The sequence below is a fragment of the Enterobacter sp. PI-10 genome (genome assembly GCF_027947695.1).
In the GTDB taxonomy this organism is placed as follows: Bacteria; Pseudomonadota; Gammaproteobacteria; order Enterobacterales; family Enterobacteriaceae; genus Enterobacter; species Enterobacter vonholyi.
This window is the reverse complement of record NZ_JAJNOG010000001.1, coordinates 458,276-919,648: the sequence shown is the minus strand read 5'-3', so window position 1 is coordinate 919,648 and position 461,373 is coordinate 458,276. Positions and strand designations below refer to the sequence as shown.

432 protein-coding genes, 9 tRNA genes, 1 pseudogene and 2 riboswitches (2 of these 444 only partly in view) are annotated in these 461,373 nt (G+C 56.1%); of the genes and pseudogenes, 191 read left to right on the top strand and 251 right to left on the bottom strand.

The window, feature by feature from the left end; genetic code table 11:
* From rluE to LRM19_RS04425, 8 genes are all read left to right on the top strand, one after another.
* A protein-coding gene (gene rluE, locus LRM19_RS04460) for a 23S rRNA pseudouridine(2457) synthase RluE (RefSeq protein ID WP_271367671.1) crosses the window boundary here: on the top strand, window positions 1-34 show its 3' portion. Its footprint begins 620 nt before the window's first position; 34 of the gene's 654 nt are visible here — the last part of the coding sequence; its start codon lies off the left edge, out of view; it ends in the stop codon at window positions 32-34.
* Between the two features lie 9 nt (window positions 35-43).
* Complete coding sequence (locus LRM19_RS04455) at window positions 44-517, top strand: NUDIX hydrolase (RefSeq protein WP_271367670.1); 474 nt, start codon at window positions 44-46, stop codon at window positions 515-517.
* A gap of 40 nt (window positions 518-557) precedes the next feature.
* A complete protein-coding gene (mnmA, locus tag LRM19_RS04450) occupies window positions 558-1,670 on the top strand; it encodes a tRNA 2-thiouridine(34) synthase MnmA (RefSeq protein ID WP_271367669.1) in 1,113 nt (370 codons plus the stop codon).
* Window positions 1,671-1,697: 27 nt separating this feature from the next.
* Window positions 1,698-2,327 (top strand): high frequency lysogenization protein HflD, encoded by a 630-nt coding sequence (gene hflD / locus LRM19_RS04445; protein ID WP_013097081.1) that lies wholly within the window; start codon window positions 1,698-1,700, stop codon window positions 2,325-2,327.
* A 19-nt stretch (window positions 2,328-2,346) separates the two neighbouring features.
* A complete protein-coding gene (gene purB / locus LRM19_RS04440) occupies window positions 2,347-3,717 on the top strand; it encodes an adenylosuccinate lyase (RefSeq protein ID WP_008500757.1) in 1,371 nt (456 codons plus the stop codon).
* A 123-nt stretch (window positions 3,718-3,840) separates the two neighbouring features.
* Window positions 3,841-4,512 (top strand): two-component system response regulator PhoP, encoded by a 672-nt coding sequence (phoP, locus tag LRM19_RS04435; RefSeq protein WP_028019015.1) that lies wholly within the window; start codon window positions 3,841-3,843, stop codon window positions 4,510-4,512.
* A complete protein-coding gene (gene phoQ / locus LRM19_RS04430) occupies window positions 4,513-5,976 on the top strand; it encodes a two-component system sensor histidine kinase PhoQ (protein WP_111965562.1) in 1,464 nt (487 codons plus the stop codon).
* Between the two features lie 92 nt (window positions 5,977-6,068).
* Entirely contained in the window at window positions 6,069-7,190 is a 1,122-nt protein-coding gene (locus LRM19_RS04425) for a ribosomal protein uL16 3-hydroxylase (protein ID WP_271367668.1), read from the top strand.
* Between the two features lie 41 nt (window positions 7,191-7,231).
* Here LRM19_RS04425 and pepT read toward each other — a convergent pair whose 3' ends face one another.
* Window positions 7,232-8,455, bottom strand: a complete 1,224-nt coding sequence (gene pepT / locus LRM19_RS04420; protein WP_111965560.1) for a peptidase T — start codon at window positions 8,453-8,455, stop codon at window positions 7,232-7,234.
* Window positions 8,456-8,692: 237 nt separating this feature from the next.
* Between pepT and potA the strand changes: the two genes are divergently transcribed.
* Genes potA through potD form a run of 4 tightly spaced genes read left to right on the top strand, consistent with a single transcriptional unit; the run spans window position 8,693 to window position 12,495 of the window.
* Window positions 8,693-9,835 carry a spermidine/putrescine ABC transporter ATP-binding protein PotA gene (potA, locus tag LRM19_RS04415; protein WP_271367689.1) on the top strand — a complete coding sequence of 381 codons (1,143 nt, stop codon included), beginning with the start codon at window positions 8,693-8,695 and terminating at the stop codon, window positions 9,833-9,835.
* Complete coding sequence (potB, locus tag LRM19_RS04410) at window positions 9,819-10,676, top strand: spermidine/putrescine ABC transporter permease PotB (protein ID WP_271367667.1); 858 nt, start codon at window positions 9,819-9,821, stop codon at window positions 10,674-10,676. Before potA ends, potB begins: the two co-directional genes overlap by 17 nt.
* Window positions 10,673-11,464 (top strand): spermidine/putrescine ABC transporter permease PotC, encoded by a 792-nt coding sequence (gene potC, locus LRM19_RS04405; RefSeq protein ID WP_033145228.1) that lies wholly within the window; start codon window positions 10,673-10,675, stop codon window positions 11,462-11,464. The genes potB and potC overlap by 4 nt, the downstream gene beginning before the upstream one ends.
* Window positions 11,461-12,495 (top strand): spermidine/putrescine ABC transporter substrate-binding protein PotD, encoded by a 1,035-nt coding sequence (gene potD / locus LRM19_RS04400; protein WP_248173509.1) that lies wholly within the window; start codon window positions 11,461-11,463, stop codon window positions 12,493-12,495. Before potC ends, potD begins: the two co-directional genes overlap by 4 nt.
* A 46-nt stretch (window positions 12,496-12,541) precedes the next feature.
* Here the strand turns inward: potD and LRM19_RS04395 are convergent, their stop codons facing one another.
* Window positions 12,542-13,771, bottom strand: a complete 1,230-nt coding sequence (locus LRM19_RS04395) for an EAL and HDOD domain-containing protein (protein ID WP_115874747.1) — start codon at window positions 13,769-13,771, stop codon at window positions 12,542-12,544.
* Between the two features lie 237 nt (window positions 13,772-14,008).
* Here LRM19_RS04395 and LRM19_RS04390 point away from each other — a divergent pair, with 237 nt between their 5' ends.
* Window positions 14,009-15,940: a methyl-accepting chemotaxis protein gene (locus LRM19_RS04390; RefSeq protein WP_115874746.1), complete on the top strand. Its 1,932-nt coding sequence runs from the start codon at window positions 14,009-14,011 to the stop codon at window positions 15,938-15,940.
* 45 nt (window positions 15,941-15,985) lie between these two features.
* Here LRM19_RS04390 and cobB read toward each other — a convergent pair whose 3' ends face one another.
* Genes cobB through lolC form a run of 5 tightly spaced genes read right to left on the bottom strand, consistent with a single transcriptional unit; the run spans window position 15,986 to window position 20,924 of the window.
* Window positions 15,986-16,807 (bottom strand): Sir2 family NAD+-dependent deacetylase, encoded by an 822-nt coding sequence (gene cobB / locus LRM19_RS04385; protein WP_021240739.1) that lies wholly within the window; start codon window positions 16,805-16,807, stop codon window positions 15,986-15,988.
* A 14-nt stretch (window positions 16,808-16,821) separates the two neighbouring features.
* Window positions 16,822-17,733, bottom strand: a complete 912-nt coding sequence (gene nagK, locus LRM19_RS04380) for an N-acetylglucosamine kinase (RefSeq protein ID WP_271367666.1) — start codon at window positions 17,731-17,733, stop codon at window positions 16,822-16,824.
* A 53-nt stretch (window positions 17,734-17,786) separates the two neighbouring features.
* Window positions 17,787-19,031, bottom strand: coding sequence for a lipoprotein-releasing ABC transporter permease subunit LolE (lolE, locus tag LRM19_RS04375; RefSeq protein ID WP_111965554.1), 1,245 nt, complete (start codon window positions 19,029-19,031; stop codon window positions 17,787-17,789).
* Window positions 19,031-19,732: a lipoprotein-releasing ABC transporter ATP-binding protein LolD gene (gene lolD, locus LRM19_RS04370; RefSeq protein ID WP_008500772.1), complete on the bottom strand. Its 702-nt coding sequence runs from the start codon at window positions 19,730-19,732 to the stop codon at window positions 19,031-19,033. Before lolD ends, lolE begins: the two co-directional genes overlap by 1 nt.
* The gene (lolC, locus tag LRM19_RS04365; RefSeq protein ID WP_271367665.1) at window positions 19,725-20,924 is read right to left on the bottom strand and encodes a lipoprotein-releasing ABC transporter permease subunit LolC; all 1,200 of its coding nucleotides are present in this window, start codon (window positions 20,922-20,924) and stop codon (window positions 19,725-19,727) included. The genes lolD and lolC overlap by 8 nt, the downstream gene beginning before the upstream one ends.
* Window positions 20,925-21,180: 256 nt before the next feature.
* On the opposite strand from lolC, the gene LRM19_RS04360 reads away from it, so the two are divergent.
* The 3 genes from LRM19_RS04360 (at window position 21,181) to ldtC (ending at window position 26,963) form a co-directional block, all read left to right on the top strand.
* Window positions 21,181-22,254, top strand: coding sequence for an acyltransferase family protein (locus LRM19_RS04360; RefSeq protein ID WP_111965552.1), 1,074 nt, complete (start codon window positions 21,181-21,183; stop codon window positions 22,252-22,254).
* Window positions 22,255-22,403: 149 nt separating this feature from the next.
* A complete protein-coding gene (gene mfd, locus LRM19_RS04355; protein ID WP_111965551.1) occupies window positions 22,404-25,850 on the top strand; it encodes a transcription-repair coupling factor in 3,447 nt (1,148 codons plus the stop codon).
* 147 nt (window positions 25,851-25,997) lie between these two features.
* Window positions 25,998-26,963 (top strand): L,D-transpeptidase LdtC, encoded by a 966-nt coding sequence (gene ldtC, locus LRM19_RS04350; protein ID WP_271367664.1) that lies wholly within the window; start codon window positions 25,998-26,000, stop codon window positions 26,961-26,963.
* Between the two features lie 314 nt (window positions 26,964-27,277).
* Here ldtC and LRM19_RS04345 read toward each other — a convergent pair whose 3' ends face one another.
* From LRM19_RS04345 to bhsA, 6 genes are all read right to left on the bottom strand, one after another.
* Window positions 27,278-28,654, bottom strand: a complete 1,377-nt coding sequence (locus LRM19_RS04345) for a hypothetical protein (RefSeq protein ID WP_271367663.1) — start codon at window positions 28,652-28,654, stop codon at window positions 27,278-27,280.
* Complete coding sequence (locus LRM19_RS04340) at window positions 28,654-28,911, bottom strand: PAAR domain-containing protein (RefSeq protein WP_115874741.1); 258 nt, start codon at window positions 28,909-28,911, stop codon at window positions 28,654-28,656. The genes LRM19_RS04345 and LRM19_RS04340 overlap by 1 nt, the downstream gene beginning before the upstream one ends.
* Window positions 28,911-29,630 carry a T6SS immunity protein Tli3 family protein gene (locus tag LRM19_RS04335; protein WP_271367662.1) on the bottom strand — a complete coding sequence of 240 codons (720 nt, stop codon included), beginning with the start codon at window positions 29,628-29,630 and terminating at the stop codon, window positions 28,911-28,913. Before LRM19_RS04335 ends, LRM19_RS04340 begins: the two co-directional genes overlap by 1 nt.
* Before the next feature lie 13 nt (window positions 29,631-29,643).
* Window positions 29,644-31,782 carry a T6SS effector phospholipase Tle3 domain-containing protein gene (locus LRM19_RS04330; protein WP_271367661.1) on the bottom strand — a complete coding sequence of 713 codons (2,139 nt, stop codon included), beginning with the start codon at window positions 31,780-31,782 and terminating at the stop codon, window positions 29,644-29,646.
* On the bottom strand, window positions 31,779-34,295 hold the full coding sequence (locus LRM19_RS04325) for a type VI secretion system Vgr family protein (RefSeq protein WP_442876242.1): 2,517 nt from the start codon (window positions 34,293-34,295) through the stop codon (window positions 31,779-31,781). Before LRM19_RS04325 ends, LRM19_RS04330 begins: the two co-directional genes overlap by 4 nt.
* Before the next feature lie 824 nt (window positions 34,296-35,119).
* Window positions 35,120-35,377, bottom strand: coding sequence for a multiple stress resistance protein BhsA (gene bhsA, locus LRM19_RS04320; RefSeq protein WP_271367660.1), 258 nt, complete (start codon window positions 35,375-35,377; stop codon window positions 35,120-35,122).
* 243 nt (window positions 35,378-35,620) lie between these two features.
* Between bhsA and LRM19_RS04315 the strand changes: the two genes are divergently transcribed.
* On the top strand, window positions 35,621-36,256 hold the full coding sequence (locus tag LRM19_RS04315; RefSeq protein WP_024909039.1) for a TetR/AcrR family transcriptional regulator: 636 nt from the start codon (window positions 35,621-35,623) through the stop codon (window positions 36,254-36,256).
* Between the two features lie 59 nt (window positions 36,257-36,315).
* On the opposite strand, the gene LRM19_RS04310 is transcribed toward LRM19_RS04315, so the two are convergent.
* The 22 genes from LRM19_RS04310 to yceD all read right to left on the bottom strand — a co-directional run bounded on the left by LRM19_RS04310 (window position 36,316) and on the right by yceD (window position 54,975).
* Entirely contained in the window at window positions 36,316-36,855 is a 540-nt protein-coding gene (locus LRM19_RS04310) for a glycine zipper 2TM domain-containing protein (protein WP_008500779.1), read from the bottom strand.
* 192 nt (window positions 36,856-37,047) lie between these two features.
* Window positions 37,048-38,352 (bottom strand): NAD(P)/FAD-dependent oxidoreductase, encoded by a 1,305-nt coding sequence (locus LRM19_RS04305; protein ID WP_008500780.1) that lies wholly within the window; start codon window positions 38,350-38,352, stop codon window positions 37,048-37,050.
* Window positions 38,353-38,590: 238 nt separating this feature from the next.
* Window positions 38,591-39,133 carry an alpha/beta hydrolase YcfP gene (gene ycfP, locus LRM19_RS04300; protein WP_008500781.1) on the bottom strand — a complete coding sequence of 181 codons (543 nt, stop codon included), beginning with the start codon at window positions 39,131-39,133 and terminating at the stop codon, window positions 38,591-38,593.
* Between the two features lie 34 nt (window positions 39,134-39,167).
* Complete coding sequence (gene nagZ, locus LRM19_RS04295; RefSeq protein ID WP_127732759.1) at window positions 39,168-40,193, bottom strand: beta-N-acetylhexosaminidase; 1,026 nt, start codon at window positions 40,191-40,193, stop codon at window positions 39,168-39,170.
* Between the two features lie 11 nt (window positions 40,194-40,204).
* The gene (thiK, locus tag LRM19_RS04290; protein ID WP_271367659.1) at window positions 40,205-41,029 is read right to left on the bottom strand and encodes a thiamine kinase; all 825 of its coding nucleotides are present in this window, start codon (window positions 41,027-41,029) and stop codon (window positions 40,205-40,207) included.
* A complete protein-coding gene (lpoB, locus tag LRM19_RS04285; RefSeq protein ID WP_197737691.1) occupies window positions 41,010-41,654 on the bottom strand; it encodes a penicillin-binding protein activator LpoB in 645 nt (214 codons plus the stop codon). Before lpoB ends, thiK begins: the two co-directional genes overlap by 20 nt.
* A gap of 13 nt (window positions 41,655-41,667) precedes the next feature.
* Complete coding sequence (locus LRM19_RS04280) at window positions 41,668-42,042, bottom strand: YcfL family protein (RefSeq protein ID WP_111965547.1); 375 nt, start codon at window positions 42,040-42,042, stop codon at window positions 41,668-41,670.
* A gap of 1 nt (window position 42,043) precedes the next feature.
* Window positions 42,044-42,403 (bottom strand): purine nucleoside phosphoramidase, encoded by a 360-nt coding sequence (gene hinT / locus LRM19_RS04275; protein WP_014069796.1) that lies wholly within the window; start codon window positions 42,401-42,403, stop codon window positions 42,044-42,046.
* A gap of 247 nt (window positions 42,404-42,650) precedes the next feature.
* Window positions 42,651-44,084: a PTS glucose transporter subunit IIBC gene (ptsG, locus tag LRM19_RS04270; RefSeq protein WP_023311158.1), complete on the bottom strand. Its 1,434-nt coding sequence runs from the start codon at window positions 44,082-44,084 to the stop codon at window positions 42,651-42,653.
* A gap of 297 nt (window positions 44,085-44,381) precedes the next feature.
* On the bottom strand, window positions 44,382-45,176 hold the full coding sequence (locus LRM19_RS04265; RefSeq protein ID WP_111965546.1) for a metal-dependent hydrolase: 795 nt from the start codon (window positions 45,174-45,176) through the stop codon (window positions 44,382-44,384).
* Window positions 45,177-45,186: 10 nt separating this feature from the next.
* Window positions 45,187-46,191 carry a DNA polymerase III subunit delta' gene (gene holB / locus LRM19_RS04260; RefSeq protein WP_271367658.1) on the bottom strand — a complete coding sequence of 335 codons (1,005 nt, stop codon included), beginning with the start codon at window positions 46,189-46,191 and terminating at the stop codon, window positions 45,187-45,189.
* Window positions 46,188-46,829: a dTMP kinase gene (gene tmk / locus LRM19_RS04255; protein WP_133294167.1), complete on the bottom strand. Its 642-nt coding sequence runs from the start codon at window positions 46,827-46,829 to the stop codon at window positions 46,188-46,190. The genes holB and tmk overlap by 4 nt, the downstream gene beginning before the upstream one ends.
* On the bottom strand, window positions 46,819-47,841 hold the full coding sequence (gene yceG, locus LRM19_RS04250; RefSeq protein ID WP_111965543.1) for a cell division protein YceG: 1,023 nt from the start codon (window positions 47,839-47,841) through the stop codon (window positions 46,819-46,821). The genes tmk and yceG overlap by 11 nt, the downstream gene beginning before the upstream one ends.
* Window positions 47,842-47,843: 2 nt before the next feature.
* The gene (gene pabC / locus LRM19_RS04245; RefSeq protein WP_271367657.1) at window positions 47,844-48,653 is read right to left on the bottom strand and encodes an aminodeoxychorismate lyase; all 810 of its coding nucleotides are present in this window, start codon (window positions 48,651-48,653) and stop codon (window positions 47,844-47,846) included.
* A gap of 120 nt (window positions 48,654-48,773) precedes the next feature.
* Window positions 48,774-50,015, bottom strand: a complete 1,242-nt coding sequence (gene fabF / locus LRM19_RS04240) for a beta-ketoacyl-ACP synthase II (RefSeq protein ID WP_032639670.1) — start codon at window positions 50,013-50,015, stop codon at window positions 48,774-48,776.
* Between the two features lie 91 nt (window positions 50,016-50,106).
* Window positions 50,107-50,343 (bottom strand): acyl carrier protein, encoded by a 237-nt coding sequence (acpP, locus tag LRM19_RS04235; protein WP_003857954.1) that lies wholly within the window; start codon window positions 50,341-50,343, stop codon window positions 50,107-50,109.
* 153 nt (window positions 50,344-50,496) lie between these two features.
* Window positions 50,497-51,231 carry a 3-oxoacyl-ACP reductase FabG gene (gene fabG / locus LRM19_RS04230; protein ID WP_008500795.1) on the bottom strand — a complete coding sequence of 245 codons (735 nt, stop codon included), beginning with the start codon at window positions 51,229-51,231 and terminating at the stop codon, window positions 50,497-50,499.
* Window positions 51,232-51,243: 12 nt separating this feature from the next.
* The gene (fabD, locus tag LRM19_RS04225) at window positions 51,244-52,173 is read right to left on the bottom strand and encodes an ACP S-malonyltransferase (protein WP_111965541.1); all 930 of its coding nucleotides are present in this window, start codon (window positions 52,171-52,173) and stop codon (window positions 51,244-51,246) included.
* A gap of 15 nt (window positions 52,174-52,188) precedes the next feature.
* Window positions 52,189-53,142: a beta-ketoacyl-ACP synthase III gene (locus LRM19_RS04220; RefSeq protein ID WP_115874729.1), complete on the bottom strand. Its 954-nt coding sequence runs from the start codon at window positions 53,140-53,142 to the stop codon at window positions 52,189-52,191.
* Window positions 53,143-53,148: 6 nt separating this feature from the next.
* Window positions 53,149-54,183 (bottom strand): phosphate acyltransferase PlsX, encoded by a 1,035-nt coding sequence (gene plsX, locus LRM19_RS04215; protein ID WP_060568787.1) that lies wholly within the window; start codon window positions 54,181-54,183, stop codon window positions 53,149-53,151.
* Between the two features lie 80 nt (window positions 54,184-54,263).
* Window positions 54,264-54,437 carry a 50S ribosomal protein L32 gene (gene rpmF, locus LRM19_RS04210; protein ID WP_003857964.1) on the bottom strand — a complete coding sequence of 58 codons (174 nt, stop codon included), beginning with the start codon at window positions 54,435-54,437 and terminating at the stop codon, window positions 54,264-54,266.
* Between the two features lie 16 nt (window positions 54,438-54,453).
* A complete protein-coding gene (yceD, locus tag LRM19_RS04205) occupies window positions 54,454-54,975 on the bottom strand; it encodes a 23S rRNA accumulation protein YceD (protein WP_014883375.1) in 522 nt (173 codons plus the stop codon).
* A gap of 140 nt (window positions 54,976-55,115) precedes the next feature.
* Here yceD and LRM19_RS04200 point away from each other — a divergent pair, with 140 nt between their 5' ends.
* Window positions 55,116-55,700, top strand: a complete 585-nt coding sequence (locus LRM19_RS04200; RefSeq protein ID WP_115874728.1) for a Maf family protein — start codon at window positions 55,116-55,118, stop codon at window positions 55,698-55,700.
* Window positions 55,701-55,765: 65 nt separating this feature from the next.
* Here the strand turns inward: LRM19_RS04200 and rluC are convergent, their stop codons facing one another.
* The gene (gene rluC, locus LRM19_RS04195; protein ID WP_021240761.1) at window positions 55,766-56,713 is read right to left on the bottom strand and encodes a 23S rRNA pseudouridine(955/2504/2580) synthase RluC; all 948 of its coding nucleotides are present in this window, start codon (window positions 56,711-56,713) and stop codon (window positions 55,766-55,768) included.
* 572 nt (window positions 56,714-57,285) lie between these two features.
* On the opposite strand from rluC, the gene rne reads away from it, so the two are divergent.
* Window positions 57,286-60,381, top strand: a complete 3,096-nt coding sequence (gene rne / locus LRM19_RS04190; protein ID WP_271367631.1) for a ribonuclease E — start codon at window positions 57,286-57,288, stop codon at window positions 60,379-60,381.
* Window positions 60,382-60,429: 48 nt separating this feature from the next.
* Here the strand turns inward: rne and LRM19_RS04185 are convergent, their stop codons facing one another.
* Window positions 60,430-61,332: a LysR family transcriptional regulator gene (locus LRM19_RS04185; RefSeq protein ID WP_407719094.1), complete on the bottom strand. Its 903-nt coding sequence runs from the start codon at window positions 61,330-61,332 to the stop codon at window positions 60,430-60,432.
* Between the two features lie 145 nt (window positions 61,333-61,477).
* On the opposite strand from LRM19_RS04185, the gene LRM19_RS04180 reads away from it, so the two are divergent.
* Window positions 61,478-62,692 (top strand): MFS transporter, encoded by a 1,215-nt coding sequence (locus LRM19_RS04180; protein ID WP_127730384.1) that lies wholly within the window; start codon window positions 61,478-61,480, stop codon window positions 62,690-62,692.
* A 75-nt stretch (window positions 62,693-62,767) separates the two neighbouring features.
* Here LRM19_RS04180 and flgL read toward each other — a convergent pair whose 3' ends face one another.
* The 11 genes from flgL to flgB form a co-directional block, all read right to left on the bottom strand.
* Window positions 62,768-63,721, bottom strand: a complete 954-nt coding sequence (gene flgL / locus LRM19_RS04175; RefSeq protein ID WP_033145208.1) for a flagellar hook-associated protein FlgL — start codon at window positions 63,719-63,721, stop codon at window positions 62,768-62,770.
* Window positions 63,722-63,735: 14 nt separating this feature from the next.
* On the bottom strand, window positions 63,736-65,376 hold the full coding sequence (gene flgK, locus LRM19_RS04170) for a flagellar hook-associated protein FlgK (protein ID WP_111965536.1): 1,641 nt from the start codon (window positions 65,374-65,376) through the stop codon (window positions 63,736-63,738).
* 75 nt (window positions 65,377-65,451) lie between these two features.
* Window positions 65,452-66,405 (bottom strand): flagellar assembly peptidoglycan hydrolase FlgJ, encoded by a 954-nt coding sequence (gene flgJ, locus LRM19_RS04165; RefSeq protein ID WP_023311141.1) that lies wholly within the window; start codon window positions 66,403-66,405, stop codon window positions 65,452-65,454.
* On the bottom strand, window positions 66,405-67,502 hold the full coding sequence (locus LRM19_RS04160) for a flagellar basal body P-ring protein FlgI (protein WP_029740346.1): 1,098 nt from the start codon (window positions 67,500-67,502) through the stop codon (window positions 66,405-66,407). Before LRM19_RS04160 ends, flgJ begins: the two co-directional genes overlap by 1 nt.
* Window positions 67,503-67,514: 12 nt before the next feature.
* Window positions 67,515-68,213, bottom strand: a complete 699-nt coding sequence (flgH, locus tag LRM19_RS04155) for a flagellar basal body L-ring protein FlgH (protein WP_023311139.1) — start codon at window positions 68,211-68,213, stop codon at window positions 67,515-67,517.
* Between the two features lie 57 nt (window positions 68,214-68,270).
* Window positions 68,271-69,053 carry a flagellar basal-body rod protein FlgG gene (gene flgG / locus LRM19_RS04150; protein WP_008500810.1) on the bottom strand — a complete coding sequence of 261 codons (783 nt, stop codon included), beginning with the start codon at window positions 69,051-69,053 and terminating at the stop codon, window positions 68,271-68,273.
* A gap of 11 nt (window positions 69,054-69,064) precedes the next feature.
* On the bottom strand, window positions 69,065-69,820 hold the full coding sequence (locus LRM19_RS04145) for a flagellar basal body rod protein FlgF (protein ID WP_033145205.1): 756 nt from the start codon (window positions 69,818-69,820) through the stop codon (window positions 69,065-69,067).
* Window positions 69,821-69,840: 20 nt separating this feature from the next.
* The gene (gene flgE / locus LRM19_RS04140; RefSeq protein ID WP_111965534.1) at window positions 69,841-71,091 is read right to left on the bottom strand and encodes a flagellar hook protein FlgE; all 1,251 of its coding nucleotides are present in this window, start codon (window positions 71,089-71,091) and stop codon (window positions 69,841-69,843) included.
* Window positions 71,092-71,117: 26 nt separating this feature from the next.
* Window positions 71,118-71,828: a flagellar hook assembly protein FlgD gene (flgD, locus tag LRM19_RS04135; protein WP_111965533.1), complete on the bottom strand. Its 711-nt coding sequence runs from the start codon at window positions 71,826-71,828 to the stop codon at window positions 71,118-71,120.
* 11 nt (window positions 71,829-71,839) lie between these two features.
* Complete coding sequence (gene flgC, locus LRM19_RS04130; protein ID WP_008500814.1) at window positions 71,840-72,244, bottom strand: flagellar basal body rod protein FlgC; 405 nt, start codon at window positions 72,242-72,244, stop codon at window positions 71,840-71,842.
* A 3-nt stretch (window positions 72,245-72,247) separates the two neighbouring features.
* Complete coding sequence (gene flgB, locus LRM19_RS04125; protein WP_023311135.1) at window positions 72,248-72,664, bottom strand: flagellar basal body rod protein FlgB; 417 nt, start codon at window positions 72,662-72,664, stop codon at window positions 72,248-72,250.
* A 157-nt stretch (window positions 72,665-72,821) separates the two neighbouring features.
* Between flgB and flgA the strand changes: the two genes are divergently transcribed.
* The 3 genes from flgA (at window position 72,822) to flgN (ending at window position 74,298) form a co-directional block, all read left to right on the top strand.
* Window positions 72,822-73,481: a flagellar basal body P-ring formation chaperone FlgA gene (gene flgA / locus LRM19_RS04120; protein WP_271367626.1), complete on the top strand. Its 660-nt coding sequence runs from the start codon at window positions 72,822-72,824 to the stop codon at window positions 73,479-73,481.
* 93 nt (window positions 73,482-73,574) lie between these two features.
* Entirely contained in the window at window positions 73,575-73,868 is a 294-nt protein-coding gene (flgM, locus tag LRM19_RS04115) for a flagellar biosynthesis anti-sigma factor FlgM (RefSeq protein ID WP_023311133.1), read from the top strand.
* Between the two features lie 4 nt (window positions 73,869-73,872).
* The gene (flgN, locus tag LRM19_RS04110; protein ID WP_008500818.1) at window positions 73,873-74,298 is read left to right on the top strand and encodes a flagella biosynthesis chaperone FlgN; all 426 of its coding nucleotides are present in this window, start codon (window positions 73,873-73,875) and stop codon (window positions 74,296-74,298) included.
* 59 nt (window positions 74,299-74,357) lie between these two features.
* On the opposite strand, the gene murJ is transcribed toward flgN, so the two are convergent.
* The 4 genes from murJ to rimJ form a co-directional block, all read right to left on the bottom strand.
* Window positions 74,358-75,893, bottom strand: a complete 1,536-nt coding sequence (murJ, locus tag LRM19_RS04105; RefSeq protein ID WP_271367623.1) for a murein biosynthesis integral membrane protein MurJ — start codon at window positions 75,891-75,893, stop codon at window positions 74,358-74,360.
* A 129-nt stretch (window positions 75,894-76,022) separates the two neighbouring features.
* Window positions 76,023-76,946, bottom strand: coding sequence for a Gfo/Idh/MocA family protein (locus tag LRM19_RS04100; RefSeq protein ID WP_271367622.1), 924 nt, complete (start codon window positions 76,944-76,946; stop codon window positions 76,023-76,025).
* Window positions 76,947-76,948: 2 nt separating this feature from the next.
* Complete coding sequence (locus LRM19_RS04095) at window positions 76,949-77,599, bottom strand: YceH family protein (protein ID WP_115874722.1); 651 nt, start codon at window positions 77,597-77,599, stop codon at window positions 76,949-76,951.
* A 9-nt stretch (window positions 77,600-77,608) separates the two neighbouring features.
* On the bottom strand, window positions 77,609-78,193 hold the full coding sequence (gene rimJ, locus LRM19_RS04090; protein ID WP_008500822.1) for a ribosomal protein S5-alanine N-acetyltransferase: 585 nt from the start codon (window positions 78,191-78,193) through the stop codon (window positions 77,609-77,611).
* A 236-nt stretch (window positions 78,194-78,429) separates the two neighbouring features.
* Here rimJ and mdtH point away from each other — a divergent pair, with 236 nt between their 5' ends.
* The 9 genes from mdtH (at window position 78,430) to LRM19_RS04045 (ending at window position 85,108) form a co-directional block, all read left to right on the top strand.
* On the top strand, window positions 78,430-79,638 hold the full coding sequence (mdtH, locus tag LRM19_RS04085) for a multidrug efflux MFS transporter MdtH (protein ID WP_271367620.1): 1,209 nt from the start codon (window positions 78,430-78,432) through the stop codon (window positions 79,636-79,638).
* A 123-nt stretch (window positions 79,639-79,761) separates the two neighbouring features.
* Complete coding sequence (locus LRM19_RS04080) at window positions 79,762-80,322, top strand: lipoprotein (RefSeq protein ID WP_115874720.1); 561 nt, start codon at window positions 79,762-79,764, stop codon at window positions 80,320-80,322.
* Between the two features lie 127 nt (window positions 80,323-80,449).
* Window positions 80,450-81,496, top strand: coding sequence for a dihydroorotase (gene pyrC, locus LRM19_RS04075; RefSeq protein ID WP_115874719.1), 1,047 nt, complete (start codon window positions 80,450-80,452; stop codon window positions 81,494-81,496).
* Window positions 81,497-81,570: 74 nt separating this feature from the next.
* Entirely contained in the window at window positions 81,571-81,816 is a 246-nt protein-coding gene (dinI, locus tag LRM19_RS04070) for a DNA damage-inducible protein I (protein WP_008500826.1), read from the top strand.
* 273 nt (window positions 81,817-82,089) lie between these two features.
* A complete protein-coding gene (bssS, locus tag LRM19_RS04065; protein ID WP_008500827.1) occupies window positions 82,090-82,344 on the top strand; it encodes a biofilm formation regulator BssS in 255 nt (84 codons plus the stop codon).
* Window positions 82,345-82,460: 116 nt separating this feature from the next.
* Window positions 82,461-83,579: an N-methyl-L-tryptophan oxidase gene (gene solA, locus LRM19_RS04060; protein ID WP_271367617.1), complete on the top strand. Its 1,119-nt coding sequence runs from the start codon at window positions 82,461-82,463 to the stop codon at window positions 83,577-83,579.
* A gap of 60 nt (window positions 83,580-83,639) precedes the next feature.
* Window positions 83,640-83,753, top strand: coding sequence for a YceO family protein (locus LRM19_RS04055; protein ID WP_032638658.1), 114 nt, complete (start codon window positions 83,640-83,642; stop codon window positions 83,751-83,753).
* A 208-nt stretch (window positions 83,754-83,961) separates the two neighbouring features.
* The gene (locus tag LRM19_RS04050) at window positions 83,962-84,528 is read left to right on the top strand and encodes a cytochrome b (RefSeq protein ID WP_111965848.1); all 567 of its coding nucleotides are present in this window, start codon (window positions 83,962-83,964) and stop codon (window positions 84,526-84,528) included.
* 1 nt (window position 84,529) lies between these two features.
* On the top strand, window positions 84,530-85,108 hold the full coding sequence (locus LRM19_RS04045) for a YceI family protein (RefSeq protein WP_133294157.1): 579 nt from the start codon (window positions 84,530-84,532) through the stop codon (window positions 85,106-85,108).
* A 41-nt stretch (window positions 85,109-85,149) separates the two neighbouring features.
* Here the strand turns inward: LRM19_RS04045 and trhO are convergent, their stop codons facing one another.
* Window positions 85,150-86,199 carry an oxygen-dependent tRNA uridine(34) hydroxylase TrhO gene (gene trhO / locus LRM19_RS04040; RefSeq protein WP_111965842.1) on the bottom strand — a complete coding sequence of 350 codons (1,050 nt, stop codon included), beginning with the start codon at window positions 86,197-86,199 and terminating at the stop codon, window positions 85,150-85,152.
* Window positions 86,200-86,420: 221 nt separating this feature from the next.
* Between trhO and LRM19_RS04035 the strand changes: the two genes are divergently transcribed.
* The 3 genes from LRM19_RS04035 to LRM19_RS04025 all read left to right on the top strand — a co-directional run bounded on the left by LRM19_RS04035 (window position 86,421) and on the right by LRM19_RS04025 (window position 89,177).
* Complete coding sequence (locus tag LRM19_RS04035; protein ID WP_271367611.1) at window positions 86,421-87,347, top strand: Kdo(2)-lipid IV(A) acyltransferase; 927 nt, start codon at window positions 86,421-86,423, stop codon at window positions 87,345-87,347.
* A gap of 140 nt (window positions 87,348-87,487) precedes the next feature.
* A complete protein-coding gene (gene mdtG, locus LRM19_RS04030; protein ID WP_271367609.1) occupies window positions 87,488-88,705 on the top strand; it encodes a multidrug efflux MFS transporter MdtG in 1,218 nt (405 codons plus the stop codon).
* Window positions 88,706-88,802: 97 nt separating this feature from the next.
* A complete protein-coding gene (locus LRM19_RS04025) occupies window positions 88,803-89,177 on the top strand; it encodes a MysB family protein (protein ID WP_115874714.1) in 375 nt (124 codons plus the stop codon).
* A 6-nt stretch (window positions 89,178-89,183) separates the two neighbouring features.
* Here LRM19_RS04025 and LRM19_RS04020 read toward each other — a convergent pair whose 3' ends face one another.
* From LRM19_RS04020 to mdoG, 3 genes are all read right to left on the bottom strand, one after another.
* The gene (locus LRM19_RS04020; RefSeq protein WP_032650824.1) at window positions 89,184-89,411 is read right to left on the bottom strand and encodes a YceK/YidQ family lipoprotein; all 228 of its coding nucleotides are present in this window, start codon (window positions 89,409-89,411) and stop codon (window positions 89,184-89,186) included.
* Window positions 89,412-89,495: 84 nt separating this feature from the next.
* Window positions 89,496-92,024: a glucans biosynthesis glucosyltransferase MdoH gene (gene mdoH / locus LRM19_RS04015; protein ID WP_271367604.1), complete on the bottom strand. Its 2,529-nt coding sequence runs from the start codon at window positions 92,022-92,024 to the stop codon at window positions 89,496-89,498.
* Entirely contained in the window at window positions 92,017-93,570 is a 1,554-nt protein-coding gene (mdoG, locus tag LRM19_RS04010; protein WP_248173440.1) for a glucan biosynthesis protein G, read from the bottom strand. Before mdoG ends, mdoH begins: the two co-directional genes overlap by 8 nt.
* Before the next feature lie 254 nt (window positions 93,571-93,824).
* Between mdoG and mdoC the strand changes: the two genes are divergently transcribed.
* Window positions 93,825-94,964, top strand: coding sequence for a glucans biosynthesis protein MdoC (gene mdoC / locus LRM19_RS04005; protein ID WP_271367601.1), 1,140 nt, complete (start codon window positions 93,825-93,827; stop codon window positions 94,962-94,964).
* A 33-nt stretch (window positions 94,965-94,997) separates the two neighbouring features.
* On the opposite strand, the gene ymdB is transcribed toward mdoC, so the two are convergent.
* The 5 genes from ymdB to csgB form a co-directional block, all read right to left on the bottom strand.
* Window positions 94,998-95,540 (bottom strand): O-acetyl-ADP-ribose deacetylase, encoded by a 543-nt coding sequence (gene ymdB, locus LRM19_RS04000; RefSeq protein WP_111966170.1) that lies wholly within the window; start codon window positions 95,538-95,540, stop codon window positions 94,998-95,000.
* 107 nt (window positions 95,541-95,647) lie between these two features.
* Window positions 95,648-95,968, bottom strand: coding sequence for a type 1 fimbrial protein (locus LRM19_RS03995; RefSeq protein WP_047742227.1), 321 nt, complete (start codon window positions 95,966-95,968; stop codon window positions 95,648-95,650).
* Window positions 95,969-96,132: 164 nt separating this feature from the next.
* Window positions 96,133-96,465: a curli assembly chaperone CsgC gene (csgC, locus tag LRM19_RS03990; RefSeq protein WP_127730365.1), complete on the bottom strand. Its 333-nt coding sequence runs from the start codon at window positions 96,463-96,465 to the stop codon at window positions 96,133-96,135.
* Window positions 96,466-96,526: 61 nt separating this feature from the next.
* Window positions 96,527-96,979, bottom strand: a complete 453-nt coding sequence (gene csgA / locus LRM19_RS03985; RefSeq protein WP_008500842.1) for a curli major subunit CsgA — start codon at window positions 96,977-96,979, stop codon at window positions 96,527-96,529.
* A gap of 41 nt (window positions 96,980-97,020) precedes the next feature.
* Window positions 97,021-97,476 (bottom strand): curli minor subunit CsgB, encoded by a 456-nt coding sequence (gene csgB, locus LRM19_RS03980; RefSeq protein WP_248173434.1) that lies wholly within the window; start codon window positions 97,474-97,476, stop codon window positions 97,021-97,023.
* Window positions 97,477-98,240: 764 nt separating this feature from the next.
* Here csgB and csgD point away from each other — a divergent pair.
* The 4 genes from csgD to csgG are packed head-to-tail and all read left to right on the top strand — an operon-like array spanning window position 98,241 to window position 100,582.
* Window positions 98,241-98,891 (top strand): biofilm master transcriptional regulator CsgD, encoded by a 651-nt coding sequence (csgD, locus tag LRM19_RS03975; RefSeq protein WP_021240790.1) that lies wholly within the window; start codon window positions 98,241-98,243, stop codon window positions 98,889-98,891.
* A gap of 4 nt (window positions 98,892-98,895) precedes the next feature.
* A complete protein-coding gene (csgE, locus tag LRM19_RS03970; RefSeq protein ID WP_008500845.1) occupies window positions 98,896-99,285 on the top strand; it encodes a curli production assembly/transport protein CsgE in 390 nt (129 codons plus the stop codon).
* Between the two features lie 23 nt (window positions 99,286-99,308).
* On the top strand, window positions 99,309-99,722 hold the full coding sequence (gene csgF / locus LRM19_RS03965; protein WP_023311106.1) for a curli production assembly/transport protein CsgF: 414 nt from the start codon (window positions 99,309-99,311) through the stop codon (window positions 99,720-99,722).
* 26 nt (window positions 99,723-99,748) lie between these two features.
* Entirely contained in the window at window positions 99,749-100,582 is an 834-nt protein-coding gene (csgG, locus tag LRM19_RS03960) for a curli production assembly/transport protein CsgG (RefSeq protein WP_021240792.1), read from the top strand.
* A gap of 43 nt (window positions 100,583-100,625) precedes the next feature.
* On the opposite strand, the gene LRM19_RS03955 is transcribed toward csgG, so the two are convergent.
* The 4 genes from LRM19_RS03955 to ghrA all read right to left on the bottom strand — a co-directional run bounded on the left by LRM19_RS03955 (window position 100,626) and on the right by ghrA (window position 103,542).
* On the bottom strand, window positions 100,626-101,108 hold the full coding sequence (locus LRM19_RS03955) for a DUF1097 domain-containing protein (RefSeq protein ID WP_127730361.1): 483 nt from the start codon (window positions 101,106-101,108) through the stop codon (window positions 100,626-100,628).
* 96 nt (window positions 101,109-101,204) lie between these two features.
* Window positions 101,205-101,759, bottom strand: a complete 555-nt coding sequence (locus tag LRM19_RS03950) for a TorD/DmsD family molecular chaperone (RefSeq protein WP_094934948.1) — start codon at window positions 101,757-101,759, stop codon at window positions 101,205-101,207.
* 22 nt (window positions 101,760-101,781) lie between these two features.
* Complete coding sequence (locus LRM19_RS03945; protein ID WP_008500850.1) at window positions 101,782-102,519, bottom strand: phosphatase; 738 nt, start codon at window positions 102,517-102,519, stop codon at window positions 101,782-101,784.
* Window positions 102,520-102,603: 84 nt separating this feature from the next.
* Complete coding sequence (gene ghrA / locus LRM19_RS03940) at window positions 102,604-103,542, bottom strand: glyoxylate/hydroxypyruvate reductase GhrA (RefSeq protein ID WP_271367592.1); 939 nt, start codon at window positions 103,540-103,542, stop codon at window positions 102,604-102,606.
* A 232-nt stretch (window positions 103,543-103,774) separates the two neighbouring features.
* Between ghrA and LRM19_RS03935 the strand changes: the two genes are divergently transcribed.
* Window positions 103,775-103,862 (top strand) — tRNA-Ser (locus LRM19_RS03935).
* A 134-nt stretch (window positions 103,863-103,996) separates the two neighbouring features.
* Here the strand turns inward: LRM19_RS03935 and LRM19_RS03930 are convergent.
* Window positions 103,997-104,902 (bottom strand): LysR family transcriptional regulator, encoded by a 906-nt coding sequence (locus LRM19_RS03930; protein ID WP_271367590.1) that lies wholly within the window; start codon window positions 104,900-104,902, stop codon window positions 103,997-103,999.
* A gap of 109 nt (window positions 104,903-105,011) precedes the next feature.
* On the opposite strand from LRM19_RS03930, the gene LRM19_RS03925 reads away from it, so the two are divergent.
* Window positions 105,012-105,872 (top strand): pirin family protein, encoded by an 861-nt coding sequence (locus LRM19_RS03925; RefSeq protein ID WP_271367589.1) that lies wholly within the window; start codon window positions 105,012-105,014, stop codon window positions 105,870-105,872.
* Between the two features lie 228 nt (window positions 105,873-106,100).
* Window positions 106,101-106,188 (top strand) — tRNA-Ser (locus tag LRM19_RS03920).
* A gap of 189 nt (window positions 106,189-106,377) precedes the next feature.
* Here the strand turns inward: LRM19_RS03920 and phoH are convergent.
* The 4 genes from phoH to efeU form a co-directional block, all read right to left on the bottom strand.
* Complete coding sequence (gene phoH / locus LRM19_RS03915; RefSeq protein WP_024908976.1) at window positions 106,378-107,166, bottom strand: phosphate starvation-inducible protein PhoH; 789 nt, start codon at window positions 107,164-107,166, stop codon at window positions 106,378-106,380.
* Between the two features lie 500 nt (window positions 107,167-107,666).
* Window positions 107,667-108,950, bottom strand: coding sequence for an iron uptake transporter deferrochelatase/peroxidase subunit (gene efeB / locus LRM19_RS03910; protein WP_271367587.1), 1,284 nt, complete (start codon window positions 108,948-108,950; stop codon window positions 107,667-107,669).
* A 5-nt stretch (window positions 108,951-108,955) separates the two neighbouring features.
* Window positions 108,956-110,083, bottom strand: a complete 1,128-nt coding sequence (gene efeO / locus LRM19_RS03905; protein WP_271367585.1) for an iron uptake system protein EfeO — start codon at window positions 110,081-110,083, stop codon at window positions 108,956-108,958.
* Window positions 110,084-110,124: 41 nt separating this feature from the next.
* Window positions 110,125-110,958, bottom strand: a complete 834-nt coding sequence (gene efeU / locus LRM19_RS03900) for an iron uptake transporter permease EfeU (RefSeq protein WP_271367584.1) — start codon at window positions 110,956-110,958, stop codon at window positions 110,125-110,127.
* Window positions 110,959-111,209: 251 nt separating this feature from the next.
* On the opposite strand from efeU, the gene LRM19_RS03895 reads away from it, so the two are divergent.
* Window positions 111,210-112,394, top strand: coding sequence for a NupC/NupG family nucleoside CNT transporter (locus LRM19_RS03895; protein WP_271367583.1), 1,185 nt, complete (start codon window positions 111,210-111,212; stop codon window positions 112,392-112,394).
* A 70-nt stretch (window positions 112,395-112,464) separates the two neighbouring features.
* On the opposite strand, the gene LRM19_RS03890 is transcribed toward LRM19_RS03895, so the two are convergent.
* Both LRM19_RS03890 and putP read right to left on the bottom strand, forming a co-directional pair.
* On the bottom strand, window positions 112,465-112,884 hold the full coding sequence (locus tag LRM19_RS03890; RefSeq protein WP_032648964.1) for a DUF3574 domain-containing protein: 420 nt from the start codon (window positions 112,882-112,884) through the stop codon (window positions 112,465-112,467).
* A gap of 117 nt (window positions 112,885-113,001) precedes the next feature.
* Window positions 113,002-114,510, bottom strand: coding sequence for a sodium/proline symporter PutP (putP, locus tag LRM19_RS03885; RefSeq protein ID WP_271367580.1), 1,509 nt, complete (start codon window positions 114,508-114,510; stop codon window positions 113,002-113,004).
* A gap of 423 nt (window positions 114,511-114,933) precedes the next feature.
* On the opposite strand from putP, the gene putA reads away from it, so the two are divergent.
* Window positions 114,934-118,896, top strand: coding sequence for a trifunctional transcriptional regulator/proline dehydrogenase/L-glutamate gamma-semialdehyde dehydrogenase (gene putA / locus LRM19_RS03880; protein WP_271367579.1), 3,963 nt, complete (start codon window positions 114,934-114,936; stop codon window positions 118,894-118,896).
* Between the two features lie 51 nt (window positions 118,897-118,947).
* Window positions 118,948-119,343 carry a lysozyme inhibitor LprI family protein gene (locus LRM19_RS03875; RefSeq protein ID WP_115874700.1) on the top strand — a complete coding sequence of 132 codons (396 nt, stop codon included), beginning with the start codon at window positions 118,948-118,950 and terminating at the stop codon, window positions 119,341-119,343.
* Here the strand turns inward: LRM19_RS03875 and rutR are convergent.
* Window positions 119,340-119,978 carry an HTH-type transcriptional regulator RutR gene (gene rutR, locus LRM19_RS03870; protein ID WP_025912986.1) on the bottom strand — a complete coding sequence of 213 codons (639 nt, stop codon included), beginning with the start codon at window positions 119,976-119,978 and terminating at the stop codon, window positions 119,340-119,342. The two genes, LRM19_RS03875 and rutR, sit on opposite strands and share 4 nt — an antisense overlap.
* A 245-nt stretch (window positions 119,979-120,223) precedes the next feature.
* Here rutR and rutA point away from each other — a divergent pair, with 245 nt between their 5' ends.
* The 7 genes from rutA to rutG are packed head-to-tail and all read left to right on the top strand — an operon-like array spanning window position 120,224 to window position 125,658.
* Window positions 120,224-121,315 carry a pyrimidine utilization protein A gene (gene rutA, locus LRM19_RS03865; RefSeq protein ID WP_023617762.1) on the top strand — a complete coding sequence of 364 codons (1,092 nt, stop codon included), beginning with the start codon at window positions 120,224-120,226 and terminating at the stop codon, window positions 121,313-121,315.
* Window positions 121,315-122,004 (top strand): pyrimidine utilization protein B, encoded by a 690-nt coding sequence (rutB, locus tag LRM19_RS03860; protein ID WP_271367578.1) that lies wholly within the window; start codon window positions 121,315-121,317, stop codon window positions 122,002-122,004. The genes rutA and rutB overlap by 1 nt, the downstream gene beginning before the upstream one ends.
* A gap of 11 nt (window positions 122,005-122,015) precedes the next feature.
* Window positions 122,016-122,402: a pyrimidine utilization protein C gene (gene rutC / locus LRM19_RS03855; protein WP_010429508.1), complete on the top strand. Its 387-nt coding sequence runs from the start codon at window positions 122,016-122,018 to the stop codon at window positions 122,400-122,402.
* Window positions 122,403-122,409: 7 nt separating this feature from the next.
* Window positions 122,410-123,210, top strand: coding sequence for a pyrimidine utilization protein D (gene rutD / locus LRM19_RS03850; RefSeq protein WP_271367576.1), 801 nt, complete (start codon window positions 122,410-122,412; stop codon window positions 123,208-123,210).
* Window positions 123,211-123,219: 9 nt separating this feature from the next.
* Window positions 123,220-123,810 (top strand): malonic semialdehyde reductase, encoded by a 591-nt coding sequence (locus LRM19_RS03845; RefSeq protein ID WP_111964497.1) that lies wholly within the window; start codon window positions 123,220-123,222, stop codon window positions 123,808-123,810.
* 9 nt (window positions 123,811-123,819) lie between these two features.
* On the top strand, window positions 123,820-124,314 hold the full coding sequence (gene rutF / locus LRM19_RS03840) for an NADH-dependent FMN reductase RutF (RefSeq protein WP_111964498.1): 495 nt from the start codon (window positions 123,820-123,822) through the stop codon (window positions 124,312-124,314).
* A gap of 21 nt (window positions 124,315-124,335) precedes the next feature.
* Window positions 124,336-125,658, top strand: a complete 1,323-nt coding sequence (rutG, locus tag LRM19_RS03835) for a pyrimidine utilization transport protein G (protein ID WP_271367573.1) — start codon at window positions 124,336-124,338, stop codon at window positions 125,656-125,658.
* Here the strand turns inward: rutG and LRM19_RS03830 are convergent.
* Entirely contained in the window at window positions 125,646-126,569 is a 924-nt protein-coding gene (locus LRM19_RS03830) for a DMT family transporter (protein ID WP_149366309.1), read from the bottom strand. The two genes, rutG and LRM19_RS03830, sit on opposite strands and share 13 nt — an antisense overlap.
* 117 nt (window positions 126,570-126,686) lie before the next feature.
* Window positions 126,687-126,857 (bottom strand): general stress protein, encoded by a 171-nt coding sequence (locus LRM19_RS03825; protein WP_023311077.1) that lies wholly within the window; start codon window positions 126,855-126,857, stop codon window positions 126,687-126,689.
* Between the two features lie 391 nt (window positions 126,858-127,248).
* Between LRM19_RS03825 and wrbA the strand changes: the two genes are divergently transcribed.
* Window positions 127,249-127,845, top strand: coding sequence for an NAD(P)H:quinone oxidoreductase (gene wrbA, locus LRM19_RS03820; RefSeq protein WP_023311076.1), 597 nt, complete (start codon window positions 127,249-127,251; stop codon window positions 127,843-127,845).
* Between the two features lie 20 nt (window positions 127,846-127,865).
* Window positions 127,866-128,093, top strand: coding sequence for a YccJ family protein (locus LRM19_RS03815; RefSeq protein ID WP_008499832.1), 228 nt, complete (start codon window positions 127,866-127,868; stop codon window positions 128,091-128,093).
* 34 nt (window positions 128,094-128,127) lie between these two features.
* Here LRM19_RS03815 and agp read toward each other — a convergent pair whose 3' ends face one another.
* Window positions 128,128-129,369: a bifunctional glucose-1-phosphatase/inositol phosphatase gene (gene agp, locus LRM19_RS03810; RefSeq protein ID WP_271367569.1), complete on the bottom strand. Its 1,242-nt coding sequence runs from the start codon at window positions 129,367-129,369 to the stop codon at window positions 128,128-128,130.
* 152 nt (window positions 129,370-129,521) lie between these two features.
* Here agp and LRM19_RS03805 point away from each other — a divergent pair, with 152 nt between their 5' ends.
* Together LRM19_RS03805 and LRM19_RS03800 are read left to right on the top strand one after the other, a co-directional pair.
* Window positions 129,522-129,965, top strand: a complete 444-nt coding sequence (locus tag LRM19_RS03805; RefSeq protein ID WP_111964502.1) for a winged helix-turn-helix transcriptional regulator — start codon at window positions 129,522-129,524, stop codon at window positions 129,963-129,965.
* A 125-nt stretch (window positions 129,966-130,090) separates the two neighbouring features.
* On the top strand, window positions 130,091-130,885 hold the full coding sequence (locus tag LRM19_RS03800; protein WP_271367566.1) for an SDR family NAD(P)-dependent oxidoreductase: 795 nt from the start codon (window positions 130,091-130,093) through the stop codon (window positions 130,883-130,885).
* Window position 130,886: 1 nt separating this feature from the next.
* Here LRM19_RS03800 and LRM19_RS03795 read toward each other — a convergent pair whose 3' ends face one another.
* A complete protein-coding gene (locus tag LRM19_RS03795; RefSeq protein WP_023335206.1) occupies window positions 130,887-131,246 on the bottom strand; it encodes a winged helix-turn-helix transcriptional regulator in 360 nt (119 codons plus the stop codon).
* A gap of 100 nt (window positions 131,247-131,346) precedes the next feature.
* Here LRM19_RS03795 and LRM19_RS03790 point away from each other — a divergent pair, with 100 nt between their 5' ends.
* On the top strand, window positions 131,347-132,096 hold the full coding sequence (locus tag LRM19_RS03790; RefSeq protein ID WP_271367565.1) for an SDR family oxidoreductase: 750 nt from the start codon (window positions 131,347-131,349) through the stop codon (window positions 132,094-132,096).
* A 1-nt stretch (window position 132,097) separates the two neighbouring features.
* Here the strand turns inward: LRM19_RS03790 and LRM19_RS03785 are convergent, their stop codons facing one another.
* On the bottom strand, window positions 132,098-132,601 hold the full coding sequence (locus tag LRM19_RS03785) for a DedA family protein (protein WP_115874689.1): 504 nt from the start codon (window positions 132,599-132,601) through the stop codon (window positions 132,098-132,100).
* Between the two features lie 158 nt (window positions 132,602-132,759).
* Window positions 132,760-132,929: riboswitch (M-box (ykoK) riboswitch) on the top strand.
* Between the two features lie 60 nt (window positions 132,930-132,989).
* On the opposite strand from LRM19_RS03785, the gene LRM19_RS03780 reads away from it, so the two are divergent.
* Entirely contained in the window at window positions 132,990-133,991 is a 1,002-nt protein-coding gene (locus LRM19_RS03780; RefSeq protein WP_111964506.1) for a magnesium transporter, read from the top strand.
* On the opposite strand, the gene hpxK is transcribed toward LRM19_RS03780, so the two are convergent.
* The 7 genes from hpxK to hpxU form a co-directional block, all read right to left on the bottom strand.
* Window positions 133,957-135,219, bottom strand: coding sequence for an allantoate amidohydrolase (hpxK, locus tag LRM19_RS03775; protein ID WP_271367562.1), 1,263 nt, complete (start codon window positions 135,217-135,219; stop codon window positions 133,957-133,959). The two genes, LRM19_RS03780 and hpxK, sit on opposite strands and share 35 nt — an antisense overlap.
* A complete protein-coding gene (locus LRM19_RS03770; protein WP_115874686.1) occupies window positions 135,216-136,457 on the bottom strand; it encodes a pyridoxal-phosphate-dependent aminotransferase family protein in 1,242 nt (413 codons plus the stop codon). Before LRM19_RS03770 ends, hpxK begins: the two co-directional genes overlap by 4 nt.
* Window positions 136,458-136,470: 13 nt before the next feature.
* Window positions 136,471-137,208 carry an amino acid ABC transporter ATP-binding protein gene (locus LRM19_RS03765; protein ID WP_008499843.1) on the bottom strand — a complete coding sequence of 246 codons (738 nt, stop codon included), beginning with the start codon at window positions 137,206-137,208 and terminating at the stop codon, window positions 136,471-136,473.
* Window positions 137,189-137,845, bottom strand: a complete 657-nt coding sequence (locus LRM19_RS03760; RefSeq protein WP_271367687.1) for an amino acid ABC transporter permease — start codon at window positions 137,843-137,845, stop codon at window positions 137,189-137,191. The genes LRM19_RS03765 and LRM19_RS03760 overlap by 20 nt, the downstream gene beginning before the upstream one ends.
* Window positions 137,845-138,510 carry an amino acid ABC transporter permease gene (locus LRM19_RS03755; RefSeq protein WP_111964571.1) on the bottom strand — a complete coding sequence of 222 codons (666 nt, stop codon included), beginning with the start codon at window positions 138,508-138,510 and terminating at the stop codon, window positions 137,845-137,847. Before LRM19_RS03755 ends, LRM19_RS03760 begins: the two co-directional genes overlap by 1 nt.
* A gap of 4 nt (window positions 138,511-138,514) precedes the next feature.
* Complete coding sequence (locus tag LRM19_RS03750) at window positions 138,515-139,297, bottom strand: transporter substrate-binding domain-containing protein (RefSeq protein WP_023311064.1); 783 nt, start codon at window positions 139,295-139,297, stop codon at window positions 138,515-138,517.
* Between the two features lie 191 nt (window positions 139,298-139,488).
* Window positions 139,489-140,328, bottom strand: a complete 840-nt coding sequence (gene hpxU, locus LRM19_RS03745; protein ID WP_271367559.1) for a MurR/RpiR family transcriptional regulator HpxU — start codon at window positions 140,326-140,328, stop codon at window positions 139,489-139,491.
* Window positions 140,329-140,470: 142 nt separating this feature from the next.
* On the opposite strand from hpxU, the gene hpxW reads away from it, so the two are divergent.
* Genes hpxW through hpxZ form a run of 4 tightly spaced genes read left to right on the top strand, consistent with a single transcriptional unit; the run spans window position 140,471 to window position 144,031 of the window.
* Entirely contained in the window at window positions 140,471-142,054 is a 1,584-nt protein-coding gene (gene hpxW, locus LRM19_RS03740; RefSeq protein WP_271367558.1) for an oxamate amidohydrolase, read from the top strand.
* An 11-nt stretch (window positions 142,055-142,065) separates the two neighbouring features.
* Complete coding sequence (gene hpxX / locus LRM19_RS03735; RefSeq protein WP_045334723.1) at window positions 142,066-142,254, top strand: oxalurate catabolism protein HpxX; 189 nt, start codon at window positions 142,066-142,068, stop codon at window positions 142,252-142,254.
* Window positions 142,251-143,648 (top strand): AtzE family amidohydrolase, encoded by a 1,398-nt coding sequence (locus LRM19_RS03730; RefSeq protein ID WP_271367557.1) that lies wholly within the window; start codon window positions 142,251-142,253, stop codon window positions 143,646-143,648. Before hpxX ends, LRM19_RS03730 begins: the two co-directional genes overlap by 4 nt.
* Entirely contained in the window at window positions 143,645-144,031 is a 387-nt protein-coding gene (hpxZ, locus tag LRM19_RS03725; protein WP_271367556.1) for an oxalurate catabolism protein HpxZ, read from the top strand. Before LRM19_RS03730 ends, hpxZ begins: the two co-directional genes overlap by 4 nt.
* Window positions 144,032-144,079: 48 nt before the next feature.
* On the opposite strand, the gene puuE is transcribed toward hpxZ, so the two are convergent.
* The 3 genes and pseudogenes from puuE to LRM19_RS03710 form a co-directional block, all read right to left on the bottom strand.
* Window positions 144,080-144,979, bottom strand: coding sequence for an allantoinase PuuE (puuE, locus tag LRM19_RS03720; RefSeq protein WP_271367686.1), 900 nt, complete (start codon window positions 144,977-144,979; stop codon window positions 144,080-144,082).
* Window positions 144,936-145,768: pseudogene (hpxA, locus tag LRM19_RS03715) on the bottom strand (allantoin racemase). Before hpxA ends, puuE begins: the two are co-directional and overlap by 44 nt.
* Window positions 145,768-146,484 carry a GntR family transcriptional regulator gene (locus tag LRM19_RS03710; protein ID WP_111964516.1) on the bottom strand — a complete coding sequence of 239 codons (717 nt, stop codon included), beginning with the start codon at window positions 146,482-146,484 and terminating at the stop codon, window positions 145,768-145,770. Before LRM19_RS03710 ends, hpxA begins: the two are co-directional and overlap by 1 nt.
* Window positions 146,485-146,628: 144 nt before the next feature.
* Here LRM19_RS03710 and LRM19_RS03705 point away from each other — a divergent pair, with 144 nt between their 5' ends.
* On the top strand, window positions 146,629-148,125 hold the full coding sequence (locus LRM19_RS03705; RefSeq protein WP_115874675.1) for an NCS1 family nucleobase:cation symporter-1: 1,497 nt from the start codon (window positions 146,629-146,631) through the stop codon (window positions 148,123-148,125).
* Window positions 148,126-148,225: 100 nt separating this feature from the next.
* A complete protein-coding gene (gene guaD, locus LRM19_RS03700; protein ID WP_127730321.1) occupies window positions 148,226-149,545 on the top strand; it encodes a guanine deaminase in 1,320 nt (439 codons plus the stop codon).
* On the opposite strand, the gene uraH is transcribed toward guaD, so the two are convergent.
* Window positions 149,525-149,848, bottom strand: coding sequence for a hydroxyisourate hydrolase (gene uraH / locus LRM19_RS03695; protein WP_115874674.1), 324 nt, complete (start codon window positions 149,846-149,848; stop codon window positions 149,525-149,527). The two genes, guaD and uraH, sit on opposite strands and share 21 nt — an antisense overlap.
* Window positions 149,845-150,345, bottom strand: a complete 501-nt coding sequence (gene uraD, locus LRM19_RS03690; RefSeq protein WP_271367555.1) for a 2-oxo-4-hydroxy-4-carboxy-5-ureidoimidazoline decarboxylase — start codon at window positions 150,343-150,345, stop codon at window positions 149,845-149,847. Before uraD ends, uraH begins: the two co-directional genes overlap by 4 nt.
* 239 nt (window positions 150,346-150,584) lie before the next feature.
* Between uraD and hpxO the strand changes: the two genes are divergently transcribed.
* From hpxO to LRM19_RS03675, 3 genes are read left to right on the top strand one after another with little or no spacing between them, the layout of a single operon-like run.
* Window positions 150,585-151,739: an FAD-dependent urate hydroxylase HpxO gene (gene hpxO, locus LRM19_RS03685; protein ID WP_271367554.1), complete on the top strand. Its 1,155-nt coding sequence runs from the start codon at window positions 150,585-150,587 to the stop codon at window positions 151,737-151,739.
* Between the two features lie 17 nt (window positions 151,740-151,756).
* Window positions 151,757-152,791, top strand: coding sequence for a molybdenum cofactor-independent xanthine hydroxylase subunit HpxD (hpxD, locus tag LRM19_RS03680; protein WP_271367552.1), 1,035 nt, complete (start codon window positions 151,757-151,759; stop codon window positions 152,789-152,791).
* An 11-nt stretch (window positions 152,792-152,802) separates the two neighbouring features.
* A complete protein-coding gene (locus tag LRM19_RS03675; RefSeq protein WP_133294123.1) occupies window positions 152,803-153,738 on the top strand; it encodes a PDR/VanB family oxidoreductase in 936 nt (311 codons plus the stop codon).
* 44 nt (window positions 153,739-153,782) lie between these two features.
* On the opposite strand, the gene LRM19_RS03670 is transcribed toward LRM19_RS03675, so the two are convergent.
* Window positions 153,783-153,870, bottom strand: a tRNA-Ser gene (locus tag LRM19_RS03670).
* A gap of 277 nt (window positions 153,871-154,147) precedes the next feature.
* Between LRM19_RS03670 and LRM19_RS03665 the strand changes: the two genes are divergently transcribed.
* The 6 genes from LRM19_RS03665 (at window position 154,148) to LRM19_RS03640 (ending at window position 159,286) form a co-directional block, all read left to right on the top strand.
* A complete protein-coding gene (locus LRM19_RS03665) occupies window positions 154,148-155,284 on the top strand; it encodes a D-alanyl-lipoteichoic acid biosynthesis protein DltD (RefSeq protein WP_115874670.1) in 1,137 nt (378 codons plus the stop codon).
* A complete protein-coding gene (locus LRM19_RS03660; RefSeq protein ID WP_256371422.1) occupies window positions 155,281-155,403 on the top strand; it encodes a hypothetical protein in 123 nt (40 codons plus the stop codon). Before LRM19_RS03665 ends, LRM19_RS03660 begins: the two co-directional genes overlap by 4 nt.
* Before the next feature lie 9 nt (window positions 155,404-155,412).
* Window positions 155,413-156,531 (top strand): MBOAT family O-acyltransferase, encoded by a 1,119-nt coding sequence (locus LRM19_RS03655; RefSeq protein WP_127732755.1) that lies wholly within the window; start codon window positions 155,413-155,415, stop codon window positions 156,529-156,531.
* A complete protein-coding gene (locus LRM19_RS03650; RefSeq protein WP_271367548.1) occupies window positions 156,528-157,961 on the top strand; it encodes an AMP-binding protein in 1,434 nt (477 codons plus the stop codon). Before LRM19_RS03655 ends, LRM19_RS03650 begins: the two co-directional genes overlap by 4 nt.
* Window positions 157,962-157,978: 17 nt before the next feature.
* On the top strand, window positions 157,979-158,197 hold the full coding sequence (locus tag LRM19_RS03645; protein ID WP_008499867.1) for an acyl carrier protein: 219 nt from the start codon (window positions 157,979-157,981) through the stop codon (window positions 158,195-158,197).
* Window positions 158,198-158,449: 252 nt separating this feature from the next.
* Window positions 158,450-159,286, top strand: coding sequence for an alpha/beta fold hydrolase (locus LRM19_RS03640; RefSeq protein ID WP_115874666.1), 837 nt, complete (start codon window positions 158,450-158,452; stop codon window positions 159,284-159,286).
* 106 nt (window positions 159,287-159,392) lie between these two features.
* Here LRM19_RS03640 and LRM19_RS03635 read toward each other — a convergent pair whose 3' ends face one another.
* The 3 genes from LRM19_RS03635 to LRM19_RS03625 form a co-directional block, all read right to left on the bottom strand.
* Entirely contained in the window at window positions 159,393-159,650 is a 258-nt protein-coding gene (locus tag LRM19_RS03635) for a YjhX family toxin (protein WP_115874665.1), read from the bottom strand.
* A gap of 290 nt (window positions 159,651-159,940) precedes the next feature.
* Window positions 159,941-160,028: transfer RNA gene (locus tag LRM19_RS03630), tRNA-Ser, on the bottom strand.
* A gap of 144 nt (window positions 160,029-160,172) precedes the next feature.
* Window positions 160,173-161,801, bottom strand: coding sequence for an ABC transporter substrate-binding protein (locus LRM19_RS03625; protein WP_271367545.1), 1,629 nt, complete (start codon window positions 161,799-161,801; stop codon window positions 160,173-160,175).
* A gap of 270 nt (window positions 161,802-162,071) precedes the next feature.
* On the opposite strand from LRM19_RS03625, the gene yccA reads away from it, so the two are divergent.
* Complete coding sequence (gene yccA / locus LRM19_RS03620; protein WP_023335168.1) at window positions 162,072-162,731, top strand: FtsH protease modulator YccA; 660 nt, start codon at window positions 162,072-162,074, stop codon at window positions 162,729-162,731.
* A gap of 54 nt (window positions 162,732-162,785) precedes the next feature.
* Here the strand turns inward: yccA and LRM19_RS03615 are convergent, their stop codons facing one another.
* Complete coding sequence (locus tag LRM19_RS03615; RefSeq protein ID WP_111964528.1) at window positions 162,786-163,262, bottom strand: hypothetical protein; 477 nt, start codon at window positions 163,260-163,262, stop codon at window positions 162,786-162,788.
* Window positions 163,259-164,014, bottom strand: a complete 756-nt coding sequence (locus LRM19_RS03610; protein WP_115874662.1) for a winged helix-turn-helix domain-containing protein — start codon at window positions 164,012-164,014, stop codon at window positions 163,259-163,261. The genes LRM19_RS03615 and LRM19_RS03610 overlap by 4 nt, the downstream gene beginning before the upstream one ends.
* 326 nt (window positions 164,015-164,340) lie before the next feature.
* Here LRM19_RS03610 and LRM19_RS03605 point away from each other — a divergent pair, with 326 nt between their 5' ends.
* The 6 genes from LRM19_RS03605 (at window position 164,341) to tusE (ending at window position 170,557) form a co-directional block, all read left to right on the top strand.
* Window positions 164,341-165,066, top strand: coding sequence for a fimbrial protein (locus tag LRM19_RS03605; RefSeq protein ID WP_271367544.1), 726 nt, complete (start codon window positions 164,341-164,343; stop codon window positions 165,064-165,066).
* 74 nt (window positions 165,067-165,140) lie between these two features.
* Complete coding sequence (locus LRM19_RS03600; RefSeq protein ID WP_021240847.1) at window positions 165,141-165,647, top strand: CS1 type fimbrial major subunit; 507 nt, start codon at window positions 165,141-165,143, stop codon at window positions 165,645-165,647.
* A 72-nt stretch (window positions 165,648-165,719) separates the two neighbouring features.
* Window positions 165,720-168,437: a TcfC E-set like domain-containing protein gene (locus LRM19_RS03595; protein ID WP_127730311.1), complete on the top strand. Its 2,718-nt coding sequence runs from the start codon at window positions 165,720-165,722 to the stop codon at window positions 168,435-168,437.
* A gap of 1 nt (window position 168,438) precedes the next feature.
* Window positions 168,439-169,596, top strand: coding sequence for a CfaE/CblD family pilus tip adhesin (locus LRM19_RS03590; RefSeq protein WP_111964532.1), 1,158 nt, complete (start codon window positions 168,439-168,441; stop codon window positions 169,594-169,596).
* Window positions 169,597-169,606: 10 nt separating this feature from the next.
* Complete coding sequence (locus LRM19_RS03585; protein ID WP_126302784.1) at window positions 169,607-170,158, top strand: LuxR C-terminal-related transcriptional regulator; 552 nt, start codon at window positions 169,607-169,609, stop codon at window positions 170,156-170,158.
* A gap of 69 nt (window positions 170,159-170,227) precedes the next feature.
* The gene (gene tusE, locus LRM19_RS03580) at window positions 170,228-170,557 is read left to right on the top strand and encodes a sulfurtransferase TusE (protein ID WP_271367539.1); all 330 of its coding nucleotides are present in this window, start codon (window positions 170,228-170,230) and stop codon (window positions 170,555-170,557) included.
* On the opposite strand, the gene yccX is transcribed toward tusE, so the two are convergent.
* From yccX to LRM19_RS03565, 3 genes are read right to left on the bottom strand one after another with little or no spacing between them, the layout of a single operon-like run.
* Window positions 170,554-170,835, bottom strand: coding sequence for an acylphosphatase (gene yccX / locus LRM19_RS03575; protein WP_223562964.1), 282 nt, complete (start codon window positions 170,833-170,835; stop codon window positions 170,554-170,556). The genes tusE and yccX overlap by 4 nt on opposite strands.
* Window positions 170,836-170,846: 11 nt before the next feature.
* Window positions 170,847-171,635, bottom strand: a complete 789-nt coding sequence (locus LRM19_RS03570; RefSeq protein ID WP_127730307.1) for an AraC family transcriptional regulator — start codon at window positions 171,633-171,635, stop codon at window positions 170,847-170,849.
* Window positions 171,636-171,645: 10 nt separating this feature from the next.
* Window positions 171,646-172,203, bottom strand: coding sequence for a kinase inhibitor (locus tag LRM19_RS03565; RefSeq protein WP_271367534.1), 558 nt, complete (start codon window positions 172,201-172,203; stop codon window positions 171,646-171,648).
* Between the two features lie 173 nt (window positions 172,204-172,376).
* Between LRM19_RS03565 and rlmI the strand changes: the two genes are divergently transcribed.
* Both rlmI and hspQ read left to right on the top strand, forming a co-directional pair.
* Complete coding sequence (rlmI, locus tag LRM19_RS03560; protein WP_248052372.1) at window positions 172,377-173,567, top strand: 23S rRNA (cytosine(1962)-C(5))-methyltransferase RlmI; 1,191 nt, start codon at window positions 172,377-172,379, stop codon at window positions 173,565-173,567.
* A 60-nt stretch (window positions 173,568-173,627) separates the two neighbouring features.
* Entirely contained in the window at window positions 173,628-173,945 is a 318-nt protein-coding gene (gene hspQ / locus LRM19_RS03555; protein ID WP_013097248.1) for a heat shock protein HspQ, read from the top strand.
* A 37-nt stretch (window positions 173,946-173,982) separates the two neighbouring features.
* On the opposite strand, the gene LRM19_RS03550 is transcribed toward hspQ, so the two are convergent.
* Window positions 173,983-174,396, bottom strand: a complete 414-nt coding sequence (locus LRM19_RS03550) for a CoA-binding protein (RefSeq protein ID WP_008499920.1) — start codon at window positions 174,394-174,396, stop codon at window positions 173,983-173,985.
* A 173-nt stretch (window positions 174,397-174,569) separates the two neighbouring features.
* Here LRM19_RS03550 and csgI point away from each other — a divergent pair, with 173 nt between their 5' ends.
* A complete protein-coding gene (csgI, locus tag LRM19_RS03545; protein ID WP_096150519.1) occupies window positions 174,570-175,232 on the top strand; it encodes a curli synthesis inhibitor in 663 nt (220 codons plus the stop codon).
* An 80-nt stretch (window positions 175,233-175,312) separates the two neighbouring features.
* Window positions 175,313-175,771: a methylglyoxal synthase gene (mgsA, locus tag LRM19_RS03540; protein ID WP_045330803.1), complete on the top strand. Its 459-nt coding sequence runs from the start codon at window positions 175,313-175,315 to the stop codon at window positions 175,769-175,771.
* Window positions 175,772-175,830: 59 nt separating this feature from the next.
* Here the strand turns inward: mgsA and helD are convergent, their stop codons facing one another.
* On the bottom strand, window positions 175,831-177,885 hold the full coding sequence (helD, locus tag LRM19_RS03535) for a DNA helicase IV (RefSeq protein WP_271367531.1): 2,055 nt from the start codon (window positions 177,883-177,885) through the stop codon (window positions 175,831-175,833).
* 123 nt (window positions 177,886-178,008) lie between these two features.
* On the opposite strand from helD, the gene LRM19_RS03530 reads away from it, so the two are divergent.
* Both LRM19_RS03530 and yccS read left to right on the top strand, forming a co-directional pair.
* Entirely contained in the window at window positions 178,009-178,455 is a 447-nt protein-coding gene (locus tag LRM19_RS03530; RefSeq protein ID WP_271367530.1) for a YccF domain-containing protein, read from the top strand.
* Window positions 178,456-178,474: 19 nt separating this feature from the next.
* Window positions 178,475-180,637 carry a YccS family putative transporter gene (gene yccS / locus LRM19_RS03525; protein WP_271367529.1) on the top strand — a complete coding sequence of 721 codons (2,163 nt, stop codon included), beginning with the start codon at window positions 178,475-178,477 and terminating at the stop codon, window positions 180,635-180,637.
* On the opposite strand, the gene LRM19_RS03520 is transcribed toward yccS, so the two are convergent.
* A complete protein-coding gene (locus LRM19_RS03520; protein WP_271367527.1) occupies window positions 180,594-181,220 on the bottom strand; it encodes a TfoX/Sxy family DNA transformation protein in 627 nt (208 codons plus the stop codon). The genes yccS and LRM19_RS03520 overlap by 44 nt on opposite strands.
* A 217-nt stretch (window positions 181,221-181,437) precedes the next feature.
* Here LRM19_RS03520 and sulA point away from each other — a divergent pair, with 217 nt between their 5' ends.
* Together sulA and ompA are read left to right on the top strand one after the other, a co-directional pair.
* Window positions 181,438-181,947, top strand: a complete 510-nt coding sequence (gene sulA / locus LRM19_RS03515) for an SOS-induced cell division inhibitor SulA (RefSeq protein WP_127732753.1) — start codon at window positions 181,438-181,440, stop codon at window positions 181,945-181,947.
* Window positions 181,948-182,301: 354 nt separating this feature from the next.
* Window positions 182,302-183,357 carry a porin OmpA gene (gene ompA, locus LRM19_RS03510; protein ID WP_023311028.1) on the top strand — a complete coding sequence of 352 codons (1,056 nt, stop codon included), beginning with the start codon at window positions 182,302-182,304 and terminating at the stop codon, window positions 183,355-183,357.
* Between the two features lie 65 nt (window positions 183,358-183,422).
* Here the strand turns inward: ompA and matP are convergent, their stop codons facing one another.
* The gene (matP, locus tag LRM19_RS03505; protein ID WP_008499929.1) at window positions 183,423-183,875 is read right to left on the bottom strand and encodes a macrodomain Ter protein MatP; all 453 of its coding nucleotides are present in this window, start codon (window positions 183,873-183,875) and stop codon (window positions 183,423-183,425) included.
* A gap of 186 nt (window positions 183,876-184,061) precedes the next feature.
* On the opposite strand from matP, the gene LRM19_RS03500 reads away from it, so the two are divergent.
* Both LRM19_RS03500 and fabA read left to right on the top strand, forming a co-directional pair.
* The gene (locus LRM19_RS03500; protein WP_271367524.1) at window positions 184,062-185,822 is read left to right on the top strand and encodes a Lon protease family protein; all 1,761 of its coding nucleotides are present in this window, start codon (window positions 184,062-184,064) and stop codon (window positions 185,820-185,822) included.
* Between the two features lie 68 nt (window positions 185,823-185,890).
* On the top strand, window positions 185,891-186,409 hold the full coding sequence (gene fabA / locus LRM19_RS03495) for a 3-hydroxyacyl-[acyl-carrier-protein] dehydratase FabA (protein WP_008499931.1): 519 nt from the start codon (window positions 185,891-185,893) through the stop codon (window positions 186,407-186,409).
* Window positions 186,410-186,479: 70 nt separating this feature from the next.
* Here the strand turns inward: fabA and rmf are convergent, their stop codons facing one another.
* The 6 genes from rmf to rlmKL form a co-directional block, all read right to left on the bottom strand.
* Window positions 186,480-186,647, bottom strand: coding sequence for a ribosome modulation factor (rmf, locus tag LRM19_RS03490; protein ID WP_013097261.1), 168 nt, complete (start codon window positions 186,645-186,647; stop codon window positions 186,480-186,482).
* Window positions 186,648-186,902: 255 nt separating this feature from the next.
* A complete protein-coding gene (gene pqiC, locus LRM19_RS03485) occupies window positions 186,903-187,469 on the bottom strand; it encodes a membrane integrity-associated transporter subunit PqiC (protein WP_008499932.1) in 567 nt (188 codons plus the stop codon).
* On the bottom strand, window positions 187,466-189,106 hold the full coding sequence (pqiB, locus tag LRM19_RS03480; protein ID WP_271367518.1) for an intermembrane transport protein PqiB: 1,641 nt from the start codon (window positions 189,104-189,106) through the stop codon (window positions 187,466-187,468). Before pqiB ends, pqiC begins: the two co-directional genes overlap by 4 nt.
* Before the next feature lie 4 nt (window positions 189,107-189,110).
* Window positions 189,111-190,364: a membrane integrity-associated transporter subunit PqiA gene (gene pqiA / locus LRM19_RS03475; RefSeq protein WP_249575947.1), complete on the bottom strand. Its 1,254-nt coding sequence runs from the start codon at window positions 190,362-190,364 to the stop codon at window positions 189,111-189,113.
* A gap of 13 nt (window positions 190,365-190,377) precedes the next feature.
* Window positions 190,378-192,285: an ABC transporter ATP-binding protein gene (locus LRM19_RS03470; RefSeq protein WP_127730291.1), complete on the bottom strand. Its 1,908-nt coding sequence runs from the start codon at window positions 192,283-192,285 to the stop codon at window positions 190,378-190,380.
* Window positions 192,286-192,297: 12 nt separating this feature from the next.
* A complete protein-coding gene (gene rlmKL, locus LRM19_RS03465; protein ID WP_115874649.1) occupies window positions 192,298-194,406 on the bottom strand; it encodes a bifunctional 23S rRNA (guanine(2069)-N(7))-methyltransferase RlmK/23S rRNA (guanine(2445)-N(2))-methyltransferase RlmL in 2,109 nt (702 codons plus the stop codon).
* 98 nt (window positions 194,407-194,504) lie between these two features.
* Here rlmKL and LRM19_RS03460 point away from each other — a divergent pair, with 98 nt between their 5' ends.
* Window positions 194,505-195,614 carry a YcbX family protein gene (locus LRM19_RS03460; RefSeq protein WP_271367514.1) on the top strand — a complete coding sequence of 370 codons (1,110 nt, stop codon included), beginning with the start codon at window positions 194,505-194,507 and terminating at the stop codon, window positions 195,612-195,614.
* Here the strand turns inward: LRM19_RS03460 and zapC are convergent.
* Both zapC and pyrD read right to left on the bottom strand, forming a co-directional pair.
* Window positions 195,611-196,153 carry a cell division protein ZapC gene (gene zapC / locus LRM19_RS03455; protein WP_032651189.1) on the bottom strand — a complete coding sequence of 181 codons (543 nt, stop codon included), beginning with the start codon at window positions 196,151-196,153 and terminating at the stop codon, window positions 195,611-195,613. The genes LRM19_RS03460 and zapC overlap by 4 nt on opposite strands.
* A 165-nt stretch (window positions 196,154-196,318) precedes the next feature.
* Window positions 196,319-197,329 carry a quinone-dependent dihydroorotate dehydrogenase gene (pyrD, locus tag LRM19_RS03450; RefSeq protein WP_111964548.1) on the bottom strand — a complete coding sequence of 337 codons (1,011 nt, stop codon included), beginning with the start codon at window positions 197,327-197,329 and terminating at the stop codon, window positions 196,319-196,321.
* Between the two features lie 248 nt (window positions 197,330-197,577).
* Between pyrD and ssuE the strand changes: the two genes are divergently transcribed.
* The 5 genes from ssuE to ssuB are packed head-to-tail and all read left to right on the top strand — an operon-like array spanning window position 197,578 to window position 201,818.
* On the top strand, window positions 197,578-198,153 hold the full coding sequence (gene ssuE / locus LRM19_RS03445) for an NADPH-dependent FMN reductase (RefSeq protein WP_008499940.1): 576 nt from the start codon (window positions 197,578-197,580) through the stop codon (window positions 198,151-198,153).
* Window positions 198,146-199,108, top strand: a complete 963-nt coding sequence (locus LRM19_RS03440; protein ID WP_271367502.1) for a sulfonate ABC transporter substrate-binding protein — start codon at window positions 198,146-198,148, stop codon at window positions 199,106-199,108. Before ssuE ends, LRM19_RS03440 begins: the two co-directional genes overlap by 8 nt.
* Window positions 199,105-200,250, top strand: a complete 1,146-nt coding sequence (gene ssuD, locus LRM19_RS03435) for an FMNH2-dependent alkanesulfonate monooxygenase (RefSeq protein ID WP_111964550.1) — start codon at window positions 199,105-199,107, stop codon at window positions 200,248-200,250. The genes LRM19_RS03440 and ssuD overlap by 4 nt, the downstream gene beginning before the upstream one ends.
* Before the next feature lie 9 nt (window positions 200,251-200,259).
* Window positions 200,260-201,051 carry an aliphatic sulfonate ABC transporter permease SsuC gene (ssuC, locus tag LRM19_RS03430; protein ID WP_271367501.1) on the top strand — a complete coding sequence of 264 codons (792 nt, stop codon included), beginning with the start codon at window positions 200,260-200,262 and terminating at the stop codon, window positions 201,049-201,051.
* Window positions 201,048-201,818 (top strand): aliphatic sulfonates ABC transporter ATP-binding protein, encoded by a 771-nt coding sequence (gene ssuB, locus LRM19_RS03425; protein WP_271367499.1) that lies wholly within the window; start codon window positions 201,048-201,050, stop codon window positions 201,816-201,818. Before ssuC ends, ssuB begins: the two co-directional genes overlap by 4 nt.
* Before the next feature lie 50 nt (window positions 201,819-201,868).
* Here ssuB and pepN read toward each other — a convergent pair whose 3' ends face one another.
* A complete protein-coding gene (pepN, locus tag LRM19_RS03420; protein ID WP_271367496.1) occupies window positions 201,869-204,481 on the bottom strand; it encodes an aminopeptidase N in 2,613 nt (870 codons plus the stop codon).
* 254 nt (window positions 204,482-204,735) lie between these two features.
* On the opposite strand from pepN, the gene pncB reads away from it, so the two are divergent.
* The 4 genes from pncB to aspC all read left to right on the top strand — a co-directional run bounded on the left by pncB (window position 204,736) and on the right by aspC (window position 210,589).
* Complete coding sequence (pncB, locus tag LRM19_RS03415; RefSeq protein WP_271367495.1) at window positions 204,736-205,938, top strand: nicotinate phosphoribosyltransferase; 1,203 nt, start codon at window positions 204,736-204,738, stop codon at window positions 205,936-205,938.
* A 165-nt stretch (window positions 205,939-206,103) separates the two neighbouring features.
* Window positions 206,104-207,504 carry an asparagine--tRNA ligase gene (gene asnS, locus LRM19_RS03410; protein WP_023335141.1) on the top strand — a complete coding sequence of 467 codons (1,401 nt, stop codon included), beginning with the start codon at window positions 206,104-206,106 and terminating at the stop codon, window positions 207,502-207,504.
* Between the two features lie 606 nt (window positions 207,505-208,110).
* Window positions 208,111-209,214 carry a porin gene (locus tag LRM19_RS03405; RefSeq protein WP_047651295.1) on the top strand — a complete coding sequence of 368 codons (1,104 nt, stop codon included), beginning with the start codon at window positions 208,111-208,113 and terminating at the stop codon, window positions 209,212-209,214.
* Between the two features lie 184 nt (window positions 209,215-209,398).
* A complete protein-coding gene (aspC, locus tag LRM19_RS03400; protein ID WP_033145106.1) occupies window positions 209,399-210,589 on the top strand; it encodes an aspartate transaminase in 1,191 nt (396 codons plus the stop codon).
* A gap of 48 nt (window positions 210,590-210,637) precedes the next feature.
* Here aspC and LRM19_RS03395 read toward each other — a convergent pair whose 3' ends face one another.
* From LRM19_RS03395 to cmoM, 7 genes are all read right to left on the bottom strand, one after another.
* Window positions 210,638-211,285, bottom strand: a complete 648-nt coding sequence (locus tag LRM19_RS03395) for an MBL fold metallo-hydrolase (protein ID WP_008499950.1) — start codon at window positions 211,283-211,285, stop codon at window positions 210,638-210,640.
* Between the two features lie 20 nt (window positions 211,286-211,305).
* Window positions 211,306-211,857, bottom strand: a complete 552-nt coding sequence (locus tag LRM19_RS03390) for a YcbK family protein (protein WP_032639289.1) — start codon at window positions 211,855-211,857, stop codon at window positions 211,306-211,308.
* 174 nt (window positions 211,858-212,031) lie between these two features.
* Complete coding sequence (gene ldtD, locus LRM19_RS03385) at window positions 212,032-213,855, bottom strand: L,D-transpeptidase (RefSeq protein ID WP_115874641.1); 1,824 nt, start codon at window positions 213,853-213,855, stop codon at window positions 212,032-212,034.
* Between the two features lie 177 nt (window positions 213,856-214,032).
* Window positions 214,033-218,484 (bottom strand): chromosome partition protein MukB, encoded by a 4,452-nt coding sequence (mukB, locus tag LRM19_RS03380; protein ID WP_133294105.1) that lies wholly within the window; start codon window positions 218,482-218,484, stop codon window positions 214,033-214,035.
* On the bottom strand, window positions 218,484-219,188 hold the full coding sequence (gene mukE, locus LRM19_RS03375; protein WP_008499954.1) for a chromosome partition protein MukE: 705 nt from the start codon (window positions 219,186-219,188) through the stop codon (window positions 218,484-218,486). The genes mukB and mukE overlap by 1 nt, the downstream gene beginning before the upstream one ends.
* Complete coding sequence (gene mukF / locus LRM19_RS03370; protein ID WP_041910621.1) at window positions 219,169-220,491, bottom strand: chromosome partition protein MukF; 1,323 nt, start codon at window positions 220,489-220,491, stop codon at window positions 219,169-219,171. Before mukF ends, mukE begins: the two co-directional genes overlap by 20 nt.
* A 3-nt stretch (window positions 220,492-220,494) precedes the next feature.
* A complete protein-coding gene (cmoM, locus tag LRM19_RS03365) occupies window positions 220,495-221,274 on the bottom strand; it encodes a tRNA uridine 5-oxyacetic acid(34) methyltransferase CmoM (protein ID WP_023311004.1) in 780 nt (259 codons plus the stop codon).
* Between the two features lie 124 nt (window positions 221,275-221,398).
* On the opposite strand from cmoM, the gene elyC reads away from it, so the two are divergent.
* Window positions 221,399-222,178, top strand: coding sequence for an envelope biogenesis factor ElyC (gene elyC, locus LRM19_RS03360; protein WP_063408037.1), 780 nt, complete (start codon window positions 221,399-221,401; stop codon window positions 222,176-222,178).
* Here the strand turns inward: elyC and LRM19_RS03355 are convergent.
* From LRM19_RS03355 to LRM19_RS03295, 13 genes are all read right to left on the bottom strand, one after another.
* Complete coding sequence (locus LRM19_RS03355) at window positions 222,155-223,048, bottom strand: YcbJ family phosphotransferase (protein WP_111964561.1); 894 nt, start codon at window positions 223,046-223,048, stop codon at window positions 222,155-222,157. The genes elyC and LRM19_RS03355 overlap by 24 nt on opposite strands.
* A gap of 142 nt (window positions 223,049-223,190) precedes the next feature.
* Entirely contained in the window at window positions 223,191-223,937 is a 747-nt protein-coding gene (gene kdsB, locus LRM19_RS03350; protein ID WP_008499959.1) for a 3-deoxy-manno-octulosonate cytidylyltransferase, read from the bottom strand.
* Entirely contained in the window at window positions 223,934-224,116 is a 183-nt protein-coding gene (ycaR, locus tag LRM19_RS03345) for a protein YcaR (RefSeq protein ID WP_006174474.1), read from the bottom strand. The genes kdsB and ycaR overlap by 4 nt, the downstream gene beginning before the upstream one ends.
* Window positions 224,117-224,161: 45 nt before the next feature.
* Window positions 224,162-225,391: a winged helix-turn-helix domain-containing protein gene (locus LRM19_RS03340; RefSeq protein ID WP_271367482.1), complete on the bottom strand. Its 1,230-nt coding sequence runs from the start codon at window positions 225,389-225,391 to the stop codon at window positions 224,162-224,164.
* Window positions 225,392-225,435: 44 nt separating this feature from the next.
* Window positions 225,436-226,413: a tetraacyldisaccharide 4'-kinase gene (lpxK, locus tag LRM19_RS03335; RefSeq protein WP_271367479.1), complete on the bottom strand. Its 978-nt coding sequence runs from the start codon at window positions 226,411-226,413 to the stop codon at window positions 225,436-225,438.
* Window positions 226,410-228,158, bottom strand: a complete 1,749-nt coding sequence (msbA, locus tag LRM19_RS03330) for a lipid A ABC transporter ATP-binding protein/permease MsbA (RefSeq protein WP_111964565.1) — start codon at window positions 228,156-228,158, stop codon at window positions 226,410-226,412. The genes lpxK and msbA overlap by 4 nt, the downstream gene beginning before the upstream one ends.
* Before the next feature lie 36 nt (window positions 228,159-228,194).
* Entirely contained in the window at window positions 228,195-230,459 is a 2,265-nt protein-coding gene (locus LRM19_RS03325; RefSeq protein ID WP_271367475.1) for a ComEC family protein, read from the bottom strand.
* Between the two features lie 214 nt (window positions 230,460-230,673).
* The gene (gene ihfB / locus LRM19_RS03320) at window positions 230,674-230,961 is read right to left on the bottom strand and encodes an integration host factor subunit beta (protein WP_008499965.1); all 288 of its coding nucleotides are present in this window, start codon (window positions 230,959-230,961) and stop codon (window positions 230,674-230,676) included.
* Between the two features lie 170 nt (window positions 230,962-231,131).
* Window positions 231,132-232,805: a 30S ribosomal protein S1 gene (rpsA, locus tag LRM19_RS03315; RefSeq protein ID WP_008499966.1), complete on the bottom strand. Its 1,674-nt coding sequence runs from the start codon at window positions 232,803-232,805 to the stop codon at window positions 231,132-231,134.
* Between the two features lie 111 nt (window positions 232,806-232,916).
* Window positions 232,917-233,600 carry a (d)CMP kinase gene (gene cmk, locus LRM19_RS03310; RefSeq protein ID WP_024907794.1) on the bottom strand — a complete coding sequence of 228 codons (684 nt, stop codon included), beginning with the start codon at window positions 233,598-233,600 and terminating at the stop codon, window positions 232,917-232,919.
* 185 nt (window positions 233,601-233,785) lie between these two features.
* A complete protein-coding gene (gene aroA / locus LRM19_RS03305) occupies window positions 233,786-235,069 on the bottom strand; it encodes a 3-phosphoshikimate 1-carboxyvinyltransferase (RefSeq protein WP_127730265.1) in 1,284 nt (427 codons plus the stop codon).
* Window positions 235,070-235,138: 69 nt separating this feature from the next.
* The gene (gene serC, locus LRM19_RS03300; protein WP_271367466.1) at window positions 235,139-236,227 is read right to left on the bottom strand and encodes a 3-phosphoserine/phosphohydroxythreonine transaminase; all 1,089 of its coding nucleotides are present in this window, start codon (window positions 236,225-236,227) and stop codon (window positions 235,139-235,141) included.
* A 162-nt stretch (window positions 236,228-236,389) separates the two neighbouring features.
* Window positions 236,390-237,082 (bottom strand): DUF421 domain-containing protein, encoded by a 693-nt coding sequence (locus tag LRM19_RS03295; RefSeq protein WP_111964569.1) that lies wholly within the window; start codon window positions 237,080-237,082, stop codon window positions 236,390-236,392.
* A 127-nt stretch (window positions 237,083-237,209) separates the two neighbouring features.
* Here LRM19_RS03295 and ycaO point away from each other — a divergent pair, with 127 nt between their 5' ends.
* From ycaO to pflA, 4 genes are all read left to right on the top strand, one after another.
* Window positions 237,210-238,970, top strand: a complete 1,761-nt coding sequence (gene ycaO, locus LRM19_RS03290; protein ID WP_271367465.1) for a 30S ribosomal protein S12 methylthiotransferase accessory factor YcaO — start codon at window positions 237,210-237,212, stop codon at window positions 238,968-238,970.
* A gap of 406 nt (window positions 238,971-239,376) precedes the next feature.
* Window positions 239,377-240,234: a formate transporter FocA gene (gene focA, locus LRM19_RS03285; RefSeq protein ID WP_008499974.1), complete on the top strand. Its 858-nt coding sequence runs from the start codon at window positions 239,377-239,379 to the stop codon at window positions 240,232-240,234.
* A 51-nt stretch (window positions 240,235-240,285) separates the two neighbouring features.
* Window positions 240,286-242,568, top strand: coding sequence for a formate C-acetyltransferase (gene pflB / locus LRM19_RS03280; RefSeq protein WP_127730263.1), 2,283 nt, complete (start codon window positions 240,286-240,288; stop codon window positions 242,566-242,568).
* A gap of 203 nt (window positions 242,569-242,771) precedes the next feature.
* The gene (gene pflA, locus LRM19_RS03275) at window positions 242,772-243,512 is read left to right on the top strand and encodes a pyruvate formate lyase 1-activating protein (RefSeq protein WP_045630022.1); all 741 of its coding nucleotides are present in this window, start codon (window positions 242,772-242,774) and stop codon (window positions 243,510-243,512) included.
* A 36-nt stretch (window positions 243,513-243,548) separates the two neighbouring features.
* On the opposite strand, the gene LRM19_RS03270 is transcribed toward pflA, so the two are convergent.
* The 10 genes from LRM19_RS03270 to lrp all read right to left on the bottom strand — a co-directional run bounded on the left by LRM19_RS03270 (window position 243,549) and on the right by lrp (window position 257,618).
* Entirely contained in the window at window positions 243,549-244,079 is a 531-nt protein-coding gene (locus tag LRM19_RS03270) for an anti-virulence regulator CigR family protein (protein ID WP_127730261.1), read from the bottom strand.
* Between the two features lie 123 nt (window positions 244,080-244,202).
* The gene (locus tag LRM19_RS03265; RefSeq protein WP_111963924.1) at window positions 244,203-245,351 is read right to left on the bottom strand and encodes an MFS transporter; all 1,149 of its coding nucleotides are present in this window, start codon (window positions 245,349-245,351) and stop codon (window positions 244,203-244,205) included.
* Between the two features lie 276 nt (window positions 245,352-245,627).
* The gene (locus LRM19_RS03260; protein ID WP_271367464.1) at window positions 245,628-246,491 is read right to left on the bottom strand and encodes a dimethyl sulfoxide reductase anchor subunit family protein; all 864 of its coding nucleotides are present in this window, start codon (window positions 246,489-246,491) and stop codon (window positions 245,628-245,630) included.
* A gap of 1 nt (window position 246,492) precedes the next feature.
* Window positions 246,493-247,110 carry a DMSO/selenate family reductase complex B subunit gene (locus tag LRM19_RS03255; protein ID WP_182410184.1) on the bottom strand — a complete coding sequence of 206 codons (618 nt, stop codon included), beginning with the start codon at window positions 247,108-247,110 and terminating at the stop codon, window positions 246,493-246,495.
* 10 nt (window positions 247,111-247,120) lie between these two features.
* Window positions 247,121-249,565: a dimethylsulfoxide reductase subunit A gene (gene dmsA / locus LRM19_RS03250; RefSeq protein ID WP_271367462.1), complete on the bottom strand. Its 2,445-nt coding sequence runs from the start codon at window positions 249,563-249,565 to the stop codon at window positions 247,121-247,123.
* Window positions 249,566-249,775: 210 nt separating this feature from the next.
* Window positions 249,776-251,068, bottom strand: coding sequence for a serine--tRNA ligase (gene serS, locus LRM19_RS03245; RefSeq protein ID WP_008499983.1), 1,293 nt, complete (start codon window positions 251,066-251,068; stop codon window positions 249,776-249,778).
* 92 nt (window positions 251,069-251,160) lie between these two features.
* On the bottom strand, window positions 251,161-252,504 hold the full coding sequence (rarA, locus tag LRM19_RS03240) for a replication-associated recombination protein RarA (protein ID WP_111963921.1): 1,344 nt from the start codon (window positions 252,502-252,504) through the stop codon (window positions 251,161-251,163).
* 9 nt (window positions 252,505-252,513) lie between these two features.
* Window positions 252,514-253,128 carry an outer membrane lipoprotein chaperone LolA gene (gene lolA, locus LRM19_RS03235; RefSeq protein WP_021240884.1) on the bottom strand — a complete coding sequence of 205 codons (615 nt, stop codon included), beginning with the start codon at window positions 253,126-253,128 and terminating at the stop codon, window positions 252,514-252,516.
* Window positions 253,129-253,256: 128 nt separating this feature from the next.
* Window positions 253,257-256,988, bottom strand: coding sequence for a DNA translocase FtsK (ftsK, locus tag LRM19_RS03230; protein ID WP_127730253.1), 3,732 nt, complete (start codon window positions 256,986-256,988; stop codon window positions 253,257-253,259).
* 135 nt (window positions 256,989-257,123) lie between these two features.
* Window positions 257,124-257,618 carry a leucine-responsive transcriptional regulator Lrp gene (gene lrp, locus LRM19_RS03225; RefSeq protein ID WP_000228469.1) on the bottom strand — a complete coding sequence of 165 codons (495 nt, stop codon included), beginning with the start codon at window positions 257,616-257,618 and terminating at the stop codon, window positions 257,124-257,126.
* 544 nt (window positions 257,619-258,162) lie between these two features.
* Between lrp and trxB the strand changes: the two genes are divergently transcribed.
* The 5 genes from trxB to infA all read left to right on the top strand — a co-directional run bounded on the left by trxB (window position 258,163) and on the right by infA (window position 263,986).
* Window positions 258,163-259,131, top strand: coding sequence for a thioredoxin-disulfide reductase (gene trxB / locus LRM19_RS03220; RefSeq protein ID WP_032638969.1), 969 nt, complete (start codon window positions 258,163-258,165; stop codon window positions 259,129-259,131).
* A 114-nt stretch (window positions 259,132-259,245) separates the two neighbouring features.
* Entirely contained in the window at window positions 259,246-261,012 is a 1,767-nt protein-coding gene (gene cydD, locus LRM19_RS03215; RefSeq protein WP_143344886.1) for a heme ABC transporter permease/ATP-binding protein CydD, read from the top strand.
* A complete protein-coding gene (gene cydC / locus LRM19_RS03210) occupies window positions 261,012-262,733 on the top strand; it encodes a heme ABC transporter ATP-binding protein/permease CydC (RefSeq protein WP_271367451.1) in 1,722 nt (573 codons plus the stop codon). The genes cydD and cydC overlap by 1 nt, the downstream gene beginning before the upstream one ends.
* A 45-nt stretch (window positions 262,734-262,778) precedes the next feature.
* Window positions 262,779-263,483, top strand: coding sequence for a leucyl/phenylalanyl-tRNA--protein transferase (gene aat, locus LRM19_RS03205; RefSeq protein ID WP_111963917.1), 705 nt, complete (start codon window positions 262,779-262,781; stop codon window positions 263,481-263,483).
* 284 nt (window positions 263,484-263,767) lie between these two features.
* Window positions 263,768-263,986, top strand: coding sequence for a translation initiation factor IF-1 (gene infA / locus LRM19_RS03200; protein WP_002211347.1), 219 nt, complete (start codon window positions 263,768-263,770; stop codon window positions 263,984-263,986).
* Window positions 263,987-264,181: 195 nt separating this feature from the next.
* On the opposite strand, the gene LRM19_RS03195 is transcribed toward infA, so the two are convergent.
* Both LRM19_RS03195 and LRM19_RS03190 read right to left on the bottom strand, forming a co-directional pair.
* Window positions 264,182-265,708, bottom strand: a complete 1,527-nt coding sequence (locus tag LRM19_RS03195; RefSeq protein WP_271367379.1) for an aryl-sulfate sulfotransferase — start codon at window positions 265,706-265,708, stop codon at window positions 264,182-264,184.
* 22 nt (window positions 265,709-265,730) lie between these two features.
* Window positions 265,731-267,284: a bifunctional metallophosphatase/5'-nucleotidase gene (locus LRM19_RS03190; RefSeq protein ID WP_271367378.1), complete on the bottom strand. Its 1,554-nt coding sequence runs from the start codon at window positions 267,282-267,284 to the stop codon at window positions 265,731-265,733.
* Window positions 267,285-267,376: 92 nt separating this feature from the next.
* On the opposite strand from LRM19_RS03190, the gene LRM19_RS03185 reads away from it, so the two are divergent.
* Window positions 267,377-268,669, top strand: a complete 1,293-nt coding sequence (locus LRM19_RS03185; RefSeq protein ID WP_271367375.1) for a hypothetical protein — start codon at window positions 267,377-267,379, stop codon at window positions 268,667-268,669.
* A gap of 302 nt (window positions 268,670-268,971) precedes the next feature.
* Here the strand turns inward: LRM19_RS03185 and clpA are convergent, their stop codons facing one another.
* Together clpA and clpS are read right to left on the bottom strand one after the other, a co-directional pair.
* Complete coding sequence (gene clpA, locus LRM19_RS03180; RefSeq protein WP_014831269.1) at window positions 268,972-271,251, bottom strand: ATP-dependent Clp protease ATP-binding subunit ClpA; 2,280 nt, start codon at window positions 271,249-271,251, stop codon at window positions 268,972-268,974.
* 27 nt (window positions 271,252-271,278) lie between these two features.
* On the bottom strand, window positions 271,279-271,599 hold the full coding sequence (gene clpS / locus LRM19_RS03175) for an ATP-dependent Clp protease adapter ClpS (RefSeq protein WP_006174393.1): 321 nt from the start codon (window positions 271,597-271,599) through the stop codon (window positions 271,279-271,281).
* A 267-nt stretch (window positions 271,600-271,866) separates the two neighbouring features.
* On the opposite strand from clpS, the gene cspD reads away from it, so the two are divergent.
* The gene (gene cspD, locus LRM19_RS03170; RefSeq protein WP_008499993.1) at window positions 271,867-272,088 is read left to right on the top strand and encodes a cold shock-like protein CspD; all 222 of its coding nucleotides are present in this window, start codon (window positions 271,867-271,869) and stop codon (window positions 272,086-272,088) included.
* Between the two features lie 70 nt (window positions 272,089-272,158).
* Here cspD and macB read toward each other — a convergent pair whose 3' ends face one another.
* Both macB and macA read right to left on the bottom strand, forming a co-directional pair.
* Window positions 272,159-274,099: a macrolide ABC transporter ATP-binding protein/permease MacB gene (macB, locus tag LRM19_RS03165; RefSeq protein ID WP_271367365.1), complete on the bottom strand. Its 1,941-nt coding sequence runs from the start codon at window positions 274,097-274,099 to the stop codon at window positions 272,159-272,161.
* Window positions 274,096-275,211, bottom strand: coding sequence for a macrolide transporter subunit MacA (gene macA / locus LRM19_RS03160; protein WP_059445587.1), 1,116 nt, complete (start codon window positions 275,209-275,211; stop codon window positions 274,096-274,098). The genes macB and macA overlap by 4 nt, the downstream gene beginning before the upstream one ends.
* A gap of 159 nt (window positions 275,212-275,370) precedes the next feature.
* Here macA and LRM19_RS03155 point away from each other — a divergent pair, with 159 nt between their 5' ends.
* Window positions 275,371-276,327: a VirK/YbjX family protein gene (locus LRM19_RS03155; RefSeq protein WP_133294084.1), complete on the top strand. Its 957-nt coding sequence runs from the start codon at window positions 275,371-275,373 to the stop codon at window positions 276,325-276,327.
* Here LRM19_RS03155 and LRM19_RS03150 read toward each other — a convergent pair.
* Complete coding sequence (locus LRM19_RS03150) at window positions 276,324-277,982, bottom strand: ATP-dependent endonuclease (RefSeq protein WP_115874620.1); 1,659 nt, start codon at window positions 277,980-277,982, stop codon at window positions 276,324-276,326. The two genes, LRM19_RS03155 and LRM19_RS03150, sit on opposite strands and share 4 nt — an antisense overlap.
* A gap of 289 nt (window positions 277,983-278,271) precedes the next feature.
* Between LRM19_RS03150 and aqpZ the strand changes: the two genes are divergently transcribed.
* The 4 genes from aqpZ (at window position 278,272) to hcr (ending at window position 282,813) form a co-directional block, all read left to right on the top strand.
* Window positions 278,272-278,967, top strand: coding sequence for an aquaporin Z (gene aqpZ, locus LRM19_RS03145; protein ID WP_008499998.1), 696 nt, complete (start codon window positions 278,272-278,274; stop codon window positions 278,965-278,967).
* Between the two features lie 170 nt (window positions 278,968-279,137).
* A complete protein-coding gene (locus LRM19_RS03140) occupies window positions 279,138-280,037 on the top strand; it encodes a lysine exporter LysO family protein (protein ID WP_271367329.1) in 900 nt (299 codons plus the stop codon).
* A 144-nt stretch (window positions 280,038-280,181) separates the two neighbouring features.
* Window positions 280,182-281,834, top strand: coding sequence for a hydroxylamine reductase (hcp, locus tag LRM19_RS03135; RefSeq protein WP_271367327.1), 1,653 nt, complete (start codon window positions 280,182-280,184; stop codon window positions 281,832-281,834).
* A 10-nt stretch (window positions 281,835-281,844) separates the two neighbouring features.
* Window positions 281,845-282,813 carry an NADH oxidoreductase gene (gene hcr / locus LRM19_RS03130; protein WP_271367325.1) on the top strand — a complete coding sequence of 323 codons (969 nt, stop codon included), beginning with the start codon at window positions 281,845-281,847 and terminating at the stop codon, window positions 282,811-282,813.
* An 84-nt stretch (window positions 282,814-282,897) separates the two neighbouring features.
* Here hcr and LRM19_RS03125 read toward each other — a convergent pair whose 3' ends face one another.
* Entirely contained in the window at window positions 282,898-283,332 is a 435-nt protein-coding gene (locus tag LRM19_RS03125) for a DoxX family protein (protein ID WP_115874615.1), read from the bottom strand.
* A 151-nt stretch (window positions 283,333-283,483) separates the two neighbouring features.
* Here LRM19_RS03125 and poxB point away from each other — a divergent pair, with 151 nt between their 5' ends.
* From poxB to LRM19_RS03105, 4 genes are all read left to right on the top strand, one after another.
* The gene (poxB, locus tag LRM19_RS03120; protein ID WP_271367324.1) at window positions 283,484-285,202 is read left to right on the top strand and encodes a ubiquinone-dependent pyruvate dehydrogenase; all 1,719 of its coding nucleotides are present in this window, start codon (window positions 283,484-283,486) and stop codon (window positions 285,200-285,202) included.
* A 38-nt stretch (window positions 285,203-285,240) separates the two neighbouring features.
* Window positions 285,241-286,242, top strand: a complete 1,002-nt coding sequence (gene ltaE / locus LRM19_RS03115) for a low-specificity L-threonine aldolase (protein ID WP_115874614.1) — start codon at window positions 285,241-285,243, stop codon at window positions 286,240-286,242.
* Between the two features lie 10 nt (window positions 286,243-286,252).
* Window positions 286,253-287,689, top strand: coding sequence for an SDR family oxidoreductase (locus LRM19_RS03110; RefSeq protein ID WP_271367323.1), 1,437 nt, complete (start codon window positions 286,253-286,255; stop codon window positions 287,687-287,689).
* A 92-nt stretch (window positions 287,690-287,781) separates the two neighbouring features.
* A complete protein-coding gene (locus LRM19_RS03105; protein WP_115876045.1) occupies window positions 287,782-288,795 on the top strand; it encodes an NAD-dependent epimerase/dehydratase family protein in 1,014 nt (337 codons plus the stop codon).
* A 67-nt stretch (window positions 288,796-288,862) separates the two neighbouring features.
* Here LRM19_RS03105 and LRM19_RS03100 read toward each other — a convergent pair whose 3' ends face one another.
* The 15 genes from LRM19_RS03100 to gspC form a co-directional block, all read right to left on the bottom strand.
* Window positions 288,863-290,677 carry a chitinase gene (locus tag LRM19_RS03100; RefSeq protein ID WP_115874612.1) on the bottom strand — a complete coding sequence of 605 codons (1,815 nt, stop codon included), beginning with the start codon at window positions 290,675-290,677 and terminating at the stop codon, window positions 288,863-288,865.
* A gap of 140 nt (window positions 290,678-290,817) precedes the next feature.
* Window positions 290,818-291,270, bottom strand: a complete 453-nt coding sequence (gene iagB, locus LRM19_RS03095) for a type III secretion system invasion protein IagB (protein ID WP_115874611.1) — start codon at window positions 291,268-291,270, stop codon at window positions 290,818-290,820.
* Between the two features lie 132 nt (window positions 291,271-291,402).
* The gene (locus LRM19_RS03090; protein ID WP_271367321.1) at window positions 291,403-294,087 is read right to left on the bottom strand and encodes a glycosyl hydrolase family 18 protein; all 2,685 of its coding nucleotides are present in this window, start codon (window positions 294,085-294,087) and stop codon (window positions 291,403-291,405) included.
* Between the two features lie 259 nt (window positions 294,088-294,346).
* Complete coding sequence (locus LRM19_RS03085; RefSeq protein WP_271367319.1) at window positions 294,347-295,144, bottom strand: prepilin peptidase; 798 nt, start codon at window positions 295,142-295,144, stop codon at window positions 294,347-294,349.
* Entirely contained in the window at window positions 295,141-295,626 is a 486-nt protein-coding gene (locus tag LRM19_RS03080; protein WP_271367317.1) for a type II secretion system protein M, read from the bottom strand. The genes LRM19_RS03085 and LRM19_RS03080 overlap by 4 nt, the downstream gene beginning before the upstream one ends.
* Window positions 295,623-296,768 carry a type II secretion system protein GspL gene (gene gspL / locus LRM19_RS03075; RefSeq protein WP_271367685.1) on the bottom strand — a complete coding sequence of 382 codons (1,146 nt, stop codon included), beginning with the start codon at window positions 296,766-296,768 and terminating at the stop codon, window positions 295,623-295,625. Before gspL ends, LRM19_RS03080 begins: the two co-directional genes overlap by 4 nt.
* 15 nt (window positions 296,769-296,783) lie before the next feature.
* The gene (gene gspK, locus LRM19_RS03070) at window positions 296,784-297,803 is read right to left on the bottom strand and encodes a type II secretion system minor pseudopilin GspK (RefSeq protein WP_271367316.1); all 1,020 of its coding nucleotides are present in this window, start codon (window positions 297,801-297,803) and stop codon (window positions 296,784-296,786) included.
* Window positions 297,800-298,480 (bottom strand): type II secretion system minor pseudopilin GspJ, encoded by a 681-nt coding sequence (gene gspJ / locus LRM19_RS03065; protein ID WP_115874606.1) that lies wholly within the window; start codon window positions 298,478-298,480, stop codon window positions 297,800-297,802. Before gspJ ends, gspK begins: the two co-directional genes overlap by 4 nt.
* Window positions 298,473-298,856: a type II secretion system minor pseudopilin GspI gene (gspI, locus tag LRM19_RS03060; RefSeq protein WP_271367314.1), complete on the bottom strand. Its 384-nt coding sequence runs from the start codon at window positions 298,854-298,856 to the stop codon at window positions 298,473-298,475. The genes gspJ and gspI overlap by 8 nt, the downstream gene beginning before the upstream one ends.
* The gene (gene gspH, locus LRM19_RS03055; protein WP_271367313.1) at window positions 298,849-299,334 is read right to left on the bottom strand and encodes a type II secretion system minor pseudopilin GspH; all 486 of its coding nucleotides are present in this window, start codon (window positions 299,332-299,334) and stop codon (window positions 298,849-298,851) included. Before gspH ends, gspI begins: the two co-directional genes overlap by 8 nt.
* Window positions 299,334-299,783, bottom strand: a complete 450-nt coding sequence (gene gspG, locus LRM19_RS03050) for a type II secretion system major pseudopilin GspG (protein WP_111963893.1) — start codon at window positions 299,781-299,783, stop codon at window positions 299,334-299,336. Before gspG ends, gspH begins: the two co-directional genes overlap by 1 nt.
* A 2-nt stretch (window positions 299,784-299,785) precedes the next feature.
* A complete protein-coding gene (gene gspF, locus LRM19_RS03045; protein WP_271367311.1) occupies window positions 299,786-300,994 on the bottom strand; it encodes a type II secretion system inner membrane protein GspF in 1,209 nt (402 codons plus the stop codon).
* On the bottom strand, window positions 300,994-302,472 hold the full coding sequence (gene gspE, locus LRM19_RS03040; RefSeq protein ID WP_115874602.1) for a type II secretion system ATPase GspE: 1,479 nt from the start codon (window positions 302,470-302,472) through the stop codon (window positions 300,994-300,996). The genes gspF and gspE overlap by 1 nt, the downstream gene beginning before the upstream one ends.
* A 12-nt stretch (window positions 302,473-302,484) precedes the next feature.
* Window positions 302,485-304,410 carry a type II secretion system secretin GspD gene (gene gspD / locus LRM19_RS03035; RefSeq protein ID WP_115874601.1) on the bottom strand — a complete coding sequence of 642 codons (1,926 nt, stop codon included), beginning with the start codon at window positions 304,408-304,410 and terminating at the stop codon, window positions 302,485-302,487.
* A 13-nt stretch (window positions 304,411-304,423) separates the two neighbouring features.
* A complete protein-coding gene (gene gspC, locus LRM19_RS03030; protein WP_271367684.1) occupies window positions 304,424-305,155 on the bottom strand; it encodes a type II secretion system protein GspC in 732 nt (243 codons plus the stop codon).
* Window positions 305,156-305,455: 300 nt separating this feature from the next.
* Between gspC and LRM19_RS03025 the strand changes: the two genes are divergently transcribed.
* Both LRM19_RS03025 and LRM19_RS03020 read left to right on the top strand, forming a co-directional pair.
* Window positions 305,456-307,030, top strand: a complete 1,575-nt coding sequence (locus tag LRM19_RS03025) for an ExeA family protein (protein WP_271367310.1) — start codon at window positions 305,456-305,458, stop codon at window positions 307,028-307,030.
* A complete protein-coding gene (locus LRM19_RS03020) occupies window positions 307,030-307,644 on the top strand; it encodes a hypothetical protein (RefSeq protein ID WP_271367308.1) in 615 nt (204 codons plus the stop codon). Before LRM19_RS03025 ends, LRM19_RS03020 begins: the two co-directional genes overlap by 1 nt.
* An 18-nt stretch (window positions 307,645-307,662) precedes the next feature.
* On the opposite strand, the gene LRM19_RS03015 is transcribed toward LRM19_RS03020, so the two are convergent.
* The 3 genes from LRM19_RS03015 to LRM19_RS03005 all read right to left on the bottom strand — a co-directional run bounded on the left by LRM19_RS03015 (window position 307,663) and on the right by LRM19_RS03005 (window position 309,707).
* Complete coding sequence (locus LRM19_RS03015; protein WP_271367307.1) at window positions 307,663-308,286, bottom strand: helix-turn-helix domain-containing protein; 624 nt, start codon at window positions 308,284-308,286, stop codon at window positions 307,663-307,665.
* A 270-nt stretch (window positions 308,287-308,556) separates the two neighbouring features.
* Window positions 308,557-309,387 (bottom strand): N-acetylmuramoyl-L-alanine amidase, encoded by an 831-nt coding sequence (locus LRM19_RS03010; protein ID WP_271367304.1) that lies wholly within the window; start codon window positions 309,385-309,387, stop codon window positions 308,557-308,559.
* The gene (locus LRM19_RS03005; RefSeq protein WP_008500028.1) at window positions 309,384-309,707 is read right to left on the bottom strand and encodes a heavy metal-binding domain-containing protein; all 324 of its coding nucleotides are present in this window, start codon (window positions 309,705-309,707) and stop codon (window positions 309,384-309,386) included. The genes LRM19_RS03010 and LRM19_RS03005 overlap by 4 nt, the downstream gene beginning before the upstream one ends.
* A gap of 97 nt (window positions 309,708-309,804) precedes the next feature.
* On the opposite strand from LRM19_RS03005, the gene LRM19_RS03000 reads away from it, so the two are divergent.
* From LRM19_RS03000 to artJ, 6 genes are all read left to right on the top strand, one after another.
* A complete protein-coding gene (locus LRM19_RS03000; protein ID WP_271367302.1) occupies window positions 309,805-310,323 on the top strand; it encodes a lipoprotein in 519 nt (172 codons plus the stop codon).
* 226 nt (window positions 310,324-310,549) lie between these two features.
* Window positions 310,550-311,278 (top strand): arginine ABC transporter ATP-binding protein ArtP, encoded by a 729-nt coding sequence (artP, locus tag LRM19_RS02995; protein WP_023310942.1) that lies wholly within the window; start codon window positions 310,550-310,552, stop codon window positions 311,276-311,278.
* 19 nt (window positions 311,279-311,297) lie between these two features.
* Complete coding sequence (artI, locus tag LRM19_RS02990; protein WP_008500032.1) at window positions 311,298-312,029, top strand: arginine ABC transporter substrate-binding protein ArtI; 732 nt, start codon at window positions 311,298-311,300, stop codon at window positions 312,027-312,029.
* A 6-nt stretch (window positions 312,030-312,035) separates the two neighbouring features.
* A complete protein-coding gene (gene artQ / locus LRM19_RS02985; RefSeq protein WP_025756069.1) occupies window positions 312,036-312,752 on the top strand; it encodes an arginine ABC transporter permease ArtQ in 717 nt (238 codons plus the stop codon).
* On the top strand, window positions 312,752-313,420 hold the full coding sequence (gene artM, locus LRM19_RS02980) for an arginine ABC transporter permease ArtM (protein ID WP_023310940.1): 669 nt from the start codon (window positions 312,752-312,754) through the stop codon (window positions 313,418-313,420). The genes artQ and artM overlap by 1 nt, the downstream gene beginning before the upstream one ends.
* A gap of 173 nt (window positions 313,421-313,593) precedes the next feature.
* Window positions 313,594-314,325, top strand: coding sequence for an arginine ABC transporter substrate-binding protein ArtJ (gene artJ, locus LRM19_RS02975; RefSeq protein ID WP_021240923.1), 732 nt, complete (start codon window positions 313,594-313,596; stop codon window positions 314,323-314,325).
* Window positions 314,326-314,403: 78 nt separating this feature from the next.
* On the opposite strand, the gene LRM19_RS02970 is transcribed toward artJ, so the two are convergent.
* From LRM19_RS02970 to nfsA, 11 genes are all read right to left on the bottom strand, one after another.
* The gene (locus tag LRM19_RS02970; protein WP_271367300.1) at window positions 314,404-315,873 is read right to left on the bottom strand and encodes a sensor histidine kinase; all 1,470 of its coding nucleotides are present in this window, start codon (window positions 315,871-315,873) and stop codon (window positions 314,404-314,406) included.
* The gene (locus tag LRM19_RS02965; RefSeq protein ID WP_271367297.1) at window positions 315,857-316,564 is read right to left on the bottom strand and encodes a response regulator transcription factor; all 708 of its coding nucleotides are present in this window, start codon (window positions 316,562-316,564) and stop codon (window positions 315,857-315,859) included. Before LRM19_RS02965 ends, LRM19_RS02970 begins: the two co-directional genes overlap by 17 nt.
* Before the next feature lie 72 nt (window positions 316,565-316,636).
* Window positions 316,637-317,764: a 23S rRNA (uracil(747)-C(5))-methyltransferase RlmC gene (rlmC, locus tag LRM19_RS02960; protein ID WP_115874591.1), complete on the bottom strand. Its 1,128-nt coding sequence runs from the start codon at window positions 317,762-317,764 to the stop codon at window positions 316,637-316,639.
* 40 nt (window positions 317,765-317,804) lie between these two features.
* Window positions 317,805-318,278 (bottom strand): YbjO family protein, encoded by a 474-nt coding sequence (locus LRM19_RS02955; protein ID WP_271367295.1) that lies wholly within the window; start codon window positions 318,276-318,278, stop codon window positions 317,805-317,807.
* 65 nt (window positions 318,279-318,343) lie between these two features.
* A complete protein-coding gene (gene potI / locus LRM19_RS02950) occupies window positions 318,344-319,189 on the bottom strand; it encodes a putrescine ABC transporter permease PotI (protein WP_100122374.1) in 846 nt (281 codons plus the stop codon).
* Entirely contained in the window at window positions 319,186-320,139 is a 954-nt protein-coding gene (potH, locus tag LRM19_RS02945; protein WP_271367293.1) for a putrescine ABC transporter permease PotH, read from the bottom strand. The genes potI and potH overlap by 4 nt, the downstream gene beginning before the upstream one ends.
* Window positions 320,140-320,149: 10 nt before the next feature.
* On the bottom strand, window positions 320,150-321,283 hold the full coding sequence (gene potG / locus LRM19_RS02940) for a putrescine ABC transporter ATP-binding subunit PotG (protein WP_024907855.1): 1,134 nt from the start codon (window positions 321,281-321,283) through the stop codon (window positions 320,150-320,152).
* Window positions 321,284-321,381: 98 nt separating this feature from the next.
* A complete protein-coding gene (gene potF / locus LRM19_RS02935) occupies window positions 321,382-322,494 on the bottom strand; it encodes a spermidine/putrescine ABC transporter substrate-binding protein PotF (protein ID WP_008503444.1) in 1,113 nt (370 codons plus the stop codon).
* 351 nt (window positions 322,495-322,845) lie between these two features.
* On the bottom strand, window positions 322,846-323,322 hold the full coding sequence (locus LRM19_RS02930) for a YbjN domain-containing protein (RefSeq protein ID WP_014169308.1): 477 nt from the start codon (window positions 323,320-323,322) through the stop codon (window positions 322,846-322,848).
* A gap of 63 nt (window positions 323,323-323,385) precedes the next feature.
* Window positions 323,386-324,288 (bottom strand): 30S ribosomal protein S6--L-glutamate ligase, encoded by a 903-nt coding sequence (rimK, locus tag LRM19_RS02925; RefSeq protein WP_111963877.1) that lies wholly within the window; start codon window positions 324,286-324,288, stop codon window positions 323,386-323,388.
* Between the two features lie 69 nt (window positions 324,289-324,357).
* Window positions 324,358-325,080: a nitroreductase NfsA gene (gene nfsA, locus LRM19_RS02920; RefSeq protein ID WP_111963876.1), complete on the bottom strand. Its 723-nt coding sequence runs from the start codon at window positions 325,078-325,080 to the stop codon at window positions 324,358-324,360.
* Between the two features lie 184 nt (window positions 325,081-325,264).
* Here nfsA and LRM19_RS02915 point away from each other — a divergent pair, with 184 nt between their 5' ends.
* Window positions 325,265-325,534 carry a GrxA family glutaredoxin gene (locus LRM19_RS02915; protein ID WP_006809455.1) on the top strand — a complete coding sequence of 90 codons (270 nt, stop codon included), beginning with the start codon at window positions 325,265-325,267 and terminating at the stop codon, window positions 325,532-325,534.
* A 30-nt stretch (window positions 325,535-325,564) separates the two neighbouring features.
* Here LRM19_RS02915 and LRM19_RS02910 read toward each other — a convergent pair whose 3' ends face one another.
* The gene (locus LRM19_RS02910) at window positions 325,565-325,939 is read right to left on the bottom strand and encodes an inner membrane protein YbjM (RefSeq protein ID WP_111963875.1); all 375 of its coding nucleotides are present in this window, start codon (window positions 325,937-325,939) and stop codon (window positions 325,565-325,567) included.
* Window positions 325,940-326,212: 273 nt separating this feature from the next.
* Between LRM19_RS02910 and LRM19_RS02905 the strand changes: the two genes are divergently transcribed.
* The 4 genes from LRM19_RS02905 to arsC all read left to right on the top strand — a co-directional run bounded on the left by LRM19_RS02905 (window position 326,213) and on the right by arsC (window position 330,244).
* Window positions 326,213-327,898 (top strand): aspartate:alanine antiporter, encoded by a 1,686-nt coding sequence (locus tag LRM19_RS02905; RefSeq protein WP_111963874.1) that lies wholly within the window; start codon window positions 326,213-326,215, stop codon window positions 327,896-327,898.
* A 251-nt stretch (window positions 327,899-328,149) separates the two neighbouring features.
* Window positions 328,150-328,470, top strand: a complete 321-nt coding sequence (locus tag LRM19_RS02900; protein WP_115874587.1) for a metalloregulator ArsR/SmtB family transcription factor — start codon at window positions 328,150-328,152, stop codon at window positions 328,468-328,470.
* A gap of 40 nt (window positions 328,471-328,510) precedes the next feature.
* A complete protein-coding gene (locus LRM19_RS02895; protein WP_115874586.1) occupies window positions 328,511-329,800 on the top strand; it encodes an arsenic transporter in 1,290 nt (429 codons plus the stop codon).
* A gap of 12 nt (window positions 329,801-329,812) precedes the next feature.
* Window positions 329,813-330,244, top strand: coding sequence for a glutaredoxin-dependent arsenate reductase (gene arsC, locus LRM19_RS02890; protein ID WP_271367278.1), 432 nt, complete (start codon window positions 329,813-329,815; stop codon window positions 330,242-330,244).
* A gap of 21 nt (window positions 330,245-330,265) precedes the next feature.
* Here the strand turns inward: arsC and LRM19_RS02885 are convergent, their stop codons facing one another.
* A complete protein-coding gene (locus LRM19_RS02885) occupies window positions 330,266-330,817 on the bottom strand; it encodes a TetR/AcrR family transcriptional regulator (RefSeq protein WP_111963929.1) in 552 nt (183 codons plus the stop codon).
* An 81-nt stretch (window positions 330,818-330,898) separates the two neighbouring features.
* On the opposite strand from LRM19_RS02885, the gene LRM19_RS02880 reads away from it, so the two are divergent.
* Window positions 330,899-332,113, top strand: coding sequence for an MFS transporter (locus tag LRM19_RS02880; RefSeq protein ID WP_127730188.1), 1,215 nt, complete (start codon window positions 330,899-330,901; stop codon window positions 332,111-332,113).
* Entirely contained in the window at window positions 332,103-332,915 is an 813-nt protein-coding gene (locus LRM19_RS02875) for a Cof-type HAD-IIB family hydrolase (protein WP_127730186.1), read from the top strand. Before LRM19_RS02880 ends, LRM19_RS02875 begins: the two co-directional genes overlap by 11 nt.
* Window positions 332,916-332,974: 59 nt before the next feature.
* Here LRM19_RS02875 and LRM19_RS02870 read toward each other — a convergent pair whose 3' ends face one another.
* Window positions 332,975-334,207 (bottom strand): MFS transporter, encoded by a 1,233-nt coding sequence (locus tag LRM19_RS02870; protein ID WP_271367277.1) that lies wholly within the window; start codon window positions 334,205-334,207, stop codon window positions 332,975-332,977.
* 168 nt (window positions 334,208-334,375) lie between these two features.
* Between LRM19_RS02870 and LRM19_RS02865 the strand changes: the two genes are divergently transcribed.
* From LRM19_RS02865 to deoR, 3 genes are all read left to right on the top strand, one after another.
* Window positions 334,376-335,104 carry a phosphatase PAP2 family protein gene (locus LRM19_RS02865; RefSeq protein WP_271367274.1) on the top strand — a complete coding sequence of 243 codons (729 nt, stop codon included), beginning with the start codon at window positions 334,376-334,378 and terminating at the stop codon, window positions 335,102-335,104.
* Between the two features lie 7 nt (window positions 335,105-335,111).
* Window positions 335,112-335,720: an undecaprenyl-diphosphate phosphatase gene (gene ybjG / locus LRM19_RS02860; RefSeq protein ID WP_111963866.1), complete on the top strand. Its 609-nt coding sequence runs from the start codon at window positions 335,112-335,114 to the stop codon at window positions 335,718-335,720.
* 67 nt (window positions 335,721-335,787) lie between these two features.
* On the top strand, window positions 335,788-336,546 hold the full coding sequence (gene deoR / locus LRM19_RS02855; protein ID WP_008503427.1) for a DNA-binding transcriptional repressor DeoR: 759 nt from the start codon (window positions 335,788-335,790) through the stop codon (window positions 336,544-336,546).
* A 66-nt stretch (window positions 336,547-336,612) separates the two neighbouring features.
* On the opposite strand, the gene dacC is transcribed toward deoR, so the two are convergent.
* Window positions 336,613-337,818 carry a serine-type D-Ala-D-Ala carboxypeptidase gene (dacC, locus tag LRM19_RS02850; RefSeq protein WP_111963928.1) on the bottom strand — a complete coding sequence of 402 codons (1,206 nt, stop codon included), beginning with the start codon at window positions 337,816-337,818 and terminating at the stop codon, window positions 336,613-336,615.
* A gap of 240 nt (window positions 337,819-338,058) precedes the next feature.
* On the opposite strand from dacC, the gene LRM19_RS02845 reads away from it, so the two are divergent.
* Complete coding sequence (locus tag LRM19_RS02845) at window positions 338,059-338,685, top strand: glutathione S-transferase family protein (RefSeq protein ID WP_111963865.1); 627 nt, start codon at window positions 338,059-338,061, stop codon at window positions 338,683-338,685.
* Here the strand turns inward: LRM19_RS02845 and LRM19_RS02840 are convergent, their stop codons facing one another.
* Together LRM19_RS02840 and bssR are read right to left on the bottom strand one after the other, a co-directional pair.
* Window positions 338,686-339,804 (bottom strand): PQQ-dependent sugar dehydrogenase, encoded by a 1,119-nt coding sequence (locus tag LRM19_RS02840; protein ID WP_115874580.1) that lies wholly within the window; start codon window positions 339,802-339,804, stop codon window positions 338,686-338,688.
* Between the two features lie 106 nt (window positions 339,805-339,910).
* Window positions 339,911-340,294, bottom strand: coding sequence for a biofilm formation regulator BssR (gene bssR, locus LRM19_RS02835; protein WP_111963863.1), 384 nt, complete (start codon window positions 340,292-340,294; stop codon window positions 339,911-339,913).
* A gap of 216 nt (window positions 340,295-340,510) precedes the next feature.
* On the opposite strand from bssR, the gene rimO reads away from it, so the two are divergent.
* Complete coding sequence (gene rimO / locus LRM19_RS02830) at window positions 340,511-341,836, top strand: 30S ribosomal protein S12 methylthiotransferase RimO (RefSeq protein ID WP_023335043.1); 1,326 nt, start codon at window positions 340,511-340,513, stop codon at window positions 341,834-341,836.
* 63 nt (window positions 341,837-341,899) lie between these two features.
* Here the strand turns inward: rimO and gsiD are convergent, their stop codons facing one another.
* From gsiD to iaaA, 5 genes are read right to left on the bottom strand one after another with little or no spacing between them, the layout of a single operon-like run.
* Window positions 341,900-342,811 (bottom strand): glutathione ABC transporter permease GsiD, encoded by a 912-nt coding sequence (gsiD, locus tag LRM19_RS02825; RefSeq protein ID WP_115874579.1) that lies wholly within the window; start codon window positions 342,809-342,811, stop codon window positions 341,900-341,902.
* Between the two features lies 1 nt (window position 342,812).
* The gene (gsiC, locus tag LRM19_RS02820; protein WP_127730177.1) at window positions 342,813-343,733 is read right to left on the bottom strand and encodes a glutathione ABC transporter permease GsiC; all 921 of its coding nucleotides are present in this window, start codon (window positions 343,731-343,733) and stop codon (window positions 342,813-342,815) included.
* A gap of 5 nt (window positions 343,734-343,738) precedes the next feature.
* Window positions 343,739-345,277, bottom strand: coding sequence for a glutathione ABC transporter substrate-binding protein GsiB (gsiB, locus tag LRM19_RS02815; protein ID WP_271367270.1), 1,539 nt, complete (start codon window positions 345,275-345,277; stop codon window positions 343,739-343,741).
* A 23-nt stretch (window positions 345,278-345,300) separates the two neighbouring features.
* Window positions 345,301-347,172: a glutathione ABC transporter ATP-binding protein GsiA gene (gene gsiA, locus LRM19_RS02810; RefSeq protein WP_271367268.1), complete on the bottom strand. Its 1,872-nt coding sequence runs from the start codon at window positions 347,170-347,172 to the stop codon at window positions 345,301-345,303.
* A gap of 11 nt (window positions 347,173-347,183) precedes the next feature.
* On the bottom strand, window positions 347,184-348,122 hold the full coding sequence (iaaA, locus tag LRM19_RS02805) for a beta-aspartyl-peptidase (protein WP_115876043.1): 939 nt from the start codon (window positions 348,120-348,122) through the stop codon (window positions 347,184-347,186).
* Between the two features lie 187 nt (window positions 348,123-348,309).
* Here iaaA and moeA point away from each other — a divergent pair, with 187 nt between their 5' ends.
* Window positions 348,310-349,542, top strand: a complete 1,233-nt coding sequence (gene moeA / locus LRM19_RS02800; RefSeq protein WP_271367265.1) for a molybdopterin molybdotransferase MoeA — start codon at window positions 348,310-348,312, stop codon at window positions 349,540-349,542.
* Between the two features lies 1 nt (window position 349,543).
* A complete protein-coding gene (gene moeB, locus LRM19_RS02795; protein WP_271367264.1) occupies window positions 349,544-350,296 on the top strand; it encodes a molybdopterin-synthase adenylyltransferase MoeB in 753 nt (250 codons plus the stop codon).
* 89 nt (window positions 350,297-350,385) lie between these two features.
* Here the strand turns inward: moeB and fsa are convergent, their stop codons facing one another.
* Window positions 350,386-351,048 (bottom strand): fructose-6-phosphate aldolase, encoded by a 663-nt coding sequence (fsa, locus tag LRM19_RS02790; RefSeq protein ID WP_271367263.1) that lies wholly within the window; start codon window positions 351,046-351,048, stop codon window positions 350,386-350,388.
* A gap of 128 nt (window positions 351,049-351,176) precedes the next feature.
* Between fsa and LRM19_RS02785 the strand changes: the two genes are divergently transcribed.
* The 4 genes from LRM19_RS02785 to LRM19_RS02770 all read left to right on the top strand — a co-directional run bounded on the left by LRM19_RS02785 (window position 351,177) and on the right by LRM19_RS02770 (window position 356,929).
* Window positions 351,177-352,076 carry a glycyl-radical enzyme activating protein gene (locus LRM19_RS02785; protein WP_271367262.1) on the top strand — a complete coding sequence of 300 codons (900 nt, stop codon included), beginning with the start codon at window positions 351,177-351,179 and terminating at the stop codon, window positions 352,074-352,076.
* Between the two features lie 4 nt (window positions 352,077-352,080).
* On the top strand, window positions 352,081-354,513 hold the full coding sequence (locus LRM19_RS02780) for a formate C-acetyltransferase/glycerol dehydratase family glycyl radical enzyme (RefSeq protein ID WP_127730163.1): 2,433 nt from the start codon (window positions 352,081-352,083) through the stop codon (window positions 354,511-354,513).
* Window positions 354,514-354,706: 193 nt separating this feature from the next.
* A complete protein-coding gene (locus LRM19_RS02775) occupies window positions 354,707-355,522 on the top strand; it encodes a Cof-type HAD-IIB family hydrolase (protein WP_127730161.1) in 816 nt (271 codons plus the stop codon).
* A gap of 150 nt (window positions 355,523-355,672) precedes the next feature.
* Window positions 355,673-356,929: a DUF1479 domain-containing protein gene (locus LRM19_RS02770; protein WP_271367258.1), complete on the top strand. Its 1,257-nt coding sequence runs from the start codon at window positions 355,673-355,675 to the stop codon at window positions 356,927-356,929.
* Here the strand turns inward: LRM19_RS02770 and LRM19_RS02765 are convergent.
* The gene (locus LRM19_RS02765) at window positions 356,926-357,999 is read right to left on the bottom strand and encodes a LacI family DNA-binding transcriptional regulator (protein WP_115874569.1); all 1,074 of its coding nucleotides are present in this window, start codon (window positions 357,997-357,999) and stop codon (window positions 356,926-356,928) included. The genes LRM19_RS02770 and LRM19_RS02765 overlap by 4 nt on opposite strands.
* 288 nt (window positions 358,000-358,287) lie before the next feature.
* On the opposite strand from LRM19_RS02765, the gene LRM19_RS02760 reads away from it, so the two are divergent.
* Both LRM19_RS02760 and LRM19_RS02755 read left to right on the top strand, forming a co-directional pair.
* Window positions 358,288-359,589: an MFS transporter gene (locus tag LRM19_RS02760; protein WP_024908695.1), complete on the top strand. Its 1,302-nt coding sequence runs from the start codon at window positions 358,288-358,290 to the stop codon at window positions 359,587-359,589.
* Window positions 359,590-359,606: 17 nt separating this feature from the next.
* Entirely contained in the window at window positions 359,607-361,970 is a 2,364-nt protein-coding gene (locus LRM19_RS02755) for a glycoside hydrolase family 31 protein (RefSeq protein WP_271367255.1), read from the top strand.
* 82 nt (window positions 361,971-362,052) lie between these two features.
* Here the strand turns inward: LRM19_RS02755 and LRM19_RS02750 are convergent, their stop codons facing one another.
* Window positions 362,053-363,648: an ABC-F family ATPase gene (locus LRM19_RS02750; RefSeq protein WP_008501187.1), complete on the bottom strand. Its 1,596-nt coding sequence runs from the start codon at window positions 363,646-363,648 to the stop codon at window positions 362,053-362,055.
* Between the two features lie 222 nt (window positions 363,649-363,870).
* On the opposite strand from LRM19_RS02750, the gene ldtB reads away from it, so the two are divergent.
* Complete coding sequence (gene ldtB, locus LRM19_RS02745; RefSeq protein ID WP_023335026.1) at window positions 363,871-364,791, top strand: L,D-transpeptidase; 921 nt, start codon at window positions 363,871-363,873, stop codon at window positions 364,789-364,791.
* A 42-nt stretch (window positions 364,792-364,833) separates the two neighbouring features.
* Here the strand turns inward: ldtB and LRM19_RS02740 are convergent, their stop codons facing one another.
* Genes LRM19_RS02740 through LRM19_RS02730 form a run of 3 tightly spaced genes read right to left on the bottom strand, consistent with a single transcriptional unit; the run spans window position 364,834 to window position 368,316 of the window.
* Window positions 364,834-365,550 (bottom strand): GntR family transcriptional regulator, encoded by a 717-nt coding sequence (locus LRM19_RS02740; protein ID WP_271367253.1) that lies wholly within the window; start codon window positions 365,548-365,550, stop codon window positions 364,834-364,836.
* A 15-nt stretch (window positions 365,551-365,565) separates the two neighbouring features.
* The gene (locus LRM19_RS02735) at window positions 365,566-366,888 is read right to left on the bottom strand and encodes a PTS sugar transporter subunit IIC (RefSeq protein ID WP_271367251.1); all 1,323 of its coding nucleotides are present in this window, start codon (window positions 366,886-366,888) and stop codon (window positions 365,566-365,568) included.
* A gap of 51 nt (window positions 366,889-366,939) precedes the next feature.
* On the bottom strand, window positions 366,940-368,316 hold the full coding sequence (locus LRM19_RS02730; RefSeq protein ID WP_115874564.1) for a glycoside hydrolase family 1 protein: 1,377 nt from the start codon (window positions 368,314-368,316) through the stop codon (window positions 366,940-366,942).
* Between the two features lie 298 nt (window positions 368,317-368,614).
* On the opposite strand from LRM19_RS02730, the gene LRM19_RS02725 reads away from it, so the two are divergent.
* Window positions 368,615-369,718 carry a M14 family metallopeptidase gene (locus LRM19_RS02725; protein WP_271367249.1) on the top strand — a complete coding sequence of 368 codons (1,104 nt, stop codon included), beginning with the start codon at window positions 368,615-368,617 and terminating at the stop codon, window positions 369,716-369,718.
* A 113-nt stretch (window positions 369,719-369,831) separates the two neighbouring features.
* Here LRM19_RS02725 and LRM19_RS02720 read toward each other — a convergent pair whose 3' ends face one another.
* The 6 genes from LRM19_RS02720 to mntR all read right to left on the bottom strand — a co-directional run bounded on the left by LRM19_RS02720 (window position 369,832) and on the right by mntR (window position 376,844).
* The gene (locus LRM19_RS02720) at window positions 369,832-370,872 is read right to left on the bottom strand and encodes an aldo/keto reductase (protein ID WP_271367247.1); all 1,041 of its coding nucleotides are present in this window, start codon (window positions 370,870-370,872) and stop codon (window positions 369,832-369,834) included.
* A 105-nt stretch (window positions 370,873-370,977) separates the two neighbouring features.
* On the bottom strand, window positions 370,978-372,501 hold the full coding sequence (locus LRM19_RS02715) for an efflux transporter outer membrane subunit (protein ID WP_271367246.1): 1,524 nt from the start codon (window positions 372,499-372,501) through the stop codon (window positions 370,978-370,980).
* The gene (locus LRM19_RS02710; RefSeq protein ID WP_271367244.1) at window positions 372,501-374,072 is read right to left on the bottom strand and encodes a DHA2 family efflux MFS transporter permease subunit; all 1,572 of its coding nucleotides are present in this window, start codon (window positions 374,070-374,072) and stop codon (window positions 372,501-372,503) included. Before LRM19_RS02710 ends, LRM19_RS02715 begins: the two co-directional genes overlap by 1 nt.
* Window positions 374,069-375,163, bottom strand: coding sequence for an HlyD family secretion protein (locus tag LRM19_RS02705; protein ID WP_271367243.1), 1,095 nt, complete (start codon window positions 375,161-375,163; stop codon window positions 374,069-374,071). Before LRM19_RS02705 ends, LRM19_RS02710 begins: the two co-directional genes overlap by 4 nt.
* Window positions 375,164-375,264: 101 nt before the next feature.
* On the bottom strand, window positions 375,265-376,374 hold the full coding sequence (locus LRM19_RS02700) for an anion transporter (protein ID WP_271367242.1): 1,110 nt from the start codon (window positions 376,372-376,374) through the stop codon (window positions 375,265-375,267).
* Window positions 376,371-376,844: a manganese-binding transcriptional regulator MntR gene (gene mntR / locus LRM19_RS02695; RefSeq protein ID WP_023310887.1), complete on the bottom strand. Its 474-nt coding sequence runs from the start codon at window positions 376,842-376,844 to the stop codon at window positions 376,371-376,373. The genes LRM19_RS02700 and mntR overlap by 4 nt, the downstream gene beginning before the upstream one ends.
* 183 nt (window positions 376,845-377,027) lie before the next feature.
* Here mntR and mntS point away from each other — a divergent pair, with 183 nt between their 5' ends.
* Together mntS and LRM19_RS02685 are read left to right on the top strand one after the other, a co-directional pair.
* Window positions 377,028-377,156 carry a manganase accumulation protein MntS gene (gene mntS / locus LRM19_RS02690; RefSeq protein WP_111963843.1) on the top strand — a complete coding sequence of 43 codons (129 nt, stop codon included), beginning with the start codon at window positions 377,028-377,030 and terminating at the stop codon, window positions 377,154-377,156.
* Between the two features lie 283 nt (window positions 377,157-377,439).
* Window positions 377,440-379,023 (top strand): phosphoethanolamine transferase, encoded by a 1,584-nt coding sequence (locus tag LRM19_RS02685; protein WP_115874560.1) that lies wholly within the window; start codon window positions 377,440-377,442, stop codon window positions 379,021-379,023.
* Between the two features lie 95 nt (window positions 379,024-379,118).
* On the opposite strand, the gene ompX is transcribed toward LRM19_RS02685, so the two are convergent.
* Window positions 379,119-379,637 carry an outer membrane protein OmpX gene (gene ompX / locus LRM19_RS02680; RefSeq protein ID WP_271367241.1) on the bottom strand — a complete coding sequence of 173 codons (519 nt, stop codon included), beginning with the start codon at window positions 379,635-379,637 and terminating at the stop codon, window positions 379,119-379,121.
* Between the two features lie 354 nt (window positions 379,638-379,991).
* On the opposite strand from ompX, the gene rhtA reads away from it, so the two are divergent.
* From rhtA to ybiO, 6 genes are all read left to right on the top strand, one after another.
* Window positions 379,992-380,879: a threonine/homoserine exporter RhtA gene (gene rhtA / locus LRM19_RS02675; RefSeq protein WP_023334998.1), complete on the top strand. Its 888-nt coding sequence runs from the start codon at window positions 379,992-379,994 to the stop codon at window positions 380,877-380,879.
* A gap of 299 nt (window positions 380,880-381,178) precedes the next feature.
* The gene (dps, locus tag LRM19_RS02670) at window positions 381,179-381,682 is read left to right on the top strand and encodes a DNA starvation/stationary phase protection protein Dps (protein ID WP_063408106.1); all 504 of its coding nucleotides are present in this window, start codon (window positions 381,179-381,181) and stop codon (window positions 381,680-381,682) included.
* 362 nt (window positions 381,683-382,044) lie between these two features.
* Complete coding sequence (gene glnH, locus LRM19_RS02665; protein WP_133294043.1) at window positions 382,045-382,788, top strand: glutamine ABC transporter substrate-binding protein GlnH; 744 nt, start codon at window positions 382,045-382,047, stop codon at window positions 382,786-382,788.
* Window positions 382,789-382,872: 84 nt separating this feature from the next.
* Window positions 382,873-383,532, top strand: coding sequence for a glutamine ABC transporter permease GlnP (gene glnP, locus LRM19_RS02660; RefSeq protein WP_014169254.1), 660 nt, complete (start codon window positions 382,873-382,875; stop codon window positions 383,530-383,532).
* Complete coding sequence (glnQ, locus tag LRM19_RS02655; protein ID WP_028012446.1) at window positions 383,529-384,251, top strand: glutamine ABC transporter ATP-binding protein GlnQ; 723 nt, start codon at window positions 383,529-383,531, stop codon at window positions 384,249-384,251. The genes glnP and glnQ overlap by 4 nt, the downstream gene beginning before the upstream one ends.
* Before the next feature lie 125 nt (window positions 384,252-384,376).
* A complete protein-coding gene (gene ybiO, locus LRM19_RS02650; RefSeq protein ID WP_115874559.1) occupies window positions 384,377-386,590 on the top strand; it encodes a mechanosensitive channel protein in 2,214 nt (737 codons plus the stop codon).
* A gap of 48 nt (window positions 386,591-386,638) precedes the next feature.
* Here ybiO and rlmF read toward each other — a convergent pair whose 3' ends face one another.
* The gene (gene rlmF, locus LRM19_RS02645) at window positions 386,639-387,550 is read right to left on the bottom strand and encodes a 23S rRNA (adenine(1618)-N(6))-methyltransferase RlmF (RefSeq protein WP_164850618.1); all 912 of its coding nucleotides are present in this window, start codon (window positions 387,548-387,550) and stop codon (window positions 386,639-386,641) included.
* A gap of 243 nt (window positions 387,551-387,793) precedes the next feature.
* On the opposite strand from rlmF, the gene mcbA reads away from it, so the two are divergent.
* The 3 genes from mcbA (at window position 387,794) to ybiJ (ending at window position 388,995) form a co-directional block, all read left to right on the top strand.
* The gene (gene mcbA, locus LRM19_RS02640; protein WP_111963837.1) at window positions 387,794-388,060 is read left to right on the top strand and encodes a DUF1471 family periplasmic protein McbA; all 267 of its coding nucleotides are present in this window, start codon (window positions 387,794-387,796) and stop codon (window positions 388,058-388,060) included.
* 122 nt (window positions 388,061-388,182) lie between these two features.
* Window positions 388,183-388,449, top strand: a complete 267-nt coding sequence (locus tag LRM19_RS02635) for a DksA/TraR family C4-type zinc finger protein (RefSeq protein ID WP_271367234.1) — start codon at window positions 388,183-388,185, stop codon at window positions 388,447-388,449.
* Between the two features lie 285 nt (window positions 388,450-388,734).
* A complete protein-coding gene (ybiJ, locus tag LRM19_RS02630; protein WP_271367233.1) occupies window positions 388,735-388,995 on the top strand; it encodes a DUF1471 family protein YbiJ in 261 nt (86 codons plus the stop codon).
* A 116-nt stretch (window positions 388,996-389,111) separates the two neighbouring features.
* Here the strand turns inward: ybiJ and ybiB are convergent, their stop codons facing one another.
* The gene (gene ybiB / locus LRM19_RS02625) at window positions 389,112-390,074 is read right to left on the bottom strand and encodes a DNA-binding protein YbiB (protein ID WP_271367231.1); all 963 of its coding nucleotides are present in this window, start codon (window positions 390,072-390,074) and stop codon (window positions 389,112-389,114) included.
* A 266-nt stretch (window positions 390,075-390,340) separates the two neighbouring features.
* On the opposite strand from ybiB, the gene LRM19_RS02620 reads away from it, so the two are divergent.
* From LRM19_RS02620 to LRM19_RS02600, 5 genes are all read left to right on the top strand, one after another.
* Entirely contained in the window at window positions 390,341-390,877 is a 537-nt protein-coding gene (locus LRM19_RS02620) for a fimbrial protein (protein WP_136195378.1), read from the top strand.
* Window positions 390,878-390,945: 68 nt separating this feature from the next.
* Entirely contained in the window at window positions 390,946-391,620 is a 675-nt protein-coding gene (locus LRM19_RS02615) for a fimbrial biogenesis chaperone (protein ID WP_271367228.1), read from the top strand.
* A gap of 24 nt (window positions 391,621-391,644) precedes the next feature.
* Window positions 391,645-394,188, top strand: coding sequence for a fimbria/pilus outer membrane usher protein (locus LRM19_RS02610; protein ID WP_442876241.1), 2,544 nt, complete (start codon window positions 391,645-391,647; stop codon window positions 394,186-394,188).
* A 20-nt stretch (window positions 394,189-394,208) separates the two neighbouring features.
* On the top strand, window positions 394,209-395,201 hold the full coding sequence (locus LRM19_RS02605; protein ID WP_271367682.1) for a fimbrial protein: 993 nt from the start codon (window positions 394,209-394,211) through the stop codon (window positions 395,199-395,201).
* Entirely contained in the window at window positions 395,198-395,701 is a 504-nt protein-coding gene (locus LRM19_RS02600) for a fimbrial protein (protein ID WP_271367226.1), read from the top strand. The genes LRM19_RS02605 and LRM19_RS02600 overlap by 4 nt, the downstream gene beginning before the upstream one ends.
* On the opposite strand, the gene dinG is transcribed toward LRM19_RS02600, so the two are convergent.
* Both dinG and rhlE read right to left on the bottom strand, forming a co-directional pair.
* Window positions 395,688-397,865 (bottom strand): ATP-dependent DNA helicase DinG, encoded by a 2,178-nt coding sequence (dinG, locus tag LRM19_RS02595; protein ID WP_271367224.1) that lies wholly within the window; start codon window positions 397,863-397,865, stop codon window positions 395,688-395,690. The genes LRM19_RS02600 and dinG overlap by 14 nt on opposite strands.
* 97 nt (window positions 397,866-397,962) lie before the next feature.
* Complete coding sequence (gene rhlE, locus LRM19_RS02590) at window positions 397,963-399,342, bottom strand: ATP-dependent RNA helicase RhlE (RefSeq protein WP_133294033.1); 1,380 nt, start codon at window positions 399,340-399,342, stop codon at window positions 397,963-397,965.
* Window positions 399,343-399,547: 205 nt separating this feature from the next.
* Between rhlE and cecR the strand changes: the two genes are divergently transcribed.
* From cecR to LRM19_RS02565, 5 genes are read left to right on the top strand one after another with little or no spacing between them, the layout of a single operon-like run.
* Window positions 399,548-400,225 (top strand): transcriptional regulator CecR, encoded by a 678-nt coding sequence (cecR, locus tag LRM19_RS02585; protein WP_115874548.1) that lies wholly within the window; start codon window positions 399,548-399,550, stop codon window positions 400,223-400,225.
* Entirely contained in the window at window positions 400,222-401,217 is a 996-nt protein-coding gene (gene hlyD / locus LRM19_RS02580) for a secretion protein HlyD (protein ID WP_271367223.1), read from the top strand. The genes cecR and hlyD overlap by 4 nt, the downstream gene beginning before the upstream one ends.
* The gene (locus tag LRM19_RS02575) at window positions 401,210-402,949 is read left to right on the top strand and encodes an ATP-binding cassette domain-containing protein (protein WP_271367222.1); all 1,740 of its coding nucleotides are present in this window, start codon (window positions 401,210-401,212) and stop codon (window positions 402,947-402,949) included. The genes hlyD and LRM19_RS02575 overlap by 8 nt, the downstream gene beginning before the upstream one ends.
* Complete coding sequence (locus LRM19_RS02570; protein WP_115874545.1) at window positions 402,939-404,072, top strand: ABC transporter permease; 1,134 nt, start codon at window positions 402,939-402,941, stop codon at window positions 404,070-404,072. Before LRM19_RS02575 ends, LRM19_RS02570 begins: the two co-directional genes overlap by 11 nt.
* A gap of 9 nt (window positions 404,073-404,081) precedes the next feature.
* Window positions 404,082-405,188: an ABC transporter permease gene (locus tag LRM19_RS02565; protein ID WP_149366199.1), complete on the top strand. Its 1,107-nt coding sequence runs from the start codon at window positions 404,082-404,084 to the stop codon at window positions 405,186-405,188.
* On the opposite strand, the gene LRM19_RS02560 is transcribed toward LRM19_RS02565, so the two are convergent.
* Window positions 405,150-405,560 (bottom strand): YbhQ family protein, encoded by a 411-nt coding sequence (locus tag LRM19_RS02560; RefSeq protein WP_023334980.1) that lies wholly within the window; start codon window positions 405,558-405,560, stop codon window positions 405,150-405,152. The genes LRM19_RS02565 and LRM19_RS02560 overlap by 39 nt on opposite strands.
* A 133-nt stretch (window positions 405,561-405,693) precedes the next feature.
* Here LRM19_RS02560 and LRM19_RS02555 point away from each other — a divergent pair, with 133 nt between their 5' ends.
* The 3 genes from LRM19_RS02555 to LRM19_RS02545 are packed head-to-tail and all read left to right on the top strand — an operon-like array spanning window position 405,694 to window position 408,652.
* Window positions 405,694-406,455, top strand: a complete 762-nt coding sequence (locus LRM19_RS02555; protein WP_196352140.1) for an endonuclease/exonuclease/phosphatase family protein — start codon at window positions 405,694-405,696, stop codon at window positions 406,453-406,455.
* On the top strand, window positions 406,452-407,690 hold the full coding sequence (clsB, locus tag LRM19_RS02550) for a cardiolipin synthase ClsB (protein WP_111963823.1): 1,239 nt from the start codon (window positions 406,452-406,454) through the stop codon (window positions 407,688-407,690). The genes LRM19_RS02555 and clsB overlap by 4 nt, the downstream gene beginning before the upstream one ends.
* Complete coding sequence (locus LRM19_RS02545) at window positions 407,690-408,652, top strand: lysylphosphatidylglycerol synthase domain-containing protein (RefSeq protein ID WP_136195374.1); 963 nt, start codon at window positions 407,690-407,692, stop codon at window positions 408,650-408,652. The genes clsB and LRM19_RS02545 overlap by 1 nt, the downstream gene beginning before the upstream one ends.
* A 105-nt stretch (window positions 408,653-408,757) precedes the next feature.
* Here LRM19_RS02545 and LRM19_RS02540 read toward each other — a convergent pair whose 3' ends face one another.
* The 6 genes from LRM19_RS02540 to moaA all read right to left on the bottom strand — a co-directional run bounded on the left by LRM19_RS02540 (window position 408,758) and on the right by moaA (window position 412,237).
* Window positions 408,758-409,465 (bottom strand): Bax inhibitor-1/YccA family protein, encoded by a 708-nt coding sequence (locus LRM19_RS02540; protein WP_069719576.1) that lies wholly within the window; start codon window positions 409,463-409,465, stop codon window positions 408,758-408,760.
* A gap of 64 nt (window positions 409,466-409,529) precedes the next feature.
* The gene (moaE, locus tag LRM19_RS02535; protein WP_111963821.1) at window positions 409,530-409,982 is read right to left on the bottom strand and encodes a molybdopterin synthase catalytic subunit MoaE; all 453 of its coding nucleotides are present in this window, start codon (window positions 409,980-409,982) and stop codon (window positions 409,530-409,532) included.
* A 1-nt stretch (window position 409,983) separates the two neighbouring features.
* Window positions 409,984-410,229 carry a molybdopterin synthase sulfur carrier subunit gene (moaD, locus tag LRM19_RS02530; protein ID WP_111963820.1) on the bottom strand — a complete coding sequence of 82 codons (246 nt, stop codon included), beginning with the start codon at window positions 410,227-410,229 and terminating at the stop codon, window positions 409,984-409,986.
* Window positions 410,222-410,707: a cyclic pyranopterin monophosphate synthase MoaC gene (gene moaC, locus LRM19_RS02525; protein WP_127730115.1), complete on the bottom strand. Its 486-nt coding sequence runs from the start codon at window positions 410,705-410,707 to the stop codon at window positions 410,222-410,224. Before moaC ends, moaD begins: the two co-directional genes overlap by 8 nt.
* 3 nt (window positions 410,708-410,710) lie before the next feature.
* A complete protein-coding gene (gene moaB / locus LRM19_RS02520) occupies window positions 410,711-411,223 on the bottom strand; it encodes a molybdenum cofactor biosynthesis protein B (RefSeq protein WP_271367220.1) in 513 nt (170 codons plus the stop codon).
* Between the two features lie 24 nt (window positions 411,224-411,247).
* A complete protein-coding gene (moaA, locus tag LRM19_RS02515) occupies window positions 411,248-412,237 on the bottom strand; it encodes a GTP 3',8-cyclase MoaA (RefSeq protein ID WP_133294025.1) in 990 nt (329 codons plus the stop codon).
* Window positions 412,225-412,358, bottom strand: a riboswitch (molybdenum cofactor riboswitch). It overlaps the preceding gene by 13 nt.
* A 225-nt stretch (window positions 412,359-412,583) precedes the next feature.
* On the opposite strand from moaA, the gene yvcK reads away from it, so the two are divergent.
* Window positions 412,584-413,492, top strand: a complete 909-nt coding sequence (yvcK, locus tag LRM19_RS02510; RefSeq protein ID WP_127730109.1) for a uridine diphosphate-N-acetylglucosamine-binding protein YvcK — start codon at window positions 412,584-412,586, stop codon at window positions 413,490-413,492.
* Between the two features lie 92 nt (window positions 413,493-413,584).
* Here the strand turns inward: yvcK and uvrB are convergent, their stop codons facing one another.
* Complete coding sequence (gene uvrB, locus LRM19_RS02505; RefSeq protein WP_008501138.1) at window positions 413,585-415,600, bottom strand: excinuclease ABC subunit UvrB; 2,016 nt, start codon at window positions 415,598-415,600, stop codon at window positions 413,585-413,587.
* A 752-nt stretch (window positions 415,601-416,352) separates the two neighbouring features.
* On the opposite strand from uvrB, the gene LRM19_RS02500 reads away from it, so the two are divergent.
* Complete coding sequence (locus tag LRM19_RS02500; protein ID WP_111963815.1) at window positions 416,353-417,075, top strand: ABC transporter ATP-binding protein; 723 nt, start codon at window positions 416,353-416,355, stop codon at window positions 417,073-417,075.
* Here the strand turns inward: LRM19_RS02500 and bioD are convergent.
* Genes bioD through bioB form a run of 4 tightly spaced genes read right to left on the bottom strand, consistent with a single transcriptional unit; the run spans window position 417,038 to window position 420,665 of the window.
* Complete coding sequence (gene bioD, locus LRM19_RS02495) at window positions 417,038-417,739, bottom strand: dethiobiotin synthase (protein WP_271367218.1); 702 nt, start codon at window positions 417,737-417,739, stop codon at window positions 417,038-417,040. The two genes, LRM19_RS02500 and bioD, sit on opposite strands and share 38 nt — an antisense overlap.
* A complete protein-coding gene (gene bioC / locus LRM19_RS02490; RefSeq protein WP_271367217.1) occupies window positions 417,732-418,487 on the bottom strand; it encodes a malonyl-ACP O-methyltransferase BioC in 756 nt (251 codons plus the stop codon). Before bioC ends, bioD begins: the two co-directional genes overlap by 8 nt.
* Complete coding sequence (gene bioF / locus LRM19_RS02485) at window positions 418,471-419,628, bottom strand: 8-amino-7-oxononanoate synthase (RefSeq protein WP_271367216.1); 1,158 nt, start codon at window positions 419,626-419,628, stop codon at window positions 418,471-418,473. Before bioF ends, bioC begins: the two co-directional genes overlap by 17 nt.
* Complete coding sequence (bioB, locus tag LRM19_RS02480; protein ID WP_115874533.1) at window positions 419,625-420,665, bottom strand: biotin synthase BioB; 1,041 nt, start codon at window positions 420,663-420,665, stop codon at window positions 419,625-419,627. The genes bioF and bioB overlap by 4 nt, the downstream gene beginning before the upstream one ends.
* Before the next feature lie 86 nt (window positions 420,666-420,751).
* On the opposite strand from bioB, the gene bioA reads away from it, so the two are divergent.
* Window positions 420,752-422,041: an adenosylmethionine--8-amino-7-oxononanoate transaminase gene (gene bioA / locus LRM19_RS02475; RefSeq protein WP_442876240.1), complete on the top strand. Its 1,290-nt coding sequence runs from the start codon at window positions 420,752-420,754 to the stop codon at window positions 422,039-422,041.
* 48 nt (window positions 422,042-422,089) lie between these two features.
* Window positions 422,090-422,566 carry a kinase inhibitor gene (locus LRM19_RS02470; protein WP_271367213.1) on the top strand — a complete coding sequence of 159 codons (477 nt, stop codon included), beginning with the start codon at window positions 422,090-422,092 and terminating at the stop codon, window positions 422,564-422,566.
* A gap of 85 nt (window positions 422,567-422,651) precedes the next feature.
* Here the strand turns inward: LRM19_RS02470 and hutH are convergent, their stop codons facing one another.
* The 5 genes from hutH to hutI all read right to left on the bottom strand — a co-directional run bounded on the left by hutH (window position 422,652) and on the right by hutI (window position 428,897).
* Window positions 422,652-424,172 carry a histidine ammonia-lyase gene (hutH, locus tag LRM19_RS02465; protein WP_032656312.1) on the bottom strand — a complete coding sequence of 507 codons (1,521 nt, stop codon included), beginning with the start codon at window positions 424,170-424,172 and terminating at the stop codon, window positions 422,652-422,654.
* Window positions 424,169-425,857: a urocanate hydratase gene (gene hutU / locus LRM19_RS02460; protein ID WP_271367212.1), complete on the bottom strand. Its 1,689-nt coding sequence runs from the start codon at window positions 425,855-425,857 to the stop codon at window positions 424,169-424,171. The genes hutH and hutU overlap by 4 nt, the downstream gene beginning before the upstream one ends.
* Window positions 425,858-425,984: 127 nt before the next feature.
* The gene (locus LRM19_RS02455) at window positions 425,985-426,719 is read right to left on the bottom strand and encodes a histidine utilization repressor (protein ID WP_271367211.1); all 735 of its coding nucleotides are present in this window, start codon (window positions 426,717-426,719) and stop codon (window positions 425,985-425,987) included.
* Window positions 426,720-426,738: 19 nt separating this feature from the next.
* Window positions 426,739-427,677 (bottom strand): formimidoylglutamase, encoded by a 939-nt coding sequence (gene hutG, locus LRM19_RS02450; RefSeq protein WP_271367210.1) that lies wholly within the window; start codon window positions 427,675-427,677, stop codon window positions 426,739-426,741.
* Window positions 427,674-428,897 carry an imidazolonepropionase gene (gene hutI, locus LRM19_RS02445; protein WP_271367208.1) on the bottom strand — a complete coding sequence of 408 codons (1,224 nt, stop codon included), beginning with the start codon at window positions 428,895-428,897 and terminating at the stop codon, window positions 427,674-427,676. The genes hutG and hutI overlap by 4 nt, the downstream gene beginning before the upstream one ends.
* A 224-nt stretch (window positions 428,898-429,121) precedes the next feature.
* On the opposite strand from hutI, the gene LRM19_RS02440 reads away from it, so the two are divergent.
* A complete protein-coding gene (locus tag LRM19_RS02440; RefSeq protein ID WP_271367206.1) occupies window positions 429,122-430,405 on the top strand; it encodes a putative acyl-CoA thioester hydrolase in 1,284 nt (427 codons plus the stop codon).
* Window positions 430,406-430,491: 86 nt separating this feature from the next.
* On the opposite strand, the gene pgl is transcribed toward LRM19_RS02440, so the two are convergent.
* The gene (gene pgl, locus LRM19_RS02435) at window positions 430,492-431,487 is read right to left on the bottom strand and encodes a 6-phosphogluconolactonase (RefSeq protein WP_045909472.1); all 996 of its coding nucleotides are present in this window, start codon (window positions 431,485-431,487) and stop codon (window positions 430,492-430,494) included.
* Between the two features lie 140 nt (window positions 431,488-431,627).
* On the opposite strand from pgl, the gene LRM19_RS02430 reads away from it, so the two are divergent.
* Complete coding sequence (locus LRM19_RS02430; RefSeq protein ID WP_271367204.1) at window positions 431,628-432,446, top strand: pyridoxal phosphatase; 819 nt, start codon at window positions 431,628-431,630, stop codon at window positions 432,444-432,446.
* On the opposite strand, the gene modC is transcribed toward LRM19_RS02430, so the two are convergent.
* From modC to LRM19_RS02410, 4 genes are all read right to left on the bottom strand, one after another.
* Window positions 432,447-433,505: a molybdenum ABC transporter ATP-binding protein ModC gene (modC, locus tag LRM19_RS02425; protein ID WP_252092656.1), complete on the bottom strand. Its 1,059-nt coding sequence runs from the start codon at window positions 433,503-433,505 to the stop codon at window positions 432,447-432,449. It lies immediately after the preceding gene.
* A 2-nt stretch (window positions 433,506-433,507) separates the two neighbouring features.
* On the bottom strand, window positions 433,508-434,197 hold the full coding sequence (gene modB, locus LRM19_RS02420; protein ID WP_271367202.1) for a molybdate ABC transporter permease subunit: 690 nt from the start codon (window positions 434,195-434,197) through the stop codon (window positions 433,508-433,510).
* Window positions 434,197-434,970 (bottom strand): molybdate ABC transporter substrate-binding protein, encoded by a 774-nt coding sequence (gene modA / locus LRM19_RS02415; RefSeq protein ID WP_271367200.1) that lies wholly within the window; start codon window positions 434,968-434,970, stop codon window positions 434,197-434,199. Before modA ends, modB begins: the two co-directional genes overlap by 1 nt.
* 178 nt (window positions 434,971-435,148) lie before the next feature.
* Window positions 435,149-435,298, bottom strand: coding sequence for an AcrZ family multidrug efflux pump-associated protein (locus tag LRM19_RS02410; RefSeq protein WP_008501118.1), 150 nt, complete (start codon window positions 435,296-435,298; stop codon window positions 435,149-435,151).
* Between the two features lie 127 nt (window positions 435,299-435,425).
* On the opposite strand from LRM19_RS02410, the gene modE reads away from it, so the two are divergent.
* From modE to gpmA, 7 genes are all read left to right on the top strand, one after another.
* On the top strand, window positions 435,426-436,214 hold the full coding sequence (gene modE, locus LRM19_RS02405) for a molybdenum-dependent transcriptional regulator (RefSeq protein WP_271367197.1): 789 nt from the start codon (window positions 435,426-435,428) through the stop codon (window positions 436,212-436,214).
* A 67-nt stretch (window positions 436,215-436,281) separates the two neighbouring features.
* Window positions 436,282-437,754 (top strand): molybdate ABC transporter ATP-binding protein ModF, encoded by a 1,473-nt coding sequence (gene modF, locus LRM19_RS02400; protein WP_271367195.1) that lies wholly within the window; start codon window positions 436,282-436,284, stop codon window positions 437,752-437,754.
* Window positions 437,755-437,955: 201 nt separating this feature from the next.
* On the top strand, window positions 437,956-438,972 hold the full coding sequence (gene galE, locus LRM19_RS02395; protein ID WP_048026980.1) for a UDP-glucose 4-epimerase GalE: 1,017 nt from the start codon (window positions 437,956-437,958) through the stop codon (window positions 438,970-438,972).
* Window positions 438,973-438,981: 9 nt separating this feature from the next.
* Window positions 438,982-440,028 carry a galactose-1-phosphate uridylyltransferase gene (gene galT, locus LRM19_RS02390; protein ID WP_271367194.1) on the top strand — a complete coding sequence of 349 codons (1,047 nt, stop codon included), beginning with the start codon at window positions 438,982-438,984 and terminating at the stop codon, window positions 440,026-440,028.
* A gap of 3 nt (window positions 440,029-440,031) precedes the next feature.
* Window positions 440,032-441,180: a galactokinase gene (gene galK, locus LRM19_RS02385; protein WP_111963798.1), complete on the top strand. Its 1,149-nt coding sequence runs from the start codon at window positions 440,032-440,034 to the stop codon at window positions 441,178-441,180.
* Window positions 441,174-442,214: a galactose-1-epimerase gene (gene galM / locus LRM19_RS02380; RefSeq protein WP_271367192.1), complete on the top strand. Its 1,041-nt coding sequence runs from the start codon at window positions 441,174-441,176 to the stop codon at window positions 442,212-442,214. The genes galK and galM overlap by 7 nt, the downstream gene beginning before the upstream one ends.
* A 206-nt stretch (window positions 442,215-442,420) precedes the next feature.
* On the top strand, window positions 442,421-443,173 hold the full coding sequence (gpmA, locus tag LRM19_RS02375; RefSeq protein WP_023310804.1) for a 2,3-diphosphoglycerate-dependent phosphoglycerate mutase: 753 nt from the start codon (window positions 442,421-442,423) through the stop codon (window positions 443,171-443,173).
* A gap of 61 nt (window positions 443,174-443,234) precedes the next feature.
* Here gpmA and aroG read toward each other — a convergent pair whose 3' ends face one another.
* Entirely contained in the window at window positions 443,235-444,287 is a 1,053-nt protein-coding gene (aroG, locus tag LRM19_RS02370; RefSeq protein ID WP_008501110.1) for a 3-deoxy-7-phosphoheptulonate synthase AroG, read from the bottom strand.
* A gap of 303 nt (window positions 444,288-444,590) precedes the next feature.
* Between aroG and LRM19_RS02365 the strand changes: the two genes are divergently transcribed.
* Both LRM19_RS02365 and zitB read left to right on the top strand, forming a co-directional pair.
* Window positions 444,591-444,974, top strand: a complete 384-nt coding sequence (locus LRM19_RS02365; protein ID WP_271367681.1) for a protein YbgS — start codon at window positions 444,591-444,593, stop codon at window positions 444,972-444,974.
* A 106-nt stretch (window positions 444,975-445,080) separates the two neighbouring features.
* Window positions 445,081-446,019: a CDF family zinc transporter ZitB gene (gene zitB / locus LRM19_RS02360; RefSeq protein WP_248173045.1), complete on the top strand. Its 939-nt coding sequence runs from the start codon at window positions 445,081-445,083 to the stop codon at window positions 446,017-446,019.
* Here zitB and pnuC read toward each other — a convergent pair.
* The 21 genes from pnuC to odhB form a co-directional block, all read right to left on the bottom strand.
* Entirely contained in the window at window positions 446,016-446,735 is a 720-nt protein-coding gene (pnuC, locus tag LRM19_RS02355; protein WP_127730077.1) for a nicotinamide riboside transporter PnuC, read from the bottom strand. The two genes, zitB and pnuC, sit on opposite strands and share 4 nt — an antisense overlap.
* Before the next feature lie 22 nt (window positions 446,736-446,757).
* Window positions 446,758-447,801, bottom strand: coding sequence for a quinolinate synthase NadA (nadA, locus tag LRM19_RS02350; RefSeq protein WP_271367190.1), 1,044 nt, complete (start codon window positions 447,799-447,801; stop codon window positions 446,758-446,760).
* A 191-nt stretch (window positions 447,802-447,992) separates the two neighbouring features.
* Window positions 447,993-448,068, bottom strand: a tRNA-Lys gene (locus tag LRM19_RS02345).
* A gap of 31 nt (window positions 448,069-448,099) precedes the next feature.
* Window positions 448,100-448,175: transfer RNA gene (locus tag LRM19_RS02340), tRNA-Lys, on the bottom strand.
* Window positions 448,176-448,216: 41 nt separating this feature from the next.
* Window positions 448,217-448,292: transfer RNA gene (locus LRM19_RS02335), tRNA-Lys, on the bottom strand.
* Window positions 448,293-448,295: 3 nt separating this feature from the next.
* Window positions 448,296-448,371, bottom strand: a tRNA-Val gene (locus LRM19_RS02330).
* Between the two features lie 127 nt (window positions 448,372-448,498).
* Window positions 448,499-448,574, bottom strand: a tRNA-Lys gene (locus LRM19_RS02325).
* A gap of 161 nt (window positions 448,575-448,735) precedes the next feature.
* Window positions 448,736-449,530, bottom strand: a complete 795-nt coding sequence (gene cpoB / locus LRM19_RS02320; protein ID WP_109846278.1) for a cell division protein CpoB — start codon at window positions 449,528-449,530, stop codon at window positions 448,736-448,738.
* Between the two features lie 9 nt (window positions 449,531-449,539).
* Window positions 449,540-450,061 (bottom strand): peptidoglycan-associated lipoprotein Pal, encoded by a 522-nt coding sequence (pal, locus tag LRM19_RS02315; RefSeq protein ID WP_003858578.1) that lies wholly within the window; start codon window positions 450,059-450,061, stop codon window positions 449,540-449,542.
* Between the two features lie 35 nt (window positions 450,062-450,096).
* A complete protein-coding gene (tolB, locus tag LRM19_RS02310) occupies window positions 450,097-451,389 on the bottom strand; it encodes a Tol-Pal system beta propeller repeat protein TolB (protein WP_008501103.1) in 1,293 nt (430 codons plus the stop codon).
* A 134-nt stretch (window positions 451,390-451,523) separates the two neighbouring features.
* Complete coding sequence (tolA, locus tag LRM19_RS02305) at window positions 451,524-452,792, bottom strand: cell envelope integrity protein TolA (RefSeq protein ID WP_111964367.1); 1,269 nt, start codon at window positions 452,790-452,792, stop codon at window positions 451,524-451,526.
* 28 nt (window positions 452,793-452,820) lie between these two features.
* Entirely contained in the window at window positions 452,821-453,249 is a 429-nt protein-coding gene (gene tolR, locus LRM19_RS02300) for a colicin uptake protein TolR (RefSeq protein WP_003858589.1), read from the bottom strand.
* Between the two features lie 3 nt (window positions 453,250-453,252).
* On the bottom strand, window positions 453,253-453,945 hold the full coding sequence (tolQ, locus tag LRM19_RS02295) for a Tol-Pal system protein TolQ (protein WP_008501101.1): 693 nt from the start codon (window positions 453,943-453,945) through the stop codon (window positions 453,253-453,255).
* Window positions 453,942-454,346, bottom strand: a complete 405-nt coding sequence (gene ybgC, locus LRM19_RS02290; RefSeq protein WP_003858593.1) for a tol-pal system-associated acyl-CoA thioesterase — start codon at window positions 454,344-454,346, stop codon at window positions 453,942-453,944. The genes tolQ and ybgC overlap by 4 nt, the downstream gene beginning before the upstream one ends.
* Window positions 454,347-454,494: 148 nt before the next feature.
* Window positions 454,495-454,785, bottom strand: coding sequence for a cyd operon protein YbgE (gene ybgE / locus LRM19_RS02285; RefSeq protein ID WP_010428735.1), 291 nt, complete (start codon window positions 454,783-454,785; stop codon window positions 454,495-454,497).
* Window positions 454,785-454,898 carry a cytochrome bd-I oxidase subunit CydX gene (gene cydX / locus LRM19_RS02280; protein WP_003858598.1) on the bottom strand — a complete coding sequence of 38 codons (114 nt, stop codon included), beginning with the start codon at window positions 454,896-454,898 and terminating at the stop codon, window positions 454,785-454,787. The genes ybgE and cydX overlap by 1 nt, the downstream gene beginning before the upstream one ends.
* 14 nt (window positions 454,899-454,912) lie before the next feature.
* Entirely contained in the window at window positions 454,913-456,052 is a 1,140-nt protein-coding gene (cydB, locus tag LRM19_RS02275; RefSeq protein ID WP_048226125.1) for a cytochrome d ubiquinol oxidase subunit II, read from the bottom strand.
* Between the two features lie 15 nt (window positions 456,053-456,067).
* On the bottom strand, window positions 456,068-457,636 hold the full coding sequence (gene cydA / locus LRM19_RS02270) for a cytochrome ubiquinol oxidase subunit I (protein ID WP_032638923.1): 1,569 nt from the start codon (window positions 457,634-457,636) through the stop codon (window positions 456,068-456,070).
* Window positions 457,637-458,368: 732 nt separating this feature from the next.
* The gene (gene sucD, locus LRM19_RS02265) at window positions 458,369-459,238 is read right to left on the bottom strand and encodes a succinate--CoA ligase subunit alpha (protein WP_008501094.1); all 870 of its coding nucleotides are present in this window, start codon (window positions 459,236-459,238) and stop codon (window positions 458,369-458,371) included.
* Window positions 459,238-460,404, bottom strand: coding sequence for an ADP-forming succinate--CoA ligase subunit beta (gene sucC / locus LRM19_RS02260; RefSeq protein ID WP_006809579.1), 1,167 nt, complete (start codon window positions 460,402-460,404; stop codon window positions 459,238-459,240). Before sucC ends, sucD begins: the two co-directional genes overlap by 1 nt.
* An 83-nt stretch (window positions 460,405-460,487) precedes the next feature.
* A protein-coding gene (gene odhB / locus LRM19_RS02255; protein ID WP_008501093.1) for a 2-oxoglutarate dehydrogenase complex dihydrolipoyllysine-residue succinyltransferase crosses the window boundary here: on the bottom strand, window positions 460,488-461,373 show its 3' portion. The gene runs 335 nt beyond the window's last position; 886 of the gene's 1,221 nt are visible here — the last part of the coding sequence; its start codon lies beyond the right edge, outside the window — the gene reads right to left on this strand; it ends in the stop codon at window positions 460,488-460,490.

Genomic DNA, 461,373 nt, shown 5'->3' with positions numbered 1-461,373 from the left:
GGCAAACGGCGAATGGCGCGACGTCACCCCTTAAGGAGTCACTATGTTTAAACCTCATGTTACGGTTGCCTGCGTGGTCCACGCCCGGGGTAAATTCCTGGTTGTCGAAGAGATCATTAACGGCAAAGCGCTGTGGAACCAGCCTGCCGGACACCTTGAAGCCAATGAGACCCTGCTGCAGGCAGCGAAACGCGAGCTGTGGGAAGAGACCGGTATTCACGCTGAACCCCAGCACTTCATCCGTATGCACCAGTGGATTGCGCCCGACAGCACCCCATTCCTGCGCTTTTTATTCGCCGTTGAGCTTAGCGAAACGTGCGCCACTGAGCCGCAGGATGACGATATCAACCGCTGTCTGTGGGTCACCGCCGACGAGATCCTGAACGCGCCAAACCTGCGCTCCCCGCTGGTTGCGGAAAGCATTCGCTGCTGGCAGTCAGGCGCACGCCTGCCGCTGGATGTCATCGGCGCATTTAACTGGCCGTTTACAGAGGGTGCCAATGGTGGGGGGGCGTGATAGAATACGCCGCCTTGAAGTTCAATGTCGTGAGTATTCCATGTCAGATAACAGCCAGAAAAAAGTGATCGTCGGCATGTCCGGCGGTGTCGATTCCTCCGTTTCCGCCTACCTGTTACAGCAACAGGGCTATAAGGTGGAGGGCCTGTTCATGAAGAACTGGGAGGAAGATGACGGCGAGGAATACTGCACTGCCGCAGCGGATCTTGCCGACGCGCAGGCCGTATGCGATAAGCTTGGCATTGAACTGCACACCGTTAACTTTGCCGCAGAATACTGGGACAACGTTTTTGAACTGTTCCTCGAAGAGTACAAAGCGGGCCGCACGCCGAACCCGGATATTCTGTGCAACAAAGAGATCAAATTTAAGGCCTTCCTGGAATTCGCCGCGGAAGATTTGGGCGCTGACTACATCGCGACCGGCCACTACGTGCGTCGTGCAGACGTGAATGGTAAAAGCCAGCTGCTGCGCGGTCTGGACGGCAACAAAGATCAAAGCTATTTCCTCTATACGCTGAGCCACGAGCAGATCGCCCAGAGCCTGTTCCCGGTCGGCGAGCTGGAAAAGCCGCAGGTGCGTAAAATCGCCGAAGAGCTGGACCTGATCACCGCGAAGAAAAAAGACTCTACCGGCATCTGCTTCATCGGCGAGCGTAAATTCCGCGATTTCCTGGGGCGCTACCTGCCCGCACAGCTGGGTAAAATTGTCACCGTCGACGGGGAAGAGATTGGCCAGCACCAGGGGCTGATGTACCACACCTTAGGCCAGCGTAAAGGCCTGGGTATCGGCGGGACGAAAGAAGGTAGCGAAGATCCGTGGTACGTCGTCGACAAAGATGTCGAAAACAATATTCTGGTTGTTGCTCAGGGTCACGACCATCCGCGTCTGATGTCCGTTGGCCTGATCGCGCAGCAGCTGCACTGGGTCGATCGTGAGCCGCTGAAAGGCACGCTGCGCTGCACGGTGAAAACACGCTACCGTCAGACCGATATTCCTTGCACCGTTACCGCGCTCGATGACGATCGCATTGACGTGCGCTTCGACGAGCCGGTTGCCGCCGTCACCCCAGGTCAGTCTGCTGTCTTCTACAGCGGTGAGATCTGCCTGGGCGGCGGGATCATTGAACAGCGCCTGCCGCTGCCTGCTGTTTAATACGATTGCACACATAAAGGAGACCGTGTGGCGAAGAACTATTATGACATCACCCTGGCGCTGGCGGGAATTTGCCAGTCAGCCCGTCTGGTGCAACAGCTCGCGCATCAGGGTCATTGCGACGCTGATGCCCTGCACGTTTCACTGAACAGCGTTATCGATCTTAACCCCGGCTCGACCCTGGGCGTGTTCGGCGGCAGTGAAACCAATCTTCGTCTCGGTCTTGAAACCCTGCTTGGCGTGCTTAACGCCAGCAGCCGTCAGGGATTAAACGCAGAGCTGACCCGCTACACGTTGAGCCTGATGGTGCTGGAGCGTAAGCTGAGCGCAGCAAAAGGCGCGCTTAATACCCTGGGCGATCGCATTGCCGGGTTACAGCGTCAGCTCGACCATTTTGATCTGCAGTCCGAAACGCTGCTCAGCGCGATGGCCGGCATTTATGTTGACGTCATCAGCCCGCTGGGACCGCGTATACAGGTCACCGGCTCCCCTGCCGTGCTGCAAAGTCCGCAGGTACAGGCAAAAGTGCGCGCGTCCCTGCTGGCTGGGATCCGCGCCGCCGTGCTGTGGCACCAGGTCGGTGGTGGCCGCCTGCAGTTAATGTTTTCTCGTAATCGCCTGACCACTCAGGCAAAACAAATTCTTGCTCATTGTTAACCTCCCGGAGTTGCGAATTATGGAATTATCCTCACTGACCGCCGTATCCCCTGTCGATGGACGCTACGGCGATAAAGTCAGCGCGCTGCGCGGGATCTTCAGCGAATATGGTTTGCTGAAGTTCCGTGTTCAGGTTGAAGTACGCTGGCTGCAAAAGCTGGCCGCCCAGGCAGCAATCAAGGAAGTTCCTGCTTTTGACGAAAAGGCAAACGATTACCTTGATAAAATCGTTGCTGAGTTTAGCGAACAAGACGCCGCGCGCATTAAAACCATTGAACGCACTACCAACCACGACGTGAAGGCGGTTGAGTACTTCCTGAAAGAGAAAGTGGAAAGCGTCCCTGCGCTGCACGCCGTGTCTGAGTTCATTCACTTCGCCTGTACCTCTGAAGACATCAACAACCTGTCCCATGCGCTGATGCTCTCCACCGCGCGCAAAGAGGTGGTGCTGCCTTACTGGCGTAAAATCATCGACGCAGTAAAAGCGCTGTCCGTGGAATACCGCGACATTCCGCTGCTCTCCCGTACTCACGGCCAGCCAGCCACCCCGTCCACGATGGGTAAAGAGATGGCCAACGTCGCGTACCGTATGGAGCGCCAGTATCGTCAGCTGGAACAGGTTGAGATCCTCGGCAAAATCAACGGCGCGGTCGGTAACTATAACGCCCACATCGCCGCTTACCCGGAAGTGGACTGGCACCAGTTCAGCGAAGAGTTCGTGACCTCTCTGGGCATTCAGTGGAACCCGTACACCACCCAGATTGAGCCGCACGACTATATCGCCGAGCTGTTTGACTGCATCGCGCGCTTCAACACCATCCTGATCGACTTCGATCGTGACGTGTGGGGCTACATCGCCCTGAACCACTTCAAACAGAAAACCATCGCGGGTGAAATCGGCTCTTCCACCATGCCGCACAAAGTAAACCCAATCGACTTCGAAAACTCCGAAGGCAACCTGGGCCTGGCGAATGCCGTGCTGCAGCATATGGCGAGCAAACTGCCGGTATCCCGCTGGCAGCGCGACCTGACCGACTCCACCGTACTGCGTAACCTGGGCGTGGGCATCGGCTACGCGCTGATCGCGTATCAGTCCACCCTGAAAGGCGTAAGCAAACTGGAAGTAAACCGTGACCGTCTGCTGGACGAGCTGGATCACAACTGGGAAGTGCTGGCGGAGCCGATTCAGACCGTGATGCGTCGTTACGGTATCGAAAAACCGTACGAAAAACTGAAAGAGCTGACCCGCGGCAAACGCGTTGACGCCGAAGGCATGAAGCAGTTTATCGACGGTCTGGCGCTGCCGGAAGAAGAGAAAACGCGCCTGAAGGCGATGACTCCGGCGAACTACATTGGCCGCGCCATCACCATGGTCGACGAGCTGAAGTAACGCCCCTCTCCCCCTTTTCGCCCGAAAAGGGGGATGCTTTTCCCCGGTTTACTCAATGTTTATCCCCAAAACAACATAATCAGCGTTAAACTATTCATACCAATTATTTAGGGAGAAGAGATGATGCGCGTACTGGTTGTTGAGGATAACGCATTGCTACGTCATCACCTGAAGGTTCAGCTTCAGGAGATGGGACATCAGGTGGACGATGCTGAAGACGCAAAAGAAGCCGATTATTATCTCAATGAACACCTGCCGGATATCGCCATTGTCGATTTAGGGCTGCCTGACGAAGACGGTCTGTCGTTGATTCGCCGCTGGCGCAGCCACGATGTCTCCCTACCGGTTCTGGTTCTGACCGCCCGTGAAGGCTGGCAGGATAAGGTCGAAGTGCTCAGCGCGGGTGCGGATGATTACGTCACCAAGCCGTTTCATATTGAAGAGGTGGCGGCGCGCATGCAGGCGCTGTTACGCCGCAATAGCGGGCTGGCCTCACAGGTTATTTCCATCCCGCCTTTCCAGGTCGATCTTTCCCGTCGGGAGTTAGCGATCAATGATGAAGTGATCAAGCTTACCGCCTTCGAATACACCATTATGGAAACGCTGATCCGTAACAACGGCAAAGTGGTAAGCAAAGATTCCTTAATGCTCCAGCTTTACCCTGATGCGGAACTGCGCGAGAGCCATACCATTGACGTGCTGATGGGGCGTTTGCGCAAGAAAATTCAGGCGCAGTATCCGCAGGATGTCATTACCACCGTCCGTGGCCAGGGCTACCTGTTCGAATTACGCTAAATGAGACGGATTTTACGCCATATTCTGCCCCTCTCCCTGAGGGTTCGTTTCTTACTGGCAACGGCCGCCGTCGTGCTGGTGCTGTCGCTCTCCTACGGCATGGTCGCCCTGGTGGGCTACAGCGTCAGCTTTGATAAAACCACCTTTCGACTGCTGCGTGGCGAAAGCAATCTTTTTTATACCCTGGCGAAGTGGGAAAACAATCAAATCACCGTCGAAATGCCGGAAAACCTCAACCAGCAGAGTCCAACGCTGGCCCTGATTTATGACGAAAAGGGCAAGCTACTGTGGGCGCAGCGTGACATCCCATGGCTGGTCAAAAGCATTCGTCCGGACTGGCTCAGAACCAACGGGTTTCATGAAATTGAAGCCGATCTCAACACCACCAGCTCGCTGATCCGTGAAGATCGCTCCCTGCAGCAAAAGCTGAACGAGATCCGCGCCGACAATGCCGAAACGGAGATGACGCACTCCGTCGCGATTAACCTCTATCCGGCGACGCTAAACATGCCGCAGCTGACCATTGTGGTGATCGACACCATTCCGGTCGAGCTGAAGCGTTCTTATATGGTCTGGAGCTGGTTCATCTATGTTCTGGCTGCGAATCTCCTGCTGGTGATCCCGCTGCTGTGGGTGGCGGCATGGTGGAGCTTGCGCCCCATTGAATCACTGGCGAAAGAGGTTCGCGAGCTGGAGGAACATCATCGCGAGAAGCTGAACCCGGAAACCACGCGCGAGCTCACCAGCCTGGTGCGAAACCTCAACCGCCTGCTGAAAAGCGAACGCGAACGCTATGATAAATACCGTACGACGCTTACCGACCTGACCCACAGCCTGAAAACCCCGCTCGCGGTCATGCAAAGTACCCTCCGTTCAATGCGCAGTTCGAAGCTGAGCGTCGACGATGCTGAGCCGGTGATGCTGGAACAGATCAGCCGTATTTCACAGCAAATTGGCTATTACCTGCATCGCGCCAGCATGCGTTCCGGCAGCGCGCTGCTGAGCCGCGAGCTGCACCCGGTTGCCCCGCTTCTGGATAACCTCACGTCCGCCCTCAACAAGGTGTATCAGCGTAAAGGGGTGAATATCAGCCTCGATATCTCGCCAGAGATAAGCTTTGTGGGTGAAAAAAATGACTTCATGGAAGTGATGGGTAACCTGCTGGATAACGCCTGCAAATACTGCCTGGAGTTCGTGGAAGTATCAGCGCGCCAGACGGAAACCGAGCTGCATATTATCGTTGAGGATGATGGCCCGGGGATCCCGCGCAATAAGCGTGACGTGGTGTTCGATCGCGGGCAGCGCGCCGATACGTTACGTCCAGGACAGGGCGTAGGATTAGCCGTCGCGCGCGAGATTGTCGACCAGTACGACGGGAAAATCGAAACCAGCGAGAGCCTGCTGGGCGGTGCCAGAATGGAGGTCATTTTTGGTCGCCAGCAGCCCACATCGAACGATAGTTAACCCGTTATGTGAAAAATGCGAGGATCTCGCAGCCGGGGGGCTGAGCTTCCGTTATAATCCGAGTCAGTAAGAGCCTGCGGAATAAAAAAATTATGGATTATCACTTAACGCTTAACTGGCCCGAGTTTATTGAACGTTACTGGCAAAAACGCCCGGTGGTTCTGAAACGCGGGTTCAGCAATTTTGTCGACCCCATCTCGCCTGACGAGCTGGCCGGTCTGGCCATGGAAAACGAAGTCGACAGCCGTCTGGTCAGCCACCAGGACGGGAAATGGCAGGTCAACCACGGTCCTTTCGAAAGCTACGATCACCTCGGTGAAAACAACTGGTCTCTGCTGGTGCAGGCGGTCAACCACTGGCACGAGCCAACTGCCGCCTTAATGCGTCCGTTCCGCGCCCTGCCCGACTGGCGCATGGACGATCTGATGATCTCCTTCTCCGTGCCTGGCGGCGGCGTGGGTCCGCATCTGGACCAGTACGACGTATTCATCATTCAGGGTACGGGCCGCCGCCGCTGGCGCGTGGGCGAAAAAGTACCTATGAAGCAGCACTGCCCGCATCCGGACCTGCTGCAGGTTGATCCGTTTGAAGGGATTATCGACGAAGAGCTGGAGCCGGGCGATATTCTCTACATTCCGCCTGGATTCCCTCACGAGGGTTACTCCCTGGAAAACTCCCTGAACTACTCCGTGGGATTCCGCGCGCCAAGCGGCCGCGAGATGATCAGCGGATTTGCCGACTACGTTCTGCAACGCGAGCTGGGCAGCTATCGTTACAGCGACCCCGATGTGCCTGCACGCGAGCATCCGGCCGATATCCTGCCCGCAGAGCTGGATAAGCTGCGCGGCATGATGCTGGATCTGATCAACGAACCGGAACATTTCCGTCAGTGGTTTGGCGAGTTTATCAGCCAGTCTCGTCATGAGCTGGACGTTGCGCCACCGGAGCCGCCTTATCAGGCTGACGAGATTTATGATGCGCTCCAGCAGGGCGACAAGCTGGTACGTCTGGGCGGGTTGCGCGTGCTGCGCATTGGCGAGGAGGTATTCGTCAACGGCGAGAAGCTGGACTCTCCGCACCGTCCAGCGCTCGAATCCATAGCCAGCCATTTGGTGCTGACTGCCGATACCTTTGGCGATGCGCTGGAAGACCCGTCTTTCCTCGCGATGCTGGCCGCGCTGGTTAACAGCGGGTACTGGTTCTTTGAGGACTGAGTCGCCTTAATGCCCGGTGGCGCTTTGCCACCGGGCTTTTCTTACCGCTTCGCGGTCAACTCCGCTATCCGCACTATCACCTTCACCGCTTTTTCCATTCCTTCGAGCGTCACAAACTCATGCTTGCCATGGTAGTTGTAGCCACCGGTAAACAGGTTCGGGCACGGTAGCCCCATGAATGACAGCTGAGAACCGTCGGTGCCGCCGCGAATCGGTTTTAATATAGGTTCAATATCGCAGTCGCGCATCGCCTGCTGGGCGATATCGAGAATATGCGGATGCGCCATCACCTTCTCGCGCATATTGTAATAGCTGTCTTCGATGATGAGCTCAATGTAGCAGTCGGGATGCAGGCCCTTACCCACCTTCTTGGCGATCTCCATCATCTTACGCTTGCGTGCCTCGAAGGCTTTACGGTCGAAATCGCGGATGATGTAGTGCATCTGCGCGCTGTCCACGGTGCCTTTGATGCTGGTCAGGTGATAGAAACCTTCATACCCCTCGGTCTGTTCGGGGCTCTCTTCCGCCGGGACTTCCGCATGAATTCGCGACGCCAGCGACAGCGCGTTCACCATGACGCCTTTCGCCGAACCGGGGTGAACGTTGTTGCCGACAATTTTGATCGTGACGGACGCGGCATTGAAGTTTTCATATTCCAGCTCACCGACGCCGCCACCGTCGACGGTGTAGGCCCACTGGGCGTTAAAGGCGTCCACGTCGAAGTGCTTCGCGCCCTTGCCGACCTCTTCATCCGGCGTAAAGGCCACGCGGATGTCGCCGTGCGGAATATCTTTGCCCTTCAGCACCGCCAGCGCCGTCATGATTTCCGCGATCCCCGCTTTGTCATCCGCCCCCAGCAGGGTTTTCCCGTCGGTGGTGATCAGCGTCTGGCCCAGCAGCTGATGCAGCACCGGGAACATCACGGGCGAGAGCACTTCGTCGCCAATGCCCAGCGCAATGTCGCCGCCGCGGTAATTTTCCACAATCTGCGGGTTCACATTTTTACCGCTAAAATCAGGAGAGGTGTCGACATGGGAGATAAAGCCAATCGCCGGAATGTCACCCGGGACATTCGCCGGCAGCGTTCCCATCACAGTGCCTTTCTCGCTTAACGTGACGTTGACCAGCCCCATGGCGTCAAGCTGCTCTTTCAGCAGGTTTAATAACTTCCACTGGCCTTCGGTGCTCGGCACCTGGCGAACACCCGGCTTAGATTGGGTATCCAGCGAAACGTACTGTAAAAAACGCTCAAGTAATTTATCCATGCAGTCACCCTCACTTTTTGTGACAACATTATCAATAAGCATCAAAACGCAAATATTGCGTCAGGTCACTTTTATCCCGCAAACGAGAATATTTTCCGTTTATATCGTTATGCGTTAGTAAATGTAGCTTATGAATCAGTGACAAGGATTGGCGATTACCGGGGATTGCCGTAGAATGTCCGCCCTCATTACGAGTCACCAAGGTGGTTACACACAAACCCCGCTTCAGTCTGCTGCCTGAGGCGTCTATATGGGACAGCGCAAAAATTGAATACACAAACCCGTTCACCGCTGGTGAAACTGGAACGAATTCGTAAAAGTTTTGATGGCAAAGACGTTATTTCCGACCTCACTCTTACCATCAATGACGGTGAGTTTCTGACGCTGCTTGGCCCCTCCGGCTGCGGCAAAACAACCGTACTGCGCCTTATCGCCGGGCTGGAAAGCGTCGATAACGGCCATATCCATCTAGAGAACCAGGACATTACCCGGGTTCCTGCCGAAGATCGCCACGTTAATACCGTCTTTCAGAGCTATGCCCTGTTCCCGCACATGACCGTTTTTGAAAACGTGGCGTTTGGCCTGCGGATGCAAAAAAAACCGGCGCATGAGATCGAACCGCGCGTCACCGACGCCCTGCGCATGGTTCAGCTTGAGACGTTTGCCCAGCGTAAACCCCATCAGCTTTCCGGCGGCCAGCAGCAGCGCGTGGCCATCGCCCGCGCCGTGGTTAACAAGCCGCGTCTGCTCCTGCTGGATGAATCCCTCTCCGCGCTGGATTACAAGCTGCGCAAGCAGATGCAGAACGAGCTCAAAGCCCTGCAGCGCAAGCTCGGCATTACCTTTGTCTTCGTCACCCACGATCAGGAAGAAGCCCTGACCATGTCAGACCGCATCGTGGTGATGCGCGACGGCAAAATCGAGCAGGACGGCACGCCGCGCGAAATCTACGAAGAGCCGAAGAACCTGTTTGTCGCCAGCTTCATTGGCGAGATCAATATCTTTGACGCCACGGTGATTGAACGTCTGGACGACCAGCGCGTGCTCGCCAGCGTCGAAGGACGCGAATGCAATATCACGGTGAATTTCCCCGTCGAGAAGGGACAAAAGCTCAACGTTCTGCTGCGCCCGGAAGATCTGCGCGTCGATGAAATCCACGGCAATACCGAGGCCGAAGGGTTAATCGGCTATATCCGCGAGCGCAACTACAAAGGGATGACCCTGGAGTCTGTCGTCGAGCTGGAGAACGGTAAAATGGTGATGGTCAGCGAGTTCTTTAACGAGGACGACCCTGACTTCGACCACTCGCTCGACCAGAAAATGGTTGTCAACTGGGTAGAAAGCTGGGAGGTTGTGCTGGCTGATGAAGAACACAAGTAAGTTCCAGAATGTGGTGATTGCCACGATCGTCGGTTGGCTTGTGTTGTTTGTCTTTTTACCCAACCTGATGATCGTTGCCACCAGCTTCCTGACCCGCGACGACGCTAACTTCGTTTCGCTGGTCTTTACGCTGGATAACTACGCGCGCCTGCTCGATCCGCTCTATTTTGACGTGCTGCTGCACTCGCTCAATATGGCGCTAATTGCCACCGTTGCCTGTCTGGTGCTCGGGTATCCCTTCGCATGGTTCCTCGCGGGCCTGCCGCAAAAGGTGCGGCCCCTGCTGCTGTTTTTACTGATTGTTCCATTCTGGACCAACTCGTTAATCCGCATCTACGGGCTGAAAATCTTCCTCAGCACCAAAGGCTACCTCAATGAGTTTCTACTGTGGCTGGGGGTGATTGATACGCCGATCCGCATCATGTTTACCCCGAGCGCGGTCATTATCGGCCTGGTCTATATCCTGCTGCCGTTTATGGTGATGCCGCTCTACTCCAGCATAGAGAAGCTGGATAAACCGCTGCTGGAAGCGGCAAGAGATCTGGGTGCCAACAAGCTCCAGACCTTTACCCGCATTATCATCCCGTTGACCATGCCCGGCATTATCGCGGGCTGTTTGCTGGTAATGCTTCCGGCCATGGGTCTGTTCTACGTTTCTGACCTGATGGGTGGCGCGAAAAACCTGCTGATTGGGAATGTGATCAAGAGTCAGTTCCTGAACATTCGCGACTGGCCGTTCGGGTCCGCCACCAGCATCACGCTGACGGTGGTGATGGGTCTGATGCTGCTGGTCTACTGGCGCGCTTCACGGCTGCTGAACAAGAAGGTGGAACTCGAATGATCGGTCGACTGCTTCGCGGCGGTTTTATGACCGCCATTTACGCTTACCTGTATATCCCGATCGTTATTTTGATCGTGAACTCGTTTAACAGCTCACGCTTCGGGATTAACTGGCAGGGCTTTACCACCAGCTGGTACAGCCTGCTGATGAACAACGACAGCCTGCTGCAGGCCGCTCAGCACTCGCTGACGATGGCGATCTTCTCCGCCACCTTTGCCACGCTAATTGGTTCTCTGACCGCCGTGGCGCTCTACCGCTACCGCTTTCGCGGTAAACCGTTCGTCAGCGGCATGCTGTTTGTGGTGATGATGTCGCCGGATATCGTGATGGCGATTTCGCTGCTGGTGCTGTTTATGCTGCTGGGCGTACAGCTTGGCTTCTGGTCGCTGCTGTTTTCCCATATCACCTTCTGCCTGCCGTTTGTGGTGGTGACCGTCTTTGCGCGCCTGAAAGGGTTCGACGTGCGCATGCTGGAGGCGGCGAAAGATCTGGGCGCCAGCGAGATGACAATCCTGCGCAAAATCATCCTGCCGCTGGCGATGCCCGCCGTGGCGGCCGGATGGCTGCTGAGCTTTACCCTGTCGATGGATGACGTGGTGGTCTCCTCCTTCGTGACCGGGCCGAGCTATGAAATTCTGCCGTTGAAAATCTATTCGATGGTGAAAGTCGGCGTTTCACCCGAGGTGAACGCGCTGGCGACCATTCTGCTGGTATTTTCGCTGGTTCTGGTGATCGCCAGCCAGGTTATTGCTCGTGATAAAACAAAATCTCAGGGGACAATGAAATGAAAAAAATGCTCGCCGCTGCGGCGCTGGTGCTCGGCATGGGTGCCGCGCACGCTGATGACAGCAAAACGCTCTACTTCTACAACTGGACCGAGTACGTGCCGCCGGGCCTGCTGGAACAGTTCACAAAGGAGACGGGCATCAAGGTGATCTACTCGACCTACGAGTCGAATGAAACCATGTACGCCAAGCTGAAAACTTACAAAGATGGCGCGTACGATCTGGTGGTTCCTTCCACCTACTTTGTCGACAAAATGCGCAAAGAGGGCATGATCCAGAAGATCGACAAAACGAAGCTTACCCATTTTTCAAACCTCGATCCTGAGATGCTCAACAAGCCGTTCGACCCGAATAACGACTACTCCATTCCGTATATCTGGGGGGCAACCGCGATTGGCGTTAACAGCGAGGCCGTCGAACCGAAATCGGTGACAAGCTGGGCCGATCTGTGGAAACCGGAATACAAGGGCAGCCTGCTGTTGACCGACGACGCGCGCGAAGTCTTCCAGGTGGCACTGCGCAAGCTGGGCTACTCGGGCAATACGACGGATCCTAAAGAGATTGAAGCGGCGTATGCCGAGCTGAAAAAGCTGATGCCTAACGTGGCGGCATTCAACTCTGATAACCCGGCAAACCCGTATATGGAAGGCGAAGTAAATCTGGGGATGGTCTGGAACGGCTCCGCGTATGTTGCCCGTCAGGCCGGTACGCCGCTTGAGGTGGTCTGGCCGAAAGAAGGTGGGATTTTCTGGATGGACAGCCTGTCTATTCCGGCCAATGCGAAAAACGTTGAAGGGGCGCATAAGCTGATTAACTTCCTGCTGCGCCCGGACGTGGCGAAACAGGTTGCCGAGACGATTGGCTACCCGACGCCAAACCTCGCCGCACGCAAGCTGCTGAAGCCTGACGTGGCTAACGATAAATCGCTCTATCCGGATGCCGAAACCATCAGCAAAGGCGAATGGCAGAACGATGTCGGCGACGCCAGCCGCCTCTACGAAGAGTATTACCAGAAGTTAAAAGCGGGCCGGTAACGGTATCGCGTTCTTCCTCACGCCGCCTGTACGGCGTGAGGAAGGATTAACTGACCGCATTCTCTCCTGCCCAGATCGTCGCCTTTCGCATCGCCTCAACCACTTCTTCATCCGACAGCCCCAGCCTCTGACGTACTCTGGTCGCTTCGTCCCACTGCTGCTGTTCATAGTAACGGCAAAGGTTAATCATATCGGCTAACCGTCCTTCCTGATGACAAAGCGCGTTGCTCACGCTCTGCGGGACCGCAATTTGCTTCATCAACTCTGCCATCGGCAGCTCAAGGAGGGTATCCAGAAGAGAAAACAGGCCGCACATGAACGCATTTTCAGCCAGAATCGGTTCGTTCATCGTCTCTGCGATCAGCTCGCAGAACTTGCCGCGCATCATGCTCAGCGGATAAAGCTCGCTGACGGTATCATTGCCCGCACTGGCGAGGACCACGACGGCAACAAACCGTCGGAGCTGATTTTCGCCAAGATACCTGAGCACCTCGCTCAGGGTTAACTTGCTGAAATTACAGGCGCCGACATGCTTAAACGCCGTATGCTTCATATAGCGCATGATTTTATAAGAGAGCGTGAGATCGGTTTTTATCAATGACTCGATAATTCGAAAATCAGGCTTATTGCGTCCGACCTCCATTTGCAGTCGAAAAATCGCCAGCTGATTTTGCGACAGCCGTTTATATTTAATGACCTCCGGGCGGCAGAAAAAATAGCCCTGAAAAAGGGAAAACCCCTCGTCCCTGTATTGGTTGAATTCCTCTTTAGTCTCAATTTTTTCAGCGAGATATTTAATATGACCGGTCAGATGTTTACGCGTTTTCAGATACTGTTTAATTTGCGCTAAGGTGTAATTTCTGACGTCAAATTTCAGTATTGAAATATAGGGTAAAAAAGCATCCCATTCTGGTGCAAGGGTGAAATCATCAAGCGCAAACTGATAACCATGCGCATTCATCTCCCTGACGGCCTGCAGCAGTTCCGCTCCCGGCACAGCATCTTCAAGGATCTCAATGACCACGCTCTCTTTATCCAGCGCTTCTCCACTGCGGTCTATGACCATTCGCGAAGGGAAATTAATAAACGACGTATGTGCCCCGGCGATGCGCTGGGAGGGCACGCATAAAAACTGATCGGATATCATTCTGGAGGTGGCATATTCCGCCGACACATCCGGAAAACGGTTTGTCATCCCATCTCTGAAGAGCAGCTCATAGGCCACCGTCTTCATCTCAGGGTTAAAAATGGGTTGTCGCGCAATAAATCCGTACATATCCCATCCTCCTTTACCACTTAATATTTATTAGCATCCTCTTTCTACACGATGATAACGAGCATTATCGAGCGCTATTTTGATTGAATGCACAAAATAAAAGCATCCACACTAATTAACGGGATTAAATATTCTGGAATTTAAATTAAATATATCCGGCGCTCTACAGAAAGAGGATGAAATATCCGATAAGTACTGTGTGCCTGCCCGACATGCACAACATTACGGGAGATGAGAATGAAAGACGCCATGGTCCGAAAACAAAAAATAAGAGTCAAGACGTTGATGCTATTGTCCATTTTCCTCACCGTGACGGTGGGCTTTACGGCAACGATCGGGTTTATGATGTGGCAGTGGATGGCGCAGCAGGAGGTGCTGGCCAAAAAACATATCCGCCAGATAGCCGAGGTACAGGCTTTACAGGTCAGCAAACAGCTGGATTCCGCCCTGACTGCCGCCCGGGATATGGGCAACAGCGCCCTGGCACTGCGCGAGGCGGGCGTATCCGACCGCCAGAGCCTGAACCAGCTGCTTATCCACTACCTCTCGGCTCACCCACAGTTTCTCTCCATGTCGATGGCCTTTGAGCCCAACGCGTTCGACGATAAAGATGCCGCCTTTGCCGGTCAGAGCGGTGAAGATCCTGCCGGACGCTACGCCCGCTACGTCGACCGCGATGCCACCGGCAAACCGGCATTACACCTGCTGACTGACATCGAAACACCCGGCAGCGGTGATTATTATTTGCTGCCGAAACAGCGGCATAAAGATGTGATCATCGAGCCCTATATTTACCCCTACAACGGCGTGGACGTGATGCTCACCTCGATTGCCGCACCCATCATGCGTGACGGACAGTTTCTGGGTTCGGTCACCTCTGACTTCTCCCTCGCCACGCTGCAGTCCACGATCGGCGCGATTAAACCGTGGAACGGCACAGGCTACGCCCTGCTCCTCTCAGCGGGTAATAACGTGGTGTCCAGCCCGGACAAACAGGCGGCAGGCAAGCCATACGCGGGTCAGATTGCCGGTCATGACGTCACCCGGGTAAACGATCCGCTGCTGATGGAAGAGGTGTTCATCACCTGGCAGGACATCGCCGTCGGTAACAGCCAGACGCCGTGGAAGCTGGCCATTATTACTCCGGTTAGCGAAGTGATGGCCGAAGCGCGGGCATTTTTACTGAAAGCCATCATCATGATGATGTTAAGCATCGTTGCGGTCAGCCTGGTGATGGCCCAGATCTTTACCCGCAAGGTTGACCGTCCGGTTGGAGGGGAACCTTCGGAGGCCGCCGGGATCGCCCTGGCCGTTGCCCGGGGAGAGCTGAACAACACCATCCCGGTTCGTTCCGGGGATACCCACAGCATTTTTTATGCCCTGCACACCATGCAGACGCAGCTCAAGCGCATCGTCGACAACATCAGCGAAGCCAGCCACTCCGTGCACGGCGGCACCAGCGAAATTTCGGCGGGCAACCTTGACCTCGCCTCACGTACCGAAGAACAGGCGGCGGCGATTGTTGAAACAGCAGCCAGCATGGAAGAGATTTCGGTCACGGTTAAAAATAATGCCGACAACGCCCACAAGGCGACCACGCTGACCGATCGCGCCGCGAGCCTCGCCGGGCATGGCGAAACGCTGGTAAACGACGTGGTGATGGTGATCGGAGAGATTGACGAGAGCGCGCGTAAGATCGGTGAGATTAACAGCATCGTCGACGGCATCGCCTTCCAGACCAATATTCTGGCGCTGAATGCAGCCGTTGAAGCGGCGCGCGCGGGCGAACAGGGTCGCGGTTTCGCAGTTGTCGCAGGTGAAGTGCGCAACCTGGCCCAGCGAAGCGCTAACGCGGCTAAAGAAATTTCCCAGCTGATTGCCGAGTCCTCAGGCCGCGTCAGCAAAGGCGTTGAGCTGGTCAATGAAACCGGCGTAATGATGAAACAGGTGATTGAGGCGGTGTCGCACGTGCATCTGGTCATCAACGACATTGTCCAGGCGCTGGACGAGCAGAACCGCGGGATAAGCCAGGTCAGTACCGCCGTTAACCAGATGGACAGCACCACCCAGCAGAACGCCTCTCTGGTTCAGCAGATCTCCGCTGCGGCGCTCTCGCTGGACGAGCAGGCTAAATCGCTGGAGAAGACGCTGGCGTTCTTTCATTCTTAAATAAAAAGGCACCCGCTGGGCGGGTGCCTTTTCAGGCGATTGCCGTTACAGCCCTTTCAGCAGCTTGTCGACAAACTCCGGGACGACCGTGCTTGCCAGGCCATAGTGTTTCTCTTCAAACTCGCTGCCTACCTGGCTTGGCTCAAGGTTGAGCTCTACCGTATGCGCACCGTGCAGTCGCGCTTCGTGGACAAACCCTGCCGCAGGGTAAACGTGGCCGGATGTTCCGATGGCGATAAACACGTCGGCCATCGCCAGCGCGCTGTAGATCTCATCCATTCCCAGCGGCATTTCGCCAAACCAGACCACGTGAGGACGCAGGCGCGACGGGAACTGGCAGCAGTGGCACTTATCCTCTGGCAGAACGTCCTCTTTCCAGTCCAGCACCTGACCGCTCCATGCGCAGCGAACCTTGAGCAGCTCGCCGTGCATGTGGATGATGTTCTTGTTACCGGCCCGTTCGTGGAGGTTGTCGATATTCTGCGTCACCAGCAGAAAACGATCGCCCAGCGCCTCTTCCAGCTTCGCCAGCGCCAGATGCGCCGCATTCGGCGCGACGTCAGGCTGCTGAAGCTGACGACGGCGTGCGTTGTAAAATGCCTGCACGAGATCCGGGTCACGGGCAAAGCCTTCCGGCGTGGCGACATCCTCCACGCGGTGCTCTTCCCACAGCCCGTCCGCCGCGCGGAAGGTTCGAATTCCTGACTCGGCCGAGATCCCCGCTCCGGTCAGCACCACCACTCTGGGTTTATCCATCGCTTCTGGCATCATTCTGTCTCTGAAAAAGATCCGCTGGCGCAAGCGCTCACGCAAGCGGCGTTTGTTTTTGCGAAAACGGCTGAGTCGACCCTGGCGACGCGACAGCATAGAAACCTCGTAAACTAATCGGTGAGATGAAGGAATGCGGCTCCGCGCATGCCTCCTGCGTCCCCGTGTCGCGCGCGTTCAATACGCGGCACGCGGGCAACCGGCAATAAATGTCGGGGCAAACGCCCGGACAACCGTTCCGTAATCGCGGTAAAGTTTGAAAGCCCTCCCCCGATCACCAGCAGATCCGGGTCGACGATGGTGAGAATATTTCCCAGACACACCGCCAGCAGATCCAGGTAGCGCTCGACGTGCTCACGCGCCTGCGCATCCCCTTGCTCCCACAGGGTAATGATTTGAGGGGCCTCAAGTTTCTGATGATAGAAGTGTTCGTAAAGCCATGCAAACCCGCGGCCTGACAGGTAGTTCTCAATACAGCCGTGCTGCCCGCAGCCGCAGCGTGTCAGCGGGAAATCACGCCCCACCACTTCGAGCGCGTCCACCGGCAGGCGGATATGGCCAAACTCGCCGGTAATGTAGCTGCGGCCGGTGATGGGCTTACCGTTGATGACGATTCCTCCGCCGACGCCGGTACCGAGGATCAGCCCCATCACCAGAGAATATTGACGGAATTCATCATCCCAGGCTTCAGAGAGCGCGAAGCAGTTGGCATCGTTGTCTAAACGCACGTCGCGTTCAAGGAGAGCTGAGAGATCGGCACGCAGCGGTTTACCGCTGGCGGCAGGCACGTTGGCCGCGTACAGCGTACCGTCGTCGGTTTCGGGCATGCCCGGAATGCCAATGCCGACGCTGCCTTTGACCCCAAAGCGTTCATCCGCCTGAGCCACCAGCGCGGCAATGGCGGTTAAAAATTCGTCATAACTTTCGCGCGGCGTAGGAACGCGGGTTTCCCACTGCAGTTTGAGGTTTTTATCAAACACGCCGAGCGCAATCTTGGTGCCGCCAATATCAAATCCGTAATACATAACGCATTCCTCTTTTAACCTGGCGGCCCGAAAGCCGCTAGATCGTGACGTAATTACTGGCCACTTAATACCCTCGCCGGATCAATTCGGCTTGCGCGACGCGCCGGATACCAGCTTGCCAGCAGACTCAGTAAAAGTGCTGTAAGCAGCACATAAAAAACATCCAGCCAGTGCAGTTCAGACGGCAGGAAGTCAATAAAATAGATGTCACCCGACAGGAACTGGTGGCCAATAAGCTTTTCAATCCCGTTTATAATCGGCGTCAGCTGCAGGGAAACCACCACGCCAATCACTACGCCGCACAGGCTGCCAAACAGCCCTGCCAGCAAACCGTACCAGACGAAGATGGCGCGAATAAGACCGTCTTTCGCCCCCAGCGTACGCAGCACGGCGATGTCGCCGCTCTTGTCCTTGACCGCCATCACCAGCGTCGAAACGATATTAAAGCACGCCACGCCAATCACCAGCACCATCGCCAGATACATGATGGCGCGGATCATCTGGATATCACGGTACATATACCCGTAAGTGCCGATCCAGCTTTTGATGTAGACATAGTTATTGGTCACGCTGCCCGCGTCGCGCACCAGTTTGTTGGCGTTAAAGACGTCGTTCACCTTAATCGCAATGCCCGTCACGCTGTCGCCCATGTCGAGATACTGGCGCGCATCCTCCATCGGCACCATCGCAAAGCTGTGGTCAAGCTGGCCGCTCAGCTGAAGAATACCGGTAACGTGCAGGCGCACGCGTTTTGGCTGCTGCAGTTTGTGGTCGGTGCTGGCGTTCGGGATCATGATTGACACCCAGTCGCCCTGCTTCACCTTCAGAGCATCGGCAACGCCTTTACCCATGATGATCTGCTGCTCGCCAGCTTTAAAGTTGGCCCAAGCGCCGTTCTGCACATAGTTCGGCAGCGCGCTGAGACGCGCTTCCTGTGCCGGGTTGACCCCTTTCACCTGAATGGCGCGCAGGTTTACCCCGCTTTCCACCAGCCCGGTAAAGTTAATGTAGGGCGCGGCCGCGGCGATGCCCGGCACTTTTTCAACTTTGGCGAGCGCATCGCTCCAGTTCGTCCACGGCTGGTTAACCGGCTCGATCTCCCCGTGCGGCACCACCGCCAGAATGCGGTTATTCAGCTCGCGCTCGAAGCCGTTCATGGCGCTTAAGCCCACAATCAGCACCGCCACACCCAGCGCAATACCGATGGTCGAGATAACGGAGATCAGCGACACCATGCCGCCGCGACGGCGGCCGCGGCTAAAACGTAAACCGATGAGTAACGATAACGGTGACGCCATTACTCTGCTCCCATCAGGGTCAGTTCCGCGTTCAGATGGCCGTCGCGCATTTCAAGCTGACGCCCCATGCGTTTTGCCAGCTGCAGATCGTGGGTTACGACCAGAAACGCGGTGCCCTGCGAGGCGTTCAGCTCGCCCAGAAGCTGGAAAATACTGTCCGCATTGCGCGCGTCCAGGTTCCCGGTGGGCTCATCCGCCAGCACCAGACGCGGGTTGTTGACCAGCGCACGGGCAATCGCCACGCGCTGGCGCTCGCCGCCGGAGAGCTCCGACGGACGGTGGTTACCGCGATGGCCCAGCCCTACCGCTTTCAGCATGTCGCTGGCGCGAGCGTTAATCTCTGCCGGTTTCTTTTTGCCAATCAGCAGCGGCATCGCCACGTTTTCCAGCGCCGTGAAGTCCGGCAGCAAATGGTGAAACTGGTAGATAAAGCCCAGCTCGCGGTTGCGCAGCTCGGCCTTCGCCGCCGAGGACATTTTGCTCATCGGCTGGCCGGAGAAAATCACGTCGCCGTTGGTTGGCGTATCCAGCCCGCCCAGCAGATGCAGCAGCGTACTTTTGCCCGAGCCGGAGCTGCCGACAATCGCCATCATCTCGCCTTCGCCCACGCTGAAGCTCACATTGTGCAGCACGTCGGTTTGCACAGTGCCTTCCTGATAGCGTTTGGACAGGTTGTCGCATTGCAACAGGATCTTATTCATAACGTAAAGCCTCAGCGGGTTGAGTGGCGGCGGCGCGCCAGGAAGGATAAAGCGTAGAAAGCAGCGCAATGGCCATCGCGGCCAGCGCAATACCGACCACCTGCAGCGGCTCGATAGCCACCGGCAGCGCCGCGCCGTCGAGCAGCGCGCCGATGATCGGCATTAAGTTATTAAGCTGACTGGCAAGCAGCGCACCCAGCACGGCGCCGAGCAACGCGCCGATGATCCCGGCGCTGGCGCCCTGCACCATAAACACGGCCATGATCTGGCGCGGCGTGAGCCCCTGGGTTTGCAGAATGGCGACTTCGCCCTGCTTCTCCATTACCATCAGGCCCAGCGAGGTGATGATGTTAAATGCCGCCACGGCGACGATCAGGCTCAGCAGCAGCCCCATCATGTTTTTCTCCATCCGCACGGCCTGGAACAGCTCGCCTTTACGCTCGCGCCAGTCCTGCCACTTGGTACCGTCCGGCAGTTTTTGCTGGCTGAGAGTATCGACCTTCAGCGGCGCGTCGAGCCACAGTCGCCAGCCGGTGATATTTCCTGCCGGGTAGCGCATCAGGCGTGACGCGTCCTGAATGTTAACCAGCATCTGGTAGCCATCGACTTCGCTGTTGGCAGCAAAAGTACCAATCACGTTAAACAGACGCTGGCTTGGCAGGCGCCCCATCGGCGTAAACTGGCTGGCAGAAGGGACCATTACGCGCAGCTGATCGCCACGGTTGACGCCAAGCTGTCCGGCAAGCTGCTCGCCCAGAATCACGTTATATTTCCCGGCTTCCAGGTCGGTCTGCTTCACGTTAACGAGATACGGCGTCAGCGGATCGTTTTGCGTCGGGTCGATACCCAGCATCACGCCGACCGCCACGCTGAGGGCGCTTTGCAGCACCACGTCGCCGGTGGTCAACGGCGCTACGCGCGTGACGCCCTGTAACTTCGCCGCGCTTTCCGGCAGCTGCTGCGGGTTAACCGAGCCGTTAGTGGATGAGAGTACGGCCTGCGGCATCAGCCCCAGGATGTTGTTTTGCAGCTCGCGCTCAAAGCCATTCATGACGGAAAGCACCGTCACCAGAGCCATCACGCCAAGCGTAATGCCAATAGTCGATAGCCAGGAGACAAAGCGACCGAAGCGGTCCGCGGCGCGCCCACGCATGTAGCGTAAGCCTATGAAGAGTGCGACAGGTTGATACATGAAGTCCGTCTGTTTGCTGATAGCAGACCCACGAGTATATAAGCGAATCCGTTAAGCGTAAATGACTGAAACCGTAAGCTTTGGTAATCATTTTTCCAAAAAATTCAGATAAATCAGGATACTAATATCTGAAACCGCACCTCATAACCTCCACCTTTTCCGAAAAACCTCCTGATACAGACTGTTACCCATTACAGCACGGTTTCGTTTAACAACAATTGCTCGTTCGTCTATGGCAATAAGGTAGTTGCGAACAATGAAGCAAAAAGCATTATGGATTAACCAGATAAAAGGGCTGTGTATCTGCCTGGTGGTTATATATCATTCGGTTATCACGTTTTATCCGCACCTGATCGGGCTGCAACACCCGCTCTCCGGCCTTCTCGCCAAATGCTGGGTCTATTTTAATCTCTATCTTGCCCCCTTCCGTATGCCTGTCTTTTTCTTTATCTCCGGCTATCTGATCCGTCGTTATATTGACGAGGTGGACTGGCGAACCAGTCTCGACAAGCGAATCTGGAGCATTGTCTGGGTCCTGGCGCTGTGGGGGATTCTGCAATGGCAGGCGCTGACCCACCTGAATGCCTGGCTGGCGCCCGATCGCGAGCTTGCCACCTCGTCGAACGCGGCCTACGCCGACTCGCTCTCGGGATTTGTGCAAGGGATGCTCACCGCCAGCACAAGCCTGTGGTATCTGTATGCCCTGGTGGTCTACTTCACGTTGTGTAAACTGCTGAGCCGCTGGAAGCTGCCGATGCTGGGACTGCTGGCGCTGGCAAGCATCGCGATCAACTTCCTGCCGCTGCCGTGGTGGGGAATGAACAGCGTGGTACGCAACATGATCTACTACAGCCTCGGGGCGTGGTATGGCGCGACGCTGATGGCGTGGATGAAAAGCGTCAGCCTGCGCCGCCTCTGGCTGGCAACCGTCGCTTTCGCCGCCGTCTCCGTGGTGCTGTGGTTTGCTAACGTTCCGCTGCTGCTCTCATTGCTGTCGATTGTGCTGATCATGAAGCTATTCTACAGCTTTGAGCAGCGCTATGCCGTTCACCCTGACAACCTGTTGAACGTGATTGGCTCCAATACCATTGCGATTTATACCACCCACCGCATCTTAATTGAGGCCTTCAGCCTGTTCCTGATTGGCGAGATGAATGCCGCTTACTGGCCGGTCTGGGCTGAACTCACCTTAATTCTGGTCTACCCGTTTGCCAGCCTGCTGATCTGTACCCTGGCCGGGCTCGGGGTGCGTAAAATTTCCACCGCGCTGTTTGGCGACGTTTTCTTCTCTCCTCCGTCTACGCTGACCCTGTCCCCCTCAACGCGTTAATGCCCTCTCCGCCCCCGCTTCGGGGGCGTTTAGCCCTGCCGTGCGGTTACGATTTGCTTATGCAAAACGATCGAGGATAATAAAGACATTGCGTATCAGTGATATGCCCCAATACTGTTGGTATATCCATAAGAGACTCTGACATAGCCATGCCTGAACACTATCGTTATTCCTTGCCTGTCAAAGCGGGCGACCAGCGCCAGCTGGGTGAACTCACGGGCGCGGCGTGCGCCACGCTGGTGGCGGAAATCGCCGAGCGTCATCAAGGGCCGGTGATCCTGGTTGCCCCGGATATGCAAAACGCCCTGCGCCTGCACGATGAAATTCGCCAGTTCACCGATAATCTGGTGTTCAGCCTGGCCGACTGGGAAACGCTGCCCTATGACAGCTTCTCTCCGCATCAGGAGATCATCTCCTCGCGCCTGTCGACGCTCTACCAGCTTCCGACCATGCAGCGCGGCGTGCTGATTGTACCGGTGAACACCCTGATGCAGCGCGTCTGTCCGCACAGCTACCTGCACGGCCACGCGCTGGTGATGAAAAAGGGCCAGCGCCTGTCCCGTGATGCCCTGCGGGCGCAGCTTGACGGGGCCGGCTATCGCCACGTCGATCAGGTCATGGAACATGGGGAATACGCGACCCGCGGCGCGCTGCTCGACCTTTACCCGATGGGCAGCGACCAGCCGTATCGTCTGGACTTTTTTGATGATGAAATCGACAGCCTGCGCGTCTTCGACGCCGATACGCAGCGCACGCTGGAGGAAGTGGAGTCCATCAATTTACTGCCCGCGCATGAGTTCCCCACGGACAAAACCGCTATCGAACTGTTCCGCAGCCAGTGGCGCGATAGGTTCGAGGTGAAGCGCGACGCGGAACATATTTATCAGCAGGTCAGCAAAGGCACGCTGCCTGCCGGGATCGAATACTGGCAGCCGCTATTCTTTAACGAGCCGCTGCCTGCCCTGTTCAGCTACTTCCCGGCGAATACGCTGATTGTTAACACCGGTGATATCGACGCCAGCGCCAGCCGCTTTGAAAGCGAAACCCGCGCCCGCTTTGAAAACCGGGGCGTTGACCCGATGCGTCCGCTGCTGCCGCCGGAAGCGCTGTGGCTGCGCACCGACGAGCTCAACGCCGAGCTGAAGCGCTGGCCGCGCATGCAGCTGAAAACCGATTCGCTTGCCGACAAGGCCGCCAACACTAACCTTGCCTTCCGGACGCTGCCGGACCTGGCCGTCCAGGCGCAGCAGAAATCCCCGCTGGATAATCTGCGCAAGTTCCTGGAGTCCTTTACCGGCCCGGTGGTGTTCTCCGTTGAGAGTGAAGGCCGCCGCGAAGCGTTAGGTGAGCTGCTGGGACGCATTAAGGTGGCGCCGAAGCGCATCCTGCGCCTGAGCGAAGCGACCGGAAACGGCCGTTACCTGATGATTGGCGCCGCCGAGCATGGGTTCATCGACACGCTCAACAACCTGGCGCTGATTTGCGAAAGCGACCTGCTGGGTGAGCGCGTCGCGCGCCGTCGGCAGGACAGCCGTCGAACCATCAACCCGGACACGCTGATCCGTAACCTGGCCGAGCTGCATCCGGGCCAGCCGATTGTGCACCTGGAGCATGGCGTTGGGCGCTATCAGGGGATGACCACGCTGGAAGCGGGCGGCATTAAAGGTGAATACCTGATGCTCACCTACGCGAACGACGCCAAACTGTATGTTCCGGTGTCGTCCCTGCATCTGATCAGCCGCTACGCGGGCGGTGCCGAAGAGAACGCGCCGCTGCACAAGCTGGGCGGCGACGCCTGGGCGCGCGCGCGCCAGAAGGCCGCGGAAAAAGTGCGCGACGTGGCCGCCGAGCTGCTGGATATCTACGCCCAGCGCGCGGCCAAAGAGGGCTTCGCCTTTAAGCATGATAAGGAACAGTATCAGCTGTTCTGCGACAGCTTCCCGTTTGAAACCACGCCGGATCAGGCTCAGGCTATTAACGCCGTGCTGAGCGACATGTGCCAGCCGCTGGCAATGGACCGTTTAGTGTGCGGCGACGTCGGCTTCGGTAAAACCGAAGTGGCGATGCGCGCCGCCTTCCTTGCGGTGGAAAACAACAAGCAGGTGGCAGTGCTGGTGCCGACCACCCTGCTCGCTCAGCAGCACTTCGACAACTTCCGCGACCGCTTCGCCAACTGGCCGGTACGCATCGAGATGCTGTCGCGTTTTCGCAGCACCAAAGAACAGACGCAGATCCTCGAACAGGCAAGCGAAGGCAAAATCGATATTCTGATCGGCACCCATAAGCTGCTGCAAAGCGACGTGAAGTGGAAAGATCTGGGGCTGCTGATCGTCGACGAAGAGCATCGCTTCGGGGTGCGCCATAAAGAGCGCATCAAAGCGATGCGCGCCGACGTCGACATCCTGACCCTGACCGCAACGCCGATCCCGCGAACCCTGAACATGGCGATGAGCGGCATGCGCGATCTGTCGATTATTGCCACGCCGCCGGCGCGCCGTCTGGCGGTAAAAACCTTCGTCCGCGAGTACGATAATCTGGTGGTGCGTGAGGCAATACTGCGTGAAGTCCTGCGCGGGGGTCAGGTCTATTACCTGTACAACGACGTGGAAAACATCCAGAAAGCGGCCGACAGGCTGGCGGAGCTGGTGCCGGAAGCGCGCATTGCTATCGGTCACGGGCAGATGCGCGAGCGCGAGCTGGAACGGGTGATGAACGACTTCCACCACCAGCGCTTTAACGTGCTGGTGTGCACCACTATCATCGAAACGGGGATCGACATTCCGACGGCGAACACCATCATTATTGAACGCGCGGATCACTTTGGTCTGGCGCAGCTTCACCAGCTGCGCGGCCGCGTCGGGCGTTCGCACCATCAGGCCTACGCCTGGCTGCTGACGCCGCATCCGAAAGCGATGACCACCGACGCGCAGAAGCGTCTGGAAGCCATCGCCTCGCTGGAAGACCTCGGCGCAGGCTTCGCGCTGGCCACGCACGATCTCGAGATCCGCGGCGCCGGCGAGCTGCTGGGTGAGGACCAGAGCGGCTCCATGGAGACCATCGGCTTCTCGCTCTATATGGAGCTGCTTGAGAACGCGGTTGATGCCCTGAAGGCCGGTCGCGAGCCGTCGCTGGAAGATCTCACCAGCCAGCAGACCGAGGTCGAGTTGCGTATGCCTTCCCTGCTGCCGGACGATTTCATTCCGGACGTGAATACCCGACTGTCGTTCTACAAGCGCATCGCCAGTGCGAAGACGGAAAACGAGCTGGAAGAGATTAAGGTTGAGCTGATCGACCGCTTTGGCCTGCTGCCCGATGCGGCGCGAAATCTGCTGGATATCGCGCGCCTGCGCCAGCAGGCGCAGAAGCTGGGCATTCGTAAGCTCGAAGGCAACGAAAAAGGCGGCGTGATTGAGTTCGCGGAGAAGAACCACGTCAACCCGATGTGGCTGATCGGCCTGCTGCAAAAACAGCCGCAGCATTTCCGTCTGGATGGCCCAACGCGTCTGAAATTTACCCAGGAGCTGACGGAGCGCAAAACCCGCATGGACTGGGTGCGTAACTTTATGCGCCAGCTGGAAGAGAACGCGATCGCCTGACCTCCCTTCCCCCGTTAGCCCAGCGCTAACGGGGGACAATTTACAAACTCTTTGCACTTCACCCGATCTTCCCGACACACCCATTCGCCATAATTATCGTTAACGCCTTATAAAACAATAACCTTATCATTTGCATGGATTATGGTGATGATGACCTCTTCGCGTTTTACTCGCTGGTTAACCCTGATTGCGCTGGCAGCCACCGTCGCGGTGGCGCTTCCCGCTCGCGCAAATACCTGGCCCCTTCCTCCACCCGGCAGCAAGGTGGTGGGTGAAAACCGCTTTCATGTGGTTGAAAATAATGGCGGTTCGCTGGAAGCCATTGCCAAAAAATATAATGTCGGTTTTCTGGCTCTGCTGCAGGCGAACCCCGGCGTCGACCCGTACGTCCCGCGCGCGGGCAGCGTATTGACAATCCCGTTACAGACTATCCTTCCGGACGCCCCGCGCGAGGGGATCGTGATAAACCTGGCGGAGCTACGCCTGTACTATTATCCGCCGGGTAAAAATGAGGTGACCGTCTACCCGATTGGTATTGGTCAGCTGGGCGGCGACACCCTGACGCCGACGATGGTCACCACCGTCTCGGATAAACGCGCGAATCCAACCTGGACCCCGACGGCCAATATTCGTGCCCGTTATAAAGCTCAGGGTATCGATCTTCCGGCCGTGGTGCCAGCAGGCCCGGATAATCCGATGGGGCACCATGCCATCCGCCTGGCGGCCTACGGTGGCGTCTATCTGCTGCATGGCACCAATGCGGACTTTGGCATCGGCATGCGCGTCAGCTCCGGCTGTATTCGTCTGCGCGATGACGACATCAAAACACTGTTTAACGTCGTTACGCCGGGAACCAAAGTGAATATCATCAACACGCCGATCAAAGTTTCTGAGGAGCCAGGCGGCGTGCGGCTGGTTGAAATTCACCAGCCGCTGTCGAAAAACATTGGCGACGATCCGCAGACGCTGCCCATCAACCTGAATGCTGCCATGGTGAGCTTTAAAACCAATGCGAACACTGATGTGACCGTCATGGAGCGCGCCATGGAGGCTCGTTCAGGAATGCCGACCGATGTCACCCGCCATCACGATGTCGTCCAGCAGTCGCTGTAATTCAGAAAGAAAAACGCCCTGCACGTGTCCGTTCATTTCAGGCTAGCGTGACGTAAAGCTGAAAGGATATTCAGGCGGTACATAAAGCACCGAACGATCGTATCGTCGGTGCTTTCTTTTTTCTGGCAGGATATCCCGGGGTCGCAGGAGGTGGCAACGAGCTGCTGCTTAAACTTAATCTGTGAAATTTTTCAGCGCGACACATTAATATAGTATTTTCGTCGGGAAGGGATACGTATCGAAATATATAAATGGTCGATTTCTGTAAAATACAGCTTTATAAGGTAAAATGAGAGTAATTAGTTCATCCATTATTACATCCCCATGTGCTGGTAAGCCTTATCACCCTGTAGCCAGGTGATAAATACCCCTGCAGCCGTAAACAATCCAGTACATATTACGAACAGAATAACCAGGAACCAGCCAGAAATCTCTTTACCCTCGTTAACGCTGAAACTACACATAGTTAATATCACAGCGAAAAATAACATCATTCCTGATATTCCGGCGGAAGACCACGGTGGCGTGTACATTTTTTCCGCCGGATAATCGGGCTGATGGGTTAATCTGGATGATACCGCCGTTATAGAAAACTTTTTCTGTTGGGATGCCGCCACAAACTGGTCGCCCTGTGCATACGTCACTGCATCTGATGCCAGCGCCAGCGCCAGCCACGAATACCCTGCAGAATGCTCACCGAGAGACATTTCAAGTTCCAGTCGTTCCGGTACGACTTTCTTTTCGTCCAGCACTTCCAGCAGCGGATACTTCTCTGTGCGCGATAAACCGGTATACCAGATCTGTTTGGGTTTGCTGACAACCTCCGCACGCAGATAAACAGGTACCGCTCTTTCTACGTCAGTAACCGCCGTCATAGGTTGATAAAGATAAACAGGTTTTTCTCCTGCCGTTTTAACGTAGTAATTCGTCAGGAGAAGCGCGGTAGCATTCTCCATCCACTTGCATTCCCCTTCTTCAGAATGCAAATCGACACAGATAAGCAGGCGTTCAACGACGTAGCCGTTCGTCTGTTTTATCCACTCTGTGACTAACGTATAATCCGGGCATTCAGGTAAAAATGTGATTTTTTTGGTCGAGATCCCAGAACGTTCAAGCACACGCCGGAGTTCATCGCTACAGGATTCATCCCCACCCCGCACCCATACAAGCGCTTCTATCTGCCTGTACCGAGAGAGTTTTTCCACCATCGGCTCCAGGACGTGGATAATAGCCTGCCCGGCCCGCGTGAAATCGAATGATTTATCCAGTTCAATTTTCAACGGCATTTTGGCGGCCAGCGGAAACTCCCCCTCCAGTTTCAGCATGTTCAGTGCCAGTTCCTTTGTTGCCTTTGGCGGTGTCAGTATCGACCAGCCAGCCAGGATGATGTTACTCCTGGCATAGCTGACAACCTTGTATTCCTGCCGTGCCGCAATCAATAAGCGCGTTTCTATGTAGTGTCTGTTCGCGTTATACGCCATACAGAAGGCCTGTACTAAAAAGGTTACTGCAGCGACAGGTATAACCACGGCATCAATAAGGAAACTTAAATCAACATGTTTATTACCCGGCCAGGTGACAGCCCGGATACCAATACAAACAATCACCACGAGCACATAGACAACACACACACCCATAGCGGGAAAGTCATGTTTAAATTCGTTCTGCTTAGGGTAAAGCCACCAGTTCATCACACAGCCCCCGCAGTGGGGAGTGTGGTGCGAATGACACAGCCGCACGCCGCTTTACAGCCATCCACGACCACGCCACGGCCGTTCATCGTCCATGTCGGGTGGCACTCGTTAATGGGGAACGTCCCCTTGTGTTGGGGACACGTCACCTCATCACCTTTCAGCGCGACGGGCAGGCCCATAAACTGCGCGCCGGACGCTTTAATCACTTTTCCGCCGCTCACCAGCGGGTCATTCAGTCGAATTATACCATTCATCAGTTTCCCTTCCTTCCTGCGTCCATATCGCAGCGCATGTGATCCCAGCCGGTGTACCCCTTCACTTCCGGTACTTTGTCGGGTAAGCCCTGATAGTTGGCCTTAAACTGGGCTGTATCCTCTTTCAGACCTTGTTTAGTAATGTAATCCAGCCCCCAGGCAGGCCCAGGGGAACGGGGTTCCAGCTTCCCATCAACTTTGTTGCCCATGCCATCATCCACGGTATATTCAATCCCAGAACCGCCAGCGGCAAGGCGCGGATCATCAAACGGCTTGGACGACATATACAGCCGATGTTTGGTCTGTAAAAACCCCTGATCGTTGACGACGGTGAAGGAAATAATATCGTCGTAAGGAGGTGATGAATCACCATTAGGTTCATTTTCTCTGGGAGCAAACGAAGAAGGATACCAAGTTTGCCCATAATCTTTCGAAACCATAGCCCCAGGAGAATCCCAGGTAGGAATAGCTATATAATGTTCAGAGGGATGAATAAATTTTTTGGTGTAAATCCGGTAAAATTGGCTGACAGGCTCAGAGTTAATACCCCGTTGTGTATCGGTGTACCAGAGTTCACCTTCACAGTCCCAACCCTTCAATTCCAGGTAACGGTGGTCATCAAAACGGTAAACTACCTGGGTCGGCGGCTCTGAAGCCTGGCAACCGGAACCTACCAGTACCGCAACTAAGTTAATACCCGTTGTATATTTCAGACTCATATATGTCTCCCTGTCATGATTCCCACCACGATTTTTGTTTCGCTATTCCCAGGTCACTGTCAGATTTTGGCTTCGGCATATCCCACTGTAGATTTGCCACCTCCTGATTCCCGGCAGCTAAGTCACGGGACGGCTTGACAGCCGTAGCATTGTTAAACTGATTTTCCACACCGAACTCACCTTTTGGCAGAATGTCATCCGGCTTGTTCATGAAAAATTTTGTCGTCACGTTATCCAGCTTACCGGTTCGGTAATATTCTTTAGCGAAAGGATAACCATTTTGAGGGTCACGCCAGTCCGCGCGGTGTAACAATCCCTCCCAGAACTTGCCTGCCTGATAGTCAAAAGAAATGCACTGGCCGATAGCCAGATCGAACGCCATCGCATGAGACGGCGCAAACTCACTCGCCACAATAGAAGAGTGCTGGCTGTAGCCTACCGGATCGGTTTTCTGCCACTCCTTTTCAAGTTCATTACGGGATTTAAGCCAGGTCAGTGTCAGCTGAGAAAAATCTCTCGTTCCCGTCACTTTGCCGCGAATAACTTCATGCCCCCGGTCAAAACTTTCCACCTGCAGCTCATTCGGCGTTAATACATGACCCGGTTGCCAGCTGATACGTTGATAGTTACTAAGCGCATAGGTAGCCGATGCCGTGCGCGAAATAGCACTGGCTTTAGCTGAATAGGATATGTAGGCATCCGGGCTGTCCGGATCGATGTAAGCCGTGTACGGTTTATCACTGGTCTTCGGATCACTATCCGGATGGTTATCCTGCCCCATGAGTTTGAATATAAACGGCTCCGGCAGCTCTTCGCCGTTTATCACCACATCGCTGTACGAGTAGCCTGCATTCATCACTGGCGTAGTGCTGAAATCACCTTTCCGCTCCGGTGCCATCTTAAACGGTTCCGTCTCCAGTCGCCCTACCCAGCGGTGCTGGCAGAACACACGCTGACGCAGGTTAGGAATGCCAGAAGCCAACTTATCGGGAATCCCCCGCCAGCCGAATCCCTGGATGTTTTGCAAAGACACAGTGCCATCCTGCGGACACCAGTAGTTATAAACTTTGCCGTTATTATCACGACGATATCTGGCATCCTTGCGTAACGGGTTATCAGAAGACTTGCGTGCAGCACAACTGGCTTCCATCGCCAGCATATCTGCGTCTGACAGTTCTCCGCCTTTGTACTGGGTCGCCATCAGTGCGCAGAAGTGTTTAAACGTCTCCTGGCGGGCAAACGCTGTCTGGTGATGGCCGGGCTGGGCGTCTTCACTGATACGCCCCTCCAGCGAATACGGTGAGTGGTTCAGAATGGTGCAGTTAGCCGGATCAAAACCCTCCTGTTTGACCAGCATATTTGCCAGCATGGTGATGATCGTGCCCTGACTGTGTGCCACCACGTTAATCATATCCTTTGCCGTCACCGGATTACGGCGGATAGTCAGAATCAGGTCCGCCAGACGCTGCGCGGCAAAGAATTGATAGATACGGTGCGGGTTCGGAAAGATGGGGTGCGTGTAATCGCCACCGTTCATGTGTAATGTCGCAAACCCTGCGGCAGCCAGCGCCGCACCGCCAGCTCCAGGCCCCAGCATATCGGGAATGTTGGTTGTTGCGTTGGCGAACGTCCCGCCACCTTTTGCAAAATTTGTATCGAGGGCGTTTTTGAAGTTATCGTTCTGGTATTTAAACGCACCTTTGCCGTCGTTACCCAGTGCTGCTTTTTTCTTCTCGTCATTCTCCTGATAAGCATCAAACGGCAGGTGCGCATTGTCTCCCAGCTTGTAAACCTCTTCCCGGTATCGCTTCTGGTCTGCCTGGTAGTCTTCATGCGTAACAGGCTTGTACCCCCAGTAAAACGGGATAACAGGTGAGCGGCCGGGGTGCGCAATTCTGTATTCCCCCCACTCATGCACGTAAAAATCCTGACGATTAAGACGCTTACTAAGGCCCGCAAGAATGCCTTTCTCCTGATTCTGGTACGCCTCACCCACGTCGTTTACGCCGTGGACCAGAATCACAATCCCCGGCATCGGACGCGGCACGCCAACGCGACGGGTCTGGGCCACCTCACCCAAATCTTTGTGTACCGGAATATCCCCTTCTGATATGACCCGTGGGGCATACGGGCTTTGTCTGGCTTCCGTCATTCCATTAACTCCATTTTGTAGGTGTCCAGGTCATCGGCATCGAGCAACGATGAATGGCCGTTGCTGTCCGTTACGCCTTCCACCACTTTCCCGGCCGAGCTGGTCAGCCGGAATTTTTTGTTCGCGAGAATTTGCTCCGGGTCGTCTCCGGCGTGCAGCTGGTAGCGGAGTTTAAATGCGCCCTGATTGAACGGCGGGACCGTGACCTGTGCGCTTTCCGGGCCGTCATACTTCAGACTGGGTCCTTTCAGTTCGATTCCCGTCGGCGAGAAGATGGTGACCAGCCCGTCCGGACTGACGCGTATTCCGCCACCGCCACAGACCAGCTGTATGCCCTGTCTGGCGCTGCCGTTCAGCTGCCCGTCGGTACTCGCCATCGTGAAATCCTTCTGCGAGAGCATATGCAGGGCACCGCGCTGGGCCTGCGTCGTGATATCTCCGGCACCGGCAATCATCTGAATGCCGAGCTTGCGGGCAAACAGCGAGAGTTTTTCCCCCACGGCCAGAGAGAATTTTTTCACCACGTTTACGCTGGTATCCTGGCCCGCCGTCACAATCACATCTTTCCCGGCAGACAGTTGCAGACTGGCCGGCGTGACGTGCGCCTGACCTTTGTCGGCATAGGTCAGCAGGCCCGCGCCGGTAAGGTTAATCAGTGTCTGGCTTAGTTGACTTTGCTGATCGGTTTCCACGTTACTGGCCCCGGCCGTCAGTGCGCTTTGTTGCAGCGTCATTGCCAGCGACAACGCTTTCTCCAGCTGCGCAATGGCGGCCGTCATATCCAGTTGCTTACCCGCAGCACGCGGTTGCGCCTCTGTGGTGATCATCACCCCTTTCTCGGCACGGAGCGCCATGTGATTGTCAGTACGCGCTTCCACACCTTCACCGCGCTGCTTTCCCTCTGCATCAACGAGGTGGCCAGCGCTGACCTGACTCTTGCCGTACTCCGTGGAAATCTTGATGTGTTCCTGACCGCGGCGGTCCTCCAGGCGGATTTTGTTCGAAGCAGCAGTGCGGATCACGTTGCGGGTGTCGTTGCGGTTTGTAACCAGATCAGGGTGCTTGCCGTCATGCATGACATGCGCAATAAAAGGTCGGTCCGGATCGCCGCCTTCAAAGGCTACAGCCACTTCTGTGCCGTCCAGCAGCGGGAAATGAAAACCAAACACATCCCCACCGTACGGTCTGCCTAAGCGCATTAGAGCACTTTCAAAGCCGTCACGTTTCTCGTCGAGGTCAAAATCAAACTTCACGCGGTAGCGGCCATGCGCATCGACTCCGGCATAAGTGTGATCCCGATTGATGGCCGCCACGCGACCGGGTACCGTACCGGCAATCACCGGTCGCGGCAGATATTCCGGACGATAGCTGTAGCCGTTCAGATAAGGGATCCCCTTCAGGATGGCGCGGTAGTGCTGTGCGCGACTGCCGGATAGCGTCATTGTGGTGACAAGAAAACCGTGTTTAAACCCGTCAGGAATATCCCCTGTCGGGTGGAACATCACTCCCGGCAACAGTGCCGGGTCACTGGTTGTCCCTCCCAGCACACTCTGTTTGTTCAGCAGACGCTCATAGCGCAGGCGCGCGTAAAACGTGGCTGTTTCCGCCTCTTCACCGTAAAAATCGCCGTCCTCCAGATAATGATCGGCATAGTGATACTGTTTGCCGCTGGTTATCCCGTCGGGAATATCATTATCGAAAATGGTTTTATCCGCCTGTGGCGAAAATGGATTGCGGTAGTTATACGTACGCACCAGTACGCTTTCGGGAATGAGTTCGTATTGTTCTTCGAGCTCGGTAATGTATTCTTCATAGCTGGTCATGCCGGAATGGCGAACGTACGGCAGCTTCTTATCGCTGAAGGCATAGCGGCGGCCACCGTCACCAAAGACAACCACCGTTTCGCCCTGTACCTTGTCATGGTTTTCAAAGCGGAACCAGATCCCTACCTCGGCCAGCAGACGGCGGATAAACTGGAGATCGGTTTCCTTCCACTGAATAATCATTTCACGGCTGGGGTAGCTGTGGCTCAACTGGTCAAAATCGATGTTGTAACCTTGAAAATGCCCGCTCTCCTTCATCAGCTTCGTGACGAGCTCCGGCACTGTCACATTCATGTATACGGCCGAACGGTAATTCCGGTCCAGCAGCGCCAGATCATGCTCCAGCACACACTCGTAAAGGGCTTCATCGGCAGATGACTTCAGACGGGCAAACGACGTGATCACCCCGTTAATCTGGCGCACCGGCAGCCAGGGCTCCTGATTGTGCCAGCCAGCTTTCGGATTCGGGGCACGCAGAATAAATTCCGCCCTCTGATTGAGGACATCGTTGACGGCAATGTTTGATGCCGGGCTGGTAAAGCGGATGGTGTAGCGATAGGGCTTACTGAGTTCTTCTTCCCCGGTAAAAAAGTGAACATCCGGTAAAAAAGATGTGCCTCGTGGAAAATACAGTAAATAACGGTTTAACGTGTTCTTTTGCTGAACAATGCCTGACGGTCCTGTCATCATCAAATATCCCTGATAAAGAATGACTGTTTATTAAAAAACAATACGCTCACAGGCCATTGAATAAAATGTCATTCCGTAACACATCACAGAATGTTACAAAATACATATCATTCAGTTTAAAAATAAATAAAACAAAAATATTCACACCATAAATAAATAAGACCAAAATAGTACCCAGCCCGTATATAACAATTCAGTCGGTAATAACAATAGGGACAACGCGCTTTTCCTGTGAACGCATCATCAGATATTCAGGAACCGCCATTGAAGGGTTATTCGGCCCTTTTTCCTGATATAAATCGCTCTTCCCTCGCGAACAGCAATAAATATTAAACCGGTTCGCCGCCTGAAAAGAATATACAGCAGTTTCCGTAAGCAGGATTTTATCTGCCAACAGTATATGAGGATAAAATCCGTCCCGGTATCCCAGGTTCGCAGGAGGCGGCAAAGAGCTGCTGCTTAAACTCAGGAGCATAATCAGGGCAGCCTTTTCGCCTGCCGCGAGTCACATTTTTCCGCATAGCTGACACGTTGATACCCACCACTGATTTAGTGGACACTACTATGTCGGATGCATCAGATTATGACCAGACGGCTCTCGCTGGACGCATACAGAGAGCGGGAAAAGGTATTCAGTTCGAATGGGAAAGCATCCACAACGAAGTCCATATCGTGTCAGACGTAAAAAAATCCGGGTTCAGTAGGGCTGAACCCGGATTGTCTCTTACTGGCAGGATCGTTCAAGTGTTCTTAAACGATCGGCATTACTGCACATGTGCAGGGCGTTTTTTTAGCAGTGGCATAAATGAGGGTTTATGCCCGGCTTATTTGTAGATGACAGCCGTGCCGTGCAGGGTGTTAGGACCGGTCACAGAGGTGATGCGGTAAGATTTTGCACCCATCTCTTGCGCTTTTTGTGCCAGCTGATCTTCCAGGGAACCCAGGTTAGTACCGGCAGACGCAGAAATGGTCCCGACTTTATGCTGATCGACCGGGGTGGACTGTACCTGTACAGCAGCAAAGCTTGCGAAAGAGAGTGAACTCAGAGCAGCGGCAGCGATGAGGGTTTTTACGTTTTTCATGATGTTTACCTTTAGCAGATGAATTTGAGGTCGTTAATCATTTAGTTAACGATCGATAGGTAAATCATAAATGTGATCCACATCACGCGTCAACACAATTTTATAATGGTCGTTAACTTAATTTTAAAGTCGTTATTTTTCATACTCATATGATTAATTTATTTTTAAGCATTCAGCGCTGGTGGTGACTTGCGTTTATTTTTATAATGGTCATTCAACAAACCAACAGAGGACCAACGGCACATGACAACCGACGTCACGAGTTGTGCGAAGAAAAGCCGTGGCCGACCAAAAGTGTTTGACAGGGATGCAGCGCTTGATAAGGCCATGACTCTCTTCTGGCAACATGGGTATGAAGCAACCTCGCTTTCCGATCTGGTAGAAGCTACCGGAGCAAAAGCGCCGACGCTGTATGCCGAATTTACCAATAAAGAGGGGCTGTTCAGGGCGGTGCTGGACAGATACATTTCGCGCTTTGCGGCGAAACACGAAGCCCAGCTGTTTTGTGAAGAGAAAAGCGTCGAACAGGCGCTTCGGGATTATTTCACCGCCGTCGCGACCTGCTTCACCAGTAAAGAGACGCCTGCGGGCTGCTTTATGATTAATACCTCTGCCACCCTGGCGGCGTCCTCTAAAGAGATTGCCAATACGGTGAAATCGCGGCATGCCATGCAGGAGGAGACGCTTAGCGCATTTCTGGCTCAGCGCCAGCAGCGCGGTGAAATCCCTGCCCAGTGCAACCCACAGCTGCTGGCGCAATACCTGAGCTGTATTTTGCAGGGGATGTCGATCAGCGCCCGTGAAGGGGCTACGCTGGAAAAACTGCAGAATATAAGCGAAACCACGCTGCGGCTGTGGCCTGAGCTACTGAAAATCTGAAGCAAAAAAAAGCTCCTCAGCCTGAGCGCATGAGGAGCTAAATTCAGAGAACATCTTTTTTACACTTTGTTATTCAGAACCAGCTGGCCATTTCCATCCAGTGGAATTTGCGTGCCCGGGTCTTTATCCATGCGGATTTTGCCCTGCTGATCGCCAATTTTGTACGTCACGTCATAGCCCAGCATTTTTTCCGACTTGTCATAGACGGTTTTGCAGCGCTGCTGAGTCGTGGTGTAGGTATCGTTATCCTGCATCGCGCCCTGCACCTGGTTACCGGCATAGCCGCCACCCAGCGCGCCGACCACGGTCGCCACATCTTTACCCCGGCCGCCGCCGAACTGGTGACCAATCACGCCACCCGCTACCGCGCCCAGAACAGAACCGGCGATACGGTTTTCATCCTGCACCGGACGACGATGCGTGACGGAGACGTTACGGCACTCCTGACGAGGCGTTTTTACCGTTTCTTTAATCGGTGTAGCAGAAACCACCTGCGCATACTGCGGGCCGCGATCTAATACGTTGAGACTGGCAACGGCAGCCACACCTAACGCAGCCGCGACGCCAATCCCTATACCCGCCAACATTGATTTATTCACGGGACTTCCTCCTTTGTTGCTATTGGTAACAATTTTGGAATGGAGGCACGGCTTCGCCAATCAGATAAAGGATCAAAAAAGGGGCTTCAGAGGAGATATATTGTATTTAGGAGAACTCTTAAGCACTCAATCTGTGATCTACAGCATGAAATGCTAAAAACTCCCTCCGGAGAGCCCGGAGGGAGTGAAAGATTAGTGCAGCTTCAGACGCGGACGGATCACGCGATTGATTCTGCCGACCAGCATCATCAGCCCGGTTTTGAAATAGCCGTGCAGCGCAATCTGGTGCATACGATACAGGGAGATATACACGAAGCGGGCAATGCGCCCTTCTACCATCATCGAGCCGCGCATCAGGTTACCCATCAGGCTGCCGACGGTAGAGAAGTTTGACAGAGACACCAGAGAACCATGGTCTTTGTAGACATAGGCCTTCATTGGCTTGCCTTTGTACTGCGCCAGAATGTTGTGCAGGACCAGGCTTGCCATCTGGTGAGCGGCCTGCGCGCGCGGCGGCACAAATCCACCTTCAGGACGCGCGCAGGAGGCGCAGTCACCGATAGCAAAGATTTCAGGGTCACGCGTCGTTTGCAGCGTCGGCTCCGTCACCAGCTGATTGATGCGGTTGGTTTCCAGGCCGCCGATATCTTTCATAAAGTCAGGCGCTTTGATGCCGGCCGCCCAGACCATCAGATCCGCTTTGATATACTCGCCGTCTTTGGTGTGCAGGCCGCCTTCGTCGGCGCTGGTCACCATGGTCTGCGTCAGCACCCGCACGCCCAGCTTGGTGAGTTCATTGTGCGCCGCACCGGAAATACGCGGAGGCAGAGCAGGAAGAATGCGTTCACCGGCTTCGACCAGCGTGACGTTCAGCGCTTCATTCGTTAATCCTTTGTAACCGTAGCTGTGCAGCTGCTTCACCGCATTGTGCAGCTCCGCAGACAGCTCAACGCCCGTCGCACCGCCGCCGACAATGGCGATATTCACCTTACCGTTCGCACCCATATTGCTGGTGTACTTCAGGAACAGGTTCAGCATTTCCTGATGGAAACGACGCGCCTGGTGCGGGTTATCGAGGAAGATACAGTGCTCTTTCACGCCCGGCGTGTTGAAGTCGTTGGAGGTACTGCCGAGCGCCATGACCAGCGTGTCATACGGCAGTTTGCGCTCAGGAACCAGCAGCTCCCCTTTTTCATCACGCAGTTCTGCCAGAGTGATGGTTTTGCTTTCACGGTTGATGTCAACCACCGAGCCTAGCTGGAACTGGAAATGGTGGTTGCGCGCGTGCGCCAGATAGCTGAGCGCGTCCACGCCCTCATCCAGAGAGCCGGTCGCCACTTCGTGCAGCAGCGGTTTCCACAGGTGGCTGTGGTTACGATCCACGAGCGTGATTTTGGCTTTTTTACCGCGACCCAGCTTCTTACCCAACTGTGTCGCCAGCTCCAGCCCGCCAGCACCACCGCCTACAATCACTATCTTTTTCAATGGCGTAGTCAACGTGACCCCCTCAAATTATTAACCAATTGTTAATTAAAAGTTATAAAAATAACCCTTAATTAACAACAGGTTACAGCACTGAAACCATTCAGGTGCATTGAGAATACCACGTCAGGCGCATTGGTCATACCAAAATTGATATGCATCAAGTTTTGATGGCTTAAAAGTAGACAATTCTGGTCAAAAAGAAAGCCCGGCACGCTTTCACGGCCGGGCTTCGACGCCTGCAGGCAAGGAATTAACCCAGCGTTTTAAATGCTTTGATACGCTGCAGGTGCGGGGAGATGTTTTTGAACTTGTGGGTCTGTTCTTCGTCCCAGACAATTTCGTAATAATGATGCAGCAGCTCTGCCGCCCGGTGGCTGTTGAGTGCCTCATCGTTACGCGACAGGATCACCAGACAGCGGTCACGGTTTTTCTCACGAAAATTACTCACGCACTTGGTTGCAATATCGACATACTCTTCCGGGCGGTCAATTTTGCCTTCCATGTTCTCGTTCGGGAACAGGTTAGGATTGAATACCACCTGACGGATGTCGCACAGGAAGCCAATGCGCTCCGCCCAGTAGCCGCCCAGCCCCACGCCGCAGATCAACGGGCGATCGTCGACGTTGAGCTGCAACATCTTGTCCACCTCTTTGAGCAGATGCTGCATATCGTGCTTCGGATGGCGCGTGCTGTAGCTGATCAACCGTACATCCGGATCGATAAACTGCAGCTGCAGCACCTTCTCATGATTACCAGGGCTGTTTGAGTCAAAACCGTGTAAATAGATGATCATCGTCTTCTCACCACGCTACGCCTTCCGGGAGGGTTTACAGGCTGGCTTTATGTGCCTGCCAGCGCTCATTCAGGTCTTCAAGCCGGGCGTTGACCGTCTTCCAGCGCGCCGAATCCATCAGCTCCTGACGGCTAAATGAACCTTTATGATACAATTGTGTAACACGCTCAGCTTTGATCGGCGACAGGTTATCCAGCACGCTAACGGCACCTTTACGATTATTGCAGACCAGGATCATATCGCAACCTGCATCCAGCGACGCCTGACCACGTTCAGCGTAGCTGCCCATAATCGCCGCCCCTTCCATCGATAAATCGTCAGAGAAGATCACGCCATTGAAGCCCAGCTCCTGACGCAAAACGGTTTTCAGCCAGTGCGGAGAGCCGCTGGCAGGGCGCGGGTCAACGTCGCTATAAATCACGTGCGCAGGCATGATGGCATCAAGCTTGTTGTCGGTGATAAGCGACCTGAACACCGACATATCTTTGGCGCGAATTTCCGCTTCCGGGCGCGGATCGCGAGGGGTCTCTTTATGCGAGTCCGCCGTGACCGCCCCGTGGCCCGGGAAGTGTTTCCCGGTGGTTTTCATCCCGGCATCGTGCATGCCGTCGATGAACCGGGTCGCCATGGCCAGCGCAATGCGCGGATCTTCATGGTACGAGCGCTCGCCAATGGCGGCGCTGATATGCCCCACGTCCAGAACCGGGGCAAAACTGATGTCGATATCCATGGCAATCATTTCGCTGGCCATCAGCCAGCCGGCCTCCTGCGCCAGTTTCCCGCCCTCTTCCGTGCCGAGCAGCGCGGCAAAAGACTGGGCTGCCGGCAGGCGGGTAAATCCTTCGCGAAAACGCTGCACGCGTCCGCCTTCCTGATCGACGGCGACCACCAGATGGTTGCGCGACGCGGCGCGGATCTGACGCACCAGCTCACGCAGCTGCGCCGGATCGTGATAGTTGCGGGTAAACAGGATAAGCCCCCCCACCAGCGGATGCGCCAGAATTTCACGCTCCTCCGCATCCAGCTCAAACCCTTCTACATCCAACATGACTGGACCCACATCCACCTCTCTTATCCTTTAGTTTGTAACTGACGCCAGGCATCGTCTGCCAGCGCAATAAATTGTTTGTCTCGGGACTGCCGATAGCGCATTTCAAACCAGCCAGCCATTAACATGACGACCCAGGACCGCCAGCGTTTGACCTGACGCTTCAGCGCGTCGGCGTTAATGTGTGCCACCTGGGCGTAGTCCATGATGAGCATCTGCCGCGCGGCTTCACTCTCCGTCCAGACGGCCGCCAGCTCCAGCGCCACATCGCCATCTCCGGCATATTCCCAGTCGATGAGCCTGATGCCCGCTGACGTATGCACAATATTTCCGGCATGAACATCCATGTGCAGCGGCGAGAGCCGAATCGGCTGCGGCTCGCCCGTTTTACGCAGCCGCCTGAGATGTGCCAGCCACACTGGAGTGCGCCTGTCAGGCAGGGCCTGCTGCCAGTAGTGTTCAAGCAGCGGGAATAACGTAGTTCGCCATCCCAGACGTGGCTGCTGGTGCAGATGATACAGCATCGCCGCGAGCACAGGCGTGTCCGGCAGCGCGCTTTTAACATCACCTTCCAGATAGTCGACGGCCATCCAGCCCTGTCTGAAAAAACGAGGGGCAGGCACGAGATCTGACGGTAGACGCCTCAGGGCGCGAAACTGACGACGGAAATGGGAGGCAGGCGCATCGGGGTCATGGTTTTGCCGCAAGACCAGACGTTGTTCGCCCTGCGCTATAATGCAACTCGCGCCGCCAAGCCCGGAATGGGCCTGCGGCGCGATAAGGCGGTACTGAGGAAAATAGCGCGTCAGAATCTCTTCACGCGTGCTGTCATTGTTGCGTAACCGCACCTTTACCTGACCAGATAATTTCGCCTGTCTGAACCAGCATCAGCTGCATCTGCAGGGCTGGTGTATTCACGTTACCGGTGGCGTTAGAGTAAAGCACATACTGTGCGCCAACGTTACGGGCAATACCGATCGCCTTGCTGCGGGTACCGAGGCTATCCTGCGGCGAAAGGCCCAGCTGCTGTTTGGCTACCGCGAGCTGTTGAGCTGAAACCAGCGTAAACTTACCGTTGTTTGCCAGGGCATTGCGCAGAGTTTCCGTCGCTTCACCCGCATTCAGCGAACCGTTGGTACGGTTGTTCACGCTATCGACCAGCAACACGCTACCTGCCGTCACGCCCTGTGCCTGCAGCATTTTGCCGACCATGGGCTGCATTGCGCCGTTCCAGTCGTAATGACGCACGCGCGGCGTGGGTTGCGACGTCTGGTCCGGATGTTCAATCGGGCCTGGCTGTGACGGAATAGACGGCACAGACGGCACGGTTGGCTGCTGCTGCGTTGGCGGCGTCGGCTGTTCAGTGCCCGGTTTCGCCTCTTCCACAGGCGCCGGCTGTTCAGTTCGGGTCACACACCCTGCCAGGAACAGAGCGAAAGCTGTCACGAGCGCATAGCGGCTCAAATTTTTAATCAAGGTTCACCCCTCAGAGATAAAGATAAAGTCTCACCTTATGTGCACCCAGATAGTTGGCGCTGCCATAGAGCGTTACCGACGACCTGGCCGGAATGGTGACGCTGCGAGGCGCCTCCAGCGGATGCATTTCAAGACCTCTTACGTCATACCAGAAAAAACGGTAGTGGACCGTCACGGGCTCATGTCTTTCATTAAAGAGCGTAGAGGAGGCAGATGAGTTGATTTCACTGATAGTCAACGCGGGCTGTTGCGCCGTGATGCCCGCGGCAAGCACGGAGGATTCCATGACCAGCGTCTGTTCATCATTCACGGGGATCGCCGGGCGCGAGCTGCACCCCACAATCATCATCGTCATTATCAGCGCTGCAATACGCCCTTTAAGCATGTCAAAGACCTTTATGTGCCAGCATCGGTCCCAGAGGACGACCACCCAGCAGATGCATGTGAATATGATAAACTTCCTGGCCACCGTGACGGTTGCAGTTCATGATCAGACGATAACCGTCTTGTGCAATGCCTTCCTGTTCAGCGATTTTCGCGGCCACCGTCAGCATACGACCTAACGCCACTTCATGCTCGGTTTTTACGTCGTTTACAGTCGGAATCAGAATATTGGGAATAATAAGGATGTGCGTCGGGGCCTGAGGGGAAATGTCCCGGAAAGCCGTCACCAGTTCATCCTGATAGACGATATCCGACGGAATTTCGCGGCGGATAATTTTACTGAAAATCGTTTCTTCAGCCATGACCTTTTCCTTTTTTGTTTAATCTGGCGCAATGCGTCCGCTGTAAACACACTCCCGGGATCGGTGTGTGACACAATGCAAGAGTATGAGCGAGTTTCTCCTGTCCTTTCAACCTCCTCCCTCGATTTCTTTCCTGAATGTTCATCAGCTGACCGAAGAGTGACCGCTCTTGTGCCTCAGTGGCGTTTTTTAAGACACAAATAAAAAAGGCAGCCATTCGGCTGCCTTAGTCTCCCCAGGTCACAACTTAGTTGCTGCGGATGTACTCATCCATTTCGGTTTTCAGGTTATCGGATTTGGTACCGAAGATTGCCTGTACACCAGAACCTGCAACAACTACGCCCGCTGCGCCCAGTTTTTTCAGACCCGGCTGGTCTACTTTCGCTACGTCGGCAACGCTCACACGCAGACGAGTGATGCACGCGTCCAGGTTAGTGATGTTCTCTTTACCGCCGAACGCTGCGACCAGTGCCGGAGCCATTTCGCTGGTCGCGCCAGCTTTGCTGTCTTCTGTCGCATCTTCACGACCCGGAGTTTTCAGGTCCAGTGCTTTAATCAGCACGCGGAAGATGGTGTAGTAAACAACGGCATAGCACGCACCCACGATTGGGAACAGCCACAGTTTGCTGCTGTTACCGGACAGAACGATGAAGTCGATCAGGCCGTGAGAGAAGGACGTACCGTCACGCATACCCAGCAGGATACAGATTGGGAACGCCAGGCCCGCCAGAATCGCGTGGATAACGTACAGGATCGGCGCAACGAACATGAAGGAGAACTCGATCGGCTCGGTGATACCGGTCAGGAACGAGGTCAGCGCTGCGGAGATCATAATACCGCCCACTTTTGCACGGTTCTCTGGCTTAGCAGAGTGCCAGATAGCAATCGCCGCTGCTGGCAGACCGTACATTTTGAACAGGAAGCCACCAGACAGTTTACCTGCAGTTGGGTCGCCCGCCATGTAACGTGGGATATCGCCGTGGAATACCTGGCCTGCCGCGTTGGTGAATTCACCAATCTGCATCTGGAAAGGAACGTTCCAGATGTGGTGCAGACCGAATGGCACCAGGCAACGCTCGATGAAGCCGTAGATACCAAACGCCACAACCGGGTTCTGGTAAGCAGCCCACTGAGAGAAGGTCTGGATAGCAGAGCCGATTGGTGGCCAGATGAAGGACAGGATCACGCCAGTGAAAATCGCTGCCAGACCAGAAATGATCGGAACGAAACGCTTGCCCGCAAAGAAGCCCAGATACTCAGGCAGCTTGATGCGATAGAAGCGGTTAAACATATACGCTGCAATCGCACCGGAGATGATACCGCCCAGAACACCGGTGTCTGCCAGGTGTTTCGCAGCGATCTCTTCTGCCGGTAAATGCAGAACCAGCGGCGCAACCACAGCCATGGTTTTCACCATGATGCCGTAGGCAACCACTGCAGCCAGCGCAGAAACGCCGTCGTTATTGGTGAAGCCCAGAGCTACACCGATCGCGAAGATCAGTGGCATGTTAGCAAAGACAGAACCGCCTGCTTCGGCCATCACGTGGGACACTACGGCTGGCAGCCAGCTGAAGTTAGCAGAACCGACACCCAGCAGGATACCTGCGATAGGCAGTACGGATACTGGCAGCATCAGCGATTTACCGACCTTTTGCAGGTTAGCAAATGCATTCTTAAACATAATTGAGAGTGCTCCTGAGTATTTGTGCTTTTTTTACGCTTTCACGCATTGGCCCGGGGGGAGTACCGTGCCGTGGACAGGACATCTAAGCGCCCTTTATTTATTACACAGAGTAAAATAATTCCCTCTGAGTTTGTTTGACGGCTATCACGTTTCAGCTTAAGGCGGTCGAAAAACTTTCAGTTATTTACAAAAAGCATGTCCGGATGTGTCTAAAAACACCCTCACCGCCCCAAATGAGGCGGTGAACTTTACTCGCTTTACTTATTAATTACGAGCCTAAAAAAAACAGGTGTATCAGACAGATTGCAGGCGGGCGGGGTCAATATGGAACAGCGCGGAGAAGTTTTCCGTCGTCACGCGGGCCAGCTCATCGATACTGACGCCCTTCAGAACGGCCATGTACTCAGCCACATCTCTGGTCATTGCGGGCTGGTTCTCTTTACCGCGATGCGGTACCGGTGCCAGGTACGGAGAATCTGTCTCCACCAGAATGCGATCGAGCGGAACATAACGTGCAGCATCACGCAGCTGCTCAGCGTTACGGAACGTCACGATCCCCGAAAACGAGATATAAAAGCCTAAATCAAGCAGCTTACCCGCCGTTTCTCTGTCTTCTGTGAAACAGTGTAGTACGCCACCGCAATCCGTCACGTTTTCTTCCCGGAGGATCGCCAGCGTATCCGCACGTGCATCGCGGGTGTGGACGATAACCGGCTTATTCAGTTCACGGCCAATGCGAATATGGTTGCGGAAGGACTCCTGCTGGCGAGATTTGGTTTCCGGCGTGTAGAAATAGTCCAGCCCGGTCTCGCCCATTGCCACCACGCCCTCTTCTGCTGCCAGGCGGCGAAGATCCTCAACGTCGTAGGCCTCGTCCTGATTCAACGGGTGCACGCCGCAGGAGAACACCACGTTATCGCGAACGCCCACCAGCTCACGCATAGAGCGATAGCCCGGCAGCGTCGTCGCCACCGCAAGGCAAAATTTCACATCGCGGGCAGCGGCTTTTGCCAGCACGTCATCCACGTTTTTATGCAGGGATTGATAATCCAGGCCATCAAGATGGCAGTGTGAGTCGACTAAAAACATAATGTCTCTCTCAGAGATGGGAAACAGGCGGTGTGACGCCGGGTTGCAGGTAATGTTCGATACGCAGTAACTGGTCGGTCAGTAAAAGCTCGCGATTAAGCCCCGTCACGGTTAAAAGCTGTTCACGGCTTTGGCAAATTTCATGAAGCATAGCGTGAAGAACCGTCCCTGAGAGGCGGTTCGCCAGCGTATTCACCAGCGGCCACGCGTCCGGGTTGGTCAAAAGCGTTGCCCCTCGCTGGATTTTGAGCGCATCCAGCAGCAAGGAGGCCAGCCAGTGCAGCCGATCAACGGCCCGCTCGCTGTTAAGCGCAGGCAGTAAACTTAGCCAGTCGTGGTTATTCAGTGCCGTTTCGATGGCACGGCAGAGCGTTTCTCGCTCTGACCAGACGTCAGGCTGCAGTAATGCCAGCGCCGCCGCAGGCGCGCCGCTGCTCAGGCGCAAGGCGGACAGCGCGCTCTCAGGTGACGTTGTCACCTCTCGTTCCAGCCAGCTCAGCGCCCACGATTCCTGAGGAACCGCAAGGTGATGAAGACGACAGCGGCTACGCAGCGTCGCCAGTAATCTTCCCGGGTCGCGGCACGAGAGGAAAAACCACGTTTTTAACGGCGGCTCTTCCAGGGTTTTCAGCAGGGCATTAGCGGCCGCCTCGGTCAGCTGCGTGGCGTCTTTAAGCCAGACCACTTTAGCGCCGCCCAGCCGCGCGTGTTCATACAATTTTTCACTGACTTCCCGCACGGCATCGATACCCAGCGCGCTTTTACCCTTCTCAGGCTCAAGGGTGTAGTAGTCAGGATGTGTACCCGCCTGCATCAGCTGGCAGCCACGGCATTTGCCACAGCTCTTATGCCCTTCCGGCTGCTGGCACATCAGAAAACGGGTGATGGCATAAATCAACGCGTCATCGCCCATTCCCGGCAATGCCTGAATCATTAACGCATGATGCCCCCGCCCCGCCTGATAGCTGCCGATCAGCTGTTCAAAGTGCGGGCGCAACCATGGATACCATTTCATGCCTGCTGCTCCTGCACCCACTGCGTAACGGTTTGCTGAATGTCACGCGTGACGTCGTCCAGGGACTGCGTCGCATCGATAGTACAAATTGAGCTGTCCTGCGCGGCCAGTTCAAGATAGCGCGCACGGGTGCGGTTAAAGAAATCAAACGACTCTTGTTCTATGCGGTCCAGCTCGCCGCGCGCACGGGCACGCTTGAGACCCACTTCAGGCGTTACATCCAGATAGAGCGTCAGGTCGGGGCGAAAATCTCCCAGTACGGCATTACGCAGCGTTGCCAGCATGGTCTGGTCGATGCCGCGTCCGCCGCCCTGATACGCCTGAGTCGACAGATCGTGACGGTCACCGATCACCCACTTACCCTCGGCCAGGGCGGGTTTGATCACCGTCTCAACCAGCTGCACGCGCGCCGCGTAGAACATCAGCACTTCGGCTTTGTCAGTGATAACTTCGTCGCCGACGGATTTAATATCCAGCACCAGGCTGCGCAGCTTTTCAGCCAGCTGCGTGCCGCCCGGCTCACGGGTAAACACCATGTCCGCCACGCCAAGTGATTTGAGCGTATCCACTACCACGTTGCGGGCAGTGGTTTTACCCGCCCCTTCAAGTCCCTCAATGACAATGTATTTACTGCGCATTTTTTTCCTTAAGTGCCTTCAGATAGTCCTGAACAGAGCGGTTGTGGCTGGCAAGGTTGGTGTTAAAGGTGTGCCCCCCTTTTCCATCCGCCACAAAATAGAGATACGGTGTTTTAGCCGGATGCGCGGCTGCTTTTAGCGACGCCTCGCTCGGCGTGGCAATCGGGCCTGGCGGTAAACCGCTAATCACGTAGGTATTATACGCCGTTGGCGTCTCCAGATCTTTTCGTGAGATCTTGCCGGCGTAGCTCTCGCCCATGCCGTAGATAACGGTAGGATCGGTTTGCAGACGCATGCCGATACGCAGGCGGTTGATAAACACCGACGCCACCCGATCGCGCTCGGCGGCAACGGCGGTCTCTTTCTCAATGATCGAGGCCATGGTTACGAACTGGTTCTGATCGCTGTAAGGCAATCCTTCCATTCGCCCCTGCCAGGCGGCATCCACTGCGGCGACCATTTTTTTGTGCGCCCGCTTAAGGATGGCCACATCGGTCGTGCCTGCCGTGTACATCCAGGTGTCTGGCCAGAACCAGCCTTCCACCCATTCCGGATGCTCAAGCTTCAGCGCTTCTGCTACCGTCTGATAGCTATCGTCTTTTAACGTATGTTTGATATACGGCGCATCGCGCAGCTGTTTAAGGTAATCGCTCAGGCGCATCCCTTCCACAAATCGCAGAGGGAACTGGGCTTCTTTGCCGCTTTCGAGCAGCTGCAGCATCTCTCTGACGGTCATTCCTGGCGTAAAGCGATAGGTGCCGGCTTTGAAATGTGACAGCTCAGGCTCCACGCGCAATAGCCACTGGAATACCCGCGGACGATTAATAATCTTGTCGCCATAGAGCTGTTCCCCAAGCGCCTGACGGCCGGTTCCCGCTTTCAGGGTAAAGATCGTTTCGTCTTTAACCAGGATCTTGCTGTCCGCCAGCTGGCGTACTTTCCATACGCCTGCTCCGCCAGCGATGCCCAGCGCGACGATGAGGATAAGGACAAAGCGCAACATTTTTTTCATGACTATCTGATTTGCTCACATATCGGGGCTAAAAACTGAAACAGCTCGCGCGAGGACCAGCGTTGTTGGCCATACGCACGGACGGGTACAACAGGCATCAGCGCATTGCAGATGATGACTTCATCTGCGGCCTTTAGTGCGGATTCTCCTGCACTAACTTCGACAACGCGAAAGTCAGAGCGTACCAGCTGTTCCAGACAAAACTGACGCATTAACCCATTTACGCCAGCGTGTTCCAGCGACGGAGTGAACACTTCTCCCCCCTGCCGCCAGAATAAATTAGCCGCACAGCATTCCGTAATGAACCCTTCGCTGTCAAGAACCAGCGCCTCATCGGCGTCCGTCTGTTCAAGATGAGTACGAATGAGCACCTGCTCCAGGCGATTGAGATGCTTAAGCCCGGCCAGCATCGGGTTTCGTCCCAGTCGCACCGGGCTCAGCGTCAGCGTGACGCCGTCTTCTCGCCAGCGAAAGTAATGCGCGGGATAAGCTGATACGGAGAGGATTCGCGTTGGGTTGAGACACGATGCAGCGCTATAACCCCGGCCACCACTACCGCGGCTGATAATGACTTTGAGTACGCCGCTGTCCTTCTCCGTAGCCAGCTGGCACATTTCCTGGCGCAACGTATCCCAGTGCGTAAAAGGGATCATTAGCTTTTCACAGCCATGCTGCAGGCGTCGAATGTGCGCCTCCAGCAGGCAGACATCGCCATCCAGAATGCGCGCCGTCGTAAAGCAACCATCACCGAACTGTATTGCCCTGTCGCTGGCAGGCAGCGTGTCCTGCTCAAGGCCATTGATTAAAAACATGGTGGCTCCTTATGCGTGGGCGTTTAGTCTGGCAGGATGTCATGCAGCCGACAAGAAGATTAGCCTTAATAAAAAAGGCCCGGCAAGCGGACCTTTTTAAAAGCTATCGGGAGGTCAGGATCAGATCTTTTTGAAGATCAGAGAACCGTTGGTGCCGCCGAAGCCGAAGGAGTTACACAGGGTGTACTCCATACCGCTAACCTGACGCGCTTCGTGAGGAACGAAGTCCAGATCGCAACCTTCATCCGGGTTATCCAGGTTGATGGTTGGCGGAACAGCCTGATCGCGCAGCGCAAGGATGGAGTAGATTGACTCTACTGCACCCGCCGCGCCCAGCAGGTGACCGGTCATGGACTTCGTGGAGCTCACCAGTACGCGGCTGGCAGACTCGCCGAAGATAGATTTAACCGCCTGAGCTTCAGCTTTATCGCCTGCAGGAGTAGACGTGCCGTGCGCGTTAACATAGCCAATCTGAGCCGGGGTAATACCCGCATCACGGATTGCGTTTTCCATCGCCAGCGCAGCACCTGCACCGTTCTCCGGAGGAGACGTCATGTGGTACGCATCGCTGCTCATACCAAAGCCAACGACTTCAGCATAAATTTTCGCACCGCGTTTTTTCGCGTGTTCGTACTCTTCCAGTACGATCATGCCCGCACCGTCACCCAGGACGAAGCCGTCACGGTCTTTATCCCACGGACGGCTTGCCGCCTGCGGGTTATCATTACGGGTAGACAGCGCACGGGCTGCGCCGAAACCGCCAACACCCAGCGGGGTACTGGCTTTTTCAGCACCGCCGGCAACCATAGCATCTGCATCGCCGTACGCAATAATGCGCGCGGCCTGGCCGATGTTATGTACGCCAGACGTACAGGCGGTCGCGATAGAAATGCTTGGCCCACGCAGGCCGAACATGATGGTCAGGTGACCCGCCACCATATTAACAATCGTGGACGGAACGAAGAACGGGCTGATCTTACGCGGGCCGCCATTCATCAGAGATGTATGGTTTTCCTCGATCAGGCCAAGGCCGCCAATCCCGGAGCCGATAGCGGCGCCGATACGGGTTGCGTTCTCTTCCGTAATCTCAAGGCCAGAATCCTGCATGGCCTGAACGCCAGCGACAATTCCATATTGAATGAAGGCATCCATCTTGCGCTGTTCTTTGCGCGAGATGATCTCTTCACAGTTAAAATCCTTTACTAAGCCAGCAAATTTCGTTGCATAGGCGCTAGTATCGAAATGGTCGATTAGGCTGATGCCGCTCTGACCGGCAAGGAGAGCTTTCCAGGTGGACTCTACGGTATTGCCGACAGGAGACAACATGCCAAGTCCGGTCACAACTACACGACGCTTAGACACGTTTGTCCTCCAGGGAGGGATAAAAAAAGAGATTCGTGGGACTAAAAAAGATAAAACTCAGGCGGTCGAATGACCGCCTGGAGATGTTCACTTACGCCTGGTGACCGTTGATGTAATCAATGGCAGCCTGAACGGTGGTGATCTTCTCAGCTTCTTCGTCCGGAATCTCAGTATCAAACTCTTCTTCCAGAGCCATTACCAGCTCAACGGTGTCAAGAGAATCTGCGCCCAGGTCTTCAACGAAGGAAGCGGAGTTCACAACTTCTTCCTGCTTAACGCCCAGCTGTTCGCCGATAATTTTCTTAACGCGTTCTTCGATAGTGCTCATACTCTTAAATTTCCTATCAAAACTCGCTTTCGCGATGGTTTTCGTAGTGTATAAAATGTTGAAAAATTTGCAACTAAATCCCGGCAGTTCTTACCACGATTTTACGTTATTTTGAGGCCTTTTACCCAAATAACGCAAATTTTTTTATCGTGGTTAAACCATATACATCCCGCCGTTGACGTGGAGGGTCTCACCAGTGATGTAACCCGCTTCGTCAGAGGCTAAAAATGCAACCGCACTGGCGATTTCTTTAGGGTCGCCAAGACGACCCGCCGGAACTGCCGCCAGCGTACCCGCACGCTGCTCATCAGTCAGCGCACGCGTCATGTCCGTTTCAATAAAGCCCGGAGCAACAACGTTTACCGTAATACCGCGGGACGCAACTTCACGCGCCAGCGACTTACTGAAACCAATCAGACCTGCTTTCGCCGCAGCGTAGTTAGCCTGACCAGCATTTCCCATGGTACCTACCACAGAACCGACAGTGATAATACGACCATGACGCTTTTTCATCATAGCGCGCATTACCGCTTTTGACAGACGGAATACAGATGACAGGTTGGTTTCGATGATATCGTTCCACTCGTCGTCTTTCATTCGCATTAACAGGTTATCGCGAGTGATCCCGGCATTGTTTACCAGAATATCCACTTCGCCAAACTCTGCGCGAATATTTTCCAGAACAGATTCGATAGATGCAGGTTCAGTCACATTCAGTACCAGACCTTTACCGTTTGCACCCAGATACTCGCTGATGGCCTGAGCGCCATTCTCGCTGGTTGCTGTACCAATCACCTTCGCGCCGCGCGCAACCAGTGTTTCAGCAATTGCACGCCCGATACCGCGGCTTGCGCCAGTGACCAGGGCGATTTTTCCTTCAAAACTCATGGTATTCCTCTTTTATTGCGAGAGTGCCGCTGACATCGCTTCCGGCTCGTTAATCGCCGAGGCTGTCAGGGTGTCAACAATACGTTTTGTCAGACCGGTGAGGACTTTACCTGGGCCGACTTCATACAGATGCTCAACGCCCTGTGCGGCCATAAACTCAACGGTTTTGGTCCACTGTACCGGGCTATAGAGCTGGCGAACCAGCGCGTCACGGATAGCTTCCGGCGCGGTTTCGCATTTCACATCGACGTTGTTCACGACAGAAATCGTCGGTGCGTTAAAGGTAATTTTTTCCAGCTCAACCGCCAGCTTCTCGGCAGCAGGCTTCATCAGCGCGCAGTGAGACGGCACGCTGACAGGCAGCGGCAGCGCACGCTTAGCGCCCGCTGCTTTACAGGCCGCACCGGCACGTTCAACCGCTTCTTTATGACCTGCGATAACCACCTGACCCGGCGAGTTGAAGTTCACCGGCGAGACAACCTGGCCTTCAGCAGATTCTTCACACGCTTTTGCAATTGCAGCATCATCCAGACCGATAATGGCAGACATGCCGCCCGTGCCTTCCGGCACCGCTTCCTGCATGAATTTACCACGCAGTTCCACCAGACGTACCGCGTCAGCAAACGCGATCACGCCGGCGCACACCAGCGCAGAGTATTCACCCAGGCTATGGCCTGCGAGCAGCGCTGGCGCTTTACCGCCCTGCTGCTGCCAGACGCGCCACAGCGCAACAGATGCGGTCAGCAGCGCTGGCTGGGTCTGCCAGGTTTTGTTCAGCTCTTCGGCCGGCCCCTGCTGGGTCAGCGCCCATAAATCATAACCCAGTGCATCAGAAGCTTCACGGAAAGTCTCTTCAATGACCGGATAGTTTGCTGCCATTTCAGACAACATCCCAACGGTTTGAGAGCCCTGGCCCGGGAACACAAAAGCAAATTGCGTCATTTTTTATTCCTTATCCTAGAAACGAACCAGCGCGGAACCCCAGGTGAACCCGCCACCGAAGGCTTCAAGCAAGACCAGCTGGCCCCGTTTGATTCGTCCATCGCGTACCGCTTCATCAAATGCGCACGGTACCGACGCCGCAGAAGTGTTGCCGTGACGATCCAGGGTCACAACAACGTTATCCATCGACATGCCCAGCTTTTTCGCGGTCGCGCTGATGATGCGCAGGTTCGCCTGATGCGGCACCAGCCAGTCGAGCGAGGAACGCTCAAGGTTATTCGCTTCCAGCGTTTCATCAACGATGTGTGCCAGCTCAGTCACCGCCACCTTGAACACCTCGTTCCCTGCCATGGTCAGGTAAATCGAGTTGTCCGGATTAACGCGATCGGCGTTAGGCAGAGTCAACAGCTCGCCGTAGCTGCCATCAGCATGCAGATGCGTAGAGATGATACCCGGCTCTTCGGACTGCCCCAGCAGCACCGCGCCTGCGCCATCACCAAAAATAATGATCGTTCCGCGATCGGTTGGATCGCAGGTGCGCGCCAGCACGTCAGCACCGATCACCAGCGCATATTTAACGGCACCGGATTTCACGTACTGATCGGCAACGCTCAGCGCATAGGTGAAGCCTGCGCACGCTGCAGCGACGTCAAACGCCGGACAGCCTTTAATGCCGAGCATGTTTTGCACCTGGCACGCTGCACTTGGGAATGCATGCGTGGCAGACGTCGTGGCGACCACGATCAAACCAATCTGTTCTTTATCAATGCCCGCCATTTCGATAGCACGCTGTGCGGCTTCGTAACCCATGGTCGACACGGTTTCGTCTGGCGCGGCAATACGACGTTCACGGATACCTGTGCGCGTGACAATCCACTCGTCAGACGTATCTACCATTTTTTCCAGATCGGCGTTGGTACGCACTTGTTTTGGCAGGTAGCTGCCGGTACCTAAAATCTTCGTATACATGTACGCTCAGTCACTTTTAGCTAATACAGATTCCAGGCGAGCGGCAATCCGTTGAGGGACTTGTCGCTGCACCGCCTGCACTGCCTGTTCAATCGCGACAGCAAATGCTCGCTGATTGGCGGCGCCATGACTCTTAATCACGATGCCGCGCAATCCTAACAGACAGGCGCCATTATACTGGTCGGGGTTGAGGTGACTGAATCGCCGCGTCAGGCTCTTTTGTAGCCAACGCTTCAATAAAATGAGCCACCAGGCGCTTTTTTTGCCTTCTCCCTGAGATTTCAGCAGAGAAAGAAACATGCGCACGACCCCTTCCATGGTCTTCAACGTGACGTTTCCGGTGAAGCCATCGCACACCAGAACATCCGTTTTCCCCGTCAACAACTCATTGGCTTCGAGATAACCAATATAGTTGATGGAGGGAACCTGTTTGAGCAATTCAGCCGCTTCGCGAATGCTGTCCAGGCCTTTGGTCTCTTCTTCACCAATGTTCAGTAACGCAACACGGGGAGTGTTGATCCCGACAACTTCTTCTGCCAGCACCGATCCCATCACGGCAAACTGTGCCAGCATAGTACTATCACAGTCGACGTTAGCGCCTAAATCGAGCACCACCGTCTTGCCCTTCTGCTGATGCGGTAATACCGTCACCAGCGCCGGGCGCTCAATACCTTCAATAGGTTTGAGCAGTAATTTCGACAGTCCCATCAGCGCGCCGGTATTCCCCGCGCTAACGCAAGCCTGGGCTCGCCCTTCTTTCACCAACTCCAGCGCTATCCGCATAGAGCTGCCACGACTATTGCGAATAGCCTGCGAGGGTCGGGCATCACTGGCAATAACTGACTGCGCAGGAATAATCTGCAGACGCGAACGTTGTTCAAAGTCAGCTTTTGCGAGTAATGGCGTGATTGCGTCGGGATTGCCGACTAAAAGAAGTGTGAGTTGCGAATTAGAATTCAGTGCCTGCAATGCTGCAGGCACTGTCACGGAAGGGCCAAAATCTCCCCCCATGACATCTAACGCCAGGGTTAGACGTGTCAAGGTATCGTCGCAGCCTGGTTCGGTAAATTCCCCGTTTACACGGGGAAATCCTCACTAAGCCTAATCACGCTTGCGCGTGATTACTTAGTGATAACCTTGCGGCCGCGGTAGAAACCGTCAGCGGTGATGTGGTGACGCAGGTGTTTCTCACCAGAAGTCTTGTCTACAGACAGGCTGGTAACTGCGGTCAGCGCGTCATGGGAACGACGCATGCCACGTTTGGAACGGGTTGGTTTATTCTGTTGTACGGCCATGGACCTTACTCCTCAATTACTTACGCTTTAAGCTGGCTAATACGGCAAATGGGTTTGGTTTTTGCGCTTCATCAGGCAGTTCCCCAAAGACCATGTCCGCCTCGGACACTTCACAGTGTTCAGAATCATGCACCGGAACTACTGGCAAGGTGAGGATGATTTCATCTTCAACCAGAGCCAGAAGATCGATTTCACCGAATTCGTTAACCTCAATCGGCTCATACGCTTCCGGGAGTGCTTCAGCCTGTTCGTCAGAACGGACCGGACTGAAACAATACGTTGTGTGAACATGCTGTACAAACGGTTTCCCGCAACGCTGACACTCGAGCGTTACCGTTACCTTCGCATCACCGGTTAAAACGGCGAGACGCTGGTTGTCGATAGCGAACGACATGGAGCATTCTACATCACTGTCCACACTGACTACGGATTCGGCAATACGCTCAGCCTGATCGGAAGTATAGATACCTTCATAATCGAGGCGTTTTTGAGCCGTACGAACCGGATCAAGAGTCAGGGGTAATTTTACCTTTTGCATAGGGCGCGCATATTAACTTTGTAACGTCATAGAGTCAAAGAAAAAGGCAACCAGAGCTGCCTTTTGCCAATTATTCGCACACATTGCGGCCTGTAGTTTAAAATGGCTGGCATCGATACGCTATATCTGGTGATAAAAATATGCCAAATCTCGTCCTAGCTTCCACGTCTCCCTATCGCCGAATGCTGCTGGAAAAGCTCGGGATCCCGTTTGAATGCGCCGCGCCAGAGGTTGATGAGACGCCACAGCCGGGTGAATCACCGCGTCATCTGGTGACGCGTCTCGCTAAAGAGAAAGCGCAGTCGCTGGCAGCACGTTACCCCGCACATTTGATTATAGGCTCCGATCAGGTTTGCGTACTGGACGGCGAAATCACCGGCAAGCCCCATACGGAGGAGAACGCCTGCCAGCAGCTTCTGCGTGCACGAGGCAGTATCGTGACCTTTTATACCGGCCTGGCGCTCTATAACTCCGCTTCCGGTCATCTGCAAACTGAATGCGAACCGTTCGACGTGCACTTCCGCCATCTCAGCGAGCAGGAGATTATGGATTATGTACGCCGTGAGCGACCGCTGAACTGCGCGGGGAGCTTTAAAAGTGAAGGATTGGGGATTGCACTTTTCGACAAGCTGGACGGTCGGGATCCCAACACCCTGGTGGGGTTACCGCTAATTGCCCTGTGTCAGATGTTAAGACGAGAAGAGTGTAATCCGCTGACGATGTGACTGGGACGTTGCGGCCTGATGCCCTCACCCGCCCCTCTCCCACAGGGAGAGGGAGGAAGGCAAAATCAGCCGCGCAGAACCTTAAGACAGCGTTTCAGCTGCTCATCCAGCGGCGCTTCAATACGGATCACTTCACCGGTATTCGGATGGGTAAACTTCAGCGCTGCCGCATGCAGGAACAGACGTGACAGCCCCGTTCCCGCCAGCTGCTTATCAAACTCGCGGTCGCCATAGCGGTCATCAAACGCGATGGGATGCCCTGCAAACTGCGTATGCACGCGGATCTGGTGGGTGCGGCCGGTCACCGGACTACAGCGCACCAGCGTGGCAAACTCATAGCGCTCTTCAACCTTAAAGCGCGTCTCAGACGGTTTCCCTTCCTGGCTCACGCGGACAATACGCTCACCGCTTTGCAGAATGTTCTTCAGCAGCGGCGCCTGCACCACTTTTACATGGGACTGCCACTGGCCGCGCACCAGCGCCAGATAGTCTTTCTGCATCCCTTTTTCACGAAGCTGTTCATGCAGAGAACGCAGCGCGGAACGCTTTTTCGCCACCAGCAGTACGCCAGAGGTGTCGCGGTCAAGACGATGCACCAGTTCAAGGAAGCGCGCTTCCGGGCGCAGGGCACGCAGCCCTTCAATCACGCCGAAGCTCAGACCGCTACCGCCATGAACAGCCGTCCCTGACGGTTTATTCAGCACCAGAATGTGGTCGTCTTCATAAAGGATCACATCGCTCAGGGCCGCCACTTTCTGTAGCTTCGGTGAAACGGTCTCTTCCTCACGCTCTGCCACGCGCACCGGTGGAATACGCACTTCGTCACCGGCTTCGAGTTTGTACTCGGGCTTCACGCGTTTTTTGTTAACCCGCACCTCGCCCTTACGCAGAATGCGGTAAATCATGCTCTTTGGCACCCCTTTTAGCTGGGTGCGCAAAAAGTTATCGATACGCTGCCCCGCTTCATCTTCGGCGATGGCAACCATTTTTACGGCTGGAGTCTCTGTTTTCATGGTTGGCGATTCTAAATATCGTCAGCCATTAGCGCCACTCATTTTTCTATGCTTATATTTACTTTTATTCGGCCTGCTACCCGTTTCGCGCAACCGATTTGGTGGTTATTAAACCAATCGCCATTCTGAAGTGAAGAAACTGTGAGTAACCGGGTGATAATTGGTAAAAGTCATCTTGCTATAACCCGGCGAGCAGTGGAATAATGAGGCTGTTTTCCGTGTTAAATCCTGGTTAAGTAAGGATGTTGACGGAATGACCAATTTTGTCTGACCGATCATCCACGCAGCAATGGCGTAAGACGTATTGATCTTTCAGGCAGTTAGCGGGCTGCGGGTTGCAGTACTTCCCGGTATAAGGATTGTTCTCTGGAGAGTTCTACCCAGGCAATTCCCCTGATAATTGCGCTGTGTTTCCGTATGAAATACAGGCAACCGACACTCTGCGCCTCTTAAGCGAGCGACAACCGTGAGGTTGGCGACGTGAACAGACACGAGGCCATCGGTTCATACCCCGGAAAGCGTCACCTTGCCCGCAGCTTTGTCGTCAATGTAAGAATAACGAGTAAGTTACGATGAAAAGAATGTTAATCAACGCAACTCAGCAAGAAGAGTTGCGTGTCGCCCTTGTGGATGGGCAGCGCCTGTACGATCTGGATATCGAAAGTCCTGGACACGAACAGAAAAAAGCGAACATTTACAAAGGTAAAATCACCCGCATTGAACCAAGCCTTGAAGCTGCATTTGTCGATTACGGTGCTGAGCGTCATGGTTTCCTCCCTCTGAAAGAAATTGCCCGCGAATATTTCCCTGCAAACTACAACGCCCATGGCCGCCCAAACATCAAAGATGTGCTGCGTGAAGGTCAGGAAGTTATCGTTCAGATTGATAAAGAAGAGCGTGGCAACAAAGGTGCCGCACTAACAACCTTTATCAGCCTGGCAGGGAGCTATCTGGTTCTGATGCCAAACAACCCGCGTGCGGGTGGCATCTCTCGCCGTATCGAAGGTGATGACCGTACCGAGCTGAAAGAAGCGCTGGCAAGCCTCGAGCTGCCTGATGGCATGGGGCTTATCGTGCGTACCGCAGGCGTTGGCAAATCCGCCGAAGCGCTGCAGTGGGACCTGAGCTTCCGTCTGAAGCACTGGGAAGCCATCCAGAAAGCAGCGGAAAGCCGCCCTGCTCCGTTCCTGATCCACCAGGAAAGCAACGTTATCGTGCGTGCCTTCCGTGACTACCTGCGTCAGGACATCGGTGAAATTCTGATCGATAACCCGAAAGTGCTTGAGCTGGCGCGCCAGCACATTGCCGCGCTGGGTCGTCCGGATTTCACCAGCAAAATTAAACTGTACACCGGTGAAATACCGCTGTTCAGCCACTATCAGATCGAATCCCAGATTGAATCCGCCTTCCAGCGTGAAGTGCGCCTGCCATCCGGCGGTTCTATCGTTATCGATACCACTGAAGCGCTGACCGCTATCGACATCAACTCCGCTCGCGCAACGCGCGGTGGCGATATCGAAGAGACCGCCTTCAACACCAACCTTGAAGCCGCTGATGAAATCGCCCGCCAGCTCCGCCTGCGCGACCTGGGTGGTCTGATTGTTATCGACTTCATCGACATGACCCCTGTTCGCCACCAGCGTGCAGTAGAAAACCGTCTGCGCGAAGCGGTGCGTCAGGATCGTGCGCGTATCCAGATTAGCCATATCTCACGCTTTGGCCTGCTGGAGATGTCCCGTCAGCGTCTGAGCCCGTCGCTGGGTGAGTCCAGCCATCACGTCTGCCCACGCTGCTCCGGCACCGGTACCGTGCGTGATAACGAATCGCTGTCCCTCTCGATTCTGCGTCTGATTGAAGAAGAAGCGCTGAAAGAGAATACCAAAGAGGTTCACGCGATTGTCCCTGTGCCAATTGCCTCTTACCTGCTGAACGAAAAACGTGCAGCGGTCAGTGCGATTGAAGCGCGTCAGGGTGGCGTTCGCTGCATCATCGTGCCAAACGATCAGATGGAAACCCCGCACTATCACGTGCTGCGTGTCCGTAAAGGCGAAGAGACGTCAACGCTCAGCTACCTGCTGCCGAAGCTGCATGAAGAAGAGATGGCCCTGCCGTCCGATGAAGAGCCAGCCGAGCGCAAGCTGCCTGAGCAGCCTGCGTTAGCGACCTTCATTATGCCTGAAGCACCGCCTGAAGCAGCCCTGGAAAAACCGGCGGCCAAACCTGCGGCGCAGAAACCTGAAGCAACGGCAGCGAAAGCCCAGCCGGCGCAGCCTGGTCTGCTGAGCCGCTTCTTCGGCGCGCTGAAGAAGATGTTTGCCGGTGAGGAAGTTCAGCCTGAGCAGCCGAAAGAAGAGCCAAAAGCGGCCAAGCCTGAGCGTCAGCAGGACCGCCGTAAGCGTCAGAACAACCGCCGCGATCGTAACGACCGCAGCGATCGCAATGACCGCAACGAGCGTCGTGACAACCGTGACAACCGCTCTGAGAATAACGAAGGCCGTGAGCAACGCGAAGACAACCGTCGCAACCGTCGCGAGAAACAGCAGCAGAATGTTGAAGATCGTGAAATTCGCCAGCAGGCGGGCGATGAGTCTGAGAAGAGCAAACAGCGTGACGACCAGCAGCCGCGCCGTGAACGCAACCGTCGCCGTAACGACGAGAAGCGTCAGGCACAGCAGGAAGTCAAAAACCTGAACCGCGAAGAGCCTGTTGAACAGCAGGACGGCGAGCAGGAAGAACGTACTCAGGTAATGCCACGTCGTAAGCAGCGCCAGCTTGCTCAGAAAGTTCGTTTCGCCTCCGAAGCAACCGAAGAGTCAGCAATTGTCCCGGTTGAAACCCGCGAGAGCGCAGCCGGTACTCAGCTTGCAAAAGTTGACCTGCCAGCGGTCGTTGATAACAACGTTGAGCAGGATGATAACGGTGAAAACCGTGATAACGCCGGCATGCCGCGCCGTTCACGTCGTTCCCCACGTCATCTGCGCGTTAGCGGCCAGCGCCGTCGTCGCTATCGTGACGAGCGTTACCCAACTCAGTCGCCAATGCCGCTGACCATTGCCTGTGCTTCACCAGAAATGGCCTCCGGCAAAGTCTGGATCCGCTACCCGGTAGCGCGTCCGGAGCAGGTTGTTGAAGAACAGCCAGTAACCGAAGAGGTTATTGCACCTGCGGCAGCGGTAGAAGAGGTCGTGACTGAAGCGGCAACCGTGGTGGAACCTCAGGTTGTTGAAACTGCAGCCCCTCAGGTAGCTGAAGTCGAAACCACGCATCCGGAAGTGATTGCCGCGCCGGTTGATGCCGCACCGCAGCTTATTGCTGAAGAAGATGTCGTGGTGGCTGAGGAAATCGCTGAAGAAGCTGAACCTGTAGCCGCAGTGGAAGACACCGCTGAAGAAATCGTTCAGGACGTTGAGATTGAGGTTGAACCGGTTGTTGAAGAACCGAAAGCGCCTGAAGTGAAACCAGAGCCGGTTGTTTCTGCGCCAGCCGCTGCCCACGTGGCGACAGCACCAATGACGCGCGCTCCGGCGCCGGATTACGTGCCTGAAGCACCGCGTCACAGCGACTGGGTTCGCCCGGCATTCAGCTTCGAAGGTAAAGGCGCAGCCGGTGGCCACAGTGCAACGCATCAGGCGACTGCACCTGCAACGCGTCCGCAGTCTGTCGAATAACGACAAACGACGCTGAAAGTAAAAAGCCGACCTTAAGGTCGGCTTTTTTTATGGCTGCTGCACGGGCTTCCTCATCCCGGTCACCTCCGGCATGACCTGCCGCATCAACTCCAGAAAACGCCGCAAGCGTGCCGGATAATAACGGGACCAGGGATAAACCAGATGCACCGGTAGCGCCGCTGGCTGCCACTCCGGCAGCAAGTGCACCAGCCGCCCTTCCTGAATATCGTTCTGTACCGTCCAGCTGGAGACCACCGCCACGCCAAGCCCGGTGAGTGCAGTGTTACGTGCGACATACAGGCTGTCGGTACTTAGCCGTGGCGTAATAGCAATCCGCGCGGTGGCGGGCGAAGTATCGTGAAAAAGCTCCACGTGGCGCTGGTAGAAAGAGCTGATGGCTATCCAGGGAAACTGCTGCAAATCCTCCGGCGTGGTAACCGCTGGAAAACGGGCCAGCAGTGCCGGTGAAGCCACCACCGAGCGCGGCACCTCCGCCAGCAGCACGGACACGGTCGCCGGATCGACCTCCACGCCTACCCGAATAGCACAGTCCAGGTTGTCGCCGAGGAAATCCGCCGACCTGTCGTTGAGCATCCACTCAATCGAAAGCTGCGGATAGCGTTGCAAAAATTCGGTTACGGGTTTAAGAAGCTGATCCTGACCAAACGCGTGGGGAGCGCGCACCCGCAGCACCCCTACCGGCTCATCTTCCGTCTGCCCCACCTCATCTTCCAGCGCCAGCCAGCTGTCAATCACCCGACGGGCGTGCTGATAGCAGCGCTCGCCGTCATCCGTCAGCCGCGTCGTGTGGGTGGTGCGCAATATCAGGCGTACGCCCAGCATGGTCTCAAGCGACTGTAACCGTCTGCTCACAGTGGCCTGGGTGGTGGCCAGCTGCCGTGCAGCCGCAGAGAGGGAACCCGCCTCCACGATGCGAACAAACGTCCGCATTAGCTCCACCCTGTCTATACGCTCAGCTCTTTTCATTGCTTTTTCATTTATACGTTCAACGTATAAGCGTTTTACCACCGTGCCCGCTACCGTCGCAAGGCGTACTGATAAAAAATAGCCTCACACGACGAATGAGGAACTTCTTATGAACACAACAACCGCCGCCCATGCCGTGAGCCGCTGGGTGATTTTAATGCTGGCGATCGGTGCAGGTTTCAGCGTGGCATCAATCTATTATGCTCAGCCTCTGCTGCCGCTGATGGGCGCAGACCTTCATCTGAGTATCGAAGGAATGGGCATGGTCCCGACGCTCACCCAGGCGGGATATGCCCTGGGGATCCTGTTCCTGCTTCCGCTCGGCGATCGCCACGACCGCAGGACGTTAATCCTGATAAAGAGTGCGGCGCTGGCGCTGTTTCTTCTCGGCTGTAGCCTGACCGGGCAGATCCACTCTCTGCTGCTGGCAAGCCTGCTCATCGGCATGGCCGCCACCATGGCACAGGATATCGTCCCTGCCGCGGCCATCCTTGCGCCGGAAGGTAAACAGGGGAAAACCGTGGGCACGGTAATGACCGGGCTGCTGATGGGTATCTTATTATCAAGAACCGTGAGCGGCGTGGTGGGTGAAGCGTTTGGCTGGCGCGTCATGTACCAGCTGGCGGCGGCGAGCATTGCGTTCATCGGCGTGATGATGTGGTTTGTACTTCCCCGTTTTGCCATTCACTCCACGCTGAGCTACCCCGCGCTGATGCGCTCAATGGAACACCTGTGGCGTCGCTATCCGGCGCTGCGCCGTGCGGCGCTGGCTCAGGGCTTTCTGTCGATTGCCTTTAGCGCCTTCTGGTCTACGCTTGCGGTCATGCTGCTTGAGCACTATAACCTGGGCAGTGCCGTAGCGGGTGGTTTTGGTATTGCAGGTGCCGCCGGTGCGTTAGCTGCCCCGCTGGCAGGGGGTCTGGCGGACAAACTGGGCGCAGGAAAAGTCACGCAGCTTGGTGCCGTTCTGGTGACCGTCTCATTTGCCCTGATGTTCCTGATGCCCGCGCTGGGCGTTCATGGACAGCTGATTCTGATCGCCATCTCTGCCGTCGGGTTCGACCTGGGCCTGCAGTCAAGCCTGGTCGCTCACCAGAACCTGGTATACAGCCTTGAACCGCAGGCTCGGGGTCGTCTCAACGCCCTGCTCTTTACGGTGGTCTTTATCGGGATGGCGCTGGGTTCCGCGTTAGGCAGCAATATCTACTCGCTGGCTGGCTGGACGGGTGTGGTCGCGCTGGCGACAGTCTGTGGCGTCATTGCACTGGCAATTCGTCTGATTGAAAGCGCGCGTGTCGCCTCCGCATCAGCAGAAGTTGCATAAAAAAAATGCCCAATCCAGGCGGATTGGGCAGTAAAACATGCCCAGTTTCAAGACATGTTCCAAGAGGTCAAGATGTTATTTGTTCAGCTGGAACAGAGACATGCCCTGCATATCGCTAAACGCTTTATAAGACGCCTGCAAGGCCGCCTGCTGCATGGTGTAAGAGGAAATCGCTTCGTTCCAGTCGACATCAACCAGGTCGCTCATCTGCTTGGTCTGACCCAGCGCGCGGTCATCACCCAGCGTATCGAGTTTTTCCAGCTCGTTCATCTTGGTTCCCACATCCGCAACGACCGTCAGGACATTGTTCTGGGAGTTTTTGATGCCGATTTGCGCATTGGCAATCACCTGGCTTTGCGCCGTGGCAGCAGCCGGATCGTTTTCAATCGGCGTCTTCAGCGACGCAATCGCAGAATCCAGGATTTTGAACATGTTCGTCTGGCCATATCCACCGCCCGGCAGCTGTTCTGCATTACTGGTAATGCTTTCGAAAATTTGCTGGCCGGTATGGCTAATGGTCATATTTCGCGCCGTATCAACCTGCTGCGTGATGGCCTCTGCGCCGCCGTTGTAATCCCCGGTCGCGGCATCAAACGGTGCGCTCTCGGTTTTGTATCCCGCAAAGATAAAGCGACCATTACCATCCGTCGTGTTGGCCAGGTTCATAAGCTGATCGCGGATCCCCTGAATATCGGTCGCCAGAGAAAGACGGTCGTCATCGCTTAACGTGCCGTTCGACGCATAAACGAGCTTCTCGCGCACGCTCGAGATCGCGGTGTTGACCTGGGTTAACACGTTATCTTCCAGCGAGACCTTCTGCGTTGCAAAGGTACGCGCGAGCGCAAACTGGCTGTTTTGCGACTGAGACTGTGACAGAACGATGGCCTGCGACGCGGCGATAGGATCGTCCGAAGGACGATTGACGCGCTTGCCGGTGGACATCTGCTCACCGTAGCTCAGCCATCTGCTCTGGGAATCGGTGATCCCACGCATGTTCTGCTCGTACATCATCTGGGTGCTAATACGCATTGTTCACCTCAACCTTAACGAATGTTGATAATTGCATCGAAGAGCGTACTGGCAGTCTGGAGAACCTGGGCGTTAGCCAGGTAATACTGCTGATAACGCTGCAAATTGCCATACTCTTCGTCGAGGTTTACCCCAGAGATGGTCTGCTGCTGCTTGATTAACTGCGTCTCCACGTTGGCTTTCGTCTGGCTGCTCACCTTCAGTGACGCCGTTGAGCTACCGACGGTACTGACGAGAGAGGCATACGCATCGTTGAAGGTTTTGTTTCCCCCCACCACTTTGCCGTTTTGCAGATCGAGCAGTTTTTGGCCGTTACGGTTATCACTCTCGCCGCCGTTCTGCACCGATGCCATCGCCAGCTTGGACTCGTCGCTGATCGCGAGTTCCATGTTCATGATGACGTTGGAAACAGGCTTCACGGTAAAGCTGTCTTTGGTGTTTGCCGTACCGCTCACGTTGACGTTAAGGCCATCAAACGACAGATTGCCGCTGGCATCCGGGCTCATCGTAAAGCTGGTTTTGTCTGAAGTACGGGTAACCGTCCAGTCAGTTCCGTTAAACTGCAGCTTATAGTCTGTCGCCTGGACCTGCTTGCTGTCCGCTACAGAAGCCGTAACAACCGCCGAACCGCCGTTCTTGCTGCTGGACAGGACCGCCGGAGAGCCGAAGTTGAACAGCTTACCGCCCGCATCACCGTTCGCATCAAAGCCGGCTTCATGCTGCGTGTTCATTGAATCTGCAAAGGCCAGCGCCATCTGGTTCAGGGTGTTACGAGCTTTATCAAGATCTTCCGTGCGGAAGGTCAGTAAACCGCCTAAAGAACCGGTGGTAATCATCTTTTCCGGGATCTCGACATTACCCGCTACGTCGTCGACATAGGCCACGGTGGTACGAGCCGGATCTGCACTCGACTTCACGGCAGCCAGCTGGTTGGCTTTGCTGCCCTGAACCAGGCTGTAACCATTGCCGAAAGAGATGTTAAACGTACCGCTATCCTGAACAGACACTTCCACGCCGACGATTTTGTTCAGCTCATTGACGAGCTGATCGCGCTGGTCGAGCAGATCGTTAGGCGATGCGCCCGCTCCGACGCCGGTCAGACGAGAGATCTGATCGTTCAGGTTCGCAATCTGTTTGGCATAGTTGTTGATCTGAGACACGCTGGTCCCAATGGCGGTATTGACCTGCGTATCCTGATCGCGCAGATACTGATCGTTGGTTTTGAACTGATTGACCAGACCACCCGCTTTACCCAGCACCGTCTGACGTGCAGCCGGGTCTTCCGCGTTGCTCACCAGCGTTTGCAGGCTTTTGAAGAAATCCTGCAGGGTGGTGGAGAGCGAGTTGGTGGTATCAGAGAGCACATCGTCGATTTTTGACATCTGCTGATAGCGCGTCGTCAGACCGCTGCTCTGCGTCTGCGCGGCGCGCAGCTGGTTGGTGATGAAGGCGTCATACTCACGCTGGACACCGGAGACATACACCCCGTTACCCACCCAGCCACCGCCGGTCAGCGTGCTGTTAGATGCGCCCAGCACCGTGGTCTGGCGGGTGTAACCTGCCACGTTATAGCTTGAAATATTATTACTGACGGTATTGAGTGCCGACTGCGCAGCACTGAGGCCACTCATGGCGCTGTTAATCAAACTGGACATGGGGGTTCCTTTTATACGTTCAGACACGAGTCCTGATGAAGGTTATCGGCAACCTCCACCGGGACTTGAGAACTTTCAGAACAGATTTTCAATATCTGTGCTATAGGCTTTGCTGACCTTCTCGCCCATGGATTTCAGCTGCTGGATCATGCTGGTGAGCTTGCGTGCATAGTTCGGGTCAGTCGCGTAGCCCGCGTTTTGTAAGGCCTGAGCGCCCTGCTCCGCCGTCGCCGCCTGCGTAACGGCGGTATAACGCGGATTTCGGCTCAGCAGGCCAACGTAGTCGGACAATGCTTCCAGATAAGAGCTGTAGACGCGGAATTTTGCTTTGACCTTCACCGCCGCACCGTTCTCGTATTCGGTGGTCGTGATCTCCGTTGTTGGCCCCTTCCAGCTGGAGGTGGCCTTCACGCCGAAGATGTTGAAGCTCGGATCGCCGTTTTCCTTGCGGATCTGACGCTGGCCCCAGCCCGACTCCAGCGCGGCCTGCGCCAGAATCAGGTGATGCGGCACGCCGCTCTGTTCGCTGGCAAGACGCGCAGGCAGAGAAAGCTGCGCCAGGAAGTCTTTGCTGTCACCGGAGAGCGGCTCATCGCCGCTGCCCGTGGCTTTTGGCATCGCTTTACGCACCATTTGCGTCAGAGCCTGGTTCTGATAACTGGTCACCGTTTCCAGGTCGAACTTCATCGGCACCTGCTGCGTCTGTTCCTGAGGCTGAATGCCCTGCGCGGCTTCGGTCTGTTTCACAATCATGTCAGCCAGGCCGAGGCCTTTACCGGCGGTCATCTGCTGCGCAATCTGCTGGTCATACATGCTGGTGTAGAGACGCGTTGAATCACTGCTGAACATCCCGTCTTTCGGCAGGGTTTCACGCATGCTTTTCAGCATCATCTGTACAAACATCCCTTCCACCTGGCGGGCGACCGGGCGGATGTTCGCCGCCGGGTCTTTTCCTGCTTTGGTTTTCAGTTCGTTGAGCGACTGGGCATCCCAGGCTGCACTGGTCAACAGTTTGCTATCGGTCAGCATTAGATGATTTCCAGTTTGGCGCGCAGGCAGCCCGCGCTTTGCATGGATTGCAGAATGGACATCAGGTCCATCGGCGTTGCACCCAGGGCGTTCAGGGCTCGCACCACGCTGTTCAGGTTGGCACTGGAGCGAACGCTCTGCAGCGACCCGCCGCTCTGACGCATATCAATCTGCGTTTGCGGCGTCACCACCGTCTGACCGCCACCAAATGGCGTATTCGGCTGGCTCACGTTCGCGGAGCGGTTTACCGTTACGGAGAGGTTGCCCTGCGCTACAGCACAGCTGTCCAGCGACACTTCCCGGTTCATGACCACCGAGCCGGTACGGGAGTTGATGATCACCTTGGCATCCTGAACCGGAACGTTCACTTCCATATTCTGGATATCTGCCAGCATGCGCACCTGGTTGCTGCTGCCGGTAGAGGTACGGATCTGCACGGTGCGCGCATCGAGTGCCGTTGCATTACCGTAGCCGCGGCTGCGGTTGATGGTATCGGCAATTTGCTGCGCCATGGTGAAGTCTTCATTATTGAGCTGCAGGTTGATGGTGTTGCCCGCGCCAAACTGGGTCGGCAGTTCACGCTCAATGATCGCCCCGTTGGTGATACGTCCACCGTTAAGCTGGTTCACCTGCACGCTGCTCCCGCCTGCGGAAGCGCCCGCACCGCCAACCAGAATGTTCCCCTGCGCCAGTGCATAGACCTGGCTGTCGACGCCTTTCAGCGGGGTCATCAGCAGCGTACCGCCGCGCAGGCTTTTGGCATTACCCATTGAGGAGACCACCACGTCAATGGTTTGCCCCTGACGAGCAAACGCCGGGTAGGACGCGGTGACCATTACCGCGGCCACGTTTTTCAGCTGCATGTTAGTTCCCGCCGGCACGGTAATGCCTAGCTGGGAAAGCATGTTGTTCAGACTTTGGGTAGTGAACGGCGTCTGGGTGGTCTGGTCACCGGTACCATCCAGACCAACCACCAGGCCATAGCCAATCAGGGAGTTTTCACGTACGCCCTGAACGCTGGTGAGGTCGCGAATACGGTCAGCCTGGGCAAATGTTGCCACCAGCGCGAGCGCCACGGCGAAGATCGATTTAAACATGGGTCACCTCGCTTACATTGGCGATAAATTAAGGAAGAAGCGCTGCAGCCAACCCATATTTTGCGCTTCATTGATATAGCCGTTCCCGACGTACTCAATGCGCGCATCCGCCACCTGGGTAGATGGAACGGTGTTGGTGCCGCTGATGGTGCGAGGGTTAACCACGCCCGAGAAGCGAATGAATTCAGTGCCCTGGTTGATGGCGATCTGTTTTTCACCCACAACGTGTAGGTTGCCGTTAACCAGTACCTGGTCAACCGTGACCGTCAGCGTGCCGCTGAAGGTGTTGCTGGCGTTGGCACCGCCTTTACCGTTAAAGGTGTTGCCGCCGGAGGCCTCAACATCCGCACGGGCATTGCCGAACAGGCCCTGCAGATAGCGTGGCACGGTATCGAAGCCAAAATTGGTTTTGCCATCGCGGCTGGCGTTCGCCGACGAGCTCTTGCTCGCGCTGACGTTTTCCTGCAGCACAATGGTCAATGTATCGCCGACGTTACGCGGGCGGCGATCTTCAAACAGCGGCTGATAGCCGTAATTAATCGGCTGCGCGGTCTGGAAAATGGAGCCGTTTACCACTGGCGCGGGGCCAGGAACGGGTTGGGCAGTCGTCGCACCCTGGACCAATGGTTTAGACGGGATCAAAGCACACCCGCTGAGGGTGACAGCCAGAACAGTCAGTATCGGATAACGAAACGCCGCGTTTTTTTGCATTGCCTTCATCTTCGAAAACAGGGAGCCGGCGCGGCGTTTACCGCACCGGGCTACACCTTAGAGTTGCGTCAGTTTCTGCAGCATCTGGTCGGTCGTCGACACTGCTTTACTGTTAATTTCATACGCGCGCTGGACCTGGATCATATTCACCAGCTCTTCCGCCACGTTCACGTTAGACGTTTCAACATAACCCTGGTACAGCAGACCCGCGCCGTTCAGGCCCGGGGTGCTCTCATTCGGCGTACCGGAGGATTGCGTTTCGGTGTAGAGGTTCTCACCAATGCTTTCCAGACCGGTATCGTTCATGAAGGTGGTCAGGTTGAGCTGCCCGACCTGAACCGGCGCGGCCTGTCCCTGCTGGGTCACGCTGACCACACCGTCACGTCCGATGGTGATGCTCAGGGCGTTCGCCGGGATGGTAATCGCAGGCTGAACCTGGAAACCGCCCGCCGTCACCAGCTGGCCGTTCTGATCGACCTGGAACGAGCCGTCGCGGGTGTAGGCAGAGGTCCCGTCAGGCAGCTGCACCTGGAAGAAGCCCTGGCCTTTGATTGCCACGTCCTTGCTGTTGTTGGTCTGAGACAGGTTGCCCTGGCTGTGCAGACGTTCGGTGGCCACCGGACGAACACCGGTACCGATCTGCAGACCCGATGGCAGCGTCGTCTGTTCAGAAGACTGCGCGCCCGGCTGGCGGATGGTTTGATAAAGCAAATCTTCGAAAACGGCACGCTGACGCTTGAAACCATTGGTGCTCACGTTTGCCAGGTTGTTGGCAATCACGTCCATATTGGTTTGCTGGGCGTCCAGGCCAGTTTTCGCGATCCATAAGGAACTGATCATAAGGAGTCCTGTTAACTCATAGCCAGAAGTTGGTTAGCCTTGCCCGCGTTTTCATCCACGCTGCTGATGATCTTCATCTGCATTTCAAAACGGCGGGCGCTGGCGATCATGTCGGTCATGGCTTCGACCGGCTTGACGTTACTGCCTTCCAGAACGCCGGACATCACGCGGATGCTCGGATCGGCCTGTAACGTGGCGCCACGCGTCGCCTGAGCCGCCTGGGTCAGACGGAACATGCCATCGTCGCCACGCTGCACGTCTTTGGCTTCCGCCTTCACCAGCTTCAGACGTCCGACGGGCGCAACGGTGTTGGCCGGGTCGCCCGGGTTCAGCGCCGAAATGGTGCCGTCCGCAGCGATAGTGAGCTCAGAGCCTTCCGGCACGGTCAGCGGACCCGCTTCCCCCATCACCGGATGCCCCTGAATCGTCAGCTGGCCCGTCGCGCTCACCTGAATGTTGCCGTTACGGGTATAGCCTTCGCTGCCGTCCGCCGTTTGCACCGCCAGCCAGCCGTCCTGCTGCAAGGCAACGTCCAGCGGGCGTGAGGTGTAATCCATCTGCCCTGGCGTCATATCGGCGCCAGGGGTTGATGCTGTCACCAGCGTACGGGTCGGCAGGGAAAGCCCTTCTACCGGCACCGCGCGAAGCGCATTAAGCTGGGCGCGAAAGCCCGGCGTTGAGGCGTTTGCCAGGTTGCTGGCGGTAACGGCCTGCTGATTGAGCGTCTGACTTGCCGCGCCCATCGCGGTATATATTGCGTGATCCATTGCGCTTTCCTGTTAGCCGCTTAACGCAGGTTAACCAGCGTGTTGAGGATCTGGTCCTGGGTTTTGATGGTCTGCGCGTTCGACTGATAGTTACGCTGCGCGACGATCATGTTCACCAGTTCTTTACTCATATCCACGTTGGAGGCTTCCAGCGCGCCGTTGGTCAGCTTGCCGAAGTTACCGGTGCCTGCGGTGCCCAGCAGCGCCACGCCGGAAGACTGTGTGGCAGACCAGACGTTGTCGCCTTCAGACTTCAGGCCTTCGTTGTTGGCGAAGTTTGCCAGCACGATCTGACCCAGAACCTGAGACTGTTCGTTAGAGTAGCTTCCCACCACGGTGCCATCGTCGTTGATCTGGTAGCTCACCAGGTCGCCAGGCTTGTAGCCGTTCTGATTGGTTGCCACCACGCTGTTTGCACCGGTGTTCTGCTGCATGGAGTTCTGGAAACTCAGGGAGAAGGTCGCCGCCGTCGCACCGCTGACAGAACCCGTGGTGATGTTAATGGCCGGCGTGGCGTTTGGCGCTGCGCTCAGCACGCCCGCCGCGTCGTAGTTATAGACACCCGCCAGGTTACCGTTCGCATCAAAGTTCATCTGCGCCGCTTTCGTCGCAGCAGAACCCGCAACGCTGCCGTCCTGAGTGTAAAGATCCCATTTATTGTTGGCCGTCTTAACGTAGTAGACGTACATGTTATGGGCGTTACCCTGGCTGTCGAATACGGTCACGGTACCTTTTTTGTTATAGGTATCCGGGTTGGTCGCATCGAAGGGGGCGGTTTGAACAGGATCGGTTGAGTTCAGGTTGATCTGCTGCGTGGCGGTGGTGGTTGATTTCGCCGCCATCAGGGTATTCGGGATAGTAATCGCCTGAGGATTCGCACCGGTCTGAACGGTTGGAGGCGTTCCTGCTGCCGGGTAGCCCGTCAGCTGCATGCCCTGCATGTTAACCAGCGTACGGTTTTCATCCAGTTTGAACTGGCCGTTACGGCTGTAGAACACAGAACCGTTAGAATCGACCATACGGAAGAACCCGTTCTGGCTGATGGCAACGTCCAGGCCACGGCCGGTGTTGGTGGTGGTGCCGTCGCTAAAGTCCTGAGTGATGCCTGCAACTTTAACGCCCAGACCCACTTTGGAACCGGCAAACATGTCTGCAAAAGAAGCAGAACCGGATTTAAAACCATAGGTCGCGGAGTTGGCGATGTTGTTGCCAATGACGTCCAGGTTGGTGGCCGCAGCATTCAGGCCGCTGACCGCTTGAGAAAAGGCCATGACTTACTCCTGATAAGTGTTAAGGCTTAGATAATCTGCCGAACTTCGTCGAGTGTGGTGGAACCAGAGGTTCCCAAATCCAGTTTGTTGCCGTCGCTTCCTTTAATCACGCCCTGGACCAGCGCGAACTGCAGCGGCTGCGCCACCAGCTGGGTCGTCCCGTTGCTGGCGCTGATCGCTACTTTGTAAGAACCGTTTGGTGCTTTAGTGCCGTCGGTCAGGCTGCCATCCCACGTAAAGGTGTGAACGCCCGCCTTCAGCTCACCGATATCAATGGTGCGCACGACCGTGCCGTTGCTGTCGGTAATGGTTGCGGTAACTTTCTCCGCCGCCTGCTGCAGCTCAACGCCAAACGGCGTGGTGGTCGTTGTGGTGTTCCCTTCAGTGGTGCTGGTGCCCGCCAGAATCGTGGTTCCAGGGATCATCACCCCGTGACCAATCAGGCTCGCTGCCTGCAGAGACTGGCTGCTGCCAATCTGGCCGGAAACGGCACCGAGGGTAGTGTTGAGCTTCTCAATGCCGCTCACGGTGCTGATCTGCGCAAGCTGCGTGGTCAGTTCGTTGTTCTGCATTGGGTTGGTGGGATCCTGGTTCTTAAGCTGCGCCACCAGCAGCGTCAGAAAGCTGCCCTGAAGATCGGAGGCATTGCTCCCGGTCAGGGAGTTAGAACCCGTCGTACTCTTCGTGTTATTAACACCCGAGTTCGTAGGATCATTCACATTTACGGCGATGGACATGCATGTCTCCTTTACTGGCCGAGAGTGAGCGTTTTGAGCATCATGCTCTTCACGGTATTAAGCACTTCGACGTTGGCCTGGTAGCTACGGGAAGCCGACATGGAGTTCACCATCTCACCTACCACATCCACGTTTGGCATTTTCACGTATCCGCTGGCATCCGCGAGCGGGTTACCCGGCTCATACACCAGCCTGTCCGGCGCCTGGCTCTCTACCACATCAGACACCTTCACGCCGCCCGTCGCCGCGCCCGGCGCAGCATCGACCTGAAAGACAACCTGTTTGGCACGATAAGGCTGGCCGTCGGGTCCGGTTACGCTGTCGGCGTTCGCCAGGTTACTGGCAGCCACGTTCAGGCGTTTGGACTGCGCGGTTAACGCCGAACCGGCAATATCAAAAATATTCAACAAGGCCATCTATCAGTTCCCCCCCTGCAGGACGTTCATCATGCCTTTGATTTGTCCGCCGAGTACGGTCAGGCCCGTCTGGTATTTCAGGCTGTTATCGGCAAACTGCGTACGCTCCCGGTCCATATCCACGGTGTTACCGTCGAGTGAGGGCTGATCGGGAATGCGGTAAAGTAAATCGGTCGCTGGCGCGGTCATCGCCTGAGCAGGAATATGGCGAGAGGATGTCATGGCGAGTGCAACACCCGTTCCTTCGGCACGTCCACGCTCCATCACCTTTTTGAGTTCACTGGAAAAATCAATATCGCGCGCCTGAAACCCTGGGGTATCGGCGTTAGCGATGTTGGCGGCTAAAATCTCCTGCCGCTGGGCGCGTAAGTTGAGCGCTTCCTGCTGAAAACGTAACGCGGCGTCGAGTTTATCGAGCATGTCTCCTCCGCTGATGGCAAAATTTCAGTTCACAGCTTAAATCTCACCCGGTCTCCCCTATCGACGGAATAAGCGCAAAATGCGTCGCTATTTATTGCGTTGATGCAAAACCACTGCAGGTAAAATTCATTCAACTCTGGAAACGGTGGAACTTGCGATGCAAACGTTAAAACGTGGCCTGGTGGCAACTTTCTTGCTGTTTAGTCCTCTGGTGCAGGCTGATGGCTTACAGGATCGGCTGACGGCTTTTTTTGCTGAAAAACTGGCAGGCTTTAGCGATGACGTGACCGTTACCGTGCGCACGCCACCGAATCTGTACCCGATGTGTGACCAGCCGTCCTTCAGCGTGGTAGGGTTCACAAAGCTCTGGGGGAATGTGAACGTGCTGGCACGCTGCGCCAACGAAAAACGCTATTTACAGGTTGCAGTTCAGGCGACGGGCAATTATGTTGTCGCCGCCGTGCCCATTGCGCGCGGCAGCGTGCTGCAGACGAACAGCGTGACGTTAAAACGCGGGCGTCTGGATCAGCTGCCGCCACGCACCATGCTCGATATGAACCAGGCACAGGACGCCGTCAGCCTGCGTGATGTCGCCCCCGGCCAGCCGATACAGCTCTCAATGCTGCGTCAGGCATGGCGGGTAAAAGCGGGTCAACAGGTGATGGTGGTGGCCAACGGAGATGGCTTTAGCATCAACAGTGAAGGGAAAGCGTTAAACAATGCCGCGGTGGCGCAAAACGCCCGCGTCAGAATGTCCTCAGGCCAGGTGGTGAGCGGAACCGTCGATGCTGATGGGAATATTCTGATTAACCTATAATCTTTTTAAAGATTTCGCTGCGCGTGCCGATAAATATTCCACTAATGATGATATCAGGCGCAAACGCCGCGAACCCTCGATGAGGACAACACTATGAGCATTGATCGTACATCAGCCCTGAAGCCGGTAAGCGCTGTACAACCTCGCGAAACGAATGACGCTCCTGCGCAGAAAACGCGTCTGGAAAAACCGTCAACGTCCAACAGCACCAGCGTTACCCTGAGCGACGCGCAGGCAAAACTGATGCAGCCAGGCAGCAACGATATCAATATGGAACGTGTTGAAGCGCTGAAAACGGCTATTCGTAACGGTGAGCTGAAAATGGACACCAGCAAAATCGCTGACGCCCTGATTCAGGAAGCACAGAGTTTCTTACAGAGTAACTAACCGTATGAGTCGACTGTCAGAAATACTGGATCAAATGACGGTTGTTCTTAACGACCTGAAAACGGTAATGGACGCTGAACAACAGCATCTCTCTTCCGGACACATCAACGGCAGTGCGCTGCAGCGTATTACTGAAGATAAGAGTTCACTCCTGGCGACGCTGGATTATCTGGAGCAGCAGCGCCGCGCTGAGCAGGATCCTAAGCGTAGCGCCAATGACGATATTATTGAGCGCTGGCAAACCATTACCGAAAAAACTCAGCATCTGCGCGATCTTAATCAGCACAACGGCTGGCTACTGGAAGGTCAGATTGAGCGTAACCAGCAGGCGCTTGAGGTATTGAAACCGCATAAAGAAACCGGACTGTACGGTGCGGATGGTCAGACAGCGACTGCGCGTATTGCGGGAGTTAAAAAGATTTCGATTTGACGCCTGAGCGACAAATCATGCAGCGGGGAGCACCATAAGGTGAACTCCCCTTTTGGCGTTTATGCCGTACGGCGGGCAAACTCTTTCACTTTGAACCCCAGCACCGCGAGCGTGGCAAAATAAGCCACCACCCCAACGCCTACCACGGCCATCAGCCGCATCAGACGGTAAGGCATGGTGCCCAGGGACCATTCCGGCATCACGTACATCATGCCAAGCAGCGCGGCAGACATCACCAGTACCGCAACGATCAGACGCACCAGGAAACTCCCCCAGCCCGGCTGCGGCGTGAAAATATCCTGCTTGCGCAGCTGCCAGTATAACAGCCCGGCATTCAGACAGGCCGCCAGACCAATCGATAATGACAGGCCCGCATGCTTCAGCGGCCCAATAAACGCCAGGTTCATCAGCTGCGTCATAATCAGCGTCACGATAGCAATTTTTACCGGCGTTTTGATGTCCTGACGCGAGTAGAACCCTGGCGCCAGCACCTTGACGACGATCAGCCCCATCAATCCGACCGAGTAGGCAATCAGCGCGCGCTGGGTCATGGCAGCATCAAAAGCGGTGAATTTTCCGTACTGGAAGAGCGACACCGTTAACGGTTTAGCCAGAATACCCAGCGCCACCGCGCTTGGCAGGGCCAGCAGGAAACAGAGACGTAATCCCCAGTCCATCAGGCGGCAATATTCATCATGGTTGCCGCTGGCAAAACTTTTCGACAGCGACGGCAGCAGAATGGTCCCCAGCGCCACGCCCAGCACCCCGGACGGAAATTCCATGAGGCGGTCGGCGTAGTACATCCAGGAAACCGAACCGGACACGAGGAAAGAGGCAAAGATGGTGTTGATGATAAGCGAGATCTGGCTGACTGAGACGCCGAGAATGGCGGGCCCCATCTGCTTGATCACGCGCATCGCCCCGGCATCGTTGAGATTGATGCGCGGCAGCACCAGCATGCCGATTTTTTTCAGATGCGGCAGCTGATACGCCAGCTGCAGCACGCCGCCGACGGTGACCGCCCAGGCCAGCGCCAGCACCGGCGGGTTGAAGTGCGGCGCGGCGAACAGGGCAAAACCGATCATGCTGACGTTAAGAAACGTCGGCGCAAACGCCGGTACAGAGAAGCGGTTCCAGGTATTCAGGACAGCCCCCACCAGCGAAGCCAGCGAGATGAGCAGAATATAGGGGAAAGTAATGCGCAAAAGCTGCGAGGTCAGGGCAAATTTGTCAGCCGTATCGGCAAACCCGGGTGCGGTCACCATAATTACCCAGGGCGCGGCCAGCATCCCGAGTACGGTCACCACAGCTAAAGCCAGCGTCAGCAACCCGGAGACATAAGAAACAAAGACGCGCGTCGCGTCTTCACCCTGCTTGCTTTTATATTCCGCCAGAATGGGCACGAATGCCTGGGAAAACGCCCCTTCAGCAAAAATACGACGCAGCAGGTTCGGCAATTTGAAGGCGACGAAAAAGGCGTCCGTGGCCATCCCTGCACCAAATACCCTTGCCACAATGGCGTCGCGTGCAAAACCCAGCACGCGGGAAAACATGGTCATCGAGCTGACGGCCGCCAGCGATTTTAATAAGTTCATTAACGTGAATTTCCAGAACTATACGGATTTCCAGGACGGGCAAGCGTAAGCGCCACCCGGCAAAGCCTACAAGCGGCGCTTAGTCTACCCGGATTTCAACGAATTACTATCCGCAGATGTTACAGCGAGTTATTCACTCATGGCATCGCGCCAGAGCCTTTCTACAATGCGCTGCGCCATAATGGCCTGCTCGCCGGACGTTTCAGGAACCGTCTGATTATGCACGCAGGTGATAAAGTGGCGGGCGCATCCTGCGAAACCGCGCTGCTCGAGGGTGCTCTGCCAGCCTGGCGCCGGGAGCGTCACCACGCCGCTGCCCTTCTCTTCCCGCCACTCGCGCATGTCCGTAATGTCGTACAGCGCGCCGTCGGTCACCGCCTGCATGGATTCACGCTGGCTACCCGCCCGGCGGTGCATGCTGGTGGTAATCTGAAGATGCTCAACGGAAAAGTGGTGTTCAGCGTAGACCATTTGCCCCTGATCGTTTGTCACGAGGGTGCCGCTTTTCAGCTGCGCATTACCGTTGGTCAGCCACAGCGCCGTATCCACCACATGCAGGTAATCATCCAGAAGGGTAAACCGCAGATCGTTTGGCCCAATGCTGTCGGTACGGTGTTTATCCATTCGCAGCGAGGCAAGCGTGCCCGACTGCGCCTTAAGCTGCTGGTAAAGCGGCGCGAAGCGGCGGTTGAAGCCCACCATCAGCGTCAGTTTTTTGCGCGCCGCCAGTTCGATCAGACGTTCCGCGTCCGGAACATTTTCCGCCAGCGGTTTATCCACGCAGACGTGAACCCCCGCATTGAGCAGCTCGCTCACCACCTGATAGTGAGTTGCCGTTGAGGTATGCACAAAAACCGCATCACACTCGCGGGCCAGATCCTGCAGGGAGGCAGCGTACGGAATGCGCCAGGTTTCGCAGATACGTTCTGCCTTTTCTCGCGTGGGTGACCATGCCCCTTGCAGGATCCAGTCCGTCGTCGCACCTAAAACAGGCAGCCAGGCTTTTTGCGCGATGCCGCCCAGCCCCACCACGCCTACGCGTAATTTTTTCACCGTCAGTCTCCCAGATGTGCCAGCAAGGCATCCAGACGCTGTTTCAGCCCGGCGACCTCTTCTTCCAGCGCTTCTACGCGCGCGGCAAGAGTGTCTGTGCCTGCTGAGGATACCGCGTCGCTCTCCACGGTAGCGACATCGACGTCGCCGCTGAACAGATGCATATAGCGGCTTTCACGTTTGCCCGGCTCGCGCGCCAGACGCACCACGTACGGGCCGTCTTCGCGAGAAGCCAGCCCTTCCAGGGTCTGCTCGACCTCCTGCATATCGCTGAACTCATGCATACGGGAAGCGCGCGTGCGCAGTTCTCCCGGCGTCTGCGCCCCGCGCAGCAGCAGCGTGGTGATGACCGCCACTTCCGCGCTGCTCAACTTCAGGTCACCGAATTCGGAGTTACAAAAGCGCTGTTCGTACTTGGTCACGCGGTTGCCGAAGCCGCTGACGGTGCGCAAATAGTGGCGTTTTACCAGCGCATCCAGCACGTCCTGAACGTCATGCTCGCTGAGGTTCATCACCGGCTCGCGGTTGGTTTTCTGGTTGCAGGCCATGGTCACGGCGTTGACGGAGAGCGGATACTGCTCCGGCGTGGTGACCTGTTTTTCGAGTAAGCACCCAATCACGCGCGCTTCTGTACCGTTTAGCTGATACTTCATCTTTTCTCCTTAACGACCTGCGGTCCAGTCCCGGGTGGTTAACGCCGTCAGAACGTGGTCGCGCCACTCTCCGTCAATCAACAGATAGTCTTTGGCGTAACCCTCTTTCTCGAACCCTAAACGCGCCAGCAAATTGCCACTGCGCTGATTATGCGGCATATAGTTCGCCATGATGCGATGGATATGCTGCGTGCGTTGCATATAGCGGATCGCCACCGTTAACGCCTCGTACATCAGCCCCTGCCCCTGCCATTTCTGGCCGATGGAGTACCCAAGGTAGCAGGCGTGAAACGACCCGCGCACCACGTTTGAAAAATTGGCGATCCCGATAATCTCTTTCTCTTCGGGATCCAACAGAGCGAAATAAAACGCGCTGCCCTGCTTGTGAAATTCCGTAATCATGCTGAGGCGCGCCTGCCAGCCGGAAGGGTAACAATGGCTCTCATCCCGAACGGGTTCCCATGGTTTTAAAAACTGGCGATTCTCGGCGTAATAATCCGCCAGACGCCAGGCATCACGCTCATGCACCAGACGAACGACCAGCCTGTCCGTTGTCAGACGCACTTTTGGCACATTACTGCGATAGCCAAACATCGATCCCACTCCTTCCCGTCACTTCTGCTTACCCATTAGCTTTACTATACCTGCGCCTGCGCCGTCTGTGAAAACAGTGACATACCATTTTGCTCGCTTTTCACTATTTTCGATGAGAACTCTCTATCAAAGCACCCTTTTGATAAAAAAATATTGTCACGCCCGGGGGTGGGAAAAAACGCGGCGACAACGCAGAATGTTAGCGTGCTCACCATCTTATTTTCCCTGGAGGGAAAATGTCCCGCGTATCACAGGCCAGGAGCCTGGGTAAATATTTCCTGCTCGTCGATAACATGCTGGTCGTGCTCGGCTTTTTTGTCGTTTTCCCCCTTATATCGATCCGCTTTGTCGATCAAATGGGCTGGGCGGCATTAATGGTTGGCATTGCCCTGGGGCTACGCCAGTTTGTCCAGCAGGGTCTGGGCGTCTTTGGCGGGGCTATCGCCGACCGCTTTGGCGCTAAACCGATGATCGTTACCGGTATGCTGCTACGCGCGGCAGGGTTTGCCACGATGGCGGTCGCCCAGGAGCCCTGGCTGCTCTGGTTCTCCTGTTTCCTCTCCGGCATCGGGGGCACGCTGTTCGATCCGCCACGTACCGCGCTGGTGGTGAAGCTGATTCGCCCTCAGCACCGCGGCCGTTTCTTCTCGATTCTGATGATGCAGGACAGTGCCGGGGCGGTTATCGGCGCCCTGCTGGGAAGCTGGCTGCTGCAGTATGACTTCCGTCTGGTCTGTGCGGCTGGGGCGGTGCTCTTTATTCTGTGCGCGCTGTTTAATGGCCTGTTCCTGCCCGCCTGGAAGCTGTCGACGGTCAAAGCGCCGGTCCGGGAAGGGCTTGGCCGGGTCCTGCGCGACAGGCGTTTTGTCACCTATGTGTTGACCCTGACGGGATACTACATGCTGGCCGTACAGGTCATGCTGATGCTGCCGATCATGGTTAACGATATTGCGGGCACGCCTGCAGCCGTAAAATGGATGTACGCCATTGAAGCCTGCCTGTCGTTAACGCTGCTTTATCCAGTTGCCCGCTGGAGCGAGCGACGTTTTCGTCTGGAACATCGCCTGATGGCCGGGCTGTTTCTGATGACGCTGAGCATGATGCCGATCGGCCTGGTGAACACGCTCCAGCAGCTGTTTACGCTGATTTGCACGTTCTATATTGGCTCAATCATCGCCGAGCCTGCCCGCGAAACGCTGAGCGCCTCGCTTGCGGATGCGCGTGCGCGCGGCAGCTATATGGGGTTCAGCCGCCTGGGGCTGGCGCTCGGCGGTGCATTAGGTTACGCCGGGGGCGGCTGGTTGTTTGATGCCGGCAAAGCGTTAAATCAACCTGAACTCCCGTGGATGATGCTGGGCGCGGTGGGCTTTATGACGCTAATCGCCCTGTGGTGGCAGTTCAGCCAGAAACGCAGCGCGAGCGGCATGCTCGAGCCTGGCGCGTAGCCTTTCCCTCGGGCGGGAGCCTCTCCCGCCCCACTTCTCAGTTTTTTCTGCTGGTTTCTGCCCATTCACGCTGACATACTGGCGTAACAGGACAGAAGCGCCGATTTTTCGTTGAGGAACACTATGAAGAAAATTTTCTTTGCCGCTGCATTAGTTGTCAGCGGCCTGCTGGTTGGCTGTAACCAGCTCACGCAATATACCGTCAGTGAACAGGAAATTAATCAGGCGCTGGAAAAACATAACAATTTCTCGAAAGACATTGGCGTGCCGGGGCTGGCAGACGCGCATATCGTGCTCACAAACCTGAGTAGCCAGATCGGACGTGAAGAGCCAAACAAAGTCACCCTGGCCGGTGATGCGGACCTCGATATGTCCTCCCTGTTTGGCAATCAGAAAGCCAACATCAAGCTCAAGCTGAAGGCACTCCCTGTTTTCAACAAAGAGAAAGGGGCGATTTTCCTGCAGGAGATGGAAGTGGTCGATGCGCAGGTGTCTCCGGACAAGATGGCACCGGTTCTGCAAACCCTGATGCCCTATCTGAACCAGTCGCTGCGTAATTATTTTAACCAGCAGCCCGCGTACGTCTTAAGTGAAGACAAAAGCAAGGGTGAAGCCCTGGCGAAAAAATACGCAAAGGGCATAGAGGTGAAACCGGGCGAAATTATCATTCCTTTCACCGATTAACCTGAAGGGCGCTGCGGCGCCCTTTTTTTTCACGGAAAAGTGTGCAAACGAAAACGTTTCCGCTTATGATTTGTGTCCGGCAAAAACAGCCATCCTTATGACTGATTCCTGACAAGCCGGAGCTTCCATGACTGCACAACCCCAGGTTCTTAAAATCCGCCGCCCTGACGACTGGCATATCCATCTGCGCGATGGCGATATGCTGAAAACCGTCGTGCCTTATACCAGCGAAATTTATGGCCGCGCGATTGTCATGCCTAACCTGGTTCCACCAGTCACCACCGTCGATGCCGCGATAGCCTATCGCCAGCGCATCCTGGATGCCGTGCCTGCGGGACACGATTTTACCCCGCTGATGACCTGCTATCTGACCGACTCGCTGGACCCGAACGAAGTGGAGCGTGGGTTTAACGAAGGCGTCTTTACGGCAGCGAAACTCTACCCGGCGAATGCCACCACCAACTCCAGCCACGGCGTCACCAGCATTAATGCCATCATGCCGGTTCTGGAACGCATGCAGAAACTGGGTATGCCGCTGCTGGTCCATGGTGAAGTCACGCACGCGGAGATTGATATCTTCGACCGTGAAGCCCGTTTTATCGAGACCGTGATGGAGCCTTTGCGCCAGCGCCTGCCCGCGCTAAAGGTGGTATTTGAGCATATCACCACCAAAGACGCGGCAGAGTACGTGCGTGACGGCAACGATCTTATCGCCGCCACCATTACGCCACAGCACCTGATGTTTAACCGTAACCACATGCTGGTGGGCGGGGTGCGCCCTCACCTGTACTGTCTGCCTATCCTCAAACGCAACATCCACCAGCAGGCGCTGCGCGAGTTGGTCGCCAGCGGGTTCTCCCGCGCGTTCCTCGGTACCGACTCCGCACCTCACGCCCGCCATCGTAAAGAGGCGAGCTGCGGCTGTGCAGGCTGCTTCAACGCCCCAACGGCGCTTGCCAGCTACGCAACCGTATTTGAAGAGATGAACGCGCTGGAACATTTCGAAGCATTCTGCTCCCTTAACGGCCCGCGCTTCTACGGCCTGCCGGTCAACGACACCTTCATCGAGCTGGAGCGGAAAGCGAGCCACGTTGAGGAGTCCATTGCCCTGACGGATGACACGCTGATCCCATTCCTGGCGGGCGAAACCGTAAGCTGGACGGTAAAACGTTAAAAAATCAATCCCCCTTGTTGTCAAACAGATAATATACCTGTATAAATAAACAGTATATTACACAGGGGGCATTTATGCGTATTGAAGTCACCATAGCCAAAACTACCGTTCTGCCTGCCGGCGCGCTTGATGCACTGGCAGGCGAATTATCCCGCCGTATTAACAACACCTTTCCCGATAACGCGGGCGCCGTAACGGTGCGTTACGCCGCGGCGAACAACCTCTCCGTCATTGGTGCTGCGAAAGAAGATAAAGATCGCATCAGCGAAATCCTGCAGGAAACGTGGGAAAGCGCAGACGACTGGTTTATCACAGATTAACACTGCTCCCTCATTGTGTTTTTTGCCGGGTCGCCCCGGCTTTTTTTTGTCTAAAAATCCTGCAAGTTCAAATTAATTCGGCATCTTCTTTAAGAATCGTGAACAAGATGGTGTTTTATTGTTCGAACAATCCTAAAAAGCAGAAAAATGTGTTGCCAGCTGTTTATTTTTCCCGTCGGAACCCTTATTACTTGGTATACTGAAGATGCTTTCAGAAAAACATGCATTGAACCTCAGAGCCGTTGTCTTCTAACACGCATTAAGGGGGTTATAATGGAAAAGAATAGTGAAGTGATCCAGACCCATCCACTGGTTGGCTGGGATATCAGTACCGTAGATAGCTACGATGCGCTGATGCTGCGTTTGCACTACCAGACCCCGAATCAACTCAACCGTGAAGAAGCGGAAGTTGGACAGACGCTGTGGCTAACAACAGACGTCGCCCGTCAGTTTATTTCTATTTTAGAAGCAGGTATTGCAAAAATAGAATCTGGCGACTATCAGGAAAATGAGTATAAACGGCACTAAGCTTATGCCCACTTTTCTCTCTACAGGCACCCTCGCGGTGCCTTATTTATTTCTCCCTTGTCTAACCCCGCGTTGTTAATTACTCTGCTAACAAAACGTCAGTTTATGAGATGCATATGAAATACGACTTAATCATTATTGGTAGCGGCTCCGTGGGTTCCGCCGCCGGTTATTACGCAACACAGGCAGGCCTGAAGGTCCTGATGATCGATGCCCACCTTCCTCCTCATTCAGAGGGCAGCCATCATGGCGATACCCGCCTCATGCGCCACGCGTATGGAGAAGGCGAGCGCTATGTACCGCTGGTGCTTCGCGCCCAGACGCTGTGGGACGAGCTGGCGAAGCAGACCGAAGAGCGTATTTTCGAGCGTACCGGCGTTATCAACCTTGGCCCTTCCCATTCTGATTTTCTCGCCAGCGTCGAGCGCAGCGCAAAAGCCTTTAATCTTGATGTCGAGAAGCTGGACGCGACGGGCATTACCGCGCGCTGGCCTGAAATTACCGTCCCCGACGATTACATTGGCCTCTTTGAAGCCCACTCCGGCGTGCTGCACTGTGAAACAGCGATCAAAACCTGGATCGATCTTGCCGCGAAAGCCGGCTGCGCGCAGCTGTTTAACTGTCCGGTAGAGGCTATCACCCATGACGAGAATGGCGTCACGGTAACGACTATTGACGGCGACTATTCAGCGTCCCGCCTGCTCGTCAGCGCAGGAACCTGGGTCACGCGCCTGCTGCCGGAACTGCCTGTCCAGCCGGTGCGTAAGGTCTTCTCCTGGTTCCAGTCGGATGGGCGCTACAGCGCGCAGAATAAATTCCCGGCCTTTACCGGCGAATTGCCGAATGGCGATCAGTTCTACGGTTTCCCTTCCGAGAAAGACGCGCTGAAAATCGGTAAACACAACGGGGGCCAGGCTATCGCCTCCCCTGACGAGCGTAAGCCCTTCGGCGCCTTCCCACAGGATGGTTCGGAAGCCTTCTCGTTCCTGCGCACTATTCTTCCGGGCGTCGGTGGCTTGCTGTATGGCGCGGCCTGTACCTACGACAACACGCCGGATGAAGACTTTATCATTGACACCCTGCCGGGGCATGACAACGTCCTGCTGATTACCGGGCTGAGCGGCCATGGCTTTAAGTTCGCGTCCGTGCTGGGCGAGATCGCCGCACAGTTTGCCCAGGGCATCACGCCGCAGTTTGATCTGACGCCCTTCTCCCTCTCGCGATTTAACGGATAATCCGCCACGGGCTCCGGACGTCCCGGAGCCCGTTTCATTTACACTGCATGTTGGGGCGTTATGCGCAGGATCGTTAGCTTTCTTATGAATAATATTCGCGAGCATTTTATGCTCTATATCTTACTTTGGGCGCTGCTGGCCATTATTGATTTTGTTTACATCGTATTTTATTGAAAACCATGATTGACAATAATTGACGTTTATTTAACTTTGCTGAAACTCTCAATTGCATCTTGCACGAAGACATTGAATTACATTTATTGATCCTGTTCAAAAACGCTGAAATAAATAAAATAAAAATCAATAGACAATTATTTCAGTTGCAATATCACCTCTTCCCGTTCATTTTTACCTTTCGGTTAATATGAAAATGGACATTCTGATGCAATTGCGTAACTCCTCCCGGCGCTACGGAATAATATCCATAAGTTTGCACTGGATATTTGCTCTAGCCGTCTACGGTATGTTTGGACTTGGGCTCTGGATGGTCACGCTCAGCTATTACGATGGCTGGTATCACCAGGCGCCAGAGTTGCATAAAAGTATTGGTGTCCTGCTGATGCTGGGGCTGGTCTTCCGCGTGATCTGGCGACATATCTCCCCGCCGCCCGCCGCGCCAACGTCTCACAGCAAATTTACCCGCGTTAGTGCAGTCGCCGCGCATATTGCCCTCTATGCGCTGCTGTTTGCCATCCTGATTAGCGGCTATCTCATTTCGACGGCTGACGGTAAGCCGATTAACGTTTTTGGCCTGTTCGAGGTTCCGGCAACGCTTAGCGATGCCGGGGCGCAGGCCGATACGGCGGGGGTAGTTCACCTCTGGCTTGCCTGGAGCGTGGTGATCCTGTCCGTACTTCACGGGCTTGCCGCCCTCAAACACCATTTTATTGATAAAGACGATACGCTAAAGCGCATGCTTGGCCGCTCGTCAGTTGACTCTGGAGCATAAAATGAAAAAACACCTGCTGGGTATCGCCCTGGGTTCTCTGTTATTCACCGCCGGTAATGCCGTGGCGGCGGATTATAAAATTGATAAAGAGGGCCAGCACGCTTTCGTCAATTTCCGTATTCAGCACCTGGGCTACAGCTGGCTGTACGGCACCTTTAAGGATTTTGACGGCACGTTCACCTTTGACGAGAAAAATCCCGCGGCCGATAAAGTCAATGTGACGATTAATACGAACAGCGTCGACACGAACCACGCAGAGCGCGATAAACACCTGCGAAGTGGGGAGTTCCTCAACGTCGCGAAATTCCCGCAGGCGACCTTCACTTCTACTGAGGTGAAGAAAGACGGTGATAAGCTGAATATTACCGGAAACCTGACGCTTAACGGCGTAACAAAACCGGTCACGCTTGATGCTAAATTACTGGGTCAGGGTGACGACCCGTGGGGCGGTAAACGCGCAGGCTTTGAAGCGGCAGGGAAAATTCACCTGAAAGATTTTAATATCACAACGGATTTAGGCCCGGCGTCTCAGGACGTTGAGCTGATTATTTCCGTTGAAGGTGTGCAGCAGAAATCATAATTGATTCGCCCGGCAGGCTTTTGCCGTGCCGGGCGTTATTATCATTCCGGGTCAGGGATACCCAGTTTGGTATTCAGACGACCGCGTGATTTATTAAAAATCTTGTTGCCGTTTTCACGTCCTGCGCGACGGCGACGCTGCTCTTCTTCCGGCAGGATGCTCTCTTCACTGCACAGCTCGCTACAGCAGCCGTTAAACTTCTCGGCACAGGCCGGGCACTGAATGAACAGCAGATGGCAGCCGTCGTTTTTGCAGTTGGTGTGGGTATCGCACGGCGCGCCGCACTGATGGCACTGGGCAATAACGTCTTCAGAGATACGCTCACCCATCCGCTCGTCAAAGACAAAGTTTTTCCCGATAAAGCGTACCGGCAACCCCTGCTCGCGGGCGCGACGAGCGTACTCGATAATGCCGCCTTCAATGTGCCAGACCTTATTGAAGCCGTTGTGCTTCATCCACGCGCTGGCTTTCTCACAGCGGATACCGCCGGTGCAGTACATAACGATCTTTTTATCTTTATGCTCCTGCATCATCTCAACCGCTTTGGGCAATTGCTCGCGGAAGGTATCAGCCGGGATTTCCATCGCGTTCTCGAAATGCCCCACTTCGTACTCATAGTGGTTACGCATATCAATGAATACGGCATCCGGATCGTCCAGCATCGCATTCACTTCCGCCGCCTTCAGGTATTCACCGACGTCCGACGGGTTAAACTCAGGATCGTCGATACCGTCCGCCACGATGCGTTCACGCACCTTCATGCGCAGCACCCAGAAGGATTTCCCGTCATCATCCAGGGCAATGTTCAGGCGTAAGCCGTCGAGTGCAGGGTCAAACTGATAAAGTACGTCACGGAAGGCGCTGACTTTGCTTTCCGGTACGCTAATCTGCGCGTTGATGCCTTCACGGGCAAGGTAGACGCGGCCGAAGACGTTAAGCGCCGTGAACGCCTGATAAAGCGCATCGCGGGTCGCCTGCGGATCGTCGATCGTGAAGTATTTATAGAATGAGATGGTTGTGCGCGGTTCGGTTTCAGCCAACATACGCGCTTTTAACATCTCATTCGAAACGCGGTTATGTAACACTGGCATGGTGTACTGTCCTGGATTCGTTAGAGAGAATGAAAAATCGGTCGGCATCATATAGCAAACAAAACCAATTTACATCCACACAATTTACGCTACATTTCACACACCCTGATTAATCAGGCTTAACAATTGCTGTATTCGTGCACGCTTCGAAAGCAGATATTTTGGCTACGTCTCAAAAAATGAGACACTAGCAAAACAGGACGTTTGAACACAGGAAAGACATGACCCAGTTACCAAAATTTACTGCCGCCCTTTTGCATCCCCGCTATTGGTTGACCTGGCTTGGCATCGGCTTTTTATGGCTTCTGGTACAGCTTCCCTACCCTGTTATTTTTCGGTTGGGTAAATTTCTGGGCCGCTTCGCGCAACTGTTTATGAAACGTCGAGCCAGAATCGCGTACCGCAATCTTGAGCTGTGTTTTCCGCAGATGAGCGAGTCAGAGCGTCACGATATGGTCGCGAAGAATTTCGAATCCGTCGGGATGGGCCTTATGGAAACCGGCATGGCGTGGTTCTGGCCGGACAAACGCATGGCTCGCTGGAGCGAGGTGACGGGCACCGGCATGGATCCGGTGCATACGCTTCAGGCCAACCAGACGGGCGTTCTGCTGATTGGCGTCCATTTCCTGACGCTTGAAATCGGGGCGCGCATGTTCGGCATGCAGGCGCCGGGCATTGGCGTTTATCGCCCTAACGATAACCCGGTCATCGATTTAATCCAGACCAACGGCCGCATGCGCTCCAACAAAAGCATGATCGACCGTAAAGATCTGAAGGGAATGATCCGCGCGCTGAAATCCGGTGAAGTGGTCTGGTACGCTCCCGACCACGACTATGGCCCGCAGGCCAGCGTATTTGTCCCCTTCTTCGCCGTTGAAGAGGCCGCCACAACGACCGGAACCTGGATGCTGGCGCGGATGTCCAAAGCCGCCATCGTGCCTTTTGTTCCCCGCCGTAAGCCGGATGGTTCAGGCTACGAGCTGATGATGCTGGGGCCGGAACTCGCGCCGCCGCTCGACGATGCGGAAACGACCGCGCGCTGGATGAACAGCGTTGTGGAGAAGTGCATTATGCTGGCGCCCGAGCAGTACATGTGGTTGCACCGCCGCTTTAAAACGCGGCCACAAGGCACGCCGTCTCGCTATTAATTCTCATGCGGCCCTCAGGGCCGCATGCTGTTTTAGCTTTAAAAGCTCCCCCTCATTGCGGCATTCATAACCCAGGCGCATAATTAGCAGGCTTATTACTTCATGCTTCAGGTGCTCAGCACCTCATTATGCGGATTGTTATGTCACCCTCAGATGCCCCCATAAACTGGAAGCGTAACCTCACGGTTGCGTGGCTTGGCTGTTTCCTCACCGGCGCGGCGTTTAGCCTGGTTATGCCTTTCCTGCCGCTCTACGTCGAACAGCTGGGCGTGACGGGCCACAGTGCGCTCAATATGTGGTCCGGCCTGGTATTCAGCATCACGTTCCTGTTTTCCGCGATAGCCTCACCCTTCTGGGGCGGCCTTGCCGACCGCAAGGGGCGAAAAATCATGCTGCTGCGTTCGGCGCTGGGGATGGCCATCATCATGGCGCTTATGGGCGTGGCGCAAAACGTCTGGCAGTTTCTAATCCTGCGCGCGCTGCTGGGCCTGCTGGGAGGATTTATTCCCAACGCGAATGCCCTGATTGCCACACAAATTCCCCGCCATAAAAGCGGCTGGGCGCTGGGCACGCTCTCAACCGGCGGCGTGAGCGGTGCCCTGCTGGGGCCACTGGCCGGCGGACTCCTGGCCGATAGCTATGGACTGCGGCCGGTTTTCTTTATCACCGCCAGCGTGTTGTTCCTGTGCTTCATCGTCACCCTGCTCTGTATTCGGGAAAACTTCACGCCTGTCGCCAAAAAAGAGATGCTCCACGCCAGGGAAGTGCTGACCTCGCTCAAAAATCCCAGGCTGGTGCTGAGCCTGTTCGTGACGACAATGATTATCCAGGTGGCTACCGGGTCGATTGCCCCTATTCTGACGCTTTACGTTCGCGATCTGGCGGGTAACGTCAGCAACATTGCATTCATCAGCGGACTCATTGCATCCGTACCCGGCGTGGCGGCGCTGCTGAGCGCCCCGAGGCTCGGAAAACTGGGGGACCGGGTGGGTCCGGAAAAAATACTGATCTGCGCGCTGGTGATTTCCGTCCTGCTGCTTATCCCGATGTCGATGGTGCAAACGCCATGGCAGCTGGGCGTCCTGCGCTTTTTACTGGGCGCCGCCGACGGCGCGTTACTGCCCGCCGTTCAGACCCTGCTGGTCTACAGCTCTACAAACCAGATTGCCGGGCGTATTTTCAGCTATAACCAGTCGTTCCGGGACATCGGTAACGTCACCGGACCGCTGCTCGGGGCTGGGGTCTCCGCCAGCTTCGGTTTTCGCGCCGTCTTTATCGTGACGGCGGGCGTCGTGTTGTTCAATGCCATTTATTCATGGTTTAGTTTATCCCGCGCGTTACGGCCCGTGACGGAATAAGACGAACGCCTGACAGCTTATTTTCGTATTCATACTTGCAGAATCGGATATTCAGCTATTCTTTCCCTGAAACCTTCTGGAAAACAGGGAGACACCAATGACCATGTACGCCACGCTGGAAGAAGCTATTGATGCCGCTCGTGAAGAGTTCCTCGCCGACAACCCCGGCGTTGAAGAAGAAGATGCTGACGTGCAACAGCTTAATATCCAGAAATACGTTCTGCAGGATGGGGATATTATGTGGCAGGCCGAATTCTTTGCCGATGAAGGTGAAGAAGGGGAATGTTTGCCGATATTAAGTGGTGAAGGTGCGCAGGCCGTCTTTGACGGCGACTATGAAGAAATCGAACTTCGGCAGGAATGGCTGGAAGAGAACACCCTGCACGAGTGGGATGAGGGTGAGTTTCAGCTCGAGCCGCCGCTTGATACGGAAGAAGGTCAAACCGCAGCCGATGAGTGGGACGAACGTTAATGTAGGTTATTCGTAAGGGCCGTGGCTGGCATCAATCGGCAGCAGCAGCGTGTCGAAAATCAGCGAGAACGGCAGATCGAGCACGGTCAGGTAGCGCCATGCGGAATCACGGAGATCCCATTTCACGCCAGGGTAATACTGATTCCCGTGGCCTTGCCCTGGAATGGTGCGACTGATGATACTGCCGCAGCCGCTGAGCAGGCATGCCATCAGTACGACGATGATTATTTTCATGAGTAACCTCTAAAAAAATACCGGCGATTAAGCCGGTATTTTATTTGGCGGGAGGCGCTTCGCTTGCCCGCCCTACTTAACAACTTACTTCGCCTTCAACGCCAGCGGATTAAGTTTCAGTTCCTTATAGTAGTTTACCCACGAAGAGTATCTCTCCGGAGCGGACCACACGCGGTAGTGAAGACGCGCCATCGTGACCGGGTCACTCAGCAGGACCAGACGACGGTCGCGGTTGAGTTTTTCCGGAGTCTCGTTAAGCGCCTGCTCAACGTGACGATCGCGGGCAATCTCCAGCACCTGGCTTGCGCGGTGGCGCGCCGTCGCCATAGCCGTTGCCAGGGCGTTGAATGACGGGTTAAACACGGCGTGCATGAAGCCGTCATCCAGCGTGCGATTGCGGTTCTGCTCCAGGTAACGATCGGTATCCACCAGCACCTGCGGCGGGGAATACTCTTCCGGGATCAGGAACAGCTTCCAGCGTTTGGTCCGCAGCCCCACCGTCGAACGGCTGGAGATCACGGAAACAAACGGCGACAGGATCAGCGAGAAGACAATCGGCGCCAGCCAGAACAGGAAGCGCAGATCCAGCCACGCCATCCCGGCCGCCCACACCAGACCCAGCAGCAGCTGAGAACCATGGCGCATAAAGGCTTCGCTCCACGGCGTGGAGTCGTCATCACGCTGCGGTGAGTTCCAGACCACCTCCCAGCCCAGGAATGCGCTGACCACGAACACGGTGTGGAACAGCATACGCACCGGCGCCAGCAGCACGGAGAACAGGACTTCCAGCAGCAGTGAAAGGGTCACGCGGAAGAAACCGCCGTACTCTTTCGAGCCTTTGCACCAGATCAGGATGATGCTGAGCAGCTTAGGCAAGAACAGCAGCACCATGGTCGAGGCAAACAGCGCGATCGCCAGCTCCGGACGCCACTGCGGCCACACCGGGAACAGCTGGCGCGGTTGCAGGAAGTATTGCGGCTCCGTCAGGGCATGAACGACCTGCAGCGCGGTGGAGAGCGCAAGGAACATAAACCACAGCGGTGCAGAGAGATACGACATCACGCCCGTCAGGAACACCGCACGGTGAACCGGGTGCATTCCTTTAACAAGGAACAGGCGGAAGTTCATCAGGTTACCGTGACACCAGCGGCGGTCACGCTTGAGCTCGTCCAGCAGGTTCGGCGGCAGCTCTTCGTACGATCCCGGCAGGTCGTAGGCAATCCAGACGCCCCAGCCAGCACGACGCATCAGCGCCGCTTCTACGAAGTCGTGCGACAGAATAGAGCCGGCAAACGAACCCTCGCCCGGCAGCGGCGCCAGCGCACAGTGCTCAATGAACGGCTTCACGCGAATAATGGCGTTGTGACCCCAGTAGTGCGATTCACCCAGTTGCCAGAAGTGCAGACCTGCCGTAAACAGCGGCCCGTAAACACGGGTGGCGAACTGCTGGCAGCGTGCATAAAGGGTGTCCATTCCGGACGCTTTTGGGGAGGACTGGATAATACCCGCGTTCGGGTTGGCTTCCATCAGACGCACCAGACCACTCAGGCAATCTCCGCTCATGACGGAGTCAGCATCCAGCACGACCATGTAGCTGTACTGGTTACCCCAGCGACGGCAGAAGTCATCAATGTTACCGCTTTTACGCTTCACACGACGACGACGGCGGCGGTAGAAGATCTGTCCTTCGCCCTGCACTTCTGCAATCAGCTCCATCCACGCTTTTTGTTCTGCCACGCAGATATCGGGGTTGTAGCTGTCGCTCAGGATGTAAACGTCGAAATGCTCCGCGTTGCCGGTGGCCTTTACGGACTCCCAGGTTGCGCGCAGGCCCGCGAATACGCGGTCAACGTCTTCGTTACAGATAGGCATAATCAGCGCGGTACGGTGCTCAGGATTGAGGGGTTCATTCCCGACCGTTGATGCTGAAATGCTGTATTTGTCACGCCCCATCAGCAGCTGCAGGAAGCCCATCAGCGCGGTCCAGAAGCCGGCTGAGACCCAGCAGAAGAGAACCGCGAACAGCAGAAGGATGCCGCTCTGCAGGATGTACGGCAGCAGCTGCATGAAGGAGACCCAGAGATCCTGGCCCATCATGTCCGTCGGGTTTATGAATGCCCAGCCCTGATACGGCAGGATGGTTTTCATATACCAGGTCGCGACGACCGTCTGCGCAAGCGTCAGAAGCAGCAGGATATAGCGACGGATTGTCCCCACGGTACGCCATTTCTGTTCAGACGCCTGCTCTTCTTTCGTCAGGCGTGACAGATAGCGCGGCGTCACATCACGTCCACGCAGGCGATCCCAGAAGCGACCCACCGGGTTGGTGCGCCACGGATCGGGGAACATAGAGGAACGCGTGGCCTTCGGCATCGCCTGAAGCTGATCGCGTCCTTCATCGTCTTTAATCAACTGCCCTTCCGCCAGCGAGTCCGGCCAGGACTGCTCCAGACGCGCCTTGACTGACCCAAGCGGCGTATCATCATCACGGGAAAACTGACGATGTTCACCATCCAGCGCGGTGTGAACCGCGCGGATGTCGCTCTTAGGCAGTGCCGCTTTTTCGATATCCGTCAGCGGCATGGCATCAATATATTCAGATGTATTATTCATTGGCAGGTAGCTGATAGCTCCAGGTTTCACTCAGCGGCTGATCGTTACTGACCAGCGCAGCACGCATTTCAGTGGTCTGTTTCGGATCTTTCACTTTCACGCGCAGGGTCAGACGCCAGCCTTTGGTTACCGGGTTGTAACGCACGGTATTCTCAACGATTTCACCGTTATCACCGATGCTGGCCTGAGCGGCAACGGCGGTGTCCGGTGCCAGTTTCTTCATATCCTGGCCTGTGAAGTCCACGACAAACGCCACGGTACCGTCAGGCTGACGAATCAGATTAGACTGCTTCACATCACCCGTTGAGCGGCGAGTCTGCATCACATACGCGTTATCCGGCGCATGCAGCTTATCTTCGTCGCGGCTGAAGGTAATGGTGTACTTGAAGTTCATCTCTTTACCGGCTTCCGGCAGCTGATCCGGCGTCCAGTAAGCAACGATGTTATCGTTGGTTTCGTCGTTGGTTGGAATTTCTACCAGTTCGACCTTACCTTTACCCCAGTCACCGTTTGGCGTGACCCAGGCGCTTGGACGCTGGTCATAGCGATCGTCCAAATCTTCAAAACGGGAGAACTGACGACCACGCTGCAGCAGGCCAAAACCTTGTGGGTTTTCCATCGAGAAGCTGCTCACCGCCAGATGTTTCGGGTTATTCAGCGGACGCCAGATCCACTCACCGTTACCGGCATGAATCGACAGACCGTTGGAGTCGTGCAGTTCCGGGCGGAAGTTGGTTGCCGGTGACGGCTGGTTCGGCCCAAACAGGAACATGCTGGTCAGCGGCGCAACGCCCAGTTTGCCCACTTTATCACGCAGGTAAACCTTAGACTGTACGTCAACCACCGTGTCGCGGCCCGGCATAATCACAAAGCGATAGGCCCCGGTCGCACGCGGCGAATCCAGCAGCGCGTAAATAGTCAGACGTTTATCCGTTGGTTTTGGACGTTCAATCCAGAACTCACGGAAACGTGGGAACTCTTCACCTGATGGCAGCGCGGTATCAATAGCCAGTCCGCGCGCAGAAAGCCCGTATACCTGCCCCGCGCCAATCACGCGGAAGTAGCTGGCACCAAGCATGCTGACGATTTCGTCGTTTTTATCTTTGCTGTTGATCGGGTAAAGCACCTTAAAGCCTGCGAAGCCCAGGTCTTTCACCGTATCTTTGTCGTGTTGCACATTGCCAAAATTGAAGTAATCCGGGCTGTATTTGATCTTACGTACCGCTGTTGCCGTCACTTCATTGATGGCAACAGGCGTGTCGAAGTACATACCCTGATGATAAAACTCAAGCTTGAACGGGGTTTTAATATTGCTCCAGTACGCTTTGTCGTGATTGAACTGGATCTGCTGATAGTCCGCATACTTCATGTCGCGGAAAACGGAGGGCAAGTTACTTTTCGGCGCTTCGTAGCTCTTGCCTGCCATCGATTTTGCCTGTTTTGCGACATCGTCGATGTTAAAGGCCAGTGCCGATGAGGTATACAGTGATAACACCACTGCAGCACCCAACCAACGCATTTTCATCATCTGTGGTTTATGTTTCATAATAAGTAAGCACTTCCCCCTTTGTGTGCTTATATCGATCCGATCCATTTTAATGGAAACTCAGGCAATCCGACAACATTATCACTGCTTTGTTCAGCTGCTGGCTCATGGATTAAGCAAATGAAAGAACCCGCTATTCACTTTGCGTGCTTATCCTGGAGACAGGGTGTCGGTCTTGGTGTAGGGTTGGCTTCGAATGTAACCATTATGAGTCTTAGGGATAAGACGAAAAGTCTGAGAATGCACAACGTTATATGAGCACAACACCAACAGAACGTGAATATTTCCTCGACTCGATCAGGGCCTGGCTGATGCTATTGGGGATCCCCTTTCACATTTCACTGATTTACTCCAGTCACACCTGGCACGTGAATAGCCAGATGCCCTCCTGGTGGCTGACGCTGTTTAATGACTTTATTCACGCCTTTCGAATGCAGGTTTTCTTCGTCATATCCGGCTATTTTTCTTACATGCTGTTTCTGCGATACCCGCTTAAGCGATGGTGGAAAGTACGCGTGGAGCGCGTGGGCATCCCGATGCTGACCGCAATTCCGCTGCTGACGCTGCCTCAGTTCATTATGCTGCAATACGTCAAAGGCAAAGCGGATAACTGGCCGAATCTGACGCTCTATGAAAAGTACAATACGCTGGTCTGGGAGCTGGTGTCTCACCTGTGGTTCCTGCTGGTCCTTGTAGTGCTGACAACGGTAAGTTTGTTGATTTTTAGCCGCCTGCGCCACCATCTGAGTACAAAAGCCGACACCTTCTTCGCCAACGTTACGATGGGCAAACTGTCAGTGCTATTCTTGCTGTTGGGGATCGCTTATGCCGCCGTGCGACGGACGCTGCTTATCGTCTATCCGCCTATTTTGAGCGACGGGTTATTTAATTTCGTGGTGATGCAGTCACTGTTCTACATTCCGTTCTTTTTAATCGGCGCGCTGGCTTTTATTCATCCAAAGCTTAAATCGCTGTTTGTCACCCCGTCACCGTGGTGCGCGCTGGGGGCAACCTTCGCGTTCGCCGCATATCTGCTGAATCAGCGCTACGGCAGCGGCGACGCCTGGATGTATGAAACGGAAAGCGTGATCACGATGCTGCTGGGCCTGTGGATGGTGAACGTGGTATTCGCGCTGGGCCATCGCTTGCTGAACTTTAAGTCCAGCCGCGTGACTTACTTCGTTAATGCATCACTGTTTATCTATCTGGTGCATCATCCGTTGACGCTTTTCTTCGGGGCTTACATCACACCGCACATCGCCTCCAACACGCTGGGCTTCTTTACCGGGCTGGTTTTTGTGGTAGGGGTGGCGATCGTACTTTACGAAATCCATCTGCGGATCCCGCTCCTGCGTTTCCTCTTTTCAGGAAAACCGCAGGCAAAAGCCTCATAAACCACGCGGCGCACCAGATGCGCCGCGTTTGCTTCAGCTTTCCAGCTCTTGTCTGCGCTGAGTCAGAAGCCGCTGATAAAGATGCGTGGTGTCGTCGTCAAAACAGACAAAAATCACCTTCTCTGGCAACGGTTTTAACGACAGATAGCGGTAAACGGTTTCTACAGCGATCGTTGCGGCTGCTGCCTTAGGATAACCATACACGCCGGTGCTGATAGCCGGGAACGCCATCGTTTTATAACCGTTGTCGGCGGCCAGTCGCAGACAGTTCCGGTAAGCCTCTTCCAGAATACTCGCCTCGTGCCGATCGCCACCGTGCCAGACGGGCCCTACGGCATGAATAACCGCTCTGGCGGGCAGATTGCCCGCCAGCGTAATGACCGCATGACCGGGAGGACATTCGCCCTGCTGTTGCCGCACGGTTTTACAGGCTTCGAGCAGCTGCGGTCCGGCAGCACGGTGAATAGCCCCGTCCACACCGCCTCCCCCCATCAGGGAAGGATTGGCCGCATTGACGATGACGTCGACGTGCATTGTCGTAATATCGCCTTGAATAATTTCAATTTGCGGTTTCATAAAGCCCCTCTGCAATCCGCCTTTTTCTTAAGTGTATCGCAGAGGTGACCGGGAGAAAAAACTATCAGAAAAAATCCTCTTCCACCGCAGGGCGGGGAGAACGCGCATTAGCGATACTGGATTTCAATAACTGCAAGCGTTTTTTCAGGATTAAGGTATTTCATATTGAGCGTTGCCAGGTTTGAGTCGCTCACTTTCCCGTTAAGCGCCTCTTCATAGCTGACCATACGCGTTTGCATACGGTTATTATTTGGACATGACATTGCAAATTGTTGCTTCTGCGGAGTGACTTCACAAGGGTCGGCGACGATAGCACCGCGAAAATGTATGACACCGCCGTCAACAACTGTGGCCGAATAAGCCGGGATACTCAAAGCAGAAACGACCAGACCCAGACCTGCTACGAGTCGAGCAAAATAGTTGTTCATTATAGGTATTCCTCAATGAAAATCGTCCATGAGGGGTAAACGCGCTTCATTTATTACGGCAAACGAAGTTTCACGTTACGGAACATAACGACCTGGTCCCTGATATCAGCATAGCTCAACGGCACAGACCCGCCACATTCACAACGTATTGATTTAATACATTTTTATAGCGAACGTTCCGCTGGCGACCACTGTTGTGATAAATGAAGCGATTTTCCATCTGTAACGGTGACAACGATTTTTACCGTGTCTCCTGCATTAATATTTAAACTCAGGCGCATTAAATCAATCGTCTGATTAGCGGGTATAAAAAGTGTGTTTTGCTGCCGGGAAGAACTTTGCCCCCCCTGCCCTTCTCGTAAAGAAACAATCTGAACCTGACAATCACACGACTGCGTAAGAGTGACCTGAGGAATAATGGTGGTCATATTTTCCTGCTGCGACGTTTTGAAGGTGATCTGACTGGAAAGCGCGGCCAGGAGAATTAAGGTATTCATGATGAACTCCCGAAAAAAAACAGGGCTGATGCCCTGTTTTTTTGTAGCACAGATTTCAGTATCAGTACTGATGAGCTGTCGCGTGGTTACCAAAACCGATCTGGGTAACGTTGACAGTAGAGTTAGAGGCAGTCTGGTCAACGAGTGCGCCGTTAAAGCCGCCGGACTGGCTAACGTTCATAACAGATTTTTTACTGTTCCACTGATCAAGTGTTGCACTGTTGCCGAATCCTTTCTGGGTCAGGTTGATTTTACTGTCATCAGAACCCTGACCAACGTCAGCGCCGTTACCGCCACCTTTCTGGGTAATATTCAGCACGGAATTTCTGGCGTCTGTCTGCAGAGCAACCGCGGAGTTACCGCCACCGTCCTGATAAATATTCAGGGTTGAATTTGGACCACTGTATCCGCCATGACCATGCCCATGACCCCAGCCGCCCTGATTAATAGAACCCGCCATAGCACTACCAGAAACTACGATTGCTGCAAGCGCTGCCACTTTGAGAAATTTCATGGTAAACCCCCATCGGATTGATTAAAGTCGTCGCGAAAGCGCTAATGTTGAATAACGTTAATCGCCATTTGCGACTGTTTCTGCACTACAACTGCGGTTTTCTGCGTACCGTACTGCGTAATATTTGCTCTATTACCCGACCCTTTCTGGATAATTTTCGCGCTATTACCGTATCCATCTTGCGTAATACCTGCATCATTCGCGTTTCCGCTCTGATCGATCCAGGCTATATTGTAACTCCCTGATTGATCAACTCTCGCTCTGTTGCCTGCCCCATCCTGGGAAACAATGGACAATAGTTTCGAACCTTCCTGGCGAACCTGAGCGTCATTGAAAACACCCTGTTGACCAATAATGGCTGCCTGATTGAGTGATGAAAGACTTAATTCGTTAACCGCAAAGTTATATTCAGCATTTGCTAAATCTGAATTCGCTGCGGATACAAATCCAGGCGCACCCAGTAATGTAAACATCATAAATAACGATGTGTATTTCATGTTGTCACCCTGGACCTGGTTATTGAATAACTCCATAACCCTATAACAGTGTCACATGTAAAAACGATTCGTATTGTGTTTACGCGTCGTTACGGTGAAGAGTATGTCCGCTGAAACATTTTAAATATCTCACCCGCGCGGCTTATTTTTATTTTTCAGATCACCACAAAGTCGTAATTTACATCAAAAACCACTTTATTCAGGCCAGCTTATATTTTTTATTAAATGCATTTGTCGAAAGGGTTGTACAGCAAGACAAAAGCTGTCCACGCCTCCTCCCGGGGTGTTTAAACGTAACGGCATGAGAACATTTTTTCTCAGCACGTGACACGAGACCTCTTTTCTTAAGCCAGACTGCTGCTCATTCGATGGCTTAGTAAAAACCTGTAACTCATACTAAATTATTGCTTTATAAAAATAATAAATATCCTTTTAAATCATGCAATTAAAAATATTTGTATGATTTTTAAAATCTGTGCAGCTCTATTTATGTGTACAACTTTCCCATCAATTCTCGCCATTCAAAACAACTCAATTTCACAAATTAATATTTATTTTTACATTATGTTACATGTTTAACACTTGCTTTAAACTTCGTAAAAGCTAGATTGAAATTAGATGTACGAAATTGGTTTTATATTTACCTCCCTGTGGAGGTTATGGTCTGATTCTACACACAGCAGTGCAACATCTGTCAGTACTTCTGGTGTCCTCTTTTAAACAGGAGGACAGCTGCCAGGTGCCAAATAAAGTGGGGTTTCATCATGTATAATGAAGTCCATAGTTTACATGGTCATACATTACTGTTGATCACAAAACCTTCTCTGCAAGCGACAGCATTATTACAACATTTAAAGCAATCTTTATCACTGAACGGGAAATTGCATAATATTCAACGTTCTTTTGATGATATTGCACCTGGCAGCATCATTCTTTTCGATATGATGGAAGCGGATAAAAAACTTATCCATTACTGGCAAGATATTTTAAGCAGGAAAAACAACAATATCCGCGTGCTATTGTTGAATACGCCTGATGAATATCCTTTCAGAGATATTGAAAGCTGGCCGCATATCAATGGCGTGTTCTACGTCACAGAAGAAGAAGACCGGGTAGTTGAGGGTCTGCAAGGTATATTGCGCGGAGAGTGTTATTTTTCGCAAAAGCTTGCCAGTTATCTCATCACGCACTCGGGAAATTATCGTTATAACAGCTCAGAGTCAGCACTGCTCACGCACCGTGAGAAAGAGATCCTGAATAAGTTACGCATTGGTGCTTCAAATATTGAAATCGCCCGTTCGTTATTTATCAGCGAAAATACGGTAAAGACGCACCTTTATAATCTTTTCAAGAAGATAGCTGTGAAAAACAGAACTCAGGCTGTTTCGTGGGCAAACGATAACCTCAGGCGTTAATCACATGAAGCGCACGTTGAGTTGGATCGCCGCAGCGAGTTTCCTGCTCGCTGCCGGGAATCTGAAGGCCGTCGAGGTCGAAGTTCCCGGATTGTTAACAGACCACACTGTTTCATCGGTCGGGCACAGTTTTTACCGTGCCTTTAGTGATAAATGGGACAGTACTTATACCGGAAATATAACGATCAACGAGCGGCCCAGTGCACGATGGGGAAGTTGGATAACAATAACGGCTAATCAGTACGTTATTTATCAAACGTTTTTATTCCCCACAAAAATGGACTTCGATAAAAACGTAGCCCTGGCACTGGCACAATCAGAAGACGCTATTAATCGCCTGCAAATAGATAAAGCCCTATTAAGCACCAGCGATTTAGCAAAAGACGAGTTCTAGCGAACCGATATGCGGAGGCTGTCATGCGTATTGCATATGCAGTTGTTTCGATAATGCTGATAACACCCATAAGCTGGGCCGGAAACATGACGTTTCAGTTCCGTAACCCTAACTTTGGCGGTAACCCTAACAACGGCGCGTTCCTGCTGAATGAAGCTCAGGCGCAAAACTCCTATAAGGATCCCAGCTTAAAGGATTTTAGCATTGATACCCCGTCCGCACTGGACAACTTCACTCAAGCTATTCAGTCGCAGATTTTAGGTGGGTTACTGACCAACATTAATACCGGTAAACCCGGCCGGATGGTGACCAACGACTTTATCGTTGATATCGCCAACACTGACGGACAGCTTCAGTTGAACGTGACCGATCGTAAAACCGGAAGAATCTCCACCATTCAGGTTTCCGGTCTACAAAGTAATTCAACTGACTTTTAAACAATAGCTAAATAAGGACAACGATCATGCAGCGCTTCCTGATTTTTGTTGCAGTGTGCTTATTGAGCGGTTGTTTAACTGCTCCACCTAAAGAAGCTGCAAAACCTACATTAATGCCTCGGGCCCAGAGTTATCGTGATTTAACGCATTTACCTGCTCCAACGGGGAAAATATTTGTCTCCGTATACAACATTCAGGATGAAACCGGGCAATTCAAACCTTACCCGGCAAGTAACTTCTCCACGGCCGTGCCGCAAAGCGCAACCGCGATGCTGGTTACCGCGCTCAAGGATTCGCACTGGTTTATTCCCCTGGAACGTCAGGGTCTCCAGAACCTGTTGAATGAACGTAAAATCATTCGTGCAGCACAGGAAAATGGTACCGTCGCGGCCAATAACCGTACGCCTCTGGAATCTCTGGCGGCAGCGAACGTGATGATTGAAGGATCGATTATTGGCTACGAAAGTAACGTTAAATCGGGTGGAGCGGGCGCGCGGTATTTCGGTATCGGCGCGGATACCCAATACCAGCTCGACCAAATTGCCGTTAACCTGCGTGTGGTCAACGTCAGTACAGGCGAAGTGCTCTCTTCGGTGAACACCAGCAAAACCATACTGTCCTATGAAGTTCAGGCAGGGGTATTCCGCTTCATCGATTACCAGCGTTTGCTGGAGGGTGAAATTGGCTACACCTCCAACGAGCCGGTCATGATGTGTCTGATGTCAGCCATTGAAACCGGCGTGATCTTCTTAATCAACGACGGTATTGACCGCGGGCTGTGGGATCTGCAAAACAAAGCAGACGTGCAGAACCCGATACTGGTGAAATACCGCGATATGTCAGTCCCTCCGGAATCCTGACAGGAAGCGCATAAAAAAGGCGAGATGATTATCTCGCCTTTTTTTATTCGCTCACTGCCGTGACGTTTTGCGCTTTTTCCCGCCGCGACGCCAGCCAAAGACCGCTGTTTTTCATGGCATAGCCAAACAGCAACCCCAGCGCCAGGGAGGGGACCACCAGCTTCCAGTCACCCTGCCCTGCAAAGGTCGCACACGCCCCCATAAAGGTTCCAGGAACAAATGAAAGCAGCAGATGCTTAGCCTGGATGCACATTAAAAAGGCAACAACGCCCGTCATCACGTATCCCAGCATCTCCAGATGCGGCGCCAGCGCGCTGCCTTTCATGATCACCAGCGCCCAGATAACACCGCTCATCAGGGTGCAGCCAGAGATAAAGAGCCCTTTGACGCCCCCCTGCGGGCAGGCGAAATAGGCCGTACAGCCAAGGAATCCGGCCCAGCTGAGTAATCCGAGAGACACGGCCACCCATCCCCAAAGTCCGGAGAGAATGCCCGTCGTTATTGCGATACAAAGTAATATGTTCATGGCGCGCATCTTAGCAGAAGCGCACCATAGAAATGCGATCAGAAGCACATTATGTGCAATTTGAAATGAAGAGTTGCAGAGTTTATGTGACCTAGGTCACCCTTCATTCTCTTCTTCGAGCTCATCCCACATCGCCGCGATCGCGTCGCGCGTGAGCGGTGCCAGCGTTCTCCAGAATGGCGAGGTGGCATGCGCTTCAACTTTACCAAGGAATGTTCCGACCCACGGCAGCAGGTACGTTTCGAACAGGGTTTCGATAGCTTCGTTCTCATCATCCCCGGCGTTGTCTTCGATCCAGGAGGCAGCAAGCAGCAGCGTACCGATATGATCCGCCGGCGTATCGCTCAGCGGCATACCGCGGGTGGAGAGGAAAGCGCGGACTTCCGCTTCCGTCGCCCCGTCCTGCCAGGCAGAACGGTATGGCGAAACGCGGCACTCATCGCCGACGAACAGCGCATTGTAGTCCGTCGCAATCTGCTGCATATCGCAGCTTTTTTGCAGACGTTCCAGTAAATCATCCTGTTCCAGCGGCCAGTTCTGCGCCAGTTTACCTTCACGAATCAACGTAAAAAGCGGAACCAACAGCGGGTCTTGCGGCTGGCGATAATAGAGCGTACCCAGCACGCGGCAGAGGATGGAAAACTCGTTCATTTTTTATTATTCCATAACACAATTAAAGATCGGCAAATTCGGCAATCGGCTCCATTCCGCGGGACTCAAGGAAATCGAGCATGCGGCGTGGGGTCACGTTCAGGATTTGCGCTTCCGGGAAGTTAACATCATTCAGCACTTTCAGGCACTCGCTGAAATCACCCAGCGTAAACGCGGTATGAGAATCTGAGCCCAACGCCACCATGCCGCCCGCATCGCGGACGGCGGCCGCCACTTCGCGACAGTTGGCTTCACTGCCCTTACGCGAGTGAACAAAAGAGGAGTTATTAATCTCTAGCGCCACGCGGTGCTTCGCTGCCGCCTGCGCGACAGCCTGAATATCAATCGGATATTTTGGGTTACCGGGATGACTGATAATGTGCACATTGCCGCTGGCAATGGTGGCAATCATCGCTGCGGTATTGGTCTCTTTATCCTGAGGAGCAAAAACCGGCTCATGGAAGCCGGCGAGGATAAGGTCAAGAGACGTCAGCATCGGTCCGGTGCAGTCGATCTCACCGTCGGTATTTTTGATGTTTGCCTCAATGCCGCGCAGTATCCCAATGCCGTCCACCAGACGTGGCCAGATCCGCATATTCACAAAATGCCAGTAGTGCGGCGCATCCGCCATATCCGGGCCATGATCGGTGATCGCGAACAGCTTGATGCCTTTAAGCTTCGCCTGGGCGATATAATCATGGAGGTTGCTATAAGCGTGGGTACTGGCGACGGTGTGCATATGCAGGTCAACGGGATACATCTCTCTCTCCTCTGCGGTTTTTCCAAAGGATAGCAGTTATTAGCGGCGAATATTAGCAAAAACCCGGCGAACGCCGGGTTTCTCTCAGTAGCCGCGCTGTCTGTCGACCTGGCCGGTGACCGGGTTACCCTTTTCCATTTCGCTGATGGTATGGGATATATACGCCACCGCTTCTGCCGGACGCGTCACGGCGGCCACGTGAGGGGTCATCGCGACGCGCGGGTGCGCCCACAGCGGGCTTTCCGCGGGTAGCGGCTCACGGCTATAGACATCCAGCATGGCACCTTTAAGCTTTCCACTGTCCAGCGCCTTCAGCAGATCGGGCTCGACCAGATGCACCCCGCGCGCCAGGTTCATCAGGTAGCTCCGTTCGACGAGCTGATTGAGCAACGCTTCATTGATGATACCGACCGTTTCCGCCGTATTGGGCAGCAGGTTGATGAGCACGCGCGTCCCGTTCAGAAAGGCCGGGAGTTCATCCGTCCCGGCAAAGCTCTCTACGCCCGGATAATCTTTGCGGCTGCGACTCCAGCAGCGCAGCGGAAAGCCCCACGGAGCAAGGGCTTCAGCCACTTTTGAGCCCAGCACGCCCGCGCCGAGGATGCCGATGGTAAAGTCTTCACGACGGTAATCCGGCAGCGGCTCCCAGCGGGCCTGCTGCTTAAATGCCTGATAGTCATCAAAGCGGCGGAACCAGTGCAGAACCTGGCTCACGGCATATTCCTGCATCTGCTGGCCCATTCCGGTATCTTCCAGGCGAAACAGTGGAACGTCTTCCGGCAGCATTTCAGGGTGTGCCTTAAGTTTGCTCAGAATGGAATCCACGCCGGCTCCCAGGGCAAAAACGGCCTTCAGCTTGCGGCCCTGGAGCATTTCTACCGGAGGATGCCAGACCAGCGCATAGTCAGCATGTTCATTATCGCCGCGCTTCCACTCGCGTACGCGTGCGCCGGGCAGCGCCGCCGAAAGTGCGTCAATCCAGTAAGCGTTATCAAATGTAGGGTGATAGAAGAGAATATCCATGGTCATTCCTGCCTTTTATTGCGCTGTTTTGCTTTCATTTTCAAGTGGATTGTCAGCATAACAAATTTATCAGGAAACCGCGTTGCTGATAAAAGAGGCATTTTATGCACATTTAAGAATCATGTTGCCTGAAGTTTGTCTAAACGCGCTAAATTACTGAAAAAGTGAGTTGACGGCAGTTCGGCTTTTCCTTACATTAGCGCCCGTCCCGTCAACAACGGGATGACAATATGGTGAGGTGTCCGAGTGGCTGAAGGAGCACGCCTGGAAAGTGTGTATACGGCAACGTATCGGGGGTTCGAATCCCCCCCTCACCGCCATATTTAAAGAAGAGCTCGCATGAAAATGCGGGCTTTTTTTTCGCATATTGTACGCATGCAGGGGGGATTCGAACCTTGTGGCTCTGTGCGAAACTCATGTCGGGTAGCGCTGCGCTTACCCGACCTACAGAAAACTAGTCTTCCACCATCTTCGCATACTCTTCGGTCAGAAAATCCACCAGCGCCCTAACGGAGGGCAGCAAACCGCGTCTTGAAGGATAAACGGCATGAATCACTTCACGTCTGGGTTCCCATGCCTCAAGCACCCGGACCAGCTCACCGGACGCAAGCTGATCCTTCACCATCAAAATCGGCAACTGCACCACGCCAATGCCTGCCATGGCGGCTTCACGCAGCGCGAGCATATCCGTACTGATCAAACGGGGATGGTAATGGATCTCCGCTTTCGCCCCGTCGGGTCCGGAAAGTGCCCACTTATGGTTGTGCTTTCCCTCTCCCATACTTAATCCAGGCCAGGCGCTGAGTTCAGACGGCATTGACGGTTCCCCCAGACGGACAATCAACGCCGGGCTTGCCACCAGGCAATGCCCCCTGTCAGCCAGCACCCTTAGCACCAGGTCACTGTCATCAAACGGACGCGGGCGTACGCGGATCGCGATATCCACGCCCTCTCCCACCAGATCTACACGCCGGTTAGTCGCCTCAAGCTGAAGATTGATCCCGGGGTAGCGCGCCATAAATCTTGCCAGCATCGGACCAACGTGGACATGCAGTAAGGTTATCGGGCACGTGATCCTGACGATACCGCGCGGTTCGGCCTGCAGTGCCGCCACGGCTTCCTCGGCAGCCTCGGCCTCCACCATCATCGCTTTGCAGTGCTGATAGAACGTCTGGCCGACCTCGGTCACCGTAAAATGCCGGGTTGTTCTATGGATGAGCCGTACGCCAAGCCGCTCTTCCAGCTGCGCAATCCGGCGGCTTAGCCTGGACTTCGGTAAATCAAGCGCCCTTCCCGCCGCAGCAAAGCCACCGTAGTCCACCACCTTCACAAACCAGACAAAGTCATTGAGATCCTGCATAAAACCTCATCGTTCTATTTTCAGAACAGTGAATGCCATTTTCACTATCTACCGGGATATTGACCCTGAATATAAGCTAATTACATCAACAGAACATCAGGAGTTAATCATGAAAAACGTAACAGGCGTTTATACCGCTCCCCGCCAGCACTGGGTTGGCGATGGTTTCCCGGTCCGTTCAATGTTTTCTTATCAGACGCACGGCGAGCCGCTCAGCCCGTTCCTGTTGCTGGACTACGCGGGCCCATATACCTTTCCTGCTGATGGCGCGAAACGCGGCGTAGGCCAACACCCTCACCGGGGTTTTGAAACGGTCACTATCGTCTATGCCGGTGAAGTGGAGCATCGCGACTCCACGGGTAAAGGCGGCGTCATTGGCCCTGGCGACGTGCAGTGGATGACCGCAGGGGCAGGCATTTTGCACGAGGAGTTCCACTCCAGCGCGTTCTCGCAGAAAGGCGGGGAACTGAAAATGATGCAGCTTTGGGTCAATCTGCCGGCGAAAGACAAGATGGCGGCCCCGGGCTACCAGAGCATCACGAAAGCCGACATCCCGGTGGTGACGCTGCCGGATAACAGCGGTTCGCTGCGAGTTATTGCCGGTCGCTACGACACGGTGACAGGCCCGGCGCACACCTTCTCGCCGCTTAACGTCTGGGACATCGCGCTGAACCAGGGAAGCCATCTGACGCTCAATCAGCCTGAAGGCTGGAGCGCGGCGCTGGTCGTGCTTGAAGGCAGCATCACGGTGAACGGTGCAACTCAGGCGGGTGAAGCCCAGCTGGTCGTATTGAGTCAGGAAGGTGACAAACTGCACCTGGAGGCGAACAGCGATGCAAAAGTGCTGCTGATGGCCGGCGAGCCGCTGAATGAACCGATCGTGGGCTATGGCCCGTTTGTGATGAACACTAAGAGTGAAATCAACGAAGCCATTCGTGATTTCAATTCCGGCCGCTTCGGCCAGATCTGAACGTAATAAAGGAGGACCGCCGCTGCGATCTCCAAGATCCAGCGCCCCCTTGAACCGTCAAGTTCTCGATTCACAGCGTTATCCCCTGCTCCACGACGTAAAAACCGTGGAGCTGATTATTGCTTAACCGAACAGGTACTAAAGCTGAAAATCTGCTTGACCGTGTCAGCGCAACTCCCTATAGTAGCGCCCCGTTGCCCCCCAAGCGGTCAGGCAGCAAAACAATATGGTGAGGTGTCCGAGTGGCTGAAGGAGCACGCCTGGAAAGTGTGTATACGGCAACGTATCGGGGGTTCGAATCCCCCCCTCACCGCCATATTTGAGATGAGAGCTCGTACGAAAGTACGGGCTTTTTTCTTTTATATTCTCCGAAAAGGGGGATGAGAATCCCCGACCGGGGTTCGACAACTGGCGCAGCCAGTTGGACAGACCGTGAGCGCAGCGAACAGGCTGCCCGCACAAAAAACAAAGCCCGGTTTCCCGGGCCTTGAACGCAACAGCAAACTCAGTAATACGCTTGCAGCGTGCGCTGACAGAGCGCCGATCGCACGCAGTCCTCTTTGGTGAAGCGTACCACCCCAATCATCTCATCTTCCTCAAAACGTGACATGGCGTCGCTCAGCCCGGATTTTACACCGGACGGCAGGTCACACTGCGTAATATCGCCGTTAACGATAACCGTCACGTTCTCCCCGAGGCGCGTTAAAAACATCTTCATTTGCGCAGCGGTCACGTTCTGAGCCTCGTCAAGAATGACGACCGCATTTTCAAATGTACGTCCGCGCATATAGGCGAACGGCGCGATTTCCACCTTGCCAATCTCTGGTCGCAGGCAGTACTGCATAAAGGATGCGCCCAGTCGCTTCACCAGCACGTCATAGACGGGCCTGAAGTACGGGGCAAACTTCTCCGAAATATCACCGGGCAAGAAGCCGAGATCTTCATCAGCCTGCAGTACCGGACGGGTAACAATGATTCTTTCCACGTCCTTATGGATCAGCGCTTCCGCCGCTTTGGCTGCACTGATCCATGTTTTCCCGCATCCGGCTTCACCGGTTGCAAAGATGAGCTGTTTACTCTCGATAGCATTCAGGTAGTGCGCCTGAGCCTCATTGCGCGCCACAATTGGAGAATTATCACGGCTGTCTCGGGCCATGCCAATTGCTTCTACGCCACTCATCTGCACAAGCGAGGTGACCGATTCTTCTTCACGCTGTTTATGGCTACGTGAATCCCGTCTCAGCACACGTTTTGCTTCGCGACGAGCTTTGATCACTGCTTTTTGTCTTCCCATGGATAGCACCTTGAGTTGTTGGTATTCATCACACGCGCCAGCGTCGGCACGATTATGCGCACGAACATCAGAGGGTTGGCTTCCTTGTAAGCCATTGCTTGCACTATCGGATGACGATACGGAACAGCTACGCGCACCGTTCTGCACGTCGGTCGAATCAGATTCTTGAGGGAGGGGGGAAAATTTAGTGGTGAGGAAATCGCTGCCGGAGTCTGAGCCTCCGCGCCGGGTGCTGCGGTTGTTATGTTTACCTTGTCCAGTACAGGACGCAACCATTCGCGATCTCCATAGTGATTCAGCATCACTGCCGGGAACTACCGCTGTCTTATCTTAAGTACATCAGGAGTTATCATAAATGCAACATTTATTTTACCTGAATGCAACTTTTAGGACTGTCCCTACAGTTGAAATCAGTCTCATATAGAAATATTACAGAAATATAACAGGAGGATAGTCATATGAAAAAATAATGTCCCTGCGAATCGTCGCAGGGACAATTATCAGGCTTCAATAAGACCCTGCGCGAGATACGCGTTGCTGTCGCGCACGCCCGGCAGGGCAAAGAAATAGCCGCCGCCGATGGGTTTAATGTACTCTTCCAGCGCCTCTCCGTTTAAGCGCTTCTGCACGGTGAGGAAGCCCTTTTCCAGATCGTGCTGGTAGCAGACGAACAGCAGCCCCATATCGAGCTGACCGGAGTTAGTTACGCCGAGCGAGTAGCTGTATCCCCGACGCATCATCAGGCTCGACTGCGTCTCTTTGGTGCGCGGATTGGCCAGACGAATGTGGCTGTCCAGCGCAATCACATCGCCATTCGGATCGCTGGCGTAGTCGGGCACGTCATGCTCGTTCTTCATGCCGAGCGGCGCGCCGCTTTGCTTATCGCGGCCGAAGATCGTCTGCTGCTCTTTGAGCGGCGTGCGGTCCCAGAACTCCACGTGGAACTGGATAATCCTCACCGCCTGGTAGCTGCCGCCCACCGCCCATGCCGGTTCGCCCTGATCGGCAGTGACCCACACCACCTCCTTCATGAGCGCACCATCGTGGCTGTCCGGGTTGGCCGTGCCGTCCTTGAAGCCCAGCAGGTTCACCGGGGTCTCTTTCCCCTTGCTGCGGGCGGCGTGGTCCGAGATAAACCCTTCCCGCTTCCAGCGCACGCTCAGCAGATCCGGCGTGTGCTTGATGATGTCGCGCAGGGCGTGGATCACCGTATCCTGGGTGTTGGCACAAATTTGCAGAAGCAGGTCGCCATGACACAGCGCAGCGTCCAACGAGTCATTCGGGAAACGCGTCATTTTCTGCAGCGCTTTCGGCTTCTGTTTTGCCAGCCCATAGCGTGTATCAAACAGCGATTCCCCCAGCGAAACGGTAATGGTCAGGTTGTCAGGGGCGATAAACGGCCCCAGAATGCCGGAGTCCATTGGCGGCAGACGCGGGTTCGGCGTATCGGGCGCCGGTCCACCGGCGGTGAGAAACGCAATGCGCTTCGTCAGCAGGCGGAACAGACGTTCCAGATCGGCTTTATCGCTGGCCAGCGAATCAAAGGCCACCAGCATCATGGACGCCTGCTGCGGCGTCAGGATGCCCGCCTGATGCTCGCCATAAAACGGCTGCGTCTCCATGCGGGCATTGGGTGACAGCGTGCCGGGCGCGCTTTGCGGTTTTGCCGCATGCGCTACCGGACACCCGCCAGCCAGAGCAAGCGCGCCCCCCAGCGCCCCTACCCCTTTTAACAACCGACGACGTGAAGGCTCAACCACGTCGTTCTCGCTATGCTTATTCATCGTGCTTAGTCCAGACCCAGTACGCCACGCAGCAGGGAGAGATCTTCCGCCAGGGCGGTAATCGGGCCTTTCAGCGCGTTACGGTCGGCGTCGGTCAGCTTGTCGTAGGTCTCAAACCCATCTTTGGTGCGGTACTTCGCCAGAATAGTGTCGACTTTTTTGAAGTTGGCATCCACCTTGCCCAGCAGCTCGCCGTTCTCTTTCTGCAGCTGAGGACGCAGCAGGTTAACGATTTTCTGCGCGCCGTCGACGTTGGCCTGGAAGTCCCACAGGTCGGTATGGCTGTAGCGATCTTCTTCGCCGCTGATTTTGCTCGCGGCTACTTCTTCAATCAGGCCGGCCGCGCCGCCCACCATTTTTGACGGCGGGAAGGCCAGCTCGCTGATGCGCTTTTGCAGCTCCAGCACGTCGCCGTTCAGCTGCTCAGCGTATTTCTCCATCCCTTTGGTGGAATTGTCGCCAAACAGGGCTTTCTCCAGACGGTGGAAACCGGTGAATTTCGGATCGGCGGCCTTTTGCTCGAAATCATCTTCGCGGGCGTCGATGCTGCCATCAAGGTCAGAGAACAGCTCGGCGATCGGCTCGATACGCTCGTAGTGCTGACGGGTTGGCGCATAGAAGGATTTCGCTTTTTCGATGTCACCGGCCTTCACCGCATCGGTAAAGGCTTTGGTTGCCATCGCCAGATCCGCCGTCTCTTTCGTGACATAGGCTTTATACGCCGTAATCGCATCGCCCAGGCTCAGTACCGCAGCGCCTTTTGCCGCATCGGCCGTCGCTTCGCCTTTGACGATAAGCTTACCTTTCGGGTTAGTCAGCAGGCCGCAGGTCATTTCATACTCGCCCGGCTGCAGGTTGGCGGTCATCTTCTGGCTGAAGCCAGGAGCGATATTTTCACGCTCTTCCACCACCAGAACGCCTTTAAGGATCTCCCATTCCAGCGCCTTCTGGCTGTGGTTCTGAATAATAAACTGGGTTTTGCCGCTATTCACCGTGAGGGTCATCGGCTCACACTGCTTATCATTAACGGTGACTTTAACCTGAGGAACATCCGCGCCCCAGGCGGAGAATGCAGAAGCGAACAGCGCGGCAATGCCTGCGCATAACGCACTACGACGGAACTGAATTGCCATGACTCTTCCCTTTAAAAAGTATGTTGTAACTAAATCAACTATTATGGCGTAACGCGAGACGCCTGCGTGCTGGTACGCGGCGGCATTGCGAACAGCACCAGCGCCGGAACCAGATAGATAAAGTAAATCGCCACTTCGCTGACGCTCGGCGTTTCCTGATAGCCGAAGATACCTTCGAGCAGAGTGCCGGTCAGAGAGTGCGTGGAGAGCACGTTGCTAAGGTCGAACGCGACGTCCTGGAAGTGGTTCCACAGGCCCGCTTCATGGAAGGCGCGAATCGCCCCTGCCGCCAGCCCTGCCGCCACCAGAAGAATAAACAGGCTGGTCCACTTGAAGAAAGCGCCCAGGTTCAGGCGGATACCGCCCCAGTACAGCAGGAAACCAAGCACCACGGCCGTGGCGAGACCCAGCATGGCCCCGAGCGGCGGCCAGATCCCCACATCCTGCTGAAACGCCGCCAGCAGGAAGAAAACAGACTCCAGCCCTTCGCGCGCGACGGCGAAAAAGACCATCATAATGAGCGCCCAGCCGTGGTTATTCCCCTTTTGCAGCGCGTTATCCACCGCCTGCTCCAGCTGCACCTTCACGTTACGGGAGACCTTACGCATCCAGAACACCATCCAGGTGAGGATCACCACCGCAATCACGGCGACGATACCTTCAAACAGCTCCTGCTCTTTCTGCGGGAACTCGCCGGTGGTTTCGTTGATGAGGACACCTAAGCCCAGGCAGAGCGCCGCGGCAAGGAATACCCCGACCCACATGACGCCAATCCAGCGTCCGCGCTGGGTTCGCTTCAGATAACTGGCGATGAGGCTCACGATAAGGGCGGCTTCGAGCCCTTCACGTAACATAATGAGAAATGGAACAAACATGCCGACACCTTAAATGTTTATCGCGGTCAACTGATGCAAAGAAAGGTAAATTCTTGTGATAGTGATTATCATTACGGCGAAAAGAAAAACAAGCGAAATGTGCGGTGTTTTGATAACGAGTTGTAAACGCCCAGCCTGATAATAGTTACATACGGTATCGTTAAGTTTATAAGTTATAACGAAAATGCCCATTTACGCTGATTCAGGGCTGTGGCTAAATATCCGCCTCAAACACCTGGTGAAAATAAATTATGTTTAAAATTGTCCATTTCCTGCTGGCGCTGGTTATTATTCTCGCGCTTGCCTGGCTGGTAAGTTTCGACCGCCGAAAAATTCGCATTCGTTTTGTTTTACAGCTGATTGTCATTGAAATTGCCCTGGCGTTCTTTTTCCTGCACGCCGAAAGCGGGTTATTCCTGATTAAATACGTCTCGGGATTTTTTGAGTCACTGCTCAAATTTGCCGGCGAAGGCACCAATTTCGTCTTTGGCGGTATGGGTGAAAAAGGGCTGGCGTTCATTTTCCTCGGCGTGCTTTGCCCAATTATTTTTATTTCCGCGCTGATTGGTATTCTTCAGCACTGGCGGATCCTGCCGATTTTTATTCGGGTGATCGGTACGCTGCTGTCGAAACTGAACGGCATGGGTAAGCTGGAATCCTTTAACGCGGTTAGCTCGATGATTCTCGGCCAGTCGGAAAACTTCATTGCCTACAAAGGCGTGCTGGGGGATCTCTCTTCCCGTCGTCTCTTCACCATGGCAGCCACGGCGATGTCGACGGTCTCCCTGTCGATTGTCGGCGCGTATATGACCATGCTCGACGCCAAATTTGTCGTCGCCGCGCTGATTCTGAACATGTTTAGCACCTTTATTATTCTTTCGGTCATCAACCCGGCACGCCCGGAAGCGGAGCCGGATATCAAGCTGGAAAAACTGCATGAATCGCAGAGCTTCTTCGAAATGCTCGGCGAGTATATTCTGGCCGGTTTTAAAGTGGCGATGATTATTCTGGCCATGCTGATTGGCTTTATCGCGCTTATTAGCGCCGTTAATGCCCTCTTCTCCAGCGTATTTGGCATGAGTTTCCAGCAGATCCTGGGCTATGTATTTTATCCCCTGGCGTGGCTGGTGGGTATTCCGCTGGGTGACGCCCTGAACGCGGGCAGTATTATGGCGACCAAGCTGGTGGCGAATGAATTTGTGGCGATGATTGAGCTGCAAAAAATCGCTCATCAAATGTCCCCGCGCGGGCTGGGGATTTTATCCGTCTTCCTGGTGTCGTTCGCGAACTTCGCATCCATCGGCATTGTGGCCGGAGCGATTAAGGGTCTTAACGAGCAGCAGGGGAACGTGGTGTCGCGTTTCGGTCTGCGTCTGGTGTATGGAGCAACGCTGGTAAGTTTGCTATCGGCGAGCTTTGCGGGGTTGGTGCTCTGATGCAATGCCGGGTGGCGCGCAGCGATCACGGCCTACAAAACAACAACGGCGGGAATTCCCGCCGTTTTCATTAAAACTGCACGCACACCGGCTGGTCGACACGCATCACCGACTCCTGCGCGAAGCGTGACTTATAAATCCCGCGCAACGCTTCGATGTTCTTCTCGCTCTGCGCATCTTTTCCATGGATCAGCATCAGCGCCTTGCTCGGTTCGCGCGCCACTTTCCCGTCGTTCCCCAGCCACTGCCCGCGCGCGTCAAACACCGTTAAGCCATCGCGAAAGCGTGGCGTCACGTCCTGGTCAACAAACTGCTGCCACTCGTTGCTGGTAATCTGCGCCCCGGCAGGACGGTTTAAGCCGAAATAGAGCGTGGTTTGCTGCATCTGGTTATCCGCTTTGCAGGTCTCCACCGCAGCATGCTGCGATGGCGCGTTGCAGCCCGCCAGCATCAATAATGCCGCCGCCATTAACCCTGTTTTGATTGTCATGCTTCGCTATCCTCATTGTTATAAGCACATGGATATCACAGGAAATTACGGATTTTGGCAAGAAAAAAGCCGGGTGGCGCTTGCGCTCACCCGGCCTGTATTGTGCAGCGAGAAAAATTATTCTGCCTGAAGCTTAGACGGCGGCGCAGTGTGGTAATGCGCGTCGGCTTCCGCAAAGCGTTTCTGCATGGAGGCAGACGGCGCTTTACCCAGCAGGCTGAACACCACGATGCCGATGCTGCCGAAGATGAAGCCAGGAATGATTTCATACAGGCCCAGCCAGGCGAACTGTTTCCAGACGATAACGGTCACCGCACCGATAATCATCCCCGCCAGCGCGCCGTTACGGGTCATACGGGACCACATGACGGAGAACAGGACGACCGGACCAAATGCCGCACCAAAGCCCGCCCACGCGTAGCTTACGAGACCCAGCACGCGGTTTTCCGGGTTGGCCGCCAGCGCGATGGCAATCAGCGCCACCACCAGCACCATAAAGCGCCCTACCCACACCAGCTCTTTCTGGCTTGCGTTTTTACGCAGGAAGGCTTTGTAGAGGTCTTCGGTGATCGCACTGGAGCAAACCAGCAGCTGGCAGCTCAGGGTGGACATCACCGCCGCCAGGATCGCGGAGAGCAGAATACCGGCAATCCACGGGTTAAACAGAATCTGCGCCAGCTCGATAAACACGCGTTCGGCGTTCTGGTTCACCGCACCCGCCTGCGCCGGGTTGTTGCTGAAGTAGGCGATACCGAAGAAGCCAACAGCGCACGCACCCGCCAGACACAGGATCATCCACGTCATACTGATGCGACGGGCATGTACGATGGTGTGGTGAGAATCCGCCGCCATAAAGCGCGCCAGGATGTGCGGCTGACCGAAGTAGCCCAGACCCCAGCCCATCAGAGAGACGATGGCCACGAAGTTCAGCCCTTTCAGCATGTCGACGTTTTCGATGCTCTTCTGCTTGATCACTTCCAGCGAATCGCCAAAGCCGCCAACGGTGAAAATCACAATCACCGGGGTCAGGATCAGGGCGAAGATCATCAGGCTCGCCTGCACGGTGTCGGTCCAGCTTACGGCCAGGAAACCGCCCACGAAGGTATAGAGGATGGTTGCCGCCGCACCGGCCCACAGGGCAGTTTCGTAGCTCATGCCGAAGGTGCTTTCGAACAGGCGCGCACCGGCCACGATGCCGGAGGCACAGTAGATGGTGAAGAATACCAGGATCACCACCGCCGAGATAATACGCAGCACGCGGCTGTTATCTTCAAAGCGTCCGGTGAAGTAATCCGGCAGCGTCAGGGCGTTGTTATTGGCTTCGGTATGCACGCGCAGACGGCCTGCCACCAGCTTCCAGTTGATCCACGCGCCGACGGTCAAACCGATGGCGATCCAGCTTTCAGAGATACCGGAGATGAAAATCGCGCCCGGCAGACCCATCAGCAGCCAGCCGCTCATGTCGGAAGCGCCCGCAGAAAGCGCGGTCACCATCGGGCCTAAACTGCGTCCGCCCAGAATGTAGTCGTCAAAGTTTTTCGTTGAACGCCACGCCAAAAACCCTATCAGGATCATGCCAAATATATAAACGAGAAATGTCACCAGCATCGGTGTGCTAATAGCCATTCAAATTCTCCAAAAGTGTCGAGCGACAACCGTCCGGGTTGCCTTGTTATATGATCACCGGAACGTGGTGACGGTATCTTGTGTTTCGGTGAGGCGCGCTATCCTGCCGTATGCGCCCTCCGCTGACAAACGATTTAACACTGCATTTACATCAATTTCATCCCCGGTTTGATACGAGTTTCCTATAGGTTGCACTCGCTCACGCTTTTACGGGTTGCACCTTTGAAAAGTGTTAACTTCCGCATAAAACCAGGCTTTCCGCGACAAAGCCAGCACGTTTTTCCAGCTAACCATTCGTTAACAATCCATTCATTTTCTGGGTTGCAAACCAGGTCACATTTAACACGGTTGCACAAAGTTGCAACATGGGGGATATTTCACGCTATCTACAGAACGCTATTACAGAACAACAGGAGCTTTGGCATGGGTATGACCACCATGGGGGTTAAGCTGGATGACGCGACCCGCGAACGGATTAAGACCGCAGCAACCCGCATTGACCGCACGCCGCACTGGTTAATTAAGCAGGCGATTTTTAACTATCTCGAAAGACTCGAGAGCGATGAGGGCCTGCCGGAGCTGCCTGCCCTGCTCGCCGGTGCCGCCAATGAAAGCGAAGAGGCGCCGGCCGCTGGCGACGAAAGCCATCAGCCGTTCCTTGAATTTGCCGAGCAGATCCTGCCGCAGTCCGTCAGCCGCGCCGCCATTACCGGCGCCTACCGCCGCGCCGAAACCGACGCCGTGCCGATGCTGCTTGAGCAGGCTCGCCTGCCTGACGCCATTGCCGCACAGGCGCACAGCCTGGCGTATCAGTTAGCCGACAAGCTGCGCAACCAGAAAACCGCCACCGGCCGCGCCGGAATGGTTCAGGGTTTGCTGCAGGAGTTCTCCCTCTCCTCTCAGGAAGGCGTGGCGCTGATGTGCCTGGCGGAAGCGCTGCTGCGTATTCCGGATAAAGCCACCCGCGACGCGCTGATCCGCGACAAGATCAGCAACGGCAACTGGCATTCGCACATTGGCCGCAGCCCGTCGCTGTTCGTTAACGCGGCAACCTGGGGCCTGCTGTTTACTGGCAAACTGGTTTCGACCCATAACGAAGCCAACCTGTCACGCTCCCTGAACCGCATCATCGGCAAGAGCGGCGAGCCGCTGATCCGCAAAGGCGTGGACATGGCGATGCGTCTGATGGGCGAACAGTTTGTGACCGGGGAAACTATTGCCGAAGCGCTGGCGAACGCCCGCAAGCTGGAAGACAAAGGTTTCCGCTATTCGTACGACATGCTCGGTGAAGCGGCCCTGACCGCCGCCGACGCGCAGGCCTACATGGTCTCTTACCAGCAGGCGATCCACGCCATTGGTAAAGCGTCCAACGGTCGCGGTATTTATGAAGGCCCGGGCATCTCGATAAAGCTCTCCGCCCTGCACCCGCGCTACAGCCGCGCGCAGTATGACCGGGTGATGGAAGAGCTCTACCCGCGCCTGAAATCCCTGACCCTGCTGGCGCGCCAGTATGACATCGGCATCAACATCGACGCCGAAGAGGCCGACCGTCTGGAGATCTCCCTCGATCTGCTGGAAAAACTGTGCTTCGAGCCGGAGCTGGCAGGCTGGAACGGCATCGGTTTCGTTATCCAGGCCTACCAGAAGCGTTGTCCGTTCGTCATTGATTACCTGATTGACCTGGCCAGCCGCAGCCGTCGTCGCCTGATGATCCGCCTGGTGAAAGGCGCCTACTGGGATAGCGAAATCAAACGCGCCCAGATGGAAGGGCTGGAAGGCTATCCGGTCTATACCCGTAAGGTTTACACCGACGTCTCTTACCTCGCCTGCGCGAAAAAGCTGCTCGGCGTGCCGAACCTGATCTATCCGCAGTTCGCTACCCACAACGCCCACACCCTGGCGGCGATCTACAGTCTGGCCGGGCAAAACTACTATCCGGGCCAGTATGAGTTCCAGTGCCTGCACGGCATGGGTGAACCGCTTTACGAGCAGGTGACCGGTAAAGTGGCGGACGGCAAGCTGAACCGCCCGTGCCGTATCTATGCCCCGGTGGGCACCCACGAAACCCTGCTGGCCTACCTGGTTCGTCGTCTGCTGGAAAACGGCGCGAACACCTCCTTCGTTAACCGTATCGCCGACACCACGCTGCCGCTGGACGAACTGGTGGCCGACCCGGTACAGGCCGTTGAGAAGATGGCCGCGCAGGAAGGCCAGATTGGTCTGCCGCATCCAAAAATTGCCCTGCCGCGCGAGCTGTACGGCAAAGGCCGCGTCAACTCGGCGGGTCTGGATCTCGCCAACGAACACCGTCTGGCGTCCCTCTCCTCTGCCCTGCTCAACAGCGCGCTGCAGAAGTGGCAGGCCAAACCGATGCTGGAGCAGCCCGTTGATGACGGCGACATGCAGCCGGTCATCAACCCGGCAGAGCCAAAAGATATCGTCGGCTACGTGCGTGAAGCGACAGAAGCGGAAGTGGATCAGGCGCTGGACAGCGCGGTGAATAACGCCCCTATCTGGTTCGCCACGCCGCCGCAGGAGCGCGCCGCCATTCTGGAACGCGCGGCGGTGCTGATGGAAGATCAGATGCAGTCGCTCATCGGCATTCTGGTGCGCGAAGCGGGTAAAACCTTCAGCAACGCAATCGCAGAAGTACGCGAGGCCGTCGACTTCCTGCACTACTATGCCGGTCAGGTGCGCGATGATTTCGATAACGAAACCCACCGTCCGCTGGGTCCGGTCGTCTGTATCAGCCCGTGGAACTTCCCGCTGGCGATCTTCACCGGCCAGATTGCCGCCGCGCTGGCCGCAGGCAACAGCGTGCTGGCAAAACCGGCAGAGCAGACCCCGCTGATTGCCGCGCAGGGCATCAACATTCTTCTGGAGGCAGGCGTACCGGCGGGCGTGGTCCAGCTGCTGCCGGGCCGCGGTGAAACCGTGGGCGCCAAACTGACCTCCGATAACCGCGTGCGCGGCGTGATGTTTACTGGTTCGACCGAAGTGGCCTCGCTGCTGCAGCGCAATATTGCCACCCGTCTGGATGCGCAGGGTCGTCCTACGCCGCTCATCGCGGAAACCGGCGGCATGAACGCCATGATAGTCGACTCCTCTGCCCTCACCGAGCAGGTGGTGGTTGACGTGCTGGCCTCCGCCTTCGACAGCGCCGGTCAGCGCTGCTCCGCCCTGCGCGTGCTGTGCCTGCAGGATGACGTGGCAGACCACACGCTGAAGATGCTGCGTGGCGCGATGGCCGAATGCCGCATGGGCAACCCGGGCCGTCTCACCACCGACATCGGGCCGGTGATCGACGCGGAAGCCAAAGCCAATATTGAAAACCACATTCAGTCCATGCGCTCGAAAGGCCGTCCGGTGTTCCAGGCGGTGCGAGACAACAGCGAAGACGCCCGCGAGTGGCGTTCCGGCACCTTTGTGCCGCCTACGCTTATCGAGCTGACAAGCTTCGACGAGCTGAAAAAAGAGGTCTTCGGCCCGGTGCTGCACGTGGTGCGCTACAACCGTAACAACCTCAACGAGCTGGTTGAGCAGATCAACGCCTCCGGCTATGGCCTGACGCTCGGCGTGCATACCCGTATCGACGAGACCATTGCGCAGGTGACCGGCAGCGCCAAAGTGGGCAACCTGTACGTTAACCGCAACATGGTTGGCGCGGTCGTGGGCGTGCAGCCGTTCGGCGGTGAAGGCCTTTCCGGCACCGGTCCGAAAGCGGGCGGTCCGCTCTACCTGTACCGTCTGCTGGCGAACCGTCCGGAGAACGCGCTGGGCGTCACCCTGGCGCGTCAGGATGCGGAGTATCCGGTGGATGCGCAGCTGAAAACCGTGCTGACCCAGCCGCTGGAGGCGCTGATCGCCTGGGCGGAAAAAAGTCCTGAACTGCGTGCCGTGGCGCAGCAGTACGGCGAGCTGGCACAGGCCGGTACGCAGCGTCTGCTGCCGGGGCCGACCGGCGAGCGCAATACCTGGACGCTGATGCCGCGCGAACGCGTACTGTGCGTGGCGGATAACGAGCAGGACGCGCTGGTACAGCTGGCCGCCGCGATGGCCACCGGGTGTGAAGTGCTGTGGCCGGACGATGCGCTGCATCGGGACCTGGCCAAACAGCTGCCAAAAGCGGTCTCGGCCCGTATTCACTTCGCGAAAGCCGATGCGCTGCTGACCCAGCCGTTTGATGCGGTGATCTATCACGGTGATTCCGACCAGCTGCGCGAGCTGTGCGAGCAGGTTGCGGCCCGCAGCGGGGCGATTGTTTCGGTGCAGGGCTTTGCGCGCGGGGAAACCAACCTGCTGCTGGAGCGTCTGTACGTGGAGCGCTCGCTCAGCGTCAACACCGCGGCGGCGGGTGGTAACGCCAGTCTGATGACAATAGGTTAACGCTGTGCTAATAAGGCTCCGGAGACGGAGCCTTATTTTATTGGGGAATATATGAAACGATATCTTATCGCCAGTGCAGCGCTGCTGCTGAGCGCCAGCGCGCTGGCCGACGAGTGCGACAAAGCGACCACCCAGCTTGAACTGAATACCTGTAGCGCGCAGCAGTACCAGGCTGCCGATAAAAAGCTCAACCAGACGTACCAGGCGGCCGTTAAGCGTGCGGCAGCCCCTCAGCGAGATCTGCTGAAAAAAGCGCAGCAGGCATGGATTACCCTGCGCGATGCGGACTGCGCGTTTATCGGTTCGGGTACGGAAGGCGGGAGCGTTCAGCCAATGATTGTTAACCAGTGCCTGGCTGAAAAAACCGTGGAGCGCGAAGCGTTTCTGGCCTCGCTGATGCAGTGTGAAGAGGGCGACTTAAGCTGCCCTCTCCCGCCGGCAAACTAACGTAGGCGGATCCCTTCAATAATCATCCGCTGCACGTTTTCCAGGGTGCTGTGGAAAAACGCTTCGTCCTGGAGCGTTTTTCCGGTCACCGCCTCGACCTGGGCCGCAAAGTCAGCGTAATGCTGGGTGGAGGCCCAAATCATAAAGATCAGATGATGCGGATCGACCGGGGCCAGTTTTCCGCTGGCAACCCATCCGGCAATAATGGCCGACTTGTCGTCCACCAGCTGTTTTAAATCTCCGGTCAGCTCTGCCTGCAACAGCGGCGCGCCCTGCAGCATCTCAAGACAAAACAGCCGTGATGCCTGCGGGTAATCGCGCGACACCTCCAGCTTCAGGCGTATGTACTCCCTGATCGCCACCAGCGGGGCCAGCTCTTCGCGAAACGCTTTCAGCGGCGCCAGCCAGATATCGAGGATCTGCTGCATCACCGCGACATACAGCGCCTCTTTCGACGGGTAATAGTAGAGCAGATTGGTTTTGGATACCCCGGACTGCTCCGCCACCTGCTCCAGGCGCGTGCCGTGAATGCCAAACTGCGAAAAGGTCTCCAGCGCCGCGCTGAGGATCGCCTGCTTCTTGGCGCTCACCGCCTGCGAACGTTTACCTGGTGTTTTCACTGCGCCTTGTGTCATTCCCGCTCTCCTTATTCTGCGTTGCCCTCAGCATAGCAAAACCCCCGTCTCACCACGACATCCTGCACTCCGATCGCGCATGAATGCCTGTTTTCTGTGCAATGTTTTTGACCAGTTAGTCCACATTTAGCTGCATCAATCCATCAACTCTTGATTAACACATTAATAACAATGCCATTTTCAAAACTGGCACTGCCTTTGCAAAATCACCGTTACACCTGCGACGTAATGAAGAGAGGTTCGTGATGAAAATTGGCGTATTTGTACCCATCGGCAACAACGGCTGGCTTATCTCGACCACTGCACCGCAATACATGCCGACCTTTGAGCTCAATAAAGCCATCGTGCAGAAAGCGGAGCACTACCATTTCGACTTTGCGCTTTCGATGATCAAGCTGCGCGGCTTTGGCGGCAAAACCGAATTCTGGGATCACAACCTGGAGTCCTTCACCCTGATGGCCGGGCTGGCAGCAGTCACCTCGCGGATCCAGATCTACGCCACCGCCGCCACGCTTACCCTGCCCCCGGCCATCGTGGCGCGCATGGCCTCCACCATCGACTCCATCTCCGGCGGACGCTTTGGCGTCAACCTGGTTACCGGCTGGCAAAAACCCGAGTACGAGCAGATGGGGCTCTGGCCGGGTGACGATTACTTCTCGCGTCGCTACGACTACCTGACCGAATACGTACAGGTTCTGCGCGATCTGTGGGGTACCGGCAAAAGCGATTTTAAGGGTGACTTCTTCACCATGAACGACTGTCGCGTCAGCCCGCAGCCGTCGGTGCCGATGAAGGTGATTTGCGCCGGACAGAGCGACGCGGGGATGGAATTCTCCGCCAAATACGCCGACTTCAACTTCTGCTTCGGTAAAGGCGTTAACACGCCTGCCGCCTTCGCCCCGACCGCCGCTCGCATGAAAGAGGCCGCCGACAAAACCGGGCGCGACGTGGGCTCCTACGTGCTGTTCATGGTGATAGCAGACGAAACCGACGACGCCGCGCGCGCGAAATGGGAGCGCTATAAGGACGGCGCCGACGAGGAGGCCCTGAGCTGGCTTACCGAGCAGAGCCAGAAGGATACCCGCTCCGGCGCAGACACAAACGTGCGCCAGATGGCCGACCCGACCTCTGCCGTCAATATCAACATGGGCACGCTGGTCGGCTCGTACGCCAGCGTCGCCAGAATGCTTGACGAAGTGGCGGCCGTGCCCGGTGCGGAAGGCGTCCTCCTGACCTTCGATGATTTCCTCACCGGCGTGGAAACCTTCGGCGAGCGCATCCAGCCGCTGATGCAGTGCCGCGCCCACATCCCTGCCGTCACGAAGGAGGTGGCGTAATGACGACCCTTAACGCACGCCCGGAAGCCATTACCTTCGCGCCACAGCAGAGCGCGCTGATCGTGGTGGACATGCAAAACGCCTACGCCAGCCAGGGCGGCTATCTGGACCTGGCGGGCTTCGACGTCTCCGCTACGCAGCCGGTGATCGCGAACATTAAAACCGCCGTCGCCGCCGCGCGCGCCGCGGGCATGCTCATCATCTGGTTCCAGAACGGTTGGGATGACCAGTACGTCGAGGCCGGCGGCCCCGGCTCGCCCAACTTCCACAAGTCGAACGCCCTGAAAACCATGCGCAAACGGCCCGAACTGCAGGGCAAGCTGCTGGCGAAAGGCGGCTGGGATTATCAGCTGGTGGATGAGCTGGTCCCGCAGGCGGGTGATATCGTCCTGCCCAAACCGCGCTACAGCGGCTTTTTCAACACGCCGCTCGACAGCCTGCTACGCAGCCGGGGCATTCGCCACCTGGTCTTCACCGGCATTGCCACCAACGTCTGCGTGGAGTCGACCCTGCGCGACGGCTTTTTCCTCGAGTATTTTGGCGTGGTGCTGGAAGACGCGACCCATCAGGCCGGGCCGGAATTCGCCCAGAAGGCGGCCCTGTTCAATATCGAAACCTTTTTTGGCTGGGTCAGCAGCGTTGCGGATTTCTGCGACGCCCTGAATCCCCCGCTCGCCCGTATCGCCTGAGGAGACATCTGATGCCGAAATCCGTAATCATCCCGCCGGGCACCAGCACGCCCATCGCCCCGTTTGTCCCCGGCACCCTTGCCGACGGCGTGGTGTATGTCTCAGGCACGCTGCCGTTTGATAAAGACAACAACGTGGTGTTTATCAACGACCCAAAGGCGCAAACCCGCCACGTGCTGGAGACGATCAAAACCGTGATCGAAACGGCGGGTGGCACGATGGAGGACGTGACCTTCAACAGCATCTTTATCACCGACTGGAAAAATTACGCCGCGATTAACGAAATCTACGCGGAGTTCTTCCCCGGCGATAAGCCGGCCCGGTTCTGCATTCAGTGCGGCCTGGTGAAGCCGGAGGCGCTGGTTGAGATCGCCACCGTTGCGCACATCGCGAAGTGAGGCGGCCATGAAACTCTCCGTCTCACCGCCCCCGTACGAAGGTGCGCCCGTGGTGGTCCTTATTGCCGGTCTCGGCGGCAGCGGCAGCTACTGGCTGCCACAGCTGGCCGCGCTGGAGCCGGAGTATCAGGTGGTGTGCTATGACCAGCGCGGAACGGGCAATAACCCCGACGTCCTGCCGGAAGGGTACAGCCTTGCAGAGATGGCGGACGAACTGGACCAGGCGCTGGCTGAGGCCGGAATTGCACGCTACTGCGTCGTCGGCCACGCGCTGGGGGCGCTGGTCGGCCTGCAGCTGGCCCTCGACAGGCCCGACGCCCTCACCGCGCTGGTGTGCGTCAACGGCTGGCTGACCCTCAACGCCCACACCCGCCGCTGCTTTCAGATCCGCGAGCGCCTGCTGCATTACGGCGGCGCCCAGGCGTGGGTCGAGGCGCAGCCGCTGTTTCTCTACCCGGCAGACTGGATGGCCGCTCGCGCGCCCCGCCTGGAGGCCGAAGAAGCGCTGGCGCTGGCCCACTTTCAGGGAAAAGCCAACCTGCTGCACCGGCTCAGCGCCCTGAAAAAGGCTGACTTCAGCCGCCATGCGGCGCGCATTCGCTGCCCGGTACAGATCATCTGTTCCGCCGACGACATGCTGGTGCCCTCTGTTTGCTCGTCTGAGCTGCAGGCAGCGATCCCGCACGGCCACAGCGCGGTTATGCGCCAGGGCGGGCATGCCTGCAACGTCACCGAGCCGGACGCCTTTAACACCCTGCTGCTGAACGGGCTGGCCAGCCTGCTGCACAGCCCTGAACCCGCTTTATAAGGAGCTTTAATGAGCGAAGCCATTACCCCCGCCGCGCTGGAAACGCTGTTCACCGGCGCCCGCACCCATAACGGCTGGCAGGATATTGCCGTCAGCGACGAGACGCTGCGCGAAATCTACGACCTGATGAAATGGGGGCCAACCTCCGCCAACTGCTCCCCGGCGCGGATTGTGTTTGTGCGAAGCGCTGAGGGAAAAGAGAAGCTGCGTCCGGCGCTCTCCAGCGGCAACCTGGAGAAAACGCTTACCGCCCCGGTCACGGCGATTGTCGCCTGGGACGGTGAATTCTACGAGCGCCTGCCTGAACTGTTCCCGCACGGCGATGCCCGAAGCTGGTTTACCGCAAGCCCCGCGCTGGCGGAAGAGACCGCCTTTCGCAACAGCTCGCTGCAGGCCGCCTACATGATTTTCGCCTGTCGCGCGCTGGGGCTGGATACCGGCCCGATGTCGGGCTTTGACCGCCAAAAGGTCGACGAGGCTTTTTTCACCGGCACGACGCTTAAAAGCAACCTGCTGATCAACATTGGCTACGGCGACCCGGGCAAACTTTACGGCCGCCTGCCGCGCCTGACCTTCGACGATGCCTGCGGGCTGGCGTAAGGAGCGATCATGACGACACCGGATAAGCAAACCTTTCGCGACGCCATGGCCTGCGTTGGCGCGGCGGTGAATATCATCACCACCGACGGCCCGGCGGGGATGGCAGGCTTCACCGCCAGCGCGGTGTGCAGCGTCACGGATTCACCGCCCACCCTGCTGGTGTGCCTGAACCGCGGCGCGTCCGTCTGGCCGACGTTCAGCGAAAACCGCACCCTTTGCGTGAATACCCTGAGCGCCGGACAGGAACCGCTCTCAAACCTCTTTGGCGGCAAAACGCCAATGGAAGAACGCTTCGCCGCCGCCCGCTGGCAAACGGGCGACACGGGCTGTCCGCGCCTGGAGGAGGCGCTGGCCTCGTTTGACTGCCGGATCAGCCAGGTGGTGAGCGTCGGTACGCACGACATTCTTTTTTGCGACATCGTTTCGATTATTCGCCACCCCGCGCCGCAGGGCCTGGTGTGGTTTGACCGCGGCTACCACGCGCTGATGCGACCCGCCTGTTAAGGCGCTCTAAGGAGACAGACCATGTTCGGATTTCCCCACTGGCAGTTGAAATCGACCTCCACAGACGCTGGCGTGGTCGCGCCGGATGAACGCCTCCCGCTCGGGCAGACGATGGTGATGGGCGTCCAGCACGCGGTCGCCATGTTTGGCGCCACGGTGCTGATGCCGATGCTGATGGGACTCGATCCCAACCTCTCTATTCTGATGTCGGGTATCGGTACCCTGCTGTTCTTTTTTGTCACCGGCGGGCGCGTGCCCAGCTATCTGGGCTCCAGCGCCGCCTTTGTCGGCGTGGTGATCGCCACCACCGGGTTTAACGGCCAGGGAATCAACCCCAACCTGAGCGTGGCCCTCGGCGGCATCATCGCCTGCGGTCTGGTGTATACCCTGATTGGTCTGGTGGTGATGAAGATCGGCACGCGGTGGATCGAACGCATGATGCCCCCCGTCGTCACCGGCGCGGTAGTAATGGCGATCGGTCTGAACCTTGCGCCGATCGCGGTGAAAAGCGTCTCCGGCTCGCCCTTTGAAAGCTGGATGGCCGTCGTGACCGTGCTGTGCATCGGTCTGGTGGCGGTCTTTACGCGGGGCATGATCCAGCGGCTGCTGATCCTGGTCGGGTTGATTGTCGCCTGTCTGGTATATGCCCTGCTGGCAAACGTTTTTGGTCTGGGCAAGCCGGTTGACTTTACGCTGCTGCATCAGGCCGCCTGGTTCGGCCTGCCGAAAATCACCTCGCCCACCTTTAACACCCAGGCGATGATGCTTATCGCACCGGTGGCGGTGATCCTGGTGGCGGAAAACCTTGGTCACCTGAAGGCGGTCGCGGGGATGACCGGGCGCAGTATGGATCCGTACATGGGCCGCGCTTTCGTCGGCGACGGGCTGGCGACCATGCTCTCCGGTTCCGTGGGCGGCAGCGGCGTCACCACCTATGCCGAAAACATCGGCGTGATGGCGGTAACCAAAGTCTATTCGACGCTGGTCTTTGTCGCGGCGGCGGTGATGGCGATGCTGCTCGGCTTCTCGCCGAAGTTCGGCGCGCTGATCCACACCATTCCGTCACCGGTCATCGGCGGGGCCTCAATCGTGGTGTTTGGGCTGATCGCGGTGGCCGGCGCGCGTATCTGGGTGCAGCATCGGGTCGATCTCAGCCAGAACGGCAACCTGATTATGGTGGCCGTCACGCTGGTGCTGGGCGCGGGCGATTTTGCCCTGACGCTGGGCGGGTTTACGATCGGCGGGATTGGTACGGCCACCTTCGGCGCGATCCTGCTTAACGCCCTGCTGAGCCGCCGGATGGCCGCTGCGCCGCAGGGCGAGGTGGTGCGTCAGGATTCGTGATTTAACGTCGCGCTGTCATCTTCTGGCAGCGCGTTTTTCTTCCGCTTGAGCTTCAGCTCGCTCACCAGCACCCCGGCGACAATAAACGCCGCGCCCACCAGGGCCAGCAGCGGCAAACGCTCGCCGGCGAGTCGCCCGAAAATGCCTGCCCAGACCGGCTCACCGGTGTAGATCACCGTTGCCCGCGTCGGCGAGACACTGCGCTGCGCCCAGTTCATGGTGACCTGGATAATGGCGCTGAAGATACCCAGCCCCAGTGCGACCACTACCAGACCGGTGGACATCTGCGGCACGGACTCCCCTGCCGGAACCATCGTCGCAAAGGCCACCAGAGACGCCGTCGCGAGCTGCACCACCGTTACGCGTTTGACGTCGACCTTGCCCGCCCAGGCGCTAATCAGAATAATTTCCGCCGCAATGGCGATCGCCCCAATCAGGGTAATGATTTCGCCCGGCCCCAGCGCCAGAAGATTGTTTTCCGGCCCGGCCAGCAAAATCAGACCGATAAACGCCAGCACGATGCCAATACAGGACATCATCCCCGGCAGCCGACCCAGGCAGAGCCACTGCAGCAGCGGCACCAGGGGCACATACATGGCGGTGATAAATGCGGATTTGCTGCTGGAGATGGTCTGCAATCCCCACGTCTGGAGGCTGTAGCCCATCGCTATCGCCACCCCAATCGCCACGCCGGCCTTAAGCTCTTTCAGCGTCAGCCCCCTCAGCGTTTTAAGCGAAATTAGCCCCACGGCAAGCGCCGCCGTCGCAAAGCGCAGGCCAACAAAAAAGAACGGATCGCTGAGGGTCACCGCGTACTGAACGGCCAGAAACGTCCCGCCCCAGAACATGGTGATGAGAATGAGGATGGCTTCCTGCGGTTTAACGGAGAATTTGAAGCGTGAGACAGACATGCGGCACCAGAAAGAGAAAACAATTCTGTAGTGTGCGTTGCCTTTGGTTACAGTTCAATGTTGCAGAAATAAAAAAACCGCCGGGAGATCCCGGCGGCAGAGGTTCAACCCGGCGTATTACTTACTGCTGCCGTGGCTGTTTTTCCCCCCTTTTTTACCAGCTTCTGATGCGCGCTGAGGGTCATTTTTAAAATTGCCCCCGCTGTGCTGGCCACCTTTACGACCTGCTTCTGATGCTCTTTCACGGTCTTCAGCGAAATTACCTGAACCACCACGATGGTTTGCCATCTCTAACCTCCAGAGTGTGAAACATTAGACATCATATTGCATTCAGTAAAAGAGGATTCTTTCACCTCGCGGCGCAAGGACGACGCCTCAATCAGTGCCGCGTAAAACTAAGCTTAGTGGACTGAGGCTGTCCGGCAAGCCACAGGTAATATCCTGCAACATGATCTCAGTCTTTCAGGTGAGATGACGCGGCGGGGATGCATAAGCCTTTCTTATCATTTTAAAAATCCGCACCTGGAAAGTTGTATCATTTTGCTACAAAGCCATTTTTCTACTCATGTTGTTATAAATCAAATAAATGGCGTTCATTTTTGCAGTCTGGCCGTGATGGCATATCTTTAAAAGAGCGCAGCGATCCGCTGTCAGAGAAACCAACGAGGAGTGAAGCAAAATGGCAAAAGTTCTGGTGCTCTATTATTCCATGTATGGACACATTGAAACCATGGCTCACGCGGTAGCAGAAGGTGCAAACAGGGTTGACGGCGTTGAGGTTGTGGTGAAACGCGTACCGGAAACCATGCAGGCGGAAGCCTTCCTGAAAGCCGGGGGGAAAACGCAAAACGCCCCGGTCGCCACCCCGCAGGAGCTGGCGGATTATGATGCCATTATCTTCGGCACCCCGACCCGCTTCGGCAATATGTCAGGCCAGATGCGAACCTTCCTCGATCAAACCGGCGGACTTTGGGCATCCGGGGCGCTCTACGGCAAACTCGCCAGCGTGTTCAGCTCTACCGGCACCGGCGGCGGTCAGGAGCAGACGATTACCTCAACCTGGACTACCCTTGCTCATCACGGGATGGTGATTGTGCCAATTGGCTACGGCGCGCAGGAGCTGTTTGACATTTCCCAGGTGCGTGGCGGTACGCCGTACGGCGCAACCACCATTGCCGGTGGGGATGGCTCACGTCAGCCAAGCAATGAAGAACTGTCTATCGCCCGCTATCAGGGTGAATACGTCGCGGGTCTGGCCAAAAAACTGAACGGCTAACACCCAACAGGAGGACAAGCATGCCAACTCAAGAATCCAAAGCTCACCACGTGGGCGAATGGGCAAGTTTACGCAACACCTCTCCGGAGATTGCCGAAGCTATCTTTGAAGTCGCTAAATACGATGAAAAGCTGGCCGAGCAGATTTGGGAGGAAGGTAACGATGAGGTGCTGGTGCGCGCCTTCGAAAAAACGGATAAAGACTCGCTCTTCTGGGGCGAGCAAACCATCGAACGTAAAAACGTCTAAGCGTTTCCCCCCCGCCGCAGCGGGGGGTTCTCTTTTACTTCGCCGCGTTATTCATCACCGCATTGAATTTGTCGACAGGACAGAAGCCATTCGCATCTACCGGGCAGCCTTTCAGCTCCAGCGTCACGCGCTGTGCAGGCGACTGCAGCGACAGCACGCTGGCGTTGCGCAGCTGCTCTGAGCTCTGATAGACATACTCAATTTTCATCAACTCCTGGTTGGCATTTTTGTCATGCCAGCGCTGGAAGACAATCTTGCCGCCGATCGGGGTGCGTTCCTGCTGATCGTGCAGCTGATACGGTTTGAAATCCAGGGCCGTCAGCAGGGAAGCAATGTTCGAGTCATGTCCCACCAGCAGGGTGATCTTAGGCGCTTTAGCCTGGTCGGTGACCAGCGTTTTATCGATATATTTCACCAGCGGCTTCGCTACGTTTTGCGCCACCTCGGTTGAGGTAAACAGCGAGTCCTGATAGCCGTTCTTCAGCTTCGACAGCACGCGCCACTGCTGGTCGGTTTTGATTTCTCCCCAGGCCACCTGGTCGGCCGGGAAGCCTTCGTAATACTGCAGCGTAAACGCGTCCACCAGCGAGTTACCCACCTTCAGCGGCCCGGATACGCCAGGCTCTTTTTCATAGTCGGCGCTGAAGGTATCTTTTGCGTCCGCCAGAGAGCAGACTTTTTTCTCTTTGCAGGACGGCGAATCGGCGTAGTTAGTCATCTGCTCAAGCAGCTTATAGCTTTCGCCAAGCTGCATTTTCTGCCGCTCGGTCTCCATCGCCTTGAGCGCTTTTTCGCGGAATTCCGGCGAGTTATCGGTAATCACCGGGTTGAACGTCGGGTCCATGGTGCCCATTTTTTCCTGATGGTGCACGGGCACATCGCAGCCCGGGAACGCGCCGGTAATGAAGAACTGCGCGGTGGCGACGGTACGCTGCAGGCTGTTGGCGTAAGCATAAACGCTATCCGGCGCTGGACATTCTCCCGTCTTCACCATCCCCTGCTGCGCCAGCCACTCGCGCATGTAATGGCCCATATAGACTTCCAGCACGCCACCTTTGGTGGTGAGCTGACCGCCCGGCACCTCCCACTCCGGCCACTGCTTCGGCGTGGACTGCTCCAGCACGCTGCCGTTATTAGCGAGCGGCGCGCGCAGGTTATGGCGACTCATGATTAAAACTTGCTCCAGCTGATACCCTTCCGGCGTCTCTTGCGCCTGCACGCCAAACGTTGCTGAAATGGAACCGGCGACTGCCAGCGCGAGTAGTGCTTTTCTCATCCCTAATTCCTCACTCGTTTTAAAATGTCGCGTTCAGTGTGACAGATTCGTCACAATTTTCCGGGAAGCATTTCTCAAACTGATGATTAACATGCTTACGACGCGTGCAGATTAGTTTTATAATAAAACCACACCCCACCGGAGAATTCGCTGTGAAACGTACCCGCCTTGAAGAGAGCACCTGCCCCGTCGCCCGTTCGCTGGATATTATAGGCGACTGGTGGTCGCTGCTGATTGTTCGCGACGCGCTACGCGGGATTAAACGCTTCGGCGAGTTCCAGAAAAGCCTCGGTATCGCAAAAAATATGCTGACTACGCGGCTCAAGCTGCTGGTCGACGAGGGCATCCTCCGGCTTCAGCCCGCGTCTGACGGCAGCGCCTGGCAGGAGTATGTCCTGACCGATAAAGGGCGCGCCCTGCAAACGGTGCTGGTTGCCCTCTCCCAGTGGGGCAACGAGTTTTTGTTCGCGGAAAACGAATGCGGCACCGTGCTGGTCGATACCGAACAGCGCAAACCTCTGCGTAAACTGGCGCTTATCGCCGACGACGGGCGCGAACTGACGCCTGAAGAGATCGTGGCTAAACTCCCCTCCTGACCGTTCCCGACGGCAAAAGCACAAAATGCTCGCAAATATGGTTGCATTATAAAACCAAATAGCAGAGAGTTTATTCAGTTTCATATTGAAACCAAATAACCCACTTTGCTTTGAGGTAACACACGATGACTACGCAAATCACCACCGCCCTGATTACGGGTGCCTCTTCCGGGATCGGTGCCGTCTATGCTGACCGCCTTGCCGCGCGCGGCGCTAACCTGGTGCTGGTCGCCCGTCGCGAGGATCGCCTGAAAATCCTCGCCACCGACCTTCGCGCGCGCTATGGCGTGGCCGTCGATATTCTGGTTGCCGATCTCACCGATGAAGCCGGGATCCGCGCCGTGGAAGAAGAGCTGCGCAGCAATACCGCCATTGATACGCTCGTTAACAACGCGGGCACCGCGCAGATGGCACCGTTCCTCGCGGGCGAGGTGGCGCAGCATCAGGCCATCAATACCCTGAACACCACGGCGCTGATGCGTCTGACCTACGCCATCCTGCCGCGCCTGGCGCAGAACAATCGCGGCACGCTGATCAATATCGCGTCCGTGCTGGCCCTGCACGTCCGGGCGGGCAGCGCGCTTTACAGCGCCACCAAGGCGTGGGTGTTGAGCTTTACACGTGGGTTACAGGAAGAATTTGCCGACAGCAACGTGCGCATTCAGGCCGTACTGCCTGCCGCCACGGCGACTGAAATCTGGAGCCATTCAGGCGTCACGGTGGACGATCTGCCGGAAGGATCGGTGATGACCACCGACGATATGGTGGATGCGTCGCTGGCGGGTCTGGATCAGGGTGAACCGATCACCATCCCGCCGATGCATGACGCTGGCCTGTGGGATCGCTACGAAGCGGCGCGCCTTGAGCTGTTCAACAGCGCGCGCACCGGCATTCCGGCACCGCGCTACGTAAAACAGTAGCCTAACGCTCAAGCTGGTCGCCGTACTCGCTCATCCAGGCGGCCAGCGGGGAGAGTGCGTCCTGCAGGGTTAACCCCAGCTCGGTTATCTGATATTCCACGCGCGGCGGGATCTCCGGGTAGACCGTCCGCGTCACCAGCCCGCGCTGCTCAAACAGGCGCAGCTGCTTAGTCAGCTCTTTCTGCGTGATGGGGGCAGCCGCCCGCAGCAGATCGCCAAAGCGTACGGGCGTATTAAAGACAATCAGGCGATAGAGAATGGGGATCGCCCATTTACCGGAAATCAGGTTCACAAACTGCGTCATCGGGCAGGTATACGCCTCAGATTTTTTTTCGCAGCACACCTCCAGCATTTCTGCCATAGCACACCTCTTGCCTCTTTAGTATCCATTTGGTACCTGGTTTCCTTTCGATACTAACGTTTCTATAGTGCTTTCTCCAGTGACATTTCAGGAGAAGAATATGGGTCGTTTAACAGATAAATATACGCTGATTACCGGCGGCACCAGCGGCATCGGCCTCGCCACCGCGCAGGCGTTTATCGCCGAAGGCGCGCGCGTCACCGTGACCGGGCGTAACCCGGACACCCTCGCCGAAGCAGAACGTATTCTTGGCGATAAGGCCTGGGTGATCCCAACCGATGCGGGCGATATCGCGTCGCAAAAAGCGCTGGCGGAAACCCTCGCCACCCGCTGGCCGCGCCTGGACGCGGTGTTCCTCAACGCCGGCGACGTAACGCACGCGCCGCTGGAAGAGTGGCGGGAAGAGACCTGGGATCGCCTGATGGGCATCAACCTGAAGGGACCGTTCTTTTTGATTCAGGCGCTGCTGCCGCTGCTGAATAACCCGTCGTCGGTGATCCTCTGCGGCTCCGTGAGCGCGCGCATCGGCCTGCCCACCAGCAGCGTGTATGCCGCGAGCAAGGCCGCCCTGCTGTCGCTGGCGCGCACGCTCTCGGCGGAACTGCTGCCGCGCGGGATACGCGTCAACGGCCTGAGCCCCGGTCCGGTGGAGACCCCGGCGTTTACCAAAACGGGCTTAAGCGACGAGGCGCTTAACGCGATGATGGCGGAAATCATCAAGCTGGTGCCGCTCGGCAGAATGGGCTCAACGGCGGAGCTGGCAAAAGCCGCGCTCTATCTGGCGTCCGACGAGTCGAGCTACACGGTGGGAACCGAGCTGCTGGTGGACGGCGGAATGGGAAGTCTGTAATTCAAAAGGCGCTGATGCCGGTGACCGCGCCGACATACAGCGCCGCCCACGCGCAGGCTGAAAGCAGGCTGACGAGGTAGACCTTGACTGCGTTCAGCCTGAGCATACCCGCTGCCAGCGGCACGATGTAACGCAGCACCGCCAGAAAGCGCGACGTAAACAGTGCGATAACGCCGTTCTTTTGCAGCTGATGCTGTACCCGCAAAAACGTAGCGGCATGCTTCGACGTAAAGCGCGCGACCAGCCGGGTGTGCCCCATCAGCTGCCCTAAGTGGTAGTTCAGCACCGATCCCGCCGTTGCCCCCATCACTACGGCCAGCCATGCCAACGCAGGATGCATGCTCCCCTGGCTGACGGTAATGCCCGCCAGCAGCATCACCGACGCGGGCGGCAGCACGGAGGAGATCAGCACCGTCGATTTACTCAGCGCCATCACAAATAACAACGCGAAAAGATGTGCCGGATACAGCGCAAAATGATTCAGCAGATTATCAAGCCACGCCATTTTCTCTCCTCTGTTAATTATTTAATCCTCCATTTAAAATGAATAAACCTAAATAAACCCTCAACGCTTTATTAATAATATTTATCTAAACCGTTCTTAAACATTATTTAATTTCCTGAGCGGTAAATTTAAACAGGCGTATTATTTCCCTCGTTTTACAACGATCTCGTTATGGCGAGGCTCCTGTACAAATACACGTTATCGCTCTGGTAGGTTCGAGAGAACCGACACAGGGTAAAACAGGCACTGTCGAATCAAGGCTTTGTCAGTATAACTTCCCTCACGGGATACGGTGTACAGTGCTGAACCCAGGACGTGGGGATCTCCTCTTCGACATGCCCTGTCTTGCTCGCCCCTGAGAGATGTTATTATTCAAAGGGAATTCACTATGTCTTACGCTATTCACAACCAAAACCTGGCATTCAATGACAGCGCTGTCGCGCAATATATGAATACCGATTTTATTGTCCTCGATATTTCATTATGCGTGGCGCTGGCGCGCGAGCAATTCTTCGAAAAATTAAAAGACGACGATATTCCGTCTCATATTTTTATTGAAGACAATGGTCGACTGGCGGGCATGATTGCCGTGCGTAAATTGCTGCAAACCGCCGACACGGTCCAGCCGGTGAAATCGCTGATGATTTCGCAGTTTTTGCAGGTCAAACCGGAGGATGAACGTGCCGACGTTGCCGGACTGCTGGCGCACGGCGGGGCGGATGTGGTGCCTGTGGTCACCCACGGCAAGCTCGTCGGCTGCCTGACGGAGCGCGAAATCGCCCATCTGCTGGAAGATGACGTCACCGAAGACGCCCAGCTTCAGGGGGCGACGCTACCGCTGGAGAAGCCCTATCTGGATACCAGTCCGTATAGCCTGTGGAAGAAACGCTCCGTCTGGCTGCTGCTGCTTTTTGTCGCAGAAGCCTACACCAGCTCGGTGATCCAGCATTTCGAAGAGGCGCTGGAGTCCGCCATCGCGCTGGCGTTCTTTATTCCGCTGCTGATCGGCACGGGCGGCAACAGCGGGACGCAGATCACCTCCACGCTGGTGCGCGCCATGGCACTGGGAGAAGTCCGTCTGCGCGACGTTGGCCGCGTGCTGCGTAAAGAGATGACCACCTCGCTGATGATTGCCGCCACGCTCGGTATCGCCGGGTGTATCCGCGCCTGGATGATGGGGATTGGGCTGGAGATTACGCTCATCGTCAGCCTGACGCTGGTGTGCATTACGCTGTGGAGCGCAATTGTGTCGTCCGTCATTCCGATGGTGCTCAAGCGCTGCGGCATTGATCCGGCTGTCGTCTCCGCGCCGTTTATTGCGACGCTTATCGACGGTACCGGGCTGATTATCTACTTTAAGATCGCGCAATATACGCTGGGGCTGGAGTAACGCAGTCCGCCAGCTGGATCACCGCTCGCGAAAACGCCTCAATCGCCAGGGCGACATCTTCAGCCATCACCGATTCCGCCGGATGGTGGCTGACGCCTCCTTTGCAGCGCACAAACAGCATGCCGACCGGCCAGCGTTCCGCGATGGCAATCGAATCATGGCCCGCACCGCTGGGTAGCGATAGCGAGCGACCCTGTACCGATTTGACCGCCTCCTCCAGCACGTTTTGCAGGTGGGTATCGCACGGCGTGGCGGCAATGCGGTAAAACTCCTCGGCGCTGAAGTCCAGATTGCGGCGCGATGCGATCGCCTGCGCATGCTCCAGCAGCTCGTTAAGCAACCGATCCAGCGGCGCATCCTGCGGGCCGCGAATATCCAGCGAGAGCTGAACCTCGCCGGGGATCACGTTCACCGCCCCCGGCAGGCAGCGCAGTTCGCCAACCGTCGCCACCAGGTTTCCGCCCTGCTGTCGGGTAGCGTTTTCGATGATGACCATCCACTCGGCGGCGGCGGCCAGCGCATCCCTGCGGTGGTGCATCGGCACGGTTCCCGCGTGCCCGGCCTCGCCGGTAAAGCGACAGTTCAGACGACGCGCGCCGTTAATGGCTTGCACCACGCCCAGGGCGAGCGTCTCCTGCTCAAGGCACGGCCCCTGCTCAATATGCAGTTCCAGATAGGCGCTGAAATCCTCCTGACGGCGCGCGGCATGCAACACGCGGGCAGGATCGAGCCCCACCAGGGTCATCGCCTGCGCCACGCTGATTCCGCTGGCGTCGGCTTTCTCCAGCCAGCCCTGCGGCCAGGTGCCGGTGATGCCCCGGCTGCCTAACAGCGTAATGCCGAAGCGGGTCCCCTCTTCGTCGCAAAAGCCGACAATCTCGATGGCCTGCGCCAGATGCACATCCTGCTGGTGCAGGCTGTCCACCACCTCAATGGCGGCAAGCACGCCGAGCATGCCGTCGTAGCGCCCGGCATTGCGCACGGTATCGAGATGCGAGCCGAGCAGCACCGCCTGCGCCCCCTCCTGCTGGCCTTCATAGCGTCCGCAGATATTGCCCACGCTGTCCTGCCAGACGGTCATGCCCGCCTGGCGCATCCACTCTCCGACCAGCTGGTTAGCCTGCAGATGCTGCGTGGAGAGATAGACCCGCGTCAGGCCGTCCGGGGTTTCGCTGATGGCGGCCAGCGCGTCGGCGCGCGCCATCACCCGCTCTGCCGCCGGGCTCATTGCGGCGTCTCGCGGCGATAGTGGTCCCACGCGGCCTGCATGGCGGCCCCCTGCGTGGTGGAGAATTTCAGGTAGTTCAGCACCGACTCCAGCGCGCTCAGGGTGGTCATCACGCAGTCCTTGCGTGCGTTGTAGCCCATGGTGCCAATGCGCCAAACTTTGCCGTGCAGCGGGCCAAACGAGGTGCCGATTTCAATCCCGAAATCCTCCAGCATCAGCTTACGCACCTGGTCACCGTTGATGCCCTGCGGGATCACCACGCCCAGCACGTTGTTCATCTTGTGCTTCAGGTCGCCGAAGGTCTCCAGCCCCATCGCCTGAATGCCCTTCAGCAGCGCATCGCCGTGCAGCCTGTGGCGAGCGATGCCGTTATCCAGCCCCTCCTGCAGGATCAGACGCGCGCACTCGCGGGCGCCAAACAGCGCGGTGGTGGCTTCGGTGTGGTGGTTAAGACGTTCCGGCCCCCAGTAGTCCATCACCATGCCGAGATCGAAGTAGTTGGAGTAGATCATCTCCTCGTCGCCGTCGCGGTGGGCGTCGGTGCGTATGCCTTCCTCAACGCATTTGCGGCGGCGGATCGCCTCCTCCATGCGCGCGCTCAGGGTGATCGGCGAGGTGCCCGACGGGCCGCCGAGGCATTTCTGCATCCCGGCAGAGACGGCATCCAGCCCCCAGGCATCGGTTTCCAGCGCGTTACCGCCGAGCGACGCGGTGGCATCGGTGTAAAACAGCACGTCGTAGCGGCGGCAGATCGCGCCCAGCTCGGCGAGCGGCTGCAGCATGGTGGTGGAGGTGTCGCCCTGCACGGTCAGCAGCAGGCGCGGACGAATACGCTTAATCGCATCCTCGACCTGATCCGGGGTAAACACCTCGCCCCACGGCACCTCGATGGTATGCACCTCCGCGCGGCAGCGGCGGGCAATTTCGCACAGCAGGTGACCAAAGCGGCCAAAGACCGGCACCAGCACCTTATCTCCCGGGCGGATGGCGGAGACCAGAATGGCTTCAATCCCCGCGCGGGAGGTACCGTCCACCAGCATCGTCCAGCGGTTTTCGGTGCGGAATACCCCGCGATAAAGCGCCATCACCTCGTTCATGTAATGGGTCATGGCCGGGTCGTACTGCCCGATCAGCTGGCTCGACATGGCGCGCAGCACGCGCGGGTCGGCGTTGATCGGGCCCGGCCCCATCAGCAGGCGCTGCGGCGGGTTGATTTGCGGAAAGTGTGCGATATCCATTGTTAAGTCCTTATCAGTTGAGGCCGCGCACGGAGGAGATGAACTGCTTCAGTTCCGTGGTCTGCGGGTTGGCGAACAGCGTTTTGCTGTCGCCCTGCTCCCAGACTTTCCCCTGGTGCATAAACACCACGCGGTCGCCCACTTCGCGGGCAAAATTCATTTCATGGGTAACCAGTATGAGCGTCATCCCCTCGGCCGCCAGCTGCTCCAGCACTTTGAGCACTTCGCCCACCAGCTCCGGGTCGAGCGCGGAGGTGATCTCGTCGCAGAGCAATACTTTCGGCGACATCGCCAGCGCGCGGGCAATCGCCACGCGCTGCTGCTGGCCGCCGGAGAGGCTCGACGGGTAGTAATCCAGACGATCGCCGAGGCCAACCTTCTCCAGCATGCGCTGCGCCAGCTCGCGGCATTCGGCGGCGCTTTTCTTCAGCACCCGACGCGGGGCGAGCATCACGTTTTCCAGCGCCGTCATGTGCGGGAACAGGTTGAAGCTCTGGAACACCATCCCCACCGAGCGGCTGATTTCACGCGCCTGGGAATCCCGGTCGGTAATGGTCATGCCGCCCAGCTTGATGCTGCCGTCCTGATAGCCTTCCAGACCGTTAATGCAGCGCAGCAGCGTGCTTTTGCCCGATCCGCTGCGCCCGATAATGGAGATTACCTGGCCCATGTCGATATCCAGATCGACGCCCTTGAGCACGTGGTTATCGCCGTAGTACTTCTGCACCTGATTAATGGTGATGAGAGGCATTGAATTTCGTCTCCAGATAGCGGCTGTAGCGCGACAGCGGATAACACAGAATAAAGTAGCCGAGCGCCACCAGCGCAAAGACCTTAAACGGCTGATAGGTCACGTTGGTCAGCATGGTCCCGGCCTTGGTCAGCTCGACAAAACCGATAATCGACGCCAGCGCGGTGCCTTTGATCACCTGCACGGCAAAGCCGACCGTCGGCGCAATGCCGATGCGCAGCGCCTGCGGGGCGACGACGCGAAACAGGGTCTGGCCGAAGGTCAGCCCCAGGCAGCGCGACGCTTCCCACTGCCCCTTCGGTAAAGCGCGAATGCAGCCGTTCCAGATATCGAGCAGAAACGCGCTGGTGTAAAACGTCAGCGCCAGCGAGGCGGCGGTCCACGGCGAGACGTCGATGCCGAACAGCGCCACGCCGAAGAAGGCCAGGAACAGCTGCATCAGCAGCGGCGTGCCCTGAAACAGCTCAATATAGCCGCGGATAATGCGCTTCAGCGTGCGCCCGCCCGTCAGGCGCAGCAGCAGGAGCGGCAGCGTTACCACCGCCCCGCCGACGAACGCCACCAGCGACAGCAGCACCGTCCAGCGTCCGGCCAGCAGCAGGTTGCGAATAATGTCCCAGTCGGTAAAGGTGGTCATCATGCCTGCACCCCCAGCCATTTGCGTCCTGCCGCCATCATCAGCTGGCGCAGGGTAATCGACAGCGCCAGGTAAATCCCGGTTGTCACCAGATAAACCTCAAAGCTCAAAAACGTTCTGGACTGGATCAGGTTGGCGGCGAAGGTCAGCTCTTCATAGGAGACCTGCGACACCACCGACGAGCCGAGCATCACGATGATGCACTGGCTCACCAGCGCCGGGTAAATGCGCTGCAGCGCGGGCGGCAGCACCACGCGAATAAAGGTCTGCAGGCGGGTGAGCCCCAGCACGCGTCCGGCTTCCCACTGCCCTTTCGGCGTGACCTGAATGCCCGCGCGGATAATCTCGGTGCTGTAGGCGCCCAGGTTTACCACCATGGCCAGCAGCGCCGCTTCACCCGCCGTCATCTTCAGGCCAAGATTTGGCAGGCCGAAGACAATGAAAAACAGCTGTACCACAAACGGCGTGTTGCGGATGATCTCCACGTAGCCGCCCCAGATCCGGCTGAACCAGGTCGTGCGTCCGCTGCGGATCGCCGCCCCGAAAATCCCTATCGCCAGCCCGCCGACGGTCGCCATCACCGTCAGCTGAACGGTGACCCACAGCCCTGCCAGCAGCTCCGGCCAGTGCGGCCAGAGCGCGGAGAAATCAAGTTGCTCAGTCATCGGCTCAGGCGCCAAGATTTGCCGGCAGCGGGGCCTTCAGCCATTGCTCAGACAGGCCGTTCAGCGTGCCGTCCTTGATGCCCTGCTCAATCAGCGCATCCACTTTTGCCTTCAGGGCCGGTTCGTTTTTCTTCAGGCCAATAAAGCACGGCGAATCTTTCAGCATAAAGCTCGGCACCGGGGCTTTATCTGCGTTCTGGCGCGAAATGGCCGCCACCACGAGGTTACCGGTTGCCACGTACTGCACCTGTCCCGACAGGTAAGCGGAGAGCGTGGTGTTATTGTCTTCGTAGCGCTTCACGTCCGCGTCTTTCGGCGCCAGTCCGGTCAGCACCATGTCCTCCACCGCCCCGCGCGTCACGCCGATGGTTTTTCCGCTCAGCGCGGCGGCGTCCTTCAGCTCGGCCCCTTTTGGACCAAACACGCCAAGGAAGAACGGCGCGTAGGCGCGGCTGAAGTCGATCACCTTCTCGCGCTCCGGGTTTTTACCGAGGCTGGAAATGACCAGGTCCACCTTATCGGTTTGCAGGTACGGCACGCGGTTGGCGCTGGTCACCGGCACCAGCTGCAGCTTGAGCTTCATCTGTTTAGCGAGATAGCGCGCCATATCGATGTCGTACCCCTGCGGCTGCAGATCGGTTCCCACCGAGCCAAACGGCGGGAAGTCCTGCGGAACGGCAATACGGATAGTGCCGCGCTTCTCGATATCCTGTAGCTGGTCAGCCTTTGCCGGCAGCTGAGTGAAGAGGCATGCTGCCCCGGCCAGTGCAATCAACAATTTTTTCATGGTGCTTCCCCGTAACGTTAACATGAAACAAAAGATTCTTTGAATGTGATTTTGCAACTAATGTGCCAGATAAGGCGAAGCGGGAAATATTCTTTTAAAGCCTGATAAAACGCGGACGGGGCGGAAATGCTCTCCATTTTCGCCCCGCCATTACGCACCATTTTAATGCAAAGCACCAGCCTGATGCCCCATTATCGCTGTTCCAGCTCGTCCAGCTGCTGGTAGAGGGAGGCAATCTCGTGAATGCGCGGACGGCCTTTATCGAGGATCTCATGCAGGAAGGCGTTCGCCAGCAGGTTGATCAGACTGTTAACCGACGAATAGCTGTCATAGGCCGAGACGCTGTCCAGCGGGGCGCAGAGCTGCCAGCTGGCGAGCGGAAACAGGCTGTGGGCCTGCGGCTCGCACATCAGCAGCACCGGAATACCGCTGCTCTGAAGCTGCTGCATCAGCGGGCGGATAATGCGCGGGCGACGGCGGAAGGCCATCATCACCACCAGATCGTCCGGCGTTAAGTCCACCAGCTCCTCGCTCAGGCTCTGCCCCGGCTGCGGCAGGACCAGCACCTGACCGCGCGCCTGCAGCAGCTGCTGGCGCATGTGGAGCGCCGCCGGATAGGCGTTACGCATGCCGATAATAACGATGCGCCGCGCCTTCACCATGCAGGCCATGGCGTCGGCAAACTGCTGCGCGTCGAGGGCATTGACCCACTGGGTCAGGTTCGCCATCTCCTGCTTGTAGTGGCGTGCCAGCAGCGTGTTGCCCTGCACCGCGTCGCGATTATCGGTGAGCGGCATCCCGCTCTGGCGCAGGGTGCGCAGCTCTTCGCGCATGTCTTTATATTTCTCATAGCCCAGACGCTTAAACAGACGGCTCACCGTGGCTTTCGACACCCCGCTCAGCTGCGCCAGCTCGGCGCTGTTGTAGCTAATGAGATCGTCAAAATGATCAAAAATAAAGTCCGCCACCCGCTGCTCCTGCGGCGACAGCGACGGGTATTGTGCTTTCAGACGTTCATCCAGTTGTTCCATAGCGCCTCTGTAACTTTTGTTTCATCACATTTTGGTTTTCATTCTACCTTTCATTATACGTGCCAGTTTACTGAAACTTTTCTTTCAGAACTGGAACAGCTTTTGCAGCGCCTTGTGACTTTCAGGGTTACGAGGACTCTTCATGCAAAGTAATGTCTCCACACACGGTATGGCGGTTGCGCCCCACCACCTCGCCAGCCAGAGCGCGCTGACGGTGCTACGCGAGGGCGGCAGCGCGATAGAAGCGATGGTCGCGGCGGCGGCCACCATCGCCGTGGTTTACCCGCATATGAACGGGCTGGGCGGCGATGGCTTCTGGCTTATCGTACCGCCGGAAGGCGACCCCATCGCCATTGACGCCAGCGGCGCGGCGGGATCGCACGCGACGCTGGCCGCCTACGACGGGCTCACGCAGATCCCCCATCGCGGACCGCAGGCGGCGCTAACCGTCGCCGGCACGGTCAGCGGCTGGGACGAGGCGCTGAAGGTTTCCCGTGAGATGACCGGCAAGTCGCTGCCGCTGGCCCGCCTGCTGGCCGACGCCATTGACTACGCGCAGAACGGCACGCCGGTCACGGCCTCTCAGGCTCACGCCACCGCCAGCAAGTTCGACGAGCTGAAGGATGTGCCGGGCTTCGCGGAAACCTGGCTGGTCGACGGCAAGCCGCCGCAGGCCGGGAGCCGCTTTTACCAGCCCGCCATGGCCACGACCCTGAGGCGCCTGGTGGAAGACGGTCTGGACAGTTTTTATCGCGGCCCGCTGGCGGACGTGCTGGCGCACGGCATGGAGACGCTGGGCCTGCCCGTTACGCTGGCCGATTTACACGCCCACGCAGCCCGGCGCACCGCGCCGCTGAAGCTGGAGCATCAGCAGGGGGAGATCTTTAACCACGCCCCGCCGACGCAGGGGCTGGTCTCGCTGGCGATACTCGGCATCACCGACCGCCTGAACATGGCGGAGGCCGACGACGCCGAAACCCTTCACCGCATCGTTGAAGCCACCAAGCTGGCCTTTGGCCTGCGCGATGCCCACATCACCGATCCGCGCGAGCTGAAAACCGATATTCAGGATCTGCTGGATCCCGCCGCCCTGCAGGCGCTTGCCGACAGGATTGACGACGGCCGCGCCGCGCCGTGGGGTACCGGAAAAGGCCCCGGCGATACGGTGTGGATGGGGGTGATGGACAGCAGCGGGCTTGCCGTGTCGTTTATCCAGAGCCTTTATCACGAGTTCGGCAGCGGCGTTGTCCTGCCCGATACCGGCATCGTCTGGCAGAACCGCGGCGCATCTTTCAGCCTCGATCCTGCCCATCTTCTGGCCCTCGCGCCGGGCAAACAGCCGTTCCACACCCTGAACCCGGCGGCGGCGCGTCTGAAGGACGGTCGCGTGATGGTCTACGGATCGATGGGCGGCGACGGACAGCCGCAAACCCAGGCCGCGATCTTTACCCGCTACGCGATTCAGGGCGTGCCTTTACAGGAGAGCATTTCCCGCCCGCGCTGGCTGCTGGGGCGCACCTGGGGACAAACCTCGGACACCTTAAAGCTTGAAGGACGTTTTTCACCCGAGACGGTCGTGCGCCTGCGGGCACTCGGTCACGAGGTGGAGCTTTTCCCTGACTTTAGTGAAGCCATGGGCCACGCGGGCGCGATTGTCCGCCACCCCAACGGGCTGTTCGAAGGGGCATTTGACCCGCGCAGCAACGGCGCGGCCGCCGGATTCTGAGGAGAAAAAAAATGACGACACACCAACCCGACTGGCAGGCATACCTGGCGCAAATGGAAACTGTACTCGGCGTGACGCTGGATGACGCCCGCCGCGCCGAGCTGCAGCTGCAGTTCAGCCGCATAGCCACCATGGCCGCCCCGCTGATGGCGCTGCCGCTCGACGACCGTCTTGAGATCGCAGGAGTATATAAAGCATGACGCTACACGAGATGAGTATCAGCGCTATTCAGCAGGCGCTGAGCGCTGGGGAGCTGAGCGCTCGCGAGATCGCCCGACAGACGCTGGAGGGGATTGCGCGCGTTAACCCGCAGATCGGCGCCTGGACCGCAGTGACGGAAGCACGCATGCTCGCCGAGGCCGACAATATCGATACCCTGCGACGGGAAAAGCGCCCCCTGCCGCCGCTGGCGGGCGTGCCCTACGCGGTAAAAAATCTGTTCGACGTTGCCGATCACACCACCCTCGCAGGAGCCGAATTGTTCAGCCAGCGCCCTGCCGCCGCCGCTGACAGTTTTGCGGTGCGCCAGCTGCGCAGCGCGGGCGGGCTGCTGACCGGGATGGTCAATATGGACGCCTACGCCTACGGCTTTACCACCGAGAACAGTCACTACGGCACGACGCGTAACCCGCACGACCTGACGCGCATTGCGGGCGGGTCGTCCGGCGGTTCAGCCGCCGCGGTGGCCGCCGGGCTGGTGCACTTTTCGCTCGGCACCGACACCAACGGCTCGATTCGCGTTCCGGCCTCCCTGTGCGGTATCTATGGCCTGAAGCCCACCTTTGGCCGCCTGTCGCGATCCGGCAGCCATCCGTTTGTCGCGAGCCTGGATCATATCGGGCCCTTTGCGCGCCGCGTGTGCGACCTGGCGTCCGTGTATGATGCGCTGCAGGGACGGGATACCAGCGACGGTTTTCAGGCCGAGTGCTCCCGGGAACAGACGCGCCCCCTGCTCGATCGCGGGCTTGATGGCCTGCGCTGCGCGGTGCTCGGCGGCTATTTCACCACCTGGTGCGACGCAGACGCCAGAGCCGCCGTGGCGCGGGTGGCGAAGGCGCTCGACGTGCAGGATGAGCTGCAGTTCCCTGACGCCGAGCTGGCGCGTTCCGCTGCGTTTATCATCAGCGCCTCCGAAGGGGGAAATCAATACCTGCCCGCGCTTCGCCATGAACCGGCGCGTTTTGAGCCGCACTCTCGCGAACGGCTGCTGGCCGGGGCGATGATCCCCTCAGCCTGGTACATCCAGGCCCAGCGGTTCCGCGCTCACGCCCGGCAGGCGTTCAAAACCTTATTTGCGCAGGCCGACGTGCTGATCGCCCCGGCCACTCCGCGCAGCGCCACGCTGGCGGGTGAGCAGACCATGGAGATTAACGGCCAGCCGCTGCCCATTCGCGCCAGCATGGGGATGCTGACCCAGCCAATTTCGTTTTTGGGCCTGCCCGTGACCACCGTTCCCCTGCGCACCGCGCAGGGTGCGCCTATCGGCCTGCAGCTGATTGCCGCGCCGTTTAACGAGCAGGCCTGCCTGCGCGTCGCGCGGGTTCTGGAAGAGAGCGGCGTCACCGATGCCCGTCCGGCGGAGATAGCAGCATGATGAATCACGATGACATTAACCTCCCGTGGGTGGTTGCCGAGGTGACCGCCGCGTTTTACCGCTATGAGGACGCGCTGGTGAGCAACAACGTTGCGGTGCTGGACGAGCTGTTCTGGCACGACAAAAGCACGGTGCGTCTCGGAGCGGGTGAAAACCTGTACGGGATTGATGAAATCCGCGCCTTTCGGGCGGCGCGCCCCGCCGCCGGGCTGCAGCGGACGCTGCGCCACACACTGATTACCACCTTCGGGGAGGATTATGCCGTGTGCAGCACCGAGTTTACCCGCGAGGGGACGGAACGCATTGGCCGCCAGCAGCAGACGTGGGTGCGGTTTGCCTACGGGTGGCGGATCGTGGCGGCGCAGGTGAGTTTGATGTCGTAGTCGTAGGCCGGGTAAGGCGCAGCCGCCACCCGGCTAAAGACGGCTCAGTTATTTCTGAAACGGATGCACCTCCCGCCAGTGGTCGGCAATCTGCTGACGGGTACAGACCCATACCCGCTCGTGCTGCTGCACATAATCCAGGAACTTCTGCAGCGCGCGAAAACGCCCCGGTCTGCCCAGCAGGCGACAGTGCATGCCGATGGACATCATCTTCGGCGCGCTTTCTCCCTCTTCGTACAGCACGTCAAAACTGTCCTTCAGGTAGGTATAGAACTGCTCGGCCGTGTTAAACCCCTGCGCGGTCGCGAAGCGCATGTCGTTCGCATCCAGCGTATACGGCACAATCAGGTGCGGCTTGCGGGTGCCGTCGCTGCAGGCCACTTCCGTCCAGAAGGGCAAATCGTCGCCGTAGTAGTCGCTGTCGTAGTCAAAACCGCCGTGCTCCACCACCAGCTGGCGCGTGTTGGGGCTGTCGCGCCCGGTGTACCAGCCCGTTGGCGGCTTGCCGAACAGGTCGGTCAGAACGTGCACCGCCTTATGCAGGTGTTCGCGCTCCTGGCTGATGTCCATGTTTTGATAGTGGATCCAGCGCCAGCCGTGGCTGACCACGTCGTAATCCGCGGCTTTGATCGCCTCAACGATCTCCGGGTGACGCGCCAGCGCCATCGCCACGCCAAAGACCGTTAGCGGCAGGCCGCGCTTTTGAAATTCATTGTGGATCCTCCAGAACCCGGCGCGGCTGCCGTATTCGTAGAGGGAGTCCATCGACATGTGTTTATCCGGGTAGCTGGCCGCGCCGATAATGTCCGACAGGAACTGCTCGGATCCGGCATCGCCGTGCAGAACGTGGTTTTCCGCCCCTTCCTCATAGTTGAGCACAAACTGCACGGCGATGCGCGCCTGATTAGGCCACCGCGCGTGCGGCGGGTTGCCCGCGTAGCCGCGCAAATCCCGCGGATAATCCTGTTCAAAAAGCCCCATTGCCACCCCCAAAAATTAAAATGGATTCAATGCCTGAAAATGCCCGCTTAACGGTTTGTTCTCCGGGAATGCCAGATCCCCGTGCTTGCTGGTCGACAGCCCCAGCGCCACCAGCGATTCCACCATCTTCACCGCCGCGCTGACGCCGTCGATCACCGGCACGCGCAGCTCGCGGGTCAGCTCCTGCGCCAGCGTCGCCATGCCGCCGCAGCCCAGCACGATGGCGCCACAGCCATCCTCTTTCAGCGCCTGTATACAACGCGCGCGCACTTTTTCCTGCGCCAGACCGCTGCCATCCTCCAGCGCGAGCACCGGAAGGTCGATGGCGTGCAGCGCCGCGCAATGGTCCTGAAAGCCATACTGGTGCAACAGATGACGGGCAATAATCAGCGTGCGCGGCAGCGTGGTAACCACCGAAAAACGCGTCGCCACCAGCGTCGCCATGTGCATCGCGGCTTCGGCAATGCCGATAACCGGCCCCTGGGCCAGCTCGCGCGCCGCCAGCAGGCCCGGATCGCCAAAGCAGGCAATCACGTGACCCGACACGCCCTGTTCCCTGCCTTTTTTGATCTGTTCCAGGACACCGACGGCGGCGATGGCCTCATCAAAGTGGCCTTCTATAGACGGCACGCCCGCGCTCGGGCAGACCGCGAGGATCTCCGTCCCCGGCGCCGCCACCGCGCGCGCCGCCGCGCCGATGGTTTCCGTCATGGCGAGGCTGGTGTTGGGGTTGATCACTTGTATACAGACAGACATTACGACTCCTTGTGGCCGGCAAACAGCCGGGCAAAATCAGGCAGGCACTCGCCCGCCCGCTCGAAGCAGAGGCTGGCGACGATATGTTCAAAATGGTGCATGAGGGCATCGCTTAATGGCTCAAGCGCCTTCTGGCGCAGCAGATCCACAAGCTGTTCGTGATCGTTGCAGCGGCAGCCCTGACGCCACGGCGCGCCCCAGGTGGCAATCACCAGCGAAGAACGCTGGCTCAGGCTGGTCACCATCTCAGTGAGCACCTGGTTGCCGGAGATGGCCTGCAGCTGAATGTGGAAATTGGCGGAGTGGCGAATCGCCGCCGGGCCGTCATAGGCCTCGTGCGCCTGCTGCTCCTGGCGAATAATGGTCTCCAGCGCGGCAAGGTGCGGCGGCTGGCAGTGCGCCAGCACGTCCGGAAGGTTAGCGACCTCCAGCAGGGCGCGGGTGCGAAAGATGTGTCGCGCCTCTTCCACCGTCGGGCTGGCGACGTGTGCACCACGCTTGGGCGTCAGGGTGACCATTTGCACAGCGGCGAGTCGTTGAAGCACCTTGCGGATGCCCGTGCGGCTTACGCCAAACACCTCGGCCAGCGCCTCTTCCGGCAATTTGCTCCCCGGCAGCAGCTGATGTTCAACAATCGCGGTCATCAGCGCCTGAAAGATCGATTCATCTTTGTCATGCAGGTCTGGCGCGGTCTGCAGGGCGTTTATGTTGTTCATTCACCACTCCGTCTTTTACTCTTCGTTATCGAATCGTATACATAAAAATAAAATATTGCATACAAGATTTATTATTTTGGCCTGAATCCTGCAACACCGTTTGCACTCCCGCTTAACGGGTTTTCATTCACAGGAGCAGGTTTCATGCCAAACAGTCAAAACGCACAGCAAGGTACGGCCGCTGATTCCGGTGCGGTTTACAGCCCACGTCTTTGCAATGAGGATCTGGCACCGACGCGTGACCAGAACTGGAGCTGGTACAACATCTTTTCGTTCTGGATGTCGGACGTTCACAGCATGGGGGGTTATGTTGTCGCCGCGAGCTTCTTTACGCTCGGGCTGGCAAGCTGGCAGGTGCTGCTCTGCCTGCTGGTGGGGATTTGCATCGTGCAGCTGTGCGCCAATCTGGTGGCCAAACCGAGCCAGATGGCGGGCGTGCCCTATGCGGTGATCAGCCGTCAGGCGTTCGGCGTCTTCGGGGCCAATATTCCGGCGGTGATCCGCGGGCTGATCGCTTTTGCGTGGTACGGGATTCAGACCTATCTGGCCGCCAACGCCCTGATGCTGGTGGCGCTGAAGTTCTGGCCATCGCTCTCTTCGCTCACCGCCGGCGCGTTCCTGGGCCTGTCTCATCTGGGCTGGATCTGCTTCGCTATTATGTGGGTCCTGCAGGCGATGGTCTTCTGGCACGGCATGACCGCCATCAAGCGCTTTATTGATATCGCCGGTCCGGCGGTCTACGTAGTGATGCTTGCCCTCGCAGGCTGGATTGTATACAAGACCGGTTTTGACGGGATCTCCTTTACCCTCGCCAGCAAATCCCTGAGCGCGGGCGAGCAGACCTGGCAGATGATCACCGCGACCGCGCTGGTGGTCTCCTACTTCTCCGGCCCGCTGCTCAACTTTGGCGACTTCTCCCGCTACGGCAAAAGCATGGGCGAGATCCGCCGCGGCAACCGCTGGGGCCTGCCGTTTAACTTCCTGCTGTTCTCCATCGTCACCGTAGTGATTGTCTCCGGCACCCAGTCGCTGTTTGGCCGCATGATCACTGACCCGATTGAGACCGTCAGCCGCGTGGGCAACGATCTGGCCGTGGCGATTGGCCTGCTGACGATGATCACCGCCACCATAGGGATCAACATCGTGGCAAACTTCGTCTCGCCGGCGTTTGATTTCTCTAACTGCTCGCCGCAGAAAATCAGCTTCCGCACCGGAGGGATGATTGCCGCCGTCGGCTCGATCCTGCTCACCCCGTGGAACCTGTTCAACTCGCCGGAGCTTATCCACTACACCCTGGACGTGCTCGGGGCGTTCATCGGCCCGCTGTTCGGCATTCTGATTGCCGACTTCTACCTGATTAAGCGCGGCAAGGTGTCGGTTGACGATCTGTTCGACGACACGCCAAAGGGCAAATACTGGTACCGCAACGGCTTTAACCCGAAAGCCATTGGCGCGCTGATCCCGTCCGTTGCCGTGGGCCTGGTGATTAGCTTTATCCCGGCCCTGCATGAGGTGGCGAACTTCAGCTGGTTTATCGGCGTCTTCCTCGGTGGCGTGACCTACCGCTGGCTGGCGCGGGAAGATCGTGAGACGGCGGGTGCGACGTCGTTCAGCTCCCGCGTGGCAACGCAAAAAGAGTAACCCTCGTCCTCCGGCCGCAGCGTATCTGCGGCCCTTTCATTCTGGCACCGTTCTTGCTGAGCCCTCTCACCCCCGCTACGCAAACACGAAGGCAGGAACCATGATGGAATACCAGACTGCGATACGCGGTGCATTTTTTGATATTGCCCGGGTCTGCGACAGCGCAGACGCCATTGCTCAACACGCGCGCTACCTTGAGGACGGGCTGCTGTTTATACAGAGCGGAAAAATTCTGGCGCAGATGCCGTGGCAGGAGGGCGAGCAGTATCTTGACCCCCACAAGGGCTATACCGACCTGCGCGGCAGGCTGCTGCTGCCCGGTTTTGTCGACACCCACGTCCATTACCCGCAAACGGAGATGATCGGCGCCTTTGGCGAACAGCTGCTGGAGTGGCTGACCACCTACACCTTCCCGGTGGAAAGCCAGTTTGCCGATGAGGCCTACGCGAAAGAGATCGCCGAATTTTTCATACAGCAACTGGTTAGCAACGGCACCACCACCGCGCTGGTGTTTTGCACGCTGCATCCGGAATCGGTCGAAGCGCTGTTTACCGAGGCCCTGCGCCTGAACATGCGCCTTATCGCCGGAAAAGTGATGATGGACAGACACGCGCCGGACTACCTGAGCGAAGACGCGAAGCAGAGCTACCGGCAGACGCGGGCGCTAATCCAGCGCTGGCACCACCGGGGACGGCTGGGCTATGCCATTACGCCGCGCTTTGCCCCGACGTCATCCCCCGAGCTGCTTGCGGCGGTCAGCCTGCTCAGAGAGGAGTTCCCGGACACCTGGCTGCAGACCCATCTGAGCGAAAACCCCAACGAAGTGGCCTGGGTAAGCGACCTCTGGCCGGAGCACGAGCGCTATCTGGACGTGTATCACCACTACGGCCTGACCGGCGAGCGCAGCGTGTTTGCCCACGCGATCCATCTGCACCACAGCGAGTGGCAGTGCCTGCATGACACCGGCTCGGCGGTGGCGTTTTGCCCTACCTCTAACCTGTTTCTCGGCAGCGGGCTGTTTCGCCTCCCCGCCTGCTGGCAGCACAGGGTGCGGATGGGCATCGGCACCGACGTTGGGGCGGGCACGACCTTCAGCATGCTGCGCACGCTGGGGGAAGCCTACAAGGTCGGCCAGCTTCAGAGCTACCGCCTGCGCGCCAGCGAGGCGTTTTATCACGCCACGCTGGGCGGCGCGCACGCCCTCCGGCTGGACGATAAGATTGGCAACTTCACAACCGGCAAAGAGGCGGATTTTGTGGTCATCGATCCCGACGTGACGCCGCTGCAGCGCCTGCGCAATCGCCGCTGTCAGGATATCTACGAGCAGCTTTTTGTGCTGATGACCCTCGGAGACGAGCGCAACATCAGCGAGACCTGGGTTAACGGCGAGCGGGTGTGGTCAACTGCCCCGGTAGGTTGACCACCCGCCGGGGGCAATCACAAACGGCAGATGGAAATGCTCGTCTGCCGTTTCTCCCGTCACAAAATCAATTTGCGCACAGGGGTAGATTGTCTCCCGGCCGGTATCGCTAAACCACGCCCCGATCTCCGCCACCAGCCGATAGCGGCCCGCGGGCAGAGAGGCAACGAACGCGGCGATGCGTCCCTGCGCGTTGGTCACGCCCGTCGCCAGCGTCTTTCCGTCCTGTTGCAGATGAACCGTTACGCCCTCTGCGGGTTTGCCCGTCGAAATATCGAGAATGTGGGTGCTGAGTGTGCTCATTCGCTAATGACTCCTTCCAGCCGAAGCAGCGTAATTTCCCGCAGCTGTTCCAGCGCGGCACGGATTTCCTGCGCGTCGCTGTTCTCCAGCCGCGCGTGCAGGGCCCGCAATATCTCCTCGCCGCTGCGACCCTTCGCGCGGATCAGAAACACGCGTCCGAAGCGGGCCTCGTAGCGGGCATTCCCCTCGCGCAGCGCCTGGGCAAGAGCGCCATCGCGATCGTTCACAGCGCCCTGCTCCTGACGCGACAGCGCCGCCTCCGCCGCTGAACCCGCGGGCTTTTCCCCGATGCGCGGATGGGCGCTCAGGGCCTGCGCCAGCGCCGCTTCGTCCCAGTTTTGAGTCAGCGCGCTTGCCGTACTGAGTAATTCGTCCCGGCTGGCGTATGGCCGCCCCAGAGCCAGCGCGTCGGCCCAGCCGGGTATCGCCACGCAGGGCTGAAGCAGCGTAAGAGCATCTTTCTCAGGAAGTTGATTGAAGTCGTGCAGTGCGATCATAGTGTCTCCTTTATTATCCTTCTCCAGGCTATTGCACAAACCACGCCACCCTGAGCGCGGGCGTGAAACAGTCGATTCCGTATATCTCAACTGGAAATTTTTGATTCATAAAAAGGCACGCTCACCGCGTTTATGCACCTTAGCAGTGCAAACGTCTCCCTTACAACGCCGTTTTCGCCACTCTGCAGCCTGGTACGCAAATTGCTGAATGTCTTTACACCCTGCAAAAGGAGAGAAGCATGAAAGCAATCGTGATTGGCGCGGGTATTGGCGGCCTGAGCGCTGCCGTGGCGCTGAAGAAAGCGGGCATCGACTGTACCGTGTTTGAAGCCGTAAAGGAGATAAGGCCCGTCGGGGCGGCCATCTCCATCTGGCCTAACGGCGTGAAATGCATGCAGCACCTCGGCATGGGCGACATCATCGAGACCTGGGGCGGGCCGATGCGTTTTATGGCCTACAAGGATTACCGGCGCGGCGAGACTCTGACCCGCTTTAGCCTTGCCCCGCTGGTTGAGCGTACCGGCGGGCGTCCCTGCCCCGTCTCGCGCGCTGAACTCCAGCGCGAAATGCTGGACTTCTGGGGGCGCGACGGGGTGCAGTTCGGCAAGCGCGTGGAACACGTCCATGAAGACGACGCGGGCGTGAACGTCACCTTCACCGATGGCACCACGGCAACCGGCGATTTTCTGATTGCCGCCGACGGCAGCCACTCGGCGGTTCGCCCGTATGTGCTGGGGTATACCCCGGAGCGCCGATACGCCGGGTACGTAAACTGGAACGGGCTGGTGAAGATTGACGAAGAGATTGCCCCGGCGCACCAGTGGACCACCTTCGTTGGCGAAGGCAAACGCGTGTCGCTGATGCCCGTCTCCGGCGGACGCTTCTACTTCTTTTTTGACGTGCCGCTGCCCGCAGGCCTGGCGGAAGATCGCACCACCCTGCGCGCCGATCTCACGGGCTACTTCCGCGGCTGGGCGCCGCCGGTGCAGAAGCTTATCGCGGCGCTGGATCCTGAAACGACTAACCGGATTGAAATCCACGACATTGAGCCGTTCGACAGCCTGGTGCGCGGCAACGTCGCGCTGCTCGGCGACGCCGCGCACAGCACCACGCCGGATATCGGCCAGGGCGGCTGTGCGGCGATGGAAGACGCCGTCGTGCTGGGGGAGTGCCTGCGTGAAAACCATAATATTACGCTGGCGCTGCGGCAGTACGAGGCGCTGCGCTGCGACCGGGTGCGCGACCTGGTCCTGAAGGCGCGTAAACGCTGCGACGTCACCCACGGGAAAGACATGGCGTTGACGCAGGCCTGGTATCAGGAGCTCAAAGAGGAGACCGGCGAGCGCATCATCAACGGTCTGTGCGAGACCATTCAGGGCGGCCCGTTAGGCTGAACGCAAGAGGGACAACGATGAAAAGAGAACCGACTCCACCCGCCCACTGCACGTTTGAGCCAGAGGACTGGCTGCGCCTGGCGAAATGCTGGCATCCGGTCGCGCGCGCCTGCGACGTCGGCCCAGCGCCGGTCAAGGCGACCCTGCTGGATGAACAGCTGGTGATTTACCGGATCCACGACCAGGTCGTGGTCGCCCGTGACGTCTGCCCGCACCGCGGCGTGCCGCTGACGCTCGGCTTTCACGACGAGCACGGGATTATCTGCCCCTATCACGGCCTCCGCTTTGGGGAGGACGGGCGCTGCAACCGTATTCCCTCCAGCCCCGACCAGCCCGTTCCGGCGAAGCTGAACCTGATTAACTACGCCGTGGAAGAGCGGTTCGGGCTGATCTGGACCTGCCTGGCGTTTGATCCGGAAAACCCCGCTCCGCTGCCCACCATGCCGCACTGGGATGACGACGGATTTCAGCAGATCAACTGCCCGGCGTTTGAGGTGAACGGCTTCGCCGGGCGTCAGGTGGAGGGGTTTCTGGACGTAGCGCACTTTGCGTGGATCCACACCGATACCTTTGCCGACCCCAATAATCAGCTTGTACCTGCCTATCAGCCGCAGGAGACGCCGTTCGGCTTCGTGGCGGATTACTGGAGCTCCGTGAGCAACTATCCCGCCAGTTCACCCGTGCAGGCACCAGAAGGGTTCCAGTGGCTGCGCCATTTTGAAATGCACCTGCCGTTTACCGCTACCCTGACGATTCATTTTCCGGGTGAATCGCGGCTGGTGATCATGAACGCCGCGTCGCCCGTGTCGTCGCGCGTGACCCGCATGTTCGCCCCTATCGCCCGCAACTTTGACCTGCATATTCCGGTGGAGGATGTGCATGCCTTTAACCTGCGCATTTTTGAAGAGGATCGCCTGATGGTCGAAACCCAGCGCCCGGAAAGCCTGCCGCTGGATCTGACGCTGGAAGCCCATATTCCCGCAGATAAAAGCTCAATTGCCTACCGTCGGGGGCTGAAGAAGATGGGCTTTGGCGAATTTTTCCTGGTATGACGGAGGCCGATATGCTGAGCGTAATTGTTGACGGGCTGTGGCGCGAGGGCGACAAAAGCCTCGCCGTCAGGCTGGTGGCTGAAAACGGCGAAGCGCTCCCGGCGTGGCAGGCCGGCGCGCACGTTGATGTCCACCTGCCCTGCGGCGTGGTGCGCCAGTATTCACTGACCGGGGCATGTGGGGACGAGAGCTATCTTATTTGCGTGGGGCGTGAAACCGCCTCGCGCGGCGGGTCGCGCTACGTTCACGAGACGCTGCGTCCCGGGCAGAAGCTGATGATATCGGCCCCGCGCAACCTGTTTCCGCTTCAGCAGGCTGAGCGGGTTTTGCTCCTGGCGGCGGGAATTGGCATTACGCCGCTGTACGCGATGGCCCTGCAGCTGAAGGCGACCGGAACGCCGTTCACGCTGCACTACTACGTCAGAAACCGGGAAAGCGCGGCGTTTACGCGTGAACTCTCCCGGTTCGACGAGTGCCTCGTTCATACCGCCAGCCCGCGCACAACGCTGGCAGAGCATCTCCCCGCGCCCGAGGCGGGGCTTCACGCCTGGATATGCGGACCGGCAGGGTTTATGGAAAAAGTGCGTGAGGTCGCGACGGCAAAAGGGTGGGATTACGCCCACCTTCACAGCGAGGCGTTTCAGCCCGTTGCGCCCGCCGCAGGCGGTGAAACCGGGGAAATCTTCACGGTCAAACTGGCCTCCACGGGTGAGCGCTGGCCGGTGCCTGCGGATAAGACCATCGCCCAGGTATTACAGGAAAACGGGGTGGACGTTCCGCTGTCATGCGAAATGGGGATCTGCGGCGCGTGCCTGACGCCGGTGATTGACGGCGTGGTGGATCACCGGGATAGCGTGCAGTCGGAGGCGGAAAAAAGTGCGACGAACCAGCAGGTGGCGCTGTGCTGTTCGCGAAGCCATTCCGGGGAGCTGGTGATTGGGCTGTAAAACGAAAAAACCCTGCGATATTGCTATCGCAGGGTTTTCGAATTTGGCGGAAGCGTAGAGATTCGAACTCTAGAACCCTTTCGGGTCGCCGGTTTTCAAGACCGGTGCCTTCAACCGCTCGGCCACGCTTCCAAAGTGAGGCGCACTATAAACATCTATTAGCGCCTTGTAAAGCAGGAATTTTTCTATTTTTCCCCACAGGCGTTTGACTGCGCAAAAAGTCACCCAAACGCTGACTTCACATCACTCTCCGCGACCTTGTACATACCGTAACATAGCAACGCTCATCGTTTTAAAACGCTCTGGTATAGAATGCCACAAAAATAAACGGTCATTTGTTGTGTAATTGTTATAAATCTGAGTAGCCACAGATTTAGAAATTACTGCCATGCAGTGTTACTGGTTGATGATGAAAATCAAAAATTCGCTTTGCTTACATATCCTGATGGCGACGCTGGCCATTTTGTTTCTCTGTGTTCACCCGCTGGTGACGAGTTTCGATCCGCCGCTCACCTTCCAGCCGCTGATTAAATCAATGGCGGGCACGCCTAAAGAACAGGCGGAAAAAATTGCCACTATTTCTCATGCCTTAGAAGGGAATGCTATTTTCTTCATTGGCGCGTCTGAGGTTGCCACCTCAGAAGATGAACATTACGCTGTATATAATTACTTTAATAAGCAATTACACAAACCCGTCGTGGCGTATGGCGATGCGTTTGTCGATGATGAAACGCAATTTTTACTATTCTCACGCTTTAAAAATAGCCTTAACGCAAACAGTAAAGTTGTTTTGCTGCTGGCGCCTGACAGCTTTTACTCAAAAGGGCTGCCACCGGCTATTTATGCCGATAATTTCCCCGGCTCTATTTTTAATCCACTGATGAAGGATCCGCAGGCGCGCCCGCTGCTGGTTAATTATTTAAAGCATATTGATAGTAAAGAAATAAGCCATTTAACCTTTGGCCAAATGCGCGTCTTTGGCTGGCATCCCGATCTGATCTGGGACGAGCTGAGCTTCCAGTTTGCGAACGTCTGTACCATGATAAAAAACGACTGGCTGTCGCTGCTCAACATTAGGCCCCAGACGGTTCAGACCTGGCCGCCGCAGCCAGCCACCCACATTATCCCTGACTGGGATAAAGAGCTGGCGAATGCCCGCGAGTTAAATAAAAAACGCCAGCAGAGCGCGGCCACCCTGTGGATGGACAAAACGATTTACGAAGAGGACGGTACGCGGCAACAGTGGGACGACACGCCGGTCGTGCCTGCGCAAATCGCCGCTTTCAGTAAAACCGTCCAGCTGCTGAAAGAACATCACGTGCAGGTGATTGCTATCGTCGACCCGGTTAACCCCTGGGCGCTTTACAACACCGATACCTTCCGCCCGGTTGATAAGCAAATTAAAACCATTCTGGAAAAGAACCAGATCCCCTATTTAGATATGTACGCCATGCCTTATCAGAATGGCTGGAACTGGGATCGTTTGCACCCTTCCGAACTGGCCTGGGTTCCTATGATTCGCTTTATTGCACAGAGTTTTAAATGATGAAAATTGCGATCCGTCTTTTTTTCCTTTATCTCCTGCTGGCGATTACCGTCGTCGCGTGGACCTCTGTCGATGACAGCATGAGTATGCAGCTGCATTTTGAATATCAAAAGTTCTGAGGCCGAATGATGTATAGCTCAGGAATGTTTTTTGTCTATTTGTTTTCATCCGCCCTGGCGTTTGCGCTGGTCAATCGCGTATTACGCCATCGCCTGACGTATTTATCGGCCTTATCCGTCCTGGCCGCATTAGGCTGGGGCTATATTTTTCAGGGTGATTACCGTGTTCCCGCGGTCGTTTTTTTTAGTTTTTACCTTGTCGCCGCGTTGAAAGAAAAAGGATGGTTAAAAACCTGGCAGGCGATTGTGTTAACGCTGCTTCCTTTATTTTTGGTGAAACTGCACGTTAATCACCATCTCGGCATGATCGGCCTCTCTTTTATGACGTTCCGCGCGGTGGACGTGCTGCTCTATCGCAGTAAAAAAGAAGGGCAGAATTTCCTGCACTATTTCTGCTATCTGTTTATGCCCTTTATTATTCTGGCGGGCCCAATGTACCGCTGGCGGACATGGATGAGCGACGTCAGCAAGCCCGTCTTTGCTCTTACTCGCGAACAGTTTTTAGTGGCGCTGGAGCAAATCATTACCGGCATTATCCAGAAGTTCCTGTTTGCGATGCTGGTTGACTCACTTGTCGTGCAGCCCTGGAGCCATAAGCCGTTTACGCTGACCGTGGGCGTGGTGATGTCGATTGCCTATAGCGCCTATCTGTACTTTGATTTTGCGGGCTACAGCAATATGGCCATCGGCGCAGGCCGCCTGTTTGGACTCAACATTCCGGCAAACTTCAATATGCCGCTTCTGGCAAAGAACCCGCAGGATTTCTGGCGCCGCTTCCACATCAGCCTGTCTGAATGGCTGCGCGATGTGGTCTTTATGCCCGTTTATATGAACCTGATGAAGTTCAACTTTTTCCGTCAGAACAAAACGCTGGCGCAAAATATCGGTATTTTTTGCACCCTGTTCTGCATGGGGGCATGGAATGGCCTGGAACGCCATTACGTCATCAGCGGCGCGCTGTTTGGCGGCATTTCTGTCGCCCATAACATGCTGCTGTGGTCAGCCAAACGCAGCCCGACGTTACACCGCGGGTTGCAGTATCCGGCCGTTGCGTTTTTGGGACGCATTCTGACGCTGGGAAGCGCCGCGGGCTCCCTTTACATCTTTAGTGGAATGTCACCTCTATGAAAAATCACTCCGATCTTCAGGAAATGCACGATTTCTTGCGTGCGGCATTATGCGATCCCGCCTCCCCGCAGCAGCCGGCCATCAGCGGCAGCGACGAAGCCTTAAGCTGGCTGCAGCTTTCCGCGGCCGTGACGGACTGGGCGCAGCGCTATCAGCGTTGCCAGCCTGTTGCCGGTACGCCGGTCGTCTTGTACGGACACCAGCAGGCCGAGTTCGCCGTGGCGATTTATAGCTGCCTTCTGCACAACATTCCGTACATTCCGGTGGACTGCATTTACCCGCAGGAGCGCCTGCGGGAGATCTGCCATCTGGCCAGCGCCCCTTACTATTACGACGTCGCGACCCGGCAGTTTATCGCCACCGGTGAACCGGGCAAGGTGCTGGAGGAGCAGGATCTGGCCTATATCATGTTTACCTCAGGCAGTACCGGCAAGCCTAAAGGGGTGCAGATTGGGCGTGAAAGCGTATGGCACTTCATGAAATGGGTCAGCCAGGACTTTTCGCTGCCGGAAAAACCGGTGCTGATGAACCACGCGGTGTTCAGTTTTGACCTCTCCCTGATCCCTTTGCTGGCGAATCTGGCGATGGGTGGACACATCGTGCTGAACGCCAAAGAAGACATTCAAAAAGAGAACTGGCTGGAGCGACTGAAAAGCAACGCCGTCTCCGCCTGGGTTTCCACCCCCTCTTTTGCTTACCAGCAGCTGCTTTCCCCGCAGTTTAACAGCGAGTATTTACCTGAACTCAACGTCTTTATCTTCATTGGTGAAGTGTTGAATAAAGCGCTGGTTAAACAGCTTCGCCGCCGCTTCCCGCAGGCAAAAATCATTAACTCCTATGGTCCAACGGAAGCGACCATCGCGACCACCGTGGTTGAAATCACGGATGAGATCCTGAACAGCGACAGCGCCGTGCTGCCGGTGGGGGTCATGATGCCTGAGAGCAGAATGGAAATTTCCGCTGAAGGCGAGCTGATTATCTGGGGTAAAAACGTCATGCGCGGCTACCTCGGCCTGCCGCAGGAGAACGCAGAAAAATTACTCCGTCGGGAAAATGAAGCATTTCGCGGTTACCGGACCGGCGATTTGGGCTATGAAGCGGGACTTATCTACTGCCAGGGCCGCAACGATAGCCAGGTCAAACTGAATGGCTACCGTATTGAAATTAACGAGATTGAAAACCGCCTGCTGGCCATGTCCGGCATCAACGAAGCGGTGGTTCTGCCGTTGATGAAATCCTGCGGCAGCGTGCTGCGCATTGCCGCGTTCTGCGTGACCGATATGGCGCCGGATACCATCAAAACGTCGCTTTCTAAGGTGGTTCCGCACTATATGGTGCCTTCACAAATTATCGTAAAAGACGCTTTGCCGCTGAATCCCAACGGCAAAATTGACCGCAAGCTGCTGGACGCTTACGCCCGCACAAATTAATGACTCCAGGAAAAATTATGGAACAAGAAATTCTCGCCCTGTTCGAAAAAGTGTTATCCCGTAAGGTGGGCTTTCACGATGAACTGATTGAATCCGACATTCTCGACTCCATCCTGGCGGTCGATATGGTGCTGGAAGTGCAGGACGTTTACGGCTGTATGATCCCGCCAACTGACGTAGCGACGGTGCTGAAAACCCCGGCTGACCTGGCCCGCTATATTGAAGAAAACCGCTAAACGCCCCTGCAGTTAATGCTGCCCTGAAGGCTCTGGAGGATCTCCCCAGAGCCTTTTTTCGTTCCCCCCTCCCGCCTGAAAGCAAAACGCTGCCTTTCACAGGAATGAAACCCACTGCTTTTACTATTTCACCTACACTTTAGGGGTACTGTCGGTACGGGAAATAGAAAAAAGCCAACTTAATTAAGGCATTAATGATTCGCTCTCCACCCGGGTTGCGATCGTTTTGCCTTTAACAGAGGAGTCTGCAGTATGGCATTCGTAACCACGAAAGACGGCGTCAACATTTACTACAAAGACTGGGGCCCCAAAGAGGCCCAGCCCATTGTCTTCCACCACGGCTGGCCGCTGAGTGCCGATGACTGGGATAACCAGATGCTCTTCTTCCTTGCTGAAGGCTATCGCGTTATCGCTATCGATCGCCGCGGTCACGGGCGTTCGGACCAGGTGAGTGAAGGACACGATATGGATCATTATGCGGCCGATGCGTCAGCCGTGGTTGAAAGCCTGGATCTGCGTAATGCCGTGCACGTCGGTCACTCCACCGGCGGCGGTCAGGTCGCCCGCTATGTTGCCCGATACGGCCAACCGCAGGGGCGCGTTGCCAAAGCGGTGCTCGTCAGCTCTGTTCCGCCTCTCATGGTAAAAACGGAGACTAACCCCGGCGGAACGCCGATCGAGGTTTTCGATGGTTTCCGCAAAGCGCTGGCGGCTAACCGCGCCCAGTTTTATCTCGACGTCGCCAGCGGTCCTTTCTACGGTTTTAACCGTGAGGGAGCCGAGGTTTCACAGGGTACGATTCAGAACTGGTGGCGTCAGGGCATGATCGGCAGCGCCAAGGCCCACTATGAGGGGATTAAGGCGTTTTCTGAAACCGATCAGACGGAAGATTTAAAAACCATCACGGTTCCCGTTCTGGTGATGCAGGGCGACGACGATCAGGTCGTGCCGTATAAGAATGCCGCCCTGCTGCAGGACAAGCTGCTGGCGAACAGCGTACTGAAAATTTATCCGGGCTTCCCGCACGGGATGCATACCACCCATGCGGATACTATCAACGCGGACATTCTGGCTTTCATTCGCTCATAACGCTGCGTTTCTTGCCGGGTGGTGCTGCGCTTACCCGGCCTACATTCCGCCACAATATTCAGTTCAATGCATGAACGCCACCCGAGGGTGGCGTTGTCTATTCCGCTTAGCGATTATCCAGCTGGGCGCGAACGTTGTTCAGCCCGGTGGTGTTGATCCGGTAAGGCTGCCCGTTCACGGATCGGATCAGCTTTTTAGAGCGGAGTTTTTTGAAGACGTTCAGCGTGCAGTCGCTCAGCACCAGCCCTTCACGGGTGTAGCACTCAACGGACGTGACGCGGCCGGAACTGTCGCGGACGTGCACAATACGCCCACCTTTGGCGAGAACGTGTAAGGTACGTTGTTCCTGACGGGATAAATTCATACTGGAAAACCTGTGTAATCATCATGCGTAAAAACGAGCCCACACCCGCAGGTGCGTGCGTAAGGTTTAAGCGCAGCGATAACCAGTCCGTCCTGAAAAGGTCGGGAAACTGATTATCTGATGAAAACATTCTCCAGCATCAAAGCCTCGATGAGAGATGAAAAGGTATTTACGGGGTGAATAATAGCGCCTGTTTTTTGCGGGGAAATAACGGGGTCTTGAAAGTGTGAGGCGGATCGGTCAATCCAAAACAAAAACCCCAGGTTCACGAGTAACCTGGGGTTTATATCTGGCGGAAGCGCAGAGATTCGAACTCTGGAACCCTTTCGGGTCGCCGGTTTTCAAGACCGGTGCCTTCAACCGCTCGGCCACACTTCCTAAGTGAGGCGAACTATAAACACCTCACCGCGTGCTGTAAAGAGTGGCTGCACTCGTTCGCTGTAAAAATAGTCAAAACGTGTTTAATCGGTTGAACTGACGACACATCGACGATTTTATCAGCACAGTCTCCCGCGCTCAGGCTTAGTGTTTTTTGATGTACATGTCTTTGGTGTAATAGTACCCCAGCTTATCCGGCGTAAACCCACCCACCCACGGTTTCACCAGGTGCGTGCGAACGTAGTGATAAACCGGAATGGCCGGCACATCACGACCCAGCAGATCTTCCGCCTGCTGGTAGAACTTACCCCGCTCTTCCGTTGTTTTGGCTTTTGCGGCATTCACCAGCGCCTGGTCGTATTCCGGATTGCTGTACTGGCTGGTGTTTTCGCTGTCGCCGGTGCGGAAGGTGTTCAGGAAGGTCGCCGCATCGTCGTAATCGGCAATCCACGCGTACCGCACCGCGTCAAAGTTGTGGGTGTGCATGGTATCCAGCATGGTTTTCCACTCCTGATTTTGCAGCTTCGCCTCCACGCCGAGGTTCTTTTTCCACATGGAACTGGCCGCAATCGCGATACGCTGGTGCGATTCAGAGGTGTTATAGAGCAGGTTGAAGCTCAGAGGGTGGCTTTCGTTGTACCCGGCCTCGTTGAGCAGTTTTTTCGCCTCAGCGATGCGCTTGTCCTGCGGCCAGCTGGCGTAGTCCGGATTCTGAAGCTTAACGCCGCCGATATCCGGCTGGCTGATGAGCCACGCCGGGCGCTGCCCCTGTCCTAACACTTTCCCGGCAATGATGTCTTTATCGAGCGCCATGTTCAGCGCCTTGCGCACCCGGGCGTCGTTGAACGGCGGTCGGGTGGTATTGAATTCGTAGTAATAGGTCGCCAGCTGCGGAGAGACATCCAGCTGGCTGCCCAGAGTCTTCTTAAGCTGGGCAAACTGGTTGATCGGCACCGTGTACACGATATCAATTTCACCCGCTTTATAGCGGTTCACATCCGCGGCTTCGGAGGTGATAGGCAGATAGGTCACCTTGTTAATCAAGGTATGGTCATTATCCCAGTAGCGCGGGTTACGCTCCGCCACGATGCGTTCGTTGACCACCCACTGCGAAAGCTTATACGCCCCGCTGGTGACGATATGTTCAGGCTTGGTCCACTTGTCGCCAAAGCGGCTAATCAGCACTTTATCCACCGGCACCAGCGACGGGTGCGCCAGCATCGCGAGGAACGCCGCGTTAGGCTGCGTCAATGTCACTTCCAGGGTGGTGTCGTTAATGGCTTTCACGCCCAGCGTATCGGGCGTTTTTTTCCCCTGGGCGATATCCGCACCATTTACGATGTGCATGTTGCCTGGATAGCTGGCATACGGTGAAGCGGTTTTAGGATCAACCAGACGCTGCCAGCTCCAGACCACATCTTCCGCGGTGATGGCAGTGCCGTCGCTCCAGGTGATGCCCGGGCGCAGATGGAACGTCCAGACGGTGTTGTCCTTGTTCTCCCATTTTTCCGCCAGCCGTGGCTGAACTTCACCCGACGGGGAAACGCTGACCAGCCCGTCGAATAAATCACTGATAATATTGAATTCGACGTCGCTTTCGACTTTATGCGGGTCGAGCGAAGCGGGCTCATTACCGTTGTTCCTGACCAGTTCCTGCTTATCGGCCAGCTGCGTTCCTGCCGGCACGTTAGCCGCCCAGGTAGCCGTGCTGGCGCACAGGATCCCTGCGGTAAGTAAAGAGAGCGTAAAGCGCGTGCGTGTTTGTGGTTTCATTTCCTTCGCCTTATTGTCTGTTTTTGTGACGATCCGGAAATAACTCTTAGCGGCCTTATGGTAATAACGCAATAATTTTCAGTAACCTATAAGAGGTTGATCTGATTAATCGCGTCAAACCGCTGTTCATACTGGTGAAATGTATTTATGCAGAAGAAACAACCAGCTCCAGCGCTAACCTGCTGAGTAAAGATGGGTAAAACCACTTTGAGACTGGCGCCCCGTTTCCTATTCTTTCCGTTAATTACATCTGTCATAAGAGAGTGACTCATGGATCGTATAATTACTTCCTCACGCGACCGCACATCGCTACTCAGCACCCACAAGGTGCTGCGCAATACCTATTTCATGCTCAGCCTGACGCTGGCATTCTCAGCGATCACCGCCACAGCCAGCACCGTGCTGATGCTGCCGTCTCCGGGGCTCATTCTGACGCTGGTGGGTATGTACGGTCTGATGTTCCTGACCTACAAAACCGCTGACAAACCGGTCGGTATTCTGTCGGCCTTTGCCTTCACCGGCTTCCTGGGCTACATCCTGGGACCGATGCTGAACGCGTATCTGTCTGCCGGTATGGGCGACCTTATCGGCATGGCGCTGGGCGGTACCGCGCTGGTATTCTTCTGCTGCTCGGCCTACGTGCTGACCACCCGTAAGGACATGTCCTTCCTCGGCGGTATGCTTATGGCGGGTGTTGTTGTGGTGCTGGTGGGCATGGTGGCTAACATCTTCCTGCAGCTGCCTGCCCTGCACCTGGCGATCAGCGCCGTGTTTATTCTGATTTCTTCCGGCGCGATCCTGTTTGAAACCAGCAACATCATTCGCGGCGGTGAGACGAACTATATCCGCGCCACCGTCAGCCTTTACGTGTCGCTGTACAACATCTTCGTCAGCCTGTTGAGCATCCTGGGCTTCGCCAGCCGCGATTAAGCACAACGGATATTAAAAAGGAGAATGCCTCTGGCATTCTCCTTTTTTTATGCCCTACTCACCCCGGCAAATATAGGTGGGGTAACGCCGGTCCTGAATCAGCCACACGGATGGCGAGAGTTCAGAGATCGTGAGGTAATAACGTGCGGTAGGACTGGCAAAGCTCCCCCACTGTGCATCAGGCGTATTGTCATTGTGCCGACGCCAGGTTTCGGTGTAGCTCAATACAATGACCTTATCGTCGTCCCGCTGCTGCCAGGTAAAGTCCACGTCCCTGTCAACGATCATATTTTGCCCGTCAGCCCTTGCCGCGCCTTTATAGGTAGTTACCCCTGTACCATCCCGGTGAAAATAGAACTGAGCAACGGTATTGACCTTTACTTCGCTGGCTTTTCCCTCATTGCGCGTGAAGTTAAATTCAGTGCTGCAGGCCAGCACATCCTTTTTAAACACACAGCCGGAATAGTAAAATAGCGCCAGGGCACTGCCGACCAATGCGCCACCCAGCCCAAAAAGAAGTTTTATTTTCATTTTTGTGCCCCACTTTTATAACGGATAGTTTTGCACAGGCTGGATTTACTGACCGGGCAAGCGCCAATGAACACCTCATCTGCAGTGGCAATAGAAAAACGGGCGCTGAAATAATAAATGTCGTATTCCTCACGTTCGCACGCCACGTTATTGGCCGCCAGCCGCTCCGCTAATTTCGATAACACCAGCGGTCTTCCGTGATCGTTGATAATCCAGATGCTGCAACGCGCGATTTTCTCCTTAACCGGCATGAGTTTCGCCGGGACGAATATCCCCTGCTGTCGGCTAAAGCAGAAGCTCGCTCCCAATACAGCGACAATCAATACGGCAGGGATCCCCCACCTTTTCAGGGAAGCGGGTCGCCGCTTTTCCTGTTGCGGTGCAGACGGAGGCTGCGGCTCGGCGGTTTGAATATTCTCTCCAGGCTGAAAAATCACATCGGCCTCAAAGCGAAACCCATAACGGGGCACGGTTACGATAAATTCATACCTCTCTCCCAGCGCCTGGAAGCTTTTCCGTAATTCGCTCACCGCTTTATTGAGATTATTTCCCGATGGCGTAAAGCCAAACTCCTCCCACACGCGGGTAATCAATTCCTCCCGACTCAGGTCGTGCCCTTTGTGTTTAATAAATTCCTGTAAGAGGCGAACGGCGGGTGCCGAAAGCGTTAATACAGATTCCGGTTGTCCAACAAGACTTATTGCATGTGCTTCAGGATCAAATAACAACGAATTATTGCATATAAAAAACATCTTTTATTCTCGGCTGTTACCGCATGCTTTTTAATCCCTGGTACATCGACATGAAAATCGCCTCCCGATCTGCTTATTTTTTCATCAGAAGGAATTTTCTCTCCATCCCTGGTCGCGGTATTTTCGCTTAACTATACAACCTTAAAGCCAGAAAAGCAGGATAAAAAACTGTATGTAACGAGTTAATTAATACAAATTTTCACAAACCGCTGTTCTGGTTAAAGTTTCCCTGCCCTGAAGCGATACGTTAGCAGAGGGTGTCCCGTTGTGAATGCTCCGGGAATGAACTCAACGCAGGCGGACCGAAAGTGAAACAGGAAAAAAATGTGAATAAGACAACTGCCTTTTATATCGCTGCGCTGTCACTGCCATTTTTCTCAGAAATGGCACCCGCCAATATGAGCGTGTATCCCATGGAACTTAACGTGGATAAGTCCGGTGCGGCGCAAATTAAGGTGGCGTCAAAAACGGATGATATTCAGTTCATTCGGGTGAGGCAAAAGAAAATTCTTAATCCCGGCACGGCCCAGGAAAAAGAGATTGATGTGGCCTCGTGGAAAGAAGGCGGTGTTGTTGTCACACCGGAAAAATTCGCCCTTGCGGCAGGTGCAATGCGAGTGGTTCGTCTGGTATCGCTTACGCCCCCGGAAAAAGAGACGACCTGGCGCGTCTATTTTGAAGGAGTAAAGCAGCCTGACAGCATTATTCCGGGCAAGGCAGAAAGCCCTGCGGCGACGGCAAGACTGGGCGTCAATGTGATCTGGGGCGCCCTGATCCATCTCGCACCGGAAAAAAGTGTGGTTTCACTGACGATAGACCCTCGCAGGGGCACGTTAAAAAACAACGGCACGTTGCGCGTGCCGCTGAGAGAGATCGGTATTTGTAACGCAGATTCGTCGTGTAAATGGGTTAAAGAAGACGCGACGATTTATCCGGACACCGAACGGAAATTAAAAACGCTCACAAAGACACAAGGCCAGAAATATAAATTCCGCTACTTCAACTGGGTGAATAAAACCGCTGAAGAAGCTGATTTACCCGTCGTGTATTAACACGACATCCCTGAAAAAAACCATGTGGTTTGTTTAAAGCGCCCCGGCGCTCACTTGTAAATATGGAGATATCAATGCGTAAGTACTTTAAACCTCTGATGATTGTTGCCGCGATGACCACGTCCGTTAGCGCGCTGGCGATTCAAAAAGATATTACCGTCAACGCCAGCGTTGATTCACAGCTGGATATGACCCAGGCCGATAACACGCCGCTGCCGGCAAGCATCGATATGCAGTACCTGCCTGGCCGCGGTCTGGAAAGCTATCGTCTGAATACCAAGGTGTGGTCTAACTCCGCCACCAGCAACGTGAAAGTCCGTCTGGTGAGCGCCGCGAAGCTGGCGAATGCCGACGGCGCTGAGACCATCCCAATGACGGTGAAGCTGGGCGATAAAACCCTCTCTACCGCAGATGTTGAATACACCGGTACCGAACTGTTCCCGGGAAGCATCGAAAACGGTTCAGCGGTACTTCCGCTGACCATTTCCCAGACCACCAAAGGCATTCTGAAAACCGGTCAGTACAGCGGCGTTGTCAGCCTGATGCTGACGCAGGCGACTACCACGGAAGGCGGTGCGTAACACCACAGCACCTAAGGAATAACGTCAGAGGGTGCCCACCCTCTGACGTCAGGATGATGTCGAGGCTCGTTCATGGCGTTTCACAGAAATACCCTCCTCTTTGTTGCTTTGTTACCCGCTTCCATCCAACTCGCCTGCGCCGGGATGGCCGTCCCGGCAGGTTTTGAAGATCTGGCGAAAACGCAGCGCCTGTGGACAGAGGTCAACCTCTACGGCGAGTCGCTTGGACTTTTTGAAACGGATATCACCCTTGAAACGGTGAGCTTTGTCGCACCTGAAACCGTGGTTGCGGCCATCAAACGACGGTTCAATGACGCCCCTGCACTCGTTGCCACCGTGTCTGCCGCGCTGGCCGTTCCGCTTGCCCGTAACGGCAACCTGGCCTGCAGCAGCAACGGCTCCGCAGCAGGCTGCGATTACATTGATACCGACCGCGCGGCCATTATCTATGACGAGAATAACGCCCGCATTAGCCTGTTTTTGGACAAGAAATTTCTGCCTAAAGCCATCGCGGAAAATCAGTGGTATCAGCCCACGCAGGACACTGAAAATGCGCTGATCCATCAGCAGAACATTAACTTCGTTGCCGACAGGGATTATCAGTCGGCTACCGTGCAGGGCAACGGCGCGCTGGCGCTCACGCAGGACGGCTATGTTAATCTCGACTGGACCTGGCTGGGACAGCGTTCACGGCGTCAGCAGCAGCAGGAGATAACCGTCAACAACGCCTGGTTCCGCCAGGATATCTTGCGTCAGTACTATGTCCAGCTAGGCGAGATGGATACCCGCGATCTGTTCAGTAATGCTGGCGGAAATATTAACCTCAGCCAGCTGCCGCTGGGCAAAATTCGCGGCCTGCGCACGGGATCGACAAGGGCGTGGATAAATCCGGTTCAGCAGTCGAAGGGAACCCCTGTTACCGTGCTACTTTCCCATGACGCGCGTATCGACGCCCGCCGGGGCAATCAGCTTCTGGCGAGCTTTTATCTGAATGCCGGGGCGCAAACCCTGGACACGCGATCGTTCCCGGACGGGAGCTACACCGTGACGCTCTCCATCTATGAAAATAACCGGCTGACGCGCACCGAGCAGGTGCCGTTTACCCGAACCGGCATTACGCCATTCGACCGCGTCGAGTGGTTCCTGCAGGCGGGCGAAACCGACAACAGCGAACAAAACGAAGAACGCCGTGCGGTTGCGCAGGCGGGCGTACGCCTGCCCCTGACCCCGTCGCTGGCGCTAACCAGCGGCGCAACGTTCAAGAAAAACCAGCGTTTCCTGGAAAATGCGATCGACTGGAGCCGGGGCTTCAACGCGGGCCCGATCGATGGCGTGCTGAGTACCCGGTTTAGCTACCTTTACGGCAGCGAAGGCCAGCGAGGCAATATCCAGCAAATCAGCTACAACGACGGTTTTTCACTTAGCCTCTATCGCAACGCGCTATCAGCGGAAAACTGCAACACCCGAAGTACAGGGTTTGATGCCGTGAACGGCTGTTATCGCACCCTCTCGGTGATGTTCTCCGTCCCGGTCGGCGCCTGGTATGCGAGCCTGGGGTATTCGGATAACCGCAACGAAGGACGGTACGTTTCACGTCGGGAGCTCCCGGACAGCGACGATCGCCACGATGCGGGTTTGCCGTGGGAATCAGTCTATATGACCCGCTCGCGTACGCGGGCCTGGCAGGGTGGCCTGAGCAAGGCCTTCAGCCCCCATGGTCTGAACATTAACAGCAGCATTAACCTGTTCATGCGTAACGATGACTCACGCGAAGGCAGGGATAAAGGCGGCTACCTGAGCGTGAGCCTGTCCATGACGCATAACCGTCAGGGCGATGCATCAAGCTACACCTCTCTGGGCGCGACATGGCAGCACCAGCAACGTGAAAAAAACCAGCTGAGCTACAGCGTGGCGCATAACTGGTATGCCGATGCCCGCGGCGAAAATGAGTACGGCCTTAGCGCATCGGGCATTAACAGCGACTCGCTGAATACCTCAGCCTATACGCGCCAGGGCGGGCGATATGGCAACGGCAGTCTTACCGTCAGCGACGCCTGGGATCGTCAGGATCGGCGCCATACGCTGAGCAGCAGCGGCAACTACAGCTCGACCCTTGCGCTGTCGCGTTCTGGCCTGTGGCTGGGCCGCTGGAGCGACGGTCGCCCTGCTTCCGCCGTCGCGGTGAACGTGACCACGCCGGAAGATGCTCAGGATCCGCGCGTGGCCGTGTCGCTGGATAACGGCGGCAGCGCAGATATTCCGGGCAATAGCCGCGCCCTCTTCGCGGTGCCGGGCTATCAGCAGACAACGTTGACGGTTAACGAATCGCTGGATGTCTCACGAGGAGCCAGCAGTGAAATCACGCAAGGATCGGGCAGCAGAACGCTGTTTATGGTGCCTGGCAAACTGCTGCGCCGGGAGGTGCAAACCACCGCAAGCTACACCTGGCTCGGCCAGTTAACCGACGAGCGTCATTCGCCGTTTATCGGCGGCGTGCCGCTGAACGTGAACGGCTGGAGCGACCTTGGCAACGGCGGGTTTAGCGCCCAAAGCGACGCCCTGCTGCATAACCTCTACCTGGTGCGTCAGCAGCAGTTTTATCAGTGTGCGCTGAACGTGAAGAGTATGCGCGACGTGGTGCGTTACGTCGGGTCGATCCCCTGTAAGGAGTTAACCTTCTCCGCCCTGCCGGATGCCGTCCAGCAGCAGGCACAGCTGATGCTGGCCGGACGGTCGGTTCCTGCTGGCCCGACTGCCATGAACACCGATAGCCTCACAAAAGGGAAATGATGTGATTAAGTGCCTCTTTATTTTACTGTTCTTAAGCCTGTGGGCCAGCCAGACGCTGGCAGGCTCTCCCGCGGGACGAAACACCAGCGTAGGGATCAGCTTCGATCGCACCGCGCCGCCCGCGCGTTTTGACATCTGGTTTCATGAATCGGGCGGCTTTGACGCCGCAGATCCGCAAAAGTGGGGACGCAATACCCTGACCTGTCAGTCCCGTACCGATACCACGAACGGCGCCTGCATGAACTCACCGGTCTGGTTCTCGGCAAACCCGGCCGCGCCCTATGCCATCAATTTACGTTTCACGCATACCCTCACCGGCAAGACGGCGGATATCAAGGTGTATGGCGATCACTACATGTTTATCAACAACAAAGTGTTTACCTTTGCCAGCTTCGTGACAGGGGGAACGGCCACCATCGCTGACTGGAACAGAGAGCCTTATTTCGATTTCTATATCGTGAAAAGCGAACTGGATAAGCTCGCCCTGCCGGGGATCTGGACCGCCACGCTGAAGCAGAACCTGCGTCAGTGGGGAAGCGCCGACTGCGGCGGCAACTTCAATGACGTAAATGTCGGTTGTCCTGGCTATCTCACCATCGCCAAATGGCAGGCAAATATTCGCATTGAGGTGGTCGACCCGGGAAACCAGCAGATATATCTGCCAGCCTTTCCGCACTCAACGCCCATCGTTAACCTCAACCTGACCAACTTCCCGGGGCGACCGGGAGGCAGTGAGATCCAGGGTGAGAACTCGCTGGATATGTGCCTGTACGACGGCAATAACAGTACCAGCACCCGCGCCTACCTTCGGTTTGAGGACGACGGACTTACGTCAGCGGGCCGTGCAGATGGCGCGTTTTCTATCAGGCGACGTGGCGGTAGCCAGACCGATGCGCGGGATCGTCTCGATTATCGGGTCTCCGTCACCAATCCAATAACAGGCGCAACCGAAACCGTCTCGAACGGTAAAACCCTTGTCTGGCAAGGCACAAACGATCCGCAGTATCTGCGTCAGGTCGTGCTGCCCGGCGGACGCGAGAGCGTACTGTGCATTCCTGCACCGATTATCCTGAAAACCCCCGCGTTTGCTGCCAGCAGCAAAAACGCGGGCGACTACACCGGCACGCTGCGCGTTATCTATACCCCCAGCACGTTATAACGAGGTCACCGTGAGTTACGCCATTCTCGACAACAATCGATTTTACGCCGAAGGGTTGCGCTATGCGCTGCTGCGTCGGGGCGTCCAGCCAGAGGTCATAAGCGATACCGTACAATGGCAGCCAACTCTGCTTACCCGCCGCGTGGTTGTCGTACGCTGTCGTTTTTCCGTTGCGGGTACGCATCAGGCACTGATTAACATTTTACTCAGACTGGAAGCCGCCCGCTGGCAAGGCAGCCTTTATCTGGTCTGCAATGAAAAAGGGTGGGCGCTGGCGACGCATTTACGCAAGCGTTTCGGTACGCTAACGCTTTATATCATCGACGACAGGATCGCCGTTGCCGATGCGGCGTATTTGCTGGCAAAAGAGCCCCGTCGCGTTCGAAGTCTTGACTGCTGTCTTACCGGCCTTGAATTCAACGTGCTCGATCTGATGCTTACCGGGTTGCCGGTACGCCACATTGCCATCATGACGCGTATGTCTGAGAAACAGGTTTCGACCCATAAATGCAACGCACTGAAAAAGCTTAATGCCAATAATCTGCTGCAGCTGCTCCTGTAGGGCACGGTTTATCCCGCGGCCTCTTTTTTGCTACACTGTCGCCGGTTTTTTCACACACGACAGAAGATTATGTTCATTTTTGCAGGCCAGGAAATTGAGACCGATAGCGAAGGCTATCTGAAAGATACGACGATCTGGTGCGAACCGCTGGCGGAGAAAATTGCGGAAAACGAAGGGATAACCCTCTCTCCAGAACACTGGGAAGTGGTGCGTTTTGTTCGCGAGTTCTATCTTGAATTCAACACCTCTCCGGCCATCCGCATGCTGGTCAAGGCGATGGCCAATAAGTTCGGTGAAGAGAAAGGCAACAGCCGCTATCTGTATCGTCTGTTCCCGAAAGGCCCGGCAAAACAGGCCACCAAAATTGCCGGCCTGCCTAAGCCGGTGAAGTGTATTTAATACCGAATACCGAAGTTGACGTATTCGCGCCCCGGTTGATGGGGTTCAGCTAAGACCTTATCAACCCGCGCGCTGCGCGGCCCACCCGCTTTCAGCCACGCCACCAGCTTGTCGACCTGCTCCGCTTCGCCGCAGGCGACCACTTCGACGCTTCCGTCGTCCATGTTGCGCGCGTATCCCGTTAACCCAAGCTCAACCGCTTCGCGCTGGGTGCTGTAGCGGAACCCGACGCCCTGAACAACGCCGTGAACCCAGGCAATAGTGCAGACTTTAGACATTCTTCTTCTCCTTAACGTAGCGTTTTCGGTAAGCAGCCGTAGTGTTGCCGGAAACGGGCAGTGAAACGAGAGCTGGAAAGATACCCACATTGTAATGCGATTTCGCCGATCGGTAAGCGGGTTGACTGTAGCTGTGACAAAGCCACGGCCATCCTCACCTCCTCCACAATCTGGCGAAAACTCTGTGACTCTTCACGCAACCGCCTGCGCAGCGTCGGCACGCTTAATGCGAGACGGCTGGCAACGTCCTGCGCGGTCCAGGCTCTGGCGGGCGACAGCATAATGAACTGCCGCACCTGCTCGGTCAGGTTACTGTTTCGCTCAACAAGCAGCGGCCCCGCCACACCGTCATGCAGCAGGGCCAGCAAAAGGCCGAAAGCCTGATGCTTTTGTAGCGCCTCCGGTAAATCCTGACGGACGGCGTGCAGCAGGTTGTCCCACATAAATGCCAGCCCCTCGCTCAGCGGAGCACAGAGCGAATGCAGCGTCGTGCGCGGCCAGGATTTCAGGTAATGCGCTTTAAACTCGGCAACGATTTCCGGCGATAACATTAGCAAGTCCGAGTGAAACAGCCCGTTTACAGGCTGATTGATAATTTCCATCGACGTATTGGCAGGGATAATAATGAGCTCATCCCGTGTCGCCTCCAGGCGGTTATCATCCTGAACAATCACCTTACTGCCGTGAGTGATATGACAAATAGCCGGAAAAAAAAGTTTAACCTGGTGCAGGCGATGCATTTTGCTGGCAGTCACTTCACCCGCCGTAAGATGTTTATGTCGAAAATGAAACTCCTGCACCCTGCCATCCTTATCTGCTATAGGTTGCTGTTAACTGAGCCTTTGCCAGAGCGTGACTGTTGATCATAAAACCGACCAGCGCGCCGCTGGCATTGTTGTCTACGGGCAGTTTATCCACGTCGAGCGCCCAGACGGTAATCTGATAGCGGTGAGGCTTATCCCCGGCGGGTGGACATACGCCGCCGAATCCAGAATAGCCGAAATCATTACGCCCCTGCACAGCGCCGGCAGGTAATTTCTCGCCGTTCGGATTACCGGCATCAGCAGGAAGCGTCATTGTCTTCGCCGGAATATTGGCTACTGTCCAGTGCCACCAGCCGCTGCCGGTAGGTGCATCCGGGTCATATACCGTAACGGCAAAACTTTTCGTACCGGCAGGGGGATTCTTCCATGCCAGCCGTGGTGAAGTATTTCCACCGTGGCAGCCGAACCCCTCAAACACCTGCTGTGTCGCTAACCGTCGTTCGCCGGAAATATCCCGGCTGGTGATGCCGAAAGGCGTTGCCGCTAAAACCTGAGAACTCATTGCCGCCAGAGCGGCTATGGCTATTACACTGTGCTTTTTCATGGGTATTTCCTTTGCTGAACCGGAAGCCCCACTCTAAAGCCAGCTGCAATATCGTAATGTGCCTAAGCGATGTGATTTTGTGCCGAAACGCTCAACGGCATCCGCAGATGATTGCGCCTTGCTGAATGTGGTAATCTACGCGCCATTTCCTGAAATCGACAGAACAGCAAATTATGAGTGTACGTTTAGTGTTAGCCAAAGGGCGCGAGAAATCATTACTGCGCCGTCATCCCTGGGTCTTTTCCGGCGCGGTTGCCCGTATGGAAGGTAAAGCCAGCCTCGGTGAAACCATTGATATCGTTGACCATCAGGGGAAATGGTTAGCGCGAGGCGCTTACTCGCCTGCGTCCCAGATCCGTGCCCGCGTCTGGACCTTCGATAAAGATGAAACCATCGACATCGACTTCTTCGTGCGTCGTCTGCAGCAGGCGCAGCAGTGGCGTGAGTGGCTGGCAAAACGCGACGGGCTGGACAGCTACCGCCTGATTGCCGGTGAATCTGACGGCCTGCCGGGCGTGACCATCGATCGCTTCGGCCACTTCCTGGTGCTGCAGCTCCTGAGCGCCGGTGCAGAATACCAGCGTGCCGCGCTGATTAGCGCCCTGCAGACGCTGTTCCCACAGTGCGCCATTTACGACCGCAGCGATGTGGCGGTGCGCAAAAAAGAGGGCATGGAGCTGACGCAGGGTCCGGTCACGGGTGAACTGCCGCCTGCCCTGCTGCCGATTGAAGAGCACGGCATGAAGCTGCTGGTGGATATTCAGGGCGGGCACAAAACGGGTTATTACCTCGACCAGCGCGACAGCCGTCTGGCCACACGTCAGTACGTTGCCGACAAGCGCGTGCTGAACTGCTTCTCCTATACCGGCGGTTTTGCCGTTTCAGCTCTGATGGGCGGCTGTGCCCAGGTTGTCAGCGTGGATACCTCGCAGGAAGCGCTGGACGTGGCAAAACAGAACGTCGAGCTGAACAAGCTGGATCTGAGCAAAGCGGAATTTGTACGCGATGACGTGTTCAAGCTGCTGCGTAAATATCGCGATCAGGGCGAGAAGTTCGACGTCATCGTGATGGATCCGCCAAAGTTTGTGGAGAACAAAAGCCAGCTGATGGGCGCCTGCCGCGGGTATAAAGATATCAACATGCTGGCCATCCAGCTGCTGAACCCGGGCGGGGTTCTGCTCACGTTCTCCTGCTCCGGCCTGATGACCACAGATTTATTTCAGAAAATCATCGCCGACGCCGCAATAGATGCTGGCCGTGATGTACAATTTATAGAGCAGTTCCGTCAGGCAGCCGATCATCCCGTGATTGCTACCTACCCGGAAGGACTGTATCTGAAAGGGTTTGCCTGTCGCGTCATGTAACTTGAAAAGAGAAATATTGCCCGCACATAACGTGTAAGTCGTATTTCCCGGGAGGTGACTATGATTGCCAGCAAATTCGGTATCGGCCAGCAGGTCCGCCACACTTTGCTCGGGTATTTGGGTGTGGTCGTGGATATCGACCCGGAGTATTCCCTTGATGAACCGTCAGCAGACGAGCTGGCGGTGAACGCAGAGCTTCGCGCCGCGCCCTGGTACCATGTGGTGATGGAAGGTGATGACGGGCAACCCGTCCACACCTACCTTGCCGAAGCGCAGCTGAGTAGCGAGCTGCAGGATGAGCATCCGGAGCAACCCACTATGGATGAACTTGCTCAGACTATCCGCAAACAGTTACAGGCTCCGCGCCTGCGGAACTAAGCGTGTAAAAAAAGCCCGATGAACGGGCTTTTTTTTATTACTTCGCCAGCCCCAGACGGGGGATATCGATCGCCGGACAGCGGTCCATGACGACGTTCAGCCCCGCATCCCGCGCCAGTACCGCAGCCTGCTCGTTAATCACACCCAGCTGCATCCACAGCGTTTTCGCCCCTACAGCGATAGCGTCCTGCGCCACTTCCCACGCTGCCTCGGAGTTTCGGAAGACATCAACCATATCAATTTTTTCCGGCACGTCAGCGAGCGTGGCATACCCCTGCTGACCGAGTAAGGTTTTCCCCGCCACTTTTGGCGAGACCGGGATAACGTGATAGCCCTGATCGAGAAGGTATTTCATCACCCGATAGCTTGGGCGATCGGGTTTATCGCTCGCGCCCACCAGCGCAATGGTACGCGTAGATGTCAGAATCTCGGCAATATCGTTCTCTTTCATGGTTTTTCTCCTGGCTTTTTTAAAAGTGTACGCCAAACCGCACATCTCAACCATCCATCCCATACAGATGCATGAGGGCAAAACGGCGAAATATGTCTATATGTTAGTAAACGTGATTATCGAAAAATTTAGATACATTAATGCGGCGACAGGATTTCTGACGGGAGCCTTCTATGAAAACCGGTATTGCCACTGCTCTGATTGCGTTAGTGATGCCGGTCTGCGTTTTTGCTACCACGCTCCGGCTCTCTACCGACATTGATCTCCTTGTACTGGACGGAAAAAAGGTCTCCAGCTCGTTATTGCGCGGTGCGGACAGCATCGAGCTGGATAACGGGCCGCATCAGCTGGTATTCAGGGTGGAAAAATCGATCGGTCTGGCGAATCACGAGCAAAGGATGTACATCTCGCCGCCGCTGATCGTCAGCTTTAATACCCGGCAAATCAGTCAGGTGAATATCACCCTGCCTCGCCTTGAAACGGAGAAGGAATCTGCGGCCTTCGACGCTTCACCCCGCGTTGAACTGCTGGACGGTGATGCGATGCCGATTCCGGTGAAGCTGGATATTCTGGCGCTGACGACCTCACCGAAAGGTCCGGACTACGAGGCAGCGACCCAGACCTATAACAAAGCGGGTAAACGCGCCTCTCTTCCTCAGTTTGCCACTATGATGGCGGACGACAGTACGCTTTTGTCCGGCGTCTCCGAACTGGACGTCATTCCTCCCCAGTCCCAGACCCTGACGGAACAGCGCCTTAAGTTCTGGTTCCAGCAGGCCGATCCCGACACGCGGGCCCGTTTTTTACAGTGGGCAAAACAACAACCTTCATCATAAGCCACATTTTTTACGCCTTTCTCTTGCAGCGTCAGACGGTTCCCGTCATCGTGTAGTCAGTTAACCTGATGGATATGATTATGGAACTGACAACACGCACGCTACCTGAGCGCAAACACATTGCTCTTGTGGCGCACGATCACTGTAAACAAATGCTGCTTAACTGGGTTCGCCGCCATCAGTCTTTGCTGGAAAAACACGCCCTGTCGGCGACCGGTACAACCGGTAACCTGATCCAGCGCGAAACGGGTCTGCAGGTGAATGCGATGCTGAGCGGCCCGATGGGCGGCGATCAGCAGGTCGGCGCGCAGATTTCCGAAGGGAAAATTGATGTGCTGATCTTCTTCTGGGACCCGCTGAACGCGGTTCCGCACGATCCGGATGTCAAAGCGCTGCTGCGCCTGGCGACGGTGTGGAATATTCCGGTGGCGACAAACCTCTCGACGGCGGATTTCATCATCGAATCGCCGCAGTTTAACTCACCGGTAGATATCCTTATTCCGGACTATCAGCGTTATCTTTCAGAGAGATTGAAGTAGCTTTTTTAGCCGGGTGGCGGCTACGCCTTACCCGGCCTACCCATCCTTGCCCGGCGGCGTTATGGCTTCCGCGCCACCGGCACATCTATACTCTTCAAAATATCGACAAACACGGATGGCTCCTCTTTATTGAACAGCAGCCACACGCGATGGCGCGCGCGGGTCATTGCCACATACAGCAAACGCCGCTCTTCGGCATCCGGGAAATCTTCCGGCTCCGGCAGCAGGGCCTGTTCCATCACCGACTCACGGGCCGGGGCCGGGAAACCGTCGCTCCCCTCTTTCAGCCCCACCACGATCACATAATCGGCCTGCTGCCCTTTGCTGGCATGAATCGTCATAAATTCAAGCTGCAGTTTCGGCCAGCGGGTGGCGGCTTTTTCCAGCGCCTCAGGTTTAAGGTGATGGTAGCGTGCCAGCACCAGGATACGCTCATCGGGCTTCGCGTAGCCGCTGAGCTTGTCCAGCAGCGGTTCCAGCTGATCGTCCGCCAGCAGGGTCACTGCTTTTTTATCCCCAGGCCGCAGGCTATTGAGCGGTTTTGCCAGCTGATGCGGGTTCTGCTGGATAAAGCGGTTGGCGATTTCACCAATCCGTGAATTGAAGCGGTAGGTCGTGTCCAGATCGCTGCGATCGCCTTCGCCAAAATAGTGGTGGAATGCGGTCGTCAGCGAAAGCTGTGCCCCGCTGAAGCGATAGATGGCCTGCCAGTCGTCACCCACCGCAAACAGAGAGGTATGTTTATTTTGTGCCCGCAGCGCCGAGAGCAGAGCCGCACGCTGTGGAGAAATATCCTGGAACTCATCCACCAGAATATGTTTCCACGGGCTGACAAAACGTCCCTTTTCAAGAATGATGATGGCTTGATGGATCAAACCGGAGAAATCGACCGCATTTTCTTCTTTCAATGCTGTTTTCCAGGCCTTCAGCAGCGGAGCCATCAGCTTGACCCGCTTCGAAAATAGCTCGCGGATTGCCTCCGGCGCGCTTTCAATCATCTCAGCCTGCGATCCACCGTGCATTCGCATCAGGCTGACCCAACGGTCAAGTCGCGAACCCAGCCGACGCGCCAGTTTGTCATCCTGCCAGAAACTGCCTTCTGGCACCTCCCAGTTAAGCTCCTCTTCCAGCCACTGACGCCACCCTTTCGCCTGCGCCTTTTTCTCACTGCACTGCTGGCGCCACGTTTTGATGAACAGCGCCTGACGCGCCTGCGCGTCGTTTTCCAGCTTACTAATGGAGGGCACTTTTTTACTGCCCTGCTGAATAATATGTAGCGCAAGGGCATGGAAGGTTCTGGCCGTGATATCCCGGGTGTGTAGGCGCTCCTGGATCCGTTCGTCCATCTCCTGCGCGGCCTTACGGCCAAAGGCAAGAAGCAGAATTTGATCGGCGACCGCTTCCCCGGTCGTCAGCAGCCAGCCGGCACGCGCGACCAGCACCGACGTTTTACCGCTACCGGCTCCCGCCAGCACCAGCAGCGACTGCTCGCCGTTGACCACCGCGCGCGCCTGAGCCGGATTGAGCGGTGAAGATTCCACCGTACTGAAAAAATCGGCGTATTGGGTAAGCATGGCATCCGTCCAGGCCTGGTTATGGGCGAGACGGCTTTTATCCTTATCATTCAGCCAGGCCTGACACTGGCGCCAGGCGTCGCGACAGTTGTCAAACTCGTCGAGACGCGTCACGGAGAGCGGTAGCGCCGAGAGTGCCTGCCGGATCTTTTGCTGCAGGCCGGCAGTCTGCTGACGGGTCAGCCACGCGTGCTGCGCGTTGCTCTGGGCGATATCGTCCAGGACCTGCTGCAGCACCTGGGCGGCAATTACGCTCATATCCTGGCTCCACTGCTGCCAGAATGCGTTCAGATGATGATGGAAACGCTGGGTTTCCGCCCACTCGGTACCATGAAGACGCACGACTTTATCGTCAGGCAGAACGAACTCCAGCTCGCCCCACACCAGACCGCGCTTGCAATGAATAGCCAGAAGCTGATTAAACGGAATAAGGTATTCGTGGCGTTCCCCGGAGACTTTCACCCCGGCATTAAGGAGAACAACCCTGTCGTAAGGGTGTTGTGCCAGGCGTTTGCCCAGCGACGTTGCTTTCAGTTCCATGTTCCGCCAAATCCACGAAGAGATAATTTACCTGACAGTTTAACTGCCAGTTTTAAGGTGCTCCAGCCTAAAAAAACGTTACAATCATTGGGCGTTAATTATATCGAAAGGAAGTGAGCGTTTATGCGTACCGTTCTGAATGTGTTGAATTTTGTGCTGGGCGGTTTTGCCACCACCCTTTCCTGGCTTTTTGCCACGCTGGTGAGCATCGTCCTGATTTTCACGCTTCCCCTGACCCGTTCCTGCTGGGAAATCACAAAACTCTCCTTAATCCCCTACGGGAATGAAGCCATCCACGTTGACGAGCTGAATCCGGAGAGCAAAAACGCCCTGATGAATACGGGCGGAACCCTGCTTAACATTCTGTGGCTGATTTTCTTTGGCTGGTGGCTGTGCATCATGCATATTTTTGCCGGTATTGCACAGTGCATCACGATTATTGGTATTCCCGTGGGGATCGCAAACTTCAAGATCGCCGCTATCGCCCTTTGGCCCGTTGGTCGCAGGGTTGTTCCGGTAGAAGTGGCCAGAGCGGCGCGCGATGCAAACGCGCGCCGTCGTTTTCAGTAAATAAGGACTGGCCGCGTTTATGCTAAGCCCACTGCTTCGCCGTTATACCTTGAACAGCACCTGGCTTTATAACGTCAGGATATTTATCGCGCTTTGCGGCACGGTTGCCCTGCCCTGGTGGCTGAATGATGTCAAGCTCACCATTCCGCTCACGCTGGGGGTGGTCGCCGGGGCGCTGGCGGATCTGGACGACCGTCTGGCCGGGCGTTTACGTAACCTGGTCATTACGCTCGTCTGCTTTTTTATTGCGTCAGCTTCCGTTGAACTGCTTTTCCCGTGGCCCTGGCTGTTTGCCCTGGGCCTTACGCTCTCAACCAGCGGGTTTATTTTGCTGGGCGGGCTTGGGCAGCGCTATGCCACCATCGCGTTTGGTGCATTGCTGATCGCTATCTACACCATGCTGGGCGTTTCCCTGTACGACCAGTGGTACCAGCAGCCGGTTCTGCTGTTGCTGGGCGCCATCTGGTATAACCTGCTGACGCTAACCGGTCATCTGATTTTCCCGGTTCGCCCGCTGCAGGATAACCTTGCCCGCAGCTTTGAGCAGCTAGCCCGCTATCTGGAACTGAAATCCCGGCTGTTCGACCCGGACATCGAGGAAGAAAGCCAGGCACCGCTCTACGATCTGGCCCTGGCAAATGGCCAGCTGGTCGCCACCCTTAATCAGACAAAAGCTTCCCTGCTTACCCGTCTGCGCGGCGATCGCGGTCAGCGCGGAACACGACGGACGCTTCACTACTATTTTGCAGCCCAGGACATTCATGAACGCGCCAGCTCCTCGCACGTTCAGTATGCCGCCCTGCGCGAGAAGTTCCGCTACAGCGACGTCATGTTCCGCTTCCAGCGTCTGCTGTCCATGCAATCTCAGGCGTGCCAACAGCTCTCGCACTCCATTCTGCTGCGCACGCCCTATCAGCATGACCCCCGCTTTGAACGCGTATTCAGCCATCTTGATGCGGCACTCGACCGCGTTCAGGCCAGCGGAACGTCACCGGAACACATCAAAGCGCTGGGTTTTCTGCTTAACAACTTGCGTGCGATTGATGCCCAGCTGGCAACCATTGAGTCCGAACAAGCGATGTCGCTGCCAGGCAGTGAGGTGGAAAACCAGCTTGCTGATGACAGCGTACACAGCGTTAGCGATATGTGGCTACGGCTGAGCCGCAACTTTACGCCGGAGTCGGCTCTCTTTCGGCACGCCGTGCGAATGTCGCTGGTGCTGTGCGTGGGGTATGCCTTTATCCAGATTACCGGGCTGCATCACGGCTACTGGATCCTGCTGACCAGCCTGTTTGTCTGCCAGCCGAACTATAATGCCACCCGACATCGTCTTGCGCTGCGTATTATCGGCACGCTGGTTGGCGTCGCGATTGGCCTTCCTGTGCTCTATTTCGTGCCCTCCGTTGAAGGTCAATTGATCCTGATCGTTATCACCGGCGTGTTGTTCTTCGCGTTTCGCAACGTGCAGTACGCCCATGCCACCATGTTCATCACGCTGCTGGTGCTGCTCTGCTTTAACCTGCTGGGTGAAGGGTTTGAAGTCGCCCTGCCGCGAGTGATCGATACCCTGATTGGCTGTGCGATTGCCTGGGCCGCGGTCAGCTTTATCTGGCCGGACTGGCGTTTCCGAAATTTGCCGCGCGTGGTAGACAGGGCGATGAACGCCAACTGTCGATACCTTGACGCGATCCTGGAGCAATATCATCAGGGCCGCGATAACCGCCTGGCTTACCGGATAGCCCGCCGCGACGCGCACAACAGTGATGCGGAACTGGCCTCCGTAGTCTCTAACATGTCGACGGAGCCTCGCGCCACGGCGGATATTCGTGAGACCGCGTTCCGCCTGCTCTGCCTGAACCATACGTTCACCAGCTATATTTCGACGCTGGGCGCTCACCGTGAGAAACTCACCAACCCGGGTATTCTCAACCTGCTCGATGACGCCGTCTGTTATGTCGATGACGCGCTTCATCATCGACCAGCCGATGAGCCGCGCGTTCAACAGGCGCTGGATGAACTGGCTCAACGCATTGCGCATCTAGACCCGGGAAATGACAGTAAAGCACCTCTGGTGCTTCAGCAGATAGGCCTGCTTATCGCTCTGCTGCCTGAAATTTGCCGGCTGCAACAGCACATTGCTACCTGGAGGAGTGATTCTCCTGTGGCTCAGTCAACGCATTAAACCACTCCGTGAGCTCCCGGCGAATGTCTGCCGGGAGTGCCGCTTCATGCAGCCCCTCGATAGCCCCTTCCAGCGCGAAGAGTACTTTAATACTCAGCGCTTTATTTTTTGCCCGCATCTTTAGCCAGCACGCCCTGGCACCAAGCTCCCGCAACATTTCCTCATTGGTGATGCCAGCTTCAAAGAGCAAGACTTCAAGCTGAAAGGTCAGGTTAGGCAGATCCTTTAGTCGGTTTCGTTGATGGCGCTGATAACGCTCTTTTCTTGCCGCACTGAGCGCAAACGAGGAGAGCTGAAGTAACCGCTCCCTGTCCTGCCATAATCCGTCATCAACACGATAATAGTTGAGCAGCACCGGGCGGCCTCGCTTCATCAACGTCAAAAAAGAGGAGGCATTTTTTACACAGTATTTGGCACTCTCCTCACAGGCGCGAAGGTAAAGCTCGCCATCTGAGACCATGGCAAAAACAGCATCATCCACCGCAATGGTATAGCCGCCAAACAACGCGCGGTGATGAATCTCGCCCAACGGGGAGAGGTATTCCTGAGATTTATAAATCCGTTCATAAGATATCTTTTTCATGATATTTCCCTTCAAAATCATAAAGTAACAACTAAATTTCTTACTAGCGGATCCGTTAGCAGGAAAATAGGCAACTTAACGTCGTTGAGCAAGATGATTTTTCGAGGAGCATCAAGATTGAATGAATTTTGCGAGTCGCTTTCCGAAAATGAGGTTGATCTTTGGGTATACAGGGGTTACTGTATATCCATACAGTAACTACAGGGCTGGAATGAATATGCACACTTCAGGCTATGCAAATCGCGCTACCTCTCTCTCTTCTGCTGCAGGCAATGTCTCGCAGAATTCCATCGAGCGTGTTTCCACGGGGCTTATCAGTGAAGTGGTTTATCGTGAAGACCAGCCCTTGTTAACGCAACTTCTGTTACTGCCGTTATTACAACAGCTCGGTCAGCAATCGCGCTGGCAGCTTTGGCTCACGCCTCAGCAAAAGCTGAGCCGTGAGTGGGTTCAGTCCGCCGGCCTGCCGCTGACGAAAGTCATGCAAATTAATCAACTCTCGCCTTGCGATACCGTTGAGTCGATGATCCGCGCGTTACGCACAGGGAATTACAGCGTGGTGATTGGATGGTTACCGGAAGAATTGACTGAAGAAGAACATTTCCGTCTGTCTGAAGCCGCTGAAGAAGGGAATGCGATCGGGTTCATTATGCGTCCGGTTCGATCGGATTCTTACCGCAGAGGACAACTTTCTGGGCTAAAAATTCACTCAAATTTGTATCATTGAGTGAAATTAAGATTTTTCCTGGAATTTTTTTTGACCGCAAGATGGGATTTAAGTTCCCGACCTAAAAATTGCGGCAAGGCTTGTCTGGTGCGGTTCTCCTTAATTTTATTGCACAAAATTCGTTCGAAAAATGTTAAATAATCGGTATACGGAACTTTTTTTTTCATATGCCTGACGGACTTCACACTTGTAAGTTTTCAGCTACGTTGTAGACTTTACATCGCCAGGGGTGCTCGGCCTAAGCCGAAGATATCGGTAGATTTATATTTGACCACGCCCCCCGGTGAAGGATTTAACCGTGATTCTCTCTTGAGACTTTCATGGCGAATTTTGGATGATAACGAGGCGCAAAAAATGAAAAAGACAGCTATCGCGATTGCAGTGGCACTGGCTGGCTTCGCTACCGTAGCGCAGGCCGCTCCGAAAGATAATACCTGGTATGCAGGTGGTAAACTGGGCTGGTCTCAGTTCCACGACACTGGCTGGTACAACAGCAGCCTGAACAATGATGGCCCAACTCACGAGAGCCAGCTTGGTGCAGGTGCGTTCGGTGGCTATCAGGTTAACCCGTATGTTGGTTTTGAAATGGGTTACGACTGGTTAGGTCGTATGCCATACAAAGGCGACACCATCAACGGCGCTTTCAAAGCACAGGGCGTTCAACTGACCGCTAAACTGGGCTACCCAATCACTGACGATCTGGACGTGTACACCCGTCTGGGCGGCATGGTATGGCGTGCTGACTCCAGCAACAACATTTCTGGCGACAACCATGACACCGGTGTTTCCCCAGTATTCGCTGGTGGCGTTGAGTGGGCTATGACCCGTGACATCGCTACCCGTCTGGAATACCAGTGGGTTAACAACATCGGCGACGGCAACACCGTTGGTGTTCGTCCAGACAACGGCATGCTGAGCGTAGGTGTTTCCTACCGTTTCGGCCAGCAGGAAGAAGCAGCACCAGTTGTTGCTCCAGCGCCGGCTCCAGCTCCAGAAGTACAGACCAAGCACTTCACTCTGAAGTCTGACGTTCTGTTCAACTTCAACAAAGCGACTCTGAAACCAGAAGGTCAGCAGGCACTGGATCAGCTGTACACCCAGCTGAGCAACCTGGATCCTAAAGACGGTTCTGTAGTGGTTCTGGGCTTCACCGACCGTATCGGTTCTGACGCTTACAACCAGAAACTGTCTGAGAAACGTGCTCAGTCTGTTGTTGATTACCTGATCTCTAAAGGTATCCCAGCTAACAAGATCTCCCCACGTGGTATGGGCGAATCTAACCCAGTTACTGGCAACACCTGTGACAACGTGAAAGCTCGCGCTGCACTGATCGACTGCCTGGCTCCAGATCGTCGCGTAGAGATCGAAGTTAAAGGCATCAAAGACGTTGTAACTCAGCCAGCGGCATAAGTTATCGTCTTATAAAAAAACCCCGCCATGCGGGGTTTTTTATTGTCTGAAGAAAAGTAAAAAATCTACTTTTTACCCAACAGAGCCTGAAGGTCGTTCTTCAGCGTCGACATCTGGTTGGCGTACTTCTCTTTATGTTCTGCATCCTCAATCAGCTGCACGATGGTTTCCGACAGCGTTTTTCCCCGTCGTTGTGCCAGCCCGGCCAGGCGCTGCCAGACAACGAACTCAAGGTCGATTGATTTTTTGCGAGTGTGCTGATGCTCAGCATTAAAATGCCGTTTGCGTCGCGCGCGGATAGTTTGCTTCATCCGGTTTAACAACGCAGGATTGATGTGTTTCTCAATCCACCCGTTAACCTGTACCGGTTCATTTTCGAGGGTCAGCAAAATATCCACGGCTTCTTGCGCAGCGCTGGCTTCGATGTAGCAGGTGATCAGCTCCCCTTCACGGTGCTTTTTGACCAGGTATTTCCATTTCCAGCCGCTTTCGAGATTTTCCAGTTGTTGATATTTCATTGCGATCTCAGTGTTACCACGTAACTCTGTTCAGAATATCAGTTTTTTAGCAATCTGCTGAAAAGAAATCATATCCTGTGAGTGAATGCAGCCATTCGCCCTGTCGAAATCCCCAATCCTGCTTGGGTACAGCCCCCCGCTTACGGTATACTCCACGCTTTTACATCTGACTAAAAAACATCAACTTTGACCATTACGAAACTTGCATGGCGTGACCTTGTTCCGGATACCGAAAGTTACCAGGAACTGTTTGCACAGCCCGAACTCGCAAAAGAACACGAATTCATCCTTAGCGATACGCAGCCCCGTTTGCATTACGCGCTGGAGCAGGTGTTAAGCCCTTGGGCAACTGCGCCCTTCATGCTGCTCAAAGCCCCGGAAGAAGCGGAATACCTGACGCTGCTCGGTGATGCTGTGCGCCAGCTGAAGCCGGAAGCGAACGCCGTTTTTGGCGGGCAGTATCGTATTGCGGGACATGATGTCACTTTCGAACCTGCGGCGCAGGCCGATGGCGCTTTTGCCGCTAAGGGCGAAGTGGTTACCGCTAACTGGGTCGAGGCGGAACAACTCTTTGGTTGTCTGCGCCAGTTTAACGGCAAACTTTCGCTGCAGCCGGGGCTGGTACATCGCGCAAATGGCGGTGTTCTCATCATCTCACTGCGTACCCTGCTCTCGCAGCCGCTGCTGTGGATGCGTCTGAAAACCATCGTGCATCAGCAGCGTTTCGACTGGGTCGGCTACGATGAGTCTCGTCCCCTGCCTGTCTCGATTCCGTCTATGCCGCTGTCGTTAACCGTCGTGCTGACGGGCGACCGTGAGTCGCTGGCGGACTTCCAGGAAATGGAGCCTGAACTGGCTGAGCAGGCGGTATATAGCGAATACGAAGATAATATCCAGATTGCCGATGCCGACGATATGGCGCAGTGGTGCCAGTGGGTGATGACCGTTGCAGAACGTTTTGCGCTGCCAACGCCTGCGGCTGACGCGTGGCCAGGCCTGATACGCGAAGCGGTGCGCTATACCGGTGACCAGGAAACGCTGCCACTCTGCCCGCTCTGGATCGGCAAACAGCTGCGTGAAGTGGGTGTGATTAGCGGTAACGGTGCGTTCACCGGAGAGCAGCTCACCCAGATGCTGGCTCAGCGAGAGTGGCGAGAAGGCTATCTTGCTGACCGTATGCAGGATGAAATTCTGCTGGAACAAATTCTGGTGGAAACCGAAGGCGAACGCGTCGGGCAGATCAACGCCCTGTCGGTGATTGAATTTCCTGGCCATCCGCGCGCATTCGGGGAACCGTCCCGTATCAGCTGCGTTGTGCATATTGGCGATGGCGAATTTACCGACATCGAACGCAAAGCCGAGCTGGGCGGCAACATTCACGCCAAAGGCATGATGATCATGCAGGCGTTTTTGATGTCTGAGCTGCAGCTTGAGCAACAGATCCCCTTCTCGGCCTCGCTGACGTTTGAGCAGTCCTACAGCGAAGTGGATGGCGATAGCGCCTCTATGGCTGAACTGTGCGCCTTAATCAGCGCCCTGGCGGAAGTGCCCATCAATCAGAACATCGCGATCACCGGCTCGGTGGACCAATTCGGTCGTGCCCAGCCTGTCGGCGGCCTCAACGAAAAAATTGAAGGCTTCTTCTCTATCTGCCAGCAGCGCGGTTTAAACGGCAAGCAGGGTGTAATTATTCCTGCTCCTAACGCACGCCATTTAAGCCTCAGCCAGGAGATTCTGGATGCGGTTGAACAAGAGCAGTTCGCCATCTGGGCCATCGAAGGGATTGAGGATGCACTACCCTTACTGACAAACCTGGTATGGGATGGCGAAGGGCAAACCACCCTGATGCAGACTATCCAGGAGCGCATTGCTCAGGCAACACAGCAGGATGCTCGTCACCGTTATCCATGGCCGTTACGCTGGCTGGGCTGGTTTAGTTCGAACTGATCGGACTTGTTCAGCGTACACGTGTTAGCTATCCTGCGTCCTTCACTAAAATAAGGCTTACTGAGAACATGGTAGATAAACGCGAATCCTATACAAAAGAAGATCTTCTTGCCTCTGGTCGCGGCGAACTGTTTGGCGCAAAAGGCCCACAGTTGCCGGCCCCGAACATGCTGATGATGGACCGTGTCGTGAAAATGACCGAAACCGGCGGCAACTTCGATAAGGGTTACGTAGAAGCAGAACTCGATATCAACCCGGACCTGTGGTTCTTCGGTTGCCACTTTATTGGCGATCCGGTAATGCCTGGCTGTTTGGGCTTGGATGCCATGTGGCAGCTGGTTGGCTTCTATCTGGGCTGGCTGGGTGGCGAAGGTAAAGGCCGCGCGCTGGGCGTGGGCGAAGTGAAATTCACAGGCCAGGTTCTGCCTACAGCGAAGAAAGTGACCTATCGTATTCACTTCAAGCGCATCGTAAACCGCCGCCTGATTATGGGCCTGGCAGATGGTGAAGTACTGGTCGACGGTCGTCTGATCTATAGCGCAAGCGACCTGAAGGTTGGCCTGTTCCAGGACACTTCTGCGTTCTGATCGTGCTTTTCGAACCCCGGAAAGGCGAAACCTCCGCAATGCGGAGGTTTCTTTTTTGAAAGAGACGTTATCAGGCTATGAGTGCCCTGTCGCCGATGGCTTCTCGCCAGCCTCCAAGCCATTGTGACCTTTGATTTATCGTCTGATAAGGACACATTTCTTTAGAACGTCCAGCGATGCCGGCCTGATAACCACGTTGATGAGCCCGTTCCAGGCGATCTCGTTTCTGTCTCTTCATGCCTCGTTTCCCTCATTCTTTTGTCTGGTGGAAAGAAAACAGTGTCTGCACTATCTGCACAGGCACAGATAACGAATACCCCGAATTAGTCGCATCGTCAATGTTCAAAATTCATACGGGTGTCATATCTGTGAGCTACATGGAAGTTCATTTGTACAAAAATTGTGACGTGGCACAAGTAACAACCTGAGTTGAAAACGAAAAAAAAACCGCAATCAGCGACAGGCCAACTGCGGTTTTAATGATGAATTTTACTTATGGCAGCCGGGAAATCTCCCTCGCGATACTGGCCGACTCCTGCGCCCAACCCTGAGCCAGGACTTTCACCATTTCGTCATAGCCATCCTTCTGCTGCTTCAGCTCCAGATGGAAAGGACGCTTAATCAGCTGCCCCTGATGGTTTAGCAACCACTCCCCGCTGATCACCACCGCACCGTCATAGCGGCCGTGGAAGCCCGTTACGGTGACGTTCAGCGTATCCTGATCGTTACCCAGCGGCTGCGACGCGACTACCCAGCCCGGAAGCTGGCTGCCCAGGTTAGCCACCAGCGTGTTGCGCAGCTGCTGATCCAGCGGGCTGGCCCACAGGTTGTTGGTCGCAATCACGTATTTAACGTCGCTGGTCTGATAGACCACGCCGTTTCCTGCCAGATAATCCGGCACGGCGACCTGCTCAACCCACAGCTGGCGGTTTCCCTGACTCGCCGTGCTTTGCCCACCGCTGTGGGTTGCCACAGGCAGCTGATAATAACTTTTATTATCTCCCCCTGAACTGCACGCCGTTAACAGCAGAGCGCCAACCATCAATAGCCATTTTTTCATTCTTTTGCCCTCTTCGGCTCAGGATCCTTTTTATCTTTCGCTTCGAACACCAGCGCATTGCTCTTCTCGTTGAGCGTTTTCAGCACCGGCTGCAGTTCACGCAGGACCTGATCAAGACGCTGCATATCTGCCACCATCTTGTTATAGGCCGCAGATCCCGGCTGGAAGCCCTGCATACTGCGGTTCAGCTCACGCAGCGTTTTCTGCATGTCCTGCGGCAGCTGCTGCATGCTCTGGCTCGCCGTGATCTTGTTGACGTTATCCAGCGTGGTTTGCAGACGGCGCATCGTTGCCTGGCTTTCGCTCAGCGAGTTTGTCGCCGCTTCAATCATCGGATTCAGTGGCAGATTGTTGATCTTATCCAGCGTCTCCATCAGACGCTGCTGGATCTGCGCCAGACCGCTGCTCACCGTTGGGATGATCTTGTAGCCGCCGAATTCACGGATACCGGTAATCGGCGGTGCTTTCGGGTAGAAGTCCATATCCACATACAGCGCGCCGGTTACCAGGTTGCCGGTTTTCAGCGACCCGCGAAGACCGCGTTCCATCAGTTGGGTGATATGGGTAGCGATATCCTGATTTTCACCAATCTGGTTAAGCAGACGCTCTGGTTCAATGCGGATCAGCACCGGAATGCGATAGTCATCGTCCAGCATCTGGCTCAGACCCGGGACGAAGAACGGTACTTGCCCAACCGTACCGAGGCGAATACCGCGGAACTCAACGGGCGCCCCCGGCTGCAGGCCGCGAACGGAGTCTTTGAAGAACATAAGGAAGTCAACGTGATCGGTATAGAGCGCATCCTGAATGCTTTTTTGATCGTCAAAGAGGCGGAAAGCGGTGTTCTCTGCAACCGGCTGCCCCAAATCCAGGCCTTCCGGCACGTCAAAACTCACGCCGCCGCCAAACAGCGTGGTCAGCGAACCCATTTCAACGCGCATGCCTGCCGAGGTCAGATCCACCGCGATCCCGCTGTCTTTCCAGAAACGGACGTTGCTGGTGACCAGACGATCGTTTGGCGCATTAATGAAGAGCTGATAGCTAATTGCGCGTTTCTGCGGATCGAACGTGCTTTTCTCAACCGACCCGACGCGGTAGCCGCGGAACAGGACCGGGTCGCCGGCCGTGAGCTGACCTGCTTTTTTGCTGTCGAGGATCACGCGGATGCCCTTGGCATCAGGCGGCGCAAGCGGCGGTGAATCCAGAAGCTGGTATTTGGCAGGCTGGTTACCCTTAGCGCCGGGCTGCAGCTCTATGTAGGCGCCCGAAAGCAGCGTTCCTAAGCCGCTGATCCCTTCACGCCCCACCTGCGGTTTAACGACCCAGAAAACGGAATCGCCATGCAACAATTTCTCCATGCCGGCATTAAGGCGCGCCTTAATCTCCACATGAGTTAAATCGTCGGTCAGGGTTGCGCTTTCGACCACGCCCACATCCACGCTACGGCTTTTGATGGTCGTTTTGCCGCCCTCAATCCCCTCGGCATTGGTGGTTATCAGCGTGACTTCCGGTCCCTGATGGCTGTAATGATAAAACAGGATCCATGCACCGATCAGCGCGGTCACGATGGGAAAAATCCACACCGGTGACCAGTTTTTGACCTTCTGCACTTTCGCCTCTCCACTCTTATTTTCCATGCTCTTACTCTTCCTCATGGCTTGATTCAGGCTCACGATCCCACGATAAACGAGGGTCGAAGGTCATGGCCGCAAACATGGTCATGATCACGACCAGTGCAAACATTAAAGCCCCCATCGCGGGATAAATACTCATCAAACCGCCCATCCGCACCAGCGCAGAGAGAACGGCGATGACAAACACGTCTATCATTGACCAGCGTCCAACAAACTCGACCACTTCATAAATCAGGTGCATACGTTCGCTGTCGCGTTTTCCATGGCCTTTCGCATCCCAACAGAGCCAGGCGATGGCGATCATTTTTAAGGTTGGCACCATAATACTGGCGATAAAGATAACGCCAGCGACCGGATAGGAACCCTCGCCCCAAAGCAGTATCACCCCGGCCAGGATCGTTGAGGGCATTTTGTCACCGAGCAAATCGGTGATCATGATTGGCAGAATATTGGCAGGCAGATACAGCATGATGGACGTGACCAGCAGCGCCATCGTCCACTGAAGACTATTTTTACGCCGCACGTGCCCTTTCGTTTCGCAGCGCGGACAAACGTTGAGATCGGCGGGGAGCACGGCGGTACAGCATGGGCAGGAACGCAGCCCCTGACGAATTCCGGGTACGCCGACCTTTACCGTCTGCGCAAGCGTCGGTGCCGGGGCGATATCATCCCACGCCCAGCGCCTGTCAACGCACTGGAATGCACGCAGCTGGAGGACGCAGTATAGACACCAGGGAATAAAGCTGCTGCCGATCCCCACGTCGCCGTACGCCATCAGCTTCACGAAACTGACCAGAATGCCCGCCAGAAAGATCTCGGCCATGCCCCAGCTTTTGAGCTGAAAAAGGATACGCGCAAGCCGGATTTTCAGTGATGCGGGCATCCTGACGCGGTTGACCAGTAAAAGGATTACGACCAGGCAAAAAGCCGGGACTATCTGGACAAACAGGAGAAAAAAGGTGCCGAGGCTGGCGTAATCTTCTGAGAACATCACGCCCGGGATCTCAAGCAAATCCACCTGGCTGGTTATCCCACCCACCTTCATATAGATGAAGGGAAAGAGATTGGAGAGCAGCAGCATAAAAAGTGCTGCAAGAGCGTAAGCAGTGGGACGCTGCCGCGGCGCGTCCCACTCGGTTGTCAACGTCGCACCGCAACGTGGACACAGGGCTTTATGTCCGTGACCAAGCTCTGGCAACGCCACGAGCATATCGCATTGCGAGCATAAAATATGCCTGTCGGCATGGTGCTGGTCACACATATGTTATCCCTGTTTATGCGCCGTTTTTCAGAGACTCAAGGTACTCCCAGCGCTCAAATGCTTCTTCCAGGGCTTTTTCAGCCGCGGACAGTTCTGACAGTACTTTCTGAGTATAGTCATGCGATTGGGTAAAGAATGACGCATCAGCAACCTGTTTTTGCAGATCCTCAAGCGCGGCCTCCAGCTCTTCAAGACGCTGCGGCAGTCCCTCCAGTTCGCGCTGCAGGTTATAGCTTAGTTTAGCCGAGGTTTTCTTGACAGTTTCTGCTTTTGTTACAGTAGCTTCAGGACCAATTTTGGACTTTGACTGCTTCGTCGCCAGCGACTGTGCCTGCTGCCCTTTTGCGTCGTGATAACCGCCTACGTATTGACCAATTCGCCCTTCACCTTCGAAGATCCAGCACTCGGTCACGGTGTTGTCAACGAACTGACGATCGTGGCTAACCAGCATCACGGTACCCTGATAGCCGTCGATCAGCTCTTCGAGTAGTTCCAGCGTTTCGACATCAAGGTCGTTCGTTGGTTCATCGAGAATCAACAAGTTACTTGGCTTCAGGAACAGGCGTGCCAGCAGAAGACGGTTGCGCTCACCGCCTGACAGCGCGCGCACCGGCGTCATGGCGCGTTTCGGATGGAACAGGAAGTCCTGCAGGTAGCCCAGCACGTGGCGCGGCTTGCCGTTTACCATCACCTCCTGCTTACCTTCAGCGAGGTTATCCATCACCGTACGGTCCGGATCCAGCTCCGCGCGGTGCTGGTCGAAGTAGGCGACCTCCAGCTTGGTCCCGCAGTGAATGCGGCCGCTGTCGGCCTGCAGCTGGCCCAGCATCAGCTTCAGCAGCGTGGTTTTACCGCAGCCGTTCGGGCCAATCAGGGCGATTTTGTCGCCGCGCTGGACCTGTGCGGAGAAGTCTTTCACCAGCACTTTACCGTCAACCTGGTAGTTGACGTTTTCCATTTCGAAGACAATCTTGCCGGAGCGGGACGCCTCTTCCACCTGCATTTTGGCGCTGCCCATCACTTCACGGCGTTCGCTGCGCTCGCGACGCATCGCCTTCAGGGCGCGCACGCGGCCTTCGTTACGGGTACGGCGGGCTTTGATGCCCTGGCGGATCCAGACCTCTTCCTGCGCCAGCTTGCGGTCGAACTCGGCATTCTGCAGCTCTTCCACGCGCAGGTTTTCTTCTTTCTCCAGCAGATAGGTGTCGTAATCCCCGGGATAGGTGACCAGCTTGCCGCGGTCGAGATCGACAATACGCGTCGCCATATTGCGGATAAACGAACGGTCGTGTGAGATGAAAATAATGGTGCCGCTGAAGGTTTTCAGGAAGCCTTCCAGCCAGTCGATCGCTTCGATATCCAGGTGGTTAGTCGGTTCGTCCAGCAGCAGCACCTTCGGCCCGCTAACCAGCGCGCGGCCCAGGGCCGCCTTACGCAGCCAGCCGCCGGAGAGCGCCGACAGCTCCATATCGGGTTCCAGACCGAGCTGGGCCAGCACTTCATTAATACGGTTTTCAAGCTGCCACAGACCGTGGTGATCGAGCATCTCCTGCACTTTTGCAAGTTCGTTGAGGTTTTTGTCGCTCGGATCGGTCATCACCAGATGCGAAATCTCGTGATAGCGCTTCAGATATTCGGCCTGCTCAGAGATCCCTTCCGCAACGAAATCGTAAACGCTGCCGGTCACGTGACGCGGCGGGTCCTGCTGGAGGCGGGAGACGATCAGATCCTGTTCGTAAACAATGCGTCCGTCATCCAGGCCCTGTTCACGGTTAAGGATTTTCATCAGCGTGGATTTACCCGCGCCGTTACGGCCCACCAGACAGACGCGCTCGTTATCTTCGATGTGCAGCTCTGCATTATCGAGAAGCGGTGAGTCGCTGAAAGAGAGCCACGCGCCGTGCATACTAATTAAAGACATTTATTTTTCCTTTCAGACCGCGGTAATCAACCAGCAGTTATGGATTTGACGGTTACGGGCAAAGTCCTGAGACAGCGTTTTTTGGCTGATTTCTTGTGCTTTCAGTCCCAGGGCTGCTAAGCCGTCATGATCCATACGGAAGCCGCGTTTGTTGTTCGAGAACATAATGGTGCCGCCTTTGCGCAGCAGGCGCTTCAGGTCGGTCATCAGGCGCAGGTGATCGCGTTGAACGTCAAAGCTATCTTCCATACGCTTGGAGTTGGAAAAGGTCGGCGGATCGATAAAGATCAGGTCGAACTGCTCGTCGGTATCGCGCAGCCAGCTCAGCACGTCGGCCTGCATCAGGCGATGCTGACGTCCGGTTAAGCCGTTAAGGCGCAGGTTGCGCTCCGCCCACTCCAGATAGGTACGTGACATATCTACCGTGGTGGTGCTACGCGCGCCGCCCAGACCGGCATGCACGCTGGCGCTGCCGGTGTAGGAGAAGAGATTCAGGAAGTCCTTGCCTTTACTCATCTGGCCCAGCATGCGGCGGGCGATACGGTGGTCGAGGAACAGACCGGTATCCAGATAGTCGGTCAGGTTGACCCACAGGCGCGCGTTGTATTCGCCCACTTCGATAAAGTCGCCCTTCTCGCCCATCTTCTGGTACTGGTTTTTGCCTTTCTGACGTTCACGCGTTTTCAGCACCAGCTTGTTTGGCGCAATACCCAGCACGGCGATGGTGGCGGCGATGACGTCCAGCATGCGCTGACGCGCTTTTTGCGCATCAATGGTTTTCGGCGGCGCATATTCCTGAATCACCACCCAGTCCGCGTAGCGGTCAACCGCCACGTTGTACTCCGGCAGGTCGGCATCATACAGGCGGTAGCATTCAATGCCCTCCTGCTTCGCCCACTTCTCAAATTTCTTCAGGTTCTTGCGCAGACGGTTAGCGTAATCTTCCGCCACGCCGGACGGCTTGCTGTCGGCCGCCTTCTCCGCCAGATGGTAGTTTTTCTGCACGCAGTCCAGCGGGCCGTTTTTCGCCTTAAACTGGCGATCGGCACGCAGCTGCAGGCAGCTCAGCAGTTCCGGCGAGGCGCTGAACAGAGACAGGTTCCAGCCGCCAAAGTGGTCCTTCATGTTGCGGCCCAGCAGGCTGTGCAGGGCAATCAGCGCCGGTTCGCTGTCGAGACGTTCGCCGTATGGCGGGTTGCTGATCACGGTACCGTACGGGCCTTTTGGCAGCGGGTTGGTCAGGTTCGCCACGTCTTTCACTTCGAAGGTGACCAGCTCGCCGATACCGGCACGGCGGGCGTTGCTGCGCGCGCGCTCAATGACGCGAGGGTCGCTATCGGAGCCGTAGAAATGAGAGGTATATTCCGCCAGCCCCTTACGTGCGCGGGTCTGCGCGTCGTCTTTGACCTCTTTCCAGAGCGCTTCATCGTGCTGCGCCCAGCCTTTGAAGCCCCACTGGCCGCGGTGCAGTCCCGGCGCGCGGTCGGTGGCCAGCATGGCCGCTTCAATCAGCAACGTACCGGAACCGCACATCGGGTCGAGCAGCGGCGTGCCCGGCTGCCAGCCGGAGCGCATCACAATGGCGGCCGCCAGGGTCTCTTTGATGGGTGCCATGCCGGTACGATCGCGGTAGCCGCGCAGGTGCAGGCCCGCGCCGCTCAGATCGAGGGAGATACTCGCCGTGTCGCCGTTCAGCCAGACGTTAATACGCAGATCGGGGTTTTCACGATCGACGTTCGGACGTTCCTTATTTTTACGGGTGAAGCAGTCCACAATGGCGTCTTTTACGCGCAGGGCACCGTACTGGCTGTTGCGGATCTCGTCGTTCACGCCGTTGAAATGCACCGCAAAGGTAGCATTCGGGGTGAAGATCTCTGTCCAGTCGATCATCTGTACGCCGGTATAGAGATCAAGGTCGCTATAGACCTTGCACTCCTTCATCGGTAGCATGATGCGCGACGCCAGGCGGCTCCACATCAGGCTCTGGTAAATAAGCCGTGTGTCGCCCTCAAAATGGACACCACCCTGAACCACCTGGCACTCTTGCGCGCCCAGGCTTTCCAGTTCAGTTTTTAACAGCTCTTCCAGCCCACGGGCCGTACTGGCAAACAGAGAATTCATATCGTCACTTTTACTCTTAGAAAATTGTCGCGCATTATAGCTAATATGGCGTGTATGTCATAAAGTTGAAGGCTTATTTTCATTCGAGGGAGTGTGCAGTGGCGACGTTATCCAGGCTTTTTATTCATCCGGTGAAATCCATGCGCGGCATCGGCGTCTCTCACGCGCTGGCCGATATGAGCGGATTTGCCTTCGATCGTATTTTTATGGTCACCGAGCCTGACGGAACGTTCATTACCGCACGCCAGTTCCCTCAGATGGTTCGCTTTACCCCTTCCCCGCTTCATGACGGTTTGCACCTTACCGCGCCGGACGGTTCCAGCGCGGTGATTCGCTTTGCTGATTTTGCGCCCGTCGATGCGCCGACGGAAGTGTGGGGCAATCATTTTACCGCGCGCATCGCCCCGGATGAGATCAACCGCTGGCTGAGCGGCTTCTTCTCCCGCGACGTGCAGCTGCGCTGGGTTGGGCCTGAACTGACGCGTCGCGTGAAGCGCCACGACGCCGTTCCCCTCTCCTTCGCCGATGGCTTCCCGTTCCTGCTGACTAACGAAGCTTCACTGCGTGATTTGCAAGGCCGCTGCAAAGCCAGCGTTCAGATGGAACAGTTCCGTCCGAACCTGGTAGTAACGGGCGCAGACGCCTGGGATGAAGACACCTGGAAAGTGATCCGCATTGGCAGCGTCATTTTTGACGTGGTGAAGCCGTGCAGCCGCTGCATTTTCACGACGGTAAGCCCGGAGAAAGGCCAGAAGCACCCTTCCGGCGAACCGTTGAAGACATTGCAGTCATTCCGCACCGCGCAGGACAACGGCGATGTGGATTTCGGCCAGAACCTCATCCCGCGCTCCAGCGGCGCTATCCGCGTCGGTGATGAGGTAGAGATTCTTGCCCGAGGGCCTGCAAGGGTGTACGGCTCAGGGCAGGAAGAAGAAATGGTAGACGTTGTGACGAATGTCGCCTCTGCGATAGATATTCACTGGCAGGGCAACGTCATCCGTGGCAACAACCAGCAGGTATTACTGGAGCAACTGGAGCAGGCTGGTATTCGCGTACCGTATTCCTGTCGCGCAGGCATTTGCGGATGCTGCCGCATCAGGCTGGTGGATGGCGAAGTGAGTGCGTTGAAAAAATCAGCAATTGGAAGTGACGGCACAATTCTCTGCTGTAGCTGCATACCGAAAACGTCCGTACAGCTGGAAGCTTAAACCGCCTGCTCGAGGCTGAAGGCATCCACGCGAAGCTGGGGCTTCAGCCTGTCGTTCATGACCTTAATAGCATCCCCAAGCTGCATCGTCCGCCCGGCAATCGTTACGCCGGGCTGCGCCAGCAGACAGAGTGCAGCATTTTCGCCAGGCTCAACCACCAGCAGGCTCACCTCTTCTGCAGTGTCGCTCAGATTTACGCTCGCCGCATCGCCCGTTGCCGGGGTCCAGTTCATGCCGTGGGGCAGGAAATGCCAGCTCTTTGGCATTTGCGGTTTCAGGAAACGGATAGCCACCAGCGCATTTAATACCAGCTCGGCGCGCTGCTCTTTAGAGAGCACCAGATCGCGGCATTTTTCCTCAAAGGAGAAATAAAGCGCAGCATCGTCAACGCAAAAGCCCGACGGGGAAAACGCATCCGGGGTTAACATTCGGCGGGCAAAACGAGAACGAAACAACATGCCATTGGCTAAGTCGAGCATCATTCGGTCATGCTCGTCGCAAAAATACCAGCGCCAGTTATCGTCAGGTTTAATTCGCATGTGTCTCTCCCGTCCCCAAACGTCCTGTACTAAAAATGTCCTGTTTGCCGCCTCGTTTATAACACCATTAATAAAAGACTATAATGACTAAATAAGCAACAGTGACGGAATATAAAACAACCAGGGCTGGAAATAAAGCCCTGGTTGTCTGATTAAGAGAAAAGATTAGATATGAGTAACGATTTCTTTAATCAGCGGCGGTCCTTTAAAAATAAAGCCGGAATAGATCTGCACCAGCGACGCACCCGCCGCCATTTTCTCGCGCGCAGCAATCACGGAGTCAATGCCGCCGACGCCAATAATCGGCAGACGACCTTTTAATTCCGCAGACAGGGCGCGAATAATTTCGGTGCTTTTTAATTGTACCGGACGGCCACTTAACCCACCCGCTTCGTCACAGTTTTTCATTCCCTGCACGAGGGAACGATCGAGGGTGGTATTGGTTGCAATCACACCATCAATATTATGGCGAACCAAACTGTCGGCAACCTGGATCAATTCTTCGGGAGAAAGATCCGGGGCGATCTTAACCGCGACCGGAACATATTTATGGTGGATCGACTGAAGTTCATTTTGTTTATTTTTAATGGCACTCAGAAGATCGTCCAGCGCTTCGCCATATTGTAAAGAGCGCAGCCCCGGGGTATTGGGTGAAGAAATATTCACCGCAATATAACCGGCATAGGCGTAGACTTTTTCCATACAAATCAGATAGTCATCTTTACCCTGCTCTACCGGCGTGTCTTTATTTTTGCCGATATTGATGCCTAATATCCCGTCAAAATGGGCTTTTTTTACATTCTCAACCAGGTGATCAACACCGAGATTATTAAAGCCCATGCGGTTGATCAGCCCTTCGGCTTCCACCAGTCGGAACAGGCGCGGCTTGTCATTTCCCGGCTGCGGGCGCGGGGTGACGGTACCGATTTCAATGGAGCCAAAGCCCATCGCGCCCAGGGCATCAATGCACTCGCCATTTTTGTCCAGACCGGCCGCCAGACCCAGCGGATTTTTAAAGGTCAGCCCCATGCACTGCACAGGTTTTACCGGCACATTCTGACGTACCAGAGCGGCCAGCGGCGTTCCGGTAATACGACGTAATTGCTGGAATGTAAATTCATGAGCGCGCTCAGGGTCGAGCTGGAAAAGGGCTTTACGAACGAAGGGGTAGTACATGAACTCTCCTGGATTCCCGGTGTGCAAACCGGGAGGGGATTATGGGCGATCCCGTCGCGAAAGGGAATTGACCTGCGGCAAAAAATCAGCGTAAAACGCAATCGTTTACCTCCCCGTACATTTCTTATGCACTTTTTCGCATTTTAATTGCAGATAAATCATTTAGTGGAATAAAGGTGCGGTGTCACACTCCTTAAAATTGTTATGAATGTTAGATAAAAGCAAACAATTAGTTATAAGGAGGAAGTATGCGCGTCATTACCCTGGCCGGAAGTCCACGATTCCCGTCGCGCTCCAGCGCCCTGCTGGAATATGCCCGTGAAAAACTGAATGCTCTGGATGTGGAAGTGTGCCACTGGAACCTGCATAACTTCGAACCTGAAGATTTGCTCTACGCCCGTTTCGACAGCCCCGCGCTGAAAACCCTCATCGAGCAGCTTAACGGCGCTGACGGCTTAATAGTGGCAACGCCCATTTATAAAGCCTCTTTTTCCGGCGCGCTGAAAACCCTGCTCGATCTGCTTCCGGAACGCGCCCTGGACGGCAAAGTCGTGCTGCCGCTGGCAACGGGCGGTACGGTTGCCCATTTACTGGCCGTGGATTACGCCCTGAAGCCGGTACTGAACGCGCTGAAAGCGCAGGAGATCCTCCACGGGGTTTTCGCCGATGACTCGCAGGTCATTGACTATCAACACAAACCACACTTTACGCCCAACCTGCAAACCCGCCTCGATAACGCTCTGGAAACGTTCTGGCATGCCCTTCACCGCAGGGATATCCAGGCCCCGGCGTTTGGTCAGCCTCAAGGAGTCGCACATGTTTAAAACGTTCACCCGTATCGGTCTGGCAGGTCTGATGGCCCTTACCTCGCTGGCCCATGCCGCAGAAACGGCTCCGGAAAGTTTACGCATCGGGTATCAGAAAGGCAGCGTCAGCATGGTGCTGGCGAAAAGCCACCAGCTTCTGGAAAAACGCTTCCCGGACACCAAATTCTCCTGGGTGGAGTTCCCTGCCGGCCCGCAGATGCTGGAGGCCCTTAACGTGGGCAGTATCGATCTTGGCAGCACGGGCGATATTCCGCCGATCTTCGCACAGGCCGCGGGAGCGGACCTCGTCTATGTAGGCGTTGAGCCGCCCAAGCCGAAGGCCGAGGTGATCCTGGTGCCTGAAAACAGCGACATTAAAAGCGTCGCCGACCTTAGAGGACATAAAGTTGCTTTCCAGAAAGGTTCCAGCTCACACAACCTTTTGCTGCGAGCTCTGCAAGAGGCCGGACTCAAGTTCACCGACATTCAGCCCGTCTACCTGACTCCCGCTGACGCGCGCGCCGCGTTCCAGCAGAAGAACGTTGATGCCTGGGCCATCTGGGACCCGTACTACTCCGCCGCATTGCTGCAGGGCGGCGTTCGCGTGCTGAAAGACGGTACCACGCTGAAGCAGACCGGCTCGTTCTATCTGGCCGCGCGTCCTTATGCGGAAAAGAACGGCGCATTTATTCAGGGCGTGCTGGATACCTTTACCCAGGCCGATGCCCTGACCCAGACCCAGCGTCAGGAGAGCATTTCCCTGCTGGCGAAAACCATGGGCTTACCTGAGCCGGTGATCGCGAGCTATCTCAACCACCGTCCGCCGACCACCATTACCCCGGTGGACGCACGCGTCGCCGCGCTTCAGCAACAAACGGCTGACCTTTTCTATCAAAACCACCTGGTGCCAAAACAGGTCACTATTCGCGAACGCATCTGGCAGCCCGCAGGCAAAGAAGGAGCTAAATCATGAGTCTGAATCTTTTCTGGTTTTTACCCACCCACGGTGATGGACACTATCTTGGTACAGAAGAGGGCTCGCGCCCGGTTGACCACGGCTACCTGCAGCAGATTGCGCAGGCTGCGGACCGAATCGGTTTCACTGGGGTGCTCATCCCGACCGGACGTTCATGTGAAGATGCCTGGCTGGTCGCCGCATCAATGATTCCGGTCACCCAGCGTCTGAAGTTCCTGGTTGCGTTACGTCCTAGCGTCGTCTCCCCTACCGTGGCGGCACGTCAGGCGGCAACGCTGGACAGACTATCCAACGGCCGCGCCCTGTTTAACCTGGTGACGGGCAGCGATCCGCAGGAGCTGGCAGGCGACGGCGTGTTCCTCGACCATACCGAACGCTATGAAGCTTCCGCCGAGTTCACCCGCGTCTGGCGACGCCTGCTGGAAGGTGAAACCGTTACCTTTGAAGGCAAGCATATCCACGTTCGTGACGCGAAACTCTACTTCCCGCCGGTACAGCAGCCGCGACCGCCGCTCTATTTTGGCGGATCGTCGGATGTAGCCCAGGATCTGGCGGCAGAACAGGTCGATCTCTATTTGACCTGGGGCGAACCGCCTGAGCTGGTGAAAGAAAAAATTGCCCAGGTACGCGCTAAGGCGGCCGCCCATGGCCGTAAGGTGCGCTTCGGCATTCGCCTGCACGTGATTGTGCGCGAAACCAGTGAAGAAGCCTGGCAGGCGGCGGACCGCCTGATCTCCCATCTGGATGATGAAACGATTGCCAGAGCCCAGGCCGCATTTGCCAAAACCGACTCCGTCGGGCAGCACCGGATGGCATCCCTGCACAACGGCAAGCGCGAGAATCTGGAGATCAGCCCGAACCTGTGGGCTGGCGTTGGTCTGGTGCGCGGCGGTGCGGGCACGGCGCTGGTCGGCGACGGACCGACCGTGGCCGCGCGCATCAACGAATACGCCGAGCTGGGTATCGACAGCTTCATTCTCTCCGGCTATCCGCATCTGGAAGAGGCGTACAAGGTGGGCGAGCTGTTATTCCCGCATCTGGATGTCGCCATTCCGGAAATTCCACAGCCGCAGCGGCTTCAGCTTCAGGGCGAAGCCGTGGCGAACGAGTTTATTCCACGCAAAGCCGCGCAGAGCTAAGGAGTGACCATGTCTGCCACCTCACAAAAATGGCTGCTGCGCGCCGCGCCGTGGTTTTTACCCGTCGGTATTGTGGCAATCTGGCAGCTCGCGTCGTCCACCGGCTGGCTGTCGAGCCGCATTCTGCCCTCCCCGGAGGGCGTCGTAGAAGCGTTCTGGTCGCTGAGCGTGAGCGGCGAGCTGTGGCAGCATCTGGCGATCAGCTCCTGGCGCGCGGCGATCGGGTTTTCCATCGGCGGCAGCATCGGTCTGGTCCTGGGCCTGATCAGCGGTCTTTCACGCTGGGGCGAGCGGCTGCTGGACACCTCCATCCAGATGCTGCGCAACGTGCCGCATCTGGCGCTGATCCCGCTGGTTATCCTGTGGTTTGGAATTGATGAGAGCGCCAAGATTTTCCTCGTGGCGCTGGGCACGCTGTTCCCCATTTACATCAACACCTGGCACGGCATCCGCAATATCGATCGCGGCCTGGTCGAGATGGCGCGCAGCTACGGCTTGTCCGGTTTTTCCCTGTTTATTCACGTGATCCTGCCGGGCGCCCTGCCCTCCATTATGGTCGGGGTGCGTTTCGCGCTCGGCCTGATGTGGCTAACGCTGATTGTGGCGGAAACCATCTCGGCCAACTCCGGGATTGGCTACCTGGCGATGAACGCCCGTGAATTCCTGCAAACGGACGTGGTGGTGGTTGCCATTATCCTTTATGCCCTGCTCGGCAAACTCGCTGACGTTAGCGCCCAGTGGCTGGAGCGCAGCTGGCTGCGCTGGAACCCGGCCTATACCCTTCAGGAGGCGAAAGCATGAATACTGCACGACTGAATCAGGGGACACCGCTACTGCTGAACGGCGTCACCAAACGCTACGGCGATAACACCATTCTTAACGGGCTGGATCTGCATATTCCCGCCGGACAGTTTGTGGCTGTTGTCGGGCGCAGCGGCGGCGGAAAGAGTACCCTGCTACGGCTTCTGGCCGGACTGGAAGCCCCCAACGGCGGCGACATTCTGGAAGGGACAACGCCGCTTTCGATTATCCAGGACGATACCCGCATGATGTTTCAGGATGCGCGCCTGCTGCCGTGGAAATCGGTTATCGATAATGTCGGGCTCGGTCTTAAGGGCAACTGGCGGGATGAAGCCCGCCAGGCGCTGGCCGCCGTTGGGCTGGAAAATAGAGCCGATGAATGGCCTGCAGCCCTTTCGGGTGGGCAGAAGCAGCGCGTGGCGCTGGCGCGCGCGTTAATTCACCGTCCGGGCCTGCTGTTGCTTGATGAACCGCTGGGCGCGCTCGACGCCCTGACGCGAATCGAAATGCAGGATTTGATTGGATCTCTCTGGCAGGCACACGGCTTTACGGTACTGCTGGTGACGCATGACGTGAGCGAAGCCGTCGCAATGGCCGACCGGGTGCTGTTAATAGAAGATGGTAAAATAGGTCTGGATCTGGCGGTAGATCTTCCGCGGCCTCGTCGCGTGGGCTCGGCAAGACTGGCGGAGCTGGAAGCGGAAGTGCTGGATCGGGTGATGAAGCGTGGAGGTACGGAGTTACAGCGAGCTAAGGCTAATGCCTGATGCCCTCACCCCGGCCCTCTCCCACAGGGAGAGGGCCGGGTTAACTTTTATTACGCTAAGGCTTTAGCAATCTTCTCGTACAGATCGCCAGACAGGTTTTCCAGCCCTTTCAGCTGCTCAAGCGCGGCACGCATTTTCGCCTGACGCTTCGCATCGTAGCGTTTCAGACGGATCAGCGGCTCAATCAGGCGCGACGCCACCTGCGGGTTACGGCTGTTCAGCTCGGTCAGCATTTCCACCATGAACTGATAACCGCTGCCGTCTTCGGCGTGGAACGCGGCCGGGTTGCTGCTTGCAAACGCGCCAATCAGCGAACGCACGCGGTTCGGATTGCTCAGGGTAAAGGAACGATGCTTCAGCAGGCTGCGCACGTTGCTGAGCGCATCGGCCGCCGGGCTGGTCGCCTGCAGGATGAACCACTTGTCCATCACCAGGCCATCCTGATGCCACTTGTCGTCGTACTCCTGCATCAGCGCGTCGCGGCACGGCAGCTCAGCGGCAACGCTTGCACCCAGCGCGGCCAGCGCGTCGGTCATGTTATCCGCTTCATGATACTGCTTGCTCACAAGGGTGTTCGCGAGCTCGGTTTCACCAAACGCCAGGTAGCGCAGGCAGGTATTACGCAGAGAACGTTTACCAATGTCCGCGTGCTCAACGCGATAAGCATCAAGCTTGTTGGCGTTATAAATGGCGAGGAACTCGTCCGCCAGCTCAGCAGCCAGCGTACGGGTCAGCGCTTCACGCACCGCCACGATCGCGATCGGATCGATAATCTCGAACAACTCGGCGATTTCCGTTGCTGACGGCAGGGTCAGAATTTCAGCGGCGAGCGCCGGGTCAATCTTCTCATCCAGCAGGATCGCGCGGAACGCGTCAGCCACGTGCACAGGCAGCGACAGCGGCTGGCCCTGCTGGTGACGGTTTACGTTGATCTTGATGTAGGTCGCCAGCAGGCTTTGCGCCGCATCCCAGCGGGAGAAATCGTTGCGCGAGTGACGCATCAGGAACGTCAGCTGCTGATCGCTCCACTTGTACTCCAGCTTCACCGGCGCGGAGAATTCGCACAGCAGAGCAGGCACCGGCTGGAAGTAGACGTTATCAAAGATAAAGGTCTGCTCGGCCTGGGTCACGTTCAATACGTGGTGTACCGGGTGGCCGCCCTTCTGCAGTGGGATGACTTTGCCTTCGTTATCGTACAGCTCAATGCTGAACGGAATATGCAGCGGGTATTTCTCTTCCTGCTCTGCCGTCGGCGGCGTGCGCTGACTGATGGTCAGCGTGTACTGCTCGGTTTCCGGATTGTAGTCGTCTTTGACGGTAACAATTGGCGTACCGGCCTGGCTGTACCAGCGGCGGAAGTGGGAAAGATCGACATTAGAGGCATCTTCCATCGCCTGCACGAAATCGTCGCAGGTGGCCGCGCTGCCGTCATGACGCTCGAAGTAGAGCTGCATCCCTTTCTGGAAGTTCTCTTCACCCAGCAGGGTATGGATCATGCGGATAATTTCTGCACCCTTCTCGTACACCGTCAGGGTATAGAAGTTGTTCATTTCGATGACTTTATCCGGGCGGATCGGGTGCGCCATTGGGCTGGCATCTTCCGCAAACTGCAGGCCGCGCATGGTACGCACGTTGTTGATGCGGTTCACCGCGCGTGAACCCAGATCGGAGCTGAACTCCTGATCGCGGAAGACGGTGAGGCCCTCTTTCAGGCTCAGCTGGAACCAGTCGCGACAGGTGACGCGGTTACCGGTCCAGTTGTGGAAATATTCGTGGCCGATGACGCGTTCGATATCGAGATAATCTTTATCGGTAGCGGTATCGGTTCGCGCCAGCACGTATTTGGAGTTAAAGACGTTGAGGCCTTTATTCTCCATTGCGCCCATGTTGAAGAAATCAACGGCGACGATCATATAGATGTCGAGGTCATATTCGAGGCCGAAGCGCTCTTCGTCCCACTTCATGGAGTTGATGAGCGAGGTCATCGCCCACGGCGCGCGGTCAAGGTTACCGCGGTCTACGAACAGCTCCAGCGCCACCTCGCGGCCTGAGCGCGTTTTGAAGGTGTCACGCAGCACGTCGAAGTCCCCCGCCACCAGCGCAAACAGGTAGCACGGTTTCGGGAACGGATCCTGCCACTGAACCCAGTGACGGCCATTCTCCAGCTCGCCTTCACCTACGCGGTTGCCGTTGGAGAGCAGGAAGGGATACAGGGTTTTATCGGCGATGATTTTGGTGGTGAAGCGCGCCAGGACGTCCGGACGGTCGAGATACCAGGTAATGTGGCGGAACCCTTCCGCTTCACACTGGGTACACAGCGCCACGCCAGACTGGTAAAGCCCTTCCAGCGCGGTATTGGCGGCCGGGCTGATTTCATTCACGATGCGCAGCGTAAACTGTTCCGGCAGGTTGTCGATGACCAGCTGGTTGTTTTCTTCTTTATAGTCCGACCAGGCTTCATCATTGATATGCAGGGAGACCAGCGTCAGGTCTTCGCCATCCAGACGCAGCGGAACGGCGGTTGCGCTGTGGCGCGTCACCTGACTCACCGCCGTGACAACGGTTTTTGTGGCATCCAGGTCAAAAGTCAGATCGATTTCGCTAATCAGGTAATCCGGCGCACGGTAGTCGTGGCGGTATTTGGCTTGTGGCTGTTGTGTCATAGAAAACCTTATGCATCGTTTGTCGAGTAACGTTTCAATATATTCCTGTTGCGCAAATCGCGCTATGCAGAATGTTCATCTTTTCAGGGTCAAAACCCTTTTTTGCTACATTTGTATAACACGGGGCACAAAATGCCCTCGACCATAAAACGCGCTTATGTTGTGATCGGGGTTCAATAAATCACTAAACAAGGTATACTCCGGAGTTGTTTATTGTACTAAACGCTCCTGTGAGAGGATGCTACTGCGCACCTATGACTCAATTCGCTTCTCCAGTTCTGCATACGTTGCTGGATACCGACGCGTATAAACTGCATATGCAGCAAGCCGTTTTCCACCACTACTATGACGTTCACGTCGCGGCGGAATTCCGCTGTCGTGGCGACGACTTGCTCGGTATCTACGCAGACGCCATTCGTGAACAGGTCGATGCTATGCAGCATCTGACGCTGCAGGACGAGGAATATCAGTGGCTTTCTGGCCTGCCTTTCTTCAAAGCCGACTATCTGAACTGGCTGCGCGATTTCCGCTATAAGCCGGAGCAGGTCACCGTGCTTAACGATAACGGCAAGCTGGATATTCGCCTTGAAGGTCCGTGGCGGGAAGTGATCATGTGGGAAGTGCCGCTTCTGGCGGTGATCAGTGAACTGGCTCACCGCTACCGTTCGCCGGAAAAAGGCGTAGCGCAGGCTGTCTCCTCACTGGAAAACAAACTCGCAGCCTTCTCCACGCTGACCGCAGGGCTGGACATGTCCCGCTTCCGCCTGATGGACTTTGGTACGCGGCGCCGTTTTTCGCGCGACGTACAGGAGGCCATCGTTAAACGTCTGCAGCAGGAGCCGTGGTTCGTGGGCACCAGTAACTACGATCTGGCCCGTCGCCTCAACCTGACGCCGATGGGCACCCAGGCGCACGAGTGGTTCCAGGCGCATCAGCAGATCAGCCCTGACCTGGCCAACAGCCAGCGAGCGGCGCTGGCCGCATGGCTTGAGGAGTACCCGAATCAACTCGGGATCGCCCTCACCGACTGCATTACGATGGATGCCTTCCTTCGCGACTTTGGACCTGAATTTGCAGAGCGATATCAGGGGTTACGCCACGATTCAGGGGATCCGATCGAGTGGGGCGAGAAAGCGATTGCCCATTACGAGAAACTTGGCATTGACCCGATGAGCAAAGTGCTCGTCTTCTCGGATAATCTCGACCTGGCGAAAGCGGTCGAACTCTATCGTCATTTCAACACCAGAGTGAACCTGAGTTTCGGGATTGGTACCCGGTTGACCTGCGACATTCCTCAGGTAAAACCTCTGAATATCGTGATAAAGCTGGTGGAATGTAACGGCAAGCCGGTGGCGAAACTCTCCGACAGTCCGGGTAAAACCATCTGCCATGACAAAGCGTTTGTCCGCGCATTGCGCAAAGCGTTCGATCTCCCCTTGATTAAAAAAGCCAGTTAAGCGCTTACGGGAGCCTTTATGGCTCCCTTCCCTTATTTATTTCTCAATTCTTCTCTTTTGACTGCGAAATTTACTTGTCTGATAGCGGATGGCAGGTAACATAGATATCCCCCCATAAGGGTGGACAAGTGTTTATTTTTTCCGACTATTAACAGAGAGAATATTATGAGCGTTGTGCCTGTAGCCGACGTACTCCAGGGCCGTGTCGCCGTTGACCAGGAAGTCACCGTGCGCGGATGGGTGCGTACCCGCCGAGATTCTAAAGCTGGCATCTCCTTCCTCGCCGTCTATGACGGTTCCTGCTTTGATCCTGTACAGGCCGTCATTAATAATTCTCTGCCCAATTACAATGATGACGTTCTGCACCTGACAACGGGCTGTTCCGTTATTGTCACCGGCGTGGTTGTAGCATCACCGGGTCAGGGCCAGAGCTTCGAAATTCAGGCTTCTGCCATTGAAGTCACCGGCTGGGTTGAAGATCCGGATACCTATCCGATGGCGGCTAAACGTCACAGCATCGAATATCTGCGTGAAGTGGCCCACCTGCGTCCGCGTACCAACCTGATTGGTGCGGTGGCGCGCGTGCGTCATACGCTGGCGCAGGCGCTGCATCGTTTCTTCGATGAACAGGGTTACTTCTGGGTGTCTACCCCGCTGATCACTGCGTCCGACACAGAAGGTGCCGGTGAGATGTTCCGCGTCTCGACGCTGGACATGGAAAACCTGCCGCGCACGCCTGAAGGTAAAGTGGACTATGACAAAGACTTCTTTGGCAAAGAAGCTTTCCTGACGGTATCCGGTCAGCTCAACGGCGAAACGTACGCCTGTGCGCTGTCTAAGATCTACACCTTCGGCCCTACCTTCCGCGCAGAAAACTCCAACACCAGCCGTCACCTGGCGGAATTCTGGATGCTGGAGCCGGAAGTGGCGTTCGCCGACCTGGACGATGTTGCGGGCCTGGCGGAAGCGATGCTCAAGTACGTCTTCAAAGCGGTGCTGGAAGAGCGTCCTGACGACATGAAATTCTTTGCAGAACGCGTAGACAGCGATGCAGTAGCGCGTCTGGAGCGTTTTGTCTCAGCCGACTTTGCGCAGGTGGACTACACCGACGCGGTGGCGATCCTCGAGAAATGCGGTGAGAAGTTCGAGAACCCGGTTTACTGGGGCGTTGACCTGGCGTCTGAGCACGAGCGCTATCTGGCCGAGAAGCATTTCAAAGCGCCGGTTGTCGTTAAAAACTACCCGAAAGACATTAAGGCCTTCTATATGCGCCTTAACGAAGACGGTAAAACCGTGGCAGCGATGGACGTCCTGGCGCCGGGCATTGGTGAAATCATCGGTGGCTCTCAGCGTGAAGAGCGTCTTGATGTGCTGGACGCGCGTATGGAAGAGATGGGGCTCAACCCAGCTGATTACAGCTGGTACCGCGATCTGCGCCGTTACGGTACCGTACCGCACGCCGGTTTTGGTCTGGGCTTCGAGCGTCTGATTGCCTACGTTACCGGTGTTCAGAACGTACGCGACGTGATTCCGTTCCCACGTACTCCACGTAACGCCAGCTTCTAATCGCTAAAAGACTAAAATGGCCAGCAGATGCTGGCCATTATTTTATTCTGCATTGTCAGTTTTCGTCAGCTTAAAGTCAGCATCTTTAAACCTTCGCCCCGTCACAACCACTACCTGTTACGTTTTGTTTCCGCGAAACATCCAGCCACAAAAAATAAACCCTATTCTTATTGCGATTATTTCCCCATCGGGCAATAGCACAAATTTCAACCATTTTTACAGCCATCCAGAAGGCTTTCAGGAGTTATAAGAAAAAACGGGTCGTTTAGCGTCTGTTTATATGAATTGCCTTTATCCAAATTAATCATAAGGAATTCATATATATAGGATTTGCTCTGTTGTTTAATTCGCCAGGGCACTCTGAAGTTTGAGGTGGTTCACAAAGTTCCCAAAAATACATATTTAGTTACACATATTTTCTTTCTGTTACTCAATCTTGAGAATTGTAGCACTTTCAGGCTAGCGAAACGCTTCGGCGAATGGAAAGATGCCTGTCAGATACATAAAGACACCTAACTCTCATCAATAGTTCCGGAAATATTTATTGACAGAATTTATTGACGGCAGTGGCGAGTGTCATAAAAAAACCAATGAGGGTAATAAATAATGATGAAGCGCAATATTCTGGCAGTGGTAATCCCTGCCCTGCTGGTAGCCGGTGCAGCTAACGCTGCAGAAATCTATAACAAGAACGGCAACAAGCTGGACTTCTACGGTAAAGTTGTGGGTGAACACGGCTTCACCACTTCTGGCGTACACAAAAACGCTGACTCCTCTTATGGCCAGATCGGCTTCAAAGGCGAAACTCAGATCAATGATCAGCTGACCGGTTACGGCCAGTGGGAATACCGTGCACGCGCCGGTGCAGCTGAAGGTGACCAGACTAACGTAACTCGTCTGGCTTTCGCTGGCCTGAAAATCGCTGACGCGGGTTCTCTGGACTACGGTCGTAACTACGGTATCGTGTATGACGTAGAATCCTACACCGATATGGCTCCATCCTTCTCTGGCGAAACCTGGGGTGGCGGTTATGTTGATAACTACATGACCAGCCGTTCTACTGGCCTGCTGACCTACCGTAACAACAACTTCTTCGGTCTGGTTGATGGTCTGAACTTTGGCGTTCAATACCAGGGTAAAAACGATCGTAAAAACCTGAATGAAGCAAACGGCGACGGCGTTGGTCTGTCACTGGGCTACGAGTTCGGCGAAGGCTTCGGTCTGATCGGTGCCTACAGCACCGCTAACCGTACGCTTGAGCAGAAAAAAGATGGTAAAGGCGATAAAGCTGAATCCTGGGCTGTTGGCGCGAAATACGACGCAAACAACATCTACCTCGCGACCGTTTATGCAGAGACTCGCAACATGAGCCGCCTGGGTAACAGCGGCGAAAACTATGTTCCGAATGATGATGGTAATGTTTATAACATTGCTAACAAGACTCAGAACTTCGAAGTTATCGCTCAGTACCAGTTCGACTTCGGCCTGCGTCCTTCCGTTTCTTACGTTCAGTCCAAAGGTAAAGACCTGAACGGCATCGGCGACCGTGACCTGGCGAAATACATCACCACTGGTGCGACTTACTACTTCAACAAGAACTTCAACGTGTACGGTGACTACCGCTTCAACCTGCTGGACGACAAAGATGCGTCCACCAGCTGGGTTGGCTCTGACAACCAGGCTACCGTTGGCGTAACCTACCAGTTCTAATCAGAACACCACTTTGTTATATGCTTAATGAACAGGGCTTCGGCCCTGTTTTTTTATGCCTGACAGAAAATAATGGCGACTTTTGAAAAGCCGCACGCTTTTCGTCGCAAACGGTTGGCATTTTGTAAATCTACCGTTAACCTGATAGCGGATTTCACTTCTGTAATCACAATGGAACTTCGTCATGTTTGAGAACATTACCGCCGCTCCTGCCGACCCGATTCTGGGCCTGGCCGATCTGTTTCGTGCCGACGACCGCCCTGGCAAAATCAACCTGGGTATTGGTGTATATAAAGATGAAACCGGCAAAACTCCGGTACTGACCAGCGTTAAGAAAGCTGAGCAGTATCTGCTGGAAAACGAAACCACCAAAAACTACCTCGGTATTGATGGTATCCCTGAATTTGGTCGCTGCACCCAGGAGCTGCTGTTCGGTAAAGGCAGTGCAATTGTGAGTGACAAACGTGCCCGCACAGCACAGACCCCAGGCGGTACCGGTGCGCTGCGCGTGGCGGCGGATTTCCTTGCGAAAAACACTTCTGTTAAGCGCGTATGGGTAAGCAACCCAAGCTGGCCGAACCACAAGAGCGTGTTTAACTCTGCGGGTCTGGAAGTGCGTGAATACGCCTACTACGACGCGGCAAACCACTCTCTCGACTTTGACGGCCTGCTGGCGAGCCTGAGCGAGGCGCAGGCAGGTGACGTGGTGCTGTTCCACGGCTGCTGCCACAACCCAACCGGTATCGACCCGACGCTTGAGCAGTGGCAACACCTGGCGAAGCTGTCCGTAGAGAAAGGCTGGCTGCCGCTGTTTGATTTTGCCTACCAGGGCTTCGCCCGTGGTCTGGAAGAAGATGCCGAAGGCCTGCGCGCGTTCGCCGCCGTGCACCAGGAGCTGATTGTCGCAAGCTCCTACTCCAAGAACTTTGGTCTGTACAATGAGCGCGTGGGTGCCTGTACGCTGGTTGCCGCTAACGAAGAGACCGTCGATCGTGCGTTCAGCCAGATGAAATCGGTTATCCGCGCTAACTACTCTAACCCACCGGCACACGGTGCGTCTGTTGTTGCGACTATCCTGAGCAACGATGCGCTGCGCGCTATCTGGGAACAAGAGCTGAACGATATGCGTCAGCGTATTCAGCGCATGCGCCTGCTGTTTGTGAACACCCTGGCTGAGAAAGGCGCGGATCGCGACTTCAGCTTTATCATCAAACAGAACGGCATGTTCTCATTCAGCGGCCTGACCAAAGAGCAGGTTCTGCGTCTGCGTGAAGAGTTTGGCGTGTACGCCGTGGCCTCTGGCCGCGTGAACGTTGCAGGCATGACGCCTGACAACATGGCGCCACTGTGCGAAGCGATTGTCGCCGTACTGTAATTTGCGCCCATAAAAAAGCCTGCGTTATGCAGGCTTTTTTTATTCGGGTTACCAGACAGGCATTTCATCCTGAAGGAACGGGTTATGGAGCCGTTCATAGCCCAGCGTCGACATCGGACCGTGTCCAGGGATAAACGTTACATCATCACCCAGCGGCAATAACTTCTGTTTAATCGACTGAATCAGTTGACCGTGATCGCCGCGCGGAAAATCGCTGCGTCCTACGCCACCTTTGAAGATCACATCGCCGGAAATCAGCAGACGGGACTGGTCATCGAAGAAGACGATATGGCCTGGCGTATGCCCAGGACAATGCAACACCTGTAAAGTCACATTCCCTATGCTAACGCGCTCTCCTTCGTTCAGCCAGCGATCGGGCGTCAGTGGCTGACACTCATCCAGGCCAAACATGCGGCTTTGGGCGGGTAACCCCTGCAGCCAGAACTCATCTTCTTTTTCCGGACCAACTATCGGCACGCCGTAGTGTTCAGCCAGTTCAGCCGCTGCACCCACATGGTCGAGGTGACCATGCGTCAGTAAAATCTGCATGAGCGTCACGCCGCTGTCGGCGACTTCCTGCTTGATCTTCTCAGCGTCACCGCCGGGATCGACAAGCGCGGCCAGTTTAGTCTGTTCGCACCAGATCAATGAACAATTCTGGGAGAACGCGGTAACCGGAATAATACGATAGTTCATACTGCTCCTGTGTTTCGTTATTACCAGTGCCGAACCGGACCGGTATCAATATGCACAAAGTTGCTGCTGGGGTAATATCCTACACCACCTGCGCGCATAGATAACGCAGCTTTGCGAATATTGGCTAACGAAACGCCTTCAATATGGAAGTCCATTGCCTGTCCCTTCGTGTGATAGCTTTTTTTCGCTACCCCGCGACTGTGGGCGCGCAGTTCATTATTGGTATCAATCGAGCGATAGCCAGAAATGAGCTGAACCGGCTTGCTGGTGCCCAGCAGGCCCTGAAGGCGGAAAAGCTGATCAAACAGTCCTGGATCGATGGCTTTTATTTTATTCGCGCGGAAATCACGGAAAAAATGGTTAAGTCTTGCTAATTCATCCTGAATATAGCCTCTGCCATCGAAAAACTCCGCTTTTAACGACTCACCGGTATGAAGATTGTTGAGCGTTAAAACTCGCGGACGAGGTGTCGAGAGGGTGGCAAATGCTGGCGTCGGCAAGATGGCCGCTGCGCCAAGCGCAACACCACCTAACGCCAGCAGTTTGCGGCGATTAGCGTCAAATTTGTCCATGATAATCAGGTCTACAGGTAAAAGAAATCGTAATATGCTTAGCGCACGAAGGGCACCTTAACTGGCAAAACCGGGTACGTCAAGGCGCCCAACCCCAGTGAATACGCGGCTTACAGCGATATTGCCCCTTATTCACCCTAACTTACGACAATCATTTTTCCCGAACTGCTTCATTTACCTGATTAATTGTTCCGCTTTTGGCAAAATTTGTGCGCCGGATCGCGCGGTGAGATCATAATTGTAAATATCTGTACGGTACTGAGTACGCCCGTCTTCGCCAACAAACGCCGTCAGATAGTAGAGATTGACCGGAATGTTGTGTCGAATATTAACGTAACGCGTATCCCCCTGCTTCAGGGCATCGGAAATGCGCGTATCGTTCCAGCCCGCATCCTGCAATAGCATATTGGCCAGCTCCGAGGCTTTGTTCACGCGTACGCAGCCAGAACTCAGCGCGCGAGTATCTTTCTGGAACAGATTGTGGTTCGGCGTATCGTGCAGATAGATAGCGTCTGAACTCGGCATATTGAATTTGTAGCGCCCTAAAGAGTTATGCGCCCCGGGTGCCTGCTGGAAACGGAACGGCAGATTAGAAGCCGTAATTGTCGACCAGTCGACCATATAAGGATCGATGGCCTCTTTACTGTTCCATCCGCGCATCACCGTATAGCCATGACGTTCCAGATACCCCGGATCGTTCCAGACCTTCGGCAGAATGTCTTTTCTCGCCAGCGTCGGAGGCACGTTCCACGGTGGGTTAACCACCACGTTATTCAGCGCGCTGCTCATCATCGGTGTTTTACGATCCGGACGCCCGACAATCACGCGCGACGCCAGTTTTTCGCTACCGTCCTGATAATAGACCAGGGAATAAGCCGGAATGTTAACCATAATTCCGGTAGAGAGTGTTCCAGGCAGCAGGCGCAAACGCTGGATATTGAGCGCCAGCACACCTGCCCGCTGCGCAGGCGATACGTTCAGCCAGTCTCGCGTCGTCTGGCCAATGACGCCATCGGCCCCCAGCCCCTGTGCGGTCTGGAATTGCTTCACTGCCGCAACCAGCTCGCGATCGTATGCTGCGGGTTTATTGCTGACGGCAATCGTTTTTTTCTCTTTCACGGGAGCTGACGGGCTGACCGCCGCATTTTGCGGATCGTCGCCTGGCAACGCAATATGTGGCCCGCCATCAAGAAGACCGGAGCGAGTCAGGATCTCGCGCAGGGCAGGCACATCGCTGCTCCACTGCCCCGGACGCAGCGTCGCGGTGCCGCGCATCTGAGGCCATGGGCGCGAGTCACCCACCAGCGCGAGGAGCGACTGGTGAAGAGTGGCATATTGTGGGTGCGCCGGTGCGAGGCTGGCGATAAAGCGCGGCAGTTCGCCGTTATCCAGCGCTAACTGCCATTGGTTAATCACCGACAGCGCCGGCGTCGCCAGCTTGTACGGCTTATCGCTGTAAAGCCAACGGTTGCCGTTGACCGGAATACCCGCCACGAACTGCAGGTAGCCCATCATGGCATCGGAAAGCACCACGTCTCGCGCCTGCCCGGTGACGGCAGGATCGGTTAACAGCTCAACCCATTTTGTAAACTGCGGCTGAAACCCTGCAATCGCGACCTCCGCCAGCTGCTGCTGGAAGGCGCGAACGGCATCGCGGTTTTCCCACATCGGTTTCATATCGCGGGCAGCATAAAGGAGCGTGAGCTGATTGAGATAGACAGGCGCGTACCCGGACGGCAGCCCCGACTGCAGCTGCTGGCTGAGCGATTCGGCGTCGATGCCTTCCGGCAGCGGCTTAATACCGGCCATGATAGCCGTTGCCGGAGACTGGTCCAGAGGCTGGGACAACGACGTTGGCTGCGCGCCCGTCGTTGCCGAGCTGTCAGTCGGCACAATTTCAGGCTCGTCGGCCTGGGCGGTTAACAGTGGAGCAAACATCACTGCCAGGCATAAACTTAGCGCCGACAGCTGACGACCACATTCTTTCTTAAGCAACATCCCTTGCCCCCTGTTTTCACGACATGCCCATCACGTTGGGGCTTTCTTTCATTATAGGTAGACGGCTAAGCTGTTGCCTTACCTTATGTAAAGAAGTTTAAAGATAACGCAGCCCTAAGCACAAGTTAAGTTTAAAAAAAAGCGGCGCCAGGGCGCCGCTTCGGGTCAGAAGACGCTTCAGGAAGCGTCCGCCGTGGTTTCAGGCAATGATTCTGGCGGCTGCGGCGCAAAGCCACGCAGCCCAACAACGTGAACGTGTTCGCTGTTCTGGAACACTTTACGCACCAGCTTGTAGGTTGTCCCTTTTTCGGGACTGATGTTCTCAGGTGCCGCAATGATGAGCTGCATATCGAGACGTTCGCAAAGCTCAAAAAGCGTGGCAATGGAGCGCGCATCAAGACGCGCAGCCTCATCAAGGAACAGCAGTCGGCATGGGGAGATGTCTTTGCCGCGCAGGCGGCGCGCTTCGTCTTCCCAGCTCTGTACCACCATCACCAGAATTGACATACCGGTACCGATCGCTTCACCGGTAGAGAGCGCTCCGGATTCCGCACGCAGCCAGCCGTCTGAGCCACGGTTTACCTCAACTTCCATTTCCAGATAGTTACGGTAGTCCAGCAGCTCTTCACCGATGGTTTGCGGCGTACGCTGCCCCATATCAATCTGCGGGTTCAGGCGCTGATAGAGCTTCGCCAGCGCTTCGGAGAAGGTCAGACGGTTACTGTTAAACAGATCCTGATGCTGCTCGTGCTGCTCAGAAAGCACTTCCAGCAGGGTGGCATGCGCTTCACGCACGTTAACGTTGAGGCGCACGCTGTTCACCTGACCAAACGACACGCTCTGCAGCCCCTGGTTGAGCTGGCGGATACGGTTCTGCTCGCGCTGAATGGTTTTACGAATAATGTTCGCTACGCTGCGGGAGCTGATTGCCAGCTTCTGCTCGCGGGAGGTCAGCTCTTCCGTCAGACGGCCCAGCTCGATTTCCATCTGTTCGATGGCTTCGACCGGATCGTCAGTACGGATGATGTCCTGGCGAATACGCTCGCGCAGGTGCTGGTAAACCGCCACGAAGAACTGGATTTTACGTTCAGGACGTTTCGGATCCTCTGACATGCGCAGGACATCGCGCAGGTGTTCGTTATCCGCCACCGCCAGACGCAGGGCACCCAACGCCTTATCCGACATGGAACGCAGCTCATCGGCGGAGAGATATGCCAGCTCGCGACGGTGCAGACGACGCTCGACGTTATTATCTTTCACCATGCGCATCACCGCGCACCAACCCGCCTTGGCGGTCACGACCTGCTCACGCATTTCGTGATAATCGCGTTCCAGCTTGCGCAGGCGACGGGTCAGGTTATCCATTTCGGCTTCGCAGAAGGTCAGCGCTTTTTCCAGCTGATTACGACGCGCACGGTTATTGCTGAGCTGCGAATGCAGTTCGTCACGACGGATACGCGCACGCTCTTCTGCCCCGCTGTCGGCACGAACGCCGATGTCCTGAAGCTCTTTCTGCAGATCGTTTAACAGCTCTTTCTTGGTGTCGAAGGAGCTTTTCAGCGAGGCCAGCACCTGGTTGTACTGGTTCAGCTGAGCGGAGTGGCTGCGCATTGCTTCGCGGGCGCGAGTACGTTCCGCTTCAGCCTGCTCAAGACGCTGACGCAGCTTTTCGTTCAGGTCACTGTTACCGCTTAGCATTTCCGCCGAATCGGAGTAGCCGAAGTGGGCGCGACGCTGCACCACCTCCGTCAGGGCAAACGCCTGCTGACGCGCCTCGCGCTGCACCTGCTGTGACCAGGCATAATCTTCTTTTAACTGCTCAAACTGCTCCGGGTCGCTCTGCAGAACAGAAACAACAGGCTCCAGCTTCGCCAGCTGATTGCCGTGCTGCTGCACGAAGCGCGCGGCTTCCTGCGCTTCATCCAGACGCTCCTGGATCTCGTCCACGCGATCGGCCAGGGTGTCATCCGCCAGCAGATTCAGACGCGGCAGAATGCGGTTAAGGGCCGCGACGCCCTCTTTCGCCTGCTCGAACTGGACGCGGCTCTGCTGGTTGTCGCTTTCATGGCTGGCAATCGCACGTTCAAGCTCGCCACGGCGGGTATTGAGCTTGCGGATTTCGGCTTCCGGATCCGCGTCAAATGCCACGGCGAGATGGCTGCCGATAAAGCGGCTGAACGCCTGGTGCAGGCGCTGGGTTTTCTGCACGTCAAACGACAGGGTCGCAAAACGTTCAGACAGCGTTTCACGCTCGGCGTGCAGGCTTTCGATGCGGCTTTCGCGCGCGGCGCGGCCAAACAGCGGCAGCTCAGGGAAGCGGGAATAGCGCCACTGACGGTCGGCGATTTTCACCACCACCGCTTTTTCCAGCTCGTCGACGCTGAATACGCTGTCATCGAACGACTGCGGATCCCCTTCGATCAGGTAGAGATCTTCCGGACAATCTTCCAGGCCGGCAAGCTGCTCAGAAATCAGCGACAGATCCGGGACCACTATCGCGTTGCGGGATGGACCGTACAGCGCGGAGAAGTACGGGGCATCATCAAGACCTACATCGTCATAAATCTCGGACAGCAGCACGCCGCCAAAACGCTCGGCGAGTGCATTCAGGCGCGGATCTTCTGACCCGCCCGGCTGGCTTAAGCGTTCAATTTCTTCGTCAACGTCACGCTTGCGCGCGCCCACTTCATCACGCTCAACAATGGCTTCGCGCTCGCGCTCCAGCAGCTGCTGCAGGTATTCTGTCACTTCCTGACTGGATTCGAACTGCTCGCCGCACTGTTCGCTGAGCTGGTTCAGGCTGCTTTGAGCCGCCAGCCAGACCGGCGCCCGCTCCAGAAGCGTCTTCGAACGGGACTGAAGCTGCTCCAGCTCCTGACGCAGAGTCATACGCTGTTCGCTGGCGCTGGAGACCGTGTCTGAAAGCGCAGCGATACGCGCTTCCAGCTCCTGATGCAGGGCCTCAAGCTCGTCGAAATCGTAATTTTTTCCCTGACGCTTGCAGAATTCCGCCAGCAGACGCTCGGCTTCCTGCTGCTCGCGCAGGCGCTGCTCCAGCTCGTTCAGACGCATACGCAGCGGCTGAACCTGCTCGGCCAGATGGCGCTGGTTCACGCCGTCGCGCAGCAGCTCACGGGCAACGTCCCAGGCTTCGCTACGCGCCAGCGGGCCGTTAATCGCAACGACTAACTGATAAGCCTGCTCAAACTGGCTGTGCGCCGTTTGCGCGACGCTCATTTTCTGTTCGAGGGACAGCAGTTTTTCGGTGGCTTCCTGCTCTTTGGCCTGGAAGGTATCCAGCCACTCGTCGGCGCTTTCCGGCGTCAGGTCAGGCAGATGGCACAGCTCTTTCGCGCGCTGCAATGCCTGCAGTGCCTGGGTGTACTGAATCGCGCGCGTCTGCTGCACGTCCAGCGCCTGCTGGTAATCGGCAAGCTGGCTTTTCAGCTCATCCACTTCCAGCTCGGCGGCTTCGGCGCGGGCTTCGTTCTCTTCCTGCATGTCAGCGGCTTCGGCCACCACTTCATTTTGCTCTTCGAGACGGATCTGCAGCTCGTCGAGGTCCGCTTCATAGCGCTCGATTTTTTCCTGCTGACGGAGCGCAGTTTGCACCAGGTTCAGGTGATCGCTGGCGGCCTGGTAGTCGGCTTCAAGGTCGCCCTCGGCACCGTTGTGCTCACCGAGTTCGCGCGCCATTTCGACGTGCTTGTACTGCTCGGCCACCAGCTGTTTACGGGAGGTAAACAGCTCGCGACGGTATTCTAATGCCTGATCGAGGTGGACGCGGCGCTCGTTGGCGTGGCGCATGTAGTCCGCCGCCACGTAGTTGGTGGCTTCGCTGATCAGGTGTTTAAACAGGTCACGATCGGACTGGGTAACGCGTATCGCTTCCAGCGTCATACGGTTTTCACGCAGCGCCGCTTCCATATCCTGGAAGGCCTTACGCACCCCGCTGTTTTCCGGCAGCAGGTAGTCGCGCAGGGAGCGGGTAATCGCGCTGGAGATACCGCCGTACAGAGACGCTTCAATCAGGCGATAGTATTTGCTTCGGTCTGATGCCGTGCGCAGACGACGCGCAACCACGCCCAGATCGAACATGAGCGAGTGGTAGTCGGTAATCGAGTTGAACTGCTTGAACTGCACGCCTTCGATCGCTTCGAGCTTATCTTTCAGCTCCTGCAGCGTTAGCACGCGCGCCTGGCGTTCGTTCAGAGTTTCCGTCAGCAGCGCCGTCGGCTGCACGGAGGTCGGCAAGCCCTGAATCGCAAACGGCTTGATATCCACTTTACGGTCGCGGCCGGCGACCTGCTGCAGGCGCACGCCCACGACTACACGCTGATGGCGGGAGTTAATGACGTCCAGAACCGAATAACAGACGCCGGCCTTCAGCTTACCGTGCAGACCTTTATCACGGGAGCCGCTTGTTGCCCCCGCTTCGGTGGTGTTACGGAAGTGAAGCAGCGTCAGGTCAGGGATCAGCGCCGTGACAAAGGCCGCCATGGTGGTGGATTTACCCGCCCCGTTACCGCCGGAGAGCGTCGTGACCAGCTCATCCAGATCGAACGTTCGGGCAAAGAAGCCGTTCCAGTTAATCAGCGTCAGTGAGCGAAATTTACCGCGTTCAATCATTACTCTTCCTCCCCGCTATCCGGCAGATTCTCTTCATGCTCATCATTGAGCTGCAAATGGTTTTCCACCGGCATCGCTTCACCGTCGCGGATCATGCGAAGCTGCGCTTCACGCGCGTCATCGCCCGCACGCACGTCGGCGCCGAAGCGGAAGACAGATTCCGTAATGCGGAATTTGCTGCTGTCATGGCCCATAAACCAGACCATTCCCAGACGACGCAGACGGTTCAGGGAAGAGCGAACCTTTTCCTGTAATTTCTGACGGTCAAGATCCGAACCCGTGGAACGGTTGTTCACCAGCTTGAGCAGCTTGCTCTCATCTGCCAGCGTCAACAGCTCGTCGTAAAGTTCCTGCTGGGTGAAGATCCCTTCATTCGCCAGACGTTCCGGGCTGAGGTAGAGGTAGCAAAGAATTTTGCCGACCATCATATCCAGCTCGGAGAGCACGGAACGCGGAATCAGCGTCGTGGAGCGCGGGCGCAGGTAGAAAAACCCTTCCGGCGCTCGGATAAGCTCCACGTTGTAGCGCGCGTAAAATTCTTCCAGGTACTCCTGGAAGTCCATCAAAAAGGCGTGATTATCCAGCTCGTCTAAGCCAATGTGACGACCGGCACGCAGCTGGCTGTCCAGCGCCGGAAATAACGGATTCGCCAGCGCCTGTGCCAGCTTAACCGGCATCACTTGTTCAATATTTGTCAATGACATGCGCCTGTACCTTGGCTCCGTAATCGTTAATTGGCTGCCACTTCGGCGGCAGTCCGGTGAAATCTGCTTGCGCGATACCCAGGCGCACCGCCTGGTCTACCACAATGCGGGCAACGTCGAAGTGGCGCGCACGAGGATATTGCGCCAGATAGTCGCGCACCACGAGTCCAAGATCCAGCGGAGCTTGTCTGGTTTTGTAGACCGCGAGCTGTTCTTCGATCATCGCCGCAAGCTGCTCGCGAATTTCGTTAAATTCTTCGTATTCCAGATCCGGCGGCAGTTCACCGGTCACCTCTTCATCGCGCAGCGCCATCTCTTCGTCACGCATATCCAGCAGACGATCGGCATTGGCGTAGGTCAACGCCCACGGCGCATCGAAATAGGTCTGTACCGACTGACGCAGACGCTGAGCAAACACGCGGTTTTTATCCATATCGATCGCGGTACGGATAAATTTATGCACGTGTCGGTCATAGCCGATCCACAGGTCGATCGACTGCTGGCCCCAGCTGATAATACGGTCGAGTTTGCTCTGCAGGTCGAACACCAGACGGTCAATAAAGTGCAGATCGTCGTGCGCCAGGGTCGCATCCTGGATGCGCAGAAGGTTCGCCTGAAGCTTATCCCCTGCGGCTTCCAGCGTATCCTGGAGCTCACGCAGCGTGCCGGAGGTTTCTGACAGCAGAAGTTCGCAGCTGGAGATGGCCGCTCGCCAGTCTTTATTCAGCAGCTGCGCGATATCGTCTTTCACCTGCTGCTGCTGCTCGTCCATCAGGCGCTGGGTGAGATCGATACTGTCGAAAATCTCTGCCACCGAATATTTCAGCGGCGCGTAGACGTTACGGTGCCAGTGGAATTCGTCACCGTTTTCATCCGCCGCGTCGGCGGCGCGCTTAAGCTCACCCGCCACGATCGAGAGCTGCATGGAAAGACGCAGCGTGGAAAATTCACGCTGGCGGATATAATAATCGGTGATGCCGATGCCCAGTGGCGTCAGACGATAGATGGCGTTTCCTTCCGCCTGCTCGCTGGTAAAGCGGTTCAGCAGACGTTGACGCACCATATCGTTGATTGCGTTGTTGGCACGCACGCTAATGGTTTCGCTGGTTTGCTCAAACGCATCACTGACATGGCGGAACGCATCCACCAGTTCACCCTCGCTCATTTCACCATCCAGCCGTTCGCCGTTCAGCGTGGCAACCGCCAGCAGGAAAGAGAGTCTGTCTACCGGCAGCGAGATGGAGAAATCGTTTTTCCTGGCCCAGGCAACCAGTTCGGGGACTGTCTGGGAAAATTCACTCATAGGTTATCCTTGCATCTGCGGCTTGTGCGCGGTGACGTGAATATAGCGGCCAAGGCTGATAAAAGGCTCCTGACGGCAATACCGCGTTTCTAATTCTGTTAAGGTGTCAAAACAGTCACGCTGTTTGTGTTTTTCACGCAGATAATCATGAAACACCCTGACGCCCGTCTTCCCGACTATCTGCCAGCCAATCGCTTCCAGCCAGCCATAAACCTGCTGTGGATCGCGCGGATAGTCCGGGGAAAGCGTGCGCTTTTTCTTTTTGGGCATCCCGACCTGAACATAGTCGAAGTTTCCTGCAACCATGTTGTGCATCAGAAAGCCGTTAGCATTGTAGAACATCAGCGACAGCGTGCCGCCCGGGCGCAACATCGACCACAGGGTTTGTAACACGCTTTGCGGATCGGCAACCCACTCCAGCACCGCATGAAACAATATCAGATCAACCTGGGTTTCCAAATGCTGTGCGATATCCTGAGCGGCGCATTGTATGAAATGCATGTTGTCGCTCACACCTTTCTCTTCTGCCGCACGCGTCGCCCGGGCGACCATTTCAGCAGAAAGATCGCAAAGCGTGACGTGATGACCGCGTTCAGCCATTTTTATGGCCGTCTGCCCTTCACCGCCACCGGCGTCCAGCACGCGCAACGTTTGACCACCGAACGTAGCCAGAATGGTGTCCAGATCCTGCCAGAGGATCGTCTGACGGAGCTGCCCTTTCGTGGTGCCATAAATGTTGCGCGAAAACTTTTCCGCGATGTCATCAAAATTGCGATCCCGCATTGGGAGAGTTCCACTCGCTAACTGCAAAACCGCTATTTTGTCACACCCGCGCGGAGAATGAACCTCTCTGGTGTAATATCACGGGTAATCACCTGCTATATGGTCAAAAAAGGAACCAAAAAGGATGCTTTTTACCCTTAAGAAATACATTGGAGGGATGATGCTTCCCCTTCCGCTGCTGCTCATCATCATCGCGCTGGGGCTGGCGCTGGTGTGGTTCAGTCGCTTTCAGAAAAGTGGCAAAACGCTTATCACGCTCGGCTGGTTAGTCTTGCTGCTGTTAAGCCTGCAACCGGTCGCGGATGGTCTGCTACGCCCCATCGAAAACAAGTACCCGACATGGCAGGGAAAGCAGAAAGTGGCGTACATCGTGGTGCTGGGCGGCGGATATACCTGGGATCCTGACTGGGCCCCCAGTTCAAACCTGATCAACAACAGCCTGCCGCGGCTGAACGAAGGTATTCGCCTCTGGCTGGCGAATCCGGGATCAAGAATGATCTTCACCGGCGCGGCGGCCAAAACGAACCCGGTGAGCACGGCTGAAGCGGGCGCCAGGGTCGCGGAATCGCTCGGCGTACCGCGTTCTTCAATAATCACTCTCGACAGCCCAAAAGATACCGAAGAAGAGGCTGCCGCTGTGAAGCAGGCGATTGGCGATGCCCCGTTCTTACTGGTGACCTCCGCCTCACACCTGCCGCGCGCGATGATTTTCTTTGAGAAGCAAGGCCTGCACCCGCTTCCCGCGCCGGCAAACCAGATGGCCGTCGACGCGCCGCTCAACCCGTGGGAGCGGGCTATTCCCTCCCCGGCGTGGCTGATGCATAGCGACCGCGTCGGCTATGAGACGCTTGGACGCCTCTGGCAGTGGCTGAAAGGATCGTCAGGCGAGCCAGGGCAACAGTGATTTTGTTGCCAGATCGAAGTTTGCGCGATTAAAACGTCCGGTGTTCACCAGCTGCGCGACTTCGTCCCAGAGCAGGTACAGCCAGCGCCGCCAGAGAAATGCTTCCGCAACAGGGGCGCGCTGAAGGTAATGCCACAGTAAACCTTCCGCCGCCCCGCTGTCGCTGAGCCTGAAGAGCTCATATTCGCGCGGAGCCCAGAGCATGATCCCCGGCCCGAGCATCGCCAGAAGCTGATCGCTGCGGGCATCTTTGAGCATGCTGCGCAGGGTGAAATTACCGTGGATCAAAACGCAGTTGTCATTAAAACCGTCGAACAGTGCCGGTAGGCACTCGCGGGTGCGAAACAGAATGCGTTTGTCCTGCATGGTTAAACCGGTATTGTTGAACTGGTTAAGCGTCCCCCAGAGCACTTCCACCCGCTGGCGGTACCACTGCGGCCACAGGTTTTCCTGAGTGCTGTCGACCGGACCAACAAGCCCGCGGCTATCCTGACGGTGCCAGGCCAGCAGCGCCTCGACAATCTGGTCTTTTAACTGCTCCCAGCGTTCCGGCGTGCGCGCAGGCGCTTCAACGGACACACCGCGTAAACGCTCAATCAGCAGCACGTCCGGGCCGGGGTGTTCCTCGTGGGTCATCACGCCGTACACCGTCGGCATACGGACGGTCCCCTCCCGCGCCAGCATCGACATTTTCCATGCAAGCTGCCTGGCTACTCCCGGCGAGGTGAAACTTCTGGCCATCAGCGGCATTGGGTTGCCCTGACTGTCATACAATGACCAAAGCGCGGTATCGGCCTTTTCACTCACGCATTCTACCCGGCTTAATTTCTCACCCAGCAGATGGCTAAGTTCGGCACGCAGCTGTTCCATATGAGATTACCCCCATTAAGACTACTGCTTTTATAATGAGCGTCCTTAATGAAGATGTCACCCGGAAGAGATCAATCAGGAAAAAGAAAGTGAAAAATAAAGCGGAGAGTGCATCCCTCACTGCGGAGAGATGCCGGTAAGATTAACGCAATTCGGCTCGAACGCGCTCAAGATCTTCAGGGGTGTCTACGCCCGTGCCGGGAACTTCCTCAGCAACGGCAACGTGAATTTTCTCGCCGTACCAGAGCACGCGAAGCTGCTCCAGCATTTCGATATGCTCCAGCGGGCTCGGCGCCCAGGCCACATAGCGGCGAATAAAGCCGGCGCGATAGCCGTAGATGCCAATATGACGCAGGAAGGTATCACCGATGGTCTCTTTAGAAAGCGCAAATCGATCGCGATCCCACGGAATCGTAGCTCGGGAGAAATAGAGCGCATAGCCTTCCGCATCCATGACCACCTTCACCGCATTCGGATTGAATGCCTCTTCAGCGTGGTGAATGGGTACCGCCAGCGTGGCCATTCCGACCTGACGCTGGGCCAGGTTTTCGGCCACCTGACGGATAATCACCGCCGGGATCATCGGCTCGTCACCCTGCACGTTTACGATGACCGTATCATCACTGAAACCACATTTCTCAACCACTTCCGCCAGACGTTCGGTGCCGGACTGGTGATCGGCGCGGGTCATGCATACCTCACCGCCTGCTGCCTCAACCGCACGGGCGACGTCAGGATGGTCGGTAGCAACAATCACGCGATCGGCACCGGATTCACGCGCGCGTTCAAGAACATGCACAATCATCGGCTTGCCGTTGATATCCACCAGCGGTTTACCCGGCAGACGCGTTGAGGCATAACGCGCAGGGATAATGACAACAAAACTCATGGTTTGCTCTCTTCTGCTACCAGGGAGCGGGCTTCATTTTCAAGCAGTACCGGAATGCCGTCACGCAGCGGGAAAGCCAGGCTGTCCAGCTTGCAAATCAGCTCCTGTTTGTCCTGGCTGTAGTAGAGTTTGCCGTTGCATACCGGGCAGGCAATAATTTCAAGTAAACGGTGATCCATAGTTCCTCCGTATGGGTAATCGCTAAAGCTTAACACATTCCCTTTTCAGGGCGTGCCTGTTTCCCAGCCACTTCGACAGGATGTAAACAATCCATCGGGTACCCGGCCCAGCGTCACGTCGCGGGCACCCTGCCAGCGCGCGAATTCGCTAATGGCGGACATTAACCCTTTTTCCAGGCTCGCCGTCACCCTGACGCCCTCTTCCAGATAAAGCGCAATGATTTCAAGCGTTCCGGTCTTGCGGTGCATTTTGGCATCCATACGCCCGACCAGTTGCCCCTTGTGCAGCAGCGGTAAAACAAAATAGCCGTACTGGCGCTTTGGAGCCGGGGTATAACATTCCAGCCGGTAGCTAAAATCGAACAGCTGCTCGGCGCGTTTTCTGTCCCAGACGACCGGGTCGAAAGGCGACAGCACCGCACTGTGGGTTGCCTGAAGTTTCCCCTCCTGGGCCAGAGGCAGTAGCGGGAGGAGATCCGTATGCAGCCACATTTCGCCCAGCGTTTCCACCGTGACGGGGATGATGCGCTGTTCGCGTTGCCAGATGTCCAGCAGCGGTTTCAGCGCGGGCTGGCGAAGGCGGTAATAGTCTGCCAGCCATTGGGGGCGGAAAATCCCCAGGCTGCGGGCGCTGTTCTCCAGCATGATGGCCTCGGCAGTCTCCTGGGTAAGCAGGTCACGCTCGTCGTCCCAGTGTGGCATCACGCGATGCGTCAGGTCGTAGACGCGCTGAAAATTACGCCGCTCAATCACCATCACTTTGCCAGATGTGAACAGCCCTTCGAGATGACGTTTGTGCGGCTTCCACTCCCACCAGCCGCTGGTGCCCTTGCGCGGGTGTTCAAAATCGGCGGAGCGGACGGGACCGTTTTTCTGAATATGCGCGATGAGCTGCTCTATTTCAGCCGCATGTTCCTGCATCCACGCCTGTCGGTATTTCCAGCCCATCTTTTCCGGCGCGAGCATGCGGTGACGAACCAGGGCAAAATCGCTGCGGGGCAGAAAACAGGCTTCGTGCGCCCAGTACTCCATTAACTCCCCCTTGCTTAGCGCTTCATCCAGCCACTGCGAAGGATAATTCCCCAGTCGGCTAAACAGGACCAGGTAAGGGCTACGGGCCACAATGTTAATGGTGTCGATTTGAAGCAGCGACATGCGCTGGACGGTAGAGAGAATATCGGCAGGCTGTGCGCGGCGGCGGGGCTTTTTGAGCAGCCCCTGCGCGGCAAGGTGTAAATGACGTGCGGCTGAAAGCGAGAGTTGCGGTAAGGACATGCGATTTCCTGTCAGTCTAAGCGCCACCGGAACCGCGTAAGCCTTTACTGCACCAACGCAATCAGTTCCTGGAGCAAGTGTTCCGGCTGCTCGCCGCTGAGTTCAGCGTCAACCGGCAGATACCACCAGTTATCTTTCGCAAAGGCACGGCATTTTACCGCATCTTTTTCGGTCATGATCAGCGACTGTCCGGGCACAGTCAGGGCGTCAACCTGCCCTTCCACCAGCGCCTGGTGGTCGGCCAGCGGAACGCGTTTTTCAAGCCGGGCACCACACTGCTCCAGCGTCGCGAAGAAGCGCGGGGGATGACCAATTCCCGCCATCGCCACCGGTGAAGGTAGCTCAGCAACCGACCGGCGTTCACCCGTCGCCAGGTTGACCGCCAGACCCGGCTGCAGGTGCATCGCGATTTCGCCCGATTTTGCCTCTCCACCGTTCACAATCACCGCATCAACGGACTTCAGTCGCGAAGCCCGTTCACGCATAGGGCCGGCAGGCAGCCACCAGCCGTTACCGAAACGGCGAACACCGTCGATGACCACGATCTCTTTATCACGCGCCAGGGCATAGTGCTGCAAGCCATCGTCAGTGATGATGATTTGTACCGCCTGTTCGGCAAGCAGCGCCTGAACGGCGTCGCTGCGCACCGGAGAGACCGCAACCGGCGCGCCGGTACGCTGGAAAATCAATACCGGTTCATCACCCGCTTCGGCTGTCGTGGTTTCCCCCGTCAGCAGCAGCGGATAACGCGCCGCTTTGCCACCATATCCGCGCGATACCACCCCTGGGCGGATGCCGCGTTTTTGCAATTGCTCCACCAGCCAGATCACCACCGGCGTTTTACCGTTGCCGCCTGCCGTAAGATTACCGACAACCACAACCGGCACCGGCGCGCGCCAGGCACGCTTCAGCCCCAGACGGTAAAGCAGACGGATAATGCCGCTCACCAGGCCGTATAGCCAGGAGAGCGGCAAAAGCAGCAGCCACAGCGGGTTCTCACCGGACCAGATGCGTGCAATCATTCGCCAAACTGCATCTTATGAAGCTGGGCGTAAACGCCGCGGTGCTCCAGCAGGTCAGCATGGCTCCCGCGTTCAACAATGATGCCATCCTCAACCACGACGATTTCGTCAGCCTGCTCGATAGTCGACAGACGGTGTGCAATCACCAGCGAGGTACGGTTTTTTTGCAGCTCATCCAGCGCAGACTGAATAGCACGTTCAGATTCCGTATCCAGCGCAGAGGTCGCTTCGTCCAGAATCAGAATCGGGCTATCGCGCAGTAGAGCACGCGCAATGGCAATACGCTGACGCTGACCACCGGAGAGCAGTACACCGTTCTCGCCGATGATGGTATCCAGGCCGTTATCCATCTTATTGATAAAGTCCATTGCGTAGGCCATACGCGCGGCGTTCTCAATCTGCTCGCGGCTGTACTCATCAGTGCGCGCGTAAGCGATGTTGTTGGCGACCGTATCGTTAAACAGATGCACGTTCTGAGAAACCAGAGCAACCTGGTTACGCAGCGACTGAAGGGTATACTCCCGCAGGTCATGCCCGTCTAACAGGATCTCACCTTCGTTAATATCGTAAAAACGGGTGATCAGACTGGCAATGGTCGATTTACCCGAGCCGGAACGGCCTACCAGCGCCACGGTTTTACCCGCCGGAATGGACAGGTTGATATTACGCAGGGCCGGTGTTTCGCGGCCAGGGTAGGTAAAGGTCACATTGCGAAACTCAACGTCGCCGTTTGCACGCTCAATGACGCGCTTACCTTCATCTTTTTCCTGCTCGGAATCCAGAATGCTGAACAGGGTCTGACAGGCCGCCATCCCACGCTGGAACTGGGCGTTGACGTTTGTAAGGGATTTCAGCGGACGCATCAGGGCGATCATTGAGGAGAAGACCACGGTGATGGTACCCGCCGTCAGCGTCTCCATGACGCTTGGGAAGCTTGCCGCATACAGGACGAATGCCAGCGCCAGTGACGCAATCAGCTGAATAATCGGGTCAGAGATGGAAGAGGCTGAGACCATTTTCATCCCCTGAAGACGCATTTTGTTGCTGACTTTATCAAAGCGTTTTGTTTCGACTTCCTGACCGCCGAATATCAACACTTCCTTATGCCCTTTCAGCATCTGTTCCGCGCTAGTGGTCACCTGCCCCATCGTGTTCTGCATATTCTTACTAATATTGCGGAAGCGCTTTGAGACGACGCGGATGGCAATAGAAACTACCGGCGCCAGAACGATAAGGATGAGCGACAGCTGCCAGCTGTAATAGAACATCATCACGAACAGGCCGATGATTGACGCGCCCTCACGCACAACGGTGATCAGTGCGCTTGAGGACGAGGAGGCAACCTGCTCGGAGTCGTAGGTAATACGCGACAGCAGCGTCCCGGTAGACTGCTTGTCAAAGAACGAGACCGGCATGCCCATCATGTGGCTGAACAGGCGACGGCGCATGGTCATCACCACTTTCCCGGATACCCAGGAAATGCAGTAGCTGGAGATGTAGCTGGTGATACCGCGTAAGATCATCAGTCCGATAACCACCAGAGGCATCCATAGCAGCACTGAGCGATCCGTTTTACCAAAACCGTCGTCCAGTAACGGTTTGAGAAGCGATAGCATAAAAGTATCGCTGGCTGCGTTGAGGATTAACGCTACTCCCGCCACGATCAGGCCTGTTTTAAAGGGCGCAATCATCGGCCAGAGACGGCGGAAGGTTTGCCACGTGGAGAGATCTTTGTCGTTATGCATTCAAAAAACCAGCATTCGTTGAAATAGCCGCATATTCTACCCGTTATCGACGGGCGCGCCAAACCACTGATGATACCAAACGGGTAAAAATTGCTCTCGCAAGCGCCGGATTTGCCAGTGATGTTGCGAGAATGTCACCGATATTTGTCCAGAATGAGGGGTATCGTGCCAGATATACCCCTCTTTTCGATAGCGTCGGACAACTTTTGCTGACGGGAATCGCCATGCGTTATAGCGGGCCGCTGAATCCAGGGCGATTTTACCTTCCACGCGCTGTACCAGCGGCAAGGAAGAAGAAGTAATGCTGCCATGATGGGGCACCTGTATGAGGGTAGAGGTCAGATAACGCCAGTAATGGCTAAGCATAGCCTGTTCCGCCTGCGCTTCAATATCTCCTGTTAGCAGAACACTCTGCTCACCGTCGTCGATTTTTACCACGCAGGAATGGTTGTTTCCCTGAGCCGGGTAATTTTCAGGGGGCCAGTGTACGGTGAAGGAGAGTCCCTGCCATCTCCATCTCTCCCCGCGAAAACAGGGGTGATGCCCCGCCTGGCGCAATGGGCTTCTTACCCACAGGTCAGGCCACGCTTTTTGCAACGATGCGAGGCCTCCCGCATGGTCGAGGTGCTCATGACTGAGAATAACGCCTTCAGGCCGCAGGTGATGCCAGCGAAGCCACGGGATAATTAACCGCTGTCCGCTGTCCCCGCCCGGCCAGGCGAGCCCGGTATCATAGAGAATGGCTTTCCCCTGCCGTTCAATGACTATTGCCAGCCCCTGCCCCACATCCAGCATATGTACCGTCCAGCTCTCGCTTTTTTCCGTTCTCCAGAGAGGAAATGTCAGTAAAACACTTCCTGCAAAACAAACGGCGGGAAGGGTTTTCCAGGCACGAAAACGCCAGCCAATGATGATAAGCCAGGGCAGTAGTGTCATGTACTGCCAGCGTTGATCTACACTCTGCCAGCCATCAGGCAGGCGCATGAGGAGCCAGAATAGCCCCGCAAGTGACTTATCGGCTGCAAACCAGACAACGCTTTCCAGTGCTTCCAGCGGCAGCAGATGAAGCAGCATGCCGAGCAGGATCAGCGGTACGGAGACAAACGTCACTAGAGGAACGGCAAAGAGATTCGCGACCAGTGAGGTGAAGCTGAAGCCATGGAAAATCAGAACCTGTAATGGCATCAGCAGCATCAGCATACCGACCTGCAGAGAGAGCAGGTTCAGCAGCGGCCGTATACGTCGAGCCCGTTGCCAGTCTGAAAGAGGCAGCCACTGAAACCAGAAAATCAGCGCGGCGACGGCAAATGCGGACAGGGCAAGACTCTGCGAAAGTACGGCTAAGGGATCGCTTATCAGGATCGCTGCGATACAGCATCCCCATACCTGCCAGGGAGACCATTGGCGGGCAGCGATCCGCAACATTGCAAGCACAGAAAGCGCGATGACCGTTCGTAGCGCAGGAGGTTGCAGACCGGTAAGCCAGGCATAGAAGGCGGCAAAGCATAACCCAGCCAGGAGAGGCATTTGCCAGTGGACCCGATGGCTGGGTAATAAAAACTGGAGTCCACGTGCAAGTAACCAGACGAGAGAGGCTGCCAGCGCGATATGCAGGCCCGAAATCGCCATCAAATGCAGCGTCCCGGTTTCACGCATCAGGTCTTTTATTTCCCGGGGAACATCCAGACGTTCCCCCATCCCCAGTCCGAGGATAACCGCACCCCAGCGGTAAGCAGAAAGTCGGTTTTGCAGTGACATCAGGTATTGCGCTCGCAGGCTGCAGCGCCCATCGACGAGTTCAGCACGGGTGAAGCGCCCACTCAGCGTTTGATGTTGGGCAAAGGCGCTGCGCTGAGAATCATAACCGCCGTCGTTCAGTTCGCCATGGGCAGGCCTGAGCCTGAGCCTCATGGTCCAGCGCTGACCGGCACACGCTTTCTGTGGCAGATAGTTGCCATACAGCGTTACGCCGGTTGAAGCCCACCAGCGCTTGCCATCAATGCTGCGAATGTTTCCCTGATGCAGAGTAGCGCCGTCGGTCGATGTGAGTTCTACCTCAGCCTGCACAGCCCCCGTGGTTAAATGCTGCATCGGCCAGACGCTCTCCTGCGCGGCCAGAATGCCCCACGCACAAAATAACAGCGTAATACCAGCATACTTCACTCGATGGTTTTGCCATGCAGCAAGCACTATCCCACCAGCCACCATGACCCACATGGTGTAAGGTGATGGCAGTTCAGGTAACCAGAGTAACGGGGCTATCGCCAGAATGGCGCAGATACTAAGCGTGGGAATTCCCATTGCTACCTCCCTGTTTCAGAGCGGCAGTATGTATGCAAGCAGTGCGAAATGTCAGATGAGAAGAATGCGTTTTACAGCGCGCGCTGTGTTGTTTTTATCGGCTTACAGAAAACGAAACTGAAAATGCGGGACATCTTCAGAATAAAAGCGACAGACACAAAAAAAGCACCCGCAGGTGCTTTCTTTCGAACCCAGTTTAACCGGCTGGCTAAACTCAGTTACCGTAAATATTGGCGCGATCGCGCAGTTCTTTACCCGGCTTAAAGTGTGGAACGTACTTACCTTCCAGCTCGACTTTATCGCCAGTTTTCGGGTTACGCCCGGTACGTGGAGCACGATAGTGCAGAGAAAAACTACCGAAACCGCGGATTTCAATGCGCTCGCCCTGGGCAAGAGTGGAGGCCATATGCTCCAGCATCTCTTTTACGGCATCTTCCACTGCCTTGGCAGGGATATGCGGTTGCTGACTGGCAAGTCTTTCAATCAATTCTGACTTGGTCATGATTCCTCCGGTTCCTTTCAAACCAATTAGCTGAACAGCTCATTAAACAAGGGCGGCCGTAGCCGCCCTTTGTTATTGATTACAGGACGAATCCTGCAATCTGTCAAGTTTGCTCCTCATCCTTCACGCTGTAAATGCGTTACAGCGCAAATGATGCTGAGAACCTGATATTACTCGCCTTTAGCTGCTTTGAAAGCTTCAGCCATTGCGTTGTTAGAGAAGTTTGCATCTTCCTGTTTGTTAACAGTTGCGATTGCATCTTTCTCATCAGCTTCGTCTTTAGCACGAACAGACAGGCTGATTGCACGGTTCTTACGGTCAACACCGGTGAACTTAGCTTCAACGTCGTCGCCTACGTTCAGAACCAGAGTGGCATCTTCAACGCGGTCACGGGAAGCTTCAGAAGCGCGCAGGTAACCCTCAACGCCGTCAGCCAGTTCTACGGTTGCGCCTTTAGCGTCAACTGCAGTTACTTTACCGTTTACGATTGCGCCTTTCTTGTTCAGTGCAACCCAGTTGTTGAACGGATCTTCTGCGAGCTGTTTAACGCCCAGGGAGATACGCTCACGCTCTGCGTCAACCTGCAGAACAACTGCAGCGATTTCGTCGCCTTTTTTGTATTCACGAACTGCTTCTTCGCCTGCAACGTTCCAGGAGATGTCAGACAGGTGAACCAGGCCATCGATGCCGCCGTCCAGGCCGATGAAGATACCGAAGTCAGTGATAGACTTGATTTTACCTTCAACACGGTCGCCTTTGTTGTGGGTTTCCGCGAACTGCTGCCATGGGTTGTTTTTGCACTGTTTCAGGCCCAGGGAGATACGACGACGTTCTTCGTCGATATCCAGAACCATCACTTCCACTACATCACCAACGTTAACAACTTTGGATGGGTGGATGTTTTTGTTGGTCCAGTCCATTTCGGAAACGTGCACCAGACCTTCAACGCCTTCTTCGATTTCAACGAAGCAGCCGTAGTCAGTCAGGTTGGTTACGCGACCAGTCAGTTTAGTACCTTCTGGGTAACGCTTAGCGATAGCTACCCATGGATCTTCGCCCAGCTGTTTCAGGCCGAGGGATACACGAGTACGCTCGCGGTCGAACTTCAGCACTTTAACAGTGATTTCGTCGCCCACGTTCACGATTTCGCTTGGGTGCTTAACGCGTTTCCACGCCATGTCGGTGATGTGCAGCAGGCCATCAACGCCGCCCAGGTCAACGAATGCGCCGTAGTCAGTGAGGTTCTTAACGATACCTTTGACTTCCATGCCTTCCTGCAGGTTTTCCAGCAGCTGATCGCGTTCTGCGCTGTTTTCAGATTCGATAACGGCACGACGGGAAACAACAACGTTGTTACGCTTCTGGTCCAGCTTGATTACTTTGAACTCAAGCTCTTTGCCTTCCAGGTGCAGGGTGTCACGGACTGGACGAACGTCTACCAGAGAACCTGGCAGGAACGCACGAATACCATTCAGCTCAACAGTGAAGCCACCTTTAACTTTGCCGTTGATAACACCGACCACAGTTTCAGCTTCTTCGTAAGCTTTTTCCAGCGTGATCCAAGCTTCGTGACGTTTCGCTTTCTCACGAGAAAGCAGGGTTTCACCGAAGCCGTCTTCTACTGCGTCCAGAGCAACGTCAACTTCGTCGCCAACCTGGATTTCCAGCTCGCCCTGGGCGTTTTTGAACTGCTCTGCCGGAATGGCGGACTCAGATTTCAGACCGGCGTCAACCAGTACTACGTCTTTGTCGATAGCAACAACAACACCGCGAACGATGGAACCCGGGCGGGTTTCGATTTCTTTTAAGGATTCTTCAAACAGTTGAGCAAAAGATTCAGTCATGTTTAATCTTCAGGTTAATATTAACGTCCACCTGGCTCCGTGCCGGATGGGGTTGTTTCACATACCCGCCGTCAATCCATTGCAGCGGGGGTACTGCTAAATCGGTCGCGATTACGCGAGTGCCAGTTTTTGGCGCGCATATTGTAGCGCTTTTTCAATCACTTGCTCAATAGTTAAACTGGTTGAATCCAGAACTAATGCATCTTCTGCTGGAACAAGTGGAGCGACGGCGCGGTTACGATCGCGGTCATCGCGCTCTTTTATCTCGGATAAAAGGCGATCAAAGTTAACACTAAACCCCTTTTCCTGCAACTGAAGCATGCGGCGCTGAGCGCGTTCTTCCGAAGAGGCGTCAAGGAAAATTTTCACAGGTGCATCAGGGAATACCACGGTTCCCATATCGCGTCCGTCCGCGATCAAACCCGGGGCTTCACGAAACGCGCGCTGACGACGTAACAACGCCTCACGAACGCGCGGGAAGGCCGCTACCTGAGAGGCCGCATTCGCCACTTCCTGAGTACGGATTTCCCCGCTCACGTCTTCCCCTTCAAGGATCACTTCCAGGTTGCCATCGGTCGACACGAAACGCACATCAAGATGCGCGGCCAGCGGAACCAGCGCTTCTTCTGACGCCACGTCCACGTGATGATGTAGCGCAGCCAGAGCCAGCACGCGATAGATTGCTCCCGAATCTAAAAGATGCCATTGCAATGCTTCCGCCATCGCTTTGCACAGAGTCCCTTTCCCTGCGCCACTCGGCCCATCAATGGTGATTACCGGGGCAATTGCCGTCATCTTTTTCTCCTTAAATAAGGCATACCGTTTACATGAACGCCGCGCATTATACGCGTCAACGTGCGCAACTGTTACCTTTGCGTGCAAATTACGGATTGATTGAAGCAGAGTGTAGAAGAAATGAACGGAAGTGTTCGTCAGGAAGCGTAAGGAAATGCCGCATCAGGCGATGCGGCAAGATGTTATCAGGCCAGCGTGCTAATGCGTGCCAGCTGTTCGAAGTAGTCCGGGAAAGTTTTCGCCGTACATTTCGGGTCAAGGATGGTCACAGGCGTGTCTGACAACGCCACCAGCGAGAAGCACATCGCCATACGGTGATCGTTGTAGGTTCCGATCTCGGCAACCTGCAGTTTTGCAGGAGGCGTGATGCGAATGTAGTCTTCGCCCTCTTCCACCTCAGCGCCGACCTTACGCAGCTCGGTCGCCATCGCGAACAGACGGTCAGTCTCTTTTACGCGCCAGTTGTAGATATTACGCAGCGTGGTGGTGCCTTTTGCAAACAGCGCCGCAGTGGCAATGGTCATCGCCGCATCCGGAATATGGTTCATGTCCATGTCGATGGCATTCAGATCGCCATGGGTACAGGCGATGAAGTCATCACCCCAGGTCACAACCGCGCCCATTTTTTCCAGCACGTCCGCAAAACGTATGTCGCCCTGCACGCTATTGCGACCAATACCGGTGACCTTCACGGTACCGCCTTTGATCGCACCCGCAGCCAGGAAGTAAGAAGCCGAAGAAGCGTCGCCTTCAACCAGATAGCTGCCCGGAGACTGGTACTGCTGCGCTCCACGCACCACGAAGCGCTGATAAGACTGGTTTTCCACCTCGACACCGAAGGTTTTCATCAGGTGCAGGGTGATATCAATATAAGGTTTGGAGACCAGCTCGCCTTTAATCGTAATAACCGTATCCTGCGGTGCCAGCGGCGCGGTCATCAGCAGTGCCGTCAGGAACTGGCTGGAGACGCTGCCGTCAACCTCGACATGACCGCCGTTAAAACCACCGCGCAGACGCAGTGGCGGATAGTTTTCCTGCTCCAGATACTCAACCTGCGCGCCGCCCTGACGCAGGGCATCCACCAGATGGCCAATCGGACGCTCTTTCATGCGAGGTTCGCCGGTCAGCACAATGTTGTTGCGCCCAAGACACAGGGCCGCCGCCAGCGGACGCATCGCGGTACCCGCGTTGCCCAGAAACAGCTCAAGCTCTTCATCCGTCTGCAGCGCGCCGCCGCTGCCGGTCACTTCGCAGCGGGTACGATCGTCGGAGAGAATGTAATGAACACCCAACGCTTTCAGCGCATTGAGCATATGGCGTACGTCATCGCTGTCCAGCAGGTTTGTAAGGACGGTGGTGCCGTTTGCCAGTGCTGCCAGCAGCAGAGCGCGGTTCGAGACACTTTTTGAACCAGGCAGATTAATGGTGCCATCTACCCGCGCGATAGGTTGTAACGTCAGGGATTCCATGAAAACTTAACTCTCAACTCAACATAATAAAAACCCCGCAGCAGGGCTACGGGGGTGAAAACAGCGCTATTAACCGTGGCGACGTTCGAAGTCGATCATGAAATCCGTCAGAGCTTTAACGCCTTCCAGCGGCATCGCGTTATAGATGGAGGCACGCATGCCGCCAACGACACGGTGACCTTTGAGCGAATGCAGGCCTGCCGCGAAGGACTCTTCCAGGAACACTTTATCCAGGCTGCTGTCCGCCAGCTGGAACGGCACGTTCATCCGGGAACGGTTAGCTTTCGCCACATCGTTGCGATAGAAATCGCTTTTGTCGATCACGCCATACAGCAGTTCAGCTTTCTGCTGATTCACCTTGTCCATCTGCGCCACGCCGCCGTTTTGCTTCAGCCATTTGAAGACCAGGCCGGAAAGGTACCAGGCAAACGTTGGTGGGGTGTTGAACATAGAATCGTTATCGTTCAGCACGGTGTAATCGAGAATCGACGGGCAGGATTTATGCGCTTTACCCAGCAGGTCTTCACGCACGACGACGATAGTCAAACCGGCCGGACCGATATTTTTCTGCGCGCCCGCATAGATAACGCCGTAGCGGCTGACATCAATTGGCGCAGACAGAATGGTGGAGGAGAAGTCGGCGGCAACCACGACATCGCTGCCGAAGTTTGGCGTCTCGTCGATGGCAATCCCGTCAATGGTTTCGTTCGGGCAGTAGTGCAGATACGCTGCGTTATTAGAAAGCTGCCACTCGTTCATTGGCTTCACGGCGCGCAGGCCATCAACGGTCACTTTGGCGTCGATAACATTCGGCGTGCAGTATTTATGCGCTTCTTTAACGGCGCTTGCCGCCCAGTATCCCGCGTCAACGTAGTCTGCCGTCGTTTTGTCACCAAGGATATTCAGCGGAACGCCTGCAAACTGGCCGCGTCCACCGCCGTGGCAGAACAATACTTTGTAGTTCGAGGGAATATTCAGCAGATCGCGAAAATCCTTTTCTGCCTCTTCGGCCACCTGAATAAACTCTTTACCACGGTGGCTGATTTCCATCACCGACGTACCGAGACCGTTCCAGTCACAGAGTTCCTGTTGAGCCTGTTTAAGCACGTCTGCCGGTAACATTGCCGGACCTGAACTGAAATTAAAGACTTGAGCCATTTCCCCTCACCACGCTAAAAGCCATAAGTTATAACTGTGGATATCGGTTTTATCATTCAGTGACACGCGCCGCAATGTCTAAAGCTTATGACCCGTGAAATGTGCCCCGCGTCACACAAAACAATCTGCCGCCTCGCCATGACAAAACCGACAAAATGGCTGTCAGGTGATGCGTTTGGCCCGGCTAACCTTCGTCCATTCCGGATTTGCACAGCGGGGGCATAATTGACGATCCCCCGGCTGCATCGCGAGCACGTGGCTACATCTCACGCAGGCATACTCGCCTGACTCAGGTACGGTTCTGAAACGCTCGATCAGCATATCCGGCAGGATACACAGTCCCGGCTTCACCTCGTCGTCAGAATAGTAATAGACGCTGATCTGCCCGTTGGTCTCCATGATCGCCAGACGCACCTGCCCGAGCTGTTCAACGCTATTCAGTCGTAGCTCCATAAAGAACTCGAACTCGGTCATATTGGCGCTTTGTACATTTTCCCAGGCCAACTGCCCGTCCTCGACGATAACGACCGGCTTCCCCTCAAGCAGATCTTCCAGCTTTTCGCTTTTCGACATCAGCCACATGACAAGGCGATAAAGAAGCGCCAGTGAAACAAAAACGATAAACACCGGCACCATCGGCACATCATCATAGAAGGCGACATCCCCCGCCGCTGAACCCAGCGTCAGGATGATCAACACCTCAAAGAGCGACATCTGCCGTACGCCGCGACGGCCGGTGATTTTAAGAAACAGGAAGACAAGTACGAAGGTGTACAGGCTGCGGAGCGCCACTTCGCCCAGAAATTCAGGAGGAACTTTATCAAACGCCATCCGCTGGAGATCAAATGCTTTCATTTTTCTATGCCTTAACAGTCAGTTACTGCCACTAAGCATAGCCCAGCCATTTATTTTCGCCGAAGATAGCACCCGTCACGCAAAACCCGTATCATTGCGCGCTTTACGTACGATAAAAGTGAACGCCATGACTCAAACGTTTATCCCCGGCAAAGATGCCGCTCTGGAAGATTCCATCGCTCGCTTCCAGCAGAAACTGACCGACCTGGGTTTTAACATCGAAGAAGCCTCCTGGCTCAATCCGGTGCCTCACGTCTGGTCCGTGCATATTCGCGATAAAGACTGTGCCCTGTGCTTTACCAACGGTAAAGGCGCGACAAAAAAAGCGGCACTGGCTTCTGCGCTGGGTGAGTATTTTGAGCGTCTGTCCACCAACTATTTCTTCGCTGACTTCTGGCTGGGCGAGACCATCGCTAACGGCCCGTTCGTTCACTATCCAAATGAAAAATGGTTCCCGCTGACCGAAGACGACGAACTGCCGGAAGGTATTCTCGACGCACGCCTGCGTGCCTTCTACGATCCAGACAACGAACTGACCGCCAGCATGCTGGTCGATCTGCAGTCTGGCAATGAGGATCGTGGGATCTGCGCCCTGCCGTTTACCCGTCAGTCTGACGAGCAGACCGTCTATATCCCGATGAACATCGTCGGCAACCTGTATGTGTCCAACGGTATGTCCGCGGGTAACACCCGCAATGAAGCGCGCGTGCAGGGCCTTTCCGAAGTCTTTGAACGCCACATTAAAAACCGCATCATTGCCGAATCCATTAGCCTGCCTGAAATTCCGGCCGACGTGCTGGCGCGCTACCCGGGCGTGGTGGAATCCATCGCTAAGCTGGAAGCAGAAGGTTTCCCAATCTTTGCCTATGACGGCTCGCTGGGCGGCAAGTACCCGGTTATCTGCGTCGTGCTGTTCAACCCGACAAACGGCACCTGTTTCGCCTCCTTTGGCGCGCACCCTGACTTCGGCGTGGCGCTGGAACGCACCGTCACCGAGCTGCTGCAGGGCCGTAGCCTGAAAGATCTCGACGTGTTCACACCGCCAACGTTTGACGATGAAGAAGTGGCTGAACATACGAACCTCGAAACCCACTTCATTGACTCCAGCGGTTTGATCTCCTGGGATATGTTCAAACAGGACGCAGACTATCCGTTCGTGGACTGGAGCTTTGCAGGGACAACGGAAGAAGAGTTCGCGACGCTGATGGCGATTTTCAAAGCCGAAGACCAGGACGTCTATATCGCCGACTACGAGCACCTGGGCGTCTATGCATGCCGCATTATTGTTCCCGGCATGTCCGACATCTACCCTGCAGAAGATCTGTGGCTGGCGAATAACAGCATGGGTGCACATCTGCGCGAAACGCTGCTGGCTCTGCCTGGCAGCGAGTGGGAAAAAGAAGATTATCTGAACCTGATCGCCCAACTGGACGAGGAAGGCCACGATGACTTCACCCGCGTACGCGAACTCCTGGGTCTCGCGACCGGTAAAGACAACGGCTGGTACACCCTGCGTATTGGTGAGCTGAAAGCGATGCTGGCCCTGGCGGGTGGCGACCTGGATCAGGCCCTGGCCTGGACCGAGTGGACCATGGAGTTCAACCAGTCGGTTTTCTCTGCCGAGCGCACCAACTATTACCGTTGCCTGCAAACCCTGCTCCTGCTGGCACAGGAAGAGGATCGCGAGCCGCTGCAATACCTGAATGCTTTCGTGCGCATGTACGGTGCTGAGGCTGTAGAAGCAGCCAGCGCGGCCCTGAGCGGTGAAGCGCCGTTCTATGGCCTGCAGGCTGTTGATAGCGATCTGAAAGCCTTCCCGGCGCACCAGTCGCTGCTGAAGGCCTACGAAAAACTGCAGAAAGCAAAAGCCGCTTACTGGTCAAAATAAGCGCACATAACATTACCAGCAGTAGGCGTATTCAATCGTCTGGGCTATATTACGGGGCAATTTCATTGCCCCGTTTTTTATTTTCTTCGGCAATGACTGTTGATTGTAATAATAAAGTTAAACATGGGTAAATATAATAATATTTACCTGGGCTTTACTGTTACTTTTTATGGTAAATACTCCATATTAATTAACTGTCTCCGAGGTGGCTGAACGAAAAAATTCAACTCTTTTCATAACTTTTAAAATTTATTTTTATACGGATAATCAAATACTTACTCCGCATTTGTTGTAAAACCATACACACTGCGGGCCTATAAGCCAGGCGAGATATGATCTATATCAATTTCTCTTCTATAATGCTTTGTTAGTATCTCGTCGCCGACTTAATAAAGAGAGAGTTAGTGTGAAAGCTGACAACCCTTTTGATCTTTTACTCCCCGCTGCGATGGCCAAAGTTGCCGAAGAAGCGGGTGTCTATAAAGCAACGAAACACCCGATGAAGACGTTCTATCTGGCAATCACGGCTGGTGTGTTCATCTCTATCGCTTTCGTCTTCTACATCACCGCCACCACCGGTACTGCCGGAATGCCTTTCGGCATGGCCAAACTGATTGGCGGCATTTGTTTCTCACTGGGTCTGATTCTCTGCGTCATCTGCGGCGCCGACCTCTTCACCTCAACGGTGCTGATTGTCGTGGCAAAGGCCAGCGGAAGAATTACCTGGGGTCAGCTGGCACGTAACTGGCTTAATGTTTACGTGGGTAACCTGGTTGGCTGTCTGCTCTTTGTTTTGTTGATGTGGCTTTCTGGCGAGTACATGACCGCCAACGGTGGCTGGGGCCTTAACGTCCTGCAAACCGCCGACCACAAAATGCACCACACATTTATCGAAGCCGTTGCTCTCGGCATCCTCGCTAACCTGATGGTCTGCCTGGCTGTATGGATGAGCTACTCGGGTCGTAGCCTGATGGACAAAGCCTTAATTATGGTTCTGCCGGTTGCGATGTTTGTTGCCAGCGGCTTTGAGCACAGTATCGCGAATATGTTCATGATCCCAATGGGCATTGTAATCCGCGACTTTGCGAGCCCGGAGTTCTGGACCGCAGTTGGTTCATCCCCGGAAAGTTTCTCACACCTGACTATTATGAATTTCATTACTGATAACCTGATCCCTGTCACTATCGGGAACATTATCGGTGGGGGTCTGTTAGTTGGGTTGACATACTGGGTCATTTACCTGCGTGGCGACGATCATCATTGATGGTTTTCTCAGGCAGTAAATAAAAAATCCACTTAAGAAGGTAGGTGTTACATGTCCGAGCTTAATGAAAAGTTAGCCACAGCCTGGGAAGGTTTTGCGAAAGGTGACTGGCAGAATGAAGTAAACGTACGTGACTTCATTCAGAAAAACTATACCCCGTATGAAGGTGACGAATCCTTCCTGGCTGGCGCAACTGACGCGACCACCAAGCTGTGGGACAGCGTAATGGAAGGCGTTAAACTGGAAAACCGCACTCACGCGCCAGTTGATTTTGACACCTCCGTTGCTTCCACCATCACTTCTCACGATGCTGGCTATATCAACAAAGCCCTTGAGAAAATCGTTGGTCTGCAGACTGAAGCACCACTGAAACGCGCAATCATCCCGTTTGGTGGTATTAAAATGGTTGAAGGTTCCTGCAAAGCGTATAACCGCGAGCTGGACCCAATGCTGAAAAAAATCTTCACCGAATACCGCAAAACCCACAACCAGGGCGTATTCGATGTTTACACCAAAGACATTCTGAACTGCCGTAAATCTGGCGTTCTGACTGGTCTGCCAGATGCGTATGGCCGTGGCCGTATCATCGGTGACTACCGTCGCGTTGCGCTGTACGGTATCGACTTCCTGATGAAAGACAAGTACGCGCAGTTTGTTTCCCTGCAGTCCGATCTGGAAAACGGCGTAAACCTGGAAGCAACTATCCGTCTGCGTGAAGAGATCGCTGAACAGCACCGCGCGCTGGGTCAGATCAAAGAGATGGCTGCTAAATACGGCTGCGATATCTCTGGTCCTGCTACCAACGCTCAGGAAGCTATCCAGTGGACCTACTTCGGCTACCTGGCCGCAGTTAAGTCTCAGAACGGCGCAGCAATGTCCTTCGGTCGCGTATCCACCTTCCTGGATGCTTACATCGAACGTGACCTGAAAGCAGGCAAAATCACCGAGCAAGACGCTCAGGAAATGATTGACCACCTGGTCATGAAACTGCGTATGGTTCGCTTCCTGCGTACTCCTGAATATGATGAACTGTTCTCTGGTGACCCAATCTGGGCAACAGAATCTATCGGCGGTATGGGCGTTGACGGCCGTACTCTGGTTACAAAAAACAGCTTCCGCTTCCTGAACACCCTGTACACCATGGGTCCTTCTCCGGAGCCGAACATCACCGTTCTGTGGTCTGAAAAACTGCCTCTGAACTTCAAGAAATTCGCCGCTAAAGTGTCCATCGATACCTCTTCTCTGCAGTACGAGAACGATGACCTGATGCGTCCGGACTTCAACAACGACGATTACGCTATCGCTTGCTGCGTAAGCCCAATGGTTGTTGGTAAACAAATGCAGTTCTTCGGTGCGCGTGCAAACCTGGCGAAAACCATGCTGTACGCTATCAACGGCGGCGTTGATGAAAAACTGAAAATGCAGGTTGGTCCTAAATCTGAGCCGATCAAAGGCGACGTTCTGAACTTCGACGAAGTCATGGACCGCATGGATCACTTCATGGACTGGCTGGCTAAACAGTACGTCACTGCACTGAACGTTATCCACTACATGCACGACAAGTACAGCTACGAAGCCTCTCTGATGGCGCTGCACGACCGTGACGTTATCCGCACCATGGCGTGTGGTATTGCTGGTCTGTCCGTTGCTGCTGACTCCCTGTCTGCAATCAAATATGCGAAAGTTAAACCAATTCGTGACGAAGACGGCCTGGCTGTAGACTTCGAAATCGAAGGTGAATATCCGCAGTTTGGTAACAACGACTCTCGCGTTGATGACATGGCGGTTGACCTGGTAGAACGTTTCATGAAGAAAATTCAGAAACTGACTACTTACCGTAACGCTATCCCGACTCAGTCTGTTCTGACCATCACCTCTAACGTTGTGTATGGTAAGAAAACCGGTAACACCCCAGACGGTCGTCGTGCTGGCGCGCCATTCGGCCCAGGTGCTAACCCAATGCACGGTCGTGACCAGAAAGGTGCTGTTGCCTCTCTGACTTCCGTAGCTAAACTGCCGTTTGCCTACGCGAAAGATGGTATCTCTTACACCTTCTCTATCGTGCCAAACGCGCTGGGTAAAGACGACGAAGTGCGTAAAACCAACCTCGCGGGTCTGATGGATGGTTACTTCCACCACGAAGCGTCCATCGAAGGTGGTCAGCACCTGAACGTGAACGTAATGAACCGTGAAATGCTGCTCGACGCGATGGAACACCCTGAGAAATATCCTCAGCTGACCATCCGCGTATCTGGCTACGCAGTACGTTTTAACTCCCTGACTAAAGAACAGCAGCAGGACGTTATCACCCGTACTTTCACTCAGTCCATGTAAGTGGAATTGACTGAAATCACGCGTTAACAAGCGTACAATAAAGGCTCCACGTCAGTGGGGCCTTTTTAGCACCCTCTCCACCTCAGTCTCTTTTGCCCGCTATCTATACTGAATGGATAACAGCCAAAACAGACTTAACACAGCCGGCTTTGAGCTGTGCATACACAGGCCCGGGACGGGCCGATGATGGAGATATCACCGCAATGTCAACTATTGGTCGTATTCACTCCTTTGAATCCTGTGGCACCGTTGATGGCCCGGGCATCCGCTTTATCACCTTTTTCCAGGGCTGCCTGATGCGCTGCCTGTACTGCCATAACCGCGATACCTGGGACACGCACGGCGGCAAAGAAGTGACCGTTGAAGACTTGATGAAAGAGGTGGTGACCTACCGCCACTTTATGAACGCGTCCGGTGGCGGCGTCACCGCATCCGGCGGTGAAGCCATTCTTCAGGCTGAATTTGTCCGTGACTGGTTCCGCGCCTGCCACAAAGAAGGCATTCATACCTGCCTGGATACCAATGGCTTTGTACGTCGATACGATCCGGTGATTGATGAACTGCTTGAAGTGACCGATCTGGTGATGCTCGATCTCAAACAGATGAACGATGAGATCCATCAGAACCTCGTTGGTGTCTCAAACCACCGCACGCTGGAGTTTGCCAAATACATAGCCGACAAAGGCATCAAAACCTGGATCCGCTACGTGGTTGTTCCTGGCTGGTCAGACGACGACGACTCCGCGCACCGCCTGGGGGAATTCACCCGTGACATGGGCAACGTCGAGAAAATCGAGCTTCTGCCCTATCACGAGCTGGGTAAACATAAATGGGTGGCCATGGGCGAAGAGTACAAACTCGATGGCGTGAAGCCGCCGAAAAAAGAGACGATGGAACGCGTGAAAGGTATTCTCGAGCAGTATGGCCACAAGGTCATGTATTAACGAAAAGGCCCGGTAAAACCGGGCCTTTTTTATATTCTATTTAAATACACCGTTAATAACGGACGTCACAATGGCTGTGCTCAGCGCAATTAAGACCAGGTCGTCCCCGACCACGCGCCATTCATAGCCCGGGTAGGAAGGAAGCTGGTCCAGCATAGAGGCTGGCACGGTTTTCTTCGCAATGCCCGGAGGAAGCGGCTTACCGCGCGCCAGGTTTTTCGCGATGCCCGGAGGCAGAGAGTCATAACCCGTTAAGCCATAATTCAGCGCCAGGTGACGCGCATGATCGAAGCTCACGCGAGCATCAACATCATTACCGACATCTTTGCTATTTTTGAAGCTCTTATTCGATTTTCCAGGGCTATCCTGTCCGCTATTTTGCTTATTTCCATGGTTGCCGGAGTTACCAGAATTCCCGTTACCATGATTACCGCCATTACCTTGCCCGCCACCGTTTCCGTGACCACCGCCATTCCCGTTTCCAGGATTAGCCATGACCGGAGCCGTTGCAAACGTTAAAGACAACACTACGGCAAGTGCGGTAGTGGAAAAACGACGAATAGACATGATTGCTGCCTTATAGTGGTAGGACTCACATGAATTATCGCCTGGCGCAATAAACAAACAATAAGTAAAACTCTTAGTTGTGACAGGGACAAAAAAGCCTGTCATCGACAGGCTTTAATTTAATCAGGCATGTGCCACAGGCGTTGGATGCTCACCTGCTTTACGCAGCAGCATTAAGAGATATATAAACGACACGCTGGCAATCATGATAAACAGTAAATTGTCGGAGTAATTCTGCATCAGCATCGCGGTAAACGTCGGCCCTAATAAGCTGCCGATGGTATAGCTCAGTAACAGCGCCTGGTTCATTGCCACCAGCTGGTGGTGCTCAACTTTCTCACAGGCCCAGGCCATTGCCACCGGATAGAGCGTAAAGCCGGCGGCCCCGAGAATAAACAGCGCAGGCGCCATTGCGGCGTTGCTGAGCATGGCAAGACATCCCATGATGACCACGAAGACCTGAACGCGCAGCACCAGCAGACGACCGAAGCGGTCCGCCAGACGGCCAATCGGCCACTGCCCGACGATCCCGGCACTCACCATCACCGCCATCCAGAAGCCAATTCCGGAATCGCTGACGCCCTGATGATTCAGATAGAGCGGCATCAGACCATAGAGCGAGCCCAGTACAATCCCCGATATAATGCAGCCGTTAACGCCCAGACGCGCATGACGCAGTCTGAGCATTGGCCAGACGTGGGTTGCTTCCTGGTGTTCGCTGTTCTGGTTCACGATGCGCGTGAAGAGCAAAGGCAAGATCGCGGCCAGCACCATACCCGTTACCCACGGCAGAACGCTCATGAGGTCGGTTGGCAGCTTGCTGACCATCAGTTGCCCCAGTACGGTGCCGACGTAATAAACCATCATATAGGCTGCCAGCAGGCGTCCACGATTACGGGAGGTGCCGCTGCACATCAGCGCACTTTCAACGACTACCCAAATCATCGCGCAGCCTACACCGGCGATAAAGCGCCATGCCATCCAGCTCCAGAAGCCGACCATCAGGCCCAGCCCCGCACACCCGGCAGCGAAAATCAGCGAAGCCAGATAATAGCTGCGGTTAAAGCCAAAGCGCTTGATCAGGCTCCCGGTCACCAGGGTTCCAAGAAGGTTGCCGGTAAAAAAGGACGAGCTGACCATACCCACCTGCCAGGTCGGTAAGTTTTCATGGGCAAGCCACAGCGGGACGAGCGTATTTAACACTGCGATCGCCAGGGTCAACAGAAGCAAGCCACAGAGCAACAGCAGCACTGGCCGGGTATAGGTGGTCATGGATTAAAAAGCCGTGAGGAAGTTCAGATTTCGTGCGCATCATGCCACTGGCAAAAACAAAGTCAATCCACTGATTTAGCCGCCTCGCACAATATGTTCCCTGTCGATTTAAAAAACTTATCCTGCTAATGCCACGCCTGCTATAGATATTAATTATGTCTCTGTTTTCATTTATTAATGGGCAAAATTAAAACAAAACGACAGTCGAAAAATTTCATGATCGAAAAAAGGAAAAGCCGGGCACTCAGGCCCGGCTTGATATAACCAAATACAACGTTAACTGGCGATAGCCATACCTACAGTCATATGCAACCCGTAGAACACGCCGCGACCAATCAGTTCACCCGCCAGTACCAGCACAAAAGCCAGTGACAGCAGCGGCAGCGCGGGCTGATAACCTTTGAGCTGAGGAGCAATCCAGAATACCAACGCGGCGACCAGCAGAACGATGCGCCAGGCCATCAGAGCACCGTAGTCCGGTACCAGGGCAGAAGCCTGCTGGATAGAGCTGTGAATGGTTGCCAGTTCTGCACCCTGCATCAGGGCGACCATCGCACTCACCACTAGCGCCAGCAGCGAAACAGCGGGCAACAAACGCATTGCCCACCCGTCTACGCCCGCCACGCGCAGCAGCAGGTAGCCCAGCAGCGGTCCGCCGATAAACATCGTCAGGAAGAAGCTCATTGGCGTCCAGACGCTGTACCAGGTTGGAACGGTATCGATGGTGTTATAGACGCGCACCATCATCCACACGAACACCACGCCCAACACCATGGTCACGATTAGCCACAGGCTGCGCAGACCCGCAGGCAATTTTTTCATGGCGGCCAGCAGCCAGCCCAGCCCACCGACGGCAAAGAAAATTGCTCCGCTGGCAATCTCGTTACTGAGGGATGAGGCACCCACGCGGTTCAGGGAGTTAAACGCGCGCATAGGCGAACCCAGGTGAAGCGTAGAGGCGATAAACCCAATCCCCATCAGCACCCACAGGCCAAACATGCTCAACACTAAACGCTGCTGCTGTTCAGCATTGATGCGACCTTTCAACAGCGCCAGCGCGAGCACAATGAAACCACCCGCCACGCACTGACCAAAGACCGTGAAGATCATCAGCGGCCATTCATGCCATCCACTTCCCATCTCACACCTCCTTCGGATTTGCCAGGTAGCCGGTGGTGTCCCCTGTAGGACGGCTGTTGGCGTTAGGTTTAATCACAATGCTCGGCTTCGTGAAGTGCGCAGACGGCAGCGGCGCCACGGCAGCGAGCTGCCCGTGTTTTTGACGCAGCTCTTCAATCGGACCGAAGTCCAGCGCGCGCAGCGGGCAGGACTCGACGCAAATCGGCTTTTTGCCGTCCGCTATGCGGGTGTGGCAGCCATCGCATTTGGTCATGTGACCTTTAGCGGCATTGTACTGCGGTGCGCCGTACGGACAGGCCATATGGCAGTAGCGACAGCCTATGCAGACATCTTCATCCACCACCACAAAGCCGTCTTCGCGCTTGTGCATCGCTCCGCTCGGACAAACCTTCGTGCAGGCAGGATCTTCACAGTGGTTACAGGCAATTGACAGGTAATAGGCAAAAACGTTCTGATGCCAGACGCCGTTATCTTCCTGCCAGTCCCCCCCGGCGTATTCATAAATACGGCGGAAGCTGACGTCAGGGGTCAGGTCTTTGTAATCTTTACAGGCCAGCTCGCAGGTTTTGCACCCGGTGCAACGGCTGGAATCAATAAAAAATCCATACTGGGTTGTCATCGGCTACTCCTTAAACCTTTTCAACCTGGACAAGGTTTGTGTGGGATGGGTTGCCCTTCGCCAGCGGCGACGGACGCTGCGTGGTCAGTACGTTAATACTGCCAGCCTGGTCGATGCGGTTTGCATCAGGGCTATACCAGGCCCCTTCCCCCAGCGCCACCACGCCTGGCATCATGCGCGGCGTCACTTTGGCTTCAATGTGAACCTCGCCGCGACCGTTGAAGATCCGCACGCGATCGCCATTGCTGATACCTCGCGCTTTGGCATCCATCGGGTTGATCCACATCTCCTGTCGGCAGGCGGCTTTCAGCACGTCGACGTTACCGTAGGTACAGTGAACACGCGCTTTGTAGTGGAAGCCGGTCAGCTGCAGCGGGAATTTCGCCGTCAGCGGATCGTTGTAGTTTTCAAAGCCCGGCGTGTAGATCGGCAGCGGATCGATAACGTCCCCTTCCGGCAGTTCCCAGGTTGACGCAATTTTTGCCAACTCTTCGGAATAGATTTCTATTTTGCCCGACGGCGTGGTCAGCGGGTTCGCCTGCGGATCTTCACGGAACGCTTTGTACGCCACGTGGTGCCCTTCCGGATCGCGCTGTTTGTACATCCCCTGCTTGCGGAAGGTGTCAAAGTCCGGCAGGTCAGGAATCGCCCTACGGGAGAGTTCATGCAGATGGCGCATCCACCCTTCCTGAGTCCGTCCCTCGGTAAACTGCTGCTCAACGCCAAGACGTTTCGCCAGCTCGGAGGTCATCTCATAAATGGTTTTGCACTCAAAGCGCGGTTTAATCGCCTGGTCAGTAAAAATCACGTAGGACATGTTGCCGCAGGATGCATCCAGCGCGAAATCCATCTGCTCAGAGGCGGTGCAGTCCGGCAGCAGGATATCGGCATATTTCGCCGAAGAGGTCATGTGGCAGTCGATCACCACAATCATCTCGCACTTCTTGTCGTCCTGCAGGATTTCATGGGTACGGTTGATTTCTGAATGCTGGTTGATGAGGCAGTTACCGGCATAGTTCCAGATCATCTTGATCGGCACGTCCAGCTTGTCCTTGCCGCGCACGCCGTCGCGCAGGGCGGTCATTTCCGGGCCGCGTTCAATCGCATCGGTCCACATAAACATGGAGATGCTGGTCTGAACCGGGTTATCCAGCGTCGGCATACGTTCGAACGGCACTTCATATGAACCTTCACGCGCGCCGGTGTTACCGCCGTGAATGCCGACGTTGCCGGTCAGAATGGAGAGCATGGAGATGGCACGGGTCGCGATTTCGCCGTTCGCATGACGCTGCGGACCCCAGCCCTGGCTGATATAGGCCGGTTTGGCTGAACCAATTTCACGCGCCAGCTGAACGATACGCTCAGCCGGGATGCCGGTGATGGTGGACGCCCACTCCGGCGTTTTCGCCACGCCGTCGCTGCCCTGTCCGAGAATATACGCCTTGTAGTGACCGTTTGCCGGCGCGCTGGCTGGCAGAGTTTTCTCGTCATAGCCGACGCAGTATTTATCCAGGAAAGGCTGATCGACAAGATTCTCAGTGATCATCACCCACGCCAGGGCGGAGACCAGCGCCGCGTCGGTCCCCGGACGAATGGGGATCCACTCGTCTTCACGTCCGGCGCCGGTGTCGGTGTAGCGTGGGTCGATGATGATCATGCGGGCATTGGATTTGGCGCGGGCCTGTTCGAGGTAGTAGGTTACCCCACCGCCGCTCATGCGCGTTTCACCCGGGTTATTGCCGAACAGCACCACCAGCTTACTGTTTTCGATATCAGACGGGCTGTTTCCGTCCGCCCAGCCGCCATAGGTGTAGTTCAGGCCAGCAGCAATCTGCGCCGATGAGTAGTCACCATAGTGATTGAGATAACCGCCGCAGCAGTTCATCAGGCGCGCCACCAGCGTTTTACCCGGTGGCCAGGAACGGGTCAGCGTGCCGCCAAGCGTCCCGGTACCGTAGTTCAGGTAGATGGATTCGTTGCCGTACTCTTTAATCAAACGCTGCATGTTAGTGGCAATGATATCGTAGGCTTCATCCCAGCTAATCCGCTCGAACTTCCCTTCCCCACGCTTACCGACGCGCTTCATCGGGTATTTCAGGCGGTCAGGATTATAGACGCGACGACGCATGGAGCGACCGCGCAGGCAGGCACGGACCTGATGTAACCCTTCGTAGTTATCGTCCCCGGTATTGTCGGTTTCGACATATTTAATTTCACCATCCACCACATGCATACGCAGCGGACAACGGCTACCGCAGTTGACGGTACAGGCACTCCACACCACTTTTTCCGGGGAAGTGGCCGGAGACAGAGCATCAGCCGCCGACGCCAGTCGGGTAAAGGGGAGCGTGAAGGCACTGCTGGCTACGGCCAGGCCGCCTATAGCCGTGGTTTTCATCAAACCACGGCGAGTGACCTCGGCAGCCATTAATGCTTCAGGCGCGTTGATTTTCATAGAGACTCACTTTGGTTGCTCACAAAGAAAAGAGAGGCGGCGCAAACCGCTATGTAGTTTTATATATAACAAATATTTTCGTTATCAGCGTTTTATGCTGACTTTCATTCGGAGGAGTATTACTACTTTAGAGGGAGGGGGTATTGCGTCGTATCAATTCATAAGCATAAAAAAAGCGCCCTGAGGCGCTTTTTTGTTTTAAGACAAATATTAACCGATGTACTGCTGGCCTTTCATGTATGGACGCAGCACTTCAGGGATCTCGATACGACCGTCTGCCTGCTGATAGTTTTCCAGCACGGCAACCAGGGTACGACCCACAGCCAGACCAGAACCGTTCAGGGTATGTACCAGACGGGTTTTCTTGTCAGATTTGCTGCGGCAGCGTGCCTGCATGCGGCGCGCCTGGAAATCCCAGACGTTAGAGCAGGAGGAGATTTCACGGTAGGTGTTCTGCGCAGGCACCCACACTTCCAGATCGAAGGTTTTGCAGGCGCCAAAGCCCATATCACCGGTACACAGAGCCATACGACGGTACGGCAGACCCAGCAGCTCCAGAACCTTCTCCGCGTGGCCGGTCATCTCTTCCAGCGCGTCCATAGATTCTTCTGGACGAACGATCTGCACCATCTCAACTTTGTCGAACTGGTGCATACGGATCAAACCGCGCGTGTCGCGACCGTAAGAACCAGCTTCAGAACGGAAGCACGGTGAATGTGCCGTCAGTTTGATCGGCAGATCGTCTTCGTCGATGATCTCATCACGCACGAGGTTAGTCAGCGGCACTTCCGCAGTTGGGATCAGCGCGTAGTTGCTACTGTCTGCTTCTTCGTCCAGCGGGCGGGTATGGAACAGGTCGCCGGCAAATTTCGGCAGCTGGCCCGTACCGTACAGCGTATCGTGGTTGACCAGATACGGCACGTAGGTTTCGCTGTAGCCATGCTGCTCGGTGTGCAGATCCAGCATGAACTGCGCCAGCGCGCGGTGCAGATGGGCAATCTGGCCTTTCATCACCACGAAGCGAGAACCTGTCAGCTTAACCGCTGCCGCAAAGTCCAGGCCCGCGTGCATTTCGCCCAGCGTCACGTGATCGCGTACTTCGAAGTCAAACTCACGAGGCGTACCCCAGCGCTTCACTTCAACGTTGTCGTTTTCATCTTTGCCGACAGGCACGCTGTCGTCAGGAATATTCGGGATAGCCAGGGCAATATCACGAATCTCGGCCTGAAGAACGTCCAGCTCAGCTTTCGCCTGATCCAGTTCTTCACCCAGCTTGTTCACTTCCAGGCGTAATGGCTCAATATCTTCCCCGCGCGCTTTCGCCTGGCCGATGGATTTCGATCGAGAGTTACGCTCTGCCTGCAGATTTTCAGTTTGTACCTGCAGTACTTTACGACGCTCTTCAAGAGCGCGTAGCTTATCTACATCCAGCTTAAAGCCCCGGCGTGCCAGTTTTTCAGCGACTGCGTCTGGCTCATTACGCAGCAGATTGGGATCGAGCATGCTTATCCTGTGCTTATCGAATTAAAATAGGAAAATGTGACCACAGCCTGCGGCCACAAGGATACTACGCCAACATTACCGCAACGATTGAACTAACGGTAGCGTTTTATAGGGCTATTTTGATCCTGTCCGGCGAGCCAGGTGAGCTTTTCACCAATCTTGCCTTCAAGACCTCTGTTTGTGGGGCGATAATAGCGCGTTTGTGCCATCTCCTGCGGGAAATATTCCTCCCCTGCGGCGTAGGCATTGGGTTCATCATGAGCGTAGCGGTACTCCTGCCCATACCCCATCTCTTTCATCAGTTTGGTCGGTGCATTACGCAAATGAACCGGAACATCGTAGTCCGGACGTTCACGCGCATCCGACATCGCCGCTTTAAACGCGGTATAAACCGCATTGCTTTTCGGCGCGCAGGCCAGATAAACAATAGCCTGCGCGATGGCACGTTCGCCCTCCGCGGGTCCAACGCGGGTGAAGCAGTCCCAGGCCGACAGCGCAACCTGCATAGCGCGAGGATCGGCATTGCCAACATCTTCAGACGCAATCGCCAGACAGCGGCGCGCGACATATAACGGATCGCCGCCCGCAGTGATAATGCGCGCGTACCAGTAAAGCGCCGCATCCGGCGCGCTGCCGCGTACCGACTTATGCAGCGCCGAGATCAGGTCGTAAAAACGGTCGCCTTTATTGTCGAAACGGGCGCTGCGTTCACCAGCAATTTCGGTGAGCAATTCCGGTTTAAGCACCCGCTTCCCGGCATCGTCGACTTCGGCCATATCGGCCATCATTTCCAGCGTATTCAGCGCCCGACGCGCATCGCCGTTGACCAGCTCCGCGATCGCACGACGCGTGTCGTCGGGCAGAACGATATCCTGCCCGCCGTAGCCGCGCGCTTTGTCGTCCATCGCCTGGGTGAGAACCTTTTCAATATCCTCGGTAGTCAGCGATTTGAGCAGATAAACGCGCGCGCGGGAGAGTAGCGCCGAGTTCAGTTCAAACGACGGATTCTCGGTGGTCGCGCCGATGAAGAAGATCGTGCCGTCTTCAATATGCGGCAGGAAGGCATCCTGCTGGCTTTTGTTGAAGCGGTGGACTTCGTCCACGAAGAGGATGGTGCGCCGCCCGGCATTGCGGTTCTGCCGCGCACGCTCGATCGCCTCACGGATCTCCTTCACGCCGGAGGTCACCGCCGAGATGCGTTCAACGTCCGCGTTGGCATAGCGGGCGATCACTTCTGCAAGCGTGGTCTTGCCGGTGCCAGGGGGCCCCCAGAGGATCATGGAGTGAAGATGCCCGGCCTCAATGGCGCGTGGCAATGGCTTACCGGCAGCAAGCAGGTGCTGCTGGCCGATGTACTGCGCTAAATTTTCTGGCCGCATACGGGCGGCCAGAGGTTGAAACGCGTTATCTGAAAAATCGAGCGACAGATTGCCCACTCACGCCTCTTACTTATTGCGTTGGTCGTCCACCGTCACGCCCTTCGGCGGGGTAAAGGTGAATTTCGATGCATCAACGGCGCCGTTCTGCTGAGATTTAAGCTGGTAGCTGCTGCGCTGATCGTCCTGCTCAACCGCGCCGAACTGATTAATGGTACCGTTGGTGCTCACGTTAATGGTGAACTGCTTCAGGTTGCCGTTGCTGCCTTTCGGCGTCAGGACAAACTCGTCACCCGTCTGTTTAATATTGTACTGCTGCCAGTCGCTGGCCTGGTTACGGGCAATCAGCATAAACGGCGTATTGCTGGTGGCATCTTTCAGCCAGGTCGCAGTAGCCTGCTCAACGAACGGGTTGTAGAACCATAAGGTTTTACCGTCAGACACCAGGATGCTCTCATCCGGCTGGGTCATGTGCCAGTTGAACAGATTTGGGCGTTTTACCCACAAATCTCCCTGGCCTTCCTGCACCGCGTTGCCGCTGCCGTCCGTCACTTTTTGCGTGAAGCTGGCGTGGAAGCTGCTTACTTTATCCAGTCGGCTTTTAAGGTCGCTGGCTGCATCAGCCCAGACGCTGCTGGCAACAAAACTGGTGAGTAATGCACAGGCGATGGCGATTTTTTTCATTGTTATTCCTTAAAATACGTCTTCCCGATATGGGATTTCCGTCTTCTATTCTGGACCTGCCCGAAGGCAGGCGACAGAAGAAAATGCTTAATTTTGGCTGATTTACCCTTCTTTGCAAACGCTGAAGGTTAATCAAACGGCGGCGGCGCCAGCACCTCGCGGTTACCGTTATGCCCCTGCTCGCTCACAATGCCCTGCGCTTCCATCTGCTCGATGATACGCGCTGCGCGGTTATAGCCGATGCGGAATTGACGCTGCACGCCTGAGATGGACGCTTTGCGTTTTTCGGTAACGAAGTTAACCGCCTGATCGAATAACGGATCCAGCTCTTCACCACCGTCGAAGCCACCGCCGCCGCCTTCGCTTTCCGTATCGCTGGTAATGCCGTCAATATATTGTGGACGACCGCGCGCTTTCCAGTCCTGCACGACAGCGTGAACTTCCTCGTCGCGGACAAACGCACCGTGAACACGCACCGGAGAAGTGGAGTTCGGGCCGGAATAGAGCATGTCCCCCATTCCCAGCAGCGACTCTGCGCCGCCCTGATCAAGAATGGTACGGGAGTCAATTTTGCTTGATACGGTAAAGGCGATACGCGTCGGAATGTTCGCTTTGATAAGACCAGTGATAACGTCCACGGAAGGACGCTGGGTCGCCAGCACAAGGTGAATACCCGCCGCACGCGCTTTCTGCGCCAGACGGGCAATCAGCTCTTCCACTTTCTTACCAACGGTCATCATCAGGTCAGCGAATTCATCGACCAGCACGACGATATAAGGCAGTTTTTCCAGCACCGGATGCTGGGCATCCATGCTGTCACCCGGCTTCCAGTAAGGATCCGGGATCGGACGTCCCATACGCACAGCCTGGGCGATTTTCTCGTTATAACCGGCCAGATTACGTACGCCCAACGCCGACATCAGCTTATAGCGACGCTCCATCTCATTGACGCTCCAGCGCAGGGCGTTGGCGGCGTCTTTCATGTCGGTGACCACTTCGGTCAGCAGATGCGGGATGCCTTCGTAGACCGAAAGTTCGAGCATTTTCGGGTCGATCATGATGAAACGCACATCTTCCGGCTGCGCTTTATAGAGCATGCTGAGGATCATGGCGTTCACACCGACAGACTTACCGGAACCGGTAGTACCCGCGACCAGCAGGTGAGGCATTTTTGCGAGGTCTGCCACCACCGGATCGCCAGCGATATCTTTACCCAGCACCACGGTCAGCGGGGATGGGTTATCGCGGAATTTGGTGTTATCCAGCACTTCACGCAGGTAGACGGTCTGACGTTTCTTGTTCGGCAGCTCAAGACCAACGTAAGGTTTGCCCGGTATCACTTCCACCACACGTACCGCAACGGTCGACAAGGAACGCGCCAGGTCGCGGGACAGGTTAGAAATACGCGCGGCTTTAACGCCTGGCGCCAGGTTCAGTTCAAAACGGGTGATAACAGGGCCCGGCGAGTAGTTCACCACGTCAGCCTTGATACGGAAGTCGGCCAGACGGGCTTCCACCAGACGCGCCATCTGCTCCAGCGCGAAGGTATCGACGGGTTCCACTTCCGACGGCGGCGGCGTTAACAGATCCAGAGACGGCAGCGGCGTGCTTGGACGCTGCAGCGGACGGCTGTCACCGTTACGCATCAGCAGCGGGTGAATCAGGCTCTCCTGCGGCTGAGGCGCAGGCTGCTGGAACTGCGGCGGCTGCGGTTGCTGAACTGGTTGTTGCGGTTGCGCATATGGCTGCTGAACGGGCTGCTGCGGCTGCGCATACGGCTGATGAACAGGTTGTTGCGGCTGTGCATAGGCCTGTGGTGCTGGCTGCTGGCGCACAGGCTCAACTTCCGGCATCACGCTCGGGGTAAATAAAGGCTCGCTCGGGCCATCATCCACCAGATCCTTCATCGGCGAGAATTCAAAATCAGACAGTGAGAACGGATTTGCACCAGCCGGTTGTTCACCGGAATAACGCTGCTGCTGGGTGGCGGCGAACTGGCGCGCTAATTCCGCTTCTGCAGCGTCATCTTCGTCTTCAGGCACAGGTTCATCGTGCTGATATTCTTCACCGTAGCGTTGATTCTGCTGCGCGGCGAACTGGCGGGCCAGCTCGTCCTGCTGCATCTCATCGGCGTCATCTTCGTACTCAGGCTCTCGCGCTTTCTCTTCTGCCATGCGCTGGGAAGGCAGCTTGATACCATAAGAGGCAAGTTCACGACGGGTTGGTACGCGAACGCGGTTAGGACGAGGCAGTTGCGGACCAATCCCCTCCTTCACCTGAGGACGTGGCGCGCCCCCTGTTGCCAGGCTAAAGACAGGTGCAGCCACGGCAGCGGCCGCGGTAGCCTGCTTCACGCTTTCCGCTACGGGTGCAACTACAGGTGTCGGGTCGACCGGTGGAACTGGGACAGAAGGCGCTTTCGTCACCGGCTCCTGCACCGGTTCAGGCACAGGCTGATACCAGGCGGCCAGCTGTTCGCGTTCACGCGCGCGGCGCTCTTCGACTTCTTCAAAATAGTACAGCGGTGGACGGGCTGGCTTCACCTCTTCCACGATTTCAGGTTCAGGCTGCGGCGCTACATGAGGCTGCACAGGTTCAACCGGTTCAGGCACATACTCCTGATACGGCTGGGCCACAGGCTGTTCAAAGTGAGGGTAATCTTGCGGTTCATACGCAGGCTGCGGCGGCTGATATGGCTGCTGCCACTGCTCCTGCTGCACAGGGACATAGCTCTCTGGTTCAGGCGCGATAACGGGCTCCGGCGTGTGAACACCGGGAGCAGTCTGCCAGTCAACCTGAGGTTGCTGAATAACGGATTCCGGTGGCGAAACCGGCGCGGATGGCATCACGGCGTCGACAGGCGCGGCATACGCCTGCGCTGCGGTTGTCGCGGCTGCGGCTGCCGCAACCGGTTCAGTGACCGAGTGACCGTTTAACAGCGGGTCGTATTCGTCAAAGTCCCCGGGCGTGGCCCGGCTGCCAGAGAAGAGCACATCGTCAGGATCGACTGCGACACCCGCAGCGCGATACGCCACCTGCTCGTCTTCGTCCATGCGTTTACCGGAGAAGAGCGCCGCATCGGTTTTACGACCTAGCGGGTTGGCAAACTTCTCAGCAACACGCTGACGACGCGCCAGCGCGCCGCGCAGAATACGCGCACGACGAGATTCGCGACGCTGCACAGGCGCGTCATCTTCCTCTTCATCTTCGTACTCGTCTTCATCAATCCACGTATCGTCACGGCGGGTACGGTTGCTGGCGAAGGTCAGAATGGTGAGGATAAAACTACCAATTTTCTCGGCAATGCTCACCCATGACCAGCCGGTAAACAGCGTTAGCCCGGCCGCCCAAATGCACAGCAGCGCCAGCGTGCCGCCGCTGCTGTGCAGCATCGGCTGTAGCGCAGAACTGAGTAAGCTGCCGATTACACCGCCAGAGGCGAAGTACCAGATATCATCCGCATTGATTGCCGCCAGCCCGCACGAAGTAAGGATCAGCGCCAGCGCGCCAATCAGGCGCAGCGACACGGCGAAATAGTCGATGTAATCATCGTTCTGACGATGACGCCACGCAAACCAGCATCCGCCAATGATAATAACGGGGAGGGTGTAGGCCATCACACCGAAAATGAAAAACAGCGTATCCGCCAGCCAGGCACCAGGGACACCGCCTAAATTATGGATAGGCTCATGCCATGCAGTTTGTGACCAGCTGGGATCTGAAGGATTAAAACTGAATAAGGCTGCCATCAGCCAGACGGCAAAAAGGGCAATAACAATCAGCAAAGCCTCGAGGAGACGACGTCCGCTGCTTAGCTTCGATAGTGTGACTTCTTTGTCTTCAGTGTATTCCTGGCTCAAAAAAGGCTCTCCAGGTATCAGGCATATCCTGCCTTTTTGCTAAAACGGACAACAGCGCCGGGACTACCCGGCACTGTTGCTGTATGGATTAACAGGAGTGTAATCAAACTACGCTGATTTTGCACCTGTTCCGTGTTAGCGCGTCTTAATAACCAGACGATTGCTCTGTTTGACCTCTTCCATCACCACATATGTACGGGTGTCGTTCACGCCTGGCAGACGCAGCAGGGTTTCCCCCAGCAGCTTACGGTAGGCGGACATATCAGGCACTCGGGTTTTCAACAGGTAGTCGAAATCACCGGATACCAGATGACACTCTTGAATTTCTTCAAGTTTTTGTACAGCGGCGTTGAATTGTTCAAACACATCCGGCGCACCACGATTCAGAGTAATCTCAACAAATACCAGAAGTGAGGCATCCAGATAATGCGGGTTCAACAGAGCAGTGTAGCCCTGAATGAAACCCTGTCTTTCCAGTCGGCGCACACGCTCAAGGCACGGCGTCGGGGAAAGTCCCACACGTTTTGAAAGCTCGACGTTGGAAATACGCCCATCCTTTTGCAATTCATTAAGAATGTTACGATCGATACGGTCGAGATCTTTGCCAGGGCGCTTCTTGCTATCTACCATTATTATTGTCTCTCTGTATTCCTTCCCTACTCCTGCCTGGACCCTGTGCACATCACTGTTCAGAGCCTGTACCCGTTAGTCATCACATCGCCTGATTATGTAATAGACGCGATGCGGATTCGGGTTCTGTTGGTAAGAAGACCGTTGCCCGAAGGCTGTCACCGACATCACGTATGGCGTCTGTCCACGCCATGCGTAGATTTCACTGACCCGGTAAAAATGGCATTTACGTGCATGCCTATGCGGCATACGGTTAACGCGGTTTTTTTTCTTCCTTGAATGTTTTCGCAAAAGCGCAGGGGATTGTCAAAGCAAAACATCGTTTTTTAGTACAACATGCCGGATATTCATTACGGCAGGGTATTAATCCTCATTTTATTGCCTTAGAAACGACCGCTTTTATCGAGAAAGCGTGAGGTTATCGCGCGCTATTCATCGTCCATGGCTATTACACAGATTGATATCAAAATTGCTGCGCTCTTTTTTTACGGCAACAAATTCCCTACAATCCAGCCAAATGTCTGCCAACAACAATGGGGATCTCATGGGCACGGCCAAACACAGTAAGCTGCTAATCCTTGGTTCTGGACCTGCGGGATATACCGCAGCGGTCTATGCTGCACGCGCTAACCTGCACCCGGTACTCATCACCGGTATGGAAAAAGGCGGTCAGCTGACCACCACCACCGAAGTGGAAAACTGGCCAGGGGACCCGAACGACCTGACCGGGCCGCTGCTGATGGAACGTATGCACGAGCATGCCGCTAAATTCGAAACCGAAATTCTGTTCGACCACATCAATAAGGTCGATCTGCAGAACCGTCCGTTCCGCCTGACGGGCGATAGCGGCGAATACACCTGCGACGCGCTGATCATCGCCACGGGTGCTTCTGCCCGTTACCTCGGTCTGCCATCCGAAGAAGCGTTCAAAGGCCGCGGCGTCTCTGCCTGCGCAACCTGCGACGGTTTCTTCTACCGTAATCAGAAAGTCGCGGTCATCGGCGGCGGCAACACCGCAGTGGAAGAAGCGCTCTATCTGGCAAACATTGCCTCTGAGGTGCACCTGATCCACCGTCGCGAAACCTTCCGCGCGGAGAAGATCCTGATCAAACGTCTGATGGATAAAGTAGCAAGTGGCAACATCGTGCTGCATACCAACCGTACCCTGGAAGAGGTGACGGGAGACCAGATGGGCGTTGCCGGTCTGCGTATCCGTGATACCCAGAACACCGATAACGTTGAAACGCTGGAAGTGGCGGGCCTGTTTGTGGCGATCGGTCACAGTCCGAACACCGCGATCTTCGACGGTCAGCTGGAGCTGGAAAACGGCTACATCAAAGTGCAGTCCGGTATTCACGGTAATGCGACCCAGACCAGCATCCCGGGTGTGTTCGCGGCCGGCGACGTGATGGACCACATTTACCGTCAGGCGATCACCTCAGCGGGTACCGGCTGTATGGCCGCGCTGGACGCTGAACGCTACCTCGATGGACTGGCTGAACAAGGTAAATAATCTTTACAAGTCAGTAACAAACGTAAATAAAGGCGGCGATAAGTCGCCTTTATTGTCTCCCCGTTGTAACATTGCGCTGCCCAACTTCTAATAACGTCACCTGCAAAGTACGCAATGGAAAAAACCCGTCAACAAGAGTTAACACGCTGGCTGAAACAGCAAAGCGTTATTTCCCGCCGCTGGCTTACGATTTCCCGTCTTTTGGGGTTCGTTAGCGGTCTGTTGATTGTTGCCCAGGCATGGCTGCTGGCCCGCATTCTTAATCACATGATCATGGAGAACATTCCGCGCGAAGCGCTCCTGCTGCCCTTTATTGTCCTGATCCTGATTTTTGTTCTGCGCGCCTGGGTGGTATGGCTGCGTGAGCGCGTCGGTTTTCACGCCGGACAGCACATCCGTTACGAAATCCGCCGTCAGGTGCTCGATCGTCTTCAGGAAGCCGGGCCCGCCTGGATCCAGGGTAAACCGGCCGGTAGCTGGGCGACGCTGATCCTTGAGCAGATTGACGATATGCACGACTACTACGCGCGCTATCTGCCACAGATGGCCCTTGCCGTCTTCGTTCCGCTGCTGATCGTTATCGCTATCTTTCCGGTGAACTGGATGGCGGCGCTGATTCTGATGGGAACCGCCCCGCTGATCCCGCTATTTATGGCGCTGGTCGGGATGGGGGCAGCGGATGCCAACCGCCGTAACTTCCTGGCATTGGGTCGCCTGAGTGGCCATTTCCTCGATCGTCTTCGCGGCATGGAGACATTGCGCATCTTTGGCCGCGGTGAAGCGGAAACCGAAAATATTCGCCTGGCGTCGCAGGACTTCCGTCAGCGCACCATGGAAGTCTTACGCCTCGCCTTCTTATCTTCCGGCGTACTGGAATTCTTCACCTCGCTGTCGATTGCCCTCGTGGCGGTCTACTTCGGCTTCTCTTACCTCGGCGCGCTGGATTTCGGCCATTACGGCACGGCGGTGACCCTTTCTGCCGGTTTCCTGGCGCTGATCCTGGCGCCGGAATTTTTCCAGCCGCTTCGCGATCTGGGAACCTTCTATCACGCCAAAGCGCAGGCGGTTGGCGCCGCCGATAGCCTGAAAACGTTTCTGGAAACGCCGCTGGCCCACCCGGAGCGGGGTGACGTAACGCTGAATGCTAAAGATCCGGTGACGATTGAAGCGCAGGACTTTTCCATTCTGTCGCCCGAAGGCAAAGTCCTCGCCGGTCCGCTGAACTTTACCTTACCTGCCGGACAACGCGTGGTGCTCGTCGGCACCAGCGGTTCCGGGAAAAGCTCTCTACTGAACGCGCTATCCGGTTTTATGGCCTACACGGGTTCACTGCGGATCAACAAAACCGAACTGCGCAACCTCGAGCCTGACGCCTGGCGTAAACAGCTCAGTTGGGTAGGACAAAACCCGCAGCTCCCGGCTTCTACGCTGCGTGAAAACGTGCTTCTGGCGCGCCCGGACGCGCGTGAAGATGAGCTGCAATCGGTTCTCGACCGCGCCTGGGTCAGCGAATTTCTGCCTCTGCTGCCGAAAGGGGTGGATACCGTGGTCGGCGATCAGTCCGCCGGGCTGTCGGTCGGGCAGGCGCAGCGCGTGGCCGTTGCCCGAGCGCTGCTTAACCCATGCCAGCTGATGCTGCTGGACGAGCCCGCAGCAAGCCTGGATGCCCACAGCGAGCAGCGCGTAATGGAGGCCCTGAACGCTGCCTCCCGGCAGCAAACCACGCTGATGGTTACCCACCAGCTGGAAGGCATTGCCGACTGGGACCAGATCTGGGTCATGGAGAACGGTCGTATTGTTGAGCAAGGCGATTACGCCTCTCTCGTTGCCGCCCAGGGACCATTTGCCGCCCTGCTGGCGAACCGTCAGGAGGATATCTGATGCGCGCTCTGCTGCCTTATCTTGCGCTCTATAAACGCCATAAATGGATGCTGACGCTGGGGATTGTGCTGGCGATTGTCACGCTGCTCGCCAGCATTGGCCTGCTCACGCTTTCTGGCTGGTTTCTGTCGGCCTCGGCCGTCGCAGGGTTCGCCGGATTATACAGCTTCAACTATATGCTTCCGGCGGCCGGGGTTCGCGGTACCGCCATCACCCGTACTGCCGGACGCTATTTCGAACGCCTGGCGAGCCACGACGCCACCTTCCGCGTGCTGCAGCACCTGCGTATCTACACCTTCAGCAAACTGCTGCCCCTCTCCCCTGCCGGGCTGGCGCGTTTTCGTCAGGGCGAGTTGCTTAACCGCGTGGTGGCGGATGTCGACACGCTGGATCACCTTTATCTGCGCGTAATTTCCCCTATCGTGGGCGCGTTTGTGGTGATTGTGGTGGTCACGCTGGGGCTGTCTGTTCTGGATGTTCCCGTTGCGCTGACGCTGGGCGGGATAATGCTGTTAACGCTTATCGTTCTGCCGCCGCTGTTTTACCGCGCCGGGAAATCCACCGGGGAAAACCTGACTCGTCTGCGTGGGGACTATCGACAGCAGCTGACCTCCTGGCTTCAGGGCCAGGCAGAGCTGACCATTTTTGGTGCCAGCAAGCGCTACCGCGCCCGCATGGAAAGTACGGAGCTAAACTGGCATGAAGCCCAGCGCCGCCAGTCGGAACTGACGGCCTTTTCTCAGGCGCTAATGATGCTAATCGGCGGTGTGGCGGTGATTGCCATGCTGTGGCTGGCTTCCGGCGATATCGGGGGAAATACACAGCCGGGTCCTCTTATTGCCCTTTTCGTTTTCTGTGCGCTGGCCGCATTTGAAGCGCTGGCCCCGGTGACGGGCGCCTTCCAGCACCTGGGTCAGGTAATCGCCTCTGCCCTGCGCATCACCCAGATCGCCGAGCAGGAACCGGAAGTTACGTTCAGTGCCGGGCAGACCGCGGTACCTGAGCAGGTTGCGCTGACGCTTGACGATGTCACCTTCAGCTATGACAAACAGGCACAAAACGCGCTGGAGGGTATCACCCTTTCTGTTAATGCCGAACAGCGGATTGCGATCCTCGGCCGTACCGGCTGCGGTAAATCGACGCTGCTGCAGCTGCTGACCCGCGCCTGGGATCCGCAGCGCGGTCAGATTCGTTTTAATAATACGTCGCTGACTGATTTCAGCGAGCAGGCCCTGCGCAAAACCGTCAGCGTCGTTCCGCAGCGTGTGCATCTGTTTAGCGCCACCCTGCGCGATAACCTGCTGCTGGCAGCCCCAGAGGCCACTGACGATACGCTTCGCGCCGTGCTGGAACAGGTCGGTCTGCATAAGCTACTTGAGGACGATGGATTGAACAGCTGGCTGGGTGAAGGCGGCCGTCAGCTTTCCGGCGGTGAGCTGCGCCGCCTGGCGATTGCACGCGCGCTGCTGCACGATGCGCCGCTGATGCTGCTTGACGAGCCCACCGAAGGGCTTGACGCCACGACCGAGAGCCAAATCCTTGATTTGCTGGCCAATGTCATGACCGGTAAAACCGTCCTGATGGTCACGCACCGCCTGCGCGGACTGGCGAGTTTTGATCGGATAATTGTGATGGACAACGGACACATTATTGAGCAAGGTAGTCACGCAGAGCTGTTGGCGAAACAGGGTCGCTACTACCAGTTTAAACAGCGTCTGTAGACTATATTTGTAGCGTCCTCACTCGCGTACTGGAGTTTTGCTGTCATGCGCCTGGTCCAGCTTTCTCGTCATAACATCGCGTTCCCTTCTCCGGAAGGGGCGCTGCGTGAGCCCAATGGGCTGCTGGCCCTTGGCGGTGACCTCAGTCCTGCTCGACTATTGATGGCATACCAGCGCGGTATCTTCCCCTGGTTTTCTCCCGGCGATCCGATTTTATGGTGGTCTCCCGATCCGCGCGCCGTGCTGTGGCCAGATCAGTTTCACCTGAGCCGCAGCATGAAGCGTTTCCATGCAAAATCACCGTACCGCGTCACCCTTAATCACGCCTTTGGTCAGGTCATTGAAGGCTGTGCCGAAGACCGCTTTGAGGGAACATGGATAACCCGCGATATTATTACCGCCTACCACCAGCTTCATGAGCTTGGCTACGCCCACTCAATCGAGGTGTGGGACGGCGGAGCACTCGTCGGCGGCATGTATGGCGTGGCGCAGGGCACGCTGTTTTGCGGTGAGTCGATGTTCTCCCGCGCGGTTAACGCCTCGAAAACGGCGCTGCTGGTCTTCTGCCAGGCATTTGCCCAGCGCGGCGGACGCCTGATCGATTGTCAGGTGCTCAACGAGCACACGGCCTCTCTCGGTGCCGTTGAGATCCCGCGACGCCAGTACATTGAGCATCTGGATGCCAGCCGTCAGGAGAAGCTCCCCCGCGACTTCTGGATACCGAGAACGCTCTTTATGCCCAATGCCTAAATGTTTTCCGCATATTTTTTGTGAGGGTGTTATAATTATGCCGCAGAGTAGCTTCTGCCTGTTGCCCCGCCGCCGTTTGGGACCCTCGCTTCAGATAACGTCCTGACGTTTATCCTGTTGTCTCCCCTTTACGAATGCGCTTCCTGTTCGGTTGTACCGTGACGCTTGGGCAATGCGCCGAAACTGTTTTGCTGCGTTTTAATCGCGCAATTCTTTACTTAATTGATGAATTTCGGCATTATCTTGCCGGTTCAAAACTTGGTAGTGATACCCCAGAGGATTAGATGGCCAAAGAAGACAATATTGAAATGCAGGGTACCGTACTTGATACGTTGCCTAATACCATGTTTCGCGTAGAGCTGGAAAACGGTCACGTGGTAACTGCGCACATCTCCGGTAAAATGCGCAAAAACTACATCCGCATTTTGACGGGCGACAAAGTGACTGTTGAACTGACCCCGTACGACCTGAGCAAAGGCCGCATTGTCTTCCGTAGTCGCTAATTGTTTTCGCCTGTAATGGCAGATGAATATTAAATAAGGCCGAGATTCTCCCGGCCTTACTTTTTTGTGCTGCAGGCGATTATTTGACCATTCGACTCAGCGTCAGGGCTGTCTGTTCGACAGCAATGCCAGCCACTGAAAGTGACCGACATTAGCAACCGCAATGTCCTTAAATGGCTGTGTCTCGCTATGCTTTCAGCCGTTTGCCACCTGGTAACCTATATTTATCAAAGCATCAAGCTCGTCTTTCGCAAACAACCTTGCCCGATAGCACTCTCCTGGGAACTCGGGATAGCCATCCAGAGTACAAATCAGATCGTAGATTGTGGCAATAATATGGCCTGTCGCATCACTGATAAAGAAAGAGCGAGCGTGGTTGGTGTAGATGCCATAGTAGTCACCATAATCGATTGCAGCCCCCATAAAATCAGTGATTTGAGGAACGCGAGAGGAAGGTAACTGGATAATGCTACCTGTCTGAGTTGCTGTTTTGGCAACCAGATCAACAGCATAGAACATGACCCTTGCAGGATCGGTTTTGTAAACATCAGCCGTTGGATCAAGAGTAATATCACGAGTAACCGCGTTTCCTTCATTATCAACGCAGGAGCGATTATCAAATAGCGAAAGAACGAATTTGCCTTCGGCCTCATTGTTTAACCCAGCAAAAGCGCTATTTTTAGTGACGAATACGGTATGAGCACCATTTTCAAAATTCGTAATACCGGAAGTTTCTATCTGCGTAACGCCCTGCCCCGCTGCGAAACCTGGGTTAAATCCACCAGTATTAATACTCCATAATATCGTACCATCGGCAGGAGAAATACCAAACGTCAGGCCTGCAGAGCGAGTATGGACAACAATCGCTTCAGAGTTTGCTTCACCCTCGGGGATCCAGGAAAGCGAGTTAAGGTGAGCATCGTTTGTCGGGCTATTATTCAGGATCTGCGTATTATCGAATGCACGCGTATAATTTTTTGCCCACAGCATCATGCCTGTCTTTTCATCAAATTTTAAAATTGATGCATCCTGCCTCATCGTATTGGTCGAACGATCCGGGTTATCATTACCAATCATGAAGAGATTACCGGCTGAATCCCAGATCAGATCGTGGGTATTAGCATAGCGGTTGCCATCGCGGTCACGTAAATCAAATTCCAGAATCTCATTGCCTAAAATATCAATTTTAAAAAAACGTCGGCCATACCAGTGTTCATCTTCATCACTGCCGATATAGAAATAACCATTATGCGTTTTTAGCATCTGATTACGATAGGGCTGAGCATAATAGCAACGAAGATCGCCATTTTTGTCGTAACCATCACAATTGGTGGTCATTAACCAACTGTTTCCCCATACGACCGCAAAGTTAGTGGGATCCGTTTGCTCAATATCGATATGGAAAATTGTCGCATCGCGATAGACTTGTTCCTGTGTGCTTACCTGAATGGTTTGATTATAAATTTCCACTCCGCTAAGGTTTTTAAAAACAACCTGCACTTGATTAAGATAGTTTGCGTACAGTCCAATAACCGGAATTTTTATCTCAGGTAGAGAGATAATGTCATTTGATGAATACGTAAAATCTAAACTTGATGCGCTAGTTAATCTTCCCAAAACTGTATAGGAATATGTTACCGCTTCATCAATTATAAACTTCAGATATACTGCAAGCTGGTTATTTGCAGGCGCGAGATCCATTCCAAGATAGGTAATTGCCATGTTGTTCACCTGTTGTTAACTATTACTGTTTAACTTCTTTTACTCGCATCTCATTCACCTGTAGGGGAATGATCTTATTTCCTTTCACCAGATAATCAATAACCGCATCAGAAAGGTTATACCCACCTTTTACCTGTTTGTTCTGACCATCGATAAATGCGGTAAAACCATCGCCCCCAGGGGCAAGGAAACTATTTGTCGCTACGCGATAGGTATCAGTATCTACAATCGGCTTGCCATTAAGCGTAAATAGCACAACGCGGTGCCCAACAGGTTTATGTTGGTCGTATCGCATTTCCAGTCCTTTCGACATCTGCAAAACACCATTTGTAAGTGACGCACCGTGTTCCATAAGATTGCGTAAGGATTTCCCTTTCAAATCCATGACAGTTAGCTCATTTGGAAACGGAAAAGCGCTGATAACATCGCCAAGGGTTATCGGACCGGCATTCAAGTCTGCGCGAAGACCACCTGAATTAGTGAGCGCCAGCTGCGCATCAGGCGCTGCAGCAAGCATTGCATCGGTAAATAAATTTCCAAGTGAAGATGACTCACCATAGGCGCGCGTAAGCGTAACAGGCGTCTCACCAACTTTTTGGCGAACCGTTTCGGACAGTTTTTTATTCCAGGTATCAATAACGCTCTGAGTTGCCGGATCGGGTTTCCATTCATCGGCATACAGGGTTTTAAGTTCGAAACTTTTTATTTTATGGTGATGCGTTTTTAGATCCACATCGAGAACCAGCTTACCGATATCAATCCCCCCACTGTCAGTCGAAAGTACCAACGTGTTGCCTACTTTGAGCGGCTCCACTGTTCCAACATGCGCATGTCCGGTAATCAGAATATCCAGGCCTTTCACCTGCTTCGCCGTCTGAATATCCTTATCAAGGGCGCGCTTCACGTCTGTATTGCCGATACTGGACTGGCGTGCAGGGAAACCTTCATGCATGAGTGCAACGGTAATATCCACTTTTCCACGGAGTTCATCCAGATAATGCTGGAGATATTTCACCTCGTCACGCGCTTCAATCCCCTGACGCATTGACGAAGAAACGGTATCATCGAATGCAAACACGCCGTGCAACCCAATAACCCCAATTTTAATGCCATCCTTTTCGATAATGGTATAAGGATTATTCCAGAAGAGGACATTACTATTTTTATAAAAGACGTTCCCTAACAGTATTGGAAATTTAGCCTGACTGAGCTGTATAAGGGTATTATCCCAACCATGATCGAACTCATGATTGCCGACAGACGCAGCATCAAATGACATTGTATTCATAATATCTATGATTGCCTTCCCTTTTGTCAGGCTACTGATATACGGGCCGGTAAAATAATCCCCAGCATCGAAATAAAAAGTAGCCTTATTGTTTTTCTTTTCTTGCTTAACGTATGTTGCAATATTTGCAAAGCCACCCACAGCTCTTTTTCCCTCTGCAACATAGGGGAGTTTATAAGGCTCAACATGGGCATGCAGATCATTAGTATAAATGACGGTAACGTCCTGCGCTGGACTTAGCGAAGCATATCCCGACAATAATAAAACTGCGATTACTGTTTTTTTCATATTTCAACTCTCTAATTAAAAGAAGAGTTTCATTATCGATTAGCAAAAAACAGATTTTGTGAACTTTCTCACGGCATATAAAAAAGAGAGGCGTGAAAATCATCGACTCACAGAATCAGTTGGTGATATGCATGGAATGCGCTCCAAAAATAGACCTGAATGTTTGTAAAAGCTGGTCATGCCCTAATCTTGGAATACCTGATGCGAGTGATTATGTTGTTCCTGTTTATCGTCTCGGCTACGCTGCTCTTGAATGTCATAAATGTGGCAGCCTTCCGCCCTTGTTTAATAAAAAAGAATGTGACGAGTGGTTCAGACACTTCATGCAACAAAAATTGGGAAATACAGGACAAGGTTGTCCTCGCTGTTTTACAACTCGCATCATTCACTATGGATACACAAAAGCCAGAACCCCACGCCTTCAATGTTGTACCTGCCGCTATGTGTTTACTCCACACTATGACAATGCTCAATGTCAGGATAAAAATATCACCCTTCTTTCCCGGCTCGAACAAGGCGTGCATTCTGGTGAAACGACAAACCAAAGGGTCCTTGCGCAAGCGGTTAACGGGTTCGAGCACGATCTGCATGTTTCATTCCCTGCGCTAACAAGGGTGTCAACGACCACAATGGTTCTACCGTTTCAGGGTCATTCTGCGAGGCAAAAACTGTATGTTGTGATCAGTGCCGATGCTGACTCCGGCAAAATTATTCAAATAACAACCAACTATTGCGACTGGAAGGCAGGCGATTCGTTGCTCTATAAAAGCTCACAGCCCAACCCTTCTGCGATATTACCGTCGAGCGATGTTGATCTTATTCGTGAACAAGAGAAGCAATTTCTGACGCGGAGTCAGTTTGATGAAATTCAGTACGGTAGCGCCGAACTTAAGCGAAACGACCGGGGAAGCATAGTCCGTCCTGTCATAACCATACACAGTCATTTTCAGCGATTAAAACGACGGTTCCCGGGTGTAACCGATCATTATCTCGCGCATGAGTGCGTCTTGCGTGGCGGTGCAATTACGGCCTGGTCAACAGAGGTTCGCCGCGGAAAAACCAATCTGTGGTTTGTGTCTGAAAAGCCTGAAAACGCCATGCTCTCTGAAAAGTCATTTTACCTGACTGGCAGTTGGAAAATGGGATGGTGGAAGAATGTATGGGAGCGCTGGGATAATGGCGAGAGATGCAAGATGATTGGCCTACTAACCGGACAGCAAAGTACAGCGGAACCTGCTTTGATTACGCTTGCACCCTGCACTGCATTTGGTGCCTGGCTGAAAGCCCATCCATGGTCATTACAGTGTCATAACTATGGAGCCCGGGTTGTGAGCCAGCATTTAGTGGGTCTTGGCTGTATTTATAACCAAAAATTGATTCTGTGAGCCCGTATTTTACGTCTTTTAGACCGGCTCCAGGCAATAACATACGTTTAGGTGAGCACGTAAGATTGTCAATTCATACACTTAGAGGATGCAAGTTCTGACATCTGATTTGCAGGTTCGCCGCCATTTTATTACTGTGGATTTATCCAGAAACCAACGTCGAACAAAAGTGGAAAGCGCCTCGCAAAATTCCTCTGCGGCCTGATGCCGTCATCCCGGCCCTCTCCCACTGTAAGAGGGAGAAAAGCAGGAATAAAAAAACCGGGCAAATGCCCGGTTTCTAACATTAGCCTTCCACTCACTCAGTGAGCCGCTTCCGGCTTGTGCTTCGCCGCACTCTGGAAATCGTACGTCAGTTCGTTCTTCGCCTGATCCAGCGCCACGGTCACCTGGCCGCCGTCCACCAGCGAGCCAAACAGCAGCTCGTTCGCCAGCGGTTTCTTCAGGTTGTCCTGAATTACACGCGCCATTGGACGGGCGCCCATCGCACGGTCGTAGCCTTTCTCGGCCAGCCAGTTTCGGGCCTCCTGGCTCACTTCCAGCGACACGCCTTTCTGATCCAGCTGAACCTGCAGCTCGACGATGAACTTATCCACGACCTGATGGATCACCTCGGTAGACAGGTGATCGAACCAGATAATGTTGTCCAGACGGTTACGGAACTCCGGCGTGAAGATCTTCTTGATCTCCTCCATCGCATCGGTGCTGTTATCCTGGTGGATCAGGCCGATGGACTTACGCTCGGTTTCTCGCACCCCGGCGTTAGTGGTCATTACCAGCACCACGTTGCGGAAGTCAGCTTTGCGCCCGTTGTTGTCGGTCAGCGTCCCGTTGTCCATCACCTGTAGCAGGATGTTGAACACGTCCGGGTGCGCTTTCTCGATTTCATCGAGCAGCAGTACCGCGTGCGGGTGCTTGATCACCGCGTCGGTGAGCAGGCCGCCCTGGTCAAAGCCCACGTAGCCCGGAGGCGCACCAATCAAACGGCTGACGGTGTGACGCTCCATATACTCGGACATGTCAAAGCGCAGCAGCTCAATACCCAGCGCTTTGGAAAGCTGAACCGTTACCTCGGTTTTCCCCACGCCGGTCGGGCCGGCAAACAGGAAGGAACCGACAGGCTTGTGCTCATGCCCCAGTCCGGCACGGGCCATCTTGATCGCTTCGGTTAAGGCCTCAATGGCTTTATCCTGACCAAAGACCAGCATTTTCAGGCGATTGCCGAGGGTGCGCAGCGTGTCGCGATCGCTCTGAGAGACGCTCTTCTCAGGGATACGCGCGATGCGGGCCACCACGGACTCAATATCCGCCACGTTAACGGTTTTCTTACGCTTGCTGGCCGGCATCAGGCGCGCACGCGCCCCGGCCTCATCAATCACGTCAATCGCCTTATCCGGCAGATGACGGTCGTTGATGTATTTCACCGCCAGCTCCACCGCCGCACGCACCGCTTTCGCGGTATAACGCACGTCGTGGTGCGCTTCGTACTTCGGCTTCAGGCCGTTGATGATCTGCACCGTTTCCTCGACGGACGGTTCGGTCACGTCGATTTTCTGGAAGCGGCGCGCCAGCGCACGGTCTTTCTCAAAGATGTTGCTGAACTCCTGGTAGGTCGTGGAGCCAATCACGCGGATCTTGCCGCTGGAGAGCAGCGGTTTGATTAGGTTCGCGGCATCCACCTGGCCACCGGAGGCCGCACCTGCCCCGATGATGGTGTGAATTTCATCGATAAACAGGATGCTGTTGGTGTCCTGCTCCAGCTGTTTCAACAGCGCCTTGAAGCGTTTTTCAAAATCACCGCGGTATTTTGTGCCCGCCAGCAGCGAGCCGATATCCAGCGAGTAGATGGTGCAGTCGGCAATCACTTCCGGCACATCGCCCTGCACAATGCGCCAGGCAAGCCCTTCGGCAATCGCGGTTTTACCCACGCCTGACTCCCCCACCAGCAGCGGGTTGTTCTTGCGGCGACGGCACAGCACCTGGATCGCGCGCTCCAGCTCTTTATCGCGACCAATCAGCGGGTCGATACCGCCAACGCGAGCAAGCTGGTTAAGGTTGGTGGTGAAGTTTTCCATACGATCCTCCCCGCCTGCTTGCTCTTCATTGTTATTGACCTGATTGCTGGAATCCGATGCCTGGTTAGGCTCGTCTTTGCGCGTTCCGTGAGAGATAAAGTTAACCACGTCGAGGCGGCTGACTTCGTGTTTGCGCAGCAGATAGGCAGCCTGTGACTCCTGCTCGCTGAAGATGGCGACTAAGACGTTTGCGCCAGTCACTTCGCTACGCCCGGAAGACTGGACGTGGAATACCGCGCGCTGCAGCACGCGCTGGAAGCTGAGCGTCGGCTGCGTGTCGCGCTCTTCTTCACTGGCTGGCAGCACCGGTGTGGTTTGTTCGATGAAGGCTTCGAGTTCCTGACGTAGCGCCACCAGATCCACGGAGCAGGCTTCCAGCGCTTCGCGGGCAGATGGGTTGCTAAGCAGTGCGAGCAGTAAATGCTCGACGGTCATAAACTCATGTCGGTGCTCACGCGCTCTGGCGAAAGCCATGTTTAAACTGAGTTCCAGTTCTTGATTGAGCATAGGCACCTCCCCCAATTTTATGCCTTATCAGGCCTTTTCCAGCGTACACAGCAACGGATGCTCGTTCTCCCTCGCATAGTCGTTCACCATCGCCACTTTGGTTTCCGCCACTTCGGCTGTGAAGATGCCGCAGATAGCTTTGCCACGATAATGAACGGTAAGCATCAGTTGCGTTGCACGTTCTACATCATAAGAAAAGAACTTTTGTAGCACGTCAATAACAAATTCCATCGGCGTGTAATCATCGTTCATTAACATAACTTTATACATAGATGGCGGTTTTAGCGCGTCGCGCACTTTGTCTTCCGCCAGCTGGTCAAAATCCAGCCAATCGTTGGTCTTACCCATTATGCATAACCACTTTGAATCTACCTCAGATGTTAGATAACAATCATCTATTACTGTCATCCGCGATGTCTGTCACAAACTGTTGCAATAGCGTTAACTGCTTCAAACTTTGGTTGATTATTGTCCCATCTCCAGCGCCAAACGCTTGACGACTTCTTTCGTTTCTCTAAATTGTACAAGCGTGAGATGGCGAGGTTTTGAACAGCCCCCACTCCACCACCGGTTCATTCCATCTTAACTTATAAGATTTACGAAGGATGTCGAAGCATGGAAATGGGTACTGTTAAGTGGTTCAACAACGCCAAAGGGTTTGGCTTCATCTGCCCCGAAGGCGGCGGCGAGGATATCTTCGCTCACTATTCCACCATTCAGATGGATGGTTACAGAACGCTCAAAGCCGGGCAGTCCGTCCGGTTCGATGTTCACCAGGGACCAAAAGGCAATCATGCCAGCCTTATCGTCCCCATTGAAGCTGAGACGGTTGCATAGCTCTCTGTTTTATTGTGTACATCCCGCAGTCAAAATGCCAGCCCGATCGGCTGGCATTTTTATTTTCGGGTTATTCCCGAGCCAGCGCGTCCACCGGATCCAGCCGCGCCGCGTTGCGGGCGGGCAACCAGCCAAACAAAATGCCGGTAAAGGTTGAACACAAGAATGCGGTAATAATGGCCACCGGCGAGAAGCCAATTTCCCAGCCGGGTAAAAAGAGCTGGAGCGCGAAGGCGATCATCATCGAGAGCGCAATCCCCATCGCACCGCCGACCAGACACACCAGCACGGCTTCAATCAAAAACTGCTGCAGCACGTCGCTGGCCCGGGCCCCGACCGCCATGCGGATGCCAATCTCCCGGGTACGTTCGGTTACCGACACCAGCATGATGTTCATCACCCCGATACCGCCGACGACCAGCGAAATCACCGCCACCAGCGTGAGGAACAGCTGAAGAGTACGTGTGGTCTTTTCCGCCGTTTTCAAGAGGCCGTCCATATTCCAGGTGAAGAAATCTTTCTTCCCGTGGCGCAGGGTTAACAGCCGCTCAAGCTGCTGTTCGGCCAGCGCGCTGTCGTAGCCCTCCTTCACGCGCACGGTGATGGAGTTGAGCCAGGACTGCCCCATAATCCGCCCGGAGATGGTGGTATAGGGCAGCCAGACGCGCAGGATCTTGCTGCTGCCAAACATCGACTGCTTCTCTTCCGCCACGCCGATAACCGTGGCAGGCATGTTGCCGACCAGGATCACTTCGCCCACCACGTTGGCTTTATTGGGGAAGAGCTGTCTGCGCGAATTCGCGTCCAGCACCACCACCTGCGCCCTGCCCGCCAGCTGCTCGGCGTTGAAGGTGGCGCCTTCGCTGAAGGTCATACCGTAGACGTTGAAGTAGTCTCCGCTCACGCCGTTCGCGCTGGCTGCCACATCAACATTGCCCACGCGCAGGCGCAGGTTCTGCGACACCGCAGGCGTGGCAGAGTTGACCCATGGCTGCTTCTGAATGGCCGCCAGGTCGTCGTATTTCAGCGCCTGCTGATACTGCGGCTCGTCGTCCCCGAAGTCTTTGCCGGGATAGACGTCAATGGTATTGGTGCCAATAGCGCGGATATCTGCCAGCACCAGCTGCTTGGCCGCGTCGCCCACCACCACAATCGACACCACCGAGGCGATACCGATAATGATGCCGAGCATCGTCAGCAGGGTACGCATTTTATTGGCCGCCATCGCCAGCCAGGCCATGGTCAGCGCTTCACGAAAGCCGCTGGAAAACTGTCCCCAGCCGGTTGATGCCGGAAGCACTTCTTTCGGCGCCACAGCCCTGGACTCACGCGTCGGCGGGTTGCTGACCAGCTCGCCATCATGGATCTCAATGATTCGCTCCGCCTGCGCCGCCACCTGCGGATCGTGGGTCACGATGATGACGGTGTGCCCCCGATCGCGAAGCTGGTGCAGGATCGCCATCACCTCTTCGCCGGAATGGCTGTCGAGCGCCCCGGTCGGCTCATCCGCGAGGATCACCTGCCCGCCGTTCATCAGGGCACGGGCAATACTCACGCGCTGCTGCTGCCCGCCGGACAGCTGCGAGGGCTGGTATTCCACCCGCTCCGCCAGCCCCAGACGCGTCAGCAGCATCTGCGCGCGTTCGAGCCGTTTTTTCCGCTCGACGCCCGCATAGACCGCCGGAACTTCAACGTTCTGCGCCGCATTAAGATGAGAAAGCAGATGGTAACGCTGGAAGATAAAGCCGAAATGTTCCCGGCGCAGCTTCGCCAGCGCGTCACCGTTCAGCGTGGAGACATCCGTTCCGGCCACGCGGTACGTGCCGCTGGTCGGTTTATCCAAACAGCCGAGAATGTTCATCAGCGTCGATTTACCGGAACCCGATGCCCCGACAATCGCCACCATCTCGCCCGCCTCCACGCGCAGGGAGATGCCCTTCAGCACCTCCACCGGGCCGTCGCCCGACGGATAGCTGCGACGAATGTCCTTCAGCTCAAGCAGCGCCGTCATTTGGCGGCTCCGGGCAGGCTTTCGCTGACAACAACCTCCTCGCCCTCTTCCAGTCCTTTCACCACCACCACGTCGGTGTCGTTGCGCGCGCCTATCACAACCTCACGCTCGCGCGTTTCGCCGTTGCGCAGCACTTTCACTTTATAACGGCTATCCCCGGCGGATTCGCCGAGCGCGGAGAGCGGAATGGTCAGCACGTTCTTCACGCCGGTCAGCTGGATATGCACCTGTGCGGTCATGTCCAGACGCAGCACGCCCTGCGGGTTTGGCACCTCAAAGCGGGCATAGTAAAAAATAGCGTCGTTAACTTTTTCCGGCGTCGGCAGAATGTCTTTCAGCACGCCTTCGTAGCGCGTCTGCGGATCGCCCAGCACCGTAAACCAGGCGTTCTGTCCCGGCTTAAGATGGATAACATCCGCCTCTGAAACCTGGGCTTTGACCAGCATAGTGCTCATGTCCGCCAGCGTCAGAATGTTTGGCGCCTGCTGCGCGGCAATCACCGTCTGGCCCTGCAGCGTAGTGATCTGGGTCACTTCACCCGCCATCGGCGCAACGATTTTGGTGTAGTCGAGGTTGGTTTTCGCCGTATCCAGCGAGGCCTGATTGCGCTTTATTTGCGCGTCAATCGTGCCAATCTGCGCCTGTTTCACCGCCAGTTCCGTGGTGGCCGTGTCTAAATCCTGCTTCGAAATCGCCTGGGTTTTGGCCAGCGCCTGCTGTCGGGTCAGCGTCACCTGCGCCAGGTTACGTTCTGCCAGCGCCTGCGCACGCTGCGCGCGCAGCTCCATCAGCGTGGCTTCCACCTCGCGGATCTGGTTCTCAGCCTGTTCAGGGTCGATAACGCCGAGCAGCTGGCCTTTTTTCACCTTATCGCCAATCTCAACCGACAGCGTTTTCAGCTGGCCGCTAACCTGCGCGCCGACGTCAACCTTGCGCAAAGCGTCAAGCTTGCCCGTCGCAAGGACGTTTTGCTGCAGTTCGCCCGGGCGAACAATCAGTGTCTGATACTGCGGCACCGGCGCATTCAGCACCTGCCATAGCCAGTACCCACCGGCTAAAACCACGACCGCCAGCAGCAGAAACAGCGTTCTGCGTTTTCCCTTGAGATTCATAAATATTCCAAATAAATGTTCTGGCAATTATAAATGTTGATTCTATCTAAACGACTCCTCAACGAAACCCCTGTTCTCTGAAATCGCCCTAATTTGTTTACGAGACGTTGACATTTCTCCTGTTGAAATAGCGATATTCCAAAAGGATCAGGATCTACCATGTCTTCTATCGTCGACACATCACTTTCAAACCTGCCGCAGCCTAAATCCGGCTGGCAGCTCTTCAAAAAACTGGCTTTCGGTGAGATCGCGCCCGGGCTGGCATGGGAAAAAACCGCCTACAGACGTAAGTTCATGCTGCGTTCACTGGCGACACCGCTCAGCACCGCTCGCCTGCTGTCTGACCTTGCAGAACATCCGCACCTGATGCAAATGCTCCAGGTTCAGCCGGGACTGCCCTGCCGCCTTCATCGTCCGTGGTTGACGGTCAATATGGATAGACAGCGTACGCTGGAATCGCTGTCATGGCACTATCAGATGATGTGTCGCCAGCTGCCGGCAAAACTGACCAGTGGTTACCTTTCAAAGCAGGGCGTGACTCTGCTGACCTTAACCGGAAAAGATGAACAGCAATTTACCGTCCGTCTGTGTGCCGATGCGTTTATGGATAAAGAGGGAGAAGCCACCCTCGTTTTCTGTGACGGTCAAAATACGGCGCTGGCGGAGATGACCTTTACCCTCTGCCAGTTTGAGGGAAAATCGACGCTGTTCATTGGTGGTTTGCAGGGCGCAAAAGCGCATGTTCCGCATGAGCTGATCCAGGGTGCGACGAAAGCCTGCCATGGCCTGTTCCCGAAACGTCTGCTGGTCGAGGCCGCCATGATCCTCGGCGCCGCGTTCCCGGTAGAGCAAATTGTCGCGGTCAGTAACGATACGCACATTTACCGCAGCTGGCGCTACCGCAAGAAAAAAGAGGGGAAACTGTTGGCCGATTACGACAGTTTCTGGATCTCCATCGGCGGTGAAAAGCAGGACAGCGGTAACTTTATGCTGCCGCTCGTCATGCCGCGTAAACCAATGGAAGAGATCGCCAGCAAAAAGCGTTCCGAATATCGCCGCCGCTACGAGCTGCTGGATAGCCTGATTCAGCAGGTGAAACAGGCGACCCAACGTTAATCCGCTCTCCCGCGAGCCAGCCACAGCACGCGGGAGAACATCTTCCGCAACAGGGTCGGTACCGCCTCCACGCCCCGCCTCCCCGCCTCCGTCGCCACTTCAATGGCTAAATCCGGTTTTGAGGAACGATGAATAGCTTTGGCGATCACGCGCCGCATATTCATCGGGACATCGACCGGCACCATGGCAATTCGGTGGAATACGTCGTCAAACCCCTGACGATACATAAAGTGTTCCATGTCCATGGCGGGCAGCATAGTTAAATGGTCGCGCTCTTCCTCTCGCTCGTTACTCAGCAGGCTCCGCACGGTCGAGGCATATTTTTTGCCCGCCTCATCGCCGTCAACCAGAACGTGCCACTCGATCCCCATCCGGCGGGCAAATTTTATCAGCGGCTTTAATCCCGACTGGGCGAACTCGATTACCTTGATGCCTTCCGCATCAAAATGGTGGCCGCACTGGCGCGCCAGTTCGTTGATGACCCAGGTTTCCGTTTCCCCCTCAACCAGCAGCCAGCAGCGGGCAAAGAGCGACGACGCCCGGTTAAAGCGAATATGGAAAGCGATGCGCCGCCCGTCTTCCGCATTCAAACCGCCCGGCCCAAGCCGGAAAGCGGAGACGCGGGAGGATTCACGCACCAGGCGACAGACGTGTTCTACCGGCGTCAGCGATAATAGCTCCCCGGAATTGGTGGTCGTAATACGCTGGAGCGGCAGCAGATTCAGCAGATGCCATGCCACGGAGAGCATGATGGGATGGAGGCGCGTTTCCGGGTCTTCCACCAGCAGCAGCGGTCGGGCATCCCGGTCAAGACGAACGGTGCCTTTGGCCTGCAGAAGCGTTGAAAACAGCCCCAGCAGAATCACCCGATGGGTACGACCTCCGGGCCGGTCGATCATCCGGTTAATGATGTCGAGATAACGCCAGCTTCGCTGCTCATCATGAGAGCGGCGGCGCATCAGACGATGGCGCGACTCAGAGGTTCCCTGCTCGGAAAAATAGTGCTCCAGAAGCTGTACCATTGCGGACAACCCCTGACGAATTTGGCCATCAGTAAGGTTCTGCGGACGCGACACCAGCTCTCTTGCCAGAAAATCCAGCTCGCGGGCGGTGACTTCCACTTCCGGCATATTGGGTACGGTACCGTTACGAATACGCCGCATAAAACGCGCATCGCGCAGGCGTAACACCGGCGTCAGACGGATCAGGTGACGGGCCAGATCGTCGATATTGTCCAGCGGGATGGGGTTAGCTTTCTCATCGAGAAAATCACGCAGGGTGAGTACCCCCTCGTTCTCCGCCATCTCACCTTCCAGCCGGTAGAAAATCCGTTGAAAACCGTCATCGCACGGCACCCAACAGGGTGACAGCGGGCGGAAGCGACGCACGCGGTGACGTCCGGGCTCGGATTCGCGGAACGTCAGGATGATGTGCAGGTGCTTCTCGCGCCCCGTCACGTCGCCGGGGGGAAACCAGAAATCGTCGCGAACAAAGTGATACAGATCGTCCTCGGGCGAAAGCAGTAGCGTCAATGCATCCAGCAGGCTGGACTTGCCCCACGCGTTCTCGCCGATCAGGACGTTGTTTTGCTCCAGCTGCAGTGACAGGCGGTTAATACCGCGAAACCCGACAATTTCCACACGTTCGAGAAGCATAAATCCCCCGACAAATGATCACTTTTTCCTTCAAGTTATCAGCAGTATAGCGGGAGGTGCTCTGTCACGACAGCATAACATTCACCCTTACAAGAATTGGTCTATGCTCTATTTACCGCTGATTTGAACAAGGATTGACATCACATTGCCTTAAATCAAATTAATCGAATTTATTTAAGTAGCGAAGGGATGTTGTTGGTTTCTAAAATACGGGCTCTTCGAGTCGTCATCCCTTTATGGCGATATATCCCGCGCGCGGGAAAGCGTGCGGAAAATTTTTGAGGTGGTTATGTTTAGAAAATTGGCAGCAGAATGCTTTGGTACATTCTGGCTGGTATTTGGTGGCTGCGGTAGTGCCGTTCTGGCAGCAGCATTCCCGGAATTAGGCATTGGTTTTGTCGGCGTCGCGCTGGCTTTTGGTTTAACCGTATTAACCATGGCGTTTGCCGTCGGGCATATTTCCGGCGGTCACTTTAACCCGGCCGTGACATTAGGTTTATGGGCCGGCGGTCGTTTTCCGGCGAAAGAGGTAATTGGTTATATTGTGGCGCAGGTGGTTGGCGGTATTATTGCGGCTGGCGTTCTGTACGTGATTGCCAGCGGTAAAGCCGGGTTCGACGCGGCGGCCAGCGGCTTTGCCTCTAACGGGTTCGGCGAGCATTCTCCGGGCGGCTACTCCATGTTGTCTGCCATCGTGATTGAAATTGTGCTGACCGCCGGCTTCCTGCTGGTGATCCACGGCGCAACCGACAAACATGCGCCAGCTGGTTTTGCCCCGATTGCCATTGGTCTGGCGCTGACGCTTATCCACCTGATTTCTATTCCGGTCACCAACACCTCCGTTAACCCGGCACGCAGTACCGCCGTCGCCATCTTCCAGGGCGGCTGGGCGCTCGAGCAGCTGTGGCTGTTCTGGGTGATGCCAATTATCGGCGGTATCCTGGGCGGCGTGCTGTACCGCACCCTGCTGGAAAAACGCGATTAATTGCTCGCGGTGTCGGGTGGCGCTAACGCTTACCCGACCTACGTGAGAGTGCACTTGTAGGCCGGGTAAGGCGTAGCCGCTACCCGGCTTTCTTTTGTCGCTTTACTGAACAGCCTTTATTGGGTAGTGTCACTGGCGCTTAACCGATACTCAAAAAGGACCGGCTGTTCATGTTTTCAGGACTCCTCATCATTTTGTTGCCCTTGATCGTGGGCTATCTTATTCCGCTCCATCGTGAATCCGCATTAAGGCTCATTAATCGATTCCTGAGCTGGATTGTCTACGTGATTCTTTTCTTTATGGGGATTAGCCTGGCATTTCTGGACAACCTGTCAGCGAATTTACTCTCAATTCTCCATTATTCTGTCGTCACCGTAGTCGTTATTTTGCTGTGCAATATTGCCGCGCTGCTGTGGCTGGAACGCACTATTCCATGGAAAAATCACCATCATCAGGAAAAGCTTCCTTCACGAATTGCAATGGCGCTTGAATCATTAAAATTATGCGGCGTCGTGGTGCTCGGTTTTCTTCTTGGGCTGACCGGTTGGGCTTTTTTGCAGCACGCAACTGAGGCCAGCGAATATACGCTGATCTTCCTGCTGTTCCTGATTGGTATTCAGCTGCGAAATAATGGCATGACCCTGAGGCAAATTGTCCTGAACCGTCGGGGAATGATGGTTGCCGTCATTGTTGTTGCCAGTTCCATGGTGGCGGGCGTCATTAACGCCTTTATTCTCGATCTACCGCTGAAAACCGGCCTGGCGATGGCGTCAGGTTTTGGCTGGTACTCCCTCTCCGGTATTCTGCTTACTGAATCATTCGGCCCGGTGATCGGCAGCGCCGCCTTCTTTAACGATCTGGCGCGAGAGCTGATCGCCATCATGCTGATCCCGAGCCTGGTTCGCCGCAGTCGTTCTACCGCGCTGGGCCTGTGCGGTGCGACGTCGATGGACTTTACCCTGCCGGTATTACAACGCTCCGGGGGGCTGGAAATGGTGCCCGCGGCTATCGTTCACGGCTTCATTTTAAGCCTGCTGGTTCCGGTTCTGATGGCCTTTTTCTCAGCCTGATACTTCTTTGGCGGTAGGTTTCCTGCCGCCAAAATTGCGCTAAATCAATCTCCCTCTATTTTGTAGCAGAAAGCCCTTTCCACCGTTCAGGCACGAGCATAACCTTAAACATGTATATCAAATATAACTTTAACAGGTGTGATTATGTTTTGTGTGCAATGTGAACAAACCATCCGTACCCCGGCAGGCAACGGCTGCTCCTACGCACAGGGTATGTGCGGCAAAACCGCAGAAACATCTGACCTGCAGGACCTGCTGATTGCGGCTCTGCAAGGCCTTTCCGCCTGGGCGTTCAAAGCCCGCGAATACGGCATAGTCGACCACTACGTCGACAGCTTCGCCCCGCGCGCGTTTTTCTCCACGCTGACCAACGTTAACTTCGACTCTCCGCGCATTGTCGGCTACGCCCGCGAAGCGATTGCCCTGCGTGAAGCGCTGAAGGCACAGTGCCTGAAGGCGGATGCCAGCGCCCGCGTGGAAAACCCGATGTCAGAACTTCAGTTGGTCAGTAACGATTTGGGCGACCTCCAGCGCCAGGCGGCAGAATTCACCCCGAACAAAGACAAAGCGGCGATTGGGGAAAACATTCTCGGCCTGCGCCTGCTGTGCCTGTACGGCCTGAAAGGCGCTGCGGCGTATATGGAGCACGCGCACGTTCTGGGTCAGTACGACAATGAGATTTATGCGCAGTACCACAAAATCATGGCGTGGCTGGGCACCTGGCCTGCCGATATGAATGCCCTGCTTGAGTGCTCAATGGAAATCGGCCAGATGAACTTCAGGGTGATGAGCATTCTGGACGCCGGTGAAACCAGCACCTACGGCCACCCGACGCCAACGCAGGTCAACGTCAAGGCTACCGAAGGCAAGTGCATCCTGATTTCCGGTCACGACCTGAAAGATCTCTACAACCTGCTGAAGCAAACCGAAGGCACCGGCGTTAACGTTTATACCCACGGTGAAATGCTGCCCGCGCACGGCTACCCGGAGCTGCGTAAATTTAAGCATCTCATCGGTAACTACGGCAGCGGCTGGCAGAACCAGCAGGTGGAGTTCGCCCGCTTCCCTGGCCCTATCGTGATGACCTCTAACTGCATCATCGACCCGACCGTCGGCGCGTACGATGACCGCATCTGGACCCGCAGCATCGTCGGCTGGCCGGGCGTGAGCCATCTTGAAGGTGACGATTTCGGTCCGGTTATCGCCCAGGCGCAGCAGATGGCGGGCTTCCCGTACAGCGAAATTCCGCACCTTATTACCGTCGGCTTCGGTCGTGAAACCCTGCTGGGTGCCGCCGATTCGCTGATTGACCTCGTCAGCCGTGAAAAGCTGCGCCACATCTTCCTCGTCGGCGGCTGCGACGGCGCGCGCGGCGAGCGTAACTACTTCACCGATTTCGCCACCCGCGTGCCGGAAGACTGCCTGATCCTGACCCTGGCGTGCGGCAAATACCGATTCAACAAGCTGGACTTCGGCGATATCGAAGGCCTGCCGCGCCTGATCGATGCGGGCCAGTGTAACGATGCTTACTCGGCCATCATTCTGGCGGTCACCCTGGCGGAGAAACTGGGCTGCGGCGTGAACGACCTGCCGCTGTCGCTGGTGCTCTCGTGGTTTGAGCAGAAAGCGATTGTCATCCTGCTGACCCTGCTCTCTCTTGGCGTCACCAACATCGTGACCGGACCGACCGCGCCAGGCTTCCTGACGCCGGACCTGCTGGCCGTGCTGAACGAGAAATTCGGCCTGCGTTCCGTGACCAACGTTGAAGACGATATGAAACAGCTGCTGAGCGCGTAAGGAGTTATTCATGACCATGCCAACCTCACAATGCCCGTGGCGGATGCAGGTTCATCACATCCGTCAGGAGACGCCGGATGTGTGGACGCTGTCGCTGCTGTGCCATGACTACTATCCATATCGTGCAGGCCAGTATGCGCTGGTCAGCATTCGCAATTCGGCGGACACCCTGCGCGCCTACACGATCTCCTCGACGCCGGGCGTGAGCGAATACATTACGCTCACCGTCCGCCGCATTGACGACGGCGCGGGCTCCCAGTGGCTGACGCAGGACGTGAAGCGCGGGGATTACATCTGGCTGTCCGACGCGCAGGGGGAATTCACCTGTGACGACAAAGCTGACGATAAATTCCTGCTGCTGGCGGCGGGCTGTGGCGTAACGCCGATTATGTCAATGCGCCGCTGGCTGGCGAAGAACCGCCCCCAGGCCGACGTGCAGACGATCTTCAGCGTCCGTTCCCCGGAAGATGTGATTTTTGCCGAGGAGTGGCGTGAATACCCGGTGACGCTGGTGGCTGAGCACAACGCGACCCACGGTTTTGTGCCCGGTCGCCTGAGCCGCGAGCTGCTGCAAAGCGTGCCGGATGTTGCGAACCGAACGGTGATGACCTGCGGCCCGGCGCCGTACATGGCTATCGTGGAAGAAGAAGTGAAAGCGCTTGGCGTAACCCGCTTCTTCAAAGAGCAGTTCTTCACGCCGGTGGCGGAAGCGGCAAACAGCGGCGTTAGGTTCACCAAACTGCAGCCTGCCCAGACCTTCTTTGGCCGCGTGGGGACCACGCTGCTGGAGGCGCTGGAAAGCAACAAGGTGCCGGTAGCGGCTGCCTGTCGTGCTGGCGTGTGTGGCTGCTGTAAAACCAAAGTGGTTTCCGGTGAGTACACCGTCACCAGCACCATGACGCTGTCCGACGCGGAAATTGCCGAGGGTTACGTGCTGGCGTGCTCGTGCCATCCGCAGGGGGATTTGGTCCTCGCATAAACGATAAACGTTAGTAGGCCCGGTAAGCGTCAGCGCCACCGGGCTTTTTTGCCGGGCGGTACTGCGTTTACCCGACCTGCAATTTTACCGCCACGCGGGCGCTTTACCCAGCGCAAACCGCCCTGCCCCTAAAAACGCCACAGCCAGCGAGCCGATAAAGAAGTACACCAGGCTTTCAATCGCCCATGCCCCAACCTTATCAAGGGCGAACGTTTCACCCATTCCCACCATCAGCCACGCCACAATCATCGTAAACGCCAGCACCAGCGCGGCCGGGCGCGTAAACAGCCCGACAATAATCAGGATCGGCGCCACGACTTCGCCAACCAACACGCCGTAGGCGATAAATCCCGGCAGCCCTTTTTCCACCAGCATGCCGCTGATAAACCCCACGCCGCCAAAAAGCTTGTGCAAACCATGAAAAAGCATCAGCCCGCCGACGGCAAGTCGTAACAAGAGTTTGCCAAGATCGTCGCACGATAGCTTTTCGTTAACAGCAATTAACAATGATTTAACCATTTGAAATTATTCCTGTTTTAACTGAGACACTCCCAGATTATGCCGAATAATTGCGCGTGAAAAGCACCTTTTAATTGTGGGGATGCGACGGGCAATACGGAGACTTTCTTCTAAGCTTGTAAGCGTTATCACAAAAAGGAGACGGACAACCATGAAACAAACCGTGGCTGCATATATAGCAAAAACGCTCGAACAGGCTGGCGTAAAACGTATCTGGGGCGTCACCGGCGACTCCCTGAACGGACTCAGCGACAGCCTCAACAAGATGAAGTCCATCGAATGGATGCCGACCCGCCATGAAGAGGTTGCCGCCTTCGCCGCAGGCGCTGAAGCGCAGCTTACGGGTGAACTGGCCGTCTGCGCCGGATCCTGCGGGCCGGGTAACCTGCACCTGATCAACGGCCTCTTCGACTGCCACCGCAATCACGTGCCGGTGCTGGCGATTGCCGCCCACATCCCCTCGTCCGAAATCGGCAGCGGCTATTTTCAGGAGACGCATCCGCAGGAGCTGTTCCGTGAATGCAGCCATTATTGCGAGCTGGTTTCATCCCCGGAGCAGATCCCTCAGGTGCTGGCGATCGCCATGCGTAAAGCCGTGCTGAATCGCGGCGTTTCTGTGGTCGTTATTCCGGGCGATGTGGCCCTCAAGGCTGCGCCAGAAGGGGCAAGCACCCACTGGTATCACGCCCCGCAGCCCGTCGTCACGCCAGCAGAAGAGGAGCTGAAAAAGCTGGCGCAGCTGCTGCGTTACTCCAGCAATATCGCCCTGATGTGCGGCAGCGGCTGCGCTGGCGCGCACAAGGAGCTGCTGGAATTTGCCGGTAAGCTGAAAGCGCCGATTGTCCACGCCCTGCGCGGCAAAGAGCACGTCGAGTACGACAACCCCTACGATGTTGGCATGACCGGACTGATCGGTTTTTCTTCAGGCTTCCACACCATGATGAACGCCGACACGCTGATCCTGCTTGGTACCCAGTTCCCGTATCGCGCGTTCTACCCGACGGATGCCAAAATCATTCAGATTGATATCAACCCTGCCAGTATCGGCGCGCACAGCAAGGTCGATATGGCGCTGGTGGGCGATATCAAATCCACCCTTTCCGCCCTGCTGCCGCTGCTGGAAGAGAAAACCGATCGCAAGTTCCTTGATAAGGCGCTAAGCGACTATCGCGATGCCCGCAAGGGGCTGGACGATCTCGCCAAACCGAGCGACAAAGCCATTCACCCGCAGTACCTGGCGCAGCAGATCAGTCATTTCGCGGACGAAGACGCCATTTTTACCTGCGACGTGGGCACACCAACCGTCTGGGCGGCACGCTATCTGAAGATGAACGGCAAACGTCGCCTGCTCGGCTCGTTTAACCACGGCTCGATGGCCAACGCCATGCCGCAGGCGCTGGGCGCAAAAGCCACGGCGCCGGAGCGTCAGGTGGTGGCGATGTGCGGCGACGGCGGGTTCAGCATGCTGATGGGGGATTTCCTGTCGGTAGTACAGATGAAGCTCCCGCTAAAAATCGTGGTGTTTAACAACAGCGTGCTGGGCTTCGTGGCGATGGAAATGAAGGCCGGAGGCTATCTCACGGACGGTACCGAGCTGCACGACACCAACTTCGCGCGCATCGCCGAGGCCTGCGGCATCACCGGTATTCGCGTGGAGAAAGCCTCCGAGGTGGATGAAGCCCTGCAGCGCGCCTTCTCCATCGACGGCCCGGTGCTGGTGGATGTCGTCGTCGCCAAAGAAGAGCTGGCGATCCCGCCGCAGATCAAGCTTGAGCAGGCCAAAGGCTTTAGCCTGTACATGCTGCGCGCAATCATCAGCGGCCGAGGCGACGAGGTGATCGAACTGGCAAAAACCAACTGGCTCAGGTAAAACATTTCGCATGACCTCTTAAATTAAAGGGATGTGAAATGATTGATTTACGCAGTGATACCGTTACCCGCCCGAGTCGGGCGATGCTCGAAGAGATGATGGCCGCTCCGGTCGGGGACGACGTCTACGGTGACGATCCGACGGTAAACGAACTGCAGCGCTATGCGGCAGAACTGAGCGGCAAGGAGGCCGCCCTGTTTATGCCAACAGGCACACAGGCGAACCTGGTCGCGCTGCTCAGCCACTGCGAGCGAGGTGAAGAGTATATCGTCGGCCAGGGCGCGCATAACTATCTCTACGAAGCCGGCGGTGCGGCCGTGCTCGGCAGCATTCAGCCGCAGCCGATTGACGCCGCGCCGGACGGCTCCCTGCCGCTCGATAAAGTCGCGGCGAAAATCAAAGCCGACGATATTCATTTCGCCCGTACCAAGTTGCTCAGCCTCGAAAACACCCACAACGGCAAAGTGCTGCCGCGCGAGTACCTGAAGGCGGCGTGGGAATTTACCCGCGAGCGTAAACTCGGCCTGCACGTGGACGGCGCACGTATCTTTAACGCCGTAGTGGAGTATGGCTGCGAGCTGAAAGAGATTACGCAATACTGCGACTCGTTCACCATCTGCCTGTCAAAAGGACTGGGCACGCCTGTAGGTTCACTGCTGGTTGGCAATACGGACTACATCAAGCGCGCCAACCGCTGGCGCAAAATGACCGGCGGCGGGATGCGTCAGGCGGGTATTCTGGCGGCTGCCGGGCTGTATGCCCTGAAAAACAACGTGGCGCGTCTGAAGGACGATCACGACAACGCCGCGTGGATGGCGGCGCAGCTGCGCGAGATTGGCGCCGACGTGATGCGCCACGACACCAACATGCTGTTCGTCCGCGTGGGCGAGGATCGCGCCGCTGCGCTTGGCGAATTTATGAAATCACGTGGCGTGCTGATCAACGCCTCAGCTGTCGTGCGCCTGGTCATGCATCTCGACGTGAGCCGCGAACAGCTGGCGGACGTGGTGAAACACTGGCAGGCGTTTTTACAGCGATAAGGAGCATCACGTGCCGCAACGCATTCTGGTGCTCGGCGCCAGCGGGTATATCGGTCAGCATCTCACCGCGGCGTTAAGCCAGCAGGGACACCAGGTGCTGGCTGCGGCACGCAACACCGAACGCCTGCAAAAACTCGGTTTGCCTGGCGTTACCTGCCACAGCGTTGACCTCAACTGGCCGAAGGAACTTCCCGCCCTGCTGGAAGGGGTCGATACGCTTTACTACCTGGTGCACAGCATGGGCGAAGGCGGGGATTTCATCGCCCACGAGCGACAGGTGGCGATGAACGTCCGCGATGCGCTGCTGCAAACCCCGGTTAAGCAGGTGATTTTTTTAAGCTCGCTTCAGGCACCCGAGCATGAGCAATCCGATCATCTGCGTGCCCGCCAGCTGACGGCTGAGACCCTGCGCGGCGCCAATATTCCCGTCACCGAACTGCGCGCCGGGATCATCGTTGGCGCAGGCTCCGCCGCCTTCGAAGTGATGCGCGATATGGTCTACAACCTGCCGGTACTCACGCCGCCGCGCTGGGTGCGTTCGCGCACCACGCCGATTGCGCTGGAGAACCTGCTGCATTATCTGATAGCCCTGCTGGATCGCCCGGCGGAGCAACACCGCGTGCTGGAGGCGGCAGGCCCGGAAGTGCTGAGCTATCAGGAGCAGTTCGAACATTTCATGCACGTCAGCGGACGCCGCCGCTGGCTGATCCCCATCCCCTTCCCGACCCGCTGGATTTCGGTGTGGTTTTTGAATGTGATCACCTCCGTGCCGCCGACGACCGCCAAAGCGCTTATCCAGGGGCTGAAGCACGATTTACTGGCGGACGATCGCGAGCTGCGCGCCTTAATTCCCCAGGAGCTGATCCGCTTTGACGATGCCGTGCGCAAGACGCTGAAAGAAGAAGAACAGCTGGTGAACTCCAGCGACTGGGGTTACGACGCTCAGGCGTTTGCCCGCTGGCGCCCGGAGTACGGCTATTACCCGAAACAGGCGGGCTGCACGGTGAAAACCCACGCCAGCCTGGCCGCGCTGTGGGAAGTGGTGAACCAGATTGGCGGCAAAGAACGGTATTTCTTCGGTAATATCCTCTGGCAAACGCGCGGGGCGATGGACCTGCTGGTGGGCCACCGGCTGGAAAAAGGCCGCCCGGCAAACCCGTATCTTGCGGTGGGTGACACGGTAGATAGCTGGAAGGTGATCATCGTCGAGCCGGAAAAACAGCTGGCGCTGCTGTTCGGCATGAAAGCCCCGGGGCTGGGTCGACTCTGCTTTACCCTGAAAGACAAAGGGGATTATCGTGAACTGGACGTGCGCGCCTGGTGGCATCCGCACGGAATGCCGGGTCTGTTCTACTGGTTGTTGATGATCCCTGCCCACCTGTTTATCTTCCGTGGGATGGCGAAACGCATTGCGCAACTGGCAGAACAAAAGACGGAAAAGATCTAAATAAAACTCTCTTTCTTTCACCTTTCCCATTGCATAGCGCCGTAATTCACGAAAGAATGCGCACGAAATTCTTTTCAACACAGTGGATTGATATGAAGGTACTGGTTACCGGGGCGACCAGCGGCTTAGGCCGAAATGCGGTCGAATTTCTGCGCAACAAGGGCATCAGCGTCAGGGCTACCGGTCGCAACGAAGCGATGGGAAAACTGCTGCAAAAAATGGGCGCAGAGTTCGTCCATGCCGACCTGACGGAGCTGGTCTCCTCGCAGGCGAAAGTGATGCTCGCCGGTATCGACACGCTGTGGCACTGCTCCAGTTTTACCTCCCCGTGGGGAACCCAGGAAGCCTTCGATCTCGCCAACGTGCGGGCTACCCGCCGTCTGGGTGAATGGGCCGTTGCCTGGGGCGTGCGTAACTTTATTCATATCTCGTCACCGTCACTCTATTTCGACTATCACCACCATCGTGACGTGCAGGAAGATTTCCGCCCTGCTCGCTTTGCCTGCGAGTTTGCCCGCAGCAAGGCGGCCAGCGAAGAGGTCATCGACCTGCTGGCGCAATCAAACCCGCATACCCGCTTTACGGTCCTGCGTCCGCAGAGCCTGTTCGGGCCGCACGACAAGGTGTTTATTCCGCGCCTGGCGCAGATGATGCACCACTACGGCAGCGTGCTGCTGCCGCGCGGCGGCGATGCGCTGGTCGATATGACCTATTACGAAAATGCCGTTCACGCCATGTGGCTGGCCAGCCAGCCGGACTGCGATAAGCTTATCTCCGGTCGCGCCTACAACATCACCAACGGCGAACCGTGCACGCTGCGCAGCATTGTGCAGCGCTTAATTGACGAGCTGCAGATCGACTGCCGTATCCGTTCTGTTCCCTATCCAATGCTGGATATGATTGCCCGCAGCATGGAGCGCTTTGGCAGTAAATCAGCCAAAGAGCCTGCGCTGACGCATTACGGCGTCTCTAAACTTAACTTTGACTTCACGCTGGATATTTCGCGAGCGGAGAGTGAACTGGGTTATAAACCGGTTGTGACGCTGGATGAAGGGATTATGCGCACCGCGGCGTGGCTGCGGGATCACGGGAAGCTTCCTCGATAGATCGGGCCCGACATTTTTACGATGAAAAAAGCGGCAACCCGAAGGTTGCCGTTTGTCATTTTGCTGATTACAGCGCAGTCCACGCGTCCTGCCATGCAATCCCTTTACCAGGCTCGTAGTAGGATGGCGCGTTATTGCACCAGCCGCTGTACGGGTAAGGTTTGCACTGGAACAGCTGGCCGCGGTTGTTAACGATATCGCCTGCTTTCCATTTGGTTTTGGACGTCCAGGTTGGGTAAGTCCCGGTCTGGCCGCCGCTGGCCTGTTTAGGCTGTACGTTCAGCGTATAGCTGGTGCTGCTGCTCAGCTCGCCGTCACTGACGGTAAGGTTGATCTGATACTGCGTCGCCGCTGCCACGTCTGGCGCATTGAAGGTAATAATCGCTTTATCTTCGCCGCTTACGGTCTGGCCGTTCGGAGCCGTCCAGGTATAAGTCAGGTGGTTACCGTCTTCGTCAGTCGAGCCAGACGCGTTCAGAGAAACAGATTTACCCGCTTCAACCGCCCCCACCGGGCCGGAGATTTTTGCTACCGGCGCATGGTTTACAGGCGCTGGCGTATTATCGTCTGGCACCGGCGTGGTGTTGCCTTCGTCCGTTGGGTCGACAGGGGTCGGTGTTGGCGTCGGGGTTGGCGTGACGCTGCCGCCGTCGGAAGTCCCGTCTTCACCCACCACGTTCACATTGAAGTAATGCTTCACGCATTTGGTGTAGTCCCCCTCTTTAAAGGCGCTGAATGGCGTCTGGTAACCCACCAGCTGGCAAGAGTAGGTCTGGCCTGACGGAGTATCCGCGCTCCATCCCCAGTCCTGTTCCCAGTAGATCTTCAGCGCGCCGGCACCGCCTTCGTCGAACTGTTTCATGTTGGCGCAGCCCAGCACTTCGTTAGAAGGAACTGGTACTTTCAGGTAGTTGGCGAACTCTTTGTAATATTTGATACGGTTTTGAGACTGGGCGATCTCAGTCGGGCCGCCACACTCCACGCCGCCGTTGATGATCTGCGTGGTCACGCCGAAGCCTGGTACCAGACCATTCGCCTTATCGTGATCGTTCGGCTGCCATGTGCCGTCGATAACCTGCAGCATGCTCGGTTTTGGCGGCTGCGGGTAGGCGAAGAAGAAGATCGCGGAAGCAAGGTTCAGCCAGGTGTCCGCCACCAGCTCAGGTTTGTCCAGCAGTACACGGACGTCGCCGTACATCGCTTCAGAGAACGGGCCGTAGTTGTAGTTATAGGAGAGCTGTTTCGCACCGCGACCAAAGTAGCTAACGAAATCGCCATCTTTGTCTTTACCGCACGGCCAGGTCTGGCCCTGCCAGACATCCGGGTTACATTCACCGTTGTAGCCGCCCTTCTGACCTTCGCTCCAGCCCATCTCACGCACGTAGACCAGCGCCTGTCGCCACTCGGCTTCCGGACGCCACGACTCGTGGCCGCCGGTTTCCTGCGCGAAGTGCGCAAACATGGTTGCCAGAGACTTACGGCAGATGGCATCGCTGTTACGACCATCGGTATAGGTCTGGCACAGTGCCGGGAATTTACCGACCGCTTTCAGGAAGTTGCTGTAAGTATATTCCGGCGCACGTAGTGGGAAGAGGTAATCCCAGTCGCTGGCCTTGATAATCCCTTCCACGCGCTTGACGTTTTCCGGGTTTGTCGATTTCCCCGGCTCAATTTGTTCCACCAGGCTGTTGTCCAGCGTGCGGATGGTTGACTTCACTGAAGCCATAAGCGGGAAGTTGGTCAACTCCTGCTCTTTCTTCTGCAGATCGCTGGCCTTAACGGTGTAAGGTTCGCTGCTGGCCTGCAGCAGGGTTGCCTGAGCCATAAAGGGTGCAACGCATGCGCCCGCGATAAGAACACTGAGTAATGTCCTTTTGTTCATGTCAATAGTCCTCTTAATTATATTAAGGGTCAATAAAAGTTAATTTTTTCGCGGTTTATTTATTAATCATTTAATAAATAAACCCGGGAGCAGTTTCGTTTTATGAAGAACACCAGTCGGTACTCTTCAAAAAACAAAAATCAATAATAATAACGGTTGCGGGTGCTACGTTTTAACTTCTGATATTTATTCCAGACCTTGCGGGCATAGACCATTCGCTGCGCGAAATTCTCTTTTTTCAGACCCGCGTTATAGGCGCCGACCGCCTCCCAGTTATAACCATAAATTTTAATCATTCCGGATAATATCGATGCGCCAACCATAATCGAGGTGCAGGGCTCGGTAATTAACCGGTATTCATTAATGCCTTTGCGCTCCAGCTCGGAAAAATGTGAGCTGTTAATCTGCATTAGTCCGACATCACGCGTGCCATCATGATTCAGTCCAATCGCATTGGGATTCATTCCCGATTCAACATTAGCAATGGCATATAACAGATAAGGATCCACATGATAATAACTGGCGGCTTTATCCCAGCAGTTGGCAAAGACGCTATGGCTTATTACCAGCAACAATAAAAATAACGTTTTCATTTTCAGTCCAGCTCTTTTTCATTGTCTCCTTACGCGGTTATTACTCTTTTCCTGATTTACGGCCCACGTCCGTCTCGGGACGTGGACCGTAATAGCGGGCAAATTTCTTACCCGCATCGTTATAGCAGTGGCTTACTGGCAGTCAGTCGCCGGGCCTTTTTTCACCCATACATCGCTGCTACCTGGTTTATCACCCTTCGTCCACCATTTCGCGGTGTAGGTGTAACCGTTGTAGGTAGTGGTGTCGCCGCCGTTATAAACCACGTCGGAGCGCCAGTTGAATTTCACCTGACTTACCAGCTCCCATGCATCCACACCGAAGCCCGGCTGGTTGCCCTGAGTCCAGTATTTTGCTTTCCAGACCAGGTTGTCGAAGCTGACGGTATTCCCCGCGTTGTAAACCTTGCTTGCGCTCCAGGCAGCATATTTACTGGCGTTGACGTCAACAGGCTTATCGCAGCTATTGGTGGCAGAACCTTCGTCAGACGGCGTGTTGCCTTCATCGGATGGGGTATTTCCTTCGTCAGACGGCGTTTCCGCTGCTTTAGGCGTTACCGTCACCTGTACGTTAGTCTGTACGCTGGACTTGCCATCGCTTACCACCACGGTCAGCGTGTAAGTTGATTCCGTGTCCACGTCCGGTGCGGTGATGTTCAGGTTCGCGGTGTCTGCGCCTGTCGCCTGCATATTCGCAGGAACGCTCCAGGAGTAGGTCAGCGCGTCGCCATCAGGATCGTTAGCCTGAGCGTGCAGAGAGTAGATCTGGCCCGCTTCCAGCGTCACGGCTTCCATCTGGTTCACAACCGGTGCCTGGTTTGCTTTCGGCGCTTTGTTCACGACCTGGACGTCAGCAGTACTGCTCAACCCTTTCGCGTCAGTAACCGTCAGGCGGAACGCCAGAGTCTGGTTACTGGTGACAGCGGCAACGTTGAAGGTTGCTTTCGCTTTGGTGCTGTTGGTGATAGTCACCGACGGGCCAGAGATCTGCGTCCACTTGTAGGTGATGGCATCGCCATCCGGATCGGTGGAAGCCGAGCCATCCAGGGTCACCGTCGCCGGACCGGTTACGCTCTGGTCAGCGGCAGTCGCCACAGGCGCATGGTTGGTCACTACCGGATCAACCGGCGCAGCGCCACCGCCTGTCAGGCTTTCATTCATCGCGTTCAGAATGTCTCCGGTATCGGAGTCGATAGACCAGGCAAACAGACCGCCCAGGTTTTTCGCGAGCACATACTGACCTTTCGCCGTTGCGGAACGCGCATCTTCATAGGTAATCAGATCGCCGGTGGTTTTGTTAAACAGATACGGCGCTTCAGCGGTAGCATCATAGTTGTATTCCCAGCCCGCTTTGCCTTTGTACTCGTTAACGATCTGACGATAGTCAACCACGCCCGGTTCCCAGGTCCCTTTCACCATGCCCGTTGCCGTGCCGGTGAACGGGTTGTTATTGCTGTAACCGTGAACGCCGGTCCAGCCGCGACCATACATGGCCGTCCCCACGACAATTTTGCCTGGCTGTACACCCTGCGCGAGCAGTGCATTCACGCCGTTTTCGGTGGTGTAATTAGTATCCGGTTTGTTCGCCGGCGCACGCAGTGCCGCCTGGTGACCCAGCTCGGTGTTGCTCCAGCCGCCGTAGAAGTCGTAGCTCATCAGGAAGATGTGATCCATATACTGCTGGGCAGTGGTGTAATCAACGTCTTCAATTTTGTCGCTGCCTGAACCGATTGCTGAGGTCAGCTCAAAGGTACGGCCGGTTTCGGCTGACAGTTCATTCATCATGGCGCGCAGTTCGCGCATCAGTGCGGTATAGGTTTCTTTATCCTGCTGCGGGTTTCCCAGCGTTTCGTTCTGACCGCCGCCGCCCGGGAATTCCCAGTCGATATCCACACCGTCGAAGAATTTCCAGGTTTTCAGGAAATCTTTAACAGAAGCCACGAAGCGATCGCGGATCGCTTTGTCATGCATTTTGAAGAACGGATCGGAAAGGGTCCAGCCACCGATAGAAGGCAGCACTTTCAGGCCCGGGTTGGCTTTCTTCATTGCCATCAGCTGGCCGAAGTTACCTTTGTAGGGATCGTCCCAGCCGCTTACGCCAGCCTGAGGCTTCTGCAGTGCGGCCCACGGGTCGTGGATCGCCACCTGGAAGTCCTGACGGCCCGCACAGGCGCGCTTAAGCGCTTCGAAGCTGTTACCGCCCTCAATGGTTTTCAGGCTGTCGTTGATGCCGTCGCCGCCGCAGATTGGAATGAAGCCATACAGAATGTGGTTAAGGTTAGCCGCCGGAATTTTGTCCACGGGGAAGTTACGGTCGTAAACACCCCACTCAGGGAAATAGGCCCCCACCACTTTATCGGTGTGCTTAGAGAGGGTTTTGTTATTTTCCTGCATGGTGGTGTTGAGTGGCAGCAGATGGCTACCGTCGGTATCCGCGACGATAATCAGTTTGCTGGCACTGGTGCTGCAGCCGCTGGCATTGCAGAGCTCAACCGTTTCCTGATAGCGACCGCCTTTCTTCACTTTAAACGTAGCCGTGCCGGACATGCTGCCTGCGCCGGTCCAGACGGTTTTGCCGTCGAGCAGCACTTTCGCTGAAGTCGGCGCCGCGCCGCTCCAGACGTCCCACTGCACTTTAACATCGGCGCCATCATGAACTTTGACGAGGTTGTTGTAAGCAGAAGCAGACTGATCAACTTCGACAATGGCAAATTTATCATTACCACTGGCGATAGTTGCTTTACCGGGCACTGCTGCGAACACCGGGCTTGCAGCCGCTGCAACGAAGAGTGCCAGATATTTAGGCTTCAGAAATTTCATTATTTGATCCTGATAATACGATTTGTGAAATTAAATACCCATGCTTTTCCATTAAACATGGACGAACGTTATTGACTGATAAATTAATCATGAACGCTTCTGGTTCACGAAAGACCTTCTTATTATTACGCCGTACTTTCCTCCACTCATAAAACCTTCAACAAATAGTTTGTTGCGGAGAGGAGAATACAGCGGGGAATTTAATTTTTCCTTTCATTCCCTAAATGAAAAAACATCAAAAAAAACTTGACTGCATTATTTAAATGATAAATTGCGAAATTTGCGCAATTAATATAGCCAGCCCGGAAAACGCAATATATGGACCAAAGGAAATAAGGTTATTTTTATTCTCAAAGGGCTTTAACAGGCAATGCATAATAATGCCCCCCAGCGCCGCGATCAGCAAAATAGAGGGCAACGCCTGCCATCCGCACCACGCGCCTAGCGCAGCCAGCAGCTTAAAATCACCATAGCCTAACCCTTCCCGGCCGGTCAGCAGGCGGAATGCCCAATAAACCAGCCAGAGCGACAGATATCCCGCCACCGCGCCAAAGATAGCATCGGTCAGTGGTAGCGTCCGGAACAGGGCATGGAACATCAGCCCCGTCCACAGCAGCGGCTGGGTCAGGCAGTCCGGCAGCAGCATATGGCGCGCATCGATCACCGCCAGCGGCAGCAGAAAACTCCACATCACCCACAGCGCGATGAGCGCCGAAAACGACGGTGCCAGCGCGGCGCTGGCGGCGAAAAAGGCAGCGCTACAGACTTCCACCAGCAGCAGCCGCAGCGGAATCGCGCTATTGCAGTGTCGGCAGCGACCGCGCAGCGCACACCAGCTAATGATGGGAATATTTTCCCACGCGCTCAGGGCATGCTGGCACTTCGGGCAGTGAGAGGCGGGAAACAGCAGATTGCCTGCCCCCTCTTCTTCCATTACCAGCGGCGGAATACGCTCCGCGACTACGCCCAGGAAACTGCCGAGGATTGCCCCCAGCGCTCCGCTCATCACGCACAGTCCCGGCAGATTCGCTTGCTGCAACAGCATTAGCGGGTTCATGCGCTTTTCGCCCAGCTCAGCGTAACGCGTGCCTTCACGTCACTCTGACGATCCACCGGCGTTAACGCGAGTTTCTCCAGATGTATACCGGAAGAGACGTTCATCTCACGCAGCCAGTTTTGCAGTGCAGAAATGTTGACGCGCTCGACAACAAAGGTTAGCGACTGCTCTTCCTGACGCACGTCTGTCAATGCGACGTGCACGACTTTGGCACTTTCTTCCACCACGCTGCGCGGATTCGGGGTATTGACTATTCTGGACTGGAGATGGTTTTTATCAATTTCCTGGCGCATCCAGTTCAGCTTCTGCTTCTGCTTAAATAACACGGCCTCGTTATTTTTGATCAGAGTATCGAGCGGCATCATCGCGCCGTAATAAACCATCGCACAGCAGAGTGCCCCGCCGCAGAGTTTAAATAAATTACGCTCGCGTGGACTATAATTTTGCCAACGGTTTTTTAACTGGGCTATTTGCGTTTTCATTTATAGCTCCCGGTAATAATGGCGGTATATGGCGCCTCGCCGGAAATCGGCTGCATCGCAAATTCAAAGGTATCGGCGCTGCGGGCGACAAAATCCTGCAGGGTCTGTTTATCCATGGATTTCACATTCAACGTCAGCTGATTTTGCGTTTCGTCATATTCCACGTTATTGATCTCCAGAGACGGCAGTGACTGCTTGATTTGATTCAGCGCTTCGAGCTGCAGGAAGACCCCTTTCTTAGCCTTGCTGATATTCTGCCCGACGTAGTACTTCAGGTTGCTGGTCTGGCGCAGGGTCGGGAAATAGTGCTGCGCTACGGTGGTCATCTCACGGTGGATCTCGTTTTGCTGGTGAGTGAGCATCAACGCCATACCTACGCGGGGGCCGATCAGCAGGCCGACGCAAACCAGCGCCGCCGCAGCGAGGGCCGTTTTCGCGTGGCGAAAACGCGGGCCGCTGGCGCTGCGCCCGGAAAACTCTCCGTGCAGCATGTTGATACGACAGCCCTGCCACTGGGTCTGGATCAGCACCAGCGGATGCTGCCACGCCAGCAGCTCATCCACCTGTACCTCCTGCGGCGCATCGCCATAGCAGCAAACCTCACCCGTCGGGCATTTACTCAACAGCAGCGGCAGCAGGACCGCATCGGCTTCGCCAGCGCTGCTGGGAGAAAAACGCAGCCAGTAGCTCTCTTCCAGGCTCACCAGCGTAGTACCCCCTTCGCTCACCGGCAGCAGCCAGGCATCCGGCAGCGCCTGGACCACCGTGAGCCCCGCCTGAGCGAACAGCTCAAGCCAGTGGCGCAGACGTTCAGCGTCGATGGCCACGGCATCCACTTCTGGCCCCTTTTTGTTCAGCACCGTCCAGTGCAGCGTCTCCACCTCGCCGAGCAATGTCTCTTCCGCCATCCACGAGAACTGCGCCGTCTGGGCTGAAAGTCCTTTTTTCGGCAGGGTAAAATGACGAAAGATCGTCTCGCTCGCCGGCAGCAAAAGGCACACCTGCTGAGAAAGCGGATGGCAGGAAAGTTCGCTCAGTGCGCTCCAGCCCGTCAGATATTCCACCCGATCGTTACCGGATTCACACCACCAAATTTTGCCGTCCTCACGGGTATCGGGACGAATAAAAAGCACCTTTTTCATCATCTTCTACTTATCTTATTCAACCATTCGGTAGCGGCGTTGCCAGGTAACGACCTTGCCCGCCTCATTGTCAACGTGAAGCTGGCTGACGACGCGCAGCGTTAAATCATCGGTATTGCCGGTGGTATCCACCCGAAAATAGCGACTGTTGACCGCAACCCTGTCCTGAATCTGCGCCAGGATATCTTTGGTCTGCGGATAGTTGCTCTCCAGCACTTTGCTGAATGCCTCCAGCGACTCCCAGCCCTCTTCCGGGCGTGAATCGATCAGGCGGGCAGCATCGTCCGTGTTTAACACGCCGGTAAAAACCGCCGCCAGCAGCGGCGACTGTTCTCGTGTTAAGGTATTCACATTTATGGTGCCATCCGTATCCGGCAAGGCGCACAGCAGTTTGCTGACCTTCGGCCATGCGGCCTGCGGAAAGGCGGGCAGCAGTCTGATTTCATTAATGGTGCGCATCATTTGATTCGCCGGACCACGGGCGGGCGTCACGCTCGCCCAGGCATCGGCCTCCTGGCCCTGTTTCGCCGTCACGTCGTCGGCGTCAAGATAATCCACCAGTTGCTGGTAAATCTCTTCTGCCGCCAGCGTACCGACGCCGCCTTCTGCCAGCAGCTGTTCGACAATCTGCTCTTTGACCGGTTTTTCCGGCAGCGCAGTGGCGTCGGCCGGGGCCGCTGGCGCCGCGTCAACGGCCAGCAGACTATTGACGTTAAAGCAGGTCCGGGCATCCTCCACCTGACTCACCACGGTGTAATTATCCCCGTGGGTTTCCAGGGGCTGGGCCCAGTCACCTCGCGGCGACAGCCCCGCCCCCTCTGAACTGGCCGCTTTCTGCAATACGTTTTCCAGTACCTTCTGTTGACGGGCAATGGCCCAGCGCAGCGTCTGCTGGCTGACCTGATAATGCGTTTTTTGCAGGTGGCGGCAGAACTGCTGACTGATTTTCGCCGCCAGGGCGGACATCATTACCAGCAGGATCAGCACCACCAGTAGCGCCACGCCACGCTCTTTCCGCGCAGGTTTACCGCTCATGAACTCACTCCTGGTTGTGCTGCCGTATCGGGCTGCGGGTTGGTTACGGGCTGCGCCGCATTCTCCGCTGCCGGCAGCGCCGGGTCCGCATTCGTCTCTTTTGGTGCGGTCTGGATCTCAGGCATATCGCCGGGAGTGATAAAAACCCAGCGCCAGGTTTCGCCGTTTTCCATAGTCAGATTCAGCTCAACGCCATCAGGCTGATGGGCGATGTCGGTCCATTTTTCCTGCCAGCCTTCGTGCCAGAAACGCCATTTCATCGCTTTCACATCGTTCAGAATCGGTACTTCTTCCGGCTGCGCGCTGGCGGTGCCGTCGATAGCAGCCCAGACGTTGCGCCACAGGCGTTTGTCCTTTAACGTCCAGCTCACCCGCTCTAGCTGCACCTGACCGCTGATGCCGTTAAGGGTTGTCATTTCCAGACCATTCTGCTGCTGAACGAACACCTCGCCGCTGTTGCGCGGCGCGCGCGCCTGCTGCTGATAAAAGTCGCGCGAAAGCAGATTGTACGTGCGCTGAAGCGCCGTCACTTTTGTCGCCGCCTCGTCGCTGGCCGTCGAGGTGCGCATCGCGCCGTCGAGAATTTGCCAGGCGAGAATGCTGATCACCGCGAAGATGGCCAGCGCAATCATGATTTCCAGAAGGGTAAAGCCCTGCTGACGCTGCGCCTTACTCACGATCCACCTCCGGTTCGTCGAGCTGAAGTGCCACCACCGGTTGCGCATCGCTTCCTTCGCTGTAAACCCGTACCTCATCGGCAAAGGTATTTTCGTCGGTTTTCACCCGCTGGATATGCCAGGTCCAGGTTTGTCCGCCCATGGTTTCGGTTCCTACCTGCTCGGCATCCGGAAAATCGGTCTGAGCAAGCTGAGCTTGCGCCAGTTGATTTTCCGCCACCCAGCCGGCCTGGAGTGTTTCCGACAGGCTGTGGGTAAAGCGCACGTTCAGGGTGACGGAGTTCATGAGCGCCAGCGCCGCGGTGGAGAAAATCACCATCGCCACCATCACTTCCAGCAGGGTCATCCCCTGATCTTTGGTTTTGCGTTTAGTCATCGTTTTCCACCACCACGGGAACAGAGCCCTGTGACGTCACGTGAAAGCGCTGCTTTTTATCCAGGCTTTCGAGACTGAGCGTAAAGCGGCTCAGCTCGCCGTCCGGTAAAAATATGATTTGCGGTTCATCATCCAGCGTGACCGCCAGCGTTCGCGGCGAGAGGGAGACGTGCACCTCCTCAGGAAACTCGCCGCGGGTCGCGATCCGTCCCGCCTTTAGCGGTGCCCAGTGGCGTTCGCCGTTATTTCCAACCTGTGTCACCAGTTCAAATTCTGACGATGTCATCACCAGCCCGACAATATTTCCGTCCATTACCGCACGGTCAGAACCATATTCAACGAGGGATTTTAGCTGCTGACCAAATGTATCTGCGCCGCTGCGTGATGGAATGGTGGTGACCACCATCATGGCGCTCAGGGCGAATATCACCAGCGCCACGATAATTTCCAGCAGGGTAAATCCACGTTGCTTATTCATTACTTATCTTTTTTATCAAAAGACCAGTTGCTGATATCGTCGGCAGTATTCGCTTCTCCATCCGGACCGGCTGAGAAAATATCGACAGCGCCATGCTCTCCCGGGCTGACCAGAATATAGTCATTGCCCCATGGATCCTGCGGCAGGCGGCGAATATAGCCGTCGTCACGGTAGCCTTTCGGGATGGGCGCAATTTCAGGTTTGGTCACCAGCGCCTGCAACCCCTGCTCGGTGGTCGGATAGCGATGGTTGTCGAGCTTGTACATATCCAGCGAACCTTCCAGCGCCACAATATCGCTGGTCGCTTTCTGAATATCGGCTTTTTCTTTATTGCCCATTAAATTAGGCACGACCATACTGGCCAGCACACCGAGAATAACGATAACTACCATTAATTCGAGCAGCGTGAATCCCGCCTGACGCTTCAGGCTATTCTTTTTCAAAGACATGATTAACCCACCATATTATTAAGTTGAAGAAGCGGTTGTAATATTGAAAGAACGATAAATAGAACAACGGTCGCCATAGTTACTACCAGTGCCGGCTCAAATACCGACAGCGTTAAAGTAATTCGATGCTGTAATGCAGATTCCTGGTTTTCCGCCGCGCGATCCATCAACGAGCCCAGCTCGCCGCTCTCCTCCCCGGAGGCCACCATATAAAGCATGGTGGGTGGGAAAATTTTCGCCTGTTCCAGCGCGTTGTAGAGAGATGCCCCCTGGCGCACGGTGTCCGTCGCCTGCTCAAGCACCTGCCGGGCATAGAGGTTTTCTATCCCGTCCATCGCGATATACATCCCTTCCAGCAGCGGAACGCTGCTGGCCTGCAAAATACTCAGCGTGCGGATGTAGCGCGCGCTGTTGATGGCGCAGACCAGTTTTTTCAGCGGTGAATTTAGCAACAGCCACCGATGATAAACAAATCGGTTCTTTTCTTTTTTTATCCAAAATTTAAAGCTCGCCGACGCCCCGAACAGGCCGCCGGCGATAACGATGCCCCAGGCCTGTAGAAAGTCGCTCACCGCAATCAGCGTGCGGGTGGTCACCGGCAGTTCTTGTTTCATATGGGTGAACTGGTCGATGACCTGCGGCACCACGGCGACCAGCAAAATGGAGATCACCGCGATCGCCACTACCGTCAGGGTGATGGGGTACACCATCGCCTGGGTGAGCTTGCTTTTCATCTTCTGGCGCTGCTCGTTGTATTCGGCGAGCTTTTCCAGCACGCCCCCGAGATGACCGGTCTTTTCACCGGCCATCACCAGGGTGCAGTAGAGCTTATCGAAGCTGCGCGGAAACTGGCTGAAGGCGTCGAACAGCGTATGGCCTTCCACGATCTTGTCGCGGATCTCGGTCACCATCGCCGCCAGGGTTTTATCTTCCGTCTGCTTCGCAATTGCCTTGAGCGCACTCTCCAGCGGCAGCGCGGCATTGACCAGCGTCGCAAGCTGTCGGGTAAACATCGACAGCATCGGAATCGACAGTTTTGCCCCTTTACGGGCGTTTTTCCCCGCCGCCGGATCGCTGGTTGGGGAGATATTCACCGGCATCAGCTTTTGTTCGCGCAGCATCTGGCGCACCTGCTTTGGCCCTTCGGCCTGCAGGTTGCCGCGCTGGGTTTTCCCGGCGGCGTCCGTCGCGGACCACGCATACCAGGCCATTACGCATCCCCTCCGCGCTCGGCGGTGACGCGCATCACCTCTTCCAGCGAGGTCACGCCGGAGATCACCTTCAGCAGGCCGTTTTCACGCAGGCTGTAGGCCTCTTTGAAAAGCTGCGTTTCGATGGACATCTCATCTTTATCTTCATGGATCGCACGGCGCATGGCGCTGTCGACTACCAGAAATTCATGGATGCCTGCGCGTCCCTGGTAGCCGCTCTGGCGACACTGTTCGCAACCCACGGCGCGATAAATCGCTTTCGGTGGCGTTTCCATAAAGGTGAACAGCGCTTTCTCATTGTCATCCAGCGGACTGGTCGTGCGGCAGTGTGGACACAGCCGACGCACCAGACGCTGGGCAATGACGCCAAGCAGCGACGAACCAATTAAAAAAGACTCCAGCCCCATATCACGCAGACGGGTAATGGCGCCCGCCGCACTGTTGGTGTGCAGCGTAGACATTACCAGGTGACCGGTGAGCGACGCCTGCACCGCGATTTGCGCGGTTTCACCGTCACGAATTTCCCCGATCATTACCACGTCTGGATCCTGGCGCAGAATGGCGCGCAGCCCGCGTGCAAAGGTCATATCCACGCGCGGGTTGACCTGGGTCTGTCCTACCCCTTCCAGTTCATACTCGATCGGATCTTCCACGGTCAGAATGTTGCGTTCATGACCGTTAAGCGCCGACAGCAGCGCGTACAGGGTGGTACTTTTCCCCGAACCGGTCGGGCCGGTCACCAGGATGATGCCGTGCGGACGTTCAATCAGTCCCTTTAACTTCACCAGCTCTTCGTCAATCAGACCGAGCTTGTTGATGTCCGGCTTAAGGTTGCTTTTATCCAGCAGACGCATCACCACGCGTTCTCCGTACTGAGACGGAATAGTGGAGACACGCACGTCAATAGCCTTACGACCAATGCGCAGCGAAATACGACCGTCCTGGGGGAGACGTTTTTCGGCGATATCCAGTTTGGACATCACTTTGATACGCGACACCAGCAGCGGCGCGAGCTTGCGCGCCGGTTGCAGCACCGGACGCAGCACGCCGTCAACGCGAAAACGAATGCTCAGGGTGCGCTCGAAGGTCTCGATATGAATATCGGAGGCCCCCTCTTTCACCGCTTCGCCCATAATGGCGTTGATCAGGCGGATCACCGGCGAGTTCTCGTCGTTATCAAGCAGATCTTCGTTGTCAGGGATCTCCTCGGTTAACGCCATCAGGTCAATATCGGCGTCCATGTCGTCCACCAGCTGCTGCGAGACGCCGCTGTTCTGCTGCCAGATTTTGGTCAGCAGTTCGTCAAACGCTTCCGCCGTCAAGATCGTCGGGGCATAGGAGCGCCCCAGCACGCGGCGCATCTCCAGCAAGGCATACGCCTGCGCATCCTCGCGGATATAAACCTCATCGTTATAGAACAGGACCCCGTTCTCTTTCGCCCAGGTGCTGGTACAGAGCGCATTACTCATCTCAGTCATGTCGCGTCCGCCTTACTCTTTGAACGGGTTGCGGGACGACACCGGCGCACTGGCGCTCACCGGCGTGGCGCGGCTCTGGGACGGATAGGCCGGCAGCATCGGGGAATCAGAATTCTCTACAATGCCCAGCTTGTGCTCTTCCATACGCTGCTGCTGACGCGCCTGGATCTGATCGTATTTCTCTTTCGACGCCGCGCTGTAGTTGTCGTCGTCGCGCAGTACGGTGGTGTGGATAAACACCATCAGATTACGTTTGGCGCTGTCCTGCGAGGTATAGCGGAACAGCTGCCCCACGACCGGAATATCGCCCAACAACGGCACTTTCGAGACCGACTGTTTGGTGACGTTTTCCATCAACCCCCCCAGCACCACCGTCTGCCCGCTGTGGACCATCACTTCGTTGTTGATGGTGCGGGTGTTGAACGTTGGGCCCAGGCTGGCATCGGCCGTCGAGGTGTTATCCACGCTGGAAACTTCCTGCTCGATCTTCAGGTGGATCATGTCGCCATCGTTGATCTGCGGTACGATTTTCAGCTTAGTGCCGACGGTTTTACGTTCCACCGAGTTAAAGACGTTATCGCCGCTGGTGGTCTGTGAACCGGAGAGTACCGGTACATCCTGACCGACGTTGAACGACGCCTCTTTGTTATCCAGCGTCACCACGCTCGGCGTCGACAGAATGTCGTTTTTGCCGTTAGTGGACAGCGCCGTCATCAGCGCGCCAAAGTCGCCGTTAAAGAAACCGGTCGCCAGGCCCGTATAGCTGCCAATGACTTTTGACTTCTTAATCTGGCTAATCGGCAAACCGGTCGAACCAAACTGAACCCCACCGTGTTTACCGGTCCACTGCACGCCAAGATCCAGACCGTTACCGTCCTGAACTTCGGCGATGATCGCCTCCACCAGTACCTGCGGACGGCGGATATCCAGCTTATCGATCACTTTTTCCAGCGAGTTCATGACGTTTGGCTGGGCGGTGATCACCAGCGAATTGGTAGACTCGTCGGCGCTAATATTCAGATCGCCTGCCATAGGCGCGGCTTTGCTCTTGCCGCCGCCCGCTTTATCTTTCAATTGCTCGCCGATCCCCGTCAGCACCGGCACCACTTTGCTGGCATTGGCGTATTTCAGGTAGAAGACGCGGGTGTTGCCCTCGTTATTCTGCTCGCGATCGAGCTGGGAGATCAGCATCCGGGTGCGCTGACGCGCGTCCGGGCTGCCGCTAATCACCAGGCTGTTGGTTTCATCGTCGGCGACAACTTTGGTTGCCAGCTGCGGGGCGTTTTGCCCTTTCTGCTCTTCGTTGTTGAGATTGTTCAACATGTCAGAAAGATCTTTGGCCGAGGCAAAACGCAGTGGCACGATTTCACGGCGCTGGACGCCGCTTTGATCCACACGCTGTACCAGATCGACCAGGCGGTTAACCACCGAGGCTTTGCCGGTTAACAACAGCACGTTTGACGGTTCAAAATGGACCACGTTGCCGATGCCGGAGGCGTCGTTTAACTGACGCAACAGGGGGGCCAGCTCACGTACCGGGACGTTCTCCATCCGCACCACGCGGGTGATGATTTCATCGCCTTTGCCGGGGTTTTTGCTGTCGGCAATCGGTGCGCCCGACATGCGGGCCACCGAAGAGCGCACGACTTTCACCATCCCGTTATCCATCGGGATCACCGACAGACCATAGAGATCCAGCACGCTCAGGAAGAACTGATAATATTCCTCTTCCGTCAGCACGTTGTAGGTACGGACCGACACCGTTCCCTGAACGGAAGGATCGACCAGAATGGTTTTATTGAGGTTACGCCCGACGGTATCGATAAATTCGCGGACATCGGTATTTTTAAAACTGGCGCTAAAGTTCGCCGCAAACAGCGAACCGGAATATAATGACAATGCGGTCAGCGCTACGCACGCCCATGGAAATTTCTTCATGTCTGTACACTTATTAATTGTTTAGAACATTGACCCGAATATTTTCAAGGTGAGCGTGACGCCGAATAGTGACATCCGCTTCTTTCATTTTTGACCAGCGGGCAACGATCTCTTTTGCCTGCGCCTCTTTAGTCATATCCACATCGTCAACTTTTACCACCACATCACCTTTTTCCAGGCCAGCATGGCTGTAGAAAGGAGACGCATTGCGTGGATTAATGTTGTAGCCTTCCAGCTGGCCTTTCTCGATTAATGGTTTTAACACCAGATAATCATCCAGATGCAGATTATCTAACCCTGCATCTTTCTTCGATTTGGTTACCGGGCCGCTGTCAACGCCGCCTTTAAAATAGTCTGGTTTTTTAAGTGAAATAACCTGAGGTGCGCCTTCATAATTCACCACCACATTATCGGGATGAATTTCGGCAATATAGGCATTGTCAAAACCGGCGAGCATTTCGCCCTCGCGATAGCTCTTTTGTCCGGAGGGGGTTTTTATCACCGCAAAGGACAGCCAGGCTTCGTCGCTGTTGAGAATACCTTCGATTTCCGCACTGAGCGGCTTTTTCACTGCCGCTGGCTGTTTCTCTGGCATCACCGCCGGCGTAAAAAGTACAAACTGAGTTTCATCATGACTTTTTTTTTGCATCTTCTGCTTTGAATCAGACAATCTGTTCGTAACTTTCTTATAATCTTTATAAACCATATACCCATGCTGGCCGCAGAAAATGAGCAGCACAAACATTACGCAGGGCATAATCAATTGATTAATAAATGACATCCGCATTTTTTAACGAGCCTTTCTGCCAGTCAGTAATTCACAGCACAGGGCTGTATGAGTAAGTGGCGTAAATACTAATGCGTTCCCTCTCCCCCGCCCATTTATACTTCCGCCAACAATAATTTAGAAAAAGATTGAACGTTAAATAAACCTATGTTAGAAGCGCAGGCCGAATATTTTTATCCTGAATTCAAATTGCCCCTTCCGCCTGTATCCTTTACTTTTCCGTCTCCTTGTTATGAATGAAAGAGACGGTAATACGCTATGTATATGCGCCATTTTAATTTCACTACCCAGCCTTTCCGGACTATCAGCCGGATGCCAGGTGATTTTTTTGTTCCGTATCATCAGGATGTGTTCGGTTTGCTGAAAGAGAAGTGCCAGAGAGCAGGCGTTACTGCGCTCTTTAGCGACGACAGCTATCTCACCTCGCAGTTTTGCGATGCGCTTAAAAAGCATGACGGCACGCTGATTGCCATTAACGCCTTCCCAAAACTCAGCGCCAGCGGCATGCTCTATAAACTCAACACCACCACTAAAGAGAGCAAAACCCGGATCCAGGCTATTGATGGTGTGCTGCGTCAGTGGCAGGACGAGATGTTGTCCCGCAAAACCTCACGTAAAGTACTGGTCATCTCGCATATTCAGTCGATGAAAGCGAATTGCCATGACGCACTGTCCATGCTGTTAACCCGCGCGCAGGAGCTGGATGTGCCTCTGTCGGTTGTGCTGATGGGATCGGCCGACCAGGAAGCCGCCCTCCAGCAGTCCGGGTTGCGTGAATCTCTTCATACGCGTCACACGCTCCGGCCTCTCACCTGCCGCGAATCCCTGAGCTATGTTCAGGCCCAGTGTGAAGCGCATGGCAGCGACGCGACGCCGTTCACCCGGGCCCGCGTGCGCAAGATGCATGTTCTGACCAAAGGACAGGCAGGCAAACTCAACGAGCTGGCGCACCTTGCGATGCTCGCCGCCTGGACCGAACGTTCAGCGCAGGTATCGCCGCGCCATCTGCGCCTCGCCGCAGGAGAAGTTCTGCCGGCGAAACCGAGGGGCAAACGCCTTGCCGTTATGGGCCTTTTTGCCTCTGTACTGTTTGCCGCCTGCGGCTGGACATTGATGCCCGCCATTACCGCCAGACTGCCGGTACAGCTGCCCGTGATGGCCAGCTGGAAACCGCAGACGCCAAAAACCGACGCCCCAGCGGTGCCGGTTATTGATAATGAAGTGGTGAACAAGCCCGATGCGATGCATCAGCTTTATACCATGTGGGGTTATGACGCCACGATGGAAGAGGCGCTCTGCCAGAACGCCGGGCGGGTCAACCTGATGTGTAAGGAGGGCAGCGCTCCGGTCGAGGAGTTGGCAAAAGAGGGTTACCCTTGGATCGGCGAGATCAAAACGGGCGATCACCTGAACTATGCCGTGGTGGCCAGAGTAGATGATAACTCGCTGGATCTGCTGATGAATAATCGCACCTGGCAGGTGAGCCGCAGCTGGTTTAACCAGCATGCAACGGGCAATTACACCCTCTTGCACCGCCTTACGCCGCAGGGGAAAGATGCCGTGAGCGCCGAAAGCAGCGCCAAAGATCTGGGCTGGATGGATCAGCAGCTTAGCCTGGCGCTGAATCTGCCGGAAACCCACGCAAAGGTGTGGACGGCCGAACTGATGCAACGTACCCGCGAGTTTCAGCAGAAAATGCATCTGCATGTGGACGGGATTGCGGGTGAAGATACATTGATGCAGTTAATGCGTGAAACCAGGACTACGCCAAGCGTGCTTATCCAGTCCGCAAATATATCTGCGACCCCTACCGCGCAGGAGAAGCATTCATAATGTCCACGATTACTCTGGCTGCCCAGCGCAGCTATACCCTGAACGCACCGGTCTGGTTTTCTTACCGGCGCCCCTCGCTGAAAAAAGCGGTCTTTGCCACCCTGATCTGGTTGATGGGGATAGTGATGACGATCGCCGCGGGACTTTACGCACATCTCTACTGGGATCTTCGTCATCCGGTACCTGAGCCAATAAAAGCGAGCGCCGTCAGGCCAGAAACGAAGCTATCGGATATGCATTACGTCTATGTCAGTAAACCGTTCCCGCGGCCTGAACCAAAGCAAGAACCGATGACAAAAGAGATGCCGCCACTGCAGGAGATGCCAATTGATAGCGGCGATGCCGACTGGCAGCAGGCGCCCGACGGTGAAGTACCGCGTGATATTTCCCGGGATACATTGCCGGGAACAGAAATGAACAATTCTGCTATTCCCGAACAGGATAATACCGGTCACATAGTTGATGACGGGGCTATCAAAGCATTATTGATGAAGGCGTTAAAAGAGCAGGAGAAAGATTATTCGCTGGGAAAAATACCCGCACCCCCCGTTGAAGAAACCGCGGCAGGAACGCAGGCAAATAATACACTTAAACGTAGTCCCCCTTTCAGTTAAAAAGGGGGTGAGAAGCGATTAATATTTTTCCGGCAACGTCGACAAATACATAAGACGACCTTTGTCAACCCGGATATAATTACCTTTTTTCAGGTCTGCGAGGATTTTAATAATGGTACTCCGGGCCAGACTGGTATATTCCTGAATATAGTCGTAAACATTGATATCGCGCTGATGATGTACCATCAGTTCGTTAATTTCCAGCAAGAACTCGCGAACAATCGAGTACGCGCTGCGGGCGACCAACACTTCGTCACGCTTGCTGAGCAGGCAAATATACCAGGAGAGGACTTTACTCAAGGCTTCCCACAGGTTTTTTTCGCTCATCAGACGGAAAAAATCATCCTTTTTAATAGTGCGCACCACGGTATTTGCACGCACCAGACCGTACATATGCGCTGAATTGTAATAAATAGAGGATAGACCGAAAATACATTTATTCTGTAAGGTGAATACACACAGTTCATCCGACTTGCGGCGGAATTCAACTTCACCGCTAATGATAAAATGGATATCTTCGTTGTTCTCGGTACTGATACGCTGCCATTTGCGTAAGGTTCTTTCTTCAAAACCTTCAGTTGCCGCGATAATGGCGTCAAGTTCTTCTTGTGGACGGCTATTTTTACTGTAGATACTTAACATAGTTATACCCATTAATATTAAATTGAAAAAGGTGAACGTGTGCAATCACAGCGCATAAATGCGCAGTCCATTTAATAAATGTAAAGTAAAGCTAAGCCAGGCTAAGACGCTAGCACATCCCTATTTCTTATTTGCCGTGCTGATAGATTGTCAACCACGTTTGCGAGTAATTTGGACTGAGGAAACTATAAAACATTTACGCCGCGAATGTGATTAGAAAATTAGTCCAAAAGGAGACCGTGTAAAAGTGGAGTCGGGTAACCCGAGGGATTACCCCTGCCCGTAGCGCTCTAACAGCGCCTCCGCGATTGCCAGCGTTTCGCGATCGGCCACGCCGTCCCAGCGCGCCGGGCGAAAATGCATCTGAAACGCGACGATCACGCGCTTCTGCTGTGCGTTCGTCATGTTATCGGTCACCTCATAGCCGTAGCGCGCCAGCAGTTCGAGCAGCACCTTCGGCTCCACAAGCTCATCTCGCGGCTTGCCGTTCAGGTAAAACGCCACCCGTGCCGGGTCGGGCCATGCGCCAATCCCCTGCAGCGCCAGCTGACGCCAGGGGAACAGCGGGCCGGGATCGTCTTTGCGCTGCGGTGCGATATCAGAATGGGCCACCACATTTTCAGGTTTGATGTTGTAGCGGGCGATAATGTCTTTGGCGAGCGGCACCAGCGCCGCAATCTGCGCTGGCTCAAAAGGGGTAAAGTGCTTAACGCCCGACGTTTTTTGCCAGCCACGGTTCTCCAGCTCAATGCCGATCGACGTATCATTGATGCGGTTGGTGCCGCGCCAGAAGCTGATGCCCGCATGCCAGGCCAGTTCGCTCTCGGGTACCAGCTGCCAGATGCGCGGCTTACCGTCCGGTGCGGGAGGCCTGGCAGGGATCAAATAGTGAGAGCTGACATTTTTATCCGTCAGCGTGGCCAGCGAGCTGTCAAAATCATCCGCGGTGTAGTGGATCACCAGCACCTTGATGCGCGGATAAGCCGCCTGAGCCTGATGACGCGTATCCAGCTCGTAGGCGCCTTTGTCGATAACCCCTTTTTCCGAGGCACATCCTGCCAGCAGCAGCGCCAGCAGGAGCGCGGCAAACGAACGCCTCATCTCAGGGTTTTCACCGCCGTACCGCTTACGCTCACCATCAGCATGCTGCCATCTTTCCCGACCGTTTCGTAGTCGATATCAATCCCCACGACCGCATCCGCGCCGAGGGCTTCCGCCTGCTCGCCAAGCTCTTTAAAGGCGATTTCACGCGCTTTACGCAGCTCTTTTTCATATGCGCCCGAGCGGCCGCCAACGATATCGCGGATACCGGCAAAAAAGTCACGGAAGATATTGGCACCGAGAATCGCTTCACCGGTGACCACGCCGCAGTACTCGGTGATGGTCTGCCCTTCCAGGGTTGGCGTTGTTGAAAACTGCATGGTTTCTCTCCTTCTTTAGCGTTCAATGCCTTAGGCACAGCATTATCGGTTCGTTACGCTATGATTGAAAGGATAGTTAATAAATAAGGAAATCAACATGCGCTATTCAGCTTTAACACTTTTAGTGCCCTGCGCGCTGGTGCTCAGCGCCTGTACCACCACGGTCACGCCTGCCTTTAAGGATATCGGTACCCGCAGCGGCCCCTGCATTGAGGGCGGCCCGGACACCGTGGCGCAGCAGTTCTATGATTATCGCATTCAGCACCGCAGCAACGATCTCACCGGCCTGCGCCCGTATCTGAGCGATGGTCTGGCAAAACTGCTTAACGATGCCACCCGCGATCCGCAGCACAACGCCCTGCTGAAATCCGATCCGTTCTCCAGCCGCGCCACGCTGCCGGACAGCGCCGAAGTGGCGAGCGCGTCAACCATTCCGAACACGGATGCCCGCAATATTCCACTGAGCGTGAAGCTGACGCAGGGAACCCAAACCTGGCAGGATGAAGTGCTGATGATCCGTGAAGGACAGTGCTGGGCGGTAGACGACGTGCGCTACGTGGGCGGCAGCGTTCATGCCCCGGCAGGCACGCTGCGCCAGTCGATTGAAAATCGCTAAACCCGCCGATATAACCTGGTAACCCCCGTAAAATGTGCGGCATTTCTTGCGGAATGCCGACATTTATACTCGCCGACCTTGCCGTTCGCTATTTTGTGCTATGTTTAAGAGGAAATACGGGTTATATTTAACTTTTAACGCAGAAATATTGCATAACTATTCTGTCAACGGTACTATCTGCGGCCTCAATTGCTATAGATTGCCTGGATGAGTAAAGACTGCCCCGATGAGTATTAAACTAAACGGCATTAACTGCTTCTACGGCGCACACCAGGCGCTGTTTGACATCACGCTGAACTGCCCGGAAGGCGAAACGCTGGTTTTGCTTGGCCCAAGCGGTGCAGGCAAAAGCTCCCTTCTGCGCGTCCTTAATCTGCTTGAAATGCCCCGTTCAGGTACGCTGGCGATTGCCGGTAACCACTTTGATTTCGCGAAGACGCCGTCTGATAAAGCGATTCGCGAGCTGCGTCAAAACGTCGGCATGGTCTTCCAGCAATACAATCTCTGGCCGCACCTGACCGTGCTGCAGAACCTGATTGAAGCCCCGTGCCGCGTGCTGGGGTTAAGCAAGGATCAGGCGATCGCCCGTGCTGAAAAGCTGCTGGATCGTCTGCGCCTTAAGCCCTACAGCGACCGCTACCCGCTGCACCTGTCCGGTGGTCAGCAGCAGCGTGTGGCCATTGCCCGTGCGCTGATGATGGAGCCCGCGGTACTGCTGTTTGATGAACCCACCGCCGCGCTGGACCCGGAAATCACCGCTCAGATCGTCAGCATTATTCGCGAGCTGGCGGAAACCAACATTACGCAGGTTATCGTTACCCACGAAGTGGAAGTGGCGCGTAAAACCGCCAGCCGTGTGGTGTACATGGAAAACGGGTATATCGTTGAGCAAGGTGATGCGAGCTGCTTCGCTAACCCGCAAACCGATGCCTTCAAAAACTATTTATCTCATTGATTGTGTCAGGGGAAATATAATGAAAAAAGTATTACTTGCCGTGCTGCTTGCTGGCGTTACCCTTTCCGCTACCGCAGCTCAGACCATTCGTTTCGCCACGGAAGCCTCTTACCCTCCGTTTGAATCCATTGATGCGAACAACAAAATTGTTGGCTTCGACGTAGACCTGGCAAACGCCCTGTGTAAAGAGATCGATGCAACCTGTACCTTCAGCAACCAGGCGTTCGACAGCCTGATCCCAAGCCTGAAGTTCCGCCGTATCGACGCCGTGATGGCCGGTATGGACATCACCCCTGAGCGTGAAAAGCAGGTGCTGTTCACCACCCCTTACTACGACAACTCCGCCCTGTTCATTGGTCAGAAAGGTAAATTCACCTCTGTCGATCAGCTGAAAGGCAAAAAAGTGGGCGTGCAGAACGGCACCACGCACCAGAAATTCATCATGGATAAGCATCCGGAAATCACCACCGTTCCGTATGACAGCTACCAGAACGCGAAGCTGGATCTGCAGAATGGCCGTATCGACGGCGTATTTGGCGATACCGCTGTCGTGACCGAGTGGCTGAAAGCCAACGACAAGCTGGCGCCAGTGGGCGACAAAGTGACCGATAAGGACTACTTCGGTACCGGTCTGGGGATTGCCGTTCGTCAGGGCAACACTGAGCTGCAGCAGAAATTCAACGCTGCGCTGGAAAAAGTGAAGAAAGACGGCACCTACGAAACCATCTACAAAAAATGGTTCCAGAAGTAATTCCTGATGAATGAAATTTTTCCTTTAGCAAGCGCCGCCGGGATGACCGTCGGCCTTGCCGTTTGCGCACTGATTATCGGCCTCGTGCTGGCGATGTTCTTTGCGGTGTGGGAATCCGCGAAATGGTTCCCCGTCGCCTGGACAGGCTCCGCGCTGGTCACCGTGCTGCGTGGGCTACCGGAAATTCTGGTGGTCCTGTTTATCTATTTCGGTTCCTCACAGCTGCTGCTCACGCTGTCGGACGGCTTCACCCTTAATCTCGGCTTTGCGCAGATCCCGGTGCAGATGCAGATTGAAAACTTCGACGTCAGCCCGTTCCTGTGCGGCGTGATTGCCCTCTCCCTGCTCTACTCCGCGTACGCGTCGCAAACCCTGCGCGGTGCGCTGAAGGCCGTGCCGCAGGGACAGTGGGAGTCGGGTCAGGCGTTAGGGTTGTCAAAATCCGCCATCTTCTTCCGTCTGGTGATGCCGCAGATGTGGCGTCATGCCCTGCCGGGCCTCGGCAACCAGTGGCTGGTGCTGCTGAAAGATACCGCGCTGGTGAGCCTGATCAGCGTTAACGATCTGATGCTGCAAACCAAAAGCATCGCCACCCGTACCCAGGAGCCCTTTACCTGGTACATTGTGGCGGCGGCGATCTACCTGGTGATCACGTTGCTCAGTCAGTACATCCTCAAGCGTATTGACCTGCGTGCGACGCGCTTTGAACGGAGACCAGGCTGATGCTTGAATATTTCCCCGAGTTGATGAAAGGGCTGCACACCAGCCTGACGCTGACCGTGGCGTCCATTATCGTGGCGCTGATCCTGGCCCTTATTTTCACTATCATCCTGACGCTGAAAACGCCGGTGCTGGTGTGGATTGTGCGCGGGTACATCACCCTGTTTACCGGTACGCCGCTGCTGGTGCAGATCTTCCTGATTTACTACGGCCCGGGCCAGTTCCCGTCGCTGCAGGAGTATCCGGTTATCTGGCATCTGCTCTCTGAGCCGTGGCTGTGTGCCCTGATTGCCCTTTCGCTGAACAGTGCGGCCTATACCACCCAGCTCTTCTACGGGGCGATCCGCGCCATCCCGGAAGGCCAGTGGCAGTCCTGCGGGGCGCTGGGCATGAGCAAGAAAGACACGCTGGCAATCCTGCTGCCGTACGCCTTTAAGCGCGCCCTCTCCTCCTATTCCAACGAAGTGGTGCTGGTGTTCAAAAGTACCTCGCTGGCCTACACCATCACCCTGATGGAAGTGATGGGTCACGGACAGCTGCTGTACGGGCGCACCTATGACGTGATGGTGTTCGGCGCGGCGGGCGTGGTCTATCTGGTGGTGAACGGTCTGCTGACGCTGATGATGCGCCTGATCGAGCGTAAAGCGCTGGCGTTTGAGCGCAGAAATTAACCACGAAAATGCATAAAACGGTATTCATGAAGCGGGTAACCTGATGGGTTATCCGCTTTTTTTTGCGATAAAGATAATACTTAATCATTTTTATTGCATATAAATTCATTAACTGGCATTGTACATCCATGCCGCAGACACGGCGCATCAATAAGACAGACGGGAGCATTACAATGAAAAAGTTAGTTCTGGCCGCATTACTCGCCACCTTCGCCGCTGGCGCATCCGCAGCTGATAAAATCAATTTCGGCGTGTCCGCCACCTATCCACCGTTTGAATCACTGGATGCCAGCAACCAGATCGTCGGTTTCGATATCGACCTGGCGAAAGCGCTGTGCAAACAAATGCAGGCCGACTGCACCTTTACTAACCATGCTTTTGACAGCCTGATCCCGTCGCTGAAGTTCAAAAAATACGACGCGGTGATCTCCGGGATGGACATCACGCCTGAGCGCAGCAAGCAGGTCGCGTTCACCGACCCGTACTACGCCAACTCGGCGGTGGTGATTGCGAAGAAAGGCGCTTATACCTCTTTCGATCAGCTGAAAGGCAAACGCATCGGGATGGAAAACGGCACCACGCATCAGAAATACCTGCAGGACAAACATCCTGAAGTGAAGACCGTGGCCTATGACAGCTACCAGAACGCGATTATCGACCTGAAAAATGGCCGTATCGACGGCGTCTTCGGCGATACCGCCGTGGTGAACGAGTGGCTGAAAACCAATCCGCAGCTGGGAACCGCAACCGAGAAAGTGACCGATCCGCAGTACTTCGGCACGGGTCTGGGTATCGCGGTACGTCCGGATAACAAAGCCCTGCTGGAAAAACTGAACGGCGCGCTGAAGGCGATTAAAGCAGACGGTACTTACCAGAAAATTAGCGAGCAGTGGTTCCCGCAGTAAGATTTTTTTGCCGGGTGGCTCGGCCTACGGGGGGGTGTCTGTAGGCCGGGTAAGGCGAAGCCGCCACCCGGCAATTTCTCAGAGTGGGACAAAGAACCTGAACCGTGCCCCGCTCGCCGACTCCATCAGCCTGATCCCGCCCCCGTGCAGCTCCAGCATCCGTTTAACAATTAGCAGCCCCAACCCGCCGCGATTCTCCCGCGAGGCCTGAGTATTGAGCGCCGACGGCCGCTGGAACAAATCGTCGCGCAGCGAGGCATCCACGCCCGCTCCGCTGTCGGAGACTTCGACCTGCAGCCGTTCATTTTCCTGCCACACCGCCAGACGAATTTCCCCGCCGCCAGGCGTATGGCGCATCGCGTTATCCAGCAGGTTGGTTACCACGCGCTCGATCATCGACACATCGGCGTTTATCAGCGGCAACGGCCCCGGCACGTCAATATGCAGGTTGACCTCTCGCGTACGGGCGGTGAGCTCAAACTTCTGCGCCACGTCGGAAATCAGCTCTCCCATCGCGAACCGCTCGCGCTGGGGTTTAATACCGCCGTACTCCAGGCGTGCCAGCTCAAACAGCTGCTGCGAAAGATGACGGACCTTTTGTCCCTGGCGCAGCGCGGTGGCGAGATACTGCTGGTGCTCCTGCGTCGTCAGCGTGGCGGATTTGAGCGACAGGGTTTCGAGATAGCCCAGCAGCGAGGTCAGCGGCGTGCGGAGATCGTGCGAAATATTGGCGATAAACTCCCGGCGCTGGCGATCGCTGTCGGCCAGCCGATCCCACTGCTGGGTGATTTTGCGCGCCAGCTCGATAAAACTGTTGCGCAGGATCGCCACCTCATCTTTTGCCGCCGCGTCCGGCGTCTGTGCCGCCAGCTGTCTGATAGCGCTTATACTGTCTTGCTCCAGCCCGGCGACTTCCACCGTCAGCTGTTTAACCGGGCGCGTGACCCAGTACCAGACCAGTAAACCGGCCAGCAGGCCAAACAGCGCGACCCACAGCAGTGACCACAGGACGGTACTCCACAGCGCCTTATGCCAGGCCATCTCCGCAAGAGAATTTGACTCCTCGCCCTGCAAAATAATGTACAGATAGCCTTTTAGCTCGCCGTCCTGCCGCAGCGGCGTGGCGCTAAAGACTTTTTGATTTTGACTGCGCGGATCGTCGCCCAGCACCGGCATGGCGGTGCCGCTGAGGAAGCTCTGCACCGGAGCCAGGTCGATTTTTTGCCGCTGAATATGGCCCGGCGGTGCGGCATCGGCGAGGATATCGCCGTCAGGAGAGATAACGTACAGCTCAACGCTCGGATTAAAGGTCATCAGCCGGCCAAACAGCGGTTTCAGCGCGCTGCTGTCGACCCTGCCCTGCGCGTCCAGAATTGGTTCGCGCTGAACGATCTGCTGCGCCAGCCCGCCCGACAAACGCTGCACCATCGCATTACCGTACTGCATGCTGCTGTAGAGCTGTACCGCGCAGGCAACGGCGGCGCAGAGCATCATCAGCAGGATGAAGAGCAGCGTCAGGCGCTGGCTCAGGCTAAAGCGGCGCATCATGATTTGGCTCCGCAAATTTGTAGCCCTTGCCCCAGACGGTGCGAATAATCTCCGGCTCGGCGGCGTCCTTCTCAATCTTGATGCGCAGGCGGTTGATATGGGTGTTGACGGTATGCTCATAGCCTTCGTGCTGGTAGCCCCAGACCTGCTCCAGCAGCGCCAGACGGGAGAACACCTCGCCGGGATGACGGGCAAAGAAGTAGAGCAGTTCGAACTCGCGCGGGGTGAGATCCACCACCTGGCCGTGAAGCAGCACGCTGCGCGCCAGCGGATCGATGGTCAGTCCGTGAGCCTGAATTTGACCGTCGGTTTGCGCCTGCCCCATCGCCTGCTGGCGACGGAACAGCGCTTTGATGCGCGCAATCAGCTCCTGCACGGAGAACGGTTTTGCCAGATAGTCATCGGCGCCGGTTTCCAGCCCGGTGATGCGGTCGGTTTCACTGCTGCGGGCGCTGATGATGATCACCGGCAGGTAGCGCGTCATCTGACGGATGCGGCGGCAAATCTCCAGGCCGTCAACGCAGGGCAGCATCAGGTCGAGGATCACCGCGTCCCACGTCTGCGCTTCAAGACGCTGCAGGGCTTTGCCCCCGTCGGGTTCGTGGGTGATGGCATAGCCTTCGTCTTCTAAATTGAGCCGTAGAAGCGCCGCGATATCGTGGTCGTCTTCCACCAGCAGGATCTGCTTCATGGGTAAGCCTTCATTCATTTCTTATGACGTAAGCTTACCTGATTTCGCCGGGATGAAGAGTTCACATTTTGTTTAAGATTTTACGAGCAACGTCAGCACTTCATAGTGCGCGGTGTGCGGGAACATATCAAAAAGCTGAACGCGTTCAACGCGATAGCCCGGTAGTTGCGCAATGTCTTTTGCCATGGTCTGCGCGTTGCAGCTGGAATAGATGATGTATTCCGGTGCCATCTGGCTCAGATAGTCGCACAGCGCATTGCCGATGCCGCGGCGCGGCGGGTTGACCAGCACCAGCTCAGGCACGTTGCCCTGGCCGGTCGCGAACTGCGTGGAGTCGAGCGCCTGGAAGTGCAGATTCGTTAACCCCAGCTCGGCGGCGGACTGCTTCGCGCAGGCAATCGCTTCGGCAGAGATCTCAATGCCGGTGAGCTGCATCTCCGGCGTGGCGCAGTGCAGGCCAAAACCGCCCACGCCGCAGAAGAGATCCCACATGTGGTGAACGTTCAACGCACGAACCCAGTCGCGGGCGGCGGCGTACAGGCTGCTTGCCACGGTCGGGTTGGTCTGGAAGAAGCTTTGCGGGCGGATCCACAGCGGCACCCCATTGAAGCTTTCGGCCAGCGCGTGCTGGTCGGTGAAGAAAATCTCTTTCTCCCCTTCCATGATTGCCATATGCACGGGCTGAATGTTTGCCGTAATGACCTTCAGCTGAGGAAGCTGCGCCTGCAGCCACGGCAGCGCCGCGCGCAGCTGCTCCAGCTTGGTTTCAGAGCGCAGCACGAAGCGCAGCATCATGCCGCCGTCTTTCTGGCTTTCCGTTAGCAGAAGGTATTTCAGCTCGCCGCGCTTGCGGGCCACGCTGTAGGGCGTTAAGCCCGCCCGCGCGATAAACGGTTTCAGTGCGGCAAAGACAGGCTCAAACGAGTCGGGATACAGCGGGCAGTCGGTTAAGTCTTCCGGCGTGCCGTCGCGGTGCAGCATCCCCAGCAGCGGTTTTTCTACGCTGCCGCTGACCACCATTTTGGCTTTATTGCGAAAACCCTGTTCAGGGCCGCTGACGGGTGCGCACCACTCGCCCACCGCGTGTTCTGCCAGCAGCTGTTGCAGGTCGGCCATTTTGGCGGTGAGCTGTTGAGGGACCGGCTGTTCTATCCACTGACAGGAGCGGCAGCGTCCGGCGTCATAGAGTGCGCACTGCATATGAAAACCTTAAAAATCACGAGGGCTGCGATTATACACATTATTGCAGGCGGAAGAATCTCCGACTGGAAGCCGGAACGAAGAGTAGAAAAAGCACCAGCATGTCCGGCAGTTTTTGCATAAATAGCGCGCGCAGGATCTCGCGTTTGGATTCACCGGCGATGCTGAACAGCTCCGGGTAGCCATACCCCAGCGAGGCGGCCCACAGATAGCTTGCGGCGGTAATTTGCGTCAGCAGATAGCCCCATCGCGCCCAGTTGCGCCCTTTAACCAGCGAAAACGCGCAGTAGATCTCGATAAACACCAGCACCAGGCTGCTCAAAAAGACCAGCGTCAGATTCCACGTCTGCACGCTGCGGTGAATGAATTCACCGATGCCGCGCACGCCCAGGGTGTTGAGAATCATCAGCACGTCCAGGCAGCGGATCATAATAATGGCGAGCGCCGCCACCTGAACCAGCGCAGGTACGTTAGGACGCGCGTGCGTAATACGTGATTTTTTTAATAATCCCAATGTTTTACTTCCCTGAAAAACAGTGCCGCGTCATGCGCGGCACATCACTGGAAATTTTAAATCCTTCAGCCGCGTCTTGCACGCTGGATATCGCGCACGCGCTGTTTTTCCGCGCGCGCCATCAAATACCAGGCGATAAATCCGACAATTCCGACCACGCCGAGGATGATAGAGGCCAGGGCGTTGATCTCCGGGTTGACCCCCATACGCACGCTGGAGAAGACCAGCATCGGCAGCGTGGTCGCCCCCGGACCGGAAACAAAGCTGGCGATCACCAGATCGTCGAGCGACAGGGTAAACGCCAGCAGCCAGCCGGAGATCACCGCCGGCATAATCATCGGCAGGGTGATGATGAAAAAGACCTTCAGCGGCGTCGCGCCGAGATCCATCGCCGCCTCTTCAATGGAGCGATCCAGCTCGCGCAGGCGCGAGGAGATCACTACCGCTACGTAGGCCGTACAGAAAGTGACGTGCGCCAGCCAGATGGTGAGCATGCCGCGATCTGCCGGCCAGCCGATGGCGTGCGCCATGGCCACGAACAGAAGCAGCAGCGCGAGACCGGTGATCACGTCCGGCATGACCAGCGGGGCGGTAATCATAAAGGCGAAGCCGTTCGAACCGCGAAAACGCCCGAAACGCACCATCACCAGCGCGGCGATCGTGCCCAGCACCGACGCCATGGTCGCCGCCAGCGCCGCAATGGTCAGGCTCAGCCCCACCGCGCTCATCATTGCATCATCGTGGAACAGCTCGCTGTACCAGCGCGTCGACCAGCCTGCCCAGACCGTCACCAGCTTGGAGCTGTTAAACGAATAGATCACCAGCATCAGCATCGGCGCATACAGGAAGGTAAAGCCGATGACCAGGATCGCAATTCGCCACGGGGAGCGCACTACCGGTAAGTTGTTCATCCGCGATCTCCCATCTGTTTCTGCTGATGCTTGTGGAACCACATGATCGGCACGATCAGCAGCAGTAACATGATAATCGCCACCGCTGACGCCACCGGCCAGTCGCGGTTATTGAAGAACTCCTGCCACAGCACGCGGCCAATCATGATGCTGTCTGGCCCGCCGAGCAGTTCCGGGATCACAAACTCCCCCACCGCCGGGATAAAGACCAGCATCGACCCGGCAATAATGCCGCCTTTGGTCAGCGGGACGATGACGCTGAAGAAGGTTTTTAACGGACGGGCGCCGAGATCGAGCGACGCTTCCACCAGCGAGTAGTCGATACGGGTCAGCGCCGTGTAGATCGGCAGCACCATAAACGGCAGATAGGCGTACACAATACCGATATAGACCGCGAGGTTGGTGTGCAGGATCGTCAGGGGCTGATCGATAACCCCGAGCCACATCAGGAAGTTGTTCAGCACGCCGTTGTTTTTCAGGATCCCCATCCAGGCGTAAACGCGGATCAGGAACGAGGTCCACGACGGCAGGATCACCAGCAGCAGCAGGATGTTGCGCGTCGACGGCTTGCTGTGCGCCACCGCCCACGCCAGCGGGTAGCCCATCACCAGACAGCAGAGCGTCGAGATGGCCGCCACCTGCAGCGACTGCAGATAGGCTTCGAAATAGAGCGGGTCGTCGGTGAGCTGCAGGAAGTTACCCAGGTTTAAGGTCAGCGTCAGCTGCCCGTCGGCCCAGTCCAGCAGGTTGGTGTAAGGCGGGATTGCCCGCGCCATTTCCGCCAGGCTTATCTTGAAAACAATCAGGAACGGCAGCAGGAACAGCAGGATCAGCCACACGTACGGCATGGCGATCACCAGCTTGCGGCCGTGTTTCATCTGCATTCGCGTCAGCCACTGGGCAAAACCGCCCAGTTTGCCTGCGCGGGCTGGAGGTTCAAGTGTACTCATTGGCCGCTCCTTATACCGTCAGCACAACGCAACTGTCTGCATCCCAACACAGGCGCACTTCGTCGCCCCAGGTCGGCTGCCCCTTGCGGTAGCGATGTTCGTTCTGTAACTGCGCGCTGAGCATCTGCCCGCTTTTCAGGCGCACGTGATAGATGGAGAGGTCGCCAAGATAGGCAATGTGCACCACTTCGCCGACGGCAAAGTTATAGCCATCGGCAGGCGGATCCTCACAGAGCATGATCTTCTCCGGACGCAGCGCGACGTAGACCGGCACGTTATCCACCACGGAGTTATCCGGATCGACCTTCAGCGGATGCTGCAGCCCCGGCGATTCGATGACCAGACCATCTTCCTGACGATCTTTCAGCAGCCCTTCGAAGACGTTGACCGAGCCGATGAACTCCGCGCTGTAGCGGGTGGTTGGATGCTCATAAATCTCTTCCGGCTCGCCAATCTGCACGAACTTCCCGCGGTTCATGATCGCGATACGTCCGGCCATGGTCATGGCCTCTTCCTGGTCGTGGGTGACCATCACGCAGGTCACGCCCACGCGCTCGAGGATATCGACCACTTCAAGCTGCATACGGTCGCGCAGCTTTTTATCCAGCGCGCCCATCGGCTCATCGAGCAGCAGCAGTTTCGGGCGTTTTGCCAGGCTGCGGGCCAGGGCCACGCGCTGGCGCTGGCCGCCGGAGAGCTGGTGCGGTTTACGCTTCGCGAACTCCTGCATGTGTACCAGGCTCAGCATCTCGGCCACGCGCGCGGTAATTTCGGCCTTCGGCAGCTTGTCCTGCTTCAGGCCAAAGGCGATGTTCTGCTCCACCGTCATGTGCGGGAACAGCGCGTAGGACTGGAACATCATGTTAATCGGGCGCTGATACGGCGGTACGCTGGAGAGATCCACGCCATCGAGCATGATCTGCCCGGCGGTAGGCTGTTCAAAACCGGCCAGCATACGCAGCAGGGTCGATTTACCGCAGCCAGAAGCTCCCAGAAGAGCAAAAATCTCGCCTTTATAGATCGTCAGGCTGACGTCGTCCACGGCATGCTGGCCATCGAAAGATTTAGTGAGGTTACGAATTTCAAGAAGCGGGGTCAGCGCTTTACGGACTTTCGCCTGCGGGCGGGGGATCGCGTCATTCACGGGGTGCTCTCCGGCAGAAATCAAATCATGGTGCAGGCGCACCAGAACGGTGCGCCTGTTGCCGGGGGCACTTCGCTTGCCCGGCCTGTAACAAAGGGTTATTTACCGCTTTTCACCTTGGTCCACGCACGGGTACGTACGCGGTCAATTTTTGGATCCTGGACTTTCAGGGTGAAGAGCTTGGCGAACACATCCGCTGGCGGATAGATAGCCGGGTTATTACGGATTTCTTCGCTCACCAGCGGCACGGAGGCCTTGTTACCGTTCGCGTAGTAAACGTGGTCGCTGATGTGGGCGATCACCTCAGGACGCATCAGGTAGTTGAGGAACTGATACGCTTCATCTTTGTTTTTCGCATCAGCCGGCATCGCGAAGACGTCGAAGAAGGCCAGCGCCCCTTCTTTCGGAATGAAGTAGGAGACGTTCACACCGTTTTTCGCCTCTTTCGCGCGGTTAGCCGCCTGCCATACGTCCCCTGCCCAGCCGATCGCGACGCAGATGTCGCCGTTCGCCAGGTCGTTGATGTACTGAGATGAGTGGAAGTAACGAATGTTTGGACGCAGCTTCAGCAGCAGATCGGTCGCCGGACCGGTGTAATCATCGGCTTTATTGCTGTTCGGATCTTTGCCCAGGTAGTTCAGCACGGTTGCGAAAATCTCTTCCGGCGCATCGAGGAAGGAGACGCCGCAGCTTTTCAGCTTCTCAAGGTTTTCCGGCTTCAGCACCACGTCCCAGCTGTCCAGCTTGACGTCCGGGCCCAGCGCGGCTTTGACTTTATCGACGTTGTAGCCGATACCGGTAGTCGCCCACAGGTAAGGCATGGCGTATTTGTTGTCCGGGTCGTGCTTGGCCACCAGCTTCAGCACTTCCGGATCGAGATTTTTCCAGTTCGGTAACTTGCTCTTATCCAGCGGCTGGAAGACGCCTGCCGTCAGCTGACGCTCGAGGAAGCTTGCGGAAGGCACCACGAGGTCAAACCCGGTGCTGCCCGCCATCAGTTTTCCTTCCAGCACTTCGTTGGAATCGAACACGTCGTAGACCACTTTAATGCCGGTCTCTTTTTCAAAATTCGCCACCGTGTCCGGCGCAATATAGTCAGACCAGTTATAAACGTGCAGCGTTTTTTGTTCCGCAGCGAGCGTGCCGGCAGAGACGGCCATCAGAGCACCCGCAACCAGACCCGATAACCATTTTTTATTCAAGGCGATCATAGTGTTATTCCTTCTGAAAGCTCGTTAACAAACGAACTAAAACTGTGCAATCTGAATGTATGCAAAAATCATGCATAGTTTGTCGCTCTGCTCAAAATAAAAAGAAACCTCTTTACCCGGCAGCTTCCGCTCGCTTTTTGAAGCATCGCAAGAATAACTGTAGCCCGTGTCCCCGGCTATAGCCCAGACGAAAAAACGCCTTTTATCAATTTTTTATGCAGGTTAAGTCTACGTGATAAGCCGAAACGGCCTTCAGGGAGGTGAATAATTCTTTAAAGAAAGGTTAAAAGCAGCAGAAAAAATGGCCTTCTGCAGCCGCTATGGCAGCGACTGCGCAAAAGTCAGACAGGCTTAGTGAAGAAAATTGGGAGATGCATCATTATTCTCTGCATCATCTTCCGCGCTATACAGCAGATGGTGTGCATTGGCTTCCATCATGACCATCGAAATTTGCTCTTCGCTCAGGCGCATAAACCATGAGAACTGCTTGAATGACAGCCCGGCTCCGGAGAATAAAGACTGGCAAACGACCAGTTTTGGCAGATTATCATCCTGTATGTCGAGAAATGCTTTCACCGTCAAAGAACTGGCGTTAATCGCCGACAGGTCGGAAGCCAGCGCCAGCAGCGCAGAGGGCTTCACTTCGGCCAGCGCGGAGAAAAGAATCACGTCGTTAATCAGATCGATTTTGGCATCGAAAATGCCGTCGAAATTCTGCATATGAGGCAGATGCAGCGCCTGGCAGGAATCGCATTCGAAAAACGTAATTCCGGCATCATCAAGCCATTGACGTAACGTATCCAGTGTAGGTACGACCTGTAAATCCATCGCGTTGCAGCCTCTTTAATAAAAACTTCGCATAGGGTACTTAAAAAGCGCGCGGTAATCCATTTAACCACCCGTTTTCAGACAGTAGCCCGGCGTCGCATGACGCTCGATCCATAAGATCATTTTACCCGCAATATCGACCCCTGTGGTTTTTTCCACGCCTTCAAGCCCCGGCGAGGCGTTCACTTCCATAACCAGTGGCCCTCGCGTCGCCCGTAGCAGGTCTACGCCTGCCACGTCCAGCCCCAAAGTCTGCGCCGCTTTGACGGCAATTTCCCGCTCCTGGTCGCTGATATCGGCGATTCTGGCAATGCCGCCGCGGTGAAGGTTAGAGCGGAAATCGCCCTCTTTGGCCTGGCGCTCGATGGCCGCCACCACCTCGTTTCCCACCACGAAACACCGGATGTCGCGCCCTTTGGCCTCTTCAATGTACTCCTGCACCAGAATATGGGCATTCAGCCCGCGGAAGGCGTCAATCACGCTCTCCGCTGCCTGACGCGTCTCCGCCAGCACCACGCCAATGCCCTGTGTGCCTTCCACCAGCTTGATCACCAAAGGGGCACCGCCCACCATGTCGATCAGATCGCTGGTGTCGTCCGGTGAATGGGCAATCCCGGTGACGGGAAGATCGATCCCCTGGCGCGCGAGCAGCTGCAGCGAGCGCAGCTTGTCGCGGGCGCGTGAAATGGCGACGGATTCGTTGAGCGGATAGCTGCCCAGCATCTCGAACTGGCGCAATGCAGCGGTGCCGTAAAAGGTTATCTGGGAGCCGATGCGGGGGATCACCGCATCAAAGTGCGGCAGCTTGCGGCCTTTGTAGTGAATCGACGAGGCGGCAGGGTCAATGTTCATATAGCAGGACATCGGGTCGAGGATCTCAACCTGATGTCCACGTTTCGCCGCCGCTTCTCGAAGACGCTTACATGAATAGAGCGTTCCATCCCGGGACAATATGGCAATTTTCACCCTGCACCTCTCTGAAGACATGGAAAAAGCCTGCGTATCATATACGCAGGCAGGCGCAGGATAAATGGACTATCGCGTAGCCCAGCCCTGTTTGTGCAGATAATCAAGAATAAACGGGCGATTTTCTTTAATGATGGTGCGGCGAATATGGTCAGTCCAGGTGTCGCGACGGTTATTGCTGCCGCGCGTCAGGTAGTAGTTCGCCAGCTCTTCATCGTATTGATTCAGGACGTCCTGATCGACCGGCTGATAGTGGTTTTCATGCACCAGCATCGCCGCAGGAATGCGCGGCTTCAAATCCGGGTTATCCGCCGGCCAGCCGAGGCACAGGCCAAACAGCGGCAGCACGTGTTTTGGCAGCTTCAGCAGGTCCGTCACACTTTGAATGTTGTTACGCAGGCCTCCGATGTAGACGCCGCCTAATCCCAGCGACTCCGCCGCCGTAAAGGCGTTTTGCGCCATCAGCGCGGTATCCACCACGCCCAACAGCAGCTGTTCGGCCAGCCCGAGCTCGGCCTCAGGGCAGATCTGCAGGTGGCGGTTAAAGTCGGCGCAGAATACCCAGAACTCGGCTGCCTGAGCCACATGCTTCTGCCCGCCGGTCAGCGTCACCAGCTGTTCACGCATGGCCGGGTCGGTAATGCGGATAATGGAGCTGCACTGCAGGAAGCTGGAACTTGAAGTCGCCCTTGCGCTGTTAATAATCGCTTCGCGCTGCGCATCGGTAATCGGCTCATCGGTGAAGTGGCGAATGGAACGATGGGAAAGGAGCAGGTCTATGGTTGGCGTCATCTTGTCTCTCTTTGTCTTGCTTAATACGTATGGCAGCCAGTATAGGCAATGATATGCGCGGTGTAATTGGCGAAACATAGCTCATAGATATTATAACGACAGGCGAAACCTTCTTTTATGACGACAGGTTATGGGGCACTATACGTGTCATTCGCCGTCAGGCTTGTTTTTTGAGGAGAGAGAAATGTTTGCAGTAATTTTTGGTCGTCCAGGGTGCCCATACTGTGTACGCGCGAAAGAGCTGGCTGAGAAACTGACCGAAGAGCGCGATGACTTCAACTTCCGCTACGTGGATATCCACGCGGAAGGCATCACGAAAGCGGATCTCGAAAAAACCGTCGGTAAGCCGGTTGAAACCGTACCGCAGATCTTCCTCGATCAGAAACACATCGGCGGCTGCACGGACTTCGAAGCTTACGCCAAAGAGCACCTGGGCCTGTTTGCTGCCCAGTAATGAAAGGACGCCCTCACCGAGAGGGCGTTTTTATTTGTGGTGCCGTCGGCGTTGAAGCAGACTGCGCACAAATAAGTAGCAGAGCGCGCCAAGGGCGCACCAGAATACGGCGCTCATCAACCACGCCAGCTCCTGCCAGAAACTTCGCGTTGAAACATACAGCATGCGCATCAGCAGCAGACAGAGCGGTGCCGCCAGCATGGCGCCAATTAGCGGCTTGACCACTTCCCCTTTACGGGAAAGAAAACTGGCTGCCGCTCCCGGCAGGGTAAAAAAGAGCAGCCCCAGCTCCGGGTGTCCTGCAGCCCTGAATGCCCCTTTCAGGTTAAAAGCGAGCGACATGCACACGACGGTAAACAGCAAAAAGCAGCTGATCACCCCCGCCCAGTTTCGTTTAATGTTCAAACTATCCTCCTGACTTATCTCTATCAAATACAGCTTCGTCGGGTAGACGCCCGGTCAGATAAAGCAATGCGGCAATCCTTGCCAAAGTACGCACAGGGTGATGCGATAATAGGTAGCTGTCAGTAGCTAATGCGATTAAACTACACGCCAGCTAATGTTTTAGGGAATAAAGCAGGAAACAGGGAGCGTTAACGCCTTTCCCTGACCCAGAAAACAGTAGCCCAAATAGTCCTTTCATTCAACAACTTACTGGTAAACAAGAAGTTAGCCTCCGTGAATATAAACGTCGCAGACTTGTTAAATGGGAATTACATCCTGTTATTATTTGTGGTACTGGCGCTGGGCCTTTGCCTGGGTAAATTGCGCCTGGGTTCAGTTCAACTTGGTAATTCCATTGGCGTTTTAGTCGTCTCCTTATTATTAGGTCAACAGCACTTCAGCATTAACACGGACGCGCTCAACTTAGGTTTTATGCTGTTTATTTTTTGTGTTGGCGTGGAAGCGGGACCGAACTTTTTTTCAATTTTCTTCCGCGACGGCAAAAATTATCTGATGCTGGCGCTGGTGATGGTCGGCAGCGCGCTGCTGATCGCGTTAGGACTGGGTAAACTGTTTGGCTGGGATATCGGGTTAACGGCCGGTATGCTGGCAGGTTCGATGACCTCCACCCCGGTGCTGGTGGGTGCCGGTGATACCCTTCGTCATTCCGGCATGGCCGGCGCACAGCTTTCTGCCGCACTCGACCACCTGAGCCTGGGCTATGCCCTGACCTATCTGATTGGTCTGGTGAGCCTGATTGTCGGCGCACGCTATCTGCCAAAACTGCAGCATCAGGATCTGCAGACCAGCGCCCAGCAAATCGCCCGCGAGCGCGGTCTGGATACCGATTCCAAACGTAAAGTCTATCTCCCGGTGATCCGCGCCTATCGCGTTGGGCCAGAGCTGGTGGCATGGGCAGACGGCAAAAATCTGCGCGAGCTGGGAATTTACCGCCAGACGGGCTGCTATATCGAACGTATCCGCCGCAACGGCATTCTGGCGAACCCGGACGGCGACGCGGTGCTGCAGATGGGCGACGACATCGCGCTGGTGGGTTACCCGGACGCCCACGCCCGTCTCGACCCGAGCTTCCGTAACGGCAAAGAGGTGTTCGACCGCGACCTGCTCGACATGCGCATCGTCACCGAAGAGATCGTGGTGAAAAACCATAATGCCGTGGGCCGCCGCCTGGCGCAGCTGAAGCTGACCGACCACGGCTGCTTCCTCAACCGCGTGATCCGCAGTCAGATTGAGATGCCTATCGACGACAACGTGGTGCTCAACAAAGGCGACGTGCTGCAGGTCAGCGGCGACGCCCGACGCGTGAAAACCGTGGCCGACCGCATCGGCTTTATCTCCATTCACAGCCAGGTCACCGACCTGCTGGCCTTCTGCGCCTTCTTTATCGTTGGCCTGATGATCGGGATGATCACCTTCCAGTTCAGCAACTTTAGCTTCGGCATCGGTAACGCCGCCGGGCTGCTGTTCGCCGGGATCATGCTAGGCTTCCTGCGAGCGAACCATCCTACCTTCGGCTACATTCCGCAGGGCGCGCTGAACATGGTGAAAGAGTTCGGTCTGATGGTCTTTATGGCGGGCGTGGGCTTAAGCGCGGGCAGCGGCATTGGTCACAGCCTCGGCGCCGTCGGCTGGCAGATGTTGGTTTCCGGACTTATCGTCAGCCTGGTACCGGTGGTGATCTGCTTCCTGTTCGGTGCCTACGTGCTGCGCATGAACCGCGCCCTGCTCTTTGGGGCGATGATGGGGGCGCGTACCTGTGCGCCTGCTATGGAAATCATCAGCGATACCGCGCGCAGCAACATCCCGGCGCTGGGCTATGCGGGCACGTATGCTATCGCTAACGTGCTGCTGACGCTGGCGGGTACGCTGATTATCATCATCTGGCCCGGACTCGGATAACTCCTAAGAATGCGCGTAGCGGAAAATATTTTTGTTACGCGCAGAACTTTTTTATCAGGGGGCAGTCATAACTAGTGCCACTGCTTTTCTTTGATGTCCCCAATTTGTGGAGCCCATCAACCCCGCCGTTTTGGTTCAAGGTTGATGGGTTTTTTGTTGCCTGAAATTCCCCTTACTCAATTTCACCTTCTCTCCAGCCATTAAAACATATATGATTAAACGCATATAAAATCACACCTTCAGGAACATCCATGCTCCACCCGCTCCAGCTCTTCAAAACCCTCTCTGACGAAACGCGGCTCGCCATCGCCATGCTGCTCCGCGAAGCGGGCGAGCTGTGCGTCTGCGATCTCTGCGCCGCAACCGCCGAATCGCAGCCGAAGGTCTCCCGCCATATGGCGCTGCTGCGCGAGTCCGGGCTGGTTATCGACCGTCGTGAGGGTAAGTGGGTTTATTACCGTCTCTCTCCCAACATGCCCGCGTGGGCGGCAACGATTATCGACACCAGCTGGAACTGCCTGCGGGAAGAGACGCGCATGAAGCTGAAAAACCGACTTCCGGGCTTGTGCTAAGCAAAAAACATTCACAAAAACAGATATAACGGAGTAACAGATGTTTCTGGCAGGGGCTATTTTTCTGTTTACGCTGGTACTGGTCATCTGGCAGCCCAAAGGGCTCAGCATCGGCTGGAGCGCGACTATTGGTGCCGTACTGGCGCTCGCCAGCGGCGTTATTCACGTAAACGATATTCCGGTTGTGTGGAATATCGTCTGGAACGCCACGGCAACGTTTATCGCCGTCATCATTATCAGCCTGCTGCTGGATGAGTCCGGCTTTTTCGAGTGGGCGGCACTGCACGTTGCCCGCTGGGGGAACGGCCGCGGACGATTGCTGTTTACGTATATCGTGCTGCTGGGCGCAGCCGTCGCGGCGCTGTTTGCCAATGACGGTGCGGCGCTGATCCTGACCCCTATCGTTATCGCCATGCTGCTGGCCCTGGGGTTCAGCAAGCGGGCCACGCTGGCGTTTGTGATGGCGGCAGGTTTTATCGCCGATACCGCCAGCCTGCCGCTGATTGTGTCGAACCTGGTCAACATTGTCTCCGCAGACTTCTTCACGCTGGGGTTCAGCGAATACGCTTCGGTGATGATTCCCGTTGATATCGCCGCGATTGCCGCAACGCTGGTGATGCTGCATCTGTTCTTCCGCAAGGAAATTCCCCCGGAATATGACCTGGCAAAACTCCGCGAGCCCGCGCGGGCCATTCACGACCTCCCGACCTTCAGAACGGGCTGGATCGTGCTGCTCCTTCTTCTCGTCGGTTTCTTTGTGCTGGAGCCGCTGGGTATTCCGGTCAGCGCCATCGCGACTGCGGGCGCGCTGGTTTTGTTTGCCGTTGCAAAACGCGGACATGCAATTAATACCGGAAAAGTGCTGCGCGGCGCACCGTGGCAGATCGTGATCTTCTCGCTGGGGATGTATCTGGTGGTGTATGGCCTGCGCAATGCCGGGCTGACGGAATATCTCTCAGGCGTACTGAATAGCCTGGCCGGGCAAGGGCTGTGGGCCACCACGCTGGGAACCGGGTTCATCACCGCGTTTCTGTCATCCATAATGAACAACATGCCCACGGTGCTGATTGGCGCGCTCTCCATTGAGGGCAGTACGGTGACAGGACTGATTAAGGAAGCAATGATTTACGCCAACGTGATTGGCTGCGATTTGGGGCCGAAAATCACGCCTATCGGCAGCCTTGCCACCCTGCTCTGGCTTCACGTGCTGGCGCAGAAAAACATGACGATTAGCTGGGGCTACTACTTCCGGACGGGCATCATTATGACGCTGCCGGTCCTGTTTGTGACGCTCGCCGCGCTGGCGCTACGTCTCTCCTTCACACTGTAATGAGCCACTGATATGAGCCACATCACTATCTACCACAACCCCGCCTGCGGCACGTCGCGCAACACGCTGGAGATGATCCGCAACAGCGGTACGGAGCCAGAGATTATCCACTATCTGGAAACCCCGCCGTCGCGCGATAAGCTGACAACCCTGATTGCCGATATGGGGATCTCGGTGCGGGATCTGCTGCGTAAAAACGTGGAGCCCTACGAACAGCTCGGCCTGGCCAAAGACAGCTTCACCGACGACCAGCTTATCGATTTTATGCTGCAACACCCGATTCTGATTAACCGTCCGATCGTCGTGACGCCGCTGGGCACTCGCCTGTGCCGCCCGTCTGAAGTCGTCCTCGACATCCTGCCGGACGCACAGAAAGGGGCATTTACGAAAGAAGATGGCGAAGCGGTGGTTGACGCCAGCGGGAATAAAATCGAGCGCAGGTAAAACTGGCAGGGCGAGCGATACCTAAGGGTTCCCCTCGCCCGCAATTCTCCCCACCATCGCCCGGATCTCTTCGCGGGATAGCGGCGCCCGGTCGGTGACGTAGTGCAGCGTCATTCCTTCAATAAAGGCATCCAGCGCGCGGGTGGTGACCGGGTCGAACCACTGCTCGAGCGTTGTCTGGCTCATCTTCATCCAGTCCTGCATCACCGTTTTGAGCGCCGCGCTGCGGTGCATAAAAGCGTAAAGCTGATACATCAGCGCCATGTTGTGCGGCGTCGTCACCTGCGAGCTGTGGATCAGAGTGGTAATGGATTCGCACGCCATTTCCGGCCCGGTGACGCCCGCGAAGAAATCCCGGTACTGCTGCGACATCTGGCGGGTAAACCACGTGAAGGCCTCCTCCAGCAGCGGCTCCATACCGTCGAAATAGTAGGTCATCGACCCCAGCGGCACGCCCGCGCAGGTGGCGATTTTCCGGTGCGTGACGGCGTGAATACCGTGTTCAGCAATGGTGTCGAGGGTCGCCTGCAGGATTTTCTCCCGGCGATGCGGATCGTTGGGTGGTCTGCTCATCATTTCCTCACCTGGTTTGTGTACAAATGTACACAAACTTGCTAGTGTTGTCGCTATTGTTGTACTTCTGGTGCTACCCCAATGACGCTGACCTCTTCCCGCAAAGCCCTGCAGCTCCGCATGTGGGCGCTGTTTATGTTCTTCTTTATTCCCGGTCTGCTGATGGCCTCCTGGGCCACGCGCACCCCCGCCATTCGCGACATTTTGTCCGTCTCTACAGCTGAGATGGGTATCGTGCTGTTTGGCCTGTCGATAGGCTCCATGAGCGGCATCCTCTGCTCCGCGTGGCTGGTGAAGCGCTTCGGTACGCGGGCGGTGATCCGCACCACCATGTGCTTCGCGGTGTTCGGGATGATCGTGCTCAGCGTCGCGCTGTGGTTTGCCTCACCGGTGCTGTTTGCGCTGGGGCTGACGGTATTTGGCGGCAGCTTCGGATCGGCGGAAGTTGCCATCAACGTTGAAGGAGCGGCTGTCGAGCGTGAGATGAACAAAACCGTGCTGCCGATGATGCACGGTTTTTACAGCCTCGGCACGCTGGCCGGTGCGGGCGTGGGAATGGCGCTGACGGCCACTGGCGTGAGCGCCAATCTACATATCCTGCTGGCAGCGCTGGTGTGCATCATTCCGATTCTGACCGGCATCCGGGCGATCCCGGACGGTACAGGTAAGAACTCCGCTGACGAACAGCACTCGGCTGAAAAAGGGCTGCCCTTCTACCGCGACTTCCAGTTGATGCTGATCGGCGTGGTGGTGCTGGCGATGGCCTTCGCCGAAGGGTCCGCCAACGACTGGCTGCCGCTGCTGATGGTAGACGGTCACGGCTTTAGCCCGACCTCCGGCTCGCTGATCTACGCCGGGTTTACGCTGGGGATGACCGTCGGGCGCTTCACCGGCGGCTGGTTTATCGACCGCTACAGCCGCGTAGCGGTGGTGCGCGCCAGCGCCCTGCTGGGCGGCCTGGGTATCGCGATGATCATATTTGTCGATGTGGACTGGATTGCCGGGGTATCGGTGATCCTCTGGGGACTGGGTGCGTCGCTCGGCTTTCCGCTTACCATTTCAGCCGCCAGCGATACCGGCCCGGATGCCCCGACGCGCGTCAGCGTGGTGGCAACCACGGGCTATCTCGCCTTCCTGGTCGGGCCGCCGCTGCTCGGCTTCCTCGGCGAGCACTACGGACTGCGCAGCGCCATGCTGGTGGTGTTAGGGTTGGTCATCATCGCGGCGCTGGTGGCGCGCGCGGTGGCAAAGCCGGAAACGAATCAAACGACACTGGAGAAGGGATATGAGCGTTAAACTGATCGCCGTCGACATGGATGGCACATTCCTCAGCGATGCCAAGACCTACAATCGCCCGCGCTTTCTGGCGCAATACGCCCGCATGAAGGCGCAAGGCATTCGCTTCGTGGTCGCCAGCGGCAACCAGTTCTACCAGCTGATCTCCTTTTTCCCGGAGATTGCGCATGAAATTTCATTCGTCGCCGAAAACGGCGGCTGGGTCGTAAGTGAGGGTGAAGACGTCTTTAACGGTGAATTGTCGAAAGCCCATTTCGAGACCGTTGCGAACGTGTTAAGCGACGTTCCCGGCATTGAGATTATCGCCTGCGGGAAGAGCAGCGCCTACACGCTGAAGTGCTATGACGAAGGCTTTAAGGGTATCGCGGCGAAGTACTATCACCGTCTGGAAATGGTCAGCGATTTCGACAACCTGAACGATATTTTCTTCAAGTTCGGGCTCAACGTGTCTGACGATGAAATTCCGCGTATTCAGGCGCTGCTGCATGAAAAGCTGAGTGACATCATGGTGCCCGTCACCACCGGTCACGGCAGTATCGACCTGATCATACCCGGCGTGCATAAGGCTAACGGCCTGCGGATCCTGCAAAAGCGCTGGGGCATAGACGATAGCGAAGTGGTGGCCTTCGGCGACAGCGGCAACGACGTGGAGATGCTGCGCCAGTCCGGATTCAGCTTTGCGATGGCGAATGCCAGACCGCATATCAAAGCGGCGGCGCGTTTTGAAGCGCCGCACAATAACGATGAAGGCGTGCTGGATGTGATTGATAAGGTGCTGGATGGAGAGGCACCGTTTAATTAACACCGTGCGGTCTGGTGCCCTCACCCTACCCCTCTCCCACAGGGAGAGGGAATAAACAGTTAAGGTTGCAGGGCGTTTCCGACGCGTTTGTCTTTCAGGAACACCACCATCAGGGCAACCCACAGCACGCCGTTGGCGAGGTTAAACAGGCTGAACAGCCCGTTGCCGCCCATCGCGTAGGCATGCTTGCTCACCTCGATACCGACGGTAAAAATCAGCATCTGCAGCATCCCCATCGCCGCGGAGACCGTGCCTTTACTCATCTCGCTGGCAAACAGCGTCAGGCGCACCAGACCGGCGTTGGCCACGCCAATCCCGAAGGCGTAGATGCTCAGTCCCTCCGTCATCCACAGATAAGCGTGTGATGACGCGACGGTCGCCACCGCCGCCAGAATCAACCCTGCCGCAATCGGCCAGCCGCCCATGATAATCAGTGAACGGACGGTGCGGCGTGACGTCAGACGTGCCAGCACCAGGTTGCCGATAATCAGCGCGCCAAAGATCGGCACCTGCAGCAGACCATACTCATAGCTGCTGAGCTTTTCGCCGCTGATGATAATAACCGGAGACTGGGCGATCCACGCCAGCAGCGGCAGGCTAACAAACCCGGTCGCCAGCGCGCCCGCCACAAAGCGGCCATTCTTCAGCACTTCTTTATAGTCCCGACCCAGCTCTTTCAGCGAGAGTTTCTCGCCGATGCGGGTGGCCGTTTCCGGCATCGCCCGGTGCAGACCAAAGAACGCGATGGCGGCGAGAACGGCAAACAGCACAAACATCCCTTCCCATGGCGCTATATGCACCCACGCGGCACCCACCAGCGGCCCGAGTAAGGGGGCAATGAGCGCCACGTTCGCCATCAGCGCGGTAATTTTGATACACACCGCCTCTTCAAACGATTCCTGAATGGCGGCATACCCCACGGCGCCGATAAAGCACAGGCTCACCCCCTGCAGGAAGCGCAGCAGGGTAAATTGTTCAATGTTTTGCGCCAGCAGCGTGGCAAGACAGGTGACGATAAACCACACCACGCCCGTCAGCATCACCGGACGGCGGCCAATACGATCCGACAGCGGGCCTAACAGCCACTGCAAAAACATGCCGCCGGCCAGATAGGCGGTCATGGAGGTCGGTACCCACTCGATTCCGGCGTTGTACTGCGCCACCACGGCCAGCATACCGGGCTGGATCATATCGTTGCCGATATAGGTAGAAAATTCGTAGAGCACCAGACACAGAGGGAAAAGCAACGCCTGACGACCCAGACGTGAACCAGAAGAAGAACGGTTTAACATGCAATCTCTTTATAATGACAAAATCGCGACGAGTGTAATGAAATGCCGCAGCCCGAGATAGTGATTTATCGAGGATAAACAGAAATAAAGCACATATCGTCTTCGTTTAAGGTTTCCTTAAGTTGACACTTTTATGATAGCCCCATTACTCGTCAACGACCCCAAATCATGGCACTTACCTCCAGCCGTTCAGAATTGTCTAAGTTACAGACAAATAAGACAAAACGCCTTTACCGCTTACCGTCCCGCTTTTATGGTTATCAGCTTTTCATACTGATTGCCCTTGCCGTGGTATTTACGTGGCTATCGCGCAATGAAGCGCTCGACAGATGGATAACCGGCTTTTGGTATGACGCGGCGACGCAGAGCTTTCCGCTGCAGAAAGACCACCTGCTGGATCTGCTCAACCACCGACTGGCGAAGTACATTGCCATCGCCTCAGGCGCCGTGGCGCTGTTTTACGGCGCCTACAAGCGTAACGCAAGGCTGGTTACGGCGGCGCTACTGATGGGCGTTGGCGCGCTGGTGGTAGGCCTGCTGAAAAGCATGAGCCATCACAGCTGTCCGTGGGATCTGGTGGAATATGGCGGGAAGGCCGTGTCCTACCCCCTGTTCAGCGCCATTCCTGCTGACAGCGGTCCGGGGCGCTGTTTCCCCGGCGGTCATGCCTCCAGCGGCTTTATGGTGATGGGGCTGTTTTTTGCCTTCTGGCGCGAACGTCCGCGTCTCGCCTGGTGCTTCGTCGCGCTGGGCGTGGTGTTAGGTCTGGCGATGGGCTTCGGTCAGGTCATGCGCGGGGCGCATTTTTTCTCTCACAACCTGTGGGCCGGGTGGTGGGTCTGGTTTTCCCAGGTGGTGGTCTACGGGCTGATTTCCACCCGGTTTGCTAAAGAGTGATAACGCTATGCTAGAGAATCTGAATTATCAGCTGTTTTATCTGATCAACGCCACACCGGCCTCGCCCGAGTGGATGATCGACTTTGCCACCTTTCTGGCAAAAGACCTGATCGGTATCGTGCCCGCGCTGGCAGCCATTCTCTGGCTGTGGGGGCCTCGTAGCCAGGTGAAAGCACAGCGCAAGCTGGTAATCAAAGTGGCGATGGCTCTCGGCGTAAGCGTCCTGGTGAGCTACATTCTGGGCCACGCGTTCCCGCACGATCGTCCGTTTGTCGATCACGTCGGCTATACCTTCCTGCATCATGCGCCAGATGACTCGTTCCCGAGCGATCACGGGACGGTGATCTTCACCTTTGCGCTGGCCTTCCTGTTCTGGCATCGCCTGTGGTCTGGTGCGGTGCTGATGGTGGTCGCTGTAGCCATCGCCTGGTCTCGCGTTTACCTGGGCGTCCACTGGCCGCTGGATATGGTGGGCGGCTTCCTGGTCGGGCTGATTGGCTGCGTGAGCGCGGCTATCCTGTGGAGCCTCTTTGGTGAAGCGCTCTACCGCACGCTGTCATCACTCTATCGCGCCATTTTCGCTATCCCGATCCGCAAAGGCTGGATACGTGACTAACCCCAACCTGACAGGTTACACTTGAACCCCCGCCCTGCGTGGGTTCACTTTTTTATCCCGAGGAACTATGGAAACACGTCGCGATGACCGCATTGCTCAGCTGCTACAGGCGCTGAAGCGCAGCGATAAGCTGCATCTTAAGGAAGCCGCCAACCTCCTCGGCGTCTCAGAGATGACCATTCGTCGGGATCTTAACAGCGAAAGCGCGCCCGTCGTGCTGCTGGGCGGGTATATTGTGCTTGAGCCGCGTAGCGCCAGCCATTATCTGATCAGCGACCAGAAGACGCGCCTGGTGGAAGAGAAACGCAAAGCCGCCCGGCTTGCAGCCTCGCTGGTACAGCCGCACCAGACGCTATTTTTTGATTGCGGCACCACCACGCCGTGGATTATCGAGGCCATCGACAGCAGCATTCCTTTTACTGCCGTGTGCTACTCCCTGAACACCTTTCTGGCGCTTCAGGAGAAACCCGAGTGCCGGGTGATCCTGTGCGGCGGCGAGTTTCACGCCAGCAACGCCATCTTTAAGCCGCTCAACCTGCAGGATACGCTCAGCAATCTCTGCCCGGATATCGCGTTTTATTCCGCGGCGGGCGTCAACGTGCGCCAGGGCGCAACCTGCTTTAACCTGGAAGAGCTGCCGGTGAAACACTGGGCATTAAGCGCCGCGCAGTACCATGTTCTGGTGGTCGATCACAGCAAGTTTGGTAAAGTCCGTTCGGCAAGAATGGGCGAGCTGGCGCAGTTCGACGCCATCGTCAGCGACTGCCGCCCGGACGACGAGATTGTGGCCCACGCGAAGGCGCAGCAGGTGAAATTGATGTATTAAGAGGGTGCGGTCTGATGCCCGCACCCCAGCCCTCTCCCACAGGGAGAGGGAGAAAACCCATCAGGTTTAGCTGAACCAGCTGCCGAACCACCCGTGGAATTTCATCATCACGAAATCCCACATCCGGCTGAAGAAGCCGCCCTCTTCGACCGCTTCCATTACAATTAACGGACGCTGTTCAATTGATTTACCGTTTAGCTGGAAATCAATCGTCCCGACTACCTGACCTTTTTTCAGTGGCGCGGTGAGCTGCGGGTCGGTCAGGGTGTAGCTGGCCTTCAGGTTTTTCAGCTGACCACGCGGAATGGTCACCGAGCCCGCCTCACCCGCACCCAGGTTCACTTCGCTCTTGTCACCAAACCAGACGCGCTGGCTGACGAACGTGGCATCCGGTTTAATCGGCGTCACGGTTTCATAGAAGCGGAAGCCCCACGTCAGCAGTTTTTCTGACTCATTAAAGCGAATACGGTCGGTTTTGGTGCCCAGCACCACCGAAATCAGGCGCATGTCGCCCTGGGTCGCGGAGGCCACCAGGTTATAGCCCGCGCCCGCCGTGGTGCCGGTTTTCATTCCGTCCACGTTAACGTTGCTGCTCCACAACAGTCGGTTGCGGTTCGGCTGACGGATTTTATTGAAGGTAAACTCTTTCTCTTTATGGATGGCGTATTCATCCGGCACGTCGTGGATCAGCGCTTTCCCCAGCAGCGCCATGTCGCGCGCGGTACTGAACTGTCCCGGCGAATCCAGACCGTGAACTGTTTTGAACGTGGTGTTGGTTAAGCCCAGTTTCTGCGCGTAACCATTCATCAAGCCAATGAAAGAATCCTGGCTGCCGGCAACATAATCGGCCAGCGCAATGCACGCATCATTTCCCGACTGAATAATTACCCCTTTGTTCAGATCGGAAACGGAGACCTGATCCCCAGGCTTCAGGAACATCACGGAAGATCCCCGCAGCGCCGGGTTGCCGGTCGCCCAGGCATCCTTCCCGATGGTGACCATATCGTCCAGCTTGATCTTGCCCGCTTTCAGCGCCTGGCCGACCACATAGCTGGTCATGATTTTGGTCAGGCTTGCCGGATCGAGTTTCTCATCTGCATTACCTTCCGCCAGCACTTTACCGCTGGAATAATCCATCAGGATCCATGCGCGCGCGTCCACAGGCGGCGCTTCGGGCGCAGCCTGCTCAGCTGCGTAGAGAGTTGGTGCAAACATGAAAAGGAGCGCAGAGCCTGTCGCAAGGCTGCGCAGAGAAGTCATTTTACGCGTCATAAATGCCACCCGAGTGTCCATTCAAAAATTACGTCACATCACCGTGTCGCAAGAAGCGATGAGTAATAGCGCACTAAAACGGTTAAAGAAACCCAACGAGGGTAAAGTTATTAAAGTTTATGCAATAACATTCAGATACGCTTTGATTCAGACGATTTTTTTGTCTTCTGTTGCGTAATTGTTAGGTTTATCTCACCATGGCGAAAGCTGACACGGATTCACATCTCATCAGGAGTAAATATGATTACGCTTTGGGGCAGGAACAACTCGACCAACGTTAAGAAAGTGCTCTGGACGCTCGAGGAGCTGGATTTACCGTTCAATCAAATCATGGCCGGCATGTCGTTCGGCGTAAACAAAGAGGCCGACTATCTGGCCATGAACCCGAACGGCCTGGTGCCGCTGCTGCGCGATGATGAAACAGACGCGACGCTTTGGGAGTCCAACACCATTGTCCGTTACCTTGCCGCGCAGTACGGTCAGGGCCGCCTGTGGGTTGAAAACCCCGCCCGGCGTGCCCAGGGTGAAAAGTGGATGGACTGGGCGAATCAGACGCTGTCTCCAACCCACCGCGTGATCCTGATGGGACTTATCCGCACGCCGGAAGCCGAACGCGATTATCCCGCAATTCACGCCGCCCAGGATGCCTGCGAAAATCTTTTTGCGATGATGGATGACGAGCTGGCGAAGCACGCCTGGTTCTCCGGCGAGGCGTTCGGCGTGGGCGATATTGCCGTGGCGCCGTTCGTCTGGAACCTGACCAATATGGGCCTGAAGTGGACGCCGCGCCCTCACCTTGAGCGCTGGCTAAAACAGCTGAGCGATCGCCCGGCGTACCGCAACGTGGTAATGATCCCGGTCACCTGATTACGCGCCGGACGGGCTGACTTTCAACAGCTGCCCGTCCGTCTCGTCGGTCAGGACATACAGATACCCATCCGGCCCCACCCGCACATCGCGAATACGCTGGTCCCGGTCGCCCAGAATTCGCCCGTCCTCCGTCACCTTATTGCCGTCCACGCTCAGCACGATCACGTCCTTCTCCTTCAGCGCGCCGATAAACAGCTTGTTTTTCCACTGCGGGAAAACGTCGCTGTTGTAAAACGCCATGCCACTCACCGCGGGTGAGACTTTCCAGACGAACAGCGGTTTTTCGGTTCCCTCAACGTGCTCGCCTTTGGCTTCCGGGATTTTCAGGCCGCTGTAGTTAATGCCGTGCGTCGCCAGCGGCCAGCCGTAGTTTTTTCCTTTCTCCGGAATGTTGATCTCATCCCCGCCTCGCGGGCCGTGCTCGTTCAGCCAGAGCGTGTCGCTCCAGGGGTTCATCGCCATCCCCTGCGGGTTGCGTATGCCGTAAGACCAGATTTCGGGTCGCGCACCGGGGGTATTCACAAAGGGGTTATCCGGCGGGACTTTCCCGTCTTCGGTGAGGCGCACCACTTTACCCTGCAATTTATCCAGATCCTGCGCCGTCGGACGCTGATTGTTCTCGCCGAGTCCAATAAAGAGAGAGCCTTTGCCGTCGAACACCAGCCGCCCGCCAAAATGGTTACCGGTTGAGAGTTTCGGCATCTGGCGAAACGCCACCTTGAATCCCTCGATGCGGGAATAGTCGTCGCTCAGGCGGCCATAGCCTACCGCCGTGCCGGCTTTGCCGTCATGCCCGGCCTCGGCGTAGCTCAGCCAGACGCGGCGCGACTTCTCAAAATCCGGGGCAAGCACCACATCCAGCAACCCGCCCTGACCGTTTGCCCAGACCTTCGGCACGCCGACAATCGGATCGGAGAGCCCTTTTCCGGCCTGCCAGCGTTTGAGCTGACCACCCTTCAGGGTCACCAGCAGCCCGTCATTATCCGGCAGAAACGCCAGGGACCAGGGGTGATCGAGTCTGTTTTGCAGCACCTCGACCTTCACCGCCTCTGGCGCAGCAAGAAGTGAAAACGGAATGAATAATACAGGCAGGGAAATCAGCGAGGATCGAGGCATAACGCACTCCTTTATCGGCATATGGCATAAAGATTAGCCACTGCGTCCGGGCGCGTTAGCACTTTTACAAAAGCTTAAGCAGAAGGGGGAGTTGCCTCCCCCGGGATCAGTGCTGTTCAAGCTTCTCGTGCTCGTTCAGGCACATGATGCATAGAGAGAGCGTTGTCAGGCAGTTTTCAAGCTTCTCCGCGTTTACGGCGATAAAGTTCGGGCAGTCGTGGCGTCCGTTCATCAGACATACCCCAGCGATGGAGAGCACCTCAGCGGCGCGGCGCAGCGCGATCAGCTCACTTTCGCCGTAATTCGCCTTCAGGGTCGGTGCTTTTTCACGCATGAAATTACACAGTTCAAACAGGTTATCACGCAGATGTTCGCTTTCGCTGACTGACATATACCCTTTTGCCTTCCTCAACTGCAGGTACGCGGCCAGGTCGATTCGGGCGTTGATCAGCTTGTTCAGCAGATCGCGTTTTAGTCTGTCAACGGTCATGCTCTTTCCTCCTCTGTCAGCCATGGTGCATAGTCAGGATAAGTTCATTTTTTGTACAGTTTAATGCCTGGGATCAATTTTTATTAACTGATTAACATTATTTACAATGTTACAACGTCAGCCCGACGCATCCACCTTGCAAAGAGTGTATAAATCCCCCGCGATACGCTGTAAAATCCCGCCCTGATAACTCCATAATTGATGAATTTTTAACCTATGAGCAATGTTACGCACCAGCCGAAAATCGGCTTCGTCTCCCTGGGCTGCCCGAAAAACCTGGTGGATTCAGAACGCATCCTGACCGAACTGCGCACCGAGGGCTATGACGTGGTGCCAAGCTACGACAACGCCGATATGGTGATCGTTAACACCTGCGGGTTTATCGACAGCGCGGTCCAGGAATCACTGGAAGCCATCGGTGAAGCGCTGACCGAAAACGGCAAAGTGATCGTGACCGGCTGTCTGGGCGCGAAAGAAGACCAGATCCGCGAAGTGCACCCGAAGGTGCTGGAGATTACCGGCCCGCACAGCTACGAGCAGGTGCTGCAACATGTTCATCACTACGTGCCAAAACCAAAGCATAACCCGTTCCTGAGCCTGGTGCCGGAACAGGGCGTGAAGCTGACGCCGCGCCACTACGCGTACCTGAAAATTTCCGAAGGCTGTAACCATCGCTGCACCTTCTGCATCATCCCATCCATGCGTGGCGATCTGGTGAGCCGTCCGATTGGCGAAGTGCTGGCGGAAGCTAAACGTCTTGCCGACGCGGGCGTGAAGGAGCTGCTGGTCATCTCCCAGGATACCTCTGCCTACGGCGTAGACGTGAAGCACCGCTCCGGTTTCCACAACGGCGAGCCTGTGAAAACCAGCATGGTCGGCCTGTGCGAGCAGCTGTCCAAACTCGGTATCTGGACGCGCCTGCACTACGTCTACCCGTACCCGCACGTTGACGATGTCATCCCACTGATGGCGGAAGGCAAAATTCTGCCGTACCTGGACATCCCGCTGCAGCACGCGAGCCCGCGTATCCTGAAGCTGATGAAGCGCCCTGGCTCCGTTGACCGCCAGCTGGCCCGCATCAAGCAGTGGCGTGAGATCTGCCCGGATCTGACGCTGCGCTCCACCTTCATCGTCGGCTTCCCGGGTGAAACCGAAGAAGACTTCCAGATGCTGCTCGACTTCCTGAAAGAAGCGCGTCTGGACCGCGTCGGCTGCTTCAAGTACAGCCCGGTAGAAGGCGCAACCGCCAACGAGCTGGCGGACCAGGTGCCGGAAGAGGTGAAAGAAGAACGCTGGAACCGCTTCATGCAGCTGCAGCAGCAGATTTCTGCCGAGCGTCTGCAGGAAAAAGTGGGCCGCGAGATCATGGTTATTATCGACGAAGTTGACGAAGAAGGCGCGATTGGCCGCAGCATGGCGGACGCCCCTGAAATCGACGGTGCGGTGTACCTGAACGGCGAAACCAGCGTTAAGCCGGGTGATATTATTCGCGTGAAGGTTGAAAACGCGGACGAGTATGACCTGTGGGGTAGCCGGGTTTAATCTTCCTGCTCCTCTTTTGTAGGCCGGGTAAGGCGTAGCCGCCACCCGGCATATTTCACTGCACTACCCCTTTATCCTCGGATCCAGCGCGTCGCGCAGCCCGTCACCTAACAGGTTAAACGCCAGCACGGTCAGGAAAATCGCCAGGCTCGGGAAGATCGCCACGTGCGGTGCAATCACCATATCCGCCCTCGCCTCGTTCAGCATCGCGCCCCACTCCGGCGTTGGAGGCTGAGCACCCAACCCTAAAAACGACAGGCTGGCCGCCGAGATAATCGACACGCCGATACGCATGGTGAAATAGACCACGATGGACGACACCGTACCCGGCAGAATATGGCTGAACAGGATGGTGGCGTCGCTGGCCCCCATGCTGCGGGCAGATTCTATAAAGGTCTGCTGTTTCAGCACCAGCGTGTTGCCGCGCACCAGGCGCGCAAACGCCGGAATCGAAAACACCGCGACCGCAATGATGACGTTGGCCATGCCGCTGCCCATGATCGCCACCACCGCAATCGCCAGCAGAATGCCGGGAAAAGCAAACAGCACGTCGCAGATGCGCATGATGATGCGGTCCCACCAGCCTTCGTAATATCCGGCAACGAGCCCCAGCACGGTACCGATGGCCGCGCCGATCAGCACCGCGAACACCCCGGCGGCAAGCGAGATTTGCGCCCCGACCAGCACGCGGCTAAAGATATCGCGCCCGAGGGAGTCCACGCCGAACCAGTGCAGCATCGACGGTCCGTCGTTCAGACGGTCATAGTCAAAATAGTTTTCCGCATCAAATGGCGCCACCCACGGCGCAATCACCGCCACTGCAATAAGCAGCAGCACAAACAGCCCCGCGGTCATCGCGACCGGCTGACGGCGAAAACGCCGCCAGAATTCAGACCACGGGGTGTGGACGTGGTCCGGTTTTAGCCCCGGCATCGCGTTTAAAACGGCCTGACGTCGCCAGTTCAATAATCGCATCTTACTTATACCTGATGGCCGGGTTAATGGCGGCGTAGAGCACGTCCACCACTAAATTGATAAGAATAAATTCCAGCGAGAAAAGCAGCACTTCCGCCTGAATCACCGGGTAGTCGCGCATCTCGACGGAATCGACCAGCAGGCGTCCCAGCCCCGGCCAGTTGAAGACTTTTTCCACCACGATAGAGCCGCCCAGCAGGAAGCCAAACTGCAGCCCCATCATCGTCACCACCGGGATCATCGCGTTGCGGAACCCGTGCTTGAGAATGACCCACTTCTCGCTGACCCCTTTCGCCCGCGCGGTGCGAATATAATCTTCGCTCAGCACGTCAACGAACGAGGCGCGGGTAAAGCGGGCCATCACGGCCGACACGGCAGCCCCAAGCGTCATGGAAGGCAGGATGTAATGCTTCCAGGTATCGGCCCCGACGGTGGGCAGCCAGCCCAGCTCAACGGAGAAGATCTGCATCAGCAGCATCCCCAGCGCGAACGCCGGGAAGGAGATGCCGGTCACCGCCAGCGCCATGCCGAGCTTGTCCGGCCAGCGGTTGCGCCAGACGGCAGCGACAATACCGGCGCCAAGCCCAAACACGACTGCCCAGCTCATGCTGGCAATCGTCAACCAGAACGTCGGCATAAAGCGGCTGGCGATCTCCTCCGACACCGGACGGCGCGACACCATCGAGATACCAAAGTCACCCTGAAGAACGTTGCCTATATAGTGCAGAAACTGCATATACAGAGGCTGGTCAAGACCCAGCTGTTTACGCACCAGATCAATGACCGTGGCATCCGCTTCGGGCCCGGCAACCAGACGCGCCGGATCGCCCGGCAGCATATGGACAAACAAAAACACCAGCACCGCCACAATCAGCAGCGTCGGAATAAGCCCCAGCAGGCGTTTACAAACATAATTCAGCATGGGCGTTATTTTAAATCCGCATCGTCAAAGCTAAAGCCCGTATCAGGCATGATGTAGAACCCGGTTAACGCTTTGTTATGGGCTGACACCAGTTTCTCCACCACCAGCGGCACCCACGGCGACTCTTTCCAGATGATGTCCTGTGCGTCCTTATAGAGACGAGCTTTCTCGTCCGGTTTAGTGGTTTTCAGCGCATCGGCCAGGTCTTTGTCCACCTGCGGATTGCTGTAGAACGCGGTGTTGAACAGGGTTGGCGGCCAGTTCTGCGAGGCAAACAGCGGCGACAGCGCCCAGTCGGCTTCACCAGTCGATGCCGACCAGCCGGTGTAGAACATCCGCACGCCGCTCTCTTTCTGCCCTTTCCCCTCCACTTCTGCCGCACGCTGTCCGGCATCCATTGCCGTGACCTGTACCTTGATACCCACCTGCGCCAGCTGCTGCTGGGTAAACTGCAGCACCTTCTGGGCGGTGCTGTGATTATGCGACGACCACAGCGTGGTGCTAAAACCGTTCGGGAAGCCCGCCTCTTTCAGCAGCTCGCGCGCTTTAGCCGGATCGTACGGCCACGGCTGATAGCTTTGCGCATAGGCGATAGCCGGCGGCAGCACGCCGGTGGCCGGGGTGGCATAGCCCGCAAAAGCGACCTTCACCAGCGCCTGACGGTTAATGGCATAGTTAATAGCTTCGCGCACCTTCGGGTTATCGAACGGCTTTTGCGTGACGTTCATGCTGATGTAGCGCTGCATGATCGACGGGCTGGCGACCAGCTCCAGCTTGCTGTTTTTCTGCAAAATGGCGGCCTGCTCATACGGGATCGGGAAGGCAAACTGCGCCTCGCCGGTTTGCAGCATCGCCGCGCGGGTGTTGTTGTCCACCACCGGGCGCCAGGTGATGGTATCCAGCTTCGGCAGCCCCTGCTGCCAGTAGCCCGCGAACTTCTTCACCTTCACAAAATCGGTCTGGTTCCAGGTGAGCAGTTCGTAAGGGCCGGTGCCAACAGGGTGGAAACCGATCTCTTTGGCGTATTTCTGCAGCGCGGCAGGGGAAATCATCGCCGTTGCCGGATGCGCCAGAATATTGATAAACGCGGAGAACGGCTCTTTCAGGGTGATTTTTACCGTCGCCGGGTCGACCACCTCGGTTTTGGCGATGTTTTTATAAAGGTTATAGCGCTTGAGGCTGTTTTCAGGATTGCTGGCGCGATCGAGGTTAATCTTCACCGCCTCCGCATTGAAGTCTGTCCCGTCCTGGAACTTCACGCCGGTTCTGAGCTTGATGGTGTAGACCAGCCCGTTGTCGGACACGGTGTACCCCTCCGCCAGCACGTTTTTGAGCTTCATCTCTTTATCCAGGCCGAACAGGCCCTGGTAGAACGATTTCGCCACCGCCTGAGAGAGCGTGTCGTTGGCGTCATACGGATCGAGCGTGGTGAAATTGGAGCCGACGGCAACCACCACATCTTTGGCAGCGAACGCGGGGGCAGCGGCCAGGGCTGCCGTCACGCTCGCGGCTAACAACCATCTACGCGCTACAAATGTAACCATTGTGTTCTCCTGCCTGTTGTAAGTTATAACCGCGAAAAAGCATTGTCCTGACGCGGGGGAGCGACGAAATGACCCGGCTCGACCTCGCGAAGCGTCACGCGCTCCACGGCCTCGCCGAGTTTATGAATATTACCCGGCATATCATCCTGCAGCAGCACGCGCTGGCCGTGACGATGCGCGGGATCGGCAACCGGAACCGCCGCAATAAGCTTGCGGGTGTACGGGTGCTGCGGGTTCTCGAACACTGCCCTTCGCGGCCCAATCTCCACGATCTGCCCCATAAACATTACCGCCACGCGATGGCTGATGCGCTCGACCACCGCCATGTCGTGCGAGATAAACAGGAAGGCGATACCCATATCCCGCTGTAAATCAAGCAGCAGATTGATGATTTGCGCCCGGATAGAGACATCCAGCGCAGAGACGGATTCATCCGCAATCACCACTTTCGGGTTCAGCGCCAGCGCGCGGGCGATGCAGATACGCTGCCGCTGCCCGCCGGAAAACTCGTGCGGATAACGCCAGGCGTGTTCCGGCTTCAGGCCAACGCGCTCCAGCAGCCAGGCCACGCGACGCTGCGCCGCCTCGCCGTCGAGCAGGTTATGCACCCGCAGCGGCTCCATGATCGAATACCCCACCGTATGGCGCGGATCGAGGGAGGCATACGGATCCTGAAAAATAAACTGAATATCCCGCCGCACCGCCTGCAGCCTGCTGTCCGGAAGGGTATCAATGCGCTCGCCGTTAAAGGTAATGCTGCCCTCCTGAGATTCCACCAGACGGAGCAGCGCGCGCCCGGTAGTGGATTTACCGCAGCCGGACTCCCCCACCAGCGCCAGCGTTTCGCCCGGCCAGAGGTCGAAGCTGACGTTTTCCACCGCGTGCACTTCGCGCTTCACCCGGTTCAACACGCCGCTGCGCAGCGGAAACCGGGTGACCAGATTTCGTACTTCCAGAATGGGCTTGCCCGGCACCACGGTGTCCTGCTCGCGTTCATCCTCCTGCGGCTCAGACGCCTCGAGGGAAATCAGCGGAAAACGGCGCGGCAGATCGCTGCCGTTCATCGCCCCCAGGCGCGGGACCGCCGCCAGCAGTGCTTTGGTGTAAGGATGCGCGGGCGCGTGAAAAATCTGCTCGACCGGGCCGGTTTCTACCGCGCAGCCCTTATGCATCACCAGTACGCGATCGGCGATATCGGCAACCACGCCCATATCGTGGGTGATAAAGATCACCCCCATCTCCATCTCCTGCTGCAGCACGTTGATGAGCTGCAGGATCTGCGCCTGAATGGTCACGTCCAGCGCCGTTGTCGGCTCGTCGGCAATGAGCACCGCCGGACGGCAGGAGAGCGCCATGGCGATCATTACCCGCTGGCGCATGCCGCCGGAAAGCTGATGCGGATAGCGGCCCAGAATAGCCTGTGCCTCCGGAATGCGCACCAGCTCAAGCATCCGTCGGGCCTCTTTGAGCGCTTCATCGCCGCTCAGCCCCTGATGCAGGCGGATAGACTCGGCAATTTGCTCCCCGACCGGGAACACCGGGTTCAGAGAGGTCATCGGCTCCTGAAAGATCATCGCAATGTCCGCCCCGCGTACGCCCTGCATCTGCGAACCGCTTAGCTCATTTAAATCAATGACCTGACGGTTACGGCGGCGCAGGAGCATTTTCTCGCTGCTGATTTGCCCGCCCGTCTGTTCCAGCAGGCGCATCAGCGCCAGCGCGGTGACCGATTTCCCGGAACCGGATTCGCCAACAATCGCCAGCGTCTCGCCGCGCCTGAGCGTGAACGATAAATTCTGTACTGCGGGGATGAACTGCCGCTCTTCCTGAAACGCAATATTCAGCTGATGGACAGCCAGCACTTCGCGGTTGTCCAGCTCTTCACTGTGCGGCACGCGCTGCCCCCTTATTCACGATAGATCCCCGTGCTCGGCTCATCGCCGGCATAGCCCCAGGCGCGGTACATGCCTTCGCTGTTGAACGGCAGGGCCACGTTGCCCTCACGATCCACCGCAATGAGTCCGCCGACGCCGCCCAGGGCAGGTAATTTTTCCATCACCACGCGCTCGCAGGCCTCGCTCAGGCTTAAGCCGCCGTAATCCATCAGCGCGGTAATGTCGTAGGCCGCGAGAGCGCGGATAAACACTTCTCCGGTGCCGGTACACGACACCGCCGCCGTCGCGTTATTGGCATAGCAACCCGCGCCAGGCAGCGGGCTATCACCCACGCGTCCGGGCAGCTTGTTGGTCATCCCGCCCGTGGAAGTTGCCGCCGCGAGGTTGCCGGCTTTATCCAGCGCCACCGCGCCCACCGTGCCCATTTTGCTGCGCTCATCCAGCGGCGCAGTATGGTCAAGCTGCGTCATGCCCGCCGAACGAGCTTCCAGTAACTGCTGATAGCGCGCTTCCGTGGAAAACAGATCGGGCGATACCGGCTCCATTCCGTGCTCAAAGGCAAAGGTCTCCGCCCCGGCCCCCGTCAGCAGCACGTGCGGACTCTCTTCCATCACCAGACGCGCGGCCAGCACCGGGTTACGCAGGTGACTGACGCCCGCCACGGCGCCCGCTTTCAGGGTAATACCGTCCATCACGCAGGCATCCAGCTCGTGCGTTTCATTCCGGGTAAAGACCGAACCGATCCCCGCATTAAATAACGGGCACTCTTCCAGCAGGCGCACCGCCTCGGTGACCACGTCCAGCGCGCTTTCGCCCGCTTCCAGCATTCTCTGGCCCGTTTCCACAATGGCGTACAGCGCGTCGATGTAACGCTTTTCCTGCTCGGGACTGAGCTGTGCTCGGGTGATTGCCCCGGCGCCACCATGAATTGCGATTACCGCATTAACCATTCGCATCACCCGTTAGCCTGTTTTGCGGCTTTTTCTATAAATATCATTATCGTCGACGAAACTTCAGATGATTTTTGAATATAGAAAGACGTAACTGTGATGTAAAGCGTGCACCCTTCGGTCATACAGTTAGCCGCACTTTTCTGCCATAATGGACGCTTTCGTTGTTACTCCGCAGGAGCCCACCATGGATTTTACCGCCGGACTGATGCCGCCTGAGACGGCACTCACGCAGATGCTTGACCGAGTTTCCCCGCTGCATGACGTTGAGACGCTGCCCCTCGTGCGCTGTTTTGGCCGTATTGCCGCGCGCGATATCGTCTCTCCGCTTAACGTGCCGGGGTTTGATAACTCAGCGATGGACGGTTACGCGGTACGCCTGGCGGATCTCCAGACGGGTAATGCCCTGCCGGTGGCGGGCAAAGCCTTTGCGGGTCAGCCGTTTAGCGGTGAATGGCCTGCGGGCACCTGCGTGCGCATCATGACCGGCGCGCCGGTTCCGGCCGCCTGCGACGCCGTGGTAATGCAGGAAGAGACCGAACAGACCGACGAAGGCGTGCGTTTTACCGCCAACGTTAAAGCGGGCCAGAACATCCGCCGTACCGGCGAGGACATTACCCTCGGCGCGACCGTTTTTGCCGCCGGGCAAAGGCTGACGGTGGCAGAGCTGCCGGTGCTGGCCTCGCTCGGCATCGCGGAAGTCGACGTTATCCGCAAAGTGCGCGTCGCCGTCTTCTCCACCGGCGACGAGCTGCAGCTTCCGGGCCAGCCGCTGCAGGACGGCCAGATTTACGACACCAACCGCCTGGCGGTACACCTGATGCTGGAGCAACTGGGCTGCGAGGTGATTAACCTCGGCATCATTCCAGACGACCCGGAAAAACTGCGCGCGGCGTTTATCGAGGCGGATAAATCCGCCGACGTGGTCATCAGCTCCGGCGGCGTCTCCGTGGGCGAAGCGGATTACACCAAAACCCTTCTTGAAGAGCTGGGCGAAATCGCCTTCTGGAAGCTGGCGATCAAGCCGGGCAAGCCGTTTGCGTTTGGCAAGCTTTCACACAGCTGGTTCTGCGGCCTGCCGGGTAACCCGGTCTCGGCGGCACTCACCTTCTACCAGCTGGCGATCCCGCTGCTGGCGAAGCTTTCCGGCAACAGCGCCAGCCCGCTGCCTGAACGCCAGCGCGTGCGTGCCGCCACGCGCCTGAAAAAATCACCGGGCCGCCTCGATTTCCAGCGCGGTATTCTGGCGCGCAGCGCGGACGGCGAGCTCGAAGTGAGTACCACCGGGCACCAGGGCTCACACATTTTCAGCTCCTTCAGCCAGGGCAACTGCTTTATCGTGCTGGAGCGCGAGCGCGGCAACGTGGAAGCCGGCGAATGGGTTGAGATAGAACGCTTTAACCACCTGTTCGGAGGTTGATATGACGGTGGAGCTGAGCGACCCGGAGATGATGCGCTACAACCGCCAGATTGTGCTCCGCGGGTTTGATTTCGAAGGTCAGGAAGCGCTCAAGGCGGCCAGCGTGCTGGTCGTCGGGCTGGGCGGGCTGGGCTGCGCCGCCGCGCAGTACCTTGCCGCGGCGGGCGTGGGCAGGATGACGCTGCTGGATTTCGATACCGTGTCGGTGTCCAACCTGCAGCGCCAGACGCTGCACAGCGACGCGACGGTGGGCCAGCCGAAAGTGGACTCTGCCCGCATGGCGCTGGCGCGTATCAACCCCAACGTACAGTTCACCCTGATTGACGCGATGCTGGATGACGATGCGCTGTTCGCGCAGATTGCGCAGCATGACCTGGTGCTGGACTGCACCGATAACGTCACCGTCCGTAATCAGCTCAACGCGGGCTGTTTTGCTCATAAAACTCCGCTGGTTTCCGGAGCGGCGATCCGCATGGAGGGGCAAATCAGCGTCTTCACGTACGCCGAGGGTGAACCCTGCTACCGCTGCCTGAGCCGTCTGTTTGGCGAGAATGCGCTGACCTGCGTTGAGGCGGGCGTGATGGCGCCGCTCGTCGGCGTGATTGGCTCATTGCAGGCTATGGAAGCGATCAAGGTGCTGGCGCACTACGGCACGCCCGCAGCGGGGAAAATCGTGATGTATGACGCGATAACCTGCCAGTTCCGCGAGATGAAGCTGATGCGTAATCCGGGGTGTGAGGTGTGCGGAGGTTAAAGCAAACGGCAACCTTCAGGTTGCCGTTTTAGTGTTTGCTCCCTCTCCCTGTGGGAGAGGGTTGGGGTGAGGGCATCAGGCCGCACCCGTCAAATCGACGTCCTGCCAAACGCCCCCAGCCAGTCCTGCTCAAACTTCACAATTGCCGCATCTACCGCAGGAGAGGCAATAAACTGCTGCGCCACGTCCAGCGGCAGCGTGATGGACTTGCACCCTGCCAGCAGGCAGTCCAGCGCCTGACGCGGGGTTTTAAAGCTCGCGGCCAGCACCTTTGACTGCGGCGCGTGCAGCGTCAGCAGCTGTTGCAGCTCAATTACGGTCTGGATCCCGTCCCCGCCCTGTGCGTCCACGCGGTTAACGTAAGGGGCCACATACTCCGCCCCCGCCAGCGCGGACAACATCCCCTGCGCAGCACCGTATACCGCCGTGCCCAGCGTCGGGATCCCTTCCGCTTTTAGCATCTTGATCGCCGCCAGCCCTTCTGCGGTTACCGGCACTTTCACCACCAGATCGTTAATGATGGCGCGAAGCTTACGCGCGTCTTCCACCATCCCTTCGGCGGAGGTCGCCATTACCTGTGCGAACAGACGGCCTTTGCCGCCCATCGCGTCGTGCAGCGCGGGCAGCAGTTCATCGAGCGGCGTTTTACCGGCAGCTACGATGCTTGGATTGGTGGTCACGCCCGCCAGCGGGAAGATACGCGCCAGCTTTTTGACTGCCGCAACGTCAGATGTGTCGAGATAAAGTTCCATGATGTCACCCTCAAAATTAGCCTGCACTTACCCTATCACGACAAAACCTGCTGAAGAGTTGACCTGCATCAAGATAACTTTCATTCGAAAGTAATTTAATCTTCATATGCAAGAAAAGAGGCAAAAACATGATCTTCAATATTCAGCGTTACTCTACCCACGACGGCCCCGGTATTCGTACCGTGGTGTTCCTGAAAGGCTGCTCGCTGGGCTGTCGCTGGTGCCAGAACCCGGAAAGCCGCTCCCGCAGCCGGGACGTACTGTTTGATGCACGTCAGTGCCTGGACGGCTGCGACCTGTGCCAGCAGGCAGCGCCGGGCTGCATCGAACGCGCGCTGAATGGCCCGATCATCCACCGCGAAAAGCTGAGTGAAGAGACGCTTAATGCTCTCACCGACTGCTGCCCGACGCAGGCGCTGACCGTCTGTGGCGAAGAACGGCAGGTCGAGGAGATCATGGCGACCGTACTGCGCGACAAGCCCTTCTACGACCGCAGCGGTGGCGGGATCACCCTCTCCGGCGGCGAGCCGTTTATGAACCCGGATCTGGCGCAGGCCCTGTTTAAAGCCAGCCATGACCAGGGGATCCACACCGCCGTCGAAACCTGCCTTCACGTGCCGTGGCACTATATCGAGCCGTCATTACCGTACGTCGATCTGTTCCTCGCAGACCTGAAGCATGTCGACGGTGACGTTTTCAAGCAGTGGACGGACGGTTCGGCTAAGCGCATCCTGGATAACCTGAAACGCCTGGCCGCCGCAGGGAAGAACATCACCATCCGCGTACCGCTCATCCAGGGCTTCAACGCAGATGAAGCCTCCATAACCGCCATTACCAACTTCGCTGCTGATGAACTCGGCGTCGACGATATTCATTTTCTGCCGTATCACACGCTGGGCATGAACAAATACACCCTGCTCGGCCAACCCTACTCTGCCCCTGACAAACCGCTGGATAACCCTGCTCTGCTGGACTTTGCGCAGCAGTACGCCCGCCAGAAAGGGTTAACCGCGACCTTACGAGGATAAACTTATGACCACTCTGAATCTCAATACCCTCAGCGAACGCATTAAGGCGCACAAAACGGCCCTGGTGCATATCGTCAAGCCGCCGGTCTGTACCGAGCGCGCGCAGCATTACACCGAAATGTACCAGCAGCACATGGACAAGCCGATCCCGGTGCGTCGCGCTCTGGCGCTGGCGCATCACCTGGCCGAACGTACCATCTGGATCAAACACGACGAGCTGATTATCGGTAACCAGGCAAGCGAGGTGCGCGCCGCGCCGATCTTCCCGGAATACACCGTCTCCTGGATTGAGAAAGAGATCGACGACCTGGCAGACCGCCCGGGCGCGGGCTTTGCGGTGAGCGAACAGAACAAGCGTGTGCTGCACGAGATCTGCCCTTGGTGGCGCGGCCAGACGGTGCAGGATCGCTGCTACGGCATGTTCACCGACGAGCAGAAAGGCCTGCTGGAAACCGGCATTATCAAAGCCGAAGGCAACATGACCTCAGGCGACGCGCACCTGGCGGTGAACTTCCCGCTGGTGCTGGAGAAAGGTCTCGACGGCCTGCGTGCCAAAGTGGCCGAACGCCGCTCGCGCATCAACCTGACGGTGCTGGAAGACCTTCACGGCGATCAGTTCCTGAAGGCGATCGATATCGTGCTGGAAGCGGTAAGCCTGCACATCAAACGTTTTGCCGACCTGGCGCGTGAAATGGCCTCGACCGAAACCCGCGAAAGCCGCCGCGACGAGCTGCTGGCAATGGCGGAAAACTGCGACGTGATTGCCCACGAGCCGCCAAAAACCTTCTGGCAGGCTCTGCAGCTGTGCTACTTCATTCAGCTGATCCTGCAGATTGAGTCCAACGGCCACTCCGTTTCCTTTGCGCGTATGGACCAGTATCTCTATCCGTACTACCGCCGCGACGTGGAGCTGAACCAGAGCCTCGACCGCGAACACGCCATTGAACTGCTGCACAGCTGCTGGCTGAAGCTGCTGGAAGTGAACAAGATCCGATCTGGCTCGCACTCCAAAGCCTCTGCCGGTAGCCCGCTGTACCAGAACGTCACCATCGGCGGCCAGAAGCTGGTCAACGGTGAGCCGATGGACGCGGTGAACCCGCTCTCCTACGCAATTCTGGAATCCTGCGGCCGTCTGCGCTCCACCCAGCCGAACCTGAGCGTGCGCTATCACGCGGGCATGAGCAACGACTTCCTCGATGCGTGCGTGCAGGTGATCCGCTGCGGCTTCGGGATGCCGGCGTTCAACAACGATGAAATCGTCATTCCGGAATTCATCAAGCTCGGCGTTGAGCGCGACGACGCCTACGACTACGCGGCCATTGGCTGTATCGAAACCGCAGTTGGCGGCAAGTGGGGCTATCGCTGCACCGGCATGAGCTTCATCAACTTCGCCCGCGTGATGCTGGCGGCGCTGGAAGGCGGCCGCGACGCCACCAGCGGCAAGGTATTCCTGCCGCAGGAGAAAGCGCTCTCTGCAGGTAACTTCGACAATTTCGAGGAGGTGATGGCAGCCTGGGATAGCCAGATCCGCTACTACACCCGCAAATCCATTGAAATTGAGTACGTGGTGGACACCATGCTGGAAGAGAACGTCCACGATATTCTCTGCTCGGCGCTGGTGGACGACTGCATCGAGCGCGCGAAAAGCATCAAGCAGGGCGGCGCGAAGTATGACTGGGTCTCCGGCCTGCAGGTGGGTATCGCCAACCTCGGCAACAGCCTGGCGGCGGTGAAAAAGCTGGTGTTCGAACAGGGCACTATCGGCCAACAGCAGCTGGCGGCGGCGCTGGCGGATGATTTCGACGGGCTGACTCACGAGCAGCTGCGTCAGCGTCTGATTAACGGCGCGCCGAAGTACGGTAACGACGATGACAGCGTGGATATGCTGCTGACCCGTGCTTATCAAACCTACATTGAAGAGCTTAAGCAGTACCACAACCCTCGCTACGGCCGCGGCCCGATTGGCGGTAACTACTACGCGGGCACGTCGTCCATCTCCGCAAACGTGCCGTTTGGCGCGGCGACGATGGCAACGCCGGACGGACGTAAGGCACACACGCCGCTGGCGGAAGGGGCTAGCCCGGCTTCCGGTACCGACCACCTTGGCCCGACGGCGGTAATTGGCTCGGTGGGCAAACTGCCGACGGAAGCGATTCTCGGCGGCGTGCTGCTGAACCAGAAGCTGAATCCGTCAACGCTGGAAAACGACAGCGATCGCCAGAAGCTGATGGTGCTGCTGCGGACCTTCTTCGAGGTGCATAAGGGCTGGCATATTCAGTACAACATTGTCTCCCGCGAAACGCTGCTGGAGGCGAAGAAACACCCTGACCAGTATCGTGACCTGGTGGTGCGCGTCGCGGGTTACTCGGCGTTCTTCACCGCCCTGTCGCCGGATGCACAGGACGATATTATTGCCCGTACTGAGCATACGCTGTAACGGTGCATCCCCTCAGGGGAAATGCGCACTCTGATGCCCTCACCCCGACCCTCTCCCACGGGGAGAGGGAGAAAACACTAAAAACGGCAACCTCGATTGCCGTTTCGTTTTTACTTTCGAATGAAATTAAATTTGTGCTCCCCGTCACCTTGTTATTAGAATGTTTCAAAACGCAGTGACCCAGGAGCACAGTATGACCGTTAAAGTTATCGTCACCGATATGGACGGAACTTTCCTTGATGATGCCAAGCAGTACGATCGTGACCGCTTCCAGGCACAGTTTGAACAGCTTAAAGCCCGCGATATTGAATTCGTTGTCGCCAGCGGCAACCAGTATTACCAGCTCATCTCCTTCTTTCCTGCGCTAAAAGATCGGATCTCCTTCGTGGCGGAAAACGGCGCGCTGGTGTTCGACCGCGGAGAACAGATTTTCCACGGCGAGCTGACGCGCCATGAATCGCAGATCGTGATTGGCGAACTGCTGAAAGACAAAGGGCTGAACTTCGTGGCCTGCGGGCTGGAGAGCGCCTACGTCAGCGACAAAGCCCCGGACGCCTTCGTGGCGCTGATGTCAAAGCACTACCACCGCTTAAAGCGCATCAGCGATTACCGCGACATTGACGACGTGCTGTTTAAGTTCTCCCTGAACCTGCCGGACAGCGATATTCCGACGCTGGTGGATAAGCTGCACGTCTCCCTGGACGGCATCATGAAGCCGGTCACCAGCGGCTTTGGGTTTGTCGATTTGATTATCCCCGGCCTGCACAAAGCCAACGGCATCAGCCGTCTGCTGAAGCGCTGGAAAATCTCCCCTCAGGAGTGCGTGGCCATTGGCGACAGCGGCAATGATGCCGAGATGCTGAAGCTGGTAAAATATTCCTTTGCGATGGGTAACGCGGCGGAAAGCATCAAAGAAATCAGCCGCTACAGCACCGACGACAACAACCATCAGGGCGCGCTGAACGTCATTCAGGCCGTGCTCGACAACCATTCCCCGTTCGACGCCTGATCTTCTCCTCGCCGGAGCCTTGCTCCGGCAGCCTGACTCTTTTCCCGTCCTGTGGCTTGCGTCAAGTTTTTAAACTTGCATTAACTTAATTTTAACTTAAAGTATCACTTGTAGACACTTTTACTTTCGAATGAAAGATGTGAGGCAGTTATGACCTTTACCAGTGAAACTTTGCCGGCGGATCACAAAGCGGCAATCCGTCAGTTGAAACGTGAGCTGCGCGCGCAGATCGGCGACGTGCAGGCGGTGTTCAATAAGCTCAGCGATAAAATTGCCACCCGCGTGGCGGAAATCAACGCTCTTAAGAACAAAGGCGAATCCGTCTGGCCGGTGATTCCGTTTGCGGATGTGAAAAACGGCACGATTACCAACGCACAGCGCGAAGCCGTTAAACGCCGCGGCTGCGCGGTGATTAAAGGTCACTTCCCCCGCGAGCAGGCGCTGGCGTGGGATCAGTCGATGCTCGACTACCTCGATCTGAACAAGTTTGACGAAGTGTACAAAGGGCCTGGCGATAACTTCTTCGGCACCTTAACGGCCTCCCGTCCGGAGATTTACCCGATCTACTGGTCGCAGGCGCAGATGCAGGCGCGCCAGAGCGAAGAGATGGCGCAGGTACAGTCGTTCCTGAACCGTTTATGGACGTTCGAGAGCAACGGCAAGCAGTGGTTCGACCCGGATGTGAGCGTGATTTACCCGGACCGTATCCGCCGCCGTCCGCCGGGAACCACCTCGAAAGGACTCGGCGCCCATACCGACTCCGGCGCGCTGGAGCGCTGGCTGCTGCCGGCCTATCAGCAGGTCTTTGCCCGCGTGTTTGACGGCAACGTCGAGAAATACGATCCGTGGAACGCCGCGCACCGAACCGAAGTGGAAGAGTACACCGTCGATAACACCACCAAATGCTCGGTGTTCCGCACCTTCCAGGGCTGGACGGCGCTGTCGGACATGATCCCCGGTCAGGGGCTGCTGCACGTGGTGCCGATCCCGGAAGCGATGGCCTATATCCTGCTGCGCCCGCTGCTGGACGACGTGCCGGAAGACGAGCTGTGCGGCGTAGCGCCGGGGCGCGTGCTGCCGGTTTCCGAGAAGTGGCACCCGCTGCTCATCGAAGCATTAAGCAGCATTCCGGCACTCGACGCGGGCGATTCCGTGTGGTGGCACTGCGATGTGATCCACTCCGTCGCGCCGGTGGAAAATCAGCAGGGCTGGGGCAACGTGATGTACATTCCTGCCGCGCCGATGTGCGAGAAAAACCTCGCGTACGCCAAAAAGGTCAAGGAAGCGCTTGAAACCGGCGCGTCACCGGAAGATTTCCCGCGCGAAGATTATGAAAAGAGCTGGCAGGACCGCTTTACCGTTAACGATCTCAACATCCACGGCAAGCGCGCGCTGGGCATGGTTTAACTGTCATACAGACCTTCCCGCTCAACGGCGGTGCGTCGTTTCCCCTGACGTATCCGCCGTACCGATTCCCGAACGGCCAGCGTGCCGTTAAGCAGTAACGTCCCCACCGGCGCGTCCGGGCGCATGAGACGCTGCTGGAGCATATAAACCGCTTCCGTTCCCAGCTCATCGCGGGGAACGTGCACGGCCGTTAATGGAACATCCTGGATTGCCGCCAGGTTAAACCCGTCAATGCTCATCACCGACACGTCCTGCGGCACGCGCAATCCTTTTTTTTGTAATGCGCTGATGGTGCCCGCCGCCATAAAATCGCCGCCAACCAAAAATGCGGTTGGCAAATCCTTGCCCTGCATTTCGCTGAGCCAGCTGCTGACTACCTGTTCACTTTCGCGTGCGCTGAAGCTGGGCACCACCAGCAGATCGCGCTTGTCGTTGAATTTCAGGTTGTGAGACTGCCACGCGTCGCGGATCCCCGTCAGGCGCAGTTCCATGGTGTAGCGGCGCAGGCACAGCACGCTCATTACCTCACGGTGTCCCATCTCAAACAGATATTCCGCCGCCCGCTCGCCAATGGCGCGATGATCCGGCGCGACGGCAGGCAGGCGCATGTGGCGGTCACGGCAGTTAATCAGCATGCAGGGTTTGCCGACATCCACAGCCAGATCGTGGATATGCGGGTCGTCGATGCCAAGAAGGATTGCCGCCTGGGTATCCGCCTCGTTCATGCGCGCCAGAAACAGCTGGGCATCGCTATCGTTCTCTTCCAGCGCGCAGTAGCGCAAGCGCACATCGTGGGATGCAAGGCCTTTACTCACGCTCTGGATCACACGGTAGTAAAAGATGTCGGACCGCTCGTCGAACGCACGCTGAGGGGCAAAAACCACCAGGCTATTGAGCAGCAGCCGTCCCGCCGCCATACCCTCCATCACCCCCAGCTCCCGCGCGCACGCCAGCACCTTTGCGCGCGCCTTTTCGCTGGTATTCGCTTTTCCCGCCAGCACCCGCGACACGGTGCTGATCGAGAGCTGCGTGCGGGCCGCGATTTCGGTGATTTTTAGCCTTTTGTCCATTTTGTGATCTGGCTCCATTTGCTAAATGAAAAAATTTTCATAGCGTATTCGTCAGGCAATTACTGACATAAACACCATCTTGCCAGAGGCTTTTCGTCAGTTATGAGAAATTTTGCACAAAATCCACTTTTGCCCACTCATTTTCTTCCTTAAGGTGAACTTGTCACACAACTTCCATACTAGTTGTATACCAGATAAAGAATTTTAAACGGATAAAAATCAAAGTCATAAAAATCCGTGTGACACCTGAACCTCCGTCCCCTTACCGTCCGTCTTGTGGAGAGTAAAATGAGTCAGGACATCAATAACACCGTTGCGACAAGCAAAACCCGTCGCGTCATCAAGAACCTGCGCTGGTACGTGCTGGTGCTGTTCTTACTTGGCGTCACCGTTAACTACATCACCCGAAACTCACTCGGGATCCTCGCCCCGGAACTGAAAGAGAGCCTCGGGATCACCACCGAGCAATACTCCTGGATCGTCGGCGCGTTCCAGATCGCCTACACCATTTTCCAGCCCCTGTGCGGCTGGCTGATTGACGTCATTGGCCTGAAGATTGGCTTTATGGTTTGCGCCGGGATCTGGGCGCTGATGTGTATTTTCCACGCGGGCGCCGGAAGCTGGCTGCACCTCGCTATTCTGCGCTTCTTTATGGGCGCCTCTGAGGCCGCCGCTACCCCGGCGAACGCCAAAACCATCGGCGAATGGTTCCCGAAATCAGAGCGTCCCGTTGCTGCCGGCTGGGCGGGCGTGGGCTTCTCCATCGGCGCGATGCTGGCCCCGCCTATCATCTACTTTGCTCACGCCTCGTTCGGCTGGCAGGGCGCGTTTATGTTTACCGGCGTGCTGGCGCTGCTGTGGGTGATCCTGTGGTGGGCGTTCTACCACAACCCGGAGCAGCACCCGAACCTGAGCAAGGACGAGCTGGCGTTTATCAAGCAGGACAACGAACCGCCTGCGGTGAAGCTGCCCTTCCTGACCGCGCTGAAAACCGTTTCAAAAAACAAACGCTTCTACGGTATCGCCATCCCCGCCTTTATGGCGGAACCGGCCTGGGCGGTGCTGAGCTTCTGGGTACCGCTGTACCTCGCCAAAGAGCACGGCATGGACCTGAAGCAGATTGCGATGTTTGCCTGGCTGCCGTTCCTCGCCGCCGACCTCGGCAGCGTGGCGAGCGGCTACCTGACGCGTCTGTACACCCGTCTGTTCGGCTGCTCACGCGTTAACTCGGTCGTCGCCAGCTCCGTGACGGGCGCGTTCCTGATGATCTCGCTGGCCATCGTGGCCATTACCCGCGACCCGTATATCACCATCGTGCTGATCTCCATCGGCGGCTTCGGGCACCAGATCATCTCCTGCATGCTTAGCGCCCTGGTCGTGGAGTCGTTCGACAAAGGTCAGATGGCGACCGTCAACGGCATGCGCGGCTCGGCGGCGTGGATCGCCAGCTTCCTGTTCTCGCTGTTAATCGGTGTGACCGCCGACAAAATCGGCTTTAACCCGCTCTTTATCGCCATGGGCTTCTTTGACCTGATTGGCGCCGTCTTCCTGGTAGCATTTATTGCTGAACGTCGCGCCAAGCGCGCCTGATAGTGGATGTATTGCATATGAAAACCCTGAAAAACTGGACCGTTGATATACAGTCGGCAAACCATCTGGAACTGCTGGTCGATAACCAGCACCGCCTGTGCCTGTATGTGCTGGAAGAGAACCTGTTCCGCGTGCTGATTAAGCGCAAAGGCGAGCTGGCGCTGGACCGCACCTGGAGTATCGCTCCGGAAAAAGACGTGCCCTGGGAAGGCCGCCGTCGTGACGACATAAGCGGTTTCTCCTGCCCGGCCTGGAACCTGACTCAGCAGGGTGAGACGCTGACCGTGGCAACCGAACAGCTGCGCGTCACCGTGCACCAGCCGCTGTGGCTGGAGTGGCACTATCGCAATGACGCGGGCGAGTGGCAGCCGCTGGTCAACGACCGCCCCACCAGCGCCTACCTGCTGAACGCCCACGGCGACGGCGTGGCGCACTACCTGAGCCGCCGCAAGGACGAGCGCTTCTACGGCCTGGGCGAGAAAGCGGGCGATCTGCAGCGCAACGGTAAACGCTATGAGATGCGCAACCTCGACGCCATGGGCTATAACGCCGCCAGCACCGACCCGCTCTACAAGCATATTCCTTTCACTATCACCCGCCGCGACGACGTGAGCTACGGCCTGTTCTACGACAACCTGAGCAGCTGCTGGCTGGATTTGGGCAACGAGATCGACAACTACCATACCGCCTATCGCCGCTGGCAGGCGGAAGCGGGCGATATCGACTACTACATCTTTACCGGCAAACGCGTACTGGACGTTACCAAAGCCTTTGTTCGCCTCACCGGGAAAACGCTGTTCGGACCGAAATGGAGCCTGGGCTACAGCGGTTCGACCATGCACTACACTGACGCGCCGGACGCGCAAAACCAGCTGATGAACTTCATCCGCCTGTGCGAAGAGCACGCCATTCCGTGCGACTCGTTCCAGCTCTCCTCCGGCTATACCTCCATCAACGGCAAGCGCTACGTCTTCAACTGGAACTACGGCAAGGTGCCGCAGCCGAAGGTAATGAGCCAGGCGTTCCACGACGCGGGACTGAAGCTTGCGGCTAACATCAAGCCGTGCCTGCTGCAGGACCATCCGCGCTACAACGAAGTGGCGGAGCGTGGCCTGTTCATTCGCGATTCAGAAACCGATGCACCCGAACGCTCCAGCTTCTGGGATGACGAAGGCTCGCACCTCGACTTTACCAACCCGCAGACGGTGCAGTGGTGGCAGAACGGCGTCACTACGCAGCTGCTGGAGATGGGCATCGACTCTACCTGGAACGACAACAACGAATATGAAGTGTGGGACGCAGAAGCCCGCTGCTTTGGCTTCGGCAAGGAGATCGCCATCAAGCATATTCGCCCGGTCATGCCGCTGCTGATGATGCGCGCCTCGCTGGAAGCGCAGCAGCGCTTTGCGCCAGAAAAACGCCCTTACCTCATCTCCCGCTCCGGATGCGCCGGGATGCAGCGCTACGTTCAGACCTGGAGCGGCGACAACCGCACCAGCTGGGACACGCTGCGCTATAACATCCGCATGGGGCTGGGCATGAGCCTGTCCGGGCTGTTCAACGTCGGCCACGACGTCGGCGGTTTCTCCGGCGACAAGCCGGACGCCGAGCTGTTCGTGCGCTGGGTGCAGAACGGCGTGATGCACCCGCGCTTTACCATTCACTCGTGGAACGATGACCACACCGTCAACGAGCCGTGGATGTATCCGGGCGTCACGCCTGCCATTCGCGGCGCGATTGAGCTGCGCTACCGCCTGCTGCCGTATCTCTACACCCTGCTCTGGCAGGCGCACGCCGACGACGAGCCGATGCTGCGCCCGACCTTCCTCGACCACGAGCGCGACGCGCAGACTTTCGAAGAGTGCGACGACTTCCTGCTGGGCCGCGACCTGCTGGTCGCCAGCGTCGTTGAGGCCGGACAGCGCGAGCGCAGGGTCTGGCTGCCGGATAACGAAACGGGCTGGTACGATTTTTACACCCACGCTTGGTATGCGGGCGGACAATCGATCGTCCTCGATGCGCCGCTGGAAAAACTGCCGCTGCTGGTGCGGGCCGGAGCAGGTCTGCCGCTGAGCGAACGCGTCACGCATGTGAGTGCCGAAAAAGATACGGCACGCGAGCTTAAGCTGTTCCCGGTGAAAGGCGTCGGCACAACCTCCGGGCTGCTGTTTGAAGACGACGGTGAAAGCTGGGGCTACCAGAACGGCAATGCGCTGTGGGTGGATTGGGAGATGGTGTGCGACGGCGCAACCATCAACCTGAAGGTGAACGCGCGCGGGGATTATCGTCCGGCGTGGAAAGCGCTGAAAGTGTCGTTACCGGCGGGGGAGAAACGCAAACTGCTGGTGAATGGGGCTGAAGGGAGTGAGTGGGTGCTCTGAACATTGCCGGGTGGCGGCTTCGCCTTACCCGGCCTACAAAGTCACCCGTAGGCCCGGTAAGCGAAGCGCCACCGGGCTTTTTTTAGCCGTCGATACCTTTGCTGCGCAGGTAATCTTCGTAGTTACCGGTGAAGTCCACCACGCGCTCTGGCGTAATTTCGATCACGCGGGTCGCCAGCGAGCTGACGAACTCACGGTCGTGAGAGACGAAGATCAGGGTGCCCTGATACATCTCCAGCGCCATGTTCAGGGATTCGATCGATTCCATATCCAGGTGGTTAGTCGGTTCGTCCATCACCAGGATGTTTGGTTTTTCCATCATCAGCTTGCCGAACAGCATGCGGCCCTTCTCACCACCGGAAAGCACTTTTGCCGGCTTCTTGATGTCGTCCTGGCTGAACAGCAGACGACCCAGAATGCTGCGCACCGCCTGCTCGTCGTCGCCTTCCTGCTTCCACTGGCTCATCCAGTCGAAGACGGTCAGGTCATTCTCGAACTCATATTCATGGTCCTGCGCGTAGTAACCAATCTGCGCGTTTTCGGACCATTTCACGGTGCCGTTGTCCGGCTGCAGTTCGCCGACCAGGGTTTTCAGCATGGTGGATTTACCCACGCCGTTGGCGCCCAGAATGGCAATCTTCTCCCCCACTTCCAGCAGCAGGTTGAAGTTTTTAAACAGCGGGCCTTCATCGAAGCCTTTGGTAAGAGCTTCCACTTCCAGCGCGTTACGGAACAGCTTCTTGTCCTGCTCGAAGCGGATGAACGGGTTTTGACGGCTGGAGGCTTTAACCTCTTCCAGCTTGATTTTATCAATCTGACGCGCACGCGAGGTTGCCTGACGCGATTTAGAGGCGTTAGCGCTGAAGCGGCTGACGAAGGACTGCAGGTCGGCAATCTGCGCTTTTTTCTTGGCGTTGTCCGCCAGCAGGCGCTCGCGCGCCTGGGTGGCCGCCGTCATGTACTCGTCGTAGTTGCCCGGATAGACGCGCAGCTCGCCGTAGTCGAGATCCGCCATGTGCGTACAGACCATGTTCAGGAAGTGACGGTCGTGCGAGATGATGATCATGGTGCTGTCGCGATCGTTCAGCGTCTGCTCCAGCCAGCGGATGGTGTCGATGTCCAGGTTGTTCGTCGGTTCGTCGAGCAGCAGGATGTCCGGGTTAGAGAACAGCGCCTGTGCCAGCAGCACACGCAGCTTCCAGCCTGGCGCAACTTCGCTCATCGGGCCGTAATGTTGTTCAACGGGGATCCCCACGCCCAGCAGCAGCTCGCCCGCACGCGCTTCCGCAGAATAACCGTCCATCTCGCCGTACTGCGTTTCCAGATCGGCCACCTTATAGCCATCTTCTTCGCTCATTTCGGCCAGCGCGTAGATGCGATCGCGCTCCTGCTTCACTTCCCACAGCTCCGCGTGCCCCATGATCACGGTGTCGAGCACGGTGAACTCTTCGAAGGCGAACTGATCCTGACGCAGCTTACCGATGCGCTCGTTAGGGTCGAGCGAGACGTTGCCGAGGGTCGGCTCCAGATCGCCGCCGAGGATCTTCATAAAGGTGGATTTTCCGCTACCGTTGGCACCAATCAGGCCGTAACGGTTGCCGCCGCCAAATTTGACGGAAATGTTTTCGAACAGCGGCTTACTGCCAAACTGCATAGTGACGTTGCTGGTAACTAACACGGGGAGATTCCTGCGAAAAGTGTGATAAACACGGCATTATGCCACAATTCCGAATTGAGATCCCGTGTTGCGGCAATCCACTAAACTTTAACAAAATCGAAAAAAATGTGATTTCGTACACATCTGAATTCCCTGTTAGCGGGAATGCACATATAATGCGCTCCCATCACAGATTCAGACTTATCAACTCATCGCCAGAATGGCTTAGATACCTCGCACAACATGAATATGAAATTAACAACGCTTTTTGCGGCGGCGTTAGCCGTAGTAGGTTTTTGTAAGACCGCGTCTGCGGTGACGTATCCCCTGCCAACAGACGGTAGCCGTCTGGTAGGCCAGAACCAGGTTGTGACGGTACCAGAAGGTAACTCTCAGCCGCTGGAGTATTTCGCGGCGCAGTACCAGCTGGGCCTGTCTAACATGCTGGAAGCAAACCCGGGCGTTGACCCGTATCTGCCAAAAGCGGGTACCGTGCTGAATATTCCTCAGCAGCTGATCCTGCCGGATACCGTTCATGAAGGTATCGTGATTAACAGCGCCGAAATGCGTCTGTATTACTACCCGAAAGGCACCAACACCGTTATCGTGCTGCCAATCGGTATCGGCCAGCTGGGTAAAGACACCCCGATGAACTGGACCACGAAAGTCGAGCGTAAGAAAGCGGGCCCAACCTGGACGCCGACTGCCAAAATGCACGCGGAATACATCGCTGCGGGCGAACCGCTGCCAGCCGTAGTACCGGCAGGCCCGGATAACCCGATGGGTCTGTATGCCCTGTACATTGGTCGCCTGTACGCTATCCACGGTACTAACGCCAACTTCGGTATCGGCCTGCGCGTGAGCCACGGCTGCGTGCGCCTGCGTAACGATGACATTAAATTCCTGTTCGAAAACGTGCCGGTCGGTACGCGCGTGCAGTTCATCAACGAACCGGTGAAAGCGACCTCTGAGCCAGACGGCAGCCGCTACATTGAAGTGCACAACCCGCTGTCCACCAGCGAAGACCAGATCAACAACAACGAAGTCGTCCCTGTTACGCTGAACAGCGCGGTACAGGCGGTGACTTCTCAGCCTGACGTAGAAACGGCGATTGTTGACCAGGCCGTTCAGAACCGCTCCGGTATGCCGGTGCGTTTGAACTGATAGAGAAGCATTAAAAAAGCGGGCCTCGTTGCCCGCTTTTTTTTACCCGTTATTCACGATCACAATCCCGCCGTGGTCGTACCGATAGTGACAGTGGGCATACTCCAGCGCTGTGCCATCTTCCAGATAAATGACCTGCTCCACCTCCAGAACCGGATCGGTTTCCTCGCAGACCAGATGCTCCCTGTCCAGCGCGCTGGGCTTAAGCGCCCGCACCACCCGATACGACCCCATAATTTTCAGCCCCAGCGTCTCCTGCACGTACTGGAACACTGAACCTCCAAGATGGTTTTTCGTCAGGCCCGGCACCAGATTCATCGGCATCACCGTGGAATCCAGCGACATAGGTTCACCGTTCAGCAAACGCAGGCGAATGAAGTCATAGATCGGCGCATCGGCATTGATCATCAGCGACGCCTGCTCTTTCTCGTTCGGGAAGCGCAGTTCGAAATGCACCACCTGGCTCGTGACCGTACCCAGATGCGCCCAGGTTTTAGTCGCGCCGAAGTAGTCGCTGCCGGAGAGATCCCACTGCGAGAGCTGGAGGAAGTTTTTGCGGATAAACGTGCCCTGGCCCTGACGGGTATAGACCAGACCTTCGACGATCAGCTGGCGCATCGCCTGCTGAATGGTCATCCGGCTGGTGCTGAACTCCGCCGCCAGCGCAAACTGGTCCGGGAGCGGTTCATTGGCGGCGTACTTCTGGCTGATAATGCGTTTCTTGATTTCCCGCGCTATGGTGATGTACTTCGCCGCCATCGTCCTTCCTTTCAGTTAGTTTTCTATCCCGCTGTTTTTCAAGGCCACTCGCTCGGCAATTTTGAGGAAAGGCAGGTAGAAGAATACACCAAATACGATGATTGCCAACTGCACCACTACCGCCCGCCAGTCCCCTGCCGTCGCCAGCCAGGCGCTGAGAATCGGGGGCGTGGTCCACGGGATCATCACCACGCAGCGCGACATTAACCCCAGCGTGGTACAGAGCCAGGCGACGTAAATGCCTATCGCGGGCAGCAGCACAAACGGGATCATCAGCGGCAGGTTAAACACAATCGGCAGGCCAAAAATCACCGGTTCGTTGATGTTAAACAGGCCCGGCGCCAGCGACAGACGCGCCACCTGCTTCGCCGACTTTTGTCGGGAGAAGATAAAGATGGCAATCAGCAGCGAGATGGTGCTGCCCGTCCCGCCCACCATGCCAAAGGTCGGCACGAAGATGTTGTTGATGATGTGCGGGATCGGCTGGCCGTTGGCGAAGGCCAGCATGTTCTCGTTGGTGTTGATCAGCAGGAACGGCTCCAGCACCACGCTGTTAACGACTGACTGATGAATGCCGAGCGTGAACAGGAAGTTACCGAAGCTGTAGATAAAAATCGTCCCCGGCAGGCTGGTGTTGATCAGCCGCAGCGGCTGCTGGATAAAGGTCGTAATGAGATGGATCAGGTCCGTATGCAACACGTTTGCCAGTATCGCCGCCAGCACCGCGAACAGGGAGAGCGTGAGGATCGTCGGGATCAGAGCGGTAAAGGATTTGCTCACCGCCGGGGGCACATTTTCCCCGAGCGAAATGTGCAGCGCCTTCAGGCGCGAAATAGCGATGAACACTTCCGTTGAGAGCAGCCCAATCAGCACCCCGGCGAAAATGCCGGTTGAGCCGATATTGGCGAACGTCAGCATCTGCGTGACGTTCACCGCAGCGTCGCTGCCAACGGGCGTAACCTGTAAGCGCATCGGCATCATGATGATAAAACTGCTGACGGCGATAACCACTGCCGAGACCGGATTGCCGAAATCTTTGTTGCGCGCCAGCGACCAGGCAATCATCGGGGCCAACAGCAGCGCGGCGATGTTCAGCGTGCCGTTGATAATCGCCTCGCCCCACACCTTACACTGCGCGAGCGTGTCGCCGTGAAAAATCCACGGAAACACCACGTTGTTCACCAGCACCGCCAGACCGGCGAGGATGAAAATGGGCATCACCGTGGCGAAGGCGTCGCGCAGGGAGCGAAGGTGCACCTGGTTTGCCAGGCGCGCCGAGAACTCTACAAATTTATCGACAAAAGACTGCATGTGCGGTGTTATTTTTGTTTCAGACATAGCGGATATTTCCCATCAATCAGTCACAAAAACGGCCCGGCAGCGTACGGCTTACATCTCGCGTCCGTTGGTATGGATAACCTGTTTTAACCACGCGTAGCTCTTCTTCGGCACGCGCTTCAGGTCTTTCAGGTCGTGGTTTTCACGGTTGACATAGACCACGCCGTAGCGCTTACGCATGTCGCCCTGGGAGCTGAGAATGTCGATTAACCCCCAGCCGAGGTAGCCGATAACTTCTGCTCCGTCTTCGAACATCGCCTCTTTCATGGCATTGATATGCGCCCGGTGGTAGTCAATGCGGTAGGTGTCCTCAATCGGGTTCACGCCGTCCCAGGACTCAATCACCCCGATGCCGTTTTCGATCGGGAACACCGGCAGGCGCCAGTCGTTGTAATAACGGGTAATGATGGTGCGAAAACCGAGCGGGTCGATCTGCCAGTTCCACTCGGTGGCTTTCAGGTACGGATTGTTTTTCTCGCCGTGCAGCAGGTAATAGTTCACGGGCGTGCCTTCCGGGATCGCATCGCTGTCCAGCGTTTTACTGGCGTAGTAGCTGAAGGCCATATAGTCGTTTTTGGTGCGCGCCAGCAGCGCTAAATCTTCAGCGCGGTAGATATCGCCGAAGCCCTCCTGCTCCACCACCGCCATCACCGCCGGGCTGTAGCCCTGCCCGGCAAAGACGCGCAGGAGGTTCTGGTTGAGGAACTCGTCGTACTGCTGGGCGCAGAAAATATCGCGCGGTTTGCAGGTGGCCGGGTAGATCAGCTGGTGCGCCAGCATGCCACCCATCAGCTGGCCCGGTTTGGTCTGGTGCAGGTATTCGGTCAGCGACATGTGCGCCACCATGGTGTGGTGCTGCAGCTCGTACAGCTCGCGCAGGGTTTTCTCCCCTTTCATGTAGCCGGATATGCGAAACGCTTCCGGCATATGGAAGATGTTCTGCTCGTTGAAGGTCAGCCAGTACTTCACGCGATCGCCATAGCAGTCGATCATCTTTTTGCCGTAGCGGATAAAGGCGTCCATCACGCGGCGGTCGTTGAAGCCGTTGTATTCCAGCGCCAGCGCCAGCGGCATATCGAAGTGGTACAGGCAGATCATCGGCTCGATGCCGCGGGCGATGAGATCGTCGATAAAGCGGTCGTAAAACGCGATGCCTTCGTCGTTGAACGGGCCGTCACCCAGCGGGCAGACGCGGCTCCATGAGATCTGGAAGCGGTAGCAGTTCATCCCCAGATCCTGCATCAGGTCGAAATCCTCCCGGTAGCGGTGATAGGAGTCGGTCGCCACTTTCCAGTCGGAGACATTCTCCCCGGCTTCACGAATGTCGTACACAGACATCCCCTTTCCGCCCTCATTCCAGGCACCTTCCGTCTGCATGCTCGATACCGAGTTGCCCCATAAAAAGTTTGCCGGCAGCTGATTGTTCATGGTCTCTCCCTATATGACTAGTCATTTAAAAATTCATGACTAGTCATATAGGTGAAGATGGCATGTCGATCAAAGCGGAGGATCGTTTTTTGTGAGACATGTCGGAAAGAAAACGTCGGGCAGGAAATGAATCGCGCAAACCCTGTTATTGAAGCCGGTGCCTTAGTCTATGCAAAATCACATTTCCCGCTCGTGCCGCTGGCTGGCCTCAAAAAATCACTATTAACTTAATGAGCACGAACCACGGCCCAGGCCGGAAAATTAAAATCTTAACTCTATCAAATGGAAAATGACGCTCATGAAGATATCTACTGGCCGTATCGCATTCGCTCTCAGCTTAGCGCTGCCATGCTCAATGGCTTACGCGGCAACGGTGTATACGGGTGATAAGGTACAAGGAGTGCCGGTCATCTCGACTCTGGATGTATCAGACCTGACAGCAGGACAACATCGCTTCATGTTCGAGGGGGTTGAGACAGGAACGGGACAGCGCTGGTATGTACCCATCATGGTGGCAAAAGGGAAAACGGACGGGAAGAAAGTTCTGCTGCAGGCGGGCGTCCATGGAGATGAGCTAAACGGAGTGCGCATCGTACAAAAAGTGATGGAACAACTGGACCCTGCAAAAATGAACGGCAGCGTTATTGGCATTATTGGTCCAAACCGTTCTGGCCTTGAAAGGGTCTCCCGGACATGGTCCGTTTCAACCGATGGGGGTGAGACGATCGACTACAACCGCGTGCATCCGGGAAAAGAAACGGGTAACCCTGCCGAGCGTCAGGCATGGATGATGTGGAATAACGTTTACAAGGGAAATGTCGACCTGGCAATTGACTATCACACCCAGTCTACCGGAACGGCTTATCCGCTGTTTATTTATGCCGACTACCGCAATGCGGATGCCCGGACTATTGCAGAACTTTTTCCGGCAGAACAAATTAAGAAAGATCCCGGTGAAGCCGGCTCAATGGAAACCACCTTTATTCAAAATGGTATCCCGGCGATAACGGCCGAGACGGGAGAGCCGAGGATTTACCAGCAGGATATGATTGCCCGGGGTGTAGAAGGTGCCCGCAATGTACTGATCCATTATAAGGTGATTGAAGGCAAAATCGGCGCAACCGCCAGCAGCAATAAAACGTATATTGGTAATGCTATCAGTTCAATACGAGCGACCACGGGTGGGTTTGCGGAAGTATTCGTTAAGCCCGGCGATACGGTAAAAGCAGGACAAGAAGTCGCCCTGCAGCGAAATGCATTCGGTGATGTTGTCGCGAAGTATTCAGCAGAGCGGGACGGCAAAGTACTGTCAGTTGGAACGGATGTAGTAAGAGAACCCCGAGCCCTGCTGGTAAGAGTTCTTGAGCAAAATCCAGCGGCAACCTGCAAAGACGGTTGCTGATTTCCGCCAGAGCCCATCGTTGAATCGGCAAAAGCATGCTCAGTGAAATAAGCCGCTTTCGCCGATTGCTGTAACGATGGGCAAAGAAATTTAAAATCACCTGATGAAAAAGGTTACTGTTGCGCCAGCTGATTGCGGCGATATTCCCCCTGACGCTCCAGCATCCAGCCAGGGTATTCCCGCGGCAGCGCGCTCACCGCATCAAGCTGTTTGAGCTCGTCTTCGCTTAAGCGGATCCTGGTCGCTGCGATATTGTCGTCCAGCTGTTCGACGCGTTTGGCCCCGATAATCACACTGGTCACGGCTTTTTGATGCAGCAGCCAGGCCAGCGCAATTTGCGCGACTGAGACGCCCTTGCTTTCGGCGATAGTGCGCATCACGTCCACGCAGTCGAAGGCGCGGTCTTTATTCACCGGCGGGAAGTCGAACTCCAGACGGCGACCACCGGCTTCGCTCTGCCCGTCGCGGCCATATTTTCCGCTCAGCAGGCCGCCTGCCAGCGGGCTCCAGACCATCAGCCCGACGCCTTCGCTCTGCATCATCGGCACCAGCTCGCGCTCAAGATCGCGTCCGGCGATGGTGTAATACGCCTGGAGGGATGCGAAACGCGCCAGTCCGAGACGCTCGGAAATGCCCAGCGCTTTGGCAATCTGCCACGCCGCCCAGTTCGAGACGCCGATATATCGCACGTGGCCGTGCTGCACCAGGTTATCCAGCGCATACAGTGTCTCTTCAATCGGCGTGGCCGGGTCGAAGCCGTGCAGCTGATAGAGATCGATATGATCGAGCTGCAGGCGGCGCAGGCTCTCCTTCACGCTGCTGATGATGTGATAGCGCGAGCTGCCGCGCGAGTTCACCCCTGCCGTTCCGGTTTCGCCGAACACTTTGGTCGCGACCACCACGTTCTCGCGAGGGATTTTCAGGTTTTTCAGCGCCTGGCCGACGATCTCCTCCGAACGCCCTTCCGAGTAAACGTCCGCGGTATCGATAAAGTTGATCCCGGCATCCAGCGCGCGGCCCACCAGCTGTTCTGCTTCGCTTTGCTGGAGCTGTCCAATCTTGCCCCACATGCCGCCTTCACCGCCGAAGGTCATGGTGCCGAGGCAGAGTTCAGAAACGAACAGTCCGGTATTGCCCAGTTTTTGATAACGCATAAGATAATCCTCGCATATCGTTTAAGGGGTACACGATAGTTATACCCGCCCCTCAGCCATCGCGAATGTGGTGTTCCTGTCCGTTTCTTGCCCAATCCTCTGAATTTATCCGCGCGGGGCGTCGCCAAAGACGCTGTAGTCCGGTAATTGCACCTGCTGATACGGTTCCCAGCCGCCGCCGAGCGCCTTGTAGAGCGCCACCAGATCGAGGGCGCTTTGCACCTGCGCCTGCGCGCGCTGCTGCTGGGCCTGCGCCAGCTGACGCTGGGCGTCCAGCACGTCGATAAAGCTGGCGATCCCCTGGCGGTAGCTGTCGCTGGCTAAATCGAAGGCGTTTTGCAGGGCATCAATGGTTTTCGCCAGGCCCGCCTCACGCTGCTGGTCGGTGCGATAGCTCACCAGCGCATTTTCGACATCGCCAAGCGCGGTGAGCACCGTCTGACGATAGTCCAGCACCGCCGCCCCCTGCTGCGCGCGCGCCACCTTCACGCTGGAGACCAGCCGCCCGCCCTGGAAGATGGGAATGGAGACCTGCGGGCCAAAGCTGTAGAAGTGGCTGCTCCAATCGGTCAGCCAGTTGGTTTCGCTGTTGCGCAGGCCAAACTGCCCGGAGAGGGTAAAGCTCGGGAACAGCTCCGCCACCGAGACGCCAATTTGCGCCGTGGCAGCATGGAGGTTCGCCTCAGCTTCGCGCACGTCCGGACGCCGTCGCGCAAGCGTCGACGGAATGCCGGTCTGCACGATATCCGGCAGCGCGGGCATCGGCTGCGCGGATTGTAGTTCGGCATCCAGCGCCCCCGGCGGCTTGCCGAGAAGGATCGCCAGGCCGTTCATCGCCTGCCGCTCCTGCGCCTGATACTGCGGCAGTTGCGCTTCGAGGTTGCCCAGCTGCGCCCGGGCGTTTTCCACGTCCATCTGTGGAGACAGTCCGCCGCGCTGGCGGCTTTCGGTAAGATCCAGCGTCTGCTGCGCGCTTTTAATCTGGGTGTTCAGCGTGGCGATAATGCTCTGCGCCCCGCGCAGCTGGAGCCACGCGCGCGCCACTTCCGCCTCCAGCGACACCAGCGCGTCGTTACGCTGCTCGATAGCGGCTTTCTGCTGCGCTTCGGCGGCTTCCACCTGCCGGCGTACCTTGCCCCACAGGTCGATTTCCCACTGGGCGTCGAAGCTGCCCTGGTAGAGGTTGATCGGCTGCGTCAGGGGGCCTAACGCGCCCCGCAGCTCAGGATCGACATTATCCAGCTGGTCGTACACGCCGTGGGACTTCAGTTCCCCTTCCAGCCCAAGCTGCTGACGCGTCGCCTGCAGATTGCCGTTCACCGACGGGTAAAACGCCCCGCCCGCCTGGTTAATCTGCTCACGCGCTCCGGCGATGCGCAGCACCGTCTGCTGCAGCGTCAGGTTCCCGGCGATGGCGCGCTCAACCAGGCTATCTAACTGCGGCGAACCGAAGGTTTTCCACCAGCGCGGGTTTGTCGCGGCGGAGGTCGTCTGCGATTTTACCGTGCTGTCGACCTTATCGTTCCAGTGCGTGACGGCGGGCGGCGCGGGCTGCTGGTAGTCCGGCCCGACGGCGCAGCCTGCCAGCAGCATCATTATCATCAGGGGGTGTAAACGTCTGTGTATCATCAATGTGCTCCTGCACTCCCCTCGCTCTTAACCGGCGAGAGCAACAAACAAAACGGAATCAGTAACAAGGCCACGGCGCTCAGGATGGTAAAGACGTCGATGTAGGCCAAAAAGCGCGACTGCTCAATCATGGTCTGGTACATGCGTCCGGTGGCAATCCCGATGGGGTCCCCTACCTGGGTGGTGAAGTTCTGGATTGCCTGGGCGCTTTCGCGTATTGCCAGCTGGAACTGCTCGTTAAACGGCGAGGCGTGGTACGCAAGGTGCGCACTGTGCGCCTGAGACCGTTCGGTGATGGCCGCCGTCGACAGCGAGATCCCGACCGAGCCCGCCACGTTGCGGAACATGGTGAACAGAGCCGCCGCGTCGGCATTCAGCCGTCTTGGGATCGAAATAAAGGCAATGGTGGTCAGGGGCACAAACAGGAATCCCAGCCCCAGCGACTGGGCGCTGCGGAACAGCACCAGCGTCTCGAAGTCGATATCCGGGGTCAGCGTGCGCGACCAGAAGAACGACACCGCCAGACAGGTAAAGCCAAAGGCGATAATCCAGCGCGTCTGTACAACCGGCATCAGCTTCAGCACCAGCGGAATAGTCAGCACAATCAGCACCGCCCCGGGCGACAGCACCAGCCCGGACCAGGTGGCGGTATAGCCCAGGTCCTGCTGCGCCAGCTGCGGGATCACCACAGAACTGCCGTACAAAATCATCGCCATCCCCGCCATCAGCAGGCTGGAGATGGCAAAGTTGCGGTCCTTCATGCAGTGCAGATCCACCACCGGTTTTCTGGCATACACCAGCCAGTAAATGGCACCGATAATGCCGATAAGCGTTAACACCGCGAAGGTACGAATAAAGTTCGAGTAGAACCAGTCCTCATCTTCCCCCCGGTCAAGCATCACCTGCAGGCAGCCCAGCCCCAGGGCGATCAGGCCGATCCCCGTCCAGTCGATAGTCAGCTTCTCTTTTGATTTGCTCTCCCACGGCGGATCTTCCAGCAGCTGGTAGATCGCCAGCACCGTGACAATCCCCACCGGAATATTGATAAAGAACACCCAGCGCCAGGAGTAGTTGTCGGTGATCCAGCCGCCCAGCGTCGGGCCGAGGACCGGTGCAACGATAATCGCGATGGATGAGAGCCCAAACGCTTTGCCCCTGTCCTCCGGCTTGAAGTAGTCGAGTAGCACCGACTGCTGCGTGGGCTGCAGCCCGCCGCCAAAAAAGCCCTGCATCACGCGGAACAGGATGATCTGCCACAGCTCGGTGGCAATCCCGCACAGAAACGAGCAGACGGTAAACATGACGATGCAGATCAGGAAGAACTGCTTGCGGCCGAACACGCGGCTCAGAAACGCCGAGATGGGCAACACGATGCCGTTCGCGACCAGGTAGCTGGTTAATACCCAGGTAGATTCGTCATAGCTGGACGAGAGCGAACCCGCCACGTGGGGCAGCGCCACGTTGACGATGGTGGTGTCCAGAATTTCCATAAACACCGCCAGGGTGACGACAATCGCCACCGCCCACGGATTGCTGGCGGGCTTCCAGCTGTCGTGGCTGTGATCCGTCATTCCACCGTCACCTTCGGTGCAACCGACAGCCCCAGCGGCAGCGGTTTGTTCAGATCGAGGCCTTTATCAATCACGATTTTGACCGGCACGCGCTGCACAATTTTGACGAAGTTACCGGTGGCATTTTCTGCCGGGAAGGCGGAGAAGCGCGAGCCGCTGCCCTGCTGGATACTGTCTACGTGCCCCTCAAGCTCCATATCCGGCCACGCGTCGACGGACACGGTGACCTTATCGCCCGGCTTCATGCGCTCAAGCTGGGACTCTTTGAAGTTCGCCACCACCCACACGTTCGGCGAAACCAGTGAGAACAGCGCCGTTCCCGCCTGCACCAGGGTGCCGGGCTGCACGTTGCGTTTGGTGACAAATCCGTCGAACGGGGCGCGGACTTCGGTGTAAGAGAGATTCAGATTGGCCGTTTCAAGCTGCGCTTTCGCCTGATCGACCTGACGCTCGCGCGCTTCAACGTTGGTTTCCTGCTGGCGGATTTGCAGCTGTACCTGCTCTGCCACTTCCAGCTGCGCCTGGGCGCTGGCCAGCCCTGCCTGGGCGCTACGCAGCTGAGCGTTCGCGGAATCAATGCTTTGCTGGGTGGTTGCCCGCGGGTCGACGCCGCGCTGGCGACGGTACTCCGCCTGTGCGTTAGCCAGATCGGCCTGCGCTTTCAGCACCTGCGCTTTGGCTTCGTCACGCTGGGCGGGATACTGGACTTTTGAAAGCGCCAGCTGCGCCTGGGCCTGATGCAGCTGCGCGATAGCCAGCCCAAGCTGGGCCTGGGCCTGATCGCGCTGCGCGGTGGTATCTCGCGGATCGATGACCACCAGCAGATCGCCCTTTTTCACGCGCTGGTTATCGCGCACCCGAAGCTCGGTGACGTAGCCCGCCGTTTTCGGGGCAATCGTCACCACGTCGCCGTCGGTAAAGGCGTCGTCAGTCGTCTCTTCGTTACGGGTTAAAAACCACCAGACCAGCGCCACGACAACCATTACCACGACGACAATGCCGAGGATAATTAACGGTTTCTTGCCCGGGCGCTTACGCTCATTATTGTTTTTGTCCTGCTCGTCAGCAGGCGGGTTTTGATCTTCAGCCATAGTTCAGCAACGGTCCTGTCAGTGAGCGGCATCACACTATGCCGTTCACTAAAGCTAGGACGTTGCTATACGTTTGCCAGGAAAAACTGACAAATTGCGCACTATATGAGAAGGAATATTCCGAAACCGATCGCCGCGGCCCAAACCAGCATCGGAATCGACCAGATGTGGAAACGCCACCAGATACGACGATCGTTGGCCATGCGCAGGGCTATCAGGTTTGCCAGCGAGCCGGGCAGCAGCCCAAACCCGCCGATGTTCACCGCCCAGGCCAGAAGCGTGTCCGGCGGAACGTAGTTGAGCATCAGAATGGTGGAAGGCACGTTGCTGATAAACTGCGACAGGCCAATCGCCGTCAGCCACAGCCCTGCCTGCGGCAGACTGCTGACGCTGTGCAGAACGGTTTGCAGCACCGGGAGCTGAATAAGCAGATGCACGTCGATGAACATCGCCATAAAGACCAGCAGCAGCGTCCAGTCCACGCTGACCAGCACGCGTCGCGCCAGGACGACAAAGCCTGCGGCAACGAGCAGGACGCCCGCCAGCTCATACTTCAGCTCCAGCGCAAACAGAAAGACGATGTATAACCCGAGGCAGCTCCACACCAGACGCGGCTGCCACTGCGGGCCCGTTGTGCCGCTGTGGTACTGCAGTTTTTTGTCAGGAAACGCAAACCAGCATACCGCCAGCAGCGACAGCATCATCACCAGCGCCAGAGGGGCCATCTGCCAGGTAAAGGCAGCGAACGACAGCCCGGAACGTCCCCAGAGGAGGATATTTTGCGGATTGCCGATTGGCGTCAGAAGTGAGCCTGCATTGACGGCGAGCGCTTCAAAGATGATCAAACGGCTGACCGGGATCTCGCACAGCTTACGCAGCGTAAGCGTGAGGGGCACGATGATAAACAGCGCCACATCGTTGGTCAGAAACGTCGACAGCACCGCGGCAGAAAACACCATAAACAGGGACAGCCTGCGTTCGGTGGCAAAGCGGCGCACCATTTTACGGCCAAGAACGTCAAAGTAGCCGCTCAGCTCGACCCCTTTGGTGAGCATCATCAGGCCGCTCAGGGTAATGATGGTGCGCCAGTCAATCGCGGCGGGCCAGGCCTGCGGCGTAAACGGCACAAAGAGGCTTAACCCTGCGCCAATGAGTAATAAGAGATGGAAGAAACGATCGCGTGCCAGGGCCTGCAGTCCAGGGATTTTCATTCAGCGGAGGGACCATATTTAAGGGTAAATTCGCGAAACTTCACCAGCGTCTCTTCGCTGACGTGGTGTTCCATGCCTTCCGCATCCCGGCGGGCAATCTCCGGGCTGACGCCCAGCACCAGTAAAAAATTCTCGACAAGCTGATGGCGCTCGCGGCTCTCCTGCGCGAGTTTCTCCCCCTCCGGCGTCAGAAAAACACCGCGCCAGGGGATCATTTCAATTAAGCCCACGGAGGCCAGGCGTTTTAACATTTTAGCGACAGTTGGCTGTGAAACCCCCAGCCTGGCGGCCATATCGACCTGGCGCGCTTCACCAACCTCACGAATCAGATCGGAAATGAGTTCAACATAATCATCAATCAGTTCACGCCGGTGCGCTTCACGGACCTGGCGAAAACCTTCGACATGTTCTTCAACATTCACCAGTTGCGTCGTTTTCCTCATTGTCGGATGACCTGCGCGACGGTTCATTGTACTTCCTCAGTGGGGTGACGCTTCCAGCGCCCGGTTTCGAGAGCGCACATTGTAAACCATAGCTCTGCAAGCACAAAAAATTAACGAAATAGCCATAGCTATACAATATAGCCTGTGCTATATCTGTATGTAATGCAGTCACCCTTCATGGATCGAAGGGATCAAAACTCAGGAGGTCTTATGAATGAATTCAAGAGGTGCATGACCGTGTTTACCCACTCCCCCTTTAAAGTGCGCTTAATGCTGCTGAACATGCTGTGCGATATGTTTAACAACAAACCGCATCAGGACGATAAACCTTCCAACTAAGCGGCGTTGCGGTACGCCGCTTCATTTTCCCGTCACATTCTCGCTGTAAACTGGCTTTCAGCCGCCTTATTCCCGATCTTTTTTACGGATTTGCAATCCCCTTCGCAAAACATCTGCTTAGCAACTGTTGATATTCTTTAGCGCTCGCACTATCTTCTTGCAGCCCTGCACAATTTGCGGCTCGCTGAAGCGGACCCTCATTCCCTCTCCACGCACTGTCAGGCAGGTTATGACCCTTGACGCCAGGGTGAGCACATGGCGTTTTCATCCATGATAGTGACCTATGAATGTAACCCTGATAGATACCGTTGTTACCCGCAGCCGGGCCTTAAGCCCGTGGACGGGTTTTTACTTTTTGCAGTCATTACTGATTAACTTTGCGCTGGGTTATCCCTTTAGTCTGCTCTACGCGGTAGCCTTCACCTGCATTCTGCATGTGCTGTGGCGAGCCGCCCCGCGCGTGCAAAAAACAGTAATCGGGATCTGTTCGCTGGTTGCTGCACTCTATTTCCCGTTCGGTCAGGCTTACGGCTCGCCAAACTTTAATACCCTGCTGGCGCTGCACTCGACCAATATGGAAGAGTCGACGGAGATCCTGACGATCTTCCCGTGGTACAGCTATGTGGTCGGGCTTTTTATCTTCGCGTTGGGCGTTATTGCCATCCGCCGTCAGTCGGGCGAGAAAAAATCCTGGGGTAAGATCGAAATACTCTGTCTGGTGTTCAGCATTGCCGTGGCGTTTGTCGCCCCCATCCAGAATATTCCCTGGGACGGTAAGTTAAGGCTCATCAATATCGGCTATCCGGTTTTCCGCTTCGTTAAAGACGTTGTTGTAAATAATAAAGAGGTTCTCGACGAACAGGCGCGCATGGCTGAGCTTTCCAATATGAAAGACACCTGGAACGTGCTGGCCGTTAAGCCGAAATATCACACCTATGTGGTGGTGATTGGCGAAAGCGCGCGTCGCGATGCAATGGGGGCGTTTGGCGGCCACTGGGACAACACCCCGTTTGCGAGTTCGGTCAAAGGCACTCTGTTTACCGATTATGTCGCGGCCAGCGGCTCAACGCAGAAATCGCTCGGTCTGACCCTTAACCGAGTGGTAGATGGTAAACCGCAGTATCAGGATAATTTTGTCACTCTGGCAAACCGCGCAGGTTATCAGACCTGGTGGTTCTCCAATCAGGGGCAAATTGGCGAATACGATACGGCCATCGCCAGCATCGCCAAACGGGCTGACGAAGTGCAGTTCCTGAAAAACGGCGATTTTGAAGCCGACAAAAACACCAAAGACGAAGCGCTGCTGAAAATGACGGCACAGGTCTTCGCCACCCCGCGCACGCAGCCTCAGCTGATCGTCCTGCACCTGATGGGGTCGCATCCGCAGGCCTGCGATCGGACGGGCGGGAAGTACGCGGAGTTCGTGCAGTCCAAAGAGACCTCGTGCTACCTCTACACCATGACGCAAACCGACGATCTGCTGAGCAAGCTGTACGATCAGCTACGCAATACGGGCGACAGCTTCTCTATGGTCTATTTCTCGGATCACGGGCTGGCGTTTAAAGAGCGTGGTAAAGAGGTGCAGTATCTGGCGCACGATGACAAGTTCCAGCAGAACTTCCAGGTGCCGTTTATGGTGCTGTCGAGTGATGATAAAACGCATCGCGTCATTAAAGCGCGCCGTTCGGCAAATGATTTCCTGCAGTTCTTCTCGCAGTGGACGGGGATTACAGCCGAACAGATAAAAACGGCTTACCCGTTTGTCTCTAACAAGAAAGCTCCCCCAGTGTACGTTACCAACTTCAAGTTACAGAAAGTTGACTACAACCATCTGGGTACGGATATTTTTGATATTAAGAGTAAGTAGCGGTTCGATGCTCTCACCCTGGCCCACGGGGAGAGGAAAAAAGCCAAAAAAAATCCGCCACAGTGGGCGGATTTTTTATTTAATCACCGAAGTGATTAGAAGCGGTAACCTACGCCCGCGATCCAGGTGCCAACGTCAACGTTGCGGATACGGCTCTGCTCATAGGAGAAGTCCAGAGCAACGTTCTGGATTGGGTTGAACTGCAGGCCTGCGCCATAGGAGAAACCGTAGTCGCTGTTGCTTGCAGTGCGGCTTTCGCTCTGGTTTTCAGTCTGCTGGAATTTACCGTAGCCAACACCTACAACACCGTAGATGCTCGCCCAGTCATTCAGACGGTAAGCTGGACCAGCGGTGATACCGTAGTACTGGCCTTTGTTGTATGCGCCGTTTTCAGAACGATCTTTCTCGGTGTAGGTGAAAGAACCGATCACGCCCAGTGGGTTGTTATCCTGCTCGTAGCGATACTTCAGGTTGAAGCCGTTAGCTTTGTTCATCACGCCCTGATAGTCGCTCTGAGCGTAACCACCAGTAACAGTAGAAGTAGCAGCTACAGCGGTACCTGCGGAAACAGCCAGTACAGCGGCCAGTGCTGAAAGACATGCAATTTTTTTCATAACCACCTCAAATGTGCTTCAAGTAAGTCCGTAAGTTTTAAATATATCAAAAAAATTTGCGAAACTCTTTGTGATTCGTGATGTCTAATGAAACCTTTCCTGTAACAGAACGTTTCCAGCCTAAGCTATCTCTTTCAAATCACATGCAATTTTCACTACTAAATGCGCATAGTGCGCGTCTGCGCCGTTACATTCATCCAGATTATTCCTAATCTGACAGGCGATAAATCCACCAGCGCTTAACCATTTTACGGATTTCACGTGGTTTTTTTTCAACAGCGCCTCAACCGTTGCCGCATATTTCCTTTACACTGCAACTTTTACCTCATTTGACATAAGCTGACAGGAGAAAGGATGCCTGGGTTATCCCGCACATCGTCGGTCTGGTTGCCGGTCGCAGTGATACTCATTGCCATGTTGTCCATTCAAAGCGGTGCTTCGCTTGCAAAATCACTTTTTCCGCTGGTCGGTGCGCCCGGGGTAACAGCCCTGCGTATCGTGCTGGGCACGGCGATACTGGTGGTCATTTTCAAACCCTGGCGTCTGCGCTTCAAAAAGGAGCAGCGTTTACCCCTGCTGTTTTATGGACTCTCCCTGGGGGCGATGAACTATCTGTTCTACCTCTCTATACAGACGATACCGCTGGGGATCGCCGTCGCGCTGGAGTTTACCGGTCCGCTGGCGGTGGCGCTTTTCTCCTCGCGACGTCCGGTCGATTTTATCTGGGTCGTGCTAGCCGTTCTGGGCTTATGGTTCCTGCTTCCCCTGGGCCAGAGTGTCGCTGAGATTGATCTGACGGGCGCCGCGCTGGCGCTGGGTGCAGGCGCCTGCTGGGCTGTCTATATTCTCACGGGACAGCGTGCAGGCGAAGAGCACGGTCCGGCAACGGTGGCGTTGGGTTCTCTGATTGCGGCCATCGTATTTGTGCCCATCGGCATGGCGCAGGCAACAGAATCTATCTGGCAATGGTCCGTCATGCCCATCGGGCTGGCAGTCGCGATTCTCTCTACCGCACTCCCCTATTCTCTGGAGATGATTGCCCTTACGCGTCTGCCGACACGCATATTTGGCACCCTGATGAGCATGGAGCCTGCCCTTGCCGCCATTTCCGGCATGGTGTTTCTCGGCGAAACCCTCACGTTGACCCAGACGCTGGCGCTCTGCTCGATTATCGCGGCTTCAATGGGCTCTACGCTCACTATGCGCCCGGAACCTAAAGTTGAAAAGGTGGATATCAGCTAAGGCCATATATTCTGCATGGCTTCCACGCCATGCAGAATAAAGGCCAGAAAGGCAGACGTTATAATTTCTTACACACTTTGCGCTATTTTCGAAATATCCCTCTACGTTTGTGTCCCCATCCAGCAATTAAGATTGATCTGTATAAATTTAAAAATTAGTCACTAATTTCAATAAATTAAATTCTCAACCCACTTCTCGCTATTAAACCGATAGGCACAGCCAAACCGCAGAGAAAAAATCCGGTGCTATACTTAGTTCCGTAATTACCTGGGACATAAACATCAAGAGGATATGAGATTATGAGTACCGCTAAACTGGTGAAAACGAAAGCGTCTAATCTGCTTTATACCCGTAACGATGTACCGGACAGCGACAAAAAAGCGACCATTGAGTTGCTGAATCGCCAGGTGATCCAGTTCATCGATCTTTCGCTGATCACCAAACAGGCCCACTGGAATATGCGCGGTGCAAACTTTATTGCCGTTCATGAAATGCTGGATGGCTTCCGCACAGCACTGGTTACCCACCTCGATACGATGGCTGAGCGTGCCGTTCAGCTAGGCGGCGTGGCGCTGGGAACCACACAGGTGATCAACAGCAAAACGCCTCTGAAGAGTTATCCGCTCGATATCCATACCGTTCAGGATCACCTGAAAGAGCTGGCGGACCGCTACGCGATTGTGGCAAACGATGTGCGCAAAGCGATTGGCGAAGCCAAAGATGAAGATACTGCAGATATCTTTACCGCCGCGTCCCGCGACCTGGATCAATTCCTGTGGTTCATCGAATCTAACATCGAATAATTCATACGAAATTTCTATCCAACCCTCGCCTTCCGGTGAGGGTTTTGCACATCTATGGTGCACGTTTTTTGCCTGAGACAGTGCAAAAGTGAAAAAATTGTAATAATCACCTCACACAACCGTTAACGGAAGATTGTTTTTTCGTCAGAATTTACGCTAAATATCTCCCCGTCAGTTGAGCCAAACGAAGCGCACCAAAACAGTGCTCCAGTTTGGTGCAATAAAACCTCATTGCCCCATTAATTGTGCAATGCATGACATCATCCCCTTTGTAAAACAATAGCTTGTAAAGTTGGCACGATTTTTTCATTGTGCCAGCTGTTCTCGCAGGGGATCGCCCCGTGGATATAAAAGGAAATGCTATGAAGTCTGTATTAAAAGTTTCACTGGCTGCACTTACCCTGGCTTTTGCAGTGTCCTCTCAGGCTGCCGACAAACTGGTTGTGGCGACCGACACGGCGTTCGTTCCGTTTGAATTCAAACAGGGTGATAAATACGTTGGTTTTGATGTGGATCTGTGGGCCGCTATCGCAAAAGAACTCAAACTGGATTACACCCTGAAGCCTATGGACTTCAGCGGCATTATCCCGGCACTGCAAACCAAGAACGTTGATCTGGCGCTGGCAGGTATCACCATTACCGATGAACGTAAAAAAGCGATCGACTTCTCTGACGGCTACTACAAAAGCGGCCTGCTGGTCATGGTCAAAGCCGATAATAACGACGTAAAAAGCGTGAAAGATCTCGACGGCAAAGTGGTTGCGGTGAAGAGCGGCACCGGTTCTGTTGATTACGCGAAAGCAAATATCAAAACCAAAGACCTGCGCCAGTTCCCGAACATCGACAACGCGTACATGGAACTCGGCACCAACCGTGCTGACGCTGTTCTGCACGACACGCCTAACATCCTGTATTTCATCAAAACAGCCGGTAACGGTAAGTTCAAAGCCGTTGGCGAGTCTCTGGAAGCACAGCAGTACGGTATCGCGTTCCCGAAAGGCAGCGATGACCTGCGCTCGAAAGTTAACGGCGCGTTGAAAACGCTGAAAGAGAACGGCACCTATAACGAAATCTACAAAAAATGGTTCGGTACCGAGCCTAAATAATAAGACGTAAAAATGACGTTCACTCGGGGGCGACCTTTCGCCCCTGCTATTTTTGAAACACGGTAACAGTAACAGGAAATTATCATGCAGTTTGACTGGAGCGCCATCTGGCCTGCCATTCCTATCTTGCTTGAAGGCGCTAAAATGACCCTCTGGATTTCGGTCCTGGGTCTGGTTGGTGGGTTGATTATCGGTCTTGTCGCCGGTTTCGCTCGCACCTACGGCGGCTGGATCGCAAACCACATCGCACTGGTTTTTATCGAAGTGATCCGCGGCACACCTATTGTTGTGCAGGTCATGTTCATCTACTTCGCCCTGCCAATGGCATTCACCGACCTGCGCATCGACCCGTTCAGCGCAGCCGTTGTCACCATTATGATCAACTCAGGTGCCTATATTGCGGAAATCACCCGCGGTGCGGTGCTGTCGATTCATAAAGGTTTCAGTGAAGCCGGTCTGGCGTTAGGTCTTTCTCGTCGCGAAACGATCCGCCACGTTATTCTGCCGCTGGCGCTGCGTCGCATGCTGCCACCGCTCGGCAACCAGTGGATCATCAGCATTAAAGATACGTCGCTGTTCATTGTTATCGGCGTGGCCGAGCTGACCCGTCAGGGTCAGGAGATCATTGCTGGCAACTTCCGCGCGCTGGAAATCTGGAGTGCGGTAGCCGTTGTCTACCTGATCATTACTCTGGTTCTGAGCTTCGTTCTGCGTCGTCTTGAAAGAAGGATGAAAATCCTGTGATTGAATTTAAAAACGTTTCCAAGCACTTTGGCCCAACCCAGGTGCTGCACAATATCGATCTGAACATTAAACAGGGTGAAGTGGTGGTGATTATTGGGCCATCCGGCTCCGGTAAATCCACCCTGCTGCGCTGCATCAACAAGCTGGAAGAGATCACCAGCGGCGATCTGATCGTCGACGGCCTGAAAGTGAACGACCCGAAAGTCGACGAGCGCTTGATTCGTCAGGAAGCGGGCATGGTGTTCCAGCAGTTCTACCTGTTCCCGCACCTGACGGCGCTGGAGAACGTGATGTTTGGCCCACTGCGCGTGCGCGGTGCCAACAAAGCGGCGGCGGAAGCGCTGGCAAAAGATCTGCTGGCGAAAGTCGGCCTGGCTGAACGCGCGCACCACTACCCTTCCGAGCTGTCCGGTGGTCAACAGCAGCGCGTGGCGATTGCCCGCGCCCTGGCGGTCAAACCGAAAATGATGCTGTTTGATGAGCCTACGTCCGCACTCGACCCGGAGCTGCGCCACGAGGTGCTGAAAGTCATGCAGGATCTGGCGGAAGAAGGGATGACGATGGTTATCGTGACCCACGAAATCGGCTTCGCTGAGAAAGTGGCGTCCCGCCTGATCTTTATTGATAAAGGCCGTATCGCGGAAGACGGTAACCCGCAGGAATTGATTGCGAACCCGCCGAGTCAGCGTTTGCAGGAGTTCCTGCAGCACGTATCCTGATCTCTCGCTTTACACGTAAGCCGGGCATGCCCGGCTTTTTTACGCCAGATTGTTCCCAAAAATCCCCCTCCGCGTCCCGACTTCTATACTTATCATTTTGTTCGACATTTTCACCGGAGGACGCCGTGCCGTGGATCCTGTTGCTGTTGATTAGCCTGTTTAGTGCGCCATCGTTCGCCGTCGCGATCCCCGGCGTGACCACCGGAACAACCGCCAGCCAGCAAAATACTCCCCCGCCGGAACCGGATGTCGAACAGAAAAAAGCCGCCTACAGCGCCCTTGCCGACGTCCTTGAGAACGACACTTCCCGGCAGGAACTCATCAGCCAGCTGAGGAAAGTGGCCGCCACGCCACCGCAGGAGCCGGTGCCTGCTATCACCCCACCCCAGGTGGAGGAGCAAAAAACGGTGCTGGAAAATGTCACCGACGTAAGCCGCCACTATGGGGAAGCCCTCTCCTCGCGCTTTGCTCAGCTCTACCGCAACCTGATTGGATCGCCGCATAAGCCGTTTAACCCACACACGTTTACCGCCGCGGCCACGCAGTTCCTGATGCTGGCCGGTGCGGTATTTCTTTTTTACTGGCTGGTGCGCCTGTGCGCGTGGCCGCTGTACCGCAAAATGGGACAATGGGGACGAAGGAAGAATCAGCATAAAAGCAGCTGGCTGCACCTGCCGTTGATGATAGCCTCAGCGTTTATCATCGATTTACTGCTGCTGGCCTTGACGCTGTTTTTAGGCCAGATGCTCGCCGACAGGCTGAACGCGGGCAATAAAACCATCGCCTTTCAGCAGTCGCTTTTCCTGAATGCCTTTGCCCTGATCGAGTTCTTCAAGGCGCTGCTGCGGTTACTCTTTTGTCCGCACGTACCGGAGCTACGTCCCTTCTCAATTCGCGATGCGAGCGCCAGGTACTGGGCGCTGCGTCTGAGCGTGCTCAGCGGGCTGATTGGCTACGGTCTGCTGGTTGCCGTGCCGATCATCTCCAACCAGGTAAACGTCCAGTTTGGCGCGCTGGCAAACGTCATTATCATGATCTGCATTACCGTCTGGTCGCTGTATCTTATCTTCCACAATAAAAAAACCATTACCCAAAGCCTGCTGAATCTGGCCGATCGCTCCCTTTCGTTCTTTAGCCTCTTTATCCGCGCTTTCGCCCTGGTGTGGCACTGGCTGGCAAGCGCCTACTTCATCGTATTGTGCTTCTTCTCGCTGTTCGACCCAGGCAATAGCCTGAAATTTATGATGGGGGCGACGTTCAAAAGCCTGGCCATTATCGGGATCGCGGCGTTTGTGTCGGGGCTGCTGTCGCGCTGGATTTCGAAAACCATCACCCTGTCGCCGCAGGTACAGCGTAATTACCCGGAACTGCAAAAACGGGTAAACGGCTGGATGTCGGTATCGCTGAAGGTGGCGCGCATCCTCACCGTCTGCGTGGCGATCATGCTGCTCCTGAATGCCTGGAGCCTGTTTGATTTTTGGAACTGGCTGCACAACGGTGCGGGTGAGAAAACGGTCGACATCCTGATTCGCATCGCGTTGATTTTGTTCTTCTCTGCCGTCGGCTGGACGCTGCTGGCGAGCCTTATCGAGAACCGTCTGGTATCGGATATTCACGGCAGGCCTCTGCCCAGCGCGCGGGCAAGAACGCTGTTAACGTTGTTCCGTAACGCGCTGGCGGTCATTATCAGTACCATCACCATCATGATCGTGCTGTCGGAAATCGGGGTGAATATCGCCCCGCTGCTGGCCGGTGCCGGTGCCCTGGGCCTGGCGATCTCCTTCGGGTCGCAAACGCTGGTGAAGGATATTATTACCGGCATCTTTATCCAGTTTGAGAACGGGATGAACACGGGCGATCTGGTAACCATCGGGCCGTTAACCGGCACCGTTGAGAGGATGTCCATCCGTTCAGTTGGCGTGCGCCAGGACACCGGGGCGTACCACATCATTCCCTGGTCCTCGATAACCACCTTCGCCAACTTTGTGCGCGGCATTGGTTCCGTGGTGGCGAACTACGATGTGGATCGTCATGAGGATGCCGATAAAGCGAAGCAGGCGCTGCGCGATGCGGTAGAAGAGCTGATGCAGATGGAGGATATTCGCGGACTGGTGATTGGCGAGCCGTCATTTGCCGGCATTGTCGGGCTGACGAATACGGCGTTTACCCTGCGCGTGTCGTTCACCACCCAGCCGCTGAAGCAGTGGACGGTGCGCTTTGCCCTCGACAGCATGGTGAAAAAACACTTCGATCTGGCGAACGTGCGGATGCCCGTGCAGACGTATCAGGTACTGCCGCCGCCCGCATCGCCGCTCCCTCCGCAGGAGCCGACCCTGTAGCCTGGTTGCCGGGTGGCGGCTTCGCCTTACCCGGCCTACGACGGAGTGCTATTTGCGACGTTTGTTATTGTCCATAAACGACCAGGCGATAAAGCGGCTTTGCTTCTGGCCCTGCGCCATCTCTTTTTTCACCACTTTTACGGCGCCCGCCTCGGTCAGGGCGCGGTAAAGTGGCGGCAGGTTATCTCCGCGGGATACCAGCGTCGTGAACCACTTCACCTGACGCCCAAACTGTTTGCTTTCCGCAATCATGCGCAGGATAAACGCCACTTCGCCCCCTTCACACCAGAGCTCCTGCTGCTGACCACCGAAATTCAGCGCGGCATCCTCAGCCTGACCCAGGTTGCGGCGCTTGCGCTCGCTGCCCGCACGGGCCGATGCCGCCGAATCATGGAAAGGTGGATTGCACATCGTGGCGTCATAGCTTTCGTTTTTGTGAATAATGCCGTTGAAGATCGAAGCCGTATCTTTCTGTCGACGCAGGCGAATGGCGCGGCTTAATCCCGGGTTAGCGTTGATAATCGCCTGGGCGCTGGCAAAGGCCTCGTCACCGATTTCACTTCCGGTAAAGCGCCACTGGTATTCATGCGCGCCAATCAGCGGGTAAATCAGGTTTGCCCCGGTGCCAATATCCAGAATGGTGGCCTGCTGTGGAACAACACCCTCATTACCTTCGGCAAGAAGGTCAGCAAGGTGGTGAATGTAATCAGCCCGGCCCGGTACGGGTGGACAGAGAAAGCCTTCCGGAATATCCCATTGAGCCACACCGTAAAAATGCGCCAGCAGGGCTTTGTTCAGCATTTTCACCGCCTGCGGGTCAGCAAAGTTGACCGAGGGCTCACCCGCTGGGGTCTGAACAAGGTAGTCCTGCAGCGGCGGGCAGCTCAGGCATAACGCGTTCATGTCGTAGCGGCTGCGGTGGCGATTTCGCGGGTGTAATCCCGGCTTTTGGGCAGTCATGGCATTCTCCTTTAAACAGCGGCGTAAGATACCCTGTGCTGGCTCAACGGTAAATCTTTCTCTGCGGCGCTTAGAAACTCGCCATAAATCAAGCACCTTTATGTCTATGATCCGTCAGCGAATTGTCAACTTATATCGTTCAAAAAATAAGCAGATCATCATCAAATATTTGCGCTAAGTCACACTCGTCAGGCTTCTAAACTTAAGGGGAATCACCTGTTGTTTCCTCATGAGGATGTGATTATGAAAAAGTACCTGACCCTTGCTGTTATCGCAGCCGCCCTGACGACCGCGTCATTTTCTGCCATGGCCGTTCAGTCGCTGACCCAGAGTACCGACACCAGCCAGCTTCGTCCTGCGGGCACCGTTTCGGTTAGCCGCGCCAGTAACCTTGACGATCTACAGGCTAAACTTGCTGAAAAAGCCCGCCAGGAGGGTGCAAAAGGATTCGTGGTGAACTCCGCTGGCGGAGACAACCATATGTACGGCACCGCGACCATCTATAAATAATCTTTCTCTTCCATAAGACTGCATCTGCCTAACGGGTGCAGTTCTCTTCTCCCTTCGCCTTGATTGTTCATTTTTCAACCCCATAGTGAACGTATACCTTAAACCGATTTCAGGAGGGCGCTATGGCTTCCGGCTGGGCAAATGACGACGCTGTTAACGAACAGATCAACAGTACTATTGAAGATGCGGTTGCGCGTGCCCGCGGTGAAATTCCGCGCGGCGAAAGCCTAACTGAATGTGAAGAATGCGGAGACCCCATTCCGGAAGCGCGCCGAAAAGCCATTCCCGGAGTAAGGCTTTGCATTACCTGCCAGCAGCATAAAGATTCGAAAAACTCATCGCACTCGGAATATAATCGCAGAGGTTCAAAAGACAGCCAGCTACGTTGACTTTCCTTTACCTAAGTTAACCGCGCCGGCCCTTAGCTTTACGCTCACGATTTTTAGCGAACCGCGTAGCAAAATGTGCCCTTTATTTCGCGTCTGTAAAGCGTATCCACAAGAAGTGTAAAGCGGTGCTTTGAATTTATTAATATTCAATAAGTTATTTGTCATTCAATTTTTTTGAGCAACCACGTCAATTCTCTTCGATTTTATCTCTCGAGAAAAACCGTGATACTTATCACATCGACGGAACATCGTCCCCTTAACAGAAACACCTGCGAGAGATTAATTATGAAAACCATCAAATATGCTGTAGTTGCTGTTGCCCTGTCCGCTCTGTCTTTCGGCGCTTTTGCTGTCGAGCCTGTCTCTTCTGCTCAGGCACAGAACATGAATAAAGTCGGTGTGGTCAGTGCTGATGGCGCCACCACGCTGGACGGCCTGGAAGCCAAACTGGCTGAAAAAGCCGCTGCTGCTGGTGCAAGTGGATACACCATTACTTCCGCTAACGGTAATAACAAGCTGAGCGGTACCGCGGTTATCTACAAGTAATCGACTGAATGAATGCTGTCCCCTCGCCATACCCTCTGGTGAGCTGCTCCACCCTCATTGACCCTGTTGTTGTTACCCTTGCTTGCCCGTCCGCCACTGGACGGGCTTTTTTTTGTCTAAAACGCCTGCGCCACACGTTCAAGCCCGGCCTGGACAGATTCCACTTCGCCGGTTGCCAGCAAACAGCAGGCCATTTGCAGCTTAATCGAATGCGGAACAGGAACATTTCCGGCAAGGCACTGCTCAATCCAGTGGGCTGTAGTATGGGGATCTTTTGCCTCAGGCAATATCACACCGGTATTCTCTTCCCCACGCTCAAGAATGGCGCGCGTACCTGAAGAATCAATCAGCATGATCTGCGGGCAGCGATGCGGGTTCGCATAAACCTCGCCTTCCGTGCCGTGCATCAACAGCGCCCTTGCGCCAATTGCCTCAAAGAATTGCCCCACGCGTGCCACGTATTCCGGGTGCGAGACGCTGGAGAGACGCAGGGCGGCATCTTCGCCAAACGGCGTGGCCAGTTTTGCCAGCGTATGCGCGCTGTTGCGCACGCCCATGCGCCAGCGCATATCAAGCTGCTTCTCCAGCGGCGGGCAGAGCGTGCCGACCGGGATATAAACAGGCTGGTGGCCATCCAGCTTAGCCTGCGCCTGACCGGCATGACGCGTTGGTTCAATCCCCAACATCCCGAAAATGGTCTCCGTCAGCACGCGGGTGGGATCTTCGCTTACGCCGTGCACCACCACCGGGAATCCCAGCTTGTGTAATAAGATAGCGAGCAGCGGAGTTAAATTTGCCTGCTTGCGCGCACCGTTGTAGCTCGGGATCACGATCGGCATAGGTTTTGCCACCGGCGGCGTTAAGCGCAGCGTTTGTGCCTGCATGGCTTCATAGAAGCCATGCATCTCCGCTTCACCTTCGCCTTTAATACGCAGCGCAATAAGGATACCGCCCAACTCAAGCTCCGGAACCTCGCCGTTAAGCATACGGGTGTAAAGCGCGCGAGCAGTTTCATGGTCCAGGTCGCGGGCATGATGCTTGCCACGCCCTACCTCTTTGATAATTTTACGATAATCCACGACATTTCTCCTTACAGCAGGTTATCAACAATATAGCCCTGATAATGACTCCGCCGTTAGTTTTTTTGGCCGCCCTGCTGATTTTTATAATTAATTGTTTTGTTGAGAAAAATTATTTTGCAAGAATTAATTGAATTATTTGGAAGCCGCGCAGGACCTTTCCCGACCCGAGTTTTCTGATTAAATAACCAGCGGTGAGTAGTTGAGACATAACTTCGAATAATGCGGGATGCAGATGTCGAAAGGAGAAACATACAGGTTTAAATATGAAAAAAGTCACTTTAGGTTTATTCATTGCTGCCGCTCTGGGATGTTCTGCATCTTCGTTCGCAGCATCCACCGGTGAAGGGCAAATTAACTTCACCGGTGAAATTATCGATTCCGCCTGTCAGGTCGTTAACGGCTTAAGCAGTCCGCTGAATGTTACTCTGGGCAAAGTATCCAAAACAACATTTACAGGTGTAGGCTCTACCAGTACCTTAACGAAATTTGATATTCAGTTAAAAGACTGCCCGGAAACGGTCACGTCTGCAGCCATTAATTTCGGTGGTACGCCAGATGCGGACAATAACACCACGCTGTCCTTGACCCCGGGTGCGACGACTGCAGCTGGCGTGGCGATTCAGCTGGTTGATTCTTCCGAACAGCCTGTCAGTTTATATACGCCTTCCAAGCAGTACCCTTTAGCTGCTGGAACGACGGTAAATAATCTGGAGTTTGGCGCACGTTATATTCAGACTCAGGCATCGATCACTGCCGGCCAGGCTAACTCAGCCTCTACTTTTACAGTGATTTATAACTGATACGATCAATGAGGAGATATTCGCCTTCACGCGAAGGCTAATATTTCCTCTTTCATTGAGACAGATTTATGCGACACAGTTATTTATTAAGCGCACTTTTACTGACCGCAGTAACAGCCCATGCAGGTGTGATTATTAATGGCACCCGACTGGTTTATCAGGGAGGGAAAAAAGAGTCTTCGATTGGGATTTCCAATCCGGATGAGATTAACTATCTGGTACAGTCCTGGGTGGATACCGGTTTGAAAAAAGGCGGTAAAGCGCCATTTCTGATTACTCCACCGCTGTTCCGTCTGAACGCTAAAGAAGATAACGTGTTGCGTGTGGTGCGTACCGGCGGAAATATGCCAGAAGACCGCGAGTCGTTGTACTGGTTAAATATTAAAGCTATTCCTTCTTCAAGCCATGAAGAGGGTGTTAACACATTACAAATAGCCATTAATACTCGTCTTAAATTGCTGTATCGCCCTGCATCGATTAAAGGTAAACCCGAAGCAGTTGCAGACAAACTGGAATGGCACCGCGAAGGCAATGATCTGGTGGTAAACAATCCCACGCCTTTCTATATGAATTTCCAGAGCGTTACGCTGAACGGCCAAAAAGTGGCAAAAGCGACCTGGGCTGTACCAAATACCTCTACCCGCTTTGCTCTTCCGGAAAATATGAGCGGTAACACCGTAAGCTGGTCGGTCATTACCGATTACGGAAGCATCAGTAAAACCTGGTCTGCATCCGTTCGTTAATACTCTGTTGACGCCTGAATAATCATGTACAGCACAAATAAGCCGCTATTACGTCGACTACGTGAAATGCTGCCCACTTTTTGTGGAATAGCGGTGACATGCTGCGCGCTGCAGGCCCATGCTGATGATTATTTTAACCCTGTCCTTCTGGATATTGATAATCCAGAGCAGGCAAAGACCGATCTCTCTGTTTATGAAAAAGGTCCCGGTCAGGCGCCTGGTAAATATCAGGTCTCGGTGTTCGTCAATAACAATAAAATCGACACCCGTGACGTCCTTTTTACATTACAAAAAGATGCTCAGGGAGAAGATTCCCTGCAGCCTTGCCTGAGTCTGGATGAATTAACGCGTCTGGGCATCAAAACCAAAGATTATCCAAAGCTGGCGGCAAAAGGGGAATGCGCGGACCTCAGCGCCATTCCTTCGGCCTCGGCAACTTTCCGCATCAAAAACCAGCAACTACTGCTGAGTATTCCCCAGTCGGCTCTGGGCCAGGTGCCTCGCGGCTACATCGACCCGAAAGAGTATGACGAAGGGATCACCGCGGGCATCCTGAACTATAGCGTTAACGCTAGCCAAAGCCGCGCTCGCCAACAAGGAGAAGCGGACAACAGCAGCCAGTTTATTAACCTGCGTCCCGGTTTTAACATTGGTGCCTGGCGCGTGCGTAATTACAGTACCTGGAACCACAATTCGGATGGCGGTCAGGACGACGGCAAGCTGAACACGGTCTACACCTATGCCCAGCGCGATATCGTGGGGCTGAAGAGCGAGCTGACCGTGGGACAGAGCAGCACCCAGGCCGACGTTTTCGACAGTGTCTCTTACACTGGCGCACAGCTGGCTACCGAAAGCGACATGCTGCCGGACAGCGAGCGCGGGTATGCCCCGGTGGTACGCGGTACGGCGCACAGTAACGCCCAGGTGGTGGTTCGCCAGAATGGCTACGTTATCTACCAAAACACCGTCGCCCCAGGCGCGTTTAAGATTAACGATCTCTACCCCACCGGCAGCAGCGGCGATCTGAACGTCACGGTAAAAGAGACCGACGGTAGCGAGAGTCATTTCGTGGTGCCGTTTGCCTCCGTGCCGGTGCTGCAGCGGGAAAAACACCTGAAGTACAGCGTCGCTGCGGGGCGCTACCGTTCATACGATAAAGAGGTTGAGAAGACCCCTTTCACCCAGGGCAGCGCCATCTATGGCCTGTCACACGGCGTCACCGTTTACGGCGGTACGCAACAGAGTTCGCATTACCACTCCGCCGCGCTCGGTGCAGGGAAAAACTTTGGCGATCTCGGAGCGTTCTCCGTAGACGTTACCCGCGCCAAAGCGTTACTGAAAAAGCGCAAAACCAGCAAAGGGCAATCCCTTCGTCTGCGCTACAGCAAAAATTTTACCGCGACCGGCACTAACTTTTCGCTGGCGGGTTATCGCTACAACAGCAAAGGCTTTTATACCCTGCAGGACACCATGGAGTCCTGGACCAGTGCAAACGACTGGTCCGCTCCACAGCAGCGCCGCTCGCGGGCGGAGGCCACCATCGACCAGCCCCTTGGCGACAAGTGGGGTTCGGTGACGCTAAGCCTGGTGAAAGAGCGTTACTGGAGCCAGAGTCAGGATATGACCTCCCTGAGCGTTAACTACAACAACAGCTGGCACGGCGTGAGCTATAGCCTGAGCTACAGCGTCAATAAAAACAGCAACGACACGGACGAGGACGGTAAATCCATCAGCTATGACCGACAAATCGGCCTCAACGTGTCGGTTCCACTCGACCGCTGGCTGCCTAACACCTGGGCAAACTACAGCCTGAACAACAGTAAAGACGGCACCACCCACAACCTGGGGCTGAATGGTACCGCGCTGGAGGGAGACAAGCTGAGCTGGAACGTGCAGCAGGGGCTGGACAGCGCCAATAACAACACCGCCACCAGTATGAATGCGGATTACAAAGGCACCTACGGTGAAGTGCACGGCGGCGTAAGCCAGGACAGCCATCAGCACACCGTGAACGCCGGGATCCAGGGCGGCATTGTCGCCCACTCTGAGGGCATCACCTTCGGTCAGACCCTGGGAGAAACCGTGGTGCTGATTAAAGCGCCGGGCACGCATGGCACACACGTTGCCAACCAGACGGGCGTGGAAACGGACTATCGCGGCTATACGCTGGTGCCGTTTGTCACTCCGTGGCGTCACACCCCAATTTCGCTGGACACGGAGACACTGCCAGAAGATGCCGACGTGACGCACGCCTCGCAGACGGTTACACCAACACGCGGCGCGATAGTTCGTGCCAGCTTCGATACACGCGTGGGCAACCGCGTCTTAATGACGCTGGCCTGGAAAGACAAACCGCTGCCCTTTGGCGCAACGGTTACCACGGAAGATAAGAGCAGTGAATTTATCGTCGGTAACGACGGCGTGGTGTATCTCACCGGACTGCCGCAGCACGGACGCCTTTTCGTTTCCTGGGGCAAGGAGGGGAGCGAGCATTGCGTCGCCGATTACGCCCTGATGCAAGAGAAGGATAACACCAACATTATTAACGCTGCGGCGCAGTGTCACTGATTAACACCGGACCGATCATGATGCAGATAGCAAAATCATTTTTCTTACTTTTAGTTCTGGCGACGGCGGCACTCTTTATGCCGCACGCGAAAGCTTCTTGCCAATCGCCGAGCCTGCCCGCGCTACTATCATTAACGTCGATTTCAGTCTCCACCAGCCTGCCCGTAGGTTCGACCATTCCGGGAACTGAACGCACCGTGCACATATCGGGAAACTGTTACTACGCGCCGGATGCGGGTCAGCCAATCATCGCGTGCTACAACGGCTTCGGCAAAGAGATCCCCGGGCTCCCTGGCGTCTATGAAACAGGCGTTGCTGGTATCGGCATCTCGCTAAGAAATGATAAAGGACAGCGCGTGACCGGCGCAGCGGACCAGATTTGTTCGGCGAATATGCCCGTAGGTCAGGTCTCCGGTACGATAAACAGCGACTCTACCATCCCCTTTAGCTTTGACGTGATGCTGGAACTGGTAAAAACCAGCGAAACCGTGGCTTCGGGCGCACTGACAATGAGCAATACGCAATTCAACCTTGCAGTGGAACGCGTTGAGGCCCTGGGTGACCCTAATACCCTCTCTTACTCAGGCAATGTTCAGGTAAAAGCAGTGACCTGTTCGGTGTCACCTAAATCCCTGACCGTCACGCTGGGTGATTTTCCGGTGAGCCGTTTTACCGGTCCGGGAACCCTGGTCTCCCAGTCGGTATTCAATATCGGCATGCTCTGCGATCGGGATGTACAGCCGGAAATGATGATCACCAGCGCCAATGGCTATGAAACGAATTTTCCCGGCGTGATCAAATTAACGCCGGAAAGCGGCGTCGCCACCGGCGTGGGGGTGAAAATGCTCTTTAACGGCCAGATACCTGTTTTCGGGCAATATATGAATACCTTTACCGCCTATGCCAATGTCCAGTCGCAATATCCCTTCAGCGTCTCTTACGAACAAACCAGTTCGGAGGTGACGCCCGGAACGGCGAATGCCGTCGCAACCATTACGGTAGCCTACAAATGAAAACGTTATTAACCCTTTTACTGCTTGGAGTGGCCAGCCAGAGCCTGGCGGAAGAAATTCAACTCGATGTTCGCGGAAACATTTATGCCAACGCCTGCCAGGTGGACAGCGCCAGCCAGAACCTGACGGTCAATCTGGGCACAGCGAATACCGGCGATTTTAAGGATGTGGGCGATACCGGACAATGGAAATCATTCGACTTAACCCTGTCGAAATGCCCAACCACTTCCGTGCTGGCCACGGCCACCTTTCACGGTCAGCCAGACAGCCTTCATCCGACTAAATTCGCCAGCACCGGAACCGCGAAAGGACTGGCGCTGGAGCTTGCCGACCCGCAGGATCAGATCTCGCTTGCCCCGGACGCCAGCTTCAGCGTGCTGATCAACCAGAACAATCACACGGCGGATTTCCCGCTGGCCGCCCGCTATTACGCCACCTCATTGCCGGTCACGGCAGGAACGTTCAGCAGCGTGGTGCAGGTGACCTTCATTTACCAGTAGGACCGCGCCCCTTAGCACGGATGCTTTTCTTGCGCCCGGCGGCTGGTTTTGCCGGGCGTTTTTTTACCTCGGGCACCTCTGGCTGTTCGATCGGGAAGATCGGCAGCGCGTTCAGTAGCCGTTGGCCGTAATTTTTGGTGAGCAGGCGTTTATCATAAATCACCACCTCCCCCCAGCAGCCGTGGCTACGGATCAGACGCCCGACCTGCTGAATGAGGTTAAACGATGCCGCAGGTAAACTCTGCACCTCAAACGGATAGCGGTTGAGGCTTTTCAGCCACTCCCCTTCGGTAATCACCACCGGGCTATCGATAGGCGGGAAGGCGATTTTATGGATATGCACCTGCGTCAGGTAATCGCCCTTCAAATCCAGACCTTCCGCGAAGGACTGTAATCCCACCAGCACGCTGCGCTCGCCGTTATCAATGCGTTTGCGGTGCGTTTCCACCAGCCGGTAGCGCGGCTGATCGCCCTGCACCAGCAGCAATAAACGCAGATCGGTGACGTGTTCGAGGAAGCGCTGCATCGCGCGTCCGCTGGCAAACAGCACCAGCATGCCGGGGTATTTCCTGCTCTCAACCTGTTCGCGGAAGTAGGCCGCCATTTCCGCAATGTGCTGCTCTTCGTTGTCGATGAGCGGCTCGTAATTCATGCGCGGGATCACCAGCTTCCCCTGCTCGCAGTGGTTAAACGGCGAGTCCAGCGCGACAAAACGATCGCCCGCTTTCTCTTTAAGCCCGCTCATTTCCTGCAAACGAGAAAAACTGTTCAGGGAGCGCAGCGTGGCGGAGGTGACCACCACGTGCGGCACGCTGCGCCAGATGAGCTTTTCCAGCTGATCGGCCACGCGGATGCCCACGCAGTGGAAAAAGAGATGCACCTGGCCGTCCCGCACTTCACGGGTGGCCCATTTGGTTACCGGCGCGCCCGACGCCTGCGCCATCGAGGCCAGCCGCCAGAGCTTGCTCTGCGCTTCGAACATCCCCAGCGCACGGTTCATTTGCAGAAGGATACGGTGCAGGCGAACAACGTCATGGGTGCCGGTTTTCTCGCTGAGATCGTTCAGGAACATCTCCGCCAGCCCGCGCAGCTTTTCGAGGTGCTTCGCCAGCTGCTGGCAGATGTCCATCACCTCGTCCGGCAGTTCGCCCATGGCAAAGCGATGTTCGGCCTCCAGGGTTGCCGGAAGATAAAGATTCAGGATGTTGTTCAGAGACGAGATAAGGCTATAAACCTCTTCACAGTGGTCGCTCAGACGCTCCGGTACCGCCAGCGGCGGCGTGGTTTTCGGGCGGAACTGCTCCATGCAGGTGGCGACAAGCTTGCAGAAGAGATCCAGCTGCAGGCGGAACCAGGGGGCGGTAATTTCCGCGCTCATCTCCAGCGCGTCGCGCGCCACGTCGGGCAGATGGTGTCCTTCGTCGAGCACCAGCAGCAGGTTTTTCGGCTCCGGCAGCACCGCTTCGCTCTCCAGCGCCGCCATCACCAGGGCGTGGTTAGCCACCACCACTTCGGCTTCCTGAATTTCGCGCCGCGCGACGAAGAACGGGCATTCGCGGTAGTAGTGACAGTTGCGGTTCAGACAGCTGGCTTTGTCGGTGCTGAGCCTGCGCCACAGATCGTCGCTGATGGCTTTATCGGTGTGATCGCGCAGGCCGTCCCACTTATAGCCATCAAGATCGCCTTTCAGCGTTGCGCAGAGCTCCTGCTCGGCTTTGTTGTTTGGCGTGAGATCGTCGTCGAGGAACGCCAACAAATCCTGTTGCGACGCCTCGCTGCTGGCAAGCCCTGCCAGGTTACGCGGGCAGACGTAGCGACCGCGGCCGAAGGCGGCCGTAAACCGCAGGTCGGGGATGATTTTGCGCAGCAGCGGTAAATCTTTACTAAAGATCTGGTCCTGCAAGGCCACGTTGGCGGTGCTGACCACCAGCGTTTTTTCCTCCTCCCGCGCGATCGCGATGCCGGGAATGAGATACGACAGGGTTTTCCCGACGCCGGTCGGGGCTTCAATCGCCAGATGTCGCCCGTCGTCCCCGGCGAGCGTTTTTGCCACGTCGGCAATCATCTGCCGCTGCGGCGCTCGGGGGATAAAGTCGGGGATCTGCTGTTGTAGCGCCTTATACCATGCGCCAATTTGCGCCTTGAGCGCAGCGGTTAAAGCCATCGGAAAACCTGAAACACTGTATAAACAGCCACTATTGTGGCACTTTCTCTTCTCTGCCGCAAAAAGAAAAGCCCGGCTTTACGACCGGGCTTCCATATTACTGCGGGTTAGCAGGTTTACGCGGGCGGCGTCGACGCTGCCCTTCCCCTGCCGGCTTGCCTTCGCCGCTGCGCCACGGGTTTTCGCCGGCCGGTTTGCCGTCGTTGCTACGACGCGGCGGTTTGCCGGATGACTTCGGCGCGCCACCTTCGGCACGACGCGGCTGCTGGCCGCGACCGCCGCCGCCCTGACCGCGACCGCCCTGACGACCGTTCTGAATCGGCTCGGCTTTGATTGACGGGTCCACTTCATAGCCCGGGGTTTCGATGCGCGGGATCTCTTTCTTCAGCAGGCGTTCGATGTCACGCAGCAGCTTGTGCTCGTCCACGCAAACCAGAGAGAGCGCTTCACCGGTGGCCGCCGCACGGCCGGTACGGCCGATACGGTGCACGTAATCTTCCGGCACGTTTGGCAGCTCGTAGTTCACCACGTGCGGCAGCTCTTCAATGTCGAGGCCACGGGCAGCGATGTCGGTGGCCACCAGCACGCGGATGTCGCCGGACTTGAAGTCCGCCAGCGCACGGGTCCGCGCGCCCTGGCTTTTGTTACCGTGGATCGCCGCACTGCGGATGCCGTCTTTGTTCAGCTGTTCAGCCAGGTGATTGGCACCGTGCTTGGTGCGGGTAAAGACCAGCACCTGCTGCCAGTTACCCTGGCCTATCATCTGGGAGAGCAGTTCCCGCTTGCGCTTTTTATCCACAAAGTGAACGTGCTGCGTCACCTGCTCGGAGGCGGTGTTGCGGCGCGCCACTTCCACTTCCAGCGGGTTATGCAGCAGCTTTTCCGCCAGCGCCTTGATCTCGTCGGAGAAGGTCGCAGAGAAGAGCAGGTTCTGACGACGCGCAGGCAGCTTGGCCAGCACGCGACGAATATCATGGATGAAGCCCATGTCGAGCATGCGGTCGGCTTCGTCCAGCACCAGAATTTCAATGCTATCGAGCTTCACCGCGTTCTGGTGTTCGAGGTCAAGCAGACGGCCCGGCGTTGCTATCAGCACGTCCACGCCGCCGCGCAGCTTCATCATCTGCGGGTTGATGCTGACGCCACCGAAAACCACCAGCGAGCGAATGTTGAGATAGCGGCTATAGTCACGCACGTTCTCGCCAATCTGCGCGGCCAGCTCGCGGGTTGGGGTGAGGATCAGGGCACGAACCGGACGACGGCCTTTGGCGTGCGGCTGATTTTTTACCAGCAGCTCTAACAGCGGCAGGGTAAAGCCCGCGGTTTTACCGGTGCCGGTCTGGGCGCTGGCCATCAGGTCACGTCCCTGAAGAACGGCGGGGATCGCCTGCTGCTGGATTGGGGTTGGCTCAACGTAGCCCTGCTCTGCGATCGCGCGCAGAATTTCCGGGTTCAGGCCAAGGGAATCAAAAGACATAAAAACTCCGAACCGCCCCGACCATCACAGGTGTAGTTTTCAGGGAGATATAACAATTGAGAGGACAAAAACCACAATGTCGCGAAGGAGCGGAGTGTAGCAGCTTTTGTGACGTGGCGCATAAAATATCCCTCCGCATTCCCTCGACGTTAGCGGGAATCAGGCATAATCTTAATCAATCGATTGATTAATTCTTAATGCCGCCATGAATACGACACCCACAACAACCAAAGGTGAACAGGCCAAAAACCAGCTTATCGCCGCCGCGCTGGCGCAGTTTGGTGAGTACGGCCTGCATGCAACCACGCGCGATATCGCCGCGCTGGCCGGGCAGAACATTGCGGCGATTACCTACTATTTTGGCTCAAAAGAGGATTTATATCTCGCCTGCGCCGAGTGGATCGCCGATTTTATCGGCACGCAGTTTCACCCACACGTCGAGGAGGCCACCGCGCTGCTCGGCCAGCCGTCGCCCGATCGCGAGGCCATCCGCCAGCTGATCCTCAATGCCTGTAACAACATGATCCGCCTGCTGACGCACGACGATACGCTCAACCTGAGCAAGTTTATCTCCCGCGAGCAGCTCTCCCCCACTGCCGCCTACCAGCGGGTACACGATCGGGTCATTGCTCCGATGCATACCCACCTGACCCGGCTGATCGCCGCCTATACCGGGCGGGACGCCAGTGATACCGAGACAATTTTGCATACCCACGCCCTGCTGGGTGAAATTCTGGCCTTCCGTCTGGGCAGGGAAACCATCCTGTTACGCACCGGCTGGACACAATTTGATGAGGATAAAGCCGCGCAGATTAGCCAGGTCATCGCCTGTCATCTCGATCTGATCCTGCAAGGCTTAACGCAAAGGAGCCCGAAGTCATGAAAAAACCTGTCGCCATCGTTCTGGTGGTCGTTGTTTTGCTTGCCGCAGGCGTCGGTGGATGGCTGTGGTATCTAGGCCATCAGGATAAAGGCCTGACGCTGTACGGTAACGTGGATATTCGCACGGTGAACATGAGCTTCCGCGTAGGCGGTCGTCTCGCCTCGCTGAGCGTGGACGAAGGCGATGCCATTAAAAGCGGGCAGACGCTGGGGATGCTGGACAAAGCGCCCTATGAGAATGCGCTGCTGCAGGCCAAAGCAGGCGTGTCCGTCGCCCAGGCACAGTATGACCTGATGCTGGCCGGCTATCGCGACGAAGAGATTGCCCAGGCCGCCGCCGCCGTTAAGCAGGCGCAGGCCGCCTATGACTACGCGCAGAACTTCTACGCGCGCCAGCAGGGGCTGTGGAAAAGCCGCACCATTTCCGCCAACGATCTGGAAAATGCGCGTTCGTCCCGCGACCAGGCGCAGGCAACGCTAAAATCCGCGCAGGATAAGTTAAGCCAGTACCACACCGGTAACCGCCCGCAGGATATCGCCCAGGCGAAAGCCAGCCTTGAACAGGCGCAAGCGCAGCTGGCGCAGGCAGAGCTCGATCTGCACGACACCACCTTAATCGCACCGTCTGACGGTACGCTGATGACCCGCGCCGTGGAGCCCGGCAGCATGCTCAGCGCGGGCAGCACCGTCTTAACGCTCTCCCTGACCCGCCCGGTCTGGGTGCGCGCCTACATTGATGAACCGAATCTCGGCCAGATGCAGCCGGGCCGCGAGCTGCTGCTCTATACCGACGGTCGCCCGGACAAGCCGTATCACGGCAAAGTGGGCTTTGTCTCCCCTACCGCCGAATTCACGCCGAAAACCGTTGAAACACCGGACCTGCGTACCGACCTGGTGTATCGCCTGCGCATCATCGTGACCGATGCGGACGACGCGCTGCGCCAGGGCATGCCCGTCACCGTAAAAGTAGGCAACGGGGAACGACATGAATGACGCGGTTATTCAGCTCAACAATCTGGTTAAACGCTTCGCGGGAATGGACAAACCGGCTGTCGCGCCGCTGAACTGCACTATCCAGAAGGGCTATGTGACCGGGCTGGTCGGCCCGGACGGCGCGGGGAAAACCACGCTGATGCGGATGCTGGCCGGACTGCTGAAGCCGGATGAAGGCTCGGCCAGCGTGCTGGGCCTGGATCCGATAAAAGATGACGGCGCGCTCCACGCCATGCTCGGCTATATGCCGCAGAAGTTTGGCCTGTATGAAGATCTGACGGTGATGGAAAACCTGAACCTGTACGCCGACCTGCGCAGCGTCACCGGCGAAACCCGGGAGAAAACCTTCGCCCGCCTGCTGGAGTTTACCTCCCTCGGCCCGTTCACCGACCGGCTGGCGGGCAAGCTCTCCGGTGGGATGAAGCAGAAGCTGGGGCTGGCCTGCACGCTGGTTGGCGAGCCAAAGGTGCTGCTGCTGGACGAGCCCGGCGTCGGCGTGGACCCGATTTCGCGACGAGAACTGTGGCAGATGGTGCACGAGCTGGCGGGTGACGGGATGCTGATCCTCTGGAGCACCTCCTACCTCGACGAAGCGGAGCAGTGCCGTGACGTGCTGCTGATGAACGAAGGCGAACTGCTTTATCAGGGCGAGCCTACGACGCTGACGCAGAGCATGGCCGGGCGCAGCTTCCTGCTGCACAGCCCGCAGGAGTCCAACCGCAGGCTGCTGCAGCGGGTGCTCAAACTGACGCAGGTCAGCGACGGGATGATTCAGGGCCGCTCGGTACGGGTGATCCTCAAAAAAGAGGCCACAATCGACGATATTCGCCATGCGCCCGGCATGCCGACGATTGAGATGGAAGAGACCGCGCCGCGCTTTGAGGACGCGTTTATCGACCTGCTGGGCGGCGCGGGCACGTCAGAATCGCCGCTTGGGGCGATTCTGCACACGGTGGAAGGCACGCCGGGCGAAACGGTGATCGAAGCCAAATCCCTCACCAAAAAGTTCGGGGATTTCGCCGCCACCGATAACGTGAATTTTGCCGTGAAGCGCGGCGAGATTTTTGGCCTGCTCGGGCCGAACGGTGCGGGAAAATCGACCACCTTTAAGATGATGTGCGGCCTGCTGGTGCCGACGTCCGGCAAGGCGCTGGTGCTGGATATGGACCTGAAGGTCAGCTCCGGCAAGGCGCGCCAGCACCTGGGCTACATGGCGCAGAAATTCTCCCTGTATGGCAACCTGACGGTCGAGCAGAATCTGCGCTTTTTCTCCGGCGTGTATGGCCTGCGCGGGCGGGCGCAGAACGACAAAATCCGCCGCATGAGCGATGCCTTCGGGTTAACGAACATTGCTTCACACGCCACCGACGAGCTGCCGCTCGGCTTTAAGCAGCGGCTGGCGCTGGCCTGCTCGCTGATGCACGAGCCGGATATTCTGTTTCTGGATGAACCCACGTCTGGCGTTGATCCCATTACCCGCCGCGAGTTCTGGCTGCATATCAACAGCATGGTGGAAAAAGGCGTGACCGTGATGGTGACCACCCACTTCATGGACGAGGCGGAGTACTGCGACCGCATCGGGCTGGTGTATCGCGGCAAGCTGATTGCCCACGGCACGCCGGACGACCTGAAAAACCAGGCCGCCGACGATGAGGTACCGGACCCGACCATGGAGCAGGCGTTTATCACCCTCATCCACGACTGGGATAAGGAGAATGCCCATGCGCAGTAAGGCCATTTCCTGGCGCAGGGTGCGCGCGCTGTGCATTAAAGAGACGCGGCAGATCGTGCGTGACCCCAGCAGCTGGCTGATTGCGGTAGTGATCCCCCTGCTGCTGCTGTTTATCTTTGGCTACGGCATTAACCTGGATTCCAGCAAGCTGCGGGTCGGGATTTTGCTGGAGCAGCAGAGCAAAGAGGCGCTGGACTTTACCCACGCCATGACCGGTTCGCCCTACATTGACGCCACCATCAGCGACAATCGTCAGGAACTGATCCAGAAGATGCAGGCCGGGAAGATTCGCGGTCTGATCGTCATTCCGGTGAATTTTGCCGCCAATATGGCGCGGGCAAATACCGATGCGCCGATCCAGGTGATTACCGACGGCAGCGAGCCAAACACCGCGAACTTCGTGCAGGGCTACGCGGAGGGGATCTGGCAGCTGTGGCAAATGCAGCGGGCGGAAGATCGGGGTGAAGAATTTAAACCGCTGATCGACGTACAGACCCGCTACTGGTTTAACCCCGCAGCCATCAGCCAGCACTTTATTATTCCGGGCGCGGTGACGATTATCATGACGGTGATTGGCGCGATCCTAACCTCGCTGGTGATCGCCCGCGAGTGGGAGCGCGGCACCATGGAGGCGCTGCTTTCAACCGAAGTGACGCGCGTCGAGCTGCTGCTGTGCAAGCTTATTCCCTACTACTTCCTCGGCATGCTGGCGATGCTGCTCTGTATGCTGGTGTCCGTCTTTATCCTCGGCGTGCCGTATCGCGGCTCGCTGGTCGTGCTGTTCTTTATCACCAGCCTGTTTTTACTCAGCACGCTTGGCATGGGGTTACTCATCTCCACCATCACCCGCAACCAGTTTAACGCCGCGCAGGTGGCGCTGAACGCCGCTTTTCTGCCGTCAATAATGCTCTCAGGGTTTATCTTCCAGATAGACAGTATGCCTGCCGTCATCCGCGCCGTGACCTACATTATCCCGGCGCGCTACTTCGTGAGCACGCTGCAAAGCCTGTTCCTGGCGGGGAATATTCCGGTAGTGCTGATTATCAACACGCTGTTTTTAATGGCGTCGGCGGTGATGTTTATCGGTTTGACGTGGATGAAAACCAAACGGCGGTTAGATTAAGGAGCGCGCATGTTTCACCGTTTATGGACGTTAATACGCAAAGAGCTGCAATCCCTGCTGCGCGAGCCGCAAACCCGCGCCATTCTGGTCTTGCCGGTGCTGATCCAGGTATTACTGTTCCCGTTTGCTGCCACGCTGGAGGTGACCAACGCCACCATTGCCATTTACAACGAAGACAACGGCAAACACTCCGTCGAGCTAACGCAGCGCTTTGCGCGTGCGAAAGCCTTTACCCACATCCTGCTGCTGAAAAGCCCGCAGGAGATCCAGCCCACGATCGACACGCAAAAAGCGCTGCTGCTGGTGCGGTTCCCGGCGGATTTTTCCCGTAATCTGGATACCTTCCAGACCGCGCCGATGCAGCTGATCCTCGACGGGCGTAACTCCAACAGCGCCCAGATAGCCGCCAACTATCTGCAGCAGGTGGTGAAGGATTACCAGCAGGAGCTGATGGACGGCAAACCGAAGCCCAACAACAGCGAGCTGGTGGTGCGTAACTGGTATAACCCGAATCTGGACTACAAGTGGTTCGTGGTGCCGTCGCTAATCGCCATGATCACCACCATCGGGGTGATGATTGTGACCTCTCTCTCCGTCGCCCGCGAGCGTGAACAGGGCACGCTGGATCAGCTGCTGGTCTCCCCGCTCGCCACCTGGCAAATTTTCGTCGGCAAAGCGGTGCCGGCGCTGATCGTCGCGACGTTCCAGGCCACCATCGTGCTGGGAGTCGGTATTTGGGCCTATGAGATCCCGTTCGCCGGTTCGCTGGCGCTGTTTTACTTCACGATGGTGATTTACGGGCTGTCGCTGGTGGGGTTTGGGCTGCTGATCTCGGCGCTCTGCTCGACGCAGCAGCAGGCGTTTATCGGGGTATTCGTCTTTATGATGCCCGCGATTTTGCTCTCGGGCTATGTTTCTCCCGTCGAGAACATGCCGGTATGGCTACAGGATCTGACGTGGGTAAATCCGATTCGACACTTTACGGACATCACCAAGCAAATCTATCTGAAGGATGCGAGTCTGGATATCGTCTGGGGAAGTTTGTGGCCGCTACTGGTCATAGCGGCCACGACGGGCTCAGTGGCGTACGCGATGTTTAGACGCAACATCGCGTAGCTTTTTCTCTTTGGTCAGCAACGAGACCACCGCAGGCCCTGCGAGGATAGCCAGACCCGCCAGGGCCAGCAGCAGGTTGTTTTGCAGCACGCGTGACAGCAGCCACAGAACAATCATCGCCGCACCAAAGTACCAGGTGGTGGTGAGCTCTTCGAGCACGTCACCCACCTCGCGCCAGCGCGCTTCGTGGTGGCGCTGTAAGAACAGCATCGACAGCACGGTGACGCCGTAAAGGACGCATAGCCCCAGGCCAACGCGCACCAGCGTGCCGCTCATCCAGCCCATCACCAGTACGGCCACGACCAGTAAATGCAACATTATCTGCCAGCAACTAAGGCCAGTTGCGACACGAACACGTTGTTGCCACTTCATGGCTTCTCTCCTGAAGGATTTTTCTCTGCTTAATCAGACTACCGCACTTTACGGAAAATTCCGTAACGCCGCATCTTTTTGTGACGCCGACTACACTTTATTTTCATTGGGATAGTCACTCAGGAAGGAGCTTATGACGAAAAAAATGCAGCATTTCTCGCTTAAGGTGCTGACGATAAACATTCATAAGGGCTTCACAGCATTTAATCGCCGCTTCATTTTACCGGAGCTGCGCGACGCGGTGCGCACCGTCAGCGCGGATATTGTCTGCCTGCAGGAGGTGATGGGCGCACATGAAGTGCATCCGCTTCACTTTGAGAACTGGCCCGACACGCCGCACTATGAGTTTCTGGCCGACACCATGTGGAGTGATTACGCCTACGGCCGCAACGCGGTCTATCCGGAAGGGCATCACGGCAACGCGGTGCTGTCGCGTTATCCCATTGAACATTATGAAAACCGCGACGTTTCCGTCGGGGAGAGCGAAAAACGCGGCCTGCTCTACTGCCGCATTACGCCTCCCGACCTTGAGCTGCCCATCCATGTCGGCTGCGTTCACCTGGGCCTGCGCGAAGCCCATCGTCAGGCGCAGCTGAAAATGCTGGCCGAATGGGCCAACGCGCTGCCTGACGGTGAACCTGTTGTCGTGGCAGGCGATTTCAACGACTGGCGCCAGCGGGCAAACCACCCCCTGATGGTGGAGGCCGGACTGGAGGAGATCTTCACCCGGGCGAACGGCAGGCCTGCGCGCACGTTCCCGGTCCGTTTCCCGCTGCTGCGGCTTGACCGCATCTATGTGAAAAATGCCCACGCCAGCAGCCCAACCGCCCTGGCGCTCCTTAACTGGCGGCATCTTTCCGACCATGCCCCGCTCAGCGCGGAGATCCACCTATGAAATGTTCCTGGCAGGAAGGCAACCGGATCACGCTGCTGGTCAACGGGGACGAGTATTACCCGGCCGTGTTTAAGGCGATTGATAATGCCCAGCAGAAGGTGATCCTCGAAACCTTTATCTGGTTCGAAGACAACGTCGGCAAGCAGCTGCACAGCGTGCTGCTGCGCGCCGCCCAGCGCGGCGTCAAAATTGAAGTGCTGCTGGATGGCTATGGCTCGCCGGACCTCAGCGATGCGTTCGTCAACGAACTGACCACCGCGGGGGTGGTGTTCCGCTACTACGATCCCGGCCCTCGCCTTTTCGGCATGCGGACCAACCTTTTCCGCAGGATGCACCGCAAAATTGTGGTGGTGGATGAGACGGTGGCGTTTGTTGGCGGCATTAACTACTCCGCGGAGCATATGTCCGACTACGGTCCGGAAGCGAAGCAGGATTACGCCATTCGCATTGAAGGCCCGGTGGTGCAGGACATTTTGCTGTTTGAGCTGGAGAACCTGCCGGGGAAAGAGGCCGTTCGCCGCTGGTGGCGACGACGTCATCGCCCGGAAGAGAACCGGAAGCCAGGCGAAGCGCAGGCCCTTTTCGTCTGGCGGGATAACGGCGAGCACCGGGACGATATCGAACGTCATTATCTCAAGATGCTCGCCAACGCGAAGCGCGAAGTGATTATTGCTAACGCCTACTTTTTCCCGGGCTATCGCCTGCTGCACGCCATGCGCAATGCGGCCCGGCGCGGGGTACGCGTGAAGCTGATTGTGCAGGGCGAACCGGATATGCCGATCGTCAAAGTCGGGGCGCGGCTGCTTTATAACTATCTCGTGAAGGGCGGCGTACAGATCTACGAATACCGCCGTCGGCCGCTGCACGGCAAAGTCGCGCTGATGGACGATCACTGGGCCACCGTGGGCTCCAGTAACCTCGATCCGCTGAGCCTGTCGCTGAATCTTGAAGCCAACCTGATCATTCACGATCGTCAGTTTAATCAGACCCTGCGGGATAACCTGCAGGCGCTAATCGTCAATGACTGCGTGCGTGTGGATGAGTCCATGGTTCCCAAACGCACCTGGTGGAACCTGGGCATCAGCGTGGTGGTGTTCCACTTCCTGCGGCATTTCCCGGCGATGGTCGGCTGGCTGCCGGCGCATACGCCTAAGCTGGCGCAGGTGGACCCGCCGGTACAACCCGAAATGGAAACCCAGGACCGCATAGAAGCGGAAGATGGAGGCAAACCCTGATGTCGAAATCGCATCCACGCTGGCGGCTGGCAAAAAAGATCCTGACATGGCTGTTTTTTATTGCGGTCGCGGTTCTGCTGGTGGTCTACGCGCAGAAAGTTGACTGGGAAGAGGTGTGGAAGGTTATCCGCAACTATAACCGGATGGTGCTGCTGGGCGCTGCAGGGTTGGTCATTGTGAGCTACCTGATGTACGGCTGCTATGACCTTCTGGGTCGCGCCTACTGCGGCCACAAGCTGGCCAAACGTCAGGTGATGCTGGTGTCGATTATCTGCTACGCCTTTAACCTGACGCTGAGCACCTGGGTTGGGGGGATTGGCATGCGCTATCGCCTTTACTCGCGGCTCGGCCTGCCGGGCGGGACCATCACGCGCATTTTCTCGTTAAGCATCACCACCAACTGGCTGGGCTATATTCTGCTCGGCGGGGTGATCTTCACCATCGGCGTGGTGCAGCTGCCCGCGCACTGGTATATCGATGAGGCCACGCTGCGCATTCTGGGCATCGTACTGCTGCTGATCATCGCCGTGTATCTATGGGCCTGCGCGTTTGCCAGACGCCGCCATATGACCATCAAGGGGCAAAAGCTGGTGCTGCCCTCGTGGAAGTTTGCGGTGCTGCAGATGGCGGTCTCCAGCGCCAACTGGATGGCGATGGGGGCCATTATCTGGCTGCTAATCGGCGAGGACGTGAACTACTTCTTCGTGCTGGGCGTGCTGCTGGTGAGCAGCATTGCCGGGGTGATTGTGCATATTCCGGCGGGGATCGGCGTGCTGGAAGCGGTATTTATTGCCCTGCTGGCCGGGGAGCATGTCTCTCAGGGAACGATTATTGCGGCCCTGCTGGCGTACCGCATGCTGTATTACTTCCTGCCGCTGGCGCTGGCAACGGTCTGCTATCTGGTTCTGGAGAGCCGGGCGAAGAAGTTACGGGCGAAGAATGAGAAGGCGCTGGCGAAATAAAAGCAAAACGGCAACCTTGTTGCCGTTTTTAGTGTTTGTTCCCTCTCCCGTGGGAGAAGGTCAGGGTGAGGGCACCAGACAGCACCGCCACCCGGCAAAGCAATCTTAACGACGGTTGCCAAGAATTCGCAGCAGCATCAGGAACAGGTTGATGAAGTCCAGATACAGCGTCAGCGCGCCCAGAATCGAGTATTTGCGCAGGTTGGAACTGTCGCGCACGTCGATCTGCTCACCGATGTTTTTCAGCTTCTGGGTGTCATAGGCCGTTAACCCCACGAAGAGCACCACCCCGATATAGGTCACAGCCCACATCAGCGCTTCGCTCTTCAGCCACAGGTTCACCAGCGACGCCAGCACAATCCCGATCAGCCCCATAAACAGCATGCTGCCGAAGCCGCTCAGATCGCGCTTCGTGGTGTAACCGTACAGGCTCATCGCACCAAACATCCCGCCGGTCACCACGAAGGTGCTGGCGATGGAGGAGTAGGTGTAAACGATGAAAATGCTGGAAAGCGTCAGGCCCGTTAGCGCCGAATAGAGCATAAACAGGGTCGTTGCCATGCCGGCACTCAGCTTGTGCACCAGACCAGAAAGCACAAACACCAGCGCCAACTGCGCGATAATCAGCCCAAAGAAGGTGATTTTGCTGGAGAAGATAAACATCATCAGCTCCGGCGTGTTCGCTGCATACCACGCGATAAACGCGGTAAGCAGCAGGCCAACCGTCATCCAGCCATACACCTGAGCCATATACGTCTGCAGGCCGCTACGGGTCTGCTGTACTATTGAATCGGAACGCGGAAATCGGTCCATGATTCACTCCTGATTAAGATTAAGTAGACACACTCGTTAAGAGTAACACATCCACGTAAACCAACTACCAACGGCTGGCGGCCTGCTTATCGCTGTCGCGAGATTCTACCCAGCGATCCCCTTCCGGCGTGGCTTCGCGCTTCCAGAACGGGGCTTTGGTTTTGAGGAAATCCATAATGAACTCCCCTGCCGCAAACGCGCTGCCGCGGTGGGCGCTGGTCACGCCAACGAAGACAATCTCCTCGCCGGGCCACATCTCGCCGATGCGGTGAATAACCGTGACGCGCCCGAGCGGCCAGCGGCCTCGCGCTTCGTCGACAATCTCCGCCAGCGATTTTTCCGTCATCCCCGGATAGTGTTCCAGCGTCAGGGCCTTCACGCTGTCGCCGAGGTTATGGTTGCGCACCTTGCCGGTAAAGGTCACGACCGCGCCGTCTTCATCGCGTTCCGCCAGCCAGCCGTATTCGGTCCCTACGTTAAAACGCTCATGACTCACCAGAATTCGGGTTTCAGCCATCTTAGCCCCCTGTCACCGGCGGGAAGAAGGCCACTTCATCCCCTGCGTTCAGCGGATGGGTGAATTCCACCAGCGTCTGGTTAACGGCGGCCAGCAGCTTGCCTTCGTCGAGCGCCAGCGCCCAGCGGTCGCTTTGTGCCGCCAGATGCGCGCGCAGGGCAGCGACGTTATCAAAAGACGCATCCAGCGTCAGGCTATCGGTATTCACCAGCTCGCGCACCTGCGCAAAAAAGAGCACCTTAATCATGGCTGTCCACCTTAAAATCACCGGATTTGCCGCCGCTTTTCGCCAGCAGACGCACCGGGCCAATCACCATATCTTTCTGCACCGCTTTGCACATGTCGTAGATGGTCAGCGCGGCAACGGAGGCCGCCGTCAGCGCCTCCATCTCCACACCGGTTTTGCCGGTTAAGCGGCAGAGTGACTCAATGCGCACGCGATTATGCTCCGGCTGCGCCTGCAGGTTCACTTCCACCTTGCTCAGCATCAGCGGATGGCACAGCGGAATTAAGTCCCATGTGCGTTTCGCGGCCTGAATACCGGCGATGCGCGCGGTCGCAAAGACATCACCCTTGTGGTGACTGCCGTCGAGAATCATCGCCAGGGTTTCTGGCAGCATAGTGACGAACGCTTCCGCGCGCGCCTCGCGCACCGTTTCCGCTTTGGCGGAAACATCCACCATATGCGCTTCACCGGCGGCGTTAATGTGGGTCAGTTGTGACATAGCTTATTTCTTTAAATGGGGATGGAAATTACACGGACGGGTACGGGCATCCAGCTGCGGAGCGATGATGTTTTCCCACGCGGTGCGGCAGGCTTTGGTCGAGCCCGGCATGGCGAAAATCAGGGTTTTGTTAGCCACGCCCGCCACGGCGCGCGACTGAAGCGTGGAGGTACCAATCTCTTCAAAGGAGAGCATGCGGAACACTTCGCCGAAGCCTTCCACCTCGCGGTCGAACAGCGGGATTAGCGCTTCGGGGGTCTGATCGCCTGCGGTAAAGCCGGTGCCGCCATTGATCAGCACCACCTGAACTTCATCGCTGGCGATCCACTGAGAGACCTGCGCGCGAATGGCGTAGCGGTTCTCCTTCACGATCGCTTTATCGACGATGTTATGTCCTGCGTCATGGGCCGCATCGCGCAGCCAGTGGCCGGAGGTATCATCCTCTTCGCCACGGCGGTCGGAAACGGTAAGAATAGCAATACGTGTCGGGATAAATTCTGCGCTTACCTGACTCATCTTCTGATTCCTTCTTAAGCCTGATTACCCGCCGATGTAGGACAGGTTCTGAGTAATACCGGTATTGCCCTGATGCAGGAAGTGGGTCTGTTTTTTATGCGTCAGCGCTTCAGAAATGCGTGCTTCAAGCGCGTCCTGCTGAGCATCGTCTTCCAGCAGATCGCGAAGGTCCACGCCGCCGTCGCCGAACAGGCAGAGATGGAGCTTGCCCACGGAGGAGACGCGCAGGCGGTTGCAGCTGGCACAGAAGTCTTTTTCGTAAGGCATGATAAGCCCAATTTCGCCTTCGTAATCAGGATGGCAGAAGACCTGCGCCGGACCGTCGCTGCGCTGGCGGATCTGGTGGATCCAGCCGCGTTTCAGCAGCTCGTCGCGCAGCACCATGCCGGAGATGTGATGGCGGCGAAACAGCTCGCTGCCCTCGCCGGTTTCCATCAGCTCAATAAAACGCAGCTGAATGGGGCGGGTTTTGATCCACGCCAGGAAGGTATCGAGCTGGTGATGGTTCACATCACGCATCAGCACCGTGTTGACTTTGACTTTTTCGAAGCCGGCCGCAAATGCCGCATCGATACCGTCCATGACCTGCTGGAATTTATCCTGGCCGGTAATGGCGTGGAACTGGCGGGCATCCAGACTGTCCACGCTGACGTTAATGGCGGTTAAGCCCGCATCGCGCCAGGTGGCCACGTCGCGCGCCATACGGTAACCGTTGGTGGTCACCGCAATCTGGCGGATACGTTCGTTTTCACGCACGGCGGCAATGATGTCGGGGAAATCGCGGCGCAGCGAGGGTTCACCGCCGGTAAGGCGAACTTTTTCGGTGCCGAGCTCAGAGAAGGCGCGCGTGACGCGGCGCACTTCATCCACGGAGAGAAAGCCGTTATTGGTAACGCTGCCCGGTTTGTAGCCGTCGGGCAGGCAGTAGGTGCAACGGAAGTTGCACACATCGGTAATCGACAGACGTAAGTAATAAAACTTACGCGCGAAAGCATCAGTAAGTTGTGAAGCCATGTACACCTTTCCAGATCGGGAGGCACAGTCATTTCTTTCTGTACCCTGGTGGCAAATTCGCCACGGCCAGAGCGCCATATCTTTCGACACAGGCGCAAGGGCTAGAGTGTATGTTTTCATTTTTGAAAACGTGGTTAGGGCGATAGTAGCGCGGAAATTCTCACGGCGCCATTGTCGCTTTTCGCTATATAATTACGTATATAGCGAATCAATCCTGCATTTTCGCTACAGAATACCTAAAAACCGCATTTTCACATTGATATACGTCATTTTGCTTCGGGTGAGGCATCGTCTTTTAGGGGTAGTTAGGTTACTGTTACGCGATCGAACGTGATAAGGAATACGTATGCGCAATCGCACTTTTGCGGATCTTGACCGAGTGGTCGCTCTTGGCGGAGGACACGGCTTAGGCCGGGTTATGTCCTCTTTATCGTCACTCGGCTCAAGGCTGACAGGGATAGTGACTACCACCGATAACGGCGGCTCAACCGGGCGCATTCGTCGTGCCGAAGGCGGCATTGCCTGGGGAGATATGCGCAACTGCCTGAACCAGTTAATTACCGAGCCGAGCGTCGCATCGGCGATGTTTGAGTACCGTTTTGGCGGCAATGGCGAACTTTCCGGGCATAACCTTGGAAATCTGATGTTAAAGGCATTGGATCACCTGAGCGTACGGCCTCTGGAAGCCATTAACTTGATCCGTAATCTGCTGAAGGTGGACGCATTCCTGATCCCCATGTCTGAACAACCGGTTGACTTAATGGCAATCGACGCCGAAGGGCATGAAGTTTACGGCGAGGTGAATATCGACCAGCTCCTCCTGCCGCCAGCGGAGCTGATGACCTATCCGAGCGTGCCCGCCACGCGAGAAGCGGTGGAGGCCATCGGGGAAGCGGATCTTATCCTGATCGGTCCGGGCAGTTTTTACACCAGCCTGATGCCCATTCTGCTGGTGAAAGAGCTGGCACAGGCGCTGCGCCGCACTCCTGCCCCGATGGTTTACATCGGCAATTTAGGCCGTGAGCTGAGTCCGGCAGCCGCAAGCCTGTCGCTGGCGGATAAACTCAGCTTGATGGAGCATTACGTCGGTAAGAAGATCATTGACGGCGTGGTGGTTGGGCCAAAGGTGGATGTGTCCGGCATCGGCGATCGTGTGGTGATTCAGGAGCCGCTGGAGGCCTCAGACATCAAGTATCGCCACGACCGCCATCTGCTGCGCGAGGCGCTGGAGAAGGCGATTCAGGCGCTGGGCTGACAAAAAATCCCGGTGGCGCTGCACTTAGCGGGGCGACAAAAGGCGCGAATCCCGCAGGCCCGGTAAGCGCAGCGCCACCGGGCAAAACTAACCTATGATGCCGCGATAAACAGATCCCGCAGCTGATGAAGCTGGTCGCGGATCTGCGCCGCCTCTTCGAACTCCAGGTTCTGCGCGTGCTGCATCATCTGCCCTTCCAGCTCGTGGATTTTCTGCTGCAGCGCTTTCGGCGTCAGCACGACGGTATCTTCTTCCACCACTGAACGCGCCTTGCCGCGTCCTTTCGCTTTGGTTTTGGCAATGTTCTGACCCAGCGCCAGAATATCCACCACCTTCTTGTTCAGCCCCTGCGGCGTAATGCCGTGTTCTTCGTTGTAGCGCTGCTGTTTCTCGCGGCGGCGTTCCGTCTCGCCAATCGCTTTCGCCATCGACGGGGTAATTTTGTCACCGTACAGAATCGCTTTACCGTTGACGTTACGCGCGGCGCGGCCAATGGTCTGAATCAGCGAACGCTCGGAACGCAGGAAGCCCTCTTTATCCGCGTCCAGAATCGCCACCAGCGAGACCTCCGGCATATCCAGACCTTCTCGCAGCAGGTTGATCCCTACCAGCACGTCAAACTCGCCCAGACGCAGATCGCGGATGATCTCCATGCGCTCCACGGTATCGATATCCGAGTGAAGATAACGCACCTTCTCGCCGTGCTCTTCGAGATACTCGGTGAGGTCTTCCGCCATACGCTTGGTGAGCGTGGTCACCAGCACGCGCTCGTTAATGGCGGAACGGGCGCGGATCTCAGAGAGCAGGTCGTCCACCTGCGTTGCCACCGGACGCACCTCGATAATCGGGTCCAGCAATCCAGTCGGACGCACCACCTGGTCCACCACCTCATCGCCGGATTTTTCCAGCTCGTAGTTGCCCGGCGTGGCCGAGACGTAGATGGTTTGCGGCGCCAGCGCCTCAAATTCTTCAAACTTCATCGGACGGTTATCCAGCGCTGACGGCAGGCGGAAACCGTACTCCACCAGCGTCTCTTTACGCGCCCGGTCACCGCGGTACATCCCGCCGATCTGCGGGATCGTGACGTGGGATTCGTCGATCACCAGCAAACCGTCGGCCGGAAGGTAATCAAACAGCGTCGGCGGCGGCTCGCCGGGCCCGCGCCCGGAGAGGAAGCGCGAGTAGTTTTCGATGCCGGAGCAGTAGCCCAGCTCGTTCATCATCTCAAGATCAAACTGGGTACGCTGGCTCAGGCGCTGCTCTTCGAGCAGCTTATTGTTCGCCAGCAGAACCTTACGGCGTTCCGCCAGCTCCACTTTGATCTCTTCCATCGCCTGCACAATACGCTCGCGCGGCGTCACGTAGTGCGTTTTCGGGTAGATGGTGAAGCGCTGGATCACTGACTCAACGTGTCCGGTCAGCGGGTCGAAGAGCGACAGGCGCTCGACCTCCTCGTCAAACAGCTCGACGCGCAGCGCCATATCGTCCGATTCTGCCGGGAAGATGTCGATCACTTCGCCGCGCACGCGGAAGGTGCCGCGCTGGAAGGCCTGATCGTTGCGGGTGTACTGCAGCTCCGCCAGACGACGCAAAATCGCACGCTGGTCGATGATCATCCCCTGCGTCAGGTGCAGCATCATCTTGAGATAGAGATCCGGATCGCCCAGACCGTAGATCGCGGAAACCGAGGCGACGACGACCACATCACGACGCTCAAGAAGCGCCTTAGTGGCCGACAGTCGCATCTGCTCGATGTGTTCGTTCACCGAGGCATCTTTCTCAATGAAGGTGTCAGAGCTCGGCACATAGGCTTCAGGCTGGTAGTAATCGTAGTAGGAGACGAAATACTCCACCGCGTTTTCCGGGAAGAACTCTTTCATTTCGCCGTATAGCTGCGCCGCCAGGGTTTTATTGGGTGCCAGCACCATCGTTGGGCGCTGGAGATCCGCAATCACGTTGGCGATGGTGAACGTTTTACCCGAGCCGGTTACCCCCAGCAGCGTCTGGTGCGCCAGCCCATCTTCCAGCCCCTCTTCCAGACGACGGATCGCCTCAGGCTGATCGCCTGATGGACGGAAAGCAGAATTCAATTTGAACGGTTTACTCATGGGCGACAACCTGATGACGTTATAAGCGGCAGGTGTGTAATTTTACTCCTTGTTGCCAGGAATGCCAGTAAAAAACACTGGATGAAAAACCAGTAGCATGTCAGGATATTTAGCATAGCGCCTGAATGATTAGCGCGATAGCGGCCAAAATTTGGACAGTGGCAACATAAAACACCAGTCAGGTCAGGTTATCCCCAGAACTTTTTCTTTTTTAACATTTGTCAAGCCAGGTAATGATAGTTTTATGGCAACCGGTGACACTTTCATGACGGGAATTGCTTTTATCTAAGCAATTAAAAAATAAACGATATTTTCTAAAGCCGCGTTTCGCGTCAATTTGGGCGAAAGCCGCGTCTTCTCTCGCTTATCGCGTGTTTTCTAACTCTAATGCACATGGTTATCCACAGGAATAGTGGATAACTGCTTCCAGCCCATACAGACTGGCGCTCTGCAAATTCCCGGATTTTCCCACGAGACGGCGACAAAAAATTTTTATAGCTATTTTTTGCTGATTAACAGTTGCGTCATTCATAACCAACCGATGGGATCTTGCTCACATTTTCATCATTTCGGGTTCTGCACCACAACTCATCACCGGCGGCACCGTCAATGTGCAATCCGGTTTTTTATAAACCGCTTTCCGGTGACTTATTCCTAAAAAAGTCGCTTTTTTAATCACTTTCCGCTTTATGGCAGGGGTTTTGCAGAATCAACAGCGAGCCTCACCTACACACATTTTTAAGGAGAGAAAGATGTTGAGTCTGCGTGCTGTGAATCAGTTTTACGGAAGTCAACATACGCTATGGAATGTGGATTTAGATTTTCCGCAAGGGATGTGTACAGGCGTCGTTGGCCTGCCGGGCATGGGTAAAACCACCCTAATGAATTGCATCGCCGGGAAGGTGCCTGTCGAAAGCGGCAGCATCATCTGGTATGAGGCGGGCGCGCCGCCGCGTGATTTGCTAAACCCGCCGCCAGAACAGCGTTCCGGCCCGGAAATTGGCTATGTCTCGCAGGACAGGCGGATCTTCTCCCAGCTAACGATTGAGGAGAACCTGCATATCGCCATGCGCGCGACGGGGAAACCTAACCCGAACGCAAAAAATGACGTTTACGACCTGTTTCCGGCGCTCTATGGGGTGCGACAGACCCGTGCCAACACGCTCTCTCCGGACGACCAGTATCAGCTGGCGCTGGCTAATGCGCTGGTGAACCGTCCTCCCCTGCTGATCCTCGATGAGCCCCTGCACGGCGCAGGACACAGCTTCGCCCAGAAGCTGGGGCAGCTGCTGGTGCGCTTAAATCGGGAGTTAGGTATGACGGTGCTGTTAGCGGAGCAGCAGTTGTCGTTTATCCGCCGGGTGGCTGACCGTTTCTGTATGCTCTATCGCGGGCGTAACGTGGCGCAGGGCCACGTTAACGAACTGGATGACGAGCTTATTGCTCACTGGATGTCGCGGGAAGCAAGACGCTGAGATCGAGATAACGCCCGGTTTCGGCATTTTCCGCGCCGTCAGCAAGCCAGGGGATTTCCCCGAGGCACGGCGCGGGAAGGACGCGCCTGAGCGTCGCCAGATACTCCTGATGGCGTTTACCCGGCGCAACCACGTCGTTGGCTATCCAGCCCGCCAGACGCAGTCCGGCCTGCTGTACGGCCTGCGCGGTCAACATGGCGTGATTGATGCATCCCAGCTTGACGCCGACGACCAGAATGACCGGAAGCTGCTCGGACTTCACCCAGTCGGCAAACGTCTGCGTGTCCGAAAGCGGCGTAAACCAGCCGCCAGCCCCTTCCACCAGCACCCAGTCGGCCTGATTTTCCAGCGTCCGCAATCCGGCGGACAGCACGGCGAAATCAATAGGACGACCTTCATCGGCGCTGATAATGTGCGGCGAGGTCGGCTCGGCAAAGGTGTACGGATTCACCGCGGAATAGGCGAGTTCAAGGGTGCTGTTACGCTGGAGCGCCAGCGCGTCGGTGTTGCGTAACCCTTCCGCCGTCATCTCGCTGCCGGACGCCACTGGCTTATATCCGGCGGTGTTTTTCCCGAGCATCCGTGCCGCCTGCAGCAGCGCCGAGCTGGCCACCGTTTTACCCACTTCTGTGTCCGTGCCGGTGACAAAATAACGTTCAGTCACGTTCGATAATCCCATGAAAAAGTTGATAGGAGAGCGGGAATTGACCCCGCTGCTGCGGCCAGGCCAGCTCAAGGCGCTGCAGCTGACCGCGGGTGAGCGGTTTTTTCTCGCGTCCGGTATGCAGGTGCGTGGCGCCTATGCCCTTCAGCGAACGCATGGCGCTGAACGCATCGCTAAAATTGAGCGTGATGGTCTGCACTACGCTGCGAGCGCGCCAGCCTGCCAGCGCCTGCGTCACCTGCTCATGCGATAAAAACCGGTTAGCGTGCGGCTGTTCATCGACTGCCTGCCAGGCCTGATTCAGCTCCGGCAGCGAACTTTCCAGCAGGGTGGTAAACGCCACCTTCCCGCCCGGTCGCGCGACGCGATAAAGCTCGCGCAAGGCCTGCGGCAGGCTGCTGCACCACTGAACCGCCAGATGGCTCCAGACCAGATCAAACTGCGCGTCCGCCAGCGGGATCGCCTCGATATCGGCCAGCAGATAGCGATGCGCCGCCTGCTGCTGGCGCGCCTCTTCAAGCATCTGGGCTGAGAGATCGATAGCCGTCACCTGGCTTCCCGCCCCGCGCCAGTAGCGGCTGTTGCTGCCGGGACCACAGCCGGCGTCCAGCACCAGTGGAAAACGGTTCTCGCCAAGCGCGGCCAGAAGCCCCTGCGCGCTCAGACGCTGCAGCTCATCATGCTGCGAATAGCTCTGCGCGGCGCGGCCAAATGCCGCCGCGATGGCCTGCTTATTCACCGGCATCATGGAGCGCCTCCAGCAACGTCTCAATATCCTGTCGTTCATGCGCCGCCGTCAGGGTTAAGCGCAGACGCGCCGTGCCCGGTGGGACGGTTGGCGGTCGGATGGCGGTGACCCACATGCCGCGCAGGCGCAACGCATGTGCCAGCGCCAGCGCGCGGCCGTTTTCGCCGACAATCACCGGCTGGATAGCGCTCTGCGAATCGGGACTGCGGAAAGGCAGCGCCGCTAACCCCTGACGGAAGCGGGCAACATGCTCTGCCAGCTGCTGGCGACGTTCATCCCCTTCTGCGCTGCGGATCACCGCCAGCGACGCAGACAGCGCCACGGCCTGCGCCGGGGGCATGCTGGTGCTGTAGATCAGGTGTCGGGCAAACTGCAGCAGATAGTCGGCGACGGATTCGCTGCACAGCACGGCGGCGCCGCTAACGCCAAAGCCCTTGCCAAAGGTGACAATCAGCAGTTCAGGCTTCACGTTTTGCTGATACGCGCTTCCGCGCCCTTCGTCGCCCATCACGCCGGTGCCGTGGGCATCGTCCACCAGCAGCCAGGCATTCTGTCGCTTTGCGGCCTCGTGCAGCGCGGCAAGCGGCGCGCTGTCGCCGTCCATGCTGAACACTCCTTCGGTGACAGCCAGCTGTTGTCCTTCGCAGGGTTTATCCAGCAGCGCTGCGAGCTGTCCCGCATCGTTATGGACAAAACGCCGCAGCTGAGCCGGGCTTAAATTTGCCGCCTCCAGCAGGGACGCATGGCTTAAGCGATCGGCAACAATGCGATCGTCCTTCCCCATCAGGGCCGTAATGACCGCCTGGTTGGCGGCAAAGCCGGAGATAAACAGCAGCGCGCGCGGGTAGCCGAGCCAGTCGGCAAGCTCCTCTTCCAGCGCATGATGCGCCGTGGTGTACCCGCTGACGTGCCCCGATCCGCCGCTGCCCACGCCAAACCGCTCAGCGCCCTTCTGCCAGGCGCGGATGATGGCCGGATGCTGGCTCAGCCCGAGATAGTCGTTGCTGGAGAAATTGCAGAACCGCTGGCCTTCACGGGTAAGAAAACGGCCCGCGCCGTTTTCCACCACCCTGCGAACGCGAAATGCCTCTGCCGCCCGACGGTCGTCGAGCGCAGAGTTGATACGTGCCTGCCAGGTCATACGGCTGCCGCGTTGTAGAACTGTTCGGTGTCGGCGTTGAAAATCTGCTGCTCCAGCTGCTGCTGTTGCTCGTTATCGCCCGTCAGCACCTCGGTCTGATGCGGGTTCAGCCCCAGCTTGCGGAACAGCTGAACGTCTTTATCCTCTTCCGGGTTCGGCGTGGTCAGCAGCTTGCAGCCGTAGAAGATGGAGTTGGCTCCGGCCATAAAGCACATGGCCTGGGTCTGCTCGTTCATCTGCTCGCGACCCGCTGAGAGGCGAACGTAAGACGTTGGCATCATGATGCGCGCCACCGCGATGGTGCGGATAAAATCAAACGCATCCACGTCCTCGTTATCCGCCAGCGGCGTGCCCTTGACCTTCACCAGCATGTTGATCGGCACGCTTTCCGGCGGGGTCGGCAGGTTCGCCAGCTGCAGCAGCAGGCCCGCGCGGTCTTTCACGGTTTCGCCTAAGCCCACGATGCCGCCGGAGCAGACCTTAATCCCCGCGTCACGCACTTTATCCAGCGTATCCAGACGCTCCTGGTAGGTACGCGTGGTGATGATGTTGCCGTAAAATTCCGGCGAGGTGTCGAGGTTGTGGTTGTAGTAATCCAGCCCCGCTGCCGAGAGGCGCTGCGCCTGCTCCTCGTTGAGCGTACCGAGCGTCATACAGGCTTCGAGGCCCATCTCCTTCACGCCCTTCACCATCTGCTCCAGATACGGCATGTCGCGATCGTGCGGGTTCTTCCACGCCGCGCCCATGCAGAAGCGGGTCGAGCCGGCGTTTTTCGCCTTGCGCGCGGAGTCGAGGACCTGCTCGACTTCCATCAGGCGCTCTGACTCCAGGCCGGTTTTGTAGCGTGCGCTCTGCGGGCAATATTTGCAGTCTTCGGGGCAGGCGCCGGTCTTGATCGACAGCAGAGTGCTGACCTGAACATGGCGGGGATCGAAGTGCTGACGATGCACCTGTTGGGCTTCGAACATCAGCTCAAGGAAAGGTTTGTTGAATAATTCAGTAACTTGCGACATCGTCCAGCGTGCGTGGTGAGCCATCGGGCTTCTCCAAAGGGTTTTGTTAATTTTCGGTTCGGTTTATACTCGTAAACCTAAAACTTTTCAAAATGGTTTACAAGTCGATTATGACCCAGGACGATCTCGCCTTCGACAAGCAGCATATCTGGCACCCTTACACCTCCACGACCCGCCCCCTTCCCGTCTATCCGGTAGCCTCCGCCCACGGCTGCGAGCTGCACCTCGCCAGCGGCGAGCGGCTCGTTGACGGCATGTCTTCGTGGTGGGCGGCGATTCACGGGTACAACCACCCGCGCCTGAATGCGGCGATGAAGGCCCAGATTGACCAGATGTCGCACGTGATGTTTGGCGGGATCACCCATCAGCCCGCGGTGGATTTATGCCGCCGTCTGGTAGCGATGACGCCTGACTCGCTGGAGTGCGTCTTCCTGGCAGATTCCGGCTCCGTGGCGGTGGAAGTGGCGATGAAAATGGCGCTGCAGTACTGGCACGCCAGAGGCGAAACGCGCCAGCGGTTCCTCACCTTCCGCAACGGCTATCACGGGGATACCTTCGGGGCGATGTCGGTTTGCGATCCGGAGAACTCCATGCACAGCCTGTGGAAAGGGTATCTGCCGGAAAACCTGTTTGCCCCTGCGCCGCAGAGCCGCTTCGACGGCGAGTGGAACGAGATGGACATGGTCGGCTTCGCGCGGCTGATGGCGGCGCATCGTCATGAGATTGCCGCCGTGATCCTTGAGCCTATTGTGCAAGGCGCGGGCGGAATGCGGATGTACCATCCGGAATGGCTGAGGCGTATTCGCAGGATGTGCGACCGCGAGGGCATTCTGCTGATTGCCGATGAGATTGCCACCGGCTTTGGCCGCACCGGCAAGCTGTTTGCCTGCGAGCATGCGGGTATCGCCCCGGATATTCTGTGCCTCGGCAAAGCGCTGACGGGCGGCACCATGACGCTCTCCGCCACGCTCACGACCCGCCAGGTGGCCGACACCATCAGCGACGGTGAAGCGGGCTGCTTTATGCACGGTCCGACGTTTATGGGTAACCCGCTGGCCTGTGCCGTGGCGAGTGAAAGCCTTGCGATTCTGGAGAGCGGCGAGTGGCAGACGCAGGTTGCGGCGATTGAGGCGCAGCTGAAAACGGAGCTGAGCGCCGCCTCGGGCGCGAATTTCGTGGCGGACGTGCGCGTGCTGGGCGCCATCGGGGTGATTGAAACCACCCATCCGGTGAATATGGCGGCGCTGCAGCGCTTCTTTGTGGACCAGGGCGTGTGGGTGCGGCCTTTCGGCAAGCTTATCTACCTGATGCCGCCGTACAGCATCACGCCAGAGCAGCTTCGAAAATTAACCGACGCGGTTGTAACAGCCGTTAACATTCCCGCGCATTTCACGATTTAACCCAATGCATTACACTTGCTGAACGAGCGATCAACAAGGGTAAACCGTATGAAAATCATCAGTAAAGATCTGCGCGACGGCGAAAAACTCCCGGAACGGCACGTTTTCAACGGCATGGGGTATCAGGGCGATAACATCTCCCCGCACCTGGCGTGGGACGAGATTCCGGCAGGCACCAAAAGCTTTGTCGTGACCTGCTACGACCCGGATGCGCCAACCGGTTCCGGATGGTGGCACTGGATCGTGGCGAACCTCCCTGCCGACACGCGCGTCCTGCCGCAGGGTTCGGGTTCAGACCTGGTTGCCCTGCCTGAAGGTGCCATTCAGACGCGCACTGACTTCGGTAAAGCGGGCTACGGCGGCGCGGCGCCGCCAAAAGGGGAAACCCACCGCTATATCTTCACGGTGCACGCGCTGGACGTGGAGAAGATTGAGGTCGATGAAGGCGCGAGCGGCGCAATGGTCGGGTTTAACGTGCATTTCCATTCCCTGGGGAGCGCGTCGATTACGGCGATGTATTCCTGAAAAAAGCCGGGTGGCGGCTATGCCTTACCCGGCCTGAATTTCGCATTCGTAGGCCCGGTAAGCGCAGCGCCACCGGGCAAAAAAATCACAGCACCGAAGGTAACAGCCCCACCAGCCGCCCTTCTTCCAGAAGCTGCATCGCCTTATCAATATCCGGGGCGAAGAAGCGGTCGTCATCGTAATGCGTGACGTGCTCGCGCAGCACCTGACGCGCCTGCTCCAGCAGCGGGCTGGATTTAAGCCCTTCACGCAGATCGATACCCTGACTCGCCGCCAGCCATTCCACCGCCAGCACGCCGCGGGTGTTGGAGGCCATTTCCCAGAGACGACGCCCGGCAGCCGGTGCCATCGAAACGTGATCTTCCTGATTCGCCGAGGTGGGCAGGCTGTCCACGCTGTGCGGATGCGACAGCGCCTTGTTCTCGCTTGCCAGCGCTGCGGCCGTCACCTGAGCAATCATAAAGCCCGAGTTGACCCCGCCGTTACGCACCAGGAACGGTGGCAGCTGGGACATGTGTTTATCCATCATCAGCGCGATGCGGCGCTCGGACAACGCGCCGACTTCGGCAATCGCCAGCGCGATGTTGTCCGCAGCCATTGCCACCGGCTCGGCGTGGAAGTTACCGCCTGAGACCACCTCGTTTTCCTGGGCGAACACCAGCGGGTTATCGGACACCGCGTTGGCCTCCACCAGCAGCACCTCCGCCGCCTGGCGCAGCTGCGTCAGGCATGCGCCCATCACCTGCGGCTGGCAGCGCAGGGAATAGGGATCCTGCACCTTTTCACAGTTGTGGTGTGAATCCGCGATCTCGCTGGTGTCGGTAAGCACGTGACGGTACATCGCGGCGGCATCGATCTGCCCGCGCTGACCGCGCACCTCGTGGATGCGGGCATCGAACGGGCGACGCGAGCCCAGCACCGCTTCGGTAGTCAGCGCACCGCACACCACCGCCGAGGCAAACAGATCTTCCGCTTCAAACAGGCCGCGCAGCGCGAAAGCTGTCGATGCCTGCGTGCCGTTCAGCAGCGCCAGCCCCTCTTTCGCCGCCAGCGTGATCGGCGTTAACCCGGCTTTTTTCAGCGCCTCTTTCGCCGGAAGCCACTCGCCCTGCCAGCGCGCTTTGCCTTCACCCAGCAGCAGCAGCGACATGTGCGCCAGCGGCGCGAGATCGCCGGAGGCCCCGACGGAGCCCTTCGCCGGGATCCACGGATAGACCTCCGCATTCACCAGCGCCATCAGCGCCTGGATCACGCTCAGGCGAATGCCGGAGAAACCGCGCGCCAGGCTGTTGATTTTGAGTACCATCATCAGACGGACAATCTCATCGTCAAGCGGCTGGCCAACGCCCGCCGCATGCGACAGCACCAGCGAACGCTGCAGGTTTTCCAGATCGTGCGTCGCGATGCGGGTCTGCGCCAGCAGCCCAAAGCCGGTGTTAATCCCGTAAGCCGTGCGCCCTTCGGCAACGATGGCTTCAACGCAGGCGACACTGTCGTTAATGGCGGCGTGGGCACTTTCATCAAGTGAAAGGGTGACCGGCTGACGCCAGACGTTACGCAGCTGTTTAAGCGTCAGCGAGCCGGGAGTGAGTGTTAACGCGTTCATTCATGCTTTCCTTGTGTGGCAGGGATCATCGGCAGGTTAAGGCCCTGCTCTTTGGCACAGTCAATGGCAATCTCGTAACCCGCATCCGCGTGACGCATCACGCCGGTTGCCGGGTCGTTGTGCAGCACGCGAGCGATACGCGCGGCGGCTTCATCCGTTCCGTCACAGACGATAACCATCCCGGAATGCTGGGAGAAGCCCATCCCCACGCCGCCGCCGTGGTGCAGCGACACCCAGGTCGCGCCGCTGGCGGTATTCAGCAGGGCGTTCAGCAGCGGCCAGTCGGAGACCGCATCCGAGCCGTCGCGCATGGCTTCGGTTTCACGGTTCGGGCTGGCAACTGAGCCGGAGTCCAGGTGGTCGCGGCCAATGACGATCGGCGCGGAGACTTCACCGCTGCGCACCATTTCGTTAAAGGCCAGACCCAGCTTTTGCCGCCACTCCAGCCCTACCCAGCAGATACGCGCCGGCAGGCCCTGGAAGTTAATGCGCTCGCGGGCCATGTCCAGCCAGTGGTGCAGGTGTTCGTCATCGGCGACGATCTCCTTCACTTTGGCGTCAGTTTTGTAGATATCCTCCGGGTCACCGGACAGGGCAACCCAGCGGAACGGACCGATACCGCGGCAGAACAGCGGGCGGATATAGGCCGGGACGAAGCCGGGGAAGTCGAAGGCGTTATTCACGCCCATCTCTTTCGCCATCTGGCGAATGTTGTTGCCGTAGTCAAAGGTCGGAATGCCCATCTGGCTGAAGGCCAGCATGGCGGAGACGTGCTCGGCCATGGAGCGCTTCGCGGCAAGCACCGTGCCTTCCGGATCGGTTTCCGCTTTTTGCTGATAGGCTTCCCACGTCCAGCCTTTCGGCAGGTAACCGTGCAGCGGGTCATGGGCGCTGGTCTGGTCGGTGACCAGATCCGGACGCACGCCGCGGGCAACGAGTTCAGGAAGAATGTCCGCCGCGTTGCCGCACAGGGCAATCGACACCGCTTTGCCTTCGGACGTGTATTTTTTGATGCGCGCCAGCGCGTCATCGAGATTCTCGGCCTGCTCGTCGACGTAACGGGTGCGCAGACGGAAATCAATGCGGCTCTGCTGGCACTCAATATTCAGCGAACACGCACCGGCCAGCGTGGCGGCCAGCGGCTGCGCGCCGCCCATCCCGCCGAGACCTGCTGTGAGCACCCAGCGGCCTTTCAGCGAGCCGTTGTAGTGCTGGCGACCGGCTTCCACGAAGGTCTCGTAGGTGCCCTGCACAATCCCCTGGCTGCCGATGTAGATCCAGCTCCCGGCGGTCATCTGGCCATACATTGCCAGCCCTTTGGCGTCGAGTTCGTTGAAGTGCTCCCAGGTGGCCCAGTGCGGCACGAGGTTAGAGTTGGCGATCAGCACGCGCGGGGCGTTTTTATGCGTTTTAAACACGCCAACCGGCTTGCCGGACTGCACCAGCAGGGTTTCGTCGTTTTCGAGTTCGGTCAGTGCCTTAACAATGGCGTCATAGCATTCCCAGTTGCGCGCGGCGCGGCCAATGCCGCCGTAGACCACCAGCTCGTGGGGGTTTTCCGCCACCTCAGGATCAAGGTTGTTCATCAACATGCGCAGCGGGGCTTCGGTGAGCCAGCTTTTGGCTGTAAGGGTGGTGCCGCGCGCGGCGCGGACGTCCTGCTGGCGGTATTTACCTGACGACATTGTGTGCTCCTCATAAGGGACAGATGATGCATTTAGATATACTTGTATAGACAAGCACACACAAGGCCAGATTTAACAAAAAAGATACAATTTTGTTATATTGCGTTAGCGATCACGCTTATAAAACTTATGACATAAAGTGGCCCTGCAGCCGGTAACGGTTCCCCGGGAAAAGCAGCCGGGCATGCGACACGATGTGCGACGAGGACCAGGTTCGACGGCGGATCAGCAGGCACGGGTCGTGCTCTTTAATCCGCAGCCGTTCGCACTCCTGCGGCGTGGCGCGCACGGCTTCCACAATGTGCTCCCCTTCCGTCAGCGGTGCGACAAGCGACAGATAGGCATGCGGCGTGGTCTGGGTGTAATCCTGGTTCAGATAGTCCGGTATCCGTTCGGCGTTAACGCAGCGATCTTCAATCTGCACCGGAATGTCGTTTTCGAAATGCACCATCACGGAGTGGAAGATGCGGCTGCCTTCTTTGACGTTCAGCTCTACCGCCTGCTCAGCGCTGGCCTGGGTCTCTTCGAGCACCAGCACCTCACAGCGGTGCTGATGATTACGCGCGGCAATTTCGTCCGCAATACTGCGGATTTCAAACAGGGCGGACTGCCCTTTCGGTTCCGCCACAAACGTCCCCACGCCCTGCAGGCGCACCAGAAGCCCTTCGTCAGTCAGCTCGCGCAGCGCCCGGTTGACGGTCATCCGGCTAAAGCCAAACTGCGCCACCAGATCGGCCTCCGAGGGAATGCGGTCGTGCGGGCGCCAGACGCCGGTGGCGATTTTTTCACTGATCGCCTGCTTCACCTTTTCGTAGAAAGGCGCGGGAGGGCTCGACTGCGGCAGGGGTGAGCGTGAAAACATCGTGACTCCTTGAATAGTGTTATGCCCACCAGTGAGCAATTTGCCAGGCCAGACGGGCGGCAAGCTTTGCGCCCTGCCCGTCCCGATCGTACTGCGGGTTAAACTCTACCAGATCGGCGGCCTGTAGCTTACCGCTGCGGCAGATTTGTTCGATAACCGGGAGAAGATCCAGCGCCGGTATGCCTAACGCGGCCGGTGCGGACACGGCGGGCATTTCGCTGGCGGGCAGGACGTCCAGATCGATCGTCAGATAGATACGATCGGCCTGCGCCAGCACCTTTTCCAGCGCGGATAGCGCATCGCGCCTGAAATGGAGATCTTCCACCAGCGTGACGTTCAGGCGTTCGGCCTCATCCCACAGCGCCAGCGTGTTCGCCGCCCGGCTCACGCCAAAGCAGGCGTACTGAAATTCCCGCCCGCGCTCATCGCAGTAGTGCGCCAGCTGGCGAAACGGCGTGCCGGACGTCGCCCGGTCGGCCTTGCGCAGATCGAGATGGGCATCAAGATTGATAATGACAACCCGCTCGTCCGGGAAGGCGTCCAGCACGCCGCGACCGTGCGCCCACGCGGTTTCGTGTCCGCCGCCAAAGACCAGCGTACGCATCCCGGACCGCTGGCATGACGTGACGGCATCGCTTAACGCCTGCTGTGCCGCCTCAAGCTCGTCACCTTCAACGTAAACCGAGCCCATATCCGCCAGCCGATCGTGTCCCTGATGGCTGGCCATATTCGCCAGCGCTTTTCGCAGTATATCCGGCGCCTGCACGGCGCCGGGCCTGCCCTGATTGCGTTTTACGCCTGCATCACATTCAAAGCCTATCAGCGCAATGCCGGATGCCAGCGGCGTGAACGCTCCCTGCTGCCGTATCGTCTGGAAAATACGCGTTGCGTTGCTGGCCTCGGCGCTGTCGTCGCGCCCCTGCCAGACCGTTTCGGCTACGGGCCGCCATAGCTTCATACTGCCTCCCCACGAAAAATACGTTGATACAGCGGGTTGCGTCCCGGCTCGTAGACCATCTCTACCGGATGATGAGCATCCCAGACGATAAAATCAGCGACAAACCCGGCCCGCAGCTGACCGTGGGTTGCACCACGGCCCAGCGCCTGCGCGGCATGGCGCGTGACGCCAGCCCAGGCTTCCTCGGGCGTCAGGCCAAACTGGACGCAGGCCATGTTCATCGCCAGGTGCAGGCTGGCAAACGGGCTGGTGCCGGGGTTATAGTCGGTGGCGACCGCCATCGGCACGCCTCGTTCTCTGAGCTGTTCCACCGGCGGACGCTGGCGCTCCTGCAGAAAATAGAACGCGCCGGGGAGCAGGACCGCAACCGTGCCGCTTTGCGCCATCGCCTGAATGCCTGCTTCGTCGAGATATTCGATATGATCGGCGGAGAGTCCTTTATACCGGCTGACCAGCGCCGCACCGCCCTGATTTGAAAGCTGCTCAACATGCCCTTTCACCGGGATACCGAGCGCGGTTGCCGCCTTAAAGAGACGCTCGGTTTGCGACGGCGTAAAGCCGACGTTTTCGCAGAACACGTCTACTGCTTCGTATAACTCTTTTTGCCACAGCGTGGGCAATATCTGCTCACAGACCAGCGTGAGGTACGCGTCTGGATCCTGTCGGTATTCCGGCGGAACCGCATGCGCGGCGAGCAGCGTTGGGCTGATATCGATCGGATTATTGAGGCTCAGCTGGCGGGCAACCTGCAGCATCTTCTCTTCGGCCTCGGGGTTTAGACCGTATCCGGATTTGATTTCAACCGTAGTGACGCCTTCATTCATCAGACGCTGAAGCCGCTGCTGCGCCAGCTTAAGCAGGGTTTCGGGCGAGCCGCTGCGGGTCGCCGTCACGGTAGCGTTAATCCCGCCCCCCTGGGCGCTGATGGTTTGATAAGAGACGCCGTTAAGACGCTGCTCCCACTCCGCCGCGCGATCGCCGCCAAATACAAGGTGGGTATGGCAGTCAATCAGGCCAGGCGTGACCAGACGCCCCTGGAGATCGACGCAGTGACGGTGTCCGACCGGAATGTCAGATTCAGGGATCACGGCCAGGATAGTTTGACCCCGTACGACCAGGGCATGTTGCTCTTTCAGTCCATAGGGCGCAGATACGTCCGGCACCATCGTAGCCAGTCGCGCATTTCGCCATATCACATCGTCGGGATGAATCTGCTGCATGGGCATTCCACTTGTCATGGGTTGTATAGACATTTATTTGCATCCACCGTCTACTGTCAACCGCCTTGAAGGAAAATGTTAGTTATTTGTGATCACTTACTTGCCGCTCTCGGGCTAAAAATGGAACTTTTACCCTTTTTATCTTCCCGTTTCGCTCAACTTAGTATAAAAAAGCAGGCTATTTCGTCTGTCCCGTAAAGACTTGCATACCCAGGAGCTCTACCTTGAACATTTCCAGGATTTCCCGTCTGGCGTTAGCACTCGCCTTTGGCGTGACCTTATCCGCATGCAGTTCAACACCACCGGATCAGCGCCCTTCTGAGCAGGTTGCGCCCGGTACCGTCTCCCGCCCGATTTTGTCCGCTGATGAAGCGAAGAACTTCGACCGTGCACACTACTTCTCAGCGATGGATCCTAACGCTGCGCCGTGGACCCCGTCGTCTATTAATCTGCCGAAACAGCCTGACTTCGTGGTTGGCCCGGCGGGTGCGCAGGGCGTAACGCATACCTCAATTCAGGCTGCGGTTGATGCTGCCATCACTAAACACAGCGCGTCTCGCCAGTACATCGCGATCCTGCCTGGTGAATATGAAGGCACCGTGTATGTTCCGGCGGCACCAGGCAGCATTACGCTTTACGGTCTGGGCGAAAAAGCGATTGACGTAAAAATTGGCCTGGCGATTGATTCCGAAATCGACAGCAACACCTGGCGTCACCTGGTGAACCCGGCCGGTAAATATATGCCGGGCAAACCGGCGTGGTATATGTTTGATAACTGCCAGAGCAAGCGTTCCGCCACTATTGGCGTAATGTGCTCGGCGGTATTCTGGTCTCAGAATAACGGTCTGCAGCTGCAGAACCTGACCATTCAGAATACCCTGGGTGACAGCGTTGACGCCGGTAACCACCAGGCCGTTGCGCTGCGCAGCGATGGCGATAAGGTACAGATTAACAACGTCAACATTCTGGGCCGTCAGAACACCTTCTTCGTGACCAATAGCGGCGTGCAGAACACGCTGCAGAATAACCGTCTGACCCGTACCCTTGTGACCAACAGCTACGTTGAAGGTGACGTGGACCTGGTGTCCGGTCGCGGCGCGGTGGTGTTTGATAATACCGATTTCCGCGTGGTGAACTCACGTACTCAGCAGGAAGGTTACGTGTTTGCTCCGGCAACCCAGTCGAACCTCTTCTTCGGCTTCCTGGCCGTGAACAGCCGCTTTAATGCTGCCGGTGACGGCGTGGCGCAGCTGGGACGCTCCCTGGACGTGGACTCAGCCACCAACGGTCAGGTTGTGATCCGCGACAGCGTGATCAACGAAGGCTTCAACATGGCGAAACCGTGGGCGGATGCCGCGATCTCCAAACGTCCATTCTCCGGCAACACCGGTGCGGTGGATGATAAAGGGAACGTGCAGCGCAACCTGAACGACGCTAACTTCAACCGCATGTGGGAGTACAACAACCGCGGTCTGGGTAGCAAAGTGGTTGCTGAGCCGAAGCAGTAAGCTGTTTTGCCGGGTGCGGCTTCGCCTTACCCGGCACACAGAGATAAAAAAACCTCGCATTCGCGAGGTTTTTTGTTTTCAGCCGCTTAGTGAGCGTTAACCACCACCCACATCGGCCCCTGGCCTACGGCGTAGCGCCCTTTCTCTTCCAGCAGCCCCTGCTCGCCTTTAATTTCGTACAGCGCGATATGGTGGGATTTCTGCCCCGCTGCAATCAGGTATTTGCCGCTGTGATCGATATTAAAGCCGCGCGGCTGGGTTTCCGTCGGCTGGAAGCCTTCAACCGCCAGCACGCTGCCGTCTTCGGAAACGCTAAACACGGTAATCAGGCTGGAGGTACGGTCGCAGGCGTACAGATGGCGGCCATCTGGCGTAATGTGGATATCCGCCGCCCAGCGGGTGTCGGAGAAATCAGACGGCATCATGTCCAGCGTCTGCACGCACTCAATCTGACCGTTTGGATCTTTCAGTTCCCATACGTCCACTGAGCTGTTCAGTTCGTTGACCACGTAGGCATACTGCTGGTTCGGGTGGAAGACCATATGACGCGGACCAGCGCCTTCAACAGTCGTAACTTCAGCTGGATTCTGCGCCACCAGGTGACCATCGTCGCTCAGGGTGAACAGGCAGATACGATCCTGCTTCAGGGCAGGCACCCACAGCGTGCGGTTATCCGGAGAGATATTCGCCGAGTGGCAGCCTTCAAGCCCTTCCACCACATCCACGGTTTCGACCGGAATGCCGTCTTCCAGACGCGTTACGCTGACGCAGCCCGCGTTATACGAGCCGCTGAAGACAAAGTTGCCTTTGCGATCGGTAGAGATATGGGTTGGGCTGCCCGGCAACGGGGCTTCAGCAGTGTACGTCAGCGCACCGTCGTCCGGAGAAATGCGATAGGCCAGCACGCGAAACTCCGGGCGCACACCCACGTACAAGAAACGTTTATCCGGGCTGATGACCATCGGCTGCACCTGGCCTGGCACATCAACAACCTGAACCAGCGTGAGTGTCCCTTCGGTATTTAAACGCCAGACGTGGATCTGCTGGCTTTCAGGACTGGCGGTATAAACGGTTTGTTTCATGAATATTCACTCCTCACTGCGCATGAAAGTAGTTAACTTTTGACGGTGAATGCTGAATTGTCGACAGGAATTTTGAAGCGTTCGCCTCTCGGTGTACCATCCCATCAAAACGTAAATTCAATATTAACCCGGGAAAACAGATGACCTCGCGTGTGATTGCTCTGGATTTAGACGGTACCTTACTGACGCCGCAAAAAACCCTTCTCCCCTCTTCTCTGGAAGCGCTTAAACGCGCGCAGGAAGCGGGATATCAACTCCTTATCGTAACGGGTCGACATCACGTTGCCATTCACCCTTTTTATCAGGCACTGGCGTTAGATACACCTGCAATTTGTTGTAATGGCACTTATTTGTATGATTATCAGGCAAAAAAGGTTTTAGAATCCGACCCGCTGCCGGTTCCCCAGGCGCTGCAACTGATTGATCTGCTGGATCAGCATGCCGTTCACGGCCTGATGTATGTGGATAACGCGATGGTCTACGAGCGCCCTACCGGCCACGTGGTGCGCACCAGCAACTGGGCGTTGTCCCTACCTGAAGCGCAGCGTCCCGTCTTTACCCAGGTTTCCTCCCTGCGTCAGGCGGCCCAGGACGTTGAGGCTATCTGGAAATTCGCCCTGACGGATGAAGACACCACCAAGCTGAATGCCTTCGCGAAACACGTGGAGCAGACGCTGGGTCTGGAGTGTGAATGGTCCTGGCACGATCAGGTGGATATTGCCCGCAAAGGCAACAGCAAAGGCAAACGCCTGACGCAGTATGTGGAATCAAAAGGCTGGTCGATGCAGGACGCGATCGCCTTCGGCGACAACTACAACGACATAAGCATGCTGGAAGCCGTCGGTACGGGCGTGGCGATGGGCAATGCCGACGACGCGGTCAAAGCGCGCGCGAACGTGGTGATTGGCGACAACACCACCGACAGCATCGCGCAGTACATTTATACCCACCTGCTGTAATCAGGCGGTGATCGAGACGCTCTTAATTTGCGCGTAGAGCCACAGGCCGGGTTTGATCCCTAACTCATCCCTGGCCCACGGGCTGATGCGCGCCCAGAGCGTCCTGCTGCCGACCTCGAGCTTCACTTCCACCTGGCCGTTATCATCAAAACACTCCGCGACTTTGGCGCGCAGGATATTTCGAATACTGGTTTGCAGCGGCGGCTGCAGCACCAGCGAGACGTCAGATGCCTGAATACGAATACGCAGCGCGGACTGTAACGGCTTGTCGATCTTATTGACCCAAAGATGCTGGTCACCCAACGCCAGGGCGGTCATCGCGTAGTGTGGATGGTGTTCCAGCACGCTCACCTTCAGGATGCTGCTCTGCTGCTCCCTGGGTAACCACGGATGCATGACGCTGCTGCCCCACACCTCTTCCAGGTTGCCGAAGGCCTTGACGCTGCCCTCTTCCAGCACCAGCACCTTGTCGGCCAGATGGAGGATTTCGTCCAGCGAATGGCTGACGTAGAGCATCGGAATATTAATTTCCCGCGTCAGGCGCTGCAGGTAGGGCAGGAGCTCACGTTTACGCGGAATATCGAGCGAGGCCAGCGGTTCGTCGAGCAGCAGCAGTTCGGGTGCGGTCAGCAACGCGCGGCCAATGGCTACGCGCTGTTTTTCTCCACCGGAGAGCGAGGAGGGCAGCCTGTCGAGCAATGGCTCAATGCCTAACAGCGTCACCAGCTTATCAAACTGCCCGGCCATGCTTTTCGCCATGCCGTAACGCAGGTTGCCGCGCACGCTGTAGTGCGGGAACAGGCGTGCATCCTGGAAAACATAGCCGATGCGGCGTTTATCCGGCGACAGATACACCTTGTTTTCCACGTCATTCAGAACGCGGTTATTCAGAACAATACGGCCAGACTGCGGGCGCGTCAGGCCGCTGATGGCATTTATCAGCGACGTTTTTCCCGCCCCCGACACGCCGAAAATGGCGGTGATACCGCTTGCAGGCAGCGCCTCGTTAAGCGTCAGGGTATGGTTTCCCAGCGTCTGAGTGAAATTCAGTTCCAGCATGCTTATTTCCCCATCCGCTCACGGCTCAGCCGCGCCAGCCATTCCGACACCAGCAGCGATACCAGGGCTAATACGATTGAGATGATACAGAGCCGCGCCGCCGCGCCTTCACCGCCCGGCGTTTGAATCAGGGTATACATTGCCGACGGGATAGTTCGCGTCTCGCCGGGTATGTTCGACACAAACGTGATCGTCGCGCCAAACTCGCCGAGCGAGCGGGCGAAGGCCAGCACCGTGCCGACAATAATGCCCGGCAGCGTCAGCGGAAGCGTGATGGTGAAAAAGACGCGCCAGCGCCCGGCGCCCAGCGTGCGGGCCGCCTGTTCAAGCTTCATGTCCACCCCTTCCAGCGCGAGGCGTATCGCCCTCACCATCAGCGGGAATGACATCACCGCCGCAGCCAGTACCGCACCGCGCCAGCTAAAAGCGAACGTCAGCCCAAACCAGTCGTAGAGCTTCTCGCCGATAAAACCGCGTCGCCCCATCGAAATCAGCAGCAGGTAACCGACCACTACGGGCGGCAAAACGAGCGGAAGATGAAGCACGCTGTCGAGCAGCGTTTTGCCGGGAAACTGACAGCGAACCAGTAGCCAGGCAAAGAAGATCCCAAAGGGCAAACTCAGCGCAACCGCCAGGGAAGAGACTTTAAGGCTCAGCAGAACAGCCTGCCATTCAGGATCGGTCAATATCATCAGTGAGTCGTAAATCCGTAACGTTTAAAGATAGCGGACGCTTCAGGCCCCTTCAGATAATCGCGGAAAGCCGTCACGGTCGCATTTTTATGTCCATCAACAATCGCAACAGGATATTCCACTTTCTTGTGGGAGTCTTCCGGGAACGTTGCCACCACTTTCACACCCTTACTGGTGACGGCATCAGAGCCATACACAATGCCCAGCGGGGCTTCGTTGCGTTCCACCAGCGCCAGCGCGCCGCGGACATCTTCCGCCGGAGCCAGCTTCGGCGACAATGTCTCCCATGCGCCCAGCTTTTGCAGCGCTTCTTTGGCGTAGATCCCGGCCGGAACGTGCTCCGGATCGCCCACCGCCAGACGCCCGCCGTTCAGCAGACTTATCCAGTTGGTCTCTTTGTTGATGGTGAAGTCAGCCTGAGCGCTGGCTTTTGGTGCCACGACAACCAGGCTATTCCCCAGCAGCGTTTCGCGGGTTGCCGCATCAATCGCTTTCTTCTCCACCGCGTAATCCATCCACTTCTGGTCAGCCGAGATGAACAGATCCGCCGGTGCGCCCGCTTCTATCTGGCGCGCCAGCGTCGAGGAAGAGGCAAACGAGGAGACAACCTCGACGTTTTTCTCTTTTTTATACGCCGCCGCGATATCCTGCAGCGCGTTGGTCAATGACGCCGCCGCAAAGACCGTGATTTTACCCTCGTCCGCCAGCGCGTGGCCGGTAAGTGAAAGCGTCAGCGTTGCCCCTGCGAAAAGGCGTACCCAGGTACGTGCCATTTTTAACTCCTGTGAGTAGCGTTATATACACATCAATATAACGGTAACGTCAGGGAGATCCCAGCGTTAAATCGTACCGCTGAAGAGGTAAACCGGCGTGATACGTTAAATATTATCGGCGAAAACGGGAAAATCTTGAGAGCAAAACGCCCGGGCAAGCCGGGCGTTTTGGGGGGAATCAATGCTGCTTTTTAGCCTGGTCTCTGTGACCAATGTTCGAAAAGACGTTGAACACTTCACCCAGGCCGTAGATGGCACCGAGGATGATGGCCATCACTACTGGTACCATGATCACGGCGAATACCAGACTTTTCAACAACTCTAACATGGTTTTCTCCAGATATTGTGAATGACTCATTCTACCCTGGATAGTGAGAAAAACATCCCCTTTTGTGCGGTACCCTTTGCGCCCTGCACCATTTGGGTCACAATACTCTTTTTGCCAGGACACTGTTATGCAGGCCGAAATTCTCCTCACTCTACGACTTCAGCAAAAGCTTTTCGCCGATCCGCGACGTATCGCCCTGCTTAAACAAATAGAACAAACGGGCTCGATTAGCCAGGGGGCGAAAAACGCGGGAATCAGCTATAAAAGCGCCTGGGACGCCATCAACGAGATGAACACCCTGAGCGAACACCCGCTGGTGGACAGAGCCACGGGCGGCAAAGGCGGCGGCGGTGCGATCGTGACGCGTTATGGCCAGCGCCTTATTCAGCTTTACGATCTGCTGGCGCAGATCCAGCAAAAAGCGTTTGATGTGTTGAGCGATGACGATAACGTTCCGCTGGACAGTTTGCTGGCCGCCATTTCCCGCTTCTCTTTACAAACCAGCGCCCGCAACCAGTGGTTTGGTACGGTGACGGCGCGCGACGATCTCCAGGTACAGCAGCATATTGAGATCCTGCTTGCCGATGGCACCACCCGTCTGAAAGCCGCCATAACGGCGCAGAGCGCAGAGCGTCTTGAACTGGATGAAGGTAAAGAGGTGCTGGTGCTGCTGAAGGCGCCGTGGGTCACTATCACGCGCGATCCCGATGCGGCAAAGGCAGCAGATAACCAGCTGCAGGGCACAATCAGCCATATCGAGCGCGGCCAGGCGCAATGCGAAGTGCTCATGACCCTGGCAGACGGGCAACCGCTTTGCGCGACCCTACCGCTCAGCGAGTCGGACGACTTAGAACAAGGTGCTGTCGTCACCGCGTATTTCAACGCGGACCGGGTGATTATCGCCACTTTGTGCTGAGCGCATTGACAATCGTACCGACAGTGCGTATCCCTGATATCTATTGCTGCAAAAACAGGGATAAATCATGTCATCATTGCATATTTCGCAAGGCACGTTTCGTCTTAGCGATACCCGAACGCTGACGATTGCTGATTTGACACTACGCGCGGGTGAAAGCTGGGCGTTTGTCGGCACCAACGGCAGCGGTAAATCTGCGCTGGCCCGCGCGCTGGCGGGAGAGCTCAACCTCCTCAAGGGCGAATATCAGAGCGACTTTACGCGTCTGACGCGCCTGTCGTTTGAACAATTGCAAAAGCTGGTCAGCGACGAGTGGCAGCGCAACAACACCGATTTGCTCAGCCCTGGCGAAGACGATACCGGCCGCACGACCGCAGAAATTATACAGGATGAGGTGAAAGACCCCGCCCGCTGTGAGCGCCTGGCAGAACAGTTTGGTATCACCTCTCTGCTGGACCGGCGCTTTAAATACCTTTCGACCGGCGAGACGCGAAAAACGCTGCTTTGTCAGGCGCTGATGAGCCAACCTGAACTGCTTATTCTGGACGAACCGTTCGACGGTCTTGACGTGCAATCCCGGGCGCAGCTGTCGTCCCTGCTAGCGTCGCTTAATCAGCAGGGATATACCCTCGTGCTGGTGCTTAACCGTTTTGATGAAATTCCGGAATTTATCCAGCACGCGGGCGTCCTGGCCGACTGTAACCTGACCGAGACCGGCGAAAAAACCGCGCTGCTTAAGCAGGCGCTGATTGCCCAGCTCGCCCACAGCGAACAGCTCGACGGTATTACTCTTCCGGAACCCGACGCCCCGTCGGCGCGCCACGCGCTTGATCCCCACCAGCCGCGCATCGTGCTGCGTGACGGGATGGTCGCTTATGACGATCGCCCGATCCTTAACCGCCTCAGCTGGACGGTCAATCCGGGCGAGCACTGGCAGATTGTCGGCCCCAACGGCGCGGGGAAATCCACGCTGCTGAGCCTGATCACCGGCGATCACCCGCAGGGCTATAGCAACGATCTGACGCTGTTCGGTCGGCGTCGCGGCAGCGGCGAAACCATCTGGGATATTAAAAAACATATCGGCTACGTCAGCAGCAGCCTGCATCTGGATTACCGGGTCAGTACCACGGTACGCAACGTGATCCTCTCCGGCTATTTTGATTCCATCGGTATTTATCAGGCGGTGTCGGACAAACAGCACAAGCTGGCCCAGCAGTGGCTGGATATCCTGGGCATGGACAACCGGGTCGCTGACGCGCCGTTTCATAGCCTGTCGTGGGGGCAACAGCGTCTGGCACTGATCGTTCGCGCGCTGGTGAAACACCCTACGCTGCTGATCCTCGACGAACCGCTGCAGGGACTCGACCCGTTGAACCGACAGCTTATCCGCCGCTTTGTGGACGTGCTGATTAGCGAAGGTGAAACGCAGCTGCTGTTTGTTTCACATCATGCCGAAGATGCCCCCTCCTGCATCACGCATCGCCTGGAGTTTGTTCCGGATGGCGAGCACTATCGTTATCTGCAAAGCAAACTCGATTGACCCCCGGAGGGCACCGCCCTTCGTTTTTCAGATAACCTGCACTAATACATTGCTATCTCGTTGATCTACAATGCCTCATGGCAGCTGAAAATCGGATTTTAAAAACAGTGTAAACGATTCCACTATTTTATCCCATGTCACACTTTTTGCGTCTCTGTTATGCTATGGTTATTACATACCATAAGCCCAATGGAGCGAAATATGCGAGTTCTGGTAACAGGTGGTAGCGGTTACATCGGTAGTCATACCTGCGTGCAGCTGCTGCAAAACGGCCATGACGTCATCATTCTCGACAACCTGTGCAACAGTAAGCGCAGCGTGCTGCCTGTGATTGAACGTCTTGGCGGTAAACAACCGACTTTTGTGGAAGGCGACATCCGCAACGAAGCGCTGATGACCGAGATCCTTCACGACCACGCCATTGAAGCGGTGATCCACTTCGCGGGACTGAAAGCGGTCGGTGAATCCGTTGCGAAGCCGCTCGAGTATTACGACAACAACGTCAACGGCACTCTGCGTCTCATCTCCGCCATGCGTGCGGCGAACGTCAAAAACTTCATCTTTAGCTCCTCCGCCACCGTCTACGGCGATCAGCCGAAAATTCCTTACGTTGAAAGCTTCCCGACCGGTACCCCGCAAAGCCCGTACGGCAAAAGCAAGCTGATGGTGGAGCAGATCCTGACCGACCTGCAAAAAGCCCAGCCGGAGTGGAGCATCGCGCTGCTGCGCTACTTCAACCCGGTCGGTGCGCATCCGTCTGGCGATATGGGCGAAGATCCGCAGGGTATCCCAAACAATCTGATGCCGTATATCGCCCAGGTTGCCGTTGGCCGTCGCGACTCGCTGGCGATTTTTGGCAATGACTATCCGACCGAAGACGGCACCGGCGTGCGCGACTACATCCACGTAATGGATCTGGCCGACGGTCACGTTGCGGCCATGCAGCAGCTGGCTGACAAACCGGGCGTGCATATTTACAACCTCGGCGCCGGAGTCGGCAGCAGCGTGCTGGACGTGGTTAACGCCTTCAGCAAAGCCTGCGGCAAGCCGGTGAACTACCACTTCGCCCCGCGTCGCGAGGGCGATCTGCCTGCTTACTGGGCCGATGCCACCAAAGCCGACAAAGAGCTTAACTGGCGTGTAACGCGCACGCTTGATGAAATGGCACAGGATACCTGGCATTGGCAGTCACGCCACCCGCAAGGCTATCCGGACTAAGGATCCGTCATGACGCAATTTAATCCCGTCGATCATCCGCATCGTCGTTTTAACCCGTTAAGCGGGCAATGGATTTTAGTTTCTCCGCATCGCGCTAAGCGCCCCTGGCAGGGGGCGCAGGAGACGCCTGCAAAACAGACGCTGCCACAGCATGACCCGGACTGTTTCCTCTGTCCGGGCAACACGCGCGTCACCGGGGATAAAAACCCAGACTACAAAGGCACCTTCGTGTTCACAAACGATTTTGCCGCTCTGATGACCGACACGCCGGACGCGCCTGAAAGCCACGATCCGCTGATGCGCTGCGAAAGCGCGCGCGGAACCAGCCGCGTGATCTGCTTCTCTCCCGATCACAGCAAGACGCTGCCGGAGCTGAGCGTGGACGCGCTGAAAGAGGTCGTCAGCACCTGGCAGGCGCAAACCGCAGAGCTGGGGCAGAGCTATCCGTGGGTGCAGGTGTTCGAAAACAAAGGCGCGGCCATGGGCTGCTCGAACCCCCATCCGCACGGCCAGGTCTGGGCGAACAGCTTCCTGCCTAACGAAGCCAAGCGTGAAGACCCTCTGCAGAAAGCGTATTACGCGGAAAACGGCTCGCCGATGCTGGTGGACTACGCGCAGCGTGAACAGGCCGACGGCAGCCGTACCGTGGTGGAAACCGAACACTGGCTGGCCGTCGTGCCTTACTGGGCCGCGTGGCCGTTTGAGACGCTGCTGCTGCCGAAAGCACATGTTCTGCGTATAACCGATCTCAGCGACGCGCAGCGCGACGACCTTGCCCTGGCGCTGAAAAAGCTGACCAGCCGTTACGACAATCTGTTCCAGTGCTCCTTCCCGTACTCCATGGGCTGGCACGGCGCGCCGTTCAACGGGGAAGAGAATCAGCACTGGCAATTGCATGCCCATTTCTATCCGCCGCTGCTGCGCTCTGCGACGGTACGTAAATTTATGGTGGGCTACGAAATGCTGGCAGAAACCCAGCGTGACCTGACGGCGGAACAGGCGGCAGAACGTCTGCGTGCCGTTAGCGACGTCCACTATCGCGAATCAGGAGTCTAAAAAATGAGTCTGAAAGATAAAACACAATCCCTGTTTGCTGAGAAATTTGGCTACCCTGCCACCCACGTTATCCAGGCGCCAGGCCGCGTTAACCTGATCGGTGAACACACCGACTATAACGACGGTTTCGTGCTGCCGTGCGCCATCGATTACCAGACCGTTATTAGCTGTGCGAAACGCGACGACCGTAAAGTCCGCGTGATTGCGGCTGATTACGGTAATGAGACGGACGAATTTTCCCTCGATGCCCCAATTGTGACGCACGACAGCCAGCAGTGGTCTAACTACGTGCGCGGCGTCGTGAAACACCTTCAGAAGCGTAACAAGAACTTCGGCGGTGCGGATTTAGTCATCAGCGGCAACGTGCCGCAGGGTGCGGGCTTAAGCTCCTCTGCGTCTCTGGAAGTTGCCGTCGGCACCGTATTCCAGCAGCTTTACCATCTGCCGCTGGATGGCGCGCAAATCGCCCTGAATGGTCAGGAAGCAGAAAACCAGTTCGTGGGCTGTAACTGCGGCATTATGGACCAGCTGATTTCCGCGCTCGGGAAAAAAGAGCATGCACTGTTAATTGATTGCCGTTCGCTGGGAACCAAAGCCGTTCCCCTGCCAAAAGGCGCGGCCGTGGTGATCGTTAACAGCAACTTTAAGCGCACGCTGGTGGGCAGCGAATACAACACCCGCCGCCAGCAGTGCGAAACCGGCGCCCGTTTCTTCCAGCAGCCAGCCCTGCGCGACGTGACGCTCAATGAATTTAACAAAGTGGCGCACGAGCTGGATCCGGTTGTCGCCAAACGCGTTCGTCACGTGCTGACGGAAAATGCCCGTACGGTTGAAGCCGCGTCCGCGCTGGCGAAAGGTGACCTGAAACGCATGGGTGAGCTTATGGCGGAATCTCATGCCTCCATGCGCGATGATTTTGAAATCACCGTTCCGCAGATCGACACCCTGGTGGAAATCATCAAAGCGACCATTGGCGACAAAGGCGGCGTGCGCATGACGGGCGGCGGTTTTGGCGGCTGTATCGTTGCGCTGGTGCCAGAAGAGTTGGTCCCTGCCATACAGGATGCCGTGGCGAAGCAGTACGAAGCCAAAACAGGCATCAAAGAAACCTTCTATGTTTGTAAAGCATCACAAGGAGCCGGACAGTGCTAAACGAAACACCTACACTCGCACCGGATGGTCTGCCGTATCGCCTGTTAACCCTGCGCAACAGCGCGGGAATGGTCGTTACGCTGATGGACTGGGGTGCTACCCTTCTTTCTGCCCGCGTACCGATGCCGGACGGCAGCGTGCGCGAAACCCTGCTCGGCTGCGCCTCGCCTGAGCAGTACGTCAATCAGTCCGCCTATCTGGGCGCGTCCGTTGGGCGATATGCTAACCGCATCGCGAAAAGCCGTTTTGAACTCAACGGCGAGCAGTACACCCTGCTTCCAAGCCAGGGTGAGAACCAGCTGCACGGCGGGCCGGACGGGTTTGATAAACGCCGCTGGAAGATTGTTCGTCAAAACGACGGTGAAGTGCTGTTCTCACTGGATTCGCCTGATGGCGATCAGGGCTTCCCGGGGAACCTTACCGCATCCGCGCGCTTTACGCTGACCGATGACAACCGTATCGCCATTGAATACCGTGCGAAGGTCGACAGGCCGTGTCCGGTCAACCTGACCAATCACGCGTACTTTAATCTGGATGGTAGCCAGTGCGACGTGCGTGAGCACAAGCTGCAGATCCTGGCGGATGCGTATCTGCCGGTTGACGAGATGGGCATTCCATATCAGGGCCTCAAAGACGTGAGCGGCACCAGCTTTGACTTCCGCAGCGCGAAAACCATCGCCCGGGATTTCCTGAGCGAAGACGATCAGCGTAAGGTGAAAGGCTACGATCACGCTTTCCTGCTGCAGGCCAAAGGTGATGTGAAGCGGCCTGCCGCGCAGGTCTGGTCTGCGGATGAGAAGCTGCAGATGACGGTTTATACCACTGCCCCTGCCCTGCAGTTTTACTCAGGTAACTATCTCGGCGGCACGACGGCGCGCGAACACGATGAGTACAGCGACTGGCAAGGCCTGGCGCTGGAGAGCGAGTTCCTGCCGGACAGCCCAAATCATCCGGAATGGCCGCAGCCGGACTGCGTGCTGCGCCCGGGTGAAGAGTACGTGAGCGTGACGGAATACCATTTTATTCCACATTAATATTCAGCCCTCCCTCCGGAGGGCTTTTTTCTGCACGCCTTGCTGAAAATAGCGCCGATCGCAGACAAAATCATAACCCTGGATTCACAAGCATCTTACACTCAGAGACTATTTTCGCTATGGTTAGGGTTAAGCGTTGCTGCTGGCACGGCCACGGCAATATAATGAGAATTGTTATCATTCTAAAAATGCTTGAGGAGTAAGAGATGGCTATTACTAAGCTGGTTCTGGTGCGTCACGGCGAAAGCCAGTGGAACAACGAAAACCGCTTTACCGGTTGGTACGACGTTGATCTGTCCGAGAAAGGCGTAAGCGAAGCAAAAGCAGCAGGTAAACTGCTGAAGGAAGAAGGCTTCAGCTTTGATTTTGCTTACACCTCTGTGCTGAAACGTGCCATCCACACCCTGTGGAACGTGCTGGACGAACTGGATCAGGCCTGGCTGCCGGTTGAGAAGTCCTGGAAACTGAACGAACGTCACTACGGTGCGCTGCAGGGCCTGAACAAAGCGGAAACCGCTGAGAAATATGGCGACGAGCAGGTTAAACAGTGGCGTCGCGGCTTCGCAATCACCCCGCCAGAGCTGACCAAAGATGACGAGCGCTACCCGGGACACGACCCGCGTTACGCGAAGCTGACCGACGCTGAGCTGCCAACCACCGAGAGCCTGGCGCTGACCATCGACCGCGTTGTGCCTTACTGGAACGAAACCATTCTGCCACGCCTGAAAAGCGGCGAGCGCGTGATCATCGCGGCTCACGGTAACTCTCTGCGTGCGCTGGTGAAATACCTGGACAACATGGGTGAAGACGAAATCCTCGAACTGAACATCCCAACCGGCGTACCGCTGGTGTATGAGTTCGACGAAAACTTCAAGCCAATCAAACACTACTATCTGGGTAACGCAGAAGAGATCGCGGCGAAAGCAGCGGCTGTTGCGAACCAGGGTAAAGCGAAGTAATTTTCGCCAGACATAAAAAAAGCGCGGAACCGTCCGCGCTTTTTTATTTGAGCCGTCAGAATTAACCGCGACGCGCTTTCACCGCATTTGCCAGCTGGCGCAGGATGGCGTCGGTATCGTCCCAGCCGATGCAGGCATCGGTCACGCTTTTGCCGTACACCAGCGGCTCGCTGCCTTCCAGATTCTGGTTACCTTCAACCAGATGGCTTTCGATCATCACCCCAATCACCGCCTTCTCACCGCCGGCAATCTGCTGGCAGACGTCTGCACCCACTTCCATCTGCTTTTTAAACTGCTTGCTGGAGTTGGCATGGCTGAAATCGATCATCACCTGCGGCGGCAGTCCGGCTTTTTCCAGCCCGACTTTCACTTCTGCCACGTGTTTCGCGCTGTAGTTCGGCTCTTTACCGCCGCGCAGAATGATGTGGCAGTCACCGTTCCCGCTGGTGTTAACGATGGCGGAGTGACCCCATTTGGTCACGGACAGGAAGCAGTGCGGCGCACCAGCGGCGTTGATAGCATCAATAGCCACCTTAATGGTGCCGTCAGTGCCATTTTTGAAACCCACCGGGCAAGAAAGACCGGACGCCAGCTCGCGGTGGACCTGAGATTCAGTCGTGCGCGCACCAATTGCGCCCCAGCTCATCAGGTCCGCAAGGTATTGTGGCGTAATCATGTCCAGGAATTCACCGGCCGCAGGCAGGCCGCTGTCGTTGATCTCAAGCAGCAGCTTGCGCGCAATGCGCAGGCCGTCGTTGATCTGGAAGCTGTTATCCATGTGCGGATCGTTAATCAACCCTTTCCAGCCAACGGTGGTGCGCGGTTTTTCAAAATAGACGCGCATGACGATTTCCAGCTCATCCTTTAGCTCTTCACGGAGGGTGAGCAGACGGGCGGCGTATTCTTTCGCGGCAGCCGGATCGTGAATGGAGCACGGACCAATCACCACCAGAAGACGATCGTCATTACCTTTCAGGATCTTATGGATCGCTTTACGAGCATGAGAAACCGTGTTTGCGGCATTTTCAGTGGCGGGGAATTTCTCAAGGAGCGCTACAGGAGGTAATAACTCATTGATCTCTTTGATGCGTAAATCGTCGTTCTGATAATTCATCTTCGTTCCAGCTCTGCCATATCTTTAGTAATGAAAGCAATCCTTTCAATCTATCTTGTCGACCAGGAAGTGTAAACACGGTTTTACACTTCACGCAGATAATTCCTGGAATTCGCCTAAAAATTGCCATAAAATAGCGAAAAACGAGATCTAACCTAAGCTTTTTAACTGTAACAACCAATTTTACACGCTTAAACGCGATTCCCTACTGACGTAAGTCCGTAAGGCGGGATCTTTCGCCTCTGAAAAGATGCACTGTTGGAGAATGTTATCCAGCGTAACGACACGAACAGGAGCACCATGATGAAGAAAATGACAAAACTGGCAACCCTCTTCCTGACCGCCACCCTCACTCTGGCCAGCGGCAGCGTCCTGGCTGCGGAAACGGGCACCTCAGACAGCAACGGTGATGCCAATGCGGCTGCGGCAGCAGGCCAGCCCGCGCCTGATGCGAAACAGAATATCGCCCCGAATAATGTCGACAACAGCCAGATCAATACCGGCAACACCAACACCGGCGGCACCATGCTGCATCCAGACGGTAGCGGTTCCGGCACTATGAACCATGACAATATGAGTTCAGATGAAGTCCATAAGAACTCAATGTGCAAGGACGGCAAATGCCCGGACCCTAACGACAAAGTGGGTAACGACGCCAATACCAAAACCGATGGCACTACACAGTAATTAGTTATGAACCGTCAGAAAAAGGAGAGCTCAGGCTCTCCTTTCTTTTTGGAGTAACCTATTAAAAACGCTACACTAAAAACAATAACACATCAGGAAAGCAGACATGGCGCACTCCCATTCACACTCGCACTCATCCGGCAACGACAACGCTAAACGACTGATGCTGGCCTTTGGCGTCACGGCAACGTTTATGGTTATCGAGGTCATTGGCGGCCTGATTTCCGGCTCTCTGGCGCTTCTGGCTGATGCCGGACACATGCTGACCGATGCCGCCGCCCTGCTCTTCGCCCTGATGGCGGTGCAGTTTGCGCGTCGTCCTCCAAATGCGCGCCATACCTTCGGCTGGCTGCGACTGACCACACTGGCCGCGTTTGTTAACGCTATTGCGCTGGTGGTCATTACCATTCTTATCGTCTGGGAGGCAATACAGCGCTTCAGACACCCGCAGCCGATCGCCGGGGCAACCATGATGGTGATTGCCGTAGCAGGACTGCTGGCGAATATTCTGGCCTTCTGGATTTTGCACCGCGGCAGCGGGGAAAAGAACCTCAACGTACGCGCTGCGGCTCTGCATGTTATGGGTGATTTGCTCGGCTCAGTCGGGGCGATTGTCGCCGCGCTGGTGATCCTCTACACCGGCTGGACGCCTGTCGATCCGATTCTGTCCATACTGGTGTCGTGTCTGGTCTTGCGCAGCGCGTGGCGGCTGCTGAAGGAGAGCGTGAATGAACTGCTTGAAGGGGCGCCAGCTTCCATGGATATCGACGAGCTGAAGCGCAACCTGCGCCGTTCAGTCCCGGAAGTACGCAACGTTCATCATGTTCACGTCTGGCTGGTGGGAGAGAAACCGGTCATGACGCTGCACGTCCAGGTGATCCCCCCTCACGACCACGATGCGCTGCTCGATCGCATCCAGCACTTTCTGGAACATCACTACGACATTAGCCATGCCACCGTTCAGATGGAGTATCAGCCCTGTAGCGGACCGGACTGCCACCTTAACGAGGCGCAGTCCGGTCATTCACATCATCATGACCACTAGCCGGAAAGCGCGTGAGAGCCTCGCTCGCGCGCGCTGTTAATCCACATCCGGCTGCCGTTCAGCGCGATGAAGGTCAGCAGCAGATATTCCAGCGACATCGCATAGACGCCCTGCAGGGCGAAGATCGCCACGCTGATCACGTTGATGATGACCCACAGCAGCCAGTTCTCAACGTATTTACGGGTCATCAGAATCATCGCTGCAATCGACAGCACCATCATGCAGGAATCCCAGAACGGGAAAGCATCCGGCTGGAGTTCTGGCATCGTTACGTTCATGCCGAGGCCGGACATGACCGAAACGGCAACGCGGGTCAGGAAGGCAAACACCGGGTTGATGTAAACGGTCATTAAGCCAATGGCCACCACGCAGGCGACGAACCAGGCGATGGCTTTCGGCAGGGGCAGCCAGCGGATCTGCAGCTCGGCCTCCTGCTGGCTGTTCTGACGCGACCAGGCGTACCAGCCGTAAATATTGGCGGCAAAGAAGAACAGCTGCAAAAGCAGGCTGGCGTACAGCTGGATCTGGAAGAAGATAATCGCAAACAGCGTGACGTTAATCAGCCCGAACGCGTAATTGCTTATCTTCTCCAGGCTTGCCAGCCAGATACAGAGTAATCCCGCCAGCGTGCCAACGGCCTCAATCCATGACAGGTCATAGCCACCTGTACCAATCGGTATATGAACCAGAATGTTATGTGTGCTAAAAAAATCCATCTTTTCCCCGGGGCGTTTTGAATTAAGTACGTAGTGTAGCCGCAAAATCCAGCATGCGGTTAAGCGGAATTAACGCGCCTTCACGCAGGGCGGCATCCACATGGATTTCATGCGCCGCACCACCGGTTTCTAACCCCTCGGCAATCGCTTTCAGGCCGTTCATCGCCATCCATGGGCAATGTGCACAGCTGCGACACGTTGCGCCCTCGCCTGCCGTTGGCGCTTCAAGAAGCTCTTTCTCCGGTACGGCCTGCTGCATCTTGTAGAAGATACCGCGATCGGTCGCCACGATAAGCTGCTTGTGAGGCAACGTTCTGGCAGCGTTGATAAGCTGGCTGGTGGAACCCACGGCATCCGCCATGTCGACGATCGACTGCGGAGATTCAGGGTGAACAAGAATGGCTGCGTCAGGATAAAGCGCCTTCATGCGCGCCAGCGCCTGGGTCTTGAACTCGTCATGAACGATACAGGCGCCCTGCCAGCAGAGAACATCAGCACCCGTCTGCTTCTGGACATAATTGCCGAGATGGCGATCGGGCGCCCAGATAATTTTCTCGCCCAGGCTATCCAGATGTTCAATCAGTTCAACGGCGATACTCGATGTGACCACCCAGTCTGCACGCGCTTTTACGGCCGCAGAGGTGTTAGCGTAGACCACCACAGTCCGGTCAGGATGGGCATCACAGAAGGCCGTGAATTCGTCAATCGGACAGCCGAGATCCAGGGAACACTCCGCGTTAAGCGTGGGCATCAGAATGGTTTTTTCCGGGCTCAGGATCTTTGCCGTTTCGCCCATAAAACGCACACCGGCAACCAGCAGCGTGGAAGCGGGATGTCGTGCACCGAAGCGCGCCATCTCCAGTGAGTCAGAAATGCAGCCCCCGGTCTCTTCAGCCAGCTGTTGAATTTCCGGGTCGATGTAGTAATGGGCCACCATTACCGCATCGCGCTCTTTAAGAAGACGTTTGATCTTCTCGCGGTAGAACTGCTTTTCGTCCTGGCTCAGCGGGACAGGCTTTGGCGGAAACGGATAGATTGCGGCTTCAGGATCAAACATCACACTCATTATGGCTTCTCGTTTTACGGGCTTAACAATATTGCCTTTCATTTGCCTGACATAGCAAAACGCGTGGCAATTGTGTTTTGTATACTAAACAAGATAGCGAATCTGGAGTGAAAAGTCACCGGGAATAGATGGGCGGAGCATTTGTTGTACCGCAGATAGCAAAAAGGCGCCTTTAGGGCGCCTTTCTACACTGGTGGGTCGTGCAGGATTCGAACCTGCGACCAATTGATTAAAAGTCAACTGCTCTACCAACTGAGCTAACGACCCCTTGCGGGATGTACTGCAAATTTATTCAGGCTGGTGGGTCGTGCAGGATTCGAACCTGCGACCAATTGATTAAAAGTCAACTGCTCTACCAACTGAGCTAACGACCCATTCGGGTGTTGCCTGAATTATCACTCGGCACCAATAAAATTGGTGGGTCGTGCAGGATTCGAACCTGCGACCAATTGATTAAAAGTCAACTGCTCTACCAACTGAGCTAACGACCCGAGTGGTGGGTGATGACGGGCTCGAACCGCCGACCCCCTCCGTGTAAAGGAGATGCTCTACCAACTGAGCTAATCACCCACTCTGTACTGCCGGAACTGCGTTAAGTGGTGGGTCGTGCAGGATGACTCGGCTTCGCCTCGCCCTACGGGCCGTTGCTGACGCAACGTTATCCTTCACGTTTTACTACTACTTCCACCTGACTTAGTGGTGGGTCGTGCAGGATTCGAACCTGCGACCAATTGATTAAAAGTCAACTGCTCTACCAACTGAGCTAACGACCCACTTTTATGCTGTTTTCACGTTGTTTGATATCCCGTGGCAACGGCGGCATATATTACTGATTTAAGAATTCTGCGCAACAAAAATTTCGATGAAGATCACTTAACTGCTTAGTAATCATGCTGCACGACCAGAAATAACGCGATTTCTGGTCATGCGATAATCATCCCATCGAATTCAGACGTTTTTGCGCCTGCTTAGCACCTTCGGTGCCCGGGAATTTAGAGACCACCTGCTGATAAACCGCTTTGGCTTTCGCAGTGTCGCCTTTGTCCTGCATGATGACGCCCACTTTGTACATCGCATCAGGCGCTTTTGGCGATTTCGGGTAGTTTTTTACCACGGAGGCAAAATAAAACGCCGCATCGTCCTTTTTACCCTTGTTGTAATTCAACTGACCGAGCCAGTAATTGGCATTTGGCTGATAAGTGGAATCAGGGTATTTCTTAACAAAGTTCTGAAACGCAGCAATCGCGTCATCCTGACGAGATTGATCCTGCACCAGGGCAATAGCCGCATTGTAGTCAGTATTCGCGTCACCGCTCTGTACAGGCGCGCCTGTTGAGGCTGAAGCATCAGCAGATGGCGCTGGCGCAGACGTCGCAGCACCGCTCTGATCGCCTGCGGCTGGCTGTGCTGCTGCACCACCGCTGCTCAGGCTATCTATCTGCAACAAGATTTGCTTCTGACGTTCCACAACCTGGTTAAGCTGATACTGGCTTTCCTGAATCTGACCGCGGAGAGAGTCAATATCATTCTGGTTATCGGAAAGTTGTTGCTGGAGTTGGGTTAAAAGCTGGCTATGAGCGTTAGAAATACGCTCGAGTTGAGTGACCCGGTCTTCTACCGAGCCTGAGCCGACACTACTGATTGGTGCCTGAGCAAAAGCGGCCCAGGGGGCCGCTATTCCAACCAGTAACGACAGACTCAACAGATGATGTCTGAAGTTACTGCTCATGCAATTCTCTTAGTAAACCAGTACGGCACGACGGTTTTTGGAGTAAGCCGCTTCGTCGTGACCCAGTACTGCAGGTTTTTCTTTACCGTAAGAAACGATGGAGATCTGGTCAGCAGAAACGCCTTTACCCTGCAGGTACATTTTAACAGCGTTAGCACGACGTTCACCCAGGGAGATGTTGTACTCTGGGGTACCACGTTCGTCCGCGTGACCTTCTACGGTGACTTTGTAAGATGGGTTGCTACGCAGGAAGTTAGCGTGCGCATCCAGCATCGCAGCGAAGTCAGAACGGATGTCGTATTTATCCAGATCGAAGTAAACGATGTTGTTCTGCTGCAGCTGCTGCATCTGAAGACGCGCTTGCTCTTCAGAAGACATGTTGCCATTGCCGTTCGCGTCCATACCGGTGCCGGCACCCATCATGCCTTCGCCGCTCTGGTCATTGCTGGCGTTCTTGTTAGAAGAACACGCTGCGATTGCCATTACAGGCAGAGCGATCATCAGCCCCTTCAGCACTTTGTTCAGTTGCATTTCTATGATTCCTTTAGTAATCAATTAATTATTATTTACAGATACGGCGACCAGGCAGGTGATTTTACCTGTCCATCAGTTGCCGGAATACGCGCTTTGAAACGCCCATCTGTAGAAACCAGATTCAGCACAGATCCCATCCCCTGAGAAGAGCTGTAGATTACCATCGTGCCGTTAGGTGCCAGACTTGGCGTTTCATCCAGGAACGTTGACGACAGAACTTGAACGCCACCCGCTACCAGATCTTGTTTGGCAATGTGCTGCTGCCCACCGTTGGAGCTCACCATTACCATAAATTTACCGTCGCTGCTCACGTCTGAGTTCTGGTTCTGCGAACCTTCCCAGGTAATACGCTGCGGAGCACCGCCGTTGATGTTGACTTTGTAGATTTGTGGACGGCCGGCCTGGTCAGAAGTAAACGCCAGGTTTTGGCTGTCCGGGAACCATGAAGGTTCAGTGTTGTTGCTGCGACCGTCGGTAACCTGACGGATCTGACCAGAGCCAATATCCATCACGTACAGGTTCAGGCTACCGGTTTTTGACAGCGCAAAGGCCAGTTTAGAGCCGTCCGGAGAGAACGAAGGCGCACCGTTGTGACGTGGGAACGACGCTACCTGACGAACAGCACCGTTTGCCAGCGTCTGGATAACCAGCGCTGAGCGGCCGCTTTCGAAGGTTACATAGGCCAGTTTAGAACCGTCCGGAGACCAGGCTGGAGACATCAGCGGCTGTGAAGAACGTTTCACCAGGAACTGGTTGTAGCCGTCGTAGTCAGATACGCGCAGTTCGTACGGGAACTGACCACCGTTGGTCTGCACCACGTACGCGATACGGGTACGGAACGCACCTTTAATGCCGGTCAGTTTTTCAAATACCGCATCGCTGGCAGCATGTGCAGCATAGCGCAGGTATTGCTTAGTGACCTTGTAAGAGTTCTGTGCCAGAACGGTACCCGGTGCACCGCCGGTATCCACCAGCTGCCAGGCAACGTTGTAAGAGCCGTCCGGGTTAGGCGTAACCTGACCCACAACCACGGCATCAATACCCAGCGCAGACCATGCTGCAGGCTGTACTTCCTGCGCGCTACCCGGCTGCTGAGGCAGACGAGAACGATCTAACGGGTTGAATTTACCGCTGTTACGCAGGTCAGCCGCCACGATGCCACCTGCATCTTCAGGCGCAGCGCCAGGACCTGCCCACTGGAACGGAACAACACCGATTGGGCGCGCCGAGTCCACCCCCTGGGTGATCTCGATACGTACTTCTGCGTGCAGTACTGCTGCCCACAGCATTAAAAAACTAAATGCTACACGTAATGCCTGCTTCATCATATCTCCCTTATCCGGGTAACCTTACCCACGATAATTTAGCAGAATGTTAACAAACTCAAATAGACAAAACTACCAGAACCCTGTGACTAAACCTGGTCTATTTTTCCCCGTTTGCACGGGGAAAATGTAACTTAAGGTTTGAAGTCCAGCGGCGCATTTTTGAAGACTTCGTAAACAGCCTGAGACGGCGGTTTAGGCATCTTCGCCTGACGCGCTGCAGCCAGGGCCGCAGTACATAAAGCCGGGTCGCCACCTTCAGACTTGATATCCAACAGCATGCCGTCCGGAGCCAGTTTTATACGCAACGTACACGTTTTACCGGTATAGGAAGACGCATCATAGAATCGGCTTTCAATAGCGGATTTAATCTGCGCGGCATAACCGTTGATTTCAGCCCCTGTCGCACCGTTACTCTTAGTGTTACCACTTCCCGTCGGCGCTGCGTTGTTTCCTTTCGCCCCACCGCCCGTTTTCGGTGCATTCTTACCTGAGCTCAAATCGCCCAGCAGATCGTCAACCCCTGCGGCAGCAGCGGCTTTTTCAGCGGCGGCAGCCTTTTTAGCTGCCGCTTTTTCAGCAGCAGCTTTCTTATCGGCAGCGGCCTTCTCAGCTGCAGCTTTTTTGTCCGCAGCGGCTTTTTCGGCGGCTGCAGCTTTTTCTGCCGCGGCTTTTTCTGCAGCCGCTTTCTCAGCAGCAGCCGCTTTCTTCGCGGCCTCGGCAGCAGCTTTCTTCTCTGCTTCCTGAGCGGCTTTCTTCGCGGCTTCCGCTTCGGCTTTCTTCTGAGCATCGGCAGCGGCTTTCTTCGCGGCTTCCGCTTCAGCTTTCTTCTGGGCATCAGCAGCGGCTTTCTTCGCGGCTTCCGCTTCAGCTTTCTTCTGAGCATCAGCAGCGGCTTTCTTCGCCGCTTCTGCCGCTAATTTTGCCTGGGCATCAGCCTGTGCTTTCGCGTCCGCTGCGGCTTTAGCTGCCGCCTCTTCCGCCTGCTTTTGCTGTTCCTGTGCTTTCTTCGCGGCCTCTTCGGCTTGTTTCTGCTGCTCTGCCTGCGCTTTCGCGGCTTCCTGCGCCTGCAAACGTTCCTTCTCAAGCTGCTTCAGACGCTCCTGCTCTGCGGCCTGCTTTTCACGCAGTTCTTCCGCCTGCTGTTGCGCCTGTTTTTCACGCTGCTCTTCAGCCCGTTTGGCACTCGCCTTCTGCTGTTGTTCGCGATTATAGTTCTGTACTACCGCACCGGGATCCACCATCACGGCGTCAATGGAAGACCCTCCACCGCCGCCGGCTGATGCATCAATATGCTCGTCGAACGAACTCCAGATCAGCGCTGCAAAGAGAATCACGTGCAGCACTGCGGAGACGATTATCGCTCGCTTAAGCTTGTCGTTCTGTTCGGTTGCCTTTGACACTATCGGTTCCCAAAAACTACGCGGATGATCAAATAGGTTGGGTCATTAAGCCAACTGACTTAACACCCGCACTATGTAGCAAGTTCAGCGCTTTAATAATTTCATCGTAGGGTACGTCTTTTGCGCCACCGATTAAGAAGACCGTTTTCGGATTTGACTCCAGACGACGCTGCGCTTCAGCAATAACCTGCTCAGGCGGCAGCTGATCCATACGATCTTTCTCTACTACGACGCTGTATTGCCCTACGCCGGAAACCTCAATGATAACCGGAGGATCGTCATTGGTGCTCACCGCCTGTGATTCTGTCGCATCCGGCAGATCCACTTCCACGCTCTGGGTAATGATTGGCGCTGTTGCCATGAATATCAGCAGCAGTACCAGCAGGACATCCAGCAGTGGAACGATATTGATTTCGGACTTGAGCTCGCGACGACCTCGTCCACGCGATCTGGCCATGGTTTACCCCTTGTTGCTCTCGGTGCTGGTAAACGCCTGACGGTGCAGAATCGCAGTGAACTCTTCCATAAAGTTGTCGTAGTTCAGTTCCAGTTTGTTCACGCGCTGGTTCAGACGGTTGTAAGCCATAACCGCAGGAATTGCCGCAAACAGACCGATAGCGGTCGCAATCAGTGCTTCAGCGATACCCGGTGCAACCATCTGCAACGTCGCCTGCTTCACCGCGCCCAGCGCGATAAAGGCGTGCATGATCCCCCACACGGTACCAAACAGACCGATATACGGGCTGATGGAACCGACAGTGCCGAGGAAAGGAATGTGCGTTTCAAGGTTTTCCAGTTCACGGTTCATAGAGATACGCATCGCACGCGAGGCACCTTCCACCACCGCTTCCGGCGCATGATTGTTTGCACGATGCAGACGAGCAAACTCTTTGAAACCGCTGTAGAAAATTTGCTCGGAGCCGGTCAGGTTTTCACGGCGTCCCTGGCTCTCCTGGTACAGACGAGAAAGCTCAATACCCGACCAGAACTTATCTTCAAACGCTTCAGCTTCACGGCCGGCGGCATTGAGGATACGCGTTCTCTGGATGATGATGGCCCAGGATGCGATTGAAAAACCAATCAAAATCAACATGATAAGTTTAACCAGAAGGCTTGCCTTCAGGAACAAATCAAGGATATTCATGTCAGTCACTGCTTAAACTCCGCGACAATAGACTTAGGAAGCGCACGAGGCTTCATTATGGTTGGATCAACACAAACAATCAGTACTTCAGCTGAGTTCAGTACGGTATTCTCTGCGTTGACTATCCGCTGCGTGAAAACCAGTGAGGTCCCACGCATTGATGTAATTTCAGTTTGGACTTCGAGCATATCGTCGAGTCTGGCAGGCGCAAAATACTCAAGCGTCATCTTGCGTACCACGAAGGCAACTCGCTCAGCCAACAGAACCTGTTGACTAAAGTGATGATGGCGCAGCATCTCTGTGCGTGCCCGTTCATAAAAAGCAACGTAGCTGGCGTGGTAAACCACACCACCGGCATCGGTATCTTCGTAATAGACACGAACCGGCCATCGAAACAGCGTTGTATTCACTTTACATCCCGGTAATGCAACAAAAGTTAGAGCTTTTAAACTTCGCTACTATACGCGCGGGAAAGAGGGTTGGGAATGGGGGAAAGTAAACGGAGAGTAAATTTTTATGGGCTCGGGTAAGCCCATAACGTTAACGGACATTTCTTATTCAGAAGAAGAAGAAAATCAAACCGGCGAGAAGCACCAGATCGGCAATCAGCGGGCAGAAAATTCCCTGCCAGTGAACGGCTTTCGGACGAAAGCCCACGCCGTGGATCACACCTGCGCACACCGCCCACATAATAAGGAAGCCGTGCCAGATTTCAAGCTCGCTGGTTTTCGCTGCAAAGCGCGAAGGGTCCCAGAAGATACAGCCTGCCAGCAGTAATGCCATCACTAAAGAAAGCGCCCGTAACGGGCGCTTATCCATTACCGCGTAAAGCGTCGCGATAATATTCATCAGTGTTTTTCTTCACCCGCTTTGGTCGCTTCTACGTGTTCAAGCGCCAGGGCAGTGATGACACCAAATGCACAGGCAAGAAGCGTCCCTAAAATCCATGCGAAATACCACATATTCAGCTCCTTACTTAGTACATAGAGTGGGTGTTGCTTTCGATATGTTCTTTAGTGATACGACCGAACATTTTCCAGTAACACCAGATGGTGTAAGCCAGAACAATCGGAACGAACACACAAGCAACATATGTCATCAGGTTCAGCGTCATATGGCTGGACGTTGCATCCCACATGGTCAGGCTAGCATTCAGCATGGTGCTGGATGGCATGACGAACGGGAACATCGCAATACCCGCCGTCAGGATGATGCACGCCAGGGTCAGTGATGAGAACACGAACGCCAGAGCGCCTTTCTCCAGACGAGACGTCAACACGGTCAGCAGCGGCAACAGCACGCCCAGAGCCGGGATCGCCCACAGCACAGGGGTATTGTTGAAGTTCACCAGCCATGCGCCAGCCTGACGAGCCACTTCTTTGGTCAGCGGGTTAGACGGTGCGGTGTGGTTAATGGCAGACGTCACCACGTAGCCATCAATGCCGTACACCACCCACACGCCGGCCAGCGCGAAGCAAACCAGCGTTACCAGCGCAGCAACCTGAGCCGTCGCGCGAGAACGCAGGTGCAACTCGCCCACGGTACGCATCTGCAGATAGGTTGCGCCCTGAGTGATGATCATCGCCACGCTCACTACGCCGGCCAGCAGACCAAACGGATTCAGCAGCTGGAAGAAGTTACCGGTGTAGTAAAGACGCATGTATTCGTCCAGGTGGAACGGTACGCCCTGCAGCAGGTTACCAAACGCCACGCCGATCACCAGCGGTGGAACGAAGCTACCGATGAAGATGCCCCAGTCCCACATGTTGCGCCAGCGGGTATCTTCAATCTTCGAACGGTAGTCGAAACCGACCGGACGGAAGAATAAAGAGGCCAGCACCAGAATCATCGCCACATAGAAACCGGAGAACGCAGCCGCGTAGACCATCGGCCAGGCAGCGAACAGCGCGCCGCCTGCGGTGATCAGCCACACCTGGTTACCGTCCCAGTGCGGGGCGATGGAGTTGATCATGATTCGACGCTCGGTGTCATTACGACCGAGGAAACGGGTGAGCATCCCCACCCCCATGTCGAAACCATCCGTGACGGCGAAACCGATCAGCAGAACGCCGACCAGCAGCCACCAGATAAAACGCAATACTTCATAATCGATCATTTGATGACTCCTGTCTTAGCGTGCCGGCTGAGTAGTCGCAGTGGACTGCTCGTAGTGATAGCGACCGGTTTTCAGGCTGCTTGGGCCAAGGCGCGCGAACTTGAACATCAGGAACAGTTCAGCCACCAGGAACAGGGTGTACAGACCACAAATCAGCAGCATGGAGAAGATCAGGTCGCCTGCGGTCAGGGACGAGTTCGCCACCGCCGTTGGCAGGACCTCACCGATCGCCCATGGCTGACGGCCATACTCCGCAACAAACCAGCCGGACTCAATTGCGATCCACGGCAGTGGAATACCGTAAAGCGCGGTGCGCAGCAGCCATTTTTTCTCGCCGATGCGGTTGCGAATCACAGACCAGAAGGACGCCGCAATGATCAGCAGCATGATGATGCCGCAGCCCACCATGATACGGAATGCGAAGTACAGAGGCGCAACGCGTGGAATCGAGTCTTTGGTTGCCATCTGGATCTGCGCTTCCGTCGCATCAGAAACGTTCGGGGTATAACGCTTCAGCAACAGGCCATAACCCAGATCTTTCTTCACGTCGTTAAACTGGTCGCGGACGGTCTGGTCTGTAGAGCCAGCACGCAGCTGTTCCAGCAGCGAGTAGGCTTTCATACCGTTACGAATACGCTCTTCGTGCTGAACCATCAGCTCTTTCAGACCCGTCACCTGCTTATCAACAGAACGAGTGGCAATGATACCCAGCGCGTAAGGAATCTGAATGGCAAAGCGGTTTTCCTGCGCGTCCTGATCGGGAATACCGAACAGCGTAAAGGCAGCAGGCGCCGGCTGGGTTTCCCATTCGGCTTCGATGGCGGCCAGTTTGGTTTTTTGCACGTCACCCATTTCGTAACCGGATTCATCACCCAGAACGATAACAGAGAGGATGGCAGCCATACCGAAGCTTGCAGCGATAGCAAAGGAGCGCTTAGCAAACGCGAAGTCACGACCACGCAGCATATAGTAAGAACTGATGCCCAGCACAAACATCGCGCCGCACACGTAGCCAGAAGCGACGGTGTGAACGAATTTAACCTGAGCAACCGGGTTCAGGACCAGCTCGGCAAAGCTGACCATCTCCATACGCATGGTTTCGAAGTTGAAATCAGACGCGATAGGGTTCTGCATCCAGCCGTTCGCAACCAGGATCCACAGCGCGGACAGGTTCGAACCTAATGCCACAAGCCAGGTCACCGCCATATGCTGGACTTTACCCAGACGGTCCCAACCGAAGAAGAACAGACCTACAAAGGTGGATTCGAGGAAGAATGCCATCAGACCTTCAATGGCCAGCGGCGCACCGAAGATATCCCCTACATAGTGGGAATAGTAAGACCAGTTAGTCCCGAACTGGAACTCCATGGTCAAACCGGTTGCCACGCCCAGTGCGAAGTTGATACCAAACAACTTGCCCCAGAACTTGGTCATATCTTTATAAATCTGTTTGCCGGAGAGAACGTATACCGTTTCCATAATGGCCAGCAGGAACGCCATACCGAGCGTCAGTGGCACAAACAGGAAGTGGTACATCGCGGTCAAGGCAAACTGTAAGCGCGACAGTTCGACTATATCTAACATCATGACTCCTTGCTCATCGCATGAAGACTCCGAGAGTGGACCCCGTCAGAAAGAGATCCACACGCATGCCCCAATACAAATTATTCGCATCCTTGTCGTCGTTATTACCCTGAGGGAGGATAAAAACGATGACGTGAGGTTACAAATACGTTAATAAAAAACTCAAATTGATCCCGCAAATATAATACGCTGCAAAACCCTTACAATAAACAGGTTTTTATTGAATCACATTTACGTTTTTCGACGGCGATCAATTTATAGCAAAATTACCACTTTTCGGCCATTTTGATCGGGAACAATTTAGCGCTTTTCAGCGCCTTTTTCCAAGGATTAAACATTGATTTAAATCAAAAACAATTCTTAATGTTAATTGTGTTTTGATGTGGTGAACATGGTAAAAACCATGTTAAAAATATGTATATGAAATACAATTAAGGTTATCGAATCGACGGATGAATATAAACAGAAGTGATTTTTATTAACTCAGTTACGCTTAATGACTGATTTATTCAGGACATAAATTTTAGTGCGTTTTTTATTTTTTTCCATCTGCTCTCTTAAAGGCAAATAAATAACAATTATTTTACTTTTACATCCTCTCTAATTAACACCCAATTGTGACTATTGCATGACGCCCGGCAGGCAATAAAAAAGGCCGCTTTACAGCGGCCAACCATGTCGAAACGGACATTTTTATACTGCAACGCCCCCCTTTCGGGGAGCAGAGAGGACTTACTTAATGATGGATTTCAGTGCTTCGCCGATATCCGCCAGGCTGCGAACGGTTTTCACGCCTGCGGCTTCCAGCGCTGCGAATTTCTCATCAGCCGTACCCTTACCACCGGCGATGATCGCGCCTGCGTGACCCATACGCTTGCCTTTCGGCGCAGTCACACCCGCGATGTAGCCCACAACTGGCTTGGTCACGTGTTCTTTGATGTAAGCAGCCGCTTCTTCTTCCGCGCTACCACCGATCTCACCGATCATCACGATCGCTTCGGTCTGTGGATCTTCCTGGAACAGCTTCAGGATGTCGATGAAGTTAGAGCCCGGAATCGGGTCACCGCCGATGCCCACGCAGGTGGACTGGCCGAAACCGTAGTCGGTGGTCTGCTTAACCGCTTCATAGGTCAGGGTACCGGAACGGGACACGATGCCCACTTTACCCGGTTTGTGAATGTGGCCCGGCATGATGCCGATTTTGCATTCGCCCGGGGTGATAACGCCTGGGCAGTTCGGGCCAATCATACGCACGCCAGCTTCATCCAGCTTCACCTTCACGGTCAGCATATCCAGCGTCGGGATGCCTTCGGTGATGGTGATGATCAGTTTGATGCCTGCGTCGATCGCTTCCAGAATAGAGTCTTTGCAGAACGGTGCCGGAACGTAGATCACGGTCGCGGTGGCGCCCGTCGCTTCTACGGCTTCACGCACGGTGTTAAACACAGGCAGGCCCAGGTGGGTGGTGCCGCCTTTACCTGGCGTAACACCGCCAACCATCTGCGTACCGTAGGCAATTGCCTGTTCGGAGTGGAAAGTCCCCTGGCTACCGGTGAAGCCCTGGCAGATAACCTTGGTATCTTTATTAATTAAAACTGACATTATTTCCCCTCCACTGCGGCAACAACCTGCTGAGCTGCATCCGTCAGACTTTTCGCTGCAATAATATTCAGGCCGCTGTCAGCCAGTTTTTTCGCGCCGAGTTCAGCGTTGTTACCTTCCAGACGCACAACCACCGGAACGTTAACACCCACTTCTTCTACCGCACCGATGATACCGTCGGCGATCAGGTCGCAACGTACGATGCCGCCGAAGATGTTAACCAGAACGGCCTTCACGTTGTCGTCAGAGAGAATGATTTTGAACGCTTCGGTTACGCGCTCTTTGGTTGCGCCACCGCCTACGTCGAGGAAGTTTGCTGGCTCACCGCCGTGCAGCTTAACGATGTCCATGGTGCCCATTGCCAGGCCCGCACCGTTAACCATGCAGCCGATGTTGCCGTCCAGCGCCACGTAGTTCAGTTCCCACTGCGCAGCCTGTGCTTCACGCGGGTCTTCCTGAGACTGGTCGCGCATTTCGCGCAGATCCGGCTGGCGGAACAGCGCGTTGCCGTCAGCGCCCAGCTTGCCGTCGAGGCAGATCAAATCGCCCTGGGTGGTGATCACCAGTGGGTTGATCTCGATCAGCGCCAGATCGCGCTCCAGGAAGATAGTTGCCAGCCCCATGAAGATCTTGGTGAACTGCTGAACCAGTTTACCTTCCAGGCCCAGCTTGAACGCCAGCTCGCGCCCCTGGTAAGGCATTGGGCCTGCCAGCGGATCGATAGCCACTTTGTGGATCAGGTGCGGGGTTTCTTCCGCCACTTTTTCGATTTCCACGCCGCCTTCGGTAGACGCCATGAACACCACGCGACGGGAGCTACGGTCAACAACCGCGCCCAGATAAAGTTCTTTCGCGATATCGGTCGCCGCTTCCACCAGGATCTGGTTAACCGGCTGGCCGTTCGCATCTGTCTGGTACGTTACCAGACGCTTGCCGAGCCAATGTTCAGCAAACGCACGAATCTCTTCTTTGCTCTTAACAACCTTCACACCGCCCGCTTTACCACGGCCACCAGCGTGAACCTGACACTTAACTACCCAAGGGCCGGAACCGATTTTAGATGCGGCTTCTTCTGCTTCACGCGGGGTAGTACAGGCATAACCCACCGGAGCCGGTAAGCCATACCGGGCAAACAGCTGTTTGGCCTGATATTCATGTAAGTTCATGTGTTCTATCCATCCTTCAGGTAATCGTTAGGTCGTGCTTTTATTGGCCCGGCAGCCATACGCCGCCGGGCAAGACTGCAAAACTAGACGTCCAGCAGCAGACGGGTTGGATCTTCCAGCAGCTCTTTAATCGCTACCAGGAAGCCCACGGACTCGCGGCCGTCGATCAGGCGGTGATCGTAAGAGAGCGCCAGGTACATCATCGGCAGGATCTCAACTTTACCGTCTACCGCCATAGGGCGATCTTTGATGGCATGCATACCCAGGATCGCGCTCTGCGGCGGGTTAATGATCGGGGTAGACATCAGCGAGCCGAATACGCCGCCGTTGGTAATGGTGAAGTTACCGCCGGTCAGGTCGTCTACGGTCAGCTTGCCGTCGCGGCCTTTAACAGCCAGCTCTTTAATGTTCTTCTCGATGTCAGCCATACCCAGGGTATCCACATCACGCAGAACCGGCGTTACCAGGCCGCGTGGAGTAGAAACCGCCATGCTGACGTCGAAATAGTTGTGGTAAACCACGTCATCGCCATCGATGGACGCGTTCACTTCCGGATAGCGTTTCAGCGCTTCAACCACCGCCTTCACGTAGAAGGACATAAAGCCCAGACGGATACCGTGACGTTTTTCAAACGCGTCACCGTACTGCTTGCGCAGGTCCATGATTGGCTTCATGTTCACTTCGTTGAAGGTGGTCAGCATCGCGGTAGAGTTTTTCGCTTCCAGCAGACGCTCGGCAACGCGCTTACGCAGGCGGGTCATCGGCACGCGTTTTTCGCTGCGGGCACCCAGTGCAGGCTGCGCTGCTGGTGCCGCCGCAGGAGCTTTCGCTTCCGCCTGAGCTGGCGCTTTCGCCAGATGCTTGTCGATGTCTTCACGGGTCAGACGACCGCCCACACCGGTGCCTTTAATGGCTGCCGGGTCAAGGCTGTGTTCCGCCAGCAGGCGACGGATCGCCGGGCTGAGAGCG

Bases quoted from the DNA above. Each gene is read 5' to 3' on its own strand.
- LRM19_RS02780 (WP_127730163.1), top strand. From the start codon at position 352,081: ATGACCACTCTGAATCTCAATACCCTCAGCGAACGCATTAAGGCGCAC.
- flgA (WP_271367626.1), top strand. From the start codon at position 72,822: ATGCAAACGTTAAAACGTGGCCTGGTGGCAACTTTCTTGCTGTTTAGT.
- LRM19_RS03640 (WP_115874666.1), top strand. From the start codon at position 158,450: ATGGCATTCGTAACCACGAAAGACGGCGTCAACATTTACTACAAAGAC.
- potB (WP_271367667.1), top strand. From the start codon at position 9,819: ATGAAGAACACAAGTAAGTTCCAGAATGTGGTGATTGCCACGATCGTC.
- gspL (WP_271367685.1), bottom strand. From the start codon at position 296,768: ATGAAAAAGGTGCTTTTTATTCGTCCCGATACCCGTGAGGACGGCAAA.
- aspC (WP_033145106.1), top strand. From the start codon at position 209,399: ATGTTTGAGAACATTACCGCCGCTCCTGCCGACCCGATTCTGGGCCTG.
- uraH (WP_115874674.1), bottom strand. From the start codon at position 149,848: ATGAGCACACTCAGCACCCACATTCTCGATATTTCGACGGGCAAACCC.
- LRM19_RS03085 (WP_271367319.1), bottom strand. From the start codon at position 295,144: ATGAACCCGCTAATGCTGTTGCAGCAAGCGAATCTGCCGGGACTGTGC.
- LRM19_RS03025 (WP_271367310.1), top strand. From the start codon at position 305,456: ATGTATATGCGCCATTTTAATTTCACTACCCAGCCTTTCCGGACTATC.
- LRM19_RS02870 (WP_271367277.1), bottom strand. From the start codon at position 334,207: ATGTTAAACCGTTCTTCTTCTGGTTCACGTCTGGGTCGTCAGGCGTTG.
- csgI (WP_096150519.1), top strand. From the start codon at position 174,570: ATGAAAACCGGTATTGCCACTGCTCTGATTGCGTTAGTGATGCCGGTC.
- mdtH (WP_271367620.1), top strand. From the start codon at position 78,430: ATGTCCCGCGTATCACAGGCCAGGAGCCTGGGTAAATATTTCCTGCTC.
- glnH (WP_133294043.1), top strand. From the start codon at position 382,045: ATGAAGTCTGTATTAAAAGTTTCACTGGCTGCACTTACCCTGGCTTTT.
- arsC (WP_271367278.1), top strand. From the start codon at position 329,813: ATGAGCCACATCACTATCTACCACAACCCCGCCTGCGGCACGTCGCGC.
- LRM19_RS02970 (WP_271367300.1), bottom strand. From the start codon at position 315,873: ATGATGCGCCGCTTTAGCCTGAGCCAGCGCCTGACGCTGCTCTTCATC.
- flgG (WP_008500810.1), bottom strand. From the start codon at position 69,053: ATGATCAGTTCCTTATGGATCGCGAAAACTGGCCTGGACGCCCAGCAA.
- rlmKL (WP_115874649.1), bottom strand. From the start codon at position 194,406: ATGAATTCTCTGTTTGCCAGTACGGCCCGTGGGCTGGAAGAGCTGTTA.
- galK (WP_111963798.1), top strand. From the start codon at position 440,032: ATGAGTCTGAAAGATAAAACACAATCCCTGTTTGCTGAGAAATTTGGC.
- bioB (WP_115874533.1), bottom strand. From the start codon at position 420,665: ATGGCTCACCACGCACGCTGGACGATGTCGCAAGTTACTGAATTATTC.
- bioA (WP_442876240.1), top strand. From the start codon at position 420,752: ATGACCCAGGACGATCTCGCCTTCGACAAGCAGCATATCTGGCACCCT.
- glnP (WP_014169254.1), top strand. From the start codon at position 382,873: ATGCAGTTTGACTGGAGCGCCATCTGGCCTGCCATTCCTATCTTGCTT.
- cmk (WP_024907794.1), bottom strand. From the start codon at position 233,600: ATGACGGCAATTGCCCCGGTAATCACCATTGATGGGCCGAGTGGCGCA.
- LRM19_RS03190 (WP_271367378.1), bottom strand. From the start codon at position 267,284: ATGAAAAAAACAGTAATCGCAGTTTTATTATTGTCGGGATATGCTTCG.
- fabD (WP_111965541.1), bottom strand. From the start codon at position 52,173: ATGACGCAATTTGCTTTTGTGTTCCCGGGCCAGGGCTCTCAAACCGTT.
- LRM19_RS03945 (WP_008500850.1), bottom strand. From the start codon at position 102,519: ATGTATCCCGTTGACCTGCATATGCACACCGTCGCCAGTACCCACGCT.
- LRM19_RS03565 (WP_271367534.1), bottom strand. From the start codon at position 172,203: ATGAAAAAGCACAGTGTAATAGCCATAGCCGCTCTGGCGGCAATGAGT.
- efeO (WP_271367585.1), bottom strand. From the start codon at position 110,083: ATGGCAATTCAGTTCCGTCGTAGTGCGTTATGCGCAGGCATTGCCGCG.
- gspK (WP_271367316.1), bottom strand. From the start codon at position 297,803: ATGAGCGGTAAACCTGCGCGGAAAGAGCGTGGCGTGGCGCTACTGGTG.
- solA (WP_271367617.1), top strand. From the start codon at position 82,461: ATGAAATACGACTTAATCATTATTGGTAGCGGCTCCGTGGGTTCCGCC.
- LRM19_RS02605 (WP_271367682.1), top strand. From the start codon at position 394,209: ATGCAGATAGCAAAATCATTTTTCTTACTTTTAGTTCTGGCGACGGCG.
- rimJ (WP_008500822.1), bottom strand. From the start codon at position 78,193: ATGTTTGGCTATCGCAGTAATGTGCCAAAAGTGCGTCTGACAACGGAC.
- bhsA (WP_271367660.1), bottom strand. From the start codon at position 35,377: ATGAAAAACGTAAAAACCCTCATCGCTGCCGCTGCTCTGAGTTCACTC.
- dinG (WP_271367224.1), bottom strand. From the start codon at position 397,865: ATGGCTTTAACCGCTGCGCTCAAGGCGCAAATTGGCGCATGGTATAAG.
- galT (WP_271367194.1), top strand. From the start codon at position 438,982: ATGACGCAATTTAATCCCGTCGATCATCCGCATCGTCGTTTTAACCCG.
- tmk (WP_133294167.1), bottom strand. From the start codon at position 46,829: ATGCGCAGTAAATACATTGTCATTGAGGGACTTGAAGGGGCGGGTAAA.
- LRM19_RS03650 (WP_271367548.1), top strand. From the start codon at position 156,528: ATGAAAAATCACTCCGATCTTCAGGAAATGCACGATTTCTTGCGTGCG.
- LRM19_RS03615 (WP_111964528.1), bottom strand. From the start codon at position 163,262: ATGAAAATAAAACTTCTTTTTGGGCTGGGTGGCGCATTGGTCGGCAGT.
- LRM19_RS02755 (WP_271367255.1), top strand. From the start codon at position 359,607: ATGAAAACCCTGAAAAACTGGACCGTTGATATACAGTCGGCAAACCAT.
- mukF (WP_041910621.1), bottom strand. From the start codon at position 220,491: ATGAGTGAATTTTCCCAGACAGTCCCCGAACTGGTTGCCTGGGCCAGG.
- LRM19_RS04045 (WP_133294157.1), top strand. From the start codon at position 84,530: ATGAAAAAACACCTGCTGGGTATCGCCCTGGGTTCTCTGTTATTCACC.
- LRM19_RS03390 (WP_032639289.1), bottom strand. From the start codon at position 211,857: ATGGACAAATTTGACGCTAATCGCCGCAAACTGCTGGCGTTAGGTGGT.
- LRM19_RS03595 (WP_127730311.1), top strand. From the start codon at position 165,720: ATGGCGTTTCACAGAAATACCCTCCTCTTTGTTGCTTTGTTACCCGCT.
- LRM19_RS03660 (WP_256371422.1), top strand. From the start codon at position 155,281: ATGATGAAAATTGCGATCCGTCTTTTTTTCCTTTATCTCCTGCTGGCG.
- LRM19_RS02875 (WP_127730186.1), top strand. From the start codon at position 332,103: ATGAGCGTTAAACTGATCGCCGTCGACATGGATGGCACATTCCTCAGC.
- LRM19_RS03755 (WP_111964571.1), bottom strand. From the start codon at position 138,510: ATGACTGAGCAACTTGATTTCTCCGCGCTCTGGCCGCACTGGCCGGAG.
- rhtA (WP_023334998.1), top strand. From the start codon at position 379,992: ATGCCTGGGTTATCCCGCACATCGTCGGTCTGGTTGCCGGTCGCAGTG.
- ssuE (WP_008499940.1), top strand. From the start codon at position 197,578: ATGCGCGTCATTACCCTGGCCGGAAGTCCACGATTCCCGTCGCGCTCC.
- trxB (WP_032638969.1), top strand. From the start codon at position 258,163: ATGGGCACGGCCAAACACAGTAAGCTGCTAATCCTTGGTTCTGGACCT.
- LRM19_RS02880 (WP_127730188.1), top strand. From the start codon at position 330,899: ATGACGCTGACCTCTTCCCGCAAAGCCCTGCAGCTCCGCATGTGGGCG.
- efeU (WP_271367584.1), bottom strand. From the start codon at position 110,958: ATGTTTGTTCCATTTCTCATTATGTTACGTGAAGGGCTCGAAGCCGCC.
- lpxK (WP_271367479.1), bottom strand. From the start codon at position 226,413: ATGATTGCACGCATCTGGTCCGGTGAGAACCCGCTGTGGCTGCTGCTT.
- rlmI (WP_248052372.1), top strand. From the start codon at position 172,377: ATGAGTGTACGTTTAGTGTTAGCCAAAGGGCGCGAGAAATCATTACTG.
- LRM19_RS02610 (WP_442876241.1), top strand. From the start codon at position 391,645: ATGTACAGCACAAATAAGCCGCTATTACGTCGACTACGTGAAATGCTG.
- phoP (WP_028019015.1), top strand. From the start codon at position 3,841: ATGCGCGTACTGGTTGTTGAGGATAACGCATTGCTACGTCATCACCTG.
- LRM19_RS03950 (WP_094934948.1), bottom strand. From the start codon at position 101,759: ATGAACGAGTTTTCCATCCTCTGCCGCGTGCTGGGTACGCTCTATTAT.
- csgB (WP_248173434.1), bottom strand. From the start codon at position 97,476: ATGAAATACACATCGTTATTTATGATGTTTACATTACTGGGTGCGCCT.
- aqpZ (WP_008499998.1), top strand. From the start codon at position 278,272: ATGTTTAGAAAATTGGCAGCAGAATGCTTTGGTACATTCTGGCTGGTA.
- LRM19_RS04160 (WP_029740346.1), bottom strand. From the start codon at position 67,502: ATGTTTAAATCGATCTTCGCCGTGGCGCTCGCGCTGGTGGCAACATTT.
- LRM19_RS03875 (WP_115874700.1), top strand. From the start codon at position 118,948: ATGAAACGATATCTTATCGCCAGTGCAGCGCTGCTGCTGAGCGCCAGC.
- ptsG (WP_023311158.1), bottom strand. From the start codon at position 44,084: ATGTTTAAGAATGCATTTGCTAACCTGCAAAAGGTCGGTAAATCGCTG.
- ssuC (WP_271367501.1), top strand. From the start codon at position 200,260: ATGTCTGCCACCTCACAAAAATGGCTGCTGCGCGCCGCGCCGTGGTTT.
- rutR (WP_025912986.1), bottom strand. From the start codon at position 119,978: ATGACACAAGGCGCAGTGAAAACACCAGGTAAACGTTCGCAGGCGGTG.
- fabA (WP_008499931.1), top strand. From the start codon at position 185,891: ATGGTAGATAAACGCGAATCCTATACAAAAGAAGATCTTCTTGCCTCT.
- LRM19_RS02620 (WP_136195378.1), top strand. From the start codon at position 390,341: ATGAAAAAAGTCACTTTAGGTTTATTCATTGCTGCCGCTCTGGGATGT.
- hspQ (WP_013097248.1), top strand. From the start codon at position 173,628: ATGATTGCCAGCAAATTCGGTATCGGCCAGCAGGTCCGCCACACTTTG.
- LRM19_RS03710 (WP_111964516.1), bottom strand. From the start codon at position 146,484: ATGAACAACATAAACGCCCTGCAGACCGCGCCAGACCTGCATGACAAA.
- LRM19_RS03895 (WP_271367583.1), top strand. From the start codon at position 111,210: ATGTTTAAAATTGTCCATTTCCTGCTGGCGCTGGTTATTATTCTCGCG.
- dmsA (WP_271367462.1), bottom strand. From the start codon at position 249,565: ATGAAAATCAACGCGCCTGAAGCATTAATGGCTGCCGAGGTCACTCGC.
- LRM19_RS02365 (WP_271367681.1), top strand. From the start codon at position 444,591: ATGAAGAAAATGACAAAACTGGCAACCCTCTTCCTGACCGCCACCCTC.
- ldtB (WP_023335026.1), top strand. From the start codon at position 363,871: ATGAATATGAAATTAACAACGCTTTTTGCGGCGGCGTTAGCCGTAGTA.
- LRM19_RS03470 (WP_127730291.1), bottom strand. From the start codon at position 192,285: ATGTCTTTAATTAGTATGCACGGCGCGTGGCTCTCTTTCAGCGACTCA.
- potF (WP_008503444.1), bottom strand. From the start codon at position 322,494: ATGATCGCCTTGAATAAAAAATGGTTATCGGGTCTGGTTGCGGGTGCT.
- pyrC (WP_115874719.1), top strand. From the start codon at position 80,450: ATGACTGCACAACCCCAGGTTCTTAAAATCCGCCGCCCTGACGACTGG.
- LRM19_RS03625 (WP_271367545.1), bottom strand. From the start codon at position 161,801: ATGAAACCACAAACACGCACGCGCTTTACGCTCTCTTTACTTACCGCA.
- matP (WP_008499929.1), bottom strand. From the start codon at position 183,875: ATGAAATATCAACAACTGGAAAATCTCGAAAGCGGCTGGAAATGGAAA.
- gspF (WP_271367311.1), bottom strand. From the start codon at position 300,994: ATGGCCTGGTATGCGTGGTCCGCGACGGACGCCGCCGGGAAAACCCAG.
- potD (WP_248173509.1), top strand. From the start codon at position 11,461: ATGAAAAAAATGCTCGCCGCTGCGGCGCTGGTGCTCGGCATGGGTGCC.
- moaB (WP_271367220.1), bottom strand. From the start codon at position 411,223: ATGAGTCAGGTAAGCGCAGAATTTATCCCGACACGTATTGCTATTCTT.
- LRM19_RS02725 (WP_271367249.1), top strand. From the start codon at position 368,615: ATGAAGATATCTACTGGCCGTATCGCATTCGCTCTCAGCTTAGCGCTG.
- LRM19_RS03830 (WP_149366309.1), bottom strand. From the start codon at position 126,569: ATGTCTGTCTCACGCTTCAAATTCTCCGTTAAACCGCAGGAAGCCATC.
- LRM19_RS02845 (WP_111963865.1), top strand. From the start codon at position 338,059: ATGATTACGCTTTGGGGCAGGAACAACTCGACCAACGTTAAGAAAGTG.
- LRM19_RS03295 (WP_111964569.1), bottom strand. From the start codon at position 237,082: ATGAAAGCATTTGATCTCCAGCGGATGGCGTTTGATAAAGTTCCTCCT.
- phoH (WP_024908976.1), bottom strand. From the start codon at position 107,166: ATGGGAAGACAAAAAGCAGTGATCAAAGCTCGTCGCGAAGCAAAACGT.
- nfsA (WP_111963876.1), bottom strand. From the start codon at position 325,080: ATGACGCCAACCATAGACCTGCTCCTTTCCCATCGTTCCATTCGCCAC.
- LRM19_RS03265 (WP_111963924.1), bottom strand. From the start codon at position 245,351: ATGACCACCTATACCCGGCCAGTGCTGCTGTTGCTCTGTGGCTTGCTT.
- LRM19_RS03530 (WP_271367530.1), top strand. From the start codon at position 178,009: ATGCGTACCGTTCTGAATGTGTTGAATTTTGTGCTGGGCGGTTTTGCC.
- hutI (WP_271367208.1), bottom strand. From the start codon at position 428,897: ATGCAGCAGATTCATCCCGACGATGTGATATGGCGAAATGCGCGACTG.
- LRM19_RS02635 (WP_271367234.1), top strand. From the start codon at position 388,183: ATGGCTTCCGGCTGGGCAAATGACGACGCTGTTAACGAACAGATCAAC.
- LRM19_RS04050 (WP_111965848.1), top strand. From the start codon at position 83,962: ATGCAATTGCGTAACTCCTCCCGGCGCTACGGAATAATATCCATAAGT.
- yvcK (WP_127730109.1), top strand. From the start codon at position 412,584: ATGCGCAATCGCACTTTTGCGGATCTTGACCGAGTGGTCGCTCTTGGC.
- bssS (WP_008500827.1), top strand. From the start codon at position 82,090: ATGGAAAAGAATAGTGAAGTGATCCAGACCCATCCACTGGTTGGCTGG.
- mdoC (WP_271367601.1), top strand. From the start codon at position 93,825: ATGAGCACAACACCAACAGAACGTGAATATTTCCTCGACTCGATCAGG.
- LRM19_RS03440 (WP_271367502.1), top strand. From the start codon at position 198,146: ATGTTTAAAACGTTCACCCGTATCGGTCTGGCAGGTCTGATGGCCCTT.
- artM (WP_023310940.1), top strand. From the start codon at position 312,752: ATGCTTGAATATTTCCCCGAGTTGATGAAAGGGCTGCACACCAGCCTG.
- putP (WP_271367580.1), bottom strand. From the start codon at position 114,510: ATGGCTATTAGCACACCGATGCTGGTGACATTTCTCGTTTATATATTT.
- LRM19_RS03955 (WP_127730361.1), bottom strand. From the start codon at position 101,108: ATGAACATATTACTTTGTATCGCAATAACGACGGGCATTCTCTCCGGA.
- acpP (WP_003857954.1), bottom strand. From the start codon at position 50,343: ATGAGCACTATCGAAGAACGCGTTAAGAAAATTATCGGCGAACAGCTG.
- LRM19_RS02915 (WP_006809455.1), top strand. From the start codon at position 325,265: ATGTTTGCAGTAATTTTTGGTCGTCCAGGGTGCCCATACTGTGTACGC.
- LRM19_RS02715 (WP_271367246.1), bottom strand. From the start codon at position 372,501: ATGATACACAGACGTTTACACCCCCTGATGATAATGATGCTGCTGGCA.
- rhlE (WP_133294033.1), bottom strand. From the start codon at position 399,342: ATGTCTTTTGATTCCCTTGGCCTGAACCCGGAAATTCTGCGCGCGATC.
- pqiC (WP_008499932.1), bottom strand. From the start codon at position 187,469: ATGAAAAAATGGCTATTGATGGTTGGCGCTCTGCTGTTAACGGCGTGC.
- modB (WP_271367202.1), bottom strand. From the start codon at position 434,197: ATGATATTGACCGATCCTGAATGGCAGGCTGTTCTGCTGAGCCTTAAA.
- dinI (WP_008500826.1), top strand. From the start codon at position 81,571: ATGCGTATTGAAGTCACCATAGCCAAAACTACCGTTCTGCCTGCCGGC.
- gspG (WP_111963893.1), bottom strand. From the start codon at position 299,783: ATGTCTTTGAAAAAGAATAGCCTGAAGCGTCAGGCGGGATTCACGCTG.
- LRM19_RS03930 (WP_271367590.1), bottom strand. From the start codon at position 104,902: ATGCAGGATCTCAATGACTTTGTCTGGTTTGTGAAGGTGGTGGACTAC.
- hutU (WP_271367212.1), bottom strand. From the start codon at position 425,857: ATGTCGTCAGGTAAATACCGCCAGCAGGACGTCCGCGCCGCGCGCGGC.
- LRM19_RS02700 (WP_271367242.1), bottom strand. From the start codon at position 376,374: ATGAAAATCCCTGGACTGCAGGCCCTGGCACGCGATCGTTTCTTCCAT.
- LRM19_RS02430 (WP_271367204.1), top strand. From the start codon at position 431,628: ATGACCTCGCGTGTGATTGCTCTGGATTTAGACGGTACCTTACTGACG.
- LRM19_RS02455 (WP_271367211.1), bottom strand. From the start codon at position 426,719: ATGTTTTCACGCTCACCCCTGCCGCAGTCGAGCCCTCCCGCGCCTTTC.
- LRM19_RS03195 (WP_271367379.1), bottom strand. From the start codon at position 265,708: ATGGCAATTACCTATCTTGGAATGGATCTCGCGCCTGCAAATAACCAG.
- LRM19_RS02740 (WP_271367253.1), bottom strand. From the start codon at position 365,550: ATGGCGGCGAAGTACATCACCATAGCGCGGGAAATCAAGAAACGCATT.
- ompX (WP_271367241.1), bottom strand. From the start codon at position 379,637: ATGAAAAAAATTGCATGTCTTTCAGCACTGGCCGCTGTACTGGCTGTT.
- LRM19_RS04025 (WP_115874714.1), top strand. From the start codon at position 88,803: ATGACCATGTACGCCACGCTGGAAGAAGCTATTGATGCCGCTCGTGAA.
- LRM19_RS03010 (WP_271367304.1), bottom strand. From the start codon at position 309,387: ATGAGGCGTTCGTTTGCCGCGCTCCTGCTGGCGCTGCTGCTGGCAGGA.
- moaC (WP_127730115.1), bottom strand. From the start codon at position 410,707: ATGTCACAACTGACCCACATTAACGCCGCCGGTGAAGCGCATATGGTG.
- ycfP (WP_008500781.1), bottom strand. From the start codon at position 39,133: ATGATCATCTATTTACACGGTTTTGACTCAAACAGCCCTGGTAATCAT.
- hpxZ (WP_271367556.1), top strand. From the start codon at position 143,645: ATGATGAATCACGATGACATTAACCTCCCGTGGGTGGTTGCCGAGGTG.
- ltaE (WP_115874614.1), top strand. From the start codon at position 285,241: ATGATTGATTTACGCAGTGATACCGTTACCCGCCCGAGTCGGGCGATG.
- LRM19_RS04145 (WP_033145205.1), bottom strand. From the start codon at position 69,820: ATGGATCACGCAATATATACCGCGATGGGCGCGGCAAGTCAGACGCTC.
- hpxW (WP_271367558.1), top strand. From the start codon at position 140,471: ATGCAAAGTAATGTCTCCACACACGGTATGGCGGTTGCGCCCCACCAC.
- potC (WP_033145228.1), top strand. From the start codon at position 10,673: ATGATCGGTCGACTGCTTCGCGGCGGTTTTATGACCGCCATTTACGCT.
- LRM19_RS03125 (WP_115874615.1), bottom strand. From the start codon at position 283,332: ATGGTTAAATCATTGTTAATTGCTGTTAACGAAAAGCTATCGTGCGAC.
- artP (WP_023310942.1), top strand. From the start codon at position 310,550: ATGAGTATTAAACTAAACGGCATTAACTGCTTCTACGGCGCACACCAG.
- gspH (WP_271367313.1), bottom strand. From the start codon at position 299,334: ATGAATAAGCAACGTGGATTTACCCTGCTGGAAATTATCGTGGCGCTG.
- pyrD (WP_111964548.1), bottom strand. From the start codon at position 197,329: ATGTACTACCCCTTCGTTCGTAAAGCCCTTTTCCAGCTCGACCCTGAG.
- LRM19_RS03655 (WP_127732755.1), top strand. From the start codon at position 155,413: ATGTATAGCTCAGGAATGTTTTTTGTCTATTTGTTTTCATCCGCCCTG.
- macA (WP_059445587.1), bottom strand. From the start codon at position 275,211: ATGAATCTCAAGGGAAAACGCAGAACGCTGTTTCTGCTGCTGGCGGTC.
- LRM19_RS04345 (WP_271367663.1), bottom strand. From the start codon at position 28,654: ATGAACTGGTGGCTTTACCCTAAGCAGAACGAATTTAAACATGACTTT.
- ssuD (WP_111964550.1), top strand. From the start codon at position 199,105: ATGAGTCTGAATCTTTTCTGGTTTTTACCCACCCACGGTGATGGACAC.
- LRM19_RS04455 (WP_271367670.1), top strand. From the start codon at position 44: ATGTTTAAACCTCATGTTACGGTTGCCTGCGTGGTCCACGCCCGGGGT.
- deoR (WP_008503427.1), top strand. From the start codon at position 335,788: ATGGAAACACGTCGCGATGACCGCATTGCTCAGCTGCTACAGGCGCTG.
- LRM19_RS02615 (WP_271367228.1), top strand. From the start codon at position 390,946: ATGCGACACAGTTATTTATTAAGCGCACTTTTACTGACCGCAGTAACA.
- LRM19_RS03795 (WP_023335206.1), bottom strand. From the start codon at position 131,246: ATGGCAGAAATGCTGGAGGTGTGCTGCGAAAAAAAATCTGAGGCGTAT.
- modC (WP_252092656.1), bottom strand. From the start codon at position 433,505: ATGCTGGAACTGAATTTCACTCAGACGCTGGGAAACCATACCCTGACG.
- LRM19_RS03260 (WP_271367464.1), bottom strand. From the start codon at position 246,491: ATGGGAAGTGGATGGCATGAATGGCCGCTGATGATCTTCACGGTCTTT.
- LRM19_RS02470 (WP_271367213.1), top strand. From the start codon at position 422,090: ATGAAAATCATCAGTAAAGATCTGCGCGACGGCGAAAAACTCCCGGAA.
- uvrB (WP_008501138.1), bottom strand. From the start codon at position 415,600: ATGAGTAAACCGTTCAAATTGAATTCTGCTTTCCGTCCATCAGGCGAT.
- LRM19_RS03645 (WP_008499867.1), top strand. From the start codon at position 157,979: ATGGAACAAGAAATTCTCGCCCTGTTCGAAAAAGTGTTATCCCGTAAG.
- rutF (WP_111964498.1), top strand. From the start codon at position 123,820: ATGACGACACCGGATAAGCAAACCTTTCGCGACGCCATGGCCTGCGTT.
- ybiJ (WP_271367233.1), top strand. From the start codon at position 388,735: ATGAAAACCATCAAATATGCTGTAGTTGCTGTTGCCCTGTCCGCTCTG.
- aat (WP_111963917.1), top strand. From the start codon at position 262,779: ATGCGCCTGGTCCAGCTTTCTCGTCATAACATCGCGTTCCCTTCTCCG.
- csgA (WP_008500842.1), bottom strand. From the start codon at position 96,979: ATGAAATTTCTCAAAGTGGCAGCGCTTGCAGCAATCGTAGTTTCTGGT.
- LRM19_RS02555 (WP_196352140.1), top strand. From the start codon at position 405,694: ATGACGAAAAAAATGCAGCATTTCTCGCTTAAGGTGCTGACGATAAAC.
- LRM19_RS03845 (WP_111964497.1), top strand. From the start codon at position 123,220: ATGAGCGAAGCCATTACCCCCGCCGCGCTGGAAACGCTGTTCACCGGC.
- LRM19_RS03790 (WP_271367565.1), top strand. From the start codon at position 131,347: ATGGGTCGTTTAACAGATAAATATACGCTGATTACCGGCGGCACCAGC.
- pflB (WP_127730263.1), top strand. From the start codon at position 240,286: ATGTCCGAGCTTAATGAAAAGTTAGCCACAGCCTGGGAAGGTTTTGCG.
- LRM19_RS03155 (WP_133294084.1), top strand. From the start codon at position 275,371: ATGTCTTCTATCGTCGACACATCACTTTCAAACCTGCCGCAGCCTAAA.
- cmoM (WP_023311004.1), bottom strand. From the start codon at position 221,274: ATGCGGGATCGCAATTTTGATGACATCGCGGAAAAGTTTTCGCGCAAC.
- LRM19_RS02565 (WP_149366199.1), top strand. From the start codon at position 404,082: ATGTTTCACCGTTTATGGACGTTAATACGCAAAGAGCTGCAATCCCTG.
- purB (WP_008500757.1), top strand. From the start codon at position 2,347: ATGGAATTATCCTCACTGACCGCCGTATCCCCTGTCGATGGACGCTAC.
- moaA (WP_133294025.1), bottom strand. From the start codon at position 412,237: ATGGCTTCACAACTTACTGATGCTTTCGCGCGTAAGTTTTATTACTTA.
- guaD (WP_127730321.1), top strand. From the start codon at position 148,226: ATGATGGAATACCAGACTGCGATACGCGGTGCATTTTTTGATATTGCC.
- hcr (WP_271367325.1), top strand. From the start codon at position 281,845: ATGACCATGCCAACCTCACAATGCCCGTGGCGGATGCAGGTTCATCAC.
- LRM19_RS03800 (WP_271367566.1), top strand. From the start codon at position 130,091: ATGACTACGCAAATCACCACCGCCCTGATTACGGGTGCCTCTTCCGGG.
- mukE (WP_008499954.1), bottom strand. From the start codon at position 219,188: ATGTCATTGACAAATATTGAACAAGTGATGCCGGTTAAGCTGGCACAG.
- moeA (WP_271367265.1), top strand. From the start codon at position 348,310: ATGGATTTTACCGCCGGACTGATGCCGCCTGAGACGGCACTCACGCAG.
- mdoH (WP_271367604.1), bottom strand. From the start codon at position 92,024: ATGAATAATACATCTGAATATATTGATGCCATGCCGCTGACGGATATC.
- LRM19_RS03520 (WP_271367527.1), bottom strand. From the start codon at position 181,220: ATGAAAAAGATATCTTATGAACGGATTTATAAATCTCAGGAATACCTC.
- LRM19_RS04360 (WP_111965552.1), top strand. From the start codon at position 21,181: ATGAAGCAAAAAGCATTATGGATTAACCAGATAAAAGGGCTGTGTATC.
- yceG (WP_111965543.1), bottom strand. From the start codon at position 47,841: ATGAAAAAAATGTTGCGCTTTGTCCTTATCCTCATCGTCGCGCTGGGC.
- mukB (WP_133294105.1), bottom strand. From the start codon at position 218,484: ATGATTGAACGCGGTAAATTTCGCTCACTGACGCTGATTAACTGGAAC.
- hpxK (WP_271367562.1), bottom strand. From the start codon at position 135,219: ATGAGCCCGGCGGCAGAGCGGGTGATGGCGCGCGCCGACGCGCTGGCC.
- efeB (WP_271367587.1), bottom strand. From the start codon at position 108,950: ATGAATAAGCATAGCGAGAACGACGTGGTTGAGCCTTCACGTCGTCGG.
- LRM19_RS03825 (WP_023311077.1), bottom strand. From the start codon at position 126,857: ATGGCAAACCATCGTGGTGGTTCAGGTAATTTCGCTGAAGACCGTGAA.
- ycaR (WP_006174474.1), bottom strand. From the start codon at position 224,116: ATGGATCACCGTTTACTTGAAATTATTGCCTGCCCGGTATGCAACGGC.
- LRM19_RS04425 (WP_271367668.1), top strand. From the start codon at position 6,069: ATGGATTATCACTTAACGCTTAACTGGCCCGAGTTTATTGAACGTTAC.
- gspI (WP_271367314.1), bottom strand. From the start codon at position 298,856: ATGACTAAACGCAAAACCAAAGATCAGGGGATGACCCTGCTGGAAGTG.
- LRM19_RS02730 (WP_115874564.1), bottom strand. From the start codon at position 368,316: ATGAACAATCAGCTGCCGGCAAACTTTTTATGGGGCAACTCGGTATCG.
- tusE (WP_271367539.1), top strand. From the start codon at position 170,228: ATGTTCATTTTTGCAGGCCAGGAAATTGAGACCGATAGCGAAGGCTAT.
- iaaA (WP_115876043.1), bottom strand. From the start codon at position 348,122: ATGGTTAATGCGGTAATCGCAATTCATGGTGGCGCCGGGGCAATCACC.
- LRM19_RS03785 (WP_115874689.1), bottom strand. From the start codon at position 132,601: ATGGCGTGGCTTGATAATCTGCTGAATCATTTTGCGCTGTATCCGGCA.
- flgC (WP_008500814.1), bottom strand. From the start codon at position 72,244: ATGGCCTTGTTGAATATTTTTGATATTGCCGGTTCGGCGTTAACCGCG.
- hlyD (WP_271367223.1), top strand. From the start codon at position 400,222: ATGAAAAAACCTGTCGCCATCGTTCTGGTGGTCGTTGTTTTGCTTGCC.
- pabC (WP_271367657.1), bottom strand. From the start codon at position 48,653: ATGTTTTTAATCAATGGCCTTGAGCAGGACACGCTGCCTGCCAGCGAC.
- nagK (WP_271367666.1), bottom strand. From the start codon at position 17,733: ATGTATTACGGATTTGATATTGGCGGCACCAAGATTGCGCTCGGCGTG.
- LRM19_RS04390 (WP_115874746.1), top strand. From the start codon at position 14,009: ATGAAAGACGCCATGGTCCGAAAACAAAAAATAAGAGTCAAGACGTTG.
- flgB (WP_023311135.1), bottom strand. From the start codon at position 72,664: ATGCTCGATAAACTCGACGCCGCGTTACGTTTTCAGCAGGAAGCGCTC.
- flgL (WP_033145208.1), bottom strand. From the start codon at position 63,721: ATGCGTATTAGCACCCAGATGATGTACGAGCAGAACATGCGTGGGATC.
- bioC (WP_271367217.1), bottom strand. From the start codon at position 418,487: ATGATGCCGGTGAATAAGCAGGCCATCGCGGCGGCATTTGGCCGCGCC.
- LRM19_RS04095 (WP_115874722.1), bottom strand. From the start codon at position 77,599: ATGAAGTATCAGCTAAACGGTACAGAAGCGCGCGTGATTGGGTGCTTA.
- LRM19_RS03610 (WP_115874662.1), bottom strand. From the start codon at position 164,014: ATGTTTTTTATATGCAATAATTCGTTGTTATTTGATCCTGAAGCACAT.
- LRM19_RS03600 (WP_021240847.1), top strand. From the start codon at position 165,141: ATGCGTAAGTACTTTAAACCTCTGATGATTGTTGCCGCGATGACCACG.
- mntS (WP_111963843.1), top strand. From the start codon at position 377,028: ATGAATGAATTCAAGAGGTGCATGACCGTGTTTACCCACTCCCCCTTT.
- gspD (WP_115874601.1), bottom strand. From the start codon at position 304,410: ATGAAGAAATTTCCATGGGCGTGCGTAGCGCTGACCGCATTGTCATTA.
- LRM19_RS03550 (WP_008499920.1), bottom strand. From the start codon at position 174,396: ATGAAAGAGAACGATATTGCCGAGATTCTGACATCTACGCGTACCATT.
- LRM19_RS02705 (WP_271367243.1), bottom strand. From the start codon at position 375,163: ATGGCTGAAGATCAAAACCCGCCTGCTGACGAGCAGGACAAAAACAAT.
- tolR (WP_003858589.1), bottom strand. From the start codon at position 453,249: ATGGCCAGATCGCGTGGACGAGGTCGTCGCGAGCTCAAGTCCGAAATC.
- LRM19_RS02500 (WP_111963815.1), top strand. From the start codon at position 416,353: ATGTTGAGTCTGCGTGCTGTGAATCAGTTTTACGGAAGTCAACATACG.
- mgsA (WP_045330803.1), top strand. From the start codon at position 175,313: ATGGAACTGACAACACGCACGCTACCTGAGCGCAAACACATTGCTCTT.
- LRM19_RS02965 (WP_271367297.1), bottom strand. From the start codon at position 316,564: ATGAAGCAGATCCTGCTGGTGGAAGACGACCACGATATCGCGGCGCTT.
- pgl (WP_045909472.1), bottom strand. From the start codon at position 431,487: ATGAAACAAACCGTTTATACCGCCAGTCCTGAAAGCCAGCAGATCCAC.
- artJ (WP_021240923.1), top strand. From the start codon at position 313,594: ATGAAAAAGTTAGTTCTGGCCGCATTACTCGCCACCTTCGCCGCTGGC.
- hpxD (WP_271367552.1), top strand. From the start codon at position 151,757: ATGAAAAGAGAACCGACTCCACCCGCCCACTGCACGTTTGAGCCAGAG.
- flgK (WP_111965536.1), bottom strand. From the start codon at position 65,376: ATGTCCAGTTTGATTAACAGCGCCATGAGTGGCCTCAGTGCTGCGCAG.
- LRM19_RS03665 (WP_115874670.1), top strand. From the start codon at position 154,148: ATGAAAATCAAAAATTCGCTTTGCTTACATATCCTGATGGCGACGCTG.
- hinT (WP_014069796.1), bottom strand. From the start codon at position 42,403: ATGGCTGAAGAAACGATTTTCAGTAAAATTATCCGCCGCGAAATTCCG.
- rutD (WP_271367576.1), top strand. From the start codon at position 122,410: ATGAAACTCTCCGTCTCACCGCCCCCGTACGAAGGTGCGCCCGTGGTG.
- LRM19_RS02560 (WP_023334980.1), bottom strand. From the start codon at position 405,560: ATGAAGTGGCAACAACGTGTTCGTGTCGCAACTGGCCTTAGTTGCTGG.
- rutC (WP_010429508.1), top strand. From the start codon at position 122,016: ATGCCGAAATCCGTAATCATCCCGCCGGGCACCAGCACGCCCATCGCC.
- cydD (WP_143344886.1), top strand. From the start codon at position 259,246: ATGGAAAAAACCCGTCAACAAGAGTTAACACGCTGGCTGAAACAGCAA.
- poxB (WP_271367324.1), top strand. From the start codon at position 283,484: ATGAAACAAACCGTGGCTGCATATATAGCAAAAACGCTCGAACAGGCT.
- LRM19_RS02710 (WP_271367244.1), bottom strand. From the start codon at position 374,072: ATGACGGATCACAGCCACGACAGCTGGAAGCCCGCCAGCAATCCGTGG.
- cydX (WP_003858598.1), bottom strand. From the start codon at position 454,898: ATGTGGTATTTCGCATGGATTTTAGGGACGCTTCTTGCCTGTGCATTT.
- bioF (WP_271367216.1), bottom strand. From the start codon at position 419,628: ATGACCTGGCAGGCACGTATCAACTCTGCGCTCGACGACCGTCGGGCG.
- LRM19_RS03140 (WP_271367329.1), top strand. From the start codon at position 279,138: ATGTTTTCAGGACTCCTCATCATTTTGTTGCCCTTGATCGTGGGCTAT.
- aroG (WP_008501110.1), bottom strand. From the start codon at position 444,287: ATGAATTATCAGAACGACGATTTACGCATCAAAGAGATCAATGAGTTA.
- LRM19_RS04180 (WP_127730384.1), top strand. From the start codon at position 61,478: ATGAACACAACAACCGCCGCCCATGCCGTGAGCCGCTGGGTGATTTTA.
- LRM19_RS02540 (WP_069719576.1), bottom strand. From the start codon at position 409,465: ATGGACCGATTTCCGCGTTCCGATTCAATAGTACAGCAGACCCGTAGC.
- pal (WP_003858578.1), bottom strand. From the start codon at position 450,061: ATGCAACTGAACAAAGTGCTGAAGGGGCTGATGATCGCTCTGCCTGTA.
- artQ (WP_025756069.1), top strand. From the start codon at position 312,036: ATGAATGAAATTTTTCCTTTAGCAAGCGCCGCCGGGATGACCGTCGGC.
- LRM19_RS04315 (WP_024909039.1), top strand. From the start codon at position 35,621: ATGACAACCGACGTCACGAGTTGTGCGAAGAAAAGCCGTGGCCGACCA.
- zapC (WP_032651189.1), bottom strand. From the start codon at position 196,153: ATGCGAATTAAACCTGACGATAACTGGCGCTGGTATTTTTGCGACGAG.
- murJ (WP_271367623.1), bottom strand. From the start codon at position 75,893: ATGAACTTATTAAAATCGCTGGCGGCCGTCAGCTCGATGACCATGTTT.
- LRM19_RS03780 (WP_111964506.1), top strand. From the start codon at position 132,990: ATGTCTTACGCTATTCACAACCAAAACCTGGCATTCAATGACAGCGCT.
- LRM19_RS03730 (WP_271367557.1), top strand. From the start codon at position 142,251: ATGACGCTACACGAGATGAGTATCAGCGCTATTCAGCAGGCGCTGAGC.
- dps (WP_063408106.1), top strand. From the start codon at position 381,179: ATGAGTACCGCTAAACTGGTGAAAACGAAAGCGTCTAATCTGCTTTAT.
- LRM19_RS03705 (WP_115874675.1), top strand. From the start codon at position 146,629: ATGCCAAACAGTCAAAACGCACAGCAAGGTACGGCCGCTGATTCCGGT.
- cpoB (WP_109846278.1), bottom strand. From the start codon at position 449,530: ATGAGCAGTAACTTCAGACATCATCTGTTGAGTCTGTCGTTACTGGTT.
- lrp (WP_000228469.1), bottom strand. From the start codon at position 257,618: ATGGTAGATAGCAAGAAGCGCCCTGGCAAAGATCTCGACCGTATCGAT.
- LRM19_RS03765 (WP_008499843.1), bottom strand. From the start codon at position 137,208: ATGCCTCTCATCACCATTAATCAGGTGCAGAAGTACTACGGCGATAAC.
- hcp (WP_271367327.1), top strand. From the start codon at position 280,182: ATGTTTTGTGTGCAATGTGAACAAACCATCCGTACCCCGGCAGGCAAC.
- sucD (WP_008501094.1), bottom strand. From the start codon at position 459,238: ATGTCAGTTTTAATTAATAAAGATACCAAGGTTATCTGCCAGGGCTTC.
- putA (WP_271367579.1), top strand. From the start codon at position 114,934: ATGGGTATGACCACCATGGGGGTTAAGCTGGATGACGCGACCCGCGAA.
- csgD (WP_021240790.1), top strand. From the start codon at position 98,241: ATGTATAATGAAGTCCATAGTTTACATGGTCATACATTACTGTTGATC.
- clsB (WP_111963823.1), top strand. From the start codon at position 406,452: ATGAAATGTTCCTGGCAGGAAGGCAACCGGATCACGCTGCTGGTCAAC.
- zitB (WP_248173045.1), top strand. From the start codon at position 445,081: ATGGCGCACTCCCATTCACACTCGCACTCATCCGGCAACGACAACGCT.
- sulA (WP_127732753.1), top strand. From the start codon at position 181,438: ATGCACACTTCAGGCTATGCAAATCGCGCTACCTCTCTCTCTTCTGCT.
- LRM19_RS04080 (WP_115874720.1), top strand. From the start codon at position 79,762: ATGAAGAAAATTTTCTTTGCCGCTGCATTAGTTGTCAGCGGCCTGCTG.
- ycaO (WP_271367465.1), top strand. From the start codon at position 237,210: ATGACTCAAACGTTTATCCCCGGCAAAGATGCCGCTCTGGAAGATTCC.
- mntR (WP_023310887.1), bottom strand. From the start codon at position 376,844: ATGAACCGTCGCGCAGGTCATCCGACAATGAGGAAAACGACGCAACTG.
- rimO (WP_023335043.1), top strand. From the start codon at position 340,511: ATGAGCAATGTTACGCACCAGCCGAAAATCGGCTTCGTCTCCCTGGGC.
- artI (WP_008500032.1), top strand. From the start codon at position 311,298: ATGAAAAAAGTATTACTTGCCGTGCTGCTTGCTGGCGTTACCCTTTCC.
- rmf (WP_013097261.1), bottom strand. From the start codon at position 186,647: ATGAAGAGACAGAAACGAGATCGCCTGGAACGGGCTCATCAACGTGGT.
- gpmA (WP_023310804.1), top strand. From the start codon at position 442,421: ATGGCTATTACTAAGCTGGTTCTGGTGCGTCACGGCGAAAGCCAGTGG.
- LRM19_RS02770 (WP_271367258.1), top strand. From the start codon at position 355,673: ATGACCTTTACCAGTGAAACTTTGCCGGCGGATCACAAAGCGGCAATC.
- LRM19_RS03105 (WP_115876045.1), top strand. From the start codon at position 287,782: ATGAAGGTACTGGTTACCGGGGCGACCAGCGGCTTAGGCCGAAATGCG.
- LRM19_RS02775 (WP_127730161.1), top strand. From the start codon at position 354,707: ATGACCGTTAAAGTTATCGTCACCGATATGGACGGAACTTTCCTTGAT.
- clpA (WP_014831269.1), bottom strand. From the start codon at position 271,251: ATGCTCAATCAAGAACTGGAACTCAGTTTAAACATGGCTTTCGCCAGA.
- rpsA (WP_008499966.1), bottom strand. From the start codon at position 232,805: ATGACTGAATCTTTTGCTCAACTGTTTGAAGAATCCTTAAAAGAAATC.
- flgE (WP_111965534.1), bottom strand. From the start codon at position 71,091: ATGGCCTTTTCTCAAGCGGTCAGCGGCCTGAATGCTGCGGCCACCAAC.
- LRM19_RS04055 (WP_032638658.1), top strand. From the start codon at position 83,640: ATGCGCAGGATCGTTAGCTTTCTTATGAATAATATTCGCGAGCATTTT.
- rutG (WP_271367573.1), top strand. From the start codon at position 124,336: ATGTTCGGATTTCCCCACTGGCAGTTGAAATCGACCTCCACAGACGCT.
- LRM19_RS03100 (WP_115874612.1), bottom strand. From the start codon at position 290,677: ATGAACAAAAGGACATTACTCAGTGTTCTTATCGCGGGCGCATGCGTT.
- asnS (WP_023335141.1), top strand. From the start codon at position 206,104: ATGAGCGTTGTGCCTGTAGCCGACGTACTCCAGGGCCGTGTCGCCGTT.
- lolC (WP_271367665.1), bottom strand. From the start codon at position 20,924: ATGTATCAACCTGTCGCACTCTTCATAGGCTTACGCTACATGCGTGGG.
- csgC (WP_127730365.1), bottom strand. From the start codon at position 96,465: ATGAATACCTTAATTCTCCTGGCCGCGCTTTCCAGTCAGATCACCTTC.
- ldtC (WP_271367664.1), top strand. From the start codon at position 25,998: ATGATGACCTCTTCGCGTTTTACTCGCTGGTTAACCCTGATTGCGCTG.
- rlmF (WP_164850618.1), bottom strand. From the start codon at position 387,550: ATGACTGCCCAAAAGCCGGGATTACACCCGCGAAATCGCCACCGCAGC.
- serS (WP_008499983.1), bottom strand. From the start codon at position 251,068: ATGCTCGATCCCAATCTGCTGCGTAATGAGCCAGACGCAGTCGCTGAA.
- LRM19_RS02410 (WP_008501118.1), bottom strand. From the start codon at position 435,298: ATGTTAGAGTTGTTGAAAAGTCTGGTATTCGCCGTGATCATGGTACCA.
- ymdB (WP_111966170.1), bottom strand. From the start codon at position 95,540: ATGAAACCGCAAATTGAAATTATTCAAGGCGATATTACGACAATGCAC.
- moaD (WP_111963820.1), bottom strand. From the start codon at position 410,229: ATGATTAAGGTGCTCTTTTTTGCGCAGGTGCGCGAGCTGGTGAATACC.
- LRM19_RS04280 (WP_111965547.1), bottom strand. From the start codon at position 42,042: ATGCTTAAAGGGCGTATTGCAGCGCTGATAATGACGATGATGATTGTG.
- mcbA (WP_111963837.1), top strand. From the start codon at position 387,794: ATGAAAAAGTACCTGACCCTTGCTGTTATCGCAGCCGCCCTGACGACC.
- LRM19_RS02575 (WP_271367222.1), top strand. From the start codon at position 401,210: ATGAATGACGCGGTTATTCAGCTCAACAATCTGGTTAAACGCTTCGCG.
- pnuC (WP_127730077.1), bottom strand. From the start codon at position 446,735: ATGGATTTTTTTAGCACACATAACATTCTGGTTCATATACCGATTGGT.
- modE (WP_271367197.1), top strand. From the start codon at position 435,426: ATGCAGGCCGAAATTCTCCTCACTCTACGACTTCAGCAAAAGCTTTTC.
- cspD (WP_008499993.1), top strand. From the start codon at position 271,867: ATGGAAATGGGTACTGTTAAGTGGTTCAACAACGCCAAAGGGTTTGGC.
- tolB (WP_008501103.1), bottom strand. From the start codon at position 451,389: ATGAAGCAGGCATTACGTGTAGCATTTAGTTTTTTAATGCTGTGGGCA.
- ihfB (WP_008499965.1), bottom strand. From the start codon at position 230,961: ATGACCAAGTCAGAATTGATTGAAAGACTTGCCAGTCAGCAACCGCAT.
- LRM19_RS03020 (WP_271367308.1), top strand. From the start codon at position 307,030: ATGTCCACGATTACTCTGGCTGCCCAGCGCAGCTATACCCTGAACGCA.
- hpxO (WP_271367554.1), top strand. From the start codon at position 150,585: ATGAAAGCAATCGTGATTGGCGCGGGTATTGGCGGCCTGAGCGCTGCC.
- nadA (WP_271367190.1), bottom strand. From the start codon at position 447,801: ATGAGTGTGATGTTTGATCCTGAAGCCGCAATCTATCCGTTTCCGCCA.
- LRM19_RS02760 (WP_024908695.1), top strand. From the start codon at position 358,288: ATGAGTCAGGACATCAATAACACCGTTGCGACAAGCAAAACCCGTCGC.
- ompA (WP_023311028.1), top strand. From the start codon at position 182,302: ATGAAAAAGACAGCTATCGCGATTGCAGTGGCACTGGCTGGCTTCGCT.
- flgD (WP_111965533.1), bottom strand. From the start codon at position 71,828: ATGTCCATCGCCGTAAATGTGAATGATCCTACGAACTCGGGTGTTAAT.
- pqiB (WP_271367518.1), bottom strand. From the start codon at position 189,106: ATGGAAAATAAGAGTGGAGAGGCGAAAGTGCAGAAGGTCAAAAACTGG.
- LRM19_RS03005 (WP_008500028.1), bottom strand. From the start codon at position 309,707: ATGCAGTTTTCAACAACGCCAACCCTGGAAGGGCAGACCATCACCGAG.
- LRM19_RS02930 (WP_014169308.1), bottom strand. From the start codon at position 323,322: ATGGATTTACAGGTCGTACCTACACTGGATACGTTACGTCAATGGCTT.
- gspE (WP_115874602.1), bottom strand. From the start codon at position 302,472: ATGACTGAGATGAGTAATGCGCTCTGTACCAGCACCTGGGCGAAAGAG.
- LRM19_RS03925 (WP_271367589.1), top strand. From the start codon at position 105,012: ATGAAAAACGTAACAGGCGTTTATACCGCTCCCCGCCAGCACTGGGTT.
- LRM19_RS04330 (WP_271367661.1), bottom strand. From the start codon at position 31,782: ATGACGGAAGCCAGACAAAGCCCGTATGCCCCACGGGTCATATCAGAA.
- LRM19_RS04265 (WP_111965546.1), bottom strand. From the start codon at position 45,176: ATGTTTTTAGTCGACTCACACTGCCATCTTGATGGCCTGGATTATCAA.
- rluC (WP_021240761.1), bottom strand. From the start codon at position 56,713: ATGAAAACAGAGACTCCAGCCGTAAAAATGGTTGCCATCGCCGAAGAT.
- yccX (WP_223562964.1), bottom strand. From the start codon at position 170,835: ATGTCTAAAGTCTGCACTATTGCCTGGGTTCACGGCGTTGTTCAGGGC.
- modF (WP_271367195.1), top strand. From the start codon at position 436,282: ATGTCATCATTGCATATTTCGCAAGGCACGTTTCGTCTTAGCGATACC.
- rpmF (WP_003857964.1), bottom strand. From the start codon at position 54,437: ATGGCCGTACAACAGAATAAACCAACCCGTTCCAAACGTGGCATGCGT.
- LRM19_RS04200 (WP_115874728.1), top strand. From the start codon at position 55,116: ATGCCAAATCTCGTCCTAGCTTCCACGTCTCCCTATCGCCGAATGCTG.
- mfd (WP_111965551.1), top strand. From the start codon at position 22,404: ATGCCTGAACACTATCGTTATTCCTTGCCTGTCAAAGCGGGCGACCAG.
- LRM19_RS03150 (WP_115874620.1), bottom strand. From the start codon at position 277,982: ATGCTTCTCGAACGTGTGGAAATTGTCGGGTTTCGCGGTATTAACCGC.
- phoQ (WP_111965562.1), top strand. From the start codon at position 4,513: ATGAGACGGATTTTACGCCATATTCTGCCCCTCTCCCTGAGGGTTCGT.
- LRM19_RS02900 (WP_115874587.1), top strand. From the start codon at position 328,150: ATGCTCCACCCGCTCCAGCTCTTCAAAACCCTCTCTGACGAAACGCGG.
- LRM19_RS03355 (WP_111964561.1), bottom strand. From the start codon at position 223,048: ATGGAACAGCTGCGTGCCGAACTTAGCCATCTGCTGGGTGAGAAATTA.
- pepT (WP_111965560.1), bottom strand. From the start codon at position 8,455: ATGGATAAATTACTTGAGCGTTTTTTACAGTACGTTTCGCTGGATACC.
- pncB (WP_271367495.1), top strand. From the start codon at position 204,736: ATGACTCAATTCGCTTCTCCAGTTCTGCATACGTTGCTGGATACCGAC.
- agp (WP_271367569.1), bottom strand. From the start codon at position 129,369: ATGAGAAAAGCACTACTCGCGCTGGCAGTCGCCGGTTCCATTTCAGCA.
- LRM19_RS02885 (WP_111963929.1), bottom strand. From the start codon at position 330,817: ATGAGCAGACCACCCAACGATCCGCATCGCCGGGAGAAAATCCTGCAG.
- moaE (WP_111963821.1), bottom strand. From the start codon at position 409,982: ATGGCTGAAACCCGAATTCTGGTGAGTCATGAGCGTTTTAACGTAGGG.
- yccS (WP_271367529.1), top strand. From the start codon at position 178,475: ATGCTAAGCCCACTGCTTCGCCGTTATACCTTGAACAGCACCTGGCTT.
- aroA (WP_127730265.1), bottom strand. From the start codon at position 235,069: ATGGAATCCCTGACGTTACAACCTATCGCGCGGGTAGATGGCACCATT.
- LRM19_RS03995 (WP_047742227.1), bottom strand. From the start codon at position 95,968: ATGAACAACTATTTTGCTCGACTCGTAGCAGGTCTGGGTCTGGTCGTT.
- ybjG (WP_111963866.1), top strand. From the start codon at position 335,112: ATGCTAGAGAATCTGAATTATCAGCTGTTTTATCTGATCAACGCCACA.
- holB (WP_271367658.1), bottom strand. From the start codon at position 46,191: ATGAAATGGTATCCATGGTTGCGCCCGCACTTTGAACAGCTGATCGGC.
- potH (WP_271367293.1), bottom strand. From the start codon at position 320,139: ATGAGTACACTTGAACCTCCAGCCCGCGCAGGCAAACTGGGCGGTTTT.
- LRM19_RS04325 (WP_442876242.1), bottom strand. From the start codon at position 34,295: ATGATGACAGGACCGTCAGGCATTGTTCAGCAAAAGAACACGTTAAAC.
- gsiB (WP_271367270.1), bottom strand. From the start codon at position 345,277: ATGGTTACATTTGTAGCGCGTAGATGGTTGTTAGCCGCGAGCGTGACG.
- LRM19_RS04395 (WP_115874747.1), bottom strand. From the start codon at position 13,771: ATGTACGGATTTATTGCGCGACAACCCATTTTTAACCCTGAGATGAAG.
- trhO (WP_111965842.1), bottom strand. From the start codon at position 86,199: ATGCCAGTGTTACATAACCGCGTTTCGAATGAGATGTTAAAAGCGCGT.
- LRM19_RS03340 (WP_271367482.1), bottom strand. From the start codon at position 225,391: ATGTCCTTACCGCAACTCTCGCTTTCAGCCGCACGTCATTTACACCTT.
- lolD (WP_008500772.1), bottom strand. From the start codon at position 19,732: ATGAATAAGATCCTGTTGCAATGCGACAACCTGTCCAAACGCTATCAG.
- csgE (WP_008500845.1), top strand. From the start codon at position 98,896: ATGAAGCGCACGTTGAGTTGGATCGCCGCAGCGAGTTTCCTGCTCGCT.
- LRM19_RS02735 (WP_271367251.1), bottom strand. From the start codon at position 366,888: ATGTCTGAAACAAAAATAACACCGCACATGCAGTCTTTTGTCGATAAA.
- csgF (WP_023311106.1), top strand. From the start codon at position 99,309: ATGCGTATTGCATATGCAGTTGTTTCGATAATGCTGATAACACCCATA.
- LRM19_RS02895 (WP_115874586.1), top strand. From the start codon at position 328,511: ATGTTTCTGGCAGGGGCTATTTTTCTGTTTACGCTGGTACTGGTCATC.
- LRM19_RS03395 (WP_008499950.1), bottom strand. From the start codon at position 211,285: ATGAACTATCGTATTATTCCGGTTACCGCGTTCTCCCAGAATTGTTCA.
- hutG (WP_271367210.1), bottom strand. From the start codon at position 427,677: ATGAAGCTATGGCGGCCCGTAGCCGAAACGGTCTGGCAGGGGCGCGAC.
- dacC (WP_111963928.1), bottom strand. From the start codon at position 337,818: ATGACGCGTAAAATGACTTCTCTGCGCAGCCTTGCGACAGGCTCTGCG.
- LRM19_RS03815 (WP_008499832.1), top strand. From the start codon at position 127,866: ATGCCAACTCAAGAATCCAAAGCTCACCACGTGGGCGAATGGGCAAGT.
- potI (WP_100122374.1), bottom strand. From the start codon at position 319,189: ATGAACAACTTACCGGTAGTGCGCTCCCCGTGGCGAATTGCGATCCTG.
- cobB (WP_021240739.1), bottom strand. From the start codon at position 16,807: ATGCTGTCGCGTCGCCAGGGTCGACTCAGCCGTTTTCGCAAAAACAAA.
- LRM19_RS02720 (WP_271367247.1), bottom strand. From the start codon at position 370,872: ATGCGTTATCAAAAACTGGGCAATACCGGACTGTTCGTTTCTGAACTC.
- cecR (WP_115874548.1), top strand. From the start codon at position 399,548: ATGAATACGACACCCACAACAACCAAAGGTGAACAGGCCAAAAACCAG.
- mnmA (WP_271367669.1), top strand. From the start codon at position 558: ATGTCAGATAACAGCCAGAAAAAAGTGATCGTCGGCATGTCCGGCGGT.
- wrbA (WP_023311076.1), top strand. From the start codon at position 127,249: ATGGCAAAAGTTCTGGTGCTCTATTATTCCATGTATGGACACATTGAA.
- rutB (WP_271367578.1), top strand. From the start codon at position 121,315: ATGACGACCCTTAACGCACGCCCGGAAGCCATTACCTTCGCGCCACAG.
- clpS (WP_006174393.1), bottom strand. From the start codon at position 271,599: ATGGGTAAGACCAACGATTGGCTGGATTTTGACCAGCTGGCGGAAGAC.
- elyC (WP_063408037.1), top strand. From the start codon at position 221,399: ATGCTTTTTACCCTTAAGAAATACATTGGAGGGATGATGCTTCCCCTT.
- galE (WP_048026980.1), top strand. From the start codon at position 437,956: ATGCGAGTTCTGGTAACAGGTGGTAGCGGTTACATCGGTAGTCATACC.
- LRM19_RS04335 (WP_271367662.1), bottom strand. From the start codon at position 29,630: ATGAGTCTGAAATATACAACGGGTATTAACTTAGTTGCGGTACTGGTA.
- flgJ (WP_023311141.1), bottom strand. From the start codon at position 66,405: ATGCTGACCGATAGCAAACTGTTGACCAGTGCAGCCTGGGATGCCCAG.
- LRM19_RS02570 (WP_115874545.1), top strand. From the start codon at position 402,939: ATGCGCAGTAAGGCCATTTCCTGGCGCAGGGTGCGCGCGCTGTGCATT.
- LRM19_RS03270 (WP_127730261.1), bottom strand. From the start codon at position 244,079: ATGTCTATTCGTCGTTTTTCCACTACCGCACTTGCCGTAGTGTTGTCT.
- serC (WP_271367466.1), bottom strand. From the start codon at position 236,227: ATGGCTCAAGTCTTTAATTTCAGTTCAGGTCCGGCAATGTTACCGGCA.
- yceD (WP_014883375.1), bottom strand. From the start codon at position 54,975: ATGCAAAAGGTAAAATTACCCCTGACTCTTGATCCGGTTCGTACGGCT.
- gspC (WP_271367684.1), bottom strand. From the start codon at position 305,155: ATGTTTGTGCTGCTCATTTTCTGCGGCCAGCATGGGTATATGGTTTAT.
- LRM19_RS02600 (WP_271367226.1), top strand. From the start codon at position 395,198: ATGAAAACGTTATTAACCCTTTTACTGCTTGGAGTGGCCAGCCAGAGC.
- flgH (WP_023311139.1), bottom strand. From the start codon at position 68,213: ATGCAAAAAAACGCGGCGTTTCGTTATCCGATACTGACTGTTCTGGCT.
- rlmC (WP_115874591.1), bottom strand. From the start codon at position 317,764: ATGCAGTGCGCACTCTATGACGCCGGACGCTGCCGCTCCTGTCAGTGG.
- flgM (WP_023311133.1), top strand. From the start codon at position 73,575: ATGAGCATTGATCGTACATCAGCCCTGAAGCCGGTAAGCGCTGTACAA.
- helD (WP_271367531.1), bottom strand. From the start codon at position 177,885: ATGGAACTGAAAGCAACGTCGCTGGGCAAACGCCTGGCACAACACCCT.
- LRM19_RS04220 (WP_115874729.1), bottom strand. From the start codon at position 53,142: ATGTATACGAAGATTTTAGGTACCGGCAGCTACCTGCCAAAACAAGTG.
- lolE (WP_111965554.1), bottom strand. From the start codon at position 19,031: ATGGCGTCACCGTTATCGTTACTCATCGGTTTACGTTTTAGCCGCGGC.
- moeB (WP_271367264.1), top strand. From the start codon at position 349,544: ATGACGGTGGAGCTGAGCGACCCGGAGATGATGCGCTACAACCGCCAG.
- mdoG (WP_248173440.1), bottom strand. From the start codon at position 93,570: ATGAAACATAAACCACAGATGATGAAAATGCGTTGGTTGGGTGCTGCA.
- LRM19_RS02765 (WP_115874569.1), bottom strand. From the start codon at position 357,999: ATGGACAAAAGGCTAAAAATCACCGAAATCGCGGCCCGCACGCAGCTC.
- LRM19_RS03325 (WP_271367475.1), bottom strand. From the start codon at position 230,459: ATGGGAATTCCCACGCTTAGTATCTGCGCCATTCTGGCGATAGCCCCG.
- flgN (WP_008500818.1), top strand. From the start codon at position 73,873: ATGAGTCGACTGTCAGAAATACTGGATCAAATGACGGTTGTTCTTAAC.
- LRM19_RS04020 (WP_032650824.1), bottom strand. From the start codon at position 89,411: ATGAAAATAATCATCGTCGTACTGATGGCATGCCTGCTCAGCGGCTGC.
- LRM19_RS03080 (WP_271367317.1), bottom strand. From the start codon at position 295,626: ATGAAAACGCAAATAGCCCAGTTAAAAAACCGTTGGCAAAATTATAGT.
- bssR (WP_111963863.1), bottom strand. From the start codon at position 340,294: ATGACCGTTGACAGACTAAAACGCGATCTGCTGAACAAGCTGATCAAC.
- macB (WP_271367365.1), bottom strand. From the start codon at position 274,099: ATGACGGCGCTGCTTGAGCTGAAGGACATTCGTCGCAGCTATCCGTCG.
- pqiA (WP_249575947.1), bottom strand. From the start codon at position 190,364: ATGTGTGACCAGCACCATGCCGACAGGCATATTTTATGCTCGCAATGC.
- LRM19_RS02865 (WP_271367274.1), top strand. From the start codon at position 334,376: ATGGCACTTACCTCCAGCCGTTCAGAATTGTCTAAGTTACAGACAAAT.
- LRM19_RS03750 (WP_023311064.1), bottom strand. From the start codon at position 139,297: ATGAAAAAATTGTTGATTGCACTGGCCGGGGCAGCATGCCTCTTCACT.
- fsa (WP_271367263.1), bottom strand. From the start codon at position 351,048: ATGGAACTTTATCTCGACACATCTGACGTTGCGGCAGTCAAAAAGCTG.
- LRM19_RS02685 (WP_115874560.1), top strand. From the start codon at position 377,440: ATGAATGTAACCCTGATAGATACCGTTGTTACCCGCAGCCGGGCCTTA.
- rutA (WP_023617762.1), top strand. From the start codon at position 120,224: ATGAAAATTGGCGTATTTGTACCCATCGGCAACAACGGCTGGCTTATC.
- LRM19_RS04185 (WP_407719094.1), bottom strand. From the start codon at position 61,332: ATGCGGACGTTTGTTCGCATCGTGGAGGCGGGTTCCCTCTCTGCGGCT.
- LRM19_RS03635 (WP_115874665.1), bottom strand. From the start codon at position 159,650: ATGAATTTATCCCGTCAGGAACAACGTACCTTACACGTTCTCGCCAAA.
- csgG (WP_021240792.1), top strand. From the start codon at position 99,749: ATGCAGCGCTTCCTGATTTTTGTTGCAGTGTGCTTATTGAGCGGTTGT.
- cydC (WP_271367451.1), top strand. From the start codon at position 261,012: ATGCGCGCTCTGCTGCCTTATCTTGCGCTCTATAAACGCCATAAATGG.
- modA (WP_271367200.1), bottom strand. From the start codon at position 434,970: ATGGCACGTACCTGGGTACGCCTTTTCGCAGGGGCAACGCTGACGCTT.
- gsiC (WP_127730177.1), bottom strand. From the start codon at position 343,733: ATGCTGAATTATGTTTGTAAACGCCTGCTGGGGCTTATTCCGACGCTG.
- rne (WP_271367631.1), top strand. From the start codon at position 57,286: ATGAAAAGAATGTTAATCAACGCAACTCAGCAAGAAGAGTTGCGTGTC.
- LRM19_RS03405 (WP_047651295.1), top strand. From the start codon at position 208,111: ATGATGAAGCGCAATATTCTGGCAGTGGTAATCCCTGCCCTGCTGGTA.
- gsiD (WP_115874579.1), bottom strand. From the start codon at position 342,811: ATGCGATTATTGAACTGGCGACGTCAGGCCGTTTTAAACGCGATGCCG.
- LRM19_RS03000 (WP_271367302.1), top strand. From the start codon at position 309,805: ATGCGCTATTCAGCTTTAACACTTTTAGTGCCCTGCGCGCTGGTGCTC.
- msbA (WP_111964565.1), bottom strand. From the start codon at position 228,158: ATGCATAACGACAAAGATCTCTCCACGTGGCAAACCTTCCGCCGTCTC.
- yccA (WP_023335168.1), top strand. From the start codon at position 162,072: ATGGATCGTATAATTACTTCCTCACGCGACCGCACATCGCTACTCAGC.
- LRM19_RS03890 (WP_032648964.1), bottom strand. From the start codon at position 112,884: ATGACAATCAAAACAGGGTTAATGGCGGCGGCATTATTGATGCTGGCG.
- cydB (WP_048226125.1), bottom strand. From the start codon at position 456,052: ATGATCGATTATGAAGTATTGCGTTTTATCTGGTGGCTGCTGGTCGGC.
- fabG (WP_008500795.1), bottom strand. From the start codon at position 51,231: ATGAGTTTTGAAGGAAAAATCGCCCTGGTCACTGGCGCAAGCCGCGGT.
- infA (WP_002211347.1), top strand. From the start codon at position 263,768: ATGGCCAAAGAAGACAATATTGAAATGCAGGGTACCGTACTTGATACG.
- LRM19_RS02545 (WP_136195374.1), top strand. From the start codon at position 407,690: ATGTCGAAATCGCATCCACGCTGGCGGCTGGCAAAAAAGATCCTGACA.
- hutH (WP_032656312.1), bottom strand. From the start codon at position 424,172: ATGAACGCGTTAACACTCACTCCCGGCTCGCTGACGCTTAAACAGCTG.
- uraD (WP_271367555.1), bottom strand. From the start codon at position 150,345: ATGATCGCACTGCACGACTTCAATCAACTTCCTGAGAAAGATGCTCTT.
- pflA (WP_045630022.1), top strand. From the start codon at position 242,772: ATGTCAACTATTGGTCGTATTCACTCCTTTGAATCCTGTGGCACCGTT.
- ghrA (WP_271367592.1), bottom strand. From the start codon at position 103,542: ATGGATATTCTCTTCTATCACCCTACATTTGATAACGCTTACTGGATT.
- LRM19_RS03675 (WP_133294123.1), top strand. From the start codon at position 152,803: ATGCTGAGCGTAATTGTTGACGGGCTGTGGCGCGAGGGCGACAAAAGC.
- lolA (WP_021240884.1), bottom strand. From the start codon at position 253,128: ATGAAAAAAATCGCCATCGCCTGTGCATTACTCACCAGTTTTGTTGCC.
- pepN (WP_271367496.1), bottom strand. From the start codon at position 204,481: ATGACACAACAGCCACAAGCCAAATACCGCCACGACTACCGTGCGCCG.
- LRM19_RS03760 (WP_271367687.1), bottom strand. From the start codon at position 137,845: ATGACCACCTTTACCGACTGGGACATTATTCGCAACCTGCTGCTGGCC.
- LRM19_RS04035 (WP_271367611.1), top strand. From the start codon at position 86,421: ATGACCCAGTTACCAAAATTTACTGCCGCCCTTTTGCATCCCCGCTAT.
- LRM19_RS02840 (WP_115874580.1), bottom strand. From the start codon at position 339,804: ATGCCTCGATCCTCGCTGATTTCCCTGCCTGTATTATTCATTCCGTTT.
- ssuB (WP_271367499.1), top strand. From the start codon at position 201,048: ATGAATACTGCACGACTGAATCAGGGGACACCGCTACTGCTGAACGGC.
- LRM19_RS03015 (WP_271367307.1), bottom strand. From the start codon at position 308,286: ATGTTAAGTATCTACAGTAAAAATAGCCGTCCACAAGAAGAACTTGAC.
- ybgE (WP_010428735.1), bottom strand. From the start codon at position 454,785: ATGAATATTATCGCGACGCTTTACGCGGTAATGGATAAGCGCCCGTTA.
- hpxX (WP_045334723.1), top strand. From the start codon at position 142,066: ATGACGACACACCAACCCGACTGGCAGGCATACCTGGCGCAAATGGAA.
- kdsB (WP_008499959.1), bottom strand. From the start codon at position 223,937: ATGAGTTTTGTTGTCATTATCCCTGCGCGTTATGCCTCAACGCGTCTG.
- ldtD (WP_115874641.1), bottom strand. From the start codon at position 213,855: ATGTTGCTTAAGAAAGAATGTGGTCGTCAGCTGTCGGCGCTAAGTTTA.
- LRM19_RS03090 (WP_271367321.1), bottom strand. From the start codon at position 294,087: ATGAAATTTCTGAAGCCTAAATATCTGGCACTCTTCGTTGCAGCGGCT.
- LRM19_RS03770 (WP_115874686.1), bottom strand. From the start codon at position 136,457: ATGGATATCGCACACTTTCCGCAAATCAACCCGCCGCAGCGCCTGCTG.
- LRM19_RS02785 (WP_271367262.1), top strand. From the start codon at position 351,177: ATGATCTTCAATATTCAGCGTTACTCTACCCACGACGGCCCCGGTATT.
- mdtG (WP_271367609.1), top strand. From the start codon at position 87,488: ATGTCACCCTCAGATGCCCCCATAAACTGGAAGCGTAACCTCACGGTT.
- sucC (WP_006809579.1), bottom strand. From the start codon at position 460,404: ATGAACTTACATGAATATCAGGCCAAACAGCTGTTTGCCCGGTATGGC.
- cydA (WP_032638923.1), bottom strand. From the start codon at position 457,636: ATGTTAGATATAGTCGAACTGTCGCGCTTACAGTTTGCCTTGACCGCG.
- iagB (WP_115874611.1), bottom strand. From the start codon at position 291,270: ATGAAAACGTTATTTTTATTGTTGCTGGTAATAAGCCATAGCGTCTTT.
- hpxU (WP_271367559.1), bottom strand. From the start codon at position 140,328: ATGGAACAACTGGATGAACGTCTGAAAGCACAATACCCGTCGCTGTCG.
- LRM19_RS04340 (WP_115874741.1), bottom strand. From the start codon at position 28,911: ATGAATGGTATAATTCGACTGAATGACCCGCTGGTGAGCGGCGGAAAA.
- LRM19_RS03255 (WP_182410184.1), bottom strand. From the start codon at position 247,110: ATGACAACCCAGTATGGATTTTTTATTGATTCCAGCCGTTGCACCGGG.